The organism is Afipia dichlorophenoxyacetatis (assembly GCF_055386385.1).
Map to the genome: position 1 here is coordinate 4,537,865 of NZ_AP029250.1, position 461,373 is coordinate 4,999,237.

Sequence of the window (461,373 nt, forward strand, 5' to 3'; positions counted from 1 at the left end):
AAAACGGCCCGGACATCCGGGCCGTTTTCTTTTCATGTCACATGATCAGTAGCGGTAGTGATCCGACTTGTACGGACCTTCCTGCTTCACGCCGATGTAGTCGGCCTGATCGCGGCGTAGCTCGGTGAGCTTCACGCCGATCTTGGCGAGATGCAGCCGCGCGACCTTTTCATCCAGCGACTTCGGCAGCACATAGACTTCCTTCTTGTACTTGCCATCCTTGTTGTTGGCGAACAGCTCGATCTGCGCCAACGTCTGGTTGGTGAAGGACGCCGACATCACGAAGGACGGATGGCCCATCGCATTACCGAGATTCACGAGACGGCCTTCCGACAACATGATGATGCGGTGCTTGTCGGGGAATTCGATCTCGTCAACCTGCGGCTTGATGTTGGTCCACTTCAGGTTACGCAATCCGGCGATCTGGATCTCGTTGTCGAAGTGCCCGATGTTGCAGACGATGGCGCGATCTTTCATCGCGCGCATATGATCAACGGTGATGATGTCCTTGTTGCCGGTAGCGGTGACGAAGATGTCGGCGATCGGTGCCGCATCTTCCATCGTCACAACCTGATAACCTTCCATCGCAGCCTGCAGCGCGCAGATCGGATCGACTTCCGACACCATCACGCGGCAGCCGGCCTGACGCAGCGAAGCCGCCGAGCCCTTGCCGACGTCGCCGAAGCCAGCGACCATCGCGACCTTGCCCGACATCATCACGTCGGTGCCGCGGCGAATGCCGTCGACCAGCGACTCGCGGCAACCATAGAGGTTGTCGAACTTCGACTTGGTGACAGAGTCGTTGACGTTGATCGCGGGCCACAGCAGCGTGCCGGCTTTCTGCATATCGTAGAGGCGATGCACGCCCGTGGTGGTCTCTTCCGAGACGCCCTTGATCGACTTGGCGATCTCCGCGAAATAGCCCTTCGGCTTTTCCTTGAGCTGCTTCTTGAGCAGCGCGAAGAACACTTCCTCTTCTTCCGAACCGGGCTTGTCGAGGAATGCCGTGTCGCCGTTCTCCGCCTTCAGGCCGAGATGGACATACATGGTGGCATCACCGCCGTCATCGAGGATCATGTTCGGATGGCCGCCGCCGTGCCAATCGAACAGCTTTGCGGTGTAGTCCCAGTAATCAGCCAGCGTTTCGCCCTTCACCGCAAACACCGGAATGCCGGCGGCGGCAATCGCCGCGGCGGCGTGATCCTGCGTCGAATAGATGTTGCACGAGACCCAGCGGATGTCGGCGCCGAGCGCCTTCAGCGTTTCGATCAGCACACCGGTCTGAATTGTCATGTGCAGCGAGCCGGCAATGCGCGCGCCCTTCAGAGGCTGCTTGGGGCCGTATTCCTCGCGCGTCGCCATCAGGCCGGGCATTTCGGTTTCGGCCAAAGAGAGTTCCTTGCGGCCGAAATCGGCAAGGCCGATGTCGGCGACGATGTAGTCGGTAAAACCGGCGGGTGGTTTGGTCATGCGATCTTTCCTGCTGTGCGCCCTCTCCCATTCGCGGGCAAGGGCTGAGAAAGGGCCGGCATTCACCGGCCCGTGCGTTCTTGAATGTCGTCAGCAACACTCTTCACGGCGCGAAATGCACCACCCTCCTCTCGCAAACGAGAGGAAGCGAAGAGCGGCTAGCTCATGATCCGATGAGACGGAATCGGATCATGAGCTCATCTTTTGTTTAAGCATGACCTCGTCGGAAAACCGGTCATGCTCTCGCTCAAACCGCGCGCTTGAGCGCGTCGGCGAGATCGGTCTTTTCCCACGAGAAGCCGCCATCGGCATCCGGCGTGCGGCCGAAGTGGCCGTAGGACGACGTGCGCGCATAGATCGGCTTGTTGAGATCGAGGTGCTTGCGGATGCCGCGCGGGGTGAGATCCATAGATTCCGCAACGGCCTTCTCGAGCTTGTCTTCGGAGACCTTACCGGTGCCATGGGTGTCGATGTAGATCGACAGCGGACGCGCAACACCGATCGCGTAGGAGAGCTGCAGCGTCGCCTTGTCGGCGAGGCCAGCGGCAACGATGTTCTTGGCGAGATAGCGCGCAGCGTAAGCCGCCGAGCGATCGACCTTGGTCGGATCCTTGCCGGAGAATGCGCCACCACCGTGAGGCGCCGCACCGCCGTACGTGTCGACGATGATCTTGCGGCCGGTAAGACCGGAGTCGCCATCGGGGCCGCCGATGAAGAACTTGCCGGTCGGGTTGATGTGCCAAACGGTCTTGCCGTTGATCCAGCCTTCCGGCAGCGCCTTGCGCACATACGGCTCAACGCGCTCGCGCACCTGGTTCGAGGTCATGTCCTCGACGAGGTGCTGATGCGAAACGACGATCTCGCGCACGCCGACTGGCTTGCCGTTTTCATACTGCACGGTGACCTGGCTCTTCGAGTCCGGACCCAGCACCTTCTCGATGCCCGAGTGACGCGCTTCCGAAATCAGGCGCAAAATCTTGTGCGCGTAGAAGATCGGCGCCGGCATCAGCTCCGACGTTTCGTTGGTGGCGTAACCGAACATGATGCCCTGGTCCCCAGCGCCTTCTTCCTTGTTGGTGCCGGGCTGCAATGCATCGACGCCCTGCGCGATGTCAGCCGACTGCGGGTGCAGCAGGATATCGATATCGCAGGTGTCCCAGTGGAAGCCATCCTGCTCGTAGCCGATATCCTTGATGGCGTTACGCACCACCTTTTCGATCTGATCGTTGGTGACTGACGAAGGTCCGCGGGTTTCACCCGCGATCACGACCTTGTTGGTGGTGGCGAGGGTTTCGCATGCGGCACGGATCGCCCATGGATCGATGCCGGCCTTTGGCCCTTCACGGTAGAACAGATCGACGATCTCGTCCGAGATACGATCGCAGACCTTGTCCGGATGACCTTCGGACACCGATTCACTTGTGAACAGATAAGACGCGCGCATCAACTATTCCCTTCAAGATGGACCCTTTGGTCCGTTCGAATTTCAACCAGATTCCTAATCACGACGACGCGAGATGACGTAGGACTCATCAAAGAACCAAAGACCGTTATGCTTGCGCAGCACGTCCCTGGTGGCATCAAGGTAACGGCCGCTTTGGGTAACGTCCGTCAGACGGTCGTCTTCGACCTGAGCGACATACACCGCCGCATTCCATGCTGCAAAGGCCGTGGAGGTGCCGATCGGCCCCATGACCTCGTTGGGCAAGGCTTCCATATCGTACCGGAAGATCGAGCGGTTATCCGCATACGCGTTAAAGTTAAGCTCGCGCCCCGAGGAGCCGAGCTCGTACTTCACGGCGCGCAGCAGCTCATGGCGACTAACAGCGAAAGGATTTTCTCCCGGCCAGACCGATTGCACAATCTCCATGCCGGGATCGTTGCCGTAAGAATGAATCCCGATCAAACGCCCTCCCGCACGCAGCGACTTTGCCAGCGGTGCGATGATGCGCTTGGCGCGGAAATTGAGCGACGATTTGGCGCGGTACGGTTGCGAAGCAATCACAAGATCGAAATTGGCTTCGACCCGCCCTGCCCGCGGAATGATCGAATCCAGCAGAAAGCGATGGTCTTCGCGGTAAATCACCAGCGCGATCGGCCGCTCATAGACCGGCATGCCGGAACGGTCGCTGACGCTGGCGCGCCAGTTCTCTTCCAGAAAAGCCTGCAAATCCGTGATCTGCGCTTCGAATTCACCGGACGATGCACCCTGCAGCGCGACCTCGCGCCAGATCATGCCGGCGGCCGCGGTTGGCGATTTCGGCGCGAGCCAGGGAGCCTCCGCGTAATTCATATTGGTGAGAACGAATACCGTAGCCGGGTGCTCGAACAACCGATCGGGGACCTTGTCCAAGGTCAGCCGGACGTCCTCCAGGCTGATTTCCTTGCCCGCGACATAGAACGGCATGTTTGGAAACCGCATGTGCATTGCGCGCATCACGCGCGCCAGCACTGTTCCGTCTCCCACACCGGCGTCGAACACCCGCAATGCGGGCGGCCGCGGGTGAATGCTTCCCAATTCCAGTGCCACGCGCTCCGCGATCACCCGCTTCTCGCCGCAGGTATGGACGAACAGCAGATATTTTTGGCGGTTCTCGAAGAAACGGAAATTGCCGGTCGGATCGCGGCGCTCGATGGGCGGTTCCGGCACGGTGATGATCGGCGCGCCATCCCCAAGAAAACTTCTAATCCGCTCCAGCGTATCCACGGTAATGCGCTTGCCCTCGCGCAACCGATGCACGAGCTTCCCGTCGTTGACCGCGCGGCGGCCAAACGTCGATTCCGCCATTCCTGCCTGACGGCAGTATTCGGAGATCTGAGCCAGGAGCTGGTCGTTTTTCATCAGATCAGTGGGCAGCATTTGAGTGGGCAGAAATTAGTGGGCAGAAGTTATCTGCCGCACGCTTCCTACCACCATCTGCCCACGATTAAAACTACCCGCCTCAAGAAAGTCGGGGGCGGCCGGGCCAAGTGGTCCGATTCCAGCCACCCCCAAGTCGGCCAAAATCCAGCCTATTAGGTCAGGTAAACTTCGCGTTGCTGATGTCGATCGAGACCATCAGCGGGTCGAGCACCGGGCGATGATCGGCGCCCCGCGTGTAGGCGCGGCGGGTCGAGGGCAGCCTGATGCCATCGGCTTCGATGTAATCAAAAACAAGCTGAGCGCCGGGGAAGCCACCCGCCACATCGAGATCGTAGTCGTGACGCCGGAGCAGGAAATCCTCGCCGAAATAGAAGTCCTGAATATCGCTATGCGTTGCGATCGACTTTGGGAAATGCGCGCGGACCACGCGCCACGTCTCGCCGCCTTCGCGCCAGGGCGCAAGTTCTGACACTTCAACGCCAGGCATGGTGAGAAGAAACGGCGTGGTGAGATACGTCCACAACGCGTAGCCGTTGAAATACGCCCTGTGCAGAAGATCCCACGGCGTCAGCTTCTCATGCCCCGCGAAGGACGCGCGCGGATTGGCACGCTCAGCCACAACTGTCCCATCGAGTTTTTCGATGGCAATGCGATCCGGCGTGAACCATGTACGCTGGTCCGCTGCGCCATACGGCGTGACAGAGGCGATTTCCTCATGCAGCCAAACGCTCATGCGCCGCGGATTGGGATCCTGCACCAATCCCTTCATCCCCCACAGAGCGCCGCCGCTGACAATGGTCGCCTCCACCTTCGTAAACGACGTCCAGCGCTCCAGTCCGCCATGCGCGGTCACGATCTCTGCAAGCAAGTTCTTCATGGCTCGGCTCCATCCCGTTTGACGTGCCAAAACCCTATTCTCTTGCCCGACCGTCACAAATGTCCTATTTGCAACTAATTAGGACATCGCGCTTGGCGTAGAGGCAACGATGAAGCGCATCGGCTATATCGCGGCACCCGACTTCCATTTCATGAGTCTCGCAGCCCTCTCGGTATTCGAGATTGCCAACCGCACGACGCCGGAGCGACTCTACGATGTGCGCTTGCTGTCAGAAGCCGGCGGCCTGATTACCAGTTCCATCGGCATGAGCATCGACACTCACGGCCTCGATGCGACGAACTTCGATACGGTCATCGTTGGCGGCGGCCTCGACATTGTCGAAGCCACACCCGCTCTGATCACCTTCGTCCAGAATGCTGAAAAGAAAACGCGCCGCATGGCATCTGCCTGCTCCGGCGCTTTCGTGCTCGCAGCAGCCGGGTTGCTTGATGATCGTCGAGCCACAACCCACTGGCTGCACGCACGCGAACTCAAAAGACGCTATCCAAAGGTATCCGTGGAGGACGATCGCATCTACATCACCGACGGCTCGATCTGGACATCGGCTGGCGGCAGCGCAGGTATCGATCTGGCGCTCGGAATGGTCGAGCAGGATCTTGGCGACGACATCGCCCTCGTCGTTGCCAAAAAGCTCGTCCTGTATCACCGCCGCGCCGGCGGCCAGTCACAGCACTCGACGCTGCTTGATCTCAGCCCGAAGTCCGACCGCATCCAGACCGCGATCGCGTATGCGCGGCGAAACCTCAACAAGGCATTGTCGGTCGATGAGCTGGCAACGGCGGCGAACCTCAGCCCACGGCAATTCAGCCGCGCCTTTCACGCCGAGACCGGCCAGTCCCCTGCTAAAGCGATTGAAAAGATGCGCGTGGAAGCGGCGAGGCTGATGCTGGAACAAGGGCGCCATCCGATCGAAACGATCGCCGATGAAAGCGGCTTCGCGGACAGGGAACGTATGCGCCGCGCATTTCTGCGCACCTATGGCCAACCTCCGCAAGCAATCCGGCGAAATGCCCGTTCACGAGAGACAAGCTAAAAGCCCCTGCGCAAGACGCATAAGCGTATCAGCTCGATCCCCAAACCTCTTTCGCAATATCCGCCACAAGCCGCAATTTGGACCACTGTTCTTCTTCGGTCAGAAGATTGCCCTCTTCAGTGGAGGCAAAGCCGCATTGCGGTGACAGCGCGAGCTGATCGAGAGAGACGAACTTTGCCGCCTCCATCAAACGTTGCTTGATGTCGTCCTTGCGCTCAAGCACGCCGGTCTTCGAGGTGACGAGGCCGAGGACGACGATCTTGTTGCCCTCGGGCAGAAAGCGCAGCGGCTCGAAACCGCCCGCCCGCTCGGAGTCATACTCCAGAAAATAGCCGTCGTAGTTCGTGCCTGCGAGCAGCGTCTCCGCGATCGTCTCATATCCTCCGGATGACACCCAGGTCGAACGGAAATTGCCGCGGCAAACATGCGTTGTGATCGTCATGTCCGCGGGCCGCTCGGCAATGGCGTAATTAATGACGCGGGCATAGACTTGGGGAAGGCTGCCGACATCGTCACCACGCGCGCGCAGCTTTGCCAGTTCCTCCTCCGAGCAGAGATAGCCCCACGCCGTATCGTCGAACTGCAAATAGCGGCAGCCGGCGTCGTAGAAGGCCTTCACGGCCTTGCGATAGGTCCTGGCCAGATCGACGAAAAAATCGTCGAGACTTGGATAAGCTTCCTGCGAAATCGCTTTGCGGCCGCCGCGAAAATGCAGGACCGAAGGCGAAGGAATTGTCATCTTCGCCATGACACCCGTAAGATCGCAGCGATCCTTAAGCAATTTGAAATGCTCGATCATCGGGTGAGTTGCGGGAAAATCCAACTTGCCGGTCACCCGCACGCTCTCGCCGCGCGTGGTCATACCGGCGAACTGAATGCCATCGGTCTGATAAAGCTCGCACCCGGTCAGATCTCTGAAAAAATCGAAGTGCCACCACGAGCGGCGAAATTCGCCATCGGTCGCGAACTTGAATCCGGACTGCTGTTGCCTCTGCACAGCCTTCTCGATTTCGATATTCTCAACGCGCTGCAATTGAAGTTCCGAAATTTTGCCTGACGCGAAATTTGCGCGGACTTCTTTCACCCGGTCCGGCCGTAACAGGCTGCCGACATGATCGGCGCGGAACGGCGGCTTCACTCTCTGCATTCCAGTCTCCGGAATCGCCGCGCGTTGGGAAACTCTCTCTCAACGCTCGGGCACGGTCGTGCGGCGTTCCAATATCACACCCCGCTCGGTGAGACCGAGTTCTTTTGAGTTCATTGCTTGGACGTTGCCAAAAATCACTTTCCGCCCCTCGGGCAACGAAACATTTTGTAAACCTTATCGATCTGCCACCACCCCGGCAGCGCCTCCGAGATCATTGTCTGTGTTTGCAAGCGAGCGAGGGAGCGCTCCCGCGACACCCAGCTCGAACAACCGTTGCAACCACCCATTGTTCTCAGTTGGGAACGAACCCCCATCGGGACCGTTGGTGCTCCAAGTCGAAAGGAGAGATCGGCCCATGTCCAAAAACACATTTTTCCGAATTCCCCACAACGCCTACGTCCTGGTTGGGGATGGCCGAAAAGCTCTATTCCTCCGCAATGAAGGCACCGAGCTGACGCCTCGACTGAAAACCGAGAAGGTTTTCGTGAACGACAATCCGCCCACCCGCGAACAGGGATCGGATCAGCCAGGCCGGACATTTGCCAGTGTCGGGGCGCGACGCAGCAGTATGGAGCAGGCCGACTGGCACACCATCGAAGAGCAGCGGTTTGCCCGCACCATTGCCGGGGCGCTGGAGAGTCTCGCTCAGAACAAGAAAATTCCGGGCTTCATTATCGCAGCCCCGCCCCGCACGCTGGCGGAATTGCGGCAATCACTCAACGGCAGCGTCAAGCAGCGCATCATCGCCGAGCTGGATAAAGACTTCACCGGCCATCCGCTCGATGAAATCAAAAAACATCTTACCGCTGCTTAGCGGGAGGTGACCTCAACCGTCAATCCGTGAAGACAACCGTCTTGAGGCCATTGAGAATCACACGATCCTCAAGGTGATAGCGCATGGCCCGCGCAAGCACGCGGCGCTCGATATCGCTTCCCTTGCGAACCAGATCTCCCGGAGTATCGCGATGGCTGATGCGCTCAACGTCCTGATCGATAATCGGACCCTCATCGAGAGCGCTTGTGACGTAGTGCGCCGTGGCGCCGATCAGTTTGACGCCGCGCTCATGCGCCTGGTGGTAGGGCTTGGCGCCCTTGAAGCCCGGCAGGAATGAATGGTGGATGTTGATGCAACGTCCCGACAGCTTACCAGCGAACTCTTCCGACAGCACCTGCATGTAACGCGCCAGCACGACGAGATCGGACTTGGTGTCTTCGACCAGCTTCCACACTGCGGCTTCTTGCTGCGACTTCGTCTCTTTCGTGATCGGCAAATGATGAAATGGAATGCTGCCGAAATCCAAACCGTTGTATGCCTCGCGCGGATGATTGGAGACAATCGCGGTGGGGATCATCGGCAGATCGCCGGTCCGCCACCGGTAGAGAATATCGACCAGGCAGTGATCGAATTTGGACACCATCAACAGAACACGTTGGTGCGAGGAGCGATCGCGGATTTGCCAGACCATGTCGAATGGCTTCGCAATGACACCAAAGCCGGCTTGAACCGTCGCCAGTTCCGCCGTCGCGCCGGGCGTGTCGAACATCACCCGCATGAAGAACTGACCAGTCTCGGTGTCGCTGTATTGCTGCGCATCGAGAATGTTCTGCCCGTTGGCGAACAGGAAGGTGGAAACGGCCGAGACGATGCCCGGACGATCCGGGCAGGACAAAGTCAGTACGAATTGTTGCTGGGACATAGAGGACCGCTGTAAGGACGCGTGACTTGCGGCAAGCGCCGCGAAGGAACCGAAGATTTGTGCCTTCCTCTATCACCCGCACGCCGGTTTCGCCAATCCCCACCAACATCACAAACAGGCTGGAAAGCTGTAGCGCCCACCAATAGGTTAGCGGGCAGAACGCACAACTTTCATCCGGAAGGACGCTATGGCGGAGAGACTGAACGGGTACCGAATCCTGATCCTGGAAACGCGTGAGGAGGCCCAATTCTCCCGCCTCCTGCAGGATCAAGGCGCCAGCGTCCTGCAATGCCCCATGTTTACCATCCATGACGCCCCGCAGCCTGCCCCAATTGAGGCCTGGATCCGACAATGCATCCAGAACCCGTTCGACGATCTGGTGCTGATGACGGGTGAAGGCCTGCGGCGGCTGATGAAGGTGGCGCGTCGGCTGGAGGTCGATGAGGCTTTCATTACCGCGATCAGCAAGGCACGGAAATTCGCGCGCGGCCCGAAGCCGATGCGTGCACTGCGCGAAATCGGATTGGAAGCGCAGGCTGTAACCGAAACGCCAACATCAGAAGGCGTTGCCGATATGCTGTCGCGCGTCGAATTGAAAGACCATCGCGTCGGCCTCCAGCTCTACCCCGATAAAGATCACAGCAAGCTCGTTTCCGCGATCACCTCACGCGGCGCGATTGTCGAGCCCGTCCTTCCTTACGTTTATGATGCCCAAGCTGCCGACGCCAACATCGTCTCCGCCATCGAGGAAATGGTCCAGGGCCGCGTCGACGCCATTGCACTGACAAGCTCAGGGCAAGTCCGTCGCCTGATCGACGTGGCAAAAGCGCATGGCCTCGACGAGCAATTGCGTGCTGGCCTTGCAAAGACCCCGATTGCTTCGGTTGGTCCCGTTGTCTCAGACGAGTTGAAGGAGAATGGCTTGCGCACGGATATCTATCCGGCCAACGATGCCTTTTTCATGAAGCCGCTGATCAGTGCCATGGCACTGGTACTCAACAAATCACCGCCGCGCACGGCAGTCGCTTCGACGTGAACTGGTGTCGCGAATCGAAAGTTCGCCTCATTGAGCTTCACGATTGAATTGATAAGCTGCGTTGCGCCTGTACGATGTGCGCGACAACAAAAAGCTACAAACAAGAAAACTGGGAGTGCACATGTCCGACTTGCCTCTGTCGAAGTTTCGCGTCGTCGAAATCGGAACGGGCGATACGCTCGGCTACTGCGGCAAGCTGTTTTCGGACTTTGGTGCCGACGTCATCAAGATCGAGCCACCAGGCGGCGACCCCGCGCGGCGTATCTCACCCACAGTGGATGTAGGCGGCGGAGAACTTGAAAGCATCACGTTTGCGTGGCTGAACACCAACAAGAAAAGCATCATCGCCGACCCGGAAAATCCGGATGATGCGAAACAAATTCTGGCGCTGCTCGCCAGCACCGATCTATTGCTCGACGCGCGGCATCCCGACATCGCGAAGTCGTCGCTGATCTCCCACGAACGACTACGCCAATCAGATCCCGGCCTTGCGATCACCGCGCTCTCGTGGTTCGGCGAGAGCGGACCCTACCGAAATTACGAGGCAAGCGAAGCGGTCTGCCGCAGTCTCGCTGGTTTGGTGAAGCTCGTGGGCCCAGTCGACGGCCCTCCCGTTTTACCGCGTGACGGACAGGTCGGTGTCGTCGGTGGACTGACCGCGTTTATCCCGAGCCTTGCAGGCCTCTTTGCACATGCTGATGGTGCACGCCGCTTCGCCGTTAACAATCTTGAGGCGATGCTGCACATCAGCGAATTCGACACAGGCCTTGCCCTCGAGACCGGTTTTTCACGCCCCCGCCCCGGCATCAACCGCTTTGGCCGCGGTTACCCAAGCGGCGCCTTCCCAACCAAGCACGACTGGCTCGGTGTCACCGTTGTTACTCCGGCACAATGGGTTGCATTTTGCAAAATGATCGAGCGCCCGGACATGGGAGCGGATTCGAAATACTCGTCGCATATCGGACGCTTCATGCATGCCGACGAGTTGAGACAGATCATCTCGCCGATCCTGTTGACCCGCACGGCGATGGAATGGTTCGAGAAAGGCATTGAACTGCGCCTTCCTCTTGCCGTCGTCCCCGACATGAAAGAACTTTTGGCACAGGATGTTCACCGCAGCCGCGGCGCATTCGGACCGGTAACCATCGGCACCGCATCGTTTGAAGGACCGGTCTTACCGCAGCATTTGACGCGCGCGCTGCCGAGAGCAAACGGGCACGCACCGCTTGCCGGGGAGCACAAGACAACGGACCTCGTCGCGCGTAAGCGAGCAGCAACGCGCGCCGCCACCGAACAAGATGCGCTGCCACTCAAGGGGCTCCGCATCATCGATCTCACCATGGGCTGGGCGGGGCCAACCGCAACGCGCCAGATGGGCGATCTCGGCGCCGACGTGATCAAAGTGGAGTCGTGTCAGTATCCGGATTGGTTTCGGGGCACCGATACAAGGCCGCCGTATCACGAAGAGCGGACCTACGAGAAGACCTACTGGTTCCAGATGAACAACCGCAACAAGCGCGGTATCACGCTGGACCTCACCACGGAGAAGGGCTTGTCGCTGCTCAAGCAGCTGATGAAAGACGCCGATGCCGTCATCGACAATTATGCCGCCGACGTCATGCCGCGGCTCGGTCTCGACGTGCAGACGATTCTGGACATCAATCCGCGTCTGATTGTTCTGACCATGCCCGCCTTCGGCATGTCAGGCCCGTGGAGCGGCGTACGAGCCTATGGATCAACGTTAGAACAGGCTTCAGGTCTGCCATCAGTGAACGGCAATCAGGATGATCCGCCGACCATGCTGCACGCCGCCCTTGGCGATCCGATCGGGGGCCTGAATGCCGCCGCGGCCCTGATGCTCGGCTTCATGCACCAGAAGATCTCTGGAAAAGGCCAGCACATCGATCTTAGCCAGGTGCAGTGCATGTTGCCGATGGTGGCGCCATCGATCCTTGAACAATCCGCCACCGGCACCACCGGCCCTCGCCTTGGAAATCGCCATCCGCGCTTCGTCCCACACGGCTGTTTCCCGGCTCTTGGCATCGATCAATGGGTCACGTTGGCTGTCCGAACCGACGACGAGTGGCAGGCTCTGTGTGGCGTGATGCGGCGTTCGGACCTCGCCGGGAATCCTGAACTGACCACTTTGGCGGGACGACGCCAGCACGAGGATGAGATCGAAGCCGCTATCCGCCAGTGGCTCGCCGACGTCCGGCCGGATATCGCGATGGTGACGCTCCAGAGCGCCGGAATTCCGGCCGGCATTGCGAAACTTCCGCAGGATCTTGCCGCAGATCCTCACTTGCTCAGCGTCGGTCATTGGCAACCGAGCGATCGTCCCTTTATGGGTCCTCATCTCCTGCCGTCGGTCGCCTACCGCGAAGGCGACGCGGCGCGCCCCTACGCGATCAACCACGTCGCCCCGACGCTCGGCCAGCACAACCACGAGGTGTTGAACGGGGTATTGGGCCTGACTGATGAGGAGATCGCCCAACTGGAACGCGACGAAATTATCGGCTCGACGGCAACCATGCCCAAGAAGCGGGCGGACAGCCCGGCGGGTAAAGCCGCTCGCGCGGCGGAATAATGCTACCGCCGGACCGCAATACCTGTCTGATCAATCGGCGACGATAGAGTTCAGGTGCCGGGCTTGCGTTCCAGGAACGCCCGGTAAGCGAGCTTCATCCCATTCTCAAGGGAGGTGCTTGCTCTCCAACCAAGCTCTGCAAGGCGGCTGACATCGAGCAGCTTACGCGGCGTGCCGTCGGGTTTGGATGGATCGAAAACAATCTCGCCGGTGTAGCCCACGGTTTTAGCGACGACGCGCGCGAATTCGGCGATGGTCATGTCTTCTCCTGTTCCGACATTGACCAGCGTACCACCCGAATAATGACGGAGCAGGTGAATTGAAGCATCCGCCATGTCATCGACGTAAAGAAATTCACGCCGCGGCGTTCCTGTCCCCCACACCGTGACATTTGGAGCGCCTGCCTCCTTGGCCTCGTGGAAACGACGGATCAGCGCCGCAACCACGTGACTGTACTCGGGATGATAGTTGTCTCCGGGCCCATAAAGGTTGGTCGGCATGATGCTGATAAAGTCGCTGCCATACTGGCTGCGATAGGCCTCTACCATCTTGACGCCCGCAATCTTGGCAATCGCGTAAGGTTCGTTGGTCGGCTCAAGCTCGCCCGTCAGCAGCGAATCCTCGCGCAACGGCTGCGGGGCCAGTTTCGGATAGATGCAGGATGAACCAAGAAACAGCAGCTTTTCGACGCCATTGACATGGGCGGCGTGAATGACATTGGCCGCAAGCTGCAGGTTCTCATAAATGAACTCAGCGCGCAGTGTATTGTTCGCGTGAATACCACCGACCTTGGCCGCGGCATGAAGTACAATGTGCGGCTTGGCTTTTTCGAACCAGCGATTGGTCGCGGCCTGATCCAATAGATCGACCTCGCTGCGCTGGACCGTGAGGATTTCCACATCTTCTTGAGCCAGACGGCGCACCAGGGCGCTTCCAACCATGCCGCGATGGCCCGCAACGAAGACTTTCTTATCCTTTAGTTCAAAAGGCGCCGCAGCCATCTCAACTCCAAGTCATGTAAAATCGATGTCGTCCGCCAGTCATGTTTCGCTCTGCGGACGACGCATGACGAAGCTGTGCGTATCACCCCAGAACGCTGCGGGCAAATTAAGCATTCTCGCCACAGTGATCGAGAGCGGACTTGCGGCTGGTGAGCGCTTGGACCACAATCCACCCATGAATGGCTGAAGCGCGTCGGGCTGATTTCGATGCCGCTAAAAGAGCCTGCCGTTAAATTCAGGGAGAGAGATATGCGTAAACTCATAATCGCCGCTGCCTTTGCGTTTCCGTTGATGGGCGGAGCGGCGCTGGCCCAGGACACCGTCAAGATCGGATATATCGATCCTCTGTCAGGTGGTGGCGCAAGCGTCGGTGAAGTCGGCCTCAAGACCTTCCAGTTTCTTGCGGATGAATTGAACGCCAAGGGCGGCATTCTCGGCAAGAAAGTCGAGATCGTTCCGCTCGATAATAAAACCAACCCGCAGGAAAGTTTGATCCAGGCCCAAAAAGCGATCGATGGCGGTGTTCGCTACATCACCCAGGGCAACGGCTCATCGGTTGCCGGCGCGCTGATCGACTTCGTCTCCAAGTACAACGAGCGTAACCCTGGCAAGGAAATCCTGTACTTCAACTACGCCGCGGTCGATCCGGTCTTCACCAATGACAAATGCAGCTTCTGGCATTTCCGTTGGGATGCCAATTCCGACATCAAGATGGAAGCGCTGACCAACTACATCAAGACAACGCCGTCAGTGAAGAAGATCTATCTGATCAACCAGGACTACTCGTTTGGTGAATCGGTCCGTACAACGGCGAAGAAGATGCTCGCCGCCAAGCGTCCGGATGTCCAAATCGTCGGCGACGAACTGCATCCGCTGCTCAAGATCACCGACTTCGCGCCTTACGTTGCAAAGATCAAGGCATCTGGCGCTGACAGCGTCATCACCGGCAACTGGGGTCAGGACATTGCACTGCTGCTGAAGGCCGCCGCAGACGCAGGCCTCAAGGTCAACTGGTACACTTATTATGCAGGCGGCGCCGGTGGCCCGACCGCAGTCAAGCAGGCCAACCTGAACCACCAAGTGTTCCAGATCACCGAAGGCTTCGCCAATATCGAAAACAAGGACTCGATCGATATGGAGAAGGCCTTCCGGGCGAAATACAATGGCCAGACTTTCTGGTATCCGCGCGCGGCCAACGAAATGCGGATGTTCGCCGCGGCCGCCGAAAAGGCCAAGTCGCTAGATCCAGTCAAGGTCGCAGCTGCGCTTGAAGGCATGCAGTTCGAAGTGCTCAACGGTGGCAAGGGCATGATGCGGAAGGACGACCACCAGTTCTTCCAGCCGATGTACATCTCTTCGCTCGGTGAGCGCACCGAGAAGGAGCCGTTCGACGAAGAAAAAACCGGCTGGGGCTGGAAGTCGGTCGCCAAGATCGACACCGACCAGAGCATCCTGCCAACCACCTGCAAGATGGAACGGCCGTAACCCTGTCCCTTACGCAATCTGTGTTCGCCCAGGTGGGGACCTGGGCGAACACAGCTTTAATTTTCCAGGGGTGGGAAAGTGCTAGAGCTCATCGTTATATCTACGCTTAACGGCATCCTGTTCGGCATGCTGCTGTTTCTTATGGCCAGCGGCCTGACAGTGATCTTCAGCATGCTGGGCGTGCTGAACTTCGCGCACGCGAGCTTCTACATGCTCGGCGCATTCTTTGGATTCCAGATCAGCCGATGGTTCGGGTTCTGGCCCGCGCTGGTCGTCGCGCCATTGCTGGCCGGCCTGCTTGGCGCTGCCGTCGAGCGCTACGGTCTGCGCCACGTTCATAAGAACGGTCACGTCGCCGAGCTGCTGTTTACCTTCGGTCTCGCCTTCGCCATCGAAGAGATCGTGCAGATTATCTGGGGCAAGAGCCCGGCCGACTTCCGGGTGCCCGAGGCGTTGGACTTTCCTGCCTTCACGGTGTTTTCGACCAACTACCCTGCCTACAAGATATTTATGCTTGTGGCTTCGATCGCAATCTTCCTTGGATTGCTGATCGCGCTGAAGAAAACCCGCATCGGGTTAATCGTGCAGGCCGCCCTCACCCACCCGCACATGGTCGGCCATCTTGGCCATAATGTCGGACGCATCTTCATGATGGTGTTCGGCGTCGGCACGGCGCTCGCTGCGGTGGCGGGCGTGATCGCCGGACCCGCACTCGTGACGCAGTCGAACATGGCGGCCCTCCTTGGCCCGATCCTGTTCGTTGTGGTCGTTGTTGGCGGCCTTGGCTCACTGCCGGGCGCATTCATCGCATCACTGCTGATCGGCCTGATCCAGACCTTCGCCGTGTCGATGAACGGATCGCTGGCCGAAATCTTCGGCCCGCTTAGCCCTGATTATGCCAGGACGTGGCTTTCGGACATCTGGAACGTGACTGTCGCGCAGATCGCGCCGATCATGCCCTACGTGCTGCTGGTTCTCATTCTTGCTTTCCGCCCGATGGGCCTGATGGGGACACGCGACACATGAGCGATGTGATCTCAAGCGCGGCCCCTCCGCGACCCGCGACGACAGACAAGCTGAAGTTCTACGGCCTCTGGGTTGTGGTAGCGTTGCTGCTGTTGCTGTTGCCGAAAGTTTTCAGTTCCGGCGGATCGCTGACGACATTCAGCCTGATCGGGATCTCGATTATTTTCGCACTGTCCTACAACATTCTGCTTGGACAGACCGGAATGCTGTCGTTCGGGCATGCCGTCTATTACGGCCTCGGCGGCTTCCTCGCGATTCATGCCATCAACATCATCGGCGCCCACAAGTGGCCGATACCGCTGCCAGTCGTACCGCTGATCGGTGGACTCACGGGCCTCGCGTTTGCAGCCCTCCTCGGCTGGGTCTCGACGGCACGCAGCGGCACGGCCTTCGCTATGATTTCGCTTGGCGTTGCCGAACTCGTCGCGTCGTCTGCGCTGATCCTGAGAACGTTCTTCGGTGGTGAAGCAGGGGTCTCTGCGAACCGTACGAAGGTGCTGCGTCTGTTTGACTGGAGCTTCGGTCCACAGATCCAGATCTATTACCTGATCGCGGCGTGGACGCTGATCTGTATGATCGCGATGTACGCCCTCACCCGCACACCTCTGGGCCGCATGTGCAACGCCGTGCGTGACAATCCCGAGCGCGTGCAATTCGTTGGCTATGACCCGCACGTTATCCGCTACATCGCATTCTGCTTCTCGGGTTTCTTCGCAGGTATCGCGGGAGCCCTTGCGGCGATCAACTTCGAGATCGCCAACTCGGCCTATCTCGGCGCCGTCCAATCCGGAACAGTGCTATTCGCGGCCTATATCGGCGGCATTGGCTTCTTTATCGGTCCGGCTGTCGGCGCGATCTTCGTGACCCTTCTGTCGCTCGGATTGAGTGACCTCACCAGCGTCTGGCAGCTGTATTTTGGCCTGTTCTTCATCGCTGTCGTGATGTTCGCTCCAGGCGGCATCACCGGTCTCTTAATGAAGCATCGGCCGCTTGTGCTTGCCGGTACAATCGGCAAGGTCTTGCCGTCCTATTTGATCGCATTCGTACCGACGCTGGCGATGATCACCGGTCTTATGCTCGCAATCGAGACCGTGGTTCACTACACGGTCAATCCGGAGGACAGTCCGAACGTCAAGGCCTTCGGTATCAGCTTCAACGCCGCGAGCCCGATCACATGGGGTGTGGCAGCGGTGCTGATCGTGGGTGGCTTTGTGATCGCGCGTAAAACCTGGGCGAAGGTCGCGGAAGCCTGGGACGGCGCCTTAAGCGCAGCGCGCGAAAAGGGATTTGCCGCATGACCAACGCCATCGAAATCCGCGACGTGCAAAAGAGCTTTGGCATGACCAAAGTCATTCGCGATCTTAATCTCCAGGTCGCGCAAGGTGAACGGCATGCACTCATCGGCCCGAACGGTGCCGGCAAGTCGACGACGTTCAACCTGATCAGCGGCTACATGAAGCCTACATCCGGCAGCGTGTTGCTGCGAGGCGAAGTGATTTCACATCTGCCGCCTTATCAGATCAACCGCCGGGGCCTGTCCCGCAGCTTCCAGGTGACCAACGTCTTCGCCAAGATGACGGTGTGGGAAAACATCCGCTGTGCCGTCTTGTGGGCCACCGGTCATCGCTACGCGTTCTGGAAAAATGTCGACCGGCTCCCGGAGGTCCGCGACCGCACCGCGCAGATCCTGCAGGACATCAACCTCGTCTCACGGCGTGACGTTCCGGCCGGTCTCTTGACCTATGCTGAGCAACGTGCGCTCGAAATCGGCATCACCATCGCCGGTGGCGCTGACGTCATCCTGCTCGACGAACCGACCGCCGGCATGAGCCACGCCGAAACCGAGCGCGCGGTTGAGCTCATCCGTCATCTGAGCGAGGGTCGCACCCTGCTCATCGTCGAACACGACATGAGCGTAGTGTTCGGGCTGGCTGACCGCATTTCCGTGCTGGTCTACGGGAACATCATCGCATCGGGAACGCCCGAGGAAATACGCAACAACCCGAAGGTCAGGGAAGCGTATCTCGGTGAGGAGGCCGCCTGATGTTGGAAGTTCAGGATCTGCACGCCTATTACGGCAAGAGCCATATTCTTCAGGGCGTGGACATGCATATCGGAGCTGGCGAAGTGGTCAGCCTGCTGGGCCGCAATGGCGTTGGCCGCTCCACCACCGTCAAGGCCATCATGGGCGAAGTGCCCCCGCATGGTTCGATCAAGTTCAAGGGCAAGGACATTGCCGGAATGCCGAGCTACAGGATCGCGCATCTTGGTCTCGGTTATGTCCCCGAGCACCGCGATATTTTCCCCGGGCTGACCGTGCGTCAGAACCTGATGCTTGGCATCAAGAATCCCAAGCACCCGGGCAAATGGCGTCTCGACGACATGCTGGAGATGTTTCCGAACCTCAAGGCTCGTGCTGACACCGCGGCCGGCGTCCTCTCCGGCGGCGAAAAGCAGATGCTGACAATTTGCCGCACTTTGATGGGCGATCCGGAACTCGTCATGATCGACGAGCCCACGGAAGGATTGGCACCCCTGATCGTTCAGCAGGTCGGCGATCTGATCGCAGAAATCGCCCGGCGCGGCGTCGCGATTTTGCTGGTTGAGCAAAAGCTGTCCATTGCCATGCGGATTTCCCATCGCCTTTACGTGATGGGCCACGGCCGCATCGTCTTCGAGGGAACTCCTGCCGACCTGAAAGCCAACCAGGCGATCCGCAAAGAGTGGCTCGAAGTCTAAAAAATTGCAAAAACCGCAAAGCCATTTGTGCAAAAATGCCCGCCGGCAAGGCTTGCTTTTGAGCCACCAGATACCGTTAGTCGAATAGGTTTCAGCCAAAAGACACGCTAGGCTAAAATCGATCGCTGAGCGGAAAATCCGCCAGCCACGAGAAAATGAGCGCCAAAAGGCGCCGGTCTGTTGATCCCGGGACGCGAGGCGTTTTGAACCGCTTCCTCTCGGATCACGTGGGAGGGATGAAGTGGCATACGCACTTGAGGTGCGAGGCGTCTCGTTGCGGTTTGGCGGCGTACGCGCGCTGACCGACGTTAATTTTGCCGTCAAGGAAGGTGAGCTGTTTTCGATCATCGGTCCCAACGGCGCCGGTAAAACCTCGATAGTAAATTGCGTGTCGGGCCGTTATACGCCGACCGAAGGACAATTGTTTTATCAAGGCCGCGACATCACCGGCCTCAAACCTAACAACCGCGCTGCGCTCGGCATTGGTCGCACCTTCCAGAATCTCGCACTGTTTCATCATATGACGGTGCTCGATAACATCATGGTCGGTCGGCATCACCTGCTGAAGAATAACTTCATCACCGGCTCGCTGTATTGGCTGACCGGCGCGCGCCGCGAAGAACTCGAACACCGCCGCAAGGTCGAAGAAATTATCGACTTCCTCGATCTGCAGTCGGTCCGCAAGGCAGTTGCCGGCACCCTCTCCTACGGTCTGCGCAAGCGTGTTGAACTCGCCCGCGCCATGGCTCTGGAGCCGAAACTCATTCTCCTCGACGAGCCGATGGCCGGCATGAATTTCGAGGAGAAGGAAGACATGGCGCGCTACATCGTCGATCTCAACGAAGAGTATGGGATGACGGTGATGATGATCGAGCACGACATGGGCGTGGTGATGGATATCTCTCATCGCATCACCGTGCTGGATTTCGGGCGCAAGATCGCTGAAGGCCTTCCCGCCGATGTGCTGTCCGATCCGCATGTCCGCCGCGCCTATCTCGGCGAAGATGACGAGTTGCCGGGCGATTCCGATGATGCGCCGCCCGTTGCGGAGGCCACCGCATGATGGACTACGCGGGCCGTGTAGCGCAGGCTGATACTTATCCAAAACTGTTGCGGCTGAATGCCAAGGAACATGGCCGCGAGATCGCATTGCGCGAAAAAGACCTCGGTCTGTGGCGCATCTTCACCTGGGACGATTACCAAAACCGCGTCCGCGACTTTGCGCTCGGCATGATCGAACTCGGCATTGGCCGTGGCGACGTGATCGGCATCATCGGTGACAACCGGCCGGATTGGGTCTCCGCGGAAATCGCAGCTCATGCCGTCGGCGGTATGAGTCTTGGCATGTATCGCGAGTCACTCAGTGAAGAGGTGTTGTATCTCCTCTCCTACGGCGAGACCAAGCTCGTGTTTGCCGAGGACGAAGAACAGGTCGACAAGCTGCTCGAACTCGGCGACCGGGCCCCGCATTTGTGCCACATCGTCTACTCCGATCCACGCGGCATGCGGAAATATGACGACCCGCGCCTGATCAGCGCCGACAGGCTTGCAGAGATGGGGCGCGAGCGCGCGGCGCGTGATCCGGATCTGTACGACCAACTGGTCGATGCGACAAATGGCGAGGATGTCGCCATTCTGTGCACGACCTCTGGGACAACCTCTAATCCGAAGCTCGCGATGCTCGCGGCCGGCCGCGTCCTGCGTCACTGCGCAACATATCTTAGTTTTGATCCCAAAGGCCCAGACGATGAATACGTCTCGGTGCTGCCGTTGCCATGGATCATGGAACAGGTCTACGCGCTCGGCAAAGGTTTGCTCAGCCGGATGAAGGTGAACTTCGTCGAACAGCCTGACACCATGATGAACGACTTCCGCGAGATCGCGCCGACCTTTGTGCTATTCGCGCCGCGCATCTGGGAAGCCATCGCAGCCGACGTTCGTTCGCGGGTGATGGACTCATCCCCGATGAAGCAACGGCTCTACGACGTCGGGATGAAATCCGGTTTGGCTGCGCTCGATAAAGGCGAGCGGTCCATGGTTGCGGAGACGCTTCTCTTTCGTGCCCTGCGTGACCGACTGGGCTTCACGCGGCTGCGCTCCGCGGCAACCGGCGGCGCGGCGCTTGGGCCGGATACGTTCAAGTTCTTCCGGGCGATGGGTGTGCCTCTTCGGACACTCTATGGCCAGACCGAAACACTGGGCGCATTTACCCTGCACAAGCCGGATGAGGTCGATCCCGACACCACGGGCGTGTCGATGGCCGAAACCATCGAGATCGAGATCAGAGAGCCGGATGCCAACGGTGTCGGCGAAATCGTCATCCGCCACGCCAACATGTTCCTCGGTTACTACAAGAATGAAGCCGCGACTGTCGCGGATCTGCGCAACGGATGGATGCACTCCGGCGATGCCGGTTACTTCAACGCATCGAAACAGCTTGTCGTCATCGATCGCATCAAGGACCTTGCACAGACGGCCCGCGGCGATCGGTTCTCACCGCAATACATCGAGAATAAATTGAAGTTCTCGCCCTACGTCGCCGAAGCCGTCGTGCTGGGCGATGGACGCGACTACCTCGCTGCGATGATCTGCATCCGTTTCTCGATCGTCTCCAAATGGGCGGAGAAGAACCGGATATCCTTCACGACTTACACCGATCTCTCTTCCCGGCCCGAGGTTTACGACCTGGTGCGCAAGGAAGTCGAGGCGGTCAACACCACATTGCCACCCCCGCAGCGCATCGCGAAATTCCTGCTGCTCTACAAGGAGCTCGATGCCGACGACGGCGAATTGACCCGCACCCGCAAGGTCCGCCGCAGCGTCATCAACGAGAAGTATGCCGACATCATCGACGCCATCTATAGCGACCAGCCCGATATCGACATCGACACCGTGATCCGCTTCCAGGACGGTACGACCCAACGCGTGCGCACCACTCTTCCCGTCGTCGATCTCAGGCGGCAAGCACCAGCCCAAGCTGCGGAATGAAGGTGAGCCTGCGATGAACACCCAGCTTCTAATCCAGCTCCTAGTCAACGGGCTCGTCGTTGGTACGCTGTATGGCGTCGTCGCGATGTCGTTCGTGTTGATCTACAAAGCCACTCAAGTCGTCAATTTCGCGCAAGGCGAGCTTCTGCTGATCGGCGCATGGGTCTGCTGGTGGCTATTGACGAAGTATCAGGTCCCGTTTTGGATCGGGATGCCGATTACGCTCGTTTTCATGTTCGTTTTCGGCATTGCAATCCAGCTTGTGATCCTGCGCCCCATGGTCGGCGAACCGATCATCTCCGTGATCATGGTGACGATTGCGCTGTCGACCGTATTCTCAGCGCTGATGAAATGGATCTTCGGCGTCAATCTGCAGCCCTTCCCGCGCGTCTTCAACACCCAACTTGTGAACATCTTCGGCTTGCAGGTACAGACCGTCTACATCCTCAGCCTCGCTGTCTCGATCGCGATGATGGGCGGCATGGCATGGTTCTTCCGGGTCTCCAAATATGGCCTCGCCATGCGCGCCACCGCATTTAACCAGCAGGTGGCGCAGTCGCTCGGCATCTCCGTGAAAAGCGTGTTCGCCATGGCCTGGGCTATATCGGCGACGGTGTCGGCGGTTGCCGGCGTGGTGGTAGCCGTGGTCAACGGCGTGTCGGCAGGTCTCGCGGCTTACGGCATCAAGGTGTTTCCGGCTGCGATCCTCGGTGGCCTCGATAGCGTCGGCGGCGCAGTCCTCGGCGGCATCATTATTGGACTGCTCGAGAACGTCGCCCATTTCGTCGACAGCGAATATCTGCACTGGGGCAACCTGTTTGAGGTCGCCCCCTTCTACGCATTGATCATCATCCTGATGATCAAGCCATACGGCCTGTTCGGCACCAAAGATATCGAGCGGATCTAAATCATTATGGCAGGCCAGAGTATTCTTCCCGCAGGCGACTTCCGCACCTCCTACGCAGCGGATACCACCGTCTTCCCGACGGCCATGAGCCGCAATGCGATGATCGCCGGCATCGTGCTGATCTGTTTCGCACCGTTTGTCTTGAACGAATATACGCTCAGCCTGCTGATCCAGATCGGTATTTTCGGGATTGCCGCGCTCGGCCTCAACATTGTTGTTGGCTTTACAGGGCAAATCTCGATCGGTCACGCCGCTTTCTTCGGCTTCGGTGCATTCACGTCTGCCTACCTGTCGAACAGGTTCGGCATTCCGGTGTTCTTCTGCATTCCGCTTGCAGGTGTGGTCACAGCTGCTGTGGGGTTGATTTTTGGACTGCCTGCCGCGCGCTTGAAGGGACTGTACCTCGCGATTGCAACGCTGGCCGCGCAATTCATCCTGCTCGACTTCTTTAATCGCGCGGAATGGTTCACCGGAGGCAGCGTCCCAGTTATCGCGGAACCATTCTCGATTTTCGGCCAGCCAATCCGCGGCGACCGTCAATACTTCTACGTGGTACTGGCCTATGTGATTGTTTGTTATCTGCTCGTCACAAATCTGATGCGGACGCGCGATGGCCGCGCCTTGGTCGCCGTGAGAGACCACTACCTCTCAGCCGAAATCATGGGCATCAACCTGACCAAGTACCGTACGCTGTCATTCGGTCTCGCGGCCTTCTTTGCCGGCGTCGGCGGCGCGCTTTACGCGCATTACAATCAGGTCGTTTCCAACGAAGGCTTCGGCATCGACCGATCAATTATCTTCCTTGCCATGATCATTATTGGCGGCGTGGGCTCGATCATGGGCACCCTGATGGGCACGGCCTTCATGGTGCTGCTGCCGGAGTCCATGGAATGGCTGAGCGCGGCCTTGAGCGGTAGTTCAATCGATCATGCGCTAGGCCTGAAGCACAACATCGCATTCTTGCGCGAGATGGCCATCGGCGTCATCATCATCATATTTCTTATCTTCGAACCGGATGGGCTGGCTCACCGGTGGCGGCAGATCAAGGCATACTGGAAGCTTTACCCGTTCTCGCATTGAGGTCGGAACGGCGTTGACAAAAAATAATATGACCTCGAGAGGAAACCGGAGGACTACGCTTATGACTGTAAAAGCTCTTCTCGGCACCGCTGCAGTGGCGCTGATGCTCGGCAGTACGGCCGCCTCGGCACAAGCCATTTCGCTCGGACATCTAGCCGACTATTCGGGTGCGACGTCGGACGTCGGCACGCCGTTCGGACAAGGTGTCGCCGACGCCTATGCGTGGGTGAACAAGAACGGCGGGATCAACGGCGCCAAGGTCAACGTCGACACCGTCGATTACGGTTATCAGGTGCCGCGCGCGATTGCGCAGTACAAGAAGTGGTCCGGCTCCGACAAAGTCGCCGCCATTCTCGGCTGGGGCACCGCCGATACTGAAGCCCTCACCGGCTTCCTTGCACAGGACAAGATCCCCGATATCTCCGGATCGTATTCGGCAGCTCTGTCCGACCCGACCGGTGCAAGCGGCAAGGCCAAAGCTGCGCCTTACAACTTCTTCTATGGCCCGAGCTACTCGGATGCCTTGCGTGGCATGCTGACGTGGGCTGCGGAAGACTGGAAATCAAAGGGCAAACCCGGCAAGCCAAAATACGTTCATATGGGGGGCAACCATCCCTACCCGAACGCTCCGAAGGCTGCGGGTGAAGCCATCGCTGCAGAACTCGGCTTCGAGGTGCTTCCAGCGATCGTGTTCGCGCTCACCCCTGGCGACTACAGTGCGCAGTGCCTGACCTTGAAGAGTTCAGGCGCGAACTACGCCTATCTCGGCAACACGGCAGGCTCCAACATCTCCGTGCTGAATGCCTGCAAGGCTGCAGGTACGGATGTACAGTTCATGGGCAACGTCTGGGGCATGGATGAGAATGCCGCCAAGGCGGCAGGCGCTGCCGCGGACGGCGTGGTGTTTCCGTTGCGCACTGCTGTGGCCTGGGGCGGCGATGCGCCGGGCATGAAGACCGTGCAGGAAATCTCCAAGATGTCAGACCCTGACGGCAAGGCCTATCGCCCGGTGCATTACGTCGCTGGCGTCTGCACCGCTCTTTACATGAAAGAAGCCGTCGAGTGGGCCGCCAAGAATGGCGGTGCGACCGGCGAGAAGGTCAGGAACGGCTTCTATCAGAAGGCCAACTGGGTCCCCGCTGGAATGGAAGGCGTCTGCAATCCATCCACCTGGACCGAAAAGGACCACCGCCCAACGCTGAAAGTCGACATCTACCGCATGAAGGTGTCCGGCCCGACCGACGCTTCGGTGGCCGATCTCGTCAAGAACGGCACCATCAAGCTCGAGAAGGTGAAGACGGTCGATCTGCCACGCAAGCCGGAATGGCTCGGCTGGTAAGCTGAACATAAACGCCGCTTCGCTTTCGCGGAGCGGCGTCTTTTCCGAAACCGGGATAAGCATTGTGCAGACGATTACGGACGCAACCGCCACACCGACGCCCGCAGCAGCAGCCGCGCCGCTGCTTGCCGTGCGCAACATCGAGGTGGTGTACGACAACGTCATTCTCGTGCTGCGCGGATTGAGCCTCGATGTGCCGAAAGGTGCGATCGTGGCGCTGCTGGGCGCGAACGGCGCTGGGAAATCCACGACCCTGAAAGCGATTTCAGGATTGCTGAAAACGGAAGACGGCGAAGTGACGCGCGGCGAGATTGTCTTCAACGGCGACCGGATCGACGGCATCGATCCAGACAAGATCGTTCGCCGAGGCATCTTTCAGGTCATGGAAGGCCGGCGCATCATATCGGATATGACCACACTCGAAAATCTTCGCCTTGGCGCCTATACACGCCGCGACAAGAACATCGATGACGACATCGACGTGGTGTTCAAATATTTTCCCCGCCTCAAGGAGCGTACGGGTCTTGCCGGATATCTCTCCGGCGGCGAGCAGCAGATGCTGGCAATCGGCCGCGCCATGATGGCGCGACCAAAGATGATCCTGATGGACGAGCCATCGATGGGTCTCTCGCCATTGCTGGTCAAGGAAGTATTCAGCATCATCAAGCAGATCAATCGCGACTTGGGTGTGACGATTTTGCTTGTGGAGCAAAACGCCCGCGCTGCGCTGTCCGTTGCAAGCCATGGCTACATCATGGAACAAGGCAAGGTCGTGCTTGACGGCACCGCTGATGAATTGCGCGACAACGAAGACGTGAAGGAATTCTATCTTGGCGGCGCCGGAGATCAGCGCAAGAGCTTCAAGAACCTCAAGAGCTTCAAACGACGCAAGCGTTGGCTATAAACCATCCTCCTCGCGAGATTTGAATCCATGCCCCAACATTACGATGCCCTTGAGACGCGAGCCCCGTCTGAGCGAGACTCCGATCTCTTCTCCCGCCTGCCGGATGTTCTGCGCGCCGCCATCAAGGCGCCCGTTTATGCCGAACGTTTCCAAGGAATCGATCTCGCGACAATCACCGACCGAGCCGCGCTTGCCACGCTGCCTGTCCTCAGAAAATCCGAACTTCCGACCTTACACAAAGCCACCCCTCCATTCGGTGGCCTTGTACCCTCGCCGATCGGTTCTTTCAGGCGCCTGTTCACGTCACCCGGCCCGATCTTCGAACCTGAATCAACCCACAGCGACCCCTGGCGCGGTGCGCGCGCACTGTTTGCCGCCGGTTTCCGGCCCGGCGATGTGGTGCTCAACACCTTCAGCTATCACCTCACGCCCGGTGGATTTATTTTCGACACCTCGGCGCGTTCGCTCGGCTGCGCCATAATTCCCGCAGGTCCGGGCAACACCGAGCAGCAGTTTGAATTGATCGAGGCTTACCGGCCGATTGCGTATACCGGCACTCCCGACTTCCTGAAAATCCTGCTGGATGCGGGCGAAAAAGACAGACGTGACGTGTCATCATTGAAGCGCGCCCTAGTCTCCGGTGCAGCATTTCCGAAATCGCTGCAAGAAGAGATGAAATCGCGCGGCATCGATGCTTATCAAATGTTCGGCACCGCGGACCTCGGCGTCGTCGCCTATGAGACATCCGCGCGCGAAGGTCTTGTTGTCAGCGAGGACATCATTGTTGAAATCGTTCGTCCAGGCACCGGCGAACCTGTTTCTGACGGTGACGTCGGCGAGATCGTCGTCACCTCGCTCGATTCCCAGCGCCCATGGATAAGGCTGGCGCTTGGCGATCTGAGTGCCGTGCTTGCCGGACAGAGCCCCTGTGGCCGTACCAATATGCGGATCAAAGGCTGGATGGGCCGGGCCGATCAGACCACCAAGGTCAAAGGCATGTTTGTACGCCCGGAACAGATCGCGGAAGTCGGCAAGCGGCATCCAGAGCTTGGCAGATTGCGCCTGATTGTTACCCGCGACAAAGAGATGGACATTATGACGCTCGCGGCGGAATTTTCTTCCGCCGACGAAGCCTTGCAAGAAGCTATTGCATCAACTGTCCGTGCCGTGACAAAGCTGCAAGGCAGTGTCACTCTGGTGACGCCCGGCTCCCTACCAAACGACGGCAAGGTGATTTCGGACGAACGCAAGAACGACTGACCAGAGACAACTAACCAGAAACGACCGATCAAAATCGGTGCTGGAATAACCAAGGAGAAGCCGAATGGCTCAAGGAATTTTCGAAGGCCTCAAGGTCATCGATTGCGCAAGCTTCATCGCAGCTCCCTCATCAGCAACTGCCCTGTCGGATTTTGGCGCGGATGTCATCAAGATCGAGCCTCCGGGAGCGGGTGATCCGGTCCGCAATTTGCCAAATCTCCCCGGCTATCCGATCAGCCCCCACAACTACGCCTGGATGCTTGAAGGCCGCAACAAGAAGAGCCTTGCCCTCGACCTCAGCAAGCCTGAGGGACAAGAGGTGGTGCGACGCCTTGTTGCCGAAGCCGACGTCTTCATCACGAATTTTCCGCCCACCGTCCGCAAGAAGCTCGGCGTCACCTACAAAGATCTCGCGCCGCTGAATGACCGGCTGATCTATGCATCGTTCACCGGCTACGGTGAGACCGGCGCCGAAGCCGACAAGCCAGGCTTCGACAGCAATGCATGGTGGGCCCGCTCCGGCCTGATGGACCTCGTGCGCGAAACCAACGAGACGACACCGGCACGTTCAATGCCTGGCATGGGCGATCATCCCTGCGCTATGTCGCTTTTCGCCGGCATTGTGACAGCGCTTTATCAGCGCGAACGCACCGGCAAGGGCACACAGGTGATGTCGAACCTGATGGTCAACGGCATCTGGTCCAACGGCATTTACGCGCAAGCAGCGCTGTGCGGCGCAACATTCCAGCAGCGCCAACCGCGTCACCGTGCACTGAATGCCGTCACCAACCACTACAAATGCAGCGATGGCCGCTGGATCATCCTGTCGCTCCTCAACGAGGAGAAACAGTGGCCGACCTTCGTGAAGGTCATCAACCGCGAAGATCTTGCGGCAGACCCGCGTTTCGAAACCAAGATGGCCCGCCACAACCATTCGCCAGAGCTGATCACCGTCCTTGATGACGTGTTCGCCAAAAAGCCTCTCGCCGAGTGGCGCAAGATCCTGGACGGCAACGGACTGATCTTTGGTGTGGTCGGTATCGCCGCCGACATCCCGGATGATCCCCAGATGCGCGAAACCGAAGCGGTCGTGCCCTTCTCGGATAGCAATCTGCGTACGATCAACACGCCGATCTTCATTGAAGGCGCGAAGAAAGTCCCGCCGCGCATGGCGCCCGAGGTTGGTCAGCACAGCGACGAGGTACTGGGCGCGGCCGGATTTAGTGCGGCTGAGATCGCCAAGATGCGCGCCGCCGGGATCATCGCTTAAGCTCTAAGCACCGGAATAAGCAGGTACCGCTTCCGCCGTTCTTTTCAACGGCGCGAGTGGCCTTGCGTCATTTTTGGTGGAAAAATCCGGCAGGTTGAAAGTTTCCTGCGAACAATCCCGCGGTCCGTGCATTGATATGCGCGGGCGGGCGCGCGTAGGAGTCGAATCATGACCACTGCGAAAGCAGCGATGGCGGTCGTCTCGTTTAGCGAAGATTTGAAACACGCCCGCGAACTCGTCGACGAAGGCCATCGCCTTCTTCATGTTGCCAATCGCGATCTTAAGGCTGGCCGCATATTGGTCAGGCGCACGCAAGAACTCCTGACCAATAGCGAAAGCGTCTTTCGCGCCAAGCGCCGCCTTCAGTCCGACGCCGAAATCGGATCGATTGGACTTGGCGGCGTCCCTCCCGCCTCGATGGCTTCGCCAGCCGACAAGCAGAGATCTTCGCGGTAGCGTCCCGATACGATCTGCACCCCTACCGGACTGCGCCCAACGAGGCCTGTGGAAACGGTCAGGCCCGGCATGCCGATGAATGGCAATGCAATCTGCGGCATTTGCGCCCGCCAAACCCGGGCGAACGACGCATCATCCTTGAGGTCCAGTTGCCATGGGAATGGCAGTTCTCCACACGGCGGCATGACGATGACCGCGTATTTCTCGAAGAACAATTGCCAGTCGCGGACGAGTGTCGCGCGACGCGTCAGCGCCTTCGAGAAAGTCGCGAAATCCAGCGAACGCGCGGTCTTCTCATGCCCGCGCAGTACGGTCAGTGCGCCGGGATCGCCTTCCCGCTTTGCAGCATCGACCATAGCATCATAGCCGTCGGCGAGCCAAAGCTTGATCTGCCATTCCGCGGCTTCCTCGAACGGCGGAATATCGGAGACTTCCTCGACACTCCAACCCGCCCGTTCCAGACGCTTGCCCGCGTCCGCCACCGCGTCGCTGACCTCCTTCGTCGTCTCCAACCCACCCGGACGCAGGCAAATTGCTGCCCGGCGCGGCACAGCCGGGCCTTCCAGCGGCGCGGGCACCCACCACGGGTCGCGCGGGTCGCGCTGCGACATGGCTGCGAGCGCAAGCCGCAGGTCTCCCACCGTACGAGCAAGTGGGCCCGATACGGCCGTGATCTGTCCTCCGATCGAACGTTCAGGCAGCGAGGCATTGAAGGCCGGGATACGCCCGACCGTTGGACGCAGGCCATGGACGCCACACGCATAGGCAGGATAGCGGATCGAACCCGCAATGTCGGTGCCGTGCGCGATATGCCCGATGCCCGCCGTCACAGCCGCTGCAGCGCCGCCAGACGAGCCGCCCGGCGTAATAGCTGGATCGCGCGGGTTCTTGGTGTCGCCGTGCAACAAATTTGTCGTGAACCAGCGATAGGAGAATGCAGGTGCGTTGGTTCGCCCGACTATGACGGCGCCCGCCTTGCGCAGGTTATCGACAACGGGGTTATTGAACTGCGCCACAAGGTCACGCTGCAAGCGCACACCATTCGTAGTAGCGAATCCGGCTTGGTCGACATTGACCTTGACTGTGATTGGGACCCCGGCCAGCACGCCGGTATCCTCCCCTTTCGCAATTGCGGTATCGATCGCTTCCGCCTGCGCGAGGGTTTCTTCAGGACGATGGTCGACGACGGCATTGATCGCGGGATTGACCGCATCGAGGCGCGCGAGAGCAGCGCTGGCAGCTTCCTTTGCGGAGATTTTGCGGGATCTAATTTTCGATGCGAGGTCAGTAGCCGAGAGGCGCCAGATGTCGTTCATTGCGGTCCTGTCCAAATGCAATTGCCGGTCGAATATCGTCGTCCGTAGTTTAGCCGTGGAATAATTCTGCTCAATACTTGGTCTCTTTATTTTGATGTTTGCTAACAAGCCCGCGGCGGCGATTGCGGGATCCTTTTGAAAGCCTGGAGTACGACATGAAAACCAGCCTCAACACCGTTATCGCTGTTGCCGTTCTTTTAAGCAGCGTAAGCGTTGGTTATTCCGTGAATGCGGCTGAGCCCGGCGACAAGGTCGCGGTGACCATCGAGCGCTGGCGCAAGCCGGGCAGCAACAATATTGGAACCGCGGATGTCACCATCACCAATGACAATGACTTCGCGGTCAAAGACGTCCGCGTAAAGTGTGATTACATGTCCAAAGTGGGCGAACGAAAGATCGAAACCGATCAGAACATTGCTGTCACGGTGAAGCCGAAGAGCACGAAGACGTTCAAAAAGACGAAGTTCGCCTACATCGACACCGAGAAGGCGGAAGGAGCCTGCAAGGTCCGCAGCGCGACGCAAATCCAATAATCGTGAACGCCATCTCACTTCATACAGCGCATGAGGTGAGATGGCGTCTGAACTAGGCGCTCGCCGGTGCTCTGCGGCGTGCAAAACTCTCGATTACACGGTCAATCAACGGCCAGAACAGCAGGATGATCGCCAGCGTCGTGATCGAACCGACCAAGCCGTTCGACCAGAACACCTTGATGTGACCACCTGATCCGATCATCGCCAGCCGGAACGCGTCTTCCGCGCGGCTGCCCAGCACCAACGCCAGAGTGAACGGTGCGAGCGGAATGCCGATCTTCTTGAAGACGTAGCCGACAACACCGAACACCAGCATCAGCCAGATATCGAACATCGCGTTCTGGATGGCGTAAGCGCCAATCGCGCATGACACGACGATCATTGGCGCAATAGCCGCAAATGGCACGCGCAGGATGGACGCGAAGATCGGCACTGTGGAAAGAACCAGCACCAGGCCGACGACGTTGCCGAGATACATCGACGCGATCAGACCCCAGACGAAATCCTTATGCTCCACGAATAGCAACGGGCCTGGATTGAGACCCCACACCATGAGGCCGCCAAGCAAAATCGCGGCAGTGCCCGAACCTGGAATGCCGAGCGCAAGCATGGGCAACAAGGCCGCGGTGCCCGAGGCATGCGCTGCGGTTTCCGGCGCGAACACACCTTCGATGCGCCCCTTGCCGAAACTGTCCTTGTCCTTGGAGAAGCGCTTGGCGAGGTTGTAGCCCATGAACGACGCGGCGATCGCACCACCGGGCGTGATGCCGAGCCAGCAACCGATGAACGATGATCGCAACAGCGTCGCCCAATATTTCGGCAAATCTTTCCAGACACCGAACACGGTTCGCAGGCTGATGCGGGCGGCATGTCCGCGCAACGCCAGTCGCTCTTCCATGGTCAGCAGGATTTCGCTGATGCCGAACAGGCCGATCACCGCAACCAAGAAATTGATGCCGCGCATCAGGTCATTCGAGTCGAACGTCATGCGCAGTTGGCCGGATACAGTGTCGAGACCAACGCCCGCAAGCAGCAAGCCCAGCGCCATCGAGATCACGGTCTTGTGCTTGGCTTCGCGACCCAATCCCACGAAGGAACAGAATGTCAGCAGATAGACCGCGAAGAATTCCGGCGGACCAAACCGGAGCGCAAAGGACGAAATAGCCGGCGCAAGGAATGTGATCAGCATCACCGCAGCGAGCGAACCGATGAACGATGAGGTGAACGCCGCGGTCAGCGCTTCAGCAGCCTTGCCCTGCTGCGCCATCGGGTAGCCATCGAATGTGGTCGCAACCGACCAGGCTTCGCCGGGAATGTTGAACAGGATCGATGTGATGGCGCCGCCGAACAGCGCGCCCCAGTAGATGCACGACAGCATCACAATGGCCGACGTCGGATCCATCGTGAAGGTCAGCGGCAACAGGATCGCCACGCCATTGGGGCCGCCGAGACCGGGCAGCACGCCGACGAAGATGCCGAGCACAAGCCCGACCATCATAAGTGCAAGAATCTTCCAGGTGAAGAGAACTGCGAAGCCGTGCAGCAGCAGACCTAATGCTTCCATGACCCTGTCCTACCGGCTTGAATTCTAGCGACCGAAGGCCGCTTCGAGCGGTCCCTTCGGCATGATGACGTCAAACGCGATGTCGAACGTCACGAACATGATGGCGACGAAGATGAAAGCCGTCAGCAGAGACTTCCACCACGCGATCTTCCCGATGATCGCCATAAAGCCTGCAATGAGAAGGAAGCTCGCGACATAGAGCCCGAGCCACTGCATGGCGAAGCAGAACAGAAACGTCGGCACGAATACCTGCAGCACGCGTCGAAGCTGGGCGCGGGTGACGAAAGTTTCCAACGGCTCGCTGCGCTTCGCCAGCTCGCTTATCAAACCATAAACCGAAGCGCCGCCGAGAATAATCGAGAGATAGAACGGGAAGTAGCCAGCCTGCGGTCCCGTATCGTCCCATGACGCGCCGGTGCGCCAATTGTCCCAGCCGAGCAGAATCGCTAACGCGAACAGCAGGACCATGACCGTCGCTTCAACCGTGCGGTTGTCGGTGACGGCGGGAGAGTTCTCCTCAGGCGCCGTCGGATCCTCGACAACGATTTCGATGTCTTGATTTGCCATGATGAAATTGCCGCAGGTTCGCTTGACGCAGAAAATTGGAGCCGGCGCCGCCAGATGACGGCACCGGCTGACGAGTGCGTATCTTACTTCGCGACGAAGCCAGCTTCAGTCATGAGCGACTTGTTGAGCGCGTCGTCTTCCTCGAGGAATTTGAGCATCTCCTTGCCGTCGATATAGACCGGCTTCAAAGCCTGCTTTTCCATATAGTCCTTGTATTCCGCCGTCTGCGTTATCTTCTTGAACAGATCATCATAGAAAGCGGTCTGCTCAGGCGTCACCTTGCCGGGCAGGAACATCGCACGCAGCATCAAATACTGCATGTCGAGACCTTCTTCCTTGCAGGTTGGGATATCGTTCCACGACTGCGTCTCGGTCACCTTGGTCTTGTAGGAGATGCGCTCGCTGTCGAACACACAGAGCGCCCGCACCTGCCCAGCACGCCAGACTTCAAGATTTTCCGACGGATTGTTGACGTTCGCCTCGACGTGGTTGCCGACAAGCTGCGTCGCAGCCTCGCCGCCGGACTTGTACGGCAGGTAAGAGAACTTCGCGCCGGTCTTCTTTTCCATGAACACAGTGAGGACGTGGTCTTCACGCTTCGAGCCGGTACCGCCGAGCTTGTACGGCGAACTTGCTGCCTTCGCCGCTTCGATAAACTCCTTCACCGTCTTCGGACCACTCGCGTTGTCCCACAGCACAAATTGGTCCATGGCAATGATGGAGACCGGCGTCAGGTCACGCCAGTTGAACGGAATTTTTGCTGATAGCGGCAGCATGTAGATCAACGAATAGGCGATCAACACCTTGTTCGGATCACCATCGCTACCCTTCATGTACATCAAGGCTTCCGCACCCGACGCACCACCCTTAAGCGACACGATAATGGGCTGCTTCATCAGATTGTTCTTCTGAATGGCGGCCTGCATCATACGCGCCATCTGGTCGGACGCGCCGCCTGCACCTGCAGCGACGACGATTTCGACCGGCTTTGTGGGCTCCCAAGCCACGGCGGGCGTGACCGCCGCCAGCGTCGCAAGCACACTTGTAGCCCTGATGAAATTCTTCATGCGTCTCTCCCTGTGGCGTTTTTAAGCCGGCTTGACCGGACTTTTGTCCTTCTCCGCTATCCTGCGGATTTCACAGCATCAATTCAAGCGTCGCCAACCGAAGGTCAGGCGACAGCCGCTTTTGTCGCAGCTGCGCCGTTTCCGGTCAGCACATTCATTGCTGCCATCACACCGCCGGCCTTGTGTGGCACCTTCGCAAGCCCCAGCGCCATCTCGACGCCCGAGAGCGTGCCCATCAGCATCAGGTCGTTGAAATGACCGAGATGGCCGATGCGGAAAACCTTGCCCTTGATCTTGCTGAGACCTGCGCCGAGCGACATGTCGAAGTTATCGAGCGTCACCTTGCGGAACTGATCCGCATCATGCCCCTCGGGCATCACAACCGCGGTGAGGATCGGTGAGTATTCGCGTGGATCGAGGCAGAGATTTTCCAATCCCCATGCATCCACCGCGGCGCGTGCCGCTGCTGCATGTCGCTTGTGGCGGGCGAACACGTTGTCCAGCCCCTCCTCCATCAGCATCGCAATGGCCTCCTTCAGGCCATAGAGCATGTTCGTTGCAGGCGTGTAGGACCACCCACCGGTTTTGTTGGCCGCGATGATCTCGTGCCAGTCCCAATAGGACCGCAGCATATTGTTCTTTTTCGAGGCTTCGAGAGCCTTGTCCGACACGGCGTTGAAGCCGAGGCCTGGCGGCAACATCAGGCCCTTTTGTGAACATGACACGGTGACGTCCACGCCCCAGCCATCGTGATCGTAATCGATCGAACCAAGCGACGAGATGGTATCCACCAGAAACAGTGCGGGATGCTTCGCCGCATCGATCGCTTTACGGATGTCATGAATGCGACTGGTGACGCCGGTCGACGTTTCGTTGTGCACCACCATCACGGCCTTGATGGCGTGATCCTTGTCCTTCGACAGGCGCGCTTCAATGTCTTCAGGCGAAGCACCACGGCGCCAATCGCCCGGCACGAATTCCACATCAAGCTTCAGTCTATCCGCCATCGCACGCCACAACGTTGCGAAGTGTCCGGTCTCGACCATCAGCACCTTGTCGCCGGGAGACAGCGTGTTGACGATCGCGGCTTCCCACGCGCCGGTGCCGGATGACGGATAGATGATGACAGGATTCTTGGTCTTGAAGACCTTCTTGCTGCCCTCGATCACCTCAAGCCCAAGCTGGGCGAACTCCGGTCCACGGTGGTCGATGGTCGGCATGTCCATCGCACGCAGCACGCGATCCGGAACGTTGGTCGGACCCGGAATTTGAAGAAAATGCCGCCCGGTGTGGACTGTGCTGTTGGACATGGTGCGCGGCGCTCCCGATATTTTGCATGCAAAAATTTGTGCAATGCGAGATTTTGTTGGCGCGGATTGTATTCAGATTATTCTTTTTCACAACCCAAAAATCCGCTACGTCTAGATTTGTGGACATTAGACCTCGTGACGCGTGCGAATTCCCGCGATTCTCGAATCCAGCGCGCGATCTTCACAATCCCGGAGGCATCGGATTTTGAATAATCTTTTGAGAGCCACATCACTGGAGATTGTCGAGACGCAGCCAGTATCGCTGCACAGCGATCTCCTGAGCCAAATCCGCGATTACATCGTCGAAGGCCATCTTGAACCGGGCAGCCGCATCCCCGAGCGTGAACTGTGCGAACGGTTCGACGTATCCCGCACCCCGCTTCGCGAAGCTCTGAAAGTGCTGGCCTCGGAAGGATTGATCGAACTTCTCCCCAACCGCGGCGCGCGCGTCCGTCAGTTTTCCGAAGCCGACATCCGCAATCTCTTTGAATTGATCGCCGGCCTCGACTTCGTCGCCGGGCGCACTGCCTGCGAGCGCATTTCGGACGAGGACATCGCTGCGATCGAGCGCATGCATCTGGAAATGTATGCCCACTATCTGCGGCACGAGCTCGCGGACTATTTCCGCCTAAACCAGAAGATTCATCAGGCCATCGTGGATGCTGCCGCTAATCCCTTTCTGAGCGCGAACTATGCGACAGCGAACGCGATTGTGAAGCGCCTGCGCTACTCAGCGAATCTCATTCACCGCGACCGCCTGAGCGACGCGATGCGCGAGCATGAAGCTATCGTCGACGCGCTGCGCCGTCGCGATGGCGAGAAAATGGGTAAGCTGATGTTCGACCACATGCGCGGCAAATGCGAAGCCGTGTGCGAGTACGTACGCGAGCATCAGCCGACGAGTCCGCCCGCCGACGTGTCGGCGCTTAACGACAGTCCGTAAAAATCAATGGGCGCTTCCGAGTTGCCCACTTCAGTTACATCCTGATCGAGATTCACAATGGCTCAGCAGAAGGCCGCACAAAAACCAACAACAGCGCAGGACAGTGCCCTCGCCGCGCGCCTGTCGCGTGAAATCACTGGCGATGTGCTGTTCGATTCCTTCAGCACCGGCCGCTACGCAACCGACGCCTCGTTCTATCAGATCAAGCCGCTTGGCGTGGTCGTTCCTCGGACTATGGACGAGGCGCTGCGCGCACTGGCGATCGGACGCAATGACGGACGCATTGTCACGCCGCGCGGCGGCGGCACCTCGCAATGCGGCCAGACCGTCAATGAGGGTCTCGTCGTCGACTTTTCCAAACATCTCAATCGCATTCTCTCGCTGGATGTCGAGAAGCAGACCTGCGTGGTCGAGCCAGGTATCGTGCTCGACGATCTCAATCGTCAGCTCAAGAGGCACGGGCTATGGTTTCCGGTCGATGTTTCGACTGCATCGCGCGCCACCATCGGCGGCATGGCCGGCAACAATTCCTGCGGTGGACGGTCATTGCGCTATGGCACCATGCGCGACAACACCATCTCTATGGACGCCGCGCTCGCAGACGGCACGCTGCTACACTTTGGGGAAGTCGCACGCGATACGGCATGGCAGAACACCGAGCAACCGGGCCGCGACCTGTTCCGCGATATGCTGGCGCTCGGCGAGCGCGAAGCCGGTGAGATTGCGGAGCGCTTTCCCCACGTCCAGCGCCGCGTCGGCGGCTACAATCTCGACGCCCTGACGCCGCGCCCGACCAACAACATGGCGCATCTTCTGGTGGGCTCGGAAGGTACGCTCGCCTTCACCACGAAGGTTGAGCTGAAGCTCTGGCCGTTGCTCGGCAGCAAGGTCTTCGGCGTTTGTCACTTCGGCAGCTTCTATGAGGCGATGGACGCAACACAGCACCTCGTCAAGCTAAAGCCGATCGCCGTCGAACTCGTCGACAGCACCATGATCGCGCTCGGCCGTGACATCGCGATGTTCAGGCCCACCATTGAAGCCGTGGTGCGCGGTGAACCGGAGGCCCTGCTCGTTGTCGAATTCGCCGAGGCCGATCAGGCCGCAAACCTCGCCAAGCTGAAGCAGTTGAGTGAGCTAATGGGCGACCTCGGCTTCGGCTGGGATCAGCCGAAGCGGCGCTGGGGCGGCGTCGCGGATGTCGTCGAGCCTGCGATGCAAGCTGCGATCTCGGACTTCCGCACATCCGGCCTCAACATCATGATGTCGATGAAGCAGGAAGGAAAGCCCGTCTCCTTCGTCGAAGATTGCGCGGTGCCGCTGCCGCACCTTGCGGACTACACCGAACGTCTGAACAAGGTCTTCGAGAAGCACGGCACGCGCGGCACCATGTACGCCCACGCCTCCGAGGGCTGCCTCCATGTCCGCCCGGTTCTCAATCTCAAGCTGGACAAGGACGTCAAGGCGATGCGCGCCATCGCCGAAGAAGCTTTCGCGATGGTCCGCGAGTACAAGGGCTCGCATTCCGGCGAACATGGCGACGGCATCGTTCGTTCCGAATTCCACGAAACCATGTTTGGCTCACGCATCGTTCACGCCTTCGAGGAAGTGAAAGAGCGTTTCGATCCCGACAACACGCTCAATCCAGGCAAGATCGTCCATCCGCCGCGGATGGATGACCGCTCGCTGTTTCGTTACAAGCCTGACTACAAGGTGCAGGACTTAAAGACGGTCCTCGACTGGTCAGCCTATCCAGGCGCCGCCGGCGGCTTTCAGGGCGCCGTCGAGATGTGCAACAACAATGGCGCCTGCCGAAAGCTAGAAGGCGGCGTGATGTGCCCGTCTTATCGGGCCACTCGAAACGAAAAAGACGTGACGCGCGGCCGTGCCAACACATTGCGGCTCGCGATCTCTGGGCAGCTAGGTCCGGACGCGCTGACATCGGACGACATGATGGAGACGATGAAGCTTTGCGTCTCCTGCAAAGCCTGCCGCCATGAATGCCCCACCGGCGTGGACATGGCGAAGATGAAAATCGAAGTGTCGGCCGCACGCGCCAACAAATACGGTTTGTCGTTACGTGACCGGCTCGTCGGCTATCTCCCGCACTATGCCGGGTTCGCCTCGCGCTTCGCACCGCTCGCCAATCTTCGCAACAAAAGCGCAACCTTGCGCTGGCTGCTGGAAAAGTTAGCCGGCATCAGTGCACAGCGCGATTTACCGGCGTGGCGGCGTGACACCTTCAATCCTGCGGCGGAGGCCTATGGCCCCACCGACGGCCGCGAAGTTGTTCTTTTCGCCGACACATTCAATCGCTCCTATGAACGCGAAAATCTCGATGCGGCCCTGCGCGTGCTCGTCGACGGCGGCTATCGTGTCCACCTACCCCGCGCGCTCGATGGCGGCCGGCCGCTCTGCTGCGGCCGCACATTCCTGTCGGCCGGGCTTGTCGATAACGCCAAAGCCGAACTGAAACGCGTGGTTGAAACGCTGACGCCTTTCGCTGAACGTGGGGTGCCGATCGTCGGTCTTGAGCCGAGCTGCTTGCTGACCTTGCGCGATGAATTGCTGTCGCTGCGTTCCGACGACGCGGCGAAGGCTGTCAGCAAGAAGGCCCTGTTGTTCGAGGAATTTCTGGTGCGCGAGGCGGAAGCCGGTCGGTTGCAGCTTCCGCTGGGCGCCATCGAGAAAAGCGCGCTTGTCCACGGTCATTGTCACCAGAAATCGTTCGGCGCATTTGCGCCGGTGGAGAAGATCCTGCGTCTCGTGCCGGGCCTGAAAGTCACGAAGATCGAATCCAGCTGTTGCGGCATGGCCGGCGCATTCGGCTATGGCGCCGATACCTACGATGTCTCCCTTGAAATGGCCGAAGCATCGCTGCTGCCCGCCGTGCGTGGCGCGGGAGATGACGCGCTGATCGTCGCCGACGGCACCTCCTGCCGACATCAAATCAAGGACGGCGCTGGTCGCGGTGCGTTGCATGTGGCCCGCGTCCTTGCCATAAGCCTCGACCAAGGCGCGGCCAAAAACCCTGCTCTTTCATAAAACCATCAAAAAGGATTGCCTCATGACCGACCTCACCCTCGACGTCGCCCGCAAGATCGTCGATGCCGCACTCGCCAAGAGCAAGGAACTGAAGATCAACCCGCTGGTGGTTGCCGTGCTCGACGCCCGCGGCTGCATCAAGACCGTCGTGGCCCAGGACGGCACCAGCCTGCTGCGCGCAGAGATTGCACACGGCAAGGCCTACGGCGCTCTGGCACTCGGCATGGGCTCCCGCGCCATTTTCAAGCGCGCCAACGAGCAGCCCTATTTCGTCGATGCCATCAACACCATGGCACGCGGCCAGCTGGTCCCGGTGCCCGGCGGGGTCCTCATCAAGGACAAGGGTGGTGTGCTTTTGGGGGCTATTGGCATTAGCGGCGATACGTCCGATAACGACGAAATCTGCGCACTGGCCGGCATCGAAGCCGCCGGTCTCGTCGCCAACGCCGGATAATCTCCACGGAGAGCCATATGACGTTTCCGAGGGCCTCACAGGCTCTAGCCCGCTTCACAGTGCTGGATCTGACGAGGATACGCTCCGGTCCAACCGCTGTACGCCAGCTCTCCGACTGGGGCGCAAACGTCATCAAGATCGAGGCCCCGGCGGATCTCGCAGACAGCGAGCAACCCGGCGGGCCTCGCCACGGCCCTGACTTCCAGAACCTTCATCGCAACAAGCGTGCGATGACGCTGAATCTGAAGGACCCGAAGGGCCTGGAGGTCTTCAAGCGTCTCGTCGCGAAGGCGGATGTCATCGTCGAGAACTTCCGCCCTGATGTGAAGGCCAAGCTCGGCATCGACTACGACAGCATGCGCAAGATCAATCCGCGCATCGTCTACGCCAGCATCTCCGGCTTCGGCCAGGATGGCCCCTACAGCAAGCGCCCCGGCTTCGATCAGATTGCGCAAGGCATGGGCGGACTCATGTCGATCACCGGTCTTCCGGGTCAGGGGCCCGTGCGTGCGGGCATTCCGGTCGCCGATCTTACCGCAGGCTTGTTCTGCGCACTCGGCATTCTGACCGCGTTGCTGGAACGCGATGTCTCCGGCGAAGGTCAATGGGTGCAGACATCGTTGCTGCAGGCGATGATCTTCATGCTCGACTTCCAGGCCGCGCGCTGGCTGATGGACAATGAAGTGCCAAAGCAGGCGGGCAACAACCACCCCACCAGCATCCCAACTGGCGTGTTCAGGACGAGCGACAGCTACATCAATATCGCAACCACCGGCGGGAAGATTTGGGAACGCTTCGCGGCGGCGATTGAGGCACCCGATTTGCTGAAAAATCCTGACTATGCGACGACCACCTCGCGCTCCAAGAATCGCGATGCGCTGAACGCCGCGATCGAGACTTATCTGACAAAGCGAACGACCGATGAATGGGTCGGAATCCTCAACACCGCTGGCGTACCGTGTGGACCGATCTACTCCATCGACCAAGTGTTCGATGACGAACAGGTTAAACACCTCGGCATTGCGCAGGATGTTCCGGACACCAACACACGTCTGGTCGGACAACCTTTCACACTGTCACGCACACCAAGCCGGATGGCTGCTCGTCCGCCTCTTGTCAGCGAGCAGACGAAGGACGTGCTCGCGGAATTCGGCTTCACTGAACAAGAGATCGCCTCGCTTCAGCAAAGCAAGGTTGTCTGACTTTTTTCAATTCCAAGGACCTCAATGATGACCCAGACCGACAAAGTACTCTCCCGCAAGGACGGCAACGTCGGCTACATAATTTTCAACAATCCCGAGCGCCGCAACGCGATGTCGCTGGAAATGTGGCAAGCCTGCACCCGATTGATCGGTGAATATGCCAACGATCCCGAGATTCGGGTCGTCGTACTTGCAGGTGCCGGCGACAAAGCTTTCGTGGCCGGAGCTGATATCTCCAAGTTCGGCGACGAACGCTCTTCCGAGGAAGGCGTAAAGCGCTACAACGAAGCGGTCGAAGCCGCCTATGCAAGCGTTCACGAATTCCCGAAGCCGACCATCGCGCAGATCCGCGGCTTCTGCGTCGGCGGCGGTATGGGGCTGGCAAGCTGCTGCGACCTGCGCATCTGTTCAGAAGATGCGCGCTTCGCGGTGCCGGCGGCGAAGCTCGGCCTCGGTTACGGCTATCCCGGCGTGAAGCGGCTGATGGACGTTGTCGGTCCATCGTTCACCAAGGAAATCTTCTACACCGCGCGGCAATTCGATGCCATGGAAGCGGTCGAGATGGGCCTCGTCAATCGCATGGTCGAGAACTCTGAGCTTGAATCCTATGTGAAGGGTTATGCCGAGATGATCGCCGCCAATGCACCGCTGACGGTCGACTCGATCAAGTTCATCGTTGGCGAAGCCTGCAAGGACGAATTGAAGCGCGACATGAAGCGCTGCGAGGATATGGTCAATCAGTGTTTCAAGAGCGCAGACTATGAAGAAGGCCGCACCGCCTTCATGGAGAAGCGCAAGCCGGTGTTTAAGGGACGCTGATGCATTGCAGTGAAAGGGAGAACTTGCGAGAATGCTAACTCTCTATCACTGCGCCAATGCCCGCTCGTTCAGGCCGCTATGGACGCTCGAAGAGCTTGGCCTGTCCTATGACCTGCGGATGCTCCCGTTTCCTCCGCGCTTTCTCCAACGGGAGTATCTCGAACTTAATCCGCTGGGAACGATCCCGCTTCTGATCGATGGCGAGACGCGGATGACCGAGTCCGCAGCCATCTGCCAATACCTTGTCACGCGCTACGGTCCTTCCACCCTAGCGGTGACGCCGGATGAACCTGCCTACGGCGCATTCCTGAACTGGCTTCATTTCGGCGAAGCCACGCTGACGTTCCCGCAGACGATATATTTTCGCTACGCGCAACTTGAGCCCGACGAGCGAAAGAACCCTCAAGCAGCGGCGGACTATGCGCGCTGGTTCCTGGCTCGCTTGAGAGGTGTGGATGCCATCGTGTCTCATTCGGACACGATCTGCGCCGGACGCTTCACGGCGGCTGACATCTCGGTCGGCTATGCACTCATGTTTGCGCAGTCCAATGGTCTAGCTGTGCAATTCCCTCCGGCAATCAGTGCATACTGGTCGCGCCTGAAGAAACGGGACGGCTTTCGCCGCGCTATCGCGTCGCAAGATCGCGCGGGCATCGAACAAAACGTTCCTGTGACCAGCTAGATAGAGCGGCGCGCCTCGGCTAAAACAGCAGCATAAGCGGGATCAGATCCGCAATGCTGCATCACAAGAAACGCCAAGGACAAGAACAATGACGTATGAATTCGCCAAGGTCGAACGCAAGGGCCACATCACCATCGTCACGCTCAATCGCCCCGAAGTCATGAATGCAATGCATTCGCCGGCGCACTTCGAATTGCATCGCGTGTTCGACGAGTTCGCCAACGATCCCGAGCAGTGGATCGCCATCGTGACAGGCGCTGGAGAGAAAGCATTCTCCGCCGGCAACGACCTGAAATGGCAAGCTGCGGGCGGCAAGCGCGGCTGGGACAAGAGCGGTTTTGCAGGTCTGACCGAGCGTTTTGACTGCAACAAGCCGATCATCGCGGCCGTCAACGGCGTTGCCATGGGTGGCGGATTTGAGATCGCGCTTGCCTGCGATCTGATCATTGCTGCGGAGAACGCGGTGTTTGCGTTGCCTGAACCGCGCGTCGGTCTTGCGGCCCTGGCAGGCGGACTGCAGCGCCTGCCGCGCCAGATTGGTCTCAAGCGCGCCATGGGCATGATCCTTACAGGACGTCACGTTTCGGCACGCGAGGGATTTGAACTCGGCTTCGTCAACGAGGTGGTGTCTCAGGGGCAGGCGCTGTCAGCTGCCGAGCGCTGGGCAAATCTGATCCTGCAAAACGGCCCGATGTCGATCCGCGCATCGAAGCAGACGATTCATCGCGGCCTCGGCGTTTCACTCGAGCAGGCAATGGCCGAGCAGCGCGATTACCCCGCCGTTCGTGCACTGGCAGCTTCCGAAGATTACATCGAAGGCCCGAAAGCCTTCGCGGAGAAGCGCGCGCCGCAATGGAAGGGACGGTAACGCTCATCCAGCCCTTCTTTCTGAAATAAAGGCTGCGCGGCCGTTACGGCCGCACAGCCGGCGTCTCCACCGCCATCCCGCGCGCCCGTGACATCAGATAGAGCTTAAGCTCCACGGTCTCGGGCGCATCGGCATCGTAAGGCTGGGCTCGCATACCCACCATACAGTTGCGCAGCCGGCGCTGCAGCGATCCGAGACTTTGCCATTCCAGCCGATAAAGCGGGTAGCCCGTTGGATGAGCTTGAGTGATGGCAGAACCCGCAAGATGCTTGTCCCAATTGTCGTCATGACAATTAGCGCAGGCCAGATTCAGTTGCCCCTGACGGCGCATGAAGATCTCACGCCCCTTACTGATGAAGGGATCAAGCCGTGGGTCGTTGCCGCTTTCAATCGGCAGGCCGCGTGACTGCCGCCCAATCAAAGCCGTCAAAGCAAGGAGTCCGCGGCTTTCGTTTGCAAACGGTTGCGCCTGTTGATGACGGATGCGGCAAAGATTGACCCGCTGTTCGAGATCGACAGGTTTTCCCAACGTCGCATCGAACGCAGGATATCGCGCGGCCACGCCGCGCATGCTGATCTGGACGTCGCCATGACAATCGGCGCAGGCGCGATCAGCCGTTCCAGCCTTGGCTTTCCAGAGCGCTTCCCCGTCAAGCACCCAGAGCATGCCCGGATTAGCGGTATCCTCGTTCTGCATCGCCTGGGTATCGACAGACATGAACGTCGCGCCGGACCGGCGCTCTGCCTGCGGAATTTCAGCTGCAGAAACACATAGGATGGACGCGATCATCGCGAACAGGAGCCATCCGGCAATGCCGCGGATGAAAATCATTCGACAATGATGCTCGCAGAAGCAGTTTCCGAAAAGCCCTTGTCCCCGGTCCATTCAAAATTGAACGTGCCACTCTCGGTCGCTGTCGTAAAAAAAGTGATGAACGGGTTCGCCGCAAAGGCCGGGAATAGATCAGCGCGGAATATCTCAACGCCGTTATAGCGGCAGGTGAAATGGGTGATGATGTCGCGCGGGATTACCTCACCCGTTGGCGTGTGACGATAACCCGTCTCCATGATGTGCGACATCAACGTCTTGATCTCAATGACCTCACCGCGCTTTGCCTTCGGCGGAACATTGATCAATGCGGGCGCCATCAGCTGGCCTCCTCAGTACACGCGGCAAGCGTCACAACGACGTCCGCCGTGGTCGACCAGAAGGAACCGTCCGAAAGCCTGGCAATCGCAGTAATCGTCTGGGTGTCCGCCAACCGGATGCGGGTCGAAACCTGAGCACGTCCGGAGCGCGCATTCAGATAGAAATTGCCGACATTCGGCTGCGGGTTCTTTTCATTGAAAACGTGAATGCTGGTAACGTAGTCTTTTTCCGTCATTGGGCTCGTGACCGAAACGACGAGCGGAACGGTGTTTCCATTCTCGACCAAGGGCGGCACATCAAGCTTGACCTTGCCGGGATTGACTGGCGTACCGCCCGTCACATGGCGGATAGCTGCGGCCATCGAGTCCGGCGTGGCCCTTGCAGGCCGCACGCTCACGATCGGCATCACGCTGACCAGAGCTGCGCCGCCAGCGACCGCGAGGAATTTCCGACGTGTGGAATTCTGTTCGTCCATCATCCGTCTCTATATCCCGTCAATCACGCAGTGTCGTGAGATACGCCACTACGTCCTCGATCTGTTCGGCCGATAAGATCGGCTTGCCGTGCCACGTTGCCCCGACACGCTCCAGCCCATCCACACGATAATAGGACGGCATGATCGTTGCCGGATTGAGGCGCGAGGCGTCCACCATTCGGAGCCGCAATTGGCCCTCCGTCCATCGACTCCCCGCTCCCGCCAGATTGGGCGCGAGATCGCCCTGAGTTTTCTGCTCTGCAAATGGCCCACCGTGGCACAATACGCAGGTGTTTTGCCTGTTGACGACGATCGCTCGCCCCCGCTCCCGATCCCCTGGCTGTCCCGTCAACGACGCCTGGATCGTATCATCGACAACGACATAGGATTTGAGTTCATCCGCGCGGGCAACACTGCCCAACGTGAGCAACAACGCCCCCGCGAAAAATAGTCCTTCGTATGCGCGCTTAACCAAAGACCTCTGCCGTGATCGTATCGAACCAGGAGCGCGCATAGAGCGCCTCGCGCTCACGAAACTCATGTGGGGCATCGAGCGGGCTCATGCCGCCCGCTCCCTCGATATCCGCCAGCAAGCCATTCTTCGGCTGATAGACACCGGCAACCGAAATCCCGTAGTCCGGCGCCGCAAGGCTGTAGCATGTGTTGATCAGCTTCGGCGAGGCTGGGGTGCCACCTTCAAGCATCGTCACAACGGCAGCGGCGCAGGCCTTGGCCTGTGCGTTGGCCGAGAACGCAGATTTCGGCATACCGCCCGCGATGCAGGCGTCACCAATGACATGTACATTCGGAACCTGCTTGGATTCGAATGTCACCGGATCGATCGAGCACCAGCCGGACTTGTCGGTCGCTCCCGCAAGTCCAGCAATGCGGCCGGCGCGCTGTGGCGGGATAACGTTTGCGACCTGCACCGTGTGTTTACCGAAATCGGTGACCAGCGTATTGGTCGATGGATCCACCGATGTGACCTTGCCGCCCTGCGACAGCGACACGCGCTCAATCAATCCCGGATAAAGTTCCTTCCATGCATTCTCGAACAGATGCTGCTTTGAGAACGGGTCTTTGGCATCGAGAATAATGAGCTTGGATTTCGGCTTCTTTGTCTTGAGATAGTGCGCAATGAGACTGGCTCGCTCGTAAGGCCCGGGCGGACATCGATAGGGATTGGCGGGCACTGCAATCGCCACCACGCCTCCATCCTCCATCGCTTCGATCTGACGGCGTAACAGCAGGGTCTGCTCCCCCGCTTTCCAGGCATGAGGCATCTTTTCAGACGCCGCTTCGTCATAGCCCGGCAGCCCGTCGAAGCGCAGATCGATGCCCGGAGCGAGTACGAGCCTGTCATAAGGATGCATCGATCCATCAGCGACTGTTACCGTGCGCGCCGGTGGGTCGACTTTCGTCGCAGCCTGAGCAAGCACGGTTACGCCGCTGGATGCGACCTTCTCGTAACCGAACTGCTGCTGTTTGATTGAACGATCACCGGCGATCACATCATTGCTGAAAGGACAGGCCGTGAAGGTTGCGTTCTGCTCAATCAGCGTCACTTGCAGCGATGGATTGAGCTGCTTCAACGCACGCGCGCAACTTGCGCCGCCAAAGCCGCCGCCGATAACGATAACCCGCCCTGCGCCCTGCGCAAGCGCCGGCCGCGCGACTGCGAGCGACATCGCGACCGTTGCCGCACCACCGACGAATTCGCGCCGTGTTGGACGATGTTTGTTGTCCATCATTGCTCTCTATTTCTGGGTTGCGAGCCAGACTGCAATCGGCTGCAGCTCGTCATCGGAAAAGCCCTTGGCAATACGGCCCATCACCGTTGATGGTTTTGAGCCATTGCGAAACGCCGCCATGACGGACACGATCTCATTGGCGTCGCGGCCATAAATCCGGGGAATGGCAGACGATGCAGGCTCTTGAACGGCATGACAGCCGGAACATGCCGCGGCGCCGGGAGGCGGCAGCGATGCCGCAGTCGCCGGGCCGAGGCACACAACTGGCGCGATCAGAAACACGAAGCGCAATGCTTTCATGATGATAATCCGGAAAAAAGAGCGGCGGCCATAACAGCCGCCGCTGCATCATTATTACGCGAAGATAACGTCGTGGTTCTTCAGAGGCACCGAGCGAATGCGTTTTCCGGTCGCCGCGAAGAACGCATTGAGGACAGCCGGTGCGGCAACGCAGATCGTCGGCTCGCCAACGCCACCCCAGAACCCGCCACTCGGCATCACGATAGACTCGACCTTCGGCATCTCATTGATCCTCATCGAGTTATAAGTATCGAAGTTTTCCTGCTCGATGCGGCCATCCTTCACAGTGCATTCGCCGTAGAACAGAGCCGACAATCCGTAGACGAACGAGCCGGCAATCTGCCGTTCGATCTGCGCCGGATTGACCGCATAGCCCGGATCGGTGGCCGCGACGATGCGATGGATCTTGATCTTGTTGCCGCCATCGACCGAAATTTCGGTCGCCGCCGCAACGTAGCTGCCGAAGCCCATATGCTGGCAGATACCGCGGAAGATGCCCTTCGGTGCTGGCGTGCTCCAGCCGATCTTTTCCGCCACGGCATTGAGCACGGCGAGATGCTTCGGATGGTTGGCCATCAGCTTTCGGCGGAATTCCAGCGGGTCCTGCCCGACGGAATGCGCCAGCTCGTCCATGAAGCTTTCGAGATAGATCGCATTGTGATTGACGTTCACACCGCGCCAGAAGCCCGGTGGCACATGCGGGTTGCGCATCGAGTGATCGATCAGCAGATTCGGCACGGTGTAACCGAAGGCTGCTTCACCGCTCGGATTGAGCCCCTGGAAGGTGACAGGGTCCATTCCGTTCTGCATCGCTTCCGGACGCACGCTGGCCAGAATCGACTGACCAGAAATCCGCATCTGGAAGCCGACGAGATTGTTCTGGGCATCGAAAGCACCGACCAGCTTGCATTGCGTGACCGGATGATACTTGCCGTGCAGCATGTCCTCTTCGCGCGACCACAGCAGCTTCACCGGCGTGCCCGGCATCTGCTTGGCGATCGCAACGGCCTGACGCACATAGTCCGTCATGCCGCGGCGACCGAAGCCGCCACCGAGCATGATCTTGTAGACTTCGCACTTCTCGCTGGGCAGCCCGGACGCTTCTACAACGGCCGCAAAAACCGCCTCGCCGTTCTGCGTGCCGGTCCAGACCTCACACTTGTCCGGCGTGTAGAGCGCTGTGGCATTGAGCGGCTCCATCGCGGCGTGGTTCTGGTACGGATAGGAGTAAACTGCCTCGACCGTCTTCGCGGCACCGGCAATCGCTGCCTTCACATCACCGGCCTTGTTGGCAACGAAGGCGGGCTGCGCCGGATCGAGTCCTTCCTCGAGCCATTTTGCAATGGAGGCGCTGGAGACCTTGGCGTTCTCCCCCTCATCCCAGACAACCGGCAATGCATCGAGCGCGGTCTTGGCGTGCCACCATGTATCGGCAACCACCGCAACGGCGCTGTCGCCGACACGGACCACCTTCTTGACACCCTTCATGCCCGCGACCTTGGCTTCGTCGAAGCTCTTCAGCTTGCCGCCGAACACCGGGCAATCCTTGATCGCGGCGTTCAGCATGCCCGGAAGCTTGATGTCGGCGCCGTAGATCATCTTGCCGTTGGTCTTATCCACAGTATCCAGCCGCTTCAGCGGCTTGCCGGCAATTTTCCAGTCCTTCGGATCTTTCAATTTCACGTCTGCCGGAGGTGTCAGCTTCGCCGCTGCTTCCGCCACCTTGCCGTATGTTGTGGTGCGTCCCGAAGCCTTGTGCGTAATCACGCTGTTCGCAGCCGTGCATTCCTCAGCAGGCACTTTCCATTCGTTGGCGGCAGCCTGGATCAGCATCACCCGCGCGGTCGCGCCACCCTTGCGCACATAGTCATGCGAGGTACGAACGCCGCGGCTACCGCCCGTGGAGAAATCGCCCCACACGCGTTTACGCGCCACGCTCTGGCCCGGCGTCGGATATTCGGTCGTAACTTTCGACCAGTCGCATTCAAGTTCTTCGGCGACAAGCTGAGCGAGCCCGGTCAGCGTGCCCTGCCCCATCTCGGAGCGCACAACGCGGACCACCACCGTGTCGTCGGGCCGAATCACGACCCAAGCATTGACTTCAGGGGTGCCGTCGGCTGCGCGCACAATACTCGGCCCACCGAAGGGAAGATCGAGACCGAGGGCCAGTCCACCGCCAACCGCGGCCACGCCCAGCACGAACGAACGGCGATTCATATTCGGAATATGATTCATGTCTGCCCCCTTAAGCGTTCGCGGCAGCGTGAATGGCTTCACGCACCTGCTGAAACGTGCCACAGCGGCAGATATTGGTGATGGTGTCGTCGATGTCCTTGTCGGTCGGCTTCGGATTGTCCTTGAGCAGCGCCGCCACCGCCATGATCATGCCGCTTTGACAATAGCCACACTGCGGAACGTCGTTGGCGACCCAGGCCTGCTGCACCTTGTGGACGGCGCCATCGGAGCCCAATCCCTCGATCGTCGTGATCTGCTTGCCAACCGCGTCGCTCAGCATCACGCTGCACGAGCGCATCGCTGTGCCATCGATATGGACTGTGCACGCACCGCATTGTGCGATGCCGCAACCGTACTTCGTCCCTGTCAACCCGACGTTTTCCCGAATAACCCATAGAAGCGGAGTGTCCATCTCCGCATCAACATCGATTGTCTTGCCATTGATAGTGAGGCTTGCCATCGCATTTCCCCGTAATAAGGCGCATATCGCCGTAGGCGTGGATGTTGATCATTAAATTGGAACTATTCCAAATCAAAAATCCGCGTTCATCGCTCCACAAGAAAATAGGCCGAGAAGGCGTCATCGCGCTGAAACAAAGAGATTGCCTAAAAACATCTCACCGCGACGCCACGCCGCATTTGTAAAAAGAAAAAGGCCGGAATTGCTCCCGGCCTTCTTCGTGAGTCGCTCTGCGAAATGTGCTTACTTGGCTTCAGCACGCTTCGGCGGTGTCGCCGGCCACGACTTGATCAGCGTGTCGTAGTCGACGGTCTCGCCCTTCGGCTTTTCGTTCGCCAGCTTGCGCTGAGGCGCAATGTTGCCGTCCTTCTCGGACTTTGCGTACCAATACTCAGCCGTCTGCTTCGGATTGAGCTTGGGGCCGCAAGCGCCCTGCACACCGGACTTCTCGAGGCGCTCCATCACCGAGTCCTGCGCCGCCGCCAGCGAATCCATCGCTGCCTGCGCTGTCTTTGCACCGGACGACGCATCGCCGATGTTCTGCCACCACAGCTGCGCCAGCTTCGGATAATCCGGCACGTTGTTGCCGGTCGGAGTCCACTGCACGCGTGCGGGCGAGCGGTAGAACTCGATCAAGCCGCCAAGCTTCGGTGCACGCTCGGTGAACGACTTGTCCCAAATGTCCGACTCGCGGGTGAAGGTGAGACCGACATGGCTCTTCTTCAGGCTCACTGTCTTCGCGTTGATGAACTGAAGATACAGCCAGGCCGCCTTGCGGCGATCAGCCGGCGTGGACTTGAGCAGGGTCACCGAACCGGCGTCCTGATAGCCGAGCTTCATGCCTTCCTTCCAGTAAGACCCATGAGGCGAAGGAGCCATGCGCCATTTCGGCGTGCCGTCAGCATTCATCACCGGCAGACCGGGCTTCACCATGTCCGCGGTGAAGGCGGTGTACCAGAAGATCTGCTGGGCGATATTGCCCTGCGCAGGAACGGGACCCGATTCCGAGAAGGTCATGCCCTGTGCCTGTGGCGGGGCGTATTTCTTCAGCCAGTCAAGGTACTTCACAATGGAGTACACCGCGGCAGGACCATTGGTGTCGCCACCGCGCTCGATCGACGAGCCGACCGGCCGGCAGCCTTCCATGCGGATGCCCCACTCGTCGACCGGCTTACCGTTCGGAATGCCCTTGTCGCCGTTACCCGCCATGGAAAGCCAGGCGTCAGTGAACCGCCAGCCGAGTGACGGGTCCTTCTTGCCGTAGTCCATGTGGCCATAGACTTTGACGCCGTTGATTTCCTTGATGTCGTTGGTGAAGAACTCTGCGATGTCTTCATACGCCGACCAATTCACCGGCACGCCGAGTTCATAGCCGTACTTGGCCTTGAACTTCGCCTTGTAGTCCGGATTGGTGAACCAGTCGTAGCGGAACCAATACACGTTTGCGAACTGCTGATCCGGAAGCTGATAGAGCTTGCCGTCCGGCGCGGTCGTAAACGACTTGCCGATGAAATCGTCCACATCAAGCATCGGATCCGTGACGTCCTTGCCCTCGCCCGTCATGTAATCTGACAGAGCGATGGTCTGATTGTAACGGAAGTGCGTGCCGATCAGGTCAGAGTCATTGATCCAGCCGTCATAGACGTTCTTGCCGGACTGCATCTGGGTCTGCAGCTTTTCAACGACGTCACCTTCCTGGATGATATCGTGCTTGATCTTGATGCCGGTAATTTCGGTGAAGGCCTTCGCCAGCGTACCGGATTCATACTCGTGCGTCGTAATCGTTTCCGAGACGACGTTGATATCCATGCCCTTGAAGGGTTCAGCGGCCTTGATGAACCACTGCATCTCCTTCATCTGGTCTTCCTTCGACAACGTCGAAGGCTGGAATTCACTATCGATCCATTTCTTTGCAGCCGCTTCATCTGCGAAAGCTGGAGCGGTGATTGCAGCCGAGGCTGCCATCAGCGCCACCGCGCTTGCCATCGTCAGAAGACGATCTCGTGTTGTATGTCGCATGGTTTCCTCCGTTGAAACACAACTCCAGGTCCGGGTTGATCCCCGGATCTGCCTCTCTTCACCCGTCTAGACGTTGCGAAATATGGCAACGGCTGTAACGAGCGAAATCACACTGGCGAGCCACAGGCTCGACACCTCAACGCCTTCGCCGATCGGAAGCGTCGCGATCGGACTGACGCCGACAAAACCAATCCACAAAAGATGAATGACCGCCGCTGCGATCAGCGAAATGAACAAACGATCGCCCCGGGTGGTCGGAATGCGCAAAATGCCGACGCGCTCCGCTTCCGGATAACGCACCGCAAGCAAAGTCATGACTGCGAGCGTCGCAGCCAGCAGACCGAAGAAAATCGCGGTCGGCAGCGTCCAGGCCATCCATGCGATGTTTTCCATGGGTCAGCTCCCCTCACACCCGTCCCAGCGCGAAGCCGCGCGCGATGTAGTTACGGACAAACCAGATCACCAACGCGCCTGGAATGATGGTCAGGACGCCGGCCGCGGCCAAAAGCCCCCAGTCCATACCCGACGCTGATATCGTGCGCGTCATGGTCGCGGCAATCGGCTTGGCGTTGACCGACGTCAGCGTGCGCGCCAACAACAACTCGACCCATGAGAACATGAAGCAAAAGAAGGCCGCGACACCGATGCCGCTTGCAATCAGGGGCATCAGGATCTTCACGAAGAAACGCGGAAAGGAATAGCCATCCAGAAATGCGGTTTCGTCGATTTCCTTCGGCACGCTCGAAATGAAGCCTTCGAGAATCCACACCGCCAACGGCACATTAAAGAGACAATGGGCCAGTGCCACGGCCCACGGCGTATCGAACAGATTGATCGCCGAATACAGATTGAAGAACGGCAGCGCGAACACCGCGGGCGGAGCCATGCGGTTGGACAGCAGCCAGAAGAACAGATGCTTGTCGCCGAGAAAACGATAGCGCGAGAAAGCGTAGGCTGCGGGAAGCGCAAACGAGATTGAGATGATCGTATTGATGATGACGTATTGCAGCGAGTTGATGTAACCGGAATACCAGCTCGAATCCGTAAATATGCGCTTGTAGTGCATAAGTGTCGGATGGTTCGGCCACAGAGTCATGGTAGTTACGATCTCTGTATTGGTCTTGAAGCTCATGTTGATGAGCCAGTAGATCGGCAGCAGCAGGAAAGCCAAAAACAGCAAAAGGATGATGCGGCGCCCCGGAATCGTATGCATCACGCGCCTCCTTCTGTCTGCGCGCGCTCGTTGTCGGCGTTCGTCATCACTGTATAGAACACCCAACACACAATCAGAATGACGAGGTTATAGACGATCGACAGCGCAGCAGCCTTGCCGAGATCGAACTGCCCCAGTGCAATCTTCACCAGTTCGATGGATACGAACGTAGTGGAATTGCCCGGGCCACCGCCGGTCACGACGAATGGCTCAGTATAGATCATGAAGCTGTCCATAAAACGCAGCAGAACAGCGATCAGCAAAACCCGCTTCATTTTCGGCAACTGGATCGCTATGAAGACAGCCCAGCGCGAGGCACCATCGATCTGCGCCGCCTGATAATACGCATCCGGAATGGATTTCAGGCCCGCGTAACACAGCAACGCGACCAGGCTGGTCCAGTGCCAGACATCCATCACGACGATGGTGGCCCACGCATCGAAGCTGTTGGAGACGTAATTGTAGTCGAACCCCATCTTGTTGAGCGTGTAGCCCATGAGACCGATGTCGGGGCGCCCGAAAATCTGCCAGATGGTGCCGACCACATTCCATGGGATCAGCAACGGAAGCGCGAGGATCACCAGACAGGCGGCCACGCGCCATCCTTCCCGCGGCATCGACAGCGCAACTAGAATTCCGAGTGGAACTTCGATCGCGAGAATGATGGCCGAGAACAGCAAATTGCGGCCCAGCGAAGCAAGGAACCGCGATCCGAGATCCGTCGACGGATCGAGCAATTCCTTGAACCAGCCGACGCCGTTCCAGAAAAATTGATTGTTGCCGAACGTATCCTGCACGGAATAGTTCACGACGGTCATCAGCGGCAGGATCGCAGAGAACGCCACGATCAGAAACACCGGGAGAACCAGCAGCCAAGCCTTGTTGTTGATCGTCTTGTCCATCAGCCGCGCCCCTCAACCAGAACGCTGTCGGCGTACACGTGAATATGAGCCGGATCGAACACAAGACCGGCGGTGTTGTCCGGGATCGAAAATCCGTTCGGGACGCGCGCAGCGAATTTCACATCTCCAATGCGCGCACGAGCAAAACGGACGCGCCCAAGATCGTCGATCCGTTCAATCTTCGCGGTCAACAGCCCCGGCGCGGGCGGCGCCACGCTCACAAACTCCGGGCGGACACCGATCTCGATTTTCGCGCCCGGCGGCAGGTTGTCGTAGCTGCTGTTCAACGCAATGACGTGACCATCGATCCGCGCCTCGCGGCCTTTAACCTCGGCCGGCACGATGTTCATGCCCGGCGAGCCGATGAAATAACCGACGAAGGTATGCGCCGGTTTCGCAAACAACTCTTCGGGCGTGCCGCTTTGCACCACGCGGCCGTCGTGCATCACCACCACCGTGTCCGCAAAGGTCAGCGCCTCGGTCTGATCGTGCGTGACATAGATCATGGTGAGATCAAGTGCTTGATGCAGCGCCTTGAGCTTCGAGCGCAATTCCCATTTGAGATGTGGGTCGATCACCGTCAGCGGCTCGTCGAACAGCACGGCCGCAACATCAGAGCGCACCAGTCCGCGCCCAAGGGAGATCTTCTGCTTCGCGTCAGCGCTCAGCCGCACGGCCTTGCGGTTCACGAACGGCGTCAGGTCGAGCAGCTTCGCGATTTCGGCCACACGCGCGTCGATCTCGTTGTGAGGCAGACCGCGATTCTTCAGTGGAAACGCGAGATTTTGCCCCACGGTCATGGTGTCGTAGATCACCGGAAACTGGAACACCTGCGCGATATTGCGCTCACGCGTCGAAAGCGGCGTGATATCTACACCGTCAAACAACACCTTTCCGTGTGATGGCGTGACGATACCCGAGATGATGTTCAGCAACGTCGTCTTGCCACACCCTGAAGGCCCCAGCAGCGCGTAGGCTCCACCCTGCCGCCACGTCATGGTCATCGGCTTCAAGGCGTATGAGGCCGTATCGGCGGTTTCGCCTCCGTAGGAATGGGCAAGATCAACAAGATCGATACGGGCCATGGCACGCCTCACATGGACCGCGGCGCGGCAACAAGCCGCCCCGATGTGTCAAAAATGAAAAGATCGTCCGGGTTGAGAACCGCGTTGAGTTCCTGCCCAGGCAAAAACTCGTGGATGCCCTGCAACACCGACACCCAGTTATAGCCGTTGCGGTTGAGGTGAACGAAGCTCTCCGAGCCTGTGATTTCCGTCACCGAGACTTTGGTTGAGAAAGCATGTCGCCCCGGCGCCGCACTTGCGACCTCAAGCTGATGCGCGCGGAAACCGACGTTGTAATGTCCGTCCTGCAATCCTTCGAAAAGCCCAGTGGCTGGCGCGCTCTCGCCGCCGGCATACTGGATGGATCCATTCTTCTTCTCGATGCCAACCGTGTTCATAGGCGGATCGGAAAACACTTCGGCGACGCGAACGGTGTCCGGGCGGCGATACACCTCAGGCGTCGCTCCGACCTGAAGCGCCTGCCCTTCCCACATGCAGACGGTGCGACCACCGAGCAGCAACGCTTCTGAAGGTTCAGTCGTCGCATAAACAAAGATGGCGCCGGACGCTTCAAAAATGCGCGGCAGCTCGGTGCGCAATTCTTCGCGCAGCTTGTAGTCGAGATTGGCGAGCGGCTCGTCGAGCAATACCAGATCAGCGCCCTTGACCAGCGCCCGCGCAATGGCCGTGCGCTGCTGCTGGCCGCCTGAAAGCTGCAACGGCGTGCGATTGAGAAAGGGCTCAAGCTTGAGCAGTTTCGCCGCGTCATGAACGCGCTTTTCAATCTCCGCGCGTGGCTTGCCCTGAACACGCAGAGGCGACGCAATATTCTCAAAAACTGTCAGCGTCGGATAGTTGATGAACTGCTGATACACCATCGCGACCGAGCGCTTGCGGATATCGATGCCGGTGACGTCCTTGCCGTCGACGAGAATGCGCCCCGACGTCGGCTTGTCGAGGCCGGCAAGCAGCCGCATGATCGATGTCTTGCCCGACAATGTCGGACCGAGCAGCACGCTGAGTGTGCCACGCTCCAGCGTTAGCGACACATCGTGAATCCACGAAACACCGCTGACGTCCCGCGAAACGTTGTCGAGAGCGACGCTCATGTACGGCCTCCCGCCTCCATCACGGGCCGGGCGGCCCCATTACGATGGGTGGTCATCCAGTCGTCGAGCGCCTTTATGTCATCAGCCGACAGGCGCAGACCGAGCTTGGACCGTCGCCAGACAACATCCTCTGCGGTGCGGGCGAATTCGTACGTCATGAGATATCGGACTTCACGCTCAGTGAGCGTGTCGCCGAACAATTGCCCGAGATCCGACGCCGACGAGACACCGCCAAGAATCTTGCTGGCACGCGTACCATAGGCGTGCGCCAGACGAAGCGCGAGGGCGCGCGACAGGAACAAATGGTCGCGGATCAATTCATCGGCCAGCGCCGGAACGGCGGAGACATCTAGATCACCGCCCGGCAATGGCGCCTTGCCCGTCCATCCGGCCTGCTCTTTGGTGCCATGCAGATACGGCTCCAGGCGTTCGAGCGCTTCTTCGGCAAGCCGGCGATACGTCGTGATCTTGCCGCCGAAAATCGACAGCAACGGGAGGCCACCGGGCGCATCAAACTCAAAGACATAATCACGCGTAGCAGCTTTCGCTTCGCTGGCACCGTCGTCATACAGCGGCCGAACGCCAGCATAGGTCCACACGACATCCTGCGGCTTCACGGGCTTGGCGAGATAATCGTTGACCGACTGGCAGAGGTAAGTGATTTCCTCCGCCGACGCCTGCACTTTGGCCGGGTCACCGTCGTAATCGCGATCCGTGGTACCGATCAGCGTGAAATCATCCTGATAGGGAATGACGAAGACGACGCGACCATCAGCATTTTGGAACGTGTAGGCGCGATCATGATCATACAAGCGCGGTACAACAATGTGCGATCCCTGAACCAGACGGACTTTGGCCTTGGCATTAATGCCCGCGCGGCGTGCCAGCACATCGTCGACCCATGGACCACCTGCGTTGACCAGCACGCGCGCCTTGATGCTGTCCTTTGCACCAGTGAGCGTGTCTTCCAGCGTCACCTGCCAGCAGTCGTCCAGGCGCTGCACCTCAACTGCCCGCGTCCGCGTGCGGATCACTGCGCCGCGATCGGCGGCATCACGCGCATTCAGGACCACGAGCCGGGCGTCATCAACGAAGCAGTCAGAATATTCAAACCCCCGCGTGAAACGCCCCGGCGCCAGTGGTTTCCCGACTTCATCACGCCGCAGATCCAGCGAACGGGTCGCCGGCAGCAAGTGCCGCCCGCCAAGATGATCGTAAAGAAAGAGACCAAGCCGCAGCAGCCAAGCCGGCCTCAGACCTGAGTGATGAGGAAGCACAAACCGCAACGGCTTAATAATGTGAGGCGCGATTTGCCAAAGCACTTCGCGCTCGATCAGGGCTTCGCGGACTAGGCGGAACTCATAATATTCGAGATAGCGCAGGCCACCGTGAATCAGCTTGCTTGACCACGACGATGTGCCGCTGGCCAAGTCATTCATTTCACAAAGAAAAACAGAATTTCCGCGACCGGCAGCATCCCGGGCAATGCCACAGCCGTTAATCCCTCCGCCAATAATTGCGAGGTCGAAAACCTGTCCCAATGCGCTTCCCCGGCAACCGCTCTTTTCGAATTCAGCGGTTTTACTTTCGTTTTTGATTAGATCACAACCAAAAGCGAAAGCAAGCGCCAAAAGGAACCTAAACTATGGTTGTCACCAGCGGCCGTGGTCAGACGGCATCAGACCGATGCACGCGCCAATCCGATCGAAATGAAAGAGCGAATTGTTCAGAAGTCGGATGGCTTGTCCGGCATAGCCTCGATGACCACGATGCCGCCGCTTGTGCAGATATTTTGCAGCCCGGCTGGCAACGCAACGTCGGTCACGAAGGTCTGGATCTGACTGAGATGCGCGATGCGGACCGGCGCACTACGCTGCAGTTTGGTGCTATCCGCCACCAGCATGACGCTACGCGCATTGGCGATGATCGCCTGCGCTGCCTGCACCTCGCGATAATCGAAGTCGAGCAACGCGCCATCCTCGTCGATGGCTGACGCGCCGATGATGGCGTAATCCACCTTAAACTGCGTGATCAGATTGTTGGCCGTTGACCCGATCACGGCCCCGTCAGAGCGGCGCACTGTGCCACCGGCAACGATGACTTCGATGCGCGGATGACGATAGAGCATCATCGCAACATTCAGGTTGTTGGTTATGACCAGCAAATCCTCATGCGACGTCAGCGCGCTTGCAACTTCTTCGGTCGTGGTTCCGATGTTGATGAAGAGCGAGCAGCCATTGGGGATTTGCGCGGCAGCGGCAACACCGATGGCCTTCTTCTCCTCCGCAGCAACGAAGCGGCGCGCCTCGTAGGCAACGTTTTCAACACCAGACGCGATGATGGCTCCGCCATGAACCCGCGTCAGCGAACGGCGGTCGCAGAGATCGTTAAGATCCTTGCGAATGGTCTGTGCTGAGACTTCAAACCGGCGCGCCAAATCCTCCACAGTCACACGCCCCGACGAGCGTGCGATGTTAAGAATGTCGGACTGGCGGCTGGATAGTTCGGTCATTCAACACCCGATCCTAGTGGTTCAATTCTAACATTTGCATCCCGCTTCAGCGGATACCTTTGCAAATGTTAGAATCAAAGAACCACTAGCAAATATAAGCTGCTAGTGGACCAATGGTGATGATGTTCGCCGCCCCGGTCAACTCGGGATTTGCAAGTTCGGGCGCGGAACGACAAATGGATGCGAACCGTGCTGCATCGCTGCAAGCAATATACAACAACGAAATGTCAGCAGCCCATCGTCGATGCAGCTTGAAGGCGTCTGTCTTTCCGTCGATAATCCTGGCATCGAGATACTTAAAATTCGTGCGTCATGCACAAGCCGACGTTGTGGAACACCAGTGGCACAGTTGAATCCCAATCGCGAGCCTGAAGTCACACCTCCGCCCGCTCCGGTCGCGGCAGAGAGTGCGCCGCCTTCGTCTTCTTCGAGCAATGCGATGCGCCGTCTTGCCATCCCGTTGCTGGCCGTTGTGGCCACCTTCATCTTCGTTGCGCTGGCAACCACTCGTTGGGACGCATGGACTGGAAACGCCAGCATTCAGACCACTAATGATGCTTATATTCGCGCACAAACGACACGGCTAAGCAGCCGTGTCGCCGGCGAAGTGCTAACGGTTGCGGTCGAGGACTTCCAGCATGTCAAAGCAGGCGATCTGCTGATTCAAATCGATCCGGCCGATTACGAAGCCCAGGTGGCACAGGCAGAGGCCGCTGTGGCTGGTGCTCAAGCCACACTCGACAACCTCGATAATCAGGTCGAGCTTCAATACGCCACCATCGCTCAGGCCGAAGCTCAACGCGTATCTGCGGAAGCGCGCGAAGTCGAAGCACGGCAGGAGCAGGAGCGGCAGGAGACGCTGACCAAAACAGAAGCCGGAACACGGCAGAAGCTCGAGCAAGCGATTGCCGACTATGCCAAAGCCCAGGCAGACGTCCGCGCCAGTCGCGCCGTTATCGCTGCCCAACGACATCAACTCGAGGTGCTCGCGGGCAACAAGAAACAACGCCATGCGGATTTGCTCGGTGCACAAGCAATGTTGTCCGCGGCCCGGCTTCGTCTCGGCTATACCAAAATCGTTGCGCCATTCGACGGCGTCATCGGCGAGCGATTGGTTCAGCCGGGAGATTACGTCAACATCGGAAGCAACCTGATCAATGTTGTACCGCTGCCGAATGTCTACGTCATCGCTAATTATAAAGAGACCCAGCTGACACATGTGAAGCCTGGTCAGCGTGTCGACATTACAGTTGATACGTTCCCCAGCGAGACATTGCGTGGCCGGGTCGAGCGCATTTCACCAGCAAGCGGGTCTCAATTCGCACTGCTGCCCCCCGACAACGCAACCGGCAATTTCACCAAAGTGGTTCAGCGCATCCCTGTCCGCATTGCACTCGACAAGGATCAACCCCTGCTTGAAAAACTTCTTCCCGGCATGTCGGTCGTGTCCCGGATTCACGTCGGCGAGACTGCCACGGCCGAAGCCCGCGGAGCCGGCACCAATGGCGGCAAGTGAGGTCATCCGAAGCGGCCCCGTATCGCTTGGCGGGACGTCTGCTCGACCGCTGTTCGCTGCCGGCGCGGTTCTGTTCGGAGCGTTTCTGGCCAATTTCGACAGCCGCCTCTTCACGATTGGATTGCCGGATCTCAAGGGCGGCCTTTCGCTCGGCTTCGACGAAGGCGCCTGGCTGAGTACGGCGGCGATCGGATCTCAAATCCTGATCGCTCCAGCAGTCGCATGGCTCGCCACGGCATTCGGACTTCGCCGTGTGCTGGGCATTCCAAGTCTCATTTACGCCGTGGTGTCGCTCCTCATCCCGCTTACACGGGATTACAGCTTGCTGATGGCGCTCTGCGTGATCCATGGTCTGCTGCTCGGGACATTCGTTCCTGCGACCCTGATGATCATCTTTCGCAACTTGCCAATGAAGTGGTGGTTGCCGGCCATTGCGCTCTACTCAATCCGTGTCGGCTTCACACTGAACTCTGGCATTTCGCTCGTCGGCTTCTATGTCGATACCCTCGGCTGGCAATGGATGTTCTGGCAGGACATCATCGTCGCGCCGCTATTAGGATTGCTCGTCTACCTGGGAACACCGCATGATCCCGTCAATCGGGAGCTGGTCCGGGAAGCTGACTGGGGCGGCATGCTGCTTCTCGGCACTGGCTTCGCGATGATCTACGCTGGCCTTGATCAGGGCAATCGTCTGAACTGGCTTGAATCCGGAACGATCGTCGCCCTGCTCATGGGTGGCGTTTTTCTCTTGGTGTGTTTTCTCATCAACGAGTCGCTCGTCAAGCATCCTTGGGCCCACGTGAAAATTCTGTTCTCGCGCAACATCGGTCTCGCGCTCGTGGTCATCCTTTTGTACACGCTCACGGGTCTCTCCAATTCGTCTCTCGCGCCGAATTTTCTGACCGCCATCGCACAACTAAGACCGGAACAGACCGGCTCACTGTTCCTGATTTACGGCGTCCTGCCGATGGCGGTGACACTCCCCTTGTCGATCTACCTGATGCGGCGAATCGATCCGCGCATCGTTCTGATCATTGGGCTGACGGCCTTTGCAGTCGCCGGATTGCTCGGAACTCAAATCACCAATGAGTGGGCGCTGACGGACTTCATCCCGATGGTCTTGCTGCAATCGCTTGGTCAAGCTTTCACGCTCTTCCCGATCATTATCATTGCGGTCTCCAATTCCGATCCAACCCGCGCAACCGCGTTCGCTGCCTACATTCAGATCATGCGTCTTGGGGGGGCGGAAATCGGTATCGCACTGATGGGAACCTGGTTGCGTGTTCGCGAGCAGCTTCATTCCAATCTGCTCGGTCAGCACGTCGCCGACGGCAGCGTGAATGTGATCCATCTATTGGCGAAGTTATCGAATTACTTTGCAAGCGATGATGCTGGAAGCGCCCCGGCGCGCAGCATTGCCACATTGGCTTCGCGCGTTGCGCGCGAGTCCAATGTTTTAGCTTATATCGACGGCTTCTGGCTGACCGTCTGGTTTGCGATCGCCGGGCTTGCCTTTACGGCCTGCATCGGACGATCGCCTCAAGGTCCGTTCACACCGAAATCAAACTGACCGGGGTCAGACCGCAATCTTGCGGTGACGGATCGGTGCTCCGAATGTCAGGCTCGCGGCCGCATCGATGATGGTGTTCGCATCCAGACCATAGTGCTTGTAGAGGTCACCGATGGTTCCGGTCTGGCCGAAATGCTGGACGCCGAGCGCTTCCACACGATGACCGTGCACACTGCCCAGCCATGCCAGCGTTGCAGGATGGCCATCGACCACCGTGATCAATCCGCAGTCACGCGGCAGCGGAGCCAATAACTGCTCGATATGGCTTGGTTCGCGCGGACCACCATTGCGGCGACGTTTGCGCGACGCCGTCCAACCTCCGTGCAGCCGGTCTGCCGATGTGATCGCGAGCAAGCCAATGTCCCGGCGATCTTCGCCGAGGAAGCCCGTCGCCTCGATCGCTTCTGGGGCCACTGCGCCGGTATAGGCGATCACCAGTTCAGCATTCGGACCAGGCTTGCGCAGCCAATAAGCGCCCGCGGTAATATCGTTCTCTAGCTCAGGCGTCATCGTTCGCTGAACCTGATCGAGCGTTCGCGTGGAGAGTCGGAGATAGACCGAACCGCCGTCCTCATCGCGTTGCATGTGCTCGAAGCCCCAGCGCATGATGACAGCGAGCTCGTCCACAAACGCCGGCTCGAATGATGCCAGACCATCCTGTGCCATGCCGATCAAGGGCGTTGCGATCGATTGATGCGCGCCGCCTTCCGGCGCGAGCGTAATGCCTGATGGTGTCGCCGCCACCATGAAGCGTGCATCCTGATAGCAGGCATAGTTGAGCGCATCGAGCCCGCGCTCGATGAAGGGATCGTACAATGTTCCGACCGGCAACAACCGCTCACCATTGATCGAATGTGACAGACCCAGCGCGGACAGCGCGATGAACAGGTTCATCTCCGCGATGCCGAGTTCAATGTGCTGGCCCTTCGGCGAGTAGTCCCATGCAAAGGTCGAGGGAATCTTCTCCTTGCGGAACAGGTCGACCTTCTCTGCCATGGCGAACAGACCGCGGCGGTTGACCCATGGGCCGAGATTGGTCGACACCGTGACGTCAGGCGACGTGGTCACGATGCGCTCGGCAAGCTTTGTTTCGCTGCGCGCAAGCTCGTTGAGGATCAGGCCAAACCCCTGCTGGGTTGACATCCGCGGCGTGAGCGAAACAGCCAAGCGTGCCGGCACTTCAACCTTTGGCGCATTGAGGCGCCGGGTACCTTCGCGGGCGAAGGCGACGTCCTTGAGGAATGCTTCAATACGCGCAGCATCCAGCGGCAATCCTTCCAGCCGATCCCATTCATGGCCCGGACGGATGTTCTGCGCTTTGCGGAACGCTTCCATCTGGGTAACCGTCATGAGGCCTGCATGGTTGTCCTTGTGGCCCTGGAACGGCAGACCGACGCCCTTGATGGTATACGCGATAAAGCACACCGGGCGATCGTGATCGATGGCCTCGAAGGCCTCGAGCATGCTCGCCATGTCGTGACCGCCGAGATTGGACATCAGCGCGAGCAACTGTTCATCACTGCGTTTCTCGATGAGTTTGGTGACAGCCCCTTGATCGCCGATATCGTCGAGCAAATGCTTGCGGAATGCGGCGCCTCCCTGGAAGCACAGTGCCGCGTACATCTGGTTCGGGCAGGTATCGATCCAGCGCCGCAGCGCCTCACCGCCTGGCTCAGCGAATGCGGCCTGCATCAGCTTGCCGTACTTCACGATCACCACGTCCCAGCCGAAGTTACGGAACATGGTTTCGAGCTTCTCCCACAGCCCTTCGCGGATCACGGCGTCGAGGCTCTGGCGATTGTAGTCGACGATCCACCAGGTGTTGCGCAGGCCCTGCTTCCATCCCTCCAGCAACGCCTCGAAAATGTTGCCTTCATCGAGTTCCGCGTCGCCGACCAGTGCAATCATGCGTCCTTCCGGACGGTCCTTCATCCAGCCATGGGATTTGACGTAATCCTGCACCAATGACGAGAACAGCGTCTGGGCGACGCCCAACCCCACCGACCCTGTCGAAAAATCCACATCGTCAGTGTCCTTGGTGCGAGACGGATAAGACTGTGCGCCCTTGAAGCCGCGGAAGTGCTCCAACTTTTCGCGGGTCTGGTGTCCCAGCAGATACTGGATCGCGTGAAAAACCGGGCTCGCATGCGGCTTCACCGCAACCCGGTCTTCCGGCTTCAGCACACCAAAATAAAGCGCGGACATGATCGTCGCGAGCGACGCCGAGGAGGCCTGATGGCCGCCAACCTTAAGACCATCCGAGTCAGGGCGAACATGGTTGGCGTGGTGGATCGTCCATGACGACAGCCACAGCGCCTTCTTCGCGAGAGCGGACAGAATTTCTAGACGGGACGGATCGATAGCCATAGCAGCACCAACGCAATGATTGAGCCACAACACTAGTCCTCGCCGATCGTCGAAAAATCTCAAATAATATCGACGAGAGCACGAATATTAGTATAAAATCTCAAAGAAATACACCCGATTGAGATTTTATCCCAATGACCGATCTGGATGCCATCGACCGAAAAATTCTTGCGATTCTGCAAGCTGATAGCCGGGTGACCATGCAGGAACTGGCAGATCAGGTCGGCTTGTCGGTTTCGCCATGTCACCGTCGTGTCAAGCTCCTGGAAGAACGCGGTGTCATCACACGCTATATCGCGATGGTCGATCAGAAGTCCGTAGGACTTCCTGTGAGCGTGTTCATTTCCATCAAGCTGGAACGCCAGAAAGAAGAAGACCTCAACCGCTTCGCGCGGGCGATTTCAAAATGGAACGAGGTCCTGGAGTGCTACCTGATGACGGGCAACCGCGATTATCTGTTACGCGTCGTCACCGCGGACCTGCCGTCCTATGAAGCTTTCATCAAGAACAAGCTGACGAGACTGGACGGGATCGCCTCGATTGAATCGAGCTTCGCACTCAGTCAGGTCAAATACTCGATCGCGCTGCCGGTCTAGAGCATACCAGACCAGCCTGTTTGCGATGTCGAGGCGAATTCGACATTGGTCTGATTTATTCCCAGTCCAATTCGTCGATAATCTGCTCTCTAATGATTTTGATGGAGTGTTCGGTCTGTCTCGCTTTGAGAACGGCCTGATAGGCCTCAATAATACGGAGGTCGTGGATGGCCATGGTGGCATTCCCAAGCCCCAGATCAGGCACAACGTCGTTCAGCACGACCACACCGTCGGCTGAACTTTCTACCTCGTACCGGACTTCGCTTTCGCCCGTTGCCAGTCGCATGAGATTCTCCTTCGCTGGCATCGTTAGGCGGACTAAGCTACCTACCTCTTAAATAAGGAACCCGTACAAATACGGGTTCGGCAAGAAAATGGGATTGAGTCGGAATGGGGTTTGCGGGCGGAACTGGCGCCGAGATCTACGTGGTCGATGACGATCCGGCGATCCGAAAAACTTTAACGGCTATTTTTTCGGCGAAAGGCTACGAAGTCGTCTGCTTCGCCGACGGCGCAGCGCTCTTGGCAACGACCAGACAGAAAACCCCGGCCTGCATTATTCTTGATGTCCATATTCCCGGCCGATCAGGCCTCGACATCCTGAAAGAACTCAACGCCGACGACTATCCGGCCCCCATCTTCATTATGTCCGGCCAAGGCGACATCGCTATGGCCGTTGACGCAATCAAGAATGGTGCGCTCGATTTCATCGAAAAACCCTTCCGTGGAAGTGTGGTGACCGAAAAGGTCCGCGATGCAATTGAGGCCTTCACCCGCAGGCAAGCAGCCAATCCAGCCACGAACTCCGCACGGTTTCATTTCCCTGGCCGCGAACCGTTGACCCGGCGCGAGAGTGAAGTTCTGGCGCAATTAGCGGCTGGTGCATCGAACAAGGAAGTCGGTCACCAACTCGGCATCGGCACGCGCACTGTGGAATTTCACCGCGCACGACTGATGGAAAAGCTCGGCGCCAGAAATCTCGCCGACCTGATGCGAATCTATCTGAGCGGAGCGTCCTGACCCACGCCGATCAATTCGCTTTATCAGCTCCATCGAGCGCGAGCCTGATCATTCGCGCAAGATCAGCCTTGCGATAAGGCTTCGCAAGTAAAAGAACGCCTGGGTCTAGGCGTCCGTGGTGAACGATCGCGTTTTCTGTGTAGCCCGACGTATAGAGAACCTTGAACTCACCGCGCAGCTTGCGCACCTCTTCGACCAGTTGCCGGCCGTTCATTGCACCCGGCATAATGACGTCGGTAAACAGCAAATCGATCGTTGGATCGCTGCGAATGGCGTCCAGCGCCTCTTCGGCGTTCGCGGCCGACAGCGTGCGATACCCCAAACTGCGCACCTGGGTGACCACATAGTTTCGAACGAGAAGATCGTCCTCCACCACCAGAACAAGCTCGTTGCCGCCGACGGCCTTCTCCACCGGATCGATCTCGATTGCCGTGGACGAGAGCGCCCTGCTCTTCGGCAGATAAAGCTTGATGGTCGTGCCGTGGCCTTCCTCGCTGTAGACCTTGATATGACCTTCCGACTGCTTGACGAAGCCGTAGACCATGCTGAGGCCAAGCCCGGTGCCCTTGCCGATGTCCTTGGTGGTAAAAAACGGCTCGAACACTTTGTCGATGAGATGCGCTGGGATGCCCGAGCCGGTGTCGCTGATCGCAATCAAGACATATTCGCCGGGCTTCACCTCGCTGTGCTGACCGGCATAGACCTCGTCAAGATAGCTGTTGATCGTCTCAATGATCAGCCGGCCGCCCTGCGGCATGGCATCACGCGCATTCAGCGCAAGGTTCAAAATCGCCGTGGTCAACTGATTGGGGTCGACATAAGCGAGCCACGGATCGTCGGCGAGCAGCGTCTCGATTTCAATCTGCTCACCAAGCGTCGGGCGCAGCAACTTGCTCGTGGTCAGGATCAAGGTGTTGACGTCGATTTCCCGCGGCTGCAATGGCTGCCTGCGTGCGAACGCCAACAAATGGCCTGTAAGCTCGGCACCTCGCGCGGCAGCCTCATCGATCATGTGCGCGATGCCGGCAAGCTCCGGACGATCGGCGACGCCTTCGGCGAGGATTTCGATGGTCCCAGTAATCACGGTCAGAATGTTGTTGAAGTCGTGCGCGACGCCGCCGGTCAACTGACCGACCGCATCCATCTTCTGTGCCTGACGAATTTGATTTTCTGCTGCTATCCTATCGGTCAGATCACGAATAAAGGCATTAAAGACAAGCCCGCCTCGGCGTTGAAACGCCGTCACACTGAATTCGACGCGCATCTCTGCGCCATCTCGTCGTTGCGCTTCGATCTCGAAACGATTTCCGTGCCTCGTGCCCGCATCGCGTAACATGCGCGCGAGAGCCTCTCTGTGATGTGCCCGATGGGTCTCCGGAACAATGAGCTCACCGAGATCGCGTCCAAGCGCCTCCTCACGCGACCATCCGAGAATCTTCTGTGCCTGCGAATTCCAATCGATGACAATTCCGACGTTGTTCATTTGAACGAAGGCATCGAGCGACGTCTCGATGATACCCAGCGCCATTCGCTCACTTTCCGAAAGCGCCTCCTGCGCCAACCGAACGTCGGTGAGGTCGCGCGCGATCTTGGTCGCTCCGATAATTTTTCCGTCGCGCGCTTTGATGGGAGAAACGCTGAGTGAAAGCAGGATCTCGCGTCCACTTTTGGCAATACGCACCGTTTCGTGCGGGCTAACGACATCCCCCTGGCGAATACCTTCGAGGATCACCCGCACTTCCGAACGGCGCTCCGCAGGTACGATAAGATCAATGCTGTTACCGATCGCCTCTTCGGCCGTGTAACCGAATAACCGCTCAGCAGCGACGTTCCAGCCGGTAATTATACCGTCAAGTGACTTTGTGACGATGACGTCGTTTGATGACGCGACCACGGCGCCGAAGAATTCTTCACGCTCCCTGTGCCGGTCGCGCTCCAAGGCAGCGTCTGATCGCTCCTTGTTCAAGAGGCGTGCAAGCTTGGCTTGCAATTTTCCGGTTTCCAGAAGCAACACTGCCAGCACGAAGCTCGCAGCGGCTAATCCGTAAATGCGCCCAAGATAAAACCCGAGATCAAACCGAACCTCATTGAGGATGGCCGATAGCGCGATATCAAAAAGCCACGCGCACATCACGACCATGAGCCAGACGTCGAGCACCGAATGCGGCCGACGCTTCCACAACACCACGAGCGCAGCCAGGCTCAGCAGCCAGACCGATGACACGATCCCGATCATTGTGGGCGTGTAGCGCCTCTCGTGCAGCAGGACAGGTAAGAAGTTGTGCCCACCGGTGACTGCCCACACGAGGATAACCACGACCGCACAGACTGCGATGACGCTTCCAAGAATGCTGCCTCGCACGGATCCTTTGATCGCAGCATCGCCATCCGGTGTTGACAGGCCGTAGCCGAGCACCAGAAGCGGAAACACGCCGTGCCAGCACATATAGAGCCAGACAGTGGTCTGTGATCCCGCGTTGAACAACCCTGTCGGCGCGAACAGCCCGGGAAACGTCAACGCATGCGCTACGGCAGCCAGCGCCGTAAACAGATAGCCGCTGGCCAGCAGCAGCAATCCACGCGAGCGCAAGGCATTGAATTGCCCAAACAGAAGAATGGCGGTGATAATATCGATGGCAGCAAGCGCGAACTGATAGCTTGCAACGAACGCAGGGAACTCGCCCGGCTTCGCCTTTGCAAAGGGCAGAGTTAAACCGAATAACGCTGCGAGGATGAAAACGACTGCAATCGCAAGCCTGCGGTCGAATTGCGAAGCCGGTAACGTCGAAGGAAAGCTTCCGCGGTCGTCGCTGTTCAGTAGTGCGTTCTCCGACACGGCGATGGACATTTTAGGCCTCGGATCACGCATTTCCATGCGTTGTATTTGGGAGAGCGGAAGCATCGGTGGGCCGATCGAGGCACTTGATCACGGCTGACATCAACTGGGCGGGCCGGAAGGGCTTCTGCAGGCTGTAGACCGCACCGAGCTTGGTCGCCATGTGGAGAAAATCGGGGGCAGGTCCGGTTCCGGTATAGTGACCGGAAATGACAATGATTGGCAAATCAGGAAGCGATTTTTTCACGTGACCGACAATTTCCAGCCCGTCCATGTCCGGCATGAACAGATCAACGATCAAAAGATCGAATTGTCCGGATTGAAGGAGCTGAAGGCCCTTTCGACCATTGTCGGCGAGAACGACGACATGATTGTCGCGCTTCAGCACAACCTCGATAGTCGCCCGAACCGCAGGATCGTCGTCAATAATCAGAACGCTTGCCACACCGCCCCCGGATCAGCAAAGGATCGGCGATAGTGTTGGCATATTCGCACATGCGGCGACAAGCCTCTTATCGCTGCACGATAGGAACAAGTCACGCTCGCACCGCTCAATCATCGCGCTATGTCGCATTGCCACATGCGCAGCGGCTTCTAAAATCGACCTTCAGGTAAACATGTCAGCCGTGATCCCCGCATACCACCCCATATTTTCCGTCTGCGTCTGCTTGCGGAGGTCCGCCGCCTCACCTGTCTGCGATACAAAGGTGGATGACGCGCCAATCTTGCCATCCTTCGCCTCGTAGGTGCCGCCGATTTTCACGCAATCATCCGCCGTGATCTGGCTCCAGCAGGTGTTGGTATAGCGAGCGGGGAATGTTCGTGCGGACGCGAGTTCTCCCCGGATCATCATGGCCGCGACCTTCGCCTGGCTGTTCGCCGAAAACGCCGATTTCGGCATATCACCGGGAATACAGGAATCGCCGACCACGTAGATGTTCGCATCGACGACGGACTTCATATTGTTCGGGTCGATGGCACAAAAACCGCTGGCATTCGCGAGGCCAGCATCGCGCGCGATGGCCCCGGCCATTTGGGCTGGAATGACGTTCACCAGCGCGGCGTTCTTGTAAGTTTCAAAACCTGTGACAACGGTTCCGCTCGCAGGATCGACCGACTTCAAGCCGTCATGCACCTTCGGACCGAGCCACTCGATCATGCCTTTGTAGTGCTTCTCCCAGCCCTCCTGAAACAATGCCTGCTTGGAGAAGTTTTCCTTTGGGTCAATGATGAAAATCTTGCATCGATCCTTGCCTGCGGCCTTAAGCGCAGAAGCCATCATTGAAACACGCTCATAAGGTCCGGGCGGACAGCGATAAGGATTCGGCGGCGCGACCATCACTATGACGCCGCCGTCCGGCACTGCATCGAGCTTCTTCTTCAACAATTGCGTTTGCGCCCCCGGCTTCCAGGCGTGCGGCATGCTTTCTTCGGCGGCCAAGGACCACCCGGGAACAGAGTCATATTTCAGATCGATACCGGGAGAGACCACGAGACGATCGTAGGGCAGACGAAGATCCCCCGCGAGCACGACCTCCCTTTTGTCGCGATCAATGGCCAGCGCGCGTGCCTTCACCAGCGCGATACCGTGGTTCTTGGTGAGCGTGGAGTAGTCATGCGTGATCGACGGGTAGTCACGCATGCCGCCGAGATAGAGATTACTATGGAAGCAAGTCTGGTAATTTGCGTTCGGCTCAACAAGCGTCACGGTGATGCCGCCCGCACTCTCCTTGGCAATGTATTTCGCGGCCGTCGCTCCGCCCGCACCGGCCCCAACCACCACAACGCGCGGTTTCGCCTGCCCGAGAACCGCGGGAGCGCCAAGCGCGAACACACCGGCGAACGTCGCCGTGCCAGTCAACATTTGTCTGCGATTGATGCCCATCATCCCCTCCGATCATTGAATGTCGTTCGAAAACGTCATTTCGGCGTGGGTGATAGTCCTCCAAAATAGGCCGCGAGTGCAGCTATATCGTCTGCGGCAAGTCGTCCCGCGATGGCCTGCATCACAGGGTTGTCCCGCTCTTTATTTTTGTAAGCAGTCATCACCGCGACAAATTGCGCCTCTGGCCAGCCGGTGATCGGCGGTACTCCGCCGGCTGCGGTTCCAGATGCCTGGTGACAGGCTACGCATTCAGCAGAAAGATATTGCCCCAATTCGCGGTCTCCCGCGGAGGCCACATCGAAAGCAAAACCCGCCAGTAGGAAAACGATCACCGCTGGCGGGTTCAGTAATTTCATCAATCCACCTTCGGGCCGGCTTTGTTGTCCGGCGTGACGTCAACCGACATTGCCCGCCCCGTGACTTTCGGCGCGCTGCGACAATCTTTCATGCACGGGTCTTTCTTCCAGAACTGCTTTTCGGCAGTCTCGCGATCATCATCGTAGAAGGCTTCTGCATTCGGCATCTTGATCGACGTAAAGTTCTTCTCGTTCAGCTCGAAATTCTCGTCCTTGATGATGTCGTTCATCGACAGGATATATGCAACCAGCGCGTATACGTCGTCATCGGATAAGGAGCGCGCGTTGCCGTAAGGCATCGCCCGGTGAATGTAGTCGTACACGGTTGACAGATCCGGCCAGAACGATCCCACCGTCTTATCAGGGCGATCCGCCTTCAGCGTTCCCGAGCCGCCTGCGAGCACAGGCCAGCGGCCTGCACCTTCGCCGAACTCGCCGTGACAGGTCGCGCACTGCGCCTGAAAGATTGCGTCTCCCTGCTTGACTGTACCTTTGCCTACCGGGAGGCCCTTGCCATCCGGCCGCACATCCGTGTCCCACGCCTTGATTTCTTCCGGCAACGCAGGACGACCAAGACCGAGCTTAGGTGAAGACGCCGCAGGCTGCCGTGCGGCAATTTGCTGCGCCGAAACGTAAGGCGTGAATGCCGCAACAGCAGCTCCGCACAACACAGCAGCGGCAAAGAATTTAACCAATTTCGACATTCTCGGTTTCTCCGCTCGAGCGAACCAGCCAGGTCTGGATGCCGTTGTTGTGGTAGATCGAGTTCACGCCACGCACCTTGCGCAACTCATCCTTTGTTGGTTGCACGTACCCGGTGGAATCCATCGCCCGTGACTGGACCATCAGCTCCTGGCCGTTCCAGTCGAAATCGACATAAAACCGCACGAGCGACTTATCGAGCACCGGCCCATCAATGCGCGCGGTCTGCCAGTTGCGGCCGCCATCCATCGACACATCGACGCGCTTGACCGTGCCACGGCCGGACCATGCAAAGCCGCTCAGCACATTCCGTCCCTTGTACTTCAGGGGTGCCTGCGGCGACGGATTGGTCACCACCGACTTCGCGTCCATGATGAAGGTATGCTTTCGCGAGCGGCCGTCGGCCAGAAGATCGGTATATTTCGAGGTCTCTTCGCGAGTCTGCCATGGCTGGTCACCTGCTTCGATGCGGCGAATCCATTTCACCCAGAGATTGCCTTCCCAGCCGGGAATAACTGCACGCAACGGATAGCCCTGTTCAGGCCGCAGCGCTTCGCCGTTCATGGCGAACGCAAGAATGACGTCGTCCAGCGCTTTCTCGATCGGCAGCGATCGATTCATACCGGCCGCGTCAGCACCCTCCAGCATCAGCCATTTGACATTCGGCTTGAGGCCCGCTTCGTCCAATAGCGTCTTCAACCGGACGCCGGTGTACATGACGTTGTGCACCATGCCGTGGGTGAACTGACAGCCATTGAGCTGCGCGCCGCGCCACTCCATTCCTGAATTGGCCGCGCACTCGAGAAAATGGATTTTGTTCACGCGCGGCATGCGCTTGATGTCGTCCATGGTGAAGACAAGCGGCTTCTCGACCATGCCGTTGATCATCAGGCGATGATCGGCCGGATTGATCTCTGCAACGCCACTGTGATGCCGTTCGAAGCACAGACCGGATGGTGTGATGATGCCATCGAGTTCGTGCAGCGGCGTGAAGTTCACCGAGGATTCTGCGGACGCCGTCAGCCACGAGACATCGCGACGAATGACGTTCTTCTCGAATTTCGACGGCATGCCGTAAGGACGCTTATCAACACCATCGCCGAGGTAGCGATTCCAATCCTGCACCTCGGTGATCAACGGATCAGGTTTCGCACCTTCGCCTGCAATAGCTGGAATGGCCGAAAGAACAGCACCAGCTCCGGCAATACTTGCTCCACCAAGAAAACGGCGGCGGCTGAGAATATCCGCAGATGATTTGTCACTCATGCGGCATCCTTTCTATTTATCCCAATATGTGAATATGTTGCGCGCAATTCGGCACGATGAATCGCCATGATCAGGCTCCCGTCACCTTCACCGCGGTGTTCGGTTCGATCTTCACTGTGCCCTGTTTCGAAATGTGAGATGCGACCACATCCCAAATCGGTGGGCCCTGCGTGTTTTGATTCACGCTTGCCCAACCCGAGACGGTGTAAGTCTTCGACGCTTCGATCGGTTTGCCGGACTTGAGATGCGTCAGTTCGGAGATGCGCGATCCCATCGGCTTCGACACATCGATCGCATAACCCATGCCGCCAATGCGAACCATATCACCGCCGCCCTGGAAGTAAGGATCGGGATGGAAGATGTTGTCGGCGATGTCTTCCAGCACGTCCTTGAGCTGGGCGCCGGTCATCTCGTTGCGATAGCAATTCGGATAGGTAATCGCGGTCTCGTTGGTGATGTCTTCCCAGGTGATGGCGTCACCTGGAATGAGCGTGCCGCCCCAACGGAAGCCCGGCGAGAGAGCGATCTCGACGTCGCGTTCGGACAGCATCGCATTGCAGATCAGATCATCGAATGTGCCGTTGAAGTTGCCGCGGCGGTACAGCAGCGAATCCGTCTTGCCGATGGTGCGCGCGAGATCCTTTGCGAACGGCGCCCTCACCTTCTCAACCAATGCGGTCATCGCCGCATCCGGTTTGATCGCATCCGAGAACACCGGCATCAGCTTGAAGCGAACGTCCTTGACCTTCTTGTCCTTCACCTCGATGTCGAGGCGGGACAGGAATTTTCCGTGCGAGCCGACAGCGACCAGCACTGTATCGCCGACACGGATGACGCCTGGCATCGCATCATGGGTGTGCGCGGTCAGGATAACATCGAGGCCCTTCACCCGGCCCGCGAGCTTGCGATCGACGTCGAAGCCATTATGCGAGAGCAACACGACGACCGTCGCGCCATCAGCGCGCGCTTCGTCGACCTGCTTCTGGATATCTTCCTCACGGATGCCGAACTCCCACTTCGGGAACATCCAGCGTGGATTGGCCACCGCCGTGCGCGGCAACGCCTGTCCGATCACCGCGACCTTCTCGCCGCCGCGCTCGAACATCTTGCGCGGTTCGAACACCGGCTCCTGCCACTCATTGTCGCGAACGTTTTGGGCAAGGAATGCGAACGGTGCCTTGTCGACGATTTCCTTCAGGCGCTCGTCGCCGTAGGTGAATTCCCAATGCCCTGTCATGGCGTCGAGCTTGAGCGCCGACATGATATCCACCATGTCCTGCCCCTTGGTCTGCAAAGACGCCCAGCTTCCCTGGAGAGCATCGCCGCCATCGAGCAACAGAACTTTATCTTCGCCGCGCTCAGCCCGCACCGCGTTCACGAGCGTGGCGATGCGATCCATGCCACCCATGCGCCCATAGTTGCGGGCCAGCGAGACGAAATCGTCCGCAGTCAGCGCGTAGGCATCGGCCGAGCCTGCAGCGACGTTGAAGTATTTGCGGAACTCATCGTCGGTGAGATGCGGCGGCAATCCGCGTACTTCACCAACACCAAGATTGACCGACGGCTCGCGGAAATACACCGGCATGAGCTGCGCGTGTATATCGCCAATATAGAGGATCGTGATGGTGCCGAGCGGATCAAAGCGCGTAATGTCCGCCTGCGTCAGACGCTGCTGCGCGGCCACGCGTCCCAACGACCCTGCACCGCTGCCAATCATCAATGCCGACGCAGCCGCCGTCGCCTGCAGGAATTCCCGCCTCGATATCATCGATCCACCCTTGGGCCTCTCAAACGAAGGCTATTTATCTTGAAGCGCTGCGAGCTTCCGTCGGCGCGCGATTCAAATCACGCGCCGGGAAGCCGATCATCAGGCAACAGTCAGCTTGTTCGTCGCTGTGTAGTCCGAGCCGTCGTCATCCTTCCAGGTGAAGGTGAACTCGCCGCTCTCGGACGCCTTGTAGAAAAACGACTGATAAGGATTCGCCGAGATGGCGGGATTCCAGTCGGCTTCGAACACCGTCTTGCCATTGAACGCCGCAGTGAACTTGTTGATGATCTTGCGCGGCACGATCTTGCCGGCGGAATCCTTGCGCTGGCCCGATTCCATTTCATGCGAAATGAGAGTCTTGATCTCGATCAGTTCGCCGGGCTTTGCGGTCGCTGGAACACGGACGCGAGGAGTAGGTTTGGTGGCCATGGGAAAATTCCTTGCCTGAATTGCTTGCTGTTGAACGTTGCTGGCGGGGCAATTAGCCGCCGCAGCCGCCGATGGTCACCTTCACGTTGGACTTGGCCATATGCAGGTTGCCGTTCGACATTTCGGCGATGCAAACGATGTTCTGGGTCTGCGCGAGGCGCATACGCGTCGAGGCCGATGCCTTGCCGCAAGCCGGCGTAAACCTGTAGGAGACGACACCCGGCAGCGGGTTGCCGTCTGCAAACACATGCACGGCCTTCACGTAATCCGAATCGGTCATCGGGCTCTCGACGTCGATATTGATCGGAACAACCAGGCCGTTTTCAGCAATCTCAGGCACGTCGAGCTTGATCTTGCCGCCGTCCATTTTCTTGTCGCCGTAGAGCTTCTTGATCTCGGCTGCGACCGCGGCTTCGTCCGCGAGGAGCATTTTCGGCGCGAGGAACGCCGCCAGTCCCGCAGCAGCCGCAAGCGTCAGCGCTTCGCGACGAGTTGGTTCAACCTGCTTGAAATTCATCGAAATTCCTCCTGGGACTTCTTCTTCGTCCCTGACGATAGTATCGCTTGACGATGGCGAGTGCGATCTATCATGATCTGGTCACATCATTATATTGTTTTTTTTGAATGTAAAGATGTCCGACTGAGGTAATGCCGCGAGACCGCACAAGAAAGACGGTCAGACGGAGTGGAGGGAGACGAATGAAACGGACCATCATCTGGCCGGCGATAGCCGTCGTCGCTGTACTTTTTGTGTCGAACTTTGGCGTTCGAGCTCAAGACGCAGCGGAAAAAGAGATCGAACGCTATCGCGAAATGATCTCCGACCCCATGTCGAATCCCGGCTTCCTTGCGGTCGATCGCGGCGAAGCGCTGTGGAGCGAAAAGCGTGGCACCAAGAACGTGTCCCTCGAAGGCTGCGACCTCGGACTTGGCGCCGGCAAGCTCGAAGGCGCCTTTGCAAAACTGCCACGCTATTTCGCGGACGCCGACAAAGTGATGGACCTCGAACAGCGACTGCTGTTTTGCATGCAGAATGTTCAGGGCCTCGACACCAAGGACGTCGTTGCCCGTCGTTTTTCCGGCCCCGGCAAACCGTCGGACATGGAAGACCTCGTTGCTTTCATTGCCAACAAGTCGAGCGGCATGAAGATCGATATTCCGCTCAATCATCCGAAAGAACAGGAAATGGCGGCGGTGGGCGAAGCGATCTTCTACACCCGCGGCGGCGTGAACGACTTTTCCTGCGCGACCTGCCATGCCGATGAAGGCAAGCGCATCCGTCTGCAGGGACTGCCGAAATTCTCAACGCCGGGCAAACCTGCGCAAGAGACGATGGGTGGATGGCCGACCTACCGCGTCTCACAAAGCGCCGTGCGCACCATGCAGCATCGCCTGTGGGACTGTTATCGTCAGCAGCGCTGGCCCGTACCGGAATATGGATCCGATGCACTTACCGCGTTGACGGTCTTCCTGCAAAAGCAGGCAGCCGGCGGCGAAATCAACGTCCCTTCGATCAAGCGGTAAGGAGCGCGACATGAAAACAATTTTGAAACTTGCTGCGCTCTCTTTTGCTGCCGGCACATTCGCAAGCCTTCCGTTTGCCGCCTCGGCGCAGACCGCGAGCAAGCCAGTCGATCCCGCCGTGGTCGAATCTTATCTGAAGTCAACCTTCGGCAAGGCACCGCCGGAATGGCAGGCACGCATTCAGCCGGATGAAACGCTGAAGACCTGCAACAAGTATCACAACGAAGTACCCTCCGCTGAAGCCGACAAGATCACGGCGCGCGAGCTCGCGCGTGTGGTCTATCCCGCTGATGGAAAGCTGCTTGGCGATTGGAAGGAAGGCGCGAAGATCGCTAACAACGGCCGCGGCGGACAGTTCTCCGATCCGCCAGATACCGTGAGCGGTGGCAACTGCTACGCCTGCCATCAAATGGAGCAGAAAGAACTGAGCTTCGGCACGCTCGGCCCAAGCCTTACGAATTATGGCAAGGACCGCAAATACGATCAGGAAGCAATCAAGAACGCTTATACCAAGGTCTACGATTCGCAAGCCCTCTACGCGTGTTCGAACATGCCGCGCTTCGGCGTCAACAAGGTGCTGAGCGAGCAGCAGATCAAGGACATCATCGCGTTCCTGTTCGATCCGGAATCTCCGGTCAACAAGTAAGCGGTCGTAACATCCCTACATGGAGTGAGAGATGAGGTTGCAACACCTGCTCGCTGTGTCGGCGCTCTGCGTCCTCATCTCGTCTCCGGTGCGGGCACAAGACGCGACCGTCACTTACAAGTCGCTCGGCCTAGAGCTGGCGCTGGATGCCGCCCGTGCAGCCCTCGCCGATTGTCAGAAGCGCGGCTATCAGGTTGCCGTTTCTGTGGTCGATCGTTTCGGAACGCCACAGGTTCTGTTGCGCGACCGTTTTGCCGGTCCTCACACGCCGCCCACCGCAACCGGCAAAGCATGGACAGCTGCAACATTCCGCAACAGCACATCCGAGCTTAATAACATCAGCCAGCCCGGCATGATGCAGGCGGGCCTGCGCAATCTGCCGAATGTGGTGATTATCGGCGGCGGCCTGATGATCGAGGGCGGCGGTTCAACGCTCGGCGCCATCGGTGTGTCCGGTGCACCGGGTGGCGACGCCGATGAAGCCTGCGCCAAGGCGGGCGTCGCAGCGATTCAGGACAAGCTGGATTTCTAAACGTCGTGCAAAGAGGCAGGATCACACCTGCTTCTTGAGCCATTCCGGGAACGGCGCGTAGTCATAGCCCTTTTCGCGCACGTAACGGAACATCGCGAGAAACTCCGTGGGCTCCAAGAGCCCTGGCATGCGGACCACCTCGCGTGCCTGACCATTCAAGGCCGCAAGCCCCGTGGTTGTTTCCGGGAAGAACTGGATCGTGGGCGTGAAGCGAATTCCATAGGCTTCACCAAACGCCTTCTCGCTGCGCTTACGGCCATCGAAATCGGTCACTTCGCGCGAACCTATATGGTTGAGGTGCAGAACCTCGAAATTGTCGCGGATATAGCTCTCGATCTTCGGGTCCATCATGTGGACCTCGTGCATCCGCTTACAGGCTGGGCAACCCTTCAACCCCCACATGATCGCGAAGCGCTTGCCCTTTGCTGTGGCGCCGGTGAGATCCTCGGACACGTCGAGGAAACTCTCCAGATACCAATCCATCTGATAGAGCCCGTCGTCGCTTAGTGTGGCCTTCGCAAATGCCGGCGCAGCTCGCAGACTTAACGCTCCAAGACCAAGCGCGGCGACAGCCTGTCGTCTCGTCAGGTAGCCCCTTTGTATCGACACGAGCAGTTCTCCAGATTTCAGCCGATGGCCCCGAAGGCCGGGAATGTCTCCAGCAGCCAGCCCGCGATACGCGGCATTCCGCCAGTCAAAAACAGAACGCCTGTCAGAACAAGAGCGCCGCCAATCACCTTCTCGATAGCAGCCAGGTGCGCGCGCAGCCGCTGCATCAGACGCATGAAAACGCCGGAAAACAATGCCGCCAACAGAAAGGGAATCCCGATCCCGAGCGCATAGGCGCCGAGCAACAATGCCCCCTTTGCAGCTGACGCCTTGACACCGGCAACCATCAGGATCGTGGCGAGCACGGGTCCGACGCAGGGCGTCCAGCCGAACGCGAAGGCCAGCCCCACAAGATAGGCCCCGACAAAGCCCGCGGGGTTACTCATGGTCTGAAACCGCGCCTCTCGAAACAACAACCCAATTCTGAACACGCCGAGAAAATGAAGACCGAGCACGATGATGAACAGGCCCGCGATGACGGCGAGCGTATCGAAATGCGCCGTGACGATCTTGCCGAGAACCGAAGCCGACGCACCGAGCGCAACAAAGACCGTTGCGAAACCGAGCACGAACGCGAAAGCAAGCGCGACGACCCGCCAGTTGGGCTTCCATTGGGACGCTTTCTCATCTCCCGTCAGATCTTCAAGACTGATCCCGGCCAGAAAACAGAGATAAGGAGGCACCAGAGGCAAAACGCATGGCGACAGGAACGACAATAGTCCCGCGCCCATCGCTCCAATGACAGAAAGTGAAGAAACCACGGGTTTTCCAGCTATGGCAGAAACATGCGAATTCGTATATATGTAGCAGATGTTTGCAAGAGCTTTCGTAAAAACGTCAACTTTGATTGCCGCATTCGTCGCGGCGGGTATGCTTTTGCCTGGTGTAGCACGGGCATCGGAGCTGTTGATGTTTGAGCAGGCGGGCTGTGTCTACTGCGCGCGATGGGACCGCGATGTCGGCTCGCTTTATGAAAAGACGCCGGAATCCAAATCACTGCCGCTGCGGCGCATCGACATCCAGAACCAGAAAGCCAGTGGCGTCACCCTCTCCTCGCCTGTCCGCTATACGCCGACTTTCGTGGTGGTAGACAACGGCCATGAGATCGGACGCATCACCGGTTACAGCAACGACGATTCATTCTGGGGATTGCTCGACGCACTCACGGCGAAGCTTGTCCCACCCGCGCATGAACCCAATCGAATCTGAGCGACATTGACCGCCATGACATCGATCCTTCCATCCGACCTGGAAACTGAACTGCGCGACGGCGCCGAATATTCGCCGGAACTCGACCAGTTGATGCGCAAGGCCCGCAAGGCCAGCAACTTCCTGAAAGCCTTGTCGCACGAGAACCGGCTGTTGCTGCTCTGCCTGCTGGCTGAGCGTGAACGCTCTGTAACCGAGCTGGAAAACATTCTCTCGCTGCGCCAGTCCGCTGTTTCGCAGCAGCTCGCACGCCTCCGATATGACGGAATGGTGGACACTCGGCGGGACGGCAAGACGATCTACTATAGCCTTGCCGATGACGATGTGCGCCGCGTGATCTCGGTCGTCTACGATATCTTCTGTGCGCCCGACACGGCTGCCGGCAAGAAATAAACCTGCCAATCCCGGCAGGCGGACGCGAAATAGCCCGCAAGGCTAAAATTCAGCGCCGAAGACGGGAGGACTGTCCATGCAGGATATGTCTGCCTGGATACAAGCATTGGGTGGCTTCGCCATCGGCGCGGTGGCTGGCTTTGCCGTGCGCTATGCGCGGCTGTGCACGTTTGGCGCAGTCGAGGACGCATTGATGGGCGGGGACAGCCGACGGCTGCGCATTTTCGGCCTCGCGCTTGGTATCGCTATTCTCGGCACGCAAGCGCTAGTGATAGCGGGCGTTCTCGATCCCGAACAGACGACGTTCGCGCCGGCCGCGCTGCCGCTGGTATCGATCTTGATCGGCTCCGTGATGTTTGGCATCGGCATGGCGATGGTCGGCACATGCGGCTTCGGCTCGCTCGTCCGGCTCGGCACCGGTGATCTGCGCAGCCTGATCGTGGTCCTTGTACTCGGCGCGACCGCCTATGCAACGCTGCGCGGCGTATTTTCCGGTTTTCGTATCAGCGTGCTGGAAAATTTGGCGATCGCGATGCCGGAGGGCGCGACGTCCGAGATCGCTTCGCTCTCGTCTCGTGCTGTCGGCTTTGACGTGCGTGCGATCATCGCTGCAGTCAGCGGTGCTGCGCTATGTTGGTTGGCGCTTGGCGATCCGCGCCTGCGGCGCACACCACGCCTACTCACTGCGGGAATCGTGCTCGGCGTGCTAATCGTTGCGGGATGGCTCGTCACCGTGATGGCCGCGGACGACTTCGCCGGGCCGCCGCGCCCGCAAAGCCTGACATTCGTATCCACCATCGGCAAAGCCATTTTCGCCGGTCTGCTGAACGTTTCCAACTTCGCCGATTTCGGCGTTGGCAGCGTGTTCGGTGTCATCACCGGCTCATGCGCGGCTGCTTGGTGGTCCGACGAATTGCGTTGGGAAGCGTTCGACGACGATCACGAGATGCGGCGACACCTCTCGGGCGCGGTGCTGATGGGCATCGGCGGCATTCTTGCCGGCGGCTGCACCATCGGCCAGGGGCTCAGCGCGGGATCGATGCTGGCCCTCTCCTGGCCATTCGCTGTGGGCGGCATGGTGCTTGGCGCACGGCTCGGCATCGCCATCCTGGTGGATGGCTCGCCGCGCGACATGCTTATGCGAAGCTGGGCTAGTGTGGCGGTTCAGAAGTCCGCATCATTCCTGCGGCGAGTCTGGAATGCGGACTTCTGAACCAAAGCCACACTAGCAACTTGATGAAGCTAGTGCGCTTTGGGATTTGACGTTCGTAGTAAGGGCTCGCCGCAATGCTGATACGAACGTCAAATCCAGCGCACGAGCCTACTGAGCAGAGACCGGCCCCTAAAGTAGAAAACATCAGGGCCGCAGATAGCTCCACCCCTGCTCCTGCAATTCGATCAGGTGTACAGCACCGGATGGAACCACTTCGGCTTCGGGGATGATGCTGATTTCCTTGCCCTCACGCTTCTCCATGCCTTGCTTGGTGTTTTCACACGCGGAGAACTTAATGTTCGAGGGGAAGCTCGCATTCACGATCTGTTTGATCCTGTCGTGGACCGGGGAAGTATCAGCGCGCAGCATGTGCAATCCCGGACCATAGGCGACGATATCGACCTGTACTGTCTCGTTCTTGGATTTGTAATATTCCATGATGTTGGTTGCGTTGTTGAGTGCGAGATTCATGACCGCCGGGTCGTTTTGGTCGACCTGAATAGCCACGCGGTGCTCTTTCGCATCTGCGGCAGAACCCGATGACGCTGTCACGGCCAGCATCAACACCGCCGCAAATGCATTCAGCAAAAATCGCATCTCAAATCTCCTTAAATCATGGACGGACGAGCGTGTAGCCGCTCTCGGTTAATTTCAGAATTTGCTCAACACCGACCTGCACCTCAATGGCGTGCGGATTGATGGTCGGTCGCTTGCCGGTCTCGCGCTCGATGGTGTCGAGGGTGTTGCCGCACACGTCGAACCGCACGCCTTGCGTTACAAGGCTGTCGACCAAAGATCGGTATTCATTGGTGTCGCGCAGCAAATCGATACCTGGGCCGAATGCGACGACCTCGACCGCGATCTTGTCCTGCCCATAGCCTTTGAGCAGATTGCTGGCGACGCTCAGCACCAGCCGCTCCTTTTTCGGATCAGAGTCCGACAATTGCAGAACAATAAAATGCTCCGCGAAGGGCTTGTCGGATTCCGGCTTTTTATCGGAGGACTTCGTCTGCGCGGATGCCGGACGCATCAAACTCAAACCCGGCAAGGCAAAGAAAAGCGATTGCAGCAGTGTTCGTCGATTCATGTCGGCTCGGTCCCATCAGCCACAGGGACCGCGGCCAATAGCCATGATGTAAGCCAATCGCTCCCGCAAAGCTATGTGCAGTGCGGCTATAAATTTGCAGGCTGCGAATGAATGGTTACCGCGTTGCGAGCGCCGGAATGACGACGGCGCCACGGATGCCGACGGCGGCGCCCATGACGATGCCCGCGGCTGCGATAAACGACGGCATTGCGAGCGTGGACAGGCCGGTGAGGCCCTGTCCGATAGAACAACCAAAGGCCATCGCGCCACCGATCCCCATCAGTGCAGCGCCCGAAACTGAACGCAGCATGTGGTTCGGGGAGTTGTAGCCCTCGAGCTTGAAGCGGCCAGTGAGAATGGCGGTCGCAAAGCTACCGATAAGCACGCCCGCCACAAGTGCGATGCCGAAGCTCAGTGTCATGCCGGTGGAAAGCATGGTGTACTGCACACTGTCCGCGATCGGCGAAACGAAGGTGAGCGAGGTGACCGGAATGGGATTGAATTCGTCGGCGCCAAGCCAACCGGTTGAGAGCCAGCCCGCAACCACCAACAGACCGACAATGAGGCCTGCAGCAATCTGGCCGTAGGATTTCCGGAACTGGCTGTCAGAGAATGCAAAGATCAGCAAGGCACCCGCAGCAATCGCCGTCACGGCAATGCGCGCAACCAGCTCATCGATGCCCATAGAGGCCAACAAAGCTGGTGCCGAAATGGCCGACGGCGAGATCTGTGTCCATTGCATCACAGCGAGACGTGCAGGCGCCAGTAGTCCCTTCAGCGTCATCTGCGCGGTGATACCAATAATGGCGAACACGACGAGCGAACGAAGGTTGCCCTTGCCCAGCAGCACCAGCGCGCGAGAGGCGCAACCGTTCGAAAGAACCATGCCGAAACCGAACAACAGGCCGCCAGCGAACATCACCGGGGCCGAGAACGTCGGCTGGAGATAGAGGGACTTGGCGATATCAACGAGACCAATCCCGGTGACGAGCTGAGTGCCGATGAGCGCGACGGCCAGCGCCACTGCAAAGCTGCGGACCTTGCGCCCGTCATGGGTCGTCCACCAGTCGCGCAGGCTGCTCAAGAGACAAAAGCCGCTGAGCAAACCAACGACACCGAAAACGAGACCGATCGCAAAACCTGCGGAAACCGGGATAGCGGGCATGGCGGGCGTTCCTCAGCCAATCCAATGAAAACGCTCAAGAATTGGCCAATATTTAGTGCCCGCGCGCGAAGCGGTCTATAACGCGGGAAAATTAAGGAGGATGTTCCCCTGCCAAGACCGCAGAGAGAGAGTTTTCCTACTTCGCGAAGCGCAGAGCGGAAATCCTTCTCCGCGGTTTACGCGTCATTACGTTAATCACACTGCACTCGTCCCGGAACTCGGAAAAAGCTCGGTAACATGTCATCGCGCGATGATGGCGCAGCTAGTCGGAGATTTCTGCCTACAATGCTTGCTCGCGGCGGCGAACGACGCTCGCCATTACAAGCGCGGTGAAGCCAATCAGGATCGGCGGAAACACAATCATGTTGACCGTCGACCAGCCGTAGTCAGCGAGCACTTGGCCCGACGAGAACGACCCGATCGCCATCATGCCGAACACCAGAAAGTCATTGAAGGCCTGCACCTTGTTGCGCTCCTGAGGCCGGTGCGTTTCCAGCACCAGCGCAGACGCACCGACGAAGCCGAAATTCCAGCCGAGGCCGAGCACAACAAGCCCCACCCAAAAGTGCATCACTGTGATTCCGGAGATTCCAATCATCGCAGCGACGGCTTCCAGGGCGAGACCAACAGCAACGATGACGGGGGCACCGAAGCGCGCGATCAGCGAGCCGGTGAAGAAGCTCGGGCCATACATCGCCACGATGTGCCACTGAATGCCGAAGTTGGAGTCGCTGATGCTGAGGCCGCAGATCTTCATGGCGAGTGGCGCCGATGTCATCACCAGATTCATCATCGCATAAGAGACGATGCCGCAGATGGCAGCCGCGATGAAGCGCGGTTGCCGCGCAATTTCGCCAAGCGGCCGGCCGCCATGCAGATCAGCAGCCGCAGGCTTCGGCGCATCTACCGTGGACAGCAGCGCCATCGCAATCAGCGCCACAATGGCCTGCGCCACGAAGCTGAAGGCGAATAGATGTGGCTGCCAGAAGTTCATGGTCCACTGCACGAGTTGCGGGCCAAGCACACCGGCGAACACGCCACCCGCCATAACCCACGACACCGCCTTCGGCCGATAAGCCGCGCTGGCGCCGTCCGCTGCAGCAAAACGATAGGATTGGGTGACCGCGCCGTAGAAGCCGCCGAAGAACGTCGCGCAGCAGAATAATGCGAATGATTGGTAGATAATCGCGATGGCAGCGAGCGCACCACACAGCGCGCCCGCGCCGCTGCCCACCATGAAAGCGACGCGGCGGCCATAGGTGCGCGCGATCATCCCGGTCGGCAACGTGCCTGAGGCAAGACCGACGACGTAGACCGAGATCGGCACCGTGGCGAGCGAGGCGCTCGGCGCCAATGCCGAGCCGACGATAGCGCCCGTGGCGAAAATGACTGCGGAATTGGCCCCGCCGAGTGCCTGGGCAACCGCCAGCCGCTTCACGTTGGCGCGGGCGCGCGCATCGGCTACCGCCCCGTCAGGAATCGTCGTCTCGTTCATGGAGAAAACCTGCCCGGACTGGAGCCGGGTTCGGTCCCGGCTCTTGTTGTTGCTGACGTGCCAATACGGCGATCAATGGGGCCGTTTTAGTGATCTATCGTGAAGCGAGCAATCGTTTCAGAGCTTGCGCTCGTAAAGCAATCTCGCCCGGATCGTGCCTTCCAGCGCCCGGATATCCGCAAGAACGCGCTGACTGTCAGCGGCCGACGCATCCGCGTCGAGAACCACGTAGCCGACGTCGTTGCTGGTCTCGTAGTATTGAGCGGCGATGTTGACCGCGTGGCGCGCGAGCACTTCGTTCAGCCGCCCGAGCATACCGGGTACATTGCGCTGAACCTGAATGAACCGCGTGCCCGAGGGGCGCGGCGGGAGTTGAACCTGCGGGAAATTAACCGCGCCGACTGTCGACCCCGTATCACTATAATCGACGAGCTTCCGCGCGACTTCCGCGCCAATGCGTTCCTGCGCCTCCTCGGTCGATCCCCCGATATGCGGCGTCAAGATGACGTTCTCCAAACCCTGCAGAGGCGTTGTGAAACGCTCCGCATTTGAGCCTGGCTCAACCGGGAAAACGTCAACGGCGGCGCCGCGAAGTCTGCCTTCCTTGAGGGCCTCGGCAAGCGCGTCCAAGTCCACCACTGTGCCGCGGCTGTTGTTGATGAAATACGCGCCCGGCTTGATCGCGCGGATCTCCTCGCGGCCGATCATTCCGTGCGTAGCGGGCGTCTCAGGCACATGCAGAGTGACCACGTCACTCTGCGCCAACAATTCATGCAGGCTGCCACATGGCTCCGTGTTGCCGTGACGAAGCTTGTCGGTGTGATCAAAGAAGATAACCCGCATCCCCATCGCTTCGGCGAGGTATGACAGCTGCGAGCCGATATTGCCGTAGCCGACGATGCCGAGGGTCTTGCCTCTGACTTCGTAGCTGTCCTTGGCTGACTTGTCCCATTGCCCCTCGTGGGCTGCGTTGGAGCGCGGGACAAGACGACGAAACATCATGATGATCTCGCCGATCACCAGTTCCGCCACGCTGCGTGTGTTGGAAAACGGCGCGTTGAACACGGGAATTCCATCACGGCGGGCACTGTCGATATCCACCTGATTGGTGCCAACGCTGAAGCAGCCGATTGCGATCAGACGGTCTGCCGCAGCGAGCACATCAGGGGTAATTTGCGTCCGCGAGCGGATCCCCAACAGGTGCACGCCCTTGATGGCTTCCTTGAGAGCCTCGCCGTCGAGCGCCTTGGGCAAACGCGTCAAATTGGAATAGCCGGCGGCCTCAATCAATTGCACAGCGCTGTCATTGACGCCTTCGAGCAGCAAGACCCGAATTTTGTCTTTGGAAAGCGAGAGCTGGGACGACGGGGAGAGATTGTTTTGCACGATCAGGCATCCTTCAGCGACGAGTACGTCGACGGCTGACGGTCTATATGAAAGGCCGGCTCGGGTTTCAATGATCTTGGCGAGATCACGTTCATTTCATGCCTCGACCTTTGTCCCAATGGACAATTCGAGAGAGTTCCGGGTGAATTGGGCGGTGGGTGCATGACAATTCTGATTCCGGGAGCACCAAGGGTCCGGTTCGAAGTTGTGGGCGGCCTCTTGCCTCACCTCCTCGGGAATTACAGATATGACCCGGGACACGGATGACCTTGATGGCAGCGCCATCTAAGGTATGCCACGGTCCCCATTTATTCACCGCCTAAGGCACATCGCCTTTTTCCTTTAAGCAGCTGACGCCCGGAGCGACGGAATGACGAATTCGACCACTTACACGCCACCGAGCGTCTGGACCTGGGACAAAGAGAACGGCGGCAAGTTCGCAAACATCAACCGACCGATCTCCGGCTCCACCCACCAGAAGGAACTGCCGGTCGGCCGCCACCCTCTTCAACTCTATTCCCTGGCAACGCCGAACGGCGTCAAAGTTACGGTGATGTTGGAGGAACTCCTGGCGCTCGGCCACACCGGCGCGGAATACGACGCCTGGCTGATCCGGATCGGAGATGGTGACCAGTTTGGCAGCGGCTTTGTTGACATCAACCCGAACTCCAAGATCCCGGCCCTCATGGACCGCAGCGGTCCCAAGCCGATCAGGGTTTTCGAATCCGGTTCAATCCTGATGTACCTCGCCGAGAAATTCGGCAACGCATTTCTCCCGACCGAAGTCAGCGCACGCGCCGAATGTCTCTCGTGGCTGTTCTGGCAGATGGGCAGCGCACCCTATCTCGGCGGCGGCTTCGGTCACTTCTATGCCTATGCGCCGACCAAGATCGAATACGCCATCGACCGGTTTGCCATGGAGACGAAGCGACAACTAGACGTGCTCGACAAGCAGCTCGCGCACAACGAATACATCGCCGGAGAAAACTACACGATCGCAGATATTGCCATCTGGCCCTGGTATGGCGGCCTCGTGAAGGGATGGCTCTATGGAAATTCCCCCGAATTCCTCCAGGTGCAGGAATACAAGCATTTGCAGCGCTGGGCCGACTTGATCGGCAAACGCCCGGCCGTTCAGCGCGGACGCATGGTCAATCGCGTCTCGGGAGAGCCGTCAAGCCAACTGCGCGAGCGCCACGAAGCCAGCGATTTCGCAACGAAAACGCAGGACAAGCTTGAACCGGCGAAGTAAGATTTTTTGCGCGGGACCCAAAGAAGGATTCTTTGGCTCCCGCGTTTTCCGTTGAAGGCCGGAGTCCTCAAATCTTAGACGTAACAAGGCCCGTCGATGAGCGGATGCGAGCGAACGAACGGTTCATCCACCTCGAGGCCAAGGCCCGACTTTTCCGACCATCGTCGCCGCCATGTTGATGCCGGTCGCGGAGGTGTGCGGATTTCGTTCGCCGAGAATGGCTCATAGTTGTTCTGGCAAATGGGAATTGCGCCACATCTCGCGGCAGATTTAGGACAGATATGATGGCGTTCACAGAAGCTCCCCTCTCCTTCCCGCTTTGTTGAACACTCATTTGGTGGTCAGGACAGATTGCGAGCCTACATGAGTTTTGGGGCATTCAGGACGTGGAGTGTTGCCATGTCGAACGTTCGAGGATTGCGCCACCACCCATGACTATCCCAGCAGCCCTGAAGCTCTGGTCACAGCAAAACTCGTGATGATTTAGACAAGCAGCCTCAAGCTCCGCGTTGAAGGAGTGCGACATGCAAAAATTAATCGTAGCGATCCTGGTTTTGACGCTATCCGGACTATCACCGGTTCTTGCGCGAGGTGGCATGCATGGTGGCGGCATGTTCGGCGGTATGCACAACGGCGGCATGCGCGGCAACGGTATGCACCACGCGATGGGTTTCGGTCTGGCAAGTCCAGCCAACCCGACGGTCCCGCCATCACTGACGCCAGACCCTCGCCTGATCGGCAGCGCGCCGCTGCCTTCACATCAGCAGCCGACACCCGCAGCGGGGACGCTTAACCAAAGTCTGTACAACCCAACTCCGGACGAAGCGGCGCTTGATAAAAAGATCGGAAGCATCTGCAAAGGCTGCTGACCGCATGTTGCGGTACGTCCGTCATTGTTGATCCTTGGCCTGTTCAGCCTCTTCAGTTCAGACTTGGCGTTGGCCCGCTCGCCAGCCCATCTCCCAGAAGTCGGCTTCAAGCCGGGTGGCTTCCTTGAATATCTCAATCAGCTCTGCCTCGCGGGCCGGCGTGGCGTAGAGATCAGCGAGGCTATCGAGATGCGCCCGCGCGTGCGTTGCCACCTCCTGGTACGGCGCACCGGCATACTCGGCGATCCAGACGCGGTATGGGTTCGTCGACGCGTACGCATCGGGACGCGAAGCGAGCCGCGTTGCGATTTCCGCATAACCGATGACGCAAGGGGCAAGCGCCACCTTGAGTGCCAGCAAATCACCGCGCATGCCTGTGTCGAGCACGTAGCGTGTATAGGCCAACGTCTCGACCGCCGGAGGAGTTTGCTCAAGGTCGGCGGGCGACAAGCCCCAGCCGGCGCAGAGCTTCACATGCAGATCCATCTCAGTGTCGAGAATGGCCGAGAGCCCAGCCGCCGCTTCACGCATGTCCGCAAGCTTCGGCGACTTGTAAACGGCGAGCGCGTAGGCGCGCGCAAACTCGATGAGGAACAGGTAGTCCTGAACGAGGTATCGACGAAACGCAGGCTCGGCCAGCGAACCGTCCGCCAGCGCGTTCGTGAAGGGATGCTCGGTGTAAGCCTTCCACTCGGCGGATGCTTCTGTCTTTAAACGATCGAAGAAACTCATGACTTTCACCAGCCTCTCTCAATGTGTGTCCTTCGCACGCACGAGCGCCATTCCAGCTCAGCGAGCCCCCGCGACGACCACGCGCGCGCCTGCCTCTGCAAGACGATTGCACTGTTCGAGCGATGCGCTGACATCGGTCACGAGCGTCCAGCGCGGCGGCAGTGGCGCCCATGCGCCCTGCTCGGCGCGGCCAAGCTTGCTGGCGTCGGCCAGTACAATGACTTCTTTCGACTGCTGCATCATCAGCGACTTCAAGGCGACTTGATCGAGATCCGCCTCACACAGGCCGCGGTCTTTCACCACGCCATCAGCACTCATGATGACGCGGTCGGCGGTCATGCGTCGCAGCGCTTCCTGGGCGAGCGGCCCCATCGTACTCATGCTGGTGGTGCGTAGCGCGCCGCCGAGCACCACGAGCTCGATGGTCAGCGCCTTGGCGAGAAAAGGCAGCAGCGCAAGATTGTTGGTGATGATGCGCAGCCGCCGCTGCTGCAACAACCGCCCGAAGGCAGCCACCGTCGAACCAGCGTCGAGGATCAGCGTGTCGCCATCTTCGATCAGATCAATCGCAGCGTTTGCAATCGCCTGCTTCTGCTTGCCTTGCACAGCAAGGCGCTGTTCGAGGGTTGCTTCCGTGACGTGGCCAGTGAGAATGGCGCCACCGTAAGTGCGACGCACGGCATTGTTCTTGGAGAGATGCTGCAGGTCGCGCCGCACGGTGGAGGCCGACACACGAAAGCGCCGCGCGAGATCGTCGACATCGATCTCGCCCGCATTCAGCGCTTCCAACAGACGAGCGTGCCGCTCCTTGCTGCGCATCGACATAGAACCTTAGCCCCAACTCCACCAGCAGACTTGATGGCCGTCAGAGCATATTCGGTTCTGATTGATCAGAACCGAATATGCTCTGGATTTCTGTTTTGACGCGTTTTCTTCACGCGAACCGGTCCCCACTTCGCTCGAAAACGCTTTGGCCGGGCTCAATCCTATCGGATTCGCGGCCCGGCCCATACGAGCATCGGGTCCGTCAGGACCGACGTCTCAAGCCGCCTTGGGCGCAAGATCGGCCGCCTGCCGCAGCGCTTCGATCAGGCTGCGCTCGTCGGCAATGCCCTTGCCCGCGATGTCAAATGCGGTGCCATGATCAACCGAGGTGCGGATCACCGGCAGACCGACCGTGATGTTCACACCCGCTTCGAGCCCCAGCACCTTGATCGGGCCATGCCCCTGATCGTGATACATCGCGACCACCATGTCGTAGTCGCCGCGGCCGGCCAGGAAGAATAGAGTGTCGGCAGGCAAAGGCCCGCGCACGTCCCAACCCTTGCGTTGGCAAGCTTCGACGGCCGGCGTAATTTTCGCGGCTTCCTCGCCGCGGCCGAACAGACCATTCTCGCCGGCATGTGGATTGATGGCACAGACGCCAATCTTCGGATTGGCAATGCCGGCGCGCACCAGAACCTCGTGGCCGCGCGTAATGACGCGCTCGACAAGGCCAGGCTCGATCTTCTCGATCGCATCCAGCAGACCGATATGCGTGGTAACATGGATGACACGTAGTTTCGGCGACACGAGCATCATCGACACTTCCGGCGTGCCGGTCAGATGCGCCAGCAATTCGGTGTGGCCAGGATATTTATGTCCTGCCGCATGGAGCGCTTCCTTGGAGAGCGGCGCAGTGCAGATGCCCTGCGCGCTTCCCGCCTGCACCACCTGCACCGCTTTCGCGATGTAGCGATAGGCCGCCTCGCCTGCCGTCGGCGACACCTTGCCCCACGGCAGATCGTCCGGCACCAGCTTCAGATCGACGCACTGCACAGCCCCCGACGCGAAATTGGCCTCCTTCGCATCGTTCAACGCAGCAACCTCGAGCGGCACGCCGACGATCTTGCTGGCCTTGCGCAGACGATTGGCGTCGCCGATCACAAGCGCATTGCAAATCTTATGTACCTCCGGCTGCGCCAGCGCTTTCATGATCACCTCCGGTCCGATACCGGCTGGATCTCCCATAGTGATCGCAATGGTCGGACGGGTCATGTGAAGCTTCCTTTGGTTCGGACGGTGCGAAGACGCTCGCTGATGCGGATGAGGCTGTGCTCATCGCCGAACGCCCCTGCTTTGGTGGCGATTGGAACGGACAATTGGCCAAGGGTGAGACCAAGCGACACGCCTGGCTCGATTTCGTCGGCGAGACGGATGCCGTTGACGCCGAAGCGCGACAACAATGCCGCGGCGGTCTCGCCGCCCGTCGCAGCAAAGGCACCGATCACGGGCGCAACGGTTGCAAGCACATCCGCAAGGCCCTGCGCGAGTTTTGGGCCGAGCGACATGTCGGGATGATCATCCATCATGATCTCCACCAATGCATCACCACCGTTAGTCAACCGTTTCACCACATCTGCAGCCAGCGCAGCACGGGCAGCAACGCTATTGGTCAGCAGCGTTTCCGGCGCGACCGGAAAATGCGCAACGGTTCCCGTCGCCTGCAATTCGCGTGCGGCCGAGCGCGACGCGCCGGCGAGCGAGCCCACTACGATCAAAGTGCCCGATGCGCTGGTTGGAATCCGCAACGGTTCGATGGCATGGCCGGCGTCGAGGCCGGCCAGCGCGTGAGCAAGGCCGGCGCTGCCGATAAAAAATGTCGAGTGCGATGCTTGCAAGCTCGCCTCTGCGATCAAGTGCAGATCGTGGTCTGCTTCGGCATCGCAGGCCGCAACCACATCTCCCTCACCCGCAAGCCTTTCGAACACGGCTTTCAGGTCACCACCGCGCACGACGGCGAGCGGGATCTTCTCACCGCGAATGCCTGCGGTTGCGAGCACATCGACAAGATCGGCATTCGGATAGGTGTGATCGCGCTGCCAGACTTCGGTGTCCTCAAGCGCGCGACCATTGACGAGAATGCGCCCGCCGATGGTGGTGCGACCGGTGGCCGGAAAAGCGGGCGCGAACACGCCTAGCGCCGGACCCGAGCGCGACTTGAGATGGGCAAGCACAGCTGTGGTTTCCGCTGCGGGTTGCCCCCGCAGCGTCGAGTCGATCTTCTTGAACAGACGACGCTCGGACTGGAACAAGCGCGCCAGCACATCGGCGTGGCGGGCGGTCGAGGCCGAGGCCGAAAGGCCCCGGCTCGCTGCGTCGTAGGCCAACACAGGCAACTGGTGACCCGAGGCGTCAGCGGCTTCACCCCACGTCACCGCAGCCGGACGCCCTCGTCTGCCGAAAGCGATGGCAGAGTCCGCAGCGCCGGTGAGATCGTCCGCGAGGATCAGCCAGCCGCGTGTCACGTTCAGTGCCCCGCCGGTCGGGCTGCTGGTGTCATCGCAGCGGTGTCTGCCACGCTTTCATCTTCAGGCTCGACGTCGCGGCCGACCACGCGCGCGACCCAGGCGGTGACAATCGGCGTCAGGATCGCGGTGACGACAACACAAGCCGCAACGAGAATGGTCGCAGGCTTGGCTGCATCGACGTAAGCCGGATTGGCTGCAGCGACAATTGCAGGCACAGCGGCTGCGTTACCGGCAGTCGATGCCGCAGCAACACCCGCGACACCGTTTCCACCGGTAAGACGATCGGCGAGGAACAGCGGAATGCCGGTCACGATCACCACGCCCACACCCATGCCGAGGCCGAGCAGGCCCGCCTGCCAGACCTTCGACAGATCAAGGCCCGCACCAAGCGCGAACGCAAAGAACGGGATCATGACTGGCACGGCACGGCTGAGGAAATCACGCATCTCGCGGTCGAGGTTGCCGATGATCATGCCGACAACGAGCGGCAGGATCGCGCCCACAAGGGTCTGCCATGGAAAAGCCGAGAGACCCGCGACGCCGAGGGTAATCATGGTGAGAAACGGGCCGCTCTCCAGCGACATGATGGTGTAGGCGCCGACGTCGCGCGGACGTCCATACTGGCCCATCAGCGCCATGTAGAGACCGCCGTTGGTGTCGTTCATGGCGGCGACCACCGCGAGCGTCGAGACACCGGCGAACATGCCGGCCGCGATCGGCGCTTCGCCGAGCACGCGGCCGAAGACGAGTCCGAGAATGACGGCAACGCCAACCTTCACGAACAGCAGCGTGCCGCCCTTCTTCACGATGTAAGGGGTCGCGCGGAAGTCGATGCTTGCGCCCATACAGACGTAGAAGACGGCAAGGATCGTCAACGCGCCGGAGAACAGCGCGCCGGTGAAGGAACCGAAAAACTTCGGCGTATCCGGAAAGAACGTCGCGATGAGCGCGCCTGCCAACAGGGGGACTACCATCATCCCGCCGGGCACCTTTTCCATCGCTCGTTTAATTGGAAGCTGCATTTTCGTTTCTCCCGCGCACTGCGCAATTCGATCAATTTGCGCAATCTTGGGTTCTATGGCGTGCGCAATTCCGGCCTTCTATGAACATTTTGCGCAGCCATCAAGGAATTATTGCGCATTTTACGCAAAACTGTCATGCAGACGGAACCGCGCACCACAGCCAAGGAAGGCCCACGCCCGAGGCGGAGACGCCGGCGGATTGGTCTTTTTATGATGAAAAGTGCGGAGAAACGATGGGCCGGCGTCCGCTGCGCCGATGCGTTTTCAATCGCGCGCACAACGTGCCCTCGCGACGATCGCGTCGCCTCCTCGCGTAGAGGCGGACGTCTTCTCTTTACCTGTCAAACACCGCGGGTGCCGAGGCTATTAAACAATCGATCAATCAATCCCTGACCTACGCCGCCTCATCGCGCGCTTGATAGATCCGATAGAGCATGCGCTGCCCGATGCGGCGGAACGGTGCGAAGGGATGGGTCGGTAACGGCGAGATGAAGATCGGCAGGTCCTGTCCCTTGAAGCTTCGGCCGGCGATCATCTCCGCCATGCGGCGACCGGCCTGCGCCGAATAGGACACGCCATTGCCACCGTAACCAAGTGCATAGAACAGGGTCTGCGTTGGATCGGGCCGGAAAATGCGCGGCATCATGTCATGGCTGACATCAACCCAGCCCCACCACGAATAGTCGATCTGAATTCCCTTAAGCGGCGGGAACTTGCGATGGAGCCCTTCGATCAGAAGCTGCAAGTGACGTGGATGAGCGGCATCTGAGCCCGTGATGGCGCTGCGGCTGCCGATCTGCACACGGTTGTCCGGCAACCGCCGATAGTAGAAGCGCAGCGTACGCGTATCCGTGATGACTTCCGTGGTGCGGAAGCCGGTCGCGTCGAGTTCGGCATCGGTCAGTGGCCGAGTCACCACTGAATTGGAGAGGATCGGCATGCAGCGGCCCTGCAAGATCGGCGTGAGGCCGAGGGATGTATAGGCGCCGGTGGCAATCCCGACAGCGCGCGCGCGGACCGTGCCGCCGGGTGTGCGCAGATGATGCACGCCGCCCCGTGTCGTGATCTCCAGCACCGGACTTCCCGGATGTACCTTGGCACCAAGCTCACGAGCCATCCGCAGATAACCGAAAGCAAGCTTCGCCGGATGGACGCCGGTGCCGAGCGGCTCGTGCACGGCCCCCACCGTCTCCTCGTCTCTTACGTAGTCGCGACGCACTTCCTCGGCGGACAGAACGCGTGTCTTGTAGCCGAACACGTCGTTCTGCACCTTCGATTCCGCTGCGATCTTCTCGAACATGCGCTGACGGTGCGCGATATAAAGATGACCTCCACGCTGCGGTTCACAATCGATATTGCCGCTGCTGATCAGCTGCTCAAAGGTCTCAAAACCTTCCTGGATTTCGGCATGCAGGCGCAGCGCGACATCGCGGCCCCAGCGCGCGATCCATTGCGAACGCGACAGCCGGCCCGCGGCATTCTGGCCCTGCCCGCCATTGCGCGTGCTGCATCCCCAGGCGACGCGATTGGCTTCCAGCACGACAGCCTTGATGCCGAATTCGCTCGCGAGAAAGATTGCGCAAGCGAGCCCCGTGTAACCTGATCCAATGATCGCGACATCGGCATCGACATCACCGGTGATCGGACCGTCGTCCTGCGGTGGTGGTCCTGCGGTCGCAGCCCAATAGGTCGGCGCGTATTCGCGGTTGGTGCCCGGCCCGGGCGACACCAGCGGATCATAATGCTGATCGTAGGGTGCGATCGCCATGCGGGGAGCCTCCGTCATGAAGCCGCCTTTGCTTCACGCGCTGGCAATGGCGGGCGATCTTTGCGAAAGGCACTCTTGCGCGAAAGCTTGTCGCCGGAAAACGTGAAGAGATCGCAGCCTTCAGCTTCGATACGGATGCCGCTGGCTGTCGTGCCACGGAAGATCCATTCCGACAGACCACGATCGCCGAACACATGATGCGCCGTGCACGTCCAGCTGACATCGGGCATGTCGGTCCAGACCTTCTCGAAGGCTGCCCTGACGTCTACGGTGCCGACGATGCGGCGGCCGAACATCTCCGGACCGGCCGCGGCATCGAACACGATGTCATCGGCCATACAGGCCATCACCCCATTCGCATCGTGGCGGTTAAAGGCCTCGAACAGCGTCACAAGAAGCTGTTGGCGTCGGGTCTGCTCGGACATGGCAAGGCTCTCTCGATCGTTGACGCGAAAATTGGCACACCGCGCCAATATTGATCATGAAAGTGCCAGCGAGCGGGCTATGCGATTAGGGCCAGTTTCGGCCAACCACCCGGCCAGAAGGGGCCGGACAACGTCCATCGCTTCGTCGGATGACTTAATAATATGTCGGTGTCGCGCTGCGACGTGAATTGAGATTGGGCGACTGACCCGCGCCTAACTTAGCTCATCGAGGCAATCAGACGTCCCAAGCGCTCGATACCTGGCATGATCCGGTCGTTGCGGATCGAGGAGAAGCCAAGGCGGAAGCACTCCGCATGGGTGCCCTTGGTCATCGAGAAGACGTCGCCTGGCTCAATCACCACACCTTCGGCACGTGCAGCCGTCGCCAGTTCGGTTGCGTCACATCCGGGCGGACATGTCACCCAATAACTGGTGCTGCCAACGCCGCGCGCATAAGTGCAGTTGCCGAAATTCATCGGCAGCAGTTGATCGAGAATGCGGGCACGCTCCAGCAGCACGCGCGAGACGCGCTGCAGATGCGAGCGATAATGACCAAGGCCGATGAACAGCGCTGCCACGCGCTGGTTGTTCAGTGGTGGATGCCGCAACATCAGCCGCCGCAGGGCTCTTAACTCGCGAATGACCGGCGCCGGTGCCACGACGTAACCTAACCGCAATCCGGGCGCGAGCGCCTTGGAAAGACTGCCGACGTAGAGCACGCGATCGTTACGATCGATGCTCATAAGAGGCGGCAACGCGGCCCCCTCAGAAATCAGCTCGCTCTCGTAATCATCCTCGATCAGCACGATGTCGCGCTCCTGCGCCTTGCGCAAAAGCTCCAGTCGACGCGACTGCGGCATGACGGCAGTTGTCGGACATTGATGGCCGGCAGTCACATAAGCGATATTGCAGCTCTCGAAATCAGCATCCGGCACCATGCCGTCGTCATCCACGGCGAGAGGTACAATCTTATCTGTCAGCATGCCGAAGATGTTGCGGGCATCGGGATAACCTGGATCTTCCATACCAACCCGGGTCTCCGGCTTGATGAACAACCGAGCGATCAAATAAAGCGCATGCTGTGCACCAATCGTCATCATGATCTCGTCTGACCGCGCGCGAATGCCGCGGCGCGGCAAAACCTGCAGCCGAAGCTGTTCGATCAAAGCCGGATCATCCTCGTCGATGAGATCGCGCGCCCAATTGTTGATTTCTGGAACGCTCAGCGCGGCCCGTGCACTTTCGCGCCAGTCGTTGGTCGGGAACAGGGTCGGATCGAACTGCCCGAAAATGAACGGATACGGATAGTCCTGCCAGTTGAGCGGCTTAACGATATTGCGGTTCTCAGATGGCTTGACGGCGAAGCGTTCCATCCAACGGGACGCGCCAATGTCATCCGGCGCCGGGCGAACATCACGCTGCGTGCCCAGATGTTTAGGCAAGCCCGCCACGTAGAAACCACTGCGTTCGCGGGAGACCAGGAAATTCTGGTCGACCAGCTGCTCATACGCAATCACTACGGTATTGCGGGATACTTTCAAAAGCGTCGCCAGTTCGCGGCTCGATGGCATCCGCACGCCAAGCGACAGGCGCCCCTCCTCGATCGCGGAGCAGATCAACTGGCGGATTTGCAACTGCAAAAAAGGACCACGACGGTCCAACCCCTGGAACAGGGATCCCCAGAACAAGGCGTCGCTAATGCCCGACGCAACCGGCCGTCCCTCGACCGGGGTCATTTCAATCGGCTCTCTTGGAGGCGCCATGGACAAGCTCCGCACATCCCTCACGAAACAGATCGCGATCCGTCTCCCCGCAACACTGTACGAGTGAAAAAGCAAAAGTCACGCCACTTGGTGCCAGCGCACCGCAATGCTGGCCCCATTCGTACATATGATCTGGCGCTGGCTTGGTGCATAACGAAACCGCACGCTCCAATGAAAGAAACTCCCGAGGAAATTCCAGTGTCTGCGAATACGGTCGTCTTTTCTGCCCGCAAGATTGTCACCATGAATCCGTCGCGGCCGTCGGCGACGCATGTCGCAGTGCGGGATGGCCGTATTGTTGCGGTCGGCAGTTTCGACGAAATTTGTGGATCGGCTGACGTCACCATCGACAACCGCTTTAAGGACAAAGTGCTATTGCCCGGTTTTGTCGAGGGCCATAGCCACATCATGGAAGGCATGATGTGGTCGCTGCCTTACGTTGGCGCCGGCGATCGCCGTTCGCCGGAAGGTAAGCTCGTCGAAGGGCTTGCGGATATCGAAGCGATCGTCGCGCGCCTGAAAGAAGCCGAAGCCGCAATGACGGATCCCGACGCGCCGCTCTTCGCTTGGGGCTTCGATCCACTGCATATCGGCGGCACAGGGTTGACCCGACAAGATCTCGACCGCGTCTCGCTGACGCGACCGATTATGGTCATTCATGCCAGCTTCCATATCAGCAATGTTAATACGACCGTGCTGAAACGTGCCGAACTCGACCGCACGACAAACATTTCAGGCGTCGTCATCGGCGAGGATGGCGAGCCGAGTGGGGAGCTTCAAGGGATTGCCGCGCGCTTCCGCGTGTTTCGCGTGCTCGGCGGAAATCCGCTGTCCGGCAACTTGAAGGTCGCGGACGTCAACCGCTACGCGGCATCCGCCTGCGTACAGGGCGTGACGACGATTACCGACCTGCACAACGATCTCGCCGATCAAACCATTGAAGTCTATCAGGCCGCGAGCCGGCGCCCGGATTTTTCCGTGCGGCTGGTGCCGGCGATGGCGTCCGTGTCGCACACGCCCGCGCAAGGAATCGAGAAAGTGAAGGCGCTGCGCGCGACCAACAACGACAAGCTTCATTACGGCATTGTCAAGCTGGTGGTCGACGGCTCGATCCAGGGCTTCACTGCGCGGTTGCGCTGGCCCGGCTACCACAATGGTGCGCCCAACGGCTTATGGTATATCGCCCCTGAAGAACTGCCGTCGATCGTCGCCGCCTATCACAATGCCGGCATCCAGCTGCATATCCACACCAACGGTGATGAAGCGACAGAGTTGGCGCTCGATGCCGTCGAAGCCGCGCAGACAGCAATGCCACGCCCCGACCACCGCCATACACTGCAGCATTGCCAGATGGCCGATGCTGCACAGTTCAAGCGCATGAAGGCGCTCGGCATGTGCGTCAACCTGTTCGCCAATCACCTTTACTATTGGGGTGACTCGCACTTCAATCTGACCATGGGACCCGAACGCGCGAATCGGCTTGATGCAACCGGGACGGCACAACGCATCGGGGTTCCCTATGCGATTCACTCCGACGCGCCGGTCACTCCGTTGAGTCCGCTGTTCACGGCGTGGTGCGCCGTCAACCGTGTCTCATCCAGTGGTCGCTTGCTTGGCAAAGAGACCGAGGCACTCACAGTGGAACAGGCCCTTGCCGCCGTCACCATCGGAGCAGCCTACACTCTGAAGCTCGATCACATGGTCGGCAGTATCGAAGCCGGTAAATATGCCGACTTTGCCGTCCTTGATGAGGATCCGCTGGACGTCGCGCCGGAGAAACTCAAGGATATCGCCGTCTGGGGAACGGTGGTTGGTGGACACGTGCGGGAGGCGCCGCGAGCATGACGACGGCGTCGCGTGCGAAAATCCCCGTGACGGTGGTCGGCGGCTTTCTCGGCGCCGGCAAGACGACTTTTCTCAATCATCTGCTCCGCAGTGGCAGCGCTCGTTACGCCGTGCTGGTCAACGACTTCGGCGCGGTCAATATTGATGCTAGCCTGATCGTACGGCACGACGGCACCACGATGACGCTGGCCAATGGCTGCGTCTGCTGCAGCATCGGCGATGGTTTCCTGGAAACGTTAGGCAAGATTCTCGACAGTCAGATTCCGTTTCATCACATCATCATCGAAGCCAGCGGTGTCGGAGATCCCTGGCGCATTGCGGAGATTGCGCTGGTCGAGCCGGACCTGCGCTTGAATGCCGTGATCGTCATGGCGGATGGGGCCCGCATTTCGAAGCTTCTTGCCGACGCACGTGTCGGTGACACCGTTCGCAATCAATTCATGCACAGCAATGTGGTGCTGCTCAACAAGGTAGACCTCCTCACCCGGGCCGAAGTGGTAGCCGCTCGCGCTGAGATCGCTGCCTTGCGCGCGGGAATGAAAATCGTCGAGACCACTGAACATACGCTGCCAGACTTGCCGAACGGCGAGCACAATGCGGCGTCTCGCTTCACAGCGACCGAAGTCGGAAGTCGCGTAGATCATGAGCGTGTATTCCGCCGATGGTCCTATCAACGAAGCGGAGCTTTCGATCCTGCAAAGCTGGAAGGCGCATTGTCTGCGTTGCCGCCGCAACTGTTGCGCCTCAAAGGGCCGTGCCGGCTTGCTGGCGCATCTGCTTCGCTGCTGCAGATGGTCGGCCAGGACTGGGCATTGTCGCCCCTGCCCGACGAATTACCGGATCAGAATGACATCATGTTGGTCGGCGTCGGAACCGATGCTTTGCCCGATGCCGATACACTCGACGCCATTCTTGATCGCGCGCTGATCTCACAAACACCCATGACAATAGCGGATCTCAACCGCGGGCAAGCCGAACTTACCCTCTGAGAGAAGGACAGATTCCATGTCTTCGACTTGGTCATTGCGAACCCAATCCTTGAGAACGTCGCTTCTGCGATGTGCTCTTGGCCTCACCCTCGCCGTAAGTGCGGCGGTCCCGACAACGAAATCAGCTTCTGCCGCGGATGGCGGCACGCTGGTCATCGCGTCGACGCAAGTGCCGCGTCACTTCAATGGTGCCGTGCAATCTGGTGTCGCCACGGCGCTGGCCAGCACGCAGATCTTCGCGAGCCCGTTGCGCTATGACGAGAACTGGAATCCGAAGCCCTATCTCGCCAAGTCCTGGGAGGTGGCACCGGATGGCCTCTCCGTGACCCTGCATCTGGTCGATAACGCCGTGTTTCATGACGGAAAGCCGGTGACCTCAGAAGATGTCGCCTTCTCGATCATGACCATCAAGAAGAACCACCCCTTCCAGACCATGCTGGCTCCGGTGGAAACGGTGGATACACCGGATCCGCTGACCGCGATCATCCGCCTGAAGCATCCGCATCCGGCGCTGCTGCTGGCGATGTCTCCGGCACTGATGCCAATCCTGCCGAAGCACATCTATGGTGACGGCCAGGATATCAAATCCCATCCGGCCAATCTGAAGCCGATCGGCTCCGGTCCCTATCGTCTGACTGAATACAAACAGGGTGAATATTACACGTTGGAGAAGTTCGACAAGTTCTTCATCCCCGACAGGCCCAAGCTCGACAAGATTGTCGTCAAGCTGGTCTCGGATTCGAAGGCCGCCATGGTCTCGCTCGAAAACGGCGATGTCAACGCGTTGCCCTTCGTCTCGAATACCCGTGACATCGCACGCCTCGAAAAGATGCCGAATGTGACTGTAACCGAAAAAGGCTTCGCCGGTACGGGCCCCCTCAACTGGCTCGCCTTCAACACCAAGAAGAAGCCACTCGATGACGTACGAGTACGCCAGGCTATCGCCTATGCGGCCAATCGTGAATTCATCGTCAGCAAACTGATGGGTGGCAAGGCGACGATCGCCACCAGTCCGATCGCACCAGGATCGCGGCTCGATGAGCCCGGCGTCGAGATGTACAAGCTCGATCTTGCCAAATCTCAAAAGCTGCTCGACGAGGCCGGCTATCCGAAGAAGGCCGACGGCTCGCGGATGACACTGACCATCGACTACCTTCCGGGTGAAGACGAGCAGCAACGTAACGTGGCGGAATACCTTCGCTCACAGCTCAAGCAGGTCGGCATCAATCTCGAGGTCCGCGCGGCGCCTGATTTCCCAACCTGGGCCCAGCGCATTTCGAATTACGACTTCGACTTGACCATGGACATTGTCTTCAACTGGGGCGACCCCGTCATTGGTGTCAATCGAACCTATCTGACCAGCAACATCCACAAGGGTGTCATCTGGTCCAATACCCAGCAGTATAGCAACCCGAAGGTCGACGAACTTCTGAATGCAGCTGCCGAGGAAACATCGCCCGACAAGCGGAAAGCGCTCTATTCAGAGTTCCAAAAGATCGTCGTGTCCGATGCGCCGATCTATTTCATCAACGCATTGCCATATCGCAACGTGTTCAGCAAAGGTCTGAGCGGTCTGCCGACGTCGATCTGGGGCATGATGTCGCCGCTCGACGAACTGTATTGGGAAACTCCGCCAAAGACCTAAGGGTCTTCGGCGCTATTCGGGTAAGCCGGCAGCATGAACCTCGTTCTTCACGTCCTGCGTCAGGTGGCCAATGCAATTGGCCTCCTGCTCGCCGTGCTGGTCCTCAATTTTTGTCTGATCCATGCCGCGCCTGGTGATCCCGCCATGGTGATCGCCGGTGAAATGGGCGGCGCATCGGCCGACGTGATGGCCGCTCTGCGCGTGAAATACGGTCTCGACAAGAGCCTGATTGAACAGCTCTTCACCTATCTCGGTAAGGTCGCGACCGGCGACTTCGGCTATTCTTACTATTTCAACGAGCCCGTGCTCGGGCTGATTGCCCAGCGGATTCCTGCAACGCTCTACCTCGTGCTATCGGCCCTGACGATTTCCGTTTTGATCGGGACACTGCTCGGTGTTATTAGCGCCCGCAAGCCGAACGGATTGTTCAGCCAAAGCGTAACGGTGTTGTCGCTTGCTGGTTATGCGGCGCCGGTGTTCTGGACCGGCCTGATGTTGCTGCTGCTGTTCGGATCGGTGTGGCCAATCCTGCCTGTCACAGGGATGACCGATGTTGCGCGCCCGACGACCGGGTTTGCGCATGTTCTCGACGTACTGCGGCACCTCGTTCTGCCGGCAACCACGCTCGCACTGGTCTATATCGCGCAATATAGCCGGCTTGCCCGCGTCAACATGATCGATGCGCTGACCGCGGACTACGTCCGCACGGCGCACGCCAAAGGCCTGCCGGAGATCATCGTGATCGGCAAGCATGCACTGCGAAACACTTTGATCCCGATCGTCACCGTGGCCGGCTTGCAGTTTGGTCATCTGTTCGCCGGTGCAGTCCTGGTCGAGACCGTGTTCAGCTGGCCCGGCTTGGGTCGCTTGGTGTTCGAGTCCATTCTGCGCCGCGATTATCCGACCTTGCTTGCGGTCTTGTTCTTCTCCGCCGTGCTCGTGATGGCCGCCAATATTCTCACCGATCTGGTCTATCGCCTGGTCGATCCGCGTATCCGATCGGGGGCACGATGACGGCCATCGAGAACACCATGGTCAAGACAGACAAAGCGGCCCTTCCTGCACGCGCCGCAGCATCGCCGTCGATCGTAGCGCTACGCCAATTCGCCCGCAGCCCATCCGGCGTCATCGGCGCAATCGTGCTGCTAATTCTTATCTTGTTCACCGTATTCGGCGCACACATCTATGCGATCGATCCGCTCGACATTGTCTCAGCCCCTTTCACGCCACCTGGCGAAGACACCTTGCTCGGCACCGACTACCTTGGGCGCGATATCCTTGCGGGCCTGATCAGCGGCGGTCGAGCGACGCTGACGGTCGGCGGTGTCGCGGCGGTGATCACCGTCGTGATCGGTGTCACGATCGGTTCGCTCGCCGGCTTCTTCGGCGGCCCGATCGATACGGCGCTCACGAAGATCACTGAATTCTTTCAGATCCTGCCTCCGCTGCTGTTCGCAATGGTGCTGGTCACGCTGTTCGGACAGACGCTCACCACGATAACGATTGCCATCGGCGTCGTCAGTTGGCCGTCGGCGGCGCGATTGACTCGCGCGGAATTCCTGCGCCTGCGCAATCTCGATTTCGTCAAGGCCTCGCGCGCAGCCGGTGCCGGAAACGGCCATCTGATCCTGCGCGTCATTCTGCCGAATGCGCTGCCACCGATCATCGTTTCGGCCACGCTCGCCATCGGCGTTGCGATCCTGTTCGAGGGCGGCCTGAGCTTCCTCGGGCTTGGCGATCCTAACACCATGAGCTGGGGGTTGATGCTCGGACAGAACCGCAACTACGTTCTCGACGCGTGGTGGGCAGTGACCTTTCCGGGCGCCGCGATCTTCATCGCTGTGCTTGCCATCAGCCTGATTGGCGACGGCATCAACGATGCCATCAATCCGCGCCTGCGAAAGCGAGGCTGAACGATGACGGCTGTCCTCTCGGTTCAGAATCTCAGCGTCTCGATCATCGGTGCCGATGGTGGCATACCCGTCCTGGAAAACCTGTCCTTCGATGTTGCACGGGGCAAGACGATGGCCCTGGTCGGAGAATCCGGCTGCGGCAAGAGCATGACAGCACTTGCGATCATGCAGCTGCTGCCTGAGGGGTTTCAGGTGAACTCCGGCAGCATCCGGCTCGACGGCAAGGACGTGTTGTCTGCCTCGTCCAAAGAGCTGCGCAACTTGCGCGGCAACGAGATGTCGATGATCTTCCAGGAGCCGATGACCGCGCTCAACCCTCTTTATACGATCGGCGACCAGATCGGCGAAGTCTTGCGTCAGCACCGCAAGCTGAGCCGTCGCGATGCAACCGAACAGGCCATCAGTTTTCTCAAGGCGGTGCAGATTCCGGCTGCCGAGCAGCGCGTCAATGCCTATCCGCATCAATTGTCAGGCGGCATGCGGCAACGCGTGATGATCGCGATGGCGCTTGCGTGCAAGCCAAAGCTGTTAATCGCCGACGAACCAACCACGGCCCTCGATGTCACCGTGCAGGCGCAGATCTTCGATCTCCTCAGCGAGCTGCAGGACGAGACCGAAACCGCCATCGTGCTGATCACCCATGATCTCGGTGCCGTCTCGGAGCTCGCCGATGACGTCGCCGTGCTCTATGCCGGCCGGTGCATCGAGCAAGGAGTTGCGCACGAAGTCATTTCTCATGCGCGCCATCCCTACACACGAGGCCTGATGGCCTGCGTGCCCCATCTGCGGCTTGGCCGCGCGAACGGACACGGCCCAGCCATCCTCGATGAAATTCCCGGAATGGTGCCGCCGCTCGGTGCACGAGGACCTGATTGCGCCTTCCTGCCACGATGCGCTTTTGCCGGCGAGGTTTGCCGTTCGCAACCACAGCCTCCGCTTGATCGCGTCGACGCCGCTGCCGCAGTGTCGTGCTGGCGACACCAGGAGATCGCGCCGTGAGTGACGGTCTGAACGCATTTGTTCAATCAAAGGCGAGCGACGTCCTGCTCGACGTGCACGATCTCGTGGTGCATTTCCCCGTAGGACGGCGCGGTTTGTTCAATGCACCATCGAAAGTTCATGCGGTCGATGGCGTGAGTTTTCAGGTCCGGCGCGGCACGACGTTCGGCATCGTTGGCGAAAGCGGCTCGGGAAAATCAACCACCGCCCAGGCTATAATGCGCCTAATCCCGATGACGTCAGGCCAAATCGTGTTCGGCGGCGAGAACATCGCAGACTACCATGGCGAAAAGCTACGCCGCGCGCGAAGCAAATTTCAGATCGTGTTTCAGGATCCATTTTCCGCCCTTGACCCGCGGCGCCGTGCTGCCGAGCTCATCCGCGAACCGCTCGATCTGCTTGGAATCGGCTCGCCGCACGAACGAGAAGCCCGTGTGCTGCAATTGCTTTCGGAAGTTGGCCTCCCGCCGCAGGCCGCCGATCTCTTCCCACATCAATTCTCCGGCGGCCAGCGCCAACGTCTCTGCATTGCGCGCGCACTTGCGCCGGAACCGGACCTGATCGTCTGCGACGAAGCCGTGTCGGCGTTGGACGTTGCCATACAGGCGCAGATCCTGAACCTATTGAAGAAACTGCAACGCGAGCGCGGGCTCACTTACATTTTCATCTCGCACGATCTCGGCGTGATCCAGCATTTCTGCGACGAGATCGCAGTGATGTATCTCGGCAAGATCGTTGAACAGGCACCTGCCGAAGTATTCTTCTCGGCGCCATCACATCCCTATAGCTGGTCGCTGATTGCAGCGGCCGCGCCGCCCGGGCCACTACGGGATCGTCTGAAACGGGATTATCTGGTCAAGGGCGACCCACCGAGCCCGGTCGATCCGCCACCCGGCTGCCGTTTTGCCAAGCGCTGTCCGTTTGCCGTCGAACGATGCCGCAGTGAGCTACCAATGCTGCAAACCCACGCAGAACAACACTTCGTCGCCTGCCACAGGGCCAGCGAGCTTGCCCCGCTGGATTTTGCATCATCGTGAGACTTTTGCCTGTCGGTTGGCCTGTTCGTTACCGCCGCGCAGACGCTGTCGTCTCCGTAAGCCATGCCAGCATCGACGCATTGATCTCGCGCGGATAGGTATGGGCAAGATCACCTATCTCCCGATAGGTCACCTTCGCTCCGGCTTGCGATAACATCTGTTGAGCTTGGCGCGCCACTTCGACCGGAAACATCCAGTCGAGCGCGCCGTGGACCAAATACATCGGCAACCCGAGCAACCGATCACCATCGGCCTTCTCAGCCAGCATCGGGTGGAAGGTGGCCGATACCGGTCCCAGATGCGTGAACGGAGATTCTGAGTCCAGTCCGCTCACATAGCAGAATGTGCCCCCATCGCTCATGCCCGTCATCAGCAGTCGTCGCGGATCGATATTCCAGCGCTCGCGTGCGGATGCAAGGATGCGCGCCAGATTCGGCGTATCGACGTCATTTCCCATCAACGCCCATGTGCCGCCAATGGCGGTCGGCGCAATCACAATGGCGCCGAAACTCCTTGCATCGCGCAGCCAGCTCCACAGGAAGCCGCGTCCGTGCCCGCTGCCCCCATGCAGCGCCATCACCAGCGGCCATGAACGATCCGGCGTGTAGGTTTCCGGGACATAGATCGAATAACCGCCACGATCGGCAAACGTGTTCTGGACGTGGATGACGCCGGTTTCCCCGCTTCGAGCAGCGGTCATACAACGCGTTTGAACGGCATCGTCGTCGCGCACGGAAGGATCAAGGAAGAACCTGTTCACGGCAGGCATTGTCGCGGCGAGCGGATAGAGTGCGTCCTGCGCGCGTGGCACGTGACGCAAGGCACGAAACACGGCGCGAAAATCACCTTCATCGAGCGCGATGCGCAATCCGTCGAAAGCCAATAGCACCTGCTCGCTCGCGAGCTTAAGCCGGTTGCCGTCGCTGTCAGGCGCGTGAGACGTCTTGTTCAAGTCTGAAAGTGCGACGCGCAACGTCTCGTCCGGCATGCCGACGGCGGCCATGACGCCGCCGAATTCGGACGGATCGAGAAACCGCGTAGTGAATCCGAGCGCATCAAGCGCTTTCAGCAACGGCGGAACGATGGCTTCGGATTCAGACGTCATGAGATGGGCACTCCGCCAACAAGGCGAAGCTACAGGCCCGGGCCGTACGCTTGCAAGCGGGTTCCGGCTGGCCGTTATGACTTTGGGAAACTCCGTTCCCGTTCACTCGATCACGCGTTCGCGATCAATCATTCCATAACGGGCGTTTGTCAGGGCTTGATCTCAGCATTTCTGGAATGCATCGTATCGCAATACAATCGCATCACAGGCGGGCGATCATGACGCAGTCTCACTTCATCTCAGGGCTTCCCCGTTCGGGATCAACACTTTCTAAGTGCCCTGCTCAAGCAGAATCCGCACAAAGTGAGAAGCAAGGTCGAATATCAAAAGCGCCAGCCCACCATCCCTCCTAAAATCCGAGGCAAATCCGGCGCGCATCGTCCCGGTGCCGCTATCACTCAGAATATCTCCAAGCCTCCGCGATCATCCCCGGCAGTTGTGATTGTTCTCCATGACTTCGATACTAAGAACGTTTCTATCGCTACTACTCGCGGCAATCCTCAATGGACCTTCGTTTGCTGCAACAAGGATTGAAATTCCGATCCTCCAGCATCGACTGTCGAATGGCGAGATTCGTTTTACGACCGCTATTCGTGTCGGCAACGGAGCCCCGATTGACGCGATGGTCGACACGGGGTCATTCGGACTCCGTGTTCTGGCGCGTGCACTGAACCCGGCCCAATACAAGGACACTGGAATTCTCAGAAACTACGGTTTCGGCAGCGGCGTGGTATTGAACGGCCCTTTGGCGACGGCCGCGGTGACAATCGGCCCACTCAATCTGCCGGGGCTTACCAACATCCAAATTGTGCAATCAGTATCATGCAGGGAAACGGCGCCTCATTGCCCGGCATCCAAGGTCACTCCAGATGCCTATGGTATTGGCGGCGACGGCCTACCGCACGAAGGATACAACGCGATCTTAGGACTATCCTTGCGCTCTCCCGCCACCCCAGACGCAGCGATCAATCCTCTCCTTAGATTTGAAAATAAGAGATGGATCGTTATGCTTCCCAGACCCAATTCATCGGAGAACGGAAGACTCATTATCAATCCCGATGCAACCGAGATGGCCGGCTTTCATCCGGTCTATTTGAGAACCTCTGACAGAGGCCCAACAGGAATCCCTGCTCAAGTTAAAGATGCTGAAATTCCGAGCTGCCTGGACCAGCCGCTGGAGCAGCAAGCGCTTTGTCCAACAATGCATCTCGATAGCGGCGCCAGACAAGGCATTGCGCCCTTTTACTCATATGCCGTTCTGTATGATGGAGAACATCACTCCATCAGCGTTAAGCGGCGCGATAATTAGACTGGTCGTCGCAAAACAGTCTGCTCAATGCTGAGCATCGAGCTTCGTAACGAGGTTCGGTATATAATGGCAAGGCAGGCTGGGATCGACATGCCCTCCTGCAACCTGGACATGATCGCCCAACGCGACAGTCACTCCATTCGGAACCAGATAGACACTGCGTGATCCCTCGGGACTTCCATCCAGATGAACGAGACTTCTGGCATTGGCGAGATAATCGGGGTTGATCGCCATATGTGATGAGAACTGAGTATACTGCAGTAATTTTGATGATTGATCCGAGGACAGGAAACCAACGACACGTCCACTGCCCGAGAGGCCTGAAAAGCTGATTGGATTTCCGTGACACGCCGCGATCTGCTGAGCCTGATCAGGAGCTTCAGCAGGTTTCGACACTGATAATAGCAAGAGCGCCGTCGACAAGCCGATCGCAGCTAACGTCAGATTCCGCCAGGCCGGCGCGTCTCGCCAGATGCTAAAGGTCTCTTCGGGCTGCGATGCCGGGGATGGCTGTGGCGCCGATAGCGGCATCAATTCCTGTTCCCGCATCCTGTCCACTCCCTTTAGCAGTCAGCTAGTCACTGCACGATCTCTGCCCACACGGCGCCCTGGCTCTCGGCCAGAGCTACGCGTGTTGCGCCTCCGCGCTTGGCCTCAATCAACGAGTCGGCAATGACCTCCTCGATCGCCCTTACCAAGTCGCGTGCGGAAGCCGCATAGCCCAACTTGCGCTGTCGATCGACAAGTTCGAGCAATATCTGAGGATTGATACCCCCCTCTTCAATTTCAAGACCATATCCTTGAATCATACTTTCAATTTCAAGAGCTGCGACGCGTGCCACATCGAGACCGGCCAAAGGCTCAAAAACAAAAATACGATCGATGCGGTTTAAAACCTCTGGCGCAAAACCGCTGGCGCGCAAAACACCGTCAGAGGTCCTCCGCAATTCATCAGGGTTGTCAGCATAGCGCTTACTTAGGTCAGCTAATGCATCCACAGCAGCATTCGTGGTTAAGACGAACAGTGCGCGAGTCGTCGATATTTGCTTGCCGTCGGATTGCTCGGTTACAAAGCCATCGTTCCAAGCTGTAAGAAAATTCTTATGGACATCAGGATGGGCTTTTTCGAATTCATCCAAAAGAACGACTGCGTCAGGCGTATCGCGCAAACCTGCTGTCAGCTTGCCATAACTTGTGGAGCCGACATATCCCTTAGCTGCTCCAAACAGCGAGGACGAAGCAAACGAACCACCCGAGAACTGCGTCATATCGAAATGTAAGAGCTTTCTGCCGATTGCTTGGGAAAGCACTTTACCAAGATATGTCTTCCCGGAGCCTGGTGGGCCAGCAAAGAGAAAGACACCAACCGGCCTGCCGCGGTGCTCTAAAGCGAGACGCCGCCGTATTTGACTGGCCAGCTCGGTACAAACGCGATCTTGGCCTACCACTCGACTCTTCAGGATCTCAGCGAGCATCTCAGCGTCAATAAAGACCGCATGCTCTTCTCGATGCATTCGACGTTCGAGTTCTTGCCTATTGGTGAGCCGATCAAGAATGTCCATGAGCGTTTTCCATTTGGCGAGCCGCTTGGGCAGACGGCTTGTATATCGAAGATATGCGAGGAGAACTCCCAGCCAGGCTAGCGCGCAAAGAGTGCCTCCAACCCAAAATATTGCGCTTGCGTGCCTGCCGACCCAAGCGCCTAGTTCTGCCGAGAAGAGAAAATGTCCAAATTGAAGAGCGATCTGAGCAACCGTGCCAACGGCTAAGATCAGCAGCAACACCGGTAGATAGCGGGTTAGCTTATCCAGAAGTGAGTCCATGGCCGATCAACAGCGAATAGGCAGGCAAAGGAGAAAACAATCGGAGATTGTTTAGCTCATCGTCAGCCCCATTCCTTCTTCCACGGTAAGGAATAACCGAAATGTGATCGTGCGCCTCTCTGAGACAAACGCGGCCTTCGCATTCCGACCTTATGAATTCCCTTAAGTACGACGCGCGCGCTTTGCCCTTCATTTCTCCTGCGTTGATGTTTGAGACGCTTGCAAGTCGCTGAGTGTGTCCAAGGGGCAATCTATCGGCTTCGCTCAGACGCCGCGAAAGGCTGACTAAGCCGGATTGCGTTGACTCGCATCGTATCCTTTGTGAAGGACAGAGGTTTGATCGAGACGCCCCCTTGTGAGCGCGGCGGCCGGCTTTATGAAGCCGACCGAACCGACACGATTTGGACCGAGGACGATCTTGCGGCCCTGCTCTCGATCGCACCAGACGAAATCGAGATTGCTCTGCTGCTGGCGCTTTGGACCGACCAGCGCGCCAAGGCGATCTGCTGACGTTGCCGTCGGCTTATGACGGCACTCACATTCGGTTGCGGCAATCGAAAACTGGTCGGCGCGTGGGTCGTGCCTGTGGGCCAGCCGCTGAGGCAGGCATCCCACCACACCGAGCGCCGTAGCCGATCTCGTCCAGACCAACACGTATGGCCGTCCCTGAACCTCTAACGGCTTTCGGACGTCATGGGGCAAGGCATGCACTGAGGGCGGGCGCAAAGGATTTGGCATTCCATGACCTGCGGGATCGGCGGTCGTTCGGCTTCCTCTGGCTGAAGCCACCGTACCTCAGATTGCGACGTCACCGGCCACAGCCTGAAGGACGTGGAGGCAGCTCGATCGCTCACTATCTAGGCCGCGACGTAAAGCTGGCAGAAGCAGCGGTCGAAAGCTCGAAAAGAGAACGAAACCGTAAACCGTAGGGGGTTTTAGCGGGGACCAAACTAGCTAAGTGCTTGATTTGTTTGGTGGGCGCACCAGGGCTCGAACCTGGGACCCGCTGATTAAGAGTCAGCTGCTCTACCAACTGAGCTATGCGCCCGGATCCAACCGGAGTGTTCCTTGCGGGACGGCGTCGTTTAGCAAAGCGAAACTGTCATGTCCAGCAATGTGGTCAGTTTTCCTGCATGAAAATGCAAAAGAATTTTGGACGATCCACAGCGAGAAAGCCGCCGGAATCCGGCGGCTTTCCAAAGGTTGAAGACCTGTTACCCGATAATTTTAAAGGCGTTCGGAGCCTTCAGAGCCACGATGACGGCCCGGACCGCGATCCTGATCGCCATCGTTGCTCATGCCGCGCTCGAATCCGCCGAAGCCATGCCGGCGCCAGCCGTGCTCGCCGCCCATACGGGTCAGCATCGCCAGCCGCCGCTTCTGGTTGTCGTCGAGGCTCTTATAGAGCGGATCAGCCGCATCGGCGATCTTCTTCAGGCTGGCAGCCGTGGCGGCGAGCCGGTCAGCACGCTCGCGCAGGCGCGCGACAGGATCACGGGTCTGGTCGCGGGCGGCGTCGGAGCCAGAACCATCCTGACGTCGCTCGGCACGGCGGGCTTCGCGTTCCTGCATGCGGGCATTGGCAAGATCAATGCGCTGCTTGGCGAAGTCGCGCACCGCGCTCTCCACCGCCGGCCAGTTCTTTTCCTGCTCCGGTGTGAGCTTGAGACCGGCCTTCACGGCTGCGATCTTCGCATCCAGAAAGGCTGCGCGATCTTCGACGCTCATACGGTGATGATGGTGAAAGCGATGCTGCGCATAAACGGCGCTCGAGCCGATAATCGCAACTGCGGCAACGCCGGCGAGGATGACTTTCTTCATGGGGGCATCTCCGAGGTAAAAGGTACCCGGAGGATGCCACCAATCAACATGAACTCAACTTAAGCTTTGGAAAGCTTGCTGAACGCTTATTAAGAGATCATTCCCAGGAGACGCGGCAGCCAGAGCGAGATCTCAGGCACATAGGTGATAAGACCGAGGAATACGAGCATCGCCAGCAGCCACGGCAATACAGCGACCGTAATCTCGCTGATTCCCATCTTCGCAATGCTGCTCGCGATATAGAGGTTCAGCCCGACCGGAGGATGGCACAGACCAACCTCGGTGTTCACGATCATGAGAATTCCCAGGTGAACAGGATTGATACCGATCTTGGTCGCCAGAGGATAAAGGATCGGCGCCATGATCAGCAGGATCGAGGACGGATCCATCACGTTCCCCGCCGCCAGCAGCACGATATTGACGACGAGCAGGAACATCCAAGGACTGAAGTTCTTGTCGAGGATCCAGGCCGCCATCTCCTGCGGAATCTGCTCATGCGTCATCAGGAACGAGAACAGCACCGCGTTGGTGATGATGTAGAGGAGCATTGAACTCATGCTCGCGGCCTGAAGCAGCACTTTCGGCACATCGACCAGCTTGAGTTCACCGTAAACAAACACGGTGATGACGAAAGCATAGACCGCGGCGACCGCAGCGGCTTCCGTCGGCGTAAATAGACCGCCATAGATGCCGCCCAGCACGATGGCAATCAGCAGAAGCCCCCACAGACTCTCCCGGAAAGCTTTCCATCGCTGCGCAAACGTTGCACGTGGCATTCGCGGGTAATCGTTTCTCCACGCGATAAACCAGGTAACGAGCGCCAGCATGGCAGCAAGCAGCAGACCCGGCACGATGCCTGCAATAAACAGAGCTCCGATCGACGTGTTGGTGGAGATGCCATAGAGCACAAGAATGATCGATGGCGGCACAAGGATGCCAAGCGCACCGGACGTCGAAATCACGCCGACACCGAAACGGCGTGGGAAGCCATGATCGACCATTGCTGGCATCATAATGGAGCCGATCGCCACCACGGTGGCCACGCTTGATCCCGAGATGGCAGCAAACATCGCGCAAGCCGCGACGCCTGCAAGCCCCAGCCCACCCGGCAAATGCCCGACAAGCGACGTTGTGAAATCAATCATCCTCCGCGCGACACCACCGCGAGTCAGGAACGTCCCAGCCAGGATGAAGAACGGAATCGCCATGATTCCGAAGTTGTCGAGACCAGAGAACAGTTTGAGACCGACACTCTCGATCGGCACTTCCGTCATGGTGAAGAGGAAGGTCAGCACGGTGAGGCCGAGCGAAATCGAGACCGGCATGCCGGTCAGCATCAGCGCGAACAGCAATCCGAAAATCAGGGCGGCGCTCATCAGGCTTCTCCCCGGCTGATCGGAAGCTGGGGATCGACTTCGATGCCATCGACGTGTGTATGATCGTGGTGAGGCAACTCACCCGAGCGCCAGTACGAAAATATGACCTGCAGGAAACGAAAAGACATCAAATAGGAACCGAGCGGAATGCAAAGGTAGACGATCCAGCTCGGAAGTTCGAGATCCGGGGACGTTTGATCCGTGCTGTACAATTCGATGACGAACTTGGCGCCCATGGTGCCGACGATTGCCGTAAACAGCGCACCGCCAAGCAAACCGAATAAGGTCACGCCTTTGCGCCATTGCGGATTCAGCTTGTTGACCAAAACGTCGACGCCAACATGGATGCCGGTGCGCACGCCGTAGGCCGCACCAAACTTCGCCATCCAGATGAACATGTAGATGCAAAGTTCCTGTGCCCAGGCGAGATGAATCTGGCTCAGGTAAGGATAAAGGAACGGGATACCCGTTCCATAGCGGTGAACCACCGCCACAAAAATCAACAGCGTTGCGCCCGCCATAAGCGATGCAATGATGGTCTCCTCGAGTCGATCAAGGATGCGCAAAAAGACGCCCAATGTCGTGTCCCCTACTCCCGACCGCACGATTTGGGCATCATGCGGTATTACTCAACGATGATTTGACCCCGCGGCCGCAGTCTTGCGGCCCCCTGTGAAGAAACGGTCCGGAGCACCCGGACCGTTTCCTGCATTTGATGACCCTGACCGGTCTTGTCAGTTGGTCTTGGCGTTGGCTTCCTTCTGGAATTCGGCAATCAGATCCTTACCGACTCGCGAAGCCATTTCATCGATGACAGGCTGCATCGCCTTGGTCCACTCCGCCTTCTCTTCCGGCGTCTGGTCGTGGAAGGTCGTGGTACCGGCCTTTTTCATTGCCGTAATAGCGTCGTCATTTTCCTTCTGCGAGATGCTGTTGGCGTAGTCCGTTGCTTCAGCCATCGCCTTCTCGAGCTGAGGACGGACATCGGCCGGAAGACCATCCCAGAACTTCTTATTCACAATCACCGCGTAACCGATGTAGCCGTGATCGGAGAGAGTGGCGTACTTCTGCACCTCGTGCATTTTCTGGGTGTAGCAATTCGACGGCGTGTTTTCATTGCCATCGACAACGCCGGTCTGCATCGCCTGATAGACTTCAGAGAACGGCAACACCTGAGGAATGGCGCCGAGCGCACGCATTTCAGCTTCAAGCACCTTGGACGACTGAATCCGCATCTTCAGGCCGTGGAAATCCGCGACATGAATCATCGGCTTGTTCGACGTCATGATCTTGAAGCCGTTGTCCCAATAAGCGAGACCCTTGATGCCTTTGGGTTCAAGCTTCTTCAGCAGGTCCTGACCGACCTTTCCCTTGGTGACACGCGCCAACGCAGCTTTGTCGGGGATGATGTAAGGGAGATCGAAAACCTCGAATTCTTTCACGCCGAGCGGGCCGAACTTTGCAAGCGATGGAGCCAGCATCTGCACTGCGCCGAGTTGCAGCGCTTCAAGCTCTTCCTTGTCCTTGTAAAGCTGGGAGTTCGGGTAAACTTCGATCTTGACCTTGCCGTTGGTGTACTTCTCCGCGAGCTCCTTGAACTTGTCAGCCCCTTGCCCCTTCGGCGTGTTCGGCGCCACCACGTGGCTGAACTTGATGACGATCGGCGACTGCGCTGACGCTGGTCCAACGAGTGCGAGGGCCGCGAACGAGGCCGCAGCCAGAATGAGTTTTTTCATGTTTCCTCCCGAGGGGCTTTAGCTGGAACCGATATCTAAGCGGTCCCGAATTCCGGACGGACCGGAGCATTGCAGAGACGGTTGGTCAATACCATTGACCGTTAGAAGGGGGCGAAAGTTAATTGCTGCAACGCAAAACGCGGCAGACATGATTGTCCGCCGCGTTTCTATCTGGCTACGATATCTGACTGCGATAGAGCGTTACCTTTTTTGACGTTCGTAATGATGACTCGCTGCAATACCGATACGGACGTCAAGTCCAGCGCACTAGTGGCCGGCCGCAGCCACCACATGAGTGTCACGTTGATGCTTCATGACAATCTTGTTAAGGGCGCTCAAATACGCCTTGGCTGAAGCGACCAACGTATCGGGATCGGCGGCACGCGCCGTCACCGAACGACCATCCTGCGAAAGACGGACGGAAACCTCAGCCTGCGCATCAGTGCCCGCAGTGACGGCGTGCACCTGATAGAGCTCCAGCTTGGCCTCGTTCGGCACCAGCGACTTGATGCAGTTGAAGGTCGCGTCCACCGGGCCATTGCCTTCGGCTTCTTCGATCTTCACCTGGCCATCGATATCGAGCTTCATGGTAGCGCGCTGCGGACCATGCGTACCTGCGATGACCGTCAGCGAGACGAGACGAATGCGGTCATGCGAATGCGCCATCTCCTGATCGACTAAAGCTTCGATATCTTCGTCGTAGATATCCTTCTTGCGGTCGGCGAGTGCCTTGAAACGCACAAATACGTCTTCGATCTGATTCTTCGAGAGCTTGTAGCCCAGCTCCTCCAGCTTGTGGATCAGGCCGGCACGGCCTGAATGCTTGCCCATCACCAACGAGGTTGCACTGAGGCCGACGGTCTCCGGCAGCATGATCTCGTAGGTCTGGGCATTCTTGATCATACCGTCCTGGTGAATGCCGCTCTCATGCGCGAACGCATTCCGGCCCACGATGGCCTTGTTGTACTGCACCGGGAACGACGTTGCCGCAGACACGACCTTCGATGCATGGGTCAGCGACGTGCTCTCGATCTTGTTCCAAAACGGAATCTTGTCGTTGCGAACGCGCATCGCCATCACGATCTCTTCGAGCGCCGCATTGCCCGCGCGCTCGCCGATACCGTTGATCGTGCATTCGATCTGCCGCGCACCGCCGCGCACACCTGCGAGCGAATTTGCAACTGCCATGCCCAGATCGTCATGACAGTGAACCGAGAATACGGCTTTGTCGGAATTCGGCACGGTCTCGCGGATGCGCTTGAACATGTCGAAGTATTCTTCGGGAACGGCGTAACCGACCGTGTCCGGGAGATTGATTGTGGTGGCGCCGGCCTTGATCGCGGCCTCGACGCAACGGCACAGGAAATCGAATTCGGTACGAGTGGCATCTTCCGCAGACCATTCGACGTCATCAGTGTGATTGCGCGCCCGCGTCACGGACGAGATCACCATCTCGTAGACCTGTGCCGGCTCCATCTGCAGCTTGTACTTCATGTGGACTGGCGAGGTGGAGAGGAACGTGTGGATGCGACCACGCTTGGCAACACGAATGGCTTCGGCGCAACGGTCGATGTCCTTATGCGCCGCGCGGGAAAGACCGCAGATCACCGCATTCTTGGCACGCTTGGCAATTTCGCGGACGGCCTCGAAATCACCGTCCGATGCAAAAGGATAGCCGGCCTCAATGATATCGACACCCATAGTGTCGAGCAGCTCAGCAACTTCGAGCTTTTCCTCGAAGGTCATGGTGGCGCCGGGGCATTGCTCGCCGTCGCGCAAAGTGGTGTCGAAAATAACGACGCGGTCCTTGTCGGACTGGTGCGGGGTGGTCATGGGGATCATCCTTCGGTCAATTTGCGCCGCTTCAGGGCGCGGTCAGGTTTCGGTGCTTCGTCGAACCCCTGAGTGCCCAGGCGCAAATGCCCAGACGGCCCTCAGGGGCTGGTAAGAAGCAGAAGCCCGCCAAGAAGTGCCGGACGAAGCAGCGAGGGGACCGACGCAGCCGGAATCGCAATGAAACCAGCAGCCCGTGCCGCTGTTCCCTGCTGTCCCTGGATGTCGCCGCGAATCATCATTCCATTTCCCCGGAAGCGTATGATCGGCCCAAACCGTTGACGGATGGTTGCCGGAGCGCTTCACCGGCCCCTTCTAAACGACAAAATGCAGGACCGGCAACCGCTAAATGGGTCAGCAAGACTGCCCTATCAGCCCCCGTTGGCTTTCTGCTTTTTGGTCGAGCCCTTCCCTTCCTGCTCCAGCGCATCGCGCACCTTCTTCAACTCCTCTATCGCCCCCTTTTCTACTTCCGGAAAACGGAGATCGAGCTTCTCCATCGCACTCACGATCGCCGAACTGATCACCACCCGCGCGAACCATTTGTGATCCGCGGGCACCACAAACCACGGTGCGTGCTTGGCCGACGTGTGGCGAAGAATGTCCTGATAGGCCGCCTGATACTTGTCCCATAGCTTGCGCTCGGACACGTCAGCCAAAGAAAATTTCCAGTTCTTGGCCGGCTCATCGAGCCGCTCCAGGAAGCGCTGACGTTGTTCTTCCTTCGAGACGTTGAGAAAGAACTTCAGAATCAATGTGCCGTTGCGGGCCAGATATTTTTCGAACGCTTCAATATCCTCGAAGCGCTCGCGCCATATGTTTTTGGTGACAAGCTCCTTCGGAATCTTTTGCTTCTCCAGGATTTCTGGATGCACGCGAACGACCAGCACCTCTTCGTAGTAAGATCGATTGAAAATGCCGATACGTCCACGCTCGGGAACGCTCTTTGTCGTGCGCCACATAAAATCGTGATCAAGCTCCTTCGACGAAGGTTGCTTGAATGAATAAACTTGGCAGCCTTGGGGATTGATGCCCGACATGACATGCTCAATGGCGCTGTCCTTGCCCGCGGCATCCATACCCTGGAAAATCAGCAGAACGGACCAATTGTCCTGCGCGTAGAGCTTTTCCTGCAGATCCCGCAACCGGTCGCGATTCTCGTCAATGATCTTGTTGGCGGCTTCCTTATCGAGATCGCCCTTCTCGTTCGGTTTGTGAAACTTGAGATGGAATTCCTCTGTGCCGTCGACACGGAACGGGTCCACATATTGTTTCAGCTGTCGTGCGAGAGGCTGTGTTGTTTCCTTGCCGTTCTTCGCCATGGATTGGTTGCTCCGATTATCTGCAAGGAGGCTACACGCCAGTGGCGCTATCCGCCAGACCCGTTCAGCGAGAGGTGAACCCGTAACGGTCGACAGGCCGAGGCCAATAGTTCATCATGGCATCATGAATGACGCCGTGCCCGCTATCGCCTACGACCGTGTTTGCAAGACTTTCGAGCATGGCCGTGTCACGGCACTCAATGACGTTTCTCTGAGCGTTGCTGCGGGAGAATTTCTCGCCATCGTCGGCGGCTCAGGCTCCGGCAAAACCACACTCCTGAGACTGACCAATCGCTTGCTCAATCCAGACAGCGGCACTGTGCGCGTCCACGGCGATGACGTGCGCAAGGTCGATCCCATTACATTGCGCCGGAGTATTGGCTACGTCTTTCAGAGCGGCGGGCTTTTCCCCCATATGAGCATCGCCCGTAACATCGGCATTACACCGCATCTACTCGGCGACTCGACCAGCGACATCTCAAAACGCGTCGATGAACTTCTGGACCTTGTTCAGTTGGACCGCGCAAGCCGCGATCGCCTTCCTCATGAATTCTCAGGTGGCCAGCGCCAGCGCGTTAGTGTGGCGCGGGCGCTCGCCGCCAAGCCACAAATTGTCCTGCTGGATGAACCGTTCGGTGCACTCGATCCATTGACGCGGAACGCGTTGGGCGACGACTATCGAACGCTTCATCGAGAGCTCGGCCTGACTACGATCATGATCACCCATGACATGGCAGAAGCCCTGCTGCTTGCCGATCGCGTGGCTGTCATGCGCAACGGTCATCTCATCGCGCAAGGTTCGGCACAGGAATTGTCGGAGAACGACAGTGCCTATGTGCGCGAATTGCTCGACACACCGCGGCGCCAGGCTGATCGCCTGCAGGAATTGCTGCCGAAAGGCCCGCAATGAACCTGTGGTCAGACCCGCGATGGAGCGACGCACTGACACGCCTGCCGGACTATCTCGGCAATCACGTGCGCGTCAGCCTGACGGCACTTGCCCTCGGTCTCTTGATCAGTTTGCCGCTGGCCCTCATTGTGCGGCGTCGCCCTCTGCTGCGCGATGCCGCGCTCGGCGTGGCCAGCGTCGTCCAGACAATCCCAGGCCTTGCGCTGCTGGCGCTGTTCTATCCATTGCTGTTGGCGCTGGCGGCGTTCTCCCTGCGATGGTTCGGCGTCGATTTTTCAGCCTTCGGATTTCTCCCGGCCGTGCTCGCGCTCGCCCTCTACAGCATGCTGCCTGTGTTGCGGAACACCATTACCGGGCTTCGTGGAATTGATCCGGCGATCATGGAGGCTACCGAAGCCGTCGGCATGACGGCACGGCAATCGCTGTTCATGGTCGAACTGCGGCTGGCACTGCCGGTGATCATGGCGGGCATCCGCACCGCCGCTGTGTGGGTGATCGGTACCGCTACGCTCTCGACGCCTATCGGGCAGACCAGTCTCGGCAATTACATCTTTGCGGGCCTGCAGACCCAGAACTGGGTCTTTGTGCTGTTCGGCTGCGCGGCTGCTGCCGCATTGGCACTGGCTGTCGATCAATTGCTGGCACTGATTGAGAACGGCATAAAAATTCGCAGCCGAATTCGCGTGGCCCTTGGAGTCCTCGGGATCGCTGCGCTGATCTTTGCAACTCTCATTCCGTGGCTCGAGCGCGCGCGAACAAGCTACATTGTCGGGGCGAAAACCTTCACCGAGCAATACATCCTCTCCTCGCTGATGGCACAGCGCCTGCAGGCAGCAGGATTACCCGCCAGTTCACGCGAAGGCTTGGGATCGAACGTGATCTTCGAGGCACTCGCCTCCAATGACATCGACGTCTATGTCGATTATTCCGGCACGCTGTGGCTCAATCTGCTGAAGCGCACCGATATGTTGCCGCGACAGGAATTGCTCGATGCACTGAAGACAACGCTCTCTGATCGCTACAAAATAACGCTGCTCGGCGGGCTCGGTTTTGAGAATGCCTATGCACTGGTGATGCCGCGCAAGCGTGCGGAACAGCTAGGTATCCGCTCGATCGCCGACTTGGCATCGCGTGCCGGCTCATTCGTCATCGCTGGCGACTATGAATTTTTCTCACGCCCGGAATGGACGGCAATCAAGCAGAATTATGGCTTGGCGTTCCGCCAGCAGCGGCAAATGCAGCCGGATTTCATGTATGCAGCCGTTGCGTCAGGCGATGTCGATGTGATTGCGGGCTACACCAGCGACGGCCTCATTGCAAAATACGATCTCGTCGTGCTCGACGATCCCAAGCGAGCGATCCCACCCTACGATGCCGTTGTGCTCTTATCCCCTAAACGCGCCGACGACGCCGCGTTGCGCGACACACTGAAACCGCTGCTTGGGAAAATAAACATCACCACGATGCGCGAAGCTAATTTGCGCGCCAGCACCAACGATGGTGACAGTTCTCCGGATTCCGTGGCGCGATGGCTATGGGACAGGATATCAAAAAAGTAGTCGCGCGCAGCGTTACGACACCAGTCCAAGACTTTTAGCGATGATCCTGTCGACGAAACGCTTGGGCAGAAATTTTCCGATGAACAATTGAACAGGCTCGGTGCTGATGACATAGCGCACCCTTGGACGCGCACTTGTCAGCGCCGTATGAACAAGTTCGCCGATCGTCTCTGCCGGCAAACCGCTTTCGCCTAACTTCAGCATATACTTACGCATTCTCTCGAGTGCCGGAAACAACGGTGAGTTTTTGTAGACCGAGATATCGACGTCTTCGGCTTTGCTCCAGATCGGCGTCTTGACCGCTCCCAGTCCGATCACAACCACATCGATGCCATACGCCATAAATTCGCGACGGATACTTTCGGAAAAGCCTTCGAGCGCGAATTTCGAGGTGCAGTAAGGCGACAGCATCGGATTTCCGTTCTGGCCCGAGACCGAACTCATCATCACGATCCGCCCCGGCGCTCCCCTCAACGAGCGATCGGCGCCGAGCAGAGGCGCGAAGGCTTGCGTGGCAATGATTTGCCCGATGACATTGACTTCCATCTGCCGCCGATACTCGGCGATGGGAAGCTCCAGTGCAGGTCCCAACACAGCAACGCCCGCGTTGTTCACGAGCCCGCTCAAGGTCTCGCCATTGAGTGCTGCGCGCACCTCGCGCGCGGCACCATGCACTGCGGCTTCATCAGCGACGTCGAACAGCAGAGGCGTGAAATTGGAGCCGAATTCGTCTTGCAGTCGATGCGCGTCGACCCGCTTGCGGACACTGCCAAAGACCCTGAAGCCATGGCCGAGCAATACTTTCGCGGTCCCCCACCCGATGCCGGTCGAGACACCGGTAATGACGACGGATTTCATGCGCACCTTCCGTGTGTTGAATGGAAGCACCGTACAACGAAAAACGGGACCGCAAATGCGGTCCCGTTGTCACAATCCTGATCAGGCTCGATGGATCAGTTCTTGGTCTTGTCGACCAGAGCCTTTTCCTTGATCCAGGGCATCATGTCGCGGAGCTTGGCGCCGACCGCCTCGATCTGGTGCTCGTTGTTACGGCCGCGGGTCGCCTTGAAGGACGCCTGATTGACCTTGTTCTCGAGCATCCAGTCGCGGGTGAACTTGCCGGACTGAATGTCGGTCAGCACGCGCTTCATCTCGGCCTTGGTTTCCGAGGTGATGATGCGCGGGCCGGTGACGTACTCGCCGTATTCCGCAGTGTTGGAGATCGAGTAGTTCATGTTGGCGATGCCGCCTTCATAGATCAGGTCGACGATCAGCTTCAGCTCGTGCAGACACTCGAAGTAGGCCATCTCCGGAGCGTAGCCAGCTTCCACCAGCGTTTCGAAACCAGCGCGGATCAGTTCAACAGTGCCGCCACAGAGCACAGCCTGCTCGCCGAACAGGTCGGTTTCACACTCTTCCTTAAAGGAGGTCTCGATGATGCCGGCGCGTCCACCGCCGATGGCGGATGCGTAGGACAGGCCGAGGTCGTGCGCATTGCCGGACGAGTCCTTGTGGATCGCGATCAGGCAAGGCACGCCGCCGCCGCGCTGATATTCCGAACGAACGGTGTGGCCTGGGCCCTTCGGGGCGACCATCAGCACGTCGAGATCGGCGCGCGGCTCGATCAGGTTGAAGTGAACATTGAGGCCGTGCGCGAACAGCAGCGCAGAGCCCTGCTTCATGTTGGCGTGCAGGTGATCGCGATAGATGTCGCCCTGCAGTTCGTCAGGCGTCAGCATCATCATGACATCGGCCCACTTGGCGGCTTCGGCGACTTCCATCACCTTGAAGCCCGCGTTCTCGGCCTTCTTCGCCGAGGCCGAACCCTTGCGCAGCGCGATGGCCACGTCCTTGACGCCCGAGTCCTTGAGGTTCAGCGCGTGGGCATGGCCCTGGCTGCCGTAGCCGATAATGCAGACCTTTTTGCCCTTGATCAGGTTCAGATCGGCGTCGCGATCGTAATAAACACGCATGCTCTCAGTTCCTCTTCTTGGCGGCCAACGGCGGCCTTACCGGACGTTTTCGGGGTGGTTTGGGCCAAAAGACCCAGATGAATTGCCGCCGTTGTGTAGGGCGGCAGGTGCCGCGAGACAAGCCCGCGAGCCCCATTTCTGCAGTGCAACGAACTCAGGGCTCCTTCAGAACGGGGTAAAGCGAGGCCAGCAACAGCACGGCCATGACGATGTTGAAGATGCGGACCGCGCGGGGCGACCGGACCAGCGACTGTAATGAGGTACCCAGGAGGACCCATGTCATCGAGGACGCCAGCCCGATCACGAAAAGCAGCACGGACAACATCACGATATTGAGCGGATACGCCGCGACTGCGGCATAGGCAGCGATCGCACCCACCGCGATCACCCAGCCCTTGACGTTGATCCACTGAAACATGGCCGCGCCAAGGAAGGTCATGGGCTTGCCTTCCGCGACCTCCTTGGCATCGGACGGACCGGACATTCCGATCACGATGGCGAGATAGATGAGGTAAGCCGCCCCGGCATATTTCAAGATCGTGTGCAGGATCGGATAGGCAGCGAACACCGCGCCAAGCCCAAATCCGATCACCGCCACCAGGAACGAAAAGCCGAGTGTTACGCCTGCAACATGAGGCAGCGTGCGGCGAAAGCCGTAATTCAGTCCCGACGCCATCAGCATGATGTTGTTCGGCCCCGGCGTGAACAGAGCCGCGGTGGCGAAAACAACAAAGGCTGCGAGCAGTTCGTGGGAAATCATGACGCAACCTTCGGCAGATTACGTGAACGGCCGAGCAGCAGCATGATTGCAATGCCCGTGACCACAACCATCATCCCGGCAAGGCGCAACGGACCAAAGGTCTCTCCGAACACGACGGTCGATGCGGCCGCCCCTACGAAGGGCACCAGCAGCGCGAACGGAACCACCTGCGCGGCCGTATAGGTCCGCATAAGGCGCCCCCAAGCGAGATACGCGATGCTCGTGGAAAAGATACCCACCGCAAGAACGCTGGCGACCGCAATCCACGACATGCTGAGGACAGAATGGATGGCGGCTTGCGGACCTTCGGTGATGAAGGAAATCGCAAGCAAGGGCGGCACCTGCATGAGACTCAGCCAGGCGGTTAGATCCAGCATCGGCACGTTGCCGGTCTGCCGCAGCAACAGATTACCAATAGAGAAGCTGATCGGGGAGATCATGCTGATCACAAAGGCCTGAAGGCTGAAGTCATAGCCCACGGTGCCGCAGATCATCGCCAACCCCACCATCGCTACGCCGATCCCGATCACCTGCGCCCGCGTCGGCATTTCGCGCAGCACGAATGCTGCGAGCATCACAGTGAACAGCGCTTGCGTTTGAACGATGACGCCCATCAATCCGGCGGGGACACCATGGGCAATCCCGTAGGATTGCGCGAGGAACTGAAACAGCAGCATCGTTACGCCGAGCGAAACGAACAGCCGCAACGAGATCGCCGGCCTGCGCACAAACAGACACGGCACCGCCGCCACTGCGAAACGCAGCGCGCAGAACATTGCAGGAGAAAGCTCCTGCAATCCGATCTTGCTCGCCACGAATGCAAGCCCCCACACGATGGCCACGCCAATCGCAAGAACAATGTCTGTGGGCTTCATGTCAGTTCATTCACGCCGAAGTTGCTACATTCCCTCCGGCCCGCGCGAGATCGCAGCGACGCCGGTGCGCGACACTTCGACAAGACCGAGTGGCACCATCAGCGCGACGAACTGATCGATTTTGTCGGACGCTCCGGTGATCTCGAAGATGAAGCTCTCAGTGGTCGCATCAATGACGCGCGCCCTGAAGGCTTCCGCGAGCCGCAGCGCCTCAGCGCGCGGATCGCCCGTGCCCTTCACCTTGACCATCGCGAGCTCACGTTCGATAGACCGACCGGTGAGGGTCATGTCCACGACGCGATAGACCGGGATCATCCGATCGAGCTGATGCTTGATCTGCTGGATCACCATCGGCGTTCCGGTTGTCACGATGGTGATGCGCGACATGTGCTTGGCATGCTCGGTTTCCGACACCGTAAGACTTTCGATGTTGTAACCGCGGCCCGAGAACAGGCCGATGACGCGCGCGAGCACACCCGGCTCGTTCTGCACGAGAATAGCAAGGGTGTGCGTCTCGTTTGGATCGTGACGATCTTCCATGAAGTAGGCGGATGCAGGCTGGTCCATTGTCATTTCCTCAATCCTGTCTCAGACCAGCGCCTTGCCGCCGGCGAAAGCCGCAGCGGTCGCTTCGTCATTGGCCTCTTGCGGCAGCAACATCTCATTATGCGCCTTGCCCGATGGAATCATCGGGAAGCAGTTTTCGAGCGCTGCAACGCGGCAATCGAACAGCACCGGCTTCTTGACCTTGATCATGTCCTGAATGGCCCCATCCAGATCGCCAGGCTTCGTGACCTGCATCCCGACGCAGCCATAAGCCTCCGCCATCTTGACGAAGTCCGGCATGGCTTCGGTGTAGGAATGCGACAGACGATTGCCGTGAAGCAACTGCTGCCACTGCCGAACCATTCCCATGTACTGGTTGTTCAGGATGAAGATCTTGATCGGCAGTTCGTGCTGCACGGCCGACGACATTTCCTGGATCGTCATCTGCACCGAAGCATCGCCCGCGATGTCGATCACAAGGCTGTCCGGATGCGCCGCTTGCACGCCAAGCGCCGCCGGCAAGCCATAGCCCATGGTGCCGAGGCCGCCGGATGTCATCCAGCGATGCGGCTCTTCGAAGCCATAGAACTGCGCAGCCCACATCTGATGCTGACCGACCTCGGTCGTGATGTAGGTGTCGAGGTTCTTGGTCAGCTCATAGAGCCGCTGGATCGCGTATTGTGGCAGGATGATATCGTTGTTCTTCTTGTAAGCGAGCGAGTTGCGCGCCCGCCATTTGTCGACCTGCGCCCACCACGCCTTGATGTCCGGCTTCTTCGCTTCTGCCTTAAATACCTGCAGCATGTCGCCGAGCACGTTCGCGACGTCACCGATGATCGGGACATCGACACGGATGTTCTTGTTGATCGACGAGGGATCGATGTCGATGTGGATCTTTTTCGAGTTCGGCGAGAACGCGTCAGTGCGGCCGGTGATACGGTCATCGAAGCGCGCGCCGATACACAGCATGACGTCGCAATCATGCATCGCCATGTTGGCTTCGTAGGTGCCATGCATGCCCAACATGCCGAGCCAGTTCTTGCCCGAGGCCGGATAGGCGCCGAGCCCCATCAGCGTCGACGTGATCGGAAAGCCCGTTGCCTCGATTAGCTCGCGCAACAACTTCGAAGCTTCAACGCCGGAATTGATGACGCCGCCACCAGTGTAGATGACCGGCTTCTTGGCCGACGCAAGCAACGCAACAGCCTTACGAATCTGGATGGCATCGCCCTTCACGCGTGGTGCGTAGGAGACATGCACATCAGACTTGCGCGGCGGATGATAGGTGCCGGTGGCGAACTGGACATCCTTCGGCACGTCAACGACCACCGGACCGGGGCGGCCCGTGGTGGCGACGTAGAAGGCCTCATGCAACACCTTGGGCAGATCCTCAATGCGGCGGACCAGCCAGTTATGCTTGGTGCAGGGCCGTGTGATGCCGACCGTGTCGCATTCCTGGAACGCGTCGTTACCGATCAGATGCGTCGGCACCTGACCGGTGATGCAGACCAGCGGGATCGAATCCATCAGTGCGTCGGTGAGCGGCGTGACCATATTGGTCGCACCCGGCCCCGAGGTGACCAGCACGACGCCCGGCAGACCGGTCGAACGGGCATAGCCCTCCGCAGCATGGCCAGCGCCCTGCTCGTGCCGCACCAGAATGTGCTCGACCTCGCTCTGCTGGAAAATCTCGTCGTAAATCGGAAGGACCGCGCCGCCCGGATAGCCGAAGATGTGCTTGACCCCATGATCGGCAAGCGCGCGTACGATCATCGCCGCGCCGGTCATCTGGTTGGGATCGTGTTTCTTGCTCTCACTCATGGTTCGCTCCGGAGCGCTCGTGGCGCGGGTGGTTCGAGACTTGGACAGACAGATTCGGACAATAAAAAAGGGCCCGAGAGGACCCTTCGCACACCGCCTTGTCGTGGGTGGCCGTCAGCCACCCCCGGCGGTGTGCCAGGGTACGACAAGAATAATTACGCTTGTAATTTTATTACGCATGAATGGCTGCGATTTTCCAAAGGTTGCGCGGCGGTTATACGGCCCGCGAGCCGAAAGTCAAGTCTTCACTGTATTTGGAAGCGTATCCGCTCCCGAAGCATTCGACGAGAGCGAAAGTGCGTGGGAGAGCCATGCGCCGGCCTCATTGGGCGCGACCCATTCGAACTCCGGTAGCTGGTGCCTAAACCAGGTAAACTGACGCTTGGCGTAATGACGCGTATCAGCCTGGCCGATCTCGATCGCCTCCTCCCGCGAGATCTCCCCTTTCAGGTAGCGGATCAACGCCGGCACACCGTGGGCCTTCATTGCCGGCAGCAGCGGATCGAGGCCCCGCGCCGCGAGCCGTTCGACCTCCTTAAGCGCCCCCGCCTTCATCATTGTCTCGAAGCGCCTGTCGATCCGGCCGTAGAGCTCATCGCGGTCCGGTGCGAGGAACACCGCGACCGTTTGATCGGCCGGGAGCAGCGGGGGCAGGCCGTCCTGGTGCCAGTCTCGCAGCGGACGCCCGGTGGCCTCAATGACCTCCAGTGCACGGGCGATACGGGTGCGGTCGCGCGGTTTGAGCTTCTCGGCGGACATAGGATCGCGCCTTGCAAGCTCGGCATGCAGCGCCTCGACGCCCTCTTGTTCGAGGCGCAGACGGATAGTCTCGCGGACCTCGGCCGGAACTGGCGGCACCGCCGACAAGCCTCGGGTCAATGCCTTGAAATAGAGACCAGAGCCGCCAATGAAGATGGGCAGGCGGTTGGCGACCCTCGCCTCTTTTAAAACGACAGCTGCGTCCGCAACCCACGACCCGGCCGAACAATTCACCGACGCATCGCAATAGCCATAGAGACGGTGCAGCGCGCGCGCTTCATCCTCCGGCGTTGGGCGCGCGGTGATGATCCGCAAGTCGCGATAAACCTGCATGGAATCAGTATTGATGACGATGCCGCCGGTGGCCTCGGCAAGTGCGAGCGCGAGCGCCGACTTGCCGCTGGCCGTTGGCCCTGCGATAAGCACCGCTTCAGGAACGCCCTGTTTCCGCCTCACATCCTCGTCCAACATCAGGCCCATATGTCTCTTGTCGCCACGCTGATCTGCAATCCCGCCGAACCCGAGCTCGACAGCACGGCCATCGATGCCGCACGTTCCGCGCTCCCCTCGCCCGAGCATGGCGACTGGCTGTTCGAGGGCGTCGCAGCTGATATCCGGTTTAGCAGCACCGACGACATCCATACAATTTCCAATCGTCTGCGCGAGGCGATGGACGGCATCCGCGCAGATATCGTTGTGCAACCGCAGCTCGACCGACGCAAAAAGCTGCTGCTGGCCGACATGGATTCCACCATGATCGGTCAGGAATGCATCGACGAACTGGCTGATTTCGCCGGGCTCAAGGCCCATGTTGCGGCTATCACCGAACGAGCTATGCGCGGCGAGATCGAATTCGAACCTGCGTTGCGCGAACGCGTCGCGCTCCTGAAGGACCTGCCGATCTCGGTCGTCGATGAAGTTCTCAAAACGCGCATTACTCTCACGCCCGGCGCAATTGAGCTTGTACGCACCATGCGGGCTCATAAAGCGTACACATGCCTTGTGTCAGGTGGCTTCACCCTGTTCACCAAGCGCGTTGCCGAAATGATCGGCTTTCAGGAAAACCGCGCTAACGAACTGCTGATGGAGAACAGCAAACTGACGGGCCGCGTGGCGGAGCCGATCCTGGGACGTGAAGCGAAGCTCTCGACGCTCATTGATCTGCGCGAGTCGTTCGACCTGGATAATCTGGATACGCTGGTGGTCGGCGACGGCGCCAACGATCTCGGCATGATCGAGCAGGCAGGACTGGGCGTCGCCTATCACGCCAAGCCGGCTGTCGCAGCGGCCGCCCAAGCCCGGATCGATCACGGCGATCTCACCGCACTGCTTTATGCGCAGGGCTTCAGGCGGTCGGACTTCGTCTCCGGCTGAAATGAGCCCATAAATGTTTATGGCCGGGACAAGCCCGGCCATAACAAAAATGATTGCGCAGAACTGCCTTACTTCAGGCTCAGCGCGACGAACCGCAGTTCGCCTTCACCGTTCGACACCAGCAGAAGCACCGACTTCTTGCCGTCCTTCTTAAGCTGATCGATGCGCTTCTTCACATCAGCGGCGTTGGTCACGGCTTCCTGTGCCACTTCAACGATGACATCGCCGGCCCCGAGGCGCTTTTCAGCAGCATCGGACGCGGCATCGACGTTGGTCACGACCACGCCCTTGACGCTGTCCTTGATCTTGTAGCGCGTCCGCAGATCCTTGCTGAGACCAGCGAGATCAAGACCCAACGCCCTTTGCGTGACCGGCTTCTCGGCTTCCGCAGGGCCCGTGGTCTTGGCGGATGCCTCGACCGGCTTCTCGCCGTCCTCGAGACGGCCGAGCGTAACCTTGAGGGTCTCTTCCTTGCCCTTGCGGATAACGACGACATCCACCGCTTTGCCGACTGCAGTATCAGCGACCGCACGCGGCAGATCCTTCATCTCCTTGATGTCCTTGCCGTCAAATTTGACGACGACATCTCCGGGCTCCATGCCCGCGGGCTTGGCCGGCCCCTTATCGTCAACGCCCGCGACCAGCGCGCCACGTGCCGGCTTGATGTTGAGGCTTTCCGCAATTTCGTCGGTCACCTGCTGAATGCGAACACCCAGCCAGCCACGGCGAACTTCCTTGAACTGGCGCAGCTGATCGACCACGCCCATCACCGTCTTCGAGGGCACGGCAAAGCCGATGCCGATCGAACCACCCGATGGGGAGATGATCGCGGTGTTCACACCGATGACTTCACCATCGAGATTGAACAGCGGTCCGCCGGAGTTGCCACGATTGATGGCAGCGTCGGTCTGAATGTAGTTGTCGTACGGACCAGAATTGATGTCGCGGTTACGTGCCGAGACGATGCCCGCGGTCACGGTGCCGCCGAGACTGAACGGGTTACCGATGGCGATCACCCATTCACCCAGCCGCAGCTTGTCGGAGTCGCCGAACTTGACCGCGGTGAGCTTCTTCTCCGGCGGGGTAAACTTGAGCACCGCGAGGTCGCTCTTCTTGTCACGACCAATCAGGTCAGCCTTGATCTTGGTACCGTCATTGAGAATGACGTTGATCTCATCCGCATCGGCAATGACGTGATTGTTCGTCACCACGGTGCCATCGGTATCGATGATGAACCCGGATCCCAGCGAATTCACCTTCCGTGGTGCATTGCCGCCGTTGCCCATTCCGCCGCGGCGGTTCTTGAAAAATTCGTCGAAAAATTCGCTGAACGGGGAATCCGGCGGGAGCTGCGGATTGGAGCCGCGCTTGTTCCCTCGCCCTGGGTTGCTGCCTTTTTCTTCATCACCTCCACCCTTCGCGTCGACGGTCTGCGATGTGGAAATATTGACGACCGCGTCGATCACTTTCTCCGCGACATCCGCAATGCCGTCCGGCCCACGGGCAAAGGCGGGCGTTGCCACGACGGCGAGGCCAATCGCGGTAGCCAGCGGCAGCATGCGGCGAGTCAATGCTTGAAACGCATCGGACATGGTCGAAAGATCTCCTAAAATGGGTCGGATCATTGGCTCTACAGTGCGCTCGAAAACCACATGGAGGCAAGCGTCGCCAACTGGGCGTGTTCCCATGATGAACGTACCGATTGCGGCGAAAACCCGGCTTTCCCGGTCACGGCGACGTCAGGACAGCTCGATTGGCAACCAGTATAACGCAAACCGGCCACCCGTTCAGTGAAAACTAGTGGCGCACCAGCCAGATCAAAATCAGGCCTAAGACCGCAGAGATCAGTCCGACCACCCGAAGCATATTGTCCGGTGAGGACAATACGCTTTTCATGGCCGAGCGCATGCCATGAGGGAGTGCTGCGAACAGCAGCCCCTCAATAACAAGCACCATCCCGATCCCGACAAGAAAATCGCCGTACCCGATGGATTTCATTCGCCAAGCGCTCCCGCCTGGCCGCGCCGGAGGACCTTCATATCAACGCTGAGGGGTGGCGCCGGCATTTGCCGGAGCAGCCGCAGGCTTGCCAGTCGGATTGGCGAAGAAACGGAAGAACTCCGAATCCGGGCTAAGCAAGAAGCGCGTATCATTGTTCTTCAAGCTGGCTTCGTAGGCCGACATCGAACGATAGAAGGAAAAGAAATCAGGATCCTTGCCGTAAGCTTCCGCAAACAACCGGTTGCGTTCGCCGTCGCCCTCGCCACGGATCTGGTCTGCCTGCGAATTGGCATCCGCAATGATGACGGTCGCTTTCTTATCGGCCTCGGATCGGATCTCTTGCGCCTTCTGACCGCCTTGCGCACGGAATTCAGCCGCCTCGCGTTGGCGCTCCGTTTGCATCCGCTGATACACCGCCTGACTGTTCTGCTCAGGCAGATCGGCGCGGCGGATACGGACATCAATCACCGAGATGCCGTAGCTCGCGGCTTCACGATCGAGCTGCTCGCGAATGCGGCTCATCAATGCGTCGCGTTCATCGCGTACAACGTTGATAAAGGTCACCTCACCGAGCACGCGGCGCAGAGAAGCGTTCAACAGCGTCGTCAGCTGAATGTTGGCGGCCTGGATCGAACCCAGGGTTTGATAGAAGCGCAGCGGGTCCTTGATACGATACCGCGCGAACGCGTCCACGACGAGACGCTTCTGGTCCGAAGCGATGACTTCCTGCGACGGATTCTCGAGGTCGAGAATACGCTTATCGATGGTGATGACTGTGTCGATAAACGGAACCTTGAAATTCAGTCCTGGTTCCGTGACCACGCGCACGGGCTCACCAAGCCGCACCAACAATGCCTGCTCGGTTTGATTCACGGTGAAGATCGAGCTGTAGCCAACGACGATTGCGACCAGCAGCACTAACAGAGCAACAATACCTGCGATGCCGTTTTTCATCGGGTGCTCCCGCCCTGTTGTTGCGCTGGTGCCGGGGTCGGCAACGTGCGGCGCCCAATTTCACTGAGCGGCAGATACGGCACAACACCAGGAGATGATCCACCGTTCTGCTGATCGAGCACGAGCTTGTCGGCGCCGCCGAGCACTCGTTCCATCGTCTCAAGATAGAGGCGCTCGCGCGTCACGTCCGGCGCCTTCTTGTATTCGTCATAGACCTTCAGGAAACGCGCGCTCTGGCCCTTGGCTTCCGCAACCGCTTGTTCCTTGTAGCCTTCCGCGACCTGTAGAATCTGAGCAGCGCGACCGCGCGCATCAGGCACCACACGGTTGGCATAGGTCTGCGCTTCGTTCTGCAATCGCTCAAGGTCGGCACGTGCAGCCTGCACATCACGGAATGCGTCGATGACCTGTTGTGGTGGATCGACCTTCTGCATCTGAACCTGCTGGATCAAAATACCTGAACCATACGAGTCGAGGGTTTTCTGCATCAGTTCGAGCACTGCAGCTTCCGTCGTGGTGCGTGCACCAGTCAGAATCGGCTGAATGTTGGAGCGGCCAATCACATCGCGCATCGCACTTTCGGCTACCGCCTTCACGGTGCCTTCGGGATTCTGAATGTTGAACAGGAAGTCACCGACGCCATCCGGCTTGATGCGCCAGAGCACCGTGAAATCGACGTCGACGATGTTCTCGTCGCCCGTGAGCATCAAGCTCTCTTCCGGAACATCGCGGATAGCAGTACCGCCACCGCGCCGTGAATCGTCGACGACGCGCATACCGATGCTGAGCGTCGATACGCGCAGCGCCTTCGGCAGCAGCACGGTCTCGATCGGGTAAGGCCAATGATAGTTCAGACCCGGCTGCACCGTGCGCACATGCTTGCCGAAACGCAGCACGACACCGAGCTCTTCGGATTGCACACGGAAGAAACCGGACAGTCCCCAGATGGCCACCGCAGCCGCCAGAACCAGGAGAATGCCCATGCCGCCGAGGTGGCCACCCGGCAGAAAATTCTGCAACTTGTCCTGACCACGGCGGAGAAGGTCTTCGAGATCAGGCGGTCGTGGTCCCTGCGACTGCGGTCCCGACCCCCATGGGCCTTTCGGACCCTGACCCCACGGGCCTCCGCCTTGATTCTTCCACGGCATCGATACTCTCCTCCGCGCAGGGCTCTCGCCTTGCAATCTCTGGCCTTATAGGGGACGCGCCCGGTCCTTACAACGCAGGTTGTCGGCTCGAAAGAGCTAGGGCTCAGGCGAAATTTGTCAATGTAAACATCGCCCGACGCGGTTAACGCGTACACTGCGACTATATGCGGGGGCGGCCTCAGCTATGCCGCTTATATGTGACGTAGGAAAAATCCGCCGTGTCATTCTCACCCTTCACGTGGCGAAAGCGGGCCACTTCTTCCCATTCCTTTGGGCTAACCGGAGCCAGAAACGTGTCGCCTTCCGGCGTGGCATGCACCTGTGTGATCTCCAGCCGATCCGCCATATGCATCCATTGTGAAAACAGTTCGGCGCCGCCGATCACCATGACGTCAGTGACGAAACGCCGCAGCGCGTCACCGCGCGCAATGTCATGTGCGGCCTCAAGGGACGTTGCAACAACCACGCCAGGCGCCTGAAATGTGTTGTCGCGCGTGACGACAATGTTCGTCCGGCCGGGCAGCGCCTTGCCAATGGATGCAAACGTTTTGCGCCCCATGATGACCGGGCGATTCAACGTGATCTTCTTGAAGCGCTGTAAATCGGACTTCAGGCGCCACGGCATCGCGTTATTGAGGCCGATAACACCGTTCTCGGCGATAGCCACGACAAAAACGATGTCCAGATGTTCGCCGGCAGACACCGATGCGATCACACTGCGACCTCGGCCTTGATGTGCGGATGCGGATCGTAGTTCTCGAGTTTGAAATCCTCGTAGCGGAACGAGAAGATGTCTTTCACCTCGGGATTGATCGTCATCGTCGGCAGCGGCCGCGTCGGACGCGTGAGCTGCAGCCGCGCCTGCTCAAGGTGATTGGAATACAGGTGTGTGTCACCGAGCGAATGAACGAAATCGCCGAGCTTCAATCCTGTCACCTGCGCAACCATCATCGTGAGCAGCGCATAGGATGCGATGTTAAACGGCACACCGAGAAACACGTCAGCGGAACGCTGATACAGCTGGCAGGAGAGCTTGCCATTGGCGACATAGAACTGGAACAGGCAGTGGCATGGCGGCAGCGCCATCTTGTCCACTTCGGCAGGATTCCATGCACTGACGATCAGGCGGCGGGAGTCCGGATTTTTCCGGATCATGTCGATGACGTTTGAAATCTGGTCGATGCTGCGGCCATCCGGCGCGGGCCATGAGCGCCACTGCGATCCATAGACCGGTCCAAGGTCACCATTCTCGTCCGCCCATTCGTCCCAGATCGTGACGTTGTGCTCTTGAAGATAACGGATGTTCGTATCACCCTTCAGAAACCAGAGCAGTTCATAGACGATCGCCTTGAGCGGCAGCTTCTTGGTGGTGAGCATCGGAAATCCCGATGCAAGGTTGAACCGCATCTGGTGGCCAAACACGGACAGCGTACCGGTGCCGGTGCGGTCGGTCTTCTCCGCCCCATCGCTGAGAATTCGCTCTAGCAGATCGTGATACTGGTTCATGGTCTATCCGGCTCGCAGGCGTAGGCCCTATGCTTTCTAGCCGCCCCGTGACGCAGCCGTCTGCGGTGATTCGGGCTTAGATAGTGATTATACCCCGAAAAATGAGGGTCCCGTGGCTCCAAAACGACGAAGGACGGAACTCTCGTTCCGCCCTTCGCAATCAAGCAATATCGATACGGTCAGTTGGAGACCGGCTTCAGCACCGGGGTCCACTTGGCAATTTCGCTGCGGACCAGTGTGCGAAGTGCCTCGGGAGACCGTTCATCCTTCTTGGGAATGACACTTCCCAGCTCGAGCAGACGCTTCTGAACCGTCTCATCATCCAACGCCTTCACAATAGCTGCATTCAGCTTTGCAACGATTTCCGGCGGAGTCCCCTTCGGCGCGAACACTGCGTTCCAGGCCTGCGCCTGGAATTCGGGCAAGCCTGCCTCAGCCGTGGTCGGCACGTTTGGCAACGACGGATTGCGCTCCGGAGTGGCGATTGCGTAAGCCTTGATGGTGCCGGCGTTGATCTGCGGCACGGCATTCACAATCTGGTCGCACATGAAGTCGACTTGGCCGCCGACCAGCGCGTTCATCGCGGGACCTGTACCGTTGAACGGCACGCCTGTGGGATTGATCTTGAGCACCGAATTCAGCAGTTGGCACGACGTATAGGACACCGAACCCACACCGGCGTGAGCCGCGTTGAGCTTCTCGGTGTTCGCCTTCACATAAGCAACGAACTCCTTGAGATCCTTCGGCGGGAAATCCTTGCGCGCGAGGATCAGGATCGGCGTGCCGGCCAGCAGTCCGACCGGCTCAAAGCTCGTGTCAGGGTGATAGGCGAGATTCGGATACAGCGGCACCGAGGCGGCATGCGTGCCCATATGACCGGTGATGAGCGTGTAGCCGTCCGGCGTCGCACGTGCTGCGCGGGTCGAAGCAGTGGTGCCGCCGGCACCAACCACGTTCTCGATGATGATCGACTGGCCAAGTGTCTGCTGCATGTGGCCGGTGACGATGCGCGCGATAACGTCGGTCGGGCCACCCGCCGCGAACGGCACGATCATCGTGATGTTTCGCGTGGGGTAATCCTGCGCCTGTGCGGAAATCGCGCTGACTGCGCCCAGCGCCGAAAGCGCACAGGTCGCGAGCATACGCTGAAATAAATTCATAGCCTTCTCCCGGAGACAACTTTTCTAATCACGGACAGGTGATCCTGTCCGCCAGTGTCAACATCACCTTGGCGGAGGAGTCTATTCGACTTGGGGCTGAAGGGCGCGGCCCAACGCCGCACCCCTCTTTTGGACTTAGCTCTCGGACTCGACGAAAACTTCGTCGCGCTTTTTGCGCAGTGCGGGAAGCAATGCCAGCACAAGGAGGAAGGCCGCGATAGCGAGGAGAGCCGCTGACAATGGGCGGGTGAGGAAGACCGTCCAATCGCCACGCGAGATCAGAAGTGCGCGGCGGAGATTTTCTTCCATCAACGGTCCGAGCACCATGCCGAGCAACAACGGCGCAGCTTCGAAGTCGTGCTTGGCCAGCCAGTAACCGAACAGCCCGAACACGCCCGCCAGCACCACGTCCATCGGTGCATTGTTCACCGAATAGATGCCGATCGAGCAAAACACCACGATGGAAGGAAACAGCAGGCGATAAGGCACGCGCAGCAGGCGCACCCAGATGCCCACCAGCGGCAGGTTGATGATCAGCAGCATCAGGTTGCCGATCCACATCGAGGCAATCATGCCCCAGACCAGATCGGGCTGCTTCTGCATCACCTGCGGGCCCGGCACGATGCCGTGAATGGTCATAGCACCGACCATCAGCGCCATCACCGCATTCGGAGGTATGCCGAGCGTAAGCAGCGGGATGAACGACGTCTGAGCCGCTGCGTTGTTGGCGCTTTCCGGGGCGGCCACGCCTTCGATCGCACCACGACCGAAGCGCGACGGATTCTTCGCAATCTTCTTTTCAAACGTGTAGGCCGCGAAGGATGCGATCACCGCGCCGCCTCCGGGAAGAATACCAAGGATCGATCCAAGGATCGTTCCGCGCACGATCGCCGGTGCGGATTCCCTCATATCCTTCTTGGTCGGCATCAGACCAGTAATCTTCTGCTGGACCAGATTGCGGTCCATCGCAGCGCCGGGATCAAGGTTGCGGATGATTTCCGCGAAACCGAACACGCCCATTGCGACGGTAGCAAAGCCGAGACCGTCAGCAAGCTCAGGAATGTTGAACGACATGCGCGATGCGCCGGTCTCGATGTCGGAGCCCACCATCGACAACAGGATGCCGAGTGCGATCATCGCGATGGCCTTGAGCACCGAGCCTTTCGCGAGCACGACCGCGAAAATCAGACCCAGCACCATCAGCGAGAAATATTCTGCAGGACCGAATGCGAGAGCGAGCTTGGTCAGCGGCGCGCCGAGGACCGCGATCAGCACGGTCGCGACGCAACCAGCGAAGAACGAACCGATCGCAGCGATGGCCAGGGCCGGACCAGCACGCCCCTGCTTCGCCATCTGGAAACCGTCCAGCGCAGTGACCACCGACGTGGCCTCACCGGGAATGTTGACCAGGATGGATGTAGTCGAACCGCCATACTGCGCGCCGTAATAAATACCCGCGAGCATGATCAATGCGCCGACGGGTGGCAATCCGAAGGTGATCGGCAGCAACATTGCGACAGTCGCAATGGTGCCGATGCCAGGTAACACACCGACCAGCGTACCGACCAGCGCGCCGATCAGACACAGTCCAAGATTGATGGGCGAAAACGCGACAACGAAACCGTGGGCGAGATTTGCAAAAAGATCCATCGTCTCAGCCTCACCGCATCAGTGCGCGTGGCAGCAGCTCAAGCGGCAGCCCAAGCGCATAGGGGAATAACAGAGCACATCCGGCAGTCAGACATGCACCGACGATGACGGTTTCCTTCAGCTTCGTCTCATCGGAGCCGAGCGATGCGATGATGAAAGCGAGGAAGGCAGAAATGATCAGTCCGCACGGGCGAATGGCGAACGAGAAGAACACGATTGCTGCAGTCACGAAAATCGGACCGCGAACGCCGTAGCGTTGCAGCGGCGCGCCTTCGGTAATCAGTCCCATGAGTGCAACACCCGCGCCAAGGATGGCGAGCAGGACGCCAAACATGCGTGGTGCCGTTCCTGGGCCGAATGAAAACCCGCGCATGCCAGCCAGATCGCTCGATGCCCACAGGGCGAACAGAGCGATGCCCACCAAGGCCAAGCCGCCATAGAAATCCTGTGGCCCTTTGATGAAACCGCGTTGCGTAGACGGATTGGTTGCGCTGCCTGGCGCTTCACTCATCGACGTATCCCCCTCAACAGGCTTCTGCCCGTTCTACTTTTTGGACCGGGGTCACCCCGATAACCTTTGCTTACCGATTTTCCTTAGACCATGCCAGCAAAACCAAGCAAGCCTCCAGCAATCAACATCCAGATTGGGTTAAGCCGGGTGACGAGCGCCAGAACTGCGGCGGTGATCGTAATAGCGGCGGCGGCCCAGGTCCTATCCGACGTAAGTGTAAGGACGAAGCCACTGGCGCACATCAAACCGATGGAGATCGGAACAAGCGCGGCCTGAAATATCGCAGGCCAGGACGCATGGCTCGAACGCCGGAGAAAGTTGCTGACCAAATAGGCACACATCGCGGACGGCCCGCACATCGCGAATGTCGCGACCAGTGCGCCTGCGACGCCGGCCACGTGGAAGCCGATGAGGGTCACAATCAGCACGTTCGGCCCCGGCGACAATTGCGCAATTGCGAACATGTCCGAGAATTGCGAATCCGACATCCAGTGCTGAGCTTCCACCGCGACGCGATGCATTTCGGGAATAGTAGAATTGGCCCCCCCGATCGCGAGCAGCGACATCAGCCCGAATGTCCACGCAATGGTCAGCAACGTGCTGGTGGGAGAATTCATGGCACCGCCCGCCGTCGCACCAGAAATGTGACAAGGATACTGACCGGGATTGCAGTCAGCAGCACGGGCACCAGCGGCAAGCGCAGCACGCCGATAGCGATAAAAACCGCAACAAGCAGAATGAGCGTAACCGGGTCTCGTTTTTTCAGAAGTGGTACCATCATACGGCCGATCACGGCCAGAAACAGCCCGATCGCCGCGCACGACACCCCTGTCAAACTCCGTTGTAGAGCGGGGATTTGCCCGTATCGCGCGTACACGGCCGCTAGTATTGTGACAATGACCACCGGCGGGCCTACGAGACCGAGGAAGGCTGCGATGCTGCCGGGAATGCCCCGAAAGCGACCGCCGAACACCACCGAGAGGTTGACGATGTTCGGTCCGGGCAGGAAATGGCACAAGGCGAATGCCTCGTTGAACTCCTCCGGTGTCATCCAGCGATGCTGCTCGACGATAGCCCGGCGCGCCCACACAAGGACCCCGCCAAAACCAGCCAATGACATCTTGGCGAACGCAAAAAACAGCTCAAACAGTCCGGGCTGTTGAGAGGTCTGCGCGTCAGGGGTTGGAGAGGCAACCGGCAGAGAATCTGAGGACATACCTCGATTTAAAATGACCGGTGCCACACGCCAACCAATATATGCGGCTGCGCCGGCATGCGCTGTGCGCAACGTTCCCGATTTCCCATTCAGTCCCAAAACGGACCTTTTTTCGTAAGGCTTTGCGTCCTATATTGGGAGTGCCGGTTCGCTGGCTATGGAAATAAATGACCGTCGCAATAAACCATTCGGACCCGGGGGCAGCACCCGGCGCCTCCACCAAAACCCGGACTTTTCCTAGCCGATTTCGGCGGGTTTCGGCGGGGGCGAAACAGGATCGACGAGGGCGTAAAGGGCGAGTTTTTTCTCGGTATGGTTCCGCCGTTATCGGGCTATGCAATAGTTGCAAACGACAACTTTGCTCCGGTTGCTCAGGCTGCGTAACGCAGTTTGAAAGACCATCTTAAAGTCCTAGCGGGTTAAGCTCCGCTAGGCGGGGTTCGGAGGCACCTGGCAACAGAAGCCTCCACTCAATTTTGCCCGCCAGACACTTGTCGATTGCGCGAAATTTCTGCAATCCAGACGGGTGCTCCTGCTGACCGCAGGGTTTCCACAGGGTACGATGCGGAACGTGAGGCCGAGTCGGATCGTTGAATCGGCACCACTCTAAGCTCTTAAGTTCGACAGGATTTCCCAATGGCCACGGACCACATTCGTTATGATGTTTTGGCGCGCGATGCGCTCCGTGGCGTGCTGCGGCAGGTGCTGAAGGACGCGGCCGAACACGGCTTGCCGGGAGAACATCATTTCTACATCACCTTCCTGTCCACGGCCGAAGGCGTGAAGATTTCCCCGCGCCTGCTGTCGCAGTACCCGCAGGAAATGACGATCATCCTCCAGCACCAGTTCTGGGACCTGGTGGTGACTGACGATCGCTTCGAGGTCGGGCTGTCCTTCAATGGTATTCCCGAGCGCCTAGTGATCCCGTTCAGTGCTATCAAAAGCTTCTTTGATCCCTCGGTGCAGTTCGGCTTGCAGTTCGAAGCGAACGAAGACGCCGCGAGCGCTCCAAGCGCCGAGATCGTGCCTGCTCCTGTCGCCGAACCCGCCAGCCGGGATGAGGCGGAGACCGCCGACGAACCGGCGAAACAGGGCGAAGGCGCCGAAGTCGTGCGGCTCGACCGGTTCCGCAAGAAATAACTCCGCCAGCCGCCCCGGTCTCGCGGCCCCATTTACCGTAAGGTTTTCTCGCCCTCACCCAGAACGCGCCTGACCAAGGGTCAGCGATAATGGTTGCCTAGGGCAAAACAGATATGGGACAGGTTCTGCGGCCGCCGCGCGTATCGCCTTACGACGTTGCTATCGGTTCTCTGGACGCCATCAAACAAAACGTCGATGGCGTAATCCCTGGACTATTCCAACTTTGACAACAATTGACCGTCACTCGGCTCCGCTCGGTGACAGCTCTTTCGATACGTTCTAATCACCCCTTCTCGTTACGCAGCGAAGAATTGGCCGACCGATTGCGCGCAATGACCGTGAAGCTCTAAGCTTCACCTCACTGCATCGTACCGGAAAGCATCATGGCCATTTCAAAAAAACCGACGCGCACCGAAACCGACACGTTTGGACCAATTGAGGTGCCGGGAGATCGATATTGGGGCGCGCAAACCGAGCGATCGAAGCACAACTTCAAAATCGGTGGCGAGCGGATGCCGATGCCGATCATTCGCGCCCTTGCAATCGTGAAGCTTGCAGCTGCCCAGACCAATCTTGAGCTTGGCCTGCTCGACCAGCGCCGTGCCCGTGCCATTATTCGTGCAGCCCGCGAAATCATCGACGGCAAACTCGACGATCATTTCCCGCTGGTGGTCTGGCAGACCGGTTCAGGCACACAGACCAACATGAACCTCAATGAAGTGATCGGCAATCGCGCCAGCGAATTGCTCGGCGGCGAACCCGGAACGAAGAAGCCGGTTCATCCCAACGATCACGTCAACATGAGCCAGTCTTCGAACGACTCCTTTCCAACCGCGATGCATATCGCTGCTGCCGAGCGCATCACCAACGATCTGATCCCGGCCTTGACCGTGCTGCTCAAGGCGTTGCGCCAGAAGGAAAGAGCTTTCGAAAAAATCGTCAAGATCGGCCGCACGCACACGCAGGACGCAACGCCGCTGACACTGGGACAGGAGTTCTCCGGCTATGCATCGCAGGTCGAAAGCGGCATTGCACGGCTGAAGATGGCAACGAAGGATCTTTATCCGCTCGCACAGGGCGGAACGGCTGTCGGAACCGGTCTCAATTCAAAGCCGCGCTTCGCCAAACTGTTCGCGCAGCATGTTCGCACCATCACCAAGCTGCCGTTCATCAGCGCGCCGAATAAATTCGAAGCACTGGCTTCGAACGACGCCTATGTATTCGTTCATGGCGCAATCAATTCAATGGCCACCGGCCTGTTCAAGATCGCCAACGATATCCGCCTGCTTGGCTCCGGACCCCGCTCGGGATTGGGCGAACTAATTTTGCCCGAGAATGAACCTGGCTCATCGATCATGCCCGGCAAGGTCAATCCAACCCAATGTGAAGCGATGACCATGGTGTGCTGCCAGATCTTCGGCAACCACACGACGATCACCGTTGCCGGCAGCCAGGGACATTTCGAACTGAATGTCTACAAGCCGGTTCTGGCGCAATGCATGCTGCAATCAATCCAGTTGATGGCGGATGTGGCACGGTCGTTTACAGAGCACTGCATTGTCGGCATCCGTGCGGATGAAAAGCGCATCCATGACTTGATGGAACGATCATTGATGCTGGTGACGGCACTGGCGCCCAAGATTGGATACGACAACGCCGCCAAGGTCGCGAAGACGGCACATGCACGGGGCACCACACTGAAGGAAGAGGCTCTTCGGCTTGGTTTCGTTTCGGCGGCGGAATTCGACAAGCTGGTGCAACCGGACAAGATGACGCACCCCGGATAAGCTATTGCGCCATTTGCCAGGACACTGTCATGTCGTCGCACCTGGCAAATAGTTAGCCCAATCGGCTACCTGCATGCCGCATCGCATGCTAAATCTCAGGGACACCTCGCGAGCTTTTGGCTCGCGACGAAGGAACGGTTCCTATGAGACCCGAACAAGTCGAGACAAATTATAAATTTGCGTACGCCAACAGGCCGCGCATTGCATCCGTTTGAAGATGATGGGGGCGTTGTGGGCGATTTGGTCAATTTGAACCGATTTAAGAAGCGAGTTGTACGCGAGGCATCAGCGAAAGAAGCCGAAGCCAACCGTTCACTCTTTGGTCGCACCAAAAGCGAACGTCAACGCGATGAGCTGCAGAAGCAGCAGGCAACGAAATTGCTGGATCAACATCGCCTCGACGACGGGAGCTCCACATGAAATCACCAGTCGTCAAACGCTCGATTGTCGTCGCCGGTCACAAGACCAGCGTCAGCCTGGAAGAAGCTTTCTGGAACGGCATGAAGGAAATTGCTTCGGTGAAGCACCTGACTTTGTCCGAACTGGTCGGCGAGATCGATGGCGGTCGCCAGCAAGGAAACTTGTCATCGGCTATTCGCCTGTTCGTTCTCGACTACTTCCGCTCGCGCGCCATGCCGCCAATTCAAAGCACCGGCAGCAGCACGTCCCACATGGAAGAAACGCGTCAGTAGGCTTCTTCAGCACCGACAATCCGGCGTTGTCGCAAAACGCGGCAACGCCGATGTCTCTCGCGCGAAAATTCTCAGAACGAGCCGGAAGTCGGCGGTGTCAGCACCAATGGCGGCGCGGGACGCGGTCTCGGCGGCGGAGCCCGCACGGCCCCCGGCGCAGGACGCACCGTGATGGGCGGCGGCAACGGCTGAACCTGCGAATTCACAACCGATGGATCGGGTTTCGATACTTGCGGTGTAGCCGCAGGCGGCACGCTGACACGAGGCGGCGCAGGCTTTGCGGCAGGCGTCTTTCTACGAGGGTCACGATGCGGAATCCGCACATCCGACTGCGGAAGCGGCTCTGCCGCGGGCTCTTCCCATAGTTCGTCAGATTCGGGCGGTGTCGTTATCCCCTGCTCCAACTGATCGAGCCGCCGCGTTTCACGATCAATCGCCCTCATCGCCAGCCATGACGACAAAGCAGCGACATCAAGCGAACGCGTCATGGCGTCGGGCGATCCGTTCAGATCAATCCGGATCTCAGGACGGCCCGTGATCGGCCTTGTCGGGATCGGCGACAGCACCGCGCGAATATCGGCCTGATCCGCTGCGAGATCATAGCCGCCCGCCACCGAGACACGAGCGCGCTCGCCCTCAAGCGTCGCGGTATCGAATCGTAATCGTCCATCCCTGATCGCGAAGGGGATTTGAGCCGATTGGACCGGTAATGCGCCCGCTGACAGCACCGGATCAATAATTCTCTTCAGGCTCTCGTCGTCAAACGCCTGCCCGTTGTCGCTGGCGCGAATGCCAACTTCAAATGCGCGAGGGTCCAATCCGGCAATGCGCGCATCCTTCAGCATCAGCGTGCCCGCGCCTGACAAAGCACCGGATAACCCGGCCGCGCTGCGCGCCTGGCTCGCCAGTGACATTTGCAGCGATGTCTGCCCTTGCGGCATCGCAAGGCCCCGATAACGCAGCGCGGAGCCATCGACATTGGTGAGCTGCAGCCGCGCATTCACCGAAGTGCCTTGGACCGTCTGACGTGCGTCGAGCGCAATGGTTGCCTCTCCACCTCCAATACCCCCCTTGACGTTTTCGAGCACCAGCGACTGACCGTCCCCCTTGATTGCACCGCTCAGCGGCTGCAGCTCGCCGCCTCCCGGTAACGCGCCGCGCAATGCCTCGAAAGCCAATTTTCCACGCCAGCCGCGCAGTAACCCGCGACCGAGCGGCTCCGACGGATCGTGGCCAGTCGCACCAAATGCGAGCGCAGTCAGGGCCGGCAGATCGACCGTGTTCATTCCGATCTCGCCATCAACACCGATCTCATCGCCGCGTGTCAGGGTGAGACGTCCTCGGACACGAGCTCCACCGACCGTGCTGTCAATGTCTTCGAGCTTGAACGTGGGTCCCGACATGCTCAGGCGCGACGTCAGACTGGCATCGAGGGATGCCGCACCGGCAGGCTTGATATCGAACCATGCGCCGAGATCGGCATGGCGCACAGCAACATTCAACGCAGCCGTTGGAGGATCAGCCAATGGATCGGCCGTGCCTTGCACATCACCGTCCACACCGGCGCCGGACAGCTTTGCCTTCACGCGCAATGGCTCCCGCCACACACCGGCAGCCGAGGATTCAAACTTCGCCGGCCCATCTTGTGCAGCAAGCATACCATCCAGTCCGAGCAGTTTCAGCATCGCGACCGTCTGATCGGACCCCAGCTTTGTCTCCACATTGAATTCCGTTCGCTCCAGCGATGCTGTGTCAAAGGCCTGCACCGCGGCGCGCGGCGGAGATGCCGTCAGCGTGACCGCTCCCTTGATTTGCGGGGAACTGATGTCCATCACGGCGCGTACATTCATCCGGTCATTGCGGTCAGGTGCCTTGTCGAGGCTCGCTGACAATTGCAGCCGCGCCGCCTCCGGCGTCTTTGCAAGTGAATTGAGCCGATCAGCCACAACGGATGAGAAAGGCGCGATGAAACTGCTGATGTGGTCGAGCGACGGCACCGTGGCTGTTAACGACAGTTTTCCGGCATTTCCGTTTCGATCGAACGAGCCGGTGCCGCTGACCGCCATATTTTCCGCGCGACCAATCTCCAGGCGCTCGATCAAAACGGATTTCGGACCATAGGACAGATGCGCGACCACCGGACTGACGTCCTGCCCACCTAGCTTTGCGCGCGCGATATCCACGGACACTTTTGCCTCGGACGGCCACTCGAATTGCGGACCGGCCGCCGAATTCAGAAGCCATTTCACATCGTCGAGATCGACGGACGGCGATTTCACCTCCGCCTCGAGGCGAGCCCCCTGCAATGCAACGCGTCCCTCCAAGGGGCTGCCGTCGATATCGGCTTTCATCGCATTGATGCTGAGTTGATCTTTTCCGATGGCAAGATCACCCGAAACTCCCACGGGCAATTCACTGCGATAGGCAACAGAGGCACGCCCTTGCAGCCAATCCGCCAACGTCTTGGCTGTGCTTGTTCGAAACGTAAACGGGCCGGAAAAGCTGGCGCTCTCTCCCAACGGCTTGATCGTTCCGCTGAGCGACAGCCGCGTGCCGCCTGTTGATTGCAGGTCGAGCTTGTCGACGGTCCACGCCTCCGGTCCGCCCTGAAGACTGACAGCGAAATTCTGAATCGATCGCCCTCCAAGCGCGATCTGGTCCGAGTTCAACTCAATTTGGGTGGAAATCGGCAATGGCGGTAATGCCGTCATCAGGCTCCGCGTCGCCGGGAGCAACCGAAGCAGCTCGCCGTTTCCGGCATCCTTCGCCAGCAGACGATCTGCATCAAGCTGCCGCGCGGACAAAGTCAACCGCAGCAGCGGCGATGTACCAAATCCAAGATCACCGCTGCCGCTCAGCCGCAGCGCACTGTCCTCGGGACCAATGGTGGCTTCGATCTGGTCGAAGGCCGCGGATGATGGATTGGCCTTGAGCCGCGACACAACTTTCCACGGCAATGCACCGGAGGATTTCGCATCCGTTAACCGCGTCAACGTCAATGTACCGTCGAATTTCGGGACCAGCGCATCGAAGGTCAATACACCGTCCAGATCTCCCGATATGGCACGCTGACTGTGATCCGCAGAGAAACGCACACGGGTCCCTTTGCCATCGTTGGTCTGGCCCGAAGAGATGCGGAACGGCATGCGCACGCCTTGGAGAGTAAATTTCCCCTCGCCACGGATCACACCGGCCAGCGCGCGCACGTCGCCGTTGAAAATAAGGTCGTCGATGCGAAGCGTGGTGCCGCTCGCGGCATCATTCAGGGACATGTTTCCCGTAAGATTCAACCGATCGATGGTCAACGACCCGAGACTGAATTTGCCAATGGATGCGGGCCATTCGAAGCGGCCCTCCCGGTCGAGGCCAAGATTCAACGCAAAACCGTTAAGCGACAATTCGCTCGCGCGCCATTCGCCGCGCATCAGCGAACCGAGGCTGAATTCAACATCGAGCTTGTCGGCACGTACCTTGCCGGCATCACCATCGCCGCCGACCGTGACCGATTGCAACCGCAACGTCGGCGTCGGCAGCAGCCGCGCGTCAAGCGTGCCGTCCACGCGCACCGGCGCCCCCATCACGCGCGAGGCCTCCGCCTCGAACTGTGAGCGAAACTGGTTCCAGTCGATAAAAAACGGACCGATCAGCGCTGCAACCAAGGCAACGATGAGAGCAATTGCCAGTCCGAGCAGGGTTGTCTGCAAGGCCTTCCCTCGGAAACACCGTTGCCGATGTGACCGCGGCAACAGCGTTACATTAAAGCCAAGTGCGGCGAAGTCACAGCGGCGTTTCGCAGCGCCCCACCGGGAATTGAGTTCGTCGCAGGCTCATACCTTGACGAACAAGCCGTTTCGAATACAGAATTTGGCGTTCCCGATCCACACCCCTCGAAGGAGGGACACGTTATGTCGACGGAAGAGTCGCGATCACTTGAGAGAACGGGCGCGTCCCCTGACGCGATCATCTCCCATTACGACATGGGCGAGGATTTCTTCCGGCTCGTTCTCGATCCGGATCTAAGTTATTCATGCGCAATGTTCGAGGGCGACGAAGACCTCGTGACAGCTCAAAACCGGAAACTCGACCACCATATCAGTGCGGCCTCCGCCGCCGGCACTGCCCGGGTGCTCGATATCGGGTGTGGCTGGGGTGCAATGCTTCGGCGGCTGGTCAACCATGCCGGTGTGGAGCAGGCAGTCGGTTTGACGCTCAGCCCGTCGCAGGCGCGCTGGATTCGGCAATCCGGCGGTCCCAAGATTACCGTCCTTGAACAGGACTGGCGCGATCATCGGCCAGAGAAGCGATACGACGCCATTATTTCGATCGGCGCATTTGAGCACTTTGTGCAGAAGGGCCTCGATCCGGTCCGAAAGCTCGACGCGTACCGCAGCTTCTTCGCCTATTGCGATCGTATTCTGGCAACGGGAGGAAAGCTCTCGCTCCAGACCATCGCCTATTCCGAGCACCACAAAGTCCATCCTCTGCTGGAAAAAACATTTCCCGAGAGCGACCTCCCGCTGATTTGGGAACCGATTGCCGCGGCCGAGGGGCGTTTCCAGCTGATGGCCCTGCGCAACGACGGCGACCACTATTACCGGACGCTGCAGTTCTGGGAACAAAACCTGATGAAGAACTATGACAAGGCTGTCGCTCTTGTCGGTCAATCCGCGACTGATGAATTCCGCCGTTACCTGCAGCTGTCGGCTGCAGGTTTCAGGATCGGGATGGCGAGCCTGCTGCGGATGAGCTTCGTGAAGAAATATTGATCGCTTCCGGGTTCAGGCCGGCGGCAGGATCTTCCCCGGATTGAGAATGTTGTGCGGGTCGAACGCAGCCTTCACTGCGCGCATGGCCGCGACCGCTTCTGGTCCGAGCTCGGTTTCAAGATATTTCTGCTTACCCTGCCCGATGCCGTGCTCACCGGTGCAGGTGCCGCCCATGGCCTGGGCACGCTCCACCAGACGATGCAAGAACTCATCGGCGCGTCGCACTTCATCGGGATCATTGACGTCGCACAACATCGAACAATGGAAATTGCCGTCGCCGACGTGACCGACGATCGGAGACAGGAGCCCGACCGTCTCCAGATCCTTCTCGGTCTCGACGACGCATTCAGCCAGCCGAGAGATCGGCACGCATACGTCCGTTGCCACCGCCTGCGCGCCGGGCCGCAACCCTCGCACAGCCCAATAAGCATCGTGCCGCGCCTGCCAGAGCCGGTTGCGATCCTCCTGACGTGTTGTCCACTCGAACGCACCACCGCCGCACTCGCGGGCGATCTCGCCAAACATCTGCGATTGCTCCGCGACATCAGCTTCGGTGCCATGAAATTCGAGCAGCAACAGTGGCGTCTCCGGCAACGACAATTTCGAATAGGCATTACAGGCCTTCACCTGAGCCGCGTTGAGCAACTCAATCCGGGCCAGTGGAATGCCAGTCTGGATCGCGAGAATGGTGGCATTACAAGCGCCCTGCACTGTCGCAAACGAACATGAGCCCGCCGCAATCGACTGCGGAATACCACGCAGCCTGATCGTCAGTTCGGAGATGATGCCGAGCGTGCCTTCGGCGCCGACGAACAGATGGGTGAGATCGTAACCGGCCGAGGATTTCTTGGCGCGTGTGCCAGTGGTGATGATTTCACCATCGGCACGAACTACCTTCAACGCCAGCACGTTGTCACGCATGGTGCCGTAACGCACCGCGTTGGTGCCCGAAGCGCGGGTCGACGCCATCCCGCCGAGCGATGCATCCGCACCGGGATCGATCGGGAAGAACAGCCCTTGATCGCGCAGGTATTCGTTGAGTGCCTTGCGCGTCACGCCGGGCTCGATGACGCAATCGAGATCGTCCGGATGCACCTCAAGAATGCGGTTCATCTCGCGCAGATCGATGCAGACGCCGCCCGCCGGCGCATTGACCTGCCCTTCAAGCGAGGTCCCCGTGCCGAATGGAATCACCGGTACGCGTCGCTCTGCGCAGATCCGCACCACGTCCTGAATGTCCTCGGTGCTGCGGGCCATTACCACTGCATCCGGCGGCTGCGGCGGCAGCCAGGTCGTCGTATGCGCATGCTGTTCGCGCACGGCTTGCGAGGTGATCAGACTGTTGCCGAAACGCGCGGCCAGCGCCTCAATTGCGCTTGAGACGGCAGAAGGTGCCGGACGTGTCAGGGCTGCGTTGGAAAAGGCCACGGTCGCTCGCTTTGTTCAGAAATGCCGATGTGGCGCGGACCGTGGCAAAGGATGTATAGCGGGTCAAGAGAGACGCGACATGAACCGGGACTTGTGATGACGACCACGCTTTCCACCGACAACGCGCCGCAGCATCTGCCGGCCCCGTTTCTGACCACCATCATGCAGGTAGAGCCGCAATGGATCGACTACAACGGCCACCTCAACATGGCGTACTACAACGTGCTGTTCGACCGTGGCATCGATCAGATGTGGCTCGAGCTCGGTATCGGCCCCCAGTACATGAAAGAGCGTAACAGGTCGACATTCACCGCCGAAGCCCACGTCCGGTATTTGCGCGAAATCCACCTCGGTGATCCGGCTCAGGTTGCGGTTTACATTCTCGAAGCCGACGAGAAGAGAATCCACACCTTTGAAGAACTGCGCCACGCGACCGAAGGCTGGATCTCCGCTACGTCAGAGAATATCACTCTTCACGTCGATATGGGCATACGAAAAACGGCACCGTTTCCGCCTGACATTGCCGCGCGCATTCGCGCGGTTCAGCAGGCTCACAGCGCCGTTCCTCGTCCCGAAGGCATTGGCCGGCGCATCACGATGCCGGCCAATTGATCCTAACGAATATCAAACCCCGCCCTTTCGGCGTGACAGGCCCACCACAGCGGAGATCAGGAACAATACGATCGCGACGAAGAACACGATCTTGGCGATTTCGATTGATGCACCCGCGATGCCGCCGAAGCCCAAAAGGCCTGCGATCAGCGCGATGATCAGAAATGTAACGACCCAACTCAGCATGACACGCTCCTGCGTTCGTTTTGTGCCAGGGAGCAGCGTGCGCTCCAGATGCAAAACCAATCCGCCTTAGGAACGAAAGTTCCATCGCTCACGGCCCCAGAAATGCGAGTCTTTTGGGGAACGAAATCAGTCTTCTGACTGGGTTGTGAGCCAGTCGCCGCTCACGGAGATGAAGTCTGTCGGAACGGCCTGATCATGCCTATATTCCTTGCGATCTTCTGAGAGAGCTCCATCCGGTCCGCGCATGATCCCATTGGGGTGAGTGCTCGTTGATAAGATTATGCGTCTAATCAGTGACTTAGAGCGCAATCGACCGGGAAACCGGTTTTCACTTTTGCCGATCGCGCTTTAGGGTGCCATCGTGGGCACGAAACGAATCGCATGACCGAGCCAAGCAAACTGCCGCCTTACGACCTGCCGAGCCATCAGCCTGCTGCTGGGGGCATCGCCGCGCGTGCACGCGCCGCAGCCGCCCCGCAATATCTGATGGGACTCAATCCCGAGCAGCGCGACGCGGTGGAAACGCTCGAAGGCCCGGTGCTGGTTCTCGCGGGGGCCGGAACGGGCAAGACCCGGGTGCTAACCTCCCGTATCGCCCATATCCTATCGACGGGACGAGCGCGGCCGGGCGACATCCTCTCCGTCACCTTCACCAACAAGGCGGCGCGTGAGATGAAGCATCGCCTCGGCCAAATGCTTGGCCAGGCCGTTGAAGGCATGCCCTGGCTCGGCACGTTCCACTCCATCGGCGGGCGCATCCTGCGCTACCATGCCGAGCTGGTGCAGCTGAAATCCAACTTCACCGTTCTCGACGTTGACGATCAGATCCGTTTGCTCAAGCAATTGCTTCAGGCGGAAGGCATCGACGACAAGCGATGGCCCGCGCGCATGCTCGCGGGATTGATCGACGGCTGGAAGAACCGTGGTCTTTCACCATCGCAGGTGCCCTCGGGTGAGGCTGCTGTGTTCGGCAACGGCAAAGGCGGCAAGCTCTACACCGCCTACCAGGAGCGCCTGAAAATCCTCAACGCGGCCGACTTCGGCGATCTGCTGCTGGAGAACATCCGACTGTTTCGCGAGCACCCGGATGTGCTGCGCCAGTATCAGCAACGCTTCAGATACATTCTGGTCGACGAGTACCAAGACACCAACGTCGCACAATATCTCTGGCTGCGATTGCTGGCTCAAGCGCCATCCCCCTCACCTCGCGCACGGGCCGTAATCACTGCGCAATCGGCACCGGATGCTGAACCGCTCGCCCCTCAACCGGACGACGACGTCTCCTTATCTGCAGAGACGACAAACGTACGCAGTATCCCCGCGCCTCTGGCTGCGCCCAAGAACATCTGTTGCGTTGGCGACGACGACCAGTCGATCTACGGCTGGCGCGGCGCGGAGGTCGACAACATCCTGCGCTTTGAGCATGACTTCCCCGGCGCGAAGGTTATCCGTCTGGAGCGCAACTATCGCTCGACAGGCCATATCCTCGCGGCTGCCTCACACCTGATCGCGCACAATGAAAGCCGCCTCGGCAAGACATTGCGCACCGAAGATGTCGACGGCGAGAAGGTCACCGTGACCGGCGCATGGGATTCCGAAGAGGAAGCGCGAGGCATCGGCGAAGAGATCGAGCAGCTTCAGCGCAGCGGACAGAAGCTCAATGAGATCGCCATCCTCGTCCGCGCGTCATTCCAGATGCGCGAGTTCGAAGATCGTTTCGTGACACTCGGCCTTCCCTATCGGGTGATCGGCGGCCCGCGGTTCTATGAGCGCGCGGAAATCCGTGACGCCCTCGCTTATCTGCGGGTCATCAACTCGCCGGCCGACGATCTTGCTTTTGAACGCATCGTCAATGTGCCGAAGCGCGGGCTCGGTGATGCCACCGTGCAATTGCTGCACGACATCGGACGCAAACGCCGCGTGCCGTTGACAGAAGCCGCGCGCATGGTCATCGAGACCGATGAATTAAAGCCGAAGGCGCGTGGCAGCCTGCGCGATGTGATCACCAATTTCGACCGATGGCGCGCGCAACGCGACATCGTATCGCATACTCAGTTGGCCGAGATTGTACTGGACGAGTCCGGCTATACCGAGATGTGGCAGAAGGACCGTTCGGCCGATGCCGCGGGCCGCCTCGAAAACCTGAAAGAACTCGTCCGCTCGATGGAGGAGTTCGAGAATCTGCAGGGCTTCCTCGAGCACATTGCTCTCGTCATGGACCGCGAGGGCGGCGCCGATGAAGATGCAGTGTCATTGATGACGCTGCACTCGGCGAAGGGACTTGAATTCGACAACGTCTTCCTGCCCGGCTGGGAAGAAGGCCTGTTTCCGCATCAACGTGCGCTGGATGAACAGGGCCGTGCCGGCCTTGAGGAAGAACGCCGCCTCGCCCACGTCGGCATCACTCGCGCACGTCGCCGTGCGAAACTCTATTTTGCCACCAACAGACGGATCCACGGCTCTTGGTCTACCACCATTCCATCGCGCTTCCTCGATGAGTTGCCGGCGGACAATGTCGAGATCACGGAATCCAAAGGCGGCTCCGGCTGGGGTGGCAGTGGCGGCTATGGGGCATCTCGCTTCGACAACATCGAGTCGTTTGGCTCGACCTACTCGACCCCGGGCTGGCAGCGCGCGCAGGCCAATCGCTCACGCAGCGGCGGCAGCGGCTTTGACGAGACGGGCGCACGCTATGGCGCCGGTCAGCGCGGAGGGATCAGCCGCAAGCCGATGACGATCGAGGGCGAATTGATCGCCAAGTCGACCGGCACCGAGTCCGAATTCTCCTTGGGCGACCGCGTGTTTCATCAAAAGTTCGGTTACGGTCATGTTGCCCGGATCGATGGCAACAAACTCAGCATCGCGTTCGAAAAAGCCGGTGAGAAGAAGGTCGTCGACAGTTTTGTGACGAAAGCATAGGCGCCCCGCAATCGCGGGTGTGCCCTTGTAACGGCACATTCACGCCGCTATGTCTGCAACCCGCCCTTGCATCCGATTGCCCCCTTCATGTCCATTATTACCGTTTCAAATCTGTCGAAGACCTATCCGTCCGGCTTCACAGCGCTGAAGAATATCAATCTCGATATTCAGCGCGGTGAGATCTTCGCTCTGCTGGGCCCGAACGGTGCCGGCAAAACGACCCTGATCAGCGTCATCTGCGGCCTCGCAGTACAGACCGAAGGCACGGTGACGGTCGGCGGCCATGACATCGTGAAGGACTATCGTGCTGCGCGCTCGATGATCGGCCTTGTGCCGCAGGAGCTGCACACCGACGCTTTCGAGAAAGTGAAGAACACGACCGCTTTCAGCCGGGGACTGTTCGGCAAGCCGAAGAATCCCGCACACATCGAGAAAGTGCTGCGCGACCTGTCGTTGTGGGACAAGAAGGACAGTCCGATCATTACGCTTTCGGGTGGCATGAAGCGCCGCGTGATGATTGCCAAGGCGCTCGCGCACGAACCGCAAATCCTGTTCCTCGACGAACCAACGGCCGGCGTCGACGTCGAGTTGCGCAAGGCCATGTGGGAAGTCGTGCGCGAACTTCGCAACGCCGGCGTGACCATCATCCTGACTACGCACTACATCGAAGAAGCGGAAGAGATGGCCGACCGCATCGGCGTCATCAACAAGGGCGAGATCGTTCTGATCGAAGAAAAGACCCGGTTGATGCAGAAGCTCGGCAAGAAGCAGCTCAAGTTGCACCTGTCGCAGAAGCTGGATGCCGTACCGTCCTCGCTCTCCAGCTACCACCTTGAACTTTCGGAGGACAAGGACGAGCTGATTTACACCTACGACACGAAAGGCGACCGCACGGGCATTACCACGCTGCTGAACGACCTTCGTGAGGCGGGCATCTCGTTCAACGACCTCAACACCACACAAAGTTCGCTCGAAGAAATCTTCGTCAGCCTGGTGCACCAATGAACTTCTATGCCATCGCTGCCATCTACAAGTTCGAAATGGCGCGGACCTTCCGCACGCTGCTGCAAAGCGTCGTGTCGCCGGTCATCTCGACATCGCTGTATTTCGTGGTGTTCGGCGCCGCAATCGGCTCGCGCATTACCGAGATCGACGGCGTCGGCTACGGCACCTTCATTGTGCCGGGTCTCATCATGTTGTCCCTACTGACGCAGAGCATCGCCAACGCTTCATTCGGAATCTACTTCCCGAAGTTCACTGGCACGATCTACGAATTGCTCTCGGCACCGGTGTCATCGTTCGAAGCGGTTGTCGGATACGTTGGTGCGGCCGCGACCAAGTCCATCATCCTCGGTCTGATCATCCTTGCGACCGCAGGCTTGTTTGTCCCGCTGAAAATCGCGCATCCCGGCATGATGCTGCTGTTTCTTGTCCTCACCGCGGTGACCTTTAGCCTGTTCGGCTTCATCATCGGCGTCTGGGCCAACGGATTCGAGCAATTGCAGGTCATCCCGCTGCTCGTGATCACGCCGCTGACATTCCTGGGCGGCAGCTTCTATTCGATCCACATGCTGCCGCCGCTTTGGCAAAAGATCACGCTGTTCAACCCGGTAGTTTATCTTGTCAGCGGATTCCGCTGGAGCTTCTTCGAGATCGCCGACGTCAGCGTCGGGTTGAGTCTCGGAATGACGCTCGCATTCCTTGCAGTCTGCATGGTGACGGTTTGGTGGATCTTCCGGACCGGCTATCGGCTCAAGCGCTAGTTGGAAAATATCGCAATCCGACCTGATCACGCCACCGTGATCACGATCACATTCATTCGTCTTAAGTTGAACAGGCGGCATCGGAATGCCTGCCCTGACGTATTTTTCATGGACGCAGCCAGCTTCAGCTTTTAGTGCTCCGCCCAAAGATTTTGGCGTTCCTGTGACGCTGCCTTTTGCAAAATCAACTTCAATCACATCGGAGCTTCGCCATGTGGCTGCTTCTCTTGGTGCCGTTCATCGGCCTGCTCTGGGTTCCATTCTACAACTTCATGGAGCCCTCGCTGTTCGGATTTCCCTTCTTCTACTGGTACCAGCTCGCATGGGTACCAATCACGTCCCTCTTGATCTGGCTCGTTTATCGCCGGGTCGCTCGCGACGAAAACAACTAATCCCACCTGAATTTCCGGAAGGTTCGCCATGAGCGATCAGATCGACTGGACAGCCGCCAGCGTATTCATCGGCTTTTTTCTTCTTGTCACCGTCATGGGCTTCATGGCTTCGCGCTGGAAGCGCGCTGACGCTCCCGCACATCTCGATGAATGGGGTCTTGGTGGACGCCAGTTCGGCACATGGATCACGTGGTTTCTGGTCGGCGGCGATTTCTACACCGCTTACACCGTGATCGCCGTCCCGGCGCTGGTCTACGCCGTCGGTGCCTATGGCTTCTTCGCGCTTCCTTACACGATTATTGTTTATCCGATCGTGTTCGCGATCATGCCGCTGTTGTGGAAAACAGCTCACGCCAACGGCCACGTCACCGCGGCCGATGTTGTAAAAGGAAACTTCAGCTCGCGCGGACTTGAACTCGCGGTCGCCCTGACAGGCATTGTTGCGACCATGCCGTACATCGCCTTGCAGCTCATCGGTATGGGCGCCGTAATCAAGGCCATGGGTCTGACCGGTGAACTGCCGATCGTTGCGGCCTTCATCGTGCTGGCGCTGTATACTTATAGCTCGGGATTACGCGCACCAGCGCTGATCGCATTCGTCAAGGACATCATGATCTATATCGTGGTGCTGGTGGCGGTTGTCATCGTGCCGGCCAAGCTCGGCGGCTATGGTGCCGTCTTCTCGGCCGCAGGCGATGCCTTCGCAGCGAAGGGCGGTGCGACAGGACTGATCCTCAAGCCCGCGCAGATGTTGCCCTATGCAACGCTGGCGCTCGGCTCGGCACTCGCGGCGTTCATGTATCCGCACACGCTGACGGGCATCTTCGCGTCGAAATCCGCCAACACCATCCGCAAGAATGCCATCCTGCTGCCGGCTTATACGCTGCTGCTGGGTCTCATTGCCCTGCTCGGCTATATGGCTCACGCAGCTCACATTAAGGTCGCCACGCCGAACGATGTCGTGCCGGAGCTGTTCAAGGCGCTGTTTCCGTCGTGGTTCGCCGGCTTTGCATTCTCCGCGATCGCAATCGGAGCGTTGGTGCCTGCGGCCGTCATGAGCATCGGTGCAGCAAACCTCTTCACTCGCAACATCTGGAAGTCTTACGTCAATCCGTCGATCGATCATGCTGGTGAAGCGAATGTCGCGAAGATCACCTCGCTGGTGGTCAAGGTCGGCGCATTGGCATTCATCCTCTTCCTGCCGACGCAATATGCGCTCGACCTCCAGTTGCTTGGCGGCCTGTGGATTCTCCAGACCTTCCCGTCGCTGGTGTTCGGCTTGTTCACGCGCTGGTTCAGGGCCGGTGGACTGCTGCTCGGCTGGGCCGCCGGTATGATCTGGGGCTCATGGACAGCATGGAGCAACGGGCTGAAACCGCTGGCGACGCTCACTTTCGGTGACACCACGTACACATTCTATGTGGGTCTCGGCGCTGTCATCCTGAACATCGTCGTCGCGGTCATCGCAACCGTAGTGCTGTCCGTCGCATCGCCCCGCTCTCTGGCAAACGCCCGCGGCTAACGATAGCAGCAAACAACAAAAACGGCGCGCTTTCAAAGCGCGCCATTTAGTTTTCGGGGGTCAAAAACCCAACGCCATCATATGCAGTAAATCGTTTTTCTCATCAGTAGTGGCGATAATGACGATGGCGATAGTGACGGTGGCGATAGTGCCGCCCGCTCGGGATACCGAGCACGCCATTTACGCCTCCAACCACTCCGCCGACACCCGCGCCTAAAGCGCCACCGACGGCTCCTCCAACAGGCCCTGCCGCGCGACGACCTTCATAGGTACCCTGCCGCGCTCCGCCCTCAGCACCTCTGATTACGCCTTGAGCGTGCCCGATGCCTGGAAGCGCTATCAACGCTAGGGCCGCTGCGGCAAACGCAAACCGCCGATGTGTCGTGGTGACCATGAATAACATTTCAGCCTTCATTATAAGACATCTCCTGAATGGCCGAACTTCAGCCGTTAATCCAACGTTTCGATGACAGAATAGTTGCGTCAAGTTTGACAAAAACGCCTCATAACGATGGGCAGTCACGCAGTTGCTACCGTCGAAACGTCCATTTCACCGTGAAAGAAGATGCCAAAGAGCCATCTTCCATGCTTTGATGCGCTCTAATCGGGGGGCTGATGACGAGGTATAAGGTATGCGTACCATCCTGTTTCCACTCACCGGTCTGATGCTGTTGATGGCCAGCACAGCGCAAGCAGCTGTGTCGATTGTCGTCGATAAAAGCGCTCAGCAGATGACGGTCTCCGTCGACGGCGTACAACGCTATACTTGGCCGGTGTCGAGCGGAAATCCCTCGCACGAAACACCGAATGGCTCCTTCCGGACATTCCGGATGGAGGAGGATCATTACTCGAAAGAGTTCGACGATGCTCCGATGCCGAACTCGATCTTCTTCACGAAACAAGGCCATGCCATTCACGGCACCGATGCTGTGAACCGGCTCGGCACGCCCGCCTCGCATGGTTGCGTGCGCTTGTCTCGCGCGAACGCGCTCAAGCTCTGGGACCTCGTCAAAACCGAAGGCTTGCTCAACACGACGGTGACATTGACGGGATCATCCCAGGTCGCACTGGCAAGACTTGGACGAGGCCGGACGAATGTTGCCACAACCAATGACGGTGCTGGCTATGACGCAAATGGCCAGCCGCTGCAGATCGTGCCGCAGGATCGGCAGGTTACTTCGGGTGGTTACTACAATGGGGATCCGCGCCAATTAACACCGCGGGATCGGGCTTACTATTACGGTAACAACGATCCCCGCTGGCCGGCACAACAACAGCAACGTGGATACGAGGGCGGCTATTACGAGCAGGATGCTCGCTATCAACGCCCTCAGTACCAATATGCGCCACGTGGTGGGTTCTTCGGTTTCGTCAACTGACAAACCTCATAGCCTCAATTGAAATAAGAATGGCCGGGTTTTCCCCGGCCATTCTTTTTGACGCCTGCGAAGTGCGTCTCCGCTCTGATCAAGCTTGCGGCTAATCCTATTGGTCACCGTCCCTCAACCGGCGCCAGACTGCACCGAGCACATTGGAATAGTCGTCCGTCCAGACACGCTGACCTTCGGTGGCCTCGGTCAGTGCCCATTTGTCATCGGATGCGAGCTTGCCGACATCGGCCTCTTCGCGCGCAGAGACCACGACGTCCGTCGTGAAGATGTACTCGTTGTCGCGTCCGGAATCCTCGTTATAGACCCAGCTTTTCAGATCGTTCTCTTCGGCAATACCGACAACAACGCTTGCCAGATCGAGATGCCGGTTCGACACGTGCATCAGCACCGCACCCTGCGGCGCCAGCTTGGATTTGTAGATCGCCATCGCTTCTTCGGTCGCGAGGTGTACCGGGATCGCGTCCGACGAATACGCATCGACAATGATCAGGTCGTAGGTGCCGTCCTTCTCCTTGGCGAAGGTGAGCCGTGCATCGCCGATCACCGGCTTCATGTCCGGCTCACATGAGCTGATGTAGGTGAAATATTTCGGGTCCTTCGCCGTATCGACCATGGTCTGGTCGATCTCGAAGAACGTCCATTGCTCGCCGGGTGCCGATTGACAGGCCAGCGTGCCGGCACCAAGACCGATGACAGCAACACGGATCGGGCCGCCCTTGCGCTCCCGGATCGCGTCGATGGCGCGCCCAATGCCGCCATCTTTGTGATAGTAGCTGATCGGCTCTGGTCTTCCCTTAACGGGCGTCCCATCATCCTCCAGGAATTTCTCGGCGCCGTGGATCGTCGTCCCGTGCATCAGCACGTGATACTGGCCGTGCGGCGTCACCACGATCTTGTGGACGCCAAAGAAACTCCGCACTGTTTCAACACGTCCCTCATCCGCCGGATAGACACGGATCAGGACCAATCCGAGAGCAACCAGCGCAGCAAGTTTCCAGCGATCCACTTTCATAGGCCACGCCAAAAGTACGGCCAGAACAGCAACAGCACCAACAACCCAGACCCTGTTGGTTTCCAGGTATTCCGTGGTCGTGCCTTGCTGGTAGGCGAACCAGACAAGGATCAATGCTGCAGCGATCGACACGATCCACAAGGCAAGGCTTCCTTGCCTCGCAGTCTCAGAGGGACGGCACAGCGCCGCGAGAGCCAACAGGATCGGATACTCGGCGATCCAGGAGAACGTATAGGGCGCGATCAGGCCAGCGAACAAACCACCGACCATGCCGCCAAACGAGAGTGCGACATAAAAACCAGTGAGATACCTCGCCGCTGGACGTGTGCGCGCCAATTCACCGTGACAAGCCATGGCAATGATGAAGAAACACAACTGATGACCGCCAAGGGTCAGCAGCAGATTCTGCTCGCCCCCGACCGCCAGCAGTACCATCACACCGGCGATGGCCACCGGCTGCAACATCAGCATCCATTTGTGCGGCAATAGCGGACGCGACTGGAACACCAGCACCCATGTCAGAAGATAAAGCGACAGCGGAAGCACCCATAGCAGGGGCGCCGCGGCAACGTCGGTCGAAATGTGCGCGGTCACCGCGATCAGCAGCCCGGATGGCACCGCGGCAAGGAAGATCCAACGCAGCCGTGTCGCCCAGGATGGCGCGGGCGCGTCGCTATCAGCCGCACCAGCGTCTTCCAGTTTGATTTCCGGCGAACGGACCAGGAGAAAGCCGCACGCTGCGATCAAGACGATTAACAGCCCATAACCGTAGGTCCAGATCAGGTTCTGTGTGTGCAGCGTAAACATCGGCTCCAGCAGCATCGGATAGGACAGCAGCGCAAGGAAGCTGCCGATGTTGGACGACGCATAAAGGAAGTACGGATCTGGCCCATCCGGATGACCGGTTCGGACAAACCACGCCTGCAGCATCGGGTTATTGGCCGCCAGGGCAAAGAACGGCAAGCCGATCGACACCGCGAACAATCCAAGCAGCCAGAATGCGTAGCCGCTCGCAGGCGGCTCACCCCATCCGCTCGCAATCGACAGCGGGAGCGTCAACATCGCGACCGCAAGCAGCACGAGATGAATCACGATCGGAATGATCCGACTTTTGATCGTCATCAGGTAGTGCGCATAGGCGTAGCCGCCGAGCAGCAGCGACTGGAAAAACACCATCGCAACCGACCACACGGCAGGCGAACCACCGAGCCGGGGCAACACCATTTTCGTGAAGAGTGGCTGCACCGAAAACAGAAGCAGTGCGCTGGTAAAAATAGCGGCGGTGTAAGTCACCAAAACAAGCGTATGTCTCGCGCCAGAAGACCGGCTCGCAGACTCGGACGAAATCGACGTCATGGAAACTCCGGCAGTGGTCCGGCGTATGGCCGGGTAACAAATCGGACCATAGGGCGTCTTTCTTCGCAATAAAATGCAAATCCCAATGACAAATTTGTCATGCACTGGACTTGTGCAGGCCGGCCACCTTCGTCATGAATCGTCACAAGACTAGCTAGCATTCGACACAGAAAGACCGCCCCGCTCCATGCAGAATTTCGACGCACTGATCATTGGTGCAGGCCACAATGGCCTGACCTGCGCGGCGTACCTCGCCATGAGCGGCTTGCGGGTCAAGGTGGTCGAACGGCGCAAGGTCGTTGGCGGCGCTGCGGTCACGGAGGAATTCCATCCCGGATTCCGCAACTCGGTGGCAGCCTACACCGTCAGCCTGCTCAATCCGAAGGTCATCGCGGACCTGCAGCTGCCTCGGCACGGCTTGAGGATCGTGGAGCGGCGCGCCCAGAATTTCCTGCCGGCCCCCGACGGGCGTTATCTGCTCACTGGCGAAGGACGCACGCATCAATCCGTGGCTAAGCTTAGCGAGCGCGACGCCCTGCAGATCGATGATTTCAATCGCGAGCTGGAAACAATTGCTGACGTGCTGCGGGCGTTCGTCCTGCGGGCGCCGCCCGACCTTGTTGAAGGCTTCAGCCTGCGCACCGTGCGCGAAGCATGGAATGCACTGGGTACCGCCAACATCCTGCGTGGCCTATCGCCGGAGAACCAGCGTGTGCTGCTCGACCTGTTCACGCGATCTGCCGGCGACATGCTGGAGGACCGTTTCGAGACCGATCTGGTGAAAGCGCTGTATGGCTTCGACGCCATCGTCGGTAACTATGCGAGCCCTTATGCAGCCGGCTCAGCCTACGTCATGCTGCATCACGCCTTTGGTGAAGTGAACGGCAGGAAGGGCCTGTGGGGGCACGCCATCGGCGGCATGGGCGCGATCACACAAGCCATGGCTGCCGCTGCCAGGGCGCACGGTGTCGAGATTGAGACTGGCGCAGGCGTGCGCGAGGTGATCGTCGAAGGCGATCGTGCTGTCGGAGCGGTGCTCGACAATGGCGAGACGGTTCGTGCGCGGTATGTGATCTCCAGCGTCAATCCAAAGCTACTCTACACCCGCCTCATCGCGCCCGGTGCGCTTCCGAAACCTTTCCTGGACCGCATCAGAAACTGGCGCGGCGGCTCGGGAACATTCCGGATGAACGTCGCATTGTCGGCGTTACCATCATTCAAGGCTCTTCCGGGCCAATGCGATCATCTCACCTCGGGCATTATTCTCGCGCCAAGTCTCGAATACATGGACCGTGCATGGCTCGATGCACGCCAGCACGGCTGGAGCCGCGAGCCGGTGGTGGAAATGCTGATCCCCTCCACGCTTGACGACTCGCTGGCCCCGAAGGGACTGCATGTCGCCAGCCTGTTCTGTCAGCATGTCGCGCCGCAATTGCCGGAAGGCAAATCGTGGGATGATCACCGCGATGAGGTCGCGGATCTGATGATCGCGACGGTCGACCGCTATGCGCCGGGCTTCGCCGCCAGTGTGATGGGGCGACAGATCCTCTCGCCTCTCGATCTCGAACGCGAGTTTGGGCTCTTGGGCGGCGACATCTTTCATGGCTCGCTCTCGCTCAATCAGCTGTTCTCGGCCCGTCCCATGCTCGGCTACGCTGGATATCGCGGACCGCTGAAGGGTCTCTATCACTGTGGTTCCGGGGCTCATCCCGGCGGCGGTGTGACCGGCGCCCCGGGCCACAACGCCGCGCAGGTGATCCTGAAGGATCATCGCGGATTGTTTGCTTAAGCGCCCTGCTTGGGGTGGACAATCAGTGGACAAGCCTGTGGATATCCCTGTGTATATTCGGTTGAAAACTGATCGGTAGGGCCTCCACAACCCTGTGCAAAAGTCCGGGATAAATATCCGCTAACTCCTGCATAAGACTGTGGACAGGCTGGGGGAAAATAGGCGATGCAGTCAGCAATTTCAGGTATTTGGATCGCCCCGTGACGTCATCATCCCCCTCCCCCGTAACTCAGGCGACCTTCGCGATCGGCGACGAGCACACCGCCAGCCGCATTGTGGATACGATCACCGAGAGCTACCCGGACCACGATCTCGCCATTGCCGCTTTTGAGGCGCCGAGCGGGCGATGGGACATCACCATGCATTTTGCGGAGGCGCCGGACGAGGACATGATCCGCGCGCTGGTGACCCAGGCCGCTGGCGAAGCTGCGGCAAATACCATCGTCTTCGGAACGGTCGAGGCGAAGGACTGGGTGAAGGCAAGCCTCGCCGATCTCGTGCCGGTCCATGCCGGACGTTACATCGTCCACGGCAGCCATGATCGTGATCGCGTGCCCGCCAACAAAATCGGAATCGAGATCGAGGCAGCCTTGGCGTTTGGCACCGGCCACCACGGGACGACCCGCGGGTGCCTCATGCTGCTCAATCAGGTCCTCAACCAATGCACGCCGAAACGCGTGCTCGACCTCGGATCGGGAACGGGTGTGCTCGGCATTGCCGCTGCGCGATCACTGAAGCGGCACATCCTGGCGAGCGATATCGATCCTCGCTCGGTTCTCGTGGCACGCGATAATGCCAGGCTGAATGGTGTGGGAAATCTCGTAGAGACGATCGAAGCAACAGGGTTTCACGCGCCGCAGTTCGCCGCTAATGGCCCGTTTAGCCTCGTGCTGGCGAACATTCTCGCCAATCCCTTACGCAAGCTCGCCCCGTCCCTGGTGAGACATCTCGCGCCGAATGCTTTTGTCATTCTGTCGGGGCTGCTGCCGCATCAGGCCAGCAGCGTTGTCGCCACCTATCGAGGCAATGGGCTGAAACTGATCAAGCGGCTCCAGATCGACGGTTGGAGCAGCCTGCTGATGCAGCGGCGCTAGTGTCCTAAGGCCGATATTATCTGCCTCGGGTCCGCTGTGGCGTCACGTCGGCTTCGGTGTATCCCATATCGACCTGCGCCCGGCGCGCCGCACGGACCTCGCGCTCCAACCGGCTTTTGGCAAAACGGCCCATCACCTGCTTGATGACGCCACGCGACTCCTTAACGGCTGGCGCCTGAACCGGACGCGGCGCCGATGAAATCTTTTCAAACATAAATGCCGGCATGCCCTATCCCCTCGTTATCGAGTTGAAAAACACACCCCTTTGCGTTCCCGCGCGGCTCAGTACTTGAAGTCTTTTTGACGCCATATGTTTCCTGCCGCCCCCTTGTGAAATAATCAAGCATAAGCCGTGCCATACCGGCTGTGCGGTACGCTCAATTGCTCCCTACCCCCCGCGCCCCTAAGGTTGAAAGATGTTCGAAGCTCAATTTCAGACGTTCGAGGACCCTGAAGGGGGCGTGGCGCTGACCGCACGGCTCTCCGCCTTTCGCGAGGAACTGCTGCGGCGGCAACTGACCGGATTTGTAATTCCGCGCTCAGATAGCCAGCAAAACGAATATGTTCCGCCGTCCGACGAGCGCCTCGCGTGGATCTCTGGTTTTACCGGATCGGCAGGACTGGCCATCGTTCTGAGCACCAACGCAGCGGTTTTTGTGGACGGCCGGTACACCTTGCAGGCGGCGAAGCAGGTCGATACCTCGGCTTGGTCGATCCAGCCGTTGGCCGACCCACCACCGGAAACCTGGCTGACAGCGCATCTGAATGCCGGCGACCGCCTCGGTTTTGATCCATGGCTGCACACATCTTCGGCAGCCGAACGTCTCGCCAAGGCTTGCAAGAAAGCCGGCGCAGAACTCGTGCCTGTGGACAGCAATCCGGTCGATGCCGTCTGGACCGAGCGCCCGGCACCACCGCTCGGGCCCGTTAAGGTCCATGGCCTGCAATTCGCCGGTGAAAGCGAGGGCGACAAACTCGCGCGCGTTCGTGCGGAGATCGCCAAGCTCGGCGTCGAAGCACTGGTTCTCTCGGACTCCCATGCGGTGGCGTGGACGTTCAATATCCGCGGAGCCGATGTCGCCCACACGCCTCTCCCCTTGTCCTACGCGCTGGTCCCGAAAGAAGGCCGCGCCACAATCTTCATCGACAGCCGCAAACTCTCGAACAGCGCGCGCGATCATCTGGAAAAGAGCGCGAACGTCGAGGAGCCCGATGCGATGATGCCGCGCCTTGCGGCGCTTTCGCGAACAGGCGCGATGATCGGCCTCGACGCAGCGACAGCGGCGGACGCCTTGAGCCGCATGATTTCAGCGGAAGGCGGCAAGCCGATGCGCGGCACCGATCCGGTCGCGATGCTGAAGGCCATCAAGAACAATGCTGAGATTGCCGGCACCCGCGTGGCCCACCGGCGCGACGGCGCAGCACTGGTGCGCTTTCTCGCCTGGATCGATCGCGAAGCACCGAAAGGCGCACTGACCGAGATCGATGCTGTCGAAGCGCTTGAGACGTTCCGCCGGGAGACCGGCGCTCTAAAGGACGTGTCCTTTCCAACGATCGCGGGCACGGGCCCGAACGGCGCCATTGTCCATTACCGGGTCACGCGCAAATCCAACCGCCGCATCGCGTCGGGCGATCTGCTGCTGATCGATTCCGGCGCTCAGTATGAAGACGGGACAACGGACGTCACACGCACCATCGCGATCGGTGAGCCCACTGATGAGATGCGCGATCGCTTTACCCGTGTGTTGCGCGGGCACATCGCCATCTCCCGCGCCGTGTTTCCGGATGGCGTCACCGGCGCGCAAATCGACGCGTTCGCGCGGCAATTCCTCTGGCACGCAGGCATCGATTTCGATCACGGCACTGGTCACGGCGTCGGAAGCTATCTTTCCGTGCATGAAGGTCCGGCGCGTATCTCCAAGCTCGGGACGACGCCGCTGAAGCGCGGCATGATCCTCTCCAACGAGCCCGGCTATTACAAAACGGACGCCTTCGGCATCCGCATCGAAAACCTGGAGTTGGTGTCTGAGGCCAAAATCGACGGCGCGGAAAAGCCCATGAACGGCTTCGAGACGCTGACCCTCGCCCCCATCGACCGGCGACTGATCAATGCGAAACGCATCAGCATTCGCGAACTGGCGTGGCTCAACGACTATCATGCACGCGTACGCCAGGAGATTGGCCCGCTGGTGGATGACGAAACCAGGATCTGGCTCAACGCCGCGACGGAGCCGATGAGCCACTGAAAGAAAACATTGGACGAAACAAACAATAACAAAGTCCGGACAACGTGACCGACAACAAGAATAAGGCGACGACAGCCTCGGCTATTCATCCCTTAAGAATTCTTCCGCTGCTGGTCGCAATGAACGGCCTTGCGCCGATCTCGCTGTACATGCTGGTGCCGATGCTGCCGCTGCTCGCAGCAACCTTTGCGCAGGATATCTCGGTCGCGCAAATGACCGTGTCGCTCTACATGGTCGGCATGGCGCTGTCTCAACTGGTGATGGGTCCGCTATCCGATCGCTTCGGTCGCCGTCCGGTTCTCATCTGCTGTTTTAGCCTCGTCGTCATTGCCAACATCGGCTGCATCTTTGCCGAAACGTTGCCGCAACTGATTGCCGGACGCTTTGTCCAAGCCGTCGGCGGCGCGGCGGGCATGGTCATCAGCCGCGCCATTGTCCGCGACGTTTATGAGCGCAATCGCGTCGGCAGCATGATCAGTCTCGTGATCGCCGTGATGATGATCGCGCAGATGCTCAGCCCCTTGGTCGGCGGTGTGCTGAATGACTGGTTCGGCTGGCGCTCGATCTTCTACATCCTCGCCGGCGTTACGACTCTCACCGTCGCCGCGATTATGCTGGCGTTGCCGGAAACGCGGCGTCGGATCGTATCGAGTGACGATAGCGGCTTCACAAAAGACATCCGCGCGCTGGCATCAAACCGCGGCTTCATCGGCTACGTGCTGTGTCAGATGCTCGCTTCCGCAATCATTTTCACATTCGCAGGCGGCGGGCCTTACATCGTCATCAATCATATGGCGCGTTCGGGCACTGAATATGGCCTCTGGTTCGCCAGCGCCGGCTTCGCTTACATGATGGGAAATCTGGTCTCAGTGCGGATGTCGCCCCGCTACGGGCTCGACCGCATGATCTGGATTGGACTTGTGCTGCAAATCGTCGGCTCTGTTCTGAACGTCATCTGGGGCGCGACGGGGATGAACCAGGTCCCTTCTTGGTTATTCGGAACGCATATGATCGTGATGTTCGGCAATGCCTTCGCGATGGCCAACGCCTCTGCGGGCGCGATCAGCGTTCGCCCACAGGCGGCCGGAATGGCCTCCGGGGCGATGGGATTCCTGCAAATGGGCTTCGGAGCACTGTGCTCTCAGCTGGGCGCCTATCTCGGCGGTCACTTCACGACGCCGTTGCCTCTCAATATCGCGGTGTTGGCGTTATCCAGCGCCTGTGCAGCGGCGATCATCTGTCTCGTACCGCGAAACCAGCGCGCTGTAAGTGCGGACACCATGATCGAGGCGGAAGAGCAGGAAGCGGGAATTATGTAGCTACACCATTGACGAGCTCCAACCATTCGTCTTCGGTGAGTACCTTGATGCCAAGCTTTTGCGCCTCGGCGAGCTTGGAGCCTGCGCCCGGCCCGGCGACAACGTAGTCGGTTTTCTTCGAGACAGAACCAGCAGCTTTGGCCCCGAGGCGCTCGGCAGTCGCCTTGGCTTCGTCACGCGTGAATTTTTCCAACGAGCCCGTGAACACCACGGTTTTGCCTGCGATCGGCGAATCCGTCTTCGTCTTCTCCGCCGGCAACACCTCGATTTCCTCGAGCAGATCGTCAACGGCCTTAACGCTGTGCGGCTCGGCGAAGAATTCGACGATGGCAGTCGCCACCACCGCGCCGACGCCCTCAATGGCGTTCAGGTCAAGATAAGCTTCCGAGAGAGGCCCCTCACCCGCCGCGATCATGGCCGAGCGGAAATTCTCCACCGTCCCATAGTGCCGGGCCAAAAGCTTGGCATTGCCTTCGCCAATGTGACGAATACCGAGGGCGAAGATGAAGCGATGCAGCGCGATCTTGCGCCGCGCCTCGATGGCCGCGAACAGATTACGCACCGAAGTCGCACCGAAGCCCTCACGGTCGGCGAGCTTCTTGGTGGCACGCGCATCACGCTTCTCCAGCGTGAAGATGTCGACGGGCGACATCACCAGCCCATCCGTGAAAAACTCTTCGATCTGCTTGTCGCCAAGGCCGTCAATATCGAAAGCATTGCGCGCAACGAAATGCTTCAGCCGTTCTTTCGCCTGCGCTGGACACGCCAGCGTGTTGGTGCAGCGGCGAACGGAATCCTCCCTGCCGGTCTTGGGATCAGCCTCGCGCACCGCATGGCTTCCGCAGGCGGGGCATGTGTGCGGGAACTTGTAAGACTTGGCATCCTTGGGGCGCTTGTCGAGAACCACGCTCACGATCTGCGGGATCACGTCGCCCGCGCGCTGCACGACGACGGTGTCGCCGATGCGGATGTCGATGCCGTCACGGATCGGCTGACCGTCGTTGCCAATGGCTTTGATGTAGTCTTCGTTATGCAGCGTCGCATTCTGCACCACCACGCCGCCCACCGTCACCGGTGCGAGCTTTGCCACCGGTGTCAACGCGCCGGTACGACCGACCTGAATTTCAATATCATTGAGAATCGTTGTCGCCTGCTCGGCAGCAAATTTGTGCGCGATGGCCCAACGCGGATTGCGTGAAACGAACCCAAGGCGCTGCTGCCAGTCCAGCCGGTCCACTTTGTAGACCACGCCGTCGATGTCGTAGCCCAGCGTAGCACGCTTGGTTTCGATCTCGCGATAGAATTTCAGGATCGCTTCAACGTCCTTGCAACGCGACGTCAGCGGATTGGTAACGAAGCCGGCCTTGTCGATCCATTCGATCATCTCGAACTGTGTCGACGCGGGCATCGCGCTCATCTCGCCCCAAGCGTAAGCAAAGAACTTCAGCGGCCGCGATGCGGTGATGGAAGGATCTTTCTGGCGCAGCGACCCGGCTGCGGAATTTCGAGGGTTGGCGAATACCGTGTCTTCGGCTTCCGCCTGCCGCTTGTTGAGCGCGAGAAAATCGCTCTTCAGCATGTAGACTTCGCCACGCACCTCACAGACCGCAGGTATATTGCGGCCTTTCAGCTTCTGCGGGATGTCCGACAACGTCCGCACATTCGCGGTGACATCTTCGCCCGTGGTGCCATCGCCCCGCGTCGCGCCGCGCACCAGTTCGCCATCCTCATAGCGAAGCGACAGCGACAGACCGTCGATCTTCGGCTCGGCCACGATCGTCGGGATGTCGTCGGCGCCCAGCTTGAGGAACCGCTGCACGCGTTCAACGAAGTCAACCACGTCCTGATCGCTGAACGCGTTGCCAAGTGACAGCATCGGTACCGAGTGCTGCACCTTGGCAAAGCGCCCCGTGGGGGCTGCTCCGACTTTTTGCGACGGCGAGTCTTTGGTGACCAGATCCAGAAAACGGGCTTCGATGGCATCGTTGCGTTGACGCAAAGCATCGTAGGCGGCGTCCGAAATTTTTGGCGCGTCTTCCTGATAATAGCGGTTGTTGTGCTCTTCGATTTCGAGGGCGAGACGCATCAGCTCGACCTTGGCCTGAGCCTTGGTCAGCTTATCAACCTCAACAAGCGCTTTTTTTGGTTTCGCTGCCATGGTGATTGGTCAGGCCGTCGCGGCACGAAGCAGACGCTCCGCAGCGGCCCGGGCTTCCGCCGTGATTTCAGCACCCGCAAGCATACGCGCGATCTCTTCGCGACGATGATCGTTGGCGAGCGTGGCCACACGCGTGGCCACCCGCTTGCCCTTGTCGAGTGCGTCTTTCGAGATCAGCAAATGCTGGTCCGCACGCGCAGCGACTTGCGGGGCATGCGTCACCGCCATGACCTGCACCTTTTCAGCCAGCCGCGCCAGACGCGCGCCGATCGCATCCGCCACCGCACCACCGACACCGGTGTCGATTTCGTCGAAGACCAACGTCGGGGCGGAGCCACGATCCGACAGCACCACCTTCAGCGCCAACAGGAAACGTGACAATTCACCACCCGACGCAACTTTCATCAGCGGGCCGGGCTTGGTGCCAGGATTTGTCTGCACCCAGAACTCGACACGATCGAACCCTTGCGGTCCGGGAGAGGCCGGATCGCTGTCCACCTGCGTAGAAAACTTCGCCCGCTCGAGCTTGAGTGGGGCTAGCTCGGCGTTCACAGCTTTATTGAGCTTCTCGGCGGCCTTGGTGCGCGCCATAGACAATTTTTGCGCAGCAGCGTCATAGGCTTTGTCCGCGGCCCCGACGGACTTTTCCAGCGCCTTCAGCTGATCCGCACCGGCGTCAATCAGCGCAATATCGGAGGCATATCGCTTGGCAAGGGCAGCCAATCCGTCCACGGGTGTGGAATACTTTCGCGCGGCACCGCGGAGCGCAAACAGACGCTCTTCAATGCGTTCCAATTCGAGAGGATCGAAATCGGCCGCAACAAGCGCGGCGTTGAGATGTTGGTCGGCTTCTTCCAGCGCGTTGATGGCAGCGTCCATGGCTTTGACCGCGGGCTCGATCAGCGCAGGAGCGGTCGCTGCCCGGCGTTCCAGGCGGCGTACGGCAGCGGCCAATGACGACACCGGCGACTGAGGACCGCCAACGGCCGCCTGCGCATCACGCAGATCTTCCGCAATCTTCTCACCCTGCATCATGACAGCGCGGCGCTCTGCCAGGGCGGTCTCCTCGCCCTCCTTCGGATTGAGCTTGGTCAGTTCCTCGGATGCATGCCGCAGGTAGTCCGCCTCGCGCGCCGCACGTTCCATGCCCGCACGATGTTCATCCAGCGCCGCACGTGCGGTCCGCCGTGCCTCCCACAATTCTTCGATCGCGGCCACATCCTTCTCAAGCGAGGCAAATGCGTCCAGCAACTGCCGATGCGTCGCGGTATCCACCAGCGCACGCTCATCGTGCTGGCCGTGGATTTCCACCAGCGTTGCGCCAACGGCCTTTAAGGTCTGAACGCTGATGGCTTGATCGTTGAGGAAAGCGCGTGTGCGGCCGTCAGCGAGCTGAACGCGACGCAGAATCATTTCACCGGAATCATCCAGGCCGTTTTCGCGGAGAATCGCACTGGCGGGATGCTTCTTCGGCACATCGAACACCGCCGTGACCTGGCCTTGTTCCGCACCGTGCCGGACAAGGCTCGCATCGCCGCGCCCGCCGAGCGCGAGCGCGAAGGCGTCCAGAAGAATCGACTTGCCCGCACCGGTTTCGCCGGTGAGGACCGCGAGTCCCTTGAGGAAATCGATATCGAGCCGCTCGATCAGGACGATGTCACGGATCGAAAGCCGGGCCAGCATGCGAAGTAAGTCCTGACTAAGCTAACCGAGACCAACCTTCTTGAACGCCCGGGTCATCCAGGAATCCTTGTTCGCGGTCGGCTCGACTCCGCCGGACTTTACAAGATTGTAGGAGTCTTTGTACCAGCGGCTGTCAGGAAAGTTGTGGCCAAGAATAGCGGCGGCGGTCTGGGCCTCGCCGACGATGCCGATCGCCATATAAGCCTCGGTCAAACGGGCGAGCGCTTCCTCGACGTGACGCGTGGTCTGGTATTGCGTCACCACCACCTTGAAGCGGTTGATCGCAGCCGTGTAGTCCTTTTTCTCAAGGTAATAGCGGCCGACGTTCATTTCCTTGCCGGCCAGCTGGTCGCGCGCGGCTTCGATCTTCTTGCGGGCGCTGCTGGCATATTCCGACGTCGGGTATTTCCGGGTCACTTCTTCCAGCGCCGCAATCGCCTTTTCCGTACGTCCCTGATCACGGGACACGTCCGGAATCTGGTCGAAGTTGGATGCGGCAATCAAATATTGCGCGTAAGCGGCGTCCGGGCTGCCGGGATGCAGGGCGATGTAACGGTTCGCCGAGGAAATACACTCGTCATATTCGCCGTTTTCATAGGACGCATAGGCCGACATCAGCAGCGATTTGCGCGCCCAGTCGGAATATGGATGCTGGCGGTCGACTTCCTCGAACTTCTTGTTCGCAGCCTTCCGGTCGTTCTTCTTATTCAGCAGATACAGGCCTTCATTGTAGAGCTTGTCTGCCGGCTCATCGACGAAGGTCTCTTCCTTAGCCGTGAACTTGTCCCACAGCGCACCGGTTCCGCAGCCGGCCAGCGGCGCGGCCAGAACCATCAGCCCGAACGCCAGGCGTGCCTGACGGCCAAATTGGCTGTTGAAAGCAAGATTGATGAATTTGCGCGGTTCGAGCGTCATACGTTTGGGACCGACCTGAATAAAAATCCGACGCGTAAAATCCGGCGATTGGGTTGCTGCGCTACCGACAGGCTCACAACCACTTTGCTCCGGCCACAACTGCCTTACAGGAAGTTCAAGTCGGGCCTATGTAGCCGAAAAAGATATCTCGACCAACCGGATAGGTGGACATTTCGCCCGGATTAAGGCGGCGTTCTGCCCATGGTCGCGAACTTGGTTAAACGGGTTTCCGCCGATCGAATTCGGATGTCCCTGATGCACAGAGCAAAAACGCTCAGGATACGTCCGGAGCGAAGGCCGCAGCGACCATCCCGCCGACAACGTCGGCGTGACCGCGGGAGCGACGCGCCGCGACAGCACGCTCAGCCACGACTTCGGTCGCCTCAACCACCCGCCATGCATGGCGATCGGCCATCAGAGCGGTGAGCACAGCGTGGTTGAGCTTGTGGCCACCACGCACCGAACGGTAGAGACCAATCAGCGGCAGGCCAGCCAGCGCAAGATCGCCGACCACGTCGAGAACCTTGTGACGAACGCATTCGTCGGCGTAGCGCAGGCCTTCGGTGTTCAGAATACGGGTGTCGTCGAATACGACGCAATTGTCGAAATTTGCGCCGAGCGCGTAGCCCGTGCTCCAGAGCTTGGCGACGTCGCCCATGCAACCGAATGTACGGGCTCGGGAAATATCCCGGCGGAAGGTATCCGCATCGAGATCAAAGGCATAAGCCTGATGCCCGATCAGCGGATTGGCGAAATTGATTTCAAGCTCAGCGCGGAAGCCGCGGGCATAAGGACGGAGTTCACCGAACGACTCGCCCTGCATAACCTTGACTGGCTTGAGGACTTCGATGAAACGGCGCTGCGCATTCTGCTGAACGATTCCGGCGCGGTCGATGGCTGCGACGAAGGGAGCCGCGCTGCCATCCATGATCGGAACTTCAGGTCCGTCGATTTCGATGGTGGCGTTATCAACACCCATGCCGCGCAACGCGGCGAGAACATGCTCAGCGGTAGAAACCAGAGGACCTGACTGGTCGCCCAGTACGGTGGCAAATTCAGTGGCAGTGACGGATGTGGCGGTCGCTTTGACTTCCCGGTCCCCGCCATCGAGACCTGTCCGGATAAAGACGAAACCGGAATTGATCTCGGATGGACCGAGGGTCAGGCTGACCGACGATCCCGAGTGAACGCCAACGCCTGTCACAGTTACATGCGACCGGAGCGTCGTTTGCCGACTGGATTTCATTCCCGCGTGCCCGATAACATTAATCATCTGAAGGTCGCCCGCGCCGTTTAACCGGTACTTCGGCTTCAGATATCCCCAAGATGGGAAGACCTTAGCCACTGCCCCGAAGAGCGCCAATTCACGCTTGTTTACAGATTGTTACCCCAAACTCGCCGCATTCACGCCGCCTGTTGGGCCAACTCCATAGCCTCCGCGCGCACCGACAAGGCAACTAAATCCTAAATTCTATAAATAAATTCAAAAGGTTAATTGAAACCAACCGCCGTTTTGATCGGCAAAGAAAATGCCCCGGCAGAACCTGCCGGGGCATCATCATCCTCACGGATTGTTACACACGTTTAGTTGGCCTGCCGCCGTAAAAAGGCGGGGATATCGAGGTGATCCTCGCCTCCCTGAGGGCCAAGGGGGGCCGGACGGCCGTGCGAATCAAGTCCCTGCGGCGCAGGTGCCGGCCGGCGAGCGTATTCAGATACGGGATCGCCGCCATACTGAGCGGGATTCGGCCGCTGCGGTTTGCGCTCCGGAAGTGGTGGCATCTGCGGCATGGCAGGACCAGCGCTGCGGGCTGCGATCGGCGGCTCATGATCCTCATCGCGACGGCCGAGGCCGACATTGGCCAGACGCTGCAACAATGAAGTGCGCGTCTTCTGCGGATGCGCCGGTTCCTCAGCTGCTTCACCACGCGCCTTGCGGATTTCGTTCTGCGCCGGCACCGGCAGTTCCTCGAACTGCGGCATCCGAGGCGCGCGCAGCGGCATGCGCTCAGCCGCCTGTGGAATAAAGGCTGCCGGAGGCGCTTGCTCCTGGATGTGGTGCATCGGCTCTTCCTGTTCCGGGAACAGCGATGGCTTCGGCGGAATCGGCCGCACGCTCACATCGCCGTAGGACGCAGGCTGCATCTGTGGCTGAGCCGACCGGTCCGCTGGGGATACCGCCTCGGCGATTGCAGCCAGCGCAGCGCGGTCAATCTGATCGACACGAGGTGCCGCAACGGGGGCAGCGACAGCCGGAGCCTGTGCCTGAGGCTTCTGCTGTTGTGCGGCACGTTCCGCCATACGCTGGTTGTCTGCACGCAGGCGTGCGGTCAGTTCAGCCAGACGGCTCTCCGGTGCTGCCGATGGAGCAGTGACCGTCGCCGGTGCTGGGGTGGCCCGCACAGCCGCAACGGCATCGATACCGGTTGCAACCACGGACACGCGGATGATGCCGTCGAGGGTCTCGTCGAAGGTCGCGCCAACGATGATGTTGGCATCGTTGTCGACCTCTTCTCGGATACGGGTCGCCGCTTCGTCGACCTCGAACAGCGTCAAATCCTTGCCGCCGGTGATCGAAATCAGCAAGCCACGTGCGCCCTTCATGGACGAATCGTCGATCAGCGGGTTGGCGATCGCGGCTTCGGCAGCGGTCAGAGCCCGCTTCTCGCCGGTGGATTCACCGGTGCCCATCATTGCCTTGCCCATTTCCTTCATCACGGCGCGAACGTCGGCGAAGTCGAGGTTGATCAGGCCTTCCTTGACCATCAAATCGGTGATGCAGGCGACGCCCGAATAGAGCACCTGGTCAGCCATCGCGAACGCGTCAGCGAAGGTGGTCTTTTCGTTGGCGACGCGGAACAGGTTCTGATTCGGGATGATCAGCAACGTGTCGACCACTTTCTGAAGCTCGGCAATGCCGCTTTCAGCAGTGCGCATGCGGCGCTGGCCTTCGAAGTGGAACGGCTTGGTAACGACGCCGACGGTCAGGATGCCCATGTCACGTGCGGTCGCGGCAATGACGGGTGCCGCACCGGTGCCGGTGCCGCCGCCCATACCTGCGGTGACGAATACCATGTTGGCGCCCGAGAGGTGGTCCTTGATCTCGTCGATGACTTCCTGCGCGGCGGCAGCACCGACGTCCGGCTGCGACCCGGCGCCGAGACCCTGCGTGACCTGCGTGCCCATCTGGACGATGCGCTCGGCCTTCGACATGGTCAGGGCCTGCGCGTCGGTATTAGCGACGACGAAGTCTACCCCCTGAAGGCCGGCCGTGATCATGTTGTTGACGGCATTACCGCCCGCGCCGCCGACACCGAAAACGGTGATACGCGGCTTCAGCTCGCGAATGTCGGGTACGTTGAGATTGATGGTCATGGTTGCCTCTCGATTACGCGCGCGTGGGGGCTTGGGCTGCACGCCAAAGCAGTTGATGAAATGGTTCGATCCGGGGTGCGCTCATCAGAAGCCCTCTCGAAGCCATCGTCCGACCTTTCCGAAATAACCGTCAGTCCCTGTCATGACTTGCCGCGTATGCCGCGGTTCAACGTGTTCAAGGTGAGCGAACTGCGGATAAAGCAGCAAACCTGTGGGCACCGCGAACGATGCGCTTTTCGCTTCAGCCGGCAAACGGCCGAAGCCAAGCGGGCGCCCGACCCGTACCGGGCGACCAAGGATACGGCTGGCAAGCTCCGGCACGCCATTCAGCTGCGAAGCACCACCGCTCAAAACAACCCGCGCCCGCGGCTCTGCCGCAAAGGGGGATTCCGCGAGCCGATCCCTGACCATCTCAAAAATCTCCTCGACACGCTGCCGTATGATGTTCGCGATCGTGGCGCGCGAAACCATCTGCGGCACATCGCGGTCGTCATCACCCGCCGTCGGCACACTCATCACGTCGCGAGCATCCGATCCACCTGTCAGCACCGTGCCATATAACGTCTTGATTCGCTCGGCATCTGCAATGCATGCACCGAGTCCACGAGCAAGATCCATGGTGACGTGTTGCCCGCCGAGCGCAAATCCACTGGCGTGAACGAACTGCCCCCCCGAATAGGTCGCGATTGTTGTCGTACCCGCCCCCATTTCGACCACGGCCGCGCCTAGATCGGTCTCGTCGTCGGTGAGCACTGAAAGCCCGGCCACATAGGGACCGGCGGCCATGGCCTCGACATTGAGATGGCAGCGTTCGACCACAAGCATCAGGTTTTTTGCTGCAGTTGCTTCTGCCGTGACGACATTCATGTCGATCCCGAAGTGCCGGGCGACCATGCCGCTTGGATCGCGGACGCCTTTGACGCCGTCGAGCGAGAACCCCACCGGCAGGGCATGCAGGACGGTACGCCCCTTTGGCGTCGCATGATGCATACCGGCGCTGACGACCCGGCTCATATCAGCCGGAGTGACCGCGCCGTTGCGCAATTCCGCTGACGCTTCAACGAGATTGCCCTGCAGACGACCGGCCGACACGGACAGCAGCACGGACTCCACGCGGACTTTCGCGGTGCGTTCGGCCAGGGCGACAGCCTGCCGGACGGCCTGCTCGCATTCAGCCAAATCCACGACGGCACCGGCTTTGACGCCGCGCGACTGGATGTGGCTCATGCCAATGAGTTCGACCGCGTGGGTACGTCCACGCAAGGCATCGCTTGGCGGACAGGGCTTCAACCGCGCAATCACGCAAGCGATCTTGCTTGTGCCGATATCAAGCGCAGCCACCAGGGCCGTCTTGTTCGGCGGCATCTGGCGGGTCTTCGGAGTCTGGACGCCATCGAGACTGGTCATGCGTCACCAGCCTTTCTTTTGGATTTCGATTTGTCCTTGAACAGTTCCTCACGTGCCTTCGCGGCATCTTCCGACAGGCGGACGGTCAAACGATCCGGCAAGCGCATGTCGATTGCTGTGATATCTCTGGAGAACAGGTGGTCTTCCTGGTCGAGCTTCGTCAGCATCGCCAGTGCTTTCTCCACGTCTTCCTCTGGTAAGCGCACATCCACGTCATCGGCGAGGCGCAAATTCCAGCGCCGCTCACCGACGAACACGATTGCCTTCAGTGCCGATCGCACATGCGGATATTGTCCCAACAGATTGAGAAAATCTTTGGCGCGGGATGCGGCACCCTTCCCCACCACCAGCGGCAGCGACAGAAAGCGGCGCTCCACATAAGGCTTGAGCACAGTGCCGTCCTCGGCGATCAGGGATACTCGGCCATTCTCCTGCCAGAGTGCATAGGGTGTGCGTTCGGTGATGTCGATCTGCAGCCGGCCCGGATACAGCTTCTGAACGGTGGCATCGCTGATCCATGGCTCAGCCTTCAACTTGTCACGAGCAGCAGCAGCATCCAGGAACAGCAGCGACGAGCGTCCGTTGATGCCTCCGAACGCGAGGACTTCGTCCTGCGTCAGTTGCTTGCGGCCGGTGATCGCAACGCTGGTGATCCGGAAGCCAACGGCATTGGCGGCGGCATTGCGGGTATCGCTCAGTCCGGCAAGGAAGTCGTCGCTATGGCCTCCCTTGACGATGCCAAGCGTGACGGTGCCGGCCAGCAGCAAAACCATAGCGAAGACGCCGATGCCGCGCGGCATCCAGCGCTCAAGCTTGGCGATTGTGGGATTTTCGTCATGAAAGGATCGACGATGCGCAGGCGCGGCCGTGCGCGCACGAAAGCGCGATGCCGCGGAAGCAACTTGTTTACTCGGAGTAGATTGGGGCCCCGTCCGTCCTACCGACCGAGAGAGGCGTCCTCCACCATCCATTGCACCAACTCGTCAAATGTTACGCCCGCGTGCGCGGCTAGTTCCGGAACAAGTGACGTCTCGGTCATGCCAGGTTGGGTGTTGACCTCGAGGCAGATTAATCCCCCCGTCCCCTCAATGCGGTCGTCGTAACGGAAGTCCGTACGGCTCACACCCCGACAGCCAAGCGCCACATGCGCAGCTAGCGTTAACCTTCGGACTTCCTGGTAAACAAAAGGTAAAATTGGTGCAGGTAGGATGTGTTTTGATGCGCCGGGAGAATACTTTGCCTCGTAATCGTAAAATTTGATTAATGGAACGATCTCGATAACGCCGGTGGGTTCCCCGTTAATGACCGCGCAGGTCAGTTCCTTGCCGGCCACATATTTTTCCACCAACAGTTGTTCGCCGTGATCCCAATCATCACGGAACAGCTCCTGTGGCGGGTGAGCATGGCTCTCGGTCACGATGAAAACACCGACACTCGAACCATCCGCCACGGGTTTGATGACATAAGGCGGAGCCATGGCATGGCCCTTCGCCACCTCGGCGCGTGACAAGGTAAGGCCTGCCGCAACCGGTACGCCGGCAGTCGCCATCACCGTTTTCGCAAGATCCTTTTGCATCGCCAGCGACGACGCCAAAACCCCCGAATGAGAGTAAGGAATGCCAAGTGTCTCGAGCACGCCCTGAATGGTGCCGTCCTCACCTGGGCGGCCATGCAGCATGACGAGCGCAGCATCCGGCTTCAGCGCCTCAAGCACGGTCGCGATATCGCGCTTCACGTCGATGCGCGTGACCCGGTACCCATTGCGCTCCAGCGCATCGGCGCACGCCTTGCCCGAACGCAGCGAGACCTCCCGCTCCGACGACCATCCGCCCATCAGCACGGCGACATGTTGAAATCGTTTCATGACAACTCCTTAATTCTCTCTACCTACGCTGATTTGAGCCTATGACCAAGTCACCTGACCACGTCACCGCGAGTCAGATATTATCTTTCGGAACACCGACGCTCCAAAAACACGGCTCCATTTCATGATCAGAACCTGGCTTGAACTGCCACCCACCGGAATCTTTGCAACGCTGATCGCTCTGTATTTCGGCATGACGCTGCTGCTCATGATTATTGCGTTCCGCAGGCCGTTCGCGAACAGAGTTCAGCATCTGAGCGGCGTCGTGGCGCCGTTCTTCGGGGCTATTGCAATATTGTTTGCGCTGTTGGTGGGCTTTCTTGCTTCAGATATCGGAGACCGCAATCGTCAGGCCCTCCGCGCCGTTCACACCGAAGCCGGGGAGTTGCGCAACATCTACACACTCAGCGTCGCTTCCGTCACCGACATGCGGACTATTCGGACTGCGCTGAAATCCTATGCGGAAGCCGTTGTTTCCGACGAGTGGCCTGCGATGGCGCACGATCACACGTCGCCACGCACCGATGCCGCCTACGACGACCTGCTGCGTGAAGTCAGCAATCCATCCATTGCGAAGAGCGCCGGCAACGCCGTACACACGGCGCTGCTCAACGCAACAGTCCGGCTCGGGACTGTACGCAATGACAGACTTTCGATTGCAGCGGATCACACCAATGATCTGAAATGGCTAACGGTGATCATCCTGGGCTTGTTCACGCAAGTGGCCATCGGATTGGTCCACCTCGACCGCATCCGCGCATTCTCAGCCGCACTCGTTTTATTCTCAAGCGCAGCAGTGGTCGCCCTCGGTATCGTCGCGATGCAGGAATATCCATTCTACGGAGCGTTCAAACTGTCGCCGGCCCCCATCGCACAAATTGAGTCCCTGCCCGAGACGGTCACGCCGGCGAGGAACGGAAATTAAGTTTCGTTTCCGATCCGCTTGATTTCCCACTGCAGTTCGACCCCTGAGTGCTCCTTTACGCGCGCGCGTACAGTTTCGCCCAAGGTTTCAATATCGCGTCCGCTTGCATCGCCAGTATTGATCAAGAAATTGCAGTGCATTTCCGAGACCTGCGCACCGCCGACGCGAAAGCCGCGAAGTCCGGCGGCATCTACCAGTTTCCAGGCGCTATGGCCGGGCGGATTCTTGAATGTTGATCCACCGGTTTTTTCGCGAATGGGCTGCGCGGTCTCCCGATGATTTTGGACCTCGTTCATGCGAATGCGGATCGCTTCAGCGTCGGTCATCCGACCTCGGTAGAGTGCAGACGTGAAGACGATCGACGTATCTACACCTGAGTTGCGGTAGACAAATTTCATATCCGCGTTCGAGAACGAGATTTTCTCGCCCTTGCGGGTCACGCCAGTCGCCTCGACCAGCACATCCTTCGTCTCGCCGCCATTCGCGCCGGCGTTCATGCGCAACGCGCCGCCGATCGACCCTGGAATGCCGAAATAAAATTCGAGCCCGCCTATATTCGCCGCTGCTGCCGCTTCGGCTACACGCTTGTCGAGCGCCGCTGTTCCGGCACGGATGGCGTCGCCCTCAGCCTTGATGTCGCCAAAGCCACGCGGCGACAGACGAATGACGACGCCCTCAACGCCGCCATCGCGCACGATCAGGTTCGAACCTACGCCGACCGTGTAGACTGGAATGTCGTCCGGCAGCCGAGACAAGAAGTAAGCCAGATCATCTTCGTCCGCAGGAGTAAAGAGAACCTGCGCCGGGCCACCCACGCGAAACCACGTCAACGGCGCAAGCGATTCATTTGCCAGCAGCCGCCCGCGCAGGTCGGGCATGGCGGATTTCAATGTCGGCAGAAGATCCGGAAAGCTCATGACATCACGCCCGCAAGCCAGGATTCCAAAACATGGCGGCCGGCTGCAGCGGTGGCTTCGCCGGATTTCGCCGCCTGCGCGCGCAGCGAGGATGGCGATATCCCCGCCTTCGACAATTCAACGGCGTGCCCGATGAGCCAGCTTTCAAGCGCTTGCGGCTTCGTTTCGATGTGAAATTGCAAGCCAAGAACATGCGCGCCGATAGTAAAAGCCTGGTTTGGACAGTGCTTCGTGGACGCAAGCCGTTCGGCACCTGGAGGCAGATCGAGATTGTCGCCATGCCAGTGCAGCACATCCACGCCATCGAACGGGGCAAGGATCGAACGTTTGCCCGAGTCTGTCAGATCAATCGGCGCGTAGCCGATTTCCTTTGCTGGCCCCGGCGCAACACGCGCACCTAATGCGGCTGCAATCAACTGTGCACCCAAACATATTCCAAGCGTTGGCCGGCGCGCATCGAGCCGTACCCGCAGCGCCGGGAGCTCGTCCAGCAGAAACGGATATTCATCGGTTTCGTAAACGCCGATCGGCCCGCCAAGGACCACGAGAAGATCTGCTTCCGTCAACGCATTCTTGTCGAGCGAACCGAGACCCGCCTCGACATAGGATAAATTGACACCACGCGCGGCGAGAACATCGCCAAGCAGGCCGACATCCTCAAAAGCCACATGACGGAGCGCGATACACGTCGTCATCGGTCAGCCCAGCGCATTCAGCTCGCCCGGAAGCGCATAGGCCCACTGCGTGATATTGCCCGCGCCGAGACAGACTACGAAGTCGTCAGCCTTCGCAACGTCACGCACCAGCGGAGCAAGCTTCGATGCATCCGGCAGCGGGATCACTTCGCGGTGACCGTGCGCGCGCAAGCCAAGCACAAAGGAATCCCGATCGATTCCAGGGATCGGCGCCTCACCGGCCGCGTAAACATCCGCGACGATAACGGTGTCGGCATCGTTGAAGCAGGTGCAGAATTCCTCGAACAGCGACTGCAGGCGCGTGTAGCGATGCGGCTGCACAACAGCGATCACCTTGCCCTTGGTGGAGTCGCGCGCGGCCTTGAGCACGGCGGCAATCTCAACCGGATGATGGCCGTAGTCATCGATCACCGTGACACCATTCCATTCGCCGGTGCGGGTGAAGCGGCGCTTCACACCGCCAAAGCCCGCAATCGCTTTGCGGATGGCATCGTCCGAAATGCCGATCTCATGCGCCACTGCAATAGCTGCGGTCGCATTGAGAGCATTGTGACGCCCCGGCATCGGCAGAACCAGGTCCGAAATCCAATGCGTCGCATCAGTGATGCGGTTGCGGAATTCCACTTTGAACTTCGATCCGCCCGAAAATGGCTCAAGCTCGACCAGCCGCGCATCGGCCTGCGGATTTTCGCCATAGGTGATGATCCGGCGATCCTCGATCTTTCCGACCAGCGCCTGAACGACCGGATGATCGATGCACATCACAGCAAAGCCGTAGAAAGGTACGCTCTCCACGAAACTGCGAAATGCATCCTGAACCGCATCAAACGTCTTGAAGTGATCGAGATGTTCGGGATCGACATTGGTGACGATACCGATATCCGTCGGAAGTTTGAGGAAGGTGCCGTCGCTCTCGTCGGCTTCCACCACCATCCAGTCACCCGCGCCGAGGCGCGCATTGGTGCCGTAGGCGTTGATGATACCGCCATTGATCACCGTCGGATCGAGATTACCGGCATCCAGCAAGGTGGCGACCATCGACGTCGTCGTGGTCTTGCCGTGGGTGCCCGCAATGGCGATGCAACTTTTCAGCCGCATCAGTTCAGCCAGCATCTCGGCGCGGCGCACGACAGGGATGCGAAGGCCACGTGCTGCGATCAATTCCGGATTGTCGCGCTTGATCGCGGTCGACACCACCAGCACATCGACACCGGCCACATTCTCGGCCTTGTGTCCGACGCTGATCTTGATGCCTTTCTCACGAAGCCTGATGACATTGGCGTTCTCGGAGGCATCGGAACCCTGGACGGTGTAACCAAGGTTGCATAGCACCTCGGCAATGCCACTCATGCCAATGCCGCCGATTCCGACAAAGTGGATGGGACCGATTTCGCGCGGCAATCTCATATTACTGGGTCTCGCTGGGTAACCCGGACGATTCCCCGGGCATTTTCGAATCTGACCCACTTTTGCAAGACGCGCGCGGCCGGGACAAGCCCGGCCACGATGGAAAATTTTTACAATGATATCAATGCGATATTAAACTTCATTGGGAATGGAACGAGCGCAACGCGCTGCGGTCGCACCGAATTGCTCAGTTCGGCTTCCGGCCTGCCGCTGTGAGGATCAGATCGGCCACTTCCTTCGCATGCGACACCAGCGAAAGGTGACCTGCATCCAGCTCGATGGTCGTCGCTTTCATGCGTGACGCCAGAAACCGCTCCAACTCCGGATTGATGGTCTGGTCCTGCTTGGAGACCGCATAGAAAGACGGCTTGGTGTGCCAGGCAGCGGCCGTCGTCCGGCCGCCGAACAGCGATGCCGCGGTGGGCTCTTGTTCGGCGTAGAGCACCTTTGCCTCCGCAACTGGAACACCGTTGGCGAAGTATTTCAGAAACGACTCCTCAGACAGTTTTGTAAATCCGTCATGCTCCTGCACACCTGCACGCACAGGCATGGTGGCGAATTTTCCAGACAGCGCCACGAAATCCTCGCCAGCGTCGGGTGCGCGAGCGGCGACATAAACCAGCGCTGTCACCTTGGGATCTGTCCCTGTTTCGCTGACGACAGTCCCAGCCCAGGAATGGCCGACGAGAACGGTCGGACCGTCCTGCAGCGCCAGCGCCTTGCGCGTCGCAGCCACAGAATCTTCCAGGGACGTAAGCGGATTCTGGACCGCCGTAACATTCAGCCCCGCAGCTTGAAGACGAGCGATCACCTCGCTCCAGCTTGAGCCATCCGCCCACGCACCGTGCACAAGCACGACATTCTTTGCGACGACGGGGGCAGGCGTCTGCGCGTGCGCCTCAAAAGTACCGAACGTGCCTGTGAGCATGCTAACGGCTAGTGCCGCTGCAATCCGGGCAAACTTCATAATCATAAATCCTCGTTTGATCTGCATCGAAGCAATGCGCTCCGACAGGCCATTTCGAATGGCGAGCAAGCAGCGCAACACGATCACGGGCTTGTGATGCGCGGAAGAAAATTTGCAGTGTGCGTAACATCCCCTTTCTCCCGGCGAAGACTCCTCCATGGCGATGAGAGACAAAGAGCATCTATGGGCTGAAGCTATGCGCGCCGAGCGCCGTGGCGATGCTGTGGCCTACGAGACGCTGCTTCGCGATATTGCCGACTTGCTGCGACGGCTGATTCAGCATCGGCTGGCGCAATCCGGACTTGGCGCGGACCACGCGGAAGATCTGGTTCAGGACGTTCTCATCAGCCTGCATACCAAGCGCCATACCTGGGATGCAGATCGTCCATTTCTGCCGTGGCTCTACGCCATCACACGCTACAAACTAATCGACGCCGCACGCAGCCGAAAACGTGAAGCGCTCTATCGCATCGATCTCACGTTCGAAGAAATGTCAGACATCATCGACGCATCGCTCGATGATCAGAACTATGCCCTGGTTAATATGGAGCAGCACCTGTCGAACCTGCCTCGCAGCCAACAAGCCGTGGTGCGAGCGCTGGCGATCGACGGCGCCACGGTTCGGGCAACCGCGCAACAACTGAACACCAGCGAAGGCGTGGTACGAATGACGTTCCACCGAGCTCTGCAGCGCCTTACTGCGGCTGCCGAACTCGTCACGGGAGATGCGTGATGTCGGCCGAAACGGAAAATCTCATTCGAAGCATGGCGCGAGAGGCCGGAGGCCAGCAGGCAGCGAACAACCTATCCGCCGGCCAGACTTTGCTGGCTGCCACAGCGCTCGCTCTCGCGGTCGCCATGGTGATAGTCGTGGTGTTGATCGGGGTTCGTCCTGACCTGATGAGTCTTGTGCAAAATGGATCTTTGCCCTTCAAACTCGGGAGCACAATACTTCTTGCCTGCGGCGGCTTCATCGTCGCAAGGCGCACGATGCAACCCGATGCCTCCGCACTCCCCCTCGCAGCTCTGCTTCCAGGCTTGATTTTGCTCGCTGTAGGTGCCGCGTTGGATCATTCCGGTCTTTCGATCTTGGGAACATCCAATATTTCAGTCCCCGCCTGTGTCGGCGCGATCCTGATGCTCTCAATGCCAGCTCTTTTCCTTGTCCTAAAAGCTCTCCGAACTGGCGCACCGATCCGCCCGAACATTGCGGGGGCTGCGGCGGGATTTCTGTCAGGAGCACTTGGCGCGGCGGCCTATGCGCTTGCCTGCAAGAATGACGGCGAACTCTTCGTTGCCGTCTGGTATGGCACAGCAATTCTGATGATGACCGGCCTTGGTGCGGTCATCGGCCGCCGCGCGCTTGCCTGGTAATCGCCGGATGAAGGCGAAGTTAAATTTTCGCGACGGTTGTCACCAGATCGGCCAGCCGTTCGGCGGCATCTAGCCGGCCAACGGACTTCGCTCCAACAGCCATCGCCGTCAGCCGGGCAGGTTCGGCGGCAAGGGCTGAAAGCTCAGCCGCCAGACGATCGGGCGTGAAGTCCGACTGCGCGATGCGGATCGCGCCATTGGCACGCTCAAGCACGCCAGCATTCGCAAATTGATCTTGGTCGATCGCGCCAGGCAACGGCACCAGGATCGAGGGACGGCCGATGGCGCCGAGCTCCGCGACAGTGCCTGCACCAGAACGCGACACAACAAGATGGCTGGACGCCAGCCTCGCTGGAAGATCGCTGAAGAATGGCGCAAGCTCCGCATCGATCTTGAGCCGGTCGTACACGGCGCGCACGCGCGCCATATCTTCCTCGCGCACCTGCTGCACGAGGTTGAGCCGGTGCCATAGCGCAGGTTCAAGCCGTTCAATGGCAGGCGGCACGATGTCCGACATCACCCGCGCGCCCTGGCTGCCGCCTACGATCAACAGCCGCAGTGGTCCGTTCGTCTCAGGCGGATTGAACGACACCGCTGCTGCCGCGAGGATAGCGGGCCGCATCGGCGTCCCCGTCACCGAGGCTTTCTGCGCAAGCGCAGGCTCATGGTCGAGCACGCCGGGCAATGATGTCGCAATCGCGCTGACGCGGCTGGAGAGCAACTTGTTGGCGCGCCCCATCACGGCGTTGGCGTCATGAATGATAGTCGGAATACCGAGCAGCTTTGCTGCGATCAGCGGTGGCAATGTCGGATAGCCGCCGAAACCCACGACGGCTTTGGGCTTTTGCTTCAACAGCACGGCAAGCGCCATAGCCCCCCCGGCGGCCAGCATAGTGCCGGTGCGCGCCAACGCCCAGGGTGTACGGCCACGCATGGTCTCGCTGGGCACGACGTCAATCATGTCCTTGGAGAACAGCCCGCTATAGCGGACTGCGCGGGAATCGGTGACCAGCCGCACCCGCATGCCGCGCTTCATCAGCGCAACGCCCAAAGCCTCGGCTGGGAACAGGTGGCCACCTGTTCCCCCCGCCGCCAGCATGATGAGCGGGCTGTCGGACATTGGCTGATATCCCTCGTTCAGGCGAAACGGTGCGCCGCGTGTGCAGCGTTGATCGATTCCATTTCGACCCGAGGACGCTGACGTGTCAACGCCAGCAGCATGCCGACACCATAGGCCAGAGATACCATCGATGAGCCGCCGTAGGAAATGAACGGAAGCGTCATTCCCTTCGCGGGCATCAAATGAAGATTCACCGCCATGTTAATCGAGGCTTGGATGCCAAACATGATCGCAAGTCCAGCCGCGGCAAAGCGCGCGAACAGATCCTCGCTGGCATAAGCGCGCGACAGCGCGCGGATCACGATGAAGGCAAACAGCGCGAGCAACACGAGACACAGAATGATCCCGAATTCCTCCGCCGCGACCGCAAATACGAAGTCTGTATGACTGTCGGGGAGGATGCGCTTCACGGTGCCCTCACCTGGCCCCAGCCCGAACCAGCCGCCGTGAGTGAACGATTCCATCGCCATATCGACCTGGAACGTGTCGCCCGATGCCGGATCCATGAAGCGTTTGATGCGGCCTGCGACGTGCGGCACGAACAGATAGGCGGTGAATAATCCAGCCGCCGACACGCCCATCAAACCGAAGACCCAGATCATTCGCATTCCGGCGATGAAGAACAGCGTGCCCCACACCATGGAGATCAACATCGTCTGGCCAAAGTCGGGCTCTGCCACCAGCAAGGTGACGAGCGTCAATAGCAGTGTCAAAGCCATCGAGGTCGCCGGCATTTCCGGCCGCCGCGCGGATTCGGCGAAGAGCCACGCCACCAAGATCACGAACGAAGGCTTGGCGATTTCGGACGCTTGGATGTTGACCCCGATGATGGTGATCCAGCGCTTTGCGCCTTTGACTTCTGGTCCGAGTACAAGCGTTGCAACGATCAGCACGATGCTGACCGCGAACACAATTAAAGCCGAACGGCGCACCTGACGCGGCGACAGGAACGACACCGCGATCAGCACGATGAACGACGGGATCAGGAAGATCACATGGCGATTGAAGAAATGGAACGGATCAAGACCGATGCGCGCAGCCACCGGCGGACTGGCGGCAAGCGACAGGATCACCCCGGCCAGCATCAAGGTCAAAATAGCCGCAAGCAACAGGCGGTCGACCGTCCACCACCATTCGCTCAGTGGCGTACGCTGTTCTCGGGAGATCATGGGCCGCTGCTCCTCGGACGAGACATCCCCAACGTCTCAATCCTCAATCTGACCTCTAGTCTTGCCCCGAATATGGTTTCGATAATCTTAACTTTCGACTGGCTTTCCCAACCGCAAAGCCGAACACGAAGCTAGGAAGCCTTGACCGGGACAACTCCGTCGAGAACCTTGACGAGATCGCGGAAGCGTTCGCCACGCTTCTCGAAATTCGGGAACTGATCGAACGACGCACAGGCGGGCGACAACAGCACGACAGCATCGCTCAGCCCCGACGCCTCCGCGTCGCGTGCAGCATGTGGGACTGCCTCTTCCAGCGTCTTGCTGATCTCGTGGGGAACGCTGCCAAGTGTGGCAGCAAAATCGTCCGCGGCCTCGCCGATCAGATAGGCTTTGCGAATACGCGGGAAGAGCCCGCGCAGGGATTCGATACCGCCCGTCTTCGGCTTGCCACCGGCAATCCAGAAAATGTTGTTGAACGACGACAGCGCCTTCTCCGCCGCGTCGGCGTTGGTGCCTTTCGAATCGTTGATAAACAGCACCTGGCCTTTCCGTCCGATCTGCTCCATGCGATGGGCAAGCCCCGGAAAACTCCGCAGGCCTTTTTGCAGAACGTCGCCGCCGACGCCCAGCGCCAACGCAGCACATGCGGAACAGGCTGCGTTCTGCGCATTGTGAACACCGCGCAACGAGCCAATGTTGTCGATCTTCACCAGTTCGGTGCGCGCACCGCCAGAGGCACGAACGATCGAATCCTTGTCGAGATAGACGCCGTCGGCCAACGGCCGTTTCACCGACACGCGGACGATGTATTTACCCGCCTGCTCGACATGATCGGCTATGGCCGCGCTCCAGTTGTCATCGATACCGACAATGGCTGTCCCGCCGCGCTGCACGGCAACCACCAGCCGTTCCTTGACTTCGGCATAGTGTGCGAGGGTACCGTGACGATCGATATGATCTTCCGTCACATTCAGCAAAATGCCGACGCTCGGATCGAGCGATGGCGTCAGATCGATCTGATACGACGACATCTCGATCACATGAACGCGGCCCATGCGCGGCGGCTCCAGCGACAGGATCGCGGTGCCGATATTGCCGCCCATCTGCACGTCATAGCCCGCCTCGCGCATGAGGTGCGCGACCAGCGCGGTCGTGGTCGATTTGCCGTTGGTGCCGGTGATGGCAACGAACGGCGAGGTCGGCACATGGCGTCTACGTTCGCGACAGAACAGTTCAATATCACCGATAACTTCAATACCGGCTTTTTTCGCAGCCAGCACCGTCCAGTGCGGCTCCGGATGGGTGAGCGGCACGCCCGGCGTCAGAACGAGTGCGGCGAAATTCTCCCACGAGACGCTACGCAGATCGGCTGTGATGAAGCCGGCCTTGGCTGCTTCCGCTAGCTTCGCAGAACTGTCGTCGCTGGCGATGACTTCTGCACCACCAGCCCTGAGCGCGTGGCAGCTAGCGAGGCCTGATCCACCGAGGCCGAAAACTGCAACCGTCTTGCCGGCAAAAGATGTAACGGGAATCACGATCTCACCGCAGCTTGAGTGTCGAAAGGCCGGCCAGCGCAAGCATCACCGAAATGATCCAGAACCGGATCACGATCTGCGGCTCGGTCCAGCCCTTCTGTTCATAGTGATGATGGATCGGGGCCATGCGGAAGAAGCGTTTGCCGGTTAGCTTGAATGATGCGACCTGAACGATCACGGACAGCGCTTCGACCACGAACAGGCCGCCGATCACTGCGAGCACGATCTCGTGTTTGGTCGCGACTGCGATGGTGCCGAGCATGCCCCCCAACGCCAGCGAACCGGTATCACCCATGAAGATCGAGGCCGGCGGGGCGTTGAACCAGAGGAAGCCAAGTCCCGCGCCGAGAACCGCGCCGCAAAGGACTGCAAGCTCGCCGGTGCCTGCGACGTATCGAATTTGGAGGTACTCCGCGAACACAGCATTGCCGACCAGATAACCGATCATGCCGAAGCTGGCGGCCGCGATCATCACAGGCACAATGGCGAGGCCGTCAAGACCATCGGTCAAATTCACTGCGTTACCCGCGCCAACGATGATGAACATGCCAAAGAAAACGTAGAACCAGCCGAAGTTGATGGTGAATTCCTTGATGAACGGAATCGACAAGGCCGTCACCGACGGATCACGACCGAACCAGACGATGCAGAAGCACGCGATCAGCGCGATCACGGCCTCGCACGCCAGACGCGTGCGTCCGGAAAAGCCGTGGTGCGTCTGCTTCGACACCTTCAGGTAGTCGTCATAGAAGCCAACGAAGCCAAAGCCGAGCGTGACCAGCAGCACGACCCAGACATAGGGGTTGCGGAGATTGGCCCATAGCAACGTCGACACCAGAAGACCCGACAGGATCATGAGGCCGCCCATGGTCGGCGTGCCCTTCTTGGTGGTCAGGTGGGTCGGCGGTCCGTCTGCGCGGATCGGCTGTCCTTTGCCTTGAGCGAGCCGCAGATGATCGATGATCCAGGGACCGAACAGGAAAACAAACAGCGCGCCCGTCACCATGGCTCCGCCGGTCCGGAAAGTGATGTAGCGGAAAACATTGATGCCCGGGATCATGCCCGACAATTCGGTCAGCCAATAAAACATTCAAAACCGCCTTTTGCCGTTACTTTAGACGATTGCGTCGTCAAGCGCGGCTCTTCCTGGGAAGCGCTTTTGCAGCGCTGTCACAATTTGTTTCATACGCGAACCGAGCGACCCCTTGACCATAATGGCGTCGCCTACGCCAATCGCCGCCACAACCTGCGATTCTAGTGCAGCCGAATGCTCGGCATAGCCGCCCTTCTTGCCGGAAGGAAGAGCCTCCCAGAGATGACGCATCAGCGGACCGCAACAAAAGACGGCGTCGATGTTGTTGGCCGCGATCGGCCCGGCCAGATCGCGATGCAAATCGGGGCTGGTCGGCCCTAGTTCGAGCATATCGCCTAGCACCGCAATGCGTCGGCCACGGGAGCCGACCTCGGCGTGTCCAAGCACAGTAATGGCAGCCGCCATGGACGCCGGATTGGCGTTGTAGCTTTCGTCGATCAGGGTCGCCGTGCCATCTGCAAGCTCAAGCGTCTCCCGCACCCCGCGCCCGGTTGCCGGCTTCATGCCAGACAGAGCAATGGCGGAAAGCGCAAGGTCCGCTCCGACAAACGAGGCCGCAGCGAGGACCGCGAGCGAATTCATCGCCATATGCCGGCCCGGCACGCCAATCTTGTACGTCACGTCTTGTTTCAGAATCTCCGCATGAACCGCGGAGCATGTTGAACGCAGCGCCACATCGATGAGACGCGCGTCCGCTTTTGCGTCAGTTCCGAACGAGACAATGCGCGAGATGCCGGCTTTTTCCGCGCTTTGTTTCAGCCGCGCGAATTGCGAATTGTCCAAATTGAGGACCGCTGCACCACCCGGCTCAACACCAGAAAAGATTTCGGCCTTGGCATCGGCAATGGCCTCGATGCCGGAAAAGAATTCCAGATGGACCGGCTCGACCGTGGTGATGATGGCCACGTGCGGCCGCACCATTTTAACGAGCGGTTCGATTTCGCCCGCGTGGTTCATCCCGATTTCGAAGATCGCGAATTTGGCCGATGCCGGGCAGCGCGCCAACGACAGCGGCACGCCCCAGTGATTGTTGAACGAAGCGACCGATGCATGGGTTTCACCCTGCGCGCTGAACACCGTGCGCAATGCTTCCTTGGTGGAGGTCTTGCCGACAGAACCCGTCACCGCGATCACCTTGGCGCCGAGCCGCGCACGGGAGGCATGCGCGAGGTCCACCAGACCAGCCAACACATCCGGCACCACCAACAGCGGAAGGTTATCGGCAAATTTCGCGCGATGCGTCTCCGCAATCACGGCCAATCCCGCACCGTTCTTCAATGCGGCTTCGACAAAATCATGTCCGTCATGCACATCGCCCTTGATGGCGAAGTAAGCCTCGCCCGGCGTCACGGTGCGGCTGTCGATGGAAATGCCTGAAATAGCTTCCGGCAACGCACCGCAACGCGCGGCACGCATGGCGTCCGCCATCGCAGAACTCGTCCAGAGAGCTTGGTTCGTCATGCGGCATGCTCCGCCAGAGCCGCCGCCGCGGCTTCATGATCACTGAATGGCAACACTTTATCTCCAACGATCTGTCCCGTCTCGTGACCTTTGCCTGCGATCAGCAGTGCATCGCCCCTTTGAAGACCCGCGATCGCCGCGCGGATCGCCTCTGCGCGGTCGCCAATCTCTTTTGCGCCTTTCGCCGCGGCCATGATCGCAGCGCGGATCGACGCGGGATTTTCCGAACGGGGATTGTCGTCGGTGACGATGACAGTGTCGGCGCCTTCCGCGGCAATCGCTCCCATGAGCGGGCGCTTGCCGGCGTCGCGATCGCCGCCTGCCCCGAACACCACAACGAGTCTTTGTTTGGCGTAAGGGCGCAAGGCTTCGAGGGCCTTGGCCAGCGCGTCAGGTTTGTGCGCGTAATCGACGAACACCGGCGCACCATTGCGCTCACCAACGAGTTCAAGCCGGCCCGGCGCGCCTTCAAGGTGTTCAATAGCAGCAAACACCTCGTCGGCGTTGCCGCCAGTCGCGAGCGCGAGACCGGCCGACACCAAAGAATTTTCGATCTGAAATTCACCGACCAACGGCAGGCGCAGTGTGCGTCTCCGCCCGTCATGCTCGATTGTCAGCTTCTGCGCGAATCCGTCGATTGATACATCGATCAACCGGATGCCGTCGCCCTTTCGGCCAACATTGATCATGCGCAGCTTGCGCGCGCGCGCCGCGTCATGGACGGCCTGCGAATGCTCGTGATCGGCGGCAATTACCGCCGCACCGCCATCGACAACCAAATCGGTGAACAGCCGCAGCTTCGCCGAGAGATAATGTTGAACCGTCGGATGATAATCCATGTGGTCGCGCGACAGGTTCGTGAAGGCACCTGCGTTGATGCGCACACCATCAAGTCGATGTTGATCAAGGCCATGAGACGACGCCTCAAGCGCCAGATGCGTGACGCCTTCACCCGCTAGTTCGTCAAGCGAACGATGCAATGCGATCGGGTCCGGCGTCGTCAAGGAGCCATAGATCGTGCGTTTCGGCGACACCAAGCCGATGGTGCCGATGCTGGCGGAAGGATGACCAAGGTGCTGCCATATCTGGCGCGTGAACGCGGCGACGGACGTCTTGCCGCTTGTGCCCGTCACGGCTGCGATTGTCTGCGGTTGGAGCGGATAAAATCTGGCGGCGGCCAGAGCCAGCGCACGGCGCGGATTTGACACGGCAATGAACGGCACACGCTCATCGTCCACTGGGCGCCGGTCGCTCACGACGGCAGCCGCACCCGATGCGATCGCTTGATCGATGAAACGCGTACCGTCCGTCTTGACGCCGGCCAAAGCAAAGAAAACGTCGCCGGGTTTCACCGTGCGACTGTCAACGGCAATTCCGCTGACGGCGACATCATTGTGTCGCGCGTCAACCACGGCATCCCCGCTGAAAAGGTCGCGCAGTTTCATGCTACCCCAGTGTCCTGAATCATCGTCTATTCGGCCGGCGCAAAAGCAAGCCCAGAGCGCTTACCGGCTATCTCTCGATGTCGCAAGAATAAGGCGGTCGGACGGCGGCAAATCGAACCGGGGGGTGATACCCAGGAGCGGCGCGATCCGCTCGATCACCTTTCCTCCGGTCGGCACCGCGTTCCAACCCGACGTAATGAAACCATGGGTTTCCGGCAAGGCTTGCGGCTCATCCAGCATGATAAGGAGCTGATACCGGGGGTTATCCGCCGGGAGAATAGCCGTGAAGGAATTCAGCACCCGCTTTTTGGCATAGCGGCCGTTGACGACCTTCTCGGCGGTGCCGGTCTTACCGCCGATGTAATAGCCTTTGACATCGGCCTTTTTCGCGGTGCCGACCTCAGCATTGAGGCGCATCAAGAAGCGCATCTTCTCGCTGGTGTCGGAGCGGATGACCCGTTTGGCGAGGGCCATCGCTTCCTTCTCAGAACGTTTGAGGAATGTCGGCGGGATCAGGTAGCCGCCATTTGCCAGCGCGTTGATGCCCATCACAGCCTGAAGGGGCGCAACGGCGATGCCGTGCCCGAAGGAGATGGTCACGGTGTTCAATTCGCCCCAGCGACGCGGCAGCAGCGGCGAGGCGCTTTCCGGCAGCTCGGTGCGCAGCCGCACCAGCTGTCCCATCTTGCCGAGAAACGCCTTGTGCGCCTCGACGCCTTGCGCCAGCGCGATACGCGCGGCACCGACGTTCGACGAATACGTAAAGACCTCTTTCGTACTGATGAAACGGCCCATCGCATGGTCGTCATGGATCGTGAACTTGCCGTAGTGCAGCGGTCCACGCGCATCCCACATCGAGTTGAGATTGGCCTTGCCGGAATCCAGCGCCATTGCCAGCGTAAAGGCCTTGAAGGTCGACCCCATCTCGTACACGCCGGTGGTTAGGCGGTTGATCCGGTCCGGATCATTGGCTTCGCGCGGGTTGTTGGGATCGAAATCCGGCAAAGATACCATCGCCACCACCTCGCCCGTGCGCACATCGCTGACGATGCCGGAAGCGGCCTTGGCGCGGAACTTGTCCTTGGCCTTCATCAGTTCGTCGCGCAACGCGTGCTCGACCCGCAAGTCGACCGAGAGCTGGACTGGTTCTTGCTGGCGATCGGTGGCGAAGCCTGCGCGGTGCAGATCGGCCAGGCCGTTGTTATCCAGCCATTTCTCGATGCCGGCGATGCCCTGGTTGTCGACGTTCACCAGCCCGATCAGATGCGAGACTTCGGCGCCAGTTGGATAGACGCGCTTGTTTTCGCGCAGGAAGCCAATTCCAGGAATGCCGAGGCGATAAATGTCCTTCTGCTGCTGCGGCGTAATTTCACGCTTCAGCCAGACGAATCCCTTTTTCGACGACAAACGATCGCGCACCTCACCTGCATCGACATCTGGCAGTGTCGCAGTGAGAAGTTCGATGGCCTCATCCTTGTCGATGATCCGGCGCGGTTCGCCGAACAGCGATGGGGTCTTGACGTCAGTCGCGAGAATTGCGCCGTTGCGGTCGACGATGTCCGGCCTCGCGGTCGCGATGGCGTCCTGCGCGGCTGTCCGGCGCGTGCCATGACTGTCGCCCACGACTGCGAACATGACAAGACGTCCCGCGATGATCGAAAAGACCGCGGCGAATGCGATCATGGCGAGGCCAACGCGTGCGCGCGCCTTCGCAGAGCGATCGACATTGCGTCCATAGAGAAGCGTACGGATAAGCCGCTGCCGCCAGGGCTCGGCTGGACGTGCGGTGGGTAGAGCGTGATCTGTCACCGCTTACCTCCCGGCGACGGGATCGAACCCGTGATGGTGTCACGATCACGGTCGCCGCCCACGAGCGCCTCCTGATCGACACTTTCGATCATCGAACCGATCGGGTCAGGATCACCCGGCTTCACGAAGCTTGGCGGACGTGGCGGCAGATTCTTCAAAGAATCGTATTGTGTCGCCTGGATCGGCTGCAGTGTCAGATGACGGGAGGCAAGACCTTGCAAGCGAGCCGGCGAATCCAACTTGGCCCATTCCGACCGGAGTGCTGCAATGGCATCGCGCTGCTCACGGATGTCGGCGCGCAGCCGCAATACCTTCTCGGTGCGCACCGTCGAATCCATCTTGATGCGGTAGACATAGGCTGCCGCGAAGACCAGCGCGCAGATGACGAAGAGGTGGACGATCCGCATTGATCAGCCTCCCCTCATCACGTCGGCCAGTTGCGGCCAATCGAATGTCGCGGTTTCTGCATGGGAAGGTGCCGCGGTGCGTGCGGCAGCGCGCAGTTTTGCGGAACGCGAGCGTGGATTAGTCTCCACCTCCTCATCCTCGGCAACAACCGGCCGCTTGGTGAGAATATCGAAGCTCGGCGCAACCTGATCGACCTCGGGCAGATGCCGGGATCCACCACCGCGCCGACCGCGCTCATTGAGGAAATTCTTGACGATACGGTCCTCGAGCGAGTGGAACGAGACGACGACCAGCCGGCCGCCAGGTTTCAGCATCTGCTCCGCGCCGACCAGCGCGGCATGCAGCTCGTCCAGCTCCTCGTTGACGAATATCCGCAGCGCTTGAAACGTGCGCGTGGCGGGGTGGATCTCGTTCGGCTTGCTGCGCACCACCCGCGCAACGATATCGGCAAGCGCACGCGTGGTGGTAATCGGGGCTTCCCGCCGGGCCGCGACGATGGCCCGCGCAACGGCGCGCGAATGGCGCTCCTCGCCGAAGATATAAATAATGTTGGCGAGGTCGCTCTCGGACGCCTTCGCAATCACATCGGCCGCAGTCGGACCGTCCTGGCCCATCCGCATGTCGAGAGGGCCGTTGAAGCGGAACGAAAAGCCCCGTTCGGACTGATCGAGCTGCATGGATGACACACCGACGTCCATGACGATGCCATCGACGGCGGTTAGTCCCTGTGCGCTGCAAACGTCCGCCAGATTGGAAAAACGGTCTTCCACCAGGGTCAGTCGGCCATTGGACTGGTCCACCAGGTCAAATCCGGCGGCAATCGCCGTCCGGTCGCGGTCGATCGCAACCACCCGGGTGCCTGGAACCTTGAGAATGGCTCGGCTGTAGCCGCCTGCCCCGAAGGTCGCGTCGACATAAACGCCGCCATCACGGGGGGCGAGGTAATCCACAGCTTCGCGGCCAAGCACCGGGACGTGAGGAACGAATTCATGATCAGCGGCCATGTCACAGCCTCCCCTGCGAAATGGGGTCGCGTGCCATCCGAGCGTAACAGAGCGGTCGCCGCCGTCCCGTCCCGACAACCCAAGGCTTGCTCGTTGGCTGGCCCAGATCATTCTGAACGCGGAGGTACTCGCGATAACTCGTCGCAAATTTGAGGTTCCGCATGGGATTCTATGGCCAGCCATGAGGTATTGCGCACCGAAGAACTTCAGTCGCCCCAGTTGCTGACGCGACTCTTCAATCCTCCAGTAGCGGCAGTTATCGTTAAGGAATCGTTGACGACACGAATCCAGTTTTTCACAATGATTTGGCGCAACCGTGCCATGCGCATTGCCTTGTGTAGAAACGGCTCTCGGACGACCCTGACGGATTGAATTGGAACCGAGCAAGGGTTCATTAGTGGCTTGTGCCCTTACTCTTGCCTGCTTTGGGTTTTCAGATGACTCAAGGATCGTTTGCGTCTGTTGGATTTGATTCGAAGCGTCAGCGTCCCTTTCCAAGAGGATTTCAAGCTGACATGCAGAGTTTCGTGCCGGACTCGTCCGTCGTATCGACCGTCACACCTTCGCCAAACTACGGGGAGCGCAAGGGCATCACGTCCCCCGACATGATCGTGCTGCATTACACCGGCATGGCCGATGCTGCAGGTGCACTCGTGCGGCTGTGCACGCCCGGCACGGAAGTTTCCGCACATTATGTCGTGCTCGAAGATGGGAACATCGTGCAATGCGTCAGGGAAGCAGCCCGCGCATGGCATGCCGGGGCCTCATCATGGGTCGGTGATTCCGACGTCAACTCGCGCTCGATCGGCATCGAAATCGTTAACCGCGGCCATGACCTCGGTTATCCAGATTTTCCCCTGCGGCAGATCGCGGCTGTGATCGCGCTCTGCAAGGGCATCATGCTGCGCCGGAACATCCCCAAGCACCGCGTCATCGGACACTCCGATGTTGCGCCGGGCCGCAAGAAGGATCCGGGCGAAAAATTCCCCTGGCGCCTCCTCGCAGACTCCGGTGTTGGTCTCTGGATTGAACCGACACCGCTCGTTCGCAGCGAACACAAGATGCTCGGCGCCAGCGGCGACGAAGTGCTGACGATGCAACGGAAGCTCGCGAGCTTCGGATACGGCGTCCCGCTCACCGGACAGTATGACGGTCAGACGATGGATGTGGTCGCGGCATTCCAGCGCCACTATCGACCCGAGCGCGTTGACGGCATCGCGGACTTCTCGACATTGAAGACGCTGGACGATCTGCTCGCCGCACTTCCAAAGGAAGTTGCGACAGCTTGATTGGTTATCTGTCTTAATTGAGCTCGGATAGCCGTCGCAGATAAAGCCGTCGGAGCGGATCGAGCTTGGTCACTTCAAGCGCCTGCGCGTAAGCCGCGCGCGCCTCATCGAACCGCTTCAGCCGTCGAAACAAATCCGCCCTTACAGCGGGCAATAAAGTGTAGCCGGATAATGCCCCGCGCGCGTCAAGCGCATCGACCAGCTCCAGCGCCTTTGCCGGTCCATCGACCATGGAAACGGCGGCGGCGTGGTTAAGCTCAACCACAGGCGATGGGGCAATCCGCATCAGCACCGCGTAAAGCCCCGCAATCTGTGGCCAGTCAGTCTCCGCAAAACTTGGGGCACGCGCGTGAAGCGCTGCGATGGCGCCCTGAACCGCATAAGCGTCGGGCCGGCCCGGAACCGATAACGCATCCTCGACCAATTGCAGCCCCTCCGCGATCTGGGCCCGATCCCATCGCGAACGGTCCTGATGCTCCAGCAGCACGATATCACCCTCGCTCGTCCCCCGACTGGATCGCCGTGCATCGTGCAACAACATCAAACCGAGCAAGCCTTTGATGCCGTTGTGTCCCTGCATGAGGTGATCAAGCAGACGGCATAACCGGATCGCCTCACGCGCGAGATCAAGGCGCATGAGGTCTTCGCCTGCGGTGGCGGAATAACCTTCGTTGAAGACGAGGTAGATCACCGTGAGGGCCCCGCGGAGACGGGATTCGAGTTGGTCGCGCTGCGGCACCTCATATGGGATTCCCGCGACCCGAATTTTCTCCTTGGCCCGGACAAGACGCCGGGCCATGGCGTCTTCGCTGACCAGAAACGCACGTGCGATCTCCGCGGTGGACAGGCCGCAAATCGTCTTCAAGGTCAAAGCAACTTGAATCTCGATTGCAAAGGCTGGATGGCAGCAGATGAAGATCAGCCGCAATGCATCGTCATCCAGCACGGCGTCCTGATCAGGTTCATCGATGCCCGCAGGACTCGCGCCACATTCGATCTCGTGGACAATTTGATCCTGTTTCGCACGAAACGTGGCCTGGCGGCGAATACGATCAATGGCCTTGTTGCGTCCGACATTGACGAGCCACGCACGCGGGTTGGACGGTATGCCATCCGTTGGCCAGCGTTGTAGCGCTGCGACGAATGCCTCCTGCAAGACGTCCTCGGCGAGGTCGAAATCACGGAGAACACGGATCAGCGTCGCAAGCGCGCGGCCCGCTTCATCGCGAAATATTGGCTCCACCTCGCCAGGCGTCATTTTACATCTGATAAATGGACCGGACCTCGACAGAGCCCATCCTTGCGGACGGAATTCGCGCCGCGATTCCAAGCGCAGTATCGAGATCCTTGGCCTCTACCATGTAGTACCCAGCGAGTTGCTCATGGGTCTCGGCGAACGGTCCATCGGTTGTGAGGGTCTTGCCATCCCGGACTCTCACTGTCGTCGCCGTATTGGTCGGATGCAGCCGGTCACCGCCCTTGAAGTGACCGCTTTGAACGATTGACTGGGTGAATACGCTAAATTCCGCTGTCATGTCCTTGGCCTGAGCCTCGGTCATTTTTGCGGCCTCGGCTTCGTTTCGATAGATCAGCAACAAATATTGCATCTCAGACACTCCCTCGACTGAACCGGCGCCATCCGCCGTCCCTCTTCAGACGAGCAGGCTGCCCGAGGAACGACATCTTCAGGATAGTTTATTTTCCGCCCCAACTGCCCTGCAATTTGCTTGACGTGCCGATCCGGAACGCTCATGTCCTCCCTCGTCAGTCGGCCGGACGGCCGCTCCGGCAAGGATCGAAAGGTCGCCGGGGAGGAAAGTCCGGGCTCCATCGACATACGGTGCCGGATAACGTCCGGCGGGGGCGACCCCAGGGAAAGTGCCACAGAGAATGAACCGCCCTGTCTTCGGACCGGGTAAGGGTGAAAAGGTGCGGTAAGAGCGCACCGCGTTTCCGGCAACGGAAACGGCATGGCAAACCACACCGGGAGCAAAACCGAATAGGGACGGCAACGCGGAAAGTTCGCTTTCGGGCGATAACTCCGCAGGGCGATGTCAGGCTCGCTGTCCGGGTAGGTTGCTTGAGGCGCAGGGTAACTTGCGTCCCAGAGGAATGGCCGTCACGTCTGTCTGGTGCGAACCATTCAGGCCCTACAGAACCCGGCTTATAGGCTGGCTGATACCTGATAGACGCGCGATCTTTTTGAGATCCTGCGATGACAACGAGGGGTTCGGCGCAACACGCCGGACCCCTCGCCAGTTTGGAGCCCCCTGTCAGCTTGAGTGCCGCGGATTTGAAATTCTTCCGGGTGAAGCCGCAAGCCTGTGCGAACTTCGGAATCGGGACGCTAGGTCATTCCTGCCATACGGCGATGGCTATCGGGCTCGTCGTGCGAAGCATGTACGGTCCTCCGACCATGACCTCGACAACCACGATTTCAACTCCGTCTTCTCGTGAGCCGCTCGGCTTGCTGCTTGGCCTTATTGGCGTTGCGATTTTTGCCGGCACGCTGCCGGCGACGCGCATCGCTGTCTCTGCGATCGACCCGCTCGCCCTTACGGCGTCGCGAACGGCGATTGCCGGATTGTGTTCGCTGGCATTGCTCGTCGTGCTCCGGCGCTCCCTGCCGCCGCGCCATCTCTGGCTCCAGCTTACCGTCACCATGATTTGCGTCGGCATCGCGTTTCCATTTCTGATGGCAGTTGCCACGCAGACCGTCGATGCCTCGCACGGCGGTGTTGTTCTTGGAATCCTGCCCATCGCCACCGCTTTCGTTGCCGTCCTCATCACCCATGAACGGCCGAAGCCGCTGTTCTGGATTGCATCCGTCATTGGCGCAGCATTGGTCATCACCTTCGCCCTGCGTCAGGGAGGCGGTGCATTGTCAACCGGAGACCTCCTGCTGTTTGTGGCCGTTGCTGTCGCAGCTGTCGGCTACGCTTTCTCCGGACGGCTGACGGCATCGATGCCGGGTTGGGAAGTTATCAGTTGGGTGCTGGTGATCGCACTACCAATTTCGCTGCCGGCCGCGGCGCTGACCATGCCGGCCGATGTCGCAAGCATCCCGCTCAAGCCGTGGCTCGCGCTATTATACGTCGCACTCTTCTCGCAATGGATCGGCTTCTTCGCCTGGAACGCCGGAATGGCGATGGGCGGCATCACGCGCGTCTCGCAAACGCAGTTGATGCAGCCGTTCTTCACATTCATCCTGGCGGCGCTGTTCAACGGCGAAGACATTACACTGCAGATCCTGCTGTTCGCCGCTGCAGTTGTCATCACCGTTGCGATCAGTTCGCGCGTTCGCGTCCGGCGGTAGCCCGCCGAATGCGCCTAGTGTCGCGGTTCCGAAGTCCGCATCATTCGTGCAGCAAGTCCGGAATGCGGACTTCAGAACCAAAGCCACACCAGAATAATAACTTGCTAGAGTCCTTCAATTCCTAAGTTCGCAGACGAACGAGCAGCGGAATGATGCGAACTTCGGAATCGGGACTCTAGCCGATTTCGCTGCCCACAAGATTCCTGTCGCTGTCCCAAAAATGGATCGTCAGCAAGCCGGATCGACCACGGATGTCTGTTTCAACAGGATCGCTCAAACTGCCGCATACGAGCAGCGCATTATCGGAACCAGCTGCGCGAAGCAGATCATCGCTTAGCGCGAGTTCAACACCTCGCTTGGCCGCAACCTCCATCAATCGGCTCGCAACATTCACTGTGTCACCCGTCGCCGTGATGTGCTGATAGCTTCCACCACCAAGCCGCGACGCAACGATCGTCCCGAAATGCGCACCGACCTTGAAGCCGATGCGTGAAGCGATGGACGGCGCCAGCGAAGCGAGCCATTTCTCTGTGCCATAACACAGATTGACACAGCAGCGGACTGTGTTGGCGGGATCCTCGATTTTCGGTTCCGGCAATCCAAACAAGATCATTGCCCCATCCCCCATGAAACTCGTGATCACGCCGCCGTTGGCGACGGCTTCCCTGTCGATCAATGCATGGAAAGATTTCAACAGTTCGCGTGTGTCATTCGGCTCAAGCGTTTCAGTGAGCGCCGTGAATCCAGACAGATCAATGAACACGATCCCTGCGTTCTGCTGTCTCGGCTCCGCGAGAAAATCCGGGTGCCGGGTCAGCCATTCGCGCACGATCGGCGCTTGGAATTGTTGCAGGAGATCGCTTTTCGTCGCGAAATACTGCGCGCTCTTTCGGTCCTGCCAGATCTGTACTGCGCCAAACAGCAAGGCAGGAGGAATGGTCGCAGCCATGGGAAGCGCCGCGCTCATCCAAATGCCGTGCGAGAACGCAACAGAATTGACCACCAACCAGGAGATGGCGACGGCTGCGATCGCGAACAGGCCAAGCGCGCTGCGGCGCCACGCAAGCAACCCGACGATGAGCATCGGCAATCCCACCGCGATCCCGGCGTCGATCCACCGGACGGAGCGGTCCCGCACAATGCCGTCCCCCGTCATGATCTGCGAGATGGCTGTGGAGATCACTTCCACTCCGGGCAATACCGAGTCGAACGGCGTGGGAAAAACGTCACCGCCTCCAGTGACCGTCGCCCCGATCACCACAATCCGATCACGGACAGCATCACTAGCGATCTGATTGTTCAACACCGATGCGGCACTGACCGTCCGGATCGTGCCGCGCGGACCGTAAAACGTCAGAGGCAGCACATGGCTCACGTCGGTGCGGATCGAACGGCCAGCCAATGTCAGACGATTGGCTTCGATGCCGGGGTCCGCTGCTGAGGCGATGGTCGCAACACGCAACGGCAGGGAGGCTTCAACGCGATCGCCCGCTCTGAAAAACATCGGAACGAAGCGGGGCGTTCCGTTCCGATCGGTCGCGACATTCACAACTCCGACAGCAGCGCGGTCCGCAAATCTTGGCAGCGGCAACAGAAACCGGTCTGCGCTTGGCACGCCGGCGAGCGGTCCATCCTTCTCGCCGCTGATCCACTGCTTGCCTTCGCCAAATACAGCGGCTCCGGCAATCACACTTGAGGTCTGACCGAGCGACTGCTCAAGCGCCTGATCACCGGCTTCTTGCCCCGGATCGACAAACAACAAATCGACCACGATCACTTTCGGATCAAACCGGGCGATTCCATCGATAATTTTCGCAAGCGCGGCACGAGGAAGAGGATAGCCACCTTGCTCGCGGACCACCTCGTCATCGATTGCAACAATAGTGACGAGATCCGGCGCCGGCATTTTGCCGCGCACGATTGTCCGAAGATCGGTCATCGTCGCTTCGATGCGATCGAGAAACCACGCATCACCGCGCAAGTGAATAAAGCTCAGGCCCGCTCCCCACAGGCCTGCCAACACCAGCGCGATGAGCGTCTGAAGCGCCCTGCTGCTCATCCTGTACTTACTGGCCGAGCCGCGCCAGCAACGCCGCGGCCCGTTCCGGAGGCCAGCGCTTGACGGTCAATGGACCTGCTCCGCTGTCCACATCGACTCCCTCGCCAGGACCGAGGGTCACGCCCCGGCCGGCTGAGGGCCTTCTGACGGCGACCTTGCCCCTGACAACAAAAACAGATGTCTTGTCTGCGGCAACATCGACAGCCCATTTCGTACCGCGCACAGCGGCGATGGCCTGTGGCGTGATCACCTGAAAGCCTGCCCTGCCCCGCGCCTTAGGCGCATCAACCAACAAGGCCTTGCTTCCAAGATTGGCCGCATCGATTTGGCCATTTTTGTCGCGATCGAGAAGCGTGTATTGCGCACCACCTTCAGCAACAATTGTGACGTTGGGCTCGCAGCGCAAGGTCTGCTGCCCCGTCAGCAAGATCCGCTCCATGACACAACCCGGGGCGACCTGTTGCTGCGCCAGAGCGTCCCCCATCCAGAACATACCGAGAAGAACAACGTTCAATAGATAAAGAAAACGTCTACCCGCCGATAACATCATATTGCTCCTTCTACGTGCGCCGGAATCCCATGGCGCCGGAAAATCCCAATTCAATTTCCGAGATTGAGCGCAATAAGTGGCTTTTTATAGCTGGAAAGATCGGCGCCCCCGAAGACAAAAGCGGGGTGCGCCACCGACGCACCCCGTTAGCTTTTGGTCTAGAGGCCGCATTACTCCGCCGCGAGCATCCGATCGAGATCGAGGACCTGCCGCTCGAACAGCGCACGATAGATGCCGCCGGACCGCTGGGCGAGCGTGGTATGCGTGCCCTCCTCGACGATCCGGCCGCGATCGAAGACCAGAAGTCGATCAAGGCTCCGCACTGTCGACAGCCGGTGTGCAATCACGATCGCGGTACGGCCCTGGATCAGGCGATCCATCGCCTCCTGAACCAGCGCCTCCGATTCCGAGTCAAGGCTGGATGTGGCTTCGTCCAGGATCAGGATCGGCGCGTCGGCAAGGAACGCACGTGCCAGTGCCACCCGCTGACGTTCGCCGCCCGACAGCTTCACCCCGCGCTCACCGACAAGCGTATCGTAACGCTTCGGCATGCGGACGATGAAGTCATGCGCATTAGCCAAGCGCGCAGCCTCCTCGATCTGCGCCAGACTGGCGCCAGGCCGGCCATAAGCGATGTTCTCAGCGAGCGACCGATGAAACAGGATCGGCTCCTGCTGCACGATAGCAATCTGACTGCGAAGCGACTCCTGCGTCGCCTTTGCGACATCCTGCCCGTCGATCAAAATATGGCCGCCAGTCGCATCATACAGACGCTGCACAAGCTTGACGAAGGTGGTCTTGCCTGAGCCTGAGCGTCCCACCAGACCGACCCGCTCACCGGGTTTGATGTTGACCGACAACCGGTCGTAAAGCGGCGTGTCGTGTCCACGATAGTGAAACGTTACATCGTCGAACGCGATATTGCCGCCGGACACCTTAATGGGTGTCGCATCGGGCGCATCGGCGATTCCGATAGCCTCGTCATGGATGGCAACCAGTTCCTCCATGTCGTTGACCGAACGCTGCAGGTGGTTGATGTGCATGCCGATGTCCGCAAGATAGCCGTGGATCACGAAGTAGCTCGTCAACACATAGGCCACATCGCCAGCCGTTGCGCGCCCGGCCGTCCAAAGCAGCAGCGCTCCACCGATGACCGTCACACGCACGCCAAGGAGCACAGCGAGCTGCGCTGTCCCCACATAGTTGTAACGAAACCATGTTCGATTGGCCCGCCGCCGCCATTTGCGGAGGACTCCGCCCAGCCTCTCGTCTTCGCGCACTTCGGCCCCGAAAGACTTGACCACGGCATTACAGGTCAGCGCATCCGCAAGCGTAGCACCAACCTTGGTGTCCAAAGCATTTGACAGGCGCCCCGCCGGCGCGATGTAGCGCGTCGTCAGCAGCACGGTCATGACGATGTAGAGGACCGAACCGATGGCGATGGCAGCGCCGAGGATGGGCCAGTACCAGGCCAGAAGCAGCGTCGATCCCAGCAGCACGGCGAATGACGGCAGCAACGCCATCAGCAGCGTGTCGTTGAGCAGATCGAGCGCCCACATGCCGCGCGTGATCTTTCGCACCGTAGACCCGGCGAAAGTATTGGCGTGCCAATCGGTCGAAAAACGCTGCACGCGCAAGAACGCATTCCGCGCCACGTCGGACATGATGCGCAGCGTGAATGGCACAATGGCCTGCAGGCCTATGAAGTGTAGCAACATCGAGGCGAAGCCCAAGGCGACGATGATGCTGAACGCTGTTATCGCGCCATGCCGCGCGGCCGCCATGTCGGTCGCACCAAGCGTAATGGCATCAACCAAGCGGCCCGCGAACAAGGGCATGAAAACGTCTGCGACTGTTGCACCGGCCAAGCCGATGCAAACGATCGATCCGCGCAGTGGCTGATGACGCCAATGCTGGAAAACAAATGGGAGCACCGCGCGAATGGCGAGCTGCTTTTTACGAGCAAAAGTCATTGTATTTTCCGGCACGACAACCTCGCCCGGCTCCATGTCGATCGACGGAGCGATGGCGTCGCCACGCGCAAACGTCGTGAATAAGTTTCTCAGTTTGGAAATAAACAGGAGCGCAGCGCGACAGCCCGGCCCAGATCAGCTTCCAGCTCGGATTCGTGCGATTATGCTTGCGAATGAACGGCAGAAACGAAGGCCGTCCGATAAGGCAGGCAAGTCACCCAAAGGTGCGGGAGCGGCTGAAGATACGCGGGGTCGCGATCAACGCATTTTTGCAATCCATGCGAATCCTCCCGCGTCACAAACAATGTGGACCACACCGTGTGGTCCACTGATCATTATTTAAGCAATAATTGCGGCAAATTTTTAACCGCGGAGCTTACATATGTCTGCGGCTGGGCGCCGCAGACATAATTCTCATATTACGATTCTTTGACAACATAGGGCGCAACAGCCCCGGCGAATGGTCGAAATTGCATAATGACCTTGTCGCCAATGACCAGTTCATTGTCGCCATGCGCCATCATGCGAAAGCCATCTTCCATATCAACGAGCACAATGGCGTAAGGCACATGCGCTTTCGCTTCCGGCGTCGCGGCGCGGCACACAATGGTCGTGGCATAGACCTCTCCGTTGCCACTCGCGCGTTTTGTTTGCGGATCCTGCGTTCCGCAAGACGGGCAAAATCCTCGCCGAAAATACCAAACGTGACGGCATGCGGTGCAGGATTGATAGAGAACCGCCTCGGCGCCCTCGGTCCAGTCGGCGGGCACGGTTGCCTCGGTCATCGCGGTTGTTTCAGTCATTACGCACGCTCCAGAAACATGCTGACATGGGATGACATCACCCCACCATCCCCGTGCAATAACGCGACAGACGCATCACGCACTTGGCGTGGTCCAGCGCGCTCCGTCATCTGTAGATGCGTTTCGACGACGTGAGCCATCGCGCCGCCGCAACCGCAATGACCATAGCTCAACAGACCGCCGTGAGTGTTGAGCGGCAATGCTCCGCCAATGCCGAAATCCCCATTTCGCGCGCGTGACGCCGCCTCTCCCCGGCCAGCCAGTCCAATCTCTTCCAGCAAGACCGTCAGAGTGATCGTGAAGCTGTCGTAGATCGCGGCATATTTGACATCACTGATCGCCATACCGGACTTCGCCCGGGCGCGTTCCACGGCGACTGCGGCTCCGAACTCCGTGAGCGTACGGGCTGCACTGACGTGCTGATGCATGTGCGCCTGCCCGCAGCCGGCGATCTTCACGCGACGCGCGTTAGTGGGCTCGCGGCTGACAACAAGCGCGGCACCTCCGTCCGAGACCGGACAACAATCAAGCAGCTTGAGTGGCGTCGAGATTTCGCGCGACGCCATCACGTCCTCGACAGTGATCGGGTCGTGAAATTGCGCTCCAGGATGGGCAATCGCATGCTTGCGCATCAGCACGGCGAACTCGGCAAGATCTTCCGGCCGGAGGCCGTATTCGTGCATGTAACGCGATGCAATCAATCCGTAGTAGGCTGGAATCGTCGGCCCGAGCGGCACTTCGAATTGCGGGTGCCCCACCTGCGCCAGCGCCTGCATTGCGGAGTCGCGGGTCTGCCCGGTCAGGCGATTCTCCCCCGCAACCACAAGAATATTGTTTGCGACGCCTGCATCGACCAGTTCATGCGCCAGCATCACCATCGCGAGCCCAGTCGCACCACCGACTTGAATGGCATGCGCGTAAGCCGGCTGCACCCCGAAATGTTCGGCGAACACCGTCGCCAGCATCAAGTGCGGCATGGTGGTGGAATAACCGCACAACAGGCCGTCGATGTCTTTTCGCTTCAGTTCGGCGTCGGACAGCGCACTTTCGGCGGCCGTGCTCATCAGATCGATGGTTAAGCGCCCCTCGTGACGCCCGAACGGCGTCAATCCCACACCACTGATGAAACTCATCGCCCCTCCCGCTTATTATTGGCGCATTGTTTCTGCGCTTTGTAAGTCAACCGTCGTTCAAGCATGAACAATGGGTGCAGACAATATGATTGCTTACTTTAAGGTGGGGGGCCAGCTCAGAGACGCGTGAGTGCTAAGTGCAGTCCCGCGACCAAAGCTCAATGCGCGTCGGGCGGTGGGCCGGCCATGTTCGGCTTGTTGACGAAGATCACCAGCGCCGTGAGGCCCAGATAGAAAACCGTCAGCACGAAGAATGCGTCACCGAAGCTCATCACCACCGCCTGGCGATGAACGATCTGCGAGAGCTGCTTCATTGCCATCATCGACGCATTGCCTGCGCCCTGGAATTTCTGGGTCAACATATTGAGAAGTTCGGTCGCGGTCGCGTTCCCCCAATGCACTCGCTCCTGCAAGCGAACGATGTGCAGGTCCGTGCGCGTATCCAGCACCGTGTTGATGACTGCGAGTCCAACCGCACCGCCGAGATTGCGGGTGAGATTAAACAGCCCCGAGGCGTTCTTCATGCGCGACGGCGGCAAGGTACCGAGCGCGATGTTGTTGACCGGGATCATCGCCATCATGATGCCGACACCGCGCAGGATCTGCGGGATTAGTAATTCATAAAAATCGAAATCGCGTGTGATCCATGTCATCTGCCACGATCCGATCGCGAAGATAATCAATCCCGCCGCGATCATGTAGCGCAGGTCGACCTTGGTCATCAGCCGCCCGACCAAAGGCGCGGTGAGGAACATCGCAGCGCCAGAAACGAACATGGTCTCGCCAATCATCACCGCGCTGTAACCGCGCACTTCGGCAAGGTAGCGCGGATAGATATAGGTCAGACCGTACAGGCCGATACCCACACAGAAAGAGAAGATACTGCCGATCGCAAAATTCCTGTCCGAGAACGCGCGGATATCGACAATCGGCTCTTCAGCCGTGAGAACGCGATAGAAAAAGCAGATGGCCGACACGGCGCAGACGATCCCGAGCACGAACACCGAGGTGTCGTCGAACCAATCGTATTGCGGCCCTTCCTCAAGGACGTATTCCAGCGCGCCGAGGAATCCGGCCATCGATATCAGGCCCCACCAATCAAACTGCTCAAGCAGCGCGAAGTTCGGTTTGTCGAAATCAACCAACGCGAGCACGCCGATCGTGATGCCGATACCCGGCAGCACATTGATGAAGAATAGCCAGTGCCACGACATTGCATCTGTAATGATACCGCCGACAGTCGGACCAATCGTTGGCGCCAGCGTCGCCACCAGGCCAATGATTGGGGTCACCAGCGGCATCTTGCTGCGTGGAAAGATCGTATAGGCAGACGCGAACACCGTCGGGATCATGCCGGCGCCGAGAAAGCCCTGGATCGCACGCCACAAGATCATCTGTTCGATGGTCGAGGTGAATCCGCACATGAAGCTCGCGCCGGTGAATCCGGCGGCGGAAATGGCGAACAGCAACCGCGTGCCGAAGGCACGGGACAGAAATCCCGACAATGGAATCGCGATCACTTCCGCAATTAGATATGCGGTCTGCACCCAAGAGACTTCGCTGGAGCTTGCGGACAGGCCAGCCTGAATGTCGGAGAGGGATGCCGAGACGATCTGGATGTCCAGAATCGACATGAACATCCCAAATACCATGATCAAGAACGCGAATAGCCGCCGCGAACTCACCGTCTCCGGCGGCCCCGAGGCGCCCTGGGCACCAGCACTCGGCGATGTTGCACTGGCGGACATCGATCGTTCCTAAATCCGTATCGCGTGAACCGGATAGCTATCGCGCAGTGATCGGATCAACAGCGTCCGGACTTGGCTTCGTGTTGATGGTTGTGATCACCGACATGCCGGGACGCAGCAGGTTCTCGCGTGCGACCGAGAACGGCACACGGATACGGACCGGCACGCGCTGAACGATCTTGGTGAAATTGCCTGTCGCGTTGTCCGGCGGCAACAAAGTAAAGACGGAGCCAGAGGCCGGTGCGAGGCTGTCAACCACGCCCATGATCGTGCGGCCGCTCACACCATCCACGGTGATCGAGACGGGCTGCCCCGGCTTTAGACGACCAAGCTGCGTTTCCTTGTAGTTAGCGTCGATATAGACGTCATCGAGCGGCACGACGTTGGCGAGGCGCTGACCGGGCTGTACGAAGTCGCCGACATTGACCAGACGATTGGAGAAAATGCCGTCCACGGGCGTACGCACTTCAGTGAACGACAAATCACGAACAGCCTTCGCTAGCATGGAGCGCAGCTCCTGTAGCGTTCCCTCGGCTTCTGCCTTCTGTGCTTTGACGACGTCAACCTGGGTCTGCGCTGCCTCGAGCGTTGCCTTTGCGGCTTCGACGGCAGCCACCGCCTGATCACGCGCCGCCTGCGAGACGTCAAAGGTTGCCTTCGATGCGAAACCCTTGGCGCTCAATTCTTCCTGGCGAACAAAGTCAGCTTGCGCGCGCTTGGTTGCGGCTTCCGCGGACACGAGCTGCGCCTTGGCTTGATCGACCGCACTCAATTGCGCGCCTTCTTGACGGCCGATGCGTTCAATCGTGGCCTGCTGGGTTGCGATCTTCGCGCGGGCATTGTCGACGGCCAGGCGATAATCGCCGTCGTCGATCTGGAACAGGATGTTACCCGCACCAACGCGCGCATTGTCTACGACGCCGATCTTGGCGATGTGTCCAGCTACCTTCGCGCCGAGCGTGGTGTTGTTGGCACGAACATAAGCGTCGTCGGTGCTGATCATGTAGCGGCCGACAAAAATATAGTGCACGCCGAAATAAATCACGGCGAGCGCAACCAACGCGCCGACGCCGACAATGATCTTCTTGCGTTTTGCTGATTTCGGTTTCGCCGCTGTGCCCTCGGCTGGTGCCGCAGTTGCCGGTGCCTCGGACTTTCGGCGTGCGGAGGGCGCGTCGTTCCGCTGCGCGGCGTCGATGTCCTGCACCACACGCGAGGCCCCACCTTCGGGCGCATCCGGCTCCGGGTGGACAACCCGGGGAGTTTCGCGAGCAGGCACGGCCATTCTTGGCTTCCTTAATTTGGCCTGCCCCACGGCAAGCACCTCAGCATGCGTCAAAACCTACCATTGACCGAACGGTTCGGTCAATGGTAGGTTCTGTGATACATTGATCGTTTATCGGCGAAATATCTTACGAATCGCATCTCGAGGCGGGAAACCGGGTTCAAGCTAAACAAATGGTTGCAAGCTCCCTGACAGCCCTCCATCCGGAGGTAGACAGCGCCAAGCGCCGCCAGATCATGGAAGGTGCTCACCGCGTTTTCATGGACCTGGGCTTCGATGGCGCCAGCATGGGAGAGATCGCGCGCTCAGCTGGTGTTTCGAAAGGCACGCTTTACGTTTACTTCGCTGACAAGTTCGGGCTGTTTGAGGCCATTGTCGAGCAGGAATGCCTTGAGCAAGGCAAGGCGACGTTTGACTTCGACCCGGCCAAAGATCCGGCGGCAGTCCTTGGCAATTTCGGCCGAGCTTACATCGACATTCTGTGCCGACCGGGCGGTGGATCGTCGGTCCGCACGGTGATGGCAATTGCAGAACGCATGCCCGATGTCGGCCGCCGCTTTTACGATCGCGTGATTGCACATACGATCAACGGCTTCGCGGAGTATCTCGGGGTCAAGGTTCGAGAGAAAAAGCTCGCCATCGATAATTGCGAACTCGCTGCGGCGCAGTTCATGCAGATGTGCCAGGCAACGCTGTTCCAGCCTTATATTTTTCAGGCGAAGCCTGCTCCCTCGCCTTCACAGATCGCAACCGTCGTCGACAGCGCAGCGCGTATGTTTCTTGCGAACTACGGACCAAAACCTGAGTGATCGAGCCCAGAGCGTTTTCAAGCGAAGTGAGCTACCGGTTCGCGTGAAGAAAACGCGTCAACACAAGAATCTAGAGCTTCGGTTATGATTCAAACATAACCGAAGCTCTAATCGCGGTCCTTGATGCGCGACTCGTCTTCAATCGTTTCCTGATCATCCTTGGTCAACGGTCCGCGTGCATACACACGACGCGACCTCTGGCCGATTGAACCCGTGATACCGTTATCACGTCCCGCATATCCCTTCGAGAACGCGCGCGATGCAATTTCTTCACCGGACACAGCTGCAGGCTGGCAAATGATGCGCCGGCTCGCGCGCCGCATCAGGTCAACGTGAATGTGATCGTAATGATATACGTTCGATCCCGGCGCCAGCACGGTGTTGAACATCTGGCACGCACCGCCCTGAACATCGCGCAGGAAGCCCTGCTCTTCCGGCAATCCCTTCCAGCCGTCTTTGACTACAATGCGACGTCCGTCAGCAAGCGTAAATCCTGCGATGTCCAGCGCATTACCAAACGCATGCTCGGAAATGTGCGCGCGCGGATTGCCATTCATGCCACGGCAGGAATAAGCGGAGATCTGCTTGATTTCGACAACCCGCGAACCGAACCAACGTTCTGCAGCCGGCTGTACGGATTCCGCCAACCAGCGATCGAGCATCGAGACAATCGGACATGCCAGTGTCGCCGTCGGCTTCAGGGCCACCGGACCAACGGCACTGACAGGCGACCCCTGCGGACCGAGACGCGGCGGCGCGGAAGATTGGAAAGATGGGCTTACGGAGTAAGGCTGCGCGCCAGCGGGCGCGCGGCTCATCGGAGGTGCCGTTCCCTCGGCTCCTGCAGCGATATCTTCATCATCGGGAGGCGCAACACCCGGCGCATTCAACGACATCGGTGTGCCGGATGACGCCGGATAGCCAGCACTCGGCGCACCATTCGATGACGGATAGCCAGAGGGCGGCGGCGAATAGGCCGGTTGTGAATAGGACGGGGGCGGCTGCGAGACCGGCCAGCGCGGCTGATTGCCGATGCTTGCCGGCGGCCGCAGATCGTCAGCGTAGCCCAGGTTGCTGTTGGGCTCACCGAGCGCCGCAACCTTAAGCGGAAACTCCGCGCCGCAGACGCCAGGGCCCGAAATGGGATCAATGCGGACGAGTTCCGCAGATTCCTTCACCGCGCCGGATTGCAGACATGCCTTCTCGGCCTCTGCTCTCCAAGGCTCCCGCTCTGCCGTGAAAAAACCACGACCGCAGCCCGCCAACGAGACGAGGACAAGGGAGCCGACAAGATACAAACAAACTCCACGCGCCATGCATGCAAGTTCACCGAAGATAATTAAAGACTTCTCAACGCATTGTTATTCAATGATTTTTAACCACGTTTACGCCCCGCGCACTAAGCGCGATCGTGATGAGGCAGCAGGCCTGACTTTTCCGCAGCGGAACGGCTCGCCATTTCTCACGTTACAGGAACAAGCGATGTCAATTCGCGACCCTTCAAGCTGCGGAAGCCTGCTTCCCGGCTGGTGGTCTTCAGGGAGTTGTCTGATGACGATGGTCCGGACGGTAAGCGTTGCGACTGCGTATGCGTCGATCTTGTTCGTCGCCGCGATTGTGCTGGGATTGCTCTAGCACTGCGACCCGGTCGACACTCATTTCATCATTCGCACTGATCAATGCGCGCGCCACTGTGATCACGCGCCATCAATTGATGGTGTGCCCTATCAGCGAGCGTCTCTTCCATTAAAATATAGATAGAATCAAAGTGCGCGACTATCGCACATTGAGCGGTGTATTGTGGCGTTGCCGGATGGCGCCGATTGCTCCAAAGGAGAGGATCATGATCTTTCGCCAGCTGTTCGACAGCACGTCGTGCACCTATACGTATTTGCTCGCGAGCCGCCGCGGCGGAGAGGCGTTGATCATCGATCCCGTGCTCGAGAAGGTGGATCGGTACGTCCAGCTCTTGCGGGATCTCGATCTCAAACTCATCAAGGCCGTCGACACGCATCTTCATGCGGATCACATCACCGGCCTCGGCGCGCTGCGCGACAAAACCCATTGTATCACTGTGATGGGCGAACAAAGTGGCGTTGACGTTGTTTCCATGCGCGTCTCAGACGGCGACCGCATCGACATTGAAGGTGTCAACCTCGATGTGATCTATACACCCGGCCACACTGACGATTCTTACAGCTTCGCCATGGCTGATCGCGTCTTCACTGGAGACACCCTGCTGATCCGCGGCACCGGCCGAACCGATTTCCAGCGTGGCGACGCCCGCGCCCAATATGAATCGATCTTCGGCAGGCTGCTGAAATTGCCGGATCAGACACTGGTTTATCCGGCGCACGATTACAAAGGCGATACGGTCTCGACGATCGGCGAAGAGAGAGCTTGCAATCCCCGCCTACAGATGAAATCGGTGGATGAGTACATCGAGCTGATGAACAATCTGAACCTGCCGAATCCGAAAATGATGGATGTCGCCGTTCCCGCAAACATGCATGTCGGGCTGGCGCAAGATGACGTCGCCCGCCGTGGTTGGGCGTTCACGCCATCGCAGGCCATGGAGTTGATCGGACAACGGGGCGTCGTGCTGATCGATCTTCGTGAACGGCGAGAACGGGAAAGACACGGCATCATTCCAGGCTCATTGCATGCGCCATATCCGGATCTGTCCGACAACGTCAGACCGGGAGGCCTCCTTCACGAACTCGGCCTCGCCCCCGGCAACCGCTTGCTGTTCTACTGTGCGTTCGGCGAGCGCTCCGCCATGGCGGTGCAGGCCGCGCAGCAGGCAGGCCTCGCCAGTACCCGACACATCCAGGGCGGGATAGAGGCGTGGCGGAAGGCTGGCGGACAAACCATTCCTCTTGGGTGACGCGCCTGATTTATCTTAGCTTTGAACCCTCGTCCTCCCTGCGCAGACCAAACGAATGTGCAGGGGAGATTTTGATGCCTATTTTCGACATGATTTGACGGGCAACGTGGCGCCCTTCCGTTCGCCCCACAATTGCAATGGATAGATCTATTTTCATGAACAACCGGCGTTGCATCCCGATACCGGTGCTGTCAAAAATCCCATCCGTTGCCTAACCTTCCGTTCTTTATTTGCTTTACACAGGTGTCATCGTGAAAAGCTGCCGCGGCCTGGTTGTTGCGTCGATCCTTTGCGGCCTCATTTCGACGTCGATCCCGGCCAGAGCGGATAATCCCGTCTCGCCCGGCTTCCGTTTTGCCCAAGCCGAACCATCACAACCGGCGCCAGCGCAACCGGCAACGTCTCAACCGGCAACACCTGAACCGGACCGGCAGCCGGCGCAGAACACCCAGCCCCAGCCTGACGCCCAGCAACTAAGTCAGAGTGCGGCGGATTCATCACAGGCCACCGCCGAAGAACCCGTCGGCAACGTCGCGACCTTGGAAGGCGCCGCAACAGTCACACGCAATGGTGCCAGTGCGCCGCTCAAATTGAAGGATGATATCTTCAAAGGCGATACGCTGCAGACGGGGAAGAACTCGACCCTCATCGTCACGTTCACTGATGACACGACACTCAATCTGTCTGCAAGTTCACGCATCGTGGTCGATAATTTCGTCTACCAGGAAGGCGGCAACGCCAACGCTGCATTAATCAATGTCGCGCGCGGCACCATGGCCTTCGTTGCAGCTCACGTCGCCAAGACAGGCGACATGAAAATTGAAACGCCAACGGCGACGCTCGGCATTCGCGGCACGACAGGAGTCGTGGACGTTCCCGAAGGCGCGACCGCCAGCAGCACCACCAACAACGTGGGCGTCAAACTCTATCCGGATGCGGACGGCAAGGTCGGACGTATCGAGGTCAAGGCCCGCGATGGTGCGCAACTCGGCATGCTCACACAAGGCGCGAGCGGATTCACCGTGCGCGGCGAGATGGTCCGCGGATTTGGCATGCGAATGTCCGTGATGCCCATGGTGATATCGCAGCAACAGATGGCGCGCGATCGCGGCTTCGTACAACGCGTGCACGTGATGCAGGGAATCGGCCGCAACATTGTGAGGGAGCAGCGCACATTCCGGATGCAGAACCCACAACGGCAGCCGGGCGTCGGCCGGCCCAATGGTGCACAGCAGCCTGGATTGCAACGGCAGAATGGCCTGCAGAACCAGCCGGGCTTCCGTAACCAACCGGGACAACAACAACCAGGCCTGCGTAACCAGCAGACACCGCAAAGACCTGGTCTTCAGAACCAGCCAGGACAGCAGCAGCAGCAACAGCAACAGGGTAAGGAAAAGCGGTCTGGATTGCAGAACGCACCCGGCCAACAGCGCCAGGGCCTGCAAAACCAACCCGCATTGCAACGGCAGACGGGTGCGCCGGGTCAGTTCGGGCAGCGGCAAGGCCTGCAAAACGGTCCTGGGATGCAAAGGGCGTCTGGCGCTCCCAATCAAATTGGCGCGCGCCAAGGTCTTCAACATCAGCCCGGCATGCAAAATCCAGCACAGCGCCAACTTGGCGGCGGATCAGGCCAATTCGGGCCGAGGCAACTTGGACTGCCGGGCCAACTCGGCGGCATTGTGGGCCGGCTTGGCGTGCCAATTCCTCAGGTCCCCGGAGCAGTGCAGCGCGCTGCACCACAAGGACAACCTGTGCAGCAACGGCGGCCTCCGCCGAAGCAAGAGCAAGATCGGAAGAAAAACGACGAGCGCAATTAAAGGGAACCGATCCCCGAAACGAGCAAAACTGCTTCGAGAACATGCGCCGCACGGGGTGGCATGTGCGCAACGACACCGGTAGCATCGCTGTCGTGATGTGACTGGAGTCGTGATGCGCATAAAGATCATTTTGTTGGGGCTGGCAGCTCTCGTCATTTCGTTCGGAGCCAGCCTCTATGCGATGAACAGGCTCTGGCCAACCGATGTGGCGCCACCGAAGCTGGCACAACTTCCGCCACTGCCACCGGTGTCGCGCAATTCCGAAATCATGACGCCCATCGCAGTGTCGATCGCTGCGCTACGCGACGCGCTCGATCGCGCTGCGCCCCGCGACCTCGGCGGCAAAGCCGAAAATCCGATCGCACAAATCCTCTCCAATGCTGACATTAACTGGACCGTCTCGCGTGGTCCGATTGCCGCATCCGGCGCGCAAAATGCTTTGGCGCTCTCGACGCCGCTCGATGGCCGGCTAACCGTGCTGGGCTCCTTGTCCGTTGCAGGCGGCAGCGCATTGGGCAATGCGCTCGGTGGTCTTCTCGGTGACAACGCCGTCAAACAACTCGGGAATGTCTCGATCAAGAATCTGAATGCAAGCGCCGCGATTCACGGCAATGTTGCAATGACCGCACGCCCGCAAATTTTACCGAACTGGCGGGTCGATCCCAATCTTACGGCCCAGGTCAATCTCGGCGACAGCAACCTTTCGGTTGCAGGGGCAAAAATCGCAGTGCCCGCACAGGTGAAGCCGTTGATCGACAAGACCGTGAATGAACAGATCAATCTGTTGCAGCAACGGCTGCGCAACGATCCATCGCTTGAACAGAATGCACGGCGCGAATGGGCGAAGCTGTGCCGCTCGATTCCACTGCCGCCGGCTGCGGCGGGCATGCCTCCACTGTGGCTCGAGATGCGCCCCGTCACCGCCGTCGCGGCGCAACCACGCATCGACGCCAATGCTGTCAACCTCACGCTCGGGATGCAGGCGGAAACACGCGTACTGCCAAGTGAGACCAAACCCGATTGCCCATTTCCCACCACACTCAATATTGTCCCGGCGCCTGACCGCGGACGCGTCAAGATCGGCGTGCCGATTGATCTCCCCTTTGCCGAAGTCAGCAAGATCGTCACGTTGCAGTTGAAGGATCGTGTCTTCCCGGAGGACGGCAGTGGCGCAGTGGATGTGACGGTCAAAAGCGCCAAAGTCAGCGCATCCGGTGATCGGTTACTGATTTCGCTGCTGGTGAATGCAAAAGAAAAAACGAGTTGGTTCGGATTCGGCGGCGAGGCAACAATCCATATCTGGGGCAAGCCTGCCCTCGATCAGCAACAGCAAATCCTGCGCTTGACCGATCTGCAGCTCGCGGTCGAATCCGATGCGGCTTTCGGCCTGCTCGGTGCCGCAGCGAAACCGGCAATCCCCTATTTGCAACGCGCGCTTGAAGATCGCGCCACCATTGACCTCAAGACGTTTGCGACCAATGCGCGGCAGAAAATCTCTGACGTGGTCACCGACTTCCGCCAAAACGATGACGGCATCCGCATGGATGCATCGGTGACCGATATTCGCCTTGCGAGCATCGCGTTTGATTCCAACACGCTTCGCATCATTGCCGAGGCGCAAGGTGCGATCGGCGTGACGGTCACCTCACTCCCTAAATTGTGAACTCCGCAAAAATTTTTACTTCCGTCCGAACGAACAGGCCTTGATGCCTGCGGCGGTTTGACGCAGGTTGTCGCCCGCATAAAACAAGAAACCAACGGAGAGGCCGTAGCAATGAAGTTCTTCAAATTCACAAGCGCAGCGCTGCTTGCGCTCGCGGTCTCCTCGATTTCTGCGCATGCCCAGATTTCCGACGATGTCGTCAAGCTTGGCGTCCTCACCGACATGTCGAGCCTTTATTCAGACGCGACCGGCCAGGGCTCGGTTACGGCAGTCGAAATGGCGGTCGCGGATTTCGGCGGCAAGGTCAAAGGTAAGCCGGTTGAAGTCGTTCACGCCGACCATCAGAACAAGCCGGACGTTGGCTCCAATATCGCGCGCAACTGGTACGACAACGAAAAGGTGGATGCGATTCTCGACGTGCCGACATCATCCGTCGCGCTCGCCGTGCAAAACATCACGCGCGAGAAGAACAAGGTTTTCATTATTTCCGGCGGCGGCTCGTCCGACCTTACCGGCTCCGCATGTTCGCCGAACGGCATTCACTGGACCTATGACACCTATGCGTTGTCCAATGTTGCCGGCAGAGCGATGGTCAAGCGCGGCGAAGACACGTGGTTCTTCCTCGCGGCCGACTATGCATTCGGTGCTGCGCTGGAACGCGATGCGGCGAGCATCGTCAAGGCGAGCGGTGGCAAAGTACTCGGCACTGTTCGCCATCCGCTGAACACGTCAGACTTCTCATCGTTCCTGCTGCAGGCTCAGGCGTCGAAAGCAAAGGTCATTGGCCTCGCCAATGCCGGAGGCGACACGACCAATGCAATCAAGCAGGCAGCCGAGTTCGGTTTAACCAAAGGTGGCGGCCAAAAGCTCATCGCCCTGCTGCTCGAAATCACCGATTCGCATTCCATCGGCCTGAACGATGGACAAGGCTTGATCCTTACCGACGCGTTCTATTGGGATCAGGACGATGCAAGCCGCGCATTCTCGAAGCGGTTCTTCGACAAGGTCGGACATATGCCGACCATGATTCAGGCCGGCCTTTACTCTGCGACGATGCATTATCTCAAGGCAATCGATGCCATCGGCACCGACGATGCGTTGAAGACCATCGCGCAGATGAAGGCGACGCATATCCATGACTTCTTCACCAAGGATGGCTACATCCGCGACGATGGCCGCATGGTGCATGAGATGCATCTGTTCGAGCTCAAGAAGCCGAGCGAATCGAAAGGCGACTGGGATCTCTACAAGCTGATTGCAACGGTTCCAGGTGACGAGGCCTATCGTCCGATGGATCAAGGCGGCTGCCCGCTCGTCACAAAGAAATAACATCATCGATCAACGCTTAAACTGATGAACGTCGCACCGCCCCCTGTGCGGCGTTTCGTTTTCAGTGCATGCAGGAATGCATCAAATCAGTTTTAGGACAGTTGTGGGGGACATGATCTCTCCACAATTCGACCTCAATGAAGATCATCGCGTCCGTCATCGTTAAACGGGCAGCCATTTCCAGTGCAGGCGTATGGCCGCCCGGAATCCATCTTCATCAAAGGATGAGATCGATGAAACGTATCTTGCTCGCTGCAAGCGCAGCGCTATTTTTTATTCATCCTGCTTCCGCCCAACGTGCCAACTACGAACAAATGGTCGCGAGTCATGCCGCAGCAAACGGCGTGCCCGTGGAACTCGTTCATCGCGTGATCATGCGCGAGAGCCGTTACAATCCGCGTGTTGTTCACGCTGGCAACTACGGCATGATGCAGATCAAGCTCGCCACCGCACGAGGCCTCGGGTACACCGGCACCGCGCAGGGCTTACTCGATCCCGAAACCAACCTGACCTATGCAGTGAAGTATCTCGCCGGCGCTTATCAGGCTGCAAACGGCAATCATACCCGCGCAGTTCGCTACTATGCGGCGGGATATTACTATGTCGCAAAGCGCCAGCGGCTGCAGCACAAGCAGCAACCGATCATCGATGCGTCGTCTCCGCTCATGAATGCAAATGCGGCGCAGATCCCGCCCGAGTCCCCGCCGCCGCAGCCGCAGCCGGAGCAGTGATCAGCGGCTTTCATCTTCGGAAGGCTTGATTTCGGGATCAACATTATGAACGGCGCCGGGATCGCGGATATGCACGACAACGCGGTCGTCGATAAAGAGCTTTCGCCAACCGTCGACGTGATCGAGCAGCAAGGCGGCCGGAGTCGATCGGTCAAACAGCGTCGCTTCGATGTTGTAGCGATCGAGCAGAGTGAAAAGATCGGCCGGCCGGCGGAGCATTTGCGCCGCGGCGTGCTGCAGGACGAACGCTTCGCCGTAGAGTTCAGTGCGTCCATCAATGAAGGGCGGAAGGCCGGCGAAAATCATGTACCCGCCAAAACCATAGTGGTTGAGGACGCGCGTCACACCGGCCTGCTTAAGAGCGTCAACGGCTGCCACCGGCATGATGTTAGCGTCCGGCTTGTAAGAGCGGGCCGAACCGACGCCAATCGTGACCACGACCGCGAGCATCACGACGCTAACAAACTGGATTGCACGTAGCTGAGATGGCCCTAGCGGCTGATGAGACAGCCACTTGAATCGCGCCGCTAAAGGCAGCGCAATCACCAATGGCGACACCAGCGCAAAGACATCCACATTCCGCCGGTGCGATAGTGCCATGAACAGCAGGGCAACAACCAACAGCGCACGAACAGGAGGAAGTTTCACACCGGCAAGCAAAGCCAGCGCGAAAGCTGCCAGCGCAGCCACTTCAATCGGTCCGGGATGCCCGAAGTCCACGGGCTGCCACTCACCGATCAGCGACAGCGCATCGCCGAGATTGAGAATCGCGCGCGCAGCGAGAAGCGAATTCCATCCATAAGGCGTGACCATGCTCGCTGCGAGTGCCGCTGCTACAAAGATGCACCATTGCAGGATGCGCGCACGCCGCGCGGCCGGGTCAGCATTGATCACTGCATCGCATGCGACCGGGACAATCAGCGCCAGGCCAAACAGAAAGCTGCCGTGAAGATTAGCCCACAGTGCCATCAACGCGACGAGCCACAACGACGGGGCTAGGCCGCGATCTGACGCAGACAGCAAACGTCCCGCCCATGCCACTATCACCGGCAGCGCCAGCACATGGGGGCGTGCATGGAGATGCGGCCACGCAACCGCCAGCGACAGCACGGTCAGGATCACGACCGGCACGCTTCCAAGCTGGCGTTGCAGAAACCGAGCGAGCAGAGCGAATGCTGCCGCGATGGAGAGCGAGGCCAGAGCCACCGGCCCTGCCCATCCGCACAGAGCATAAGCCTGGCCATACAGGACCTGCGCCAGCCATTGCGTCGAGATCCAGGGCTGGCCACGCATTGTAAGCGAGAACATGTCCACCACCGGCAGGGTGCGGTGCTCGACAATCCATCGCCCCACACTGATCTGCCAAAACGTATCGGGATCGGTCAGCAGCCAGTTTCCACCGGCCAGGAACACGACATAAATAACGAACCCGATCCATAGCGGCAGTGTGCACTGCACAGCGCGCAAATATTCGGCCAGTCGTGCACTCATATGGGCGCGCGTTTCATTGGCTAGGACGGCACGCATCGGAGATATGCTGATATGCGGCCCGCAAGAGGGTGAATTAGATGTGGAAACATTGACATCACGTCACCTACGCTTAACATAGGGACTGTTCCGAGGGGAGCTCCGACAGGGAGCTGAGATACCGCGATGGCGCGGTGACCCTTTGAACCTGATCCGGGTCATGCCGGCGAAGGGACAGGGATGTTTCAGAATTCGTCTTCCCCGCAACGGGGGTCTTCAGTCAATGTTATTGGTGCCGGAATCGCGGGCAGTTGGCATGCGCTGCTGTTCGCGCGCGCGGGCTACAACGTCACCGTACACGAGCGCGATGATGCCGCGATGACGAAGGCCACGAGCCACTTTGCCGGTGGCATGTTGGCGCCGTGGTGCGAACGCGAGGGCTCCGAGCCTGTCATCACACGCCTCGGCATCCGCTCGCTGGATCTATGGCGCGAGCATCTGCCGGAAACCCCCTTCAACGGTTCGCTTGTGGTGGCTCACCCGCGCGATCGCGCTGACTTCGAGCGATTCGCTAAACTGACCACCGATCATGAGCGCCTCAGCGCTGATGGCGTCGCGCGCCTTGAACCATCTCTCGATGGCCGTTTCCGCGAGGCGCTGTTTTTCGCTGGGGAAGGCCATGTCGAGCCGCGCAGCGTGTTGCCGAAATTGCGTGAGAAGCTGGCTGCGGCCGGTAGCGAAATTCACTTTCGTTCGGACGCTGATCTGGCCTCGCTCACCGAAACTGGTCTGACGATCGACTGCCGCGGCCTCAGCGCACGCGACACATTTCCCGACCTTCGCGGCGTCAAAGGCGAAATGATCATCGTCGAGACGGATGAAGTGCAGCTGGCGCGCCCGGTGAGGCTGCTGCATCCTCGCTGGCCGCTCTACATCATCCCGCGCGACAACAACCGCTTCATGATCGGCGCGACATCGATCGAGAGCGAAGACGATCGCGTGAGCGTACGCTCCGCGCTTGAATTGCTGACCGCGGCCTATGCCGTCCACCCGGCCTTTGCCGAAGCCCGCATCGTCGAGCTTGGCGTCGGCCTTCGCCCCGCTTTTCCCGACAATTTGCCGCGCATCGCCATCGACGGTGCAAGGATTTCCGTCAACGGACTTTATCGTCACGGCTTTCTGCTGGCGCCTGCGCTGGCGGAATTGACCTTGTCCTATGTGCAGCGCGGCCTCATCGACAACGAGGTGATGCAATGTTCCTGATCGTCAACGGCGAACGCCGCGAGACCAACGCCACACGCGTCGACGCGCTGCTGGCCGAGCTCGAATACGAAGGCACGCATCTCGCCGTCGCGGTGAATTACGACGTGGTGCCCCGTGCGCGCTGGGCGGAAACACCGCTCAACGACAACGATGCCGTCGAAATCCTCACGCCCCGGCAAGGAGGATGATGATGACTGCAAAGACCGTGAAATTCTACGACAAGGAATTCACCTCACGCTTCCTGATCGGCAGCGCGCTCTATCCGTCGCCAAAGATCATGCAGGATGCGATCCGCGCAGCCGGCAGCGAGATCGTGACCGTTTCCGTGCGCCGCGAAACTGCAGGCGGCAAGACGGGTGACGCCTTCTGGTCGCTGATCCGCGAGTTGAGCGTTACGGTGCTTCCGAACACCGCCGGCTGCAAGAGCGTGCGTGAAGCTGTCACGACCGCAAAGCTGGCGCGCGAACTGTTCGGCACGTCCTGGATCAAACTCGAAGTCATCGCCGACGATGAAACATTGCAGCCCGACGTGGTCGGGCTTGTGGAAGCCGCGGGCATCCTGATCAAGGATGGCTTCGAAGTGTTCCCCTATTGCACCGAAGACCTGTCCGTGGCGCAGCGCCTTGTCGACACTGGATGCAAGGTGGCGATGCCATGGGCATCTCCGATCGGCAGCGCACGCGGCATCACCAGTCGCGACGCGCTCAAGCTTTTGCGGCAACGGTTGCCTGATATAACACTCGTGGTCGATGCGGGCATCGGCGCGCCGTCCCATGCTGCCGAGGCCCTCGAGCTCGGTTTCGACGCTGTGCTTCTCAACACCGCAGTCGCGAAGGCTGACGATCCTGTCGCGATGGCTCACGCATTCCGCCTCGCCATCGAAGCTGGCCGCACCGGTTTCGAGGCTGGCCTGATGGGCGCACGCGACTTTGCTTCTCCTTCAACCCCTGTCGTTGGGACACCATTCTGGCATGCCGTATCCTGATCGTTTTTATCCCGTCGTCGACAGCGTTGCGTGGGTCAAACGCCTGACCAAACTTGGCGTCGGCACCGTGCAACTGCGCGCCAAGGATCTGGACCACGCGCAGGCGCTCACCTTGATCCGTGAAGCGCTCGCCGTGGTCAAAGGGTCCTCCACCAAGCTCGTGGTCAACGACTATTGGCGCGCAGCCATCGAGGCCGGCGCACAGCATGTTCACCTGGGCCAGGAAGATCTGGCGGACGCCGATGTCAGCGCGATCCGCCGTGCCGGATTGACACTGGGGCTCTCAACCCACGACGAGGATGAGCTGGACACTGCGCTCCAGCACAAGCCGGACTATGTGGCCCTCGGCCCCATCTTCTTTACGACACTGAAAGCCATGCGCTTTGCTCCGCAAGGCATTGAGCGGATCACGGCGTGGAAACTTGCGGTCGGCGATATCCCGCTGGTCGCGATCGGCGGCATCAAGCTTGAACACGCTCCGGACATTTTCGCCGCAGGAGCAAATTCCATCGCCGTCGTCAGCGACGTCACCCAGAACGCCGATCCGGACTCGCGTGTGCGTGCATGGCTCGGTCAATATTCAAAAGCAGCCTGATTTAACAAAGCGACTCACAAGGAGGACGCCAATGAACATTCGCTCCAATCCCGATACCACACTGCCCGCAGTGACCACCGGCGGCCTGCCCTCGTCGCGCAAGATTTATTCGACGCCCGACGCCGCGCCGGATCTTCGGGTGCCGCTGCGCGAGATTATTCTCAGCGAAGGTGCCGGCGAGCCCAACCTGCCTGTCTACGACACGTCAGGCCCTTACACCGATCCGAACGTCATTATCGACGTCAACGCCGGCCTCGCCCGCACCCGCATCGAATGGGTGAAGGAGCGCGGTGGCGTCGAAGAATATGAAGGCCGCCAGATCAAGGCCGAAGACAACGGCAATGTCAGCGCGTCGCATGCTGCAGCCGCCTTCAAGGCCCATCACAAGCCGTTGCGCGGCGTTGGTGACGCGCCGATCACCCAGCTTGAATTCGCTCGCGCGGGAATCATCACCAAGGAGATGATCTATGTCGCTGAGCGCGAGAACATCGGCCGCACGAAGCAGCTCGAGCGCGCTGAAACCGCGCTCGCGGACGGCGAGTCATTCGGCGCATCGGTGCCCGCATTCATCACGCCGGAATTCGTGCGCAGCGAGATCGCCCGCGGCCGCGCGATCATCCCTTGCAACATCAACCACGCCGAACTCGAGCCGATGATCATCGGCCGCAACTTCCTGACCAAGATCAATGCCAACATCGGCAATTCCGCCGTGACGTCGTCGGTCGAGGAAGAAGTTGACAAGATGGTGTGGGCGATCCGCTGGGGCGCCGACACGGTGATGGACCTGTCCACCGGCCGCAACATCCACACCACCCGCGAGTGGATTCTCCGGAACGCACCGATCCCGATTGGTACCGTGCCGATCTATCAGGCGCTGGAGAAGTGCGACGGCGACCCGGTGAAGCTGACCTGGGAGCTCTACAAGGACACGCTGATCGAACAATGCGAACAGGGCGTCGATTACTTCACCATCCACGCCGGTGTGCGCCTCGCCTACGTGCCGCTCACCGCCAACCGCGTCACCGGCATCGTCTCGCGCGGCGGCTCAATCATGGCGAAGTGGTGTCTCGCGCATCACAAGGAGAGCTTCCTCTACACGCATTTCGACGAGATCTGCGACCTGATGCGCAAATACGACGTATCGTTCTCGCTGGGTGACGGTTTGCGGCCGGGTTCGATCGCCGACGCGAACGATCGCGCCCAGTTTGCCGAACTCGAAACCCTCGGCGAACTCACCAAGATCGCATGGGACAAGGGCTGCCAGGTGATGATCGAAGGCCCCGGCCACGTGCCGATGCACAAGATCAAAATCAACATGGACAAACAGTTGAAGGAATGCGGGGAAGCCCCCTTCTACACCCTCGGACCACTGACCACCGACATTGCTCCGGGCTATGACCACATCACTTCGGGCATCGGCGCGGCGATGATCGGCTGGTTCGGCTGCGCGATGCTCTGCTACGTCACGCCGAAGGAGCACCTTGGTCTCCCGAACCGCGATGACGTCAAGGTCGGCGTTGTCACCTACAAGATCGCGGCGCATGCCTCCGATCTCGCCAAGGGTCATCCTGCGGCACAGCTGCGTGACGACGCACTGTCCCGCGCTCGCTTCGACTTCCGCTGGCAGGACCAGTTCAACCTGGGTCTCGATCCGGATACGGCGGTGGCCTATCACGACGAAACACTGCCGAAGGAAGCTCACAAGGTTGCGCACTTCTGCTCGATGTGCGGACCGAAGTTCTGCTCGATGAAGATCACGCAGGACGTGCGCGACTACGCCGCTACGCTGAACGATCCAGACCGGGTCGGCCTGAACATCTCCGGCACCATCGAGGATGGCATGGCGCAAATGAGCGAGAAGTTCATGAAGATGGGCGGCAAGGTCTATGTCGAAGCCGATGCCGTGAAGGACAGCAACAAGGCGCTGTGAACCGTCTTCCGATCTAAGTCGACAAAGGCCGGGTTTTTCCCGGCCTTTTTCATGCGATCAACAACATTACGCCCCGGTGCTAGGCCCGCTGAATTGAAGCGGTCACGAAAACGCTGTTAGAAAAGTCGAAATACAACAACCATTCGGAGTACCGACGTGGCGAACGAACCTACTCGGCAAACGAAGCGTGGGCTGCAGGGCCCAGAAGGCAAACCCGGACGTCCCGGACCGCAAGGTCATCCCGGCCGCCCAGGAGCGGAAGGTCCGCGCGGCAAGGCTGGAGTGCCGGGCAAGGCCGGCCCGCAGGGAAAGCGCGGTGACACCGGACCGCCGGGTAAGCCGGGGCTTCAGGGCAAGGCAGGACCGGACGGCAAACCCGGTACACAAGGTCCACGCGGTGCAGAAGGTCCTCAAGGCCAGACGGGTCCAGCGGGGCCGCAAGGCCCACGCGGTGAACAAGGGCCTCCCGGGCGCCTGCCCTCGTTTGAGGAAATGCTGCCGTGGCTGGAGACGATTTTCGACGCATGGGAAGAGCATCGCCGGAAGCGCGAGCGTGAAGCGAGGGAACGCGAGGAGCAGGAAGCAGCCGCGCGTCTCGCCGAACTCGAAGCCGAGGCGTTAGCAGCTCACGACAGCGATGACGAAGACCACAAAGAAAAGAAGAAGAAACGCCGCAAGGACAAGAAATAGTGTCTTCAACGATCGCCACGACGCCTTCCAGGAAGCTAGTGGCGATGCAACCACGTCCGGATTTATCCCAGCGACAGGAATTTTTGGCGCGCTTGTCGTGATGTCGCTCGCGTCGCCCACTCTTGCCGACAACGAGCCGAGCTTATTCGGCGCCGTTATCGTTTCGCCGACCCACACCGCCGCATGAACCTCATCGTACAATCCGGCGACAGACAACTAACGAGCCCATAGCCACCCAACCAAAGACGACACGTCATGCCCCTTGGACCGATCGAACACTTTCCCACGCCAGGCCTCTTATTTGTTGGCGAACAGGATGGCGTTCCCGAGCGGCAATTGAAGAACGCAGTCTCAGACTTGCTTCGTCGGGACCGCGATGTCACGCGAGCCTATCTTGCGCGGGTCGTTTATGACGGCAAAGTCAACGGTGTGATCCTTGGCCTGCTGACTAAGTACGACGATAGCGAAGAACTCATTAAACAGATCAGCGGTGTCTTTAAAGCTATTTTCAACGCTGACGCACAGCTCGACATGATCTTCCTGTCAGACGAACAGAATGCGGCAATCAGCCGTGTGTGTCCGCCTTTCTATGAACGCTCCGCTTGATAACGCTATGGTCCATGCCCTTGGTATGCAATGATCAGAAATAAAGCAGTTTTGTTTGGCGCAACGCTCTTCCTTGTCGCCATCAACATTTTGTCCCCCGCGCTAGCTGCCAAACTTTCGAATGCCGACCGCGCGTGGATCAACACCTGCATGGCGCAACGCCAGATGAGCAAGGAGCAGCCAAAAAAGCTGCGAAAATATTGCACATGCATGCAGGAGGTCGTCGACGACAACGAGCCGTTCGACAGCATCAGTGCGCTGGAACACACCTATCCGCCGGCGCATGAAATGTGCTGGAAAGAGGCGGGGCGGAAGTGAACTTCACCGTATGACATGTTGTGTCTTAACTCGACTTCGCATTCGGTGCGATCATGAATGAATTGGAAAAGACCGCTTATGGCCGCATGGCCCAAGCGCTCGCTTGGCACGCACATTACTCTGCTGAAAACAACGGCTTTAAATTTCCAGGCGTAACTGAGCCGGTTTACGATCACATTTCGGATTCGACATTTGAGGCAGTCGCCGTCTCTCTCTGGAAGCTACGAATTCTCAAACCTCTCGATGAAGAGGGCGGTTGGGCTCATCATTTTATAATGGATTGCAAACCAGATGATGCGTGTCACATCGCTATGTCCAACTGGAAACACGGTCCGAATTTCGATGAACTGCTAATAACGCTCATCACCCTGTTCGGAGACTATGGAACGGAGTATTGGGGATTTTCGACCCAACGCGATGTTCCATTCGGCAAAGACGGTCGGTTGACATCTGTACTTGATGCGCTTGTCCCGCTTGGATATCTGCACAAATCCGAGCCTGGATACATTTGGACAGAGCGCGTAGTGCCTCTCATGTATGCTGCGGGTTACGAGGAAGAAGCGGACGAGGTCGACACGTTAAAGTTATGCCCATAGGAGCGTAACTAAGCGCAGGCGCGAAGGCCGCGGCCAGACCCTGTCGCACTGTAGTAGTGCGCTGTGATAGCATCATCGCAACCGTACGTTTTTGCTAGAATGCGACGATGCATGTGAGAAGGACGCCGGCCCATGCACAACTTCACGCCTCTCTCTGGGTTGCTCGGCGGCGCGCTCATCGGGCTTGCCGCGTCAGCGCTGATGCTGCTGACCGGACGTATTGCCGGGATCAGTGGCATCTTCGGCGGACTTATCTCGCCCAGTTCGACTGACCGCAACTGGCGGCTGGCTTTCTTGGCAGGGCTAATCGCAGCACCACTCATCGCGGTGTTTGCGTTAGGTACCCCCTTGCCCGCGCCCACAATGCCGGCAAGCCTGATCTTGATTGCCATTGCAGGTCTGTTTGTCGGCTTCGGCAGCCGGTTGGGCGGCGGCTGTACCTCAGGCCACGGCGTATGCGGCATCGCGCGGCTGTCGGCGCGCTCGATGGTGGCCACTGTCATTTTCATGGCGGCGGCCATCGCAACGGTCGCCATCACACGTCACATCATCGGAGGCTGATCATGCGGCTCATTCTCGCGAGCTTTCTCTGCGGTCTCGTCTTCGGCGCCGGATTGCTGATTTCAGGCATGACGCAGACGGAGAAGGTGCTGGGCTTCCTTGATATCTTCGGCGCGTGGGACGCGACACTGGCATTCGTCATGGCCGGTGCGGTTGTAGTTGCAAGCATTGGCTTTGCTCTCACCCGGCGGCGCGGCCTGCCAATTCTAGCCGCGCAGAGTCTGTGGCCGACGCGCCGGGATATCGACGCCCCTATTGTCGTCGGTGCAACGCTTTTCGGTATCGGCTGGGGTCTGGTTGGCCTCTGTCCCGGTCCGGCGCTGGTCAATCTCGCCGGTCTCAGCCTGCCCGTGATTGTATTCGTCGCCGCCATGGCCGCAGGCATGCTGGGCTTTGAGGCCTGGGATAAACATAAGCTCTCCGGGATCACGACGGCGGAGACCACCGTTGCGACCGCTGATGGCTGAGGCGCCTCTCCATCGAAAGAGAAGCGCCTCTACCGGTTACTTCATGGTAATCGCAAGCCCGCTCAGGTCGGCATTCGCCATCAGACCAGTCTGCCGTCCGGACAACTCCAGTACCGCGCCCTTCTGATTGGTGAGCACAATCGCGCGCGCGCCGCTGCCGACCGCGATACCTGCGCCGGCTGCGCCGTAAACACCAGCGACGTCGGACGGACGGTTGATATTGCTTACGCGCCCACGCAGCACCGTCTTCGAGCCGCCGAATACAAGTCCATAGTCCAGTCCGCCCGTGGCCAACGAATAAGTCCTGCCGCGGAAGGTGAGCGTGCCAGAGCCGCCCGAGCCACCGATGAACCATCCGGCCTTGTAGATGACGAGCGACACGGTCCCGCTATCGGCATGGGCGGATGATGAGAAACTGATCCCGACGAGCGTCGCCAGGGCAATCAACGCGATATGAATGGTGGATGAAAACCGCATGAAGACTTCTCCGTGCAATAGCGGTGAACGAATGCGTAAAGCGCACTAGTGGTCTGATTCTAACATTCGCATCCCGTTTTTCGGCGGGCACTTCCAGCGAATGTTAGAATCAAAAGACCACTAGTAAATATAAGATTCTATAGTGGAGTTTTGGATTTGACATTCGCTTCCAGAAATTGCCGCAAGGTCGGTAGCGAATGTCAAATCCACTCCACTATGTCCCGAATCTAAAGTCCGCCCTAGCGGCGCGGACTTTAGCGCATCGAACAGATTCGCAAACGCGTTTCATCCTGTACGAGGGGGTTGCGCAGTACCCATCAGGGCCGATGCAACGGCGAATCACTCCGCTCAAAATGAAACGAGGCCCGCTTGCGCGAGCCCCGATGATTTTCCGATCCTTGGCTAGACTGATCGTAACGGTCAGCCAAACCGCGCCCTATTCCGCTCCCGCGCTTTCTCGGCCTCGAGCTCACGGTCGCGCGGCGCCGCTGCGGTTTCAAGCGATGTCAGCAGACGGCGCGCGGCATCGGACACCTCCATGACCGCACGATTGAATGCATCTTCGTTCGCCTTTGAAGGCGCGTTGAAACCGGAGAGCTTCCGCACGAACTGCAGCGCGGAAGCATGAATCTCGTCCTCGGTCGCCGGCGGCTCGAAGTTGAAGAGCGTTTTAATATTGCGGCACATGTTGGCTCCTTCGCCAGTATGACCACGTCTTCAACGCGAGGCCGCTAGACGAATAAGCGGAAACTCCGCTCAGTGATCGTCTTTCTCCAAACCACCCATGTGCTTCTGGGTGTAGAGTTCGATGCCGACGCGGTTGATCAGGTCGAGTTGGGTCTCAAGAAAATCGATGTGACCTTCCTCGTCCTTCATCAGGCTCTCGAACAAATCGCGCGAGACGTAGTCCTTGACGCTATGGCAGTAGGTCGCGGCCTCCTGGTAGAGATCGCGAGCGCCGTGTTCCGCCGCAAGATCACACTCGATGATTTCCTTCACGTTCTGACCGATCCGCAACGGATCCAGAACCTGCATGTTCGGGAACCCATCGAGGAACAGAATCCTATCCGTGAAACGGTCGGCGTGATGCATCTCCTCGATGGATTCCTTGCGCCACACCTTGGACATCTCGTTGAGGCCCCAGTTGTCCAACAAGCGGTAGTGCAGCCAATACTGGTTGATAGCGGTCAGCTCGCTGCGCAGGCCCTTGTTGAGATATTCGATGACCCTCGCGTCGCCTCTCATGATGCACTCCATTGCAGGGAACCGTCCCAAACGGTCCCGAAATCCAATTTAGAAACGTTCTAAATCAGATCGGAGCAGAGAACAAGCGCCTTTCGGGCTCTAAACAGGGCTGGGGATAAGGTTCCGTGAGGGATCAGGCAGCGATCTCGGTCGGCAGGACCACCGCATGGTGATGCGTGTGGGTCTCAGCTTGGCGCTGCTCGGAGTGCGGGCAGCCGGCACAGCAGGACTTCGCGCAGGGTCCCAGCGCTTCATCCATGATTTTCTTGATGGTGCGTGCGCAGCGGCCGCATTGGGCGCTGCAGCCGAGGCAGCCATAGACCTGCCCGGCGGTACGCGGCAATTCCTTGACCACGGCATTGCGGACGTCGTGGTCGGTCAGGACGTTACAGGAACAAACGATCATGGATTGATTGGGCAACCTGTGAGGACGTTGACCCATGGATATTTCAGCAGCGCCTAGGATGCAAAAGCAAAACAGCCAGTTTTAAGCTATTCCAAACTAGGCGAGCGTACGTTGTTCATATTGGAATCGATCTAAAAAGAAGGCTTCCCACTTGCGCTCGGCGAAGTTCGCTTAAAGGACTCGCGGAGAAAATGAAGCGAACTTCTAAACCACTACACGAGGGAGAGCGAACAGTGACCGATATCGGGTTTGGCGATCTCAAAACTATCTATCCCGCGCCTTCCGAACGCGTCGTTGCAAAAGCACTGTCGCGGATCGATCGTCACGCCGCTAACTTCATCAGCCTGTCGCCGTTTTGCGTGCTGGCCACCGCCGGCCCCGATGGCACTGTCGACGCTTCACCACGTGGCGGCAATCCGGGTTTTGTCTCAGTCAAGGATGGCGATCGTCTGCTGATGCCGGATCGCGCGGGCAACAACCGCATCGATAGTTTTCGCAACGTACTCAGCGGCTCAGGCTACGTTCAATTGATCTTCTTCGTGCCTGGGCTTGATGAGACGTTACGTGTTGGCGGCGACGCAAAAGTATCTGCGGATCCGGAATTGCTGCAGGCCATGATTGAATTCGGCAAGGCGCCGCGTGCCGTGTTGGATGTCTCCGTGCGCGAAGCTTATTTTCACTGCGGTAAGGCACTCATGCGCTCCAAGCTTTGGTCACCCGATGCACGCGTGGCACGCTCCGCACAACCTAGCATCAGCGAAGTGATCCACGAGCAGACCGGAATGGGCACACCTGAATCCCATGAACAGGTGGAAGCCCGGTTCAAGACACTACTCTAAACCATCGCATCATCGCGACGCATCTCTGAAGGACACAAGAATGGAAAAGCTGCTGCCACTTGCAGAGAAGATTGCTGCGTCGCTGATCGCGCGAGGCGAAACCGTTGGCGTTGCGGAATCCTCAACCGGCGGATTGATTTCCGCAGCACTACTTTCGGTGCCGGGTGCGTCCGCTTTCTACCGTGGTGGCGGTGTGATCTACACGCCGCGTGCGCGCGCTGCACTCGTGAACATCACGAAGGAAGAAATGGAAGGCATGCGTGGTGCAACAGAACCCTACGCCGCACTGCTCGCGTCACGCGCGCGCGAACTTCTCAACACCACGTGGGGACTGAGTGAAACCGGCGCGACAGGCCCGACAGGCAATCGCTATGGCGACGCTGCGGGACATTCCTGCATGGCCGTTGCCGGTCCTATTGCACGAACAATCACGTTAGAAACCGGCAACAGCGATCGCGTTGACAACATGCGCGCCTTTGCACTTCGCGCACTCGGGTTGTTCGACGAGATGATCAGCGCGAGACGCTGAAACAAAATCGCTGACACTGAGTTTCATCAGCGTTGATCGATGGATTCACGCGGATAGTTCCGCGTTTTTCACACATCAACTTTCGTCAGCGAATGTTACGCGGGTCCAGAAACCCTTGTAATTGCGGACAAATATTCCTTACGGAAACCTTAATGAAAAGGAATTGAGTTTTTTCCAGAATATTAACCCAACAGAACGCATTTTGGTCACATATGGCCCCTACGCCCCGCGCACGTCATCCAATCATTACAAAGTGAGAGAAATGCGAAAATTGCCGATCGCGATTGCACTGGCTGTTGCTATGTGCACACCCGTCGTCGCCCAGGAGATGGGTGGTGAAGCTCCAGCGAAGCCTGCACGCGTTTCGATGTTCAAGGCTGCAATGAACGAAGTCGCGATCATGCGTTATCGCGCAGCGCTCAAGCTGAAAGCCGATCAAGAAAAGTATTGGCCTGCAGTTGCCAACGCGTTGCGTGCGCTTGCCCGCGAGCCGCAGGTTAATGAAGCCGCCGTTCGCCGCTTTGCCCCTGCAGCCTCCGCGTTGTTCGCTCGTCTTGACGACAATCAGAAGCAGACCGCCATGCGTCTCGTCCAGAGCGCGGGTCTGACGCAGTACGCGTCGCTCTTCTAATCATCTACGTAAAGCTGTGGTGCCGGAGGTTTCCGGCGCTCTGCATCAGAAACCAAAAACGGCGTCATCGCATATCGCGAGGCGCCGTTTTTGTTTCGCGCTTTAACCATTATGGCACGGCGATTTTCTGAATGATGGCAAAAAGCTGACGATGCCGTTCAGTTTCCGTTCAAGCTGCGTCTGCAACTATCACCTCCGACATTCGTTATCGTGTGTCGTGAACGTTGAAAAAGGTGAAGCCATGAAGAAGGTCGTTCTGGCGGTTGCCACTGCCGCCACCCTCGCAGTTACCGCACTCGCAGCGCCTGCCCCGGCAGAGGCGCGCGGCGGACGTGTTGCAGCCGGTGTAATCGGCGGCTTGGCTGCCGGCGCGATCATCGGCGGCATCGCCGCGAACAGTGGCTACGGCTACTACGGCCCGGGCTACGGGTATTACGGCGGTCCGGCCTACGTAGCCGCCCCTTGCTACTGGCAGAGCCAGCGCTTCTGGGACGGCTATGGCTGGCGCATTCGCCGGGTCCAAGTCTGCGGATAACGGTCCGCGGATAAGGCCTGAAAACCAAGGTTAGATATGCGGCTCTGTAGCCTCGGTTTGAAGAATTATGACGTTCGGAACGGTAAAATCGCCGTTCCGGGCGGTTTTTTAAGGACCATGCCTCAGAATCTTCTGTATATTGGTATCTGGGGATGAACGGATGCTCCGCTCGATACGGGGCAATCAAACTGGGGCCCTCAACATCATTCCACTTGAGTTGTTGGTCCTTAAACCAATCGCCTTGCGCCGGGCTGTGGCGTGATCTGAGGAGATGAAACATATGAAGAAGGCACTTTCGGCATTCCTCGCTGCTGTGACGGTTGCTGGATCGCTGGCAACTGCAATGCCAGCCGCTAACGCACGAGACGGTGGCGCAATCGCTGCTGGCGTGGGCCTGGGCATTCTCGGCGGCGCGATCGCCGGCGCAGCCATTGCCAACAGCCGCCCGGCCTATGCCGCTCCGGCCCCTGTTTACGTTGAAGAGCCTGCCTGCCGTCTCGTTCGCGAGAAGTTCTGGGATGGTTACGCTTGGCGTTTCCGCCGCGTTCAGGTTTGCGATTGATCTGACCGCCTCTCACGTCAGTCGTGAGATTTGAGTTTTCAAACCCGGCCCGTCAAACGGCCGGGTTTTTCTTTGAAACCACGTTTGACAAAACGGACACTATCGCCCGGCATTCATCGCACGCAGCACGTCTTGGCTTGGCCAGCAGTCGACCTTGAGCCCCGCCTTTTTCTGGTAAGCACCCAACGCCGCACGCGTCTGCATCCCCGCCTTACCGTCGAGCTTCGAATTGTAGAGACCGAGGCGGGTGAGATTTTTCTGCATCGCCTCCACATCGGTGCTGCGCAGTTGCGTCGATGCCGACCATGGAGTCGCGAACGGCTGCGGATCCGTCATGCGATCGCTGAGATGACCGACGAACAGCACATATAGATCCGAGAAATTGTATTCCTTGATCACGAAGTAGTTCGGCGTGGTGAGAAAGGCCGGGCCGTAAATTCCCTCGGGCTGCAAGAGTGAAGCACTCTGCGCCTGTTCAGCTGCACTCAAGCGCAGTCCTCGCACCGGGACGAACCCTTCACGCAGCCATTCCGAGATCGGTTTGGTGACTTCCGGCACACCTTGCGTGCAATCGACATTGCGTGGCGCACGAACCTCGTAGGCCCATCGCAATCCCGGCTGCCAGCCTTTGTTCTTTAACTGCTGTGCGGCGGAGGCCAGCGCATCCGGGATCGACGTCCAGATGTTGACGTGGCCGTCTCCGTCGAAATCGACACCATGCTTATGAAGTTCGGACGGCAAAAACTGCGTCAGCCCCGTCGCACCGCCCCATGACACGCGCAGTTGCTTACGTGTCACGTCGCCATTCTGGATCAGCTTCAAAGCCTCGATGAATTCCTCGCGGTACTGTTCCTTACGCCGCCCGACATAGGCCTGCGTTGCCAGCACGCGTAGTCCGTCATACGGCAGTGTGTAGCGGCCATAGTCGGTCTCGCGCCCCCAGATCGCGAGAATAATCGTAGCGGGGACGCCAAACCGCTGCTCGATAGCTTTCAGCGTCGCGGCATGCTGCTGCATGAGCCGCTGGCCTTCCGCAGCAAGGCGCGCGATGCTCGCTTCCTTCAGGTAGTCAGCGGGCACTTGCACAAATTCCGCCTGAGCCGGCGCACCGGTTGAGGGCCGACCGGGCAACAGCAGATCCGGCAATTTGTAATCCGGTTCTAGGCCGCGGGTCTCAGCGTCGAACGTTGCGCGCGATACGCCCGCTTGTTGTGCCTCTGGCCACAACGAGGTGATGAACTGCGTGAAACCCGCATCAGCGGCAAGAGCGGCCGGAGATACGACGAGAGCTAACAGCGCAGCGGCGCACGCGATCGTGCGCCACAACTTTCTAACTATCGCTCGTGAGGGTGACTGCATCAGTGCCCGTGATGTGAATGCCCATTATGCGCACGCTGTCCGTCGGGTGCAAACACTGGTCCGTTCGAAATGCGATCCACATAGGCTATGCCTACCGCCGAGAAGATAAAGACCACATGGATGATGGTCTGCCACATCACGCCGGTATCCGTATAGTTTGTGGTGCGGCCAGTGCCGCCGAGGTTGCCGGCTTCGATGAAGGTCCGCAGCAGATGGATCGAAGAAATGCCGATGATCGCCATTGCCAGCTTAATCTTCAGCACGCTTGCGTTGACGTGGCTGAGCCATTCCGGCTCATCCGGGTGTCCCCGCAGATTGAGCCGCGAGACGAAGGTTTCATAGCCGCCGACGATCACCATCACCAGCAGGTTCGAGATCATCACCACGTCGATCAAGCCGAGCACCACCAGCATGATCTGCTGCTCGGAAAAATCGAACGAATGAGTGATGAGGTGCCAAAGCTCCTTCAAAAAGAGCACGACATAGACACCCTGCGCGACGATTAACCCGACATACAGCGGCAATTGCAGCCAGCGCGATCCAAAGATCAACATCGGAATCGGGCGCAATGTCTTGCCAGATGGTGGGAAAGGCGTATCAGGCGTCGGCGTCATTAACAAAAGCTCCGGCTATCTGGAATCTCTCAATTGGGGAGCATGTCCGATTCTGTCGAGCTGCGCCGCAGCGGCGTTTAACCGCAGAATTTTTCTCCGCTCCGACATCATGATGTCAGCATTGCGGAGATCACCCGGTAAAGCGCGTCTCATCGGGTTGCAACAACGAAAAATCTCGGAAAACGCAGCAATACCTTGCCGTCCGCTTGCGGCAGATAGCTCGCCGCGATGCGCACGCTATAGGCCTCGAGGAACTCCTTGCGCTCCGGGAAATCGAGCGGATCAAGAAACGGACGAAGCCCGGTCCCCTTTACCCATTCGACGATGGCCTGAGTATCGTCGAGCACATGATTGTAAACCGTGTGCCAGATATCGATGTTCCGGCATAGCGGCCTCAGCGCATCGTAATAGACACCGGGCTTCGGCAAAACGTCCCGCGCTTCAGCCGCGTGCGCAAGTTGCTCACGGAACGGTTCGAGCCGGGCCACCTCGCGCATCAGGATATGCGATGGCTCCTCGAGATTGTCCGGCATCTGCACCGCGAGCACGCCGCCTTCCGGCAACTTGCTGACGAGGCGCTTGAGTTGTGTCAGATGATCCGGCACCCATTGAAAGATCGCGTTCGCGAACAGCACATCGGTGCCGGCTTGAGGAGCCCAGTGCGATATGTTGGCTTCGATGAATTGGTGCTGCGGGAGACGTTCCCGCGCCTGCCGCAGCATATCCGCTGACGTGTCGATACCGGTGATGCGGGCCTCGGGCCAGCGTTTGGACAGCAACTCGGTCGAGTTTCCCGGCCCGCACCCGATATCGACGACCTGGCGGGCCTGTTGCAGCGGGACCTGGGCCAGCAAATCGCGCGCCGCCCGGGTGCGCTGATCCTCGAACTTAAGGTACTGCTCCGCACTCCAGTCGGCCATCCGTACGCTCCATGCTCTTGCTCGCCCCCTTTTACGTCAGGCGGCAAACGATGGCCAGATTACGGACGTCATGCGAAGGCATGTTAACAGGGGGTCGGTCGTTCCTTCTGCTCAAAGCGCATGCACCTTTTTCCCTCCTTCAGGGATGCCTGCTTCACGGGCAGTTGCGCGAGACGTTGGGTTCTCGCCGGGCTGTCGAAAACAGACAGCATTGAGCCGGGCATGAGCAATGAAATCACCAGCGCCATCGCAATGAAATTGAGCACCATGATCTTCCTCCGTCGAAAGATCTTCACCCTTACAGGCGCTGGCCGGTGATTTCACGCAGGATCGATTGCAGTTTTGCGGTCAGTTTCCGGCGACGCCGGCCCACACAAACCCCTGCTCGCGCATGGTCCGAATCCGGGCTTGCAGGAATTCGCGACCGACGGTTTCGAGCCGCTCCGTAGGCAGCAGGAAAATACGGCGTCGATCATTCGGATCGGTTTGACGGACGATCATGCCCGCCTCTTCCATATCGCTGAGGTGACGCGACACGGTCGCCTCAGTGGCAAACTGCTCGAAATAGGTAGCGAGTTCCTTGTGCGTGATCAGTTGTCCGGTCAACCAACGATGCGCGACAATGCTGAAGATCATGTCGGCTTCGAACACACTGCGCCACGCCCGTTTCAAAACGCCCGAGGCCAGCACCTTGCGCCGGAACTCGGAACGCCAGTCGACCCATGCAACGTCTATGGCAAGCGCCGCCCGTTCTTCAGGGCTGAGTGTACTTTCACTTGCGGCAATGGGGCTTGCTGGAGTGGCCGCGATCTCTCCGGAGGTCAGTGGCTTGTTGCGCTCCTGCATGCAGTCACCGGCCTATGAGTCCTCTCGTCAGGTCCCGCAACGTCGATAGCGAGGAGCGAGCGCTCCTTGCACATCGATGTTGTTGTCCAGCAGTTCGATCACCGCGTGAGTTTCTTATACTTCACACGATGGGGAATGACCGAGTCCTGGCCGAGACGGCGCATCTTGTCCTTCTCGTAATCCTGGAAATTGCCCTCGAACCATTCGACGTGGCTGTCGCCCTCGAACGCAAGAATGTGGGTGGCGATGCGGTCCAGAAACCAGCGATCGTGGCTGATGATAACAGCGCAACCGGCGAAATCTTCCAGCGCCTCTTCGAGCGCACGCAGCGTATCGACGTCGAGATCGTTGGTTGGTTCGTCGAGCAGCAACACGTTGGCGCCGGACCTCAGCATCTTGGCGAGGTGCACGCGATTGCGCTCACCACCCGACAGTGCGCCGACCTTCTTCTGCTGATCAGCGCCTTTAAAGTTAAACGCCGAGCAGTAGCCGCGCGAATTCACTTCCTTCTTGCCGAGCAGGATCAGGTCGTTGCCGCCGGAAATTTCCTCCCACACAGTCTTCTTTCCGTCGAGCGCATCGCGCGACTGGTCGACGTAACCAAGATGAACAGTCTCGCCGACGGTGATGACACCGGCGTCCGGCTGTTCCTGCTTGGTAATCATCTTGAACAGTGTGGTCTTGCCGGCGCCGTTTGCGCCAATCACGCCAACGATGCCACCGGGCGGTAGGTTGAAGGTCAAGTTGTCGATCAGCAGCCGATCGCCAAAACCTTTGCTGAGGCCTTCGAAGTCCACGACATTGTTGCCCAAACGTTCAGCCACCGGAATGATGATCTGCGCGGTCTGGGTCTGCTTCTCGCTGGCCTGCTTAAGCAGCTCTTCATAGCGCTGGTAGCGCGCCTTGGATTTGGCCTGACGCGCCTTCGGCGATGCCGCGATCCACTCCTGCTCGCGCGCCAATGTCTTCTGGTGCGCTGCGTCTTCGCGGCCTTCCTGCTCGAGGCGCTTCTGCTTCTGGACAAGCCACGAGGAGTAATTGCCCTCGTAAGGAATGCCGCGGCCGCGATCGAGCTCCAAAATCCAGCCCGTCACGTTGTCGAGGAAGTAGCGATCGTGGGTCACGATCAGGATCGCGCCGGGATAATTGCGCAGATGGCCTTCCAGCCACGACACCGATTCCGCATCGAGGTGGTTGGTCGGTTCGTCGAGCAGCAGCAGTTCCGGCTGATCGAGCAAGAGACGACACAGGGCGACGCGACGACGCTCACCGCCGGAAAGCTTGGTGACATCAGCGTCGTCCGGCGGACAGCGCAACGCGTCCATTGCCTGGTCGACCTTGCTGTCGAGATCCCATAGCCCTTGGGCCTCGATCTCGTCCTGCAGCTTGGTCATCTCGTCGGCGGTTTCTTCGGAATAGTTCACCGCGAGTTCGTTATAGCGGTCGAGGATCGCCTTCTGCTTGGCGACACCTTCCATGACATTTTCACGCACGCTCTTGGTCGCGTCGAGTTGCGGCTCCTGCTCGAGGTAGCCGACGCGCGCGCCCTCAGCGACCCATGCCTCGCCGTTATAATCCTTGTCGATGCCCGCCATGATCTTCAGTAGCGTCGACTTACCCGAACCGTTGACACCAAGCACACCGATCTTGGCGTCCGGATAGAACGAGAGGTGGACGTTATCGAGCACTTTGCGGGTGGGATAGGCCTTGGTCAGGCCCTGCATGAAATAGACGAACTGGCGAGCCATCGTGATCCTTGAGACGGGAATGCGAGGGAAATTTTGCTGCTCCTGATGTAGCGGCGGGAACAGCAAAGGGCAACCTTTGGTAGGATTTTGGAAAGGTTGTTGACCAGGATTTTCCCGGGCCCTCGACGCAGAAAACCGCTTTTTAATGACTGTTCCGTAAGGTGTCAGGCGTGAACCCGTAGCGTTCGCGCAGCTACCCATATTGCAACATTGGCATCAGAAGATCGCCGAGACTTGCCATGACGGCATACAGCACATCGATCGCAAAAGGCTCGGCGGCGCCCTCTACAAGAGGTGCATTGGCCGCAATTGCAGGTTTCTGGCGCGAGTTCCTGCGGGCGGCGTTCAACCCCTACCATCCCGAACAACACTATATGCGCGGTCCCGGCCCGGCCTGGCGCGCGAAGCACGGAACGACCGTCAATCCCTGATTGGTATAGGACAGTCACGCATTCACGGTGCTTGCGCGGACAACGATAGCGCGCAACCATACAGGTGTCCCGCCGGGCAACCCTTCCGGCTCAGCCCTTCAGCATATCTACGAATTTGAGGACGCATGAAACACCGCTGCGCGATTCTTGACGATTATCAGAACGTTGCATTGAAGCTGGCCGACTGGTCGCCGCTTAAGGACAAGATTGATATCACCGTATTCGACAAGCCGTTCACCTCGTCCGACGAGGCTGTCCGCGCATTGAAGGACTTCCACATCGTCTGCGCGATGCGCGAACGCACCGGTTTCGGAAGCGACGTCTTGAACGCGCTGCCAGACCTCAAGCTGCTTTTGACGTCGGGGATGCGCAATGCCGCCTTTGATATGGAGACCGCAAAGGAGCGTGGCATCGTGGTCTGCGGCACGGGCACCACCGGCAATCCGACCGCTGGGTTGACCATCGGCCTCATGCTGGATCTCACACGCAAGATCGGCTTTGAGAACGCCCGCATGCACGCTGGCGAACCATGGCAAGTCACCGTCGGCGAAGACGTTGAAAGCCGCACACTCGGCATTGTCGGCCTTGGGAAGCTCGGCACAAAGGTTGCGACCATCGCCAAGGCGCTCGGAATGAATGTCATGGCCTGGAGCACGAACCTCACGCCGGAGGCCTGTGCGGTTGCGGGCGTCACCTACGCCACCAAGGAAGAACTGTTCGCCAAAGCCGATGTCATCACCATCCACCTGATCCTGAGCAAACGCTCGCGCGGACTGATCACGGCTGACGACCTCGCGCGCATGAAACCAACGGCGTATCTGATCAACACAGCGCGCGGACCGATCGTGGACGAGGACGCGTTGCTGAAAGCGCTACAAAACAAGGCGATTGCCGGTGCCGGACTCGATACGTTTTCGCAGGAGCCACTGCCGGTCGACCATCCGCTGCGCAAGCTCGATAACGTCGTGCTGACCCCTCACCTCGGCTATGTGACCGAGGAAAACTATCGCCACTACTATCGCGACATGATCGAAGACATCGCAGCGTGGCTTGAAGGGAAGCCGGTGCGCGTGATGGGCTGATCATCATCGACAGGCTGATGACAGAAAACAAAAATGGCCGGGCTGTGCCCGGCCATTTGCATTCAGAACAAAAAGAACTTTTAGCGCACCGTGACCGGCGCCGGCAGCGGCGGCACAACGGTCGGTCCCTGATTGGGAACTCCAACCGGAGCGCGGCCAACCGAACCGTCGGCGTTCGCCATTGGAGACGACATTGCTGGGCCAGGCTGCGCTGAAGCGGTGACTTCCGGCGGCTTGCCACCCGGAAGCACCACCACGCGAGTACCAACCTTCACGCGGTCGAACAGGTCGGTCACGTCTTCATTGAGCATACCGATACAGCCCGACGAGACGAACTTGCCGATGGTCGACGGCTGGTTGGTGCCGTGGATGCGATAAACGGTATTGCCGAGATACATAGCGCGCGCACCAAGCGGATTGCCGTCACCACCGGCCATGAAGCGCGGCAGATAGGGCTGACGCTCGATCATTTCCGCCGGCGGATGCCAATCCGGCCACTCGGCCTTGCGGGTGATCTTCTGCACGCCGGTCCAGGTGAAACCGTCACGGCCGACACGGACGCCATAGCGGATCGCACGACCGCCACCCAGCACGTAGTAAAGCTGCGTGTTCGGCGTATCGACGATGATCGTGCCAGGCGGCTCCTTGGTCGGGAAGTTGACTTCCTGCCGGCGCAGACGCGGTTCAAGCTCCTGACGGGGGCCAGTTTCGGGCTGATCGTCAGGCGGCAGCGCAGACAGCGTCGTTGGCCGACCATCGCCGCCCTGCGGCGGCATAGCAGCCGAACGGCCATCGACCGCGCCTGGTGGCCGCAAGCCCTGGTCCTGACCACCGTAGCTGCCGCCCTGAGGCGCGCGCTCCTCCATATAGATCGGAGGCGGTCCGCGGTCGGAATAAACCGGCGGAGGACCGCGATCAGAGTAAGCGGGGGGTGGCGCCATCGGGCGGCCATAGCGCGGATCATCCGGCGACATCACCGGACCGAGTGCCATGTTATCTTGCGGCGGAAGCGACCGTTGCTGATAAGCCTGCTGCGGGGGCCCCGGCTGCTGATAGCCCGGCGGAGAAAGCCCTACAGAACCCTGGCCTCGTGCATCGTCGTCGTCGAGGCGGTCAAAATCGGGGGCTCCGCGATTATCCTGATCGGACAGCCCATAAGGCGCGGGCCGAACCGGCTCGGAATAGCCTGGAGGCGGCGGATAAGACTGCGCCACGGCCACATGTGAACCCGCGACGCCAGCCGCAAAAGCCGCCAGAATCGCCGCAGAAACCGTTGAAAGGCGATTGAACATCATGCCCCTTATTTTAGTGCTAACCCGCCACCGCATCGTTAATGCCAGATCGCCCACGATAGCGGCGCATTCAAGACATTTTTGCAAAAAACACCTTGGGAACACTGACTTTTTCGCGAGTTTCCCAAGAAGTGACAAATCGGCCGCTCGGCGAAGCATCTGATACGGCAAAGTTTTTAGGAACACCCAATCACGATTGCGCTATTCTTGGACGCGCTCCGATTCGTGGCACGGATTCTGTGCCGGTAGCGTTTTGTGTCGCGTCAAAAGTGCTCGCGTTTGTAAGCGTCCGTTATGGCCCGGTGGCCTCGGCTGATTCGCTCGGCCGCAGGCAGGACACGAAGACATGCTCCCCGGAATTCGATTTATCTTCGTCACGGTCATCCTGTCGGCTTCCGTTTTGATCTTCGGCCTCGGTGCCGCGGCGCTGCTACGCGTGTCTCATGAGGAATTTGCTACCCTGCCGTCGTGGCGCGTGGCTCAGCCTCAGCTCCCCCCTGCTCCGGTCGAGACGACCCCGCCAACGCTGGCCATGCTGCGGATAGAGACGCCGGACACCGCTAAAGCCGACGTGAGTGGAGAAAGTCCAGATCCGACATCGGCCTCCCCGGACGTTGATTTGAAAGCACACGATGTCGTGGGCAAGCCCAGTGTAACTGCAGAGGCGCCGCCTACGTCTGACGCCCTGGCGGCTTCCGCCGAGAGAAGTTCGGACACGGCTGGCCAGCCTGAGCCGGCCCCTGTGGATTCGCCTGCGCCAAGTGTGGTCGCGGTCACTCCAACGCCCGCAATCGAAAAACAAGAAAACGGAACGACGGATCCAGCGAACGCCGACTCCAATAATTCTAATTCCGAAAATGCCGCTCCCGAAGTTCGCGCGGATCAGACCGAGGTCGTGGAAGCCAAGCCGGAAAAGGCTGAGACTGCGGACGTCGCAGCTGCTGAAGTTACGGCGTCTGTACCCAGGCCGTCTGAAAGCAAGCTGGCCTCCCTCAGCAACCCTGCTGAAACCACCGCCGAGGTCAAAGGCCATGGGGTCAAGCTCCCGACGGTGAAAGTTCATGCGACCAAGGTGTCAAAACCAGCGGCAAAAAAAGCTAAACGATCCGGCATCTATGCCATGGCCCAGCGTCGGCGCGCTGCGGCGCGTGCCCGCGCGATTGCTCGTGAGCGGGCAGCCCGCCTGGCCCAGCAGAAATTTGTTGCTGTGGATCCTTTCGCCGCGCTGTTTGGCGTTCAACAGCAGCCTCAAATCGTGCAGCCACCGCAGCAGCAGCCGTGAGCTAGGCCGGTCCCGTGGCGACCACGGGCCCCTCGGGCAAGCCCCACTCCGCCCAGGATCCATCATAAAGCGCGGTGTCGATCCCCAATCGTGCCAGCGCCAGTGAGATCGTTCCTGCCGTCACACCGGAGCCGCACGACGTCACGATCGGCCTTTGCAAATCGACCTTTGCGCCGCCGAAAATAGCCTTCAACTGCTCCAGCGATTTCATGGTCGCATCCGGATTGATCAGATCCGTGAACGGCACATTGAGGCTGCCCGGAATGTGGCCCGAACGGCGCCCCGGCCAGGGCTCCGCCGCCGTCCCCTCGAAGCGTTCTTTCGCACGGGCATCGACCACCTGCTCCATCGAAGTGCTGATGTTCGCCAGCATCTGTGCCCGCGAACGCACGCGGTTTTCATTCAGGTGAGAATGGTACGCGGTCAGATGCGGCGTGACCGGCTTTGCATCGACGGCGTAGCCGTCGGCGATCCATTTTTTCAAACCACCATCCAGCACCTTAACGCGCGGATGATCGAACGTGCGGAACATCCACCAGGCCCGCGGTGCGCCTAGGTAGTCGCCGCGATCATAAATCACGACGAAATGATCGTTCTCGATGCCGAGTGCGCCAACGTCACGCGCAAACTGCAACGGCGGCGGCAACATGTGCGGCAAAGAGCTACCTTGATCCGCGATAGCATCGACATCGAAAAACACCGCGCCATGAATATGCCGTTGCGCGTACTCTTCTGCTGCGGTCGGTGGCCGCATCGCCGGCATGCGGTAGGAGGCATCGAGCAGGCGCAGGTCCGGATCACCGAGATGGTCGTGAAGCCACGCGGTGCTAACGAGAGGATCATCAATCATGTTTAGTCCTTCTTGCGCGGCTCGATCTTTTCGACAGCACCGCCAGCCTCGCGCCACGCGGTGAAGCCGCCGCCGAGATGCGCCACCGGCGTCAACCCCATGTCCTGCGCGGTTTTAGCCGCCAGCGCGGAACGCCAGCCCGAGGCACATTGAAACACGAACTTTTTGTCTTCCTGAAAGATCGGCTTGGCGTAGGGGCTTTCAGGATCGATCCAGAATTCAAGCATACCGCGCGGGCAGTGAAACGAGCCCGGGATACGGCCTTCGCGCTCGATCTCACGCGGGTCGCGCAAATCGACGATCACCACATCGCTGAGGCCAACACCGCCGTTCGGGAATTTCTCGACAGCCTCGGCTGCATTGATGGTCTCGATCTGGGCATTAGCCTCATCGAGAAGCTTCTTGTAACCGCGGGTGATGGTGGAGGGCATGGAAACTCCGGAAATAAGCGCCCCTTCATCTGAAGGGACAGCAGGCAGCGTAGCGAAGTCTTCGGCGAAAGGGCAATAAGCTTCCGGATCAAATGCCCGTTCCAGCTCGCCAGATCAGCGGGTCAATTCCCGCATCGCGCCCTCAAGACCTTCCAGGGTGAGCGGGAACATGCGCTCCGTGAACAACTTGCGGATAATCGTTGTCGATTCCGAATAGTCCCAGTGCTTGCGCGCAACAGGATTGAGCCAGACCGCATGCGGATAGGTCCGCGTCACGCGCTCCAGCCAGACCGAACCCGGCTCTTCATTGACATGCTCGACCGAACCGCCCGGAACGACGATCTCATAGGGCGACATCGACGCGTCGCCGACAAAGATCACTTTGTAGTCGTGCGGGTACTTGTGGAGGATATCCCAAGTCGGTGTGCGGTCGGAGAAACGGCGCTTGTTGGCCTTCCAAACACCTTCGTAGAGGCAGTTGTGGAAGTAGAAATACTCCATGTGCTTGAATTCGGTCTTGGCTGCCGAGAACAGTTCTTCGACTTGAGCGATGTGTCCGTCCATCGAGCCGCCAATGTCGAAGAAGATCAGAACCTTCACCGCGTTGCGACGCTCAGGCCGCATATGCACATCGAGGTAGCCGTGATTGGCGGTCTCGCGGATCGTGGTGTCGAGATCGAGTTCATCAGGCGAACCAGTCCGCGCAAATTTGCGCAGGCGGCGCAGCGCGACCTTGATGTTGCGGATACCGAGTTCGACGTTGCCGTCGAGATCCTTGAACTCGCGGCGATCCCACACCTTTACAGCGCTGAAGTTGCGGTTCTTCTCCTGCCCGATACGCACGCCCTCGGGGTTGTATCCATAAGCACCAAACGGCGACGTGCCCGCGGTGCCGATCCACTTGTTGCCGCCCTGATGGCGCTTTTTCTGTTCCGCGAGCCGTTCACGGAGCGTCTCCATGAGCTTGTCCCAGCCCATGGCTTCGATCTGCTTTTTCTCTTCCTCGGTGAGATATTTTTCCGCGAGCTTCTTCAGCCATTCGGCGGGAATGTCGGCCTTCTCCATGGCGTCGAGCAGATTTTCGAGCCCTTTGAAGGTCGCGCCGAACACGCGATCGAACTTGTCGAGATTGCGTTCGTCCTTCACCAGCGAAGCACGCGCAAGGTAATAGAAATGCTCAACGCTCTGGTCCGCAAGGTTGGCGTCGAGCGCCTCCATCAGCGTCAGATATTCGCGGAGCGTGACCGGCACCTGCGCGTCGCGCAGCGATGTGAAGAATTGCAGGAACATGGGACGTAATGTGCCCGCGCCCGCGCTCCCGTCAAGGGTTCGTGGCGGGAAGTCCAGCCCGAAAAGCTTGATTGCATTGCAGACTTGCGACCGTGAATGAGGCTCGTGGCGGCCTAGACCACCCGGTGATTTCAATTAAACTACCGTTTGACGCCAGCTGGGCGCATCCAAACCGGGTGGTTCGCGGCGTTGATCGGGTACGCTCACCACTCGGACAGGAGTGTTACAGCGTTTAAAACAGGGGGTTCTTCCATGGGTATTGAATCCGTCATTGTTTGGCTCATCGTCGGTGCGATTGCAGGCTGGCTCGCCGGGCTCATTGTGAAAGGTGCGGGCTTCGGGCTGCTCGGCAACATCGTTGTCGGCATCATCGGAGCCGTGGTTGCCGGCTGGTTGTTGCCGCAACTCGGCGTCAACCTCGGCACCGGGATTATCCGCGCCATCATCAATGCGGCGATTGGTGGCGTCATCGTCCTCGTCATTCTCTCATTGATCCGGCGAGCGTGACGCTCTAAGCGATTTTCGAGACGACCGTCGATGAGGCGGTCGTCTCTTGTTTGAAACGGCGACGGCGTTTACGTCCAACGAAGACATCACAAGGCAAACCTCTCGATGAAATTTACCGGCACTCAAAATTACGTCGCCACCGATGATCTGAAGGTCGCGGTCAACGCTGCGATCGTGCTCGAACGTCCGCTACTTGTGAAGGGCGAGCCTGGCACCGGAAAGACAGTGCTGGCCGAAGAAGTTGCAAAAGCACTCGACGCGCCGCTGCTGACCTGGCACATCAAGTCCACCACCAAGGCGCAGCAGGGCCTTTACGAATACGATGCAGTGTCGCGCCTGCGCGACAGCCAGCTTGGCGATCCGCGTGTGTCCGACATCTCGAACTACATCAAGCGGGGTAAATTGTGGGACGCCTTCACCAGCGAGAGGCGCCCCGTGCTGCTGATCGATGAGATCGACAAAGCCGATATCGAGTTTCCGAACGACTTGCTGCTCGAGCTCGACCGGATGGAATTCCACGTCTACGAGACCGGCGAGACCATCAAGGCCGCCAAGCGTCCGATCGTGATGATCACCTCGAACAACGAAAAGGAGTTGCCGGACGCATTCCTGCGCCGCTGCTTCTTCCACTACATCAAGTTCCCTGACGCCGACACCATGAACGCGATCGTCGACGTGCACTTCCCTGGCATCAAGAAGCGGCTCGTCGAGGAAGCGCTTCGCATTTTCTTCGAAGTGCGCGACGTGCCCGGCTTGAAGAAAAAGCCATCAACCTCGGAACTGCTCGACTGGCTGAAGCTGTTGCTGAACGAAGAGATGACTCCGGAAACGTTGCGCGAGCGTGATCCTCGCAAGCTGATCCCGCCGCTTCACGGCGCACTGCTCAAGAACGAGCAGGACGTCCACCTGTTCGAACGGTTAGCGTTCCTCAGCCGCCGGGAAGTCTGAGGCTGCAGCTTCAATAATTCCAATTCGTGATGGCCGGGACTTCTCCCGGCCATTTTCTTTTAGGAACGCGACTGGGTCGAGGCGTTAGCGCTGACGCTCCAGCTGAAACATCAGATGCGTCTTCGCCGTCGGCCATTCACTGGCAATGATACTGTAGACAACCGTGTCACGCAGCGTCCCGTTCGGGGAGATCTGGTGGCTGCGCAGCACACCATCAAGCTTGGCCCCGAGCCTCTCGATGCCGCGCCGGCTTTGATGATTGAAGAAATGCGTACGGAATTCGACCGCGATGCAATCCAGCTTTTCGAAGGCATGGGTGAGCAACAACAGCTTGCACTGCGTGTTGAGCGGCGTGCGCTGAACACGCGCCGCATACCAGGTCGACCCGATCTCCACGCGTCGGTTCGGCGCATCGACATTCATGTAGGTGGTCATGCCCGCGATGCGGCCATCTGCATCCAAGACCGTGAACGGCAACATCGCTCCCGCCGCCTGCAGACCGAGCCGCCGCTCGATCTCTTTCTTCATATCCTCTGGACGCGGGATAAACGTGTACCAGAGCTTCCATAGCTCGCCGTCCTTCACTGCATCGACGAGGCCGTCATGATGAGCCGGAGACAGCGGCTCGAGGCGCGCGTGAGCGCCTTCCAGCGTGACGGGAGCAAGCCAGGTCATTCGCACTCCTACTTGTTCAGGAAGTTCAGCGGCAGGCCGCCGCGTGGCCAATCCATCGCCACGAGCTCGCCCTTGCCGGACAGCGTGATATAAGCCGTCTTCAAATCCGGTCCGCCGAACGCGATATTGGTGGTGACGTGATCGCCGGTCGGCACCTGCTCAACCAGCTTACCATCGGGTGCAATCACCGAAATGCACCCTGACACCAGCGTTGCCACACAGACGTTGCCCGACGCTTCGACGGCGAGCGAATCGAACATCTGATATCCACCAAGGCCAGCGAGCGGTCTGCCGATCTCGCCACGATAGATCACGGGGCCCGGCTTGATCTCGCCCGGCGCGCCGATGTCAAACGCCCACAGTCGCGACGTCGGTGTTTCCGCTACATAGACGGTTTTTTCATCCGGCGAGAGGCCGATGCCATTGGCCGGCAGCATTGCGGGGACAGCCTCAACAAGCTCGCTCGCGCCCGGCTTCATGTAATAGACCGCACCGACATCCATATCGCGCGCGCGGCGCTTGCCGAGATCGCTGAACCACAGCCCGCCTTGCTTGTCGAACACCAGATCATTCGGACCGTTCAGCTTCCGATCGCTGCACCGCTCGAACAGGGTTTCGATCTTGCCGGTCGTGAGATCAACTCTTTGCAGCGAACCACCGAGATATTCAGACAGCGCCGGCGCACCCGGCATCAAGGCGCCGCGTCCCTGCGACCAGCTGAAACCACCGTTGTTGCAGATGTAGCATTTGCCATCGGGACCCATGGCGGCGCCATTCGGACCACCGGGAATTTTCGCGACAGTCTCTTTGCGGCCATCGGGATAAACGCGCGTCAGCTTTTGCGCGCGGATTTCCACGAGGACGACCGAGCCATCAGGCATCACCACCGGCCCTTCGGGAAATTCCAGACCGGTTGCGATGACACGAAGCTTTGACATGAAGACCTCCCGGATTTTTTTGTTGACGCTGACGAGTTTCGCTGAAGGCAACCTATCGTGCGATTTTCACAATAGCCAGCACACCCATGCAACTCAGTTCTGTCCGTAATTCTATTTGCCGATAAGATCCCGGTACACGAGAGCGGCTGCCGCGATATCCGACAACGCATGGCCGACAGCCTTGAATACCGTGATCTCGCTGTCGTTACCCCTGCCCTTGCGCTCTCCCCGACAAAGCTGCGCCAGTGATCCGGCAATGTCGTTCGGCGTGATCACTCCATTGCGGATAGGGTCCAGCAGTTCGCCGGATTCCTTCAAGCCATCCATAGTGTCGACGTACACCCGTCCGCGCCGGAAAACATCGTCATCCGCCTCGCGCATGAAAGGCGTGAAGCTGCCGATCAGGTCGAGGTGCGTGCCCGGCTTCAACCATTCGCCCTTGATGATCGGCGTGGTCGCGAGCGTCGCACAGCTCACAATATCAGCCTCCTTCACGGCAAGCTCTAGATCGGGTGCGACGTGAGCATTGATCGCCTCCGCCTGCAGCGATCGCACAAGCCGCTCCGCGCCGGCGGGATTGATGTTCCAGACCGCAACCTGAGTGATCGGCCGAACCGCGCGGAATGCATTTGCTGCAAGGCTCGCGATACGACCAGAGCCGGCAATCAAGAGTTTCGACGCATTCTTCCGAGCGAGGAAATCCGCGCCGAGTGCGGCAATCCCGACCGTTCGGCGTGACGTGATCTCGTTGCCGTCGATCAGCGCCAGATGCTGCCCGGTCGGGCCATCGCAAAGCAGATAACTCGAGAACAGCCCCGGCAGATTCCGTTTGCCGTTCTCTGGAAAGATCGTAACGATCTTGATCCCCAAAAACTCCTGCCGCCACGCCGGCATGATGAGGACAGTCGCTGTTGAGCCGTCCGGCTGCGGAATGAAATGGTGGTGCCGCACCGGCACATCCGCCCCTACCGTGAACGCTTCTCGCAGAGCCGGGATCAGGCGATCGAACGGCAGACTCGCGCGGGTCCGGGCTGCATCGACGATAAGCGGGGATGGCGTAGGATTCATAGAGCACTCATTTTGTTCTTGCGACATCGCTGCGGGCTTTTGTGCGAATAGCGTCCATCAGCTGTTTACGGAAGGTCCGATCGCGCTTGAGGTACCATTCCCGGCTCATCGCCTCGTTGCGCGTCTCGAAGGACTCTGTATGCAGCAAAATCCAGACACGGCCACGTGTCGACCGCGCACCTGTGCCTGCATTATGCTGGTCGAGCCGGCGCGCAACATCATTGGTCCAGCCGACGTAAGAGATATAGCGCCCCTTGTGGAAGCTGCCGAGCACATAGACAAAATTCGGCTTGCTCGCGGGCACTTTAGCGCCGTTTGGCGCAGCCGTCTTGCGCTTCGCAATCATCTTCGAGACCGTCTTCGGCGTGCGCGAGGTTTTCGGATTCACCGCACCTTTCACTTGGCGGCCGGCTCCTTCGCAGGTGGCTTTGATACCTCCGCAGGCTTCTTCTCAAGCGCGTGGACCTGACCCTGCAACTGCTCAATCGTCTTCTGCAGGCCGATCACAGTCGCCTTCAGCGCATCAATCTGCCGGTTGGCGGCATCGATCTTCTGCTGGCTGTCGAGCCCAACCTTGGTCATCGTGGTCTTGAGGAAGTTGATGTTGCTTTGCAGGCAACTGGTGCGCCGCTCCATGGTTTTCTCGACCGTACAGATCTCGATGCCAACCACGTCCTGCGCAAATGCGATGCCCGACGAGGCCGCCAGAAACGCAGCAACAAGTGCCAATCTCATTCCGCTTGTCCTCATCACCGGTCCCTCTCATATGCGTTCAGCGATTTGTCTCAAAACGTGACGGTGCGGCTATCACATCTTAAGTTTTGGAACACGACCGGAACGAAACACGTCCGAATCGGCGATTCATAACATGCTTCGGTCAACCCGCATCGACATCTTGTGTCGCATGTTCATGCGCCGCCAACATCAAGCATCGCGAATTGCCCAGCGACAGCAAGATGTGCTTCAATCGTTAACGTCTTTACAAAGCAGATCGTCCGCAATTCTCAGAAAGCCAGGATAACCCCAAACGATGCCTGACCTGCATGGTGTCCTGCCCTATCTGGTGTCTCCGATCGCGGAGGATGGCACGGTCAAGACAGATGTCCTCGGCAAGTTGTGCGACGATCTCATCAGCAAGGGCGTTCATGGCCTGACGCCGCTCGGCTCGACCGGCGAGTTTGCCTATCTCGACCGCGAGCAGCGCGCGATGGTGGTCTCGGCCACGATCGAAGCCGCAGCACGACGTGTTCCAGTCATTGCAGGAGTCGCATCGACTTCGACCTCCGACGCCGTTGCGCAAGCTAAGACCTATCAGCGACGCGGAGCCGACGGCATTCTGGCAATTCTGGAATCCTATTTTCCGGTCAAGGATACCCAGGTCGAAGCTTACTTCCGCGCGATTGCCGACGCAGTCGACATCCCGGTGGTGATCTACACCAACCCTCAATTTCAACGCTCAGACCTGACGCTGGATGTCATTTCGCGTCTCGCGGAGCATCCTCGCATTCAGTACATCAAGGATGCGTCCAACAACACGGGCCGGCTGCTCTCGATCATCAACCGCTGCGGCGATGCCTTGCGCGTATTCGCCGCGTCCTCCCACATTCCGGCAGCCGTGATGCTGATTGGAGGCGTCGGCTGGATGGCCGGCCCGGCCTGCATCGTTCCTCGCGAGAGCGTGCAGCTTTACGAGCTGTGTCAGGCAAAGCGATGGGATGAAGCGATGGTGCTCCAGCGCAAGCTTTGGCAAGTCAATGAAGCATTCGCACGCTTCAATCTGGCTGCCTGCATCAAAGCGGGTCTGGACATTCAAGGATACGCCGTTGGCGACCCGATCTCTCCACAGGCAGCACTCACGCCTGAAGAGCGTAAAGTTGTTGAAAGCGTACTGCGAGACCTGACGTAACCCTACTCCGCCGCCTTCTCCTAACGCCTTTCGAGTGCGGACATGGCGTCTGCAAGGATCGCACGAACGCGCTCCGCCTCTTTTTCATCGATCAGCGACGGATCGAGATAGAAATCGAGACCGGGCATGCGTTCGACCACAACATCGCCCTTGTCGCCCGAAGCGCCGATGAGATTGTCGACCGCATAGGGAATAACCTCGCGGCTGATGCCCTTCATGGTGATCGCAGGTAATGGATGGGCAGCGACCACGTCGCTGACCAGCGCGAAGGTCTCGTAGCTGATCACGATGCGGCCGGGTTCAGCGATGCTCTGTAGCCGCGCCGCCAGGTTCGCTTCAGCACCGATGATCGTGTAGTCCATGCGATCGACGCTGCCGAAATTACCGACGTTGCAGTAGCCGGAATTGATACCCATACGAGTCTTGAACGGTTGCTCGACACCTTCCGAGCGCCATTTCGCGTTCAACTCCACCAAACGGCGCTGCATTTCCCACGCCATGCGCAGACAAGCCTGCGCATCCAGCCGCTCGCCCCTGGTTTCCGGATCTCCGAAGAAGATCAGCATCGCATCGCCGATGAACTTGTCGATGGTGCCGCCATGGGCGAGTGCGATCGCAGACATCTCCGTGAAATACTCGTTTAGCAGTTGCGTGATCTGCTCCGGCTGCAGCCGCTCGGTGGTCGCCGTGAAATTCTGGATGTCGGAGAAGAAGATCGTCAGCTTCTTGCGTTCCGTGTGGATGATGACGTCCTTCTGACCGCTAAAGATGCTCTTGTAGATTTGCGGAGAAATGTAACGCGAGATCTTCATCGACAACGATGCAAGGAAATCGTTGTTGGACTCGAGTTCGCGATTCATGCTTTGAATCTGTACTGCCTGGCGGCGCTGCATGCCCAGGAAAGACAGTCCACTGACGGCCGCCAGCGCAAAGTAAGCAAGCAAATATTTGAAGGAGAAAATGTTGGCCGCGATGGGCTGCGTGATCATGATCTCCTGAATCCCGCGTACATCCCCCACCTTCCAGTCCTGCTTGGGACTTTCCGGATGGATATTGTGACAGCTGACACAGGCCGACCCCATGATCACCGGCGCAACCAGCCGCACGCTGTCGCTCAACAGAGAAAGGGAGGCTTCCTCGATCCTCTGGTCCGGGTTGGCGCGCAAACTCTCCAGCGCCTTGCGTTCGAATTCGTCGAGCTGGTGAGAGGCGCGATTCTTGAACGGATAGTCCGACACAAACCGGTAGGTAATATTTTGCTGCTGCTCGCTGATGACCTTCCCGAGCTCCAGTGACAAAGTCGCAGGAATAGGTACCGCGCCCGGCACTGACTCATAATTATGGATGACCTGGGTTGAGCCTGGATGCGCCAAGATGCGGCCGACGACGTTCGTGCCATAGTAGCCACGGACACTGGTCACCAGCGAATTGAGATCAGTCGCCTGACGGCGTAGCGCCGCCTCCGCAAGATTTGTGAGATCCAGCCACACCGCGACCGGCAGCAACGCCAGTAACCCGGCAATCACAAAACCGGTTAACATGCCGCGCGAACGCAGATTTTCAGGGTTTGTATTGTCCACTGGATTGCCCCCGCTCCTCAAGCGGCCCAACTCTAATTAGGTCCGCAAAACAATGATAGCATGGGGCGACTATGTTTCCCGGGAGGGCTTCGCAATGAGCGACTGGCAGAGCATCGACAGCGCACCCAAGGACGGCACATTCGTCCTGCTGCACAATCCGGACTGGCCAAACGACGTCGAGGGATTTTGGCACCGGCCAAGCAACGCGTGGTCCGCGAATGTCCGAATTCGCGATATCGAAAACCGGATCATCGGCCCCGAACCGCCGACCCACTGGAAGCCGCTAACACCTGAACAGCAAAAGTACTGATCGGTTCACCATTCCGGCGGAACAGCCAAGCTGGCACAATGTTAGCTTGAAACCACCATGCGAGGTCTCACGATGACAAAGGTCGTTTACGAAGTGGTCGAACACGACGGCGGCTGGGCCTACAAATTTAATAACGTCTTTTCGGAGACCTTCCCCAGCCACGAGGCGGCACATGCTGCCGCTGAGCGCGCAGCCGCCGAACAGAAAGTGCCGGGCCGGACCGAGGAGATCCAGTACGAGGATGGCAAGGGGCAATGGCACAACGAGACCGCGAAGGGTGACGACCGGCCGACAACCGAAGTGGTGGACCGGAAGAGCTAGATTCTTGTTTTGACGCGTTTTCTTTACGCGAACCGGTCACCACTTCGCTCGTAAACGTTTTAGCGGCGAAATGTCCATCACTACGACAGGCAGATTGCAAGGCAGGACCGCGCCGTCTACAAGCGGGGCGCATGGTCAAAGCACTGCAAAACTGGCTGAACAATCACGAACTGCCGGCCATTATCGCCGGCGTTCTTGGCGTCGTCGTGCTGCTCTCACTTATTCTCGTTGTGGGCGGCTATTGGCTCGTGACGCCGTAAACGCGCTATTAAGCCAGCCTCTCGCAACTAAGCCTGGTCACGAAAATACGGCTCGACCGCCCCTGTCAGCTTGATGGTGACGGGATTGCCGTGGCGATCTTTCGCAGAACCGGCTGCGACCCGCACCCAGCCTTCGCTGACGCAATATTCCTCGACGTTGTTTTTATCCACGCCCTTGAAGCGGATGCCGACGTCACGCGAGAGCACCTCGGCGTTGTAGTAAGGGCTGCGGGGATCGGTCGAAAGGCGGTCCGGCAGTTCGTCGCTCATCTTCTTAGTATCCTGCTTTTCACTCCTGATTACAGGAGGCTTTCAATCTTGTTGGCCAGCGCTTCGGGCTTCGTCATCGACCCATAGCGCGCGACGGCCTTTCCGTAACGATCAACAATGAACTTTGTAAAGTTCCATTTGATCGCCTTCAAACCGAGAAATCCTCGCTGCTCGTTTGTCAGATACCCATACAGCGGATGGGCATTTGCGCCATTCACGTCGATCTTGGCAAACAACGGAAACGACACCGCGTATGTCTGCGAACAGAATGTCGCGATGTCCTGCGAATCGCCCGGCTCCTGATGGCCGAACTGATTGCATGGGAACCCCAGCACCGCAAAGCCGCGCGGCGCAAAACGGCGGTGCAACGCCTGAAGCGATTCGTATTGGGGTGTAAAACCGCACGCACTGGCGGTGTTCACGATCAGCAGAACCTGCCCTTTGAATGTGCCGAGAGACAGGTTCTCGCCGCTGATCGTCTCTGCAGTGAAATCGTAAACGCTCGGCACTTCACATCCTTAAGCACTACCCTTCGTCAGGTACGCCGCCCGCTCTTTTCCTCGTTGGCAAGCCACTGGGACAATTTGAGGGTTGTCGTCCCGGAAGCCGTCGCCTTTTTCTGTTTTGTGCCTCGCGGCGGCGCAACTTTCTTCGGAGGAGCTGACTCAGCCTCGGCAGCTTCCTTGGCCAGCCGTAGCGCCTTCAGCTTTTCCATATTGAGGCGCACGGCACGGCCCTGCGCTTCATAATCAGCCATCGCCTTTTCGGCTTCAGACTGCGGTGGCGGTCGCTTCTTGGATGCGCTCATCGTGGTCCTCCGGGTTGGCCCTAACTCATTGCTGTTCTTAGCCGATCCGAGGCCGCCTGTCTGCTCCATACGGCCGCCCGGCCGTATGAAAGCCCTCGAACCGGCTCAATTTAGCCCGTATTGACCGCCTTCCACCGAGGTCTAGTGTCCCGATTCCGAAGTTCGCATCGTCCCGCAGCACCTTGGCTTGCGAACTTCGGAATCGAAGGACACTAGCAAGTTATTGTTTTAGTGTGGCTTTGGTTCAGAAGTCCGCATTACAGACTCGCCGCACGAACGATGCGGACTTCTGAACCGCCACACTAGGCAAGTTTCCAGGCCCGAAAGGCCACACTTCTTGGGTATTTTGGACTAAGATTCAGGTCACTTATTCGCCGTCGAGGCAACTGCGTGGCAACCAAGACGACCTTTCTCTTGCTGACCTGTTGCGCTGGGGGGCTTGCCGCCTTTGGCGGCTGGTGGCTGGGCGACCAGTTGTTTTTCCAGAGTGCTTCCGCGTCCCTGACCAAAGACGAAACCGAAGTCGTCGCAAAATATCCAGTCTCCAACCGAGATGTTAAAAACGATCGGGCAATCGTAGCCGAGCCTGTGGATCCAGGCCCGGCCAGTCAGACACTCGCCACAGCTCTCGCCTATCTCGCGGCTCCTCCGCCGCGCGTGGTCACGCCAAAGCCTGAGAAGCCCTCACGCCTGCTGCTCAGCGATATGCAGATCACGGGAATCAAACAGCGGCTGAAGCTGACGGCTGCGCAGGAGAAGTACTGGCCTCCGATGGAGGCTGCGCTCCGCGAAGTCATGGTGCAGATTTACGATTACCAAAAGCGCGCCAAGAAATCGGGTGACGAAACCTTCGACACGGAAGGTGCTTCTGTCGCACGATTGAAAGAAACGGCCAAAGCGCTGTTCGCGCAGCTGCGAACCGACCAGAAGAACGAAATCATGATGCTTGCGAGAGTCGCAGGTGTCTCATCGGTTGTCGCCGAAATGACCGGCGGAAAAGCCGTCGCCAAGAACGAAGAGTAAGCTTCGCACGTCAGCGAGACGCTTTTCGCCTAGCCAGCTTTTTTATTGCCGGAATTCGTTGGTCAGCTCTCCGATGCCCTCAATCGCAACCGTGACGGTATTGACCTGTTCTTTCATCGCGCCGACGCCAAGTGATGTGCCGCAAGCGATTAAATCGCCGGGCAAAAGGGTCATGTCATGCGAGATCATGCTCACAAGATGCTGTGCGCTGAAGATCATGTCCGAGATGGGATAAGACTGACGTTCCGCGCCGTTCAGGATTGTACGTACCGCAAGCTTCGCAGGGTCGACACCCGTTGTAATCACGGGACCGAACGGACAGAAATCGTCAAACCCCTTGGCGCGTGCCCACTGAGCGAACGTCGCATCCTTACCGATAATGTCGGCAGCTGTGATATCGTTGACGCACGTGTAGCCAAGAATAAAATCATTGGCCTCCTCAACCGAGACTTGGCTGCACGCCTTGCCGATGACGATGCCAAGTTCGCCCTCATAGACCACCTTGCCGTCGTAGGATGACGGACGCCTCACCACCGCATGAGGTGCGGTCACTGTCGTCGGCGCCTTCAGCAGATAAAGTGGCTCGGCCGGTTCTGCGACGTTCAATTTTGCCGCGAGCGCATGAAAATTATTCCAAAGCGCGATGACCTTGGTCGGCTCGGTCGGCGACAACAACTGAACGTCGGCGAGCTTCAGCTTTTCGCCATTGGCTTTCGCGCCGTTGAATATGTTTCCGCTATGGACCGTGATTTCACTGTCCACAAGTGTACCGAAACCAACCGCATCCCGATGGCGGAAACGAACCCAATGCTTCATGAAAACTCCAGAATGGACACGCGTGATTGCACGCCTGAGGAAATTTTGATCGTGGTCCTGCTACCTCAATAAAGGCCGGCAATTTTCGCGCGCTGAGCGACCAGTGCCAGAACAGTGTCGATGGTCGGCGTCGGGAAGTGCGCTAGACGGCCCATTTCCTGCACCGCTGTGACCAGAGGATCGATTTCCATCGGTCGCCCGCGTTCAAGATCCTGCAGCATCGACGTTTTATGGGCCCCGACCTTGCGAGCCCCTTCGATGCGGCGTTCAACATCGACGCGAAACTTGATGCCGAACTCTTCCGCAATCTCTTGCGCTTCAGTCATCATGGCCTTCGCAACCGCCCGAGTGCCGGTGTCGCTCCCGATAACATCAAGCGTCGCATGGGTCAGTGCACTGATGGGGTTGAAGCAGACATTGCCCCATAGCTTGAGCCAAATTTCATCCCGGATATTGTCGAGCACCGGAGCCTGCAGTCCTGCCTTCGTGAACATCTCGGACAGACGTTCAATATCGGCAGTTCTCTCACCTGAAGGCTCGCCGATCGGAAACCGGTCGCCGTAAACGTGGCGTATGACGCCCGGAGCTTCGATCTCCGTGGCGGGGTAAACTACGCATCCGATTGCACGTTCGGGGCCGAGTTCGCGCCACTGCCGGCCACCGGGATCAATGCTTTCAAGCGTCGATCCCTCGCAGGTATTTCCGTGCTTGTAGAAATACCAATAAGGAATGCCGTTCACGGCCGTGACGATTCGGGTTTGTGGCCCAAGCAGCGGCTGCATGGCCTCGATCACACCTGTGATCGAATGCGCCTTGAGGCAGATGATGACAAAATCCTGCGGCCCAAGTTCGGCAGGATTGTCGGTGCAACGTGGATGCGCCACGCGCTCCTCATCCCCGATCAGCAGCTTGAGCCCGTTGGTTTTCATCGCGGCGAGATGCGCTCCGCGTGCAACTAGGCTGACATCCGCGCCCGCCAAGGCAAGCTGAACGCCAAGATAGCCACCAATCGCACCTGCACCGTAAATACAAATCTTCATCGCGCGCCCCAAATCATGGCCGAATTAACTGCGACACTCCCGCTTGCGCTGTGCATGCGGACCGAGATCATTGAGATCGATCTGAAATATTGAGACGTCTTCTTTGATCAGATCTGGGATCAAAGAAAAAAATGCAGAGCGCAACCACGGCGCAGTCATTGCGATTGCGCTCTGCAGGGAGAAAACGTCAAGCGAAAGCAAGCTGGGCCGATGGCTTCGGCAGTACACTTTCGAACACACCATTGATATCCCGCATGCTGATGACACCGATCAGCGTGTAATCATCGATCACCGGCAGGTGGCGGATATGATTGTCGTCCATCAAATGCCGTGCATGCTCGAGCGTGTCGTGCGAGCTGCAGGACACGAGATGTTGCACCGAGATAAGTGCTGACACCTTCATGTTCAGTCCCGACGCACCGTGCTGGGCGACCGCGCGGACAACATCGCGCTCGGAGAACATACCGACGGCAACATTGCCCTCGGTGCGGCACACGTCTTTGACGACCAGCGAACTGACATTTTCCGCCCGCAGCAAGCGCGCAGCGGTAGCGACGGTTTCGTTCATGCGCACGGTGGCGATGCGCGTACCTTTCCGATGCAGGATGTCTCCGACTTTCATCACAACCTCCCTGATTGGTCACGTTCGCTTTTTGATGAACTAAGATTGGTATACATTATACCAAGAGTCAACCGTGTTTTTCAAAATTTCCCCTATGGTATGCCAGAAAAATTGCCCTGATTTTGGGGCCCAAGCCAGCCGATCGTCCGGACACAAAAAAAAGGCGGCCACTCAGTGGCCGCCAGTTTGCCTCGATCGATCCTGGGGGAGGTTAGTGTTTTAGGACCTCAACGAGAGTCTTTCCGAGACGCGCAGGCGACGGTGAAACACGAATGCCTGCGGCCTCCATGGCCGCGATCTTGGATTCCGCATCGCCCTTGCCGCCCGAGATGATTGCTCCGGCATGACCCATGCGGCGGCCCGGAGGAGCGGTACGGCCGGCAATAAAGCCAACCATGGGCTTCTTGCGGCCACGCTTTGCCTCGTCCTTGATGAACTGAGCGGCATCTTCTTCGGACGAACCACCAATCTCGCCGATCATGACGATCGACTTCGTCTCGGGATCAGCCAAGAACAATTCAAGCATCGAAATAAAGTCGGTGCCCTTCACCGGATCACCGCCAATACCAACCGCAGTCGTCTGACCAAGACCTTCAGCTGTCGTCTGATAGACCGCTTCATAGGTCAGCGTGCCCGAACGCGAAACAATGCCGACATTGCCCTTCTTGAAAATATTGCCGGGCATGATGCCGATCTTGCACTCACCGGCTGTCATCACGCCGGGGCAATTCGGACCGATCAAACGCGAGCTGGATCCTTCAAGCGCGCGCTTGACCCGAACCATGTCGGCCACCGGAATTCCTTCGGTGATGCAAACAATAATCGGCACCTCCGCGTCGATCGCCTCGCAGATCGCGTCGGCAGCGCCCGGCGGCGGCACGTAGATCACACTTGCATCCGCGCCGGTTTTCGCACGCGCCTCTGCCACGGTGTCGAACACCGGAAGGCCGAGATGCTGCGAGCCGCCTTTGCCAGGCGACGTGCCTCCGACCATTTTGGTCCCGTAAAGCAAAGCTTGCTCGGAATGGAAGGTCCCGTTCTTGCCGGTAAAGCCCTGGCAAATGACCTTGGTGTTATTGTCGATGAGAATAGACATTTATGCTGCCTCCTTGCGCGTCGCCCGCACGATTTTTTGCGCGGCATCGTCGAGGTCGTCAGCCGAGACGACGTTCAAACCGGAATCCGCAATCACTTTTTTTCCAAGCTCAACGTTGGTGCCTTCAAGGCGCACGACGAGCGGCACAGTCAGGCCCACTTCGCGCACCGCGGCGACAACGCCTTCCGCCACAACATCGCAGCGCATGATGCCGCCAAAGATATTCACAAGGATGCCCCGGACATTCGGATCGGACGTAATGATCTTGAACGCGGCGGCCACCTTCTCCTTGGTGGCGCCGCCTCCGACGTCAAGGAAGTTGGCCGGCGTTGCGCCATAAAGCTTGATGATGTCCATGGTCGCCATCGCAAGGCCGGCACCGTTGACCATGCAACCGATGGTGCCTTCGAGTGCGATGTAGTTCAGATCATATTTCGACGCTTCGATTTCCTTCTCGTCTTCCTCGGTGAGATCGCGAAGTTTGACGATCTCCGCGTGACGATAAAGCGCGTTGGAATCGAAGTTGATCTTGGCGTCGAGGCAGCGCAGTTCGCCGTTCTTGGTGACCACAAGCGGATTGATCTCGAGCATCGCCATGTCCTTGGCGATGAAGGCGCTATAGAGCTGACTGGTGAGTTTCTCCGCCTGCTTGGCGAGATCCCCGGTCAGCCCTAACACCTGCGCGACCTTGCGTCCGTGATGCGGCATCACGCCGGTCGCCGGATCGACCGAGAAGGTCACAATCTTGTCGGGAGTGTCATGGGCGACTTTCTCGATGTCCATGCCGCCTTCAGTCGAGACGACGAACGCAACACGCGACGTCTCGCGATCGACCAGCATCGAAAGATAGAATTCCTTCGCAATGTCCGAACCGTCTTCAATGTAGAGACGATTGACCTGCTTACCGGACGGTCCGGTCTGCACGGTGACCAACGTGCGACCGAGCATTTCCTTCGCAAACGCCGCCACCTCGTCGATGGACTTTGCCAGCCGCACACCGCCCTTGGCGTCTGCAGGCAATTCCTTGAATTTTCCTTTGCCGCGTCCACCCGCATGAATCTGCGATTTAACGACATAGACCGGCCCTGGCAGCGTCTTAGCCGCGGCAACAGCCTCTTCGACTGTGAAGGCCGGCTCTCCCGCCGAGACCGGCGCGCCGAAACTCTTCAGGACAGCTTTGCCCTGATATTCGTGAATGTTCATGGCGTACTCCCATTGCCGGCCGGGCGGCCGAAATTGGACAGCAATACTGTCCATAATTATGTATTATGTATACCAGAGAATGCCTGAGCCCGCTCGAGAGTCAAATCCTTTTCGTGGATCAGGCCGCGCAAAATGAAGAAGCGCGCCCATCCCGGAGGATGAGCGCGCTTTTTCAATTACTTAGACGGTAATCAGACCGTTTGAGATTTCGCCACCACGACCTTGCGCCAGGGCTTCAGCACCACAATGGCGAGAAGCGACGCGAGGATGTTGGCTCCGGCAGCGATAATGAACACGCTGTCCCAGTTGCCCGACGATTGCTGCATATAGTTTGCGAACGGCACCAGAAGTGCGGCCGTGCCTTTTGCGGTGTAGAGCAAGCCGGCGTTGGTCGTCGCAAATTTAGCTCCGAACGTGTCGGTGCAGGTCGATGGGAAGAGAGAGTAAATCTCGCCCCAGGCAAAGAACACAAAGCCGGAGAGCAACACGAACCACAGCGGATCCTGTCCCCACAGGTACAGCAGGTAAATGCCGATACCTTCCATTCCGAACGCGATGAACATGGTGTTCTCGCGACCGATCATGTCAGAGATCCAGCCAAAGAACGGGCGCGTCAAACCATTGAGCACGCGGTCGATGGTGGCCGCGAACGTCACTGCGGTCATGGTCATCGCCATCAACGTCACCGGGGTGTTGTCGATTTTCCAGTCGGCCGCGATCGGCTTCAGGTTAGCCGTGACCATGAGTCCACCTGCACCCACAATGACGAACATGAAGTACATCAGCCAGAAGATCGGCTGGCGGATGACTTCCGTCGGCAAATAGTTGCGGCGTGTTTGCTGCAGAGCTGCGTTCTGCACAGGTGCGGGCACTTGTCCCGCCTTCGGTGCGAACAAGAAGAACGAGAGAATCACAATGATGATTCCCTGCCCCAGACCGAAATAAAGGAAAGTGGTCTGGAAGCCAGAGTCTTTGATCATGGCCTGGATCGGCGCAACTGTGAGCGCTGAACCAGCACCGAATCCCGCAGCAGTAATACCCGCAGCAAGACCACGCTTGTCCGGGAACCACTTCAGCGCATTACCGACGCAAGTGCCGTACACGCCACCCGCACCGATGCCGGCAATGATCATTCCGAGATAGAAGCCATTGAGTGACGTTGCTTGCGCGTTGACCGCCCAACCGATGGCACAGAGAATACCGCCGACGAGAACGACGATGCGCGGTCCGTACTTATCGACAAACCAACCTTCGACAGGCACGAGCCAAGTTTCAAACAATACGAACAGAGTGAACGCCCACTGGATCGACGCACGATCCCATCCAAATTTTTTCTGAATGTCGGGGACGAAGAATGTCCATCCGTACTGGTAGTTTGCGATCATCACCATCGCGCCGACGCCGATAGCTAATTGCATCCAGCGATAGGTGTCACTAACACGGCCGGCCACAGGGGCCGCCGTTTGAACAGTATCAGCCATAGTTCCTCCTGATGGTGCCCTGTTCTGTTTTGGATGGCGACAAGGCTACCGGGCGTGCATCTTGGTATATGATATGCCACCCGACAAGAGATAATCGGCGCGTTGGTGCGGCGTTTCGACGCGGCAATGGGATGTGTATGTAAGCAAAAAGCTCGGCCTAAGCCGAGCTTTCTTTCGTCGAATATTCAGAAGGATGAGAGCGTTCCGGAACACAGCTTCACTGGCTTCGCAGCACGCAGAGCCAATGAAGCTTTCTTTTTTACATCGCGGTCTTCGGCGCGCGTGACTGCAACCACGCAAGGCCATTCGAGATCAGCGGCCAGAACAGTGCGATCAATCCCAAGGTCATGATCGAGCCCACCAAGCCATTGGAGAAGAAGACACTGAGACTGCCCTGAGATCCGAGCAGCGACTGCCTGAACGCTTCTTCCGCCTTGTCACCAAGAACAATCGCCAACACCATTGGTGCGAGCGGATAGTTACATTTCTTCATGATGTAACCGATCACTCCGAACACCAGCATCAACACCACGTCGAAGACATTGTTGTGCACGGTGTAAGCGCCGATCGCACACAGCACCAAGATGACCGGCGCGATGATGCTGAACGGAATGCGCAGGATCGCAGCAAACAGCGGCACGCAGGTCAGGACAATGATCAGTCCCACGAGATTGCCGAGATACATGCTGGCGATCAGGCCCCATACGAACTCTTTCTGTTCAACGAACAAAAGTGGGCCCGGCTGCAAGCCCCAGATCAACAGACCACCGAGCAGTACGGCCGCGGTGGGAGAACCTGGGACGCCGAGCGAAAGCATGGGCAGCAGGGCCGCCGTGCCCGCAGCATGCGCGGCTGTCTCGGGCGCGACGACGCCTTCGATCTCGCCCTTTCCGAAATTTGCCCCTTGCTTCGACATCCGTTTGGCGATGCCATAGCTCATGAAGGACGCAGGTGTGGCGCCCGCCGGCGAAATACCCATCCAGCATCCGATGAGGCACGACCGCAGTGATGTCGCCCACAATCGCGGCAGCTCTTTCCAGGTTTGCCAGACCACCTGCGCGTTGATCTTGGCGGGCTTACCTCGGAAGTTCAGCCCCTCCTCCATCGTCAGCAGAATCTCGCCGATACCGAATAGGCCGATCACTGCAATTAGGAAGTCGAATCCGTTCAGCAATTCAGTAAAGCCGAAGGTCAAACGAAGCTGGCCTGTGACGCTGTCCAGCCCAACGGTGGCCAGTGCAAAACCGATCATCATCGAAACAATTGTTTTGAATGGCGGCTCCTTGCCCATCCCGATGAAACTGCAGAACGCGATGAAGAACACCGCGAATTTCTCGGCAGGGCCGAACTGCAGCGCGAACTTCGCCACCAGCGGCGCGACCAGCGTAATCATGATCACAGCAAACAGCGCGCCGACGAACGACGACGTGAAAGCAGCCGTCAGCGCCTCACCCGCCTTGCCTTTCTGCGCCATCGGATGGCCATCGAATGTCGTGGCAACAGACCATGGTTCTCCGGGAATATTGAAGAGAACCGATGTAATCGCGCCCCCGAACAGCGCGCCCCAGTAAATACACGACAGCATGATGATTGCCGACGTGGGTGACATGCTGAATGTCAGCGGCAACAAAATCGCCACACCATTCGCTCCGCCAAGACCGGGCAAGACCCCGATGATGACGCCGAGCATAATTCCGACAACCATCACGAGAATATTGAATGGCTGCAGAACCGTTGCGAAGCCATGAAACAGATTTACGATTTCTTCCATATCGTTTCTCCAACCCCAGCTTCGATTTCAGAGACCGAGCAAATCTTCCAATGGCCCCTTCGGTAGCGGAATGAGAAACCATTTTTCAAAGAACAGATAGATTGCAACCGGCACACCCAGAGCGATCGTCGCTGTGATGCTCCACGGATATTTTCCAAGCCATTTCATGAACAGCGCGATGAGAATGATCGAGGAAACGTAGATACCGAGATACGGTATGGCGAACACGTAGACCGTGGTTGGAATCACCACGCAAAGGACTTGGCGCAACTGCCCCCACTCTGCAAACAGCTTGCCGTCATCTTTCTCGAGCCAGAGCTGAATGCAGATCACGATGCTCGAGAGAACAATCGCGACACCAACGCAAAACGGAAACAAACCAGATTTCGGTCCCTCAGGGCCCCAGCCGATCCCGGCTTTCAAACCACCGGCAATTGCGATCAATCCTGTCAGAATACAAACCCCGGCAACCGCGAATTCCATCAATCTGTGCGACGGACCTCGGCCAAGCTCACTTGAATGCTCGCTCATCTCACTTCCCCGCGCGTTATGACTGCCGGTGGCGACGCCACCGGCAGGACTGCTGTCAGATTATTGCGATGCTGCCAGGAAGCCGGCATCCTTCATCAGCGCCTGGTGCCGGGTCTCTTCGTTCTGGACCCACGCCTTGTATTCGTCGCCGACCATCAGCGTCTGATTGAAGGCGCCGTCCTTCATCAGGTTCTGCCACTCCGGCGTTTCGCGAACCTTCTTGAATAGATCGACGTAGTATTCGACCTGTTCTTTCGTCGCTTTCGGTGACGTGAAGAAACCGCGCAACATGAGATACTCGACATCCAGTCCTTCGGACTTGCATGTCGGAATATCACTCCATGACTTGCCGTCATGGATGACTTCCTTGTAAGGCAACGGCTTGCTGTCAAAGACGCAGAGTGGCCGTACAGCTCCACCGCGCCATTGCGCCACGGCCTCAATTGGATTGTTGACGGTGGAGTCGACATGCTTGCCGACGAGTTGGACTGCGACCTCTCCGCCACCACGGTATGGGATGTAGGTGAACTTAGTGCCGGATGCCTTTTCAATCGCAACCGTGATGATTTGATCTTCCTGCTTCGAACCCGTGCCACCCATCTTGAATTCGCCGGGCTTTGTTTTCACGGCCGCGATGTAATCCTTCACCGACTTGTAGGGGCTTTCCGCATTCACCCAGAGGATGAATTCGTCGAGCGCCATCATGGCCACAGGTGTCAGGTCCTTGTGACTGAAGGGAATGCCGGTCCCTAATGGCGTCGTGAACAGGTTCGACAGTGTAATGACGAGCTTGTGCGGATTTCCCGCTGAGCTCTTGACGTCGAGAAAGCCTTCACCGCCGGCGCCCCCGGCCTTGTTCACCACCACGATCGGCTGCTTCATCAGCTGATGTTTGGTGATGATGCCCTGAACGGTGCGCGCCATCTGGTCCGCACCACCGCCGGTACCTGCGGGAACGACAATTTCGACAGGGCGGGTTGGCTCCCACGCGGCTTTTGCTGGTGTCAGAGCAAGGGTCGCACAAAGTGCAATTCCAAGACCGGATATCTGGATCGGCAATCGCGTCATTCTATCTCTCCCTGGACATCGTTTTCCGCCGCTCAACGTCGGCTTGATAAAAGGTCGTCACACTATTCTCAGTTTGAAGTCCTTTCGCTCTTGTCGGCGAATTGCGTGAGGCAGAACCCGCGGTTCTGCCAGTGCCGCATGGTCACGGCTGTTATCGGAAGGAAGGAAGCGGACAGCTGCCCACCGGCTTTGCGCGGCGCAAGCGCGTGACCGGCCGTTGCAGTCATAGGACGAGAGCAGTTGCTCACCGGAGATCGCGATGTATCATCGGCGATCCGGACGACCCGAGCGGCCACCGCTGGAACGGTATCAGCCATCAGTCCCCTCCCGAGTGCGCCGTTCGGTTGAATACGACGGTCGCTGCTCGGGGATCATCCTTGTATGCGATATGCCACCGTACAAGCCTGAATCCCCGCCAATACCTTCCCGCAATGCAATATCGCGAGCGGCCAGGACAATGAAAAAGGCCCCGGGAAAACCGGAGCCTTTTGCAGAAAAACAGGTTTTTAGATCGCAGCGATCAGCGTGCGCGAGAGCGTCTAGCCCTTAGAGGCCAAAACGCGGCAGGTCGCCGTTGCGGACCGAAATCTGCGCACTCTTCATCAGAATTCTGTCAATGAAAGCAACGATTTGACGAAGGATACCGTTTGAAGAAACGTAGCCGAGGGAAGCAGTCTTGGACATTTCAGGGGCCTTTCAATACCAGTCATTTGCGCTTTTGCGTCACCCTTGCGGCGCCGCGTTGACCCCAATCTAGGTATACCAGATACCAAGCTCAACTCATGATTTTGCATGGCAGCATTCACCATGCTGCATCGCGTCATTGCGACGATATGCCGCCAACTTCTCCGCAGAACAAATCAGAAACAAAAAGGCCGACGGGACACCCGTCGGCCTTTGATTTGAAACTAAAGGGACCGAATTATTCGGCCGCCTGAACCTTCGGTGGAGGCGACACCGCGCCCGAATTGTGAATTTCCGCCACCTGGTTGTCGTTGAAGCCAAGCACCTGCTTGAGGATCTCATCGGTATGTTCGCCAAGCAGTGGCGAGCGCGTCACCTCGGTTGGGCTGTCCGAAAGCTTGATCGGGTTGCCAACCGACAGGTACTTGCCGCGTGTCGGGTGATCGACCTCGACAATCGTGCCCGTCTTGCGCAGCGACTGATCCTCAGCCAATTCCTTCATCGACAGGATTGGGCCGCAAGGAATGTCATCCTTGTTGAGGATCTCCATGGCCTCGAACTTCGTCTTGGTCATGGTCCACTGTTCGATGCGCGCGAAGATCTCGTTGAGGCGCGGCAGACGTGCTGGCGGCTTGGCGTAATCCGGATGGGTCTTCCAACCTGGTTCGCCAATCACATCGCAAATCTTCTCCCAGACCGGCGCCTGGGTGATGAAGTAGATGTAAGCGTTCGGATCGGTTTCCCAGCCCTTGCACTTGAGGATACGGCCAGGCTGTCCGCCACCAGAGTCGTTGCCGGCGCGTGGCACCGCATCGCCGAACGGAATGCCTTCACCAAACTGGCTGTATTCCTTGAGCGGACCATGTGCGAGGCGCTGCTGGTCACGGAGCTTCACGCGCGCGAGGTTGAGCACGCCATCCTGCATCGCAGCGGTGACCTTCTGTCCCTTGCCGGTCATCGTGCGCTGATAAAGTGCCGTGACAATGCCGAGAGCGAGATGCAAGCCGGTACCGCTGTCGCCGATTTGTGCGCCGGTCACCAGCGGCAGGCCATCACGGAAGCCAGTAGTTGAAGCGGCACCACCGGTGCACTGCGCAACATTCTCGTAAACCTTGCAGTCCTCGTAAGGACCAGGGCCGAAGCCCTTGATCGATGCCACGATGAGCTTCGGATTGATCTTCTGGATCGTTTCCCATGGGAAGCCCATGCGATCGAGCACGCCGGGACCGAAGTTCTCGACCAGCACGTCGCACTTCTTCATCAGCTCGGTCAGAACCTCTTTGCCCTTCGGGTTCTTGGTGTCGAGGGTGATCGAGCGCTTGTTGTGGTTCAGCATGGTGAAGTAGAGGCTGTCCGCATTCGGAACATCCATCAGCTGTCCGCGCGTGATGTCACCGACGCCGGGGCGTTCGACCTTGATCACGTCGGCGCCGAACCACGCCAGCAACTGCGTGCAGGTTGGTCCCGACTGTACGTGGGTGAAATCGAGAATACGAACGCCTTTAAGCGCCTGTGTCATTGTGGTTCTCCCTAACGCCTGTTCCTGTGTCTATCGAATGAAATGAATAACGAGCTGCAGCCGGCTTATTTCTTCTTCACCACGCTTTGCGGATTGAGATTGCCGATGCGGCCGCTTTCGCTGCCGGCAGTCGGATCAATCACTGCGTTGATGAGGGTTGGCTTGCGTGAGTCCATCGCCGCGTCAACGGCACGCTTCAGTTCGTCCGGCGTCGTCACGTTGACGCCGACGCCACCGAAGGCCTCCATCATCTTGTCGTAGCGCGAGTCCTTGACGAACACGGTCGTTGCAGGATCGGAGTTGCCAGCTGAGTTGACGTCGGTGCCGCGATAAATGCCGTTGTTGTTGAAGATGACGATACAGACCGGGAGGTTGTACCGGCAGATCGTCTCGACTTCCATGCCCGAGAAACCGAAGGCGCTGTCGCCTTCGACCGCGAGAACGGACTTGCCCGTTTCAATGGCAGCGGCAACCGCGAAGCCCATGCCGATGCCCATCACGCCCCAAGTGCCGACGTCCAGACGCTTGCGCGGCTGATACATGTCGATGACGCCGCGGGCGAGGTCGAGGGTGTTCGCGCCTTCGTTGACGAGAATGGCGTCCGGCCGTTCCTTGATGACCGTGCGCAGCGCACCGAGAGCACCATGGAAATCCATCGGAGCCGAATTCTTCATCAGCTTCGGCGCCATCTTGGCGATGTTCTCTTCGCGCTTCGTCTTGACAGCGTTGGTCCAGTCAGACGGAGCGGGGGCCCACTTGTCGCCCATGCCGTCGAGAAGAGCCGACACGCAGGAGCCGATATCACCGACCACCGGAGCAACGATCTCGACGTTGCTGTCCATTTCCTTCGGCTCGATATCGATTTGGATGAACTTCTTCGGTGCGTCACCCCAGGTCTTGCCCTTGCCGTGTGACAGCAGCCAGTTCAAGCGTGCTCCGATCAACATCACAACGTCGGCGTCTTTCAACACCGTCGAACGTGCTGCGCCTGCACACTGCGGGTGCATGTCTGACAGAAGGCCCTTGGCCATGCTCATCGGCAGGAAAGGAACGCCGCTCTTTTCAACAAATGCGCGGATGGTGTCGTCGGCCTGCGCGTAAGCCGCGCCCTTGCCGAGGATGATCAACGGACGCTTCGCGCTCTTCAGAACGTCGAGCGCGCGCTTGACCGCGGCTGGCGCCGGAAGCTGTGCTGGCGCAGCATCGATCACCTTGACCAGCGACTTGGCGCCGGCATCGGCATTCATCACCTGAGAGAAAAGCTTGGCTGGCAGATCGAGATACACGCCGCCCGGACGCCCCGAGACAGCGGCCCGGATCGCGCGTGCCACACCGATACCAATGTCAGCCGCGTGCAATACGCGGAATGCTGCCTTACAGAGCGGCTTGGCAATCGCCAGTTGATCCATTTCCTCGTAGTCGCCCTGCTGCAGGTCGACGATCTCGCGCTCGGACGAGCCGCTGATCAGGATCATTGGGAAGCAGTTGGTGGTGGCGTTGGCCAGTGCCGTCAGGCCATTGAGAAAACCGGGAGCTGAAACAGTAAGACAGATGCCCGGCTTCTTGGTCAGGAAGCCTGCGATGGCGGCTGCGTTGCCCGCATTCTGCTCATGCCGGAACGAAATGACACGAATGCCTGCAGCCTGAGCCATACGACCGAAGTCGGTGATTGGAATACCGGGCACGCCATAGATTGTGTCGACATCGTTGAGCTTCAACGCATCGATGATCAGATGGAAACCATCCGTCAGTTCCTGCTGGTCGTCCGCACCCGTCGTCTCTGGCTTATTTGCCGTCGTCAGCATCAATGGTCTCCCTGATCTCTTTTCTTGATGTTGGTCTAACCGAATATTTCCTGGCCATGCGTCTCGACGTAAGTCGCAAGCTTGAGCGTGTGGTCACGCGCAAGCTTCTCTGCAAGCTCGGTGTCGCGTTCTTCAAGCGCTTCAATGATCGCCATATGTTCGGTCAATGATGCCGACATACGCTCCTCGCGCCCGATGGTCAGTTGCCGATAGCCGCGCACGTGCAGCAGGATATCGTTGGTCATATCGACCAGAACCTGCGACTCGCTCAGCGAAATCAGCGCCTGGTGAAAAGCAATGTTCGCCTTCGAATACTCCGAGATATGATCCTGAGGCAGGCGATCCTTGTCGAAGTCCTTGAAGAAGGTCCGCAGCGCCGAAATATCCTTTTTACGTGCGGTCGTTGTGATGAGCCGAGCCGCCATACTTTCCAGCGCAGCCCATGCGCGGATCATGTCGACGACTTCGATCTTGGTCTTGCGCACAACAACGATGCCGCGGCGTGGAACGGTCTTTACGAAGCCGTCCTGTTCCAGCATCGCGATCGCTTCGCGGATCGGCGTGCGGCTGACGCCCAGATGCTCCGACAACGCGCGCTCGTCGAGCATGACAGGCTCTGGACTGGCGTAGATGTCCATCTTGAGGATGGCATCTTTCAAAGCCTCGTAAGCCTTGTTCTTGAAACTGGCTTCAGGCGCAATACGGACGATTGCGATATCGGCGTCTGTCAGCGGAGCCTTCGATATTTTCTGCGTAGCCATGAATCATCTCCCCTCTTTTGAGAGGCCGTAATACCACGGTGGACAAGGTTTATGTACTTGGCATACCAGATGCCACCGTGTCAAGTTGAGCTGTAATGACGGGTAGAGCTCAATTAACACGCTTGACATTTTTGTTCTTGGCATACCAAATGCCAAGGTCGGTCATACTGCCTCCACCGAACTTGTCTAGGCTTCATGATGGCTTTGATCGAACGGTTGGCTGAGCCGAATCCGTCAACGGTCACGCGTTGATAGATAATCAGAACACGGAATTACAGCGAGCGAGTTAGCCGTCCTAAATCTCGTACGCAACCCAGGCTTAAAAAGGACGTGACAGGAGGAAGCAATGGCTCATTCACAGGACGCAGCCCGCAAGGTTGACGTCGGGCAACAAGCAAAAAGCGAAGTCCGGAAAGTTCTCGATGCGGTGAAGGCAGACGGCCGCAACAGCCTCACCGCCCCGGAAGGCAAGCTTGTTTGCGACGCATATAACATTCCTGTCCCCAAAGAGGGTCTGGCAAAGTCCGCCGCCGAGGCCGCGAAGATCGCGACCGGCATGGGCTTCCCGGTGGTCATGAAGATTGTCTCGCCGGACATTCTCCACAAGACCGAAGCCGGCGGCGTGATCGTCGGTGTGAAGACCGCGGCCGATGCCGAGAAGGCTTACGACACCATTCTCGCGAATGCGAAGAAGTACAAGGCTGACGCTAAGATCGAAGGTATTCAGATCCAGCAGATGCTGCTGGGCGGCACTGAAGTCATCGTCGGTTCGATCACCGATGGATCATTCGGCAAGCTGGTGGCCTTTGGCCTCGGCGGCGTGCTCGTGGAAGTCCTCAAGGACGTCACCTTCCGCCTTGCTCCTGCAACCCGCGACGACGCGCTCTCGATGCTTGACGGTATTCAGGCTCACGAAATGCTGCGCGGTGTCCGCGGCGGCGATCCGGTGAACCGCGACGCGCTCGCCGAGATCATCGTCAATGTCTCCCAGCTTGTCAGCGACTTCCCGGAAATCGTCGAACTCGATCTCAACCCGGTCTTCGCAACCAAGAAAGACGCGATTGCGGCCGACGTTCGCATCGTGGTCGACTTCGATTACAAGCCGCGCCCAGCGCCGCGCTCGAACGAAGAAATCGTCACGGCGATGAACCGCATCATGCAGCCGAAAGCCGTCGCCGTGATCGGCGCGTCGGCTGAAGCCGGCAAGATCGGCAACTCTGTGATGAAGAACCTCATCAACGGCGGCTACAAGGGGAAGATCTATCCGATCCATCCGAAGGCCGACGAGATCATGGGCATCAAGGCCTATAAGAGCGTCAAGGATGTGGCGGATACGATTGATACCGCTGTGTTCGCAATTCCCGCAAAGCTCGTTGCTGCGGCCTTGACCGAATGCGGCGAGAAGAAAATCCCAGGCGCGGTGTTGATTCCGTCGGGCTTTGCCGAAGCGAACGAGCCTGCTTTGCAGGAAGAAATCGTCGAAATCGGCAAGAAGTACAATGTGCGCCTGATGGGGCCGAACATCTACGGCTTCTATTATACTCCGGCCAATCTTTGCGCGACCTTCTGTACAGCCTATGACGTCAAGGGTTCGGCGGCGCTGTCGTCGCAGTCGGGCGGAATCGGCATGGCGATCATCGGCTTCTCGCGCTCGGCCAAGATGGGCGTGTCGGCGATCGTCGGCCTCGGCAACAAGTCGGACATCGACGAGGACGATCTGCTCGCGTTCTTCGAGCAGGATCCGAACACAACGATCATCGCTCAACACTGTGAAGATCTGAAGGATGGCCGCGCCTTCGCGGAAGCCGCCAAGCGCGTGTCCAAGAAGAAGCCGGTCGTCGTTCTCAAGGCCGGTCGTACCTCGGCGGGCGCCAAGGCAGCCTCGTCGCACACCGGCGCCCTCGCCGGCAACGACAAGATCTATGAGGACGTGCTCAAGCAATCGGGCGTCATCCGCGCTCGTTCGCTGCGCCAGCTGCTCGAATTCGCTCGCGGCATCCCTGTGTTGCCGACACCGAAGGGAGAAAACGTTCTGATCATCACCGGAGCTGGTGGGTCGGGCGTGCTTCTGTCCGACGCGGTCGTCGATAACGGCCTGTCACTGATGGCAATGCCGCCGGATCTTGACGCTGCGTTCCGCAAGTTCATCCCGCCGTTCGGCGCTGCCGGCAATCCTGTGGACATCACCGGTGGCGAACCGCCGATCACTTATGTGAACACAGTCAAGCTTGGCCTCTCGGACAATCGCATTCATTCGCTGATCCTCGGCTACTGGCACACCATCGTCACTCCGCCGATGGTGTTCGCCAAGAACATGGTCGAGGTGAAGAAAGAGATGGAAGCGAAAGGCATCAGCAAGCCGATGGTCGCGTCCCTCGCGGGCGACGTCGAAGTCGAGGAAGCCGCCGAATATCTCTACCAGAACGGCATCCCGGCTTACGCCTACTCCACCGAGCTTCCGGTCGAAGTGCTCGGCGCGAAGTACAAGTGGGCACGTGGCGCTGGCCTGCTCTAAGACAAGACATGAATGCCGCCCCGATCACCGGGGCGGCATTCTTCACCAAGCCGTCAATCACGGATCGAATCGATCCAACGCAAAGCGACCTTCATTCCGCATTGATGGGAGTAGGTAGCGATGAAAAAAGATGCGATCAGACGGAAAGCCGTCACTCCGCGCCCCGCGACAGACACTGAGTCCGATGTAAAAGACGGCGGCGTCCAATCCGTCGATCGCGCACTGCTGTTAATCGAGACGCTTGCGGAAGATGATGAGGGGTACCGGCTGACAGATCTGGCGATCCGGACCGGCCTCTCCCCCTCCACCATCCACCGACTGCTGACAACTCTTGAGAAGCGACGCTTCGTTCAGTTCGATCGCGAAGAGGCCACTTGGCATGTTGGCGCGCAAAGTTTTGCAGTCGGCGCTACTTTTGCTCGCCGGCGCAATTTCGTCACCCAGGCAATGCCATTTCTGCGAAAGCTTCGCGACGAGACGCGCGAAACCGCAAACCTCGCCGCCGTCGACGAAGGCGCCATGGTGGTCCTGACCCGGCTCGAAAGTCGCGAGATCATGCGATCGGTCACCAAAATCGGCGGGCGCGTTCCGATGGTTGCCTCTGGGCTCGGAAAAGCTTTGCTGTCGACGTACTCGGAGGAAGATGTCTTCGCCATCATCCGGCGAGAAGGCATGCCAAAGCTGACGTCGAAGTCGATCGTGCGGGCCGGTGAGCTTTGCAAATCGCTTCACGATATTCGTGAGCGGGGTTATTCAGTCGATGACGAAGAAGCGCAAATCGGCCTGCGATGTGTCTCGGCCGTTGTCTATGACGACCGCAGCGAACCTCTCGCTGCTATTTCCGTTTCAGGGAAAGCGTCTCGCGTTCCTGACGATCGTCTGCCAGTTCTTGGACAATTCGTTCGACAAGTGGCGGACGAATTGACAGTGGCCTTGGGCGGGATCATGCCCGCTACGACAAAGTGATCTGGGCGAAACGCCTAAGACCAGCGCCTCATCTGCGACAGGAATGCTGACTGTTCGCGCAGTTCATCGATAGCGCTGAAATCTTTCAAACCGAAAACGATCTAGCTGATTGATAAGGCGTGCATTTCGCACTTCGTGCCGCATCGTGAGAAACAAATAAGCGCGCGTTGAGACTGCGGAAGCGGTTTGTGATGCTCAGGCTCAGGAAACACAACTGTCGGAGCGTGACATGGCTAAGATGCGGGCAATCGATGCAGCCGTACGAATTCTAGAAAGGGAAGGCGTCGTATGCGCCTTCGGCGTTCCGGGCGCTGCAATCAATCCTCTTTATTCCGCGCTGAAGAAGCGCGGGTCCATCAACCACATTCTCGCACGTCACGTCGAAGGCGCGTCGCATATGGCGGAAGGCTATACGCGCGCCAAGGCCGGCAACATCGGCGTCTGCATCGGCACCTCGGGCCCTGCCGGCACCGACATGATCACGGGTCTTTATTCAGCGATCGCTGATTCGATTCCGATCCTCTGCATCACCGGACAGGCGCCGCGTGCGCGTATCTACAAGGAAGACTTTCAAGCGGTTGATATCGAATCGATCGCCAAGCCGGTCACCAAATGGGCGGTCACCGTACGCGAACCCGCGCTGGTGCCGCGCGTATTCAGCCAGGCTTTTCACATCATGCGGTCGGGACGCCCCGGCCCTGTGCTGATTGACTTGCCGCTCGATGTGCAGCTCGCTGAAATCGAGTTTGACGACGAAACTTACGAACCACTTCCCGTTTACAAGCCGGCAGCGACCCGCAAGCAGGTCGAGAAGGCACTCGAGATGCTCAACGCAGCTGAGCGTCCGCTCATTGTCGCAGGCGGCGGTGTGATCAATGCCGATGCGTCTGACCTTCTCGTGGCGTTTGCCGAGATCGTCAATATTCCCGTGGTGCCGACGCTGATGGGCTGGGGCGCAATCCCAGACGATCATGTTCTGATGGCCGGAATGGTCGGCCTTCAGACCAGCCACCGCTACGGCAACGCAACCATGCTCGAGTCCGATTTTGTACTCGGCATCGGCAACCGATGGGCAAACCGACATACGGGTTCAGTCGAGACCTATACCAAAGGCCGTACCTTTGTGCATATCGATATTGAGCCCACCCAAATTGGGCGGGTGTTCAATCCCGATCTTGGCATCGTTTCGGACGCCAAAGCCGCGCTCGAATTGTTTGTTGCGGTTGCAAAGGAATGGCGCAAGGCCGGCAAACTGAAAGAGCGACAGGCGTGGCCGGCGGCTTGTCAGGACCGCAAGCGCACCATGCTGCGCAAGAGCCACTTCGATAACGTGCCCATCAAGCCGCAGCGCGTCTATGAGGAAATGAGCAAGGCTTTCGGCCGCGACACATGTTACATCAGCGTCATCGGGCTCTCGCAGATTGCCGGCGCGCAGTTTCTTGGCGTTTACAAGCCGCGCAACTGGATTAATGCGGGGCAAGCTGGCCCTCTCGGTTGGACCCTGCCCGCCGCTTTGGGCGTGCGCGCGGCCGATCCGGATCGGCAAATCGTCGCGCTCTCCGGCGACTACGATTTCCAATTCCTCATTGAGGAACTTGCTGTCGGCGCACAGTTCAAGCTGCCCTACATCCACGTCGTCGTGAACAACTCATACCTCGGGTTGATTCGCCAGGCGCAGCGCGGCTTCGACATGGACTATCACGTGCAGCTGTCGTTCGAGAACATCAACGCACCGGAGATCGGTGTCTATGGCGTCGATCACGTCAAAGTCGCCGAAGGTCTCGGCTGCAAGGCGATCCGGGTGACGGATCCGAAGGATGCCCAAGCTGCCTTCGCAAAGGCCCGCGAGCTGATGACAGAATACAGCGTTCCTGTGGTGGTTGAGTTCATTCTTGAACGCGTCACCAACATCGCGATGGGGACCGAGATCGACAACATCGTCGAGTTCGAGGAAGTCCTCGATCTGCCGCTCGATGATACTCCGACGACGCCATCGCGTGGCAAACTCCTGCCCGCGTAACCTGATGACGCCGACGACAACATTCAACGAAGACCAAAAATACGGGTGTGGTGGTTCAGAAGCTCGCCTTCTGAACCACCACACGAGTGTGGCTTCTTGCAATTGCCGATCTGTCTTGCAGCTCGTCTCTTATCGGCAATTGCGAGACAAAGCCACACTCCCATTTTGATTTTACTAGTGTCTTGTCGTCTCCAAATAACCGTGCGAGTGCGCGGCAAATTGGTCGGTTATTCGGAGACGGGACACTAGTTCCGCGGATTTGAAGTTCTTCCGAGTGAAGCCGCGAGCTTGATGAAGAACTTCAAGCGGCACTCAAATCATAGGTTTGCTAGTCCCTTTGATTCCGACGTTCGCATCCAAGCAAGCCGAAAGCCTGCGTGAACTTCGGAATCGGGACACGAGAGTCATAGATTTACTGGTGTCCTCTCGAATCCGAAGTCCGCTACGGAGGGCGCTGCACGATGGGCGGACTTTGGATTCGGAACACAAGCCATGACTAAATTCGCTGCCAACCTCACCATGCTCTTCAATGAATTGCCGTTCCTTGACCGCTTCGCTGCGGCCAAGGCCGCCGGCTTCAGCGGCGTCGAGTACCTCTTTCCCTACGACTTCGACAAAGCTGTGCTGGCAGAGAAGCTTCAGCAGCACGGCCTCACGCAGGTGCTGCACAATCTACCTGCCGGAAATTGGAGCGCAGGTGAGCGTGGCATCGCGATCCTGCCCGATCGTGCGAAAGAATTTCGCGATGGCGTCGCGCACGCCATCGACTACGCGAAGGCATTGGGCTGCCGGCAATTAAATTGTTTGGTTGGTATCGCGCCCCGAGGGGCAGATTCGGTAGAGCTGCATGCCACCCTGATCGCTAATCTTCGCTTTGCAGCAGAAAGGCTGGCCAGCCAGCAGATCAGATTGCTGATCGAACCCATCAATACCCGCGACATTCCCGGCTTCTTCCTGACGGGCACGGAGCAGGCTGTTCAGATCATTTCGGAAGTCAAATCAGATAATCTCTTTATTCAGTACGATATCTACCACATGCAAATCATGGAGGGCGATCTGGCTCCCACCATGAAGAAACATCTCGATCGAATCGCGCACATTCAAGTCGCCGATAATCCTGGCCGCCACGAACCTGGCACGGGCGAGATCAACTATCCGTTCCTGTTTCAATATCTCGATGAGATTGGATATCGCGGCTGGATCGGCTGCGAATACAAGCCAAAGGCAACAACCGCAGACGGCCTTGGATGGTACGAGCGCCATAGTGTCGACGCCTAAAGCCGCGCAGCATAGCTGTTCAAGCAGCCCCTTCTAAAAACCTCAAGAAGCGCTCCTCCCTGCAGAGTCACGAAGGTTCCCTTTCGTGATTCGGCACGGGGCCCTCATTCGTGGGTGATTCTCGCAGGTCCCAAAACGTAAAAACCTCCGGCAGGGCATTGCCGGAGGCTTTGGAGGTTTTACGTTAAGACTGATGTCTCACATAAACAAAGGCAGCGGCCGCTACCCTGTGGACGATTTATGCACGATCGAACGACTTAGTCAATTAATTGATTTAGTCATGCATCACGAATTTGTCAGGACTTGAGCCCATCGCCCGCGAAGCAAACAGTTCTTCAAAAGATAATCCCCGGCGGTTTCCCGCCGGGGATCTGAACTCAGATCATCATCGCCGTTAGGCGATTACGATCAGAAGGTGCGGCGAACGCGGATGTTGCCGGAGATCAGGTCCTGATCCTTGAACTCGTAGGTCCCGTTAGCTGGCTTAACACCGCCCGGAGAGCCCACGATCGTGCCAGAGTTCATCGTGTCGAGGCGGCTGTAGAGCACTTCAGCCGAGAACGTCAGGTTCTGAACAGGGGTCCACGCAGTGCGGGTACCGATCTGCCAGATGTTGAAGTCCGGGTTGTAAGCACCCCGTCCGCCAGCACCTGCGAAGTTGATCGTCGTAGGCAAGGCAGCCTGGATCGCCGCCGTTGCAGTGGCATTGTAGTCCACGTGGGTGTAGCCACCGAACACGCCTGTCTCCCAATTCGGAGACCAGTTGTGCAGGTAAGAAGCGCGGACGCCCCAAACCTTGGTCAGCTGGGTTTCGCCGCCGTTGGTGAAGACACCGTCAAACAGAGCGCCCGAAGCGAACGACTGATAGCCGAGGTCCGAGCCGCCGCCGAACTGGGTGAAGCTGTTGCCCACGGTGCCGCCGATGACGTACTTCGGTGCGCCTTCGGTGTAGGTCGCGTCAACCGAGAACTTGTCGCCAGGACCGGTCGGCAGGTTCTTCAGCAGCAAGCCGCCCGAAATCGCGAAGCCCCACTTGTCTTCCGGATGGCCCAGACGTTCGTCGCCGGTGTAGTAGCCGGAGCTCACGTTGTGAAGGGCACCCGACAACTGGGCGGTGAAGGCCGCCTGGTCAACACGGATGTTGCCCACGAAGTCAGGCGAGTGAACGCCGCCGGTGCCCCAGTTGGTGTTTCCGAAGGCAGAGGAACCGCTCGTAAGCGCAGCCGGCGCACCGGTCGCGCCACCGAACACGTAGGATGCAGCCAAGCCGCCACCAGTGGTGCCGGACGCGTTCAGCACAGGAGCACGCTGAATGGTCGTGTTGTCTTCGACGCCGATCTGAGCCGACACGCCGTTGCCGAACTGAGCGGTGTAAGCAGCCTGGGTGATACCGGTCGCGTTGTCGTTACCGCCGATGTAGGCCGACGAGTTGACGTTCGCGGTGTAGGCGCTCCAAGGCGTCGAGAAGTTCGAGATCGCCTTACCGAAGGTGAAGCCGGCGAACTGGACGAAGCCGAAGTCAACCGTCAGGTTACCAGCCGACGGGCCCCAGCCTGAGCTGTGCTCGAAGTTGCTCGACCAGTAGGTGCGAACAACGCCGTATTCCGTCGCGGTGCGTGTGTCGAGGTTGAACTGAACGCGGGAGCGGGTGGTGTAGTAGCCCGAGTCACGGTCATGCGTACCGCTGACGCCTGCAGGGACGCCCGCGCCAGTGAACAAAGCCGAGCTGCTGATCGCGCCGATGCCGCCTGGGCTGTCGTAGTTGTTGCCGTTGATGTTCGCGTCGAACTGAACGTAACCACCCAGCTTGATGCAGGTGTCGGTACCAGGAATGTAGTAGAAACCTGCACCATACAGCGAGCAGACCTTCACGTACTGAACGGCTTTCGCCTTCACCGGAAGATCAGCTGCCTGTGCCCCGGCGACTGCGACGAGAGTCGCCGCCGAACCCAGGATAAGGCTCTTAATCTTGCTCATAAAACCTCCAAGTTTGCTCTGTGAGAAGAGCCTCGGCCTTTGTGGCAATCCACCCGGCTTTTGGCTCTTCCGTTAACCGCTTGGCCGCCTCGCGCCTTCGGACACTCCCGCATGAACGCGAGCGACTTAAGCGAAACCCCAAACAGGACGACCCCGGGAATCCCCCCCAATCGTCAAAGGCAGATGACTGTAAAACTTAAGTGAGCACAACAATTGATTTACTCATGCTTTCATTTGGCCCTAATTGTGTGGTTTCTCCGCAACAGCGTCACTTAGTCCCTGTGGGCAACTGGATGATTGCATCGCTCGGAGAGCGGCCTTAACCTTCGGTCACGAACGTGTGAGGTTAGGGTTGAATGGCAGACCGTAAGTCATCCGCCAGGAGAATCATGGCAGGCCCGCCCGCTGACGTGGGGAACGGACAGACCAGTGGCCAGCCCGATGACGTTCTCGTTCGCGAGTTCGTTTGGGACATTATTTCAATCAATGTCCACCTTGAGGAAATCCGGTCGATCTGGGCGCGCAATCTCGGGATCACGTCACCACAATGGCTGATCTTGATGGCCGTTAACGACCTCGACCGAGGCAAGGGTGCTTCCGTGAGGGCGGTTTCAACGAAGCTTCACGTCGACCCGTCCTTTGTGACGACCCAGACCAAGAGCCTGGAAAAGAACGGTTTCGTACGCCGAATCCCCTCCGAGGAGGATGGCCGCGTCGTATTGATGTCGTTGACAGACAAAGCCAGCAAGCAGATCGCGAGCCTTTATGCGAAGCAGTCCACCACAGACGGCTTCATCTTCTCCGAGCTGGATGATAGCGAGCTCCGCAGCATCACCGACAAGTTGACGCTGCTTAAAGAGCGGATGGGGAAAGCTCTGCTGAAAATCGCGGCGGAGACCTGAAAACTACCCGCAAAGCTTCAAAGCGCGCTGAGACGACGGGATATCCAGTCGAAAATATACTCGCCTGCGATCGTCGGATTGTCCGAATGCGCATGGGATGCAGCGGTTTCTTCGACCGAGAAGCATTTCAACGTGACGTCGCGACCTAAGCCACTGAAATGATGCTGGAGTTCGGAAATTCGGTGGTGATCGACCCAATCCTGCTCGCCGAACGTCACCAATGTGGGGCAGCCAATTTCGCTTAGAAGATCGGGACGCCAAACACTCTGGGCGGCTTCCTCGGCAGGTTCCCCCTCATCTGAGGTGCGCCCCATTATAAAGTGTCGTCCGAGGCTATCCCAAACGCCGGCATCACAAACGGCTGCCGCGAACCGATCATCTGAGCTCGCGGCCCGCGAGGCGAAAGCCGCGCCCAGACCGTCACCCCAAATAACAATCCGCCGCCTGTCCACGTCATTACGCGTCGTCAGATAGTCGACGCAGCCACTGACGGCTGTTTCGACTTCATACTGTATGGTCCCCTTGGTCGGAGGGCTCTCCCCCTGCCCCGGAAGATCCACCAGCAGAAGCGACATCCCTCGGGCGCGAGCCTGACGATGTATCTTATAGAGATGCTCATCCTTGAACTCATCCGGCCCCAAAACGCAAATGACGACGGGGGTCGGAACAGCGGACGCTGTCGGGCGCAGGAAATAGGCCTCGACGTGGCTACCTTCAAAACAGGGGATGCGAAGGATCTCACCCTGGGGTGAAAGATGCCGAACATAAAGGTGCGAGCAGGCACGCATCTGATCGAGAAGGGGCTTGCGCCTGCGGTCGCCCGCCTCGAGGAAAGTCGCCGCCGTCCGATAGTAATTTGAGGCCCGAAGCCAATTGCCCTGAGCCGTTAACGGTTGGCCCTCTGAAAGAGCGGCATCCCCCCGCGCTTTATTGATGTCGGCGATTCTCTTCCACTCGTGAAACCAGCTTTCGTCGTCGCCCGCGACGATCCTGCTTGCTGTCATAAAACATTCAGAAATCGTGCTGCCGCCCTCTTGGGCAGAGCCCAAAACTTTCATGAAATGAAAGCTGTACTCTTCATTTTGCGGCCATTGCGTCCACCCCCGCTCATCGTAGCAGGGTGCCGAGGCATTGAGGGCATTCCGAGTCAACACTGGCAGTCCAATAGTGCAATTGCCGGCAATTCGCAGATCGCGCGGACATCTGTGGCTGAAAATCAGGTCGGCGACGACCGGAGTAACCGCATTGCAGCTATGACATATGGCCTAAAGCGCTATGACAGAACTGCGGGATCAGGCACTTATAATAGAAGTTATCGGGCGGTTTTTTACGGGCTGGACGAGAAGAGATCAATCCAATTCCCGCTAAAAATAGCCCAGTCCCATAACAATCCCGCGAACGGGTCGCGCTTTTGATCTCTTGTTCCAAATATCGCAACGCAATAACGCGCTGAACGCAGCTCCGACAGCGGGTATGTTCATAGTGATGCGAACCGCCGGCGCGGGGTTCGAACTGTCACCCGTACCGTTGAGGCTATTCCTTCACTGCACCAGTCAAAGACGAGACGTAATAATCGACGAATAGTGAATAGAAGATCGCAACCGGCAGCGATCCAAGAAGCGAGCCGGCCATCAGCGCACCCCACTGATACACGTCCCCCGACACGAGTTCGGTTAAAATAGCCACGGGAACAGTCTTGTTTGCACTGCTCTGAATGAAGGCGAGCGCGTAGATGAATTCGTTCCAGGACAGCGTGAAACTGAAAATGCCTGCGGAGATCAGGCCAGGAACAGCCAGCGGCAAAGTAATCCGCCGCAGGATCTGCAGACGGGTCGCTCCATCGACCAAGGCACACTCCTCAAGCTCATAAGGGATGGACTTGAAGTAGCCGATCAAAAGCCACGTACAGAACGGCACCAGGAACGTGGGATAGACCAGGATCAAAGCTAGCGGGCTATCGAACAATCCGAGCTGAACCACCACTGTCGCCAGCGGAATGAACAAGATCGACGGCGGAACAAGATAGGCGAGATAAATTCCGAGCCCCACATAAGGGCTGCCCTTGAACCTCAAGCGTTCGATCGCGTAAGCGGCCAGCGTGCTCGAAATCAGCGAGATGAACGTTGCGCCGACGGCAACGAACATTGTCGTCATCAACCAGTGTGGATAGGCCGTGTTGAACAACAGATGCTTGATATGCGCGAGAGTCGGAGAAGTGATCCAGAACGGATTATGCGATTTGTAGTCAAGCAGTTCGGCGTTCGGTTTAAACGATGTCAGCGCCATCCAATAGAATGGAAACAGCAGGATAATCACGAAGCACGCAAGCGGCAGGTAGATCATCACCATGCGTCGCGCGCGCGTATCCCACGGCATCGTATCCGGCACCGCGGACGCAGAATTGATCACGCGAGCGGCCTTCGCTGGCTGAACCAGGACTTCGGTATCAGTCATTGGCCTCTCCTTGCTGCCACTTGCGCCGGGCGAGACCGAAGTAGCTGAACAATGTCGCGAACACGAGGAACGGGATCATCGAGACGGCAATGGCTGCCCCCTCTCCCAGTTCACCGCCGGCAATTCCGCGCTGGAAAGCCAGTGTTGCCAACAGATGCGTCGAGTTGATCGGCCCGCCGCGTGTGATTGCGTAGACCAGTTGGAAGTCGGTAAACGTGAAGATGATCGAGAACGTCATCACGATCGCCAGGATCGGCATCATCATGGGAAGCGTGATGTAGCGGAAACGCTGCCACGACGATGCACCATCGAGCATCGCAGCCTCGTACAACGAAGGCGATATTGTCTGAAGGCCGGCGAGAAGTGAGATCGCGACGAACGGAATGCCTCGCCAGATATTCGCTGCGATCAACGAGAATCGCGCAGGCCACGGCGTGCCCAGAAAATCGATGTTGGTGGTACGGATGTGCAAAACATCCACGAGCAGATACGAGATGATCGAGAACTGCGGGTCATAGATCCACCAGAACGCCAGCGCTGAAAGAACCGTTGGTACAATCCAGGGCAAGAGCACAATGGCGCGCAGGATGCTCTTGAACGGGAAATGATTGTTGAGCAGTAGCGCCAGCCAGAATCCAAGAGTAAATTTTCCGATGGTGGCGATTCCGGTATAGAGCACGCTGTAAAAGACTGCGTTCCACCACAGCGGATCGCTCAGCAAGTACTGGAAGTTCTCAAGCCCGACAAAGATGCCGCGCCGCCCGATCGTGGTATCGGTGAATGCCAGCCAGACACCAAGGCCCAGCGGATAGGTCAGAAAGACCAGCAGCAATCCGAGTGCAGGCGCAAGACAAACCAGGATGAGGAACGGCCTATAGTCAAACAGCCTCACCAGAGGCCCTTGTTTTGAGCGTCCCGCGCCACGCGGAAGTGTTGTCGTCAGAGACATATGAGTGTCCTGAAGCAAACTTGATTGAAGGCTGGTCGGCGGCTCCCACTCATCGGCGGAAATATCGCTTGGCGCGACGCTCCGCCTCTTTGGCTGCATCCTCAGGAGTGGCTGCACCGGTCGCAACCGCAGCGCACATTTGAATCAACACGTAGTCAGCCGCAACAGCACCACTGGCCGCCGATATTGGTCCCTTGTAGCCGTTCCAGTACCTGTTGTTCATCGTCTCCTTGAAGATCGCGACCTTTGGATCTCCCGACCACACCTCACAATCGCCATAGGCTGTGAGCGGATGAGCCCAATAACCGCTGTTGGCGTTGATCCAGGTTTCGTATTGTTCGCGTTCAAGCATGAACTGAAGGAATGCTTTGGCCGCGTTGGGGTAAGGACTGTGCTTGAACACCATGGCATTCAAGGTAAGCCCCGCCATTGGTGATGACTTCGCAAGACCCAGCGGCACCTTCTGATGGTCGGTGTCCTCCGCGATCGCGGCTGTTGCCGGATCCTTCTTCAACGAGAAATAAAGCGACACGCCATTGGTAGTCATCGAACAGTCGCCCGCCGAGTAAGCACGGTTGTTGCTGACATCGTTCCAAGAGGTCACACCGGCGACCAATGTGGGATACAATTTCTTGAGATAATTAAGTGCGGCAACTGTTTCCTGGCTGTTGATGATGACAGATCCCTCTTCATCGAGAAGCGATGCGTTGTGCGACCAGAGCAGCCAGCTCGCAAATGTGTTGCCGTCTCCCACAGCATTCCCCAACGCAAAACCTGCAGGCTTGCCCGCCTTGTGCAGCTTTTCGCAAAGATCGAGGAAGCCTGCATGATCGTTCGGGACCGACGAGTATCCTGCGGCCTGGACCAGTGACTTGCGATAAACCAGCGGGCCGCCACTCGCGCCGAATGGCAATCCAATCCACGCGTTGCTCTTATGGCGCTTGCCGTACTTCTCGGCCAGGAACATCCAGCCGCCATACCGCTTACCGAGATAGTCCGCCACTTCCGTCAGTTCGATCAGCTTGTCGACGTAGATATGCGGTGCGTCTGAAAACCCGATGATGATATCCGGGCCGGCACCGCTGTTGGCAGTCACTGCGGTCTGCTGGTTGATATCTTCCCATCCAACGAAGTCGACCTTGATTTCAACTCCGGTCTTGTCCGTGAAGCGCTTTGCATTGGCGCGGAAGACATCTTCGTCGGCTTGGACGAACCGCACCGGCCGCAACATGCGAAGAGAAGCCCCCTTCTCGATCTTGAGATCTGGTGCGGCAACGTCCGCGACCTTGATCGATGACTGTGCCGATGTGCGGGTCGCGACCAGCGCAGCTGCAGATAATCCCAAGCTCAAGGCGCCACGACGGCTAATATCGTTCATAATGTCCTCCTTGGCATTGCCGGTCAGACGGTCAGGCGATTGCCGCTTTCCGCATCGAACAAATGAGCTTTGGTGAAATCCGGCATGACCCGGACGGTTTCTCCCGGCCGCAGATCAAACCGCTCGCGGAATGCGCAAACCAACGGCGTGCTTCCGATGTACAGCGTGACCTGCGTCTCGGAACCCGTCGGCTCAACCAGATGAACCCTGGCCTCAATTCCGCTGTCAGGTTGCAGGTGAACGTGTTCTGGACGAATTCCATAAACCGCATGACGTATCGGCATATTGGCAGCGAGGGGCAGTATCGTTCCTTCGGACGTCCGGAACTGACCGCCCATCGCCTCTCCCGTGATCAGGTTCATGGCTGGCGACCCGATGAAACTTGCAACAAACAGATTGGCCGGACGATCGTACAGCTCGAGCGGTGAGCCGATCTGCTCGACGTTGCCGCCATTCATCGCCACGATCTTGTCAGCCATCGTCATCGCTTCAATCTGATCATGCGTGACATAGACCGTCGTGACCTTCAGTCGCTGATGCAGGTCCTTGATCTCGGCCCGCATCTGCACCCGTAGCTTTGCATCGAGATTGGACAGCGGCTCATCGAACAGAAACACCTGCGGGTTACGCACGATCGCCCGGCCCATCGCAACGCGTTGTCGCTGCCCTCCCGACAGCTGACGAGGATAACGCTCAAGCAAGTCGCCGAGCCCGAGAATTGTCGCCGCGCGGTTGACCTGCGTCTTGATCTCAGTCGCCGGACTACTTGCAAGCGTCAATGAAAAGGCCATGTTGTCAAACACGGTCATGTGGGGATAAAGCGCGTAGTTCTGGAACACCATGGCAATATCCCGCTCTTTGGGCGGGACATCGTTGACAACGCGCGGACCAATACGGATTTCTCCGTTCGTAATTCGCTCAAGTCCGGCGATCATCCGCAACAACGTGGACTTCCCGCATCCCGACGGACCGACGAGCACGACAAACTCGCCGTCCTCGATGTCGACGTTCACACCATGCAGGACATGTACGGTTCCGAAAGCTTTCTGAACGTTTCGGATATCAACGCTTGCCATCGCCCCTCCCGCGAAGCAGCAACATTTACTGCCGCCATTGTTCTTGTTGGTGGTTTTGATCGGCCATCAGCCTCTTTGCGGGCTGTTGACACATCGGGAGATTGTATCTGTGGCTTCCCGCTCGTCGAACCAGAACGACGCAAATTTTCATTCCGCGCAAAGAGTGCAAAGCCTATCGATCGAATTCGTTGAGTACGACAGCTAACTCTCATGACACTCCAGCGCATCACGCGGTAAATATTACCTCCGATAGTCTTCGCCTGATCGGTTAATCACGCGCAACAACGCCTCCCAATCAAGCAGGCCAAAGTCGTCCGAACTGCGCATTTTCTTCATACGAGCAGCGGCGTGCTGCACAATATGGTCAGCAATCACTACCGGCGGCTCGTTGAGCGTCCGCGCAATGAGTTCAACCTCACATGCGCGTTCCAGCAGATAAAGACGCTCAAACGCGCCGTGGATCGTATGACCGAAAGTCAAAAGTCCATGGTTGAGCAGAACAACGGATGTGCCTTTCAGGCAGCTCTTTCCCAGCGCATCGCATTCTTCCTGCGTCGCAGGGATGCCGTACTCATGATAAACAACGTCATCGATCACCTGCAACGCGTCCTGACTGATCGGCCGAAGACCATTTCGCAACAGCGAAATGCCCGCGCCAGCTCGCGTATGCGTGTGCATGATGCAATTCGCATCTGGCCGGGCCTTGTAAATGCCGCTGTGGATCGTGAAGCCCGCCTTGTTAAATCGTGCGGGGTCTCCAATGACGTTTCCATCGAGGTCCATCTTGACGAGATTTGACGCACAAATCTCGTCGAACATGTCGCCGAGTCGATTGATGAGAAAGGTATTTGGTTCGCCGGGAACCCGCGCGGACATGTGCGTTTGCAGCAAATCCGTCCAACCGAAATAATTGACGATGTGGTACAGCGCGGCGAGATCACACCGTGTTTGCCATTCTGCGTGGCTCATTTCTCCGGTCTGTTGACTTGTCAGTGGCATAGACATGATTTTCCTCTCCGAAATTCCGCTGCTTATCTCAGACAACGCCATACAGGACCGGGCAGCATCGGCTTGCTTGCCGATCGGACGCGTCATCAATGGATGCAGGTCAGGCTAACGCTCCCACACATGAGCAATCCTGCACAATCGCCTCACGTTTTTACGGTGCGAAAACAGCGGAGCTGTGCGTCGCAACATTCGCGGAGGTCCGCTCTCATCGCATCACCGCGATGCGGAGAGAGACTTGTCACCGATTACGGGGCTGTGCATTATTGTCGACAATATTGTTGAAAGTGCACTGCAAGATGCACTTGAGGAAACAGCAGCAGCGGCCTGTATGCCGAACCCAATTTTGGCGACAGTCGCTCAGTCCGGGAGCATGAACTGTATGGCTGTTCACCAAAATCGCTCCGTTGGACGAACGCTGACAATCCTTGAGCTTCTGGGCAATACAAACAAGGCGCTGACCCTGACGGAAATTGCGCGCGCGGCCGACCTGGACGCCAGCACGGTGTACCGGATCTTGCGCGTGCTCTGCAGTCGCGGCTTCGTCCATCGTATCGATGCCACGCGCCGTTACGTGTTGAGCTTGAACGCATTTCGCCTGGGCACCCCCGATCGCGTCGTTCAGGGGATCGGTAACCGGGCGCGCATGAGTCTGCTCCGCCTTGCCAAGGAATTGAACGAAACCATCCGCATGGCGGTTCTCGAAGGGGCCGAGGCTCGCTTTTGTGCAGAAGCAGGCGTCGCCAAACCCGGACTGCAAATGCTGGGGGCGATGGTCGATGCTCATGCATCCGCGGCTGGAAAGGCGCTTCTTGCCTGGCGCTCGCGCGCGGAAATCGAACTGCTCTATCGCGGCCGGCGCATGCATAGTTATACGGACCGTACCGTGAAGAACGTTCCCGCGCTTCTGAATGAACTTGCCACGGTCCGCACCCGCGGATGGGCCATGTGCGATGGCGAAGGACTTCTCGAGGGCGATCGGGCGTTGGCCGCGCCGTGCTTCGACGGTAAAGGACAGGTACGGTTTTCAATCGCAATCGCCAGCACACGCAAGCGATTGCCGCCCAGCCGGGATAAAGAGTGCCTGCCAAAACTTCTGGCGACCACCCAGGAGATTTCAGATACCCTTGGGCTGCTTGGAAGCGACTGGAGTCCTCAGGAATTTACGGACTACACGCAAGCCGCTGCCAACTACAGCCTCACTGCCCGCCAGCAAAAAGCGCCCCGTGCGGTGACGGGACGCTAACAGCATAACTATCTGAAGCAGCTGATATCTTGCCTTCGCTTAAAGCTTTCGCCCCAGAGCGGCGACATAGCCGCGATTCCAGGTCGGGGTCAGCCACACCTCGTTCATGGTGACGCCCGGTGGCAGGCAGGCAATGTATCGGATCATGTCGCCGCAGTGCTCCGGCTGTAACATGCGTGCGAGATCTTCCGCTGACAACGGGTTTGGCCGATTCTTGAGAATTGGCGTGTTTACTTCGCCCGGACAGAAAGCGGTGCTGCGAATGTTGTTCATGCACTCTTCGACATTGATGCTGTGACTCATCGCGACAACAGCATGCTTGGCCGCAATATACCCAGGCCCCGCCATGGGACCGATATTCCGGCCGGACATGGATGAGGTGTGAATCATCTGGCCGCCACCTTGCGCCCGCATAATCGGAAGCACCGCACGGGCGCAATTGAATGCCGATGTCAGATTGCCCTGAACAAGGGTATCGATCCCCGATGCGCTGAGCTTGGTCCAGCTTCGGTCCTGAATGTTGACACCCGCATTGTTGACGAGGAGGTCGATGCGGCCGAACTTCTCAACAATCCGCTGGACGACCCCATCGATCGCAGACACATCCGTAAGATCCGCCGGTTCGACGGCTACAGTGCCACCACTAGCCTGAATACGGGCGGCCACCGAATCCAATGGCTCCTTTCGCCGTCCCGTGACAACGACGATGGCGCCCTCCTCAGCCAATGCCAGCGCAGCGGCTTCCCCGATGCCGCTGCCCGCGCCTGTCACCCACGCGACTTGTCCATTCAACTTAGCCATTATCTCCCCGGCATTCCGATTTGAAGAAGTTCACCGCCGCTCGATCGATACTGCGGCACGATTCAGCTATTTGGACCTCGATCCAAGCCGACTGGCTGCCACCGACGCAAGTTTGTATTTTGCAGGACTGACGGATTCACACAACTCATCGGCCACAGACCGGAGAGAACCAACGACAGTTCATAACCGACCCGCCGCTTCCGCGCCTCATCGAAGCGCGCTGATGCGGAGGCCACGTGTGCCGAAAGCGTGACATTGTCCATGCTCAACAGGGGATTGTTGTGCGATGGCGGCTCTTTATAGAGAACATCCAGGGCCGCGTGGGCGATCCAGCCTTCTTGCAAGGCTTTGATCATGGCCTCCTCGTCGACGGTCGTGCCACGCCCAGTGTTGATGAAGACCGCGTTCGGCTTCATCTGGCGGAAATGCTGCTCTCCCAGCATTTGATGAACCTCGGGCCGTGCCGGCGCGTGCATCGAGACAAAATCGGATTGCGACAGCACCTCGGACAGAGTCGCCGGCAGGACGCCATATTCCGACATCAGCGTCTCTTCGATGAATGGATCGTAGGCAACCATGCGGAGTCCGAATGGTGCCGCGCGCCGGGCAACGGCGCGTGCCACGCGCCCAAACGAAACAAAGCCCAGGGTTTGCCCTGCCAACCGGGGAATTTTCAAGAGCGCCGGGCGGCCCTCGGACCATCGGCCGTCTCTTGCCATCCGGTCCTGAACCACCACCCGACGAAATCCCGCGAGTAGCAGCGCCATGGCATGGTCGGCGACTTCCTCAATAAAAGTATCTGGAATGTTTGTGACAGGAATGCCACGAGCAGTCGCAGCCTTAACATCGACACTGTCGACACCGACGCTGCCAAGAGTAATGACCTTGCAGTTTTCCAGACTGTCGATGATCTGCTTCGACATCCGGATGCCCTTGGCATAGATGGCATCCGCAGTTTTGGCCGCGGCGATGAAGCCGGCTTCATCGGTTGGGGCCTCAATGATCTCCGCGCCGAGCGGCGTCAGCGCCTCGCTTTCCAATGCATAGCCGCCGCCGGCCACGGTGAAACTCGCACCGGCCGGCGTAACAACCCTGAACCTAGCCATTCTTTTTCTCCAGATCCGTTCGGCCCCCCATACCGAAACGAAGCTAGCGAGAGCCAAGCTGTAGGGTCAACGCGTTGCGCTGTGGCTTTGCAATCCGTGAAATAACGCATCGCTGAAGTCAGATTGATATCAAATCGCGTGGCGTGCCAGCCGCAGATACGCGTCTTTTGCCGGCTGAATGTGCTGCACAACTACGTTGATCAACGACTTCCTGTCCCGTGTCTCAAGCAGGTCGATCATGAGCTGGTGCTGGTCACGGAGAAGCCTCAACAAAACGGGATCGCCGATGCTGTAGGACCGGATCGCATGCGTCCTGAGCGCCATCTGATCGATGAGTTCGATCAAAGGCACATTTCCGCAGAGTGCAAAGAAGGTTCGATGAAACAGCAGATTTTCGCGAAACGCCGTCCTGAGATCGCCGTTCTCCACTGCCTCTGAATGACGGCCATGGATTTTCCGCAGCACGCCGATCACCTTGCGGTCCGCAGGCAGCGGCATCAATTCAGCCGCGCGCTGCTCGATCAGCGTGCGAACAACGTAGAGCTGCTCCACCTCCTCAACCGTGTAATCACGGACAGAGGCCCCTCGGTTCGGGTGGATGACAACCACTCCCATGACTTCAAGGTCAGAAAGCGCCTGCCGCACCGTATATCGCTTCACCTGATGGCGTTTGGCGATCTCCTCTTCGACCAGCCGAGCACAAGGCGCCAGCTGACCCAGCGCAATCTGCTCTTCCAGAATGCCAACCAGATCATTCGTCCGGAGTGTCACCGGACTGTACGTCCGCGATTTCATGTTCCGGCCCTGAACAGCGGCGGCAATCCAACAGGTCGATCGCCTGCCATGACAGTCGAGAGCCGACATTCTTGATAGCCATTCAACGGTCATCAAGGACGGAAACGCCCGCTTTTCAGTAGATAATATGCTTGGAACGATGGCCTGTTCAAACCGATGGCTGATTCCGCGCCGCACCAAGCCGGTTCAGCCAGCTCCCAGACGTGCTTGCGTCGACTTCAGTAAGTCGCGGCAAGGTATTCCACGATCTTTCCGACATCCGCCTCTTCGATGGGCGCGCCGTAGACCTTGATCATCTTGGTGACTTCAGCCTGCCAGAAATCCTTCTTGAACTTGGGGCCTTGAGGCTGGGTCTTGATGTAATCAGCCGAGTGACACGCCGTGCAGTTGTTCTGGACAACCTCCAGATTCGGTCCTGGCTTGAAAGCCGCGGTCTCCTCAGGAAGCTGGTAGGAGACGGGCTTGGCCCTCGCCACGAAGGGAGCATAAGCGGCAACGGTGAGAACTGCCGCGCTCACGAGACCAATCATAACCAGTCGCTTCATGATCACTCCCATCAAGCTGCCACGACGCGATAAGTCTCGACAACATTCCGCAGATAGCCTGCGGGATTCCACAACGGCTGTAAGGGCTGCGTCTTGCCGTCATTGCTCGTCGCACGAACCTTCACCTCGTGTGCACCGGCGGGTAATTTGACCGACGACTTCCATTCGCGAAATGAGTATCGGCCGAGATCCTTGCCGAGCCGCGTCGGTACCCACGTTTGCCCGCCATCGGTCGAGACAGAGACGTCCTTGATGCCACTTCCGCCGTCAAACGCGATGCCTCTCAATGGCGTCTCAGCCCCGGCCTTCACCTTGGCACCATCAGCGAGGTTAGTCAGAAACGACCGCACGGTGAACTTGTTGATCGGAATCGTTGCCTTCGGCGCGGTGCCGGGCTCGACGCAATTACAATCATTGTCCGGGATCCGATAGGCCGACTTCATCCAGAAGCCATCGAACACCGTATCGATGACGGTGACTTCATTGAGATGCTTGACCCAGTAAGTGCCATAATAACCAGGCACGATCAGGCGCAGAGGGTATCCGTTGAGAACCGGAAGGTCCGCTCCGTTCATGGCATAGGCCAGCATCACATCGCCGTCTCTTGCATGGTCGAGATCGAGCGCCTTGGCAAAGTCTGGCGTTCGGTCACTGACCGGACCATCCATCGCACCGAACACGACCTGCTTGGCGCCAGCCTGAACGCCGGCTTTGTCGAGAACAGTCTTGAGCGGGACTCCCTTCCAGCGCGCGTTGCCCATGGCGCCATTGCCGAGCTGGCCACCGGCCACGCGTGGTGAAAAAAAGCCGCGACTATTTCCCGAACATTGATTGACCGCGACAAGCTCGTTCGCGGGCATCTTCTTGATGTCGGCGAGCGACAGCTTCATCGGCTTGTCGACCTTACCCTTGATATCGACCGCGAACTTGTCCGGATCGATATCGAGCGGCACGTCGGCGAGATGGTAACGCACGAAGAAGGCATCGTTCGGCGTGATGATGTTCTCGTTGAACACTGAGAACGGTGTTTCAAGCTGAGGTGGACGGCTTGTCAGGCCGATCATTGCTCGCTTCTGCGGATATTTGACGATTGGCCGGTCGCCGTTCTCGAACGGCAACGTCAACGTCTCCGCCAAGCCCGCGGAAGAAAATCCACCGAAGGCCCCACTTCCTGCTGCGAGAGCGAGGCCACCCTTTAACACCGTTCTGCGATTCATCATCCGCGTCACCTTGCAGTTCAAAATGATCGGCTCACTCTTAGCCGGCAGCTGCTCGCTTGCTCACCGCTGGCATCATCACGTCGGACAGAAACGCGGTGATCTCGGCCGGCGTATTCGCCACCCTGACGCCTGCCTTTTCGAGCGCCGCTCTTTTGGAGGCATATCCGCCGCGGCCACCGGTCACGATCGCGCCGGCGTGTCCCATCTTCTTGTCCGGCGGCGACGATCGGCCGGCAATGAAGGACACGATGGGCTTCTTCATCGTGCGGGCATATTCCGCAGCTTCTTCTTCCATAGTGCCGCCGATCTCTCCGACCAACACAATGGCCTCCGTCCGGTCATCTCGATCGAGCTCTTCGAGCGCATCACGAGTCGTCGTGCCGATCATCGGATCCCCGCCGATCCCGATGAAGGCGGATTGCCCGAGGTTAGCGCGCGTCAGGTTGAGACACATCAACGTACCAAGGCTGCCGCTTCGCGAAATGACGCCGACGTTGCCGGGCGTAAACACGTTTGGATTGTGGCCCGGCATGATCCCGACAAACCCTTCCCCAGGGGTCACGATGCCCGCGGTGTTGGGTCCAATGATCCGGCTTTTCGATCCGCGCGCACGAGCGAAGATGTCGAGCACATCATGGCTCGGAATGTGCTCCGTCAGGGTCACGATGGTGCCAACACCCGCATCAATGGCATCGACAATGGCATCGCGTGCCATGGATGGCGGAATGAAGATCACCGAAACATCACAACGTGTCTGCTTCGCCGCTTCAACCGCCGAACCAAAGATCGGTACGCCAAGATGAGTCTCACCGGCGCGCTTCGGATTGACACCACCGACGACCTCGGTGCCGCACTCCATCATCTTTTCGGCCCAGAATGTACCTTGCTTGCCGGTGATGCCCTGCACCAGAACCTTTTGACCACGTCGATAAATCATTGTGCTGCCTCGATCGCCGCTTTCACCGCGTCTTCCATGAGATCATAAGGTTCGATGCCAAGCCGTTCGCGGACGAGCTTGACCGCTTCATCCGAGCCTGTGCCATGGATCGAAAAAAACGCCGGTACCTTTGGCTTGAGCGTCTCCCAAGCGCGAACCACGCCATCGGCCATCACATCGGTGCGCGCGAAGGCGCCACAAAAATTGATGACAAGGCTTTTGACGCCGGGATTTGACAACACCAGATCAAGTGCAACCTCGGCCTTGGTGTAGGCTTCGCCGCCAATTTCAAGGAAGTTCGCCGGGCGTCCGCCGAGATGATCGATGACATCCATCGTCGTCATCGTCAGACCGGCACCATTGGCCAGAACGCCGACATTCCCGTCGAGCTGAATAAACTTCAGCCCGTGTTCAAGCCCGCGCTCTTCCAGCACCGTCATCTTGGGCGGATGGGCCACTTTAACGAGCTCGGGCTGGCGAGCGGTCGACGCGTCATCGAGGCTGAACTTGCAATCGAGTGCGACAACCTTGCCGTTGCTCAGAAGCGCGAGGGGATTGATCTCCACAAGCTCGGCATCGCTGTCGCAAAACACGCGATAGAGCTTGACGAGCGTTTCACCAATATCGACGGCCGCTGGTCCGAGGTTGAGACCGGCAAGAAGTTCCGCTGCATGGGACGTCGTAAAGCCTTGCTTGAGATCAACGACATGTCGCCTAATCGCGCCCGGCTTTTGCTCGGCGACTTCCTCGATGTCCATCCCTCCTTCTGTGGAGAACAAGACAAGAGGGCTCCGGCTCGGCACATCGATCAGAACAGCGGCATAGAGCTCGCGCTCGATCGGGCAACGCTCCTCGACCAGCACCCGCTCCACACGGCTTCCGCCAATCATCATGCCGAGAATCTGGCGTGCAGCCGCGGCGCCATCCTCAGGCGTGTCCGCCATCTTGATGCCGCCGGACTTACCTCGCTTACCGGTCGGCACCTGCGCCTTGACCACGGATGGGCCAATTTTTGCAACCGCGGCCGAGACTTCTTCCGGACTCCGGCAGACCGTGCCATTGGGAATGGGCACTCCTGCCGACGCCAGAACACTTTGCTTCGCTGCGTATTCTTCGAGATTCATTGTTCTGATCCTATTTCCCGTACCGGGCCCAGTGCGGACCAAAAAGTGCTTCCTCCGACGGCTTGTCTTCTGGAATAGGAACCACGAGGTGTGTGATGTTGAGGAAGTGCTTGTAATTCAGGTTTTCTGAGATGCTGTTCTTCTGCCAAGAGCCGCATCCCATGGTCAGCGTGAATTCGAGACCGCTGTCGAATCCGCCGCCATTGCCGAAGGTGTGCGCAAAGTTGATCAGAACGCGGACGACCGACAGGTCTTCGGCAAGTTTCTGCGCCCTTGCCATGTTGGTGGTATGCAAGCCCATCGAATGACCCTGTCCTTGGTAGTCGAGAAGCTTTTGCACCGTCTGGGTCGCAGCCTCAAAATCCGGAGCCTTGTAGACTGTGAGAACCAGCGCCAGCTTTTCGCCTGACAGCGGAAATGCTTTTCCGATGCCGCTCTCTTCCACCAACAGGTATTTCGAGCTTGCGGCCTCCTCGGGCAATCCGAATGCCTTCGTCAGCACCGGCATATCGCGCGCAATGAGATGCCGGTTCAGCTTTCCGTTCTGCCAGAGTTCGCTTTGAACGCGCTGCTTCTGCGTGCCGTCGACGAGGTAACCGCCCGCCTTCTTCAGCGCTTCAATCGCAGCGTCATACACGGACTCGACGATCACCACAGCGTTCTCCGAGGAACACGATGTGGCGTTATCGAACGTCTTCGATGCACAGATCTTCTGAGCGGCCGAAGCGAGGTCGGCAGTCTCATCAATGATGACGGGGACGTTTCCTGCTCCGACGCCGATCGCTGGCGTACCGCTGTGATACGCACGCCGGACATTGTCCTGGGAGCCGGTTACGATCACGAGATCGACGGCCTCCATGATCGCTTGGGTTGTGTCCTTAGTCACGGGAGCCGGCAAAATCTGAACCAGATCCTTCGGCAGCCCAATCTGCTCAAGGCTTTCGCGCATGTATTCGACGGCAAGCGCTGTCGTGCGATAGCCAAGCGGCGACGGCGCGATGATCACGGCATTACGGCCCTTGATCGCCATCATCGTCTTGTTGACGGGGGTCGCGCCCGGGTTCGTTGACGGCGTAATGGCGCCGACAACTCCGATCGGCTTGGCGAACTTCACGATGCCGCGCTTGTCGTCGCGCTCGATCTCGCCAACGGTTTTGGCCCGCAGAAGATCGCGAAGCGTGCCGAATGTCTTGCGCTGCTTCTTGATGATCTTATCGGGAACATTACCCAGACCCGTATCTTCGACCGCAAGCTCCGCGAGTTCTTTCGCGTGCTCCGGCTTGTAGAGCGACCAGGCGATGGCCCGCACCGCTTCGTCGACCCGTGCCTGATCAGCATTGGCGAAAGTCTCCTGTGCAGCACGCGCACGCCGCATGAGATCCTTCGCGATGAGATCCGCGCTCGACAGTCGATTGTCCATTTCAAGGATGGCACTCATTATATTAGCTCCGCTTGTTCAAGGCCATTTCGGGAATTGCGTCAGGGAGGGGAGTTTGGCTTTCCCTCACATCGACAAAGCGTTTTCCAGGATTAGTCGTGAAAGCCAGGATCGCGCCCAGCAACAGAACGCCGAGTGATGCGATAAACGGCACATCCCATCGTCCCGTGAGATCGATCGCCCAGCCAAACGCAACAGGGGAGATGATGCCGGCCATACCGAAGCCGAAGTTCATAAAGCCGCTGGCGCTGCCGGAATATTGCGGAGCAATATCCATCGGAATGGCCCAGATAGGCGCTACGATCAATTCTGCGAAGAAGAACGCCAGGCTGAGGCAGATCGCGATCGTCGTCAGATCGTGAACGAATACGATCGGGAGCATGAAGCAGAAGGATCCGATAAATCCGAGGACGATGACTGAGATTCTCGCCTTCCCGACATTCCCGGTCTTTCGCAGAATGCGATCGCTGAGGATTCCACCGACCGTGTCGCCGATGACACCTGCAAAGAACACCCCGGCCGCGAACAAGGCTGACTTCTTAAGATTCAGGTTGAATTCGTGCATGAAGAACGATGGCAGCCAGTTGAGGTAAAGCCAGAGGATCCAGCCGTAGCAGAAATCCGTCAGCGTGACCGGCAGGATGCGCTTGAGCAAAGGTCCCCACGGCACCTCTTTTCGCGTAGCAGCGACAGATGCGGGAGGCAGTCCTTCGAGATCCTGCGGCGTGATCTGAGAATGCGTACGTGGATCATCCCGGAAGTAGAACCACCACAGAACAGCCCAAAGGAAACTTGCAGCACCAAGCACATAAAATGAAACGCGCCAGGAGAAAGCGACGACGAGAAACGCGATAAGAGGCGGCGTCACCGCATTGCCGAAGCGAGAGAAGGCGTGAGTAATGCCTTGCGCAAAAGCCCGCTGATCTGGCCGCATCCAGTTGGACAACGCTCGCGTTGCCGTCGGGAATGCTGGTCCCTCGCCAATGCCAAGGGCAAGTCTGGAAAGAAAGAGCGCAGCTAAGCCGCCGACCATTCCCGTCCATATGGTCGAAGCCCCAACGAGCAATGCGCACAGAACCAGCGTCACACGCGGCCCAAGACGGTCTCCAAGCCACCCACCTGCGATTTGAAAGAAGGCGTAAGGATAAGCGAAAGCCGAGAAGGCGATTCCAAGTTGCGTTGCAGTAAGACCAAGATCTTTCTGCATGATCGGCGCCGCAGTCGAGAGATTGACGCGGTCGACGTAGAAAATAAGATACATAAGGCAGATAGTGAACAGGACGAGACGGCTCGCCTGGTTCCGCATGAGCATCATGTTCGCCTCCCAGCGACGGTTTCCGATTTGTACCTCTGCCTTTTGAATTCGAAATTCAGATTTCAACTTCGAACTTGGCAGGGCCATCGTTTCGCGTACGCTACAACGCTCATCGATCCATCATGAAATCGATAATTTGCATCGTCATCATTCGCGGGATTTATCATTGAGCCACGACCTCGACATTGCATTGCTCCGAACGTTTGTTGCCATCGTTGACACCGGAGGCCTTACATCTGCAGGCAGACGCGTGGGACGAACGCAGCCGGCCATTACGCATCAGATCAAACGTCTGGAAGATTTGATTGGCCGCACGCTTTTTGATGACAATCGCCGCAAACTCAGCCTCACGCATGATGGAGAGGTTCTGCTCGAGTTCGCACGTGCAATATTGAAATTGAATGCTGAGGCACGCGCGAGATTTTCAGCACCGGATATCGCGGGCCATGTCACCTTGGGCACGCCGGACCTCTACGCGTCCTATATTCTGCCCGAGGTGCTCGAAACGTTTTCTAGATCTCATCCGAATGTCGAGATTGAGTTGCGCTGCACACGCAGCGTCCAACTCTATGAGGCACTGGAGCGCGACGAGATCGACATCGCATTGATGACCAATCAGCCGGACTTCCGGCGCGGTGAGCTTGTGCGACGCGAAGGGCTTGTCTGGGTCGCGGGCATCGGAAGCGCACCTGAACTACGAAAGCCCATTCCCCTCGCGGTGCTGCCTCAGGGTAGCGTGTATCGGCATCAAGCACTTGAAGCATTGGGCGCCGCCGGCCGACAATGGTCGATCCGCTCAGTCTGTGACAGCATCGCGGGCCTGCAGGCTGCCGTATTTGCTGGCCTGGCTGTCTCTGTGTTTCCGCGCTGCGCGATCGTTCCGAACCTGCGATGTCTCGACGAAGCAGACGGCTTACCGAAGCTTCCCCCCATTGAGCTCGTCATGCATCGCAAACCCCAGGGCATTTCGGAAGCTGCAGAGCAGCTCGCCCAGCATATCTCGCGCGAGCTTGGCGACGTTGAGGCTGCCTCATTGGTGCCCGCCAAGTAAGCCGCCCCTCAAAAATGATGGCCGCGCAAGCGCGGCCATCGGAAGTCCAAACCGGAACACAGAGGCCGCTTAGGCGACTTGCTGGGGTCGCATATCTTCCCGGTTGATCCCGGCAACCTTGACCGGCTTCTTCATGGCATCGCGCCGGAAGGGTTCGCCGAGCTCCTGATTGAGCAGGACTTCGATGAACGTGGTGATGCGCTTCTTCTGATCCTCGCACGATTGCCGCAGCGCCTCGGTCAGCTCTGCTTGCGTCTTCACCACAACGCCCTTCAGCCCGCAGCCTTCAGCGACTTTCGCATAGCTCAGATTCGTGTTCAGTTCCGTGCCGACGAAATTGTTGTCGTACCAGAGGATCGAGTTTCGCTTTTCCGCGCCCCACTGATAGTTGCGGAAAATCACCATTGTCACACCCGGCCATTCCTCGCGGCCGACTGACCCCATCTCATTCATTGAGATACCGAAGGCGCCATCACCAGCGAAGCCGACGCAAGGCGTATCCGGATTTCCGATCTTCGCGCCAATAATTGACGGAAAGCCGTAACCGCACGGGCCAAACAGACCGGGCGCGAGATATTTTCGGCCTTTATCGAACGCCGGATAGGCGTTTCCGATCGCGCAGTTATTGCCGATATCGCTCGAGATAATCGCCTCGCGCGGAAGCCCCGCCTGAATGGCACGCCAAGCCTGACGAGGCGACATGAGGTCCTTGTCCCGCGTCCGAGCATTTTCGTTCCATGTCGTGCCCGGATCATCATCTTCATGATCCATGCTGGACAGCGTCTGCAGCCATTTTGACTTGGTCGAGTGCACCAGTGCCTTGCGATCTTCGCGGCCTGCATTACCGGCGGCCGGTGACAATTTCGCCAGAATGCTCTGGGCGACCTGCTTTGCGTCGCCGCAGATTCCCACGGTGACCGGCTTGGTCAGGCCGATACGATCGGCATTGATGTCGACTTGAATGATCTTGGCAGTCTTCGGCCAGTAGTCGATGCCATAGCCAGGCAATGTCGAGAACGGATTGAGGCGAGTGCCCAGCGCCAGCACGACGTCGGCTTTGGCAACCAACTCCATGGCGGCTTTCGATCCATTGTAGCCGAGCGGACCGACGGCCAACCGGTGACTGCCCGGAAAGCTGTCGTTGTGCTGGTAGTTATTGCAGACCGGCGCATCGAGCCTTTCAGCCAGCGCGACACACGCGTCGATCGCATTTCCGATCACCACACCAGCTCCCGACAGGATGACGGGAAACTTTGCTTCGGACAGCAGCCTTGCCGCTTCCGCGACAGCGGCCTCGCCGCCCGCAGGCCGTTCGAATTCGACAACCGCCGGCAGATTGATGTCGATCACCTGCGTCCAGAAATCACGCGGGATGTTGAGCTGCGCTGGTGCAGAAAGGCGTTTGGCCTTGAGAATGACGCGGTTGAGCACTTCTGCGACGCGTGATGGATCGCGTACCTCTTCCTGATAGCAGACCATGTCGCGGAACAGAGCCATCTGCTCCACTTCCTGGAAGCCGCCCTGCCCGATCGTCTTGTTCGCAGCCTGCGGTGTGACCAGCAGCATCGGCGTGTGATTCCAATAAGCCGTCTTGATCGGGGTGACAAAGCCCGTGATGCCGGGGCCATTTTGCGCAATTGCCATGGCCATCTTGCCGGTCGAGCGCGTGTAACCGTCGCAGATCAAGCCGCCGTTGGTCTCGTGCGCCACGTCCCAGAACGTGATGCCGGCCTGAGGAAACAAGTCGGAAATCGGCATGAAGGCCGACCCGATGATGCCAAATGCATGCTCGATGCCGTGCATCTGCAGCACTTTTACGAATGCTTCTTCCGTCGTCATTTTCATGTTGCGTCTCCTCTGACGTCCCAGATGTCGGGCACGGCGTTTTGTTTGGGGCACGTCATCAATGACACGCCCAATTCCCCCTCACAACATTTTTTTCATTTTTTTGCTTTTTTCGTTCCACTTATCGGAATTTATGCTAATCAGGAGTCCATGAATGATCTACAGGGTGTTCTGAAGCCACTCGCGTTGCTCGAAACTGTCGCCGGGATGCAGCATCCCGCGACGCTTGCTGAATTGGCGACAGGCATGAGTGTGCCGAAGCCAACCATGCATCGCTGGCTCGCGTCGCTCGAAGATGCAGGACTGCTGCAGCGGACTCTTGATGGCCGCCGATACGAGCTGGCGCCGCGCGCATCTCAACTTGCGTTCGCAATTCTGGCGAACAGACCAAACGGCGCGGTGAGGCACGAAATCTTGCGCAACGTTGTTCGGGATGTTGGTGAAGCGTGCAACCTCACCATCCTCGACGGTACCCACGTCACCTATGTGGACAGAGTTGAATCAACGTGGCCGCTGCGGATCACATTCCAACAAGGCTCAAAAGTGCCCGCCTATTGCTCGGCGAGCGGCAAACTCTTTCTCGCTTTGATGCCACCGGCCAAACGCGATCCACTGCTTCGCCAGCTTGCGCTGGAGCGCCTGACTGAGAACACACTGACGGATTCATCGGCTCTGATGAGCGAGCTGAACGCCATTCGACGCGACGGATTTGCTCTCGATCGAGAAGAGTTCATGTCCGGCCTCGTCTGCCTCGCAGTGCCGATTTACCAGAAGAAAGGCAAGGCGCGTTCGTGCGTCGCGGCGCTTGCCATCCAGGCGCCCGTCACGCGTCTGCCTCTTGCCGAGATTCAAACCAAGCTCCCCGTTCTTCAGAAAGCCGCCGAGACACTAGCCGCAACATTGATCGAGTAGCCGGGAACAACCATCATGCACCAGAGTGAACGAACCTACGACAGGCTCAATGCCCTCGAAGCAGCCGCACGCGGCAAAGGGCGTCTCTCGGTCGCCGTGGCTTATCCGTGTTCAACCGACTCGCTGGCTGCGGCACTCTCTGCTCGCGACGACGGCGTCATCGAACCCATTCTCGTCGGGCCCCGTCAAAGAATTGAAGCGTGCGCAAACACCTTGAAAGTCAGCCTTGAGGGATTGCGCGTCGTCGAGGCCGCGGATGATCCCGTGGCGTCATCACGCGCAGCGGTGGCACTGGTCAGTGCCGGCGAAGCCCGCGCATTGATGAAAGGATCGCAGCACACCGATGAACTTCTGGGCGCCGTCGTATCCCGCGAGGCGAACTTGAGAACGTCAAGGCGTATGAGCCACGTCTTCTGGTTCGACCTTCCCGCCTATCACAAGCCATTGATGGTGACAGATGCGGTCGTCAACATCGCCCCCAGCTTGAAGGAAAAGGTCGATATTCTTGCAAATGCGATCGGACTGGCACATGCGCTCGGATTAAGCTCACCCAAGTTTGCATTGTTGTCGGCCATTGAAACAGTCAACCCCGATCACGTCTCGAGCTTGGACGCTGCAGCGCTCTCGAGGATGGCTGATCGCGGCCAGTTCAGCGGCGCCGTTATCGATGGACCGTTGGCATTCGACAACGCCATCTCTGCGGCATCCGCAGCGACCAAAGGTATCTCCTCTGCTGTCGCCGGAGATCCGGATCTGCTGATGGTGCCCAATCTCGATGTTGGCAACGTCCTCTACAAGTCGTTCATTTATATGGGCGGCGGCGAATGCGCAGGTCTCGTTTTGGGCGCGCGGGTACCGATCATCCTCACCAGCCGCTCGGACTCGCGGCGCGCACGTATTGCTTCATGCGCTCTGGCGCAACTGAGTCTTGGCGCGAATGGGGACAGCTCCATTCATTGATCGCTGCGGATTAATACTTGCGATCACGTATTTACGTCTTACGGGGCATCGCTTGCAGATGTGATGCCCCTGCATCACGTTAACTTAATTAGCGGCACCTTTGAGGATCAGGTCTGCCGCTTTTTCGGCGATCATAAAAACTGCCGCTTGCGTGTTCCCTGACACGATGGTCGGCATGACCGACGCATCAACAACGCGAAGACCTTGAATGCCACGAACGCGGAGTTGCGGATCGGTGACGGCCTTATCGTCCCTGCCCATCCGGCAAGTGCCGCAAATGTGGTAGATCGTCTGCCCGTCTCTCCGCGCAAACTCCAGCCAATCATCGTCGGTTCGACAGTTCGCGCCCGGTGCCAATTCCATTTCACGGAACCGATCCATCGGCGCCTGATCGATGATGTGCCGCGCGATCTTCATGCCTTCCACCATGACGCGACGGTCTTCTTCCGTCGCCAGGAAATTCGGGCGGATCGACGGCGCCGCCATCGGATCGCGCGATACGGCATGGATGGTGCCGCGTGATTCCGGACGGAGCTGGGTTACGCCGAGGGTCATGCCGGGCAGCCGGTCAAGGATACGCTCGGCGGCATTCGCGTAGCTGGCGTGCATGAAGAAGTACTGCACGTCTGGACCTTCGAGGCCGGGACGCGTGCGGACGAAGCCATGCGCCAAACCCGTACCAAGGGTCAGAATTCCCTTCCGCGTAGCAAAGTACTGCGCAACAGAAAGTGCGAGTCGCAAGCCGCGCGTCTGCTCGTTGAGCGTTACCGGCAGCTTGACCCGCCAATTCATCCGCGTGCAGAAATGATCGATGTAGTTCGCACCGACACCCGGGAGCGCATGCTGCACAGTGATATCCAGCGGCTTGAGAATTGCAGGATCACCAACGCCTGAGAGCTCGAGAAGCTGCGGTGTCTGAGCCGCACCGGCGGCGAGAATGACCTCGGCTCTGGCCAGGAAACGTTGCTCCTCGCCGCCGACACGCGCCGTGATACCTTTTGCCCGGCCACCATCCAGATCGATCCGCAGCACATGCGCGTGCGTACGCACCGAGAGATTCTGCCGATTCATGACCGGTTTCAGGTAAGCATCGAAGGCGCTCACGCGCCGGCCGTTGCGCTGATTGACCTGATAGTAACCGAAACCGTCTTGGCGCTCGGCGTTATAGTTCGGATTGCGCGAGTGTCCTGCAGCCTCAGCCGCAGCGATAAAGGCCTCAGCGACGGCGGGACGTTCTGCGACTGTCGTCAACGACAGCGGGCCGCCACTCGGCTGAGAGGCCTTATCCACTCCGTCGAAATCCTCGAGCTTGTCGAAATAAGGGAGCACATCGTCGAAGCCCCAGCCGGTGCAGCCGCGTTGTGCCCAGCCATCGTAATCCTGCCGCTGACCGCGCACATAAATCATGCCGTTGATCAGAGTCGAACCGCCCAGGCCCTTGCCGCGGGGTACGGAGATGACGCGGTTGTAGGTTGCTTCTTCAGGCTCGGTCTTGAAGCGCCAATTGTAATCCGGATTGGTCAACAGCTTGCTGAAGCCGGCCGGAATCGCGGTCCACATACTGCGCGCTTCGCCGCCCGCTTCAAGCAAGAGCACGGAATGACGGCCTGATGCCGTCAGACGGTTGGCAAGCACGCAGCCTGCGGTCCCGCCACCGACGATGATGTAATCGAAAGTCTCACTCATCTCGTCTGTCGCCTCTCACAGTCCGCCCATATGCTTCGCCATCAGGACGATCTGGGATTCCAGCATCGGCTTGCCGCGCTGGATGCGACACCCTTTTGCCTCCGCCGCCCTCAGCAGCGGAGTCATTTCCGGCTCCATGATCGCTTCAGCCACGATCTGACGGCTCTCAATCAACGAGAAGTCGAGTGGTGGCGCGTCGGTCGGCTTCATGCCGAGCGATGTCCCATTGACGATGAGATCGTGATTTTTGACCGCACCCGCATCGGTCGATACAGTGACGGTCGGGTAAACCGCGTGCAGCCTGTCGACCAACTCATTCGCCTTCGTTGCCGTGCGATTGGCAATGGTCAGATGGCTGACGCCCGCCGCGGCAAGGGCGAAAGCGATTGCGCTCGCAGCACCGCCCGCCCCCGCAATATAGGCCCGCATACCCTTCGGTTCGGCTCCCGTTGCACGTAGCGCCTCCACAAAGCCGATGCCATCGAGCATGGTGCCGACCATACGCCCATCCGCTTCACGCCGGACGCAATTGACTGCGCCGATCTGCTTCGCTTCCGGTGTGATCTCGTCGCAAAGCGTCAGCATCGCCGGCTTGTGGGGAACGGTGGCAATGAAGCCAGCGAAGTTCTGCATCGTGCGAAGGCCGTCGACCATCGCTGCGAGACCATCGGGCGCGACATGAAACGGGATCAGAACGCCATCGACACCATGACGCTTGAACAGCGCATTCATCACCTCTGGCGTCTTCACGTGATAGATCGGGTCCGCGAGGATGCCAAAGATGCGCGTGTGGCCCGTCACCGCGCGGATGCTGTCACTCGCAGAGGATGCCACGTCCATCTCCATTTTATGTCATCGCTCTGTCCGGAGATCAGATGACTTCGACTTATCCCCCACCCATCCAGGAAAGATGACGGCAGATCAAGTCATATAGAGACCACCGGCAACATCGATCGTCTGACCGGTCACAAAGCTCGACTCTGGCGAGGTGAGATAGATGGCAACGTCGGCAACCTCTTCCGGAGCGCCGAGACGCGCCATCGGGGTGAGCTTCACCTGCTCTTCATTCACAGAGCCGGCGACGCCACGAACCATTGGCGTTTCGATGCGGCCTGGCGCCAGCGCATTCACGCGGATGCCGAGGGGCTTTGGGTCCGTTGCGGACCGATCCTGTCACATCTTTATGATGGCGGCCTGCCGGAGGACTGGGATGCGCATGCGCACCTTCGGATTTTAGCGGCACTTCGCAACCGTGATCCGGAAGCTGCGCGTCAAGCGATCTGCGAAGACATTATCAATGGCGGACAGGGACTTCTGGCCCACGTCGCCGACAACAGCGACCATACAGCGCCCCGCGTCCGCTGAGATCGCCATTTCGTTTATGCATACCTGGGCTCGGTGCCCTTCCGCCCCGGTGAGGCGACGATCAGTTGTGATTTTTGGGAACGCCCTCGAAAGCTTTCGGTTAGAGAGACGTCCAACGCTGGCGAATAAAGCGTTCGACGAGTGGTCAAATGAATTGCGGTGTCCTGGGCGATTTCAGGAGGCGCGCATGGTTATACATTGGCCCAAATTCAGCAGAGCAGTGATGGATGACATCATCTTCTGTGGAGCGGCGGGGCTAATCAGTGCAATAGCCCTGCTCTGCATTGCCTATTACTTCGATCTAGGTTCGATGCAGCGCACAGTTGATGCCTTAGCCATGCGTTGAAAGCGGCCGCCGCGGCGTCAGCATGGGTTGGAAGGCCGCACGGTTAAGTGCGGCCATACTAAACGCCTTCTCGAGCAAACCTCGCTACTCCCACCGCATCAACGGGCCGGTACATGCATAACGCGACCGGCCCCGGGTAGCGATCAAGCCTTCTCCACGCCACACCAATCAGCGATGAAGAGCGCCATGGTCTGTGTGGCCTTGCGGAGCGTGTCGAGGTTCACACGTTCGTTGAACCCGTGCATCTGCTCGGCCACCGCTCCGAACGAGAGGGACGGAATGCCGTGATTGAGACCATAGAACCGCGTATCGGTGAGCCCGGTAAACGCAGCTTCAGGCAGATCGCCGCCGTAAGTCGCCGCATATGATTTTCGCAAAATCGCTTCTGGCTCTTCGGCGTTGGTGAGCTCAAAGCCGTCGGACAAAAACCCCGACCAGACCACTTCCGGCGGACTGGCTGCCAGGAAGGAATGCTTGCGCGACGCCTCTGCAACGCAGGCGAGAATTTCAGCCTGGCAATCCGAAACCTTCCAGCCAGGAAGGATGGCGATCCGGCAATCCACGTCGCACCACGCCGGCACGCTGGAGGCCCACTCTCCGCCCTTGATGATGCCCGGATTGAAGTTGAGCGGATGCACCACGGATTTGAAATGCTTGTCGCTTGCTGCGCGACGATTCCACTCTTCTTCGAGGCCTTCAAGCGCCTGGATCAGATGATACGCAGCCTTGATCGCGTTGGAGCCGGATCCAGCCTGCGCGACATGCGCCGGACGACCACGCACCTTTAACCGGAACCAGATCACACCGACCTGCGACCGGATCAGCTGGCCCTGCGTCGGCTCAGGAATGAAACAGCAGTCCGCGCGATAACCGCGTTGAAGAGTCGAGAGCGCACCAACGCCGGTGCTCTCCTCCTCGATGACCGACTGGACATGGATACGTGCAGTTGGCCTCAGACCGGCAGCACGCAGCGCATCGATCGCGTAGATCGCGCCAATGGTTCCTGATTTCATATCGCCTGCGCCGCGGCCATACATCCATCCGTCCTTGACGATGGGCTGAAATGGGGGCGTTTCCCACATATCGAGCGGACCAGCGGGCACGACATCGCAGTGCCCCTGAAGAATAAGAGACTTTCCTGCGGTCCGCTCCGGACGATAGGTGCCGACCACAGTGCGCGCGCGGGAGAAATCGTGCTCGATTGGTCCGAACCCTGGCAGATCCTTCAGGTCATCCACCTCGATCTTCCAATCGTCGACCTCGTAGCCGCGCTGATTGAGAAGATCGGCCATCATGTCCTGACACGGCCCTTCGGCACCGCGTGTGCTGGGGATCGCGACGAATTCCTTGGTGGTCGCAAGCTGCTCGTCAAAACGCGCAGCGACAGCATCGCAAATGCGACGGGACGTATCGGAATCGACCATGGTTTTTCTGGCTCCTTATCATGGGTCTAGCGGGACGCAGCGGCCATCGGGCCACTGCCATATTTTGAATTTCCGGAGACTGCACGTTCGCTCACGTCTGAGGATTTACGACGACTGCGTGCCCTTCTGGCGATTGAAGAGTGCAAAACGCATGCTCGCGAGTCCTTTGGGCAGAAACATCACGATAGCGACGAGAAGAACGCCATAGATAAGCATACGATATTCGCCGAACCCGCGAAGTCCCTCCAACCCGAAGGTCAGAATGAAGGCACCGATGGTAGGACCGAGCAGACGTCCGATGCCGCCGATCAAGGTCATGGCGACAATCTGAATCATGATGTCGATCCCGAGTGCTGAACTCGGTGTCAGGATTAGAACGTAGTGGGCGTAGAAAGCGCCGAGCACACCTGCGAGCATCGAGCTGAGAGCAAAGACGAGGGTCTTGTAGCGGGTCAGGTTGAGGCCGAGGCTTTCAGCAGCAATCTGGGAGTCCCTGATGGCGCGAAGCCCAAATCCAAAACGATTGCGCAAAAGCCAGTAGGTTAGGCCGACGATGAGTAACCAGAGGAGCACGATCACGTAGAAGTACCCCAGCTTGTGGGCAGCGTCGAACGTTACCGGGCCGATCAGGGGAAGCGTAAAGGACGTGAAAGGCGGGATCCCCCACAATCCAAGTTCGCCGCGCGTGAAGTCCGTCAGGTTCGAACAGACAATGCGGACTATCTCGGCAAATGCCAACGTCATGATCGCGATGTGAGGCACCGAGCGGATACGCAACACCGGCATCGAGATGAAACACCCGAGCGCCGCCGACATCACACCGGCAATCCACATCGTCAGCCACGGGCTCAAACCGAGCTTCATGCTCATCAGTGCGGAGCCGTAAGCACCAAGACCGAAGAAGGCCTGATGGCCGAATGTGAAAATGCCCGCATAGCCGTTGATCAAATTCCAACTGGAAGCGAGAGCGCCGAACAGCAGGGCAAGGATGCAGATGTGCAGGAAGTAAGCCTCCTGCGTAAACAGCGGCACGATGCAAAGAAGCACCGTAATGCTGATCAGAATGGCGGGATTATTGAGGGGCTTATTGTTGGTTGGCGTGGTCATGGCTCAGGTCTCCTTCACGCCGAACAAGCCCCAGGGCCGGAACCACAGGATCAGAATTAGAACAGAGAATGAGATCACCTCGCGCCACTGCGACGACCATGCGATGACGCCGAGCGTCTCCACCACGCCAATCAGGATGCCGCCGATGATCGCGCCCTGAAAACTGCCGAGCCCCCCGAGAACGACCACGACAAATCCCTTCAGCATCAAAGGCGCCCCCATCCACGGACTGATGGAATTGATGCTGGCCAGCATCGTTGCGGCAAGGCCCGCAAGCGCAGCCGCAATGCCGAACGTCACCGTGAAAACGCGATAGACATTGACGCCGTAAAGCATCGCGGCATCGCGATCCATCGCGGTTGCGCGCAAAGCCATGCCGAAGCGCGTGCGGCGCAGAAGATACCACATCGCCAACATGGTTCCGGTCGCGACAGCGAAAATGAGCAACCGCTGATACGACAACCGCATCCCCAAGACATTCACGACGCCGTTGATGAAATACGGCACCGTCTTGAAGCGTTCACCCCAAATATGAAGCGCCGCATTCTGAAGAAAGATCGATACGCCGAGCGTCGAGACCAGGGTGCTGAACTCCCACTGCGGCTTTCCGAGCAACGGGTGAACCGACGCCCGTTCCACCGCGAGGCCAGCGAGGAAGACGAGTGCAATCGCCAACGGCACCGCCATCGCGGCCGGCATCCCTATCGACGACATCAGCAAGAAGAAGAAATATCCGCCCAGCATATAGAACTCGCCCTGGGCGAAGTTCAGCATCCGCATCGTTCCCCAGATCAGTGTCAGGCCGCTCGCGACGAGGGCATACATTGATCCGAGAATGATCCCGTTGATGATTTGCTCAGCGAAAAGCGGCAGCGGCATTGAAAACATCGTTCAAGCTCTTTCTCAGCGGTCTCGTCAAAGGCCCAGGTATGCTTCGCGAACGACATCGTCGTTCATCAGATCAGAAGCATTGCCAGTTTTGACGATCCGGCCGTTTTCCATCAGGTAGGCGCGCCGTGCGGTTTCCAGCGCAAGCTGCGCATTCTGCTCCACGAGAACAATGCCGACGCCTTCCGCATTGATGTTGCGAATGGTCTCGAACACCGTTTCGATAATCTTTGGCGCGAGGCCAAGCGATGGTTCGTCAAGCAACAGAAGGCGAGGTTTTGCCATCAAAGCGCGCCCGATAGCGGCCATCTGCTGTTCGCCGCCCGACATGGTGCCTGCTAATTGCTCGCGCCGCTCCGCAAGACGCGGGAACAAGCTGTAAACGCGATCCAGATCCGCGCGCCCATCGCCTCCTTTGCGATGGTAAGCCCCCATCATCAAGTTTTCCTGCACGCTCATCTCGCGAAACAGGCGGCGCCCTTCAGGAACATGTGCGATTCCACTCGACACCACCGACCACGGGTCGATCGCCGCGAGATTCTGACCGTCGTATTTCAGAGTGCCTTCACGCGGCTTCACCAAGCCGGAAATGGTCCGCAGAACGGTACTTTTTCCCGCGCCGTTAGAGCCGATGATGGCAACGATCTCACCGGGCTCAACAAGCAGATCGATCCCGAACAAAGCCTGTGCATCACCGTAAAATGCTGAAACGTTGCTGACCTCAAGCCGAGACATTGGCGGCTCCTCCAAGATAGGCCTCAATAACCGCCTCATTCCGCGTGATTTCGGCCGGAGATCCTTCCGCGATCAATTCTCCGTGGTGCAGAACAACGACACGGTCGGCGAGGCCCATCACGGCGCGCATGACATGCTCGATCATGATGATGGTGACGCCCGTCGCGCGGACCTGCCTGATGGCTTCCATGATTTCGGTTACTTCGTTTGGCCGCAAACCACCCATCACCTCATCCAGCAACAGTAGCGTCGGTTTCGTTGCGAGCGCGCGGGCCAATTCGAGCTTCTTGCGGGCGCCGAGCGGAAGCGACGACGATTCATCGAACGCCCAGCGCTCCAGACCAACCTGCCCGAGAATGCGGGAGGCCTCATCCTCAAGTTTTCCGCGATGTCCACTCGCACCAAAGTGCAGCGCGACCATCACGTTTTCGAAGACGCTCATCTGCGAAAACGGCTGCGGGATCTGAAAAGTCCGTGCGATACCAAGGTGACAGCGCTGATCGGGACGAAGGCGCGTAATATCGCGCGAACGAAAATCGATCGTGCCGCTTGTCGCCTGCTCCCTGCCGGCGATCACGTTGAATAACGTCGTCTTTCCGGCGCCGTTTGGGCCAATAAGACCGAGAATTTCTCCGTCCCAAACGTTAAGCGAGACATCCTTCAACGCGACGACGCCAACGAAACTTTTGCGGATTTTCTTCGTCTCAAGAAGTGAGGTTTTCGTCATGCTCGTACTGTTCGCTCCGTCGGGCGGACGTGGCTAGTGTCCCGATTCCGAAGTTCGCATCATTCTGCTGCACCTTCGTTTGCGAACTTTGGAATCGAAGGACACTAGCAAGTTATAAACCTCGTGTGGCTTTGGTTCAGAGGTCCGCATTGCGGACTCGCTGCACGAATGATGCGGACTTCTGAACCGCCACACGAGAACGGGAAAACGGGAGAGGAATAAATATCCCTCTCCCACTACTTACTAGATCTCAGCGAAGGTTCGGCTGGGTCTGATACTTGCCGGCAGCACGCTGCTCCGGCCAGATCACAACATTCTTGCCGCCCTGTACCTGTGCTGCCGGAATCGGAATAAAGTCTGGGCCATATTTTGCCGTGTGGTTCTTCGGATCAAACACCCAGCGTCCGTGCAGTCCCTTGTAATCGGTCTTGCCAATGGCATCGGAGATCTTGTTGGCGTCGCGTGTCCCTGCGGCATCGATGGCTCCGAGAGCGACATGTATAATGCCGTGTCCCGAGGTGTGATCCGATGAGGCCGCAGTGTTGTATTTCTGTTTGACGAGCTTATCGAACTGCGCGTGTTCCTTGTTCGACTCCGGATCGAACTGCATCGGCACCCAGACCAAGCCTTCCGCCGCATTGCCCGCCTGTTCGAGAAATTCAGAACGCAGCGGATAATAGACGCCGAGATGGAGGGCATCGACGCCGAGTTCCTGGAACTGCTTCACGAGGCTCGCACCGGAATTGACCGCGGTGAAGATCGAGACCAGGACGTCAGGCTGAAGCGAGCACATCTTGGTGAGCTGAGGATAGAAATCAGCATGTCCCAGCGGGACGGTTTCCAGAGCGACAACATTCCAACCGTCTTTCTTGAAGAGGTCCGCCGTCATCTCCGCGTTGGAACGCCCGTAATCCGTATCTTCCACGATAAACGCGATGGTGTTTTTCTTCGGCTTGAAGCCCGTCATTGCGATGCTTTTATAGGTGTCGTGCAAAGCTTCGCCGTAGGCCTCGCTATTGTAATCGCCCTTCCAGAACAGCTTGTACTTCTCCGGATCGGATTCGATCTTCTTGGAGATTTCGCTGCTCACCGGTTCGCCGCTCAGGATTGGAATCTTGAACTGGGATGCGAGTTCCATCAGTGCGATGGTGACCGAGCTGTGGAACGCTTCACCAATGAGAAGATCGATCTTGTCGCGATTGATCATCTTCTGAGCCGCGCTCACGCCCACTTCGGGACGGGACTGAGAGTCCTCGAAGATCAAGGTGACGGGAGTCTTTTGACCATCGATCGTGACACCGCCCTTGGCGTTCCACTCTGCGGCAGCAAGCTCCATGCCTTGACGGATCGCAATGCCTGAATTTGCGGCTGGTCCGGTCAGCGGAGCAACCACACCGACCTTGACTGGTTCTGCCGCGAGACTCGGCTTGATCGTCAAGCCGAGCGCACTCACTCCAGCGCCGACCATCAATGTTCGTCTGTTGAATGTCATATTTGTCATGGTCTCTCCTTTAAAAATGACGGTCCGGGACCAAACCGCTTAGACTACTTGTTGCTTTGAACGCATTTACGGCTGCACGACAAAAGAGAGCGCCGGAAGGCACTTCTCAGTCGACCAAGGCTTTCGCCAAGAGTTCGAGCCCTTCATCGACAATGTCATCCGACGCTGTGAGTGGGACGAGAATACGGATCGTGTTGGCGTTTGTGCCGCAGGACAGAAGCACGAGCCCTTCTTCAAACGCACGCTTCGTCACGCGGCTGGTGGCGGCTGCATCGGGCGTATCGGTTCCGCGCTCTTTCACGATGTCGAAGGCAATCATGGCACCCGGACCACGTATGGCCGCGATCGGCAAAAGATCGTTGCGCTGCTGCAGCGCCTTGATTCCGTCTTTCAACCGCTGACCGATCGCATTTGATCGTTCGAGAAGCTTCTCTTCCTCGAACACATCAAGCACGGCCAACGCGGCGGCGCAGGACAACGGATTGCCCGCGTAGGTGCCGCCAAGTCCGCCGGGATCGGCCGCATCCATGATAGGTGCACGGCCTATGACGCCGGAGAGGGGAAAACCACCGGCCAGGCTTTTTGCAACGCAGACCATATCGGGCGAGACGTCATAGTGCTCCATGGCAAACATCTTGCCGGTGCGGCCAAAGCCCGTCTGCACCTCATCTGCAATGAGAATGATGCCGTGCTCATCGCAGATCCGCCGCAGAGCGCGCATCAGCTCAGGCGGCGCCATGTGAAAGCCGCCCTCCCCCTGAACCGGCTCAACAATGATCGCGGCAACGCGCGAAGGATCGACATCGGCCTTGAAGAGAAACGCGAGATATTTAAGCGCGTCCTCAACCGTGACATCAAGCTGCGGAACAGGGAAAGGCACGTGCCAGACTTCCGGCACGGTTGGGCCGAGATTCTTCTTATAAGGAACGACCTTGCCGGTCAGGCTCATGGCCATCACGGTTCGACCATGAAAGCCGCCCGTGAACGCGATCACTGCGGAACGGCCGGTCGCCGCCCGGGCGATCTTGATGGCGTTTTCGGTCGCTTCCGCACCTGTTGTGAGAAGGATGGATTTGGCGGGTCCCGAAATCGGAGCCAGCGCGTTGAGGCGCTCGCAGAGCTTAATGTAGGGCTCATACATCACGACCTGGAAGCAGGTGTGCGTGAAGTGATCCATCTGCTTGCGAACAGCTTCCATCACATGCGGATGACAATGGCCCGTGTTAAGAACCGCAATACCGCCAGCGAAATCAACATAGCGCTTGCCGTCCACATCCCAAATTTCAGAATTGAGCGCACGCGCAGCTGAGATTTGAGACGAATGCCCCACGCCGCGAACAACGGCCGCTTGCCGGCGGGCTGACAATTCTGAATTCGTCGGCATGATTTGTTTGCTCCAAGCTAGCCAAAATAGCGACGCAACTTCCCGGCAAGTTCCTTGGAGAACAACTGCTTAATTTGCTCTTGATTGGTGTCTTTTTTGCACCAATTAGAAAAAGGTGTTCAACTTCAATCGCTTTGCGACAAGAATCACCCACCTGCCGCTTAGGGTGTGGGTGAAAATCCCTGTAGCCAGCCGCGCAGGGCGACCATGTGGGGTTCATTCCACCGCTCGGCCGGGGCCCGAAGGTAGTACCCCCAGAAGCGAATGTTCGACGGAACGACCTCAATGAGCGCACCGGTTTTGAGGTCCTCCTCGACCAGCAGGTCGTTGGCCAGAGCAACACCTTGGCCAAGACGCGCTGCCTCGATCGCAAGATGCGCGTGCCAAAGACGGGGTCCGCTCAAAGAAGGCAGAGCGCTCATCCCTGCAAGTCCAAACCATCGCTCCCACTGATCGGTCGATTCCTCATGGATCAATGGAAGACGAAGAAGATCGCCGATCGTCTCGATCCCGGGATAACGGGCCATGAAAGTCGGACTGGCCACCGGGAAAACACGCGGACGGGCCAACAATTCGGTGTTCACGCCTTCGGAGTTCTCACTCCTGTCGGTGTAGATCACTTCCGCGTGCGCCTCACCACCGACGAGATCGCAGCGCGCGAGAGTGGGGTGAAGAAAAATCTCCCATTCGGGCAACAGCGCTTCCAACTCCGGCAAATGGACCAGCAGGCGACGATTAGCCAAACCGGGAAAACACCAGATCACGAGCTTGCGCTGCGCCGCGGGTCGCAGGTCCGCGGTGGCCCGCGCGATGGCTTCAAATGCCCGTCCGATTTGCTCGTGATAGCGCGTGCCCTCAGCTGTGAGCACAACTCCGCGGCCACGCGCTTCGATCAGCTTGACCCCTAGCCACTCCTCCAGATTCCGCAGGTGACGCGAAACGACAGTGTGGCTGACCGTGAGTTCATCGCCGGCTGTGCGAATACTCTGCCTTCGGCCGACCGCGTCGAACGCACGTAACGCAACCAAAGGGGGCAGACGCGAGCTCTTCATCTCTTACTTAAATTTGAATTTGGTGTTTGTGTCATAATCCCTGACACAGCTTTTCCGGCCATTTGTGATGAACAGTATAATGGCGATACACTATCGCGCCAGTCGAGGAACCGGGCTGATTTATTCGGTCATCGGCGGCTTTCAGGAATGCCCACCTTTAACTTGCCTTCACTTAAACCGACGGATGAAGCAGAGCGAGCATTAAATTTGAGCTTTAAGGTCTATTTCGCCTCACTTACCTGAAAATCACCTCGCCGATGAGAAACGCACATCTGGCTCCGTGAAACGAAGCCATCTCCGTCCTGGTAACGCTGCGAGAGCACGTCAGACTTTTAGTATCGTGCTTCCCTCGCCTCGTTTGAGGTTACCGGCGAAAATCGGGAAGCTGATCAATCGCCAATTTATCGGCACAGGAGATTCCGTGCTTCGCCATCTCCTCTGCGAGGCCCTTGTCAGTCAGGTCGAGGGGGTCCGAGTGCTTCCAATCGTGCTCAAAGACGTTGGCCATTCTGCCAACAACAGTGTTGGAATCCGTCTCAATCGCGAGCTCGCGCCGCGAGTCGAAGCTGCCAGGCGTCAAATTAATCGAACCAACAATTGATCGACGCTCATCCGCCAGAAGCATCTTTCCATGCAGCTTGAGGTGCTTCAAGCGATGGATCTTGGCGCCGACATCCTCCAGGATACGCAACCCGCCAATCCCCTCGACCATCTTTTCCGTGCTAATCTTGTGTGAAGCCTTGGCCATGATGTGAACGTGCACGCCACGGTTAATCGCTCGGACCAATCGCTCAATGATGACCGTGTCTTGGTAGCGCTCGTTTTGAATCCAAAGCGTATGCTTCGCTGAGTCGATGAAATCGGCTATCCGCCGCCGGCCGTTGTTTGGACACCAGATGAGCAACGACTTCGGATCGGGTTCGAACGGCAGATGCATGAAATCGCGATTGAAGCACTCCACCATCTCGCGAACTTCCCGCTTCTTGGTCGTGATCACGGCATAATCCCGCGTCTCCATCAGACCCTGTGTCTCCCAGTTGAGCGATTCGACAAACCCAATTTCATCATCGATCACCATAGATTTTTGATGAGTCAGTGCGAACTCAGGGCTGCTGTCCCGCACATCGATGCCGGCCTCCATGAGCGCCTTTCGAGCAGCTTCGTTGTCGTTCTTTCCGTTGCGCCGGGCCGGATTCAGCATGACCCGCACGTGAACACCGCGCTGCCTGGCTCCGATGACCGCATTAAGCAAAGTCGGATCGGTAAATAGAAACATGCGCACGTTAAGCGATTTTTTTGCGTCCTCGATCGGAGCAACGATGGCATCAGCGGTATCGTCGGGTAAAACGATCAACGAATGAGACATGGCTTATTTGTCCTGAATACTGTCAACGAGAATAGTGGGACGAGCTGGCTCGTTTTGAATTCGATGCAGTTCAGCATAGACGCCCCCGCGCGCGATCAATTCATCATTTGATCCCTCCTCGATGACCTGACCATCTTTGAGCACGATGATTTTGTCCGCATCCCTGAGGGTATTGAGCCGATGCGCGATCATAATGACGGTGCGCCCTTGCATGAGGCGCTCCAGTCCCTTGATGACCAGTTGTTCCGATTCCGTATCCAAAGCTGCAGTGGGCTCATCCAGAATCATAATGGGCGAGTTGCGGATGACCGCGCGCGCGATCCCGATCCGTTGCCGCTGACCACCCGAGAGGGTGTCTCCGCGTTCGCCAACGAGCGTGTCGTAGCCATGCGGCATCTGCTGAATAAACTCGTGCGCATTGGCGATTTTGGCCGCGGCCACAATTTCCTCGAACGTCGCATCAGGCTTGCCGTAGGCGATGTTTTCACGAATTGACCCGCGGAACAGCACAGTTTCCTGGAGCACAAAGCTGATCTGATCCCGAAGCGCAGACAGCTTCACCGAACGAATATCTTTCCCATCGATCAGGATGCGTCCGCCGGTCGTCTCGTAAAACCGTGGAATCAAACTGAGTATGGTTGACTTTCCGGAGCCCGTCGGACCGACAATCCCGACAATCTGACCGGGACGGATCTCGAACGACACATCGCGTAGAACAGGCACATCCTCCCCGTATCGAAACTCGACTTTCTCGAATCGCACCCCTCCGGTCAGGCGCCCCGGATCCGTTGCACTCTCGGCGACGCGAATAATGTCATCCGCAGACAGAATGTTCTGAATACGCTCCAGCGCCACGGTCGTTTGCGCAATTGCGCTGGTCATGCTGGCAAGGTCTTTGACCGGCTTGAAAAACTTCGTCAGGTACGCGAGATAGACCGTAAGCGCCCCCGCCGTCATCGCGCCGGCAACAATCAAGGACGCTCCCCTCCAAAGAACAATGGCCGTGCAGCCCGCCACCACAACGTTGACGAGGGGGGACAGGATCGATTTGACCTGACGCGCACGAAGAGCTGCGTCGACAGCCGCATGGCTGACCACCTCGAGGCGAGCAACTTCCAGGTCTTGGCGGCCAAAGGCTTTGACAGCACGGACTGAGCCAAGCCCCTGCTGAACGACCGATAGAATCTCACTCTGTTTTGCACGGACAATCCGGGTGACATCTTTGACCGCCTTCTTTAAGCGCATCACGAAGACCAAGAGGAATGGCGCAACGCCCAGCGCGATCAAAGTGAAGTCCCAGTTGAGCCAGAACATCAAGCCGACCATGAATACGATGGTGAGGAGATCAACCAGAATATCGAGTGTCGACGATGAGGCAAATTCCTGAAGGGTGTCCACATCCGTCATGATGGTCGAAATCAGCGATCCGACCTTGGCGTGGTCGTAGTACCGCAGGGAAAGCCGGTGCAGATGCTGGTAGATGCGAAGGCGCAAGTCGTTCGCGATCCATTGACCGATATTTGTGGTGTAATAATTATCGATGTAAGTCGCGATGGCGCCGACCACGGCTATCGTGATGGTCGCCAGGCCGGCAAAGAGCGCGACGCCCATCGTGTGACGGCCAATTCCATAGTCATGAGCCCATGCAAGCCAGTCGGGTAACCGATGCTGTCCGACGGCATCATCGATAACCAGCTTAAGCGTCCACGGAGCTGCGAGACTTGCGACGATCTCAATCAGCATCGCGATGAACACGATGCAGAGCCGTCCCCGATATGGGCGGAGCAGATCAATGATCAGTCGTGCCATGGCCAGAGCGCCCGCTTGAAATATTGGGATGCCGTTCCAATACCGGGCGGTCTGGGGTCGTTCAAATACCGCTTCGATATATGGGTATCGCCGGCAGATATGGCACGCAGTCGTGTTTAGATACGCTGGCCGGACCAGCTCCGCTGGGTGCCCCCTCAACCACCAGGCCGTGGCGGTGTGTGCGAGACTTCAGGCTTTTAATGCTGCAATTGCGGCCGTCATCACCCCGATTAATCGGTCAAACGGCACGCGATACTGAGCTGAATGCATCTACGACCAAAACAGCGATCTATCGGAACTTGCTATCGCGACATTCTCAGATGCCAGAGAGGCGACACCCAGCATGCACAATCAAATTGTAGCGGGACGCCGTTGACGCCGTCGAGCGGGCACACGACATATCGTATACCGTGGGATCCAAGGTACTGCCCAAGCCCTGTCCAAGTCACTGCTCAGGAAAATGATATGAACGCGCCGCCCAACATCGATCCCGCCACCGCGCATTCTGACAACGATGTTATCCATTGGCTGACAAACCACACCCGCGATCAGCGCTTCATCGACAATATCTTTGCGGAGATGTGTCTCCGGCTGCAGCGCGCGGGCATTCCCCTCAAGCGGGCATCGCTTCATGTCTTGATCCACCACCCGCAGTGGCTTGGCGCCCGATTCTTGTGGGCCGACGGGATGCGCGAAGCCATAATTGAGGGCGTCGACTACGACGTCAGGGAGCGATCCGAATATATCGACAGCCCCGCCAACGAGATCCACAACGGCGCCACCGAGGTGCGCGAAAATCTCGAAGGTGATCCCTCATTGGGCCGCAAGCACGCGCTCTATGATGAGATGCGCGCGAAAGGCTTGACCGATTATGTGGCGTGGCCGCTGTACCATACGCTCGGCAAGCGGCATCTGGTTACGTTTGCGACCGACCAGCCAGGCGGTTTCGAAGCCGCACACATCGCCAGCTTGCAGAAACTATTGCCGATTCTGGCGCTGGTCAGCGAAATTCGCATCAAAAACCGGCTGGCGCGAACGCTGCTCGAAACCTATGTCGGGTCGCATGCCAGCGAGCTTATTCTGGCCGGGGCGACCACGCGCGGAAGCGGGACGACGGTGCGTGCCGCCATCATGATCTGCGACCTGCGCGATTTCACGAGAATCTCGGACAACTGGCCGCGCGATGACGTCATCGATCTTCTCAACGCCTATTTCGATGTGATGTCGGAGCCGATTGTGAGGCATGGCGGAGAAATATTGAAATTCATCGGCGATGGTCTGCTCGCCATTTTCCCGCTCAGCCATCCGGACGCCTGCGCCAATCTGCTGCGCGCGGTGAGCGAAGCCCGTCAGGCGATGGCCGCGCTGAACGCAAAGAATAGCGAAACCGGCCGTGCGCCGCTGAATTACGGCATCGGTGTCCACATTGGAGATGTCATGTATGGCAATATCGGATCGCGCACGCGGCTCGACTTCACGGTCATCGGTCCGGCGGTCAACATGGCGTCACGTCTCGAAGGCTTCACCAAGCAATTGGGCAAAACGGTGCTGATGTCCCGCGCATTCGCCGAGTTCGTCGAAGGCGATTTCGCTTTCGAACGGGTGGGAGAATATCCGGTCCGCGGCTTCAATGACCCCATCGAGCTGTTTGCGTATAACGGATAAACTCGATCCATCGAAGTTGACGAGGTGGACCGACGGGATGGCAGATCGGTCCTAGACTCAAGTCGATGGAATAGACGTCATCCTGACGTCTGATTGATGAACGCTTCCCGAAACTTCGCGATATCGTCAGCGTTGACGTCCGAGACAGCCCAGAAATTCAACCCATCCTTGGTCCAGTTCGCCATGTTGTAGCCGTCACGCGTTGCCGTCGTCGCGGTGGCAGACGCTGCAGGCCAGACGAACACGTTGATGAAATGCCCCTGCCGCCGATAAACCAACGCGGCGACAACCCGGCCGCCGATGTAGTCGACGCGGCCTCCCACCAACGGAAAGCCTTGCGACGCGAGATCGACCACCGGAGGTGAAAAGTCGATCTTGCCATTGAACCACGGCTTGACGGTGTGCCGATCCGACGTTGCAACGTCCGTCAGATGGTCGACCAGGAGGGACCGCACATGGCTTGCAACAACCTCGTCCTGAATCGATGAACGATCCTGCGGTAATGACACCACCAGAAAAAGACTTGCAGCAAGCGCTGCCAGCGACGGCACGAACAGCCATTGTTTCGCGCGATCAAAAATCCTGAACATCTGGCCCCTTGTCGCACCGGCCGGCGATCGCGACTGCGTTGCCGCTTCACGCTCAATGGCCGCAAGGACTTGAGCACGCACATGCTCTGGCGTCCGCCAGCGCACACCCGTCTGTGCGACAGTTTTTCTCAAAGCTTTAAACCCTTCGAGTTGGTTCGAACAATGTGAACAGGACGCAAGGTGTTGTTCGAAGTGCAACGAATGCGACGCATCGAGCTCGCCGTCCAGGAAGCCGTGAAGTGTCAACTCCCATTCGGCGCATGGTTTTGTGTCGGAAGAAGTCACGTTCCCTCCTGACTACAGATGTCTTGATCATTCATTTCCTGGCGCCATGCCGTCTGAAATTGCGTCCGCGCACGCGCCAGCCGCGACATCACGGTGCCGATCGGCACCTCTGCAATCTCCGAAATCTGGCGGTAGGACAATCCTTCCAGTTCACGCAACACCAGCATCTCGCGCAGCGCCCGCGGCAACTTGCTTAAGACATGGCGGACTGCGTCGGACTCGGTTCTCCGCAACAGCGACATTTCCGGATTGTCGTCCTCCGAGGCGACATCGCAGGTCATATCGTCTTTGGTGCCATTGTCGTGAGCATCAGCCTCCAGACGCATCTTGCGCCGGCGATCGAGCAACCAGTTGTGATAGCAATTGCGCACGATTGCGAAGATCCAGGCGCGCGCATCGCCGCCCTGGTATCCCTCGAAGCTTCGATAGGCGCGCAGAAATGTCTCCTGGACGATGTCCTGGGCGGCATCAGCATCCCTGCTGAGAAAGCGCGCGAAGTTATAGGCCGCATCGAGTTGAGGGACGATATCGCGCTGAAATCTGAGCAGCGTCTCATTCGAAACGGCTGGTCGGGCTCGCGCCACATGATCCAGCCGGCTGGATGCCGATGCCATGGACGCCATGATGGATTGAAGCCCAACCCCTCTGACACTGGAAATCTTCTCCGCCAGATATGCGAGCATCATGTCCACGAAAGATCGCGGGATCCTCCAGTCGGTCACCCGTGGCGCGTTTATGACGGACACATGTTGCATCATGTTGGCTGGCTGCCTTGGTCAATGTCGAAGACGTAAATATCGAAGACGGTCAGGGATAGAGCCCCCGGTATTGGGGTAGACCGCCCTCCCGGCCGATTTATTCCCGGTCCGGGGAAAAATATGCGGCTCGCAAAATATTTGCTCGGCCAAGAATAAACGGCGCGCACTGCTGGTCTCCGTGGGTGGATGCACTGTTCATTCCGAACTTTGCTCCTGATCCAATTCGAATTCATGGAGAACACCAATGTTGACCATGTCCCGCCGGGGTGTCCTGGCATCAGCAGCGATGGCTGCTGCCTTCGGACTGAACAATAGGAAGCTGGCCTTTGTTCAACCGGCTCACGCTGAAACACCGCTTGAGCCTACGACCGGCTTCTACAAATACAAGGTCGGATCCGTCGAGGTGACCGCTGTCTATGACGGTATCTGGCGCAAACCCCATGATCCTACTTTCATCAAGAACGCCTCGGTCGAGGAAACCAAGGAGGCACTTGCCAAGGCAGGCTTGACGACGGAATTCATGCCGATCCCATTGACGGTGATCGTTCTCAAGATCGGCGACAAGCATATCATGGTCGATGCCGGATCGGGTGTCGGCCAATGGCAGGCGAATGCAACACATCTTCCGGCCAATATGAAAGCGGCGGGCATCGACCGTGATCAGATCAACACGATCCTGGTTTCGCATTTCCATCCCGACCATGTCTGGGGATTGATGGAGAAAGGTACCAACACCGCCGTCTTCCCCAATGCCGAACTCATCGTCAACAGCACCGAGTACAACTGGTGGACGGAGCCGGGCCGGGTCGAGAAACTGGCGGAAGGCCGCAGGGCTGCCGGCAAACGGATCGCCGATGTTTTCCCGACGTGGAAGAATTGGAAGCTGGTGGAGGACAACGCTGAAGTCGCACCCGGTGTGCGAATCCTCGCTGCACCCGGCCACACGCCCGGCCACTCGGCGTTCCTCGTCACCTCGGGCAAAGAGCAACTGATGGTGTCGAATGACATGATGTATGTGCCTGCCCTGCTGGCACCGCATCCGGAATGGCAAGGCGCCTACGATCAGGACGGCGCGACCGCCGTCGCCACGCGCCGCAAACTCGTCGACCGCGTCATTGCCGACAAGATGATGATTTGCGGCGCCCACTTCCCGTTCCCCGGCTCAGGCACATTCGTCAAGGACGGGAACGCCTACGCCTTCACTCCTGTGAGCGTCGGCTGAATCGAGACTAGGAGAGAGAACCATGAGTACACGAAAGACACTCCAAACCCTTGCGCTTGTGATCCGCATCGGCCTCGCACCGCTTCTGATGTCAACCTCAGCCCATGCGGTCGACAACATGTCGTCGACCGACGCGCCCGACCTCACCTCTGTTCGCGCCAAGATCAAGGCACAGGACTATACGGCCGCTCTCGCCGAGTTGCGGGATCTCGCCGAGGATGTCCAGCAGGCTGATGTCTACAATCTGCTCGGCTTCACCCTTCGCAAGACCGGCGACTACAAGACGTCGCTGACCTATTACACTAAGGCGCTTGAACTCCAGCCGGACCACAAGGCAGCCCGCGAATATCTCGGCGAGCTCTACATCGAAACCGGAAATATGGACAAGGCGAAGGAGCAGCTCGCCATCCTGGCGAAACTCTGCCCAGGCGGCTGCGAAGAGCGCGAAGATCTCCAGAAAGCTATCGGCGCTAAGTCAGCCAGCAAATAATCACAAAGGGGGCGGCTCGATCGCCCCCTTTTGCCCTCAATGCGACGACGTGGAAAGCAGATGCCATGAACGCGATAAGCAGCACCCAACGCACGATGCTTTACGACACCGTCTTGCTGATCAGCCGGCTTTTGCTTGCGTGGATATTCCTTCATGAGGGCGCGTTTCTCGTCGCGAACTTTGATTCCGCCTCGGCATCCATGTCCAAAATTGGTGTCCCGCCATATCTCCTCGTCGCGACGATCGCGCTACAGCTCGGTGCGGGCGCGTCGATCGCGGCCGGCTGGCATGCGCGATGGGGAGCACTGGCGCTGGGATTGTTCTGCCTAGCGACTGCCGTCCTGTTTCACACCAATTTCTCCAGCCGCAACGAATTGCTGCATTTCGAGAAGGACCTCGCAATCGCTGGCGGCATGTTCGTCTTGATGGTGCATGGTCCCGGAGCCTGGTCCATCGACGGCATATGGCGACGAAGGACGCCAACCTGATACCGCATTGGGAACATCAGTGAACAGCGGCAGGTCGAGTTGAAGCGGCCTACCAAGTTGGCAAGGCAGACGCTCCTCTTAGCTCTCTCTTTTGACAGTATGACCCTGTCGAATTCCTGAACCGACACGCCGCAGTTTGGCACTCAAATCGAACGCTCCTCCGGCAGCGGTACCGCTATCGAAGGCTGACCATAACGTAAATATCTAAGGTTAATCAGCGGCTACCCGGTGAGCTGACATTCCCTTAACAATCGTTAAATGGCCCCATCAAAGGGAGGCGTTGCTTAACGACCACCTATCTCATTCACCACATGAAACATGCCAGATAAGGCATGATCGAATTTTGTTGGTTCCGCAGAGGTATGGATTAACTGCATTGCTTCGAATTGAATGAATAGCTTCCCATCGCGTGGTATTTGCAGCGCATCTCAAAAGAACACCTCCTCCAAGCGAGTACCTCATTGTCCCAGTCGAGCGCGAAATCGCGAAGTTTAGCTGCGATCCTTGGCGTTCTTTTCGAGCGAGGTCGCCGCAACGTCGCGCAGGGGCTCGCGGTCTCGATCCTCATACAAGCTGGCGGAGGCCTCGTTGCTTTCGCAATGTTTTCCCTAGCTGCTAGAGTTCTGTCGTCTGAAGATTTCGGACATCTGGCCACGTTGTTGAGCGTTAGCCAGATGGGAAGCATCATCGCGATTTTCGGGCAGGAAATGTTTATCCTGCGCTCGCTCAATCAATATACGGTCGCAGACCAGCCTGACCTCGCCAAAGGAGCATTGCTGTTTTCTACGGCGATCGTCTGCGTCGGGCCAGTTTTACTGAGCGTTTTAGCTGGCTTCGGATTTTTAGCCTTCGGTATTTCCCTCAAGCTCGTTACTGCGATGGGACTATTTCTCGTGGCGAGCTCGGTACTTGCGCTCACCAGCCACATCGCCCGGTCCATTGTCGGAATTATCACCTCGGACGGACTGCGGGAGGTCTTCTGGCGCTCGTTCGTCGCTGCTGTGCTGATCGCCATCATTCTCGCTGGTGGGACAGTTCAGATCGACACATTTTTCCTTATCGCCTCGGCAGCGATTAGCATTTCTGTTTCCATCCAGATCTTCGCCATCTGGAAGATGATACCAGCCAACATCGTTCGCGCAGCCCCGAGATGGCAAGTTCGCGATTGGTCAAAAATGTCTGTTGGGTTCTGGGTCTCGACAATTCTGGCGACCATAAATCAGTACCTGGACGTGGTCATTATCTACTGGCTGCTGGATCCAGTCGCCGCCGGCGCTTATTTTATTGCGTCCCGTCTGGCCAACATGTTTGCCACTATACTGTCTGCAGTTCACAGCTACGCGACGCGGCAAATACCCTCGTTGTATTTTTCCCAGCAATTTGACGATCTCAATCGGACGCTCAGATTGATGAGCGAGGTCGTACTGCTCTGCGTCCTGATCGGGGTCGCAATCATCGGATTTGGCGGGGAGAGAATTCTCGGCCTGTTCGGTCCCGCGTTCGTCACATATAAATGGACGCTGTTCATTCTGACCGTCGGCACGGCCGCCTATGCCGCCGGGGGACCGGCAACCGCTGTGTTGATGATCGCAGGCCACGAATCACGTTATCCGTGGATTATCGGGGGCAACGTGATTCTGAGATTTATTGGCTTCGCGATTTTGATTCCGATGTTCGGCCTGCTCGGCGCGGCGCTGTCCACGGCCTTGAGCCTGGTCATTGTGACGATCGTCCTTAATGTTCTCTGCCGTCGTTGGATCGGAGTGGATCCTTCAATTCTCATTCTGCTCCGCAAGCCCAACGGAAAATTCGCGGTGACCGGTCCGATTGTGACGCAGCCGCAGGGTAATCAACCGCAATGAACCTCATGCACAGCAGACCGGACATGAACCGGCGACGTCGCATCCTCCTCATTCAGACGCAGGCTGAAAACGCCGGTGCGCAGGAAATTTCCCGGCTCGTCTGCGCCGGACTAACTGCGCGCGGCTATGAGGTCCACAATCTTTTCTTCTATCGCAAGTCTTCGCACTTCGACGAGCAACCGAACACCTCCTACTGCGTCTCCAATCGACCTGGGAGCCCTCTTGCTTTCCTCCGGTTTCTCTACGCACTTCGGCAACAGATTCGGTCAAACCGCTGGGATGCGGTCCTCACGTTCCAACACTATGGCAATGCGATCGGCGGATTCGTTTCGAAGCTTGCAAGTCCGGCCCCAATCATTGCCAACCAGGTTTCGTCGCGCATAACCATGAACTGGCTTGTGCGCACCGCCGACAAGATCATGGGTAGCCTTGGTTTCTACACGTATATCACGGTGAACTCCCACGACCTGCAACGCGAGTATTCAAATTACCCGAAAGGCTATCTGAAACGAGTGGAATATGTCGCTCATGGGTTCGATCAGAAAACGACAGACATCTCACGATTCGATGCGCGGAAAATTTTCAATCTCCCTCAAGACGTCACTCTGTTGGGATCGGTTTCGAGGTTAAATCCCACCAAGCGTCTCGACGCCGCAATACGCCTACTTTCAAGCAAACCTGATTGGCACTTGGCGCTTGCAGGCCAAGGTCCGGACGAAGAGAGGCTGAGGGAAATAGCCAAGCAGATCAACGTATCGGACAGGGTCCATTTCGTTGGAGAGCTTTCTCCCAACGAGATCGGTAAATTTCTCGCCGGTCTCGACGTCTTTGTGTTTCCGACACAGGGCGAAACGTTTGGTCTTGCGGCCGTGGAAGCCGCCAGTGCCGGCGTTCCAACTGTAGCGGCGGACCTTCCGGTGTTGCGCGAAGTTCTTTCCTACGAGGGAAGACCGGCAGCGTTTTTTGTCGATGCGGCAGATGATGCGAAGTTCTTAGCGGCCGTGACGGAGGTTATTTCGAATCGGGAGCTCACGAAGGAACTGCAGGCGAATGCCAAGGGGCTGGCATCGCGATATTCTGTCGACACGATGATAAATGAGTACGTCCGTCTCTTGGACCATGCGTGCCAGTTACGCCCCCTTCAACGGGACAAAGCGTCGACATGATTATCGAGTTCAAATGCGACGCCGAGCGTCCCCGTAACTGGATGGCCCGACAGGTCATGACAATCGACGGCAAGCCCGTCGATGTTCAAGTTGCGTGGATCAAGACCGAGGTACCAAAGCCGACCGGGATGGACATGCTGTTCGAGCTCGAGCGCATGTTGCTACGGAAAGGAAAGCCGAGCGAAGCCGATCCCTTAAAAATTGCGACCAGTCATTCCTTACAGATTGATCGCAAACCGGACATCGTGATCGATTTCACGAACTCGACGCGCGCTCCCGAATACGGCGCATCTCTTTATCTGCGGCCACTCTATAATGGTATTCCTGGAGAAGATGGCGCACTTGCCGCGATCCTTTCCGGAGATCTGCCGGTCATCGAAATCGTCAACGATGTTGATGGGACTGTTCTCGATCGCGGTCAGCCATCGAACGAGGTTGCGGATGGCTTGAGCGGAGCGTTAGCAACCGTCATCGCGCGGACAATGACACTGCTTGAAGCAGTTTTGTCTGGACGTCCGAGACTAGTCCCTCAGATGACATATAACTCGCTCGGCAGCTCTCGAGCCCCAGCGTCGTATGTGTTACGCGGAATAGCCGACGCGATCGCAAAGCGAATATATCATCTCTGCTGCTTCTCGCCTCACTGGAAAGTCGCTTGGCGGCATACCGACGATGAAGGCGTTTGGAAACATGGAGACTTGTCCGGACCGCGCTGGCAGACGATCGCAGATCCTGGCTGTCGCTGCTATGCCGATCCCTTTCCTATCACATGGAAAGGCAGAACCTTCGTGTTCTTCGAGGATCTCGACCATCGCGCTGGAAAGGCTGCAATCTCCGCGATCGAGTTCGATTCGGCAGGACCGAAAGGCGACGTCATCCGAGTGCTGGAAGAACCGTGGCACCTGTCCTATCCGTTTTTGATCGAGGACGGCGGTGAGTTATGGATGATCCCGGAAAGCTTCGGAAACAATGATGTCGCTCTCTACAAGTGCATCGAATTCCCCGCCAAATGGGAACGCCAAGCGACGCTATTGTCCGGACTTTCGTTTTCGGACGCAACGATTACGCGACACGATGGTCTCTATTATCTCTTTGGCGCATCGCGAGACGGCGGTGGCGGATATTCGGACACACTGTCCATCTACTACTCGGAGCATCTGCTCGGTCCATGGCAGCCCCATGCCAGCAATCCTGTCCTCGTGGATCGATCCTGCGCGCGTCCCGCCGGAAACTTTGTCCGATTGAAAGGACAGCTTTGGCGACCGGTTCAAGATTGCAGGGACGGATATGGCGCAGCCCTTGGACTCGCTGAAATTATCGAGCTCTCACCAACGACCTTCAGACAGATCGTTCGACACACTGTCCAGCCGGAAACAACGCGCCGAGGAAGAAAGCTTCATACTTTGAATCGCAGTGGGCGCCTGGAAGTCATCGACGGCACCAGAATTCAGCCGAAACTGAGAGCCCACAGCTTTTAACGGCAAGAGTGCGCATGAGCGGCAGCGCCAGTCTTGAGAAGATATAGCCGATCGTCAGACCGGTCATGGAGCCGGCTATCTTGATAGCCGCGTCGAAAACCCTTCCGTGACGGGATGGCTCCATCAACTGGAGCAACTCGAACCCGATAGCAGCTGAAATAACGATAGCAGCCGCAACTAAGATGCGGCGGGAATAGGCGGTCGAAAACAATAATCCAGCGAGAGCAAATGCAGCGAAGCGTTCGATCTGCGGCGACACTCCACTTTCCGGCCTCCAACCTAATGGCCCAATCGTAACGACCGCAATCGCGGCGAGGCAAAGCCACGCCAGGATGCGACATAGGGGTTCCACGATTTGGATGATTTCACCGGACGGCGTTCGGTCTTGCATCTGCAAACATACTCAAGTGGCGGGCATCAACTGCTGTGGTCTAACACTTACGCACAAGCTGTCGAAAATTGTATCGGATCAGCACCACTCGCCGCTTAAAAGATTAGATAAAAATTGAACTATTCAGGTTAACGCGACGAGCATCGGAAATTTTCTTTGTTCTCGTCGCATTCTGAAAATGATTTAACCTCGATCGTATTTGTTACTCCGCGTCCCGTTTAACGTGCCCTCAAAGGCGCGTACAAATAGCGACGTTCTGGCATTTTCGACTTTTGGAACATGGCCAGCTACGCACCCGGAGCATCAGAGATGAACTCGATGAATTTGCCTCGCGATATCATTGCCGATTGGCAAGATCGCCATGAGCGCCTTTTTGGCCAACATGCAATCAAGCTCCAACATCGCTTGGCAGAAACCGGCCTATTCACGAGAGAAAGCGTCGGTAAACTAATCGAGCGCTGTCCAAAGTCTCACCTCGGACTTGAATCGGTCACCTTCGACGGCGAGACGCCAAAGCGCATTTATGGCGAGCTCGGTAACGCGACGGGGCTTGAGGCGATTGAAGCCATCGAGAAGGGGCGTATGTGGATGAACATACGCCGAGTGATGGACTGGGCACCGGAATACAACGACCTACTCAACAAAATCTTTTCTGAATTCGAAGGACGCTTGAATGGCATGAAGACCTTCAAGCGAAACATTGGTGTGCTGGTCTCCTCGCCGAACGCGAAAGTTCCTTATCACGCCGATATCCAGGGGCAGTCGCTTTGGCAAATATCCGGCGTCAAGCGTGTATTCATCTATCCCCGCTCTGACGTCTTCATGTCGCCGAAGAGCATTGAGAAAATACTTTTGCGCGAAACCAACGAGGACATGCCGTATCGGACCTGGTTTGACGAATATGCAACGGCTTTTGATTTGAATCCGGGCGAAATGCTCACCTGGCCCCTCTACGCACCGCACAAGGTCGAGAACCACAACTGCCTGAATATCTCCGTGACGATGGAGCACTGGACCAAGTCGATCTGGAATTCCTACGCAGTGCACTACGGGAATGGTGTCTTGCGACGCACGCTCGGTTTACAAAACACATCGGTCAGCGATCATGGACTGCATGTGTATCCAAAAGCAGCATCGGCCTTCTTGTGGAAAAAGATGGGCCGGCAAATCGATGGCGATGTCGTAAAGGTCCGCGATTTCAGAATCGCTCCCGAAAGTGCGAACGGACTCGCGAACATACGCTGAGCCGGCGCCCAGTACCTTGGAAGCATAATTCAAATGTTGGCACTCGACCGAAAATCTTTCCAGCTCGACGTGAGCATTCGCGTCGAGCCTGACTTTGATTTTTTGTCTGCCGAGTACCGCGCTTTCTACAATCTCAAGCGCGGGACTGCTTTCCAGGCACCGCTATGGCTTGATTCAATTCATCGCCAGTTGATGCCGTTTTTATCGGCACGACAGTACACAATAACGGTCAGAGACGGCGATAATGCACTCGTGGCGGTGATCCCGCTGGTCCTTCAGCGATCGGCGGGGATCACAATTCTACAACCCGCCGATTTTGGGGTTTGCGACTACAACGCCATCGTTGCAGATTCGTTGACCTTGGAGTTGCTGGCTTCCGACCCATCCGTTCTGGATCGCGTAGATCAATTGCTCGACGTTGCGGATGCATTGTTCTTTCGCAAAATAAGAGACGATGGCTTCGACGCCCGCCGGCTATTTAAAAGAACAGTAGCCAGCCCTAACGAGAACGCGGCTTATCACAGCGAAACCGGACCGGATTTCGAACAGTGGCAACGCCGCACGGTCAGCAGGAAATTTTCCAAGGAGCTCGGCAGACTGGCTCGACAGGTTGAGCGCGAGTTCGGTCCGTATGAACATCGGCCTGCGCAAACCGAAAGCGAAATCCGCGAGGCGTTCAAATTTCTCAAAGACGCCAGGAAGGGTCGCTTCGATGAGGATTTTCTGAACAACGATATATATGAGAAATTCTATTGCAACTTCGCCATTGCCGGAATGGCCTCAGGCGAGGCAATCACTTATGTCAGTTATCTCGCTGGAAAGCCGGTAGCCGTTCTGTTCGGCCCGGCATACGAGGACGAATTTCATGCCGTCCTGATCGGCGCCGACATGCAGCGGTTAGGCAAATACTCAATCGGCATGCAACTGCTCTATCGCGTCATCAAGTATCGATTCGACCGCGGGCTGCATCGCCTCGATATGGGCTTGGGAAATACCGGATATAAATCCCAATTCCGCGTCGAGGAAACCAGACTTCACAACTTTACGTCTTCACGCTCATTGGCTGGATCAGCAGTTTCATTCGTCTACCACCGCGCGAAGCCGCTCAAGACCGCGTTGAGACGGCTTTCGCCGCGCTTGCGTTGATTGCTCCCAACAGGACGCCCAACGTGACGATTGCCACAGCGATTCACAAGTTCATCGATGTTCGGAAGAGCCCGGCGTTGCGCGGCATCGCGGGCGTGTTCGCTCTCCGAATGACCATCACGATCCTGAACTTTGCGCTGATCTCCCTTGCGGCGCGAGTGCTAGGCGTATCCGCCTTCGGAACATACTCGATCCTGTTCAGCGCGGCAGGATTATTCAGCATCATTGCAACTGCGGGACAGCAGGTTCTCGTGATGCGGTTCTGGAACGAATATTCTTCAGCCGAACAGATGGGCTGCCTCAAGGGAGCCCTGCTCTTCAGCTGCGTCGTATGCCTGGCTGGAAGCATCCTCGTCGCAATCCCATTCTACGTCTGGCTTGTCATGGCTTATGACATGTCGATTGCGATCTCGATCACGCTCTATCTCGTTGCACTGTCCGTTTTGTTGACAACATCCCATCTCGTGCGAACAGCAGTCGGCGTTGGAACGGGCGATGGATTCGGCAACCTGTCGCTCGCGATTCCTCCGATCGTCTATCTCCTGCTTTGTCTCGGACATGGCACCGTCGCCGACGTCAGTGTTGTCTTCTTGCTGATGGCTCTGGGAGCTATCTGTTGCGTCGTATTTCACATCGTAACGCTTTGGCGAACTCTTCAGGGGCGTTTTCCGGGCTTCACGACAGCCAAGGCAGCCTACGATATACCTCTCTGGCGGGCACGATCGGTCAAGCTGTGGTTGTCCAACAGCCTCGAAGCTTCGAACCAATACATCGACGTGTTGATTATCGGCGCCCTGATGAATCCAGCAGTCGCCGGCGCTTACTTTGTAACCAGCCGTCTAGCCAACGCCTTTTCAATGGCGACGGACGCCATTCACATGTTCTCGACCCGCCACATTCCGGACCTGTACTATCGCCGGCAATTTACACAGCTGGGTTCATTGCTGGATACGGTCTCGGGCGTCACCTTGGCCGTCATCGCGGCCGGCATGATTGTTATTGCCGGCGGCGGCCATTGGATTCTCATGGCTTTCAGCAGTGCCTATGTGCCCTATCACGGCGCCCTCGTCGTGCTGTCCCTCGGCATGGCTGCTGTCGCCGCCGCAGGCCCATCGGGGTCGATTCTCATGCTGACCGGGCACGAAGGCCGTTACCTCAGCGTGATTGGACTGACCGTGCTGCTGCGGATGATGGGGTTCTGGATACTTATTCCCCATTTCCAGGTCATGGGTGCGGTCGTTGCGACCACGCTTTCATTCGTATGCATGGCCGTTTTGTTGAGAGTTTCGACTATTTCCTCCGCAAAGATCGATGGCTCGATTCTCCGCTTGATTTCCAGGTACTGGCGTCGCCCCGTAATCATGCCGGCGGAGTAATTTCCGCCTCGACATGGTCATCACATGGTCAGCGAGATTTTGTCAGAAGCAGGTACAAGGCCAGTGGGTTTGTCTTGATATAACGCCATCCGAGGCGCCTCGGCTCAAGACATACTCTCCACAGCCATTCGAGCCCGGCATTCTGGATCCATAGCGGAGCCCGCCGTTTCGTTCCTGATAGAAAATCGAAGAGGCCGCCGGACGTCTTGATGACCCCGACGGAAGTGAGGCGATGGCGATTCCTGATGATAAATTTCTGTTCGCGCGGCACCCCCATCGAAACCCACAGGATGTCCGGCTCTAATTTTGCAATCTGATCACAAACTTCCGTTTCCTCATCATGATCTTTGAAATAGCCGTGGCGGCTTCCTACGATCGAGAGAGTCGGAAACCGCTCTTTCACGGACTTTACGGCTGCATCATTGGCTTCCTCGGTCGCGCCGAGCATGAACATCGTCGCGCCAGCAGCCTCAGCCTTGGCCGCCACGTCATAGAACAAGTCGGACGTCGCAACACGCTCAGGAAGCGGTACGACACCGCGCAGCCGAGACACGAAGACATGCGACATGCCGTCGGCATGGATGGCATCGGCTTTCAAGAACAGCGAGCGCTCGGTCTTATCGACCGCGCATCTGTAGGTCACCTCGCCGTTCGTTGATGTGATGTAGGCCGGGTAGCGCCATAGTCCACGCCGTTCCAACGAATGATCGACCATTGCCTTTGCCGATTCTTCGCGATCCACCGCGACCACGGGAAGTCCACCCAGCAAGACCTTCCGCCACCGATGAAACTGACTACGTCTGCGATCATTGGATGTCCGGCGGTCCTCTATTTCGAGGTCCTCCAACGCAGATTGTGTCGCTTGATACGTCATAACGCGACGATCTTCACCGACCAAATCGCGTCGTTCCCTATTCTTGGAATTCGCAACCACCACAAACTTCCTCACGCATGGACGAACGGCGTCCAAGTTCCTGCGCATTTTATGGACAACCGAGACGCGAAACCAGCGCGTCTGCGAGAACGTGAAAGAATAGTTAACGCATCGTCGCGCTGACCGCATGATTCAACACCATGGAGTTAATACTAACCGGGGTTACCTGTGACGGATCGCAGACTATTTCGCTATGGAATAGCTATGTTCCACGCGAAGTAGCGACGTAAAAGAACGGCAAGCCATGGATAGCAAGTACGTCCTCGTCACGGGCGGCGCTGGATACATCGGGAGTCATATGACGCTCGGTCTGCTGGATGCCGGCGCTAAACCTATTGTGGTCGATAATCTTTCGACAGGCGTCAGATCAGCCGTCCCCTCATCCGTTCCCTTCTTTCACGGCGACTGTGGCGACGAAGCCTTGCTCGACGGCATCATGAAAAACTACGATGTCGATGCGATCGTGCATTTTGCAGCGAACATTATCGTTGCAGATTCGTCCGTGGATCCTTTGGGCTATTACAGAAACAACACCGTCAACGCTCGCGCGCTGATTGATACAGCGGTCCGGAACGGTATTCCGCATTTTGTTTTCTCATCGAGCGCCGCGGTTTATGGAGAGCCGAACACCGCGATCATTTCCGAAGATCATCCGACGAACCCGATCAATCCCTACGGACGATCCAAGCTGATGGTCGAGTGGATTCTGGCGGACGTCGCGAAGGTTTATCCGGTCAACTATGCGGCGCTCCGCTATTTCAATGTCGCAGGCGCCGATCCGAACGGCAGGACCGGTCAATCTTCGATCAAGGCGACTCATCTGATCAAAATCGCCGTCCAGGCCGCGTTGAAGAAACGGCCGGGCATGGATATTTTTGGTGACGACTACCCGACATCCGACGGCACCTGTGTGCGCGACTATGTCCACGTGGAAGATCTCGTTCAAGCGCACCTAGCGGCGCTGACTTACTTGAGGCGCGAAAAGAAGAACCTGATCTGCAACGTCGGCTATGCAAACGGGTTCTCCGTCCAGGAAGTCATTGAAGTTGTCAAGAACGTCTCAGGTGTCGACTTCGAAGTCAGGGTACAGAACCGACGCATCGGCGACCCCTCTACCCTCGTCGCATCAAATCAAAGGGCTACGGAGATGCTGCAGTGGTCTCCCCGCTATGATGATCTTGAAACTATCGTGCGCCACGCGCTGGAGTGGGAACGTCGACTTTAATTGTACGAGCGGATGTTGAGGTGGGACGGAGAGGCTTACACAAAGGCTTCGACGGGCATACCGGGAACGCCCTTCAATCCACTCAGACGATCGAGTCGTCGTTGATTGCAGGCATTCCCAGGTCGCCCCGCAGGCTCCGCGTCGTTTTTTATCAGTACGGCGCTGATCAAAGCGGCGCATGTGCCGGATCAAAGGATGCGGCATTGGATGAGGTCGGCCGGAGCCAAAGAATGAAAAGCGCGCCTAACGTGAAGACGACGACGCCCCCCATTAGCGCGGGGTGATACGAGCCGGAGACGTCACGGATATGGCCTGTCAGCACACCTCCAACGCCGCTTCCGGCGGCAAAGAACGCAAGCTGGCAGCCATAGATCGCGCCATAGGATCGCAGACCGAAATATCGAGCAACGAGGAACGCCAGAATATCGACCTCTGCTCCCGCCGAGAATCCGAAGATCGCGGCCGCGACACCAGCCGATACAGTCGGCGAAAACGGTTCCTGCAGCAGCAGCACGCATGCAAGAGCAGGCACGGCAAGCGCAACAGCCGAGACATGGATCGGATTAAACCGGTCGAGCAACGCGCCGATCGCAATCCGGCCGAATAGCATCGCCAGCCCAATGATAGCAAAGAGATGCCGCGCGACATCGAGGGGCACACCGGTATCCACGGCCATCGGAACAAAGTGCACGAGGCACGAGCCCATACCAAGCACCAACAAGAATACTCCAACGCCGATCTTCCAGAAATTAGCCTGACGAACCGCTTGCGCCAGTGAAACACCCTTCACAATATGTCCGGCGACCGTATTGGAAGACCTATCGGCGAGCCGTTCCCTGAAGAAGAAGTAAGTGATTGGGATGGTGAGAAACGAAACACCGCTCAATGCCAGGAAACCTGACCTCCACCCAACATTCGCGATGAGCGGGCCGAGCGTTAATGGCGCCAACAAGGCAGCAAAGGCCGTACCGGTTAGAGTAAGCCCGAGCGCCAATCCGCGGTTGCGCTCAAAATAGGTCCCAATGGCACGCGTCCACACGATGCCGCTTGTTCCCACTCCACCAGCCGACAGCAAGAACCAGACAGTGTAGTACATGAGCAATGAGCCGTTCATTGCCGACAGTGCAAGGAACCCCAGCGTGAGCGATATCAATGACGCCAAAGCCACGCGTCGAACGCCAATCCGATCACACAGGCTACCGATGAATGGTGCCGCGAGAATGGTCGCGAGATTAATACAAGTTGACGCCCCGGCGATCTCGGCCCGCGACCAACCGAATTCCGCATGAAGCGGGGCCATGAACAATCCGATTGTCAATATCGGCAGCCCCAGGAGACCAACTCCGACTCCGAGCGCGGAAGCCGGGATGACTGCGCAGCCCTCACGACCACCTTCAGCTAAAAGGCGGCTCGACCACGTTCCTTGGCGTTGATCCAACAAGACATTTTCTCCCAATAATAGCTTTGAATCTACGTTCCGATTGACTTCCCTTAGAACAATCCAATGAGCGCGAAATGAAAGACGCTTGTTTAAGCAGTCGCGCACAAAGAATAAGACAATTAGGAAGCTTCGTTATTTATGTACATACTGTAGCTTTTTAACTGACTGTCAAGCATCTCTCCCAACAGCCATCAACCGCAGTAACTTTGGTCTGAGTGTAGACGTCCCGGACTTCGCCCGTTGCCGCAGAAGAAACAAGCGATCATGCGGATACATCGCGCGGGCCACGACTATTTTGTATCCGGCGATCTGTCAGCACGTCGCCGCGCCCGTCAGATTTCGCATGTAGAGGAGCCGTGAGATAGCTCTCGCCTCGGTCACGGCCCCACTAACCGCCTTCTCGCGCATGCACGCCGATCAGAACTTCACCGAGACACCGGTGTAAACGCTATTTTCAGTACAGCTCCCCACGTTGGCATTTCTGCACGTCAAAGAGTTGTTGTGATCAAGCCCATACTTGTTCTGCCAGTATCTATAGGCAACCCAGACGTCCAGGAGATGTGACCGTGTCGGCCCCCAGACCATCTTACTCGCGTCGAGCGTTACACGGATCGGCTCACTATTAAGTTCTATTTTTCGAGGGAGGTTGTTCGGAATGTGCAAATCCGTACCCGTCCCCTTTTCCCCGATCCAGGCTACCCTGCCGCTAATCGACAACGGGAGCTCCGGAGGGAGAAAACCGAGATCCATGTAGTAGTTTGTCTCGACGGTCCACGTACCATCGAAATCAAGGGTACCGCCGGGGAGCCCGGCATTCCCCAAGAACGAGTTGTGATTGTATTCTTTGTAATACATCGGAGCGATGTTGAAGTAGCCCTTGTAGGGAAGGTCGAACGCGAACTGCAGACCGGCTACACCGACTGTGCGCCGTGGCGCCGTGTAATTATTCTCAGTTTCGCCGTCGGCGCCCACTTCGAGAGACACATTGCGCAGCGGCCCCCAAGTGAACGAATTCGTTTGGAACACCTGGTTGAAACCGACTGTGCTCCGAAAGAATCCGAAGAATTCCGTTGCGCCCTCACAGCCTGTTGCACCGCCAACAGGACAGGGAGCGGCAGGATCATGCCTATCGGACTTTAACAGGTTCACGCCCAGCAAATTCGTTCCGTAAGCCCAAACGTCGAAGTGCGTGAACGAGACGATTTGCTTTGCGGTTTTACCTGGAACGCCGGGATCCGAACCTTCCGGCAGGTATGAGTAAGTCAGGCGGTTGTCATTCAGTGTGAAGAATGGCGCGTCGATCAAAGGAACCGCCTTCGTTGACACGGACGGCAAATCCGCGGCAACCGCCGCCTTCGTCACTCCGCAAATCAAGATTACTGCCGCTGCGCTTGTGAGTACGCTAACCCGAATTGTCATTCCACCCCCAAAAATAATTGACGTTTTAAACGCCCTCGCCGGCTCCCCGTCCGAGGACAAGACCACCCCAAAGCTAGCAGATTGCCAAATCGTCTGACAATCTCGTTTTTGCCTAAATGTTCATGATGTATGATAAAATTGTAGGCGAAAACTCTTTGCAACAAATGCGGGAATTGCCTGTTTTTGAAGCTTGTTTCACTTCTCTCAAGCCAATACGCCCAGCCCGAGCGCCGCTTCATCTGGCGATGCGCAAGATTGACAAATCGTATGACAATTATAAAGGTCGGATACGCACCTAGGCTAATAAGGCCTCCGACAAGGTGATTTGAGATCAGATCGAACCATAGCCGGCGCAGCCGCACAGGGATGAAAAGCCATGAAAGTCGCGATCTTTAACATCGCTAAAATCTTGAGCGGGGACCTCACCTCACCATTTGCCGACGGCGACACCTTGGTCATGGAGGACGGAAAGATCGTCGCGATTGGCAGCAACTGCTCGACAACAGATTGCGACGTCAGCATCGATGCAGCAGGGATGATGGCAATGCCCGGCCTCATCGACTCTCATGTACACATCACTTTTGGAGATTACACTCCACGCCAAAAGACGGTCGGATTTCTCGAGAGCTATATTCACGGCGGCATCACGACATCAATCAGTGCATCGGAAGTTCATGTCCCCGGTCGCCCCAAGGATCCGATCGGCGTGAAAGCACTCGCAATCGCGGCCCGTAAATCATTCGAGAGCTACCGGCCAGGAGGCATGCGGGTCCACGCCGGCTCGGTGATTATCGAACCCGGACTGACGGAAGCGGACTTTGAAGAGCTCGCCAAGGGCGGCGTTTGGCTCGCAAAGGCGGGATTCGGCGCCTTTGCTACGCCCTACGAGTACGAGCCATATGTTGCGATGGCCAAGAAGCACGGAATGATCACGATGGTCCACACGGGAGGATCATCAATACCCGGCTCGAGCGGCATCTGGGGGGATCACTTGATCAAGATCAATCCCGACGTGTCCTACCACGTCAATGGCGGCCCGATCGCGATGCCGGATCCGGATTTCAGCAGGATGGTCGATGAGAGTGAGATTGCCATGCAGGTTTGCACAGCCGGCAATCTTCGGACGACCCTGTTGGTCGCAAAACTTCTCAGAGATGCCAATCAACAACATCGACTTCTCATAGCAACGGATACCCCGACCGGAAGCGGCATTATGCCGTTGGGTATTCTGTACACGATGAGCCATCTCGCCTCGCTCGGCGGCGTAGAGCCTGAAATCGCGGTCGCAATGGCTACCGGCAATAACGCCCGGACTTACCGGCTCAACTCAGGAATTCTTGCCGTTGGGAAGGATGCCGATGTCGTTCTGGTCGACGCTTGCCTTGGCGGCTCCAAAAACGATGCGCTCGCAGCCCTGAAGAATGGCGACATCATGGGAGTCGGAGCGGTCGTTACAAACGGTATCCCCCGGTTTGTAGGACGTAGCCGAAATACCCCGGAAACGGTGCGACGAGCGAAAGTGGCTCAATCCCGTATTGTTCAGGACTACAGTGGCGCAGATCACTAATTTTGCGACATCGGGATAGCCTGCGCCATCATCTTGACTAACGTTTGATGCGAACCGAGCCAACGTGAGTCTGGGAATTGCTCGCTTAGTGCCGCTGAACCGCTATGTAACACGCGGTCACCGTGTTACTTTGCGGGGAATCTCCAGCCACGTCGCACCTTGATTCTCAAAACTATTGTGAATGAGGTTATGGACGGTCAATCAACACGTCGCACCCAATGATAAGTCAATGGCACAGAAACCAAAGAGGCTACCGCCCGCTTCGGCACCCCGAACCAGATTCGTTTCGCCATTAACAACCTCTCGCAAGGACTTGCTGAAAAAAGGCTCCGACGACTGGTTACGAGATGTCATCTATCGGCTTGTCCAGGCGCTGGGGCGGCTGACCGCATGCCGCGAAGCGTTCGGTCGAAAGCTCGGCCTGACCAGCAGCCAGTTTACTGTCTTATTTGGCGTCGCCTATAGACAGGGCGACGAAGGCATTCCGATCGCAAGCCTGTCTGCATACATCGGCTTGGCGGCAACGCACGTCACGACAGAGGTTGGGCGGTTGACCAGAAAAGGACTGCTGAAGAAGCGCCCCAATGGACGCGATGGGAGAAGCGTCTTGATCACCCTCTCCCCTGAAGGAGAGCGCGCGATCAATGAGCTTGCTCCATTTGTACGAAGTATCAACGACCTTCTCTTCGAAAACATTGAAGGGAGTGAAATCGAGGTCGTGAATGCGTTTGCTGCAAATCTCATTCAGAATTCGGAATACGCTTTAGCGGAAATTCGCGTGAGCGAAGCTGCGGATCAATCACCACTTTCCCGGACCGTTCGGCGTCAAAAGCTTGCGTAAATATTGTATCGAAGGATCTAGATTGCCCTAATAAGAGAACGGGAAGCGGTCGAAGACGTAACGGCGCCGCGGATAGCCATATAGTCTGACACCGATATGGCGGCATCGTTCGGTTACTTGCTATTCCCCCAGCGCTTAACCAAGCTATTTTCAATCTCAAACATGTCCAGCACTCGACCAATCGAGTGATCTACCATTTCATCGATCGAGTTTGGCTTCGCATAAAAAGCGGGGACCGGAGGCATAATAATAGCACCCGCCTCGGTGGCCTGGACCATTGACCGCAAATGTCCAAGGTGAAGGGGTGTCTCCCGAACCATCAACACCAACTGACGCCGATCTTTCAACGCGACGTCAGCAGCACGAGATAACAATGTCGATGTTACGCCAGATGCGATTTCGCCCAATGTTCTAATCGAACAAGGCGCCACTATCATACCCATGGTGAGGAAGGAGCCACTCGATATCGCTGCTCCGATATCCTCTGACTGATAAACAAAATCAGCTTTCGCAAATACCTCGGAAACCTTCAGATTCGTCTCGTGGACCAAAGTCACCTTGGCCGATTTGGACATGACGAGATGCGTTTCTACGTTGAGATGACTCAATGCCTCCAAAAGCCGTACGCCATAAACAACACCCGAGGCGCCGCTGATGCCAACGACGATTCTTTTTCTATCCATTTGCTTGACTGAGCTAGCTACATCGACCTGGCGGATCCAATGGGCTGACCAAAGTGTCCCACCCTGTTCATACCGTTATTCATTGCCCGCCCCTAGACGCTCGCTTTCTTTGACAATGCCTCCTTCCACTTGACTTCAATGGCCGCGGCCTCGTCGGGGAGGAGCGCAGAAGCCGCCGGATAGTCGTTAAACCAGCCAAACGGCTTGCAAGCATCGATAATCATCTTCGAATGAGACGTGGCACCGCTTTCACGATTTGCGCGAGGGATCCGTGGATCGAGTGAGGAGCTCCACGCGTTGCGAACGATATCAACCGACTCCGAGGGCTCGCACCGCGTTGTTACGGCCCACATCACATCGGCCAAATTTGACGGATCGACATCCTCATCGACCACGACAATGATGCGGCCCATATAGCTATTGGCGGCTGCAATCAACGCAGCGCGTTTTGAATGCCCGGCATACCGCTGCTTGAGTGATATAACCGTCATCAGCTGCGAAACGTGCTGCCATGCGCCCACGACGTCCGTGACGCCACAAGTTTCGAGATTGCTCCAAATGCTTGCGGCTCGAAATGGCAAGCCGAAATGGAAACGAGGAGGTTTCAGCGGAGGCGATCCGAACAGTATGGGGTTGTTTCGGTGATATACCGCATCCACACGCATGACCGCGGCGGGCCGAGTATCGGCCGCGTAATAACCGGTAAATTCACCGAAGGGCCCCTCAGGCAACGTCATTTCACTAGGTGGAAGCAACATCCCTTCAAGGATGATCTCCGCTTGCGCCGGAATCGGCAGACCTGTGATCGGCCCCTTTATGACATCTATTGGCTGACCTTTGATCGCACCCGCAAAATCAAACTCCGAATAGCCTTCAGGAAGGTACTCGAAACCAGCGATGAATAGGGCTGGATCCTGTCCGTTCACGATGACGATCGGACAAGGCTTTCCGGCGTCCCAATATTTCTTTGCGATGATCGCGCCATGCCTGCCCTGATGATCGAACTGGACTGTGACGAGATTCTTGGCATGAACTTGGACGCGATAGATCGAAGCGTTCACCCAATCACTTTCGGGATCACCCGTAACAACAAGACTTCCCGACCCTATGTACGGGCCGCCATCGTCCTTGTGCCAAGTTGGAACCGGGAAGCGATATAGATCAACATCCGCACCTTGAAAGCGGTTCTCAAAAAAGGGAGCGGTTTCAACCACCACCGGAGCGATCCGTTCCAGCGAACTACGCTTCCGCTTCCACGATTTCAGGATATCGATTGGGCGCAGGTGAGGATCCAAACCCAGTGCAAGAGCGGCGCGTTGCGGGCTCGTGGTTGCGTTCGAAAAGACTCTGTATCCGCTGTCAAAGCCAATAATTCGATCGAACAGCAAAGCTGGGCAATCGGCAGAACCTGCTGCGACCTCGGTGATCGCCCCAAGCTCGAACTTTGCGTCGGCCCCGTCTATAGTCCTGAGGGCTCCGATTTCCGCGACTCGGCCGATGAATTCCCTAAGATCTTTGTACATGTATCCCACCGCGCCAGACTTCTCGTCTCAATAATAACTACGATTAAAATGTACATCATTAACATTGATGGTCAAGAAGCTAAGCCGCGAAGCTTTCTTCCTATTTTCAAACGAAAACGCATATCAGATAGACCCTAGAGAACATCCGCACTACTCCACCAACGACTTATCCTACCAGCCGTGGAGCAGATGAGACACATCGAATGGCGTCTCTATCGGTGTACCGCTATCAAGACGACGATATCGACCAGTCGCAAACAACAGCGGCCGAGGATTATCCTGCGAAACCCGAGAGAAGTGCAGAACTTTCCCAATAAGGATTATATGATCCCCGCCATCATATTTCGTCCACAGCTCGCACTCGAGCGAAGCCAGCGCATCACGAATAACCGGAGCATCGATCACTTTTGCCTGCAAAGGATCCAGGCCTTGCCACTTATCGGTAAGCGCCTTGGCAAATCGGGTCGATAGCTCACTCTGATTCTCGCCCAAGATATTGACGGCGAACTGTTTGATGTTCTCCCACCCGTCGATCGATTTTGCATTCTTGGCCACGCTGAACAGAACGAGAGGAGGATCGATCGAAACAGAATTGAAAGAACTTACGGTCAGTCCGAGACGCTCACCATTCGACGCCTGCGCGGTGATAATCGCGACACCCGTCGGAAATAACCCGAACGTGTCCCGGAGCTCCCTCGCGGAAAACTCACCGACTGACTCAGCCGTACTCATTTATTCAATCCGGCAAGCAGGACATACTTGAGCTCGGTATACTCTTCCATCCCATGACGAGATCCCTCCCGGCCGATCCCGCTTTCTTTGACACCTCCGAATGGGACTTCGGCCGTTGAGATAGCCCCGGTATTGACCCCGACCATCCCCGACTCGAGTGCGTTTGCAACACGGAGCACGGTTCCTACGTCGCGCGCGTACAAGTAGGACGCCAGTCCGAATGGCGTCGCGTTCGCCAATTCCACGACCTCGCCTTCGCTCTTGAAACGATAGACGGGCGCCACCGGACCGAATGTTTCTTCCTTGGTGATCAGCATGTCATTTGTCATGTCTGAAAGTACAGTCGGAGCGAAGTAGGAGCCGCCCAGTGCATGCTCTGCCCCTCCCACGACGACTTTCGCCCCGAGCGCGACAGCATCGCTGATGTGACGCTTCACCTTCTCGATTGCCTTGCCGTTGATCAACGGCCCCTGCTCGATGCCATCGGCCAAACCGTTACCCACGCGCAGGCCTGCAACCCGGCCAGAGAGCTTTTTCACAAACTTGTCGTAGACGCCGTCCTGAACATAAAACCTGTTCGCACAAACGCAGGTCTGTCCCATATTTCGAAACTTCGCGGCTATGGCACCTTCCACCGCATCGTCGATGTCGGCATCGTCGAATACGATAAAGGCGGCATTCCCGCCCAACTCCAGCCCCACTTTTTTTACGGTGGATGAGGCTTGCTGCATCAAAAGCTTTCCGACCGCAGTCGACCCAGTGAAGCTGACAAATCGCACGGCTTCGTGAGAGGTCATGACCTGGCCAAGCGCAGCAGCGTCGCCCGTGATGACGTTGAACGTCCCGGCCGGAAGCCCCGCGCGTTCAGCCAACTTTGCTAAAGCAAAGGCGGTTAAGGGCGTTTCTGGTGCAGGCTTTACGACCACCGTGCACCCCGCAGCGAGCGCTGGCGCAACTTTCCTGGTTATCATTGCCGCCGGAAAATTCCACGGAGTGATTGCAGCAACCACGCCCACTGGTTGTCGGCTTACAACGATTTGCGCGTCCAATCGATGAGTGGGAATTGTCTCACCATACAGCCGCTTGGCTTCCTCGGCATAGAACTCAATAAACGAAGCAGCGTAGATGATTTCGCCCTTCGCCTCTTCAAGTGGCTTGCCTTGCTCACTGGTGAGGATCGCCGCGAGATCATCCTTCGCGGCAATGACTAGATCAAACCATCTACGCAGGATAGCTGAGCGTTCCTTGGCCAATGTTTTTGACCAACTGCGAAATGCGCGGTCCGCCTGCTCGATTGCCTGCGCGCACTCCTCAGCACTAAGGCTAGGAACGCGGGCAATCACTTCACCGGTCGCCGGATTCAGCACTTCCTTGGAAGAAACGCCGATCCAATGACCACCGACGAAACACTTGTCGACCAGCAAACCGGCATCTTTTAAGTGACTCACCGTCGTCATTTCATACGCCTCGCTCTGCGGAGTTTACGATCGAGCTCACTTCGACAAATGAAGCGCTTTATCAACAAGGCTCGTTGCCCGCCCAAAGTCATACGAACGGTACATATTCTGCTTCACGAGGAAGGACGCACCGCCATAGAACTTCTCATATTGCTGATGACGATTTCCGAATTCCGATCCGATAAAATCCCAAGCCAAACGCATAAGCGCAATTCGGTCTTTGGCATTTGAAATACCCGACCCCATGTAGCGATCGACATCAGGCGCGGTGACCGAACTTTCCAGATCCTTTGCCGAGGACGGGAGACTGATCATGGCAGCTCCCGTAAGCTCGCGAATAATATCAATCATTCGTGGATTGATTTCCGACTGAAGCGCCATCACCGCGTAGAGGGACGTCTTGGAGGGCCAGACGACGCCATTCTTATCAATCGTCGCCGTGGTTTCCTGAGCTTCTAGCATCGTTTCAACGATCTGAACCAGCGCGGCTAGTTCACCCATCTGAACCTGCACAGGAGGCGCGGAATCATTTCCCGTCGTCTCGTTCATGCGCTTCGCGAGCCCCATCATGAAACGGAGCTTCGTCGCGTACCGTGCTTGCGCCTGGAGATTTCCGTAGGAATGCGATGGCGTCTTCCACCATTGATCTCTGCAGATCTCCAGATTGCGATAAATGAAGACATGCTCCCAAGGCACGAAGACATTATCCAAGACGACAAAGCAGTCGCTCTCATCGAAGCGAGAACTTAACGGATGATCGAACGAGTTGCTTGCTTGAAGCGCGAATGGCCTGCGCGGGTACAATTTAAGCCCCGGGGCGTTCATCGGAATCGCGATACCGATCGCATAGTTTTCATCACCAGGCTGCAAGGGATGAATGCAGCTTAGATAAAGGTAGTCGGAAAAGACTCCTGCCGTAGCCAATTGCTGTGCACCCGCGACGACGATTCCACCGTCCTTTTCCTTTACAACGCCGGCATACAGTGTGGGATCCGCCTGCTTATGCGCCGGCTTCGAACGATCAATCTGAGGAGGGACGATCGCATAGGTCGCCCACAGATGATTCTCTCTCAGGTGTTCGTAGAAGCGAACCACGTTGTCGGCATATTGCTGACCACCGGCAGCGAATACTTCGGGAACGGCGGCATAACCACAGAAGTAGCCCGCGACATGATCTGGCGTTCGGCCGATCATACCAAAGGTTGCCTCGGACCAGGTCTCAGACGCGAGACGCTTCTTGCGCAGGTCATCCAGCGAACGAGGAATTTGATAGGCCCTCAAGACAGGACCGCCAGATGTGGGCGATGTAAATGTCATGCGCTCGCGCATCGAAGAATCGGCGGCGATGTCATACAACCGCGCCGCAGATCGCGCGGCCTCAGCGAATGCAGGATGCTTCGTGACATCCTGCACTTTTTCGCCATCTACGTAGACGGCCCTGCCGTCATCCAACGAGCGCAAATACTCCGAGCCGGTGCGAAGAGCCACTGATCGGGACTTCGTATTGCTGGCGCTGGATGAATTCTCAATCGTTTCGGCTGACATTTCGCGACTCCCGCCTTCGTGAACGACAATAAATAGCTACAGTCTGTAGCTATTTATTGTATGCAATTGGGCGGATGTCAATCTGCACGCCGAGATTTTCGAACAGCTGAGGCGAACAACCCGCGAGCGGGACAGAGAGCCGCACGGTCAACCCGCGAACAGGATTGAACACGCGGATAAAAAAGCCCGCCGCGACGGAACACCGTCTAACGGCGGGCTGATCTCAGGGACTTCCGCTGAGGATTGCGCCCCAGCGAGAACACCTAAGGCATCAAGACTTCTGTGCAGCGGCCTTCGACTCTTCGTAGCTCATGCCCCCGACCCGGGCGTTAAGTCGTCCGCGGTTCGCCACGCAGAAGATGAGAGCAATTTCATCCGGAAGCGGCGAGTCTGGCAGAACGACGCTAAAGCCATTGTAGTGCGAGCGAACATAAACGTCGGTGACCGCATTCATCGGAATGTCGATAGGCGCGCCCGGCACGGCAACCTTCGTAAAGGAGGATATCCAAGCGGGCGACCCAGGAATTCTTTCACGGAACGGAGTCGCAAACGTGGTGGTTAGAAGCGCGTTTGCGTGCTCTTGCTCACCGGCCAATCCCACAATGCCGCCTTTCCCGTACGCTTGAATTTCCTCGTTTCCGAAGACTTCTGCCATGCGTTTGGCCATGATAGCCCCAACGGAACTGCTGACCTCGACCAGGGGCGCGAGATCCTCAACAAACCGCCCCACAAAGGGATTTTGCACGACAGCCACAACGGCCGCGCGCCTGATAAACTGCTCGGAAACGCGGCCGGCCTCCTCGAATTTGTCCTCAACGATCGTGCTGATCCGGCGAACATTAAGTTGCATAGCCTCGTAACTCCAAGATTGTATTATTGACAGATTGTTTGACAAAACTGCGATTTGGGGAGAATTTCCCCACCGCCGACCGACTGTCAAGCTATTCCTTTGGAGAACGCGATGAGGACTAAAACGCCAACGATCCTATTCTCAGAAATGACACCTCCGGCTCCCCTCAAGGATCGCTTTAACCGGTGGTACGATGAGCATCACATTCCGGTGCGAATGAAGGCGAACGGCTTTTTAAGCGCTCAAAGATACCGGATGGGCGATCAGGATAACTATCTTGCCGTCTACGAAATGACGGGGCCTGACGTGCTAAAAAGTGAGGAATACCAAAAGATAAAGAGCCAGCCTTCTGCTGAAACCAGCGAGATGTTGAAGGCTGTGTCAGGCTTCACACGCTACCTTGGGAATCAGATATCCGTACGCTTCAGTGACGCGAATTTTATCGACGCGCCGGTTCTCTACCCGGTTTTCTTCGAAGTTCCGGAAGACCGGAGTGAAGAATTCGACGCTTGGAACGAAGAAGATCATCTTCCCCTCTTGATGGAAGACGAGCGTTGGCTAGGCGTGAGGAGATTCGATATCTATGATGGCGAACCAAATCGCTTCACTCGTTTAGCACTCCATTATTTGTCTGACCGCTCTGCACTCGAGTCAGATGCCAGAAAGAGGGCACGTACTACCCCTTGGCGGGATCGGCTTGCCGCAGAGCCTTGGTTTAAAGGGCATTACTTAGTATTTGACCGGCTGGGAAATCGGTTTCGGGGACAGAATGAATAGCAACGACGAAGATGGTCTGCGATTAACACAGTCGCCAGTTTTGCTCCGGCAGTTGGCAGCGGACACCCTTCGTAAGGCGATCCTAGCGGGCAACCTGAAGCCGGGGGAACGTCTTGTTGAGGCAACGCTTGCAAAGCGGATGGGCGTGAGCCGCCCATCGTTGCGCGAAGCCTTGACGCAGCTATCTGCTGAAAAGCTTGTTACCATAACACCCAATCGCGGCCCCGCTGTTGCGAGTATCGGCTGGGACGAGGCCGAAAATATTTACGAGGTCCGCGCCCTACTCGAGGCAGAAGCCGCCAAGAGCTTCGCATTGCATGCGACACCCGACAACATCAGCTCAATGAGGCAATGCTTGCGCGAATTTCAGCGCGCCATACCAAAGAAGGACGCGGATCAACTATTGAGGTCGACCAGCGAATTTTACTCCATCATGCTGCGCTTTTGCGGCAATCCGATCATTGGTGAAATTCTTGGCGGCCTCAATGCACGAATTAGCTTTTTACGTGCGCGTTCGATGTCGCAACCAGGAAGATCTAAGCGATCACTCGCCGAGATGACCGCTATGCTCGATGCATTCGAAGATCATAATGTCGCGAAAGCGCAGCAGGCCTCTCTTGAGCACGTGCGTAACGCAGCTATGGCAGCCAAGCAGTCGTTCTTCGAGGTTTCGGAGATGAACGAGACCAGCCGAACCAATCGGCGAGCGAGGAAGATAGAGAGCTCCTTTTCTTAGCTCGGAGATCGACAGCTACCAGCACTGTCCCCTCCTGCCGCCGGCGCGGCCTGTTGCCCACGGCGATCTCTACGAATTCCGCACCGACAAGCTGAAGCCGGACAGGCGCCGCCGACTCTTGCCGGGTGGGAAGCCGCGATCGCCCCGGCGCAGGAGTGCACGGCGCATTTGGTGATCAACATGTATGCGCTCGATGGGCCACCCCGGATCACCCACATCTGGAGGTTCGAAAGCCTGGCGCAGCGAGCGTCGCTGCGAAGCAACGCCTTTGCCACCGGCGTCTGGCCTCCGAAGGGTGGACCGGACAACGTCCTCGACGTGGTCTCGGTGATTACAATGCCGGAGGGGAATCATCAGGCAGCACGGCTACTCCGCGGCCATGCCGGCCACCGCACAAATTCGATATGGCCGACGATAGAAGATCGAGATCGCAGGGCAGAGATATCAATCCAATCTGGGCTCGGGCTGAAAGGCGGCAATGACGGTACCAACAAAGAGAATGCCAACAGAAACCCACAGGCCGGCACGAATGCCGTTGGGTCCATCCGAGAGGGCACCACTGAGTACAGGGCCGATGCACTGACCAATGCCGAAAGCAATCGTCAGCGCCGCAATCGCTGACGTCCATGCGTGCGGCTTGGCAGCCCTGCGCGCAAATGATGTGACCGCGGCAATGACCGCAAGCATCGATCCGCCAAAAAGAATTGAAGAGAGATAGGCCGCTGTAGGACCATGCCACAGGAGTGGTAGCGCCGCTCCAATCATGACGGTGCCAATGGTTGCGCTGGCCCCCCAACCGCCACGCAAGCGGCCGAGTATCGGGCCCCAGGCGAACGCCGCGGCGATTGAAGAGAGACCAAGGATCGTCCAAAACGCTGTGATCGAAGCGCTGTCAAATCCCTCGCTGATACGAAGGTGAGCGATGATGAACGTCGCATAGGCGATATAGCCCGCACCAAAGAGCGCGTAAGCCACCAACTTCCACGCCATGAATCGAGCCGACCAGCCGCCTCGCGCTATGTTGACTTTGTAAGACGTTTCAGGCGCCCGGCTCAACACAAGCCAGCCGTAAATTGTCGCCGCCACTCCCAGGGCGCCGAGAACAAGCCAGCCAACACGCCAGCCCATCGCGAGCAGTGGCGGGACCGCAAGCGCCGACGCCGTGATGCCGATCCCCGCTCCTGCGAAGTACACTCCCAGCAAGGTCGGCGCGCGTGACCGCGATCCGCCAGCCGCCGCCGCAGATGTAATACCCGCACCCGCGACGAAAGCGATTGCCCCCGTCAACCCGGCCATCAGTCGCAAAGCCAGCAACGCTGCAAAATTCCCAGTCAGACCGGAAGCCCCAATTGCAACCGCGGTCAGCAGCAGGCCGAACTTGAACGCGACCTTATCACCGAAGCGGCGCCCAATCGGCGCCGCAATCAGCGCACCCGTTAGATAACCAGCCGCATTGGCTGTATTCATCGATCCAGCGTCAGCAAAGCTCCAGCCCAGATCGGCCCGCATCGGCGGAAGGAGCAGCGCATAGGCGAACCGCCCGAGCCCGAGCGCAATGGCCGGGCCCATTGCCAAACCGAACACGACCCACAGCGGCGTTAGAGTGTGCGATACGTGATGCTCAGGTGCCAAAGTGGCAGTGCCGGGTTGAAGCGTTGGTTTCTCAGAGCGCGGTTCGTTGAGCGCGGCGGAGCCGTTGCTATGGAATGAATTGCCGTCGTCGCTCATCGAAATATCTCCGGTGCCTTCCGACTGTGTGCGGGGATTGGTGATTGTCAGCCCTCTTGCGAATGTCGTCTCCGGGCTACGCAAGATCGCACACGCTGCACGCCGCTGACATTCAAGTCATTTCGGCGCGTATTGCATTTCACCGTTGCCGAACGACCAATCCTCGCGAGCAGTATCACTAAGGCCGATCATCACGTCTTCCTTTCGGACTCCGGCCCGCGCGTGGCAACCTTCAGCGATTGCGCGATAGAAGGCCTTCTTCACCTCGGTCGTACGTCCAGCAACCCAAAAAAACCTGAATAAAAATGATATTCGACGTGTAATTGACGCCCAAATATCCTTCCTGCGGATAGATAAGCTCGCCGTCCCCATGCTGCGTGAAGATCTGGAATTTGTCATGCTGCGGAACATTTGCAGTGTCGACCATCGCGGAATAGATGACATCGCTAATGATGCTGCACTGCTCGGCAGTGTACTTCTTGCTGAGATTAACTCTGACTAAAGGCATCGCTCGGCTCCTTATGAGGTTACAAAAGTTAGTGTTCGGCGCGGTCATCGTCGCGTCTAGCACTGTCGTTGGCTTCGCTCGAGAAGCGGCTTCCTATGATCTCCACCATAGCTGCACCCTTCTATTGAGGTATATACCCGTATATTCAAAATGAAGTGCACCACCCACGCAGCCGTGGGTCACCGCGCGGTAGACAAGCCGCTATTTATCTTAGCTAACACGTTGAACACCGCCTGCTTGTCAGCGCCGCCCAATACAGCGGTCAGCCTCGACTGCGCTTGCGCCCAGAGAGGCAGCGCTTTGGCGAGTGCGGTTTTTCCCTTCGCTGTGAGACGCACAACTTTACTGCGTTCATCTGCTTCACCATCGACGAGGCGTACGAAGTTCTCGCGCTCCAACACCTTGAGGTTTCTTCCAAGCGAACTCCGATCAAGCTCAACGATGCGCGCAAGTTCGCTAATAGTAGGCTCCCCTGCGTTGGACAGACGTCGCAGGACACGAAACATCGTAATCTTCAAACCCGACGGCTCAAGTATGCGATCGTAAATCTCCGTCGCCGCCTGTGCCGCTTGGCGCAGGCTCGTACACACACATGGCTCGAGATCGTTATTCATATTACGGGTATATACCTATATCACAATAAGTGCAACCACGCGTACTGCTTGATTCAATCACGGCGCCGCAAGGCGTCGCTATGATTGACTTGTCGTCAGGGGTGAGTGATCCCGTGCTCCTACCGAGTCGTCTCAGTTTGACCCGTCGTGTCATCTCCGCGGTCATAAGAATTGGGCGCTGTTGCGGCTAAGCTCATTACCATTGCAATGAAATCCGGCTGTCCGGCAATCAAGACGTAAGACGGGATGCCTAGAGAGGGAGGTCGCAGCGAAGGACGGAGGGAACCCCCATGGCAGACGTTATCGACGCAAGTGATCGCGCGGCTCTCGTTATTGAAGACCTGCCGGTCCTTAAAGTGGCAGACCTTGATGCGGATCCGCACGGCATGTATCGCAGATATCGTGCCTCCTATCCCATTGTCGGACATGAAATGGGAGGTTACATCGTGCTCCATCAAGCCGACATTGAGCGGCTTGGCAATGATCCGCGTACCGCGGCAATGGAAACGATGTACCCGGCAATGTACGGTGTCACAGAGGGACCGCTCTTTGATTTCTTCGAGCAGGGAATGCTCACCGCGAACGGCGCTGTTCACCGTCGCCGGCGCTCGCCGTTCTCCAGAAGCTTTGCGGTCCGAACGATGGCCGATCTGCGGCCGCAGATACGACAGTCATCGGAGGAATTGATCGAGAGCTGGTACGCCGATGGTCAGGTCGAATTTGCCGGTCAGTTCGCAGCTCAACTTCCGGCCCGCGTCACTGGCGATCTTCTAGGCCTGCCGCGAGCCGACATCCCATCCTTTACAAAACTTGTCTACGGGGTGACCCGGTTCCTGAGCGGCAGCATAACGCCGGACGCTATTCGTGAAGCAGAGGCGGCGTGCGAGCAGTTGCGCGATTACGTGGAAAAGACGCTCGAAGACAGGCGTCGCTCCCCTCGTGAAGATTTCCTCTCGGATTTCCTGGCGAAGGCGGACGCAGCCGGCGAGTTGTCACCTCTCGAGATGATATTCCAGGTCGTGCAGGTGATCATCGGCGGTACCGACACAACGCGTGTCGCCATCGTGATGCAACTGGCGCTTCTGCTCCAGCACAGGGAGCAATGGGACGCGGTGTGTCGCGATTCTTCGCTCATTCCGGGCGCGGTTGCGGAAGCGATACGCTTCGAGCCGAGCGTGGCATCGTTCGCCAGGGTTACGACTGAAGAGATCGAGGTCGGCGGCGTTGTTGTTCCGGCCGGGCAATTGCTCTCTTTTTCATCCATATCGGGCTTACGTGACGAAGAGGCCTATGAACGACCCGACGTGTTCAACATCCGTCGAACCGACCACCCGCGGCTGCTCCCCGCCTTTGGTGCCGGTGCCCATCGTTGCATCGGCGAAGCGCTGGCGCGTGTCGAACTCGAGGAGAGCCTGGCGGCACTCACGGCCCGCATCCCGCACCTCCAATTGGATCAAGCGCCGGTGATTCAGGGGCACGGCGGCATCCGCCGCGTCGATAGCATGCGGTTATCCTGGCAACCCTGAGCCTCAAACGAAGCTCCGGTCGGCACACAATCGACCGCGTCGCCGTGCGGTGCCATGAACAGTGACGCAGCCGAAATTGTCGTGCCGCTTTGCCTAGGCCTGCTTTGGCTTATCAACAAAAGGCCAAGGATGCGCTTGCTCGAAGGCGCGGGCCGCCCGCAAGACCATGTCCTCGCGCAGGTATGGTCCGACGATCTGCAGACCAACAGGTCGACCGTCGCGCGTGAAACCACACGGCACGCTGGCAGCCGGATGATAGCTGAGATTGAACGGGTAGGTGTAGGGCGCCCAGTTCAGCCAATCACTGCCGAACTTGCCATCGGGTGGCGTGTCGTGGCCGACGTCGAAGGCGGCAGTGGCGAGAGTCGGAGTGAGCAGAAGATCGTAGCGTTCGTTGAAGCGTGCCATCTTGGCATGCAAGCCAGCGCGAGCGCCAATCGCCGTCGCGTAGTCGGCGCCTGATACGTTGCGTCCCTTTATCCCGAGCGCAACAAGGCCGGGATCAACCTCGTTCCATCGCGCTTCCGGAATTCCGCGGATGATCGACCAGCATATTGTCAGCCAGATGGGTTCGAGGATCGGCATCGGGTTGGGAAAACCAGGATCGACCTGCTCAACAGTGGCGCCCATGGCCGCGAACGATTGCGCCGCTTGCGTCGTGATCGCCTCGACCTCAGGGTCGAGATTCTCGATATAACCAAGGCGTGGACTCCATGCGACGCGCATTCCCTTGATGCCGCTGTCGAGCGAACCCAGCAAATCTCCGACAGGAACATTCAGTGAGGTCAAGTCCTGCGGATCGTGTCCCGCCAGCGTCTGAACCAGCGCGGCTGCATCGCGAACGCTCCGCGTCACAGGTCCGATGTGCAAGGTCGCTCCGGCAGGGACGGTCGGAATTCGTCCGTAGCTTGGCTTGATCCCGAACACGCCGCAGAACGAACTCGGGATTCGAATGGAGCCTGCGCCATCGGTGCCGACATGAATAATGCCGAGATTGAGCGCCGCGGCAGCCGCGCCTCCGGCCGTCGAGCCGCCGGTCGTCACTTTCGTATTCCACGGATTGTGCGTGATGCCTGTCAGGGGACTGTCGCCCACGCCCTTCCATCCGAACTCTGGCATGCACGTTTTGCCGAGAACAATCGCGCCTCCCTTGATCAGACGCGCAGCGGCCGGTGCGCTGTCGGCGACAGGTGTATCGGCCGCGGTGCGGCTACCCTTTCGCGCGGGGTAGCCAGCAACCGGAATGTTGTCCTTGACCGTTACAGGTAGACCATCGAGCGGACTGAGCGGGTTGCCGCTCTTCCAGCGGGCGGCGGACGCTTCCGCTTGCCGCATCGCGCTCGCTTGATCTGTCACGACAAACGCGTTCACGGACGGTCCGACGTCCGAAATGCGCTTGAAGATCGCGGTCACAACATCCGTGGGTGAAAGTGAGCGATCGCGATACGCACTGATCAGCTGCGTACCATTAAAGAGCGACGGGTCGGTCGGATTGGTTGCGGCTCGCGCAAAAGATGCGCCAAGCGGTACCAATGCAAGTCCGGTTGTAAAAGAGCGCCGGGTCAGTCCGTTGCGTTTCGATTCAGTTTCGGATGAGTCTGCGGTTTCGTAATCAGTCCGTTCTTGATCAGCCATATTTTTCTCCCCGATGCATCCGCGCATTATTGTTGAATTTTCACCGGCCAGTGATCTGGCTCGGAGTTGCTGCGCTGCAGTTAGATGATCTGCGAAAGACAGTCCGCGTTGACTGATCAATCGCTTTGATCATCCTGAAATTAGCCGGAGGAATGATCAATCCTGACGTTAGTCTAGTTGTACAGGTGTGACAAAATTCGGTCCCCGCGCGATTTTATTCGGCATAAGATTTTTTGCATCGAACTGAAGCGATAAACATCGCAGCATATCGATCCTGGAAATGTCTGCCTTCGGCGGATTACGGCGCGGACTTTTTCAACACAATCGGTCAGAAGCGGACGCGCGACTGAGCTGGCGGGAACACGCGGATGGAAATCACCTTTTCGCGCAAATGCATCAGCCGCCTTGATAGCGAGGGCGGTTCCTGGTGGCCATGAGTGACTAAACGCCAAATGCGCGACCCGCGCCATGAACATTGGCGCCAAAGTAAAGCAGGCGAAGTTTGAAGGAATCGGCGCCAGGTTATTTGCTCACGATCGAAAATGCCTCGAAGTACGTCTACCCACCCGAGCGCCCAGCACCTCGGCCAACCGCTTCTCAAACTTCAAACGCCTCACCTCTATCGGTTCATCGAAAAAATTATCTCGCGCCCTTATCGCGCGCGCCTCATCCCCTTCGATACGCTCGATGTTGCAATCCTTGAATGTACACCCGGTGAACGCAAGCTGCTCGGTTGCATGGTCGATGAGCAGAACGCACTTTACGAATAGACATTTGTCAAAGCGGCAGAAGTTGATCCGCCCTCGAAAATCGAACATCTCCGAATAAAACGCTTCACCCCAAAACACCTTTTCTTCAAGTAGCTCGTTCACGCGATCTGCCCCTGCTATCCACCCCAGAGGATCGCGTCAGAACTTATAGCTCACGCTCAATGTGCTCGTGACGTCGCTGAAGCTGACCTCGTTGAGCTCACCACTGAAGTTTATGTCGTGAGTCCCGAAATCCGTGTAGCGTTAAAAAGACAAACTCCTATTTCGCATCGACCATCCTCAAGCAAGTCGCCGATTGTTCGGCGGCTGCCTATGCAGCGATTTCTTCGATCAGTTTCTTGAGCGGTACCGTTACATCTTCGAGTCTGTCTGCCGGGATCGCGTGGCCACCGACGACTAGCGCGCGGCCCTGGACGTAATCCTTCGTCGTGTTCACGCAATCCAGCGCGATAACTTTGTTCTGCTTTAGATAAATTACCGAGAAACTACGCGTCACCAAGGAACCGCGCAGAACTGCTTGGTCGTGACCAACTGAAAGGCCGATGGTCTGAAGGCGCAAGTCATACTGATTTGACCAGAACCAAGGCACGGCATTATAGGGTTGGGGTTGGCCAACGATAACACTCGCCACGACGTTCGCCATCTCGGTTGCGTTTTGCACCGATTCAAGCCGAAGCTGCGCTCCACCCGCGAAGATATTGGCATGCATCGCGCAATCCCCGATCGCGAAAACCTGGGGCAGAGAAGTTCGGCAATACTCATCAACCAAGACGCCATTGGTACCTGTCGCGCCGGCTTTAAGGAGTGGTTCAACGGCGGGGATGATGCCAATTCCAACAATCACGATGTCGGCTGGGATGACTGTGTTGTCGCCGAGGCGCACGCCAGTTACGCGATCTTTGCCTTCTAGGCATTCGACCGACGTGTTGAGACGGATATCGACGCCATGCGCACGATGTTCGGCTTCGAAGAAGCGCGAGAGCGAGACGCCTGCGACACGCGCCAGCACTCGGTCAAGCATCTCGACCACTGTGACCTTTTTGCCAAACTTAACAAAGGCCGCTGCTGTCTCGAGCCCGATATAACCACCACCGATAACGACGACGTTCTCAGTCTCGGGAAGCTCGCTGACAATCCGATCGACATCCGATCGCGTCCTGACCGAATGGACGCCCTTCAGCGTGTGGCCGCTGCAGGAGAGCCCGCGGGCGCGGCCACCCGTCGCCCATACAAGCGAGCCATAACCGATCGTGCGACCATCATCGAGGTCGACTGTTCTGGCCGTAACGTTGACAGACGCCACGCGGGTATTGAGCGCCATCGTGACATGGCGCTCTTCCCAGAACTGCGCGGGGCGAATGAGCATCTGCTCAAAGGGCTTCTCTTGAGAGAAATACTCTTTAGAGAGCGGCGGGCGCTCATAGGGGAGCTCCGGTTCCCCACCCACCACCAGTATCGATCCGTCAAATTTTCGCTGTCGGAGCGCGATAGCGGCTTGTGCACCACCGTGGCCGGCGCCAACGACTAAGACGTCCACCCTGTCCATACCGCCTCTTTGATGGCTCAGCTCGATGCTGATCGCCATCTCCTTTCGTGTGGTTACTTCTAATTTTCGACGACTAAACTGATCGATGGCCGAAGACCATCGATCGGTAGCGTCACCTGACCCTCGGCAGAACGCACCTCAGTTGAGGGCGGCAGCCGCGTTATTGTGAGGTATGAGCTCCGGATAGACCGTGAGCAATTCCTCAAAATCTGCAATCGGCGTCACCATGCCAAGCGCACTGGATGGCTTGCCTTTACCAAATCCCTGATCAACCGGCTCAATGCCTTTTTCCAGGTTCTGGGCGAGCCGAACGATCTTCTGCCGCGCCGCGAGGATTGCGGCATCGGATCGAACAAGGTTCTCAAACCGACGATCAATCGTGCCTTCTCGACCAGGCGCGCGCCGCATACCTTCTTGAATGCCGCGATCCTCGTCATTGATGCCGTAGATGCCGCTGTACTTGGTCGTTTTTTGAAGTTCGCGGTCAATCAAATAGTCATTTTCCCGATTGGCGGTCGGAAGGAAAGTATCGATCACCGTCCCGTCGGTTAGTGCGTACGTCCCCTTCGTCATTCGCGGCGGAAATGACCAACCGGAATTCGTCTTTTCGATCTGCTCAGCCGTGTAGGCCTCGTCCCTCAAAAACTTATAGGCAAAAGTACAGGTGTGCTCGTCATCGATTGGCAGCCAACCGCGACCATGGATGCTCTTGTCTGGATGGAACGCTCCGGTCACGCTCCACATTGGCAGTACCCAAGCGGTCACACGCCAATAGTATTCGTCGCGATATTTGCGTCTTGCCCCATAGACGAAGCCACCATCGGTCTCACGCACGAAAATCTCAGGTGCCCCGTCGTGCATAAACACTTCCTGAACAGTGCCTTCATAGTTGGTAACGCCGTGAATAAAGGTGAGATGCGCCGAGTCGATTTCGCCTTCGAAACCCTGTGCCCAGTTGCTCCGCTGAAGCCAGCGAGAAACGTGGACCTGCTTTTCAGGCAACGAGACCCACTCCATCGGCGGGAGCGCTTCGGGCTTCTTTTCCTTCGGTCCCATATAGACCCAAACGACGCCGCCGGCCTCCCATGTCGGGTAGCCGATGATTCGCAGCCGCGCTTTCACCGCTTCGAAATTGTCGGGCGGGATGATGTTCGGGATATCGAGACAATTGCCTGAAACATCATACTTCCATCCGTGATAGACGCAGCGCAGTCCACACTCTTCGTTTCGTCCAAAGAAGAGCGGTGCACCGCGATGGGGACAGTAAGCTTCAACGACGCCGACTTTTCCTGAGGTATCGCGAAAGGCCACGAGGTCCTCGCCCAATATGCGCAGCCGCACAGGCTGACCATCGGCTACGACTTCGTTTCCGACCAAGGCCGGCAACCAGAAACGCCGAAAAAGGTTACCCATCGGCGTGCCAGGCCCAACGCGGGTCAGGATCGTATTCATGTCGTCGGACTTCGCCATCGTCTCACCTCTTCCTTAGGCACAAATCATCTTGGACTGCGTGGATGTCCAATCTGCGACAGAAATGCTTCCGCACTCGGCATGCTGTTGCCGAGCCATGCAATTCCTCCCATGCGGCTTGCCACACGGACGGCAACGTTAGACCGGCCCTCGCCTGACCCAAAATACTTATGAAAATCTATATCGATACCTTTCCGGTATGATCGCCAGTTACTCTTCTGGCGCGACCTTCAGCACGAGACCGGAGATATTCTCAGTTAGGCGTATCTGGCAGGACAGGCGCGACTGAGGAGTCCGATGACTTGAGGAATCGAGAAGATCGTCCTCGTTCGGCCCCATCGGCGGCAATTTTTCCAAGAAGCTATCGTCGACATACACATGACACGTCGCGCACGAGCAGCAGCCCCCGCAAATCGCAAGAATTTCGTCGATACCAGCGTTGCGTAGCGCTTCCATCACAGATTGACCGGCGGTTGCTGTAACGACTTGTTTCTCTCCGTTACTCCGCTCGACGTTAATCACCGCCATATAACTTCCTTTCGAATAGCGACGTATTCGCGAGATCGCCTGGGCGAGCTCGCGTGGACTAAAATGCGGTGTTGGCTACGGCAACTCGCACCTGGCAGACCGCCGGTGACATAAGATCACCGATGCGCACAAGACAATTTGTCGCGATATCTCGCAACCAGCGCCCGTCTTGCCTTTACCCACGTCCGGCACATATGCCGGACGTTTCTTGTTCAACAAACATTATCGAGGCCAGGCTGCTGCTGTTCTCGATATGCTCAAGAAGCGTTGCCGCGGACCAATATGGGTTCTTCAACTTGCGTCTGGGCGCCCTGGCTCTCGCTTTCAGCACCCGCCTTGTTAAGGCGCCCGAGCACGAAGACGCCCAACGCAACGATCGGAAGCGGCGCGGCGGCGGCTATCAGTAAGTGGATCAATGGCGGGTTATTGGCAATAACGATACCCGCCAGGGCGGGACCAAAAATGGCACCCACTTTTCCGATCGAGAGTGCCCAGCCCGCACCACTGGCCCGATTGCTACTCGGATAGAACATGCCCATGACGCTCATGAGTGCAAAGTGTCCGCCAAAAATAAAGAAGCCAATCAGGCAGAGCATCGTTAGGAAACCCGCATCCGAGAACTCGAATGCTCCTGTTGCGATAACAACTGCCGTGGCGATCAGCGGAATTGGCGTCACTGCGGCCAAGCCGCGCATATCGACGATTCGACTGGCAAGAAGACCGCCGAACACGCCACCGAGTGAGTAAAGGGTAAGACCAATTGCCGCGAGGGAAGCTGACCGACCAGTACCCACGGTAATAAGAGGTATCCAGAAAGCCAGGAAGAACACGGTCATTGAGCTCGCGATGAAAGCTATCCACAGGATGGGCGTGATCTTCGCAAGTGGACCTTTGAACAGGCTAAGGATCGTTTCCTTCCAACTTTCCAGCTTTGCCTGATCTTCAGTGCCATCTAGCACGAACCGCGTGTCAGATGTGGCGCCCACCGTCGGATCAAGGGCATTGACCAAAAGCGGGACGGCCTCCGGATGCTTGCCAGAGAGCAGGAGATATTTAATCGACTCCGGTAGGGCAAAAACAAGCACAGGCAACAGTGCAAGCGGTACCAGCCCTCCAATGTAGAAAAGCACATGCCAGCCGTAATGCGGCACTAGCCATGCCGCCAAGATGCCTCCAATGCTGGTCCCGATGACGTAGCCGACCATAACGACTGCTACGACGGTCGCTCGGAAGCGCCGGGGGACATATTCGACATTGAGCGCAAAGCAGATAGGCGTAACTCCGCCTATGCCCAAACCTGCAATAAACCTGAAAACAGCAAGGTGCGTCAGGTCCGATGCAACCACGGTACTCAACGTCATCGAGCTGAACAAAATCGTTCCAATAATGAACGATGGTCGACGGCCAATTCGATCAGCCAATGATCCGAAAACAAAACCTCCGACCATGATGCCAAGTGCGCCGGCGGTAAAGACAAAGCCGAATGCAGCTCTTTCGATTCCCCAATCCGCAACGATACTTGGCGAAGCGAACGAGATCGCTTGAAGATCGTAACCATCGCATAGCATTATCAAGAAGGATAAGATCAAAAGCGAGACAACCTTTCGGTTTAACTTTTGCTTCTCGATTACATCGGAAATGTTCACAGTAGTCATGTTGTTATTCCCCCTTTGATTTGTATCTTTGTTATTATTTTTTTCCGGCAATCAGCGTTCGCCGGTGGTCTCGTAGTTTCGAATGCGCTTCAGCATCAATGTCGCGCGCCAGCTTTCGAAATTGCCCGCATTAAACCGTGTAAAAATCGACCACGCTTGGCATCCGGTCATTGATGAGAGCAATTTTCTTGCATGTTATGAGCCATGCACCATCCCCTGTTCGGTTGAGTGTGTGGCTGTACCTGACTGCAGCAATATGATGATCAGCAGTCCTTGGATCATAGACATGCACGCTCGCGGTCGAGCTCACTTGCATACGATCCTCCGAATGCTCGAGTAACCGCATCCCCCCAATGACATGGATGGTTCGAGGCAGTGGCATCGTCGTTATCGATTTAAGCGAATTGACCCGGTCGACGCGCTCCTCAAGCTCTAAGCGCGACTCATGGTAGATGAGAGAAACTTGCGTGTTAGGATCGGAGCTCTGCTCATTCTCATCCAACCACGCCGGCATCCAAAATTTGGCGTCGACGCTGTAGAGTGCGAGCCAGGCATCCCAGTTGCGAAAATCAAGTGCTTCCGCTTCTTTGAGTAAAAGGTCAAAAGCAGTCACGCGAGCAAGTGCATCAGCTGCTCCGCCCGGTGTACGCAATGTGATATTCATCGGGCGCTCTCCTTCTGCAGCAAACGCTTCCACTCCCGATAACCAGGAAAGAAATTGGTCTCGCCGCCAAAAGCCTTGGCCCCGAATGCCTTACCAACACCAAGCGCGCTTTCAACCGGCGAAATGTTCAGCTCGTCCGCTTGCTTCTGGGCCGCACCAGGCTTGCCCGCCATTCCGCGGCCATAGCCCTGCCTTGGTCCCGCTTCGGCCGCGTATCCCGCTTGGCAGAGCTCGTACATCGCGTTGTCATCCGAACTTGCCAATCCTGGAGGATTGAAAAAGTCCTCATACCCGCGAATTCGAAAGCGCCGTGCAGCAGCGCTTTCACCGACAATACCGAGACAATGAGAGGTCATTTCGGTTTTATGGGCCGAAAGCGGGCGCCATGTGCGGATTTGCGCCGAGTTGATGTCGATAATCTGAAGATTCGGATAGATAGTCAGATTGCGCTGACGGAGCATCCATTTGGCACGCGTGGCTCCGACACGTTTACGAACCGCATCGAGCGCATCTTGCTCAAGACACAAAGGTCGGCTGAAAATACTTTGCGACAAGATCGACCAATTGACCGCATGCCCGTAGTGGAAATTAAAACTGCCTTGGGCTTCAGGCTCATCCTCGCTCGGAAGCACTCCAATGGTGCCGCGTTTCGCGCGTTCGGCCAAGATGTCAACGTACGAACTATGCGTTGAACCGAAATGGTAGAAATCTAGCCCGTTCTCAAATTGAAGCTTCCAGTTTCCATTGAATGTGTAGGTGGTTTCACCTGGCACATATTCGATCTTGCCAACCGGACTCTGGTCAATAACGAGATCAATAAAGACCTTGGCATCACCGAGATGCTCACTCAGCGAGGGAACGTCCGCATTCAGACTCGCGAAGAGAAGGCCGCGATAGCTTTCGAAACGTGGCACTTTCACAAGGCCATGATCGGCCTCGGTGAAGCTTGGCGCATATTGGCCTGTCGCCTCCGCGGTAACGAAAATATTCTCGCCGGCCGTGTTGTACGACCAGCCGTGATACCGGCAGACATGAACTTTCTGGCGTCCATGCCTGTAGGGACAAAGCAATGTACCACGATGCCTGCAGGTGTTGAGGAAACAACCGATCTGGCCGTCGCCATCCTTCATGACGATCACCGGTTGGCGTCCGATATAGGTGGTGAAAAAGCTGTGCGGCTCGGGCAACTGCGATTCCAGCCCGACATATATCCACGTTCCCTCGAAGATCGCGGCCATCTCCGCTTCAAATACCGCTTCATCGGTGAAGATGGCGCTATCGACAACGAAGATGCCATCTTCCGGACGATCGTCGAAAAGCGCGTTCAGGCGTGCAAAGTCCATCATGATCTCCCTTCGAAACCACCCTTCAACACGAAGTCACACAAACCGGCGCGCATCGGGTGTCTTTTGTTTTTTGACCGGTTATCATTCCGCAAACACGAAGAGATCACCGACATTTGATCCTAGCGCTGGACACAGAGCGATGAGCGCCTCGCAGCGCATTAAAACTGTTCTGTGAATGCAGAGGGGCCACACGCATCTAACTGCGCGTGATGAAAAAGCCGTTTGCTTGCGATCTGTGCTTTGCTACGAGCCAGCAGATGTGCTGATCAGCAAAAGAAGGTCATTCGAGCTCTTGTCGATCATAGCCGGGCTTCGCAAAACGCGTTGCGATGACTCAGACAAATAGCTCAGCTGCAGCAGTTCCCAACTCAATACGGCGGATGCGTCCGCGGTGCGCGCTGAACGCGCGGCCTTCGATATAAAGTTCGTTGAGTTGGGATACGACATGATCCATCCACGAACTCAGAGCCGATTGTCCGCAGACGGAATCAGTCGACCACAATCCACAGATGGATCTAGCGCTAAGGTCACCCGTATCTCGCGCATGCTTCCCCGCCCGCGCATTGCTCCATTTTCTTAAGCATTGCAAGATTTGAAGGCGATCGAAGTTCCTTCGACGAGTAATTTCCTTTCGACTCGCAAGTGGTGGAATGCAAGTTCCTCAACCACCTTCGCTAGAGCAGCATGGCGTGGGTGACCAAGAAAACATCAGCGGCCTGGGAAATTCAACGAGCGCTTTTCCAGGAACGCGGGCATTTCCTTCCGATAACAGGAGAAGTTCTTCATTGAGAGCGTTGAGCTGCTTTGACTGAACGAAACGCCTCTCACGGCGAACATCGCTGTAGACGTATTTGTGTTCCCAGACATGATCGAAGCAAAACGGCCGAGCCCAGAAAAAAACCGAGATCTCGCGAGATCTCGGTTAGTTAGGGAAGAGCGCCCTAAGTTTCTCGTGGCTGATTTTGTGTCTCGCGCCACAGCAGCTACGGGAAACCCCTCGGCAGAAGCATGCATTGCATCTGTCAGTCAGGTCGCGCCCCGCCCCATGAGAGGCATGCCCTGGGTCGATTACCGACTAAGGACATTGCCATTTCAGTTCTTCGTTATAAGTCCTTTAGTTGGTGCTGGCTGTGCTGCGCCATCCCACAACCTGAACGAGGTTTTGAGGATGAAGGATGAGCCCGTCGGGGCACCAATTGTATCCTTTGAGTAGAAGGTGTTCAAATAAACTGCCTTCACGTCGACAGGACCAAAATTGTAGCCAACCAACAAGCCGGCACCGGCAGAGTGGTCTCGTCCGCACGTTGGCAAACGAGCAGCGGTGAGCTGGGCACAAGTCCAAGCCGATCCGGTGCCTGGATTGATCCCTCCAGGGGTGTCGTTGGTTACCTGATATTTGACATAACCGACGGGACCAACTTCCCACTTGTCGAATCTGTGCGTCGCAGTGAAGTCGAGAAACAATGTGCTGCCGCTTGTATACCCATTGCCCGGACTGTTCGGTCCGCCGAGGAACGCGGCTGTAGCAGCCGGAGTGGTCGGGTTCCGCGCGATGATTTGGTAGAGGCCAACGTTTCCGCCTGAAGCTGTATTGATGTCGTAGTAAGCGTTCGCTGTCAGGTCCCAACCATCACCAAGATACGTAAGCGCAGCGTGAGGGCGGATAGTCCAGTAGTCAGGCATCAGAGCGCCTGCATAGGTCGTGCCGCTAGGCGCAACGAAGCCTATACCTGCGTTAAAGAAGAAGGGCGCGTTACTTAGCTTCCAAGAAAAGTTCACCGGATTGAAGTAGATATTGCCGACGTTGTAGAACACTGTCTCTCCGTAGAGAGGGGATGAGCCCGGCCCTCCTCCAGGCACAAACGCTGTAGTTGTCGAATGCGCCTCATATCCGATTGTCTGAATGGTCGGAAACCATTGAGCGCCGAGGAACGTCATCCCGGTCGACCACGTTATGGTGCCAGAGTTGGCGAGACCACCATAGTGCGCAGAGCAACCGGCGCCACACCCGGTGTTACCATTGCCGCTGAAGTTCGGGACATAATAAGTGGTGTTGGCATAGAAGAGGCCGGGAGGCGGCGGTGCAGCGACCGGTGCGCCTACCGTACCTCCGAACAACGCATTGCCGAAGCTCCCGGGCTCGGTCGCGTTTGCCGGCGAAAGAGCGAGTGCCCCAAGGCTTGCTGCCAAAAATAAAGATCTACAGTTTGGTCTCATAGTTTCCCCCGTGCGTATAAACGCAGCTGAAAAAATCACTTTCTTTTTATTTTTGTCGCTCAAAACATCTGCGAAACATGGGAGAAATCGAAGGGGAAACTCTGTACGCAGCGGACGTATTGCATAGCCCGATACACATCGTGTTTTTCCCGTAACACTTGCGTACGCTTCGTACGGAATCGGTCATCAAAAAGGGCGCAACGGTCACGTAGTCGATCCGGTCGAGTCGGGTTTACTAAAAGCTCCGAGACCTTTTGAGTTGTTATCGTCGATCTCTACACGGGCCAAGTCCGCGTTCTGATTCATACAGACACTGAGAACAACACCAAGCGCTGGTCGATCATCCACGCAGGAAATGGCCAAGCAGGGATATTCCTGGGTACGCAAAACTCGTGAAGAAGCTCAACAGAGCCGTCTACTGCTACGATTTTTGCGTGCGCGGCGCGGTGAAGAGTCACCAAGCGATAAGCGCTATCCAGTTGTCGCCACTCGTATCGACTTCCGCAGATTGCGGATGGACGAACGCATGTTCGTGAATAGTGAGGCCTCATCGATCCACAAGGACGACGCTTGCACTCAAACCTCACGAAGCAACAACATCAGGACACTGAGGTGACCGCGTTAACCTTGGTGATGCGACATCCCATGCGTTAGCAAGCAGAGCACGCGGTAACTGCCGTAGCCACCGTTCAAATGGTAAAGATTCGACGCCGATACCGAGTCAAATTTGCAAGCCGATTAACAGCCGACGCTCAACGTAATCGCAAAACATTCGACACTTCGGATGGTGGACGATCATAAGCATTAGCAATAACGCCGTAGCAACTGCAGGCTTTCTGCTGAAGCAGTTTTCGATCGCGAACCTGCAACTCGCCACGCGTTTTGCGAACGATTCCCTGTTCTTCAAATCGAGCCAGAGCTTCTGTGATGCCGGCGCGACGCAGTCCAAGTATGGCCGACATATGATCGTGCGTAATCGGAACGACATTGTCGTCAAGGGCATCACAAACCATGCACAGCCATGAGGCAAGTCGTTGTTCGGAGCCGTGCCGAACACCACAAAGAGCTGTTTGTGAACTATGAATCATGAGACTTTGCATATAACGCAAAAGGTCGTCTCGTATCTGCAGCCTCTCGCGCATGAGGCGTTGCAAATCATCGATGTGGATTCGAAGCGCCCTTCCCCGGACGAGGACCGTCGCGCGACAGATCGATCTTTCGTTGCATAACGCGACCGATGCGCCTACCGCCCCACGATTATCAACACGTGCTGTTTCGAGAGTCGTGCCAGCAGCGAACGCTGTCAGCGATACGATACCAGACTCAATGAAGCTCACATACTCAATCGGTTTGTTCAGTTCTTGTAACACGACGCGTTCATCCAACGCGATCGGTTGCAGAAATGGAGCGATCGCCTGCAAATCCAAAAGGGGAAGGCCTTTCAGAATGCAATTTCGCGCGGACTCAAATGAAGTTGGCTTATTAAGCATGGCAGTTCCGCCCGCGCGTTGAGCGACGTGACGCAATCTCGCTGTCATGATCTCGTCCTCGCGGTGACGTATTCACGAGCGAATGCACTTAAGTCTCTAGCACCTGGCGTGTCTCGCACCAAAGTACTCACGTGCTTTTCCTCGTGAACATGCGCTTCATTTTAAACAGCGACTGTCTCGCCCTCTTCACTCACCGTTCGTAACAGTCGTTATGATTTTTTTGGATCGAGAACGAAGTCGACCTTCAAGACCTTGTTCTTGCCTTCCTGCTGAATGGGAAAAATCAAAGCATCCACGATGCCGCCAGCTACATCGTCATCGACGTACTTTCCACCCTCGAAATAGGCCTGCGTGGTAAATTCGCGGAAACCATCCTTGCGAACCTTGAAGTGGACGTGAGCAGGTCGCCATGTGTGATGACCCATCATCGTGATCAGCGCTCCTACCGGTCCTTTATCTGGGATGGTGTAAGGAACCGGTAATGTCGTCGCGATTTCGAACTTTCCGTCAGTGCCTGTCTTCAATCGACCACGGTAAAATTCAGCAGGAATTCCCTTGTGGATGCCCGCATAGGCGCCATCCGGCGTTGAATGCCAAACAAACACTGTGGCGTCTTCGACCGGTGCACCGTCTGGTGCTTTGACATTGCCCTGCACGATGAGAGGTTCGCCCTTATCTTCAGGCGCAATCTTCAATGCACCCTCAACCCAAGGAACCTCCTCAATAAAATAAGGACCCTCGATCGCTTGAGCCGAATTATGACCTCGTTTGTCTTCAGCCTTGATGACCAAGTGCTCTAGGAAGACGTCGATCAGAAGAGGAAGTTCTTTGTCGGCTTGGACCTTGGCGAGATAGCGAATGCCTTGCCGATATTCTTCGCGCGTCACATTGTTCTCGGCGAGAACCTTTCCGGCTGCAGCAATCAAATCTTGGACGATTTTCGTAAGACGCTTGTTCATGGCGGAACGTCCTTTTTATTTGCTCTTCAGGGCTTTTTTGATGAATTCGACACTTTGGGTGTAGGCCAGTGCCGCTGCTTGGGGGTGGAAGCCGAAGCTACGCACCTTGTTGAAAAACCCGTGTCCGGCACCTGGGTGAAGTTTATATTCATGCGGTGGCTTTGCCGTGGCCATCTTAAGAACGCCCTGCGCTTCCAAGGGAATATGGGGATCATCATCGCCGACATGAACTTGCACTGGACAACGTAAATCTCGCAGTTCGGCCTCATACGACGGCGCTTGAACCGGATAAAAAGACACGGCTGCGTCGGCGATGCCCATATGGGCAGCAAGCAATGCGTGTTTTCCGCCAAGACAAAAGCCCACGATAGCGACTTGACTGTTACAAGCAGGGTGTTCGCGTAAGGTTGCAACAGCTGCTGCTACGTCACGGCGAACTTTCTCATCAACGAGCGACTGCCAGTAGCCAATCGCGGTTTCCCGATCTTCTTCGCTATAACCAAGCTCGATACCCGGGCGAATTTGATGAAAGAGATCGGGCACGAGAACGACGAAACCTTCGCCTGCGAACTCATCCGCAGCCATCCGCATCGCGTTATTGACCCCGAAAATCTCCTGCAGAAGCACGATGCCTGGCCGAGGCTCAGCTTCGACGCCGGTCAGATAGCCGCCAAATGATTTGTCCGATCCTGAAATAGCTTGGTTCAAGTTCGACATTTGCGCTCCTCGGGCCGAAATCAAGCGCGAGTAAAGTGAGTCACACGATCCATATCGACGGTGACACCGAGGCCAGGACCATCGGGAACGACAACCTCGAAATTGCGATAGACCGTGGGTTCAGTGGTGAGATCTTCCGCCAAGAGCCGCGGACCGATCAACTCGCAACCCCAAGGCAACTCCGCCAAAGCGCTGAAGAGTTGCAACCCAGCGGCAGTACCGAGCGAGCTTTCCAGTGCCATCCCACCGTAAAGCGGTAAACCGGCAGCCTCCGCAACTGCGGCTCCCTTGTAAGCCCGCCGAATGCCGCCGCCCTTAGCAACTTTAACGGCGTAAACATCTGTCGAACGACGCGCAGCCGCGTCGAATACATCGTGAAAATCCCAAAGGCTTTCGTCGGAAAGGATTGGCATGTCGAGCCGCGCGACGAGACGGGACATGGCGGCGACATTCCAGTGGGATACGGGTTGCTCAATGAGCGAAAAGCCTGCGTCCTGGAATCGAGGCAATAGCGTGACCGCAGTCGGCTCATCCCACGCCTGATTGAGATCGACGCTGAAAGTCGCCTCATTGGAAATTTTTCGAATGGCTTCAGCCGTCTTTATGGCTCGTTGCGCTTCTGCACTCGGATCACCTTTTCCAATCTTGATCTTGAAGAAGCGATGATATCGCTGTTCAAGCTGACGTCCTGCATCCTCAACATCCGCCTCGAACGTCGCAGCCGCCAGCGCCCAAAGCACCGGTATGCTTTCACGTACGCGACCGCCATAGAGGAACGCCACTGGAATATCGAGGAGACGGCCCACCAAGTCATGGAGAGCGACGTCGACTGCCGCTTTTGCGAATTGATTATGGCTCGCGGCGCGATCCATCGCCGTCAATAGAGTTTCATACGCGAAAACGTTGCGGCCCATGATAGCGGGGCCGAGGTAGCGATCGATCATCAGCTTGATGGTCTCGACGGACTCACCGCCCCAAAAAGCCGTTCCACCAGGAGTGCCCCCCTCGCCTATGCCAACCGCCCCTCCCTTTGTACCAATAGTCACGATGACCAGACTTTGGCCGGCATGGGTGCCACTGGCGTGGAAATGCGACCGACGCATCGGCAGATCGACAATTACCGTTTCGACCCGGTCAATCTCATACTCTTTGCTATCGGCGCCCACAGAGGCGCGGCGATTGATGGGGTGTGCTGACGAAGTGGAACTCAATGTTTTCATAACAAATTGATAGGAGGGTCGATATCAAAAGAAAAATACCATATAGATGCGTGAACGATACTCAAACCGTATGGAGCTTTTGATGGAATTTCGACAGCTCAACTACTTTATCGCGGTCGCCGAGGAGGGAAACCTAACAGCAGCATCCCGGCGCCTGAACATTTCGCAGCCGCCTTTAACGCGGCAGATTCGCCAGCTTGAGGACGAACTGGGCGCGAAACTATTCCATCGCTCGTCAAAAGGCGTACAGCTGACGGCTGCCGGTAGCGCCTTCCTTACCGATGTGCATCGTTTAGTGCATTTCGCTGAGGTGGCGTCGGATAAGTGTCGAGCTGCGGATCGTGGTGAGATTGGACACCTCGAGGTCGGCTACTATGGAGCGACCATTCACTCGGCTGTGCCCCACGCGATCCGTCGTTTCCAGGAAGTCCAACCACATGTCTCGGTGCAACTCCGGCGCACAACGAAGCGCGAACAATTTGATCAGATTCGCGATGGCCGCCTTGGCGTCGGTTTCGCTCGCTATTATTTAAGTGAGTTCGATCTTGAGACGGTTTGCGTAAGCGTCGAGCGCCTCTTCGCCGTGGCACGTATTGGAATTTTGCCCAAACCATCTACGGGCTCCTTTACTCTAGCTGAGCTTGAAGGAAAACCGATCGTTATATTTCCCCGAGGCGGGCGCCCAAGTTTTGGCGACCAGGTCTTAGAAATGCTCGGTCGCGTGGGCGTGCGTCCATCGAAAATCGAAGCAGCGGAAGACGTCTTCGCGGCTATTGCAATGACAATGATAAGCGATGCAATCTGTGTCATCCCAGAAGCCGTCGCAAAATTGAATTGGCCGGAACTTGAATCGGCGTTGATCGATGATCCAACTGCTGTTTCCCCGGTGAGCTGCGTCTTTCTGAAAGAAGGACGCACAGCTGTCGTTAACGCATTCCTCGATACGATCCCACGTTGAAGACATACGGATTAGGTATCGACACGACGCATCGTTAGTATTTGACGATGCAAGGGCTCCGGGCAATCTTGATGATTGCGAGGAACCCACCGATGATCCCTTTTATTTATGAGAGCCTGCCCTCACGCGTAATTTTTGGTCGCGGGACAGTTGGCCAAGTAAGCGCTGAAATTGAACGGCTCGGCGCCAAGCGAGTGATCATCCTTTCTACGGCTGAACAATCAGCCGAAGCTGAGAGGATCTCGCAACAACTGCGCGGCGCTCATGGTGCAACGTTCAATGGCGCTGTGATGCACACACCTTTGGAGGTGACGCATCAAGCGTTGCAGATCGTTCAGCAAATGAAAATCGACGGCATCGTCGCTATTGGCGGCGGTTCCACGATCGGCCTTGGCAAGGCCATTGCTCTACACACCGATCTGCCGCAGCTCGTGATCCCGACCACTTATGCTGGATCTGAGATGACTCCTATCCTTGGCCAGACCGAGAACGGCATAAAGACAACGCAACGGACAGCAAAGGTTTTGCCCGAAACGGTAATCTACGACGTCGATCTAACCCTCAGCTTGCCTGCAAAGATGTCGGTGGTCAGCGCAGTCAACGCAATGGCTCATGCGGTTGAAGCCCTCTATGCAACGAACACAAATCCAGTCTTGTCCATGATGGCTGAAGCAGGCATTGCGGCCCTCTACCGAGGGCTACCGATCATTGCTAAAAATTCGAAAGATATAGAGGCCCGAAGCGATATACTTTACGGAGCGTGGCTATGTGCAGTGTGTCTTGGCACCAGCAACCTGGCTCTCCACCATAAGCTTTGCCACGTGCTCGGCGGATCGTTCAGTCTTCCCCACGCTGAGACGCATGCCATCATCCTCCCCCACGCGATCGCATATAACGCACCGGCAACGCGTGATGCCATCGCAGCACTAAAGCGTGCCTTGGGAGGCGAAGGCGTGGCTGGACGTGTCTTTGATTTAACGCAATCAGCGAGCGCTCCGACGGCTCTCAAAGACCTTGGCATGCCTGAAGATGGCATCGATCGTGCGGTGGAAATTGCTTTGGCAAATCCCTACGCCAATCCTCGGCCAATCGAACCGGCACTCTTACGTCGACTGATCGCCAATGCGTGGTCAGGCGTTCGTCCGGACCATTGCTCCTATGTAGATTAGTTTTGGAGCGCGTTTGAAATTCACTTTCTAACCAGCAGGCAGCCAGAGCTGCCTGCTTAGGCAACTAAAAAGTATTCGGATGGAAACCATGGATAGCAATAAAATGGCGCTTGAGATCGATGTTCTGATCGTTGGAACAGGACCCGCTGGCGCTGCGTCGGCCGCCTTGCTCGGCACCTACGGCGTGCGCGCTCTTGTCATCAACAAGTTCGGCTGGACCGCACCAACTCCACGCGCACACATCACCAATCAGCGCACGATGGAAATCATCCGTGACATGGGTCTGGAAGCAGAAGCGTTGCAAGCCGCATCGCCCCAAGAGTTGATGGGCGAAAACACCTATTGCACGAGCCTTGCTGGGGAAGAGCTCGGTCGCATCAAAACTTGGGGCAACCATCCTGCGCGCCGGACCGACTTCGAACTCGCCAGTCCGACAAAGATGTGCGACCTGCCGCAACATCTTCTCGAGCCCATTTTTATCAATGCTGCGGCGAAGCGCGGCACCAAGGTTCGTTTTGACACCGAATATTTGGATCACGAGCAGGACGCCAAAGGTGTCACTGTCAGCGTACGAGATCGATTAACTGGTGAGACCTACAACATTCGCTGCAAATACTTGATCGGAGCCGACGGCGCGAATTCAAAAGTACTCGCCGACGCGGGCCTTCCATTGGAAGGTAAAATGGGTGTGTCCGGATCGATCAACGTTCATTTCGAAGCGGACCTTTCGCGCTTTGCTGCGCATCGTCCCAGCGTTCTGTATTGGGTTATACAGCCAGGCTCCAGCACAGGAGGCCTTGGCATTGGCGTTGTCCGCATGGTCCGCCCTTGGAATAAATGGTTGGCGATTTGGGGCTACGATATTGAACAGGGCCCCCCCGAAATGACTGAGGCATTCGCCAAGGAAATCGTTCACAACATGATCGGCGATAACTCGGTCCCGGTTAAGATCGAAGCCACTTCGCTTTGGACCGTAAACGATATGTTCGCAACTTCCATTTCGAAAGGGCGTGTCTTTTGCATGGGCGATGCCATTCATCGCCACCCACCGACCAACGGTCTCGGCTCAAACGTATCCATCCAGGATGCGTACAATCTCGCATGGAAACTCGCGCTTGTCCTTAAGGGTAAGGCTGCCCCAAGTCTGCTTTCGACATACGATCCAGAGCGAACGCCGGTTGCCAAGCAGACCGTGAAACGAGCCAACAAAAGCCTCGGCGATTTTCCGCCGATCTTCAAGGCGCTCGGTCTTCTCGACGCCAAGTCGCCGCAGGAAATGGTCTCTAACATGGCGGCGCGTAAGGCGACGACGCCAAAGGCGGCGGAACAACGCGCCGCACTCATCAACGCGATCGACAACACGCATTACGTTTACAATGCACATGGCGTTGAAATGAACCAGCGTTACGCTTCAGCTGCCATTGTTTCCGATGGCACGCCCAATCCGGAATTCAAACGTGATCCCGAACTTTATCACGAACACTCGAGCCGTCCCGGTGCCCCGGTGCCACATGCTTGGCTGGTTACAAAAGCTGGCCATCGCATCTCAACACTCGACCTTTGCGGCAAGGGCCGCTTTACATTGCTGACCGGAATTGGGGGGGAGGCTTGGGAAGCCGCAGCTTACCAGGTGCGAGAAGCTTACGGGATTGACCTTGATGTCGTAATTATCGGACCAGGTCGCGACTACGAGGATATCTACGGCGACTTTTCGCACTTGCGCGAGATTGAGGAAGATGGAGCCCTCTTGGTGCGACCGGATTTAATCGTTGGCTGGCGTTCGAAGACGTTGTCGAAATCAGCAACCGATGACCTCCTCTCTGCATTTGGGAAGATCCTCGGGCTATCATCGAAGCAACGCGTCGCTGCGGAATAAAATCGTCCATCCGCCATACTCTTTCTGTATCGGCGGCTCCTGGAAAAGGTATTGGACAGGTTTGTCGACCGTTTGCACGATTTCTGCAACATAAAAATGCTGACCGATCTTCATTCAACGAGAGACGGCAGCCGGGAAGCAACTTCTTGCGGACTCGATCGGCGCTTATGCAGAGCGCCGATCGATCCCGCGATTGGTTGTCTGCATTTTGCTGCACCTGGATAAGGTAACGAGCAGCTCTTCAGGTGGGAAACAGGTATTCGTCAATGCTGCGCACTCCCTTTATCGAAACCGTCAGCGACCTCTTCATTCGAGCCACGCAGTGGCGCGGCAAAGATGAGATGTTTGTCGATAACGATCATCGCATTTCGGGATTCGAGGTGCTGGATGAGGCACTACGATTGGCGCAAGGCTTTTCTGAGCTTGGCGTCGCACCGGGTGAGGTCATTCCGTTTTTGTGCCGCAGCTCTGCGCGTCACGCCGTAGCGTGGCTTGCGGCACCTTTGAGTGGCCGGATTGCATGCAACCTGCATGTTCGTGAGACCTCAAAACGTCTCGGGGAAGTGCTGGGTTGGCTCGATGCTAAAGTACTTGTCTATGATCCTGAATTAGAAACCGAAGCACTCGCTGCCGTCGCCGCTCTTGGCAAACCTATTCAGCTCATCAGCCTTGGTGTGCGCGGAAGGGCTAACACCGATTACAGCCAGATAATTGCAACGTGCTCGCCGTTCGACGTTGCGGCGAAACGTCCGAAACCGAGCGACATTGCAGCGATTGTTCTCTCGTCGGGAAGTACCGGCAGTCCCAAAGGCGTGATGCACACGCAAGAAACGTTGCTGGAAGGCTCCAAGAGCGGACAAACCGCTTTGGCTTTAATAACCGCGAAGAGCTCGATCCTGCTTTACATCAACCCGTCCTTTGCGGCTTGGACGTTGATCCTTCTTCCTTTCATTGCCGCCTCTGCCAAAGCTTGCTTTGGCAAACTTTTCGTGGCTTCGGACTTCCTGGAGGCTTGTCAGCGCGAGCGTATTACTTTCGCACCGTCAGTTCCCACAATTTTGCGAATGCTGTTTGAGGCCGGACCGGAAAAATACGACTTGTCGTCACTGGAGCTTGCGGCCGTTTCGGGCGAAGCGCCTTCGGAAACAGATGTCCGTCAAATGTACGGCCGGGTATGCAAGACAATTCGGTGTTTCTACGCAGCCGGGGAATCCTTCATCAGTACTTGTTTTTCCGTAACGCCTGAGGAGCTGGCGGAGCGCGGTAAAATCGGTTCAAGCGGTCGGCCTTTGGTAGGCATTGACATCAAGATTGTCTCGCCCGGTGGCGAATTCGACGACGAGCTTCCGGTGGGTGAGAGCGGCGAGATCCTCCTGTCAAGCCCAGCGACTGCTGTTGGTTATTGGAAGGATCCTGAGATGACCCGTAAGAAGTTCATCGACGGATGGTGGCGCAGCGGTGATCTCGGCCGGTTGGATGCTGATGGGCATCTTTATGTATTGGGCCGCCTCGATAACGTCATCAATACCGGCGGTATGAAGGTTCACAGCGAAGAAATCGAGCATGCGTTGCTTACACATCCAGCTGTTGCGCAATGCGCCGTCGTGGGTCAACCCGACGTCCAGTTGGGACAGCGTATCGAGGCTTATATGGTCGTGCGCGGTGAGCGACCCGAAGCTGACGAGCTTAGTCAGTTTCTGCGCCAACACCGTCACTTGGCCGGGTACAAAGTGCCTAAAGTTTTCCACTGGATTGACGCGTTGCCGCTCGGTTTGACTGGCAAAGTCTCTCGCATAGCTCTGCGCGCCTCCAAGTAGGCTGGCATCACCTATGGCCGCAGATGACATCGTTATCGTCGGATATTCGGAGTTGAGAAATTCGTTTCGCTCATTGCGAAGCGTGTATGACTTGGCCGGCGAAGTCTTTTCCGATCTCCTTCAATCCACGGGCGTAGAGAAGGACGCGATCGATGGCTTTTGCACCACCGCCTCATTAAGCGAGGGCCAGCATCTTTTTCACACATCCGACCTTGCCGAGGTACTTGGCCTGTCGCTTGATTGGTTCCAAACGACAAACATCGGTGGCTCATCAGTTCTCAGTGGCGTTGCGGCTGCAGCAGCTGCATTGCGGGGCGGCCAGTGTGAGATAGCCGTCGTACTCAGTGCTGATGCACCAAGCAGCGCGCTCAACTTGAAATTTGCCAGTTACCGTACCCAGTTTCTGGACCTGGCCGGAATCCGGCGTCCTCCGGATGCGTTTGGTCTTTTGTTGCGCGCCTATGAAACGCGATACGAGCTTGATCCACGCGCCCTCGGGAAAATTGCAATTGCACTGCGCGAGGGGGCACTTCTTAACGATAATGCACTGCCCAAGCTGAGGCGCCCTCTTACCGAACGTGAGTATCTTGAAGGGCGTCTGGTTGCTGATCCATTGCGCATGCTTGACAGCGTTATGTTTTGCGATGGTGGCAACGCGATCATGCTCACGACCGAACGGCGCGCGCGGACTTTCAGTAGAAAGATGGTGCGGATCGCGAGCTATTCTGAACGGACAGGCCATCGGTCAGCAGAGGCGATGCCAGACGTCCTCGATACGGGATTTTCGGTGGCAGGCCCGAAGGCATTACAACGCGCGGGACTCACTCCCAATAAGGTTTCCATGCTTCAGGCTTATGATGATTTTACAATTGCGGTGCTCCTTCAGCTCGAGCAGCTCGGGTTTTGCGATCGCGGCAGCGGATCCAATTATGTTCTTGCGACCGATTTTTCCGCAAAGGGCGATTTGCCGCTCAATACAGGTGGCGGCCAACTCTCAGCCGGCCAGCCGGGTCTTTCGGCAGGCGGGTTGATCCTGGTCGAAGCTATTCGTCAGCTATTTGGCGAGGCAGGTGCGCGTCAAATACCTTCGCCTAGCAACGCTGTGGTTACAGGTATAGGGGCAATACCTTACGCAGGAAACTGGTTGACAAGTTCTGTCATGGTTTTGGAATCGTAGGATGGCGTCTCCTGAACTTCTTCGGCCCGAAGCCGCGTTCGTAGGCTATATCGACACGACTCCCTTTTGGAGCGGTGCGCGCGAGCGCAAGCTTTTCGTGCAATACTGCTTTGATACATGTCGCTTCCAACATCCGCCGCGACCGGTCAGCCAGTACACCGGTTCACGAAACCTGGGTTGGCGTGAAGCTATTGGCAGAGGCCGTGTCCATTCCTGGATCATTCAGAATGGTGCACCTACAGACAACGGTGTCTTTCATCGACCGACACTCGTCGATATGGACGAAGGTTTTCGTTTTCTAAGCTGGTATGTCGGCAAAGAAGAATTGCAGCAAGGTATGGCAGTTGTTGTGAGCTGGGAGCTGCTTGAAGATGGCCGGTCGTGGCCTGCTTTTAAGAGCGTCGATGTCTAATTCGGCAGCGAGCCGGAGTGAAGCCCGCACAGGTCAAAGCTCATCATAACGCCGATGAGTTGTAACGCAGCACGCCCTTGCCGACGTAGCTGCGCGTCACATCGGAGAACTCGCCTTCGGATGTCGCGGCGGGCCGCCCGCTCAGCACGGTGACACCGCTGACGCCCGCGCCGATGTGCCTGAAGTAACAAGTTCGCCGATCAGGTTGCCCAGCGTCGAGGAGTTGTCGCTGGCGACACCAGCGCCCTAAGCGCCTCGTGCACGACCTCAACAAGCCGTTGAAATCGTTGGTGGGCCCGGCAGGATTCGAACCTGCAACCAGACCGTTATGAGCGAGCCTAGCAGCCAAGACGATCGAGATAAATCAAAGAGTTAGCTGCTATCCGAACCTGTTCATGTCTATCTGTAGCGGTCGTTTCATTGGCGAAACATTGGCGGCGAGGTTGCGCCACGCGATACTTCTGAAGAGATAGCCGATCTTCACACGTTGCCCTGTCAGGCTCGAAATTTCCTCTTAAAAGCTGCTTGATGCGTTCGCGCAGTTGCGCCTTTTTTGGCGTTGCCGGGAGAACTTGTGAAGCTGGAAAAGGCGCATTGAATTTCAAACGAGCTGCCGCGCGACCAGGTCGGCGAACAAGCCCTTGACCGCCATGAGCTCATCGTAACGGCCGGTCTGCACCACTTTGCCGCGGTCGAGAACGACGATGCGGTCAGCGCTCTTCACCGTGTTGAGACGATGCGCGATCACAAGCCGGGTCACCGCCAGCTGGTGCAGGCTTTCAGTCAGGCGGGCCTGCGTCACGTTATCGACTGCACTCATAGCCTCGTCGAGCAACAAAATGCGCGGCTTGCCGACGAGCGCACGGGCGACCGCAAAACGCTGGATCTGGCCACCGGAGAAAGCAGCTGCCGCTTCGGTCACGATCGTATGCATGCCCATTGGCATGGCCTTGATGTCCTGCTCGATATTAGCCTGTCGCGCGGCCTCCCACGCCTGGCTCAGGGTACCCTCATGCGTGCCCATGATGTTTTCATAGAGCGTGCCGGGAAACAGCGCGGCATTCTGAAGAACGACGCCGATCTGCCGCCGCACCATTTCAAGATCGAGATAACGCAAATCCTGCTGATCGTATTGGACCGTGCCGCTCGCCGGCATTTCGAAGCCCAGCAGAAGCCGCATCAAAGTCGACTTGCCCGAGCCCGAGGGGCCGACCAGCGCGACGTGCTCGCCGGGAGCAAGCGACAGCGATACACCTTGAAGGGCAAAAGGCGCATCGGCGCTATATCGGAAATAGACGTTGGTCACATCGATCTGGCCGGTCAACGTGCCCGGATCCCGCTTTGATCCGGCGACGTCTGGAGTGACACGCAGCAAAGGAGCGATGCGTCCCCACGAGGGTTGCGAATTCCACGCGGCGACGACGCTGCGCGCCAGTTGCAGCGAAGCCCCCATATACGCACCATAGGCCGCAATGAATGAAATGAATGCGCCGGTCGAAAATGCATCGCGCGGCAGCTGGGCTAATATCAGCAGAATGACCGCGAGCGCTAACAGCTCGAAGGCGACCAGCGCGGTCTCAAAAATCGTGTTGAATGTCCGCGCCCGATACATGCGGGAGCGCAGCTCCGCAAAGTCCATGGCCCAGCGCGCGAAGCCGCGTTGCTCGGATCCGGTGGCGCGAAGAGCGGTGATGCCCTGGACCAGCTGGAAAACGATGCCGTAGATATCGGATCGGATCTCCTCTCCGCGCTGCAGCGCATCCAATTGATGATAGCCGCAGAAGGCGGCGATCGCCGTAATCAGCACAAACAGCCCGATGGCCGCTCCCGCCGCCGCGGGAGAGTAATAGAACATCAGGGCAACGTTACTGATGAAAAAGAACAGTGCCGAGATTGAGCCGAGCGCGAGCGAATAGAACCCCCGGCGCAGTTGGTCCGCCGAGACGAAACGGCTTGCGATGTTGCCTGGACTGAAGCGTAGCGCACTGTCGGGAAGCCGCAGCAGCCGGTCCATGACGGCGGCCTGCGATGCGCCCGCTCCGCGGCCGTCGAGCCGAACGCTGGCAATGTCAAAAGCGAACCGAAATGCGGCAGCTATAAATGCAGCCAGCACCAGGCCGATGGCGAGGGTAAACAGCGATAGTGTCTGATGGCCGGGAATGAAGCGATCGAAGGCGAGCTGCATCGCCATCGGCGTCGCCAGCCCCAGTAGGGCCGAGGCGAGCGCCATGGCTGTCGCCAACGCGGCATCCCACCGATTGTGCAGCCAGCCGAAGCCGATGAACTGTCGAAATCCGATCGGCCGATCGGGAAACGGCGGATAAAGCATATGCGCTTGTGGGGCCAGCCGCGCGGCAAGGGCCGCATCGATTGGCCTCGGCTTGGCATGCTCCGCCTCGATCATCACCCAGCGCTTCGCATCAGTCGGAATCAGGGCGACCGGGCGCCGGTCCTCGTCAAGGAATCCAATCAGCGGGCCGAGATCGTGCTCCAGCCAATCGCTGGTCAACGCGACCAGACGATTGCGTAAACGCACCGCGCGAGCCGCTTCGTCAACGTTTCGAGCCCGCGACAGCAATTCACGCTGACGATTTGTGAAATCCAGTCCGAGCTTTGAGGCGACGGTGACGAACGGGGCTACGAACGGCTCATCTCCGACAGGTTGAGCAGTTGCTTGCGGTGCGATCTTGCCCAGCACCGCGTCGAAACGGGTGAAGGCGCTGTTGACAGTGCGCGTGGTCCGCACGATCCGACCTTCGACCGCCTGCCGCAGCGTGCCTTGCCGGATATCGTGCGCTCGCCTGATCAGCGAAAACAGGGTCGTTTGGGTCGCTTCCAGCAGTCGCTGCCATTCCGACAAGCGAAGAATATCGGCCGTCGCGACCGCGTAAACCTCACAGGGCCGCGCTGGCGAGAGCCAAATGCCTGCAGCTACTGCGGCAACTTGTCGGCGGTTCATCGCGACGATCGGGGCCCCACCGCAACAAGACAGGCCGGCATCGAGGGCCGTCAACCACACCACACCGCCACGGCTCATCAAGGCCGCTTCGCTGGCTGCATCGGCCTGTTCGCCGGGAGCGAACGTGACGATGTCGAGCGGCACCGGGCCGGCCAGGCGGCTGACGGCACCGCCCAAATGACTGAGCCAACCGTCAAGGGAGCTCGCTACAGTCATTTGCTGTTGCTCGGACCCATTGGCTTGAACCGCTAGCGTATCGCTGCGAATGGCAGCCAGCGCGCTCTGCTCGACCGCGACCGCGGTCAAGAGCAAATCATCGGCAGCTCCGCCGATCGGAGCAATGTACTCGCCGGAGCCGAGTTCGAATAGAAACATGCGTCCTGACAGTTCGTCACCGCTTTTGACCGAGGCATAAATCTCGACCCGCCCAGCCGCGATAATGTGTCCCTGCTCGGCTTGGCTCAGCACCAGGATTTCGCCTGGCTCAAGGGTGATGCTGGGCGCGGTCGCAAATGGCGCGGCCAACATTCCTGCACTCGAGGCCAGGCTCAGGAAGGGCGGGCGGGTGGCCATTATGCCTCAACCTGCTTGTGATAATGGCGACGCGCAGCCATCAGCGTGGCGTGGCGGCCGCGTTCGACGATGCTGCCCTCGTCCAGAACGATAATTTCGTCGCAATCGCGCAAGGTCGAAATACGGTGCGAGATCAGAATGCAGGTGCAGCCGCGGCGGCGGATATTGTCGATGATCCCCTGCTCAGCAATGGAATCGAGCCCGCTCATCGCTTCGTCGAACACGATCAGGACCGGATCGACCGCGAGCGCCCGGGCAATGGCGAGGCGCTGGCGCTCGCCCGCACTAAAATTGCGACCGTTGTCATCCACGCGGGTTTCATAAGCCATCGGACGCGATGCAATCACCTCGTGCACCATCGCGTCCCTGGCAGCGGCCACCATGCGATCCTCGCTGATGGTCAGGTCCCACATGGTCAGATTTTCGCGCACGGTGCCGGCAAACAGCGTCGTGGTCTGGTCCACATAGGCTACGGCCGAGCGCAACAGCGGCGCGGACAAACGAGCAAGATCGATGCCGTCGATACGGATGACGCCTTCGCGCGGCGTCATCAAGCCGACCATGAGCCGTGCGAGCGTGGATTTTCCGCTGCCGGTGACGCCGGTAACGGCAACACGACCGCCAGCCGGCACTTTCAGCGTAATGTTACGCAGAAAAGACGCCGTCACCGTCGTATAGCCGAATGCCAGGCCCTCGACGTCGATCGCCCCATGCAGCGCGGGGATGGTCGTTGGCTCCTCGGCGGTGTCGAGAACGGGATCGACGCGCTGTCTGGTCACGTCACCGAGCCGGTCGATATGGCCGCGCGCCTGCTGGAGTTGGGCGGTCAGCCCCATCACACTCGCGACGGGAGCGTTGAAATTAGCCATCAGGGTTTGGAATGCGACCAGCATACCGATGCTGACGGTGCCCTCCATCACGCCGACGCCGCCGATGAACACAACGCACGCGCCAGCAATCGTCCCGAGCAGGATCGGCAAGCCGGCCAATAGCCGCTGGTAGAACGCCATGGCCTGCTCGGCGCTGACGACCTTGGCGTGCGCGCCAGCCCAGCGCCGGAAGAACAGGTTTTCGGCGCCGCTGGCGCGGTAGGTATCGAGATTGGCGAACCCCTGGATCATGGTGGATTGCATGCGGGCTTCGTCCTGCAGCATCCGCCGATTTGCATCTGAAAGCCGTCGCGACAACCAGACCAATAGCGCAAGGTTGAGAAACGCGAACGCGATCACCACTAACGCGAGAGGCAGGTTGTAGGCCAGCACGACCACAGCGTAAATCGCGATCGACAGCAGGCCGATAAACGTGACTGCGATACTGCCCGAGAGCAGACCGGTCAGGCGATCGCTGACCATGAGGCGATTGGTGATTTCACCGCTATTACGCTGCGCAAAGAAAGCCATCGGCAAACGAAGGATGTGCCACAGCATGCGGCCGCTGGTGGCAACGCCGAGCTTGACCTGAAAACGCGCCAACGTGCGCTGCTGCAGGAACGTCAGCAGCCCCTTTCCCACCGCAATCGCCGCGACGCCACCAACCAGCCACCACAGCCAGTCCGAAAGTCCCGCGATCATGTAGTAATCGACGAACGCGCGCTGCAGGCCTGGGATGACCAATCCCGGCACGACCAGCAGGAAGCCACCGAGCACTGCGGCCGCGATTGGCGCTTCGAAACCAGGCAGCATCTGGCGGATGTTGCGCACCAGGTCAGGCGCTTCCCCCCCCGGAGCAAAATCCGGACCCGGCTTCAGCGCAAGTATCACCCCGGTGAACGCCTTGTCGAAATCCTGCGTCGTGAGAATGCAGGGCCCCCTCGCCGGATCGTTGATCCAGACTTTCTCTCTGGTACGTCGCTCCACGACGACAAAATGGTTGAACTCCCAAAACACGACGCATGGAAGTACCCCGTCAGTCAGATCGTCCGGACCGACCGTGTAGCCGCCGCCCTCCAGTCCATAGCGCTCGGCGGTGAGCAGCAGATTTTTTGCATTGGTCCCGTCGCGATTGACACCCGCGACCTCACGCAACTCTTCGATCGGCACCCATCGGCCGTAATAGGCGAGCACAATGGCGAGACAGGCGACGCCGCATTCCGCCGCCTCATATTGAAGGATCGTGGGCGTTCTGTGCACTGAAGCATCAGCGATGCGTGCGTGCAGCTTTGACCACATGCCAGCAAACAGCGGCGCTGCGCGCGCCGCCGCCTCGGTAGCTTTGGCTTTCAGCGCAAGCAACGCCTTCACGAACCGCTTCCCAGGACCTGCCGCAACGGCGGGATTACCAGGCTCAAAACCGGCAGCGACATCGTCTCGATATCGGAGCCGACCAGTGTGCCGGCATTGATGCTGAGATCGGGCCCGCGCGAGGACGACCAGCGATAGCCACTCGCCGCATCCCGGTCAGCGAACAGATCCACGACGACCTCGTAAGGGGCGCCTTCCTTGGCCAGCGCTTGCGCTAATTGTCGGTTCTTCAGCGTCCGGTACATGCCTTCCGCGGTCGCGGGCACCTCGGCAACGGTGCGGACACGGCCTTCGATAAAGCCGTATTCCTCACGCCGGACGGTCGAGGGCGATAGGCGCACATTCATGCCCGGACGAACCTTCTTGCCGTCGTTAGACGGCACATAAACCACGGCGAACAGCGGTCCGACTGAAGTTTTCGGATCGGTCGCAGACGCTTCTGCAACCTTGTCCGGAATCAGCGAGAATAACGCCGCATTGCGGTCGACGATCTCGCCGGGATTGACCTTGAGCTCGACGACGGTGCCATCGTAGGCACTGAGCACAACGCTCTGCCGATCGAGCTTCTCGCGCACCGTGCGAATCTTGCGCTGGGCGGCGGCAACTTTCAGCTCGGCATTGAGCCGCTCGTGTTCGTCGTCGGTTTGCGCCTTGGCGGCTTCGAAATCGAGATTGCGAATGCCGTCCTGGGCTTGCGCCCGCTGAGCTTCTGCCCGGCCGATCTCAACGCGGGTCCCGAGCACACTCTTGCGGGTGATGATCTGCTTGTTCATCAGGACTTCGTCGCCCTTGGCAATATCATCGAGCCAGCCGAGCTGCTTTTCAAAGAAGGCAATATCGTCCTGGTAACCCTGCCGACGTTGCGCGATCGAGGCAGCCAGCGTCGGCGCGCGGCGCTCCTGGAATTTCATGATCTGGGCGCGCTCCTCGACCACGTCGCGGTATTCGGCTTCCGCGTTGATCAAATCCTCCCGGATCTCGGGTTGATCGAGCCGCGCCACCGCCGTGCCGGCCTTGACTTTGTCACCGACCGCGACGCTGAAGCTCAACAGACGCCCCGGATTATCGGCGGTGACATCGAGCAAGCCGCCCGGCGACAACAGGATGCCCTGCCCCGGTACGGTGACCGGCACCCTCAGGACCACACTCCAGATCAGGCCACCGACCACAAGGACTGCCAGCGCGAGCAGCGCCACCCAGGTCGGACGTCCGACAATGCGGAGTCCTTGGTCGAGCCGCTCCGGCGCCGACAACCTCTCAAGTGCCGTTTCGCGAAAAATGCCCTCGTTCGTCATGCTCGTTCGCCATGCTTGTTCGCTATGCCCGGCTGCCCATCCTGACCGGCGCCGCAGCTTTTTGTCGCTGAGTATGAATTCCGCTGCAGCGACGGCAACGGGTTAAGCCTCCGTTCGTGGCCCCGACACGTGCCGTCAGTTGGGCTTTTGTGGACTTTCTGCAGCGCCCGCCGAAGCCTCGCCGGCCTTCTTCTTGGCCTCTTCGATTGCTCCAGGCAGTTTGCGCGCAATATTGACCATGAGTGAGACGTACTGAGCGATGCGCTTTCGATACGCATCGCCGTTCGGCTGACCTTTGGTCAGGATCGCGAGGACCGCACCGAGCTTTTCTAGGTCGATGGTGGCCGTGCCCGGCGAGAGCGCGACGATCGCGGTCAACGCCATGATCGCGATCTGCTGCGCGTCGTTGGCGCCCGCCAGTTGCTGGAGGGAGAGACCCAACGCCGTGCTCAAAGCTTCCGCGGCTTTAGGATCTGCGACCTTGTCGGTCGCTGGCACTTCGATCTGATCGGACATGGCGTCCCCCGGTCCTGAACCTGACGTTTGATCCAACGGTCTCACAGCCAGCTGAAGTCCGACTGAAGCGCGTCATAGAAGGTAGACGAGTTGAGCCCCAGCGGCTGCACGGTGGTGCCTGGGGGCAGAGCAATGCCCTGGGCCAGCCAGTCCGCCAGGCTCACGAATGCGTCGGCGACCTTGTTCAGACCGAGATCGTCTTCCACTTGCGTGGCGTAGGTGTTGAGCACGGCGGCTGCGGCCTGCAGGTAGGGATTGCTCAGGATCAACTGGATGGAGTCTGCACCGAGCGCCAGCACGTCGCTCGCCAGGCTGAGCGGATGCCCGGTGAACAGATCCACGAACGCGGCGCCGACATCCTGAGCAACGTTCTGGACAGCCGGGAACTGGAAGCCCACCGAATATTGGAACAGCGCCTCACCCAGCGCGGCCCCATCGGATGCAATGCTTCTGTTGTTGGCGATATCGCCGAACACAGCCACCGCGTCCGCTCCGATGGTATAGACCTGCTGAATGTAGGTGAGTGCCGTGGTGTTCAACAGATTGGTGACCAGGTTGCAGCTGTTGGCGAGCAGCTTCAGCGCACCCACAACGGGCCCCGAGATACCGGCGATGCCCGGATTGGAGCTGAGGAAGCTCGACACTGTGTTCATGGTCATCAGCGAGACCATGCCGTTCGAGGCCAGCTGAACCATCGTGAATTCCATGGCCGGGCTGAATTCGACAAGCGCGCCATCCGAGAGCGTCAACTCGAATTCGCCCGCCTCGCCGGCGCCGCTTCCGGTCAGGCCCTTGCCGTAGCCGAAGCTGATCTTTTCCCAGGCGTCCTTGAGCACTTCGCCGAAGCCGTTGGCCATATCCTCGGGATCGACAACATTGCCCGTGGTGCCGAAGATTTCATTGATCAGCGCACTCTGCATGGACTGCACGTTTGTGCCGAGCCCCAGGGCATTCAACAGCGCCGACTGCCCGACCGGCAGGCCGGCCACCAGCAGATTCGACAGCAGATCCATGTACCCTTGCGCGCTGGTCGGATTGCCGGCGATCTCCCCGCCGATGATGTGCGCCAGCGGATAGTTGGTCCACGCCGCGGTCCAGGCGGCCTGGTACCAGGCCGACGCCGCACCCGCCGCCTGGGTCACGTCCGTGAAGGTCGCATTGGTGGGCAATGTATCGGCCACCCACATCTGCCCGAGGTGAACACTGAGATCGGTCTCGACGGAGTAGTTGGCCGCATTGGTCTCGACGGCCGCGATGGTGCCAAGCCCGGTCAGCAACGACTGGATGGTCGCGAGCCCGCCGCTTTCGATCTGGTTCTGAACCGCCAGCGCGGCGTTGTAGATCGAGAGGACCCCGGGGACGGTGACGGTTTGGGTGCCTGCGCTGGTCGGGATGGCCTCGGTCGTGGTTGCAGTGCTGTTGGCGATGTTGTTGGCGACGATATCGATCCAGGCATATGCCACGCTGTGCAGCGTGCTGTTTTCGGTCGTCGAGGCATTCACCAACGCGGCCGTCAGCTCGCTGCTCAGGAGCGACATTGCCAGGGTGTACGGCAGGTATCCGCCAACGACCGCCCCGACCAGGCCGGTTTCGGTGACGCCGGTTCCGATCCGATTACCCAGCGCCTGCATGATCGTGGTGTTGGCCCCCACCAGGATATTGTAGGCGTTTTGCACGGCCTGAAGGTCTGTCGGGGTGTAACCGCCGAGTTGCTGCAGAAGCGTCAGATTCGGCGGCGCGCCGACTCCAGCGTTCACAAGTGTCGACAGATGCATGAGCGCCACGTCGACCACATAGGGGAAGGAGCCGCTGTAGGCTTCGACATTGGCGATCGCCGTTGCGGCAGACATTGTCCCGTTGATGACGGCGGGGGCATCCGTATAGGCGATGAGATCCTGATTCAGCAGATCCATCGCGGGAACGAGCGCCTGCTGCAAGGTCATCGGCGCGGTAATGCCGCCGGTGACGCTTGCCGTATAGGGGCCGGTCGCCGGCACGCTTGACAGATTGAGGATCTGCGTCGGCAGGTTGGGCCAGGCGGCGGTCAATGCCTGCGTAATGATCTGTTCAGCAACCGTCAGGGAGAAAACGCCCTCCGAGACCAGCAGGGCGAGGCCGCTCTCCGCGGCATCGCTGTTGATGCGGTTGCCGATCTCGCTCGCCAGAGCATTGGCGGCCGTCGTCAAACCGGCGCCCTGGCTCTCGATCAGCGCGACGCTCAGCAACACGTCTGCCGGAACGCTGCTCGGAGCATAGGTTTCAAGATCCGAAATCACCTGTGCGGCAGTCTTCTGACCGCTCGCCAGCGCGACGAACTCTCCGGCGGCGTATAGCACGGCGGCCTGGAATTGTGTGGTGCCGATGACGGCAGCATCGAGGCTCGCAATTTCATTGGCAATAGCGGCAAGCAGCGTGGTGTTGCCATGCGCGTTCGCCGCAACGCCGCCGAGGACCGCGATCGCCTGGCTGGCAGACAACAGATTGCCTGTCACGGCGGCATCGATATCGCTGATCGCCTGCGCCGCGGTCATACGGCCGCTACTCACCAGTGTCGCGATTTCGGCGCCGATCAGCGGACTGGTCACGTGAGCGGCGAGGCTCGAAAGCAACCATGTCGCCTGGTCGGCCGCGAGCACGTTGCTGCTGACGTCGCTGCTCACCTGCGCGACAATCTGCGCGACGGTGGCGAGAGGCTGTCCCTGGCCATTCAGCGTCGTAAGCAGATCGGCGAACACCCCCGCGAGCGCGCCGCAGGCGCTCATCGTCGCCGACGACGTGCCGACGAAGGCGTCGATCTCGCCGATTGCTGCGGCCCCTGCAAGCCTAACAATGTAATTGCTGAGGTGGTCGATCGCGTTGACCCCGGGCTCTCCGGCGATGCCGCTGGACAGGAGCGCCGTCGCTGGGAGGTTGGCGATGGTCGCCGCAAGCAGGTCGATGCCCTCGGCCTGAGTCAGGGCGCCGCTCGTGATCAGCGGCGTGATATTGAGAGTGGAAGCCGAAAGCTGCTGCTGTTCGATCATCGACGCCAGTGCGGCGCCGAGCAGCATGGTGTTGGCGGCGCTGCCGGTGGCGACGCCGTACATCAGCTCGGCCATGTACCCCGGCAGATTATGGCTCGCATTATAGGCTGATCCTCCAAGCACCGAGAGGATGGTCAGAGCCTGGCTCGAGCCGAGCGTCGCCTGGATTTCGGAGATGATCTGGCCGGCACCGAACTGATTGGCCAGCGATCCGACCTCATTCATGAAGGCGGGCAGAGCAGCCGATGGCGCCAGGGACAGCAGAGTACCGAGCAGGATTATGGCCTGAGAGCTGGACAGCGCATTCGACGTGATGGACGCCGTGATGTCCGCCATCAGCGCCGCCGGCGTGATCAAGGCGCCTGACCCGGTGCCCGCCATCAGCGCGGCCAGTTCTGCGACCACAGTTGCTTGCAGTTGCTGTGACGGATCGTTCTGCGCCCAGAGCAGCAACAGCGCCGATGCCGCCTGTTGGCCTGTGATGACGTTGGCGGCGACGAGGTCGTTGACGACCAGCGGCGTGAACAGCCCAACTGAGCCGCCGACTCGCACTTCGTAGGCAAAGATGCCCATCTCCATGCCGACGAGCACGGCAACGGCCTGATTGGCAGTCAAGGCATGCGAGTTGACGGCCGCGGCGACTGCGGCGGCGCCGTTGAGACTGAGATAATTGTTGTTCGGGTTGGAAGAGGTGCCGATCCACGGATCCATCGCGGCGCCGACAGCGAGCGCGAGTGCGGCATTGCCGCCTTCGGCAACGCCAATCAGCATCGCAAGTGCCTGCGCGGGCGACACCGTCGCTGCGCCAAACGAATTGAGGATCGCGTTCGTCACCTGGCTGGGCGTGACCTGATTGCCGTTGACGAGGGTGTCGAATTCGGCCGTGACCGCGTTCTGGGCTGCGGTGTCTTGCCCCGCGATCGACACCAGCATGCTGGCTGCCTGATCGCCGCTGAGGCCTGAGCCGATGGCATTGCCGATGCCGTTGATTGCCTGCGTCACGGTGAGCTGATTGCCCGAGATCAGCGTTGCGATCTCGCTGACCACCGCCGTCTGCACGGCGCTCGTGCCTTCGCCGGCGATGGTCGTAAACAACGACATCGCCTGCGTGAACGTGATCCGGCTTTCGGTGAGCAGCGTACCGACCTCACCGATCACCGCGATTTGCTCGCTGGTATTGCCTCCGGCCGCAACGCTATTCAGCACCACAAGTCCATCGGCAGCCGGCAACGCCGATGTGGTGACGGCGTGGTCGAGGTCTGTCATCGCCTGTGCGGTCGTGATCTTGCCGGCCGTCACCAGCGAGAGGATTTCGCCTCCCACCACGGTCGCGGCTGAACTACCGATTGCCGCGATCCCCGCCAGCAGCGACATGACCTGGTCGGCGGTCATGCCGTTGCCGATCGCGCTGCCGACAGCTGCCGCGGCTTGTGTGGCGGTGATCTGATTTTGTCCGATCAGCGTGGCGATCTCAGTGCCGACCGCCGCCTGCACTGCGGCAGTCCCGATCTCGGCCAAGCCGACCAGCATCGAAAGCACCTGGCTGGCGTTGGCGGGTGCGTTGGTGGCGTTCAGCGCCACGTTATCAATGGTGTAAGTATAGAGGTAAGTGGGCCCTTGGTACTGGGTGGTCGTGGTGGCGCCGAACTGAGTCGGATAAACCCAATATTGGGTCGCCTGATCGACGAAGCCGAGGCCCGCAACACCGGCCGTGCTTGCGACATCGGCCATGGCCGCCGCTGCGCTCAACTCGTTGTTGGCGATCAGCGTGGTGATACCGCCCAGGAATACCGACTGGCCCGGAGCGACATAATTGGCGGGCAAGTCGTTGCCATAGATCGCATAGAAGCCGGATTGAACGATGTTGGCCGCGAATTCGGCAGCCGCTGTCAGTATGACCACCGCCGGGCCTGCGCCAAGCGTACCGGACGTGACCGCGGCGATGATGTCGCTGACCGCTTGCGCGGCCGTGATCCAATTCATTTGCGTGAACGCGAAGATCGCGTTGCCAGCCGCGACCTGGACGGCTGTCCCCGAATTCGACGCAATCACGGCCAGCAGCGCAACCGCCTGATCCGTCGATATGACCTGGATCTCGGCTCCGGTGCGTGCCCGCGGATCGAGGTTCGCCGCCCACTGCGAATCGACTGCGTTCAGAATATCCATCATCACCTGCGCGATGCCGGCCTGATTGCCGGTGATTAACGAGGCGATCTCCGCGCCGCTTGCGGCCTGCAGGGCGGCATTGCCTTGCGACCCCACACTGATGAGCAGGTTAATCGCCTGGTCCGCGCTGAAGCTGGGTCCGATCAATGCGCCGATATCGGAGGCGATCAGCGGGATAATGCTGAGCGCCTCTCCGGCCAGCTTGAGAAGTTCGGTCGTTACCGCCGACTGCAACGACGCATTGCCGGCGAACAAATTGATCAGAGCAGGAACGGCAGCGGCCGGGCTCAGGGCATGATCCGTGACCTGCGCATCGATGCCGCTGACACCTTGCAGGCTCGCAACCTCGTTGGCCACCGCTGTCTGCACATCCGTCGTTCCGGCGCTCGAGAGAGCGCTGAACAGCGTGGTGACCTGCGTATTGGTCAGCGTGCCGGCTGGGACAGTGTTGCCGATATCAGTCATCGCCTGCGCGGCCGTGATCTGACCTCCGGCAATCAGCGCGAAAATTTCGCCGACGACGGCGTTTTGCAGTGTCGCATCGTCCTCGGTCCACAGTACGGCAAGCATCGCCACTGCCTGATCGGCCGTGATGCCATTGCCGATGGCATTCGCGATATCGGCGACCGCCTGGCTCGCCGAAATGATCGGATCCATCAGGACTTCGATCTCGGCGGCGACCGCTGTTTGCGCCGCTGTGCTGCCGTTCGCCGCCAAACCGGCCAGGACCGCGATACCTTGGTCCGGCGTGAGCACGCCGCCGGTGATCGCGTGGTTGATGTCGCTGATGGCAGCGGTGACGCTGATCAGGTTGCTGGCGATGAGAGATGCAATGCCGCTGCCGATGTCGACCTGAATCTGCGTGGCGCCGTCGCTCGCCACCACGGCCATCAGTGCAATGGCCTGATCGGCCGTCAGCGTCCCCGCAGTGATCGCGGCGCCGAACTCCTCGGCAGAGATCGTGCCCGCGGCGATCAGCGTAACCAGCTCTTGCGCGACAGTGCCTTGGACCGTCGTATTGCCTTGCAGCCACAGGCTCGCGAACAGGCCGATGCCCTGGTGGGCAGTGAGCGCGCCTCCGATCATGCCGCCGATATCGGCCAGGGCCTGCGCTGATGTCAGCCGGTTCTCAGTCACCAGCGCAAGCATTTCGCTGACGACGACGGCTGGCACAGCGCTTCCGCCAGAAAGCCACACACCGACCAGCACCGTCAGACCAATGTCGGCAGTGACCGTGTTCGCCGCGATCGCGTTGTCGAGATCAGTCATGGCCTGGGTCGCCGTGATCCGGTTCGCCGCGATTAGCGCTGCGATTTCGGTGCCGACCGCCTGCTGTTCCGCCGCGGTGCCGGCGCTGGCGATAGCCGCCAGCAACCCGACAACCTGATCGCCGGTGAGCGTACCGGCCGCGATGGTATTCCCGATGTCGCTGAGCGCCTGCGCGGTCGCAATCTGGCTGTTCTGGACCAGTGCGAGAATTTCCGTGATAGCGGCCGCTTGCAGCGCCGTCCCGCCACCGGCCGCGACATTGGCCAGCAGCGCGACTGCCTGGTCGACCGTGAGGCCCGCGCCGATCGCGCCGCCGATATCGGTTGCGGCAGCGCTTGCGGAAATTTTGCCGGCGCTGATCAGAGCCGCGATTTCGGTGATGACGGCGCCGAGTACAGTGGAGCCGCCGGCAACGGCCAGATTGGCGAGCACTGCGATCGCATGATCAACAGTCAATGTGTCGGCCGTGATCGCCGCCGTGATATCGGCAATGACCTGTGTGGCTGTGATCGTGTTCGCGGCGATCAGCGTCGCCAGTTCTGCCCCGATCGTAGCCTGCTCGGCGGCGGTGCCGGAATTTGCAAAGATCGCAAACAGGCCAATGGCCTGGTCTCCGGTCAGCGTACCGGCGATGATGGTGTTGCCGATATCGGCCATCGCCTGTGCGGCAGAAACTTGACCGCCGGCAATGAGCGAGAGAATTTCCGCCGAAGCGGCTGCTTGCAGTGCGACGCTGCCCTGTATCGAGATGCCGGCCAACAACGCGATCGCTTGATCGGCGGTGATTCCGGCGCCGATCGCGTCCGCAACGTCCGCGCTCACCTGGGCGGCGGTGATCTGGTTGCCGCTGACCATTGCCGAAAGCTCGCTGACGACTGCGCCTTGCACCGCGGCGCCACCGACGACAGCTTCGCTCGCCAGCACAGCAACGGCCTGATCGGCCGTCAGCAGCTGCGCGGTGATCGCGTTGGCGAGGTCGGTATTGGCCTGGCTCGCCGTGATATGGTTGGCGCCGATCAGGCTCGCGATTTCGCCGCCGACCGCGGCCTGAACCGCGGCGGTGCCGGCGCCGGCGAGCGTCGCCAAGAGCGCAAGTGCCTGATCGCCCGTCAGCGTGCCGGCAGCGATGGTATTGCCAATATCGGCCATCGCCTGCGCAGCGGTGATTTGATTGCTAGCGATAAGCGAGAGAATCTCCGCATCGGCCGCGGATTGCAGGGTCGCATTGCCCTGGATCGACAAGATCGTCAGCAACGTCACCGCTTGATCGGCAGTGGCACTGGCGCCGACGGTATCGCCGATATCGGTCATCACTTGCGCCGCGGTGATGGCGCTATCGCCCACCAAGGTTGCGATCTCGCTCGCGACCAGGCTGTTCGCGCCGGTACCGTTGCCGACAAGGCTCAGCATCAGGGCGACGCCGTGATCCGCAGTGATGATATGTTCGGAGATGAGTGTGGCGATGCCGCCCGTCGCGGCTGGGCCAAGCGACGAAAGCGCGCCATTGAGCGCCGTCTGCAGCGACGAAATCTCTCCGTTTAACGCGCCGTTGATATTGGCGCCGAGCTGATAGAAGACAATCGCGGCATGCGCCGCCGTCAATGCGCCGCCGGCGACAAGATTGTCGATGTCGGTCACGACTTGCGGTCCGCTCAACGTAAAGGGAGTCAAGGCTGCGATCTCGTTCGCCAGCGAAGCCTGAATGGTGGCGCTCGTGCCCGGCGCGCTGATCGCGCCCGCAAACACCGCAACAACCTGGTCGGCCGTCAATTCCGCAAACGTCTGTACCGTGCCATTCTCCAGGTCGGACATAACCTGCGGCGCCTGTCCGATCAGCGCGACCAATCCGGCGCCGACGGCTACCTGCGTCGCGGCATCGGCCTGCTTCGCGACATAAATCATCACATAGGCGGCTTGATCTGCCGAGATCAGCCCGGCCTCCATGCTGGTGACAATGTCCGACATGGCGTTAGCTGCGGAAACGTGGCCGCTTTCGATAATCGACCAAATTCCGTTGGTCGTGGCGACGCCGATGGTGGCCGGTTGACCGAGGGCCGTCGGCCCGAACTGGCCACCCGCCGCCATCGCAGTCAGAGCCATGACGGCCTGATCCGACGGCTGCGCAGCGATGTTATCGACCGCGCTCTGGAAGGTGACCTGATGATTGTTGACGATCAGCAGAACGGCATTTGTGATCGCGGTCACCACAGCGTTATTGGCGCCGGGCAGCAGCGAGGCCAGAGTTGCGATGGCATCCGCGCCCTGGGTAGGCGCCACGATTCCAGCCGTCAGGACGGGGTCCCATGCGCTGCCGTAATTGGCATCCAGATACGCCGAGATCGTGAGGTAGTCGCTCATGGACATGAGGCCAGCGTTGATCGCCAACCGCAGATCCGCATCGGCTACCGTCGCGGGCACGATTGGGCTGAAGCCGCTGATGAATTGACCGATCTGCTGCGCGATCTGATCAAGCTCTTGCGTAAATTGGGTCTGAGTGAGTCCATCCTGGTGAAGGAAGGCTATCTGTGGGAGAAGGTCCCACACCGCATCACTCGGCTGCCGGCCGAGCGTGGCGATTTCGGCGAGAGCCGCGCTGGACAGGGTTGTATTGCCGCCGGCGGCGGCATTGACCAGCACGGCGATGGCCTGATCGGCGGTCACGCCCTGTGACATCGCATCTGTAATATCGTTCACGGCCTGCGTGGCGGTGGTCAGACCGCTGGAAACAAACGTCGCAATGGCGAATCCGGCCTGCTGCAATACCGCTTCGGACGCCGACGCTACCAGGTTTGTCAGCAGCGTGATCGCCTGATCCACGCCCAGAGCGCCGACGCCGATCGCGGCGCCGAAATCGCTGATCGCTCGCGTCGCAGTGATCTGGTTAGCAGTAATCATCGCATTGATTTCAGTGACGACGGTAGCCTGCACTGCGGCTGAACCTGCCGCCGCCACACCGACCAAGTCGATGACAGCTTTGTCGACGGTGATCTGGCCACCGGCGATCAGCGAGGCAATTTCCGTGCTGACAGCGGTTTGCACGGCTGTCGGCGCCGAGGTGGCGAGATTGATCAGCAGCATGACGGCAGCATCGGCCGTCAGCACCGACGGCACCGCGGCGCCAATGTCGGCAACCGCCTGGGTGGCGGTGAGCAGGTTGCCGGAAATCAGGGTACTGATTTCGTTCGCCACGACGCCTTGCACGGTCGAGCCATTGGCGGCGATCGCGAGCAGTTCGGTCATGGCCTGCGTGACGCTGAGCCCGCCGATCAGGTTGTTGATTTCGGTCACGGCCGCGAGCTGCATCGCGGTTGACCCGGTCGCCGCCAGCGCGGCCAGCACGCCCAGGCCCTGGCTCGCGGTGATCAAGGACGCTGTCACCGCGTTGCTGATGTCGGTGATGATCTGCGCCGGCGTGACGACGCTCTCCATCTCGTGCGTCGCCGCCGTCGTGGTGGCGGCATTGGCGCCGACCGCCATGCCGAGCAGGATCGCGAAGGCCTGATCGGACGTAATGCTCGACGCGGTGACTGCATTGGCGATGTCGGTCGTGGCACTGGAGGCCGCAAGCTCGCCGGCCGCGATCAGCGCAACGATCGATCCACCGACTGCAAATTGCACGGCGGGTGCGCCTTGCGCGGCAATGCCAGCGAGCAATGCAACAGCCTGATCGCCGGTCAAGGATGCGTGGCCGACCGCGGCGGCAATGTCGGTCATCGCCTGCGACGTCGTGATCGTGGCGTTCGCAATCAACGCATTGATCTCGCCGATCACCGCCGACTGCATGGTGCTGTTCCCACCGCCTGCGAGTTGCGTCAGCAAGTCGAGCGCCTGATCCGGCGTGATCGACGACGCGCTCAGCGCCGCGCTGATGTCGCTCATGACCTGATCGGGTGTCAGGAAGGTCTGCAGCGAAGCGTCGCCGCTCAATGCCATCCCGATCTGGATGTTAAGGGACTGACTGGCGGTGATGGCCGATGGAACCGCGCCGGCAATGTCAGCCATGGCGGCATTGTCCGTCAGCGCGCCCGCTGCGACCAGCGTGGCGAATTCGCTGCCGACGGCGATTTGCGCCGTCACATTGCTCTGGCTTGCAAGGCCCAGCAGGATGTTGGCTGCCTCCGCCCCGTTCAGGACGTTCGACGTAACGGAAGCGCCGATGTCGGCGATCGCCTGGGCCAGCGTGATGGTGCTGTTGCTGATCAGCGCGGCGATCTCTCCGCCGACCGAAATCTGGGTCGACGTGCCGCCCGCCGCGGCGAACGCGGTCAGGACCATCATCGTCTGGTCCGCAGTGATCGCACCCGCGTAGATCGCAGTGTTGATGTCGTTGATGGCCGCCGCGGGGAACGCGGCCTGGCTGAGGCTCAGCATTTCCTGCGCGACCGCGCTGACGCTTGCACTATTGCCGTTGAGCAGCATGCCGATCAGCACGCCGAACGACGCGTCGGGAACGCCAAGAGCGGCGACGATCGAGATGGCATCGGACAGGCTGACAGCGCCGGCCTCGATCAGCGCATCGATCTGGCCGCCGGTCACGACCTGGGCGCCGACACTGAAGGATCCCGCACTGACCAGCAGCGGAACCGCCTGATCGCCGGTCAATTGGTGGGAGTTGACCGCAGCATTGATCTCAGCCACCGCTTGTGTGATCGAGAGCCCCTCGGTTGCCGTCAGAACGGAAAAGAGATCACCAATGGCGTAAAGGTCCGCGGTGCTGTTCGCCCCGCTGGGCGCGGCGGCCGCAAGCGCCAGCAGCAGTGTGGCCTGCTGTGCGGTATCGAGCGCAGCGTTGTTCGTGACGGCGGGGTTCAGCGCGACAAAGATCGACGAGATCTGACCGCCGTTGACCAATGACCAGATCGCGTTGGCGACAACGGTATCGAGCACCGGGTTGTTGTATGCGGCGAGCGCCCCGAGCGCCGTGGACATTTGAGATTGCGTGATCGGAGTATTGGGCCACGCGGAGCCCAGCTGGGCGGCGAGAGCCTGCTGGACCGCGATAGCCTGGCTGACCGTCAGCGCGCCGCTTGCAATGGCGTTGACGATATCGGCATTTACCTCGGCCGCCGAAACGTTGATGACGCCGAAATCGCGCATCATATGCACGATGCTCGGGACATTGCCGACGGCAGCAGCCCCATCCAGTGCCGAGACGACGTCCGAATCGAGGCTGCTTGCCGAGTAGGACGGAGCGACCAGCGTCGCCAGCTGCGCAATGACGGCGTTCTGCAAGTCCGCATTGCCGCTTGCCGCGGCGAACATCATGACTGGGATGACCGGCAGGACGCTGGTCGGCGTAATAGTGTCGGTCGTGCCGAAGATGTCGGCGACCGCCTGGGTGGCGGTCAGCGTGCCGGCCGTGACCATCGCCGCGATGTCGGCGCCGACGGCGGCGAGCACTGTCGCGGACCCGGACTCGGCCAGGTAGGTCAGCAACGCGATCGTCTGATCCGATGTCAGAGCATTGGCATTGCCGGCGGCGGCAATATCGGTCACCGCCTGCGTGGCCGTGATGCCGCCTGCAGCGACGAGCGCATTGATGGCGGTCAGCACAAATACTTGCATCGCCGCCGTGCCGCCCGTGAGGAGATCGAGAAGCGCCGTGGTGGCCTGATCACCGGTGATGTGACCACCGCTCACCAGCGCAGTGATTTCCGCAGCGGCGGCGGCTTGCACCGCCAATGACGCCCGCGCCGCGAGCTCCGCCAGCACGTCCACGGCTTGCGTCGCCGCCAGGACTGACGACGTCACCGCATTGCCGATACCGGTCATCACCTGCGCCGCCGTGATCTGATTGTTCGAGATCAACGAGCCGAGTTCGCTACCGACCGCCGATTGCATTCCGGAGACGGCAGCGAGGTCGAGCAGGATGCTGACCGCCTGCGGGACCGTGATGGCAGAGCTGGTGACAGCCGTGTCGATGTATTGGGTTGCCTGCGTCGGCACCCCGAGGCTGGCCATTTCCACCGCCGCTGCGCTCGCGGTCGCGCTGCTGCCAGCGAGAGCCACGCCGGCGAGGATATAGAAAGCCTTGTCGCTGCCGATTGTGCCCGGGGCCAGGCCGCCGACTTCAGCAATGGCGGCGCCGGCGGTGATCGCGCCAGCCTGGATCATCGCGGCGATATCCTGGCCCGCGGCGATTTCAGACGTCATGGAAGTCGCCACATAGGCGAAGGCCGTGATCGCTTCCGCCGCTGTCAGCTGACCGTTGCCGAACGCCCCTGCGATGGCCGCTACGGCCGCCGTTGCAGTGATCTGATTTGGCACCAGAGTCTCGAGCGCCTGATAGATTCCGGTCGGGCCGGTCGGCAAATTCGGATTCACATTGCCGGTGATGCCGAGCATCGCCGCCAGCAACGTAATGCCTTGGGCGGCGGTGATTCCCCCGTTGCCCACGGCAGTGGTCACGCCACCGGCGGCCTGCTGCATGTTGAACGTCTGGGCGTCCAGCAGGGACACGATGGCGGCAGCCACCGCATTGTCGAGCGTCAGGCTGTCGTTGGCCGCAAAGCCGGCGAGCACGACCACCGCCGTTGCTGGCGCGAAGTTGTGCGAGATCAGTCCCACGATGTCGTTGACCGCGGCCGTATTGGTAATCTGCCCGGCCGCGACGAGCGCACCGATGACATGCGACACGAAGGTCGTCGTGATCGACGCCACGCTGCCGCCTGTGCTGCCACCAGACACGGTGAAGACACTGGTCAGCCCCGCGATCGCCTGCGCGGCGGTGATGTTCCCGGCCGTGACCAACCCGACGATCTCCGCCGACACCGCGTTCTGCGTGCTCGTCGATCCTAACGAACCGATATTGGTCAGCAGGCTCACGGCCGCGGATGCGGTGAGGAGGGAGGCCGTCACAGCACTTCCGACCGTGGTCGTCACTTGCGTCGCCGTCACTTGATTGCCGTTGAGCAACGTCTGTATTTCCTGCGACATCGTCGATTGCCAGGAGGCTGTGGCGGCGAGGTCGACCAAAACGACAAGCGCCTGCGGCGCGGTGATGGCGGACGCGTTCAACACCGAGATAATGTCGAGACGTCCCTGGCCCGGCGACATCAGGCTGACGATGTCCGCGACAGCCGCACTCGTCGTCGCGGCGTTGCCGCTGACAGCCATGCCGATCAGAATATTGAAGGTCTCGGCCGAGGCGAGACCGCCGATGTCCGCAATAGCGGCGCTGGCCGTGATGGCTCCAGATTGAATCAGCACAGCGATCTCGACGCCTGCGGCGACCTGCACGGTGACGGATCCGCCAGCGATCAAGCTAACAAACGCCGAGATGGCCTGGGCTGCGGTCAACTGACCCGCGCTCGCGGCCGTGGCGATATCCGCCATAACGGCCGGCATGGTGAGCGAACCGGAAACCAGTTGACCGAGCGCGGTGATGATCGCCGCCTGATTGGTGGCATTGGTCCCGGCGGCGCCCAGCATCGACGCGAGCAGCGACACGGCCTGGGCGCCGCTGATGGCCTGAGTGCTGACTGCCAGCGCGATGTCGGCGGTGGCCGAGGTGATCGAAAGCTCGCCACTGCTGACCAGCGACAGAATCGTCCCGGCAACAGCGTTATCGAGTACCGCGCTGTTGTTCGCCGCCAAACCGGCGAGGAAAGTTACAGCCGTGTCCGCCGTGAAGGTCGATGAAATCAGGCCCGCAATGTCGGCATTGATCGCAGCCCGCACCGATGCGTTGCCGCTCGCAGCGACATTCATCAACTCCAAAATCGCGAGCTCGATAGCCGCGACGCTGGTCGTGGTGGTGGCGCTGTAAATATCGGCGGCCGCATCGGTCGCCGATATTGCGCCGGAGCTGATCAGCGCCGCAGTCCCCGCGCCGGAGGCGGCCTGTACTACCGCCGAGCCGGACGACTGCGCCAGCATGTTCAGCAAGATGACGGCTTGGTCAGCAGTCAAGACATGCGCGCTTTCGGCGGCGGTAATATCATTGACTGCCTGCGTGGCCGTGATCTTGCCCGCGGTAATGAGCGCGTTGATCTCGGCGACCACGAAAGCCTGCATCGCTGTTGTGCCGCCGGCAAAGAGACTGGCCAGCGTGCCGACCACCTGATCTGCCGTGACCGCCCCGCCCGCCAATAGCGATGTAATTTCTGCGATAACAGCGTTTTGCACGGCCGTGGAAGCGGGGACCGCGACATTGGCCAGCAAGGTCACGGCTTCCGGCGCCGTGAGGACAGACGACGTCACCGCTGTGCCGATGGCGCTCATCGCTGCACTGGCGGTGATCTGATTGCTCGCGATCAGCGAATCGATTTCGACGGCGACCGCCGATACCATACTCGCACTGCTGGCGAGGTCGATCAGCAGGCTTAGCCCCTGAGCGGTAGTGATCGTAAATGCGGCAATGGCGGCATCGATGTCGCCGACCAGCTGCGTCGGCGACACTAGGCTCGCCATTCCCGCGGTGGCGGCGCTTGCGGTCGCTGTGTCGCCGTTGGCTGCCAGGCCGAGCAGGACGTTGAAAATTTCCGACGCCGAGAGGTTGAGGCCGGCAATGTCGGCGATAGCTGCGTTCGCGGTCACCGCGCCCGATGCGATCATCGTGGCGATATCGGATCCTAACGTGAATTGCAGAGGCGCCGAGTTGGAGGCCAACGACGCCAGCAGGGTAATCGTCTGACCGGCGTTGAGAACATGAGCCGCGCCCGCGGCTGCAATATCAGCGAACGCCTGCACGGTTGTGATCGCGTTCGCCGCGACGAGCGCGCCGATCTCAGTCAACACGAATGACGGCATCGCAGCGCCGCCACTGGCGACGAGACCGGTCAGCGCCGTGACCACTTGATCGGCGGTCAGATCGCCGGCCGTGACAAAGGATGTAATTTCCGCCGTGATGGCGGTTTGCACGGCCGTGGAAGCCGACGCCGCGATGTCCGCCAGCAAAGTCACGGCTTCCGTCGCAGTGAGAGTCGACGAGGTCACCCCGCTGCCGATAGCGGTCGTGACCTGCGACGTGGTCAGTTGGTTGTTCGAGATCAGGGAGCCGATTTCGCCGCCAACGGCCCCTTGCATCCCGGCCGAACCGGCGAGATCGACCAGGATACCGAGCGCCTGTGTCGGCGTGATCGCAGTCAGGGTAATCGCGGAATTGATGGCAGCGACGGCCTGCGACGGTGAGCTTACGCTCGGCATTTCCGCAATCGCGGCGCTCGCGATCATTGCACCGCCGTTGGTCGCCATGCCGAGCAGGAAATTGAACGTCTCCGCAGCGGGCAAATTGATGCTGACGATGTCGGCAATGGCCGCATTGGTGGCGATATAGCCGGCCTGGATGAATCCGGCGATGTCGGCACCGGCCGTAATCTGAGCGGCCGCGGAGCCGGCAGCGAGGCCGCCCAATGCGGCAATGGCCTCATTCACGGTCAGCCTGCCGGAATTCACTTCGGAAACGACGTCCGACAGGCTTCCCGTCTGCGCGATCGCCGGCGCCAATTGATCCAGCGCAGCCTCGACCGAGAGCTGACTACCGACGTGGCTCGCAAGGTTTTGATAGCTCGGCGCGAGGTTCAGCAGCGAATTCAGCAGCGCGAAACCCTGATCTCCGGTGATGGCGTGACTGTTGATCTCTTGCGCCAAATCCGCAACGGCCGTCGTCAGCGTGAGACCGCCGGCGTTCACTAACGACAGCACACTATTGGCCACCGCATCGTCGAGGACGGACTCGTTGCCGTTGGCAACGGCGTTCTCCATCGTGGTGATCCACTGCTGGAGACCGGCGAGAGCGCCTAAATCACCACCAATGACAGCATCCATGGTCAGGATTTTCGAGACCATGACCAAATTCATATCGGCCGTCGGATCACTGCTGATTCCCGAATAGGATTGCGCAGCCGGGGCACCGATATCGGCGGTGATGTGATTGCCCGTGGTCTGATTGCCCGCCATCAGGCTGTTGTACTCGCTCGCCACGGCGTCGTGCATGGCTGGTGTGACGGCTGCATCGTTCAGGACATCGATCGCTTGATCGAGGGTCAGCGCACCGGCCACACCATGCGCGTTGACGACGTCGGTTACGGCCTGGGTGGCGTTGAGGCTGCCTGCGGTCACCAGCGCCGCGATTTCCGTTCCCGCCGCGGCTTGAATAGTCGCGGAAACCGGTCCGCTCATACCCGCGAGCATCGTGACCGCCACATGGCCGGTCGACTGCCCCGCGGTAACCGCGCCGGCGATGTCCGATATTGCCTCCGTAGCATTCACTTGCCCGGCAGCGATCTGATGACCGATCTCGACACCGACCACATACCCATCATTGCTGTGGCCCGAAGTCTGCGTGATCGCGCCGGCAAAGGTAGCAAGTCCTTGGGTGACGTGAGTGTGATCGTAGGCTGCCACTGCCTCGATCAATTGCATGGCCTGCGTTTCGGTCGTCTGGTGATTGACGACGGCCTGCGCGATCTCCTGGGAAGAGACGCCAGCGATCATCGAGTTGGCATCGAGATTGAGGTGGGATGTATCGAAGCCCGCGATCGAATTGAATTGGCCGGGAGGCGGCGTGATGTTTCCGCCAACGATGCCGTCGAGGTCGTCCGCGCTTAGGGGACGGAATTTCGCCGTCGCACCGTCCGACGATTTGCCTGTGCGTTTGTCTTTCGCCTTCACCGTCCACCCTCCCGGTTACCGTCGGCTGAAGCACGTATCGTTGACGTCAGTCTCGAGCGCAAGGCGGTCAGTCCCCATCTCAGGGGCAAACAACTCTCCAAGAGGCCGAACCCCAAAAATGAGCAGATGGTGGGGCTTCCCGAAGTGGAGATTGCACGTCCACAATAACGCTTCGCACTCATCGACGTCCTGCTGACGCCGCGTGATGTGGATCAATCGTCCGAATTGATTTACTGAAATGCCGACGAAGCCATCAACTTCCACGTAGTAGTGGAGTGCGCTATTTTCGGATGCTAGGATCAACTATTAATTGCTATCGTTCGTACGTTGCTGACGAAGCGTTTTTTTTCCGGAGGGGGCATTGAATAAAGTCGCGCTTAGTGTTGTTGGACTTGCGGCTCTCGTCGCGACGCCGGCGTTTGCGGCTGATATGGCCGTCAAGGCGCCAGTGGTCGCGGCATCGCCAGTGCTGAGCTGGACCGGCTTTTATATCGGCGGCAATATTGGTGGCGTCGCCAATTCGAATTCGGGAACGTCGAATTTTACGGATACGCTCACTGGTCTCGCGTTTCCGGCAGGCAATCGGATTAACGCGAACGGGTTTCTCGCAGGCGGTCAAGTAGGCTACAATTGGCAATTCGACCCGCGCTGGCTTGTCGGCATTGAAGCCGATGGCGATTTCACCAATCCCAAATATGCCTTCTGTCGGGGGACCATTGTGCCGGGTGTCTGCGGCGATACCGGCTTCGGCACCAATTCGCTGAGCAGCAAGACCGATTGGCTTTCGACAGTGCGCGGCCGATTTGGCACCATCGCCATGAACAAATTCCTGTTCTATGTCACTGGCGGCGCCGCTTGGGGACGCGTTGAGACAACGGCAACACAGAGCTGCCTTGTCGGCGGCTGCGGCGTGTCGCCTCTGGCGGCCACGGGAACGCTGACCAGTTCGGTGACGCGGTCTGGATGGGTGGCCGGACTGGGCGGCGAATGGAATATCGACGGCAATTGGTTTGCGCGCGCCGAATGGCTCCATGTCGATCTCGGCGACGTCACCAGTTCGGTATCGACGGCCGGATTTGCGGGCAGCACCCAGACCTTCAGCTGGTCGCGAAGCGAGCGGTTCGACCAGATTCGTTTTGGACTTGATTATCAATTCTGGCACGGCTGATCTTGCCGCAACTGCGATTGCATATCCAATCGCCCTGCCCGATCGCGTCGTCCTTTCGAACCTCCGACAGTCGCTTGCTCGGAGGACATCCAAACTGCTTCCAGCTGGCTAATTGCCTGGCGTCGCGGCTTCGCTCAACGCGGTGAGAAGTGGCACGGGCTTCGGCCGACGCTAATTTCGCGATGACCGGCGTCATGCGGATGCGGCCATGCCGCGCGCCTGATCGCTTACGCCGTACAGACGACAGGCTTCGAAAGCAGCGTCGATGATGGCGAGCTTCACTGCTTGCGCGGCGTGATATTCGCGCCAAAATTCCGCCGATACCCACAACGCGGATTTGCCCGGGAAGCCGGACCAGCCAAGACTGCCCATCGCCTCGGCAGCGGCGAATTTGCGGGCGAGCTGGCTCCGCGACAGATTGAGCCCACGCACCAACCATGAAACCGACATCACGTTGGTCGGAATGCGTTCAAGAGCGATACAATCCTGCTGACACCCAACGATCAGGCGATCCATTACGATGCCGCCGTCGTCGATCCGGGTGAACAGCGAGAAGGTTCCGCTCGGCTCTCGAACCGCGCGCGACGTTAGCAGGCCATCGGCGATAAGCGGCTGAATTGCGCCAAGCAAAGCTGGTTGCTCACGCAGTTCCACCGACCTGTTGCCGCTATCGAGCCCGTCCAGCGCGGTCAGATGCGCCCCCAACCAATGCGACAACACTGCAAGCGCCATAGGCGACGGCTCGATTGGCCGATAGCGCCGGCCCTCGCTCCCCGTGACATAGCGTACAACGCCGTATTTCAGCATCTCGTTGACGAAGGCCGACGCGGTGTTGCGGCTGGCGAGCGCATGAGCCTCGATCGCATCTACCAGTCGTGCGGGCAGGATCCCGGCATCGGCCTGCTGCGCTTCGTTGCGAAAATAAGCCGCTAGCATCGCCTGGCTCATCAGCCAGCGCTGCTGGGTCGCGAATGGTGACGAGGTTCGCGGGCTAGCCTCCTGTATCGACAGTAGCTCTTGAGCCTGGCCGCGAACGCAGCTCTCCAGCGCCGGATGCGACAGGATATCGTTGGCCGTCATCACCATGGCCGTGGGAACAACCCAGCTGAAAGTTCGTAACCGTGAATTGCAAAAGATTCCATGCCTCCTCCCCTCCATCGACCGGGGTCGAAGCGTGAAAGCATTCCCAAACGATCGGTCGCGATCGTCGTTTTTGGCATCAGCCATTCCTCACGCAAAAATGCGTTCGAAAAATTCATGAGCGAGAGAGAACCGCGGGGCTGTACAAATCGCGCGGCACGCACCGAGATTAGTCAGACGCGAAAGGACGGAGCTGTCTTTGCCGCACTCATTTCTCACGAGCACGCCGGAAAGTCCTGATCGGGGATCGCCGACTTTCTGATACTTTCTGATTTTTTCTGATACGGTGAGACAGCCCGGCTTTTGCCGGGCGATTTCGATAGCCTTTGCGCGGAGTTGGGGGAACTGAGTTGGTCGGCGTCTCTCGTTTTGCGGGCTTCGAACTTGATCCGCCGTATGCAGAGCTACGCGGAGCTGATGGCGGTGCAATCAGGCTTCGGCCAAAGGGCTTCGAGATGCTCCACCTGCCCGTTGTCTACGCCGGCCGCGTTCTCAACAAGGGGACCTGCTGGAGGGCGATCTGGCCGAACGTGAACGTTGCCGACGACAGCCTGTTCCAGTACATCCGAGAGCTGCGCGCCGCGCTAAGCGACATCGGCGCCAAATGATCAAGCTGGTTTCCGGACGCGGTTACATGTTCTCGGTCGAGATTTCGATGGAATCGGCCGGCGTCGCGGCTCACACCGGGGCAACGCCGACCGCTGAAGCTTTGAACGGGAACCGTCGGCGAATGTAGGCGGCTGAGCCGGCAAAGTCCTTGCGGGTTGCACCGGACATTGACCATTGCCGTCATGCCCCTCGTCGAGACGAGCACCCACGGTCGAGGTGCCACGCTGGCGTCGAGCGCAACGGACCGTCTGATCGATGGACTCCGGTGCCCCAGTCGAGCGTGGCGAGAGGTATCTCCGAGCACGCATCCTGACCCGACTCGGACTTCATGGTCCAGGGTGAACTGCCCGGCCGATATCGACGAACACGATACGCACACAAGGGAAAAAGAATTTCGAGAAGCTGAGGTACACTGTTTACGTCCGGCGCTGCGATTGGGAGCTTCGCAACGTCGACGCCAAGCCCACCCACCATTGGGTGCGGCGTCCATCATGACCGCTCAAGGTCAAAATCTCGATCAGGTTTCGCTCACCATGCTCCGTTCGGCATAGGCGTAGCTCTGCCTCTGCTGTTGCTCGACGCGCTCTCTCGCGATGCTGGCGAACCGGGCGGGGCTAACTCCTGTCGGCGGGCAAGCTTGGAAGGTTTTTGTTTGGAGCAATCCTTGTGAGCGCCAGTATTTTGCGCTCTCGGGCCGAGATCGAAGTTTCGAGACGGCAGTGGTCAGTGCCATGCCTTCGTGACTCGTCAACATCACCACTCGCTTTTTGCATGTTAGATCGTCAGCCAACGCTCCCCAACTTATAAACTTTTTTGCTCTTTGCTTATCAGTTAGCGAAATGACTCCATTTTCAGAGAAGGCTTATGAATCAGCGAACTGGATAACTTCCGCGAATTTGCTTATCAGTCTGCTGACTGACTCCATTTCGAGTATTTTCTTATCGGTCCGCGAATCCAGATTCGGGCGCAGCGTCCCTCAGATTTCTGATATTGAGTATGCGCAGCTGCGCGCATGTTTATATCGGCATTCTTTGCGTTTAACCCAAGATCAGCGCGCGCGGGCGAGCGACAGAGACATCGCGTGATTCACTTCCCGCACCGCCCGTGCGCTGTCTATGAAGAACCTCGACCTTCGAATCTGCCGCGTCCCTAATATTCTCGACATAGACAAGACATGCACATCGAAGCAAAGACGTGAAGTTATTGGCTTCGCCGTGGAACCTTAGCACCTCGTCATGGAGTTTTGTGAGGAACCGGCCGAGGGTTGTACCCTCTTCCGCAGCGAGCTTTTCCAAGACGTGCCAGAACATCACTTCCAGACGAATTGAAGTCGCATGCCCCCCCAAGCGCACCGATCGAATCTGAAAGGTGTAGCTTTTCGGATCGAGTCCCGAAAACAGCTTGCACATGTTTCCTCCAATCTTTGTTCAACAAAGATATTTTTGTTGTGTCCGTCAGTCGGACTTTAGGTCCCTTAAGTCGAACAGTAGACATCCTACATTTTGGGCACAATCGATTTCCTGCTCATTTCTGAGAGCGATCTTTGTCTCACTATATCCACGCCGGCGAACTGCCACAGACGAGAAAACCCGGCTCCAATGAGCCGGGTTTTCTGTTTCGAGCGGCTGAAACGATCAGATATCGTTGCGCTGCATTGCACCAGCGATGTGGTCGGCCTGCCTGATGGCGAGCGCCACAATGGTCAATGTCGGGTTGCATGCAGCGCTAGTGGTGAACTGGCTGCCGTCAGACACAAACAAATTCTTGATATCATGTGTCTGGCCGAACTTGTTCACCACGCCGTCGCGCGGCTTTTCGCTCATTCGGTTGGTACCGAGATTGTGTGTGCTGGGATATGGCGGCGTCGGGAACGTTCGCGTTGCCCCGACGGCCTCATAGATTGCTGCACCTTGAGAAAAAGCATGATTTCTCATGGCAATGTCGTTGGGGTGATCGTCGTAATAAACATCCGCCACCGGCATCTCGTTCTTGTCCCTGATCTTGGAGTTCAAAGTAACACGATTAGACTCCTGCGGCATATCCTCGCCAACGATCCACATGCCGGCCATGTTGGCGTACTGGTCGAGTGCGCTGGTGAACCCGCGACCCCATCCTCCCGGATTTAAGAACGCCGCCATGAACGGAATGCCGAGGGAGAGAGTCTCCAGCTCATAGCCGCCGCTGAACCCCCGCTTCGGATTGTGGGCCGCCTCGTCTCGGATAATGCCGGCCATCGTCGTGCCGCGATACATATGAACCGGTTTGTCGAATACGCCGTAGACGCTGCCAGTCATATGCCGCATGTAGTTGCGGCCAACTTGTCCGGAGCTGTTCGCCAATCCATCAGGGAATTTGTTGGATACGCTGTTCAGAAGCAACCGCGGACTTTCGATAGAATTTCCGGCAACCGCGACGACCCGTGCCTTTTGCCGCTGTGTCTTGCCGTCAGCGTCGATATAAACCACACCCGCCACTTTCCCAGCAGCATCGTGCTCGATTTGCATAACCATGCAGTTCGGCCGCACTTCAAGATTGCCGGTCGTCTCGCCCTTCGGAATCTCGGTGTAGAGCGTCGACCACTTCGCACCTGACTTGCAACCCTGGAAGCAGAACCCGATCTGCTGACAGGAGCCGCGGCCATCGCGCGGCTGGCTGTTTATCGCCATTCGCCCGGTGTGGACTTCCTTGTAACCAATCTGTTTGGCACCCGCGGCCAAAACCTTGAAGTTGTTATTCGGTGGCAGACCCGGGATGCCGTTGGTACGCGTCACGCCCATCTTGTCTTCCGCCTTGGCGTACCAAGGCTCCATCTCCGCCAGCGTAATCGGCCAATCCAACAAATTGGCGCCCTTCATATCGCCGTAGACAGTCTTGGTCTTGAACTCATGCTCTTCAAAACGGAGCGATGCGCCGGCCCAATGAACGGTTGATCCACCAACTGATTTGACGATCCATGCGGGAAGATTCGGAAAATCCTTCGCTACCTGCCAGCTCCCCGAAGCCGTCCGCATATCGTGCCAGCTCAATTGGGCAAAGCTAGCCCATTCGTCATTGATGAAATCCTGAATTTCGTGACGTCCACCGGCCTCCAGAATGACAACCTTGATGCCTTTTTGGGCGAGTTCGTTGCCGAGCGTTCCCCCACCGGCACCTGAGCCTACGATAACCACGAGCCCCGTGTCGTTCAAATCAAATTTGGCCATGATCGTTCTCCCTCAGGCCTTCGGCAGCCAGTTGATGTCGTCGAAGCCGCGATGAATGTATCCGCCGTGCTCGGCCGAGGATCCTTCGTATCCGAATTTCGGCCAGACCTCCGGCTGGTTGTAGAGAGAGACGACAAGATCACCGCGGATCTTCTTGAAGAAATCGCTCGCTTCAATTCCGCGAAGCAGCGCCACTCGATCTTCTTCCCAGCCAACATCGGTATAGGGACGTTGATGTTTGGCCTGCGCACTCTGATTGAGATCCTTCACCCCATCTTCGAGTAGCTTCTTGATGGCGGGGTCCTTTTTCGCCTTTCCATCCCATGGGCCGATGGCCGTGATGTAGTAGCTGTCGACCAGAAAATCGTGCGGATAAATATCGCGGGCCATCTTGACCAAGGTCTTCAATGTTGCGGGAGCGAGAGCCTTTGCATTTTCGGCCCAGGCATCCTCAATGCTCATTCCGACGCTGGCAGCGATCGCCACGACAGGCACGGTGGTTGCCGCGCCTTGCAGGAAGACGCGGCGGTTATATTTGCTTCGACGATCGACTTCTCTCATGGGGGATCCTCCACTTTTTGATTGCCAGAGCTTTGCGTTATTCGAAGCGGCCGCCCTTCTGGATCACTTCGATCTTGTAGCCATCAGGATCTGAGACGAAGAAAAAGCGCGCGAGCGTAGTGCCGTCGTGCTTGAAGTCGCGCAGTGGTCCGGGAGAAAGTTGTTCACGGCTGAAACGAGCATGTTCGGCGTCGATGTCGTCCACAACGACAGCAAGATGGCCGTATCCGTCTCCAAGCGAATAAGGCTCCTTGCGGTCAAAGTTCACAGTGAGTTCGAGTTCGAATGGCGATGATGGGTGGTTTAAATAGATCAACGCGAAATCCGAAAAAACCAGACGCTCGGCGAGGCTAAGCCCGAACGCACGCTGATAGAAATCAAGCGCCTTTGCTTCGTCCAGGACGCGGATCATGGAGTGAACGGGTTTGGCCATTCAATGCAGTTCCTTCAGATAGCCGATGATTGCCGCACGGATGTCGGCGGCTGCCTGGCGGTACGGCATGATGGCACCGGGCACGACCGCCTGCGGGTTGATCAGCCAGGCATCAAGCTTGTCGTCGGTCCAGGCGAAGTCCGCTTTCGCCAATGCTGGCGAGTAATTAAATCCGGCAACAGTGCCGGCCTTACGGCCCGAGATACCTGCAAGGGTGGGCCCCTGTCTTTGAACATCCGCGGAGTTGGTGGTGTGACAGGTGGCACACTGGCGTTTGAAGAATTCAGCCCCGGTGGGCTTCGCAGGCGATGGAATATCCATCTGGGCGAGAACGGCGTTCGTCCCGAAAGACTGCAGGGCAATCATCAGAGCTACCGCCCGGATGACACATCGACCATTCATCTCCGGCTACTCCCGAACGATTTCTAATTAGAATAAATCGAGGGTAGAGGCCTCCTTCACCGCCCGGGTAGTACAGGAATGTTGCAGTGTGGAAAAAGAATCGCGAGCTTCTCAAAGAGTTGTGTGCGGCGCACGCCGTAGCGCTAGCTTCTTTAATTACGAGCCCAAGTTGCCCACGTCCCTGGACCAATCAGTTGCGATGCAACACGGCGTATGTAGGCATCGCAGCATTATTGAAAGTAGATAGGTGGGTTTGATTGGGAACTTCCACGGCGGCGTATAGGCCTCGCCGCCTCGGTCATTCCCTGCGCTAACACTGCCTCGTCATCTCACTCATTAGCCGCAGCCTTGAATAGCACGTGCATAGCACTACTCTTGTATAAGATATGAGATATGATATTGAATGAAAAAACCTATAAATGTTGGGAGGCATGATGTTCCGGTCATTGCAGCTTACTGCGGCGCTGATGCTGATGCTGTCTGGGAGTGCTCACGCGCAGTCCTTTCCTAATAAGTTGATTACGCTCGTCGTGCCTTTTTCGGCTGGAGGGCCATCTGACGTCATCGCGCGTCTCATTGCGCAACCGATGAGCCAGAGCTTGGGCCAACAGGTCATCATTGAAAACGTAGTGGGAGCGGGCGGAACAGTGGCGGCTGCCCGGGTCGCACGAGCCGCGCCCGATGGTTACACGATCATGATCCATCATCTGGCGCTCACCGCCGCGCCAAGCCTCTATAGCAACCTTACCTATGACACGCGGACTGCGTTTTCTCCGCTCGGACTTGTCAATACGGGGCCCATGGTGCTGCTCGGACGAAAGACGCTCGAGGCCAAGACTGCACCAGAACTCATCGCGTATATGAAGGCGCAGGGTCCCAAGCTCACGATGGCGCACGCAGGTAACGGCTCCAACGCGCATCTCTGTGCGGTCATGCTCAGCAAAACACTCAACATCAAGCCGGTCTATGTCCCCTATAGCGGCACCGGACCAGCGATGAACGATCTGCTCTCAGGTCAGGTAGACGTCCTGTGCGATCAATCGACGACTTCCATACCGCAAATTATTGGCGGGGGCATCAAAGGATACATCGTGTCATCCGATAAGCCCCTGGATGTCATCAAAGATGTCGTCACCGCTCGCGACGCGGGCCTGCCGGAATTTGATATGACGATCTGGCACGGTCTTTATGCTCCAGCCGGGCTTCCGCCTGAAATCGCAGCAAAACTGAATGACGCCCTGCGCAAGGCACTCTCCGACCCGATGGTCGTAGAACGCTTTACGGCGGCCGGTACGACTACATTTCCGTCGTCCGAGTGGACGGTCACAGCGCACAAAGCTCGGTTTGAATTCGAGGTCGATCGCTGGAATACCTTCTTGAAGGACGCAGGCGTAGCAGCGGCCAGTGCCCGCTAGATTGTGGTTCGCTTCCAATCGGTCAGCGCGGGTGATCGATAACGTCGCACTCATCATGAGATCGCCCCGGCGGAGGCCGGAGCGATTATCGCGTTAGATTCGTCCTTGCTGGCTAAAACAGGTTCAACTTCCCGCCATACAGAAGCCTGCGCCACACAAGTACGCCTACCCTGAAGTAGATCTACTCCCGGCAACACCCTGCCGACATGAATTCAAACGGAAAGCCGCAGGAGCTGCGGCTTCAATTCGTTTTATGGGCCTACGCTCCTGCGCAATGAAGACGTCGTCTTTTCGAGCGATTGCAGAGATCAGGCTCCGATGCGGCAAGCAATCAGGCTTGTACGCTCGCCGACGAATCCGGCAACGGCTGCGACGTGACGTAGGTTGGGGCTGCGATCTCCTCGTCGACAAACGGCACCTTGCCCTGCAGCACAGCATGCACACCAAGTGCGAGGCCGGCGATAATGCCAATGACGACCTGGACATAAATGTGTCCGATGGCTTTGAATGCCTTCACCGCCACGGTTTCCTCTTGTTACTTCTGATTTTTGTGTTTGGTACTTAGTTGTCGGCGAGAGCCTTGATCTCAGGGGGGATAGCGAGACCTTCGCGCGCAGCGCGCGAGCGGCTGGCGAGTCGCCGAGAGCCTGGCAATCGCGCGCCATCCTGTGACTCGATCGCACCGACAAGCGCCGCGACCCGATCGAGGAATATTTGGTGACCGAACGCCGCAGGATCGATCGCAAGGATCAACTGCCCCGTCTTCGGTGGACCGCCCTCACCATCGAGAAACGAGGATGCTTCGAACGCGAGGTTGGAGCCCGTCAGACACGCAGCGAGTAACTCAACCATGAAAGCGAGCGCCGCGCCTTTCGCATCGCCGAGCGGGATCATGGTTCCTGCCAGCGCCGCGGCTGGGTCGGTCGTTGGATTTCCATCCGTATCCAATGCCCAGCCTTCCGGAATAGATTCGCCACGTTGCTTTGCGGCAGCGATCGGGCCGCGTGCGACCTTCGACAGCGCAAGATCCACCACGACAGGATGCTCTCCCCGCGTTGGCGTCGCGAATGCGATCGGATTTGTTCCGAAGACGGGTGTTCGGCCGCCCCATGGCGCCATGGCGCTTGGCGTATTGGCGAACAGCAAGCTCACTAACCCCTGACGGGCCAGTGCTTCACATGGCAGGCCCGCCGCCCCGCAATGGTTCGAGCGGCTGATTGCTGCAATGCCGATCCCCTGTGTCGATGCAATGTTCGGCAACTCCGTGAGAGCCAGATCGATTGCCGGGTACGCAAAGCCGCAAGCGGCATCGATTGCCAGGACGCCAGGGCGCGGGCATGTTTCGCGAGGCGTTGCTTTGCCGTCTATTTTCCCGGATTTGACCATCTCCAGGTAAGTGGGGATACGCGAGAACCCATGACCGCGAAGACCATCCGCTTCCGCGGCGACCAAAGCGCGCGCCACGGAACGCGCGTTATCAGAACTGCAGCCGGATTTGCCGAATATCGCCGCCACCAGGTCGATTGCGTCCGCCACAGAAAGTACACTCATGCATTCAGCGCCTTCTTCACATTCGTTACGGTTACCCACGATACTCTCACGTTCGACTCGTCCGTGACGCCTGCTATATGCGGCGTGAGGATCAAGTTTGGCACGTTTTCCGAGATGCCTCCCAGTTCGAGTGGTTCTTTCGCGAAGACATCGAGCGCGGCTCCACCGAGTTTGCTAGCAATGAGCGCCTGGACCACGGCAGCTTCATCCACGACCCCGCCTCTTGAGGCATTGATCAATATCCCATTGGGCTTCATCAATTGCAGCGCAGCGCCGTCGATGAGATTTGTAGTTTCCTTTGTGAGCGGAACGTGGAGGCTAACGACATCGGCTTCAGCCAAAAGTGCTGAGAGCTGTCGCTTCTCCACATTTGCCATCGAGAATTGCAGATCGTCTGTGTAGGGGTCATAGGCGATGACGTGCATGCCCATCGCCTGCGCCAGCATGGCGGTTTGCTTGGCGATGGATCCGAAGCCGACCAGACCCAACACTTTACCGCCCACTTCACGACCGATGAGCGCTTCGCGGGGCCACTCGCCTGCAGCGACGCGTGATGTTGATGCATAGGCACCGCGCAATAGCATCATTGCCGTACAGATCACATGTTCGGCAACCGATCGATCGTTCGCGCCCGTTGCCGGATAGACAGAGATTTGTCGTCGTTCGCACGCCAGGAGGTCGATGTTATCCAGACCTACGCCCAATCTGCCGACTACGCGTAGCCGCGCAGCGGCCTCGAGTAACGGACCGCGAACCTGGGTTCGATTACGTACGATCAATGCGCGCGCACTCTCAACCAATCTGATGAGTTCGCTCGGGCGATCGACCAGCGTCGGATCGTAGACGACGTCGAACCCCGCCAAGCCTTCGCGGACTGCCGCTCCATCCATGAATTCGCTGATCACGATATCAGGCACGATTATCCTCCGTGGGACGACTTACCAACGTCTTTGCCGGTTCGCTGTCGTCGGCTCTTGCTGTGGTGATGAATGGAAAGGATAGCGAGCAGCGATTGCGGCGCTCTCCATCGACGTCCGCCACGGCAGCATTTACTGATCAGATGCTACGGAGACCGAGCGATGCGGTCCGCCGAACGAGCAATACTCATAACCACGAGAGCCGTTCACGCCGAGAACGCCGGTTCTCTCGTGGACGATACTCAAAGCTTGCGACGTCCGCGCCCCTCGGCCGATCTCGACTGCGGGAACAGCCGGATTACCGATCAACCTGCCCAAGCCCATAACGAAGGCCGCCCACTACGGCGCGCGCAGCACCTTGATTTTCCATACCGATTTCCTCCGACGATCTTATTCTTCACGACGGTTATGGATCTTATATAAGATAATAGATAGGGGAAAGCAACCGGGTCAGTCTCAACGCCGTGCATCAGAGCCCGGCAACAGCCGTGATTTCGTCGCGCCACGCGTGGCCGGCGATGCTCGACAAGGAATTCGGAGGTTTCTGGATGAAAATCTCTAAGGACGCAGAATAACTTTCGCTGCCGCAACTGAACCTGCATCGATGTCCGCGAAGGCACGCGCCCCTTCGGCCAGCGGACGCTCCTCATACCATTTGAGCTTGCCGAGCCTGCCGCCAGCAATCGCGCTAACCGTCTGCCTGAAATCGATCGGCGTATAACAATACGAGCCGATGAAGGTGATCTCCTGCAGCGTCACCTTTCGAATGTCGAGGCCATCGACACCCGGCAGTAGACCGATATGAACGATCACGCCGCCCGGCCTCACCATCCGGCAGGCGGCCGCTCGTGTGCCCTCGGCGCCTACCGCATCGATCACCAGATCGACGCTGTTTTCGGCGGGTTCGGATGCGCTGCCCGGTATGTAGGTCTCGATGTGTTCCGAACGCTGCAGGGAGGCACGACGAAGCGAATTGGTCTCTCCCACGCGCAGTTCGACGACTCCGAAATGCCGCGCCACCAAAGCTGCCGCCAGTCCGATCGCGCCGCCTCCGAGAACGACGACGCGCGCTGCAGCCATCGGAAGATGCAGCTTCTCCATTCCGAGACGAACCGCATGCCAAGACACCGCGATCGGCTCCGCGAGCGCAGCATCCTCGATGGCAAGCGTATCCGGGATCGGTTCGAGATTGCGTTCAGGCACTCTTACATATTCGGCAAAAGCACCCGGGCGCGGCGGCATCGAAAGGATCTGGCGTGTGGGCGACAGATGCCATCGCCCCTCGATGGCATAAGGGCAGCCCGGATCGACGACGAGTGGATTGATGGTCACGCGCTCGCCTGTACGCGGTCCGGTCGCGATGCGCCCCGCCGCCTCATGACCGAGAACGAGCGGAGCCGGCCGGCGCGAGTCGTGACCGTGAAAAGCGTGCATGTCGGAGCCGCAAATGCCGACAGCCTCAACCTGGACCACAACTTCATCGCCAAGAGGTGTCGGAAACGCCTCTTCGCGCATATCCAGTGAATGCGGTCCGGTATAAACGAGCGCTCGCATCGCGGCTCTCCTCATTTTGCGGTGAATCCGCCATCTACGGCAAGGCACTGTCCGGTGATGTAAGCCGATGCATCGGATGCAAGAAAGACGGTCGCACCGATCAGATCGTTCAGCTCCCCATTGCGGCCGATTGCGGTCTGCGCGGCAAGCCGTTTCGCGCGCTCGGCGTCGCTAAATACCGATGCTGTCAACGAGGTCGGGAAGAATCCGGGTGCAATCGCATTGCATGTGACCCCCTGTGCCGACCACTCTTCCGCGATCGCGCGCGTCAGTTGCAACACGCCGCCCTTCGCCGCTCCGTAGGGGGCGGAGTTCGGGAAGGCGCGCCAGCTCTGCATTGAGGCGATATTCACGATCCGCCCCCATCCTCGCGCCGCCATGCCCGGCGCGAAGGCCTGGGTCAGCAGGAACGGCGCACGCAGGTGCAAGGCCATATGCAGGTCGAACGCCGCCACGCTGACGTCGAGAAAAGGCTCCCTGAGATTAACGCCGGCGGCATTGACGATAACGTCCACCGTCGCACCAAGTTTGTTTGCAGCCAGCGCCAGCATGGCTCCTGCCTCAGACGAGGCGAGGTCAGCCGCGATGACGCAGGCCGACACGCCTTCGTTCGATAACTCATCTTGCGCCTGCTCGAGCTCGACCATTCGTCGCGCCACCAACACGATCTCGGCGCCGGCAAGACCCAATGCGCGGGCCATTGCCAAGCCAATACCGCTGTTGCCGCCGGTCACGAGCGCGGTTCGTCCGGTGAGATCGAACAGATAGCCAAGCCGGAACGACATTACGAAGCGATCTGTGCACCAAGATCCGCATTCGATCCAGGCGCATATTTTGCCATCCGGACATCGCTCGTTCGCGCGTGAGCCTCCATGCCTTCCAAGCGCGAGATGCGCGCGGAGATCGGAGCGATCCCTTCGCAAGCGCTTCGCGTCATCCGCTGCCATGTCAGTGGTTTCAGGAACTTGTGCACGGAAAGACCAGCCGAATAGCGGGCCGCAAACTTGGTCGGCAGGATGTGGTTCGGTCCCGACACCTTGTCGCCAAAGGCGACGTTGGTCTCCTCGCCAAGAAAGAGCGACCCGTAATTCGTCAGGTGGGCATGCCACCAGTCGAGATCTGTGCAGTGGACCTCGAGATGCTCGCAGGCATAGGTGTCCGAAATTTCGACCATCTCTTCGCGGGTATCGCAGAGGACGACTTCGCCATAATCACGCCACGCTGCGCTTGCGGCGTCGCGCGCCGTGGGTGGCAACTTCTCGATCAATTCGGGCACGATCCGGGACACCTCATCTGCGATACGGCGCGACGATGTGATCAGCCAGGCCGGGCTTTCATGACCATGTTCGGCCTGCCCAACCAGATCGGTCGCAACGATGAGAGGATCGGCATGCTCGTCGGCCAGAACGGCCACTTCCGACGGGCCGGCAAAGACGTCGATGCCAACCTTGCCGAACAGAGTCCGTTTTGCTTCCGCGACGAATTTGTTGCCCGGTCCGACGATCACATCCGCCTTGCTGCCGGTGAAGAGGCCATAGGCCATCGAGGCAATGGCCTGGACACCACCCAGACACATGATGACGTCGGCACCCGCCACCTGCATGGCGTAAAGCACATAAGGGTGTATTCCCTCGCCCTTATAAGGCGCCGAACAGGTGATGACGTTCCGAACTCCCGCAGCCTTGGCGGTCGCGATAGACATGTAAGCGGAGGCGATATGGGCGTAGCGGCCGGTCGGCACGTAGCAACCCGCCGTGTTGATCGGCACCAGCTTCTGGCCGAGCTGCAGGCCCGGCGAAATCTCCAGCGAGAAGTCCTGAACCGAATCGCGCTGCGCCTCGGCAAAGCGACGCACCTGGGCCGCGGCGAATTCGATATCGTCCTTCACCTGCTGCGGGATATCCCGCGTCCGGCGCTCGATCTCTTCCGCAGTCTGAACGATCGGACCCGACCATTTGTCGAGCTTGAGCGCATAATCACGGACGGCTTGTTCGCCCCCCGCTTCGATCGCTGCAAGCATGTCGTGAACGACGGCACGTGCAGTTTCGGTCTCCGTTTCGGGAGTCTTGGCTGCCTTCTTGATATAAACGACGGACATACAAACTACCTTCTCGTTGTGGTTCAAGACGTCCGGCGGTCCGATGAATCGCCGGATCGTCCTGGGTGATTACTTCTTGACGAATTCAGTAGCGAAGGCGCGTAGCTTGGGGTCCGCCGCCACACGCTGCATGAATTCATCCGTGATGTAAGATTTTGCCTCGGGGTCCGATGGAACCGTGCCGACCTCGACCAGATATTTGGAGATCTGGGAAAACCATTTGTCCATCGTCGAGGCACCGTTCGCCCGCGACATCAACTTGAGTTGTTCGTCGAGCGAGAATGTCGGCCGCAGCGCAAACTCTTCGTCCATCGCCTTCGCGCTGATCTCGAGCCCGCCCTGTTTGTAGAACTCCAGCGCCAACGCGCGTGCCTCTGCGGGATTGGCTTTCGCCCACGCCCAGCCGCGAAGATAGACGGCCAGAAACTTGGCAACCGCGTCCGGATTTTCCTTCGCATAGTCCGCGCGCACGATCAGAGCGCCAGGAACGACGGCGTCGGCGTCGGCACCCGAGCATAAGTACTTCGCGTTAGCGCGTTCTTCGAGCGTGTAGGTGTTGGGAGCCCAGACGCCGGCAAAATCACCGTTGTTTGACGTGATCGCCGTGACGATCTGCGCCTGTCCAAGATTGACGAACTGCATGTCGCTCTGCACCAGTCCGAACTTGGTCAGACACTTGCGGGCGGCATAGTCCGCCGTGGAGTTGGTGGTCAGAAGGAGGCGTTGCCCCTTCAAAAGTTTCGGGTCGGCTTTGACGGCCTCGAATTTGTCACCACGAACCATCATGGCGTTTGCCTTGGATTCGTCGTTGGTGATCCCGATGGTCAGAACATTGAAGCGGACCGCGCCGAGCACGGCTGGCACGGAGCCGGTGCCTCCCACATCCCACGACTTTGCGGCGGAGGCTGCAATTTGCGGAGCGCCGGCAGGAAAGGTCGAGAAATTCGGGTTGAGCCCGACTTCCTTCCACCATCCCTTCACCGTGGCATAGTGGAATGGTAACCCCCAATAGAGTGACGGCTGGTAGCTCACGCCGATCGCCGTTTGTGCTTTGGCGCCGAGCGGAGCAGCCAACAATGTGGCTGCCAGAGCAAACTTGATCACCTGTCGAATCATGTCATCTCCTCCCGTTGTTTAATTTTTGTGTGTTGATGTATCTGCGCCGCGGCTTTCGTGCTTCTCCTCGCGCAGTGATTTCCAAATCTGAGTTCGCAGACGTACGAACGACTCCTGGTCCATGACGTCTTCAATTTTCGAGAACCGGCTCCAGTTCTCGGCTTCGCGAATTGACTTGATGTCGATCGACTCCTTGATGCGCCCCGGACGGCGCGTCATGATCACTACCCGATCTGCCAAATAGACGGCTTCCTCCACCGAATGTGTGATGAAAAGGACCGTGCGGGGATTGATGCGAGCGAGCCGGACGAGTTCCTCCTGCATGACGACCCGGGTTTGCGCGTCCAGCGCGCCGAACGGTTCGTCCATCAACAGCACTTCCGGCTTCAGAACATAGGCGCGCGCGATCGCCACGCGCTGTTGCATGCCGCCAGAAAGCTGGTGCGGAAACGCGTCCGCGTGGCTTTCGAGCCCCATGAGCTCGAGCGCGCCGGCAATGAGTTCCTCGCGCTCCTCGCGGGACAGGCCCTTATTGCGAAGCCCGAGATCGATGTTCTGCCGCACGGTCTTCCAAGGAAACAGCGCAAAATGCTGGAATACGACCGCACGATCCGGACCGGGTTCGGTAACCTGGCGGTTGTTGACGACGACCGTTCCGGTGCTCGGCTTTTCGAAGCCAGCGACGATGCGAAGGCATGTCGTCTTGCCGCAGCCGGACGGGCCAACGATCGCGACAAACTCCTTCTCGGCGATGTCGAGGTTAATGTCTTCCAACACCTTCAGACCGGCTTTCTTTGGCCCGAAGAACTTGTTCACCCGGTCAAATCGAATTGCACCCATTATGAAATTTCCTACGCCAGACCGCGTCGCCGGCGGATCATTGCTTCACCTTGGCGGAGCAGGACATCGATCAGCATGCCCGCCACGCCGATCGCGATCATCCCGCTCATCACCGTCGTCGTTGAGACGTTCGCCTGAGCCTGAACCATCATGAATCCCACGCCATTGGCGGCAACGATGAGTTCGGCACCGACCAGAGACTGCCATCCGAGTCCGGCTGCAACGCGTAGGCCGGCGACGATGGACGGGACGGATGCCGGCAACAGAATTTCCACGATCGTGCGCAGGTGCCCGGTGCCCAGCATCCTCGACGCCTCGATCAATCGCGGGTCGATAAAGCGCGCGCCGCGATATGCATTGATGAGACAGGGCGGAAAGGCACCGGCGAAGATGATCATGACAGGGCCACCGATGCCGGTACCAAACCACAGCGCCGCAAATGGCACCCAAGCGATTGGCGCGATGAAGCGGAGGCTCTCGAAGATTGGCGATACGATGTCGTCAAGCAGTCGGAACCAACCCATCAGTAATCCGAGCGGAATGCCGATCGCGGCTGCCAAAGCCAGCCCGTAGAGATAGCGCTGAGCGCTGGCCATGAGATGTTGCGGCAAGCTTGCGCCTGCAAATGGAGTGACGAGCAGTTGTGCAAAGCGCGACAGAACACTCCAGGGCGCCGGCAGGAATTGTTGCGGCACAATGCCCGAGGCCGACAGCAGCACCCAGATCCCGCAAAAGATCACCAGGCCGGCGAGACCCCAGAGTATCGTTTCCTTCGCTGAAAGAGGCTGATCCATTAGTGCCCGCCTCCCGCAGCGACATTCCAACCCAGCGCGGCCCGCTCGACCCGTGCAAGCAAGAACGTCGTCGCGAAGCCGAGTACACCGACGGCGACCATCCCGACCATGATCATGCCGGGATAGATGTCCTGCTGGGCCATGTTCAGCACGAAGCCGAGCCCGACCAATGCGCCGACCAGTTCAGCAGCGACCAGCGTCGTCCAAGCCGCCTGCAGCGAGAGCCGCAAGCCCGTGAAGATCATCGGCGCGGCGGCGGGAAACAGCACCTCCACGATGAAGCGGCGTGACGGCGTACCGAGCATGCGTGCGGCCTCGATGATCGAACGATCGATCGTGCGAACACCCGTAAAAGTATTGATGACGGAGGGCACGAATGCGGCGAACCAGATCACCAAGACCTTGGCGGCATCACCTAGCCCGAGCCACAGAATGGCGAGCGGGATCCAGGCAAGCGGCGGAATCGGCCTCACGATGAGAAAGATGGGATTGATCGCAGCCTCGGCGCGGCGACTCCAGCCCATCCACAGGCCGAGTGGCACGCCCGTTACCGTCGCTGCGCAAAACCCAAGAGCGATCAGAAGCAGACTATGAAGCGCGTGCGTCACCAGAAGGCCGCCGGCATAACCCTTCAAGGTGATCTGACTGAGCGAAAGCCAGAAGTCCTTTGGCGACGGAAAGCGTGCTGCGGATACCAGTCCCGTCACGCTCAGCGCAACCCAAAGCGTTACAAGCGCAACCAGTGTTGCCAACCCAATCCACGCGCGCCGTGCCCCCATTCTTCGACCTTCTTTTTATGTAATCGCTTTCATTAGGAGCGGGCTTCCTGGGTTTGTCAATCGTGTTTTATCTATCATTATTGGTCCTATCGCGCTAAACGTGTATGAAAATTCTTTCATTAGGCTGGAAGCACGCGATGGAAACAACTCGGAAGGTCAAATTGCAGGACGTGGCGCATCATGCGGGCGTGTCTGCCGCGACCGTCTCGCGTGCGATAGCGCGGCCTGAATTGGTCAGTCCCGAGACCCTTGCACGTATTCGCGCGAGCGCGGCGCAATTGGGATATGTTCCCGACGGTGCAGCGCGCGCGCTCGCGTCCGGCAAGTCGATGGCGATCGGCGCTGTCGTCCCAACGCTCGATAGCGCAGTCTTCTCGCACGCTCTGCAATCGATGCAGACGGCGCTGTCTCGTCAGGGCTACCAGTTATTGATCGCATCACACGACTATAATTCTGCAGCTGAAGCCGAAGCCATCCGCACGCTCCTGACCAGAGGGGTTGACGGCCTCATGCTCGTCGGCGCGCAACGCGCGGAATCGACCTGGGATTTGCTCTGCACATCTGGCGTTCCGATTACTGTCACATGGTGCAGCACGGATCGGTTTAACTCAGTGATGGTCGACAACGAGAGGGCTGGTCAGATCGCGGCACAGCATCTTATCGATCTCGGGCACAAGCGGATCGGCGCGGTGATTGGCGCCCGTCAATTCAATGATCGACAAGCTGCGCGGCTTGCCGGGATGAAGAGAGCGTTGCGTAAAGCGGGGCTAGACCTCCCGGACTCTCGAGTGACTGAACAACCGTTGACACTTGCAGGCGGGCGCACAGGCTGCGCGCGGATGCTGGCACTCGATGATCCACCAAGCGCGGTCATTGGCGGAGTAGACATCCTGGCGATCGGCTGCATCATTGAAGCTCAGTCTCGAAATATCGCCGTTCCCGCAGCGTTATCAGTCGTCGGGATCGACGATATTGAAATGTCTGGTCACATCTTTCCGCCGCTAACAAGCGTGCATCTTCCAGTCGGCCGGATCGGAGAGACTGCAGCCAAGTCCCTGCTCGAACAGATTGCGGGAAAAAGAGAGCGCGATACGATCAATCTGCCGATCGAATTGGTGTCGAGGAAATCCACCGCCAAGCTTAATTCGGCGCATCGCCGCGAAAAAGGAGTAAAGACATCGTCGCTCAGCTAAACCGGCGCAGGCCGCTGCCTGTCATTGAATATCGGCGGCGTAGCGCGTTCGCGTGGTGTCGCACCGGCTTACCCGCAATTCAACGGCCCTTCCGCTCACATCGAATGCTACGCGGGAGATCTCCAGTAGCGGGGCGCCGGGCTCGAGCTCGAGATGGCGGGCCTCGTTGGCGGTTGCCGCGATGGCAGCGAGCCGCTCGGCGACGCGCGCAATGCTGATCCCGAAGCGCTCCTGATAGATCACGTACATTTCGTCTTGCATCTCATCGCCTTCCACCACAGCGAGATCCGGCATGAGATGGGTGGGCACAAAAATTCGTTCGAAAATCGCCGGCGATCCATCAAGGTATCGAACCCGAACGATGGAATGGAGTGCGGCGCCTGGATCGACACCCAAGCTGGCCGCCTGGTCACTCTTGGCGCGGATCGTGCGCTGGGTGAGTACCTTGCTGGTTGGTGTCAGCCGATGATCGTCGAGATCGAACAAGCGGAAGAATTGAAAGAGCGCCCGATCGCGGGAATGTCTGGCGACGAAAGTCCCCACACCTTGCCGGCGAACCAGCATCTTGTCCGTCTCCAGCGCCATCAAGGCCTTGCGCACGGTCCCTTGACTGACCCGATACTCGGCGGCAAGTTCGTATTCATTAGGGAGCATTTCACCAGGCTTCCAGCCCCCCGATCCGATGCGCTTGAGCAATAAGGATTTCACCTGCGCATAAAGAGGCTGGTATTCGGCCCGTTCGTCCGATGATGATTCCTTATTCGGCACGCCGTTGACCCTATCCCCTTTTTGAATATTTATTAGATATAAGATATCGGCATACCCCGCAACCAAACGAGCGTGCTGATGCCGCTGAAGTCCCCCGTTCAGTATCTTCAGTGGCTGTTCGGATTGAACGCCGTGACGCGCCGCATTGGCACGGCAGGAACCGAGCGCTTAGCGTTATCGATCGCTACGTCCACCGGTCTGGCGAGTGAACAACAACTCATCGCCGAGACCCTTGTCCCGAGATGCGGCTCGCGATCCGGGACGCACGTCCATCGCCCTGCCGGTCCGGCGTATTCGCGGCCATCGATGTGGAAAGGGCGGGACAAGTCCCGCCCTTCTGGTTCAAGCGCTTCGGTAGAGCTTGGTCATCGAGAATTCACGATGACCAAGCGATTCTGCCGCTGTTAGGCGACCGTTGGCAGTTCGCACGATCATGTCGATCAATGCGTCTCCCGCATGGTCGAGCGTCATGTCGCGCCGAAGCACGCCCGTGACGTCCACATCGATATGCTCGCCCATGGTCCGAAGCGTCTTCGGATTGCCGCTGATCTTGATGACCGGAACGATAGGGTTGCCGATCACGTTGCCCTGGCCGGTGGGAAACGTATGGACGACGAAACCGCCGGCCGCCATCAATGTTACGCATTCCGCGGCAGCGGAAGACGTATCCATGTAATAGAGCCCCGCTCCCTTCGCCGGCGCTTCGGCCGCATCGAGCGCGTCGATATAGCGGCACGTCCGCCCGATCTTCTCGAGATTGCCGAGCGCTTTCTCTTCGATCGTTGTCAGGCCGCCCGCGATGTTGCCCTTGGTCGGCTGCGAATCGGAGAGGTCATCGGTCTTGTGCGCCTCGATGACATCATCCTGATAGGCCTTCCACATCTTGTACCACTTCTCCGCAATCTCAGGAGTCGCAGCACGCTCCTTGCAGAGATGCTCCGCGCCCGTGATCTCCGACGTCTCGCCGAACACGCCGTAAATTCCGAGCGGAATCAGTTTGTCGTACATGTTGCCCACCGTCGGGCAGGACGACAGACCCGTCGTGGTATCGGACTCGCCGCACTTGGTCGACACCCAGAGATCGGAGATCGGACACTCTTCGCGCGAGAGTTCGGAGGACCACTGCACGAAACGCTTGGCCTGATAGCTCGCGCGCGAAATCGTGGCGATGTCGCCGTGACCTTCAATGCCGAAGCCGACCACCGGCTTGCCGGTTTTTGCGATGCCGTCGACCACGCGCCCGGTCCAGCCGTCCTCAATGCCGATCACGACCACTGCGGCCACATTCGGATTCGAGCCGATGCCGATCAAGGTGCGGAAGTGGAGATCGAGATCCGCGCCAAACTGCAAGCGACCGTAGGCGTGAGGAATCGCCATAGTGCCCTTGACGTTATTCGCGACAGCCTCGCACGCGGCGTTGGAGAGATCGTCGAGCGGAAGAATGAGGACGTGGTTGCGGACACCAACGCGGCCATTCTCACGACGCCAGCCCAGGAAAGTCGAGCCCTTGAAGTTGGCTGATGCGCGCTCACTCGATAGCGCGGGGGTCATGAGCTGGTCGGGAGCTCCGCCAACGAACGGCGACGATTGTTCATTCATGATTGTCAATCCGGTCATGGTTCTTCCTCACCAACGCTTCGTCTTCATGTTGTGCGTATGAACGTGACGACCCTTCGCCGCCGCAGCTACCATTTTGCCCACGTCCTGACCGTATTTGATCACCGTCGTGCCTTCGGGCAGCTCGACGAGCGCGACCTTATGGCCGATCGGTACGTCGTCCTTTACCTCGACCGTAAAGCTGGAATTGTCTTCGGTGACAACTCCCAGCACTTTGGTGCCGGCCTTCAGGCCTTCCACCACTACCACCGCAACATTGTCCTTCGGGCTGTGAGCCAATACGTGCGGAATGTCGGCTTTGTTAGCCGATGCACCATCTAAAACTACCATAGGCGTCCTCTTTTTCTGAATTGTTGTATCTTATATAAGATAAACAATCGACGCAAGCCCGTAGTGGGACACCAGATAATCTCGATCTACGTTGATGATTGTAAGCTCGACCAGAGCGAGCGTGCTTTGCTGGCTTTCGCTCGGCTTAAGCGGCTGAATGAAGTTTGAGGCCGCCGCAAGCTGCTGGCTCATTTACGACGATGGCGCCGCAAAGGCATCGTTCAGCAACATGTCGTTGAGTGGAGTGGCGAGCCAATCACGTCGTCGGTCAAGACCGCGTTCAACAGTGCCGCCACGCAAGCCGGCGTCGCCGATCGCGTGACACCTCATATTTTACAGCATGCAGCCGCGACATAGTTGATGCAGGCCCTCGTCGATAAATGGGAAGCAGCCGGCTTTCTTGACATGTCGGTTGAGATGCTTGATCGAGTCTATGGGGATCATCACCCAAGGCACCTTCAACAAGCGGCAAGATCGATCGGCTATCGGCCAGCGGGCGTTTCGTTGGCGGTATCATTGGCGAAGCGGGACACTTCCGCCGCTAACACCTCGCAAAAACATTGAAATGATTGGTGGGCCCGGCAGGACTCGAACCTGCAACCAGACCGTTATGAGCGAGCCAAGCAACCTTCACGATCGCGATAAATCAAATACTTAGCCTGTGTCCGGCGACGTTTAAAAGCGATTTAAGCGATCGTTTCATTGGCGAAACATTGGCGGGTAAAACGGAATTCCTCCGTTCAACGGAGTACGGAGTACAAGGTCGCTTTGGGTCATGAACGGACTTTGCCACTATACGCGACGCCAGACCGACGATCGATGGTCGATGGTCGATGGTCGATGGTCAGTCCTTTTTATCCGGACCGCGCTTCGTGATCTTCAATCCATTATCAGGGCCGCGTCCAGCTGGACCGCCGCCTGTCCTCCTTTCTGACACTACGCGCGATCCGAATGGCGCTCGCCCATATACGATCGCGCAAGCTTCAGTAATTCTATGCAGGCGAACGGTTGGAGCTTCGGCTTGACGCCGTCAGGCGTGTATTCGGCGGAGCAGATGCGTCGGATTGAGCCGTAATTTCCGCCGCCCCACAGTGCCGCACGGTCGATGACCGCAGATGGGAGCAAAGGGTCTGCATTAAGGAACGCAGACCCCCAAGACGAATGTCAGAACTTCACCGTTACACCGGTGAATACGCTGTTCTCGGTGCAGCTATTGATGTTTGCGCCCAAGCAAGTCGGGCTCCGTGCGTGATCGAGACCGTATTTATTCTGCCAATAGCGATACGCCACCCACACATCCAAAAAGTGCGATCGCTTCTCGCCCCAGATCATGCGGCTGGCGTCGAGCGTCAGGCGTATGGGCTCGCTGTTAAATTCCATGGCGCGCGGCACGTTGTTCGGGATGATCTGATTTGTGCCCAGCCCCTTTGTGCCGATCCACGCTGCACGGCCGCTGATGGCGAGTGGTAACCACTCCGGCAAGAAGCCAAGATCCATGTAGTAGTTGGTCTCAACCGTCCACGTGGCGTCGAAGTCGAGATGCCCACTGGTGAGACCATTGTTGAAAAGAAACGCGTTGTGGTTGACCTCCTTGTAGTACATCGGCGACACGTTGAAATAGCCCTTGTACGGAAGCCTGAAGGCGAATTGCAGACCAGCAACTCCCACCGTCCGCGACGGCGCGAAATAGGCATTTTCCGTCTCGCCATCGGCACCAACTTGCAGCGAAACGTTGGTCAGCGGCCCCCAGGAAAACGCGTTCGTCTTGAAGATCTGGTTGAAGCCGAAAGTACTGCGCACCTGGCCGAATATTTCGGTGGCACCATCACAGCCCTTCGAGCCATTCACTGGACAGGGTGAAGCAGGATCCTGATGATCGGACTTGTAATAGATCAAGTTCAAGAAGTTCGTGCCGTATTCCCAGACGTCGAAATGCGTAAACGCGATCACCTTCTTCTCGGTCGTTCCCGGCATACCTGGATCTGTTCCTCTCGGTATGTATCCGAAGGTCAACCGATTGTCGTTCACTGAAAAGAACGGCGCGTCCACGACCGGCGCAACGGCCTTCGTTGGAAAGTCCGCCGCTTGAACAAGCCCTGAACTTGCAAGCACCAGCGACGCAACAACAACATATAGCCCCTTCCGCATAAATCCCCCTTTTTGCAACTCCGTAATCACCTAATATCCTAAATATAGGACATTGGATTATTAGGGCATGCAAGGGGATTCCGGGTGCTCAAATCGCGATCAACGCCGCACAAACTTTGGTGCAACGCGGTCGCTTTTGAAGGCATTCGAGGTTCAGCTTCGGGTGATAAACCGACGGACCGAAGCGAGAGATTGCTTGATCCTGCCGCTCACAACGTCCATCACGAGCGAGCCGGCATTGAGTGACGCCTGCAGTTGATCTGCTGACGCCCCGCTCAATTTGCGTTCGAGGTTTTCTGCAAACGCCTTGACAATGCGCTTCGCAAGATCATCAACGATGCCGCTTCGGCCAAATTGCGCGAGTGGCCCGGCGATCAGCGCACGAATTTCGAGCTGAACCGTGGTCTCATCGTTTCCATGGGCGACGAGCTTATAATCGACCTCGCCCGCCGCACGCGAGCCCGCCTTGGGATCCTGGCCTCCGCCAAGAATGACCCCGCTGTAGCCGCTCTCGTCACGACTGATTTTAGCCTTGCCTGAGAACTGAGCGGTGATGGGACCGAGCTTCGCGGAAAAGCTCCCCTCAACGATATCATCCGTCACATCCGAACTCAGACGGGCTCCCGGCAAGCATGCCGCGACGCCCGGCACGTCCTCAAATGCGGCCCACACCTCATCGATTGATTTGCGGACCACAAACGACTGAGACATGCGGATGTTCGGCGTTTTACCGCCTAAGCCGAATGAAATCGGAGCTTCAGGGATCTTATCCTTCTGATGCACAATCTTTTCAGCGGAGCGTGTCGATAGCTGTGGTGTCGCTCGCGCGACAGTTGAGCCAACCGGCGCAAGCGGCCTCTGGCGGGCGGGACGCTCCTCAGGAGCGGTCTCGAGGACGGCTTGAACCGATTGGATCGCCCTTACGATGCCGGCATATCCTGTACAGCGGCAGAGATTCCCACTGAGCTCCAGTCGGATGCGATGCTCGTCGGCATCGCAGCAGCGCAACAGAATGTCGCGCGCCGTGACCAGCATCCCCGGGGTACAGAACCCGCACTGCAATCCGTGCTCCTGTGAGAATGCTTCGCGCAGCTTGACGATAATCGGATCGCTCTCCAATCCCTCGATCGTGGTGACCTCGGAGCCACTACACAACCCGCTATATGTAATGCAGGACCGGATCGGTTCACCGTCGACAAGAACCGTGCAAGCTCCGCAGACGCCTTGCTCACAACGCAGGTGCGTTCCCGTCAATCGGAGCTTCTCTCGCAGCAGATCCGCCAAGTGAGTTCGCGGCGAAACTTGTTCGCGCACCAATGTTCCATTGACGACAAGCTCTACATTCAACTCTGGCATAGACCATCAGCCTGTAAAAACGCACGCTGCATCATTGCAAGCTGCTGCGAGATGTGCCCCGAAGAAAGCCCCGATTTTTCGAGCACCTCGCGCACAGCATCACTCGACGGAATGACGCTTTGTGCGGCGCAAAGGGAGCGGAAGTCCGGGATAACGAGGTGGCGCCCCTCTATCGCACCGAACACCAGCCTGAACCGGTCGACGGCCGGGTCGACGTTTACGACTGCGATGGCGCTCGCAAACTCGCCGGCCTTGCGGCAGAGCTTTTGATAACCCCACTTGGCTTGTGCCGATGATCGAGGGATTTGTATCCCCAGTAGCAGCTCGCCGAAATTGAAAGCATTCTCGAACGCTCCGGTGATAAAGTCCGATATCGGCAGCGTACGGCGCTTGCCGTCTGCCCCGACGATCACACACGACGCGCCCAGGCCACAAAGTGCCGACGGCCAGTCCGCGGCAGGATCCGCATGGCAGACGCTGCCGCCGATCGTTCCGCGATTGCGAACCGCTCGATAGGCGATTCCGGCGGCGACACCCGGAAGCATCCGGTAACCTTCGTAGGGAAGCCGACCATCTTCGATCGAACCGGTCGTCACGCTCGCGCCAACAAATAGCGTGTCCTTTTCCTCCCTGAAGGAGGTCAGCTCTTCAATCCCCGTGATGTCGCAGAGCACGTTCGGCTGCACGAGACGCAGGTTCAACATTGGACCAAGCGACTGCGACCCGGCAACGATACGCACACCGGCGGCTGGATCCGCGAGCAACTGCACGGCCTCGCCGACTGTCCTCGCACGGACAATATCGAACGCGACCGGCTTCATATCCGCGATCCGGGCGCAGTGGTGTCCGCAGCACGCTGGAGAGCGTCCAGAATTCTCTCCGGCGTGACCGGCAACCGATAGATCTCAGCTCCTTTGGCACGCAGCGCATCGTTGATGGCGCAAACAATCGCTGCCGGCGGACCGACGGCTCCGCCCTCCCCGATCCCCTTGATGCCAAACTCTGTGTTCGGGGACGCAATCTCCATGTGCTCGATCCGGACGTTCGGGACTTCAGTGGCTCCGGGCAAGATGTAATCGATCAGGGTCGAAGCCAACGGCTGTCCTTGGCTGTCGAACGGCGTTGCCTCATAAAGCGTCGACCCGATTCCTTGCGCTGTCCCGCCGGTGATTTGACCATCGACCACCATGGGATTGATCATGGTGCCGCCATCCTCGACCACGACATAATCCAGAATGTCCGTCAGGCCGGTTTCTGGATCGACTGCGACAGTCGCTACATGCGTGGCGTAGCTGAAGGTGCCGAAATCGCTTTTGGGCTTATAGCCTTCTGTGACCTCCAGGCCCCCGCGCTCCACATCGGGCGGCAAGTGCTGAGGTTGTAGGTACCAGCACCGGGCGATGTCACGCAGGCTGATACTGTTATTATCGCCCACGACCCGCCCGCCCTCCATCCGGACATCGTCCAGGCGCGACTGAAGCAGCCAGGCCCCGATGGCAAGAATGCGTGTCGCGATCTTGCGGCTCGCTGCCGCGACAGCGCCGCCGCCCATGACGGCCGCGCGCGACCCCCAGGTCGCTGTCGAATACGGCGTATTGGCCGTGTCGCCCTGAATGACCTTGATGCGATCAAACGCGACACCCAGCACTTCGTGCGCGATCTGCGCGAATACCGTCTCGTGCGCCTGGCCGTGGGAATGTGTGCCAACGCGAATCTCGATATCGCCGTCGACCGTAACCTTGATATTGGCTTGCTCGTATCCAGGCACGATCGGCCGCCCCCAAGCCGCCATGACCGATGTGCCCATCGCGCCTTGCTCGACGTAGAACGAAAGACCGACACCAATTAGCCGGCCGTCAGCCTCCGGGCTTCGTTGGCGCGCTCGAACATCCTCGACCTTTGCCAGACTGACTGCGCGCATGAGGCAATCGGCATGGTTTCCGCTATCAAATCGCTTGCCGGTCTCTTCGAAGTCGCCCATCAGTTCAGCTGGCACCAGGTTTCGCAGCCGCACTTCGTAGGGCTCGATTCCAACTTCATGCGCGATCAGGTCCATACATGCTTCGAGCGCAAGACATACGCCTGGCCGCGCAACGCCGCGATACGGCAGGATGGGGCACTTATTCGTCGACACAGCGGTTGATCGACATCGATAAACCGGCACCATGTACGGCCCGGGAAGGAGATTCGCGACTTGTGCAGCTTCCACCGACGATGAAACCGGGTAGGCCGAATATGCGCCCGAATCGACGTGCGCCACGCAATCGATGCCGAGGAGCTTACCGTCTTCCGTAGCGTAGCAGGTGATGTCGTAGTCATGCTCGCGGCAGTTGGAATTCGCGACCAGATGTTCGCGACAATCCTCGAGCCAGCGCACCGGAAACTTCAAGCGCCGCGCGAGCCATGCCAGTGCAACTTCTTCGCAGCTCAGCACGCCCTTATAGCCGAATCCGCCGCCGACATCCGGCGAGATGACCCGCACATCACCATCCGAGATTCCCAGTGCCTCGCAGAGGCCGGTTTGGACACAGTGCGGGAATTGCGTCGAGCTGATCACCGTCAGGTAGCGCAAACGCGTGTCCTCATAGGCGATGACGCCCCTTCCCTCCATGGGAAACATGCAATGCCGCGACGTCCGGATATGTTTTTGAACTTTAACGGCAGCCTTTTTGGCGACCTCTTCGATCGCACCGTCTTTCACGAACTCGACGATCTTGTTGCTGTCCCATTCTTCATGAACGAGAGGCGCGTTCGGCTTGCAAGCCTCGATCATATCGACGACAGCTGGAAGCTCTTCGAATTCAAGGCCGATCCGTTGCGCGATGTCCTCGGCTTCAGCCCGCGTTCTAGCAACGCACATCGCGACGAGCTCGCCGACATACCGCACCTTTCCGGACGCAAGGATCGTTTGCTCGGATCGCTTAAAGCTCTTTTCAGGCGGCGCCGACAGGATCGGCTTGACTCCCTCCATGTCCGCCCAGGTAAAGACGACATCCCGGTATTCCTCCGGGATGTCGATCTTCGTCAGCTTCGCGTGTGCAACGGGGCTCCGAACAAACGCAACTTCGTGCATATTGTCGAACCGCAAGTCACCGACATACTGTCCGCGTCCTCTCAGGAAGCGATCGTCTTCCTTGCGCCGAACCCGTTTTCCAACACCATAACCGGATGTTGCGGATGTTGATTCCATGACAAGCTCCGCGCTTTGGATTGCGGCAACGATCTTCTTTCCGTCGACAGGATTCTAGATTTTGAATTCCTTGAGCGTGTTCGGCGCGAAGAGTTCTTCCGGCTTGAACAAGCGATCGATGAGACCCTGCTCTTTGGCAAATGTCATCAGCGTCTCGACGTTTTTCCAGTTGGCGTCGAACCCTTCCGGCCAGAAATTGTCTCCAAACGTATCTATCGTCTCTTCAAGAGCCGGAAGATACCAGGGCAAACAATATGGCAAGGCATTGACGTCAAGCATCACTTCCTCGCAGCGCTGTCCGCTCTCGCGAAATGCCTTGAACAGGCTCTGCGCAATCCACGGCTCCCGCTCGTACAGGGACTTCCGGATCACGACGGTGTGCATGATCGGCAGGAATCCCGCTTTCTGGTAGTAAGCCCGTTCATCGTTCTTGTAATCCGGAAAGAGCCGGACGATATCGGGGTTCTTTTTTCGGTATGCACTCGGAACGCGGGGTGAAATCAGGACATCGATCTCGCCCGCTTCGAGCATCCCATTCAAAGAAGCGGTCTTTGGTATCAGCTGGATATCCACATCGGCCTTCATCCGAACATCCATACGGTCTGCCCGGTCTGGCTCTTCAATGCCACCGACCCGCCATTTGATATCTTGCGGCTTCACGCCATATTCGTGCTCGAAAAGGCCCCGCAACCACAGCATCGCGGTCATCGAGTACTCGGGGATCCCGATTGTCTTGCCCTTCAAATCCTGCGGCCGTTCGATACCGGACTTTCGATTGACGAAAATGAAGCCATGGCGAAAGCAGCGGGACGGAAACACAGGGATTGCGACATACTCCGGACCGCCCTGGCACTTCGAGATGAGATAGTAAGCCAGCGAACATTCGGAAACATCGAACTCGGAATAACGAAGCAATCGCCAGAACACCTCCTCGATCGGCATCTCCATATATTCAAGATCGATGCCTTCCGGCTTGGTCGATCCATCGATCAGAGAACGCGTGCGATCGTAGCGGCCGCCAGCCATCGTCAACTTAAGTCGTGACATTATTCCGTAACTCCAGCTTAGGATTTCTTGCTCGACGGCGCATACTTCCCGGACCGCGCTTCGACAGCCTGCCACTCTTCGGCTGACAGCTTTGCGGTCCCGATGAAGTCATTGGTGAACAGCTTGTCGACTGAGGGCAGCCTCGCTCCGCCCATGTAGGTCTCCACCGTCTTCGCGGTTTGCGCCACTAGGCCCGGATCCATGAAGCCAAGTCCGTTGTCGCGGAAGCCGGGGACCATCCCCAGCGAGGTGGAAACAGCCTGGCCGTATTCAATGACCTTCTGGTTTGACGCGTTCGCGTTCTTGAACTCAGCGACGCTATCGAGATGAATCTTCAGCGCCTCGTCGGGATTGAGATAGACGTACTTCAATCCATCCATTATGCCTTCGACAAACGCACGACACAGGTCAGGCCGCTTCTCGATCGTCGCCCGCTTACAGGCGACGACATTGCTCAACATCTTGATACCGTAGTCCTCGTACATGAGACTGTTGATTTCCAGTCCCTGGGACCATAGCGAGGGCGCAATGCTGCCGAAGAAATTCCCTTCGGCCTTCACTTGTCGCTCGATGAGATATTTAATGAGCGACGCCGGCTCGAGCGTGACTTTATTGACCTTCGCATCATCGATGCCCGTCGCCTTGACGAACGCAGGCCAAAGCTGGAAGTCACCGCTGCCCACATCGAAGGCAATCGTTTTGCCCTCTAGGTCTTTGGGCGTTGCGATATTGTTTTCCTTCAAAGAGAAAATACCGATTGGCGACTTCGGCCACAACGCAGCCACCGCCACAAGATCGAGCCCGCGGCCGACGCAGTTCATCGCCACGGCGAGGTCGATAATTCCGAAATCGTATTGCCCCTGGTCGACGGGCACGCAGACCTTTGCGGAGCCGAATCCGCTGTCGATGCTGACGTCCAGGCCCCGCTTCTCCCAGAAGCCAAGCTTTTTGGCCACGAACGTGTAGCTGAACGTGCCGAGCGGCAGCCATGGCAATGTCAGCTTCACCGGAGTCGCGGCACGCACCAGATGCGGACACGACAAAGACACGGCGCCGCCCAACGTCGTGACGCCCGCAAGTTTAAGAAAAGACCGTCGCTTCATCGCAGACCCCTGTTTGACGAATAGGTTCACTTCGCGTTGTCTTTGGCCGCATTCCAGAACACGGCATAGCGCTCGGCGAGCGCGATCAAACCGTACAGAGCAAGACCGCTGGCGCTGAGCGCCGTGATCGCGGCCATCATCAATGGCGTGTCGAGGAGACCACCTGCCATTTTGATCAGATATCCGATGCCTTCCTGCGAAGCGACGAACTCTGAGACGATGACGCCGATGATTGCCAGCGTGATCGAGATCTTCATGCCCCCGAACATGTAAGGCAGTGCGTGGGGCATGCGGATTTTCCAGAAGATCTGCCAGCGGGACGCCATAAAGGTCCGAGCCATGCGGTGAATGTCCGGATCAATCGACGAAAATCCCATCGCTGAATTGATCACCATCGGAAAAAACGCAATCAACACTGCAAGCAGCAGACTGGACGTTGCGCCCGTTCCGAACCAGACGATGAAAAGCGGCGCGATCGCGATTTTGGGGATCACTTGGGACACCACGATCACCGGGTACAAGCCCTTTCGTAGCACTTCCGAATATGTGATCAGGACCGCCACGAGCATCCCGCCCACGACTGAAAGCACGAATCCTGCGATGGTCATGTACAGCGACGGCCACAGATGCTTGAGGATGAGATCCTTCTGATGGATCATCGTCACCACAATTTCAGAAGGCGCCGGGAGCAAAATGCTTCGGACGCCGAGCGCGCGAACGAGAATCTCCCACAGTAAAAGCAGACCAAGCGTAATAAGCGATGGCCAGACGATATCCCCGACCCGGGATTTTTCCTTAGTGAGCATGGCTGGCCTCGATGGCTTTACGCAGTTCTCGTGAATGGTGGTTGAAAGCCTCTTCCTCCATCATCGGAATGGTCCGCGGCCTTGATAGCTCGATCTTGAATTCGGCAGCTACGGTCGAAGGTCGTCGACCCATGACCAAAACGCGATCCGAGAGAAACGCCGCCTCTCGAATGCTGTGCGTCACAAAAATGACTGTCTTCTTGTTGGCTTGCCAGATACGGAGCAACTCGACTCCGATCTCGTCACGCGTAATGGCATCCAGCGCGCTGAACGGCTCGTCCATCAACAAGATCGAGGGGGCGCGGATGAGTGCACGGCAAATTGACGCCCGCTGCCTCATCCCTCCGGACAACTGGTGCGGAAGATGCTTGGCGAATTCGGCGATCTTCGCCATCGCCAACAATTCCATTGCGCGGTCTTCGAAATCCTTCCGCGGCAGCCGAAGCACTTCCACGGGGAAAAGAACGTTGTCGAGGATTGTTCGCCACGGAAGCAAAACAGGCTGCTGAAACACCACCGCGATATCGGACCTCGGCCCGACCACCGGTGTTCCGCCAATCGTTATTGATCCGCTGGTGGGCTGTTCGAGGCCGGCAATCATCATCAATAATGTGCTCTTGCCGCAGCCACTGGGCCCGAGGAGGCTCAGGAACTCGCCGTTCGCCACGTCGATCGTGACATCTCGGATCGCCTCGGTCTGCTGAAACTGCTTCCTTACATTTCGGATTTGCAGCAGGGCCTCCTGCCCTTGCCGAACCAACTCGTCCATCCGCCGGCCCCTCATGACCTATCAGCCTATTAATAGGATCATAGGGCCTTTTGGCCACTTGGCACTATTAAAATGTCATCATGACGCGCACGAATTGTGGGCATTTGAAAGGGCCGCGGTTGCAGCCGTACATCCCGCACTGCAATACGCGGGCCATCGGGGAGCGCGAAGGATGAGGGAAATGCCGATCGAGCGGCGTCGGGCACTAGCTCATGAAGCTGATGAGACCGAACGCATGCGACACTTGTCGCTTGTGGGTGATCAGTCCGTGGGCAGGATGCGACGCATCGCGAAGTGATCGCGAGAATAATGGAAGTGAGCGATGAAGATCGCGACGCCGGAGGCGTCCAACAGAACCAGATGGCTTTCGGCCGTAGGTTCGCCGAGCCCGATGTGCAGCTGCTTGGCAGTTTCCAATCCTGCCACGCCTATTGTGATGTCCTGAAAAGCCTGAACGACTTTGACACGCTTCATGCTGAGCAGCAGCGGCAGCGCCGGCTGCTTGACGAAGCGCTTCTTTTCCCGCTCGAATATCTCGGTGACGACGTAAACAGTCCCCACCGAAAACGGATCGTCGCCATTGTACTGGACGCTCCGAATATGCGCATAGCTCGAGGCGAGGATCACATCCTTGTCGTTCAAAGGCGGCGGGCCGCACTTTTCCTCGACGCTGGCCACCTTCACGACGTTGTTTTTGATCGCTTCCGCGAGCGACTTGAGATCGGCCGCTTGCTCAATCCGGTATTTCGGCTTTGGACGTCCGGAAACGAATGTGCCTCGTCCCGGAAAGGCAGAGAGCAGGCCTTCTTCCTGGAGAACTCTGACCGCCTGCTGGATCGTCACTCTCGCAACGCCGAACTCGCTCATCAGTTCGACCGCTGTCGATATTTGATCGCCTTCTTTCCAATAGCCAGACCCGATGCGGTGCCGCATCACGGCCGCCACCTGAAGGTACATCGGCGTTCGATTACGGTCCAAAGCAAGGTTTTGCAGTTTTGCCATTCGGCGTACGACCTGTCGGCTGACATTGAAACGCGGTCGAGGCTCGTGCGCGAGCTCGTTGTCGACTTTTACGAAGCACCGTTCCAAAAGGTGTACACGACATAAGTGGACAATAGTCCTCGGAGGTCTCAGACCGCTAATTGAACCTATGTTTCCAATGTAGGGATATTATTTGCAAGTGCTTTTTCTTTGGGCAGTTGTTTGACCCCTTACGGGACCTTTTGCTGTCAGCGAACTTTCACGAACCTCTTGTGGCCGGCGACCATTTCATCAGTGATGCCGTGCAATTTCGTTGCTTGAGGCGGAATAGCCTTGGTTGGCTCGTTTAGTGAGCTGATCGCATCAATGACGCGAACGATTTCACCGCCCGGGAAGGTAGCTGAACGTGACCATGCCGAGCTCGATCACTCCGTCAAACGACGTGTCGAGCCCGGTGGTTTATGCGAGACATCCAACCGACAGAACGCTCGGAGCGGGTGCAGGGCCGTCTTTTCAAGATTTAGGTCATAGTCTCAGACCGGTGATAACATTCAATGTCGCTTGCCGACCGTCCGCGTTTGCCTGCAATGCCTTCTCGATCGCCGGCACGAGGTCTGCGGGGTTCTCAACCCGCGCCCCATATCCGCCGCAGCTCTGCGTGACCATCTCAAAATCAGGGGATGGCGCAAGCGAAACGAGTGGAATCTCGTTTTGCCGCGCGGCCTCACCGTGCGGGTAGATGGCTGTAACACCCCGCGCTACGGCATCCCATTGCGAGTTGTTAAGCACGATTGTCAGAGTCGGCAGCTTTTCGGCGCGCTCAACATAGTGAGCGGAAAGCGGAACACCGAACATATAGGAGCCATCGCCTATCGTTGAGATCACTTGCCTGCTGCGGTCAGCGAGCTTGGCACCGATCGCCTGCCCCAAGCCCATGCCGAGTCCACCTGAGCTTCCGGTGATGAAGCCATCATGCCGGCACATGTCCAGATAGTGATAACCTGAACCCATTTCGTCGACGACGATCGCGCTCTTATCACGCACTTGATTGAGTGCGTCGGCGACGAGAGCTGGGCTAATCGGTGCCTTATTGCGCAAGCTTGCGATCATGGCCTTGCGGCCTTCGACGATTTCCGCATGCAGGGCTGACACCGACTTCCTACGCGCGTCGACAATTGCCGACTTACTCCGGAGGCGCGATTCGAGCAATTCGTCGAGCAACTCAGCGGCAAGACCAGGATCTCCTGCGATCGCGAGATCAATCGGAAAGCCTCGAACAGGATAAGTCCGATAGAGCGGATCGTGAGCAATATGAATGATCTTTGCACTGTTGCTCGGTTGCATATGGTGCGGCATCCACGGAACTGGGGACTCAAGCACCACGATTACATCTGCCGCTTCTAGCAGCTTGCTCGTAATTGGCCCAAGATTCATAGGGTGGTCCGAGGCAATATTCGCATGAGCAGCACTCGTGACGGGAATTGCCGCGTTTTGGGCGAGCCTTGCAAGCGCCTCAAAGCTTCTAGATGTTGTAGAGGCACGGCCGGCGACAATCAGCGGCATCTGCGCGTTTGCAATCAAGTCGGCCGCTTGCTCAAGCCCCTGCATGGAAGGTGCAGCAGCTATGGCGCCGCGTGCGGACGCGCGAAATGACGGCTGCTCGATAGACATTTCATCAATCAACGTTTCTCGCGGCAGTGTTAGATAAACTGGTCCGCGCGGTTCGCTCATTGCAATATCGACCGCGCGTTGCACAATAGAACCAACCGGCTGCCCGTGGCGCAGCTCGTACTCCCACTTGACCGACTCTCGAACTATCGCAGCCTGGTCGAAATTCTCCTGCATCCAATGGATCACACGATCGCGCGAGCCGACGTGGCCCTCCTCGGTTAACGGTGTGCGTCCCGCGGCTAAAATCACAGGGACATTGTCGCGCGCGGCATTCATCATTGCGCACACTGTATTCGCGGTGCCCACGTTGACGTGGACCATGACGCACGAGGCCTCCCCTGAAATCTTCGAATAGCCTTGCGCCATGCAGAGGGCGACGTTTTCGTGAGGGACGGTAATAAATTGCGGCACGCTCTTACCGACGCGCTGCATGCGAACCATTCCCTCGATGATCGGAGGAAAGTCGGACCCGGAGTTGGCAAAGACGAAACGAATCCCCGCCGCGCTCAACGCTGAAAGATATCCTTCGGCCACGGAGATCTTCTCGGCTGTTTCCATGTCACTTCCTCTAGCGGGATGTCCGCTCCGAATGTTGCAGACTTCAACTCCAAACGTAAAATATGTCAATCACTCATCATATAAGATGATATGTGTCGCAGGGTTGGTTATGCAGCCTCGGCTTTTAATTTCGCATATTGCGTCGCGGAGCTTCTTCGCGAACATAATCGTCGGAATGTTTGTGTTCGCTGTTGATGAATCCGCCACATAGATATTTTCGATTCCGACGACCTTTCCCTCTGGATCGAGGACTGCCATCCGGCCGGACCGCATCGTCTCATGCGACATGCCCTACCTGACACCAGACGCGAAACGTCAGTCTAGGCCACGCACTCCTCCAAAGCCCAGTTAGCGGCGAGCGCCATCTCAAACAAAATCCAAGCTCGTGGGCTGCGTTAATCTATTCCCGCCGCAGACGACAAAGTGGGTCGCAAAGTTCTCGATATTCCGTTCGAGAACGAATATTGAAGCACGCCCCTGTGAGCTAATACGTTCGCGGGGCTGATGTCGGCGGAATTTTGTCAACCGTTCTTTTCGAATATCTCTTTGAGCAGGGGGCCCCATTGTTCAGCTTCTGCCCTAATCTGCGCAGCGAACTCCTCGGGGTTTCCCTTTACAGCTTCACTTCCGATTTTTCGCATCGCTTCCGCTACAGCGGGATCCTCCGCCATTTTCTGGAGAAGCTGAGCGAGGCGTTTTACAATCGCTTCAGGCGTTCCTGCGGGGGCCATGATTCCATTCCAACTCTCAACCACATAATCGCGCAGCAGCGTCTCGTGAACGGTCGGCACGTTCGGCAAAAACGGGACACGCTCCTTCGACGTCACTGCTATTCCCCTCACCGTCCCTGCTTCCATCTGTGGCAAGGCTTCCGTCATGTTCGCGAAAGCGAAGTCGATCTCGCCAGACACAACGGCAAGAATTGATTGAGAGCCACCTTTGAATGGAATGTGTTGAGCCCGCATCCCTGTGCGCGCCTCGAAGAGGCGCACTGAATAATGCGTCAGACCTGCGATACCACTCGATCCATAGTTGAGCTTTCCGGCGTTGGCCTTCGCATGCTCGACCAGATCTGCAAGGGATTTCACTGGCAGATCCTTCCTGACGATGACGACTTGAGGTACCGTGCTAACGATCGCGATGGGAATGAGGTCCTTGAGCGGATCGTAGCTCACCTTCTGAATGAAGGGCACAATCGATATGGCCCCGACACTGCAGACACAAAACGTGTATCCATCAGGTGCCGAGTTCGCCACGTACTGAACGCCAATAATGCCGCCCCCTCCTGGGCGGGACTCGACGACAATGGGTTGGCCGAGCTCTTTCTCAAGATAGGTGGCGGCGATACGACCTACAACGTCGGTGTAACCTCCAGCGGCATAGGGGACCACAAACGTTATGGGTCGGCTTGGCCAGTTGCTGGTCTGGGCGTAGACCGACGTCATCGTCGCGAAACTTACGATCAGCGCAAGCAAGCTCTTCATGACTCGCCTCCCATACTATGTGTCTAAAAATAAAACCTCTGTGAATAATGTGCTGAGTTCTCCCATCGTCAAACTCATATGATGGGCAATGTGTGCTTTTTGCAAAGGCATCCGCTTATCTCGAGGGCAACTCGGGCGTGGGAGCTATGGCCTGTTCGAGCAATTTGATCGTTCACCGCTGTTCCGCAGTGAGAAGGATCCTCGTCCTGTAGTTACGCTGAGCCAAGAAGCTACTGCATTGCGGCGACCGACGCCGTGTTCGTAGTCGTTACACATTACCCTCAATACAACAGGGCAATTCCGCGTTCCATGCAGCGTTCTCATAATGCCGCCGCCAGTTGCTCCGCTTGATGATACTCGGGCCGAGATCAATCGAGTGCAACCCAGCTGCTTGAGCTGTCATCATGTCAAACGTTGGAAGCCCTCAAGCGCTGATCGCTCCTTCGAACTCCAGGGCTATCGTCCGAAGGACACCATCCCGTTCCGCGGGCGCGTTGAAGCAAATCGCCGACAGCAATCCGTCTTCGCGGCGCATGCCGGGAACCGAAACCGCACAGAAAGCTAATGGGTTGGCGAAGTAAGTATAAGTACCCATTGCCGAGTTTCGCGACATCGGCTCTGCAAGCAACTGATCGATGGTGAATATCGTGGGCACGGTCGGAACAACAAAGGCGCAAAAACCCTGTAAAGTCATCGATACCTGCCGCTGGAGTGCTTTCATTTCGTAAATGGCTTTGAAGGCGTCTTTTGCACTCCAAGACAGTCCAGGTTCAATCGATGCCCATACCGCCGGGTGAATAGTTTCTGGTCTCTTCGCGATGACATCGCCGTAATCGCAAAGTCGCTCCGCAACCATGGCAGATTGGAAGACCAACTGCCCAGCTTGCTTAAACGGCTCATAGTCGATCTCGGTCAAACTGTAGCCACGAGAATTCAGGGCCTGCAAGTTTGCTTCGTATGTGCGTTTTGACTCGTCATCGCCGAAAAATTCCATTTGATTAGAACGGGGTATTGCCAGGCGCTTTTCAGTTATCGCGACATCGAACAGTTCGACGTGATCCGCACTCGGATTGCTAAACGGATCGGTGGCATCATAGCCGGCCATGACAGAGAGTATCTCGAAAGCATCTTTCACGCGTTGCGCGAAGACGGGTATGCAGTCAAAGAAACGGCTATTGTAGACAATTCCACTTGTGCTGACGATTCCGAGCGATGGCTTCAGGCCGATGATACCATTGCACGCGGCTGGCACCCGGCCGGACCCGCCTGTATCGCTTCCTAGCGAGAAAGAGACAATGTGACGCGCTACCGCGACGGCCGAACCGGAGCTTGAGCCCCCGGCGATATAGTCTGGATCAACCGCATTTCGACACAACGCTCCAGGCGTGCGTGTGCCGTTCAAGCCCGCAGCGAATTGGTCCATCGTGTTTTTGCCGATGAGTACTGCACCCGCAGACTCCACGCGTCGTATCGCCTCGGCACTCTCATCTGGAGAAATCGATAAGCCAGGGCAATTGCTCGTTGTCGCCATGCCGGCCACGTGCAAATTGTCTTTGACGGAGAACGTCAGCCCAAAGAGTGGTAGAATCTCCCCGCCATCAACGCGCTTCTGCAACTCATCGACGCGCCTCATAACTCGCTCTTCCGGCACAAGGCACGTAAATATGCCATCTTCACTTGCGGCAGCCGCGCGGCGGTAGCTTTCCATCACTATGGTTTTGGCGCTTGCACCTCCTCGCAATGCTCCTCGAGTAAATTCAAAACCGCGATCGTGTAACGCCGGATTCAACATGATGTTCTCGTATTGAAGTGGAGTGAGACAAATGCCACCCCGCTGCGACGATGGCAGCCAGAGCAACGGTGAGAAGGATCAAGAGGCTGATACGCCTGTAATGCGCATCGGGCGAACCTCGGAACGCTGCATCTCCGACGCTTGCTCCGATGATCGAACAGGGGATCATGACAAGTGCGGTTAGGAACACCCGCAAGGTGTAGAGGCCGTTGAGACAAGAGATTGTAACGCCGAGGAGACCGCTCATCGCGACGAAGCTCATGATCGTTGCGCGTGCAACTTGGGTTGAAGCGCCATTGCTGAGCAGAATGATAATGGCCGGAGGACCGCTCATCGCGGTTCCTCCATTTAACAGACCTGAAACGAAGCCGGCAGCGAGCAACGACGTCGTTCGCGGAGCAGCCGCAGTGGCGCTGCTGCGTTGCCAAAGCACGATAACTGCGATGATAACGGTAAGGCCGATCGCAATACGCATCGCGTCGGGAGAGACGTTGATCAGCGTGACCACCCCAATTGGGGTTCCGAGGAGCGTCCCCCCGACCATCCAGCGTAACGTCGGATAGGCCACTTGGCCTCGCACTCCCCTGACCGTGACCAGTGCGAGAAGGAGCTCCAGCAGCAGAATAGCCGGTACCGCGACCTGAGGAAGTAGTGCGATCGTCAGAATTGGAATTGCCGCCAGCCCGAACCCGAATCCGGAGTAGCCCCGCACGAAGCCCGCAATAAGCCCGGCGACAGCAATCAAGAGGACCACTGGGAGGCTCATTTCGACCTGCGAGGCCACGAGGGAACAGGACGGCAATGCGGAGAATGTCGTGCAACTCAACGCTTTCCTTCCCAGTGCACGATACGCCGCGCGAGCCACGCGATGATTCGATCACTGATCAGTCCGATCGCCCCGATGAGAATGATCCCTGAGAACACGTAGGTCGTACGAAAGAAGCTGCTCGCATCGAGGATGACGAATCCGAGCCCTCGATCGCCTCCGAGCAACTCGGATGCCACCAGGATTGTAAGCGCTGATCCCATCGAGATTCTCAAGCCGGTCATGATCTGAGGCAGCGCCGACGGCAAAACAACAAAGCGAAATGTTTGCCACCTTCCCGCGCCCATCGACTGGGCGGCCCTTAGGGCATCGAGAGCGCAAGACCGCGATCCGGCTTGAGCATTCACCATCATGATCAGGAACACAGATAGAAGGATCAGGAGAATTTTCGAAAGCTCACCGATTCCGAACCAAAGGATGAACAAGGGAATCAGACCCAAAGGCGGAATGGGGCGCACGAGTTCTGACGGTACGAGGAACAGAGCATCGACTGCAGGCAATCGACCGCGTAGCAAGCCTAGCGCGATGCCCAACACTGATCCGATCGCGAACGCAACCCCTACACGCCACAGACTCGTCCCAACATGAACCCAAATGCTCGTTCCGGAATACCCCCGCTGCAGAATATCAACGAACGTGCCGGCTACGGCCATCGGTGATGGCAGGATGGTCGGCGAGACTGCGCCATTCATCGTTACCAGAGCCCATAACCCCAGAATGACAAGCGGCGCCAGTATTGCTAGAGCGCCGTACTGCTTGTTGGCTTTCGATTTCGAATCCATTTCGGCCCCCTTGCATTCAGTGTCGCATCTTCCGGTAAATGAGCTCGCGTAGACGCAAGAACTCGGGATGCAATCGATTCTCGCCATTCGATCTCGGCGACGGCAAATTCACTCCGAACTCATCGAATGATCCGTCGCTTAAATCTCGAAGGAGAAATATTCTGTCTCCCAGGAATACAGCTTCATCGATGCTGTGCGTGACAAACAAGATCGTGCATCCGGTCTGTTCGCATATGCGGATAACCTCCTCCTGAAGCACTTCCCGCGTCTGCACATCCAAGGCGGAGAACGGCTCATCCATGAGCATGACTTTTGGCTTCGCAGCCAATACTCTGGCCAAGCCAACCCGCTGTCTCATTCCCCCAGACAACTGATACGGGTAGGCATCTTCGAACCCGGAAAGGCCGACCAGTTGCGCCATCTCTACAGCGACCTTACGGCGTTCTGCCTTTGGTCGCCCCGAACATCGAAGACTGAATGAGATGTTGTCCGCCACGGTCATCCAGTCGAAGAGAGCGGCGGCCTGAAATACAACCCCCCTGTCAGGTCCCGGCCCTGCGATTTCCTTGTCATTCACGAAAGCGACGCCTTTCGTTGGGGTGAGAAAGCCGGCTACGATGTTCAGGATCGTTGTCTTTCCGCACCCTGATGGCCCTAGAAGCGCGACCATCTCGCCTTTGGCGACCGCGAAGGACACATCTCGCATGATTGCCCGGCCATCATATTCGAAGCCGACGCCCTCGAACTTGAGCATCGGCTTCATTTTGGAGTCCATCATCGCATCAGCCTTCCTCGCTCGCTCGTCACCTTTCACTTGCAGAGGCAAGGTTACGACGCTCATAAGGTTGATTTCCGGGCCGATAGGTAGTTTTGAATCGGCTTGGTATAAAGCAGTCCAGCCCAATCCGTCGGGACCGCCTGAATGCGTTTTTCATCAACGAGAAACGCGGCGATGCCCTGAAGATGTTTTCCAAGTCGAGAGTCGGCTTCGTGGCCAGGCGGTCCCATGAAATCGCTTGTCAGGATTTCCTGGAACGTGGGATGAGCCACGTTCTGACCCTCGACCAGCTTGTCGAATTGCTCGGCCGTCATATCGACACGCTTCGCTTCGAATGCACGAACCTCTGCGGGATGAGCCTTGTAGTCGTTCTGCGCGCGCTCCCAGACCTTCAGGAACGTCTGAACAGTTTCCGGGTTAGCGTCCGTGAAAGGCTTGCGTGTCACCCAGACGCCGCCCGTGATCATTCCCAGGCTTTTCGTGGTGGCGATCGGAGCCGCGCCTGCGCGTTCAATCGCACTTACGTTCGGCTCCCACACAAATGCTGCATCGATTTGTCCCGCCACAAACGCCGGGGGCATGTTGGCCGGCGTCAGATTGACCAATGTCACGTCCGACGCTTTTAGATTTGCCTTCGAAAGCGCTCTCAGGAGGTGATAGTGGCTGGTGGAGCCGATTGCTACGCCGATCCGTTTGCCCTTTAAATCGGCGAGAGTCTTGATTTCCGGTTTAGCTGCAAGCCTTACGTTAGTGGCATCAATGCGCTCCATGAATAGAATCTGAAGCGGGAGGCCGTTGGCGTATCCTGTAACGGCAGGAAATTCGCCCATCCATGCGAGATCGAGTTCTCCGGCTGCTAATGCAGGAAGCATCGCCGGACCGGCGGGAAACTGCATCACTTTCACGTCTAGGCCGCCGGCCTTGAATAAGCCAGCTCCCAACGCGTACGAAAGGATGACATTGATCTCCCCAGTCTGGAAGCCAATGCGAATTGGTTTCATCTCCTGCGCAGACGCAGTCGAAATCGTCAATAAAGAAAGAGCGAACAGGGCTCGGCGTGTCATGTTAAGCATGCGATGATTCCTCGGCGCTGGATGTAACGTTATCGGCGGAGCCAAGAAGCTCCAGAATTGTGAGTGCCAATATCTTGGTTGCCGCAACAGCCTTCGGGATGTGGATGTATTCGTTGATCGGGGGCCAGCCATCTTCCCCCGGGCCGAACGTGATCGCTGCAAGACCGCGCTCTGCAAAGCGAATCGTGTCGTTAAAAGCGTTCTTTCGATAGGTGGCGGGTTTTTCGCCGAGCAGGCGGCTATAAGCGTGAGTAAGAGCGGCTGTTGGATTTGCGGCCTCATCTTGCTCAAGTGTGCCGTCGACGAACATGGCGCCCGGATATGGTCGTGCCGTGGCTTTCAGCGTCGGGTCTTGCCGCGCTTCTTTTTCGATGACGGCATTGATGTCGTCCATGACGCTTTGCACCGTCATTCCTGGAAGAATTCCGACGATTGCCAGGACCGCACGCGCCTTGTCGGGCGTGAATTGCATCTCACGCTTCTCCCCGCCTTGAACCCGGATGAGAGCTACCATTGGAGGCGTGCCTCCAACGAGCTTCGCCGGAGTGTGGGTGAAAGTCATGGTCTCGAAGGCGGTGAGGAGGCGGGCCATCTTGGCGACAGCATTCACTCCAGTATCCGGCCTCCATAGATGCGTCATTGTGCCGAACGTCTGGATTTCGACGAGAAAATTGCCGCCGTTCGCAATGGCAATTGCCATGCCCCAACTGCCATCCGGCTTCGTCCAGCCTGTGGGCTCGCAAACGATGGTGTAGTCAGCCTTCAGGCCCAATTCATCGAGCAGAAAGATGGATCCGTCGGGACCATTCTTTTCTTCGTCAGCAGTGTAGACGCACTTTAGATTGCCTTTCAGGGTGATGCCCGCGTCGCGGATCGCTTTTACTGCCAGCAACGTACAGGCGAGATTGCCCCTCGTATCGGACGTTCCACGCGCGTAGAGTTTGTCGCTGTGACGCGTCGGACGGAATGGATGCCCACCCGTCATTGTCCACGAGTTCCAGTCGCCAGCGGGGTAGGTGTCGAGATGGTCATTGAGTATGAGTGATGGTCCATCGAGGCTGGCATCAAGCACGCCGATCACGTTAGGACGCCCCTCACGTTTCGTGGGATAGGTAACGCTGAGCCCCATTTGCTGAAGCTTCTCCCCAATGAAAAGGGCAGCACCTTCCTCGCGTCCGGCCGGCTCATCCGGATCGAGAGGGTTCTCTGCGTCCGGCTGCCCGGCCGGCACCAATTCGCATGTCAAGTTCAGCCAGGCCTCTTCGGTGATGTTGCGGAGCACGCGCTCCTCGATCGCGGTCAGGCTCGCTCGCTCCATCGTGTCCATCGCAGCTTTCATCCTCACCTCTCGTAACAATCCCCTCTTCGTAGCAAGGTGTGTGCCACGCTCACCTTGAAGCGAGCTCCAGCCGGCACGAGGCGAAAAATCACTGAAAATTCGGGGAATAAGGTCCTGTGAGGAGGCTCATCGGCCTCTGTCCGATAATTTCCTGCAGGGCCGAGATGTTATGGGCTTGAGCGAATGGTGCCTCAGGAAGGCGTATTATTCGTCGTCGGCTATCGCCGCATCCGACAAAAGGTCCATTCTTTGGATTACGAGCATCCCACGATTCTGACGCAGGATCCCCTCCTGCTGCATTCGATTGAGGCTGATTGTAACCCACTGCCGGGTCGCACCGATGAGCTTCGCAATCTCCGCATGCGTAAACGCTGCCGCAACTGCAACGCCGCCATTCTCATCTCGCTCATCGAGGCCATAGTTATTGGCCATATGAAGGAGAACCTGCCCAAGCCGCTGTGCGAGTGACCTGGTCCCGAGCATCTGGGCCAACGATGAGTAGCAGCGCGCCTTGAAGACTAAGGCATCTATGAGTTCCAAAGCGAGATCTGGAACGTTGCGCGCAAGTTCTCGCAAGCCGCTTCCGGGAAGGTGGGTTACCAGGCTCTTTTTTGCTGCTGTCGCCGCCAAACATGCAGGCCCCCACCGAATATTTCCGGCCCACCAACGAAATTCCCCGGCAGCCAATAGGCGAGGGTGATTTCCTTACCCGACGGCGCCGTGTAGAAGCTGCGGACCAATCCGGTCTCAATAATGACGATGCCGTCGTGCAGTTGACCCTGTCGCAGTATGAACTCGCCGCGGTTGTATGAACGCTTTGTTCCATAACTTTCCACTCGCTCCCGGGCCTCAGGAGGAAGGCGGCCGATCAGGCTTGCATGATTGGTTGTTTGGTCATCGACAACAGTTAGCCGGATACCTGCAGTCTTGTCTCCAATCTCGGGCATGACAAGATTCTACAGCTAAAATCTGAGGGGGAGCAAGCCGGATCACAGGTCTCGCTCCATCGAGCCGGTGCGGGACTTCAATCCTCTCACGACACCGCTTCATCTCCATCGATTTCTTTGGCCATGAACTGACGCGCGAGAGCCCAGATTGTCTTATCTCTCCAGGCAGGTGCAACGAATGTAAGGCTGGTTGGCAGGCCATTGGGCAAGAAGCCGTTTGGCACCGTAACTGCACACAAATCCAGGAGATTGACGAAGTAGGAATAATGACCGACTTCGATATTCTTCTCGATCGGAGAAGCCAATACCTCGGCTATCCTGTAGGGGCGCGGAGCTGTGGGGACGATCAATGCATCCACGCCATCAAAACTCTTCGCGACTTCGTGGCGCAGGGACTGCAACCGGTAAGAAGCTTCGAATACATCCACCGCCGACCAGAGATGCCCACGCTCGAACATTGTACGCACAACGGGCAAAAGCGTGTCCGGCTTTTGTTCAAAGAAGTTGCGTATTCCAGCAATCCGTTCAGCCACCCAAGGACCATTGAGCATCAACTGGCCAGCCTCTTGAAAGAGAGAATAGTCAATCTCTCTCACAATGCCGCCCGATCGTTGGATTCGATCCAGACCAGAAACGAAGGCGCCGGCGGAGTTTTTATCCCCATACCATTCACATTCATCCAGGCGCGGCACCGCAAGCCGTGCATTGGCCATGTTGAGTTCATCGTCCAGAGCTGGCCACAAAGGTTTTTTCGAAAACGGATCACACTCATCGTAGGGCGACACCAGATCTAAGACCTCGATCGCGTCATCGACATCATTGGCAAATATGGACGGGCAATCGAATGAGCGAGAATTGGGTACCACGCCGTTCAGTGACAACGCGCCAATTGTCGGCTTCACACCGACCACATTGTTGTATCCCGCAGGTATTCGCCCTGACCCGCCGGAGTCAGTGCCAAATGCAAAGGCAACCATTCCCTTGGCAACGGCCACTGCCGAACCAGAACTCGAACCGCCGCCTATGAATGCAGGATCGTAGGCCGATGCGCAGATCCCGAACGGTGAACGAGTCCCCGTCAGCCCAGTAGCAAACTGGTCCATGTTGGTTTTCCCAAGACAAATCGCCCCCAGTTTCGTCGCTCGATCAACAAGGGGCGAGGACGTTGCGGGATTATAGGAAAACTCGCGGCAGCCAGCCGTCGTCGGCATTCCCGCCACGTCAATATTGTCCTTCACCGCAAACGGGATTCCAAACAGCGGCAACTCAGCGCCCGCTCGCTTTTGTTCAAGAAGCTGGCGTACTGAGGCGGCAACCTGTTCCGGGGCGACACGATAGATCCAGACTGATTGCGTCGCTTCTTGAGCAAGCACAGCGCTCAACTCTGCAAATACCGACTCGATTGAAGAAATGTCGTCGGCATATAACTTCCGCAACGACGAGAAGCTGATGCGCTTGAATTGGTCGATCACTTGGCTTGGCTCTTAATGAACATCTGAACAGGTTCGGGATTTATCAAGGGTGAGAAGCTCGGCGGAAGACTGTTGATACGCTGAATCCCGTGAAGGAAGCGCCCAATTCCCTCTACGTGAGCAAGAACCTTTGAGTCGGTCGGATTTCCAGCCGATCCCAGGTAGTCGGGCGTCAATTGCTTCTCGACCGGAGGGAAAGAAGCGCCCTGTCTCTCGATGAGTTTGGAGAGATCATTAACCGGCTGATTGAGACGCTTCGCTTCAAATGCGAGAACCGCATCCGGATTCTTGGCATAGTCAGAAAGTGCCGAAGACCAACCTCGTAAAAACTTCTGAAAATCTTCGGAATGCGTCGATAGATAGGACTTGTTGGCGACGCCAAATAGCCCGGTCATTGAGCCGAGGCTGCGGGTCGTGGCGAGCCGGACTCCTCCCAGTTTCTCCATCTCTCCGCTTCCCGGCTCCCATGTGAAGGCGGCATCGATCTGACCTGCCGTATATGCCGGCACCATGGCTGCAGGCGCCAGATTGACCAGCGTTACGTCCTTCTCAGTCAGTCCAGCAGCGGTGAGGGCGAGGAGAACATGGTTATGGCTCGTGGAGCCGAGCGTGACGCCGATTTTCTTTCCTTTCAGGTCCTTAAGGTCACTGATTTTGCTTTGAGGCGTTGCGACCAGACGAACGTCCGTTGGCAGCATGCTTTGGACGAGCACGATTTGAATGGGCAAGTCATTCGCAAAACCTGTCGTGGCCGGAAATTCGCCCATCCAACCGAGATCGATTTCTCCAGCTGCAAGCGCGGGCAGCATGGCTGGCCCCGCAGCGAACGGCTTCATTTCGACCTTCAGTCCCTGTTCGCTAAATTTGCCCGCCTCCACCGCATATGTGAGTACGGTGTTGACGACGCCTGTTTGCCATCCAACGCGGATGTCAGCCGCGGCTGGATTTTCGATCAACAAGGCGGCACAAGTCACAATAGCTGCAGACACGATGCGAAACATCATAGGTCTCCGATCCAACTTCTGACAGCTAGGCAACATCTATGCCAATGGGTGCTGAGCCGTTTTCTGACCGCGCGCTTCTACAATTCAGCGGTCTCACGAAGTAGACTCTACCGATTGCATGATGTCGGAGCGCGTCTTGGCGCTACACCCACCGCAAGGGAACACGTAGTTCTCCGACGAGCGAGAATGTCAGAAAATTTCCGTCCGTGTTCGTTGGACGTTTTCACGGCAAGAACAGCTAAAAGAAACGCCTTGATCTGATACCGAGGCCACGCTGCTATTCAGCGCTCGCAAGATGCATTGATAGGAGCGGTCGCTTGGAAAAACACATCGCGCAAATACCCGAACTCAAGCACAGCCTCGAAGGCTGGTATTCTGCAGGAATTCGAGTGGGAGATTTGGTCTTTACGAGCGGCCTAGCCGGTAAAGATCGCTCGAACGGTCACATTCACGAGACAGTTGAACGTCAGATCCGTCAGATATTCGAGGATATGGCGCTAATTCTTCAAGCGCATGGTGGGAATATGTCCAACGTCGTGAAGATAACCATGTACTTCACCAACCGGCAGAGAGATTGGCCGACGTTCGATCGCATCCGTCGCGAAGTCTTCGTCAAGGATCCTCCATGCTCGATTGGCGTCGGTGTGACTGAAATTGCTCTCGGGGCAGCGATCGCAATCGATGCCATTGCTGCCCTGGGATAAGCCCCAGAGAACAGAAGGGCACAAGGTCAAGTTGTGACTTCACTTCACATCATTTTCGCTCGGCAGCAGCTGCGATCGCCTGCTCACGCGCCATCCACCGATGCTGCCACTATTATGGATTAGCTTGGAAGAAGATAATCGAAATTAGTGATGGATACGCCAATCGAAATTGCCCTCGGTCTAAGAGCCAGCCCCCGCCGTTTCGTTGAAAAACTTCTCGTACTTTCCTTCCATGCCCTCGAAGGCTTCCGCATCGGCAGGCGGGTCTTTCGAGTCAGAAATATTCGGCCAGATGGCAGAAAACTTGGCGTTGAGCGGCAACCATTTTGCTGCGTCAGGTGCCGTATCTGGCTTGATGGCATCGGCCGGGCATTCCGGCTCACACACGCCGCAATCCTCTCTAGAGCCCGCGCTACTCTTCAGCGACCTAATTTCATGGCATTGCGAACGCGTGACGCAGTTCTCGCGATCGGTCGTTAGCGACCTGTCTCAACAGCCGTCTCTCATCCTAGACCTCGAGCCATGTCCGTCGAACTTGTTCGTCCCGTTGAAGGTCCGCGGGAGAACCTACGAACACCATGTGACCATGGCCAACCACATACGCGCGGTCACTGATCGATGAGGCGAAGCTCGTCTTCTGCTCGACGAGTACGACGGCGGCCCCTTCCCTTCTTATAATGGAGATCAGGTCCATCACCTGCGCCACAACCTTGGGCGCGAGCCCTTCGGTCGGCTCATCGATCAGGATGGCATTCGGATTGCCCACGAGCGATCGACAAATCGTTAGCATCTGTTGCTCGCCGCCCGAAAGAAAACCCGCATTGACGGATTTGCGCTCTAGAAGGCGGGGAAACAGTTTCCATACACGCTCGATGGACCAGAAGCCTTTCCTCCGACTTTCGCCCAGGCGCAAGTTCTCCTCGACCGTAAGACTCGCAAATACCTGACGATCCTCGGGCACGTAGGCGACGCCCGCTTTCGCGATCGAATCCGGGCGCAGGCCGACGAGTTCGCGATCATCAAGCCGGATTGATCCCTGCTTCGGCGTAATGACTCCTGCTATCGCCTTCAATGCGGTGGATCGGCCCGAACCATTTCGGCCGAAGATAGTGACAATTTCGCCCGAGCAAACGTCAAAGCTCATTTCGCGAAGAATCTGCGAACCACCGTAGCCGGCCCAGACGTTGTCGACGCTCAGCTTCATTGCGCATCAATTCCGAGATAAGCGGTCTGGACATCCGCGTTCTTGCGAATCGCCTGGGGCTCCCCGGTCGCAATTACTTGACCGTACACGAGAACCGAGATCCGGTTGCAGAGTGTGAAAACAACCTCCATGTCGTGCTCGACAATCAGCAGAGTTCGCCCGTCCGTCACCCGCTGGATGAGCTCCACCGTATGTTCGGCCTCCTGTCTGGACATGCCGGCCGTCGGTTCATCAAGCAGCAGTAATTGTGGATCCGTTGTCAGAGTCAGCGCAAGTTCGAGCGCGCGCTGCTCGGAATAGGGCAAGTCGCTCGCGTTTGTGTTTCGCCTGTCTTGGAGACGGACCGTCGTCATGAGCTTTTCAACTTCCTCATTGACGTCCGACAGGCGAGACGAAAGGTGCATGGCGTCGAACCGTATGCCCCGTCGGGCAAACACGCCCAGGCGGAGGTTTTCCGCAACCGTCATCCCGGGGAATACGCTCGTGATCTGAAAGGATCTGCCCAGGCCCCGCCGGTTCACATTCGCCGGAGAAAGCCCGAGGATCGATTGCCCGAACAGCAGGATATCCCCAGAGGTGGGTGCGATGGACGCGGAAAGGAGTTCGAACATCGTCGACTTTCCCGCTCCGTTCGGACCGATCAAGGCGTGGCGCTCGCCTTCACATACCTTGAGATCAACCCCGCGAATGATTTCGATCGGACCAAAGGCCTTCTTGAGCTCTGACGTCTGCAACACCGTCTTCGTCATGGCATTGGCCGCGCACTCGCCCAGAATTCACGCATCCTGCGCTCACCCTTGAGGACGATGATCAAGCCGATCGAAGCGGCGACAATACCGAAGATCCATGCTGAAATTGACGTTACGGCAATGGAGAGGCCGAAGATATCCAGCGTCTCTTTCACATTCGACACTTGAAAGAATCGATAAGCGAGTTCGCTGATCAGCGTGGTCCCCGCGAACAACAGCAGCAGCCCACAACCAACGGCCGCGAGCCAAGGTCCCATTTTCGCCCACGGCACCCGGCCAGAGGACAGAGCTGCGATCGCACCGCCGACGCCGATCGGCAGCAGGATGATGACCAGAATGAACAGGATTCCCTGATACAGCAGCCAAATTCGGGTCACGTCGGACAATACAAGTCCGAAAAGGGCTAGTATCGCAGCGCCCAGTGCCGGCCCTAAGAACGTCCCCACCCCGCCAAAGAAACTCTGGATGATGGGCTCGGCGGACGTGTATCCGGAGAAGAGCTCATAGCTGGCGTTCTCAGTGGTAAACGCCAGCAATCCGCCTGCGAGGCCTGCGACCGCGAACGACACTGTCACGATCTGGGTCTTCAAAATTCGCGTGTTGAAGCCGAGGAATTCCAATCGGCGCTCATTGTTGCCGACTGCTGCCGCAATATTCCCGAATGGCGTCAGCTTGAGAAACCAGAGGACCCCCAACCCCAGCAGACACCAGAAAAGGACGACGTAGTAGACTTCGTAAAAATTCCCAAACGATAGTCCAGCCCAAGGCATACGCATGGAGGACAGCCCTGTCTCGCCTCCAAATGCGCTATTCCAGCGCCGCGCGAGTACGCCCAGAAGCTCCGTCATCGCCAGGGTGATCATCGAGAAATATGTTCCGGTGCGGATGGTGGCGAAGAAGCCAACCAGCACCCCGACGACAATTCCGGCTAGAATGCCGGCCACCGGCAGAAGGGGAGTCGGGAAGGACAGCTGCGCATCCTCCAGCAGCCGCATCAGATGCAGAACGCTGAATGCCCCGATGCCGAAAGGCGCCGCCTGTCCAAACGACAGAAGCCGCGCCTGCGACCAGAGGACATTGAAGGCCATCGCATACAGAGCAGCGATGAGCAGCCTGATCGCGTAGTGAACGCCCTTTGGGCTGAGGCAACCCGGCAGTGCGACCAAGGCAACAACGGCGACGAGACCCGCCAGCCAAAGCCAGCCGCGACGTCTGAAGCCGACTGGTGCAACCGACGGTTCATCTCCCACGACCATGCTCATGCCCGATTTCCCAGGAGACCGGCTGGCCGGACGAGTAGAACCACGAGCATCAATACGAACGGTAGAACGCCGGCCATCGTCGACAGCGGCGTGACCAAAAGACCGCCAATCTGCTGGGCAACGGATCGCAGGCCAAACCACGCAAGCCCGTCGGCGATCGTCCAATCAAGGCCGATCGCGAACGTGCTGAAAACGCCGATCAGAAGAGAAGCAACGAGCGCTCCGCTGACGGATCCGAGACCGCCGATCACGACGATCACGAAAACGAGCGTGCCGATGTCGCGTGCCATGGTGGGACTGGTCGTCAGCAAGGCGCCGGCAATTGCACCCGCGATCCCGGCCATCGCCGCGCCGCATGCGAACACGATCATAAAAACCAAAGGCACATTGTGCCCGAGGACTTGCACCATCAGTGGCCGCTGGACGGCCGCACGGACGATGAGCCCGGCACGCGTGTAACGCACCAGGACATAGAGTCCCGAGAACAGCGCTGCGGCCACGATACCGATGAACAGGCGGTAGAACGAATATCCAAAGTTTCCAAGACGGAAAACTTCGAAGTTCAGATCGGCGGGCACGGCATAATTCATCGCAAACTGACCGAACACGATCTTGACGATCTCGTCGAAGACGAAGAGCAGTCCGAAGGTCACGAGCAATTCGTGGGCATGACCTTCGCGATGTACGGGTTGAAGCAGGAAGCGCTCGCAGAGCATTCCAACTATACCGACGATGAGTCCCGCCCCGAACAGGGCCGGAATGAAACCTATCCTCGAGGAAAGGAAGTAGCCCATATAGGCGCCGAGCATGTAGAACGAGCCGTGCGCGAAATTGAGCACCCCCATCATTCCGAAGATGAGGGTCAGGCCTGCCGACACCATGAAGAGCAGCAGGCCATAGATGAGACCGTTCAGAAGCGAGCTGACGACGAACTCCATTCGTCCTCCCGTCAGTCCGGACGCTTCATTTTGCAGGAAGCCTGGACCGGCGCGATCGAATTCTCGCCAGAGACATTTGCCACCGGAAGCAGACCGAATGGAGTTCCTTCGAGCTTCATCGCCGCATTGCGCGAGACTTCCGAGATCGCGATTGGAATGTAAGCCTGATGATCTTCCTTGCGCATGCTCATCGGACCATGCGGAGCGTTGTAGTGCACATTCTCCAGCCCAAGGGCGATATCCTTGATGCTGATCTTGCCGTCTTTCGGCGGTGTCGCCTTCAGCGCCTCGCCAAAGAACGCAAGCGTGTATACAACGCGATCCTGCGGTGCATAGGGCCATCCGCCCGTCTTCGCGAGGAAGTCGCGGCCATAAGCCATGCCGGCCTCGCCACCGTTTTCCGGATTAAAGAATTCGATGTTCAGAGTGCCCTCTGCAACGTCGCCGGCGCTGCGGATGTTGCCAGGGAAGTCGAAGAACATTCCGACGAACTTGACCTTGAGCTTGGCTTCCGCGGCCGCCTTCATCAGCAGAAGGACATCATTTCCCCAACTACCGACGATAACCGTATCGGCTCCAGACGCCGCAATTCGCGCGACCACAGGAGAGAAGTCCTGCAGCTTGTTCGGCTCGTGCTGGACGGTATCGACGACTGTCATCCCGCCCTCTTCCGATAGACGACGCGATGCCTCCTCCATCTCGTGACCGAACAGGACGTTCTGGTTCACGATAAACGCCTTCTTGCCGATCGACTTGCCTTTGAAAACTTGGGCGAGCGCACGAACGCGGGACGGAGCATCGGCTGCGAACTTGAAATGGTAGAAGTGACACTTCTCTCCCGTCATGGGGAGCGCTTCCGATCCCGCGTTCAGGAAGATTGCCGGATCGTTCGGGTTTCGCAGATTGTAGCGGCGCACGTCATCCGTGATCTGCCCCGAGATCGCAAACGACACCCCCTGGACGATCACCCGGGCCCCATCGTTCAATGCCGCCGTCACCTTCTCGGAGGCACCCGCCGGCGTTCCTTGGTTGTCGTAGGTCAGAAGCACGATCGGCTTACCGTTGTAACCGCCGGCTTCGTTCAGCTTTTCGATCTCGTACTTCGCGGCAGAGACATAAACGGAGCCGGTCGCGGCGTTGGGGCCCGATAGCATCTCAATAAGGGCAACCTTGAGGGGCTCTTGCGCGAGCGCCGCGGTCGCATTGAGTAACAATGAGGCACTGCCTAGAACAGCATAAATCTTGTTCATACTTACGTCCTCTGTCGGCCGGCTATAATATATGATGTAGGGAGAGACAGATTGTCAATAATATAATATATGATATATGAAATTGCCGCACCGCGCTATCTATCGTCCGGTGCGCGGATGTTGAATAGCCCCAACCCCAGGGACTGATCGACATTGTCGACAGCCGGAGGCTTACCCATCGTGCGGCCAGCCTCTTACATGTGAGGCCTGATGCGAGCCCCTTGGCGAATTGCCGTCGATACCGGCGGAACGTTTACTGACCTTGTGATTGCCGACGCAGATGGGGTGGTAATCCCAGTCAAATCGCCCACCGTTCCAAGCGATCCAGCTGAAGGAGTAATCGGTGCAGTCAGGCTCGCGGCAGAGCGTGTCGGGATGTCATTCGCAGCTCTGCTTCAGGGATGCGAACAGTTTATCCACGGTTCGACGATCGCGACAAACACGTTGCTGGAGGGAAAGGGAGCCAAGGTCGGTCTCATCACGACATTCGGCTTCCGCGACACGCTCGAGATCCGGCGCGGACTTCGCGGTAATCCTTGGGACCATCGCACGCCCTACCCCAGTGTCCTCGTTCCGCGCAGCCGACGTCTGGGCGTCAAAGGTCGCATTTCCACCGACGGCACGATCACGGAATCTCTCGATCGCGACGGCGCGCGGGACGCGATTCTTGCGCTGCGCAAGATGGATGTCGAGGCACTCGCGATCTCTCTCATCAATAGCTTCACCAATCCGGCTCACGAAGACGAAATCGCAGCCATCGCTGCCGAATGCTGGCCCGGCGTCTGGATCTCGCGAGGTGCCGAAATCGCGCCGCTGCTTGGAGAATATGAGCGCACATCGACCGCGGTGGTAGACGCGGCCGTCGCACCACGCATCGTCCCCTATCTGACCGAACTGGCTGAACTCCTCGAGGCGGGCGGCCTTGCGAGCCGCTTGCTGCTGATGCAGAGCAACGGCGGAATGCTGACCGTCGACCAGGTCCGGGCCCGTCCCGTGGCACTCGTCCTGTCCGGTCCCGCCGCTGGCGTCGGCGCACTCAACCTCTTCTCGGCTGCTCACGGCGATGCGCCAGACATGGTGACGATGGAAATCGGCGGCACGAGCTGTGACGTTATTCTAATGCGCGATGGCCGTGTCGAGATGGCCGACCAGATCGAAGTGGCGGACTACCACGTCATGACACCTTCGGTCGACATTCACACAGTCAGCGCAGGCGGCGGCACCATCGCCAAGGTTGATGACGGCGGCCTGCTGGTAACAGGCCCCGAAGGCGCGGGGGCCCGGCCCGGGCCGGCCTGTTATAGCAAGGGCGGAGACCGCCCCACCATCACGGACGCGCAACTGATCCTCGGGCGGCTCAAACCCGGCCCCTATGCGGGCGGCGTCGTGTCTCTTGATCTGGAGAAGGCCAGAAACGCTGTCAGGACTCATCTCTCCGAACGCCTCGGCATGAGCATCGAGGATGCCTCGATCGGGATGTTGGAAATCATGGAGCAGCACCTCCTCCACGCAGTCGAGAAGATCAGCACCGAACGAGGCCACGATCCCGCCCGCTTCATGCTGGTCGCGGTCGGGGGCGCCGGCCCGATGCATGGGGCATCGGTTGGGCGCAAGCTTGGCTGTCGCGGCGTCTACATTCCACGCATCGCCGGTGTGTTTTGCGCACTCGGAATGCTCAACTCTGACGTTCGCCATGACTTCTCTCGGTCGACGTCGACCCGTCTGGTGGCAGGATCGCTCGCCACCTTGGACGCGATCTTCGAGGAGCTCGAGTCGACGGGCCGCTCGGTGCTACGCGAGGAAGGCTTCGGCCCCGATGAGCAGGACTTGCGCCGAGAACTCGACTTGCGTCATCCCGGGCAGCAATGGCCTCTTTCGATCGAGTTGCCGAAAGATGCGAGCGACAGTGCGGCCCGCACCATCTTCGAGAATGCGTATGAACGCCTCTATGGTCACCGCCAGCCCGATTCCATCGTCGAAATTGTCAACATTCGCGTCGTCGCGATCGGTAAGGCGCCGCGCCTCCCGATCCTCAGACACGCGCCGAGCAAAGAACCCCTGCCGGCCGCCAAAAGGCGTCCCGTCTTGCTGCGGCGCCATTCACCGCCGGAGCAGATTGAAGTCTTCTCAGGCCCCGATCTTCGCATCGGTCATACGATCGAGGGGCCTGCCCTGATCGAAGAAGCCACGACCACGATCCTCATCGACCATGGTGACCGTCTCAGGGTCGACGACGCCAATAACTTCGTGATTGAATTTGCGGATAAGGCACCAAACGCATGACGATCGATGCCATTCAACTCACGCTGATCCAGAAACAACTCGACCACATTTCTCAGCAGATGGGCTGGGTGATGATGCGGACCGCACGAAGCGCCATCTTCAGCGTCAGCCACGACTTCTCCTGCTTTCTTGGCGACCGGAACGGTCGGGTCATCGCACAGGCAGACGGTATTCCGATTCATACCGGCGGCGGTGGCTACGCAATACGAGCTGTGATCGAACGTTACGGCGAGACGATTGCCCCCGACGACGTTTATATTCTCAACGATCCCTACGTTGCGGGCGGCAATCATCTTCCCGACTATACGATCATCCGTCCCGTTTTCTTCGAAGGGACCCGCATCGGATTCGTATGCAACCGCGGTCACCAGTCGGATATCGGCGGCGGTGCAGCAGGAACCTACAATCCCAAGGCGACCGAAATATTCCACGAGGGATTGCGCATTCCCGTCATGAGGCTGGTCGACCGCGGCCACGTCAACGACGACCTCTGGAGGCTCCTCCTTCTGAACACTCGCTGCCCGGAACTTATGGACGGCGATCTCAAGGCGATGATCGGCTCAACTCGCATTGGCGCCGAGCGTCTCGCCGGCATCGCTTCCAATCTTGGAGTCACGCGCTGCCGTGAATATTTCGATGCGGCGCTCGATTATGGCGAAAGGCGGATGCGGGCAGCGATTGCGACTCTGCCGGCTGGAAACTATTCCGCGGAAGACGTCAGCGACAATGACTGCTTCGAAACACGGGATGTCGCCGTCCGGTTGGTGCTCTCGGTGAAGTCTGACGGACTTGTATTCGACTTTACCGGGACCGATCCGCAGATATTGGGATTCAAGAACAGCTCGTATCAGAATACTTGCTCTGCGGTCTATCTCGCGTTGTCCACGTTCTTCGACTACGAGATACCCCGCAACGAGGGGACATACAGGTCCGTCGAGATCATCGCTCCTAAGGGTACAGTGGTGAACGCGCTTCCGCCGGCTCCTATGACGATGTGCACGGTATTCCCCGCACAGGACATCATCAATGCGTGTTGGCGGGCGCTTGCGCTGGCTGATCCAAATCGCGGGTGCGGGAGTTGGGGCAAGAACGTCAATGCATCGACGTCCGCGCCGGGAGAAAATGGCGAGCCGTTCATTCTCTACCACTGGAATGGCTCTCCCGCGGCAGGCGCCGTCTGCGAGCGCGACGGCTTCAACACCATGGGCCAGATGACGACACTCGGCGGCACCATGCTGCCAAACGTCGAGAGCTGGGAACGCCTCTTTCCTGTTCAGATCGACAAGGTCGAATTCCGCCGCGATGGTGGCGGCCCAGGCACGCGACGCGGCGGCACTGGCGTAGACTATGTCGTCAACGTCAAGATTCCGGCCGAGCATTCCTTCCGGGGCGAAGGCGCCCGTAAACCAACTGGCCTTGGCGTTGCAGGGGGCGCCGACGGTGCCGCCGGCAGCCTCATGGTTAAACTCGGCGACGCGGGCTTCCTATCGCCGCCTCAATACGACGTACAACGGCTTCCGCCGTTGACATTGCGGATTTCGTCGCCTGGCGGCGGTGGTTTTGGTCCGGCTTGGGAACGCGATCCCGAGAGCGTGTTGCGTGATGTGCAGGATGACGTCGTCAGCCTGGAGGCGGCACGGGACATCTATCGCGTTGTCATCGACGCCGAGACGATGTTGCTGGATCAGAAGGCGACACATGCACTTCGTGAAAATCGCCAGCGGTCAATTTAACAGCCGTGTAACCGCCTAAGCGATTCAAGCCGTGCGGCGAGAGGCGGCGTGACCGTACGCCGCAACGATGTCGGCGGCGAGCAATCCATACTTCGCCTGAAGATAGGGCGTCGACCCACCTTCAGCGAAGGTGTCTTTCACACCCACGCGCGCGAAGCCGACTGACACGCCGGCCTCGAGCAGGATCTCGGCAATCGCCGAGCCCAGTCCACCGATCGTCGAATGATTTTCCGCGGTCACGATGACGTTTCCCGGCTTGCAGTGGCGCAAGACAAACCGGGCATCGAGGGGCTTTAGCCGCGTGACGGCGACGACCGCGACGCTGCGATCCTGTTGCGCGAGCAACAACGACGCCTTGAGTGCTTCGTCGACAAGAATGCCGCTCGCAAAAATGGTGCCATCGCTGCCGTCACGCAGCAACTCGCCCGGCTCATCGGTCGGGATGGGTCGCGACGTCAGATTGGTGACGACGTCGTCCGGCCGCTTCAGGCGAAGATAAACCGGGCCATCGACGGCCAGAGCTGCTGCGACGGCGCCCGCGAGCTGTTCCGGCCCGGCCGGCTCGATGATCGTCATGTTCGGCAACGCCCTGAGCATCGCGACGTCGTCGATGGCCTGATGCGAAACGCCGAGCATCGTCGTGAGGCCCGGCAGGAAGCCGGCGATCTTCACCGGCAAACGGGGATAGGCGATCTGATTAGCGATCTGGTCGAAGCACCGCCGCGAAACGAACACACCGAATGAATGAACGAAGGGAATGTCGCCGCAACGGGCCATGCCCGCGGCCATGCCGATCATGTTCGCTTCTGCAATGCCAGCATCGAAGAAGCGATCGGGAAGCCGATCGCGGAACAGATCCGTTTCGGTCGAGCCCGGCAGGTCGGCACACAGGCATACGATTCGCGGATCATCGATAGCAGCACCGACCAGCGCCTCACCATAAAGACGCGGGACCGGAGCTATGCCGCGGGTGATGAAGTCGCTTACGGTGAGGTCTGCCCCGCGGCTATTGGTGTTCGTCATAAGGAGGCTTCGCCGAGTTCAATAAGCGCCTGCCGTGCCGTTTCCGGCGGCAGCTTGAGATTGTGCGACATGATGCCTTCCAGGTTGGCTACGCCTTTGCCAACCAGCGTTCTCGCGACGATACAGGTTGGTCGCTCTCGCGGCTCCCGCGCCACATCGTAGGCAGAGAGCAGGGCCGAGATGTCGTGACCATCGACGTCAACCACATGGAAGCCGAAGCTTTCCCATTTCGCCACAACAGGCTCCATCTTGACGACACCATCGATGTGACCTCCGACCTGCATGGCGTTCCAGTCGATCGTCACGCACAGATTGGAAAGGCCGTGGCTGCCCGCGGCGAGAGCCGCTTCCCACACTTGCCCTTCCTGAAGCTCTCCGTCACCGATCAAGACGTGAACGCGGCTCGACCGGCGATGGCGTCGATTGGCAAGCGCCATTCCGACACCAACGGACAGCCCCTGTCCCAACGAACCGCAGGTGGCCTCGATGACCGGGCCAAGCCGTTCGGACGCATTGATCTCGAATGCGGAGCCGTCGTGGCAATAAGATGCAAGGCCCTCCTCCGGCAGGCAGCCCCGCTCGACCAGCGTGCCGTAGAATATCGCCGTGTTGTGCGCCGTCGACAGCAGGAAGCGGTCGCGGTCCGGCCATCGCGGATCCGCCGGATCGATTCGCAGCTCGGAGAAATACAGGATCGCGAAGAGGTCGGCGGCACCAAGTCCCTGCTGGACGTAGCCCTGCCCGGAGGGTGCGACCAGAGAGATGACGCGCCGACGCAGACGCCGCGCGATCGCCGCCAATTCGGCAACATCGCGCGTGCGCGGCGCTGGCTGCCGATCGCTGCCGGTTGCTGGTGTCATAGATCAGGCCGTCTTGCGCATGGCCCGAAACGCGCCGTCGGTCGCTTCGAGGACATCGTCGATGTCGGTCTCGGTGTGGGCAGCTGACAGAAACATGTTGTGCCAGGGATGCATATAGACTCCGCGCTTCATCGCCTCGGCTACGAAGCGATTACCCAGCGCGAAGTCCGCATCGCCATCAAATAGGATCTGCGGCATTTGCGCCGGACCGGTCTGCCGCAGCGAAAAGCCGTACATCTGCGACTGGACCGTCAGTCCATCGCGCAGCCGCTGCCCCATCGCGGCCATTTTGGCGATCGCATTCGTGGTCGACAACTTGCGGATGGTGGCGACCGCTGCTGCCATGGCGACTGCTCCGCACCAAAATGAGCCTGTGAGGTAGACGCGGGCGGCTGCTTGCCGATAGCGGTCCACCCCTGCAACAACTGCAAGCGCGTGACCATTGGCAACCGCCTTACTCCACGCACTGAGATCGGGGCGAACACCAAGCGGCTCCCAGCTTCCGCCGAGGTCGATGCGGAAACCGGCGCGGACGTCATCGAGAATGAGTGCGGCGCCTGCGGCATCGCAAATCCTTCGAGCGGTCCTGGCGAAGATTGGATCGGGTAGTTCCTGGTCTTTCCGGGTGTCGTGCTTGAACGCCGTCACCAGGATTGCCGCAAGATCTTTGCCAGCTTCGTCAGCGGCCCGCTCGAGACTTCCCGCATCATTATAGTCGAAGTAGGCGATGTGAGCGCGGTCCTCCATGGTGACGCCCTCCAGCGAGGGCGAGCACCAAGGGACGGCGCCGTGGTACGAGCCCCGCGCTACCAGGATCTTGCGCTTTCCCGATAACGCTCTCGCGATAGTTACGCAGGACGTAGTTGCGTCCGTTCCGTTCTTGGCGAACATAGCCCAATCGGCATGAGGCACTGTCGCTACGAAAAGCTCCGCCAACTCGACCTGGATTTCCGACGGCCCGGTCATGACGTCGCCGAGCCGGCGTTGCACAGCAGTCGCTGCTTCGACGTCCTCATCGCCGTAGCCGAGAATGATAGGCCCATAGGCGCACATTAGATCGATGTAGCTGCGACCATCGACGTCGGTCAGACGGCAACCACGAGCGCTGCGAAAATACTGCGGATAGCCTGCGGGTAGCCTCGCCACGTTCATGTGGCCCCACATTCCGCCCGGAACGACGCGCTCGGCGCGTCGGCGTAGAACTTCGTCGGCGCTTTCGAGACCGCGCGAATTGCCTTCCATCGAAATTCCACCCAGGGTCGTACCATCAACACCAAGATAATATATCATATATTATAGAGGGTCAATATTGCGATCTGCGACGGCCTGGTTTTCTGTCTCTCACCGGCACTCGAATCATCGGAAAAGCATGTGACACAGCAGGGAAATGACGGCTTCGCGGAAATCGGGCGAGATAATCTTACCGCGAGGGTCTACAGCGAACTCCGCTTGTCATTGATGGAGGGTCGTTTTCGGCCGGGTCACCGATTTAAGATTTCCGAACTCGCGAAATCATTGGGCGTTTCTGAAACTCCAGTCCGAGAAGCATTGATGCAGCTCGTAAGGGAGAGAGCGCTGACCATGAAGGCGGCGCGCTCGGTCGAAGTCGCACGACTGACGGCCGACCAGTACGAGGAACTGCGTGCCATTCGCCTGTTGCTCGAAGGGGCGGCTGCCGAAAGCGCCGCTACGCG

General features: G+C 58.4%; 412 protein-coding genes, 1 tRNA gene, 2 other RNA genes, 4 pseudogenes and 1 riboswitch (1 of these 420 running past the window's edge). Of the genes and pseudogenes, 148 read left to right on the plus strand and 271 right to left on the minus strand.

Annotated elements, in window-relative coordinates; translation table 11 throughout:
- Positions 1 to 45 precede the first annotated feature (45 nt).
- The 4 genes from ahcY to ACZ5C3_RS21275 all read right to left on the minus strand — a co-directional run bounded on the left by ahcY (position 46) and on the right by ACZ5C3_RS21275 (position 5,210).
- Positions 46 to 1,470, minus strand: a complete 1,425-nt coding sequence (gene ahcY, locus ACZ5C3_RS21260) for an adenosylhomocysteinase (protein WP_464032779.1) — start codon at positions 1,468 to 1,470, stop codon at positions 46 to 48.
- A 247-nt stretch (positions 1,471 to 1,717) separates the two neighbouring features.
- Positions 1,718 to 2,914 carry a methionine adenosyltransferase gene (metK, locus tag ACZ5C3_RS21265; RefSeq protein WP_464032781.1) on the minus strand — a complete coding sequence of 399 codons (1,197 nt, stop codon included), beginning with the start codon at positions 2,912 to 2,914 and terminating at the stop codon, positions 1,718 to 1,720.
- A gap of 54 nt (positions 2,915 to 2,968) precedes the next feature.
- A complete protein-coding gene (locus ACZ5C3_RS21270) occupies positions 2,969 to 4,312 on the minus strand; it encodes a hypothetical protein (RefSeq protein WP_464044795.1) in 1,344 nt (447 codons plus the stop codon).
- 178 nt (positions 4,313 to 4,490) lie between these two features.
- Positions 4,491 to 5,210 (minus strand): hypothetical protein, encoded by a 720-nt coding sequence (locus ACZ5C3_RS21275; RefSeq protein ID WP_464032783.1) that lies wholly within the window; start codon positions 5,208 to 5,210, stop codon positions 4,491 to 4,493.
- Between the two features lie 109 nt (positions 5,211 to 5,319).
- On the opposite strand from ACZ5C3_RS21275, the gene ACZ5C3_RS21280 reads away from it, so the two are divergent.
- Positions 5,320 to 6,264 carry a GlxA family transcriptional regulator gene (locus tag ACZ5C3_RS21280; RefSeq protein ID WP_464032785.1) on the plus strand — a complete coding sequence of 315 codons (945 nt, stop codon included), beginning with the start codon at positions 5,320 to 5,322 and terminating at the stop codon, positions 6,262 to 6,264.
- A gap of 28 nt (positions 6,265 to 6,292) precedes the next feature.
- On the opposite strand, the gene ACZ5C3_RS21285 is transcribed toward ACZ5C3_RS21280, so the two are convergent.
- The gene (locus tag ACZ5C3_RS21285; protein ID WP_464032787.1) at positions 6,293 to 7,411 is read right to left on the minus strand and encodes a cobalamin-independent methionine synthase II family protein; all 1,119 of its coding nucleotides are present in this window, start codon (positions 7,409 to 7,411) and stop codon (positions 6,293 to 6,295) included.
- A gap of 355 nt (positions 7,412 to 7,766) precedes the next feature.
- Here ACZ5C3_RS21285 and ACZ5C3_RS21290 point away from each other — a divergent pair, with 355 nt between their 5' ends.
- Positions 7,767 to 8,225 (plus strand): baeRF12 domain-containing protein, encoded by a 459-nt coding sequence (locus ACZ5C3_RS21290; RefSeq protein WP_464032788.1) that lies wholly within the window; start codon positions 7,767 to 7,769, stop codon positions 8,223 to 8,225.
- Between the two features lie 19 nt (positions 8,226 to 8,244).
- On the opposite strand, the gene purU is transcribed toward ACZ5C3_RS21290, so the two are convergent.
- Positions 8,245 to 9,108: a formyltetrahydrofolate deformylase gene (gene purU, locus ACZ5C3_RS21295; protein ID WP_464032790.1), complete on the minus strand. Its 864-nt coding sequence runs from the start codon at positions 9,106 to 9,108 to the stop codon at positions 8,245 to 8,247.
- A gap of 187 nt (positions 9,109 to 9,295) precedes the next feature.
- On the opposite strand from purU, the gene ACZ5C3_RS21300 reads away from it, so the two are divergent.
- Positions 9,296 to 10,144, plus strand: coding sequence for a uroporphyrinogen-III synthase (locus tag ACZ5C3_RS21300; RefSeq protein WP_464032792.1), 849 nt, complete (start codon positions 9,296 to 9,298; stop codon positions 10,142 to 10,144).
- 121 nt (positions 10,145 to 10,265) lie between these two features.
- Positions 10,266 to 12,731: a CaiB/BaiF CoA-transferase family protein gene (locus tag ACZ5C3_RS21305; RefSeq protein ID WP_464032793.1), complete on the plus strand. Its 2,466-nt coding sequence runs from the start codon at positions 10,266 to 10,268 to the stop codon at positions 12,729 to 12,731.
- Between the two features lie 50 nt (positions 12,732 to 12,781).
- Here ACZ5C3_RS21305 and fcl read toward each other — a convergent pair whose 3' ends face one another.
- The gene (fcl, locus tag ACZ5C3_RS21310; RefSeq protein WP_464044258.1) at positions 12,782 to 13,732 is read right to left on the minus strand and encodes a GDP-L-fucose synthase; all 951 of its coding nucleotides are present in this window, start codon (positions 13,730 to 13,732) and stop codon (positions 12,782 to 12,784) included.
- 249 nt (positions 13,733 to 13,981) lie between these two features.
- Here fcl and ACZ5C3_RS21315 point away from each other — a divergent pair, with 249 nt between their 5' ends.
- The 13 genes from ACZ5C3_RS21315 (at position 13,982) to ACZ5C3_RS21375 (ending at position 28,730) form a co-directional block, all read left to right on the plus strand.
- Complete coding sequence (locus ACZ5C3_RS21315; RefSeq protein ID WP_464032796.1) at positions 13,982 to 15,217, plus strand: branched-chain amino acid ABC transporter substrate-binding protein; 1,236 nt, start codon at positions 13,982 to 13,984, stop codon at positions 15,215 to 15,217.
- Positions 15,218 to 15,295: 78 nt separating this feature from the next.
- Positions 15,296 to 16,243 carry a branched-chain amino acid ABC transporter permease gene (locus tag ACZ5C3_RS21320; RefSeq protein ID WP_464032798.1) on the plus strand — a complete coding sequence of 316 codons (948 nt, stop codon included), beginning with the start codon at positions 15,296 to 15,298 and terminating at the stop codon, positions 16,241 to 16,243.
- Complete coding sequence (locus tag ACZ5C3_RS21325) at positions 16,240 to 17,541, plus strand: branched-chain amino acid ABC transporter permease (RefSeq protein ID WP_464032800.1); 1,302 nt, start codon at positions 16,240 to 16,242, stop codon at positions 17,539 to 17,541. Before ACZ5C3_RS21320 ends, ACZ5C3_RS21325 begins: the two co-directional genes overlap by 4 nt.
- Complete coding sequence (locus tag ACZ5C3_RS21330; protein WP_464032802.1) at positions 17,538 to 18,287, plus strand: ABC transporter ATP-binding protein; 750 nt, start codon at positions 17,538 to 17,540, stop codon at positions 18,285 to 18,287. The genes ACZ5C3_RS21325 and ACZ5C3_RS21330 overlap by 4 nt, the downstream gene beginning before the upstream one ends.
- On the plus strand, positions 18,287 to 18,982 hold the full coding sequence (locus ACZ5C3_RS21335) for an ABC transporter ATP-binding protein (protein WP_464032804.1): 696 nt from the start codon (positions 18,287 to 18,289) through the stop codon (positions 18,980 to 18,982). The genes ACZ5C3_RS21330 and ACZ5C3_RS21335 overlap by 1 nt, the downstream gene beginning before the upstream one ends.
- Positions 18,983 to 19,223: 241 nt before the next feature.
- Complete coding sequence (locus ACZ5C3_RS21340) at positions 19,224 to 20,045, plus strand: ABC transporter ATP-binding protein (protein WP_464032805.1); 822 nt, start codon at positions 19,224 to 19,226, stop codon at positions 20,043 to 20,045.
- Positions 20,042 to 21,970 carry an AMP-binding protein gene (locus tag ACZ5C3_RS21345; RefSeq protein ID WP_464032806.1) on the plus strand — a complete coding sequence of 643 codons (1,929 nt, stop codon included), beginning with the start codon at positions 20,042 to 20,044 and terminating at the stop codon, positions 21,968 to 21,970. The genes ACZ5C3_RS21340 and ACZ5C3_RS21345 overlap by 4 nt, the downstream gene beginning before the upstream one ends.
- 13 nt (positions 21,971 to 21,983) lie before the next feature.
- Positions 21,984 to 22,877 (plus strand): branched-chain amino acid ABC transporter permease, encoded by an 894-nt coding sequence (locus ACZ5C3_RS21350; RefSeq protein ID WP_464032808.1) that lies wholly within the window; start codon positions 21,984 to 21,986, stop codon positions 22,875 to 22,877.
- 6 nt (positions 22,878 to 22,883) lie between these two features.
- Positions 22,884 to 23,957 carry a branched-chain amino acid ABC transporter permease gene (locus tag ACZ5C3_RS21355; RefSeq protein ID WP_464032810.1) on the plus strand — a complete coding sequence of 358 codons (1,074 nt, stop codon included), beginning with the start codon at positions 22,884 to 22,886 and terminating at the stop codon, positions 23,955 to 23,957.
- A 61-nt stretch (positions 23,958 to 24,018) separates the two neighbouring features.
- The gene (locus ACZ5C3_RS21360) at positions 24,019 to 25,296 is read left to right on the plus strand and encodes an ABC transporter substrate-binding protein (protein WP_464032812.1); all 1,278 of its coding nucleotides are present in this window, start codon (positions 24,019 to 24,021) and stop codon (positions 25,294 to 25,296) included.
- Between the two features lie 64 nt (positions 25,297 to 25,360).
- Positions 25,361 to 26,200: an ABC transporter ATP-binding protein gene (locus ACZ5C3_RS21365; RefSeq protein WP_464032814.1), complete on the plus strand. Its 840-nt coding sequence runs from the start codon at positions 25,361 to 25,363 to the stop codon at positions 26,198 to 26,200.
- 27 nt (positions 26,201 to 26,227) lie between these two features.
- Positions 26,228 to 27,460: a phenylacetate--CoA ligase family protein gene (locus ACZ5C3_RS21370; RefSeq protein ID WP_464032815.1), complete on the plus strand. Its 1,233-nt coding sequence runs from the start codon at positions 26,228 to 26,230 to the stop codon at positions 27,458 to 27,460.
- Positions 27,461 to 27,524: 64 nt separating this feature from the next.
- Positions 27,525 to 28,730 carry a CaiB/BaiF CoA transferase family protein gene (locus tag ACZ5C3_RS21375; protein ID WP_464032817.1) on the plus strand — a complete coding sequence of 402 codons (1,206 nt, stop codon included), beginning with the start codon at positions 27,525 to 27,527 and terminating at the stop codon, positions 28,728 to 28,730.
- A 3-nt stretch (positions 28,731 to 28,733) separates the two neighbouring features.
- Here the strand turns inward: ACZ5C3_RS21375 and ACZ5C3_RS21380 are convergent, their stop codons facing one another.
- Positions 28,734 to 29,045 carry a hypothetical protein gene (locus ACZ5C3_RS21380; RefSeq protein WP_464032819.1) on the minus strand — a complete coding sequence of 104 codons (312 nt, stop codon included), beginning with the start codon at positions 29,043 to 29,045 and terminating at the stop codon, positions 28,734 to 28,736.
- Positions 29,046 to 29,092: 47 nt separating this feature from the next.
- Complete coding sequence (locus tag ACZ5C3_RS21385; protein ID WP_464032820.1) at positions 29,093 to 30,502, minus strand: amidase family protein; 1,410 nt, start codon at positions 30,500 to 30,502, stop codon at positions 29,093 to 29,095.
- A gap of 155 nt (positions 30,503 to 30,657) precedes the next feature.
- Between ACZ5C3_RS21385 and ACZ5C3_RS21390 the strand changes: the two genes are divergently transcribed.
- Positions 30,658 to 31,035 (plus strand): hypothetical protein, encoded by a 378-nt coding sequence (locus tag ACZ5C3_RS21390; protein WP_464032821.1) that lies wholly within the window; start codon positions 30,658 to 30,660, stop codon positions 31,033 to 31,035.
- 52 nt (positions 31,036 to 31,087) lie between these two features.
- Here ACZ5C3_RS21390 and ACZ5C3_RS21395 read toward each other — a convergent pair whose 3' ends face one another.
- From ACZ5C3_RS21395 to ACZ5C3_RS21410, 4 genes are all read right to left on the minus strand, one after another.
- Positions 31,088 to 32,599, minus strand: a complete 1,512-nt coding sequence (locus ACZ5C3_RS21395; protein ID WP_464032823.1) for a tripartite tricarboxylate transporter permease — start codon at positions 32,597 to 32,599, stop codon at positions 31,088 to 31,090.
- Positions 32,600 to 32,623: 24 nt separating this feature from the next.
- Positions 32,624 to 33,166, minus strand: a complete 543-nt coding sequence (locus ACZ5C3_RS21400; RefSeq protein WP_464032824.1) for a tripartite tricarboxylate transporter TctB family protein — start codon at positions 33,164 to 33,166, stop codon at positions 32,624 to 32,626.
- 83 nt (positions 33,167 to 33,249) lie between these two features.
- On the minus strand, positions 33,250 to 34,233 hold the full coding sequence (locus ACZ5C3_RS21405) for a Bug family tripartite tricarboxylate transporter substrate binding protein (RefSeq protein ID WP_464032826.1): 984 nt from the start codon (positions 34,231 to 34,233) through the stop codon (positions 33,250 to 33,252).
- Positions 34,234 to 34,337: 104 nt separating this feature from the next.
- Positions 34,338 to 35,543 (minus strand): pyridoxal-phosphate-dependent aminotransferase family protein, encoded by a 1,206-nt coding sequence (locus ACZ5C3_RS21410; protein ID WP_464032828.1) that lies wholly within the window; start codon positions 35,541 to 35,543, stop codon positions 34,338 to 34,340.
- Positions 35,544 to 35,760: 217 nt separating this feature from the next.
- On the opposite strand from ACZ5C3_RS21410, the gene ACZ5C3_RS21415 reads away from it, so the two are divergent.
- From ACZ5C3_RS21415 to ACZ5C3_RS21445, 7 genes are all read left to right on the plus strand, one after another.
- Complete coding sequence (locus ACZ5C3_RS21415) at positions 35,761 to 36,486, plus strand: GntR family transcriptional regulator (RefSeq protein ID WP_464044259.1); 726 nt, start codon at positions 35,761 to 35,763, stop codon at positions 36,484 to 36,486.
- Positions 36,487 to 36,543: 57 nt separating this feature from the next.
- Entirely contained in the window at positions 36,544 to 39,528 is a 2,985-nt protein-coding gene (locus tag ACZ5C3_RS21420; RefSeq protein WP_464032834.1) for an FAD-binding and (Fe-S)-binding domain-containing protein, read from the plus strand.
- 22 nt (positions 39,529 to 39,550) lie between these two features.
- Positions 39,551 to 39,982, plus strand: a complete 432-nt coding sequence (locus ACZ5C3_RS21425) for a GlcG/HbpS family heme-binding protein (RefSeq protein WP_464032836.1) — start codon at positions 39,551 to 39,553, stop codon at positions 39,980 to 39,982.
- Positions 39,983 to 39,999: 17 nt separating this feature from the next.
- On the plus strand, positions 40,000 to 41,184 hold the full coding sequence (locus ACZ5C3_RS21430) for a CaiB/BaiF CoA transferase family protein (RefSeq protein WP_464032838.1): 1,185 nt from the start codon (positions 40,000 to 40,002) through the stop codon (positions 41,182 to 41,184).
- Between the two features lie 27 nt (positions 41,185 to 41,211).
- Positions 41,212 to 42,003, plus strand: a complete 792-nt coding sequence (locus ACZ5C3_RS21435; protein WP_464032839.1) for an enoyl-CoA hydratase — start codon at positions 41,212 to 41,214, stop codon at positions 42,001 to 42,003.
- 31 nt (positions 42,004 to 42,034) lie between these two features.
- Positions 42,035 to 42,685 carry a glutathione S-transferase family protein gene (locus ACZ5C3_RS21440; protein WP_464044260.1) on the plus strand — a complete coding sequence of 217 codons (651 nt, stop codon included), beginning with the start codon at positions 42,035 to 42,037 and terminating at the stop codon, positions 42,683 to 42,685.
- An 88-nt stretch (positions 42,686 to 42,773) separates the two neighbouring features.
- Entirely contained in the window at positions 42,774 to 43,553 is a 780-nt protein-coding gene (locus ACZ5C3_RS21445) for an enoyl-CoA hydratase-related protein (protein WP_464032841.1), read from the plus strand.
- 43 nt (positions 43,554 to 43,596) lie between these two features.
- Here the strand turns inward: ACZ5C3_RS21445 and soxA (ACZ5C3_RS21450) are convergent, their stop codons facing one another.
- The 16 genes from soxA (ACZ5C3_RS21450) to ACZ5C3_RS21525 form a co-directional block, all read right to left on the minus strand.
- Complete coding sequence (gene soxA / locus ACZ5C3_RS21450; protein ID WP_464032843.1) at positions 43,597 to 44,385, minus strand: sulfur oxidation c-type cytochrome SoxA; 789 nt, start codon at positions 44,383 to 44,385, stop codon at positions 43,597 to 43,599.
- Positions 44,382 to 44,702 carry a thiosulfate oxidation carrier complex protein SoxZ gene (gene soxZ / locus ACZ5C3_RS21455; RefSeq protein ID WP_464032845.1) on the minus strand — a complete coding sequence of 107 codons (321 nt, stop codon included), beginning with the start codon at positions 44,700 to 44,702 and terminating at the stop codon, positions 44,382 to 44,384. Before soxZ (ACZ5C3_RS21455) ends, soxA (ACZ5C3_RS21450) begins: the two co-directional genes overlap by 4 nt.
- The gene (locus ACZ5C3_RS21460; RefSeq protein ID WP_464032847.1) at positions 44,702 to 45,181 is read right to left on the minus strand and encodes a SoxY-related AACIE arm protein; all 480 of its coding nucleotides are present in this window, start codon (positions 45,179 to 45,181) and stop codon (positions 44,702 to 44,704) included. Before ACZ5C3_RS21460 ends, soxZ (ACZ5C3_RS21455) begins: the two co-directional genes overlap by 1 nt.
- 16 nt (positions 45,182 to 45,197) lie before the next feature.
- On the minus strand, positions 45,198 to 45,653 hold the full coding sequence (gene soxX, locus ACZ5C3_RS21465; RefSeq protein ID WP_464032849.1) for a sulfur oxidation c-type cytochrome SoxX: 456 nt from the start codon (positions 45,651 to 45,653) through the stop codon (positions 45,198 to 45,200).
- Complete coding sequence (locus ACZ5C3_RS21470; protein ID WP_464032851.1) at positions 45,646 to 46,926, minus strand: FCSD flavin-binding domain-containing protein; 1,281 nt, start codon at positions 46,924 to 46,926, stop codon at positions 45,646 to 45,648. The genes soxX (ACZ5C3_RS21465) and ACZ5C3_RS21470 overlap by 8 nt, the downstream gene beginning before the upstream one ends.
- Positions 46,927 to 46,935: 9 nt before the next feature.
- Positions 46,936 to 47,229, minus strand: coding sequence for a c-type cytochrome (locus ACZ5C3_RS21475; protein ID WP_464032853.1), 294 nt, complete (start codon positions 47,227 to 47,229; stop codon positions 46,936 to 46,938).
- A gap of 54 nt (positions 47,230 to 47,283) precedes the next feature.
- Positions 47,284 to 49,464: a xanthine dehydrogenase family protein molybdopterin-binding subunit gene (locus ACZ5C3_RS21480; protein WP_464032855.1), complete on the minus strand. Its 2,181-nt coding sequence runs from the start codon at positions 49,462 to 49,464 to the stop codon at positions 47,284 to 47,286.
- A gap of 10 nt (positions 49,465 to 49,474) precedes the next feature.
- Positions 49,475 to 49,924 carry a (2Fe-2S)-binding protein gene (locus ACZ5C3_RS21485; RefSeq protein ID WP_464032857.1) on the minus strand — a complete coding sequence of 150 codons (450 nt, stop codon included), beginning with the start codon at positions 49,922 to 49,924 and terminating at the stop codon, positions 49,475 to 49,477.
- A 243-nt stretch (positions 49,925 to 50,167) separates the two neighbouring features.
- On the minus strand, positions 50,168 to 51,943 hold the full coding sequence (locus tag ACZ5C3_RS21490) for an ABC transporter substrate-binding protein (RefSeq protein WP_464032858.1): 1,776 nt from the start codon (positions 51,941 to 51,943) through the stop codon (positions 50,168 to 50,170).
- A gap of 66 nt (positions 51,944 to 52,009) precedes the next feature.
- Entirely contained in the window at positions 52,010 to 52,336 is a 327-nt protein-coding gene (locus ACZ5C3_RS21495) for a DUF2160 domain-containing protein (protein WP_464032860.1), read from the minus strand.
- Between the two features lie 13 nt (positions 52,337 to 52,349).
- The gene (locus tag ACZ5C3_RS21500) at positions 52,350 to 53,156 is read right to left on the minus strand and encodes a carbohydrate ABC transporter permease (protein WP_464032862.1); all 807 of its coding nucleotides are present in this window, start codon (positions 53,154 to 53,156) and stop codon (positions 52,350 to 52,352) included.
- The gene (locus ACZ5C3_RS21505; RefSeq protein ID WP_464032864.1) at positions 53,156 to 54,058 is read right to left on the minus strand and encodes a carbohydrate ABC transporter permease; all 903 of its coding nucleotides are present in this window, start codon (positions 54,056 to 54,058) and stop codon (positions 53,156 to 53,158) included. Before ACZ5C3_RS21505 ends, ACZ5C3_RS21500 begins: the two co-directional genes overlap by 1 nt.
- Positions 54,058 to 55,143, minus strand: a complete 1,086-nt coding sequence (locus ACZ5C3_RS21510) for an ABC transporter ATP-binding protein (protein ID WP_464032865.1) — start codon at positions 55,141 to 55,143, stop codon at positions 54,058 to 54,060. Before ACZ5C3_RS21510 ends, ACZ5C3_RS21505 begins: the two co-directional genes overlap by 1 nt.
- 8 nt (positions 55,144 to 55,151) lie before the next feature.
- Positions 55,152 to 56,231 carry an ABC transporter ATP-binding protein gene (locus ACZ5C3_RS21515; protein ID WP_464032866.1) on the minus strand — a complete coding sequence of 360 codons (1,080 nt, stop codon included), beginning with the start codon at positions 56,229 to 56,231 and terminating at the stop codon, positions 55,152 to 55,154.
- Positions 56,228 to 57,772, minus strand: coding sequence for a glycerol-3-phosphate dehydrogenase (gene glpD, locus ACZ5C3_RS21520; RefSeq protein ID WP_464032868.1), 1,545 nt, complete (start codon positions 57,770 to 57,772; stop codon positions 56,228 to 56,230). The genes ACZ5C3_RS21515 and glpD overlap by 4 nt, the downstream gene beginning before the upstream one ends.
- Positions 57,773 to 57,957: 185 nt before the next feature.
- Positions 57,958 to 58,743 (minus strand): DeoR/GlpR family DNA-binding transcription regulator, encoded by a 786-nt coding sequence (locus ACZ5C3_RS21525; protein WP_464032870.1) that lies wholly within the window; start codon positions 58,741 to 58,743, stop codon positions 57,958 to 57,960.
- Positions 58,744 to 59,182: 439 nt separating this feature from the next.
- Here ACZ5C3_RS21525 and ACZ5C3_RS21530 point away from each other — a divergent pair, with 439 nt between their 5' ends.
- Positions 59,183 to 60,259: an HlyD family secretion protein gene (locus ACZ5C3_RS21530; protein WP_464038397.1), complete on the plus strand. Its 1,077-nt coding sequence runs from the start codon at positions 59,183 to 59,185 to the stop codon at positions 60,257 to 60,259.
- Entirely contained in the window at positions 60,246 to 61,829 is a 1,584-nt protein-coding gene (locus ACZ5C3_RS21535) for an MFS transporter (RefSeq protein ID WP_464044261.1), read from the plus strand. Before ACZ5C3_RS21530 ends, ACZ5C3_RS21535 begins: the two co-directional genes overlap by 14 nt.
- 6 nt (positions 61,830 to 61,835) lie before the next feature.
- Here the strand turns inward: ACZ5C3_RS21535 and ACZ5C3_RS21540 are convergent, their stop codons facing one another.
- A complete protein-coding gene (locus ACZ5C3_RS21540) occupies positions 61,836 to 64,196 on the minus strand; it encodes a transketolase (protein ID WP_464032872.1) in 2,361 nt (786 codons plus the stop codon).
- A gap of 134 nt (positions 64,197 to 64,330) precedes the next feature.
- Here ACZ5C3_RS21540 and ACZ5C3_RS21545 point away from each other — a divergent pair, with 134 nt between their 5' ends.
- Positions 64,331 to 64,792, plus strand: coding sequence for an Lrp/AsnC family transcriptional regulator (locus ACZ5C3_RS21545; protein WP_464032874.1), 462 nt, complete (start codon positions 64,331 to 64,333; stop codon positions 64,790 to 64,792).
- Between the two features lie 55 nt (positions 64,793 to 64,847).
- On the opposite strand, the gene ACZ5C3_RS21550 is transcribed toward ACZ5C3_RS21545, so the two are convergent.
- Positions 64,848 to 65,078, minus strand: a complete 231-nt coding sequence (locus ACZ5C3_RS21550) for a hypothetical protein (RefSeq protein ID WP_464032876.1) — start codon at positions 65,076 to 65,078, stop codon at positions 64,848 to 64,850.
- A 104-nt stretch (positions 65,079 to 65,182) separates the two neighbouring features.
- Between ACZ5C3_RS21550 and ACZ5C3_RS21555 the strand changes: the two genes are divergently transcribed.
- Positions 65,183 to 65,812, plus strand: a complete 630-nt coding sequence (locus ACZ5C3_RS21555) for a response regulator transcription factor (RefSeq protein WP_464032877.1) — start codon at positions 65,183 to 65,185, stop codon at positions 65,810 to 65,812.
- A 10-nt stretch (positions 65,813 to 65,822) separates the two neighbouring features.
- On the opposite strand, the gene ACZ5C3_RS21560 is transcribed toward ACZ5C3_RS21555, so the two are convergent.
- The 9 genes from ACZ5C3_RS21560 to soxY all read right to left on the minus strand — a co-directional run bounded on the left by ACZ5C3_RS21560 (position 65,823) and on the right by soxY (position 75,571).
- Entirely contained in the window at positions 65,823 to 68,660 is a 2,838-nt protein-coding gene (locus ACZ5C3_RS21560) for a PAS domain S-box protein (RefSeq protein ID WP_464032879.1), read from the minus strand.
- A 13-nt stretch (positions 68,661 to 68,673) separates the two neighbouring features.
- The gene (locus ACZ5C3_RS21565) at positions 68,674 to 69,093 is read right to left on the minus strand and encodes a response regulator (protein WP_464032880.1); all 420 of its coding nucleotides are present in this window, start codon (positions 69,091 to 69,093) and stop codon (positions 68,674 to 68,676) included.
- A 162-nt stretch (positions 69,094 to 69,255) separates the two neighbouring features.
- Positions 69,256 to 70,533: an FCSD flavin-binding domain-containing protein gene (locus tag ACZ5C3_RS21570; RefSeq protein ID WP_464032882.1), complete on the minus strand. Its 1,278-nt coding sequence runs from the start codon at positions 70,531 to 70,533 to the stop codon at positions 69,256 to 69,258.
- A 35-nt stretch (positions 70,534 to 70,568) separates the two neighbouring features.
- Entirely contained in the window at positions 70,569 to 70,889 is a 321-nt protein-coding gene (locus tag ACZ5C3_RS21575; protein WP_464032884.1) for a c-type cytochrome, read from the minus strand.
- Positions 70,889 to 71,593 (minus strand): c-type cytochrome, encoded by a 705-nt coding sequence (locus ACZ5C3_RS21580; protein WP_464032886.1) that lies wholly within the window; start codon positions 71,591 to 71,593, stop codon positions 70,889 to 70,891. Before ACZ5C3_RS21580 ends, ACZ5C3_RS21575 begins: the two co-directional genes overlap by 1 nt.
- The gene (soxC, locus tag ACZ5C3_RS21585; RefSeq protein ID WP_464032887.1) at positions 71,577 to 72,857 is read right to left on the minus strand and encodes a sulfite dehydrogenase; all 1,281 of its coding nucleotides are present in this window, start codon (positions 72,855 to 72,857) and stop codon (positions 71,577 to 71,579) included. The genes ACZ5C3_RS21580 and soxC overlap by 17 nt, the downstream gene beginning before the upstream one ends.
- Positions 72,858 to 72,927: 70 nt before the next feature.
- Entirely contained in the window at positions 72,928 to 74,625 is a 1,698-nt protein-coding gene (gene soxB / locus ACZ5C3_RS21590) for a thiosulfohydrolase SoxB (RefSeq protein ID WP_464044262.1), read from the minus strand.
- Between the two features lie 99 nt (positions 74,626 to 74,724).
- Positions 74,725 to 75,054: a thiosulfate oxidation carrier complex protein SoxZ gene (soxZ, locus tag ACZ5C3_RS21595; RefSeq protein ID WP_464032888.1), complete on the minus strand. Its 330-nt coding sequence runs from the start codon at positions 75,052 to 75,054 to the stop codon at positions 74,725 to 74,727.
- A gap of 52 nt (positions 75,055 to 75,106) precedes the next feature.
- Positions 75,107 to 75,571: a thiosulfate oxidation carrier protein SoxY gene (gene soxY, locus ACZ5C3_RS21600; protein ID WP_464044263.1), complete on the minus strand. Its 465-nt coding sequence runs from the start codon at positions 75,569 to 75,571 to the stop codon at positions 75,107 to 75,109.
- A 182-nt stretch (positions 75,572 to 75,753) separates the two neighbouring features.
- Between soxY and soxA (ACZ5C3_RS21605) the strand changes: the two genes are divergently transcribed.
- The 3 genes from soxA (ACZ5C3_RS21605) to ACZ5C3_RS21615 are packed head-to-tail and all read left to right on the plus strand — an operon-like array spanning position 75,754 to position 77,756.
- Positions 75,754 to 76,578: a sulfur oxidation c-type cytochrome SoxA gene (gene soxA, locus ACZ5C3_RS21605; RefSeq protein ID WP_464044264.1), complete on the plus strand. Its 825-nt coding sequence runs from the start codon at positions 75,754 to 75,756 to the stop codon at positions 76,576 to 76,578.
- Positions 76,579 to 76,588: 10 nt separating this feature from the next.
- Positions 76,589 to 77,224, plus strand: a complete 636-nt coding sequence (gene soxX / locus ACZ5C3_RS21610) for a sulfur oxidation c-type cytochrome SoxX (protein ID WP_464044265.1) — start codon at positions 76,589 to 76,591, stop codon at positions 77,222 to 77,224.
- 31 nt (positions 77,225 to 77,255) lie between these two features.
- Positions 77,256 to 77,756 (plus strand): GlcG/HbpS family heme-binding protein, encoded by a 501-nt coding sequence (locus ACZ5C3_RS21615; RefSeq protein ID WP_464032892.1) that lies wholly within the window; start codon positions 77,256 to 77,258, stop codon positions 77,754 to 77,756.
- 21 nt (positions 77,757 to 77,777) lie between these two features.
- On the opposite strand, the gene ACZ5C3_RS21620 is transcribed toward ACZ5C3_RS21615, so the two are convergent.
- Both ACZ5C3_RS21620 and ACZ5C3_RS21625 read right to left on the minus strand, forming a co-directional pair.
- Positions 77,778 to 78,365: a SoxW family protein gene (locus ACZ5C3_RS21620; RefSeq protein ID WP_464032894.1), complete on the minus strand. Its 588-nt coding sequence runs from the start codon at positions 78,363 to 78,365 to the stop codon at positions 77,778 to 77,780.
- Between the two features lie 17 nt (positions 78,366 to 78,382).
- Positions 78,383 to 79,126, minus strand: a complete 744-nt coding sequence (locus tag ACZ5C3_RS21625) for a cytochrome c biogenesis CcdA family protein (protein WP_464032895.1) — start codon at positions 79,124 to 79,126, stop codon at positions 78,383 to 78,385.
- Between the two features lie 148 nt (positions 79,127 to 79,274).
- On the opposite strand from ACZ5C3_RS21625, the gene ACZ5C3_RS21630 reads away from it, so the two are divergent.
- The 3 genes from ACZ5C3_RS21630 to ACZ5C3_RS21640 all read left to right on the plus strand — a co-directional run bounded on the left by ACZ5C3_RS21630 (position 79,275) and on the right by ACZ5C3_RS21640 (position 81,180).
- A complete protein-coding gene (locus ACZ5C3_RS21630; protein ID WP_464044266.1) occupies positions 79,275 to 79,574 on the plus strand; it encodes a thioredoxin fold domain-containing protein in 300 nt (99 codons plus the stop codon).
- Between the two features lie 15 nt (positions 79,575 to 79,589).
- On the plus strand, positions 79,590 to 79,967 hold the full coding sequence (locus ACZ5C3_RS21635) for a metalloregulator ArsR/SmtB family transcription factor (protein WP_464032899.1): 378 nt from the start codon (positions 79,590 to 79,592) through the stop codon (positions 79,965 to 79,967).
- Between the two features lie 76 nt (positions 79,968 to 80,043).
- Entirely contained in the window at positions 80,044 to 81,180 is a 1,137-nt protein-coding gene (locus ACZ5C3_RS21640) for a YeeE/YedE family protein (RefSeq protein ID WP_464032900.1), read from the plus strand.
- 144 nt (positions 81,181 to 81,324) lie between these two features.
- Here the strand turns inward: ACZ5C3_RS21640 and ACZ5C3_RS21645 are convergent, their stop codons facing one another.
- The 5 genes from ACZ5C3_RS21645 to serA form a co-directional block, all read right to left on the minus strand.
- The gene (locus ACZ5C3_RS21645) at positions 81,325 to 81,777 is read right to left on the minus strand and encodes a DsrE family protein (RefSeq protein WP_464032901.1); all 453 of its coding nucleotides are present in this window, start codon (positions 81,775 to 81,777) and stop codon (positions 81,325 to 81,327) included.
- A gap of 16 nt (positions 81,778 to 81,793) precedes the next feature.
- Positions 81,794 to 82,267, minus strand: a complete 474-nt coding sequence (locus ACZ5C3_RS21650; protein ID WP_464032903.1) for a DsrE family protein — start codon at positions 82,265 to 82,267, stop codon at positions 81,794 to 81,796.
- Positions 82,268 to 82,382: 115 nt separating this feature from the next.
- The gene (locus ACZ5C3_RS21655) at positions 82,383 to 83,432 is read right to left on the minus strand and encodes a YeeE/YedE family protein (protein ID WP_464032905.1); all 1,050 of its coding nucleotides are present in this window, start codon (positions 83,430 to 83,432) and stop codon (positions 82,383 to 82,385) included.
- A 280-nt stretch (positions 83,433 to 83,712) separates the two neighbouring features.
- A complete protein-coding gene (locus ACZ5C3_RS21660) occupies positions 83,713 to 84,927 on the minus strand; it encodes an MFS transporter (protein WP_464032906.1) in 1,215 nt (404 codons plus the stop codon).
- A 117-nt stretch (positions 84,928 to 85,044) separates the two neighbouring features.
- Positions 85,045 to 86,313, minus strand: a complete 1,269-nt coding sequence (serA, locus tag ACZ5C3_RS21665; protein ID WP_464032908.1) for a phosphoglycerate dehydrogenase — start codon at positions 86,311 to 86,313, stop codon at positions 85,045 to 85,047.
- A 370-nt stretch (positions 86,314 to 86,683) separates the two neighbouring features.
- Between serA and yghU the strand changes: the two genes are divergently transcribed.
- Together yghU and ACZ5C3_RS21675 are read left to right on the plus strand one after the other, a co-directional pair.
- Positions 86,684 to 87,565, plus strand: coding sequence for a glutathione-dependent disulfide-bond oxidoreductase (yghU, locus tag ACZ5C3_RS21670; RefSeq protein WP_464032910.1), 882 nt, complete (start codon positions 86,684 to 86,686; stop codon positions 87,563 to 87,565).
- A 524-nt stretch (positions 87,566 to 88,089) separates the two neighbouring features.
- Entirely contained in the window at positions 88,090 to 88,434 is a 345-nt protein-coding gene (locus ACZ5C3_RS21675) for a hypothetical protein (RefSeq protein ID WP_464032912.1), read from the plus strand.
- A gap of 57 nt (positions 88,435 to 88,491) precedes the next feature.
- On the opposite strand, the gene tenA is transcribed toward ACZ5C3_RS21675, so the two are convergent.
- From tenA to pdxR, 8 genes are all read right to left on the minus strand, one after another.
- Positions 88,492 to 89,166: a thiaminase II gene (gene tenA, locus ACZ5C3_RS21680; protein ID WP_464032914.1), complete on the minus strand. Its 675-nt coding sequence runs from the start codon at positions 89,164 to 89,166 to the stop codon at positions 88,492 to 88,494.
- 57 nt (positions 89,167 to 89,223) lie between these two features.
- Positions 89,224 to 89,991 (minus strand): DeoR/GlpR family DNA-binding transcription regulator, encoded by a 768-nt coding sequence (locus ACZ5C3_RS21685; protein WP_464032916.1) that lies wholly within the window; start codon positions 89,989 to 89,991, stop codon positions 89,224 to 89,226.
- Between the two features lie 216 nt (positions 89,992 to 90,207).
- Entirely contained in the window at positions 90,208 to 91,203 is a 996-nt protein-coding gene (gene pdxA / locus ACZ5C3_RS21690; RefSeq protein WP_464032918.1) for a 4-hydroxythreonine-4-phosphate dehydrogenase PdxA, read from the minus strand.
- Positions 91,200 to 92,453, minus strand: a complete 1,254-nt coding sequence (locus ACZ5C3_RS21695) for a four-carbon acid sugar kinase family protein (RefSeq protein ID WP_464032919.1) — start codon at positions 92,451 to 92,453, stop codon at positions 91,200 to 91,202. Before ACZ5C3_RS21695 ends, pdxA begins: the two co-directional genes overlap by 4 nt.
- Before the next feature lie 2 nt (positions 92,454 to 92,455).
- The gene (locus tag ACZ5C3_RS21700; RefSeq protein ID WP_464032921.1) at positions 92,456 to 93,478 is read right to left on the minus strand and encodes a 2-keto-3-deoxygluconate permease; all 1,023 of its coding nucleotides are present in this window, start codon (positions 93,476 to 93,478) and stop codon (positions 92,456 to 92,458) included.
- Between the two features lie 394 nt (positions 93,479 to 93,872).
- Positions 93,873 to 95,246, minus strand: a complete 1,374-nt coding sequence (locus tag ACZ5C3_RS21705) for an NAD(P)/FAD-dependent oxidoreductase (RefSeq protein WP_464032923.1) — start codon at positions 95,244 to 95,246, stop codon at positions 93,873 to 93,875.
- Between the two features lie 14 nt (positions 95,247 to 95,260).
- Positions 95,261 to 95,671, minus strand: a complete 411-nt coding sequence (locus tag ACZ5C3_RS21710) for a nuclear transport factor 2 family protein (RefSeq protein ID WP_464032925.1) — start codon at positions 95,669 to 95,671, stop codon at positions 95,261 to 95,263.
- 218 nt (positions 95,672 to 95,889) lie between these two features.
- A complete protein-coding gene (gene pdxR / locus ACZ5C3_RS21715) occupies positions 95,890 to 97,407 on the minus strand; it encodes a MocR-like pyridoxine biosynthesis transcription factor PdxR (protein WP_464038398.1) in 1,518 nt (505 codons plus the stop codon).
- 225 nt (positions 97,408 to 97,632) lie between these two features.
- Between pdxR and ACZ5C3_RS21720 the strand changes: the two genes are divergently transcribed.
- Genes ACZ5C3_RS21720 through ACZ5C3_RS21750 form a run of 7 tightly spaced genes read left to right on the plus strand, consistent with a single transcriptional unit; the run spans position 97,633 to position 105,862 of the window.
- Positions 97,633 to 99,279 (plus strand): amidohydrolase, encoded by a 1,647-nt coding sequence (locus ACZ5C3_RS21720; RefSeq protein ID WP_464044267.1) that lies wholly within the window; start codon positions 97,633 to 97,635, stop codon positions 99,277 to 99,279.
- On the plus strand, positions 99,276 to 100,268 hold the full coding sequence (locus ACZ5C3_RS21725; protein WP_464032929.1) for a CobW family GTP-binding protein: 993 nt from the start codon (positions 99,276 to 99,278) through the stop codon (positions 100,266 to 100,268). Before ACZ5C3_RS21720 ends, ACZ5C3_RS21725 begins: the two co-directional genes overlap by 4 nt.
- Positions 100,269 to 100,284: 16 nt before the next feature.
- Entirely contained in the window at positions 100,285 to 101,913 is a 1,629-nt protein-coding gene (locus tag ACZ5C3_RS21730) for an ABC transporter substrate-binding protein (RefSeq protein ID WP_464044268.1), read from the plus strand.
- Positions 101,914 to 101,946: 33 nt separating this feature from the next.
- On the plus strand, positions 101,947 to 102,927 hold the full coding sequence (locus ACZ5C3_RS21735; protein WP_464032933.1) for an ABC transporter permease: 981 nt from the start codon (positions 101,947 to 101,949) through the stop codon (positions 102,925 to 102,927).
- Entirely contained in the window at positions 102,924 to 103,826 is a 903-nt protein-coding gene (locus ACZ5C3_RS21740; protein ID WP_464032935.1) for an ABC transporter permease, read from the plus strand. Before ACZ5C3_RS21735 ends, ACZ5C3_RS21740 begins: the two co-directional genes overlap by 4 nt.
- Positions 103,827 to 103,829: 3 nt before the next feature.
- Positions 103,830 to 104,825 (plus strand): ABC transporter ATP-binding protein, encoded by a 996-nt coding sequence (locus tag ACZ5C3_RS21745; protein ID WP_464032937.1) that lies wholly within the window; start codon positions 103,830 to 103,832, stop codon positions 104,823 to 104,825.
- Positions 104,822 to 105,862 (plus strand): ABC transporter ATP-binding protein, encoded by a 1,041-nt coding sequence (locus ACZ5C3_RS21750; protein WP_464032939.1) that lies wholly within the window; start codon positions 104,822 to 104,824, stop codon positions 105,860 to 105,862. The genes ACZ5C3_RS21745 and ACZ5C3_RS21750 overlap by 4 nt, the downstream gene beginning before the upstream one ends.
- A 28-nt stretch (positions 105,863 to 105,890) precedes the next feature.
- Here ACZ5C3_RS21750 and ACZ5C3_RS21755 read toward each other — a convergent pair whose 3' ends face one another.
- A complete protein-coding gene (locus ACZ5C3_RS21755) occupies positions 105,891 to 106,967 on the minus strand; it encodes a carboxylesterase family protein (protein WP_464044269.1) in 1,077 nt (358 codons plus the stop codon).
- 451 nt (positions 106,968 to 107,418) lie between these two features.
- On the opposite strand from ACZ5C3_RS21755, the gene ACZ5C3_RS21760 reads away from it, so the two are divergent.
- Positions 107,419 to 108,276 (plus strand): hypothetical protein, encoded by an 858-nt coding sequence (locus tag ACZ5C3_RS21760; RefSeq protein ID WP_464044270.1) that lies wholly within the window; start codon positions 107,419 to 107,421, stop codon positions 108,274 to 108,276.
- A 24-nt stretch (positions 108,277 to 108,300) separates the two neighbouring features.
- On the opposite strand, the gene ACZ5C3_RS21765 is transcribed toward ACZ5C3_RS21760, so the two are convergent.
- Positions 108,301 to 108,825: a hypothetical protein gene (locus tag ACZ5C3_RS21765; RefSeq protein ID WP_464032943.1), complete on the minus strand. Its 525-nt coding sequence runs from the start codon at positions 108,823 to 108,825 to the stop codon at positions 108,301 to 108,303.
- A gap of 29 nt (positions 108,826 to 108,854) precedes the next feature.
- Entirely contained in the window at positions 108,855 to 110,099 is a 1,245-nt protein-coding gene (locus ACZ5C3_RS21770) for an AAA family ATPase (protein ID WP_464032945.1), read from the minus strand.
- A 336-nt stretch (positions 110,100 to 110,435) separates the two neighbouring features.
- Between ACZ5C3_RS21770 and ACZ5C3_RS21775 the strand changes: the two genes are divergently transcribed.
- Complete coding sequence (locus tag ACZ5C3_RS21775) at positions 110,436 to 110,609, plus strand: hypothetical protein (protein ID WP_464032947.1); 174 nt, start codon at positions 110,436 to 110,438, stop codon at positions 110,607 to 110,609.
- A gap of 462 nt (positions 110,610 to 111,071) precedes the next feature.
- Here the strand turns inward: ACZ5C3_RS21775 and ACZ5C3_RS21780 are convergent.
- From ACZ5C3_RS21780 to ACZ5C3_RS21815, 8 genes are all read right to left on the minus strand, one after another.
- Positions 111,072 to 111,147, minus strand: a tRNA-Lys gene (locus tag ACZ5C3_RS21780).
- Positions 111,148 to 111,326: 179 nt separating this feature from the next.
- A complete protein-coding gene (locus tag ACZ5C3_RS21785) occupies positions 111,327 to 111,920 on the minus strand; it encodes a Spy/CpxP family protein refolding chaperone (RefSeq protein WP_464032949.1) in 594 nt (197 codons plus the stop codon).
- 89 nt (positions 111,921 to 112,009) lie between these two features.
- Positions 112,010 to 113,296, minus strand: a complete 1,287-nt coding sequence (locus ACZ5C3_RS21790; protein WP_464032950.1) for a TRAP transporter large permease — start codon at positions 113,294 to 113,296, stop codon at positions 112,010 to 112,012.
- Entirely contained in the window at positions 113,296 to 113,817 is a 522-nt protein-coding gene (locus ACZ5C3_RS21795; RefSeq protein WP_464038399.1) for a TRAP transporter small permease, read from the minus strand. The genes ACZ5C3_RS21790 and ACZ5C3_RS21795 overlap by 1 nt, the downstream gene beginning before the upstream one ends.
- Before the next feature lie 213 nt (positions 113,818 to 114,030).
- Positions 114,031 to 115,032 (minus strand): TRAP transporter substrate-binding protein, encoded by a 1,002-nt coding sequence (locus ACZ5C3_RS21800; RefSeq protein WP_464032952.1) that lies wholly within the window; start codon positions 115,030 to 115,032, stop codon positions 114,031 to 114,033.
- A gap of 267 nt (positions 115,033 to 115,299) precedes the next feature.
- Positions 115,300 to 116,865 carry a 2-isopropylmalate synthase gene (locus tag ACZ5C3_RS21805; RefSeq protein WP_464032953.1) on the minus strand — a complete coding sequence of 522 codons (1,566 nt, stop codon included), beginning with the start codon at positions 116,863 to 116,865 and terminating at the stop codon, positions 115,300 to 115,302.
- A gap of 101 nt (positions 116,866 to 116,966) precedes the next feature.
- Positions 116,967 to 117,107, minus strand: coding sequence for a hypothetical protein (locus tag ACZ5C3_RS21810; protein WP_464032955.1), 141 nt, complete (start codon positions 117,105 to 117,107; stop codon positions 116,967 to 116,969).
- Positions 117,108 to 117,236: 129 nt separating this feature from the next.
- Entirely contained in the window at positions 117,237 to 118,187 is a 951-nt protein-coding gene (locus ACZ5C3_RS21815) for a polyphosphate kinase 2 family protein (protein WP_464032957.1), read from the minus strand.
- Between the two features lie 124 nt (positions 118,188 to 118,311).
- Between ACZ5C3_RS21815 and ACZ5C3_RS21820 the strand changes: the two genes are divergently transcribed.
- On the plus strand, positions 118,312 to 119,097 hold the full coding sequence (locus ACZ5C3_RS21820) for an ATP-binding cassette domain-containing protein (protein WP_464032959.1): 786 nt from the start codon (positions 118,312 to 118,314) through the stop codon (positions 119,095 to 119,097).
- The gene (locus ACZ5C3_RS21825) at positions 119,094 to 120,656 is read left to right on the plus strand and encodes an ABC transporter permease/substrate-binding protein (protein ID WP_464032961.1); all 1,563 of its coding nucleotides are present in this window, start codon (positions 119,094 to 119,096) and stop codon (positions 120,654 to 120,656) included. Before ACZ5C3_RS21820 ends, ACZ5C3_RS21825 begins: the two co-directional genes overlap by 4 nt.
- Positions 120,657 to 120,668: 12 nt before the next feature.
- Here ACZ5C3_RS21825 and ACZ5C3_RS21830 read toward each other — a convergent pair whose 3' ends face one another.
- The 7 genes from ACZ5C3_RS21830 to miaA all read right to left on the minus strand — a co-directional run bounded on the left by ACZ5C3_RS21830 (position 120,669) and on the right by miaA (position 127,870).
- Positions 120,669 to 121,514, minus strand: a complete 846-nt coding sequence (locus tag ACZ5C3_RS21830; RefSeq protein ID WP_464032963.1) for an SDR family NAD(P)-dependent oxidoreductase — start codon at positions 121,512 to 121,514, stop codon at positions 120,669 to 120,671.
- A 95-nt stretch (positions 121,515 to 121,609) separates the two neighbouring features.
- Positions 121,610 to 122,629 (minus strand): ketol-acid reductoisomerase, encoded by a 1,020-nt coding sequence (gene ilvC / locus ACZ5C3_RS21835; protein ID WP_464032965.1) that lies wholly within the window; start codon positions 122,627 to 122,629, stop codon positions 121,610 to 121,612.
- 154 nt (positions 122,630 to 122,783) lie between these two features.
- On the minus strand, positions 122,784 to 123,389 hold the full coding sequence (locus tag ACZ5C3_RS21840) for a LysE family translocator (RefSeq protein WP_464032967.1): 606 nt from the start codon (positions 123,387 to 123,389) through the stop codon (positions 122,784 to 122,786).
- Positions 123,386 to 124,264, minus strand: coding sequence for an EamA family transporter (locus tag ACZ5C3_RS21845; RefSeq protein WP_464032968.1), 879 nt, complete (start codon positions 124,262 to 124,264; stop codon positions 123,386 to 123,388). The genes ACZ5C3_RS21840 and ACZ5C3_RS21845 overlap by 4 nt, the downstream gene beginning before the upstream one ends.
- Positions 124,265 to 124,288: 24 nt before the next feature.
- Positions 124,289 to 124,831: an acetolactate synthase small subunit gene (ilvN, locus tag ACZ5C3_RS21850; RefSeq protein ID WP_464032970.1), complete on the minus strand. Its 543-nt coding sequence runs from the start codon at positions 124,829 to 124,831 to the stop codon at positions 124,289 to 124,291.
- Positions 124,832 to 124,852: 21 nt separating this feature from the next.
- Positions 124,853 to 126,631, minus strand: coding sequence for an acetolactate synthase 3 large subunit (locus ACZ5C3_RS21855; RefSeq protein WP_464044271.1), 1,779 nt, complete (start codon positions 126,629 to 126,631; stop codon positions 124,853 to 124,855).
- A gap of 237 nt (positions 126,632 to 126,868) precedes the next feature.
- The gene (miaA, locus tag ACZ5C3_RS21860) at positions 126,869 to 127,870 is read right to left on the minus strand and encodes a tRNA (adenosine(37)-N6)-dimethylallyltransferase MiaA (RefSeq protein ID WP_464044272.1); all 1,002 of its coding nucleotides are present in this window, start codon (positions 127,868 to 127,870) and stop codon (positions 126,869 to 126,871) included.
- On the opposite strand from miaA, the gene serB reads away from it, so the two are divergent.
- Entirely contained in the window at positions 127,871 to 128,764 is an 894-nt protein-coding gene (gene serB / locus ACZ5C3_RS21865) for a phosphoserine phosphatase SerB (RefSeq protein WP_464032973.1), read from the plus strand. It abuts the gene before it with no gap.
- Between the two features lie 68 nt (positions 128,765 to 128,832).
- Here serB and ACZ5C3_RS21870 read toward each other — a convergent pair whose 3' ends face one another.
- From ACZ5C3_RS21870 to ACZ5C3_RS21920, 11 genes are all read right to left on the minus strand, one after another.
- Positions 128,833 to 130,356 (minus strand): DegQ family serine endoprotease, encoded by a 1,524-nt coding sequence (locus ACZ5C3_RS21870; protein WP_464032975.1) that lies wholly within the window; start codon positions 130,354 to 130,356, stop codon positions 128,833 to 128,835.
- Positions 130,357 to 130,561: 205 nt separating this feature from the next.
- Positions 130,562 to 130,762, minus strand: coding sequence for a DUF2065 domain-containing protein (locus ACZ5C3_RS21875; RefSeq protein WP_464032977.1), 201 nt, complete (start codon positions 130,760 to 130,762; stop codon positions 130,562 to 130,564).
- Positions 130,763 to 130,804: 42 nt separating this feature from the next.
- Complete coding sequence (gene hflC, locus ACZ5C3_RS21880; protein WP_464032979.1) at positions 130,805 to 131,719, minus strand: protease modulator HflC; 915 nt, start codon at positions 131,717 to 131,719, stop codon at positions 130,805 to 130,807.
- Positions 131,716 to 132,867: an FtsH protease activity modulator HflK gene (gene hflK, locus ACZ5C3_RS21885; protein WP_464032981.1), complete on the minus strand. Its 1,152-nt coding sequence runs from the start codon at positions 132,865 to 132,867 to the stop codon at positions 131,716 to 131,718. The genes hflC and hflK overlap by 4 nt, the downstream gene beginning before the upstream one ends.
- Before the next feature lie 178 nt (positions 132,868 to 133,045).
- A complete protein-coding gene (locus ACZ5C3_RS21890) occupies positions 133,046 to 133,582 on the minus strand; it encodes a dihydrofolate reductase (protein ID WP_464032983.1) in 537 nt (178 codons plus the stop codon).
- On the minus strand, positions 133,579 to 134,373 hold the full coding sequence (locus tag ACZ5C3_RS21895) for a thymidylate synthase (RefSeq protein WP_464032984.1): 795 nt from the start codon (positions 134,371 to 134,373) through the stop codon (positions 133,579 to 133,581). The genes ACZ5C3_RS21890 and ACZ5C3_RS21895 overlap by 4 nt, the downstream gene beginning before the upstream one ends.
- 179 nt (positions 134,374 to 134,552) lie before the next feature.
- The gene (locus ACZ5C3_RS21900; RefSeq protein ID WP_464032986.1) at positions 134,553 to 135,533 is read right to left on the minus strand and encodes a tripartite tricarboxylate transporter substrate binding protein BugD; all 981 of its coding nucleotides are present in this window, start codon (positions 135,531 to 135,533) and stop codon (positions 134,553 to 134,555) included.
- Positions 135,534 to 135,668: 135 nt separating this feature from the next.
- Positions 135,669 to 137,183 (minus strand): tripartite tricarboxylate transporter permease, encoded by a 1,515-nt coding sequence (locus ACZ5C3_RS21905; protein WP_464032988.1) that lies wholly within the window; start codon positions 137,181 to 137,183, stop codon positions 135,669 to 135,671.
- Between the two features lie 10 nt (positions 137,184 to 137,193).
- On the minus strand, positions 137,194 to 137,694 hold the full coding sequence (locus ACZ5C3_RS21910) for a tripartite tricarboxylate transporter TctB family protein (RefSeq protein WP_464032990.1): 501 nt from the start codon (positions 137,692 to 137,694) through the stop codon (positions 137,194 to 137,196).
- Positions 137,695 to 137,777: 83 nt separating this feature from the next.
- Positions 137,778 to 138,311 carry a chromate transporter gene (locus ACZ5C3_RS21915; protein ID WP_464032992.1) on the minus strand — a complete coding sequence of 178 codons (534 nt, stop codon included), beginning with the start codon at positions 138,309 to 138,311 and terminating at the stop codon, positions 137,778 to 137,780.
- Complete coding sequence (locus ACZ5C3_RS21920) at positions 138,308 to 138,910, minus strand: chromate transporter (protein ID WP_464044273.1); 603 nt, start codon at positions 138,908 to 138,910, stop codon at positions 138,308 to 138,310. Before ACZ5C3_RS21920 ends, ACZ5C3_RS21915 begins: the two co-directional genes overlap by 4 nt.
- Before the next feature lie 103 nt (positions 138,911 to 139,013).
- On the opposite strand from ACZ5C3_RS21920, the gene ssrA reads away from it, so the two are divergent.
- The 5 genes from ssrA (at position 139,014) to ACZ5C3_RS21945 (ending at position 142,529) form a co-directional block, all read left to right on the plus strand.
- Positions 139,014 to 139,381: a transfer-messenger RNA gene (gene ssrA, locus ACZ5C3_RS21925) on the plus strand.
- Positions 139,382 to 139,546: 165 nt separating this feature from the next.
- A complete protein-coding gene (locus tag ACZ5C3_RS21930; protein WP_464032993.1) occupies positions 139,547 to 140,050 on the plus strand; it encodes an SspB family protein in 504 nt (167 codons plus the stop codon).
- Between the two features lie 383 nt (positions 140,051 to 140,433).
- Entirely contained in the window at positions 140,434 to 141,837 is a 1,404-nt protein-coding gene (gene fumC / locus ACZ5C3_RS21935; protein ID WP_464032995.1) for a class II fumarate hydratase, read from the plus strand.
- Positions 141,838 to 142,014: 177 nt separating this feature from the next.
- Positions 142,015 to 142,257: a DUF4169 family protein gene (locus ACZ5C3_RS21940; RefSeq protein WP_464032997.1), complete on the plus strand. Its 243-nt coding sequence runs from the start codon at positions 142,015 to 142,017 to the stop codon at positions 142,255 to 142,257.
- Complete coding sequence (locus ACZ5C3_RS21945) at positions 142,254 to 142,529, plus strand: ribbon-helix-helix domain-containing protein (protein WP_464032999.1); 276 nt, start codon at positions 142,254 to 142,256, stop codon at positions 142,527 to 142,529. The genes ACZ5C3_RS21940 and ACZ5C3_RS21945 overlap by 4 nt, the downstream gene beginning before the upstream one ends.
- A gap of 71 nt (positions 142,530 to 142,600) precedes the next feature.
- Here ACZ5C3_RS21945 and ACZ5C3_RS21950 read toward each other — a convergent pair whose 3' ends face one another.
- Complete coding sequence (locus ACZ5C3_RS21950) at positions 142,601 to 146,233, minus strand: AsmA family protein (protein WP_464033001.1); 3,633 nt, start codon at positions 146,231 to 146,233, stop codon at positions 142,601 to 142,603.
- A gap of 201 nt (positions 146,234 to 146,434) precedes the next feature.
- Between ACZ5C3_RS21950 and ACZ5C3_RS21955 the strand changes: the two genes are divergently transcribed.
- Positions 146,435 to 147,295 carry a class I SAM-dependent methyltransferase gene (locus ACZ5C3_RS21955; RefSeq protein WP_464033002.1) on the plus strand — a complete coding sequence of 287 codons (861 nt, stop codon included), beginning with the start codon at positions 146,435 to 146,437 and terminating at the stop codon, positions 147,293 to 147,295.
- Positions 147,296 to 147,307: 12 nt separating this feature from the next.
- Here ACZ5C3_RS21955 and ACZ5C3_RS21960 read toward each other — a convergent pair whose 3' ends face one another.
- The gene (locus tag ACZ5C3_RS21960) at positions 147,308 to 148,723 is read right to left on the minus strand and encodes an FAD-binding oxidoreductase (protein WP_464033004.1); all 1,416 of its coding nucleotides are present in this window, start codon (positions 148,721 to 148,723) and stop codon (positions 147,308 to 147,310) included.
- Between the two features lie 96 nt (positions 148,724 to 148,819).
- Between ACZ5C3_RS21960 and ACZ5C3_RS21965 the strand changes: the two genes are divergently transcribed.
- Positions 148,820 to 149,335 carry a thioesterase family protein gene (locus ACZ5C3_RS21965; protein ID WP_464033006.1) on the plus strand — a complete coding sequence of 172 codons (516 nt, stop codon included), beginning with the start codon at positions 148,820 to 148,822 and terminating at the stop codon, positions 149,333 to 149,335.
- Positions 149,336 to 149,347: 12 nt separating this feature from the next.
- Here ACZ5C3_RS21965 and ACZ5C3_RS21970 read toward each other — a convergent pair whose 3' ends face one another.
- Positions 149,348 to 149,521, minus strand: coding sequence for a DUF1328 domain-containing protein (locus tag ACZ5C3_RS21970; RefSeq protein ID WP_464033008.1), 174 nt, complete (start codon positions 149,519 to 149,521; stop codon positions 149,348 to 149,350).
- A gap of 381 nt (positions 149,522 to 149,902) precedes the next feature.
- Here ACZ5C3_RS21970 and ACZ5C3_RS21975 point away from each other — a divergent pair, with 381 nt between their 5' ends.
- The 5 genes from ACZ5C3_RS21975 (at position 149,903) to mctP (ending at position 156,117) form a co-directional block, all read left to right on the plus strand.
- A complete protein-coding gene (locus tag ACZ5C3_RS21975) occupies positions 149,903 to 152,440 on the plus strand; it encodes an ATP-dependent helicase (RefSeq protein WP_464033009.1) in 2,538 nt (845 codons plus the stop codon).
- A gap of 87 nt (positions 152,441 to 152,527) precedes the next feature.
- Complete coding sequence (locus ACZ5C3_RS21980) at positions 152,528 to 153,445, plus strand: ABC transporter ATP-binding protein (RefSeq protein WP_464033011.1); 918 nt, start codon at positions 152,528 to 152,530, stop codon at positions 153,443 to 153,445.
- Positions 153,442 to 154,203, plus strand: coding sequence for an ABC transporter permease (locus tag ACZ5C3_RS21985; RefSeq protein WP_464033013.1), 762 nt, complete (start codon positions 153,442 to 153,444; stop codon positions 154,201 to 154,203). Before ACZ5C3_RS21980 ends, ACZ5C3_RS21985 begins: the two co-directional genes overlap by 4 nt.
- A gap of 212 nt (positions 154,204 to 154,415) precedes the next feature.
- Positions 154,416 to 154,595 carry a DUF3311 domain-containing protein gene (locus ACZ5C3_RS21990; protein WP_464033015.1) on the plus strand — a complete coding sequence of 60 codons (180 nt, stop codon included), beginning with the start codon at positions 154,416 to 154,418 and terminating at the stop codon, positions 154,593 to 154,595.
- Positions 154,596 to 154,623: 28 nt separating this feature from the next.
- Entirely contained in the window at positions 154,624 to 156,117 is a 1,494-nt protein-coding gene (gene mctP, locus ACZ5C3_RS21995; RefSeq protein WP_464033016.1) for a monocarboxylate uptake permease MctP, read from the plus strand.
- A gap of 103 nt (positions 156,118 to 156,220) precedes the next feature.
- Here mctP and ACZ5C3_RS22000 read toward each other — a convergent pair whose 3' ends face one another.
- A complete protein-coding gene (locus ACZ5C3_RS22000; protein WP_464033018.1) occupies positions 156,221 to 156,532 on the minus strand; it encodes a hypothetical protein in 312 nt (103 codons plus the stop codon).
- A gap of 217 nt (positions 156,533 to 156,749) precedes the next feature.
- Between ACZ5C3_RS22000 and ACZ5C3_RS22005 the strand changes: the two genes are divergently transcribed.
- Entirely contained in the window at positions 156,750 to 157,496 is a 747-nt protein-coding gene (locus tag ACZ5C3_RS22005; protein WP_464033020.1) for a L,D-transpeptidase, read from the plus strand.
- Positions 157,497 to 157,602: 106 nt separating this feature from the next.
- Here the strand turns inward: ACZ5C3_RS22005 and ACZ5C3_RS22010 are convergent, their stop codons facing one another.
- Complete coding sequence (locus ACZ5C3_RS22010; protein WP_464033022.1) at positions 157,603 to 159,876, minus strand: spermidine synthase; 2,274 nt, start codon at positions 159,874 to 159,876, stop codon at positions 157,603 to 157,605.
- A gap of 187 nt (positions 159,877 to 160,063) precedes the next feature.
- Here ACZ5C3_RS22010 and ACZ5C3_RS22015 point away from each other — a divergent pair, with 187 nt between their 5' ends.
- Together ACZ5C3_RS22015 and ACZ5C3_RS22020 are read left to right on the plus strand one after the other, a co-directional pair.
- On the plus strand, positions 160,064 to 161,665 hold the full coding sequence (locus ACZ5C3_RS22015; RefSeq protein ID WP_464033024.1) for a phytoene desaturase family protein: 1,602 nt from the start codon (positions 160,064 to 160,066) through the stop codon (positions 161,663 to 161,665).
- A gap of 200 nt (positions 161,666 to 161,865) precedes the next feature.
- Positions 161,866 to 162,759 carry a 50S ribosomal protein L11 methyltransferase gene (locus tag ACZ5C3_RS22020; RefSeq protein WP_464033026.1) on the plus strand — a complete coding sequence of 298 codons (894 nt, stop codon included), beginning with the start codon at positions 161,866 to 161,868 and terminating at the stop codon, positions 162,757 to 162,759.
- Positions 162,760 to 162,775: 16 nt separating this feature from the next.
- Here ACZ5C3_RS22020 and ACZ5C3_RS22025 read toward each other — a convergent pair whose 3' ends face one another.
- A complete protein-coding gene (locus ACZ5C3_RS22025) occupies positions 162,776 to 162,985 on the minus strand; it encodes a hypothetical protein (protein ID WP_464033027.1) in 210 nt (69 codons plus the stop codon).
- Between the two features lie 190 nt (positions 162,986 to 163,175).
- On the opposite strand from ACZ5C3_RS22025, the gene ACZ5C3_RS22030 reads away from it, so the two are divergent.
- Both ACZ5C3_RS22030 and ACZ5C3_RS22035 read left to right on the plus strand, forming a co-directional pair.
- Complete coding sequence (locus tag ACZ5C3_RS22030) at positions 163,176 to 165,005, plus strand: aminopeptidase P family protein (RefSeq protein WP_464033028.1); 1,830 nt, start codon at positions 163,176 to 163,178, stop codon at positions 165,003 to 165,005.
- A gap of 44 nt (positions 165,006 to 165,049) precedes the next feature.
- On the plus strand, positions 165,050 to 166,324 hold the full coding sequence (locus tag ACZ5C3_RS22035; RefSeq protein WP_464033029.1) for a multidrug effflux MFS transporter: 1,275 nt from the start codon (positions 165,050 to 165,052) through the stop codon (positions 166,322 to 166,324).
- Here ACZ5C3_RS22035 and ligA read toward each other — a convergent pair.
- The 8 genes from ligA to ACZ5C3_RS22075 all read right to left on the minus strand — a co-directional run bounded on the left by ligA (position 166,317) and on the right by ACZ5C3_RS22075 (position 177,726).
- Positions 166,317 to 168,482: an NAD-dependent DNA ligase LigA gene (ligA, locus tag ACZ5C3_RS22040; RefSeq protein WP_464044274.1), complete on the minus strand. Its 2,166-nt coding sequence runs from the start codon at positions 168,480 to 168,482 to the stop codon at positions 166,317 to 166,319. The two genes, ACZ5C3_RS22035 and ligA, sit on opposite strands and share 8 nt — an antisense overlap.
- A gap of 9 nt (positions 168,483 to 168,491) precedes the next feature.
- Entirely contained in the window at positions 168,492 to 170,165 is a 1,674-nt protein-coding gene (recN, locus tag ACZ5C3_RS22045; protein WP_464033031.1) for a DNA repair protein RecN, read from the minus strand.
- Between the two features lie 21 nt (positions 170,166 to 170,186).
- Entirely contained in the window at positions 170,187 to 171,080 is an 894-nt protein-coding gene (locus ACZ5C3_RS22050; protein WP_464033033.1) for an outer membrane protein assembly factor BamD, read from the minus strand.
- Between the two features lie 274 nt (positions 171,081 to 171,354).
- Complete coding sequence (lpxC, locus tag ACZ5C3_RS22055; RefSeq protein ID WP_464033035.1) at positions 171,355 to 172,326, minus strand: UDP-3-O-acyl-N-acetylglucosamine deacetylase; 972 nt, start codon at positions 172,324 to 172,326, stop codon at positions 171,355 to 171,357.
- 338 nt (positions 172,327 to 172,664) lie between these two features.
- Entirely contained in the window at positions 172,665 to 174,455 is a 1,791-nt protein-coding gene (gene ftsZ, locus ACZ5C3_RS22060; protein WP_464044275.1) for a cell division protein FtsZ, read from the minus strand.
- Between the two features lie 84 nt (positions 174,456 to 174,539).
- Positions 174,540 to 175,862, minus strand: a complete 1,323-nt coding sequence (ftsA, locus tag ACZ5C3_RS22065) for a cell division protein FtsA (protein WP_464044276.1) — start codon at positions 175,860 to 175,862, stop codon at positions 174,540 to 174,542.
- The gene (locus ACZ5C3_RS22070; protein WP_464033038.1) at positions 175,859 to 176,833 is read right to left on the minus strand and encodes a cell division protein FtsQ/DivIB; all 975 of its coding nucleotides are present in this window, start codon (positions 176,831 to 176,833) and stop codon (positions 175,859 to 175,861) included. Before ACZ5C3_RS22070 ends, ftsA begins: the two co-directional genes overlap by 4 nt.
- On the minus strand, positions 176,800 to 177,726 hold the full coding sequence (locus tag ACZ5C3_RS22075) for a D-alanine--D-alanine ligase (RefSeq protein WP_464033040.1): 927 nt from the start codon (positions 177,724 to 177,726) through the stop codon (positions 176,800 to 176,802). Before ACZ5C3_RS22075 ends, ACZ5C3_RS22070 begins: the two co-directional genes overlap by 34 nt.
- 124 nt (positions 177,727 to 177,850) lie before the next feature.
- Here ACZ5C3_RS22075 and ACZ5C3_RS22080 point away from each other — a divergent pair, with 124 nt between their 5' ends.
- Positions 177,851 to 178,651 carry a bestrophin-like domain gene (locus tag ACZ5C3_RS22080; RefSeq protein WP_464033042.1) on the plus strand — a complete coding sequence of 267 codons (801 nt, stop codon included), beginning with the start codon at positions 177,851 to 177,853 and terminating at the stop codon, positions 178,649 to 178,651.
- Here the strand turns inward: ACZ5C3_RS22080 and murB are convergent.
- The 4 genes from murB to ACZ5C3_RS22100 all read right to left on the minus strand — a co-directional run bounded on the left by murB (position 178,648) and on the right by ACZ5C3_RS22100 (position 182,598).
- On the minus strand, positions 178,648 to 179,568 hold the full coding sequence (murB, locus tag ACZ5C3_RS22085) for a UDP-N-acetylmuramate dehydrogenase (protein WP_464033044.1): 921 nt from the start codon (positions 179,566 to 179,568) through the stop codon (positions 178,648 to 178,650). The genes ACZ5C3_RS22080 and murB overlap by 4 nt on opposite strands.
- On the minus strand, positions 179,565 to 180,263 hold the full coding sequence (locus ACZ5C3_RS22090; protein ID WP_464033046.1) for a glutamine amidotransferase: 699 nt from the start codon (positions 180,261 to 180,263) through the stop codon (positions 179,565 to 179,567). Before ACZ5C3_RS22090 ends, murB begins: the two co-directional genes overlap by 4 nt.
- 3 nt (positions 180,264 to 180,266) lie before the next feature.
- Positions 180,267 to 181,670, minus strand: a complete 1,404-nt coding sequence (murC, locus tag ACZ5C3_RS22095) for a UDP-N-acetylmuramate--L-alanine ligase (protein WP_464033047.1) — start codon at positions 181,668 to 181,670, stop codon at positions 180,267 to 180,269.
- Between the two features lie 187 nt (positions 181,671 to 181,857).
- Positions 181,858 to 182,598, minus strand: coding sequence for an alpha/beta hydrolase (locus tag ACZ5C3_RS22100; RefSeq protein WP_464038400.1), 741 nt, complete (start codon positions 182,596 to 182,598; stop codon positions 181,858 to 181,860).
- 196 nt (positions 182,599 to 182,794) lie between these two features.
- Here ACZ5C3_RS22100 and ACZ5C3_RS22105 point away from each other — a divergent pair, with 196 nt between their 5' ends.
- Together ACZ5C3_RS22105 and ACZ5C3_RS22110 are read left to right on the plus strand one after the other, a co-directional pair.
- Positions 182,795 to 183,370, plus strand: a complete 576-nt coding sequence (locus ACZ5C3_RS22105) for a sigma-70 family RNA polymerase sigma factor (RefSeq protein WP_464033049.1) — start codon at positions 182,795 to 182,797, stop codon at positions 183,368 to 183,370.
- Positions 183,370 to 184,011 (plus strand): NrsF family protein, encoded by a 642-nt coding sequence (locus tag ACZ5C3_RS22110; RefSeq protein WP_464033051.1) that lies wholly within the window; start codon positions 183,370 to 183,372, stop codon positions 184,009 to 184,011. The genes ACZ5C3_RS22105 and ACZ5C3_RS22110 overlap by 1 nt, the downstream gene beginning before the upstream one ends.
- A gap of 19 nt (positions 184,012 to 184,030) precedes the next feature.
- Here ACZ5C3_RS22110 and murG read toward each other — a convergent pair whose 3' ends face one another.
- The 9 genes from murG to rsmH all read right to left on the minus strand — a co-directional run bounded on the left by murG (position 184,031) and on the right by rsmH (position 195,055).
- Positions 184,031 to 185,131, minus strand: coding sequence for an undecaprenyldiphospho-muramoylpentapeptide beta-N-acetylglucosaminyltransferase (murG, locus tag ACZ5C3_RS22115; protein ID WP_464033053.1), 1,101 nt, complete (start codon positions 185,129 to 185,131; stop codon positions 184,031 to 184,033).
- 17 nt (positions 185,132 to 185,148) lie between these two features.
- Positions 185,149 to 186,300, minus strand: coding sequence for a putative lipid II flippase FtsW (gene ftsW, locus ACZ5C3_RS22120; protein WP_464033054.1), 1,152 nt, complete (start codon positions 186,298 to 186,300; stop codon positions 185,149 to 185,151).
- Positions 186,301 to 186,431: 131 nt separating this feature from the next.
- Entirely contained in the window at positions 186,432 to 187,835 is a 1,404-nt protein-coding gene (gene murD / locus ACZ5C3_RS22125; RefSeq protein ID WP_464044277.1) for a UDP-N-acetylmuramoyl-L-alanine--D-glutamate ligase, read from the minus strand.
- A 4-nt stretch (positions 187,836 to 187,839) separates the two neighbouring features.
- A complete protein-coding gene (mraY, locus tag ACZ5C3_RS22130; protein ID WP_464033056.1) occupies positions 187,840 to 188,925 on the minus strand; it encodes a phospho-N-acetylmuramoyl-pentapeptide-transferase in 1,086 nt (361 codons plus the stop codon).
- Positions 188,926 to 188,949: 24 nt separating this feature from the next.
- Positions 188,950 to 190,389, minus strand: a complete 1,440-nt coding sequence (locus ACZ5C3_RS22135; RefSeq protein ID WP_464033058.1) for a UDP-N-acetylmuramoylalanyl-D-glutamyl-2,6-diaminopimelate--D-alanyl-D-alanine ligase — start codon at positions 190,387 to 190,389, stop codon at positions 188,950 to 188,952.
- Complete coding sequence (locus ACZ5C3_RS22140; protein WP_464033060.1) at positions 190,386 to 191,834, minus strand: UDP-N-acetylmuramoyl-L-alanyl-D-glutamate--2,6-diaminopimelate ligase; 1,449 nt, start codon at positions 191,832 to 191,834, stop codon at positions 190,386 to 190,388. The genes ACZ5C3_RS22135 and ACZ5C3_RS22140 overlap by 4 nt, the downstream gene beginning before the upstream one ends.
- A 60-nt stretch (positions 191,835 to 191,894) precedes the next feature.
- Positions 191,895 to 193,643, minus strand: a complete 1,749-nt coding sequence (locus ACZ5C3_RS22145) for a peptidoglycan D,D-transpeptidase FtsI family protein (protein ID WP_464033061.1) — start codon at positions 193,641 to 193,643, stop codon at positions 191,895 to 191,897.
- Positions 193,640 to 194,050 (minus strand): cell division protein FtsL, encoded by a 411-nt coding sequence (gene ftsL, locus ACZ5C3_RS22150; protein WP_464033063.1) that lies wholly within the window; start codon positions 194,048 to 194,050, stop codon positions 193,640 to 193,642. The genes ACZ5C3_RS22145 and ftsL overlap by 4 nt, the downstream gene beginning before the upstream one ends.
- Positions 194,051 to 194,053: 3 nt before the next feature.
- Positions 194,054 to 195,055 (minus strand): 16S rRNA (cytosine(1402)-N(4))-methyltransferase RsmH, encoded by a 1,002-nt coding sequence (rsmH, locus tag ACZ5C3_RS22155; protein ID WP_464033065.1) that lies wholly within the window; start codon positions 195,053 to 195,055, stop codon positions 194,054 to 194,056.
- Positions 195,056 to 195,570: 515 nt separating this feature from the next.
- On the opposite strand from rsmH, the gene ACZ5C3_RS22160 reads away from it, so the two are divergent.
- A complete protein-coding gene (locus ACZ5C3_RS22160; RefSeq protein WP_464033066.1) occupies positions 195,571 to 196,344 on the plus strand; it encodes an N-acetylmuramoyl-L-alanine amidase in 774 nt (257 codons plus the stop codon).
- A 13-nt stretch (positions 196,345 to 196,357) separates the two neighbouring features.
- Here the strand turns inward: ACZ5C3_RS22160 and ACZ5C3_RS22165 are convergent, their stop codons facing one another.
- The gene (locus ACZ5C3_RS22165; RefSeq protein ID WP_464044278.1) at positions 196,358 to 197,602 is read right to left on the minus strand and encodes an RNA polymerase sigma factor; all 1,245 of its coding nucleotides are present in this window, start codon (positions 197,600 to 197,602) and stop codon (positions 196,358 to 196,360) included.
- Between the two features lies 1 nt (position 197,603).
- Positions 197,604 to 197,951, minus strand: a complete 348-nt coding sequence (locus ACZ5C3_RS22170) for a YciI family protein (RefSeq protein WP_464033068.1) — start codon at positions 197,949 to 197,951, stop codon at positions 197,604 to 197,606.
- A 157-nt stretch (positions 197,952 to 198,108) separates the two neighbouring features.
- On the opposite strand from ACZ5C3_RS22170, the gene rnpB reads away from it, so the two are divergent.
- Positions 198,109 to 198,527, plus strand: an RNA gene (rnpB, locus tag ACZ5C3_RS22175) — RNase P RNA component class A.
- A gap of 95 nt (positions 198,528 to 198,622) precedes the next feature.
- Positions 198,623 to 199,660 (plus strand): DMT family transporter, encoded by a 1,038-nt coding sequence (locus tag ACZ5C3_RS22180; RefSeq protein ID WP_464033070.1) that lies wholly within the window; start codon positions 198,623 to 198,625, stop codon positions 199,658 to 199,660.
- Positions 199,661 to 199,835: 175 nt separating this feature from the next.
- Here ACZ5C3_RS22180 and ACZ5C3_RS22185 read toward each other — a convergent pair whose 3' ends face one another.
- The 6 genes from ACZ5C3_RS22185 to ACZ5C3_RS22210 all read right to left on the minus strand — a co-directional run bounded on the left by ACZ5C3_RS22185 (position 199,836) and on the right by ACZ5C3_RS22210 (position 207,818).
- On the minus strand, positions 199,836 to 201,719 hold the full coding sequence (locus tag ACZ5C3_RS22185) for a CHASE2 domain-containing protein (protein WP_464033072.1): 1,884 nt from the start codon (positions 201,717 to 201,719) through the stop codon (positions 199,836 to 199,838).
- Positions 201,720 to 201,726: 7 nt separating this feature from the next.
- Entirely contained in the window at positions 201,727 to 202,266 is a 540-nt protein-coding gene (locus ACZ5C3_RS22190; protein WP_464044796.1) for a FecR domain-containing protein, read from the minus strand.
- A gap of 173 nt (positions 202,267 to 202,439) precedes the next feature.
- Complete coding sequence (locus tag ACZ5C3_RS22195; protein WP_464033074.1) at positions 202,440 to 204,242, minus strand: ABC transporter ATP-binding protein; 1,803 nt, start codon at positions 204,240 to 204,242, stop codon at positions 202,440 to 202,442.
- Positions 204,243 to 204,661: 419 nt separating this feature from the next.
- The gene (locus ACZ5C3_RS22200; RefSeq protein ID WP_464033076.1) at positions 204,662 to 205,045 is read right to left on the minus strand and encodes a Zn-ribbon domain-containing OB-fold protein; all 384 of its coding nucleotides are present in this window, start codon (positions 205,043 to 205,045) and stop codon (positions 204,662 to 204,664) included.
- Positions 205,045 to 206,178: a thiolase family protein gene (locus tag ACZ5C3_RS22205; protein ID WP_464033077.1), complete on the minus strand. Its 1,134-nt coding sequence runs from the start codon at positions 206,176 to 206,178 to the stop codon at positions 205,045 to 205,047. The genes ACZ5C3_RS22200 and ACZ5C3_RS22205 overlap by 1 nt, the downstream gene beginning before the upstream one ends.
- A 158-nt stretch (positions 206,179 to 206,336) precedes the next feature.
- The gene (locus tag ACZ5C3_RS22210) at positions 206,337 to 207,818 is read right to left on the minus strand and encodes a DHA2 family efflux MFS transporter permease subunit (protein ID WP_464044797.1); all 1,482 of its coding nucleotides are present in this window, start codon (positions 207,816 to 207,818) and stop codon (positions 206,337 to 206,339) included.
- On the opposite strand from ACZ5C3_RS22210, the gene ACZ5C3_RS22215 reads away from it, so the two are divergent.
- Positions 207,811 to 207,939 (plus strand): hypothetical protein, encoded by a 129-nt coding sequence (locus tag ACZ5C3_RS22215; protein WP_464044810.1) that lies wholly within the window; start codon positions 207,811 to 207,813, stop codon positions 207,937 to 207,939. The two genes, ACZ5C3_RS22210 and ACZ5C3_RS22215, sit on opposite strands and share 8 nt — an antisense overlap.
- A 24-nt stretch (positions 207,940 to 207,963) precedes the next feature.
- Here ACZ5C3_RS22215 and ACZ5C3_RS22220 read toward each other — a convergent pair whose 3' ends face one another.
- Positions 207,964 to 209,211: an HlyD family secretion protein gene (locus tag ACZ5C3_RS22220; protein ID WP_464033081.1), complete on the minus strand. Its 1,248-nt coding sequence runs from the start codon at positions 209,209 to 209,211 to the stop codon at positions 207,964 to 207,966.
- A 173-nt stretch (positions 209,212 to 209,384) separates the two neighbouring features.
- On the opposite strand from ACZ5C3_RS22220, the gene ACZ5C3_RS22225 reads away from it, so the two are divergent.
- Positions 209,385 to 210,020, plus strand: coding sequence for a TetR/AcrR family transcriptional regulator (locus ACZ5C3_RS22225; protein ID WP_464033083.1), 636 nt, complete (start codon positions 209,385 to 209,387; stop codon positions 210,018 to 210,020).
- A 107-nt stretch (positions 210,021 to 210,127) separates the two neighbouring features.
- Here the strand turns inward: ACZ5C3_RS22225 and ACZ5C3_RS22230 are convergent, their stop codons facing one another.
- Positions 210,128 to 211,336, minus strand: coding sequence for an extensin-like domain-containing protein (locus ACZ5C3_RS22230; protein ID WP_464033084.1), 1,209 nt, complete (start codon positions 211,334 to 211,336; stop codon positions 210,128 to 210,130).
- Between the two features lie 527 nt (positions 211,337 to 211,863).
- Here ACZ5C3_RS22230 and ACZ5C3_RS22235 point away from each other — a divergent pair.
- The 5 genes from ACZ5C3_RS22235 to ACZ5C3_RS22255 all read left to right on the plus strand — a co-directional run bounded on the left by ACZ5C3_RS22235 (position 211,864) and on the right by ACZ5C3_RS22255 (position 218,447).
- Positions 211,864 to 212,907 (plus strand): MBL fold metallo-hydrolase, encoded by a 1,044-nt coding sequence (locus ACZ5C3_RS22235; RefSeq protein ID WP_464033085.1) that lies wholly within the window; start codon positions 211,864 to 211,866, stop codon positions 212,905 to 212,907.
- Positions 212,908 to 213,158: 251 nt separating this feature from the next.
- Positions 213,159 to 214,724, plus strand: a complete 1,566-nt coding sequence (locus ACZ5C3_RS22240) for a FecR family protein (protein ID WP_464033087.1) — start codon at positions 213,159 to 213,161, stop codon at positions 214,722 to 214,724.
- A 112-nt stretch (positions 214,725 to 214,836) separates the two neighbouring features.
- Positions 214,837 to 216,387 (plus strand): DUF4403 family protein, encoded by a 1,551-nt coding sequence (locus ACZ5C3_RS22245; protein WP_464033089.1) that lies wholly within the window; start codon positions 214,837 to 214,839, stop codon positions 216,385 to 216,387.
- 111 nt (positions 216,388 to 216,498) lie between these two features.
- A complete protein-coding gene (locus tag ACZ5C3_RS22250) occupies positions 216,499 to 217,716 on the plus strand; it encodes an ABC transporter substrate-binding protein (RefSeq protein WP_464033091.1) in 1,218 nt (405 codons plus the stop codon).
- Positions 217,717 to 217,949: 233 nt separating this feature from the next.
- Complete coding sequence (locus ACZ5C3_RS22255) at positions 217,950 to 218,447, plus strand: transglycosylase SLT domain-containing protein (protein ID WP_464033092.1); 498 nt, start codon at positions 217,950 to 217,952, stop codon at positions 218,445 to 218,447.
- Here the strand turns inward: ACZ5C3_RS22255 and ACZ5C3_RS22260 are convergent, their stop codons facing one another.
- Positions 218,448 to 219,974, minus strand: coding sequence for a hypothetical protein (locus ACZ5C3_RS22260; RefSeq protein WP_464033094.1), 1,527 nt, complete (start codon positions 219,972 to 219,974; stop codon positions 218,448 to 218,450).
- An 83-nt stretch (positions 219,975 to 220,057) separates the two neighbouring features.
- A riboswitch (TPP riboswitch) is annotated at positions 220,058 to 220,167 on the plus strand.
- On the opposite strand from ACZ5C3_RS22260, the gene ACZ5C3_RS22265 reads away from it, so the two are divergent.
- The 11 genes from ACZ5C3_RS22265 (at position 220,155) to ACZ5C3_RS22315 (ending at position 227,925) form a co-directional block, all read left to right on the plus strand.
- Positions 220,155 to 221,177: an FAD-dependent oxidoreductase gene (locus ACZ5C3_RS22265; RefSeq protein ID WP_464033096.1), complete on the plus strand. Its 1,023-nt coding sequence runs from the start codon at positions 220,155 to 220,157 to the stop codon at positions 221,175 to 221,177. It overlaps the preceding riboswitch by 13 nt.
- Positions 221,168 to 221,365, plus strand: coding sequence for a sulfur carrier protein ThiS (gene thiS / locus ACZ5C3_RS22270; protein WP_464033098.1), 198 nt, complete (start codon positions 221,168 to 221,170; stop codon positions 221,363 to 221,365). The genes ACZ5C3_RS22265 and thiS overlap by 10 nt, the downstream gene beginning before the upstream one ends.
- A 2-nt stretch (positions 221,366 to 221,367) precedes the next feature.
- Positions 221,368 to 222,162 (plus strand): thiazole synthase, encoded by a 795-nt coding sequence (locus ACZ5C3_RS22275; protein WP_464033099.1) that lies wholly within the window; start codon positions 221,368 to 221,370, stop codon positions 222,160 to 222,162.
- Positions 222,149 to 222,757, plus strand: coding sequence for a thiamine phosphate synthase (locus ACZ5C3_RS22280; RefSeq protein WP_464033100.1), 609 nt, complete (start codon positions 222,149 to 222,151; stop codon positions 222,755 to 222,757). Before ACZ5C3_RS22275 ends, ACZ5C3_RS22280 begins: the two co-directional genes overlap by 14 nt.
- Before the next feature lie 31 nt (positions 222,758 to 222,788).
- Positions 222,789 to 224,687 carry a phosphomethylpyrimidine synthase ThiC gene (gene thiC / locus ACZ5C3_RS22285; RefSeq protein WP_464044280.1) on the plus strand — a complete coding sequence of 633 codons (1,899 nt, stop codon included), beginning with the start codon at positions 222,789 to 222,791 and terminating at the stop codon, positions 224,685 to 224,687.
- Between the two features lie 156 nt (positions 224,688 to 224,843).
- Positions 224,844 to 225,377, plus strand: a complete 534-nt coding sequence (locus tag ACZ5C3_RS22290; protein ID WP_464033104.1) for a collagen-like protein — start codon at positions 224,844 to 224,846, stop codon at positions 225,375 to 225,377.
- 255 nt (positions 225,378 to 225,632) lie between these two features.
- On the plus strand, positions 225,633 to 225,983 hold the full coding sequence (locus tag ACZ5C3_RS22295; RefSeq protein WP_464033106.1) for an enhanced serine sensitivity protein SseB C-terminal domain-containing protein: 351 nt from the start codon (positions 225,633 to 225,635) through the stop codon (positions 225,981 to 225,983).
- A 30-nt stretch (positions 225,984 to 226,013) separates the two neighbouring features.
- Complete coding sequence (locus tag ACZ5C3_RS22300; RefSeq protein ID WP_464033108.1) at positions 226,014 to 226,301, plus strand: hypothetical protein; 288 nt, start codon at positions 226,014 to 226,016, stop codon at positions 226,299 to 226,301.
- Positions 226,302 to 226,354: 53 nt separating this feature from the next.
- Positions 226,355 to 226,897 carry a hypothetical protein gene (locus ACZ5C3_RS22305; protein ID WP_464033110.1) on the plus strand — a complete coding sequence of 181 codons (543 nt, stop codon included), beginning with the start codon at positions 226,355 to 226,357 and terminating at the stop codon, positions 226,895 to 226,897.
- Positions 226,898 to 227,029: 132 nt separating this feature from the next.
- A complete protein-coding gene (locus ACZ5C3_RS22310) occupies positions 227,030 to 227,458 on the plus strand; it encodes a YeeE/YedE family protein (protein ID WP_464033111.1) in 429 nt (142 codons plus the stop codon).
- Between the two features lie 2 nt (positions 227,459 to 227,460).
- On the plus strand, positions 227,461 to 227,925 hold the full coding sequence (locus tag ACZ5C3_RS22315; RefSeq protein WP_464044281.1) for a DUF6691 family protein: 465 nt from the start codon (positions 227,461 to 227,463) through the stop codon (positions 227,923 to 227,925).
- Between the two features lie 36 nt (positions 227,926 to 227,961).
- Here ACZ5C3_RS22315 and ACZ5C3_RS22320 read toward each other — a convergent pair whose 3' ends face one another.
- The 4 genes from ACZ5C3_RS22320 to ACZ5C3_RS22335 all read right to left on the minus strand — a co-directional run bounded on the left by ACZ5C3_RS22320 (position 227,962) and on the right by ACZ5C3_RS22335 (position 230,053).
- On the minus strand, positions 227,962 to 228,402 hold the full coding sequence (locus ACZ5C3_RS22320) for a hypothetical protein (protein WP_464033115.1): 441 nt from the start codon (positions 228,400 to 228,402) through the stop codon (positions 227,962 to 227,964).
- A gap of 420 nt (positions 228,403 to 228,822) precedes the next feature.
- On the minus strand, positions 228,823 to 229,089 hold the full coding sequence (locus ACZ5C3_RS22325) for a DUF2277 domain-containing protein (protein ID WP_464033116.1): 267 nt from the start codon (positions 229,087 to 229,089) through the stop codon (positions 228,823 to 228,825).
- 69 nt (positions 229,090 to 229,158) lie between these two features.
- Complete coding sequence (gene bfr / locus ACZ5C3_RS22330) at positions 229,159 to 229,647, minus strand: bacterioferritin (RefSeq protein WP_464033118.1); 489 nt, start codon at positions 229,645 to 229,647, stop codon at positions 229,159 to 229,161.
- Positions 229,648 to 229,780: 133 nt separating this feature from the next.
- Complete coding sequence (locus tag ACZ5C3_RS22335; protein ID WP_464038401.1) at positions 229,781 to 230,053, minus strand: (2Fe-2S)-binding protein; 273 nt, start codon at positions 230,051 to 230,053, stop codon at positions 229,781 to 229,783.
- A gap of 233 nt (positions 230,054 to 230,286) precedes the next feature.
- Between ACZ5C3_RS22335 and ACZ5C3_RS22340 the strand changes: the two genes are divergently transcribed.
- The 5 genes from ACZ5C3_RS22340 to ACZ5C3_RS22360 all read left to right on the plus strand — a co-directional run bounded on the left by ACZ5C3_RS22340 (position 230,287) and on the right by ACZ5C3_RS22360 (position 233,149).
- On the plus strand, positions 230,287 to 230,892 hold the full coding sequence (locus ACZ5C3_RS22340; RefSeq protein WP_464033120.1) for an MSMEG_1061 family FMN-dependent PPOX-type flavoprotein: 606 nt from the start codon (positions 230,287 to 230,289) through the stop codon (positions 230,890 to 230,892).
- Positions 230,893 to 230,932: 40 nt separating this feature from the next.
- Entirely contained in the window at positions 230,933 to 231,421 is a 489-nt protein-coding gene (locus tag ACZ5C3_RS22345; RefSeq protein ID WP_464033121.1) for a CinA family protein, read from the plus strand.
- Between the two features lie 262 nt (positions 231,422 to 231,683).
- The gene (locus ACZ5C3_RS22350) at positions 231,684 to 232,052 is read left to right on the plus strand and encodes a hypothetical protein (protein ID WP_464033122.1); all 369 of its coding nucleotides are present in this window, start codon (positions 231,684 to 231,686) and stop codon (positions 232,050 to 232,052) included.
- A gap of 241 nt (positions 232,053 to 232,293) precedes the next feature.
- Complete coding sequence (locus tag ACZ5C3_RS22355) at positions 232,294 to 232,587, plus strand: hypothetical protein (protein WP_464033123.1); 294 nt, start codon at positions 232,294 to 232,296, stop codon at positions 232,585 to 232,587.
- Between the two features lie 280 nt (positions 232,588 to 232,867).
- The gene (locus tag ACZ5C3_RS22360; protein WP_464033125.1) at positions 232,868 to 233,149 is read left to right on the plus strand and encodes a hypothetical protein; all 282 of its coding nucleotides are present in this window, start codon (positions 232,868 to 232,870) and stop codon (positions 233,147 to 233,149) included.
- A 99-nt stretch (positions 233,150 to 233,248) separates the two neighbouring features.
- Here the strand turns inward: ACZ5C3_RS22360 and ACZ5C3_RS22365 are convergent, their stop codons facing one another.
- The 6 genes from ACZ5C3_RS22365 to ettA all read right to left on the minus strand — a co-directional run bounded on the left by ACZ5C3_RS22365 (position 233,249) and on the right by ettA (position 238,636).
- A complete protein-coding gene (locus tag ACZ5C3_RS22365; protein ID WP_464033126.1) occupies positions 233,249 to 234,508 on the minus strand; it encodes a lytic murein transglycosylase in 1,260 nt (419 codons plus the stop codon).
- The gene (locus ACZ5C3_RS22370) at positions 234,508 to 235,122 is read right to left on the minus strand and encodes a TIGR00645 family protein (protein ID WP_464033128.1); all 615 of its coding nucleotides are present in this window, start codon (positions 235,120 to 235,122) and stop codon (positions 234,508 to 234,510) included. The genes ACZ5C3_RS22365 and ACZ5C3_RS22370 overlap by 1 nt, the downstream gene beginning before the upstream one ends.
- 149 nt (positions 235,123 to 235,271) lie before the next feature.
- Entirely contained in the window at positions 235,272 to 236,042 is a 771-nt protein-coding gene (tam, locus tag ACZ5C3_RS22375; protein WP_464033129.1) for a trans-aconitate 2-methyltransferase, read from the minus strand.
- An 83-nt stretch (positions 236,043 to 236,125) separates the two neighbouring features.
- Positions 236,126 to 236,311: a hypothetical protein gene (locus tag ACZ5C3_RS22380; RefSeq protein WP_464033130.1), complete on the minus strand. Its 186-nt coding sequence runs from the start codon at positions 236,309 to 236,311 to the stop codon at positions 236,126 to 236,128.
- Positions 236,312 to 236,390: 79 nt separating this feature from the next.
- The gene (locus tag ACZ5C3_RS22385) at positions 236,391 to 236,888 is read right to left on the minus strand and encodes a MarR family transcriptional regulator (RefSeq protein WP_464044282.1); all 498 of its coding nucleotides are present in this window, start codon (positions 236,886 to 236,888) and stop codon (positions 236,391 to 236,393) included.
- A 98-nt stretch (positions 236,889 to 236,986) separates the two neighbouring features.
- On the minus strand, positions 236,987 to 238,636 hold the full coding sequence (gene ettA / locus ACZ5C3_RS22390; RefSeq protein WP_464044283.1) for an energy-dependent translational throttle protein EttA: 1,650 nt from the start codon (positions 238,634 to 238,636) through the stop codon (positions 236,987 to 236,989).
- A gap of 239 nt (positions 238,637 to 238,875) precedes the next feature.
- Here ettA and ACZ5C3_RS22395 point away from each other — a divergent pair, with 239 nt between their 5' ends.
- The gene (locus tag ACZ5C3_RS22395; RefSeq protein WP_464044284.1) at positions 238,876 to 239,067 is read left to right on the plus strand and encodes a hypothetical protein; all 192 of its coding nucleotides are present in this window, start codon (positions 238,876 to 238,878) and stop codon (positions 239,065 to 239,067) included.
- A 125-nt stretch (positions 239,068 to 239,192) separates the two neighbouring features.
- On the plus strand, positions 239,193 to 240,149 hold the full coding sequence (locus ACZ5C3_RS22400) for a D-2-hydroxyacid dehydrogenase family protein (RefSeq protein WP_464033135.1): 957 nt from the start codon (positions 239,193 to 239,195) through the stop codon (positions 240,147 to 240,149).
- 80 nt (positions 240,150 to 240,229) lie between these two features.
- Here the strand turns inward: ACZ5C3_RS22400 and ACZ5C3_RS22405 are convergent, their stop codons facing one another.
- Positions 240,230 to 241,441, minus strand: a complete 1,212-nt coding sequence (locus ACZ5C3_RS22405) for a L,D-transpeptidase (protein ID WP_464038402.1) — start codon at positions 241,439 to 241,441, stop codon at positions 240,230 to 240,232.
- 346 nt (positions 241,442 to 241,787) lie between these two features.
- On the opposite strand from ACZ5C3_RS22405, the gene ACZ5C3_RS22410 reads away from it, so the two are divergent.
- Positions 241,788 to 242,723: a hypothetical protein gene (locus ACZ5C3_RS22410; RefSeq protein ID WP_464033137.1), complete on the plus strand. Its 936-nt coding sequence runs from the start codon at positions 241,788 to 241,790 to the stop codon at positions 242,721 to 242,723.
- A 1-nt stretch (position 242,724) separates the two neighbouring features.
- On the opposite strand, the gene sseA is transcribed toward ACZ5C3_RS22410, so the two are convergent.
- From sseA to ACZ5C3_RS22425, 3 genes are all read right to left on the minus strand, one after another.
- Positions 242,725 to 243,573, minus strand: a complete 849-nt coding sequence (gene sseA / locus ACZ5C3_RS22415) for a 3-mercaptopyruvate sulfurtransferase (RefSeq protein ID WP_464033139.1) — start codon at positions 243,571 to 243,573, stop codon at positions 242,725 to 242,727.
- Positions 243,574 to 243,575: 2 nt separating this feature from the next.
- Positions 243,576 to 244,004 (minus strand): rhodanese-like domain-containing protein, encoded by a 429-nt coding sequence (locus ACZ5C3_RS22420; RefSeq protein ID WP_464033141.1) that lies wholly within the window; start codon positions 244,002 to 244,004, stop codon positions 243,576 to 243,578.
- A gap of 114 nt (positions 244,005 to 244,118) precedes the next feature.
- A complete protein-coding gene (locus ACZ5C3_RS22425; protein WP_464033142.1) occupies positions 244,119 to 245,294 on the minus strand; it encodes a vWA domain-containing protein in 1,176 nt (391 codons plus the stop codon).
- 252 nt (positions 245,295 to 245,546) lie between these two features.
- Here ACZ5C3_RS22425 and ACZ5C3_RS22430 point away from each other — a divergent pair, with 252 nt between their 5' ends.
- Entirely contained in the window at positions 245,547 to 245,801 is a 255-nt protein-coding gene (locus ACZ5C3_RS22430) for a GlsB/YeaQ/YmgE family stress response membrane protein (protein ID WP_464033144.1), read from the plus strand.
- A gap of 105 nt (positions 245,802 to 245,906) precedes the next feature.
- A complete protein-coding gene (locus tag ACZ5C3_RS22435) occupies positions 245,907 to 246,749 on the plus strand; it encodes an AAA family ATPase (protein ID WP_464033145.1) in 843 nt (280 codons plus the stop codon).
- 84 nt (positions 246,750 to 246,833) lie between these two features.
- Here ACZ5C3_RS22435 and ACZ5C3_RS22440 read toward each other — a convergent pair whose 3' ends face one another.
- From ACZ5C3_RS22440 to ACZ5C3_RS22460, 5 genes are all read right to left on the minus strand, one after another.
- The gene (locus ACZ5C3_RS22440) at positions 246,834 to 247,424 is read right to left on the minus strand and encodes a GNAT family N-acetyltransferase (protein ID WP_464033147.1); all 591 of its coding nucleotides are present in this window, start codon (positions 247,422 to 247,424) and stop codon (positions 246,834 to 246,836) included.
- An 8-nt stretch (positions 247,425 to 247,432) separates the two neighbouring features.
- On the minus strand, positions 247,433 to 248,362 hold the full coding sequence (locus ACZ5C3_RS22445) for an SMP-30/gluconolactonase/LRE family protein (protein WP_464033149.1): 930 nt from the start codon (positions 248,360 to 248,362) through the stop codon (positions 247,433 to 247,435).
- 111 nt (positions 248,363 to 248,473) lie between these two features.
- On the minus strand, positions 248,474 to 249,430 hold the full coding sequence (lhpI, locus tag ACZ5C3_RS22450; protein ID WP_464033151.1) for a bifunctional Delta(1)-pyrroline-2-carboxylate/Delta(1)-piperideine-2-carboxylate reductase: 957 nt from the start codon (positions 249,428 to 249,430) through the stop codon (positions 248,474 to 248,476).
- Between the two features lie 7 nt (positions 249,431 to 249,437).
- A complete protein-coding gene (locus ACZ5C3_RS22455) occupies positions 249,438 to 249,776 on the minus strand; it encodes a GIY-YIG nuclease family protein (protein WP_464038403.1) in 339 nt (112 codons plus the stop codon).
- A 50-nt stretch (positions 249,777 to 249,826) separates the two neighbouring features.
- Positions 249,827 to 250,165, minus strand: coding sequence for a hypothetical protein (locus ACZ5C3_RS22460; protein WP_464033152.1), 339 nt, complete (start codon positions 250,163 to 250,165; stop codon positions 249,827 to 249,829).
- 295 nt (positions 250,166 to 250,460) lie between these two features.
- Between ACZ5C3_RS22460 and ACZ5C3_RS22465 the strand changes: the two genes are divergently transcribed.
- A complete protein-coding gene (locus ACZ5C3_RS22465) occupies positions 250,461 to 251,336 on the plus strand; it encodes a dihydrodipicolinate synthase family protein (protein ID WP_464033154.1) in 876 nt (291 codons plus the stop codon).
- Between the two features lie 20 nt (positions 251,337 to 251,356).
- On the opposite strand, the gene ACZ5C3_RS22470 is transcribed toward ACZ5C3_RS22465, so the two are convergent.
- Positions 251,357 to 252,877 carry an adenylate/guanylate cyclase domain-containing protein gene (locus ACZ5C3_RS22470; protein ID WP_464038404.1) on the minus strand — a complete coding sequence of 507 codons (1,521 nt, stop codon included), beginning with the start codon at positions 252,875 to 252,877 and terminating at the stop codon, positions 251,357 to 251,359.
- Positions 252,878 to 253,010: 133 nt separating this feature from the next.
- Between ACZ5C3_RS22470 and ACZ5C3_RS22475 the strand changes: the two genes are divergently transcribed.
- The 3 genes from ACZ5C3_RS22475 to ACZ5C3_RS22485 all read left to right on the plus strand — a co-directional run bounded on the left by ACZ5C3_RS22475 (position 253,011) and on the right by ACZ5C3_RS22485 (position 253,807).
- Complete coding sequence (locus ACZ5C3_RS22475; RefSeq protein WP_464033156.1) at positions 253,011 to 253,226, plus strand: hypothetical protein; 216 nt, start codon at positions 253,011 to 253,013, stop codon at positions 253,224 to 253,226.
- A 72-nt stretch (positions 253,227 to 253,298) separates the two neighbouring features.
- Entirely contained in the window at positions 253,299 to 253,547 is a 249-nt protein-coding gene (locus ACZ5C3_RS22480; RefSeq protein ID WP_464033158.1) for a DUF2188 domain-containing protein, read from the plus strand.
- Positions 253,548 to 253,678: 131 nt separating this feature from the next.
- Positions 253,679 to 253,807, plus strand: coding sequence for a hypothetical protein (locus ACZ5C3_RS22485; protein ID WP_464033159.1), 129 nt, complete (start codon positions 253,679 to 253,681; stop codon positions 253,805 to 253,807).
- A 27-nt stretch (positions 253,808 to 253,834) separates the two neighbouring features.
- Here the strand turns inward: ACZ5C3_RS22485 and ACZ5C3_RS22490 are convergent, their stop codons facing one another.
- The 3 genes from ACZ5C3_RS22490 to ACZ5C3_RS22500 are packed head-to-tail and all read right to left on the minus strand — an operon-like array spanning position 253,835 to position 254,885.
- Complete coding sequence (locus ACZ5C3_RS22490; RefSeq protein ID WP_464033160.1) at positions 253,835 to 254,077, minus strand: DUF3297 family protein; 243 nt, start codon at positions 254,075 to 254,077, stop codon at positions 253,835 to 253,837.
- A 29-nt stretch (positions 254,078 to 254,106) separates the two neighbouring features.
- A complete protein-coding gene (locus tag ACZ5C3_RS22495) occupies positions 254,107 to 254,586 on the minus strand; it encodes a glutathione peroxidase (RefSeq protein WP_464033162.1) in 480 nt (159 codons plus the stop codon).
- A gap of 26 nt (positions 254,587 to 254,612) precedes the next feature.
- Positions 254,613 to 254,885 carry a hypothetical protein gene (locus ACZ5C3_RS22500; protein ID WP_464033164.1) on the minus strand — a complete coding sequence of 91 codons (273 nt, stop codon included), beginning with the start codon at positions 254,883 to 254,885 and terminating at the stop codon, positions 254,613 to 254,615.
- Positions 254,886 to 255,275: 390 nt separating this feature from the next.
- Here ACZ5C3_RS22500 and ACZ5C3_RS22505 point away from each other — a divergent pair, with 390 nt between their 5' ends.
- Positions 255,276 to 255,908, plus strand: a complete 633-nt coding sequence (locus ACZ5C3_RS22505) for a hypothetical protein (RefSeq protein ID WP_464033166.1) — start codon at positions 255,276 to 255,278, stop codon at positions 255,906 to 255,908.
- A gap of 42 nt (positions 255,909 to 255,950) precedes the next feature.
- On the opposite strand, the gene ACZ5C3_RS22510 is transcribed toward ACZ5C3_RS22505, so the two are convergent.
- The 13 genes from ACZ5C3_RS22510 to ACZ5C3_RS22570 all read right to left on the minus strand — a co-directional run bounded on the left by ACZ5C3_RS22510 (position 255,951) and on the right by ACZ5C3_RS22570 (position 270,305).
- Positions 255,951 to 256,724 (minus strand): fumarylacetoacetate hydrolase family protein, encoded by a 774-nt coding sequence (locus tag ACZ5C3_RS22510; protein ID WP_464033167.1) that lies wholly within the window; start codon positions 256,722 to 256,724, stop codon positions 255,951 to 255,953.
- A 65-nt stretch (positions 256,725 to 256,789) separates the two neighbouring features.
- On the minus strand, positions 256,790 to 257,764 hold the full coding sequence (locus tag ACZ5C3_RS22515) for a 2-dehydropantoate 2-reductase (RefSeq protein ID WP_464033169.1): 975 nt from the start codon (positions 257,762 to 257,764) through the stop codon (positions 256,790 to 256,792).
- 187 nt (positions 257,765 to 257,951) lie between these two features.
- Positions 257,952 to 258,386 carry a CBS domain-containing protein gene (locus ACZ5C3_RS22520; protein ID WP_464033171.1) on the minus strand — a complete coding sequence of 145 codons (435 nt, stop codon included), beginning with the start codon at positions 258,384 to 258,386 and terminating at the stop codon, positions 257,952 to 257,954.
- A 211-nt stretch (positions 258,387 to 258,597) separates the two neighbouring features.
- Complete coding sequence (sucD, locus tag ACZ5C3_RS22525) at positions 258,598 to 259,482, minus strand: succinate--CoA ligase subunit alpha (RefSeq protein ID WP_464033172.1); 885 nt, start codon at positions 259,480 to 259,482, stop codon at positions 258,598 to 258,600.
- Positions 259,483 to 260,685 (minus strand): ADP-forming succinate--CoA ligase subunit beta, encoded by a 1,203-nt coding sequence (sucC, locus tag ACZ5C3_RS22530; protein WP_464033174.1) that lies wholly within the window; start codon positions 260,683 to 260,685, stop codon positions 259,483 to 259,485.
- Between the two features lie 191 nt (positions 260,686 to 260,876).
- Positions 260,877 to 262,166: an oxalate/formate MFS antiporter gene (oxlT, locus tag ACZ5C3_RS22535; protein ID WP_464033176.1), complete on the minus strand. Its 1,290-nt coding sequence runs from the start codon at positions 262,164 to 262,166 to the stop codon at positions 260,877 to 260,879.
- Between the two features lie 259 nt (positions 262,167 to 262,425).
- Positions 262,426 to 263,937 carry a tripartite tricarboxylate transporter permease gene (locus ACZ5C3_RS22540; protein ID WP_464033178.1) on the minus strand — a complete coding sequence of 504 codons (1,512 nt, stop codon included), beginning with the start codon at positions 263,935 to 263,937 and terminating at the stop codon, positions 262,426 to 262,428.
- 27 nt (positions 263,938 to 263,964) lie between these two features.
- The gene (locus tag ACZ5C3_RS22545; RefSeq protein WP_464033180.1) at positions 263,965 to 264,468 is read right to left on the minus strand and encodes a tripartite tricarboxylate transporter TctB family protein; all 504 of its coding nucleotides are present in this window, start codon (positions 264,466 to 264,468) and stop codon (positions 263,965 to 263,967) included.
- 60 nt (positions 264,469 to 264,528) lie between these two features.
- The gene (locus ACZ5C3_RS22550) at positions 264,529 to 265,536 is read right to left on the minus strand and encodes a Bug family tripartite tricarboxylate transporter substrate binding protein (RefSeq protein WP_464033182.1); all 1,008 of its coding nucleotides are present in this window, start codon (positions 265,534 to 265,536) and stop codon (positions 264,529 to 264,531) included.
- 68 nt (positions 265,537 to 265,604) lie between these two features.
- Entirely contained in the window at positions 265,605 to 265,853 is a 249-nt protein-coding gene (locus ACZ5C3_RS22555) for a hypothetical protein (RefSeq protein ID WP_464033184.1), read from the minus strand.
- A gap of 605 nt (positions 265,854 to 266,458) precedes the next feature.
- Complete coding sequence (gene frc, locus ACZ5C3_RS22560) at positions 266,459 to 267,739, minus strand: formyl-CoA transferase (RefSeq protein WP_464033186.1); 1,281 nt, start codon at positions 267,737 to 267,739, stop codon at positions 266,459 to 266,461.
- 65 nt (positions 267,740 to 267,804) lie between these two features.
- On the minus strand, positions 267,805 to 269,544 hold the full coding sequence (gene oxc, locus ACZ5C3_RS22565; protein WP_464033187.1) for an oxalyl-CoA decarboxylase: 1,740 nt from the start codon (positions 269,542 to 269,544) through the stop codon (positions 267,805 to 267,807).
- 35 nt (positions 269,545 to 269,579) lie between these two features.
- On the minus strand, positions 269,580 to 270,305 hold the full coding sequence (locus tag ACZ5C3_RS22570; protein WP_464033189.1) for a GntR family transcriptional regulator: 726 nt from the start codon (positions 270,303 to 270,305) through the stop codon (positions 269,580 to 269,582).
- A gap of 346 nt (positions 270,306 to 270,651) precedes the next feature.
- Between ACZ5C3_RS22570 and ACZ5C3_RS22575 the strand changes: the two genes are divergently transcribed.
- The 4 genes from ACZ5C3_RS22575 (at position 270,652) to hyi (ending at position 277,084) form a co-directional block, all read left to right on the plus strand.
- On the plus strand, positions 270,652 to 272,820 hold the full coding sequence (locus ACZ5C3_RS22575) for an acetate--CoA ligase family protein (protein ID WP_464033191.1): 2,169 nt from the start codon (positions 270,652 to 270,654) through the stop codon (positions 272,818 to 272,820).
- Positions 272,821 to 272,940: 120 nt separating this feature from the next.
- Positions 272,941 to 273,786 (plus strand): IclR family transcriptional regulator, encoded by an 846-nt coding sequence (locus ACZ5C3_RS22580; protein WP_464033193.1) that lies wholly within the window; start codon positions 272,941 to 272,943, stop codon positions 273,784 to 273,786.
- Between the two features lie 229 nt (positions 273,787 to 274,015).
- Positions 274,016 to 275,806, plus strand: coding sequence for a glyoxylate carboligase (gene gcl, locus ACZ5C3_RS22585; protein ID WP_464033195.1), 1,791 nt, complete (start codon positions 274,016 to 274,018; stop codon positions 275,804 to 275,806).
- A 492-nt stretch (positions 275,807 to 276,298) separates the two neighbouring features.
- Complete coding sequence (gene hyi / locus ACZ5C3_RS22590; RefSeq protein ID WP_464033197.1) at positions 276,299 to 277,084, plus strand: hydroxypyruvate isomerase; 786 nt, start codon at positions 276,299 to 276,301, stop codon at positions 277,082 to 277,084.
- Between the two features lie 408 nt (positions 277,085 to 277,492).
- Here the strand turns inward: hyi and ACZ5C3_RS22595 are convergent, their stop codons facing one another.
- The gene (locus ACZ5C3_RS22595; protein ID WP_464033198.1) at positions 277,493 to 279,061 is read right to left on the minus strand and encodes a porin; all 1,569 of its coding nucleotides are present in this window, start codon (positions 279,059 to 279,061) and stop codon (positions 277,493 to 277,495) included.
- A gap of 389 nt (positions 279,062 to 279,450) precedes the next feature.
- On the opposite strand from ACZ5C3_RS22595, the gene ACZ5C3_RS22600 reads away from it, so the two are divergent.
- Entirely contained in the window at positions 279,451 to 279,963 is a 513-nt protein-coding gene (locus ACZ5C3_RS22600; RefSeq protein WP_464033200.1) for a MarR family transcriptional regulator, read from the plus strand.
- A gap of 17 nt (positions 279,964 to 279,980) precedes the next feature.
- Here the strand turns inward: ACZ5C3_RS22600 and ACZ5C3_RS22605 are convergent, their stop codons facing one another.
- The 6 genes from ACZ5C3_RS22605 to ACZ5C3_RS22630 all read right to left on the minus strand — a co-directional run bounded on the left by ACZ5C3_RS22605 (position 279,981) and on the right by ACZ5C3_RS22630 (position 286,825).
- Positions 279,981 to 281,114: an alpha/beta hydrolase family protein gene (locus ACZ5C3_RS22605; RefSeq protein ID WP_464044286.1), complete on the minus strand. Its 1,134-nt coding sequence runs from the start codon at positions 281,112 to 281,114 to the stop codon at positions 279,981 to 279,983.
- A 382-nt stretch (positions 281,115 to 281,496) separates the two neighbouring features.
- The gene (locus tag ACZ5C3_RS22610) at positions 281,497 to 282,417 is read right to left on the minus strand and encodes a carbohydrate ABC transporter permease (protein WP_464033201.1); all 921 of its coding nucleotides are present in this window, start codon (positions 282,415 to 282,417) and stop codon (positions 281,497 to 281,499) included.
- Positions 282,410 to 283,366, minus strand: a complete 957-nt coding sequence (locus tag ACZ5C3_RS22615) for a carbohydrate ABC transporter permease (protein WP_464033202.1) — start codon at positions 283,364 to 283,366, stop codon at positions 282,410 to 282,412. Before ACZ5C3_RS22615 ends, ACZ5C3_RS22610 begins: the two co-directional genes overlap by 8 nt.
- Before the next feature lie 49 nt (positions 283,367 to 283,415).
- Positions 283,416 to 284,747 (minus strand): ABC transporter substrate-binding protein, encoded by a 1,332-nt coding sequence (locus tag ACZ5C3_RS22620; protein WP_464038405.1) that lies wholly within the window; start codon positions 284,745 to 284,747, stop codon positions 283,416 to 283,418.
- Between the two features lie 20 nt (positions 284,748 to 284,767).
- The gene (locus ACZ5C3_RS22625) at positions 284,768 to 285,820 is read right to left on the minus strand and encodes an ABC transporter ATP-binding protein (protein ID WP_464033204.1); all 1,053 of its coding nucleotides are present in this window, start codon (positions 285,818 to 285,820) and stop codon (positions 284,768 to 284,770) included.
- A 240-nt stretch (positions 285,821 to 286,060) separates the two neighbouring features.
- A complete protein-coding gene (locus ACZ5C3_RS22630) occupies positions 286,061 to 286,825 on the minus strand; it encodes a class II aldolase/adducin family protein (RefSeq protein ID WP_464044287.1) in 765 nt (254 codons plus the stop codon).
- Positions 286,826 to 287,063: 238 nt separating this feature from the next.
- Between ACZ5C3_RS22630 and ACZ5C3_RS22635 the strand changes: the two genes are divergently transcribed.
- Positions 287,064 to 288,071 (plus strand): IclR family transcriptional regulator, encoded by a 1,008-nt coding sequence (locus ACZ5C3_RS22635; protein ID WP_464033210.1) that lies wholly within the window; start codon positions 287,064 to 287,066, stop codon positions 288,069 to 288,071.
- Between the two features lie 39 nt (positions 288,072 to 288,110).
- Here ACZ5C3_RS22635 and ACZ5C3_RS22640 read toward each other — a convergent pair whose 3' ends face one another.
- The 9 genes from ACZ5C3_RS22640 to ACZ5C3_RS22680 form a co-directional block, all read right to left on the minus strand.
- Positions 288,111 to 288,872 carry an SDR family oxidoreductase gene (locus ACZ5C3_RS22640; RefSeq protein WP_464033211.1) on the minus strand — a complete coding sequence of 254 codons (762 nt, stop codon included), beginning with the start codon at positions 288,870 to 288,872 and terminating at the stop codon, positions 288,111 to 288,113.
- 62 nt (positions 288,873 to 288,934) lie between these two features.
- Complete coding sequence (locus tag ACZ5C3_RS22645) at positions 288,935 to 289,978, minus strand: C-terminal binding protein (protein WP_464033213.1); 1,044 nt, start codon at positions 289,976 to 289,978, stop codon at positions 288,935 to 288,937.
- Between the two features lie 129 nt (positions 289,979 to 290,107).
- A complete protein-coding gene (locus ACZ5C3_RS22650) occupies positions 290,108 to 290,773 on the minus strand; it encodes a GntR family transcriptional regulator (protein WP_464033215.1) in 666 nt (221 codons plus the stop codon).
- A gap of 218 nt (positions 290,774 to 290,991) precedes the next feature.
- Positions 290,992 to 291,318 (minus strand): SorB family sulfite dehydrogenase c-type cytochrome subunit, encoded by a 327-nt coding sequence (sorB, locus tag ACZ5C3_RS22655; RefSeq protein WP_464033217.1) that lies wholly within the window; start codon positions 291,316 to 291,318, stop codon positions 290,992 to 290,994.
- An 11-nt stretch (positions 291,319 to 291,329) separates the two neighbouring features.
- Positions 291,330 to 292,538: a SorA family sulfite dehydrogenase catalytic subunit gene (gene sorA / locus ACZ5C3_RS22660; RefSeq protein ID WP_464033219.1), complete on the minus strand. Its 1,209-nt coding sequence runs from the start codon at positions 292,536 to 292,538 to the stop codon at positions 291,330 to 291,332.
- A gap of 37 nt (positions 292,539 to 292,575) precedes the next feature.
- Positions 292,576 to 293,475 (minus strand): succinate--CoA ligase subunit alpha, encoded by a 900-nt coding sequence (gene sucD, locus ACZ5C3_RS22665; RefSeq protein ID WP_464033220.1) that lies wholly within the window; start codon positions 293,473 to 293,475, stop codon positions 292,576 to 292,578.
- Complete coding sequence (locus tag ACZ5C3_RS22670; RefSeq protein ID WP_464033221.1) at positions 293,472 to 294,599, minus strand: succinate--CoA ligase subunit beta; 1,128 nt, start codon at positions 294,597 to 294,599, stop codon at positions 293,472 to 293,474. Before ACZ5C3_RS22670 ends, sucD (ACZ5C3_RS22665) begins: the two co-directional genes overlap by 4 nt.
- A gap of 10 nt (positions 294,600 to 294,609) precedes the next feature.
- The gene (gene sauS, locus ACZ5C3_RS22675) at positions 294,610 to 296,037 is read right to left on the minus strand and encodes an acylating sulfoacetaldehyde dehydrogenase (protein WP_464033222.1); all 1,428 of its coding nucleotides are present in this window, start codon (positions 296,035 to 296,037) and stop codon (positions 294,610 to 294,612) included.
- A 4-nt stretch (positions 296,038 to 296,041) separates the two neighbouring features.
- Entirely contained in the window at positions 296,042 to 297,349 is a 1,308-nt protein-coding gene (locus ACZ5C3_RS22680; protein ID WP_464044798.1) for an MFS transporter, read from the minus strand.
- Between the two features lie 169 nt (positions 297,350 to 297,518).
- Here ACZ5C3_RS22680 and ACZ5C3_RS22685 point away from each other — a divergent pair, with 169 nt between their 5' ends.
- Positions 297,519 to 298,403 (plus strand): LysR substrate-binding domain-containing protein, encoded by an 885-nt coding sequence (locus tag ACZ5C3_RS22685; RefSeq protein WP_464044288.1) that lies wholly within the window; start codon positions 297,519 to 297,521, stop codon positions 298,401 to 298,403.
- Positions 298,404 to 298,472: 69 nt separating this feature from the next.
- On the opposite strand, the gene xsc is transcribed toward ACZ5C3_RS22685, so the two are convergent.
- The gene (xsc, locus tag ACZ5C3_RS22690; protein WP_464033225.1) at positions 298,473 to 300,248 is read right to left on the minus strand and encodes a sulfoacetaldehyde acetyltransferase; all 1,776 of its coding nucleotides are present in this window, start codon (positions 300,246 to 300,248) and stop codon (positions 298,473 to 298,475) included.
- A gap of 150 nt (positions 300,249 to 300,398) precedes the next feature.
- Between xsc and ACZ5C3_RS22695 the strand changes: the two genes are divergently transcribed.
- Positions 300,399 to 301,160: an IclR family transcriptional regulator gene (locus ACZ5C3_RS22695; protein ID WP_464033227.1), complete on the plus strand. Its 762-nt coding sequence runs from the start codon at positions 300,399 to 300,401 to the stop codon at positions 301,158 to 301,160.
- A 15-nt stretch (positions 301,161 to 301,175) separates the two neighbouring features.
- Positions 301,176 to 302,120 (plus strand): bifunctional enoyl-CoA hydratase/phosphate acetyltransferase, encoded by a 945-nt coding sequence (locus ACZ5C3_RS22700; RefSeq protein WP_464033229.1) that lies wholly within the window; start codon positions 301,176 to 301,178, stop codon positions 302,118 to 302,120.
- Between the two features lie 84 nt (positions 302,121 to 302,204).
- Here ACZ5C3_RS22700 and ACZ5C3_RS22705 read toward each other — a convergent pair whose 3' ends face one another.
- The 3 genes and pseudogenes from ACZ5C3_RS22705 to ACZ5C3_RS22715 form a co-directional block, all read right to left on the minus strand.
- Positions 302,205 to 303,806, minus strand: a complete 1,602-nt coding sequence (locus ACZ5C3_RS22705) for a GMC family oxidoreductase (RefSeq protein WP_464033230.1) — start codon at positions 303,804 to 303,806, stop codon at positions 302,205 to 302,207.
- Positions 303,807 to 303,821: 15 nt separating this feature from the next.
- Positions 303,822 to 304,640: a shikimate dehydrogenase family protein gene (locus ACZ5C3_RS22710; protein ID WP_464033232.1), complete on the minus strand. Its 819-nt coding sequence runs from the start codon at positions 304,638 to 304,640 to the stop codon at positions 303,822 to 303,824.
- Between the two features lie 87 nt (positions 304,641 to 304,727).
- Positions 304,728 to 304,952: pseudogene (locus ACZ5C3_RS22715) on the minus strand (SDR family oxidoreductase); the annotation flags it as partial.
- Here ACZ5C3_RS22715 and ACZ5C3_RS22720 point away from each other — a divergent pair.
- Both ACZ5C3_RS22720 and ACZ5C3_RS22725 read left to right on the plus strand, forming a co-directional pair.
- Positions 304,947 to 305,171: pseudogene (locus ACZ5C3_RS22720) on the plus strand (FCD domain-containing protein); the annotation flags it as partial. The pseudogenes ACZ5C3_RS22715 and ACZ5C3_RS22720 sit on opposite strands and share 6 nt — an antisense overlap.
- A gap of 223 nt (positions 305,172 to 305,394) precedes the next feature.
- A complete protein-coding gene (locus ACZ5C3_RS22725; protein WP_464033234.1) occupies positions 305,395 to 305,517 on the plus strand; it encodes a hypothetical protein in 123 nt (40 codons plus the stop codon).
- 143 nt (positions 305,518 to 305,660) lie between these two features.
- Here ACZ5C3_RS22725 and ACZ5C3_RS22730 read toward each other — a convergent pair whose 3' ends face one another.
- The 10 genes from ACZ5C3_RS22730 to ACZ5C3_RS22775 form a co-directional block, all read right to left on the minus strand.
- Positions 305,661 to 306,941, minus strand: coding sequence for an ArgE/DapE family deacylase (locus ACZ5C3_RS22730; RefSeq protein WP_464033235.1), 1,281 nt, complete (start codon positions 306,939 to 306,941; stop codon positions 305,661 to 305,663).
- Positions 306,942 to 307,046: 105 nt separating this feature from the next.
- Entirely contained in the window at positions 307,047 to 308,048 is a 1,002-nt protein-coding gene (locus ACZ5C3_RS22735) for a branched-chain amino acid ABC transporter permease (protein ID WP_464033237.1), read from the minus strand.
- Between the two features lie 3 nt (positions 308,049 to 308,051).
- Positions 308,052 to 308,927: a branched-chain amino acid ABC transporter permease gene (locus ACZ5C3_RS22740; protein ID WP_464033238.1), complete on the minus strand. Its 876-nt coding sequence runs from the start codon at positions 308,925 to 308,927 to the stop codon at positions 308,052 to 308,054.
- 36 nt (positions 308,928 to 308,963) lie between these two features.
- On the minus strand, positions 308,964 to 309,671 hold the full coding sequence (locus tag ACZ5C3_RS22745; protein WP_464033240.1) for an ABC transporter ATP-binding protein: 708 nt from the start codon (positions 309,669 to 309,671) through the stop codon (positions 308,964 to 308,966).
- Positions 309,658 to 310,398, minus strand: a complete 741-nt coding sequence (locus tag ACZ5C3_RS22750; RefSeq protein WP_464033241.1) for an ABC transporter ATP-binding protein — start codon at positions 310,396 to 310,398, stop codon at positions 309,658 to 309,660. The genes ACZ5C3_RS22745 and ACZ5C3_RS22750 overlap by 14 nt, the downstream gene beginning before the upstream one ends.
- Before the next feature lie 250 nt (positions 310,399 to 310,648).
- A complete protein-coding gene (locus ACZ5C3_RS22755; protein WP_464033242.1) occupies positions 310,649 to 311,899 on the minus strand; it encodes an ABC transporter substrate-binding protein in 1,251 nt (416 codons plus the stop codon).
- Between the two features lie 106 nt (positions 311,900 to 312,005).
- On the minus strand, positions 312,006 to 313,283 hold the full coding sequence (gabT, locus tag ACZ5C3_RS22760; protein WP_464033244.1) for a 4-aminobutyrate--2-oxoglutarate transaminase: 1,278 nt from the start codon (positions 313,281 to 313,283) through the stop codon (positions 312,006 to 312,008).
- 161 nt (positions 313,284 to 313,444) lie between these two features.
- The gene (locus ACZ5C3_RS22765; RefSeq protein WP_464044289.1) at positions 313,445 to 314,335 is read right to left on the minus strand and encodes a LysR family transcriptional regulator; all 891 of its coding nucleotides are present in this window, start codon (positions 314,333 to 314,335) and stop codon (positions 313,445 to 313,447) included.
- Positions 314,336 to 314,699: 364 nt separating this feature from the next.
- Entirely contained in the window at positions 314,700 to 315,701 is a 1,002-nt protein-coding gene (locus tag ACZ5C3_RS22770; protein ID WP_464033248.1) for a phospholipase D-like domain-containing protein, read from the minus strand.
- A gap of 3 nt (positions 315,702 to 315,704) precedes the next feature.
- Entirely contained in the window at positions 315,705 to 317,510 is a 1,806-nt protein-coding gene (locus ACZ5C3_RS22775; RefSeq protein WP_464033250.1) for an ABC transporter ATP-binding protein, read from the minus strand.
- Between the two features lie 465 nt (positions 317,511 to 317,975).
- On the opposite strand from ACZ5C3_RS22775, the gene ACZ5C3_RS22780 reads away from it, so the two are divergent.
- On the plus strand, positions 317,976 to 319,175 hold the full coding sequence (locus ACZ5C3_RS22780; RefSeq protein ID WP_464033252.1) for an adenylate/guanylate cyclase domain-containing protein: 1,200 nt from the start codon (positions 317,976 to 317,978) through the stop codon (positions 319,173 to 319,175).
- A 77-nt stretch (positions 319,176 to 319,252) separates the two neighbouring features.
- Here the strand turns inward: ACZ5C3_RS22780 and ACZ5C3_RS22785 are convergent, their stop codons facing one another.
- Together ACZ5C3_RS22785 and ACZ5C3_RS22790 are read right to left on the minus strand one after the other, a co-directional pair.
- Positions 319,253 to 320,050, minus strand: a complete 798-nt coding sequence (locus tag ACZ5C3_RS22785) for an anti-sigma factor family protein (protein ID WP_464033254.1) — start codon at positions 320,048 to 320,050, stop codon at positions 319,253 to 319,255.
- Positions 320,047 to 320,808: a sigma-70 family RNA polymerase sigma factor gene (locus ACZ5C3_RS22790; protein WP_464033255.1), complete on the minus strand. Its 762-nt coding sequence runs from the start codon at positions 320,806 to 320,808 to the stop codon at positions 320,047 to 320,049. The genes ACZ5C3_RS22785 and ACZ5C3_RS22790 overlap by 4 nt, the downstream gene beginning before the upstream one ends.
- Before the next feature lie 244 nt (positions 320,809 to 321,052).
- On the opposite strand from ACZ5C3_RS22790, the gene ACZ5C3_RS22795 reads away from it, so the two are divergent.
- The 6 genes from ACZ5C3_RS22795 (at position 321,053) to ACZ5C3_RS22820 (ending at position 327,514) form a co-directional block, all read left to right on the plus strand.
- Positions 321,053 to 322,030 carry an MBL fold metallo-hydrolase gene (locus tag ACZ5C3_RS22795; RefSeq protein WP_464033257.1) on the plus strand — a complete coding sequence of 326 codons (978 nt, stop codon included), beginning with the start codon at positions 321,053 to 321,055 and terminating at the stop codon, positions 322,028 to 322,030.
- Positions 322,031 to 322,118: 88 nt separating this feature from the next.
- On the plus strand, positions 322,119 to 322,520 hold the full coding sequence (locus ACZ5C3_RS22800) for a tetratricopeptide repeat protein (RefSeq protein WP_464038406.1): 402 nt from the start codon (positions 322,119 to 322,121) through the stop codon (positions 322,518 to 322,520).
- A 65-nt stretch (positions 322,521 to 322,585) separates the two neighbouring features.
- The gene (locus tag ACZ5C3_RS22805; protein ID WP_464033258.1) at positions 322,586 to 323,008 is read left to right on the plus strand and encodes a DoxX family protein; all 423 of its coding nucleotides are present in this window, start codon (positions 322,586 to 322,588) and stop codon (positions 323,006 to 323,008) included.
- Between the two features lie 461 nt (positions 323,009 to 323,469).
- The gene (locus tag ACZ5C3_RS22810) at positions 323,470 to 324,870 is read left to right on the plus strand and encodes a lipopolysaccharide biosynthesis protein (protein WP_464033260.1); all 1,401 of its coding nucleotides are present in this window, start codon (positions 323,470 to 323,472) and stop codon (positions 324,868 to 324,870) included.
- Positions 324,867 to 326,036: a glycosyltransferase family 4 protein gene (locus tag ACZ5C3_RS22815; RefSeq protein ID WP_464033261.1), complete on the plus strand. Its 1,170-nt coding sequence runs from the start codon at positions 324,867 to 324,869 to the stop codon at positions 326,034 to 326,036. Before ACZ5C3_RS22810 ends, ACZ5C3_RS22815 begins: the two co-directional genes overlap by 4 nt.
- Positions 326,033 to 327,514 carry a glucosamine inositolphosphorylceramide transferase family protein gene (locus tag ACZ5C3_RS22820; RefSeq protein WP_464033263.1) on the plus strand — a complete coding sequence of 494 codons (1,482 nt, stop codon included), beginning with the start codon at positions 326,033 to 326,035 and terminating at the stop codon, positions 327,512 to 327,514. The genes ACZ5C3_RS22815 and ACZ5C3_RS22820 overlap by 4 nt, the downstream gene beginning before the upstream one ends.
- Here the strand turns inward: ACZ5C3_RS22820 and ACZ5C3_RS22825 are convergent.
- Complete coding sequence (locus tag ACZ5C3_RS22825; RefSeq protein ID WP_464033265.1) at positions 327,465 to 327,773, minus strand: VanZ family protein; 309 nt, start codon at positions 327,771 to 327,773, stop codon at positions 327,465 to 327,467. The two genes, ACZ5C3_RS22820 and ACZ5C3_RS22825, sit on opposite strands and share 50 nt — an antisense overlap.
- A gap of 441 nt (positions 327,774 to 328,214) precedes the next feature.
- Here ACZ5C3_RS22825 and ACZ5C3_RS22830 point away from each other — a divergent pair, with 441 nt between their 5' ends.
- Genes ACZ5C3_RS22830 through ACZ5C3_RS22840 form a run of 3 tightly spaced genes read left to right on the plus strand, consistent with a single transcriptional unit; the run spans position 328,215 to position 331,672 of the window.
- Positions 328,215 to 329,150, plus strand: a complete 936-nt coding sequence (locus tag ACZ5C3_RS22830) for a hypothetical protein (protein ID WP_464033267.1) — start codon at positions 328,215 to 328,217, stop codon at positions 329,148 to 329,150.
- Between the two features lie 33 nt (positions 329,151 to 329,183).
- Positions 329,184 to 330,296 (plus strand): GNAT family N-acetyltransferase, encoded by a 1,113-nt coding sequence (locus ACZ5C3_RS22835; RefSeq protein ID WP_464033269.1) that lies wholly within the window; start codon positions 329,184 to 329,186, stop codon positions 330,294 to 330,296.
- A gap of 23 nt (positions 330,297 to 330,319) precedes the next feature.
- Complete coding sequence (locus ACZ5C3_RS22840; protein ID WP_464033271.1) at positions 330,320 to 331,672, plus strand: lipopolysaccharide biosynthesis protein; 1,353 nt, start codon at positions 330,320 to 330,322, stop codon at positions 331,670 to 331,672.
- A gap of 28 nt (positions 331,673 to 331,700) precedes the next feature.
- On the opposite strand, the gene ACZ5C3_RS22845 is transcribed toward ACZ5C3_RS22840, so the two are convergent.
- Positions 331,701 to 332,546, minus strand: coding sequence for a WecB/TagA/CpsF family glycosyltransferase (locus tag ACZ5C3_RS22845; RefSeq protein ID WP_464033273.1), 846 nt, complete (start codon positions 332,544 to 332,546; stop codon positions 331,701 to 331,703).
- A 304-nt stretch (positions 332,547 to 332,850) separates the two neighbouring features.
- On the opposite strand from ACZ5C3_RS22845, the gene galE reads away from it, so the two are divergent.
- Positions 332,851 to 333,831, plus strand: coding sequence for a UDP-glucose 4-epimerase GalE (gene galE / locus ACZ5C3_RS22850; RefSeq protein ID WP_464033274.1), 981 nt, complete (start codon positions 332,851 to 332,853; stop codon positions 333,829 to 333,831).
- 166 nt (positions 333,832 to 333,997) lie between these two features.
- Here the strand turns inward: galE and ACZ5C3_RS22855 are convergent, their stop codons facing one another.
- Together ACZ5C3_RS22855 and ACZ5C3_RS22860 are read right to left on the minus strand one after the other, a co-directional pair.
- Positions 333,998 to 335,377 (minus strand): MFS transporter, encoded by a 1,380-nt coding sequence (locus tag ACZ5C3_RS22855; protein ID WP_464044290.1) that lies wholly within the window; start codon positions 335,375 to 335,377, stop codon positions 333,998 to 334,000.
- Between the two features lie 312 nt (positions 335,378 to 335,689).
- Entirely contained in the window at positions 335,690 to 336,691 is a 1,002-nt protein-coding gene (locus tag ACZ5C3_RS22860) for a hypothetical protein (protein ID WP_464033277.1), read from the minus strand.
- A 376-nt stretch (positions 336,692 to 337,067) separates the two neighbouring features.
- Between ACZ5C3_RS22860 and ACZ5C3_RS22865 the strand changes: the two genes are divergently transcribed.
- Both ACZ5C3_RS22865 and ACZ5C3_RS22870 read left to right on the plus strand, forming a co-directional pair.
- A complete protein-coding gene (locus tag ACZ5C3_RS22865) occupies positions 337,068 to 338,258 on the plus strand; it encodes an amidohydrolase family protein (RefSeq protein WP_464033279.1) in 1,191 nt (396 codons plus the stop codon).
- 229 nt (positions 338,259 to 338,487) lie between these two features.
- Positions 338,488 to 339,099 (plus strand): MarR family winged helix-turn-helix transcriptional regulator, encoded by a 612-nt coding sequence (locus tag ACZ5C3_RS22870; RefSeq protein WP_464033280.1) that lies wholly within the window; start codon positions 338,488 to 338,490, stop codon positions 339,097 to 339,099.
- 113 nt (positions 339,100 to 339,212) lie between these two features.
- Here ACZ5C3_RS22870 and ACZ5C3_RS22875 read toward each other — a convergent pair whose 3' ends face one another.
- The 6 genes from ACZ5C3_RS22875 to ACZ5C3_RS22900 all read right to left on the minus strand — a co-directional run bounded on the left by ACZ5C3_RS22875 (position 339,213) and on the right by ACZ5C3_RS22900 (position 345,889).
- Positions 339,213 to 339,782 (minus strand): UbiX family flavin prenyltransferase, encoded by a 570-nt coding sequence (locus ACZ5C3_RS22875; protein ID WP_464033282.1) that lies wholly within the window; start codon positions 339,780 to 339,782, stop codon positions 339,213 to 339,215.
- A gap of 92 nt (positions 339,783 to 339,874) precedes the next feature.
- Positions 339,875 to 341,305, minus strand: a complete 1,431-nt coding sequence (locus tag ACZ5C3_RS22880) for a UbiD family decarboxylase (protein WP_464033284.1) — start codon at positions 341,303 to 341,305, stop codon at positions 339,875 to 339,877.
- Positions 341,306 to 341,476: 171 nt separating this feature from the next.
- Positions 341,477 to 342,037, minus strand: a complete 561-nt coding sequence (locus ACZ5C3_RS22885) for a flavin reductase family protein (RefSeq protein WP_464033286.1) — start codon at positions 342,035 to 342,037, stop codon at positions 341,477 to 341,479.
- On the minus strand, positions 342,034 to 343,494 hold the full coding sequence (locus tag ACZ5C3_RS22890; RefSeq protein ID WP_464033288.1) for an NAD-dependent succinate-semialdehyde dehydrogenase: 1,461 nt from the start codon (positions 343,492 to 343,494) through the stop codon (positions 342,034 to 342,036). The genes ACZ5C3_RS22885 and ACZ5C3_RS22890 overlap by 4 nt, the downstream gene beginning before the upstream one ends.
- Before the next feature lie 36 nt (positions 343,495 to 343,530).
- Entirely contained in the window at positions 343,531 to 345,039 is a 1,509-nt protein-coding gene (locus tag ACZ5C3_RS22895; RefSeq protein WP_464033290.1) for a 4-hydroxyphenylacetate 3-hydroxylase family protein, read from the minus strand.
- Between the two features lie 271 nt (positions 345,040 to 345,310).
- Positions 345,311 to 345,889, minus strand: coding sequence for an amino acid synthesis family protein (locus tag ACZ5C3_RS22900; protein WP_464044292.1), 579 nt, complete (start codon positions 345,887 to 345,889; stop codon positions 345,311 to 345,313).
- A 111-nt stretch (positions 345,890 to 346,000) separates the two neighbouring features.
- On the opposite strand from ACZ5C3_RS22900, the gene ACZ5C3_RS22905 reads away from it, so the two are divergent.
- From ACZ5C3_RS22905 to ACZ5C3_RS22915, 3 genes and pseudogenes are all read left to right on the plus strand, one after another.
- A complete protein-coding gene (locus tag ACZ5C3_RS22905; protein ID WP_464033293.1) occupies positions 346,001 to 346,666 on the plus strand; it encodes a hypothetical protein in 666 nt (221 codons plus the stop codon).
- The gene (locus ACZ5C3_RS22910) at positions 346,659 to 347,402 is read left to right on the plus strand and encodes a GntR family transcriptional regulator (protein WP_464033295.1); all 744 of its coding nucleotides are present in this window, start codon (positions 346,659 to 346,661) and stop codon (positions 347,400 to 347,402) included. Before ACZ5C3_RS22905 ends, ACZ5C3_RS22910 begins: the two co-directional genes overlap by 8 nt.
- A gap of 138 nt (positions 347,403 to 347,540) precedes the next feature.
- Positions 347,541 to 347,630 (plus strand): annotated as a pseudogene (locus ACZ5C3_RS22915) (NIPSNAP family protein); the annotation flags it as partial.
- A gap of 216 nt (positions 347,631 to 347,846) precedes the next feature.
- On the opposite strand, the gene ACZ5C3_RS22920 reads toward ACZ5C3_RS22915, so the two are convergent.
- From ACZ5C3_RS22920 to ACZ5C3_RS22935, 4 genes are all read right to left on the minus strand, one after another.
- Positions 347,847 to 349,130: a YbfB/YjiJ family MFS transporter gene (locus ACZ5C3_RS22920; protein ID WP_464033296.1), complete on the minus strand. Its 1,284-nt coding sequence runs from the start codon at positions 349,128 to 349,130 to the stop codon at positions 347,847 to 347,849.
- A 117-nt stretch (positions 349,131 to 349,247) separates the two neighbouring features.
- Positions 349,248 to 349,394 carry a tautomerase family protein gene (locus ACZ5C3_RS22925; RefSeq protein ID WP_464038407.1) on the minus strand — a complete coding sequence of 49 codons (147 nt, stop codon included), beginning with the start codon at positions 349,392 to 349,394 and terminating at the stop codon, positions 349,248 to 349,250.
- On the minus strand, positions 349,363 to 349,638 hold the full coding sequence (locus ACZ5C3_RS22930) for a tautomerase family protein (protein ID WP_464038478.1): 276 nt from the start codon (positions 349,636 to 349,638) through the stop codon (positions 349,363 to 349,365). Before ACZ5C3_RS22930 ends, ACZ5C3_RS22925 begins: the two co-directional genes overlap by 32 nt.
- Positions 349,639 to 349,817: 179 nt before the next feature.
- On the minus strand, positions 349,818 to 350,252 hold the full coding sequence (locus ACZ5C3_RS22935) for a MarR family winged helix-turn-helix transcriptional regulator (protein WP_464033297.1): 435 nt from the start codon (positions 350,250 to 350,252) through the stop codon (positions 349,818 to 349,820).
- 290 nt (positions 350,253 to 350,542) lie between these two features.
- On the opposite strand from ACZ5C3_RS22935, the gene ACZ5C3_RS22940 reads away from it, so the two are divergent.
- Positions 350,543 to 351,778 carry a cytochrome P450 gene (locus tag ACZ5C3_RS22940; RefSeq protein WP_464033299.1) on the plus strand — a complete coding sequence of 412 codons (1,236 nt, stop codon included), beginning with the start codon at positions 350,543 to 350,545 and terminating at the stop codon, positions 351,776 to 351,778.
- A gap of 93 nt (positions 351,779 to 351,871) precedes the next feature.
- On the opposite strand, the gene ACZ5C3_RS22945 is transcribed toward ACZ5C3_RS22940, so the two are convergent.
- Positions 351,872 to 353,413, minus strand: a complete 1,542-nt coding sequence (locus tag ACZ5C3_RS22945; RefSeq protein ID WP_464033301.1) for an amidase — start codon at positions 353,411 to 353,413, stop codon at positions 351,872 to 351,874.
- A gap of 542 nt (positions 353,414 to 353,955) precedes the next feature.
- On the opposite strand from ACZ5C3_RS22945, the gene ACZ5C3_RS22950 reads away from it, so the two are divergent.
- A complete protein-coding gene (locus ACZ5C3_RS22950; RefSeq protein WP_464033303.1) occupies positions 353,956 to 354,183 on the plus strand; it encodes a hypothetical protein in 228 nt (75 codons plus the stop codon).
- Positions 354,184 to 354,493: 310 nt separating this feature from the next.
- Here ACZ5C3_RS22950 and ACZ5C3_RS22955 read toward each other — a convergent pair whose 3' ends face one another.
- The 11 genes from ACZ5C3_RS22955 to ACZ5C3_RS23005 form a co-directional block, all read right to left on the minus strand.
- Entirely contained in the window at positions 354,494 to 355,768 is a 1,275-nt protein-coding gene (locus ACZ5C3_RS22955; RefSeq protein WP_464033305.1) for an NAD(P)/FAD-dependent oxidoreductase, read from the minus strand.
- 99 nt (positions 355,769 to 355,867) lie between these two features.
- A complete protein-coding gene (locus ACZ5C3_RS22960; protein ID WP_464033307.1) occupies positions 355,868 to 357,199 on the minus strand; it encodes a Rieske 2Fe-2S domain-containing protein in 1,332 nt (443 codons plus the stop codon).
- Positions 357,200 to 357,409: 210 nt separating this feature from the next.
- Positions 357,410 to 357,727 carry a 2Fe-2S iron-sulfur cluster-binding protein gene (locus ACZ5C3_RS22965; protein ID WP_464033309.1) on the minus strand — a complete coding sequence of 106 codons (318 nt, stop codon included), beginning with the start codon at positions 357,725 to 357,727 and terminating at the stop codon, positions 357,410 to 357,412.
- A 257-nt stretch (positions 357,728 to 357,984) separates the two neighbouring features.
- Entirely contained in the window at positions 357,985 to 359,382 is a 1,398-nt protein-coding gene (locus tag ACZ5C3_RS22970; protein WP_464033311.1) for an aromatic acid/H+ symport family MFS transporter, read from the minus strand.
- Between the two features lie 130 nt (positions 359,383 to 359,512).
- Entirely contained in the window at positions 359,513 to 360,046 is a 534-nt protein-coding gene (locus tag ACZ5C3_RS22975; protein WP_464033312.1) for an aromatic-ring-hydroxylating dioxygenase subunit beta, read from the minus strand.
- Positions 360,043 to 361,284 carry an aromatic ring-hydroxylating oxygenase subunit alpha gene (locus ACZ5C3_RS22980; RefSeq protein ID WP_464033313.1) on the minus strand — a complete coding sequence of 414 codons (1,242 nt, stop codon included), beginning with the start codon at positions 361,282 to 361,284 and terminating at the stop codon, positions 360,043 to 360,045. The genes ACZ5C3_RS22975 and ACZ5C3_RS22980 overlap by 4 nt, the downstream gene beginning before the upstream one ends.
- A gap of 1,200 nt (positions 361,285 to 362,484) precedes the next feature.
- The gene (locus ACZ5C3_RS22985; protein ID WP_464033314.1) at positions 362,485 to 363,582 is read right to left on the minus strand and encodes a transporter; all 1,098 of its coding nucleotides are present in this window, start codon (positions 363,580 to 363,582) and stop codon (positions 362,485 to 362,487) included.
- Between the two features lie 779 nt (positions 363,583 to 364,361).
- A complete protein-coding gene (locus ACZ5C3_RS22990) occupies positions 364,362 to 365,147 on the minus strand; it encodes a Crp/Fnr family transcriptional regulator (protein WP_464033316.1) in 786 nt (261 codons plus the stop codon).
- A gap of 161 nt (positions 365,148 to 365,308) precedes the next feature.
- Positions 365,309 to 366,058 (minus strand): dioxygenase family protein, encoded by a 750-nt coding sequence (locus tag ACZ5C3_RS22995; protein WP_464033317.1) that lies wholly within the window; start codon positions 366,056 to 366,058, stop codon positions 365,309 to 365,311.
- A 15-nt stretch (positions 366,059 to 366,073) separates the two neighbouring features.
- Positions 366,074 to 366,775 carry a dienelactone hydrolase family protein gene (locus tag ACZ5C3_RS23000; protein ID WP_464033319.1) on the minus strand — a complete coding sequence of 234 codons (702 nt, stop codon included), beginning with the start codon at positions 366,773 to 366,775 and terminating at the stop codon, positions 366,074 to 366,076.
- 20 nt (positions 366,776 to 366,795) lie between these two features.
- On the minus strand, positions 366,796 to 367,995 hold the full coding sequence (locus ACZ5C3_RS23005) for a muconate/chloromuconate family cycloisomerase (protein WP_464033321.1): 1,200 nt from the start codon (positions 367,993 to 367,995) through the stop codon (positions 366,796 to 366,798).
- A gap of 82 nt (positions 367,996 to 368,077) precedes the next feature.
- Between ACZ5C3_RS23005 and ACZ5C3_RS23010 the strand changes: the two genes are divergently transcribed.
- The 6 genes from ACZ5C3_RS23010 (at position 368,078) to ACZ5C3_RS23035 (ending at position 375,404) form a co-directional block, all read left to right on the plus strand.
- Positions 368,078 to 368,953, plus strand: coding sequence for a LysR family transcriptional regulator (locus ACZ5C3_RS23010; RefSeq protein WP_464033323.1), 876 nt, complete (start codon positions 368,078 to 368,080; stop codon positions 368,951 to 368,953).
- A 92-nt stretch (positions 368,954 to 369,045) separates the two neighbouring features.
- Positions 369,046 to 370,122 (plus strand): maleylacetate reductase, encoded by a 1,077-nt coding sequence (locus tag ACZ5C3_RS23015; protein WP_464044293.1) that lies wholly within the window; start codon positions 369,046 to 369,048, stop codon positions 370,120 to 370,122.
- Between the two features lie 88 nt (positions 370,123 to 370,210).
- Complete coding sequence (locus tag ACZ5C3_RS23020) at positions 370,211 to 371,998, plus strand: FAD-dependent oxidoreductase (RefSeq protein ID WP_464044294.1); 1,788 nt, start codon at positions 370,211 to 370,213, stop codon at positions 371,996 to 371,998.
- A gap of 266 nt (positions 371,999 to 372,264) precedes the next feature.
- On the plus strand, positions 372,265 to 373,815 hold the full coding sequence (locus ACZ5C3_RS23025; protein ID WP_464033325.1) for a class I adenylate-forming enzyme family protein: 1,551 nt from the start codon (positions 372,265 to 372,267) through the stop codon (positions 373,813 to 373,815).
- A gap of 13 nt (positions 373,816 to 373,828) precedes the next feature.
- Entirely contained in the window at positions 373,829 to 374,992 is a 1,164-nt protein-coding gene (locus ACZ5C3_RS23030; RefSeq protein ID WP_464033326.1) for a thiolase family protein, read from the plus strand.
- 1 nt (position 374,993) lies between these two features.
- The gene (locus ACZ5C3_RS23035; RefSeq protein WP_464033328.1) at positions 374,994 to 375,404 is read left to right on the plus strand and encodes a Zn-ribbon domain-containing OB-fold protein; all 411 of its coding nucleotides are present in this window, start codon (positions 374,994 to 374,996) and stop codon (positions 375,402 to 375,404) included.
- Between the two features lie 601 nt (positions 375,405 to 376,005).
- On the opposite strand, the gene ACZ5C3_RS23040 is transcribed toward ACZ5C3_RS23035, so the two are convergent.
- The 5 genes from ACZ5C3_RS23040 to ACZ5C3_RS23060 form a co-directional block, all read right to left on the minus strand.
- Positions 376,006 to 378,936: an NHLP bacteriocin export ABC transporter permease/ATPase subunit gene (locus tag ACZ5C3_RS23040; RefSeq protein WP_464044295.1), complete on the minus strand. Its 2,931-nt coding sequence runs from the start codon at positions 378,934 to 378,936 to the stop codon at positions 376,006 to 376,008.
- On the minus strand, positions 378,936 to 381,176 hold the full coding sequence (locus ACZ5C3_RS23045) for a cysteine peptidase family C39 domain-containing protein (RefSeq protein WP_464044296.1): 2,241 nt from the start codon (positions 381,174 to 381,176) through the stop codon (positions 378,936 to 378,938). Before ACZ5C3_RS23045 ends, ACZ5C3_RS23040 begins: the two co-directional genes overlap by 1 nt.
- Positions 381,173 to 382,471, minus strand: a complete 1,299-nt coding sequence (locus tag ACZ5C3_RS23050) for an NHLP bacteriocin system secretion protein (RefSeq protein ID WP_464044297.1) — start codon at positions 382,469 to 382,471, stop codon at positions 381,173 to 381,175. Before ACZ5C3_RS23050 ends, ACZ5C3_RS23045 begins: the two co-directional genes overlap by 4 nt.
- Before the next feature lie 135 nt (positions 382,472 to 382,606).
- Entirely contained in the window at positions 382,607 to 382,987 is a 381-nt protein-coding gene (locus ACZ5C3_RS23055; RefSeq protein WP_464033335.1) for a hypothetical protein, read from the minus strand.
- Between the two features lie 41 nt (positions 382,988 to 383,028).
- On the minus strand, positions 383,029 to 400,059 hold the full coding sequence (locus ACZ5C3_RS23060; protein ID WP_464044298.1) for a beta strand repeat-containing protein: 17,031 nt from the start codon (positions 400,057 to 400,059) through the stop codon (positions 383,029 to 383,031).
- Positions 400,060 to 400,420: 361 nt separating this feature from the next.
- Between ACZ5C3_RS23060 and ACZ5C3_RS23065 the strand changes: the two genes are divergently transcribed.
- Positions 400,421 to 401,227, plus strand: coding sequence for an outer membrane protein (locus ACZ5C3_RS23065; protein ID WP_464044299.1), 807 nt, complete (start codon positions 400,421 to 400,423; stop codon positions 401,225 to 401,227).
- Positions 401,228 to 401,419: 192 nt separating this feature from the next.
- Here ACZ5C3_RS23065 and ACZ5C3_RS23070 read toward each other — a convergent pair whose 3' ends face one another.
- Complete coding sequence (locus tag ACZ5C3_RS23070; protein WP_464033342.1) at positions 401,420 to 402,307, minus strand: hypothetical protein; 888 nt, start codon at positions 402,305 to 402,307, stop codon at positions 401,420 to 401,422.
- 410 nt (positions 402,308 to 402,717) lie between these two features.
- Here ACZ5C3_RS23070 and ACZ5C3_RS23075 point away from each other — a divergent pair, with 410 nt between their 5' ends.
- On the plus strand, positions 402,718 to 402,975 hold the full coding sequence (locus ACZ5C3_RS23075) for a winged helix-turn-helix domain-containing protein (protein ID WP_464033344.1): 258 nt from the start codon (positions 402,718 to 402,720) through the stop codon (positions 402,973 to 402,975).
- A 1,038-nt stretch (positions 402,976 to 404,013) separates the two neighbouring features.
- Here the strand turns inward: ACZ5C3_RS23075 and ACZ5C3_RS23080 are convergent.
- From ACZ5C3_RS23080 to ACZ5C3_RS23100, 5 genes are all read right to left on the minus strand, one after another.
- The gene (locus ACZ5C3_RS23080; RefSeq protein ID WP_464033345.1) at positions 404,014 to 404,385 is read right to left on the minus strand and encodes a ribbon-helix-helix domain-containing protein; all 372 of its coding nucleotides are present in this window, start codon (positions 404,383 to 404,385) and stop codon (positions 404,014 to 404,016) included.
- Positions 404,386 to 404,610: 225 nt separating this feature from the next.
- On the minus strand, positions 404,611 to 406,179 hold the full coding sequence (locus ACZ5C3_RS23085; RefSeq protein WP_464033347.1) for a GMC family oxidoreductase: 1,569 nt from the start codon (positions 406,177 to 406,179) through the stop codon (positions 404,611 to 404,613).
- Positions 406,180 to 406,191: 12 nt separating this feature from the next.
- Positions 406,192 to 406,740: a gluconate 2-dehydrogenase subunit 3 family protein gene (locus ACZ5C3_RS23090; protein ID WP_464033349.1), complete on the minus strand. Its 549-nt coding sequence runs from the start codon at positions 406,738 to 406,740 to the stop codon at positions 406,192 to 406,194.
- A 37-nt stretch (positions 406,741 to 406,777) separates the two neighbouring features.
- Positions 406,778 to 407,173: a VOC family protein gene (locus ACZ5C3_RS23095; RefSeq protein ID WP_464033351.1), complete on the minus strand. Its 396-nt coding sequence runs from the start codon at positions 407,171 to 407,173 to the stop codon at positions 406,778 to 406,780.
- A complete protein-coding gene (locus ACZ5C3_RS23100; protein ID WP_464033352.1) occupies positions 407,174 to 407,575 on the minus strand; it encodes a c-type cytochrome in 402 nt (133 codons plus the stop codon).
- A gap of 431 nt (positions 407,576 to 408,006) precedes the next feature.
- Between ACZ5C3_RS23100 and ACZ5C3_RS23105 the strand changes: the two genes are divergently transcribed.
- Positions 408,007 to 408,990, plus strand: coding sequence for a tripartite tricarboxylate transporter substrate-binding protein (locus ACZ5C3_RS23105; protein WP_464044300.1), 984 nt, complete (start codon positions 408,007 to 408,009; stop codon positions 408,988 to 408,990).
- 331 nt (positions 408,991 to 409,321) lie between these two features.
- On the opposite strand, the gene ACZ5C3_RS23110 is transcribed toward ACZ5C3_RS23105, so the two are convergent.
- The 10 genes from ACZ5C3_RS23110 to ACZ5C3_RS23155 form a co-directional block, all read right to left on the minus strand.
- Positions 409,322 to 409,507, minus strand: coding sequence for a hypothetical protein (locus tag ACZ5C3_RS23110; protein WP_464044301.1), 186 nt, complete (start codon positions 409,505 to 409,507; stop codon positions 409,322 to 409,324).
- A 44-nt stretch (positions 409,508 to 409,551) separates the two neighbouring features.
- Positions 409,552 to 410,541 carry an Ldh family oxidoreductase gene (locus ACZ5C3_RS23115; protein WP_464033358.1) on the minus strand — a complete coding sequence of 330 codons (990 nt, stop codon included), beginning with the start codon at positions 410,539 to 410,541 and terminating at the stop codon, positions 409,552 to 409,554.
- Complete coding sequence (locus ACZ5C3_RS23120) at positions 410,538 to 411,458, minus strand: hydroxyacid dehydrogenase (RefSeq protein WP_464033360.1); 921 nt, start codon at positions 411,456 to 411,458, stop codon at positions 410,538 to 410,540. The genes ACZ5C3_RS23115 and ACZ5C3_RS23120 overlap by 4 nt, the downstream gene beginning before the upstream one ends.
- Positions 411,459 to 412,016: 558 nt before the next feature.
- On the minus strand, positions 412,017 to 413,012 hold the full coding sequence (locus tag ACZ5C3_RS23125) for a zinc-dependent alcohol dehydrogenase (RefSeq protein ID WP_464033361.1): 996 nt from the start codon (positions 413,010 to 413,012) through the stop codon (positions 412,017 to 412,019).
- Positions 413,013 to 413,023: 11 nt separating this feature from the next.
- Positions 413,024 to 413,797, minus strand: a complete 774-nt coding sequence (locus tag ACZ5C3_RS23130; RefSeq protein WP_464033363.1) for an SDR family NAD(P)-dependent oxidoreductase — start codon at positions 413,795 to 413,797, stop codon at positions 413,024 to 413,026.
- Positions 413,797 to 415,110, minus strand: coding sequence for a sulfopropanediol 3-dehydrogenase (gene hpsN / locus ACZ5C3_RS23135; RefSeq protein WP_464033365.1), 1,314 nt, complete (start codon positions 415,108 to 415,110; stop codon positions 413,797 to 413,799). Before hpsN ends, ACZ5C3_RS23130 begins: the two co-directional genes overlap by 1 nt.
- Before the next feature lie 69 nt (positions 415,111 to 415,179).
- Entirely contained in the window at positions 415,180 to 416,226 is a 1,047-nt protein-coding gene (locus tag ACZ5C3_RS23140) for an ABC transporter substrate-binding protein (RefSeq protein WP_464033367.1), read from the minus strand.
- 18 nt (positions 416,227 to 416,244) lie between these two features.
- Complete coding sequence (locus tag ACZ5C3_RS23145) at positions 416,245 to 417,066, minus strand: ABC transporter ATP-binding protein (protein ID WP_464033369.1); 822 nt, start codon at positions 417,064 to 417,066, stop codon at positions 416,245 to 416,247.
- A gap of 11 nt (positions 417,067 to 417,077) precedes the next feature.
- Entirely contained in the window at positions 417,078 to 417,860 is a 783-nt protein-coding gene (locus ACZ5C3_RS23150) for an ABC transporter permease (RefSeq protein ID WP_464033371.1), read from the minus strand.
- On the minus strand, positions 417,860 to 418,639 hold the full coding sequence (locus ACZ5C3_RS23155; protein ID WP_464033373.1) for an ABC transporter permease: 780 nt from the start codon (positions 418,637 to 418,639) through the stop codon (positions 417,860 to 417,862). The genes ACZ5C3_RS23150 and ACZ5C3_RS23155 overlap by 1 nt, the downstream gene beginning before the upstream one ends.
- A 137-nt stretch (positions 418,640 to 418,776) precedes the next feature.
- On the opposite strand from ACZ5C3_RS23155, the gene ACZ5C3_RS23160 reads away from it, so the two are divergent.
- Complete coding sequence (locus tag ACZ5C3_RS23160; RefSeq protein ID WP_464044302.1) at positions 418,777 to 419,832, plus strand: LacI family DNA-binding transcriptional regulator; 1,056 nt, start codon at positions 418,777 to 418,779, stop codon at positions 419,830 to 419,832.
- A 21-nt stretch (positions 419,833 to 419,853) separates the two neighbouring features.
- Here the strand turns inward: ACZ5C3_RS23160 and ACZ5C3_RS23165 are convergent, their stop codons facing one another.
- The 25 genes from ACZ5C3_RS23165 to ACZ5C3_RS23285 all read right to left on the minus strand — a co-directional run bounded on the left by ACZ5C3_RS23165 (position 419,854) and on the right by ACZ5C3_RS23285 (position 447,673).
- Positions 419,854 to 420,600: a GntR family transcriptional regulator gene (locus tag ACZ5C3_RS23165; protein WP_464033379.1), complete on the minus strand. Its 747-nt coding sequence runs from the start codon at positions 420,598 to 420,600 to the stop codon at positions 419,854 to 419,856.
- Positions 420,601 to 420,942: 342 nt separating this feature from the next.
- Entirely contained in the window at positions 420,943 to 422,151 is a 1,209-nt protein-coding gene (locus tag ACZ5C3_RS23170; protein WP_464038409.1) for a UxaA family hydrolase, read from the minus strand.
- A 75-nt stretch (positions 422,152 to 422,226) separates the two neighbouring features.
- A complete protein-coding gene (locus ACZ5C3_RS23175; protein WP_464033381.1) occupies positions 422,227 to 422,547 on the minus strand; it encodes a UxaA family hydrolase in 321 nt (106 codons plus the stop codon).
- A 1,164-nt stretch (positions 422,548 to 423,711) separates the two neighbouring features.
- The gene (locus tag ACZ5C3_RS23180; protein WP_464038410.1) at positions 423,712 to 424,695 is read right to left on the minus strand and encodes a hypothetical protein; all 984 of its coding nucleotides are present in this window, start codon (positions 424,693 to 424,695) and stop codon (positions 423,712 to 423,714) included.
- A 153-nt stretch (positions 424,696 to 424,848) separates the two neighbouring features.
- On the minus strand, positions 424,849 to 426,051 hold the full coding sequence (locus tag ACZ5C3_RS23185) for a xanthine dehydrogenase family Fe-S subunit (protein WP_464033382.1): 1,203 nt from the start codon (positions 426,049 to 426,051) through the stop codon (positions 424,849 to 424,851).
- The gene (locus tag ACZ5C3_RS23190) at positions 426,039 to 426,872 is read right to left on the minus strand and encodes an FAD binding domain-containing protein (RefSeq protein WP_464033384.1); all 834 of its coding nucleotides are present in this window, start codon (positions 426,870 to 426,872) and stop codon (positions 426,039 to 426,041) included. The genes ACZ5C3_RS23185 and ACZ5C3_RS23190 overlap by 13 nt, the downstream gene beginning before the upstream one ends.
- Positions 426,869 to 429,241 carry a xanthine dehydrogenase family protein molybdopterin-binding subunit gene (locus tag ACZ5C3_RS23195; protein WP_464033386.1) on the minus strand — a complete coding sequence of 791 codons (2,373 nt, stop codon included), beginning with the start codon at positions 429,239 to 429,241 and terminating at the stop codon, positions 426,869 to 426,871. The genes ACZ5C3_RS23190 and ACZ5C3_RS23195 overlap by 4 nt, the downstream gene beginning before the upstream one ends.
- A gap of 54 nt (positions 429,242 to 429,295) precedes the next feature.
- A complete protein-coding gene (locus tag ACZ5C3_RS23200) occupies positions 429,296 to 430,288 on the minus strand; it encodes an ABC transporter substrate-binding protein (protein WP_464033387.1) in 993 nt (330 codons plus the stop codon).
- Positions 430,289 to 430,305: 17 nt separating this feature from the next.
- Positions 430,306 to 431,391: an ABC transporter substrate-binding protein gene (locus ACZ5C3_RS23205; protein ID WP_464044303.1), complete on the minus strand. Its 1,086-nt coding sequence runs from the start codon at positions 431,389 to 431,391 to the stop codon at positions 430,306 to 430,308.
- A gap of 26 nt (positions 431,392 to 431,417) precedes the next feature.
- Positions 431,418 to 432,197, minus strand: coding sequence for an ABC transporter permease (locus tag ACZ5C3_RS23210; protein WP_464033391.1), 780 nt, complete (start codon positions 432,195 to 432,197; stop codon positions 431,418 to 431,420).
- A complete protein-coding gene (locus tag ACZ5C3_RS23215) occupies positions 432,187 to 432,966 on the minus strand; it encodes an ABC transporter ATP-binding protein (protein ID WP_464033393.1) in 780 nt (259 codons plus the stop codon). Before ACZ5C3_RS23215 ends, ACZ5C3_RS23210 begins: the two co-directional genes overlap by 11 nt.
- Before the next feature lie 261 nt (positions 432,967 to 433,227).
- Positions 433,228 to 433,968, minus strand: a complete 741-nt coding sequence (locus tag ACZ5C3_RS23220) for a GntR family transcriptional regulator (protein ID WP_464033395.1) — start codon at positions 433,966 to 433,968, stop codon at positions 433,228 to 433,230.
- A 504-nt stretch (positions 433,969 to 434,472) separates the two neighbouring features.
- Positions 434,473 to 436,176 (minus strand): thiamine pyrophosphate-requiring protein, encoded by a 1,704-nt coding sequence (locus tag ACZ5C3_RS23225; protein ID WP_464033396.1) that lies wholly within the window; start codon positions 436,174 to 436,176, stop codon positions 434,473 to 434,475.
- A gap of 69 nt (positions 436,177 to 436,245) precedes the next feature.
- Positions 436,246 to 436,464, minus strand: coding sequence for a GMC oxidoreductase (locus ACZ5C3_RS23230; RefSeq protein ID WP_464031925.1), 219 nt, complete (start codon positions 436,462 to 436,464; stop codon positions 436,246 to 436,248).
- 233 nt (positions 436,465 to 436,697) lie between these two features.
- Complete coding sequence (locus tag ACZ5C3_RS23235; RefSeq protein WP_464044304.1) at positions 436,698 to 437,660, minus strand: Bug family tripartite tricarboxylate transporter substrate binding protein; 963 nt, start codon at positions 437,658 to 437,660, stop codon at positions 436,698 to 436,700.
- A gap of 424 nt (positions 437,661 to 438,084) precedes the next feature.
- Positions 438,085 to 439,452 (minus strand): amidase family protein, encoded by a 1,368-nt coding sequence (locus tag ACZ5C3_RS23240; protein ID WP_464033400.1) that lies wholly within the window; start codon positions 439,450 to 439,452, stop codon positions 438,085 to 438,087.
- Positions 439,418 to 440,218, minus strand: a complete 801-nt coding sequence (locus ACZ5C3_RS23245; protein WP_464044305.1) for a sulfite exporter TauE/SafE family protein — start codon at positions 440,216 to 440,218, stop codon at positions 439,418 to 439,420. Before ACZ5C3_RS23245 ends, ACZ5C3_RS23240 begins: the two co-directional genes overlap by 35 nt.
- Before the next feature lie 56 nt (positions 440,219 to 440,274).
- Positions 440,275 to 441,060, minus strand: a complete 786-nt coding sequence (locus ACZ5C3_RS23250) for an ABC transporter permease (protein ID WP_464044306.1) — start codon at positions 441,058 to 441,060, stop codon at positions 440,275 to 440,277.
- Between the two features lie 16 nt (positions 441,061 to 441,076).
- Positions 441,077 to 441,964 (minus strand): ABC transporter ATP-binding protein, encoded by an 888-nt coding sequence (locus tag ACZ5C3_RS23255; protein WP_464033403.1) that lies wholly within the window; start codon positions 441,962 to 441,964, stop codon positions 441,077 to 441,079.
- Complete coding sequence (locus tag ACZ5C3_RS23260; RefSeq protein WP_464033404.1) at positions 441,898 to 442,911, minus strand: taurine ABC transporter substrate-binding protein; 1,014 nt, start codon at positions 442,909 to 442,911, stop codon at positions 441,898 to 441,900. Before ACZ5C3_RS23260 ends, ACZ5C3_RS23255 begins: the two co-directional genes overlap by 67 nt.
- Entirely contained in the window at positions 442,904 to 444,250 is a 1,347-nt protein-coding gene (locus ACZ5C3_RS23265; RefSeq protein ID WP_464033406.1) for a M20 family metallopeptidase, read from the minus strand. Before ACZ5C3_RS23265 ends, ACZ5C3_RS23260 begins: the two co-directional genes overlap by 8 nt.
- 204 nt (positions 444,251 to 444,454) lie before the next feature.
- Positions 444,455 to 444,733, minus strand: a complete 279-nt coding sequence (locus tag ACZ5C3_RS23270; protein ID WP_464038411.1) for a helix-turn-helix domain-containing protein — start codon at positions 444,731 to 444,733, stop codon at positions 444,455 to 444,457.
- Positions 444,734 to 444,846: 113 nt separating this feature from the next.
- Complete coding sequence (locus ACZ5C3_RS23275; protein WP_464033408.1) at positions 444,847 to 445,197, minus strand: Crp/Fnr family transcriptional regulator; 351 nt, start codon at positions 445,195 to 445,197, stop codon at positions 444,847 to 444,849.
- Between the two features lie 86 nt (positions 445,198 to 445,283).
- Positions 445,284 to 446,669 carry an allophanate hydrolase gene (gene atzF, locus ACZ5C3_RS23280; RefSeq protein WP_464044307.1) on the minus strand — a complete coding sequence of 462 codons (1,386 nt, stop codon included), beginning with the start codon at positions 446,667 to 446,669 and terminating at the stop codon, positions 445,284 to 445,286.
- Positions 446,666 to 447,673, minus strand: a complete 1,008-nt coding sequence (locus ACZ5C3_RS23285) for a taurine ABC transporter substrate-binding protein (protein WP_464044308.1) — start codon at positions 447,671 to 447,673, stop codon at positions 446,666 to 446,668. Before ACZ5C3_RS23285 ends, atzF begins: the two co-directional genes overlap by 4 nt.
- 317 nt (positions 447,674 to 447,990) lie before the next feature.
- On the opposite strand from ACZ5C3_RS23285, the gene ACZ5C3_RS23290 reads away from it, so the two are divergent.
- Positions 447,991 to 448,377 carry a RidA family protein gene (locus ACZ5C3_RS23290; protein WP_464033416.1) on the plus strand — a complete coding sequence of 129 codons (387 nt, stop codon included), beginning with the start codon at positions 447,991 to 447,993 and terminating at the stop codon, positions 448,375 to 448,377.
- Between the two features lie 180 nt (positions 448,378 to 448,557).
- Here the strand turns inward: ACZ5C3_RS23290 and ACZ5C3_RS23295 are convergent.
- From ACZ5C3_RS23295 to ACZ5C3_RS23320, 6 genes and pseudogenes are all read right to left on the minus strand, one after another.
- A pseudogene (locus ACZ5C3_RS23295) lies at positions 448,558 to 448,773 on the minus strand (DUF3470 domain-containing protein); the annotation flags it as partial.
- 112 nt (positions 448,774 to 448,885) lie between these two features.
- Positions 448,886 to 449,581, minus strand: coding sequence for an ABC transporter ATP-binding protein (locus ACZ5C3_RS23300; RefSeq protein ID WP_464033418.1), 696 nt, complete (start codon positions 449,579 to 449,581; stop codon positions 448,886 to 448,888).
- On the minus strand, positions 449,578 to 450,330 hold the full coding sequence (locus tag ACZ5C3_RS23305) for an ABC transporter ATP-binding protein (RefSeq protein WP_464033420.1): 753 nt from the start codon (positions 450,328 to 450,330) through the stop codon (positions 449,578 to 449,580). Before ACZ5C3_RS23305 ends, ACZ5C3_RS23300 begins: the two co-directional genes overlap by 4 nt.
- A complete protein-coding gene (locus tag ACZ5C3_RS23310) occupies positions 450,327 to 451,592 on the minus strand; it encodes a branched-chain amino acid ABC transporter permease (RefSeq protein ID WP_464033421.1) in 1,266 nt (421 codons plus the stop codon). Before ACZ5C3_RS23310 ends, ACZ5C3_RS23305 begins: the two co-directional genes overlap by 4 nt.
- Positions 451,589 to 452,530 (minus strand): branched-chain amino acid ABC transporter permease, encoded by a 942-nt coding sequence (locus ACZ5C3_RS23315; protein WP_464033423.1) that lies wholly within the window; start codon positions 452,528 to 452,530, stop codon positions 451,589 to 451,591. The genes ACZ5C3_RS23310 and ACZ5C3_RS23315 overlap by 4 nt, the downstream gene beginning before the upstream one ends.
- Before the next feature lie 11 nt (positions 452,531 to 452,541).
- Positions 452,542 to 453,780, minus strand: a complete 1,239-nt coding sequence (locus ACZ5C3_RS23320) for an ABC transporter substrate-binding protein (protein ID WP_464033425.1) — start codon at positions 453,778 to 453,780, stop codon at positions 452,542 to 452,544.
- A gap of 210 nt (positions 453,781 to 453,990) precedes the next feature.
- On the opposite strand from ACZ5C3_RS23320, the gene ACZ5C3_RS23325 reads away from it, so the two are divergent.
- A complete protein-coding gene (locus ACZ5C3_RS23325) occupies positions 453,991 to 456,063 on the plus strand; it encodes a hydantoinase/oxoprolinase family protein (protein ID WP_464033427.1) in 2,073 nt (690 codons plus the stop codon).
- Entirely contained in the window at positions 456,060 to 457,796 is a 1,737-nt protein-coding gene (locus tag ACZ5C3_RS23330; RefSeq protein ID WP_464033429.1) for a hydantoinase B/oxoprolinase family protein, read from the plus strand. The genes ACZ5C3_RS23325 and ACZ5C3_RS23330 overlap by 4 nt, the downstream gene beginning before the upstream one ends.
- 24 nt (positions 457,797 to 457,820) lie before the next feature.
- Here the strand turns inward: ACZ5C3_RS23330 and ACZ5C3_RS23335 are convergent, their stop codons facing one another.
- The 3 genes from ACZ5C3_RS23335 to ACZ5C3_RS23345 are packed head-to-tail and all read right to left on the minus strand — an operon-like array spanning position 457,821 to position 460,921.
- Entirely contained in the window at positions 457,821 to 458,819 is a 999-nt protein-coding gene (locus tag ACZ5C3_RS23335) for a transketolase family protein (protein WP_464033430.1), read from the minus strand.
- Entirely contained in the window at positions 458,816 to 459,679 is an 864-nt protein-coding gene (locus ACZ5C3_RS23340) for a transketolase (protein WP_464033432.1), read from the minus strand. The genes ACZ5C3_RS23335 and ACZ5C3_RS23340 overlap by 4 nt, the downstream gene beginning before the upstream one ends.
- A 3-nt stretch (positions 459,680 to 459,682) precedes the next feature.
- Positions 459,683 to 460,921 (minus strand): aminotransferase class III-fold pyridoxal phosphate-dependent enzyme, encoded by a 1,239-nt coding sequence (locus tag ACZ5C3_RS23345; RefSeq protein ID WP_464033433.1) that lies wholly within the window; start codon positions 460,919 to 460,921, stop codon positions 459,683 to 459,685.
- Positions 460,922 to 461,050: 129 nt separating this feature from the next.
- Here ACZ5C3_RS23345 and ACZ5C3_RS23350 point away from each other — a divergent pair, with 129 nt between their 5' ends.
- Positions 461,051 to 461,373 carry the 5' end (the start) of a GntR family transcriptional regulator gene (locus ACZ5C3_RS23350; RefSeq protein ID WP_464033435.1) on the plus strand. 379 nt of this gene lie beyond the right edge of the window, so the window shows 323 of its 702 coding nt (coding positions 1-323); the start codon lies at positions 461,051 to 461,053; its stop codon lies off the right edge, out of view.

Coding starts and splice junctions, on each gene's coding strand:
- ACZ5C3_RS22235 (WP_464033085.1), top strand. CDS start 211,864: ATGATCTTTCGCCAGCTGTTCGACAGCACGTCGTGCACCTATACGTAT.
- ACZ5C3_RS22445 (WP_464033149.1), bottom strand. CDS start 248,362: ATGTCAAAGCTTCGTGTCATCGCAACCGGTCTGGAATTTCCCGAAGGG.
- ACZ5C3_RS23205 (WP_464044303.1), bottom strand. CDS start 431,391: ATGAAGCGACGGTCTTTTCTTAAACTTGCGGGCGTCACGACGTTGGGC.
- ACZ5C3_RS21345 (WP_464032806.1), top strand. CDS start 20,042: ATGATGGACTACGCGGGCCGTGTAGCGCAGGCTGATACTTATCCAAAA.
- yghU (WP_464032910.1), top strand. CDS start 86,684: ATGACGAATTCGACCACTTACACGCCACCGAGCGTCTGGACCTGGGAC.
- ACZ5C3_RS23100 (WP_464033352.1), bottom strand. CDS start 407,575: ATGAATGGTCGATGTGTCATCCGGGCGGTAGCTCTGATGATTGCCCTG.
- ACZ5C3_RS21870 (WP_464032975.1), bottom strand. CDS start 130,356: ATGTCCGATGCGTTTCAAGCATTGACTCGCCGCATGCTGCCGCTGGCT.
- ACZ5C3_RS22455 (WP_464038403.1), bottom strand. CDS start 249,776: ATGATTGCGAAGCGCAAGACGGCTGCGCCAAACGGCGCTAAAGTGCCC.
- ACZ5C3_RS22950 (WP_464033303.1), top strand. CDS start 353,956: ATGCCTCGAAGTACGTCTACCCACCCGAGCGCCCAGCACCTCGGCCAA.
- ACZ5C3_RS21805 (WP_464032953.1), bottom strand. CDS start 116,865: ATGACCACCCCGCACCAGTCCGACAAGGACCGCGTCGTTATTTTCGAC.
- ACZ5C3_RS22480 (WP_464033158.1), top strand. CDS start 253,299: ATGACAAAGGTCGTTTACGAAGTGGTCGAACACGACGGCGGCTGGGCC.
- hflC (WP_464032979.1), bottom strand. CDS start 131,719: ATGAAAAACGGCATCGCAGGTATTGTTGCTCTGTTAGTGCTGCTGGTC.
- ACZ5C3_RS21580 (WP_464032886.1), bottom strand. CDS start 71,593: ATGTCGAAATTGGTTAAATTCTTTGCCGCTGCTGTGTTGTGCGGAGCT.
- ACZ5C3_RS22630 (WP_464044287.1), bottom strand. CDS start 286,825: ATGTCTATGCCACTGACAAGTCAACAGACCGGAGAAATGAGCCACGCA.
- ACZ5C3_RS21685 (WP_464032916.1), bottom strand. CDS start 89,991: ATGTCGATGCGCAGCAAGGAGCGGCACGCTCGTCTGTTGGAAGCGCTG.
- ACZ5C3_RS21630 (WP_464044266.1), top strand. CDS start 79,275: ATGTTTGAGCAGGCGGGCTGTGTCTACTGCGCGCGATGGGACCGCGAT.
- thiS (WP_464033098.1), top strand. CDS start 221,168: ATGTTCCTGATCGTCAACGGCGAACGCCGCGAGACCAACGCCACACGC.
- ACZ5C3_RS23310 (WP_464033421.1), bottom strand. CDS start 451,592: ATGAGCATGGTCGTGGGAGATGAACCGTCGGTTGCACCAGTCGGCTTC.
- ACZ5C3_RS21290 (WP_464032788.1), top strand. CDS start 7,767: ATGTCCAAAAACACATTTTTCCGAATTCCCCACAACGCCTACGTCCTG.
- ACZ5C3_RS22955 (WP_464033305.1), bottom strand. CDS start 355,768: ATGGCGATCAGCATCGAGCTGAGCCATCAAAGAGGCGGTATGGACAGG.
- oxlT (WP_464033176.1), bottom strand. CDS start 262,166: ATGGCTGATACTGTTCAAACGGCGGCCCCTGTGGCCGGCCGTGTTAGT.
- ACZ5C3_RS21965 (WP_464033006.1), top strand. CDS start 148,820: ATGACGACCACGCTTTCCACCGACAACGCGCCGCAGCATCTGCCGGCC.
- murG (WP_464033053.1), bottom strand. CDS start 185,131: ATGTCCGACAGCCCGCTCATCATGCTGGCGGCGGGGGGAACAGGTGGC.
- ACZ5C3_RS22165 (WP_464044278.1), bottom strand. CDS start 197,602: ATGACGCCTGGCGAGGTGGAGCCAATATTTCGCGATGAAGCGGGCCGC.
- ACZ5C3_RS22930 (WP_464038478.1), bottom strand. CDS start 349,638: ATGCCTTTAGTCAGAGTTAATCTCAGCAAGAAGTACACTGCCGAGCAG.
- ACZ5C3_RS23085 (WP_464033347.1), bottom strand. CDS start 406,179: ATGGCCAAATTTGATTTGAACGACACGGGGCTCGTGGTTATCGTAGGC.
- ACZ5C3_RS22595 (WP_464033198.1), bottom strand. CDS start 279,061: ATGAGCAAGATTAAGAGCCTTATCCTGGGTTCGGCGGCGACTCTCGTC.
- ACZ5C3_RS23005 (WP_464033321.1), bottom strand. CDS start 367,995: ATGAAAACATTGAGTTCCACTTCGTCAGCACACCCCATCAATCGCCGC.
- ACZ5C3_RS22555 (WP_464033184.1), bottom strand. CDS start 265,853: ATGGCTGATACCGTTCCAGCGGTGGCCGCTCGGGTCGTCCGGATCGCC.
- ACZ5C3_RS22295 (WP_464033106.1), top strand. CDS start 225,633: ATGCCCCTTGGACCGATCGAACACTTTCCCACGCCAGGCCTCTTATTT.
- ACZ5C3_RS22910 (WP_464033295.1), top strand. CDS start 346,659: ATGAATAGCAACGACGAAGATGGTCTGCGATTAACACAGTCGCCAGTT.
- ACZ5C3_RS21930 (WP_464032993.1), top strand. CDS start 139,547: ATGGCCACGGACCACATTCGTTATGATGTTTTGGCGCGCGATGCGCTC.
- mraY (WP_464033056.1), bottom strand. CDS start 188,925: ATGTTTTATTGGCTGACCGAATTGTCGGGCATGATCCCGGGCATCAAT.
- ACZ5C3_RS22410 (WP_464033137.1), top strand. CDS start 241,788: ATGCTCCCCGGAATTCGATTTATCTTCGTCACGGTCATCCTGTCGGCT.
- ACZ5C3_RS21795 (WP_464038399.1), bottom strand. CDS start 113,817: ATGGCGGGCGCAACGCTGTTGATTTTTGTGGCGGTGGTTCACCGCTAT.
- ACZ5C3_RS21990 (WP_464033015.1), top strand. CDS start 154,416: ATGTGGCTGCTTCTCTTGGTGCCGTTCATCGGCCTGCTCTGGGTTCCA.
- ACZ5C3_RS21920 (WP_464044273.1), bottom strand. CDS start 138,910: ATGTCCTCAGATTCTCTGCCGGTTGCCTCTCCAACCCCTGACGCGCAG.
- ACZ5C3_RS22280 (WP_464033100.1), top strand. CDS start 222,149: ATGCCGTATCCTGATCGTTTTTATCCCGTCGTCGACAGCGTTGCGTGG.
- ACZ5C3_RS22770 (WP_464033248.1), bottom strand. CDS start 315,701: ATGTCTCATTCGTTGATCGTTTTACCCGACGATACCGCTGATGCCATC.
- ACZ5C3_RS22730 (WP_464033235.1), bottom strand. CDS start 306,941: ATGGTCGATTCCGATACGTCCCGTCGCATTTGCGATGCTGTCGCTGCG.
- sucD (WP_464033220.1), bottom strand. CDS start 293,475: ATGATTTATCGACGTGGTCAAAAGGTTCTGGTGCAGGGCATCACCGGC.
- ACZ5C3_RS23265 (WP_464033406.1), bottom strand. CDS start 444,250: ATGAAAGCTGCGATGGACACGATGGAGCGAGCGAGCCTGACCGCGATC.
- ACZ5C3_RS21405 (WP_464032826.1), bottom strand. CDS start 34,233: ATGAAGAATTTCATCAGGGCTACAAGTGTGCTTGCGACGCTGGCGGCG.
- ACZ5C3_RS22790 (WP_464033255.1), bottom strand. CDS start 320,808: ATGATGCAACATGTGTCCGTCATAAACGCGCCACGGGTGACCGACTGG.
- ahcY (WP_464032779.1), bottom strand. CDS start 1,470: ATGACCAAACCACCCGCCGGTTTTACCGACTACATCGTCGCCGACATC.
- ACZ5C3_RS22990 (WP_464033316.1), bottom strand. CDS start 365,147: ATGACAGCGAGATTGCGTCACGTCGCTCAACGCGCGGGCGGAACTGCC.
- ACZ5C3_RS21425 (WP_464032836.1), top strand. CDS start 39,551: ATGACCGACCTCACCCTCGACGTCGCCCGCAAGATCGTCGATGCCGCA.
- ACZ5C3_RS23245 (WP_464044305.1), bottom strand. CDS start 440,218: ATGAGCCTCCCAGTGGTCCTCTTGATTGCTGTCGCCGGGCTTATTGCG.
- soxA (WP_464032843.1), bottom strand. CDS start 44,385: ATGATTTTCATCCGCGGCATTGCCGGATGGCTCCTGTTCGCGATGATC.
- ACZ5C3_RS22255 (WP_464033092.1), top strand. CDS start 217,950: ATGAAACGTATCTTGCTCGCTGCAAGCGCAGCGCTATTTTTTATTCAT.
- ACZ5C3_RS21970 (WP_464033008.1), bottom strand. CDS start 149,521: ATGCTGAGTTGGGTCGTTACATTTCTGATCATCGCGCTGATCGCAGGC.
- ACZ5C3_RS22315 (WP_464044281.1), top strand. CDS start 227,461: ATGCGGCTCATTCTCGCGAGCTTTCTCTGCGGTCTCGTCTTCGGCGCC.
- ACZ5C3_RS21955 (WP_464033002.1), top strand. CDS start 146,435: ATGTCGACGGAAGAGTCGCGATCACTTGAGAGAACGGGCGCGTCCCCT.
- ACZ5C3_RS21270 (WP_464044795.1), bottom strand. CDS start 4,312: ATGAAAAACGACCAGCTCCTGGCTCAGATCTCCGAATACTGCCGTCAG.
- ACZ5C3_RS22935 (WP_464033297.1), bottom strand. CDS start 350,252: ATGAATAACGATCTCGAGCCATGTGTGTGTACGAGCCTGCGCCAAGCG.
- ACZ5C3_RS22460 (WP_464033152.1), bottom strand. CDS start 250,165: ATGAGATTGGCACTTGTTGCTGCGTTTCTGGCGGCCTCGTCGGGCATC.
- soxX (WP_464044265.1), top strand. CDS start 76,589: ATGAAAACAATTTTGAAACTTGCTGCGCTCTCTTTTGCTGCCGGCACA.
- ACZ5C3_RS22090 (WP_464033046.1), bottom strand. CDS start 180,263: ATGACGACGTGTATCGCGCTCCGTCATGTGGCTTTTGAGGATGTCGGC.
- ACZ5C3_RS23335 (WP_464033430.1), bottom strand. CDS start 458,819: ATGACGAACACCAATAGCCGCGGGGCAGACCTCACCGTAAGCGACTTC.
- ACZ5C3_RS23170 (WP_464038409.1), bottom strand. CDS start 422,151: ATGACCCCCGCGCTATCGAGTGAGCGCGCATCAGCCAACTTCAAGGGC.
- ACZ5C3_RS22225 (WP_464033083.1), top strand. CDS start 209,385: ATGGTTGCAAGCTCCCTGACAGCCCTCCATCCGGAGGTAGACAGCGCC.
- ACZ5C3_RS21710 (WP_464032925.1), bottom strand. CDS start 95,671: ATGTCCGAGCAGACCCGACGCCAACAGCTTCTTGTGACGCTGTTCGAG.
- ACZ5C3_RS21815 (WP_464032957.1), bottom strand. CDS start 118,187: ATGGCGAAGAACGGCAAGGAAACAACACAGCCTCTCGCACGACAGCTG.
- ACZ5C3_RS21905 (WP_464032988.1), bottom strand. CDS start 137,183: ATGGATCTTTTTGCAAATCTCGCCCACGGTTTCGTTGTCGCGTTTTCG.
- ettA (WP_464044283.1), bottom strand. CDS start 238,636: ATGGCTCGCCAGTTCGTCTATTTCATGCAGGGCCTGACCAAGGCCTAT.
- ACZ5C3_RS23125 (WP_464033361.1), bottom strand. CDS start 413,012: ATGCGAGCGCTCGTTTATACCGGACCGCATTCACTGGATATGCGCGAA.
- ACZ5C3_RS21900 (WP_464032986.1), bottom strand. CDS start 135,533: ATGAATTTATTTCAGCGTATGCTCGCGACCTGTGCGCTTTCGGCGCTG.
- ACZ5C3_RS22105 (WP_464033049.1), top strand. CDS start 182,795: ATGGCGATGAGAGACAAAGAGCATCTATGGGCTGAAGCTATGCGCGCC.
- ACZ5C3_RS22815 (WP_464033261.1), top strand. CDS start 324,867: ATGAACCTCATGCACAGCAGACCGGACATGAACCGGCGACGTCGCATC.
- ACZ5C3_RS21730 (WP_464044268.1), top strand. CDS start 100,285: ATGTCTTCGACTTGGTCATTGCGAACCCAATCCTTGAGAACGTCGCTT.
- ACZ5C3_RS22640 (WP_464033211.1), bottom strand. CDS start 288,872: ATGGCTAAGTTGAATGGACAAGTCGCGTGGGTGACAGGCGCGGGCAGC.
- ACZ5C3_RS21435 (WP_464032839.1), top strand. CDS start 41,212: ATGACCCAGACCGACAAAGTACTCTCCCGCAAGGACGGCAACGTCGGC.
- ACZ5C3_RS22805 (WP_464033258.1), top strand. CDS start 322,586: ATGAACGCGATAAGCAGCACCCAACGCACGATGCTTTACGACACCGTC.
- ACZ5C3_RS22425 (WP_464033142.1), bottom strand. CDS start 245,294: ATGTTCCTGCAATTCTTCACATCGCTGCGCGACGCGCAGGTGCCGGTC.
- oxc (WP_464033187.1), bottom strand. CDS start 269,544: ATGCTGACGACGGCAAATAAGCCAGAGACGACGGGTGCGGACGACCAG.
- ACZ5C3_RS22750 (WP_464033241.1), bottom strand. CDS start 310,398: ATGACGAAAACCTCACTTCTTGAGACGAAGAAAATCCGCAAAAGTTTC.
- ACZ5C3_RS22485 (WP_464033159.1), top strand. CDS start 253,679: ATGGTCAAAGCACTGCAAAACTGGCTGAACAATCACGAACTGCCGGCC.
- ACZ5C3_RS22765 (WP_464044289.1), bottom strand. CDS start 314,335: ATGAAGAGCTCGCGTCTGCCCCCTTTGGTTGCGTTACGTGCGTTCGAC.
- ACZ5C3_RS22610 (WP_464033201.1), bottom strand. CDS start 282,417: ATGACTGATACCGAAGTCCTGGTTCAGCCAGCGAAGGCCGCTCGCGTG.
- fumC (WP_464032995.1), top strand. CDS start 140,434: ATGGCCATTTCAAAAAAACCGACGCGCACCGAAACCGACACGTTTGGA.
- ACZ5C3_RS22820 (WP_464033263.1), top strand. CDS start 326,033: ATGATTATCGAGTTCAAATGCGACGCCGAGCGTCCCCGTAACTGGATG.
- ACZ5C3_RS22885 (WP_464033286.1), bottom strand. CDS start 342,037: ATGAGTACGGCTGAGTCAGTCGGTGAGTTTTCCGCGAGGGAGCTCCGG.
- ACZ5C3_RS22025 (WP_464033027.1), bottom strand. CDS start 162,985: ATGCCGGCATTTATGTTTGAAAAGATTTCATCGGCGCCGCGTCCGGTT.
- metK (WP_464032781.1), bottom strand. CDS start 2,914: ATGCGCGCGTCTTATCTGTTCACAAGTGAATCGGTGTCCGAAGGTCAT.
- ACZ5C3_RS22965 (WP_464033309.1), bottom strand. CDS start 357,727: ATGGCGGTGATTAACGTCGAGCGGAGTAACGGAGAGAAACAAGTCGTT.
- ACZ5C3_RS22405 (WP_464038402.1), bottom strand. CDS start 241,441: ATGTTCAATCGCCTTTCAACGGTTTCTGCGGCGATTCTGGCGGCTTTT.
- ACZ5C3_RS23090 (WP_464033349.1), bottom strand. CDS start 406,740: ATGAGAGAAGTCGATCGTCGAAGCAAATATAACCGCCGCGTCTTCCTG.
- ACZ5C3_RS22490 (WP_464033160.1), bottom strand. CDS start 254,077: ATGAGCGACGAACTGCCGGACCGCCTTTCGACCGATCCCCGCAGCCCT.
- ACZ5C3_RS23040 (WP_464044295.1), bottom strand. CDS start 378,936: ATGGCCACCCGCCCGCCCTTCCTGAGCCTGGCCTCGAGTGCAGGAATG.
- ACZ5C3_RS22265 (WP_464033096.1), top strand. CDS start 220,155: ATGTTTCAGAATTCGTCTTCCCCGCAACGGGGGTCTTCAGTCAATGTT.
- soxA (WP_464044264.1), top strand. CDS start 75,754: ATGAAACGGACCATCATCTGGCCGGCGATAGCCGTCGTCGCTGTACTT.
- ACZ5C3_RS21765 (WP_464032943.1), bottom strand. CDS start 108,825: ATGCGGGAACAGGAATTGATGCCGCTATCGGCGCCACAGCCATCCCCG.
- ACZ5C3_RS21615 (WP_464032892.1), top strand. CDS start 77,256: ATGAGGTTGCAACACCTGCTCGCTGTGTCGGCGCTCTGCGTCCTCATC.
- ACZ5C3_RS23250 (WP_464044306.1), bottom strand. CDS start 441,060: ATGGATTCGAAATCGAAAGCCAACAAGCAGTACGGCGCTCTAGCAATA.
- ACZ5C3_RS22420 (WP_464033141.1), bottom strand. CDS start 244,004: ATGCCCTCCACCATCACCCGCGGTTACAAGAAGCTTCTCGATGAGGCT.
- ACZ5C3_RS23020 (WP_464044294.1), top strand. CDS start 370,211: ATGGATAGCAATAAAATGGCGCTTGAGATCGATGTTCTGATCGTTGGA.
- ACZ5C3_RS21385 (WP_464032820.1), bottom strand. CDS start 30,502: ATGAACGACATCTGGCGCCTCTCGGCTACTGACCTCGCATCGAAAATT.
- ACZ5C3_RS22215 (WP_464044810.1), top strand. CDS start 207,811: ATGAACATCCCAAATACCATGATCAAGAACGCGAATAGCCGCCGCGAA.
- gcl (WP_464033195.1), top strand. CDS start 274,016: ATGGCTAAGATGCGGGCAATCGATGCAGCCGTACGAATTCTAGAAAGG.
- ACZ5C3_RS22440 (WP_464033147.1), bottom strand. CDS start 247,424: ATGACCTGGCTTGCTCCCGTCACGCTGGAAGGCGCTCACGCGCGCCTC.
- ACZ5C3_RS22320 (WP_464033115.1), bottom strand. CDS start 228,402: ATGCGGTTTTCATCCACCATTCATATCGCGTTGATTGCCCTGGCGACG.
- ACZ5C3_RS21545 (WP_464032874.1), top strand. CDS start 64,331: ATGACCGATCTGGATGCCATCGACCGAAAAATTCTTGCGATTCTGCAA.
- ACZ5C3_RS21420 (WP_464032834.1), top strand. CDS start 36,544: ATGGCTCAGCAGAAGGCCGCACAAAAACCAACAACAGCGCAGGACAGT.
- ACZ5C3_RS22890 (WP_464033288.1), bottom strand. CDS start 343,494: ATGACGACGGTGAGTCACTTAAAAGATGCCGGTTTGCTGGTCGACAAG.
- ACZ5C3_RS22110 (WP_464033051.1), top strand. CDS start 183,370: ATGTCGGCCGAAACGGAAAATCTCATTCGAAGCATGGCGCGAGAGGCC.
- murC (WP_464033047.1), bottom strand. CDS start 181,670: ATGAGATTGCCGCGCGAAATCGGTCCCATCCACTTTGTCGGAATCGGC.
- ACZ5C3_RS22745 (WP_464033240.1), bottom strand. CDS start 309,671: ATGTCTCGGCTTGAGGTCAGCAACGTTTCAGCATTTTACGGTGATGCA.
- sseA (WP_464033139.1), bottom strand. CDS start 243,573: ATGATTGATGATCCTCTCGTTAGCACCGCGTGGCTTCACGACCATCTC.
- ACZ5C3_RS21550 (WP_464032876.1), bottom strand. CDS start 65,078: ATGCGACTGGCAACGGGCGAAAGCGAAGTCCGGTACGAGGTAGAAAGT.
- ACZ5C3_RS21735 (WP_464032933.1), top strand. CDS start 101,947: ATGAACCTCGTTCTTCACGTCCTGCGTCAGGTGGCCAATGCAATTGGC.
- ACZ5C3_RS22075 (WP_464033040.1), bottom strand. CDS start 177,726: ATGAAACGATTTCAACATGTCGCCGTGCTGATGGGCGGATGGTCGTCG.
- ACZ5C3_RS22680 (WP_464044798.1), bottom strand. CDS start 297,349: ATGCTCATGCGGAACCAGGCGAGCCGTCTCGTCCTGTTCACTATCTGC.
- ACZ5C3_RS22895 (WP_464033290.1), bottom strand. CDS start 345,039: ATGTCAGCCGAAACGATTGAGAATTCATCCAGCGCCAGCAATACGAAG.
- ACZ5C3_RS23305 (WP_464033420.1), bottom strand. CDS start 450,330: ATGACGAAGACGGTGTTGCAGACGTCAGAGCTCAAGAAGGCCTTTGGT.
- ACZ5C3_RS23155 (WP_464033373.1), bottom strand. CDS start 418,639: ATGGGGGCACGGCGCGCGTGGATTGGGTTGGCAACACTGGTTGCGCTT.
- soxZ (WP_464032888.1), bottom strand. CDS start 75,054: ATGGCCACCAAACCTACTCCTCGCGTCCGTGTTCCAGCGACCGCAAAG.
- ACZ5C3_RS23230 (WP_464031925.1), bottom strand. CDS start 436,464: ATGTCGCATGAGACGATGCGGTCCGGCCGGATGGCAGTCCTCGATCCA.
- ACZ5C3_RS21725 (WP_464032929.1), top strand. CDS start 99,276: ATGACGACGGCGTCGCGTGCGAAAATCCCCGTGACGGTGGTCGGCGGC.
- sucD (WP_464033172.1), bottom strand. CDS start 259,482: ATGTCTATTCTCATCGACAATAACACCAAGGTCATTTGCCAGGGCTTT.
- ACZ5C3_RS21485 (WP_464032857.1), bottom strand. CDS start 49,924: ATGGCAAGCCTCACTATCAATGGCAAGACAATCGATGTTGATGCGGAG.
- ACZ5C3_RS21915 (WP_464032992.1), bottom strand. CDS start 138,311: ATGAATTCTCCCACCAGCACGTTGCTGACCATTGCGTGGACATTCGGG.
- ACZ5C3_RS22335 (WP_464038401.1), bottom strand. CDS start 230,053: ATGATCGTTTGTTCCTGTAACGTCCTGACCGACCACGACGTCCGCAAT.
- pdxA (WP_464032918.1), bottom strand. CDS start 91,203: ATGACCCGTCCGACCATTGCGATCACTATGGGAGATCCAGCCGGTATC.
- ACZ5C3_RS21285 (WP_464032787.1), bottom strand. CDS start 7,411: ATGCAGAGAGTGAAGCCGCCGTTCCGCGCCGATCATGTCGGCAGCCTG.
- ACZ5C3_RS22645 (WP_464033213.1), bottom strand. CDS start 289,978: ATGGCTAGGTTCAGGGTTGTTACGCCGGCCGGTGCGAGTTTCACCGTG.
- ACZ5C3_RS22570 (WP_464033189.1), bottom strand. CDS start 270,305: ATGGCTACGCAGAAAATATCGAAGGCTCCGCTGACAGACGCCGATATC.
- soxY (WP_464044263.1), bottom strand. CDS start 75,571: ATGAATTTCAAGCAGGTTGAACCAACTCGTCGCGAAGCGCTGACGCTT.
- ACZ5C3_RS23300 (WP_464033418.1), bottom strand. CDS start 449,581: ATGAAGCTGAGCGTCGACAACGTCTGGGCCGGCTACGGTGGTTCGCAG.
- ACZ5C3_RS21510 (WP_464032865.1), bottom strand. CDS start 55,143: ATGGCCCGTATCGATCTTGTTGATCTTGCCCATTCCTACGGAGGCGAA.
- ligA (WP_464044274.1), bottom strand. CDS start 168,482: ATGGCAGCGAAACCAAAAAAAGCGCTTGTTGAGGTTGATAAGCTGACC.
- ACZ5C3_RS22755 (WP_464033242.1), bottom strand. CDS start 311,899: ATGACAAATATGACATTCAACAGACGAACATTGATGGTCGGCGCTGGA.
- ACZ5C3_RS21840 (WP_464032967.1), bottom strand. CDS start 123,389: ATGATTTCCCACGAACTGCTCGCAGCCTTTGTTGTTTTCGCCACCGCG.
- ACZ5C3_RS22305 (WP_464033110.1), top strand. CDS start 226,355: ATGAATGAATTGGAAAAGACCGCTTATGGCCGCATGGCCCAAGCGCTC.
- ACZ5C3_RS22700 (WP_464033229.1), top strand. CDS start 301,176: ATGCACCAGAGTGAACGAACCTACGACAGGCTCAATGCCCTCGAAGCA.
- ACZ5C3_RS21770 (WP_464032945.1), bottom strand. CDS start 110,099: ATGGACTCACTTCTGGATAAGCTAACCCGCTATCTACCGGTGTTGCTG.
- pdxR (WP_464038398.1), bottom strand. CDS start 97,407: ATGACCCCGGTCGAGGGACGGCCGGTTGCGTCGGGCATTAGCGACGCC.
- ACZ5C3_RS22945 (WP_464033301.1), bottom strand. CDS start 353,413: ATGGCTGATCAAGAACGGACTGATTACGAAACCGCAGACTCATCCGAA.
- hflK (WP_464032981.1), bottom strand. CDS start 132,867: ATGCCGTGGAAGAATCAAGGCGGAGGCCCGTGGGGTCAGGGTCCGAAA.
- ACZ5C3_RS21445 (WP_464032841.1), top strand. CDS start 42,774: ATGACGTATGAATTCGCCAAGGTCGAACGCAAGGGCCACATCACCATC.
- gabT (WP_464033244.1), bottom strand. CDS start 313,283: ATGCCGACGAATTCAGAATTGTCAGCCCGCCGGCAAGCGGCCGTTGTT.
- ACZ5C3_RS21655 (WP_464032905.1), bottom strand. CDS start 83,432: ATGCCCGCTATCCCGGTTTCCGCAGGTTTTGCGATCGGTCTCGTTTTC.
- hyi (WP_464033197.1), top strand. CDS start 276,299: ATGACTAAATTCGCTGCCAACCTCACCATGCTCTTCAATGAATTGCCG.
- ACZ5C3_RS21525 (WP_464032870.1), bottom strand. CDS start 58,743: ATGACCGAACTATCCAGCCGCCAGTCCGACATTCTTAACATCGCACGC.
- ilvN (WP_464032970.1), bottom strand. CDS start 124,831: ATGGACCAGCCTGCATCCGCCTACTTCATGGAAGATCGTCACGATCCA.
- ACZ5C3_RS23080 (WP_464033345.1), bottom strand. CDS start 404,385: ATGTGCAAGCTGTTTTCGGGACTCGATCCGAAAAGCTACACCTTTCAG.
- ACZ5C3_RS21855 (WP_464044271.1), bottom strand. CDS start 126,631: ATGAGTGAGAGCAAGAAACACGATCCCAACCAGATGACCGGCGCGGCG.
- ACZ5C3_RS21980 (WP_464033011.1), top strand. CDS start 152,528: ATGTCCATTATTACCGTTTCAAATCTGTCGAAGACCTATCCGTCCGGC.
- ACZ5C3_RS21530 (WP_464038397.1), top strand. CDS start 59,183: ATGCGCCGTCTTGCCATCCCGTTGCTGGCCGTTGTGGCCACCTTCATC.
- soxZ (WP_464032845.1), bottom strand. CDS start 44,702: ATGGCGCCCGCATTGATCAATGTTCCGCCGAAGGCAAAGCGCGGTGAG.
- ACZ5C3_RS21570 (WP_464032882.1), bottom strand. CDS start 70,533: ATGGGCATCAATCGCAGACAAATGTTGACTGGCACGGCGACGTTCGCC.
- ftsL (WP_464033063.1), bottom strand. CDS start 194,050: ATGCGGATCGTCCACCTCTTCGTCATCTGCGCGCTGGTCTTCGCGGCA.
- ACZ5C3_RS23340 (WP_464033432.1), bottom strand. CDS start 459,679: ATGACACCAGCAACCGGCAGCGATCGGCAGCCAGCGCCGCGCACGCGC.
- ACZ5C3_RS22615 (WP_464033202.1), bottom strand. CDS start 283,366: ATGTCTCTGACGACAACACTTCCGCGTGGCGCGGGACGCTCAAAACAA.
- ACZ5C3_RS22980 (WP_464033313.1), bottom strand. CDS start 361,284: ATGGCCGCGATCTTCGAGGGAACGTGGATATATGTCGGGCTGGAATCG.
- tenA (WP_464032914.1), bottom strand. CDS start 89,166: ATGAGTTTCTTCGATCGTTTAAAGACAGAAGCATCCGCCGAGTGGAAG.
- ACZ5C3_RS22245 (WP_464033089.1), top strand. CDS start 214,837: ATGCGCATAAAGATCATTTTGTTGGGGCTGGCAGCTCTCGTCATTTCG.
- ACZ5C3_RS22050 (WP_464033033.1), bottom strand. CDS start 171,080: ATGACGCTCGAACCGCGCAAATTCATCAATCTTGCTTTCAACAGCCAA.
- ACZ5C3_RS21395 (WP_464032823.1), bottom strand. CDS start 32,599: ATGGAAGCATTAGGTCTGCTGCTGCACGGCTTCGCAGTTCTCTTCACC.
- ACZ5C3_RS22365 (WP_464033126.1), bottom strand. CDS start 234,508: ATGCAGTCACCCTCACGAGCGATAGTTAGAAAGTTGTGGCGCACGATC.
- ACZ5C3_RS21945 (WP_464032999.1), top strand. CDS start 142,254: ATGAAATCACCAGTCGTCAAACGCTCGATTGTCGTCGCCGGTCACAAG.
- ftsA (WP_464044276.1), bottom strand. CDS start 175,862: ATGACCAGTCTCGATGGCGTCCAGACTCCGAAGACCCGCCAGATGCCG.
- ACZ5C3_RS22775 (WP_464033250.1), bottom strand. CDS start 317,510: ATGGCACGACTGATCATTGATCTGCTCCGCCCATATCGGGGACGGCTC.
- ACZ5C3_RS21410 (WP_464032828.1), bottom strand. CDS start 35,543: ATGTCCAACAGCACAGTCCACACCGGGCGGCATTTTCTTCAAATTCCG.
- ACZ5C3_RS22205 (WP_464033077.1), bottom strand. CDS start 206,178: ATGAGTTTCATCAGTGGTGTGGGATTGACGCCGTTCGGGCGTCACGAG.
- ACZ5C3_RS23235 (WP_464044304.1), bottom strand. CDS start 437,660: ATGAAGAGCTTGCTTGCGCTGATCGTAAGTTTCGCGACGATGACGTCG.
- ftsZ (WP_464044275.1), bottom strand. CDS start 174,455: ATGACCATCAATCTCAACGTACCCGACATTCGCGAGCTGAAGCCGCGT.
- ACZ5C3_RS23015 (WP_464044293.1), top strand. CDS start 369,046: ATGATCCCTTTTATTTATGAGAGCCTGCCCTCACGCGTAATTTTTGGT.
- ACZ5C3_RS22905 (WP_464033293.1), top strand. CDS start 346,001: ATGAGGACTAAAACGCCAACGATCCTATTCTCAGAAATGACACCTCCG.
- ACZ5C3_RS22275 (WP_464033099.1), top strand. CDS start 221,368: ATGACTGCAAAGACCGTGAAATTCTACGACAAGGAATTCACCTCACGC.
- ACZ5C3_RS21315 (WP_464032796.1), top strand. CDS start 13,982: ATGCGTAAACTCATAATCGCCGCTGCCTTTGCGTTTCCGTTGATGGGC.
- sorA (WP_464033219.1), bottom strand. CDS start 292,538: ATGATGAATCGCAGAACGGTGTTAAAGGGTGGCCTCGCTCTCGCAGCA.
- ACZ5C3_RS22960 (WP_464033307.1), bottom strand. CDS start 357,199: ATGGCGAAGTCCGACGACATGAATACGATCCTGACCCGCGTTGGGCCT.
- mctP (WP_464033016.1), top strand. CDS start 154,624: ATGAGCGATCAGATCGACTGGACAGCCGCCAGCGTATTCATCGGCTTT.
- ACZ5C3_RS21350 (WP_464032808.1), top strand. CDS start 21,984: ATGAACACCCAGCTTCTAATCCAGCTCCTAGTCAACGGGCTCGTCGTT.
- ACZ5C3_RS22370 (WP_464033128.1), bottom strand. CDS start 235,122: ATGACGCCGACGCCTGATACGCCTTTCCCACCATCTGGCAAGACATTG.
- ACZ5C3_RS22080 (WP_464033042.1), top strand. CDS start 177,851: ATGATCAGAACCTGGCTTGAACTGCCACCCACCGGAATCTTTGCAACG.
- ACZ5C3_RS21540 (WP_464032872.1), bottom strand. CDS start 64,196: ATGGCTATCGATCCGTCCCGTCTAGAAATTCTGTCCGCTCTCGCGAAG.
- ACZ5C3_RS21790 (WP_464032950.1), bottom strand. CDS start 113,296: ATGAGCGCCGCCCTGATTTTCGGATTGCTGTTCGCGCTGATGCTGACC.
- ACZ5C3_RS21430 (WP_464032838.1), top strand. CDS start 40,000: ATGACGTTTCCGAGGGCCTCACAGGCTCTAGCCCGCTTCACAGTGCTG.
- ACZ5C3_RS22670 (WP_464033221.1), bottom strand. CDS start 294,599: ATGAATCTCGAAGAATACGCAGCGAAGCAAAGTGTTCTGGCGTCGGCA.
- ACZ5C3_RS21785 (WP_464032949.1), bottom strand. CDS start 111,920: ATGAAGAAAGTCATCCTCGCCGGCGTTGCCGCAGTTGCGATTATCGGC.
- ACZ5C3_RS23190 (WP_464033384.1), bottom strand. CDS start 426,872: ATGAAGCCGGTCGCGTTCGATATTGTCCGTGCGAGGACAGTCGGCGAG.
- ACZ5C3_RS22185 (WP_464033072.1), bottom strand. CDS start 201,719: ATGAGCAGCAGGGCGCTTCAGACGCTCATCGCGCTGGTGTTGGCAGGC.
- ACZ5C3_RS21275 (WP_464032783.1), bottom strand. CDS start 5,210: ATGAAGAACTTGCTTGCAGAGATCGTGACCGCGCATGGCGGACTGGAG.
- ACZ5C3_RS23050 (WP_464044297.1), bottom strand. CDS start 382,471: ATGACGAACGAGGGCATTTTTCGCGAAACGGCACTTGAGAGGTTGTCG.
- ACZ5C3_RS22015 (WP_464033024.1), top strand. CDS start 160,064: ATGCAGAATTTCGACGCACTGATCATTGGTGCAGGCCACAATGGCCTG.
- ACZ5C3_RS22310 (WP_464033111.1), top strand. CDS start 227,030: ATGCACAACTTCACGCCTCTCTCTGGGTTGCTCGGCGGCGCGCTCATC.
- tam (WP_464033129.1), bottom strand. CDS start 236,042: ATGGCCGACTGGAGTGCGGAGCAGTACCTTAAGTTCGAGGATCAGCGC.
- ACZ5C3_RS21390 (WP_464032821.1), top strand. CDS start 30,658: ATGAAAACCAGCCTCAACACCGTTATCGCTGTTGCCGTTCTTTTAAGC.
- ACZ5C3_RS22170 (WP_464033068.1), bottom strand. CDS start 197,951: ATGCAATATTTGTTGCTGATCTATCGAAACGAAGCCGAGGCCGCAAAA.
- ACZ5C3_RS23070 (WP_464033342.1), bottom strand. CDS start 402,307: ATGACGGCCAACGATATCCTGTCGCATCCGGCGCTGGAGAGCTGCGTT.
- ACZ5C3_RS22860 (WP_464033277.1), bottom strand. CDS start 336,691: ATGACAATTCGGGTTAGCGTACTCACAAGCGCAGCGGCAGTAATCTTG.
- ACZ5C3_RS23320 (WP_464033425.1), bottom strand. CDS start 453,780: ATGAACAAGATTTATGCTGTTCTAGGCAGTGCCTCATTGTTACTCAAT.
- ACZ5C3_RS22350 (WP_464033122.1), top strand. CDS start 231,684: ATGCGAAAATTGCCGATCGCGATTGCACTGGCTGTTGCTATGTGCACA.
- ACZ5C3_RS22550 (WP_464033182.1), bottom strand. CDS start 265,536: ATGACGCGATTGCCGATCCAGATATCCGGTCTTGGAATTGCACTTTGT.
- ACZ5C3_RS21745 (WP_464032937.1), top strand. CDS start 103,830: ATGACGGCTGTCCTCTCGGTTCAGAATCTCAGCGTCTCGATCATCGGT.
- galE (WP_464033274.1), top strand. CDS start 332,851: ATGGATAGCAAGTACGTCCTCGTCACGGGCGGCGCTGGATACATCGGG.
- ACZ5C3_RS22400 (WP_464033135.1), top strand. CDS start 239,193: ATGAAACACCGCTGCGCGATTCTTGACGATTATCAGAACGTTGCATTG.
- ACZ5C3_RS21875 (WP_464032977.1), bottom strand. CDS start 130,762: ATGAAATCCATCGGGTACGGCGATTTTCTTGTCGGGATCGGGATGGTG.
- ACZ5C3_RS22995 (WP_464033317.1), bottom strand. CDS start 366,058: ATGAACAAGCGTCTTACGAAAATCGTCCAAGATTTGATTGCTGCAGCC.
- ACZ5C3_RS21535 (WP_464044261.1), top strand. CDS start 60,246: ATGGCGGCAAGTGAGGTCATCCGAAGCGGCCCCGTATCGCTTGGCGGG.
- ACZ5C3_RS23035 (WP_464033328.1), top strand. CDS start 374,994: ATGGCGTCTCCTGAACTTCTTCGGCCCGAAGCCGCGTTCGTAGGCTAT.
- fcl (WP_464044258.1), bottom strand. CDS start 13,732: ATGGCTGCGGCGCCTTTTGAACTAAAGGATAAGAAAGTCTTCGTTGCG.
- ACZ5C3_RS22705 (WP_464033230.1), bottom strand. CDS start 303,806: ATGAGTGAGACTTTCGATTACATCATCGTCGGTGGCGGGACCGCAGGC.
- sauS (WP_464033222.1), bottom strand. CDS start 296,037: ATGAGTGCCATCCTTGAAATGGACAATCGACTGTCGAGCGCGGATCTC.
- ACZ5C3_RS23095 (WP_464033351.1), bottom strand. CDS start 407,173: ATGGCCAAACCCGTTCACTCCATGATCCGCGTCCTGGACGAAGCAAAG.
- ACZ5C3_RS22195 (WP_464033074.1), bottom strand. CDS start 204,242: ATGACTTTTGCTCGTAAAAAGCAGCTCGCCATTCGCGCGGTGCTCCCA.
- ACZ5C3_RS23145 (WP_464033369.1), bottom strand. CDS start 417,066: ATGGGTGCAATTCGATTTGACCGGGTGAACAAGTTCTTCGGGCCAAAG.
- ACZ5C3_RS22695 (WP_464033227.1), top strand. CDS start 300,399: ATGAATGATCTACAGGGTGTTCTGAAGCCACTCGCGTTGCTCGAAACT.
- soxC (WP_464032887.1), bottom strand. CDS start 72,857: ATGAGTGACAAATCATCTGCGGATATTCTCAGCCGCCGCCGTTTTCTT.
- ACZ5C3_RS22345 (WP_464033121.1), top strand. CDS start 230,933: ATGGAAAAGCTGCTGCCACTTGCAGAGAAGATTGCTGCGTCGCTGATC.
- ACZ5C3_RS22900 (WP_464044292.1), bottom strand. CDS start 345,889: ATGCAACTTAATGTTCGCCGGATCAGCACGATCGTTGAGGACAAATTC.
- ACZ5C3_RS22140 (WP_464033060.1), bottom strand. CDS start 191,834: ATGAAACTGCGCGACCTTTTCAGCGGGGATGCCGTGGTTGACGCGCGA.
- thiC (WP_464044280.1), top strand. CDS start 222,789: ATGAACATTCGCTCCAATCCCGATACCACACTGCCCGCAGTGACCACC.
- ilvC (WP_464032965.1), bottom strand. CDS start 122,629: ATGCGTGTTTATTACGATCGCGACGCCGATCTGAACCTGATCAAGGGC.
- ACZ5C3_RS22325 (WP_464033116.1), bottom strand. CDS start 229,089: ATGTGCCGCAATATTAAAACGCTCTTCAACTTCGAGCCGCCGGCGACC.
- ACZ5C3_RS22795 (WP_464033257.1), top strand. CDS start 321,053: ATGTTGACCATGTCCCGCCGGGGTGTCCTGGCATCAGCAGCGATGGCT.
- frc (WP_464033186.1), bottom strand. CDS start 267,739: ATGACACAGGCGCTTAAAGGCGTTCGTATTCTCGATTTCACCCACGTA.
- ACZ5C3_RS23260 (WP_464033404.1), bottom strand. CDS start 442,911: ATGCTTAACATGACACGCCGAGCCCTGTTCGCTCTTTCTTTATTGACG.
- ACZ5C3_RS21300 (WP_464032792.1), top strand. CDS start 9,296: ATGGCGGAGAGACTGAACGGGTACCGAATCCTGATCCTGGAAACGCGT.
- ACZ5C3_RS23200 (WP_464033387.1), bottom strand. CDS start 430,288: ATGTCACGACTTAAGTTGACGATGGCTGGCGGCCGCTACGATCGCACG.
- ACZ5C3_RS22735 (WP_464033237.1), bottom strand. CDS start 308,048: ATGACCACGCCAACCAACAATAAGCCCCTCAATAATCCCGCCATTCTG.
- ACZ5C3_RS22865 (WP_464033279.1), top strand. CDS start 337,068: ATGAAAGTCGCGATCTTTAACATCGCTAAAATCTTGAGCGGGGACCTC.
- rsmH (WP_464033065.1), bottom strand. CDS start 195,055: ATGGCCGCTGATCATGAATTCGTTCCTCACGTCCCGGTGCTTGGCCGC.
- ACZ5C3_RS22650 (WP_464033215.1), bottom strand. CDS start 290,773: ATGAAATCGCGGACGTACAGTCCGGTGACACTCCGGACGAATGATCTG.
- ACZ5C3_RS23325 (WP_464033427.1), top strand. CDS start 453,991: ATGCGAGCCCCTTGGCGAATTGCCGTCGATACCGGCGGAACGTTTACT.
- ACZ5C3_RS23315 (WP_464033423.1), bottom strand. CDS start 452,530: ATGGAGTTCGTCGTCAGCTCGCTTCTGAACGGTCTCATCTATGGCCTG.
- ACZ5C3_RS23130 (WP_464033363.1), bottom strand. CDS start 413,797: ATGTCGTTCCGGCTTGGCTATCTGTTCGATCTCACCGGACGAACCGCG.
- ACZ5C3_RS21330 (WP_464032802.1), top strand. CDS start 17,538: ATGACCAACGCCATCGAAATCCGCGACGTGCAAAAGAGCTTTGGCATG.
- murB (WP_464033044.1), bottom strand. CDS start 179,568: ATGAGCTTTCCGGATCTTCTGCCGACATTGAAATCCGCCATGCCCGAC.
- ACZ5C3_RS23210 (WP_464033391.1), bottom strand. CDS start 432,197: ATGCTCACTAAGGAAAAATCCCGGGTCGGGGATATCGTCTGGCCATCG.
- ACZ5C3_RS22355 (WP_464033123.1), top strand. CDS start 232,294: ATGAAGAAGGTCGTTCTGGCGGTTGCCACTGCCGCCACCCTCGCAGTT.
- miaA (WP_464044272.1), bottom strand. CDS start 127,870: ATGGGCCTGATGTTGGACGAGGATGTGAGGCGGAAACAGGGCGTTCCT.
- ACZ5C3_RS21660 (WP_464032906.1), bottom strand. CDS start 84,927: ATGAACGAGACGACGATTCCTGACGGGGCGGTAGCCGATGCGCGCGCC.
- ACZ5C3_RS22510 (WP_464033167.1), bottom strand. CDS start 256,724: ATGAAGCATTGGGTTCGTTTCCGCCATCGGGATGCGGTTGGTTTCGGT.
- ACZ5C3_RS21555 (WP_464032877.1), top strand. CDS start 65,183: ATGGGGTTTGCGGGCGGAACTGGCGCCGAGATCTACGTGGTCGATGAC.
- ACZ5C3_RS21845 (WP_464032968.1), bottom strand. CDS start 124,264: ATGAAGCCCACAGACATTGTTCTTGCGATTGGCGTGGCCATCGTGTGG.
- ACZ5C3_RS21495 (WP_464032860.1), bottom strand. CDS start 52,336: ATGGAAAACATCGCATGGATGGCCTGGACGCTGCCGACCGCGATTTTC.
- sucC (WP_464033174.1), bottom strand. CDS start 260,685: ATGAACATTCACGAATATCAGGGCAAAGCTGTCCTGAAGAGTTTCGGC.
- ACZ5C3_RS22845 (WP_464033273.1), bottom strand. CDS start 332,546: ATGACGTATCAAGCGACACAATCTGCGTTGGAGGACCTCGAAATAGAG.
- ACZ5C3_RS22580 (WP_464033193.1), top strand. CDS start 272,941: ATGAAAAAAGATGCGATCAGACGGAAAGCCGTCACTCCGCGCCCCGCG.
- ACZ5C3_RS23010 (WP_464033323.1), top strand. CDS start 368,078: ATGGAATTTCGACAGCTCAACTACTTTATCGCGGTCGCCGAGGAGGGA.
- ACZ5C3_RS21810 (WP_464032955.1), bottom strand. CDS start 117,107: ATGATGATTCGCGGCGACATCCAGGGACAGCAGGGAACAGCGGCACGG.
- ACZ5C3_RS21675 (WP_464032912.1), top strand. CDS start 88,090: ATGCAAAAATTAATCGTAGCGATCCTGGTTTTGACGCTATCCGGACTA.
- ACZ5C3_RS21480 (WP_464032855.1), bottom strand. CDS start 49,464: ATGAATCATATTCCGAATATGAATCGCCGTTCGTTCGTGCTGGGCGTG.
- ACZ5C3_RS23055 (WP_464033335.1), bottom strand. CDS start 382,987: ATGTCCGATCAGATCGAAGTGCCAGCGACCGACAAGGTCGCAGATCCT.
- xsc (WP_464033225.1), bottom strand. CDS start 300,248: ATGAAAATGACGACGGAAGAAGCATTCGTAAAAGTGCTGCAGATGCAC.
- ftsW (WP_464033054.1), bottom strand. CDS start 186,300: ATGATCTCCCGAGAACAGCGTACGCCACTGAGCGAATGGTGGTGGACG.
- ACZ5C3_RS23000 (WP_464033319.1), bottom strand. CDS start 366,775: ATGTCGAACTTGAACCAAGCTATTTCAGGATCGGACAAATCATTTGGC.
- ACZ5C3_RS22435 (WP_464033145.1), top strand. CDS start 245,907: ATGAAATTTACCGGCACTCAAAATTACGTCGCCACCGATGATCTGAAG.
- soxB (WP_464044262.1), bottom strand. CDS start 74,625: ATGATATCGAGGCGGGAATTCCTGCAGGCGACGGCGGCTGCGTCGGCA.
- ACZ5C3_RS22870 (WP_464033280.1), top strand. CDS start 338,488: ATGGCACAGAAACCAAAGAGGCTACCGCCCGCTTCGGCACCCCGAACC.
- ACZ5C3_RS22830 (WP_464033267.1), top strand. CDS start 328,215: ATGAACTCGATGAATTTGCCTCGCGATATCATTGCCGATTGGCAAGAT.
- ACZ5C3_RS21470 (WP_464032851.1), bottom strand. CDS start 46,926: ATGGACAACAAACATCGTCCAACACGGCGCGAATTCGTCGGTGGTGCG.
- ACZ5C3_RS22010 (WP_464033022.1), bottom strand. CDS start 159,876: ATGACGTCGATTTCGTCCGAGTCTGCGAGCCGGTCTTCTGGCGCGAGA.
- ACZ5C3_RS22520 (WP_464033171.1), bottom strand. CDS start 258,386: ATGAAAGTCGGAGACATCCTGCATCGGAAAGGTACGCGCATCGCCACC.
- ACZ5C3_RS21440 (WP_464044260.1), top strand. CDS start 42,035: ATGCTAACTCTCTATCACTGCGCCAATGCCCGCTCGTTCAGGCCGCTA.
- ACZ5C3_RS21740 (WP_464032935.1), top strand. CDS start 102,924: ATGACGGCCATCGAGAACACCATGGTCAAGACAGACAAAGCGGCCCTT.
- ACZ5C3_RS21475 (WP_464032853.1), bottom strand. CDS start 47,229: ATGAAAGCATTGCGCTTCGTGTTTCTGATCGCGCCAGTTGTGTGCCTC.
- ACZ5C3_RS22210 (WP_464044797.1), bottom strand. CDS start 207,818: ATGTTCATGTCGATTCTGGACATCCAGATCGTCTCGGCATCCCTCTCC.
- ACZ5C3_RS23215 (WP_464033393.1), bottom strand. CDS start 432,966: ATGGACGAGTTGGTTCGGCAAGGGCAGGAGGCCCTGCTGCAAATCCGA.
- ACZ5C3_RS21975 (WP_464033009.1), top strand. CDS start 149,903: ATGACCGAGCCAAGCAAACTGCCGCCTTACGACCTGCCGAGCCATCAG.
- ACZ5C3_RS22880 (WP_464033284.1), bottom strand. CDS start 341,305: ATGTACAAAGATCTTAGGGAATTCATCGGCCGAGTCGCGGAAATCGGA.
- ACZ5C3_RS22395 (WP_464044284.1), top strand. CDS start 238,876: ATGACGGCATACAGCACATCGATCGCAAAAGGCTCGGCGGCGCCCTCT.
- ACZ5C3_RS23180 (WP_464038410.1), bottom strand. CDS start 424,695: ATGCGGAAGGGGCTATATGTTGTTGTTGCGTCGCTGGTGCTTGCAAGT.
- ACZ5C3_RS22160 (WP_464033066.1), top strand. CDS start 195,571: ATGCAGAGTTTCGTGCCGGACTCGTCCGTCGTATCGACCGTCACACCT.
- ACZ5C3_RS21830 (WP_464032963.1), bottom strand. CDS start 121,514: ATGAAATCCGTCGTCATTACCGGTGTCTCGACCGGCATCGGGTGGGGG.
- ACZ5C3_RS23330 (WP_464033429.1), top strand. CDS start 456,060: ATGACGATCGATGCCATTCAACTCACGCTGATCCAGAAACAACTCGAC.
- ACZ5C3_RS23345 (WP_464033433.1), bottom strand. CDS start 460,921: ATGGAAGGCAATTCGCGCGGTCTCGAAAGCGCCGACGAAGTTCTACGC.
- ACZ5C3_RS21500 (WP_464032862.1), bottom strand. CDS start 53,156: ATGCATACGATTCCGGGGCGCCGCATCATCCTTTTGCTGTTTTTGGCT.
- ACZ5C3_RS21650 (WP_464032903.1), bottom strand. CDS start 82,267: ATGAATCGACGAACACTGCTGCAATCGCTTTTCTTTGCCTTGCCGGGT.
- ACZ5C3_RS23025 (WP_464033325.1), top strand. CDS start 372,265: ATGCTGCGCACTCCCTTTATCGAAACCGTCAGCGACCTCTTCATTCGA.
- ACZ5C3_RS22200 (WP_464033076.1), bottom strand. CDS start 205,045: ATGACTGAAACAACCGCGATGACCGAGGCAACCGTGCCCGCCGACTGG.
- ACZ5C3_RS23175 (WP_464033381.1), bottom strand. CDS start 422,547: ATGGTAGTTTTAGATGGTGCATCGGCTAACAAAGCCGACATTCCGCAC.
- ACZ5C3_RS22360 (WP_464033125.1), top strand. CDS start 232,868: ATGAAGAAGGCACTTTCGGCATTCCTCGCTGCTGTGACGGTTGCTGGA.
- ACZ5C3_RS22970 (WP_464033311.1), bottom strand. CDS start 359,382: ATGACTACTGTGAACATTTCCGATGTAATCGAGAAGCAAAAGTTAAAC.
- ACZ5C3_RS22430 (WP_464033144.1), top strand. CDS start 245,547: ATGGGTATTGAATCCGTCATTGTTTGGCTCATCGTCGGTGCGATTGCA.
- ACZ5C3_RS22625 (WP_464033204.1), bottom strand. CDS start 285,820: ATGGCAAGCGTTGATATCCGAAACGTTCAGAAAGCTTTCGGAACCGTA.
- lpxC (WP_464033035.1), bottom strand. CDS start 172,326: ATGAAATCCAGTCGGCAAACGACGCTCCGGTCGCATGTAACTGTGACA.
- ACZ5C3_RS21460 (WP_464032847.1), bottom strand. CDS start 45,181: ATGATGGACGAACAGAATTCCACACGTCGGAAATTCCTCGCGGTCGCT.
- ACZ5C3_RS21985 (WP_464033013.1), top strand. CDS start 153,442: ATGAACTTCTATGCCATCGCTGCCATCTACAAGTTCGAAATGGCGCGG.
- ACZ5C3_RS21490 (WP_464032858.1), bottom strand. CDS start 51,943: ATGCGACATACAACACGAGATCGTCTTCTGACGATGGCAAGCGCGGTG.
- ACZ5C3_RS21375 (WP_464032817.1), top strand. CDS start 27,525: ATGGCTCAAGGAATTTTCGAAGGCCTCAAGGTCATCGATTGCGCAAGC.
- ACZ5C3_RS21825 (WP_464032961.1), top strand. CDS start 119,094: ATGAACCTGTGGTCAGACCCGCGATGGAGCGACGCACTGACACGCCTG.
- ACZ5C3_RS21400 (WP_464032824.1), bottom strand. CDS start 33,166: ATGGCAAATCAAGACATCGAAATCGTTGTCGAGGATCCGACGGCGCCT.
- ACZ5C3_RS22030 (WP_464033028.1), top strand. CDS start 163,176: ATGTTCGAAGCTCAATTTCAGACGTTCGAGGACCCTGAAGGGGGCGTG.
- ACZ5C3_RS22725 (WP_464033234.1), top strand. CDS start 305,395: ATGGATGACATCATCTTCTGTGGAGCGGCGGGGCTAATCAGTGCAATA.
- ACZ5C3_RS21760 (WP_464044270.1), top strand. CDS start 107,419: ATGACTTCGATACTAAGAACGTTTCTATCGCTACTACTCGCGGCAATC.
- ACZ5C3_RS22000 (WP_464033018.1), bottom strand. CDS start 156,532: ATGAAGGCTGAAATGTTATTCATGGTCACCACGACACATCGGCGGTTT.
- ACZ5C3_RS23030 (WP_464033326.1), top strand. CDS start 373,829: ATGGCCGCAGATGACATCGTTATCGTCGGATATTCGGAGTTGAGAAAT.
- ACZ5C3_RS22500 (WP_464033164.1), bottom strand. CDS start 254,885: ATGAGCGCATCCAAGAAGCGACCGCCACCGCAGTCTGAAGCCGAAAAG.
- ACZ5C3_RS22540 (WP_464033178.1), bottom strand. CDS start 263,937: ATGGAAGAAATCGTAAATCTGTTTCATGGCTTCGCAACGGTTCTGCAG.
- ACZ5C3_RS21280 (WP_464032785.1), top strand. CDS start 5,320: ATGAAGCGCATCGGCTATATCGCGGCACCCGACTTCCATTTCATGAGT.
- ACZ5C3_RS22875 (WP_464033282.1), bottom strand. CDS start 339,782: ATGGATAGAAAAAGAATCGTCGTTGGCATCAGCGGCGCCTCGGGTGTT.
- ACZ5C3_RS21635 (WP_464032899.1), top strand. CDS start 79,590: ATGACATCGATCCTTCCATCCGACCTGGAAACTGAACTGCGCGACGGC.
- ACZ5C3_RS21800 (WP_464032952.1), bottom strand. CDS start 115,032: ATGAAAAAACTCATTCTGGCTGCGGCCTCGTTCGCGGCCCTCGCACTC.
- ACZ5C3_RS21360 (WP_464032812.1), top strand. CDS start 24,019: ATGACTGTAAAAGCTCTTCTCGGCACCGCTGCAGTGGCGCTGATGCTC.
- ACZ5C3_RS21560 (WP_464032879.1), bottom strand. CDS start 68,660: ATGTCCATCGCCGTGTCGGAGAACGCACTACTGAACAGCGACGACCGC.
- ACZ5C3_RS23140 (WP_464033367.1), bottom strand. CDS start 416,226: ATGATTCGACAGGTGATCAAGTTTGCTCTGGCAGCCACATTGTTGGCT.
- ACZ5C3_RS21505 (WP_464032864.1), bottom strand. CDS start 54,058: ATGGACAAGACGATCAACAACAAGGCTTGGCTGCTGGTTCTCCCGGTG.
- ACZ5C3_RS22800 (WP_464038406.1), top strand. CDS start 322,119: ATGTCAACCTCAGCCCATGCGGTCGACAACATGTCGTCGACCGACGCG.
- ACZ5C3_RS21305 (WP_464032793.1), top strand. CDS start 10,266: ATGTCCGACTTGCCTCTGTCGAAGTTTCGCGTCGTCGAAATCGGAACG.
- ACZ5C3_RS23275 (WP_464033408.1), bottom strand. CDS start 445,197: ATGCCCGAGATTGGAGACAAGACTGCAGGTATCCGGCTAACTGTTGTC.
- hpsN (WP_464033365.1), bottom strand. CDS start 415,110: ATGTCCGTCGTTTATATCAAGAAGGCAGCCAAGACTCCCGAAACGGAG.
- serB (WP_464032973.1), top strand. CDS start 127,871: ATGTCTCTTGTCGCCACGCTGATCTGCAATCCCGCCGAACCCGAGCTC.
- ACZ5C3_RS23220 (WP_464033395.1), bottom strand. CDS start 433,968: ATGGCAAAACTGCAAAACCTTGCTTTGGACCGTAATCGAACGCCGATG.
- ACZ5C3_RS22835 (WP_464033269.1), top strand. CDS start 329,184: ATGTTGGCACTCGACCGAAAATCTTTCCAGCTCGACGTGAGCATTCGC.
- ACZ5C3_RS23150 (WP_464033371.1), bottom strand. CDS start 417,860: ATGGATCAGCCTCTTTCAGCGAAGGAAACGATACTCTGGGGTCTCGCC.
- ACZ5C3_RS22230 (WP_464033084.1), bottom strand. CDS start 211,336: ATGGCGCGTGGAGTTTGTTTGTATCTTGTCGGCTCCCTTGTCCTCGTC.
- ACZ5C3_RS23270 (WP_464038411.1), bottom strand. CDS start 444,733: ATGCTCGGGACCAGGTCACTCGCACAGCGGCTTGGGCAGGTTCTCCTT.
- ACZ5C3_RS22515 (WP_464033169.1), bottom strand. CDS start 257,764: ATGAAGATTTGTATTTACGGTGCAGGTGCGATTGGTGGCTATCTTGGC.
- ACZ5C3_RS21820 (WP_464032959.1), top strand. CDS start 118,312: ATGAATGACGCCGTGCCCGCTATCGCCTACGACCGTGTTTGCAAGACT.
- ACZ5C3_RS22740 (WP_464033238.1), bottom strand. CDS start 308,927: ATGCCGCTGCCGCTTTTCGCTGAGCAAATCATCAACGGGATCATTCTC.
- ACZ5C3_RS22575 (WP_464033191.1), top strand. CDS start 270,652: ATGGCTCATTCACAGGACGCAGCCCGCAAGGTTGACGTCGGGCAACAA.
- ACZ5C3_RS22940 (WP_464033299.1), top strand. CDS start 350,543: ATGGCAGACGTTATCGACGCAAGTGATCGCGCGGCTCTCGTTATTGAA.
- ACZ5C3_RS22190 (WP_464044796.1), bottom strand. CDS start 202,266: ATGTTATCGGCGGGTAGACGTTTTCTTTATCTATTGAACGTTGTTCTT.
- ACZ5C3_RS21645 (WP_464032901.1), bottom strand. CDS start 81,777: ATGCGATTTTTGCTGAATGCATTTGCGGCGGTGTTGATGCTGGCCGTG.
- ACZ5C3_RS21640 (WP_464032900.1), top strand. CDS start 80,044: ATGCAGGATATGTCTGCCTGGATACAAGCATTGGGTGGCTTCGCCATC.
- ACZ5C3_RS22250 (WP_464033091.1), top strand. CDS start 216,499: ATGAAGTTCTTCAAATTCACAAGCGCAGCGCTGCTTGCGCTCGCGGTC.
- ACZ5C3_RS22260 (WP_464033094.1), bottom strand. CDS start 219,974: ATGCGTGCCGTCCTAGCCAATGAAACGCGCGCCCATATGAGTGCACGA.
- ACZ5C3_RS21370 (WP_464032815.1), top strand. CDS start 26,228: ATGCCCCAACATTACGATGCCCTTGAGACGCGAGCCCCGTCTGAGCGA.
- ACZ5C3_RS21895 (WP_464032984.1), bottom strand. CDS start 134,373: ATGAACCAGTATCACGATCTGCTAGAGCGAATTCTCAGCGATGGGGCG.
- ACZ5C3_RS22975 (WP_464033312.1), bottom strand. CDS start 360,046: ATGAATATCACATTGCGTACACCGGGCGGAGCAGCTGATGCACTTGCT.
- ACZ5C3_RS23240 (WP_464033400.1), bottom strand. CDS start 439,452: ATGTTGAATCCGGCGTTACACGATCGCGGTTTTGAATTTACTCGAGGA.
- ACZ5C3_RS22465 (WP_464033154.1), top strand. CDS start 250,461: ATGCCTGACCTGCATGGTGTCCTGCCCTATCTGGTGTCTCCGATCGCG.
- ACZ5C3_RS21335 (WP_464032804.1), top strand. CDS start 18,287: ATGTTGGAAGTTCAGGATCTGCACGCCTATTACGGCAAGAGCCATATT.
- ACZ5C3_RS22780 (WP_464033252.1), top strand. CDS start 317,976: ATGAACGCGCCGCCCAACATCGATCCCGCCACCGCGCATTCTGACAAC.
- recN (WP_464033031.1), bottom strand. CDS start 170,165: ATGCTGGCCCGGCTTTCGATCCGTGACATCGTCCTGATCGAGCGGCTC.
- ACZ5C3_RS21755 (WP_464044269.1), bottom strand. CDS start 106,967: ATGACGTCTGAATCCGAAGCCATCGTTCCGCCGTTGCTGAAAGCGCTT.
- ACZ5C3_RS23160 (WP_464044302.1), top strand. CDS start 418,777: ATGGAAACAACTCGGAAGGTCAAATTGCAGGACGTGGCGCATCATGCG.
- lhpI (WP_464033151.1), bottom strand. CDS start 249,430: ATGAATCCTACGCCATCCCCGCTTATCGTCGATGCAGCCCGGACCCGC.
- ACZ5C3_RS22545 (WP_464033180.1), bottom strand. CDS start 264,468: ATGAGCGAGCATTCAAGTGAGCTTGGCCGAGGTCCGTCGCACAGATTG.
- ACZ5C3_RS23195 (WP_464033386.1), bottom strand. CDS start 429,241: ATGGAATCAACATCCGCAACATCCGGTTATGGTGTTGGAAAACGGGTT.
- ACZ5C3_RS23115 (WP_464033358.1), bottom strand. CDS start 410,541: ATGAGTGTACTTTCTGTGGCGGACGCAATCGACCTGGTGGCGGCGATA.
- ACZ5C3_RS21515 (WP_464032866.1), bottom strand. CDS start 56,231: ATGAGCGTCGCTCTCGACAACGTTTCGCGGGACGTCAGCGGTGTTTCG.
- sorB (WP_464033217.1), bottom strand. CDS start 291,318: ATGAAGCGACTGGTTATGATTGGTCTCGTGAGCGCGGCAGTTCTCACC.
- ACZ5C3_RS22220 (WP_464033081.1), bottom strand. CDS start 209,211: ATGGCCGTGCCTGCTCGCGAAACTCCCCGGGTTGTCCACCCGGAGCCG.
- ACZ5C3_RS21700 (WP_464032921.1), bottom strand. CDS start 93,478: ATGCAGCTTCCAATTAAACGAGCGATGGAAAAGGTGCCCGGCGGGATG.
- ACZ5C3_RS22070 (WP_464033038.1), bottom strand. CDS start 176,833: ATGGATGGTGGAGGACGCCTCTCTCGGTCGGTAGGACGGACGGGGCCC.
- ACZ5C3_RS22920 (WP_464033296.1), bottom strand. CDS start 349,130: ATGAGCGACGACGGCAATTCATTCCATAGCAACGGCTCCGCCGCGCTC.
- ACZ5C3_RS22470 (WP_464038404.1), bottom strand. CDS start 252,877: ATGTTAACCGGTTTTGTGATTGCCGGGTTACTGGCGTTGCTGCCGGTC.
- ACZ5C3_RS21325 (WP_464032800.1), top strand. CDS start 16,240: ATGAGCGATGTGATCTCAAGCGCGGCCCCTCCGCGACCCGCGACGACA.
- ACZ5C3_RS23185 (WP_464033382.1), bottom strand. CDS start 426,051: ATGCCAGAGTTGAATGTAGAGCTTGTCGTCAATGGAACATTGGTGCGC.
- ACZ5C3_RS22100 (WP_464038400.1), bottom strand. CDS start 182,598: ATGCTCACAGGCACGTTCGGTACTTTTGAGGCGCACGCGCAGACGCCT.
- ACZ5C3_RS21355 (WP_464032810.1), top strand. CDS start 22,884: ATGGCAGGCCAGAGTATTCTTCCCGCAGGCGACTTCCGCACCTCCTAC.
- ACZ5C3_RS23285 (WP_464044308.1), bottom strand. CDS start 447,673: ATGATGTTTCGCATCGTGTCTGCAGCTATTGTGACTTGTGCCGCCTTG.
- ACZ5C3_RS22600 (WP_464033200.1), top strand. CDS start 279,451: ATGGCAGGCCCGCCCGCTGACGTGGGGAACGGACAGACCAGTGGCCAG.
- ACZ5C3_RS21705 (WP_464032923.1), bottom strand. CDS start 95,246: ATGGCGATCGCACCCTACGATCAGCATTATGATCCGCTGGTGTCGCCC.
- ACZ5C3_RS22380 (WP_464033130.1), bottom strand. CDS start 236,311: ATGGTGCTCAATTTCATTGCGATGGCGCTGGTGATTTCATTGCTCATG.
- ACZ5C3_RS22475 (WP_464033156.1), top strand. CDS start 253,011: ATGAGCGACTGGCAGAGCATCGACAGCGCACCCAAGGACGGCACATTC.
- ACZ5C3_RS21575 (WP_464032884.1), bottom strand. CDS start 70,889: ATGAAATTACTGAACCCGCCAGCGGTGATCGTTTTCCTACTGGCGGGT.
- purU (WP_464032790.1), bottom strand. CDS start 9,108: ATGTCCCAGCAACAATTCGTACTGACTTTGTCCTGCCCGGATCGTCCG.
- ACZ5C3_RS22005 (WP_464033020.1), top strand. CDS start 156,750: ATGCGTACCATCCTGTTTCCACTCACCGGTCTGATGCTGTTGATGGCC.
- ACZ5C3_RS22135 (WP_464033058.1), bottom strand. CDS start 190,389: ATGACGAACCAAGCTCTCTGGACGAGTTCTGCGATGGCGGACGCCATG.
- ACZ5C3_RS22300 (WP_464033108.1), top strand. CDS start 226,014: ATGATCAGAAATAAAGCAGTTTTGTTTGGCGCAACGCTCTTCCTTGTC.
- ACZ5C3_RS22385 (WP_464044282.1), bottom strand. CDS start 236,888: ATGCAGGAGCGCAACAAGCCACTGACCTCCGGAGAGATCGCGGCCACT.
- ACZ5C3_RS21910 (WP_464032990.1), bottom strand. CDS start 137,694: ATGAGTGAAGCGCCAGGCAGCGCAACCAATCCGTCTACGCAACGCGGT.
- ACZ5C3_RS23225 (WP_464033396.1), bottom strand. CDS start 436,176: ATGGAAACAGCCGAGAAGATCTCCGTGGCCGAAGGATATCTTTCAGCG.
- bfr (WP_464033118.1), bottom strand. CDS start 229,647: ATGAGAGGCGACGCGAGGGTCATCGAATATCTCAACAAGGGCCTGCGC.
- ACZ5C3_RS23105 (WP_464044300.1), top strand. CDS start 408,007: ATGATGTTCCGGTCATTGCAGCTTACTGCGGCGCTGATGCTGATGCTG.